The 455,351-nt window shown below is 72.0% G+C and carries 409 protein-coding genes, 4 tRNA genes, 6 pseudogenes and 1 riboswitch (2 of these 420 only partly in view); of the genes and pseudogenes, 243 read left to right on the top strand and 176 right to left on the bottom strand.

Going from position 1 to position 455,351, the window contains the following annotated elements:
- Positions 1-341: the 3' portion of a glycoside hydrolase family 26 protein gene (locus OG361_RS25445; RefSeq protein WP_405857091.1), read on the top strand. Its footprint begins 718 nt before the window's first position; 341 of the gene's 1,059 nt are visible here — the last part of the coding sequence; its start codon lies off the left edge, out of view; it ends in the stop codon at positions 339-341.
- Here OG361_RS25445 and OG361_RS25450 read toward each other — a convergent pair.
- Together OG361_RS25450 and OG361_RS25455 are read right to left on the bottom strand one after the other, a co-directional pair.
- Positions 295-921 (bottom strand): TetR/AcrR family transcriptional regulator, encoded by a 627-nt coding sequence (locus tag OG361_RS25450; RefSeq protein WP_405857093.1) that lies wholly within the window; start codon positions 919-921, stop codon positions 295-297. The two genes, OG361_RS25445 and OG361_RS25450, sit on opposite strands and share 47 nt — an antisense overlap.
- Before the next feature lie 17 nt (positions 922-938).
- Complete coding sequence (locus OG361_RS25455; RefSeq protein WP_405862427.1) at positions 939-1,631, bottom strand: hemolysin III family protein; 693 nt, start codon at positions 1,629-1,631, stop codon at positions 939-941.
- Positions 1,632-1,840: 209 nt separating this feature from the next.
- On the opposite strand from OG361_RS25455, the gene OG361_RS25460 reads away from it, so the two are divergent.
- Positions 1,841-3,664 carry a phosphoenolpyruvate carboxykinase (GTP) gene (locus OG361_RS25460; RefSeq protein ID WP_405857095.1) on the top strand — a complete coding sequence of 608 codons (1,824 nt, stop codon included), beginning with the start codon at positions 1,841-1,843 and terminating at the stop codon, positions 3,662-3,664.
- 150 nt (positions 3,665-3,814) lie between these two features.
- Here OG361_RS25460 and OG361_RS25465 read toward each other — a convergent pair whose 3' ends face one another.
- The 6 genes from OG361_RS25465 to OG361_RS25490 form a co-directional block, all read right to left on the bottom strand.
- Positions 3,815-4,405 carry a hypothetical protein gene (locus OG361_RS25465; RefSeq protein ID WP_405857097.1) on the bottom strand — a complete coding sequence of 197 codons (591 nt, stop codon included), beginning with the start codon at positions 4,403-4,405 and terminating at the stop codon, positions 3,815-3,817.
- Positions 4,392-6,029 (bottom strand): substrate-binding and vWA domain-containing protein, encoded by a 1,638-nt coding sequence (locus OG361_RS25470; protein WP_405857099.1) that lies wholly within the window; start codon positions 6,027-6,029, stop codon positions 4,392-4,394. The genes OG361_RS25465 and OG361_RS25470 overlap by 14 nt, the downstream gene beginning before the upstream one ends.
- Entirely contained in the window at positions 6,026-7,243 is a 1,218-nt protein-coding gene (locus OG361_RS25475) for a toxic anion resistance protein (protein ID WP_405857101.1), read from the bottom strand. Before OG361_RS25475 ends, OG361_RS25470 begins: the two co-directional genes overlap by 4 nt.
- The gene (locus OG361_RS25480; protein ID WP_405857103.1) at positions 7,240-8,370 is read right to left on the bottom strand and encodes a hypothetical protein; all 1,131 of its coding nucleotides are present in this window, start codon (positions 8,368-8,370) and stop codon (positions 7,240-7,242) included. Before OG361_RS25480 ends, OG361_RS25475 begins: the two co-directional genes overlap by 4 nt.
- A gap of 153 nt (positions 8,371-8,523) precedes the next feature.
- Positions 8,524-8,913 (bottom strand): hypothetical protein, encoded by a 390-nt coding sequence (locus OG361_RS25485; RefSeq protein WP_405857105.1) that lies wholly within the window; start codon positions 8,911-8,913, stop codon positions 8,524-8,526.
- Positions 8,914-9,014: 101 nt separating this feature from the next.
- Positions 9,015-10,226 (bottom strand): pyridoxal phosphate-dependent aminotransferase, encoded by a 1,212-nt coding sequence (locus OG361_RS25490; RefSeq protein WP_384562962.1) that lies wholly within the window; start codon positions 10,224-10,226, stop codon positions 9,015-9,017.
- 146 nt (positions 10,227-10,372) lie between these two features.
- Between OG361_RS25490 and OG361_RS25495 the strand changes: the two genes are divergently transcribed.
- The 3 genes from OG361_RS25495 (at position 10,373) to mptB (ending at position 14,807) form a co-directional block, all read left to right on the top strand.
- Complete coding sequence (locus tag OG361_RS25495; protein WP_405857107.1) at positions 10,373-10,867, top strand: hypothetical protein; 495 nt, start codon at positions 10,373-10,375, stop codon at positions 10,865-10,867.
- Positions 10,868-11,334: 467 nt separating this feature from the next.
- Positions 11,335-13,350 carry a bifunctional polysaccharide deacetylase/glycosyltransferase family 2 protein gene (locus tag OG361_RS25500; RefSeq protein WP_405862429.1) on the top strand — a complete coding sequence of 672 codons (2,016 nt, stop codon included), beginning with the start codon at positions 11,335-11,337 and terminating at the stop codon, positions 13,348-13,350.
- 11 nt (positions 13,351-13,361) lie between these two features.
- Positions 13,362-14,807 (top strand): polyprenol phosphomannose-dependent alpha 1,6 mannosyltransferase MptB, encoded by a 1,446-nt coding sequence (gene mptB, locus OG361_RS25505; protein WP_405857109.1) that lies wholly within the window; start codon positions 13,362-13,364, stop codon positions 14,805-14,807.
- A 184-nt stretch (positions 14,808-14,991) separates the two neighbouring features.
- Here the strand turns inward: mptB and OG361_RS25510 are convergent, their stop codons facing one another.
- Both OG361_RS25510 and OG361_RS25515 read right to left on the bottom strand, forming a co-directional pair.
- Positions 14,992-16,590, bottom strand: coding sequence for an amidohydrolase family protein (locus tag OG361_RS25510; protein ID WP_405857111.1), 1,599 nt, complete (start codon positions 16,588-16,590; stop codon positions 14,992-14,994).
- A gap of 21 nt (positions 16,591-16,611) precedes the next feature.
- Positions 16,612-17,877 carry an alanine racemase gene (locus OG361_RS25515; RefSeq protein WP_405857113.1) on the bottom strand — a complete coding sequence of 422 codons (1,266 nt, stop codon included), beginning with the start codon at positions 17,875-17,877 and terminating at the stop codon, positions 16,612-16,614.
- 177 nt (positions 17,878-18,054) lie between these two features.
- Here OG361_RS25515 and OG361_RS25520 point away from each other — a divergent pair, with 177 nt between their 5' ends.
- From OG361_RS25520 to OG361_RS25530, 3 genes are read left to right on the top strand one after another with little or no spacing between them, the layout of a single operon-like run.
- Positions 18,055-19,224 carry a sugar kinase gene (locus OG361_RS25520; protein ID WP_405862431.1) on the top strand — a complete coding sequence of 390 codons (1,170 nt, stop codon included), beginning with the start codon at positions 18,055-18,057 and terminating at the stop codon, positions 19,222-19,224.
- Positions 19,221-20,030: an IclR family transcriptional regulator gene (locus OG361_RS25525; RefSeq protein WP_405857115.1), complete on the top strand. Its 810-nt coding sequence runs from the start codon at positions 19,221-19,223 to the stop codon at positions 20,028-20,030. The genes OG361_RS25520 and OG361_RS25525 overlap by 4 nt, the downstream gene beginning before the upstream one ends.
- Complete coding sequence (locus tag OG361_RS25530) at positions 20,027-20,437, top strand: RidA family protein (protein WP_405857117.1); 411 nt, start codon at positions 20,027-20,029, stop codon at positions 20,435-20,437. The genes OG361_RS25525 and OG361_RS25530 overlap by 4 nt, the downstream gene beginning before the upstream one ends.
- 128 nt (positions 20,438-20,565) lie before the next feature.
- Here OG361_RS25530 and OG361_RS25535 read toward each other — a convergent pair whose 3' ends face one another.
- Positions 20,566-21,945: a M14 family metallopeptidase gene (locus OG361_RS25535; protein WP_405857119.1), complete on the bottom strand. Its 1,380-nt coding sequence runs from the start codon at positions 21,943-21,945 to the stop codon at positions 20,566-20,568.
- Between the two features lie 66 nt (positions 21,946-22,011).
- On the opposite strand from OG361_RS25535, the gene OG361_RS25540 reads away from it, so the two are divergent.
- Complete coding sequence (locus tag OG361_RS25540) at positions 22,012-23,379, top strand: protein kinase domain-containing protein (RefSeq protein ID WP_405862433.1); 1,368 nt, start codon at positions 22,012-22,014, stop codon at positions 23,377-23,379.
- A 130-nt stretch (positions 23,380-23,509) separates the two neighbouring features.
- Here the strand turns inward: OG361_RS25540 and OG361_RS25545 are convergent, their stop codons facing one another.
- Complete coding sequence (locus OG361_RS25545) at positions 23,510-25,231, bottom strand: chitinase (protein ID WP_405857121.1); 1,722 nt, start codon at positions 25,229-25,231, stop codon at positions 23,510-23,512.
- A 454-nt stretch (positions 25,232-25,685) separates the two neighbouring features.
- Between OG361_RS25545 and OG361_RS25550 the strand changes: the two genes are divergently transcribed.
- The 14 genes and pseudogenes from OG361_RS25550 (at position 25,686) to OG361_RS25615 (ending at position 36,800) form a co-directional block, all read left to right on the top strand.
- The gene (locus OG361_RS25550) at positions 25,686-26,720 is read left to right on the top strand and encodes a hypothetical protein (RefSeq protein ID WP_405857123.1); all 1,035 of its coding nucleotides are present in this window, start codon (positions 25,686-25,688) and stop codon (positions 26,718-26,720) included.
- A 61-nt stretch (positions 26,721-26,781) separates the two neighbouring features.
- A complete protein-coding gene (gene cpaB, locus OG361_RS25555) occupies positions 26,782-27,492 on the top strand; it encodes a Flp pilus assembly protein CpaB (RefSeq protein ID WP_405857125.1) in 711 nt (236 codons plus the stop codon).
- A 7-nt stretch (positions 27,493-27,499) separates the two neighbouring features.
- Positions 27,500-28,762, top strand: coding sequence for a CpaE family protein (locus tag OG361_RS25560; RefSeq protein ID WP_405857127.1), 1,263 nt, complete (start codon positions 27,500-27,502; stop codon positions 28,760-28,762).
- Positions 28,763-28,765: 3 nt separating this feature from the next.
- Positions 28,766-29,167: a TadE/TadG family type IV pilus assembly protein gene (locus OG361_RS25565; RefSeq protein ID WP_405857129.1), complete on the top strand. Its 402-nt coding sequence runs from the start codon at positions 28,766-28,768 to the stop codon at positions 29,165-29,167.
- Positions 29,164-29,541 carry a TadE/TadG family type IV pilus assembly protein gene (locus tag OG361_RS25570; protein ID WP_405857131.1) on the top strand — a complete coding sequence of 126 codons (378 nt, stop codon included), beginning with the start codon at positions 29,164-29,166 and terminating at the stop codon, positions 29,539-29,541. The genes OG361_RS25565 and OG361_RS25570 overlap by 4 nt, the downstream gene beginning before the upstream one ends.
- Positions 29,538-30,881: a CpaF family protein gene (locus OG361_RS25575; protein WP_405857133.1), complete on the top strand. Its 1,344-nt coding sequence runs from the start codon at positions 29,538-29,540 to the stop codon at positions 30,879-30,881. The genes OG361_RS25570 and OG361_RS25575 overlap by 4 nt, the downstream gene beginning before the upstream one ends.
- A 13-nt stretch (positions 30,882-30,894) precedes the next feature.
- On the top strand, positions 30,895-31,836 hold the full coding sequence (locus tag OG361_RS25580; protein WP_384562920.1) for a type II secretion system F family protein: 942 nt from the start codon (positions 30,895-30,897) through the stop codon (positions 31,834-31,836).
- Positions 31,837-31,847: 11 nt separating this feature from the next.
- Complete coding sequence (locus OG361_RS25585) at positions 31,848-32,735, top strand: DUF5936 domain-containing protein (protein WP_384562917.1); 888 nt, start codon at positions 31,848-31,850, stop codon at positions 32,733-32,735.
- A gap of 7 nt (positions 32,736-32,742) precedes the next feature.
- Positions 32,743-33,948, top strand: a complete 1,206-nt coding sequence (locus OG361_RS25590; protein ID WP_405857135.1) for a sensor histidine kinase — start codon at positions 32,743-32,745, stop codon at positions 33,946-33,948.
- Complete coding sequence (locus OG361_RS25595) at positions 33,945-34,631, top strand: response regulator (RefSeq protein ID WP_405857137.1); 687 nt, start codon at positions 33,945-33,947, stop codon at positions 34,629-34,631. The genes OG361_RS25590 and OG361_RS25595 overlap by 4 nt, the downstream gene beginning before the upstream one ends.
- Positions 34,632-34,727: 96 nt before the next feature.
- Positions 34,728-34,943 (top strand): Flp family type IVb pilin, encoded by a 216-nt coding sequence (locus tag OG361_RS25600; RefSeq protein WP_405857139.1) that lies wholly within the window; start codon positions 34,728-34,730, stop codon positions 34,941-34,943.
- Positions 34,944-34,978: 35 nt separating this feature from the next.
- Positions 34,979-35,098 (top strand): annotated as a pseudogene (locus tag OG361_RS25605) (pilus assembly protein TadG-related protein); the annotation flags it as partial.
- Positions 35,099-35,585: 487 nt separating this feature from the next.
- A complete protein-coding gene (locus OG361_RS25610; protein ID WP_405857141.1) occupies positions 35,586-36,167 on the top strand; it encodes a hypothetical protein in 582 nt (193 codons plus the stop codon).
- 9 nt (positions 36,168-36,176) lie between these two features.
- Entirely contained in the window at positions 36,177-36,800 is a 624-nt protein-coding gene (locus OG361_RS25615; RefSeq protein WP_405857143.1) for an OmpA family protein, read from the top strand.
- Here OG361_RS25615 and OG361_RS25620 read toward each other — a convergent pair.
- Positions 36,797-37,765 (bottom strand): hypothetical protein, encoded by a 969-nt coding sequence (locus tag OG361_RS25620; protein WP_405857145.1) that lies wholly within the window; start codon positions 37,763-37,765, stop codon positions 36,797-36,799. The genes OG361_RS25615 and OG361_RS25620 overlap by 4 nt on opposite strands.
- Positions 37,766-37,928: 163 nt before the next feature.
- Between OG361_RS25620 and OG361_RS25625 the strand changes: the two genes are divergently transcribed.
- Both OG361_RS25625 and OG361_RS25630 read left to right on the top strand, forming a co-directional pair.
- Positions 37,929-38,291, top strand: a complete 363-nt coding sequence (locus tag OG361_RS25625) for a hypothetical protein (RefSeq protein WP_384562899.1) — start codon at positions 37,929-37,931, stop codon at positions 38,289-38,291.
- A 31-nt stretch (positions 38,292-38,322) separates the two neighbouring features.
- On the top strand, positions 38,323-39,489 hold the full coding sequence (locus tag OG361_RS25630; protein ID WP_405857147.1) for a hypothetical protein: 1,167 nt from the start codon (positions 38,323-38,325) through the stop codon (positions 39,487-39,489).
- On the opposite strand, the gene OG361_RS25635 is transcribed toward OG361_RS25630, so the two are convergent.
- Positions 39,461-39,835, bottom strand: coding sequence for a DUF192 domain-containing protein (locus OG361_RS25635; protein ID WP_405857149.1), 375 nt, complete (start codon positions 39,833-39,835; stop codon positions 39,461-39,463). The two genes, OG361_RS25630 and OG361_RS25635, sit on opposite strands and share 29 nt — an antisense overlap.
- A gap of 84 nt (positions 39,836-39,919) precedes the next feature.
- Here OG361_RS25635 and OG361_RS25640 point away from each other — a divergent pair, with 84 nt between their 5' ends.
- Positions 39,920-40,657: a prepilin peptidase gene (locus OG361_RS25640; RefSeq protein ID WP_405857151.1), complete on the top strand. Its 738-nt coding sequence runs from the start codon at positions 39,920-39,922 to the stop codon at positions 40,655-40,657.
- Between the two features lie 346 nt (positions 40,658-41,003).
- Here the strand turns inward: OG361_RS25640 and mgrA are convergent, their stop codons facing one another.
- A complete protein-coding gene (mgrA, locus tag OG361_RS25645; protein WP_405857153.1) occupies positions 41,004-42,041 on the bottom strand; it encodes an L-glyceraldehyde 3-phosphate reductase in 1,038 nt (345 codons plus the stop codon).
- 128 nt (positions 42,042-42,169) lie between these two features.
- On the opposite strand from mgrA, the gene OG361_RS25650 reads away from it, so the two are divergent.
- The 5 genes from OG361_RS25650 (at position 42,170) to OG361_RS25670 (ending at position 48,049) form a co-directional block, all read left to right on the top strand.
- A complete protein-coding gene (locus tag OG361_RS25650) occupies positions 42,170-42,931 on the top strand; it encodes an isoprenyl transferase (protein ID WP_384562883.1) in 762 nt (253 codons plus the stop codon).
- Between the two features lie 372 nt (positions 42,932-43,303).
- Entirely contained in the window at positions 43,304-44,629 is a 1,326-nt protein-coding gene (locus OG361_RS25655) for a PhoH family protein (RefSeq protein ID WP_405857155.1), read from the top strand.
- A gap of 379 nt (positions 44,630-45,008) precedes the next feature.
- Entirely contained in the window at positions 45,009-45,731 is a 723-nt protein-coding gene (locus OG361_RS25660) for a transglycosylase SLT domain-containing protein (protein WP_405857157.1), read from the top strand.
- Between the two features lie 132 nt (positions 45,732-45,863).
- The gene (locus OG361_RS25665; RefSeq protein WP_405857159.1) at positions 45,864-47,381 is read left to right on the top strand and encodes an AI-2E family transporter; all 1,518 of its coding nucleotides are present in this window, start codon (positions 45,864-45,866) and stop codon (positions 47,379-47,381) included.
- Positions 47,378-48,049, top strand: a complete 672-nt coding sequence (locus OG361_RS25670; protein WP_405857161.1) for a hypothetical protein — start codon at positions 47,378-47,380, stop codon at positions 48,047-48,049. The genes OG361_RS25665 and OG361_RS25670 overlap by 4 nt, the downstream gene beginning before the upstream one ends.
- A 68-nt stretch (positions 48,050-48,117) precedes the next feature.
- Here OG361_RS25670 and OG361_RS25675 read toward each other — a convergent pair whose 3' ends face one another.
- Both OG361_RS25675 and OG361_RS25680 read right to left on the bottom strand, forming a co-directional pair.
- Positions 48,118-48,651 carry an alkyl hydroperoxide reductase gene (locus OG361_RS25675; RefSeq protein WP_405857163.1) on the bottom strand — a complete coding sequence of 178 codons (534 nt, stop codon included), beginning with the start codon at positions 48,649-48,651 and terminating at the stop codon, positions 48,118-48,120.
- A 6-nt stretch (positions 48,652-48,657) separates the two neighbouring features.
- Positions 48,658-49,212 carry a peroxiredoxin gene (locus OG361_RS25680; protein WP_024758658.1) on the bottom strand — a complete coding sequence of 185 codons (555 nt, stop codon included), beginning with the start codon at positions 49,210-49,212 and terminating at the stop codon, positions 48,658-48,660.
- Between the two features lie 134 nt (positions 49,213-49,346).
- Between OG361_RS25680 and OG361_RS25685 the strand changes: the two genes are divergently transcribed.
- Complete coding sequence (locus tag OG361_RS25685; RefSeq protein WP_405857166.1) at positions 49,347-50,321, top strand: hydrogen peroxide-inducible genes activator; 975 nt, start codon at positions 49,347-49,349, stop codon at positions 50,319-50,321.
- 81 nt (positions 50,322-50,402) lie between these two features.
- On the opposite strand, the gene OG361_RS25690 is transcribed toward OG361_RS25685, so the two are convergent.
- From OG361_RS25690 to OG361_RS25700, 3 genes are read right to left on the bottom strand one after another with little or no spacing between them, the layout of a single operon-like run.
- Entirely contained in the window at positions 50,403-52,775 is a 2,373-nt protein-coding gene (locus OG361_RS25690; RefSeq protein ID WP_405857168.1) for an FtsX-like permease family protein, read from the bottom strand.
- Positions 52,772-53,455, bottom strand: coding sequence for an ABC transporter ATP-binding protein (locus OG361_RS25695; RefSeq protein ID WP_405857170.1), 684 nt, complete (start codon positions 53,453-53,455; stop codon positions 52,772-52,774). The genes OG361_RS25690 and OG361_RS25695 overlap by 4 nt, the downstream gene beginning before the upstream one ends.
- On the bottom strand, positions 53,452-53,976 hold the full coding sequence (locus OG361_RS25700) for a PadR family transcriptional regulator (RefSeq protein WP_405857172.1): 525 nt from the start codon (positions 53,974-53,976) through the stop codon (positions 53,452-53,454). The genes OG361_RS25695 and OG361_RS25700 overlap by 4 nt, the downstream gene beginning before the upstream one ends.
- 279 nt (positions 53,977-54,255) lie before the next feature.
- Here OG361_RS25700 and OG361_RS25705 point away from each other — a divergent pair, with 279 nt between their 5' ends.
- The gene (locus OG361_RS25705; protein ID WP_405857174.1) at positions 54,256-56,496 is read left to right on the top strand and encodes a transglycosylase domain-containing protein; all 2,241 of its coding nucleotides are present in this window, start codon (positions 54,256-54,258) and stop codon (positions 56,494-56,496) included.
- Between the two features lie 78 nt (positions 56,497-56,574).
- On the opposite strand, the gene OG361_RS25710 is transcribed toward OG361_RS25705, so the two are convergent.
- The 3 genes from OG361_RS25710 to OG361_RS25720 all read right to left on the bottom strand — a co-directional run bounded on the left by OG361_RS25710 (position 56,575) and on the right by OG361_RS25720 (position 61,083).
- Complete coding sequence (locus tag OG361_RS25710; RefSeq protein WP_405857176.1) at positions 56,575-58,596, bottom strand: SpoIIE family protein phosphatase; 2,022 nt, start codon at positions 58,594-58,596, stop codon at positions 56,575-56,577.
- Positions 58,597-58,907: 311 nt separating this feature from the next.
- Complete coding sequence (locus OG361_RS25715) at positions 58,908-59,573, bottom strand: DUF402 domain-containing protein (protein ID WP_384562850.1); 666 nt, start codon at positions 59,571-59,573, stop codon at positions 58,908-58,910.
- A 109-nt stretch (positions 59,574-59,682) separates the two neighbouring features.
- On the bottom strand, positions 59,683-61,083 hold the full coding sequence (locus OG361_RS25720) for a class II fumarate hydratase (protein ID WP_405857178.1): 1,401 nt from the start codon (positions 61,081-61,083) through the stop codon (positions 59,683-59,685).
- 140 nt (positions 61,084-61,223) lie between these two features.
- On the opposite strand from OG361_RS25720, the gene OG361_RS25725 reads away from it, so the two are divergent.
- On the top strand, positions 61,224-62,765 hold the full coding sequence (locus OG361_RS25725) for a ricin-type beta-trefoil lectin domain protein (protein ID WP_405857180.1): 1,542 nt from the start codon (positions 61,224-61,226) through the stop codon (positions 62,763-62,765).
- Between the two features lie 85 nt (positions 62,766-62,850).
- Here OG361_RS25725 and OG361_RS25730 read toward each other — a convergent pair whose 3' ends face one another.
- Positions 62,851-63,516, bottom strand: coding sequence for a lipoprotein (locus OG361_RS25730; protein WP_405857182.1), 666 nt, complete (start codon positions 63,514-63,516; stop codon positions 62,851-62,853).
- Positions 63,517-63,662: 146 nt separating this feature from the next.
- Here OG361_RS25730 and OG361_RS25735 point away from each other — a divergent pair, with 146 nt between their 5' ends.
- Positions 63,663-64,163, top strand: a complete 501-nt coding sequence (locus OG361_RS25735) for a hypothetical protein (RefSeq protein WP_405857184.1) — start codon at positions 63,663-63,665, stop codon at positions 64,161-64,163.
- Positions 64,164-64,198: 35 nt separating this feature from the next.
- Here OG361_RS25735 and OG361_RS25740 read toward each other — a convergent pair whose 3' ends face one another.
- Positions 64,199-64,849, bottom strand: coding sequence for an HAD family acid phosphatase (locus tag OG361_RS25740; RefSeq protein ID WP_405862435.1), 651 nt, complete (start codon positions 64,847-64,849; stop codon positions 64,199-64,201).
- 253 nt (positions 64,850-65,102) lie between these two features.
- Positions 65,103-66,773: a fumarate hydratase gene (locus tag OG361_RS25745; RefSeq protein ID WP_405857186.1), complete on the bottom strand. Its 1,671-nt coding sequence runs from the start codon at positions 66,771-66,773 to the stop codon at positions 65,103-65,105.
- Between the two features lie 204 nt (positions 66,774-66,977).
- Between OG361_RS25745 and OG361_RS25750 the strand changes: the two genes are divergently transcribed.
- Both OG361_RS25750 and OG361_RS25755 read left to right on the top strand, forming a co-directional pair.
- Positions 66,978-67,829, top strand: coding sequence for a DUF1707 domain-containing protein (locus OG361_RS25750; protein WP_405857188.1), 852 nt, complete (start codon positions 66,978-66,980; stop codon positions 67,827-67,829).
- A 195-nt stretch (positions 67,830-68,024) separates the two neighbouring features.
- Positions 68,025-68,396, top strand: coding sequence for a WhiB family transcriptional regulator (locus OG361_RS25755; RefSeq protein ID WP_405857190.1), 372 nt, complete (start codon positions 68,025-68,027; stop codon positions 68,394-68,396).
- Between the two features lie 152 nt (positions 68,397-68,548).
- On the opposite strand, the gene glpX is transcribed toward OG361_RS25755, so the two are convergent.
- On the bottom strand, positions 68,549-69,583 hold the full coding sequence (gene glpX / locus OG361_RS25760; protein WP_384562826.1) for a class II fructose-bisphosphatase: 1,035 nt from the start codon (positions 69,581-69,583) through the stop codon (positions 68,549-68,551).
- 133 nt (positions 69,584-69,716) lie between these two features.
- Here glpX and OG361_RS25765 point away from each other — a divergent pair, with 133 nt between their 5' ends.
- Positions 69,717-70,250 carry a DUF4245 domain-containing protein gene (locus OG361_RS25765; RefSeq protein WP_405857193.1) on the top strand — a complete coding sequence of 178 codons (534 nt, stop codon included), beginning with the start codon at positions 69,717-69,719 and terminating at the stop codon, positions 70,248-70,250.
- Between the two features lie 137 nt (positions 70,251-70,387).
- On the opposite strand, the gene OG361_RS25770 is transcribed toward OG361_RS25765, so the two are convergent.
- From OG361_RS25770 to OG361_RS25785, 4 genes are all read right to left on the bottom strand, one after another.
- Positions 70,388-70,978, bottom strand: a complete 591-nt coding sequence (locus OG361_RS25770) for a malonic semialdehyde reductase (protein ID WP_384562820.1) — start codon at positions 70,976-70,978, stop codon at positions 70,388-70,390.
- Positions 70,979-71,129: 151 nt separating this feature from the next.
- Entirely contained in the window at positions 71,130-71,375 is a 246-nt protein-coding gene (locus OG361_RS25775) for an exodeoxyribonuclease VII small subunit (protein ID WP_405857195.1), read from the bottom strand.
- 137 nt (positions 71,376-71,512) lie between these two features.
- Complete coding sequence (xseA, locus tag OG361_RS25780; RefSeq protein WP_405857197.1) at positions 71,513-72,730, bottom strand: exodeoxyribonuclease VII large subunit; 1,218 nt, start codon at positions 72,728-72,730, stop codon at positions 71,513-71,515.
- A 31-nt stretch (positions 72,731-72,761) separates the two neighbouring features.
- Entirely contained in the window at positions 72,762-74,123 is a 1,362-nt protein-coding gene (locus OG361_RS25785) for an APC family permease (RefSeq protein ID WP_405857199.1), read from the bottom strand.
- 54 nt (positions 74,124-74,177) lie between these two features.
- On the opposite strand from OG361_RS25785, the gene OG361_RS25790 reads away from it, so the two are divergent.
- Together OG361_RS25790 and ppgK are read left to right on the top strand one after the other, a co-directional pair.
- Positions 74,178-75,239, top strand: a complete 1,062-nt coding sequence (locus tag OG361_RS25790; protein WP_405857201.1) for a 4-hydroxy-3-methylbut-2-enyl diphosphate reductase — start codon at positions 74,178-74,180, stop codon at positions 75,237-75,239.
- Between the two features lie 76 nt (positions 75,240-75,315).
- On the top strand, positions 75,316-76,059 hold the full coding sequence (ppgK, locus tag OG361_RS25795; protein ID WP_384562806.1) for a polyphosphate--glucose phosphotransferase: 744 nt from the start codon (positions 75,316-75,318) through the stop codon (positions 76,057-76,059).
- 170 nt (positions 76,060-76,229) lie between these two features.
- On the opposite strand, the gene OG361_RS25800 is transcribed toward ppgK, so the two are convergent.
- Positions 76,230-76,760, bottom strand: coding sequence for a DUF6542 domain-containing protein (locus tag OG361_RS25800; protein WP_405862437.1), 531 nt, complete (start codon positions 76,758-76,760; stop codon positions 76,230-76,232).
- A gap of 383 nt (positions 76,761-77,143) precedes the next feature.
- Here OG361_RS25800 and ychF point away from each other — a divergent pair, with 383 nt between their 5' ends.
- Positions 77,144-78,232, top strand: a complete 1,089-nt coding sequence (gene ychF, locus OG361_RS25805) for a redox-regulated ATPase YchF (protein WP_405857203.1) — start codon at positions 77,144-77,146, stop codon at positions 78,230-78,232.
- Between the two features lie 84 nt (positions 78,233-78,316).
- Here ychF and OG361_RS25810 read toward each other — a convergent pair whose 3' ends face one another.
- Both OG361_RS25810 and OG361_RS25815 read right to left on the bottom strand, forming a co-directional pair.
- Positions 78,317-78,580: a type II toxin-antitoxin system RelE/ParE family toxin gene (locus tag OG361_RS25810; protein WP_030207783.1), complete on the bottom strand. Its 264-nt coding sequence runs from the start codon at positions 78,578-78,580 to the stop codon at positions 78,317-78,319.
- A complete protein-coding gene (locus OG361_RS25815) occupies positions 78,573-78,842 on the bottom strand; it encodes a type II toxin-antitoxin system Phd/YefM family antitoxin (RefSeq protein ID WP_060180502.1) in 270 nt (89 codons plus the stop codon). Before OG361_RS25815 ends, OG361_RS25810 begins: the two co-directional genes overlap by 8 nt.
- A gap of 242 nt (positions 78,843-79,084) precedes the next feature.
- Between OG361_RS25815 and OG361_RS25820 the strand changes: the two genes are divergently transcribed.
- From OG361_RS25820 to OG361_RS25830, 3 genes and pseudogenes are all read left to right on the top strand, one after another.
- A complete protein-coding gene (locus OG361_RS25820; protein WP_405857206.1) occupies positions 79,085-79,513 on the top strand; it encodes an Rrf2 family transcriptional regulator in 429 nt (142 codons plus the stop codon).
- Positions 79,514-79,541: 28 nt separating this feature from the next.
- Positions 79,542-80,330 (top strand): NIPSNAP family protein, encoded by a 789-nt coding sequence (locus tag OG361_RS25825; RefSeq protein ID WP_405857208.1) that lies wholly within the window; start codon positions 79,542-79,544, stop codon positions 80,328-80,330.
- A gap of 104 nt (positions 80,331-80,434) precedes the next feature.
- A pseudogene (locus OG361_RS25830) lies at positions 80,435-81,186 on the top strand (SDR family oxidoreductase).
- 295 nt (positions 81,187-81,481) lie between these two features.
- On the opposite strand, the gene OG361_RS25835 reads toward OG361_RS25830, so the two are convergent.
- Entirely contained in the window at positions 81,482-82,063 is a 582-nt protein-coding gene (locus OG361_RS25835) for a Uma2 family endonuclease (protein ID WP_405857210.1), read from the bottom strand.
- Positions 82,064-82,212: 149 nt separating this feature from the next.
- Here OG361_RS25835 and OG361_RS25840 point away from each other — a divergent pair, with 149 nt between their 5' ends.
- The gene (locus OG361_RS25840) at positions 82,213-84,873 is read left to right on the top strand and encodes a BTAD domain-containing putative transcriptional regulator (RefSeq protein ID WP_405857212.1); all 2,661 of its coding nucleotides are present in this window, start codon (positions 82,213-82,215) and stop codon (positions 84,871-84,873) included.
- Between the two features lie 98 nt (positions 84,874-84,971).
- Complete coding sequence (locus OG361_RS25845) at positions 84,972-85,748, top strand: DUF4232 domain-containing protein (RefSeq protein ID WP_405857214.1); 777 nt, start codon at positions 84,972-84,974, stop codon at positions 85,746-85,748.
- A 40-nt stretch (positions 85,749-85,788) separates the two neighbouring features.
- On the opposite strand, the gene OG361_RS25850 is transcribed toward OG361_RS25845, so the two are convergent.
- Both OG361_RS25850 and OG361_RS25855 read right to left on the bottom strand, forming a co-directional pair.
- Positions 85,789-86,487, bottom strand: a complete 699-nt coding sequence (locus tag OG361_RS25850) for a DUF6000 family protein (RefSeq protein ID WP_405857216.1) — start codon at positions 86,485-86,487, stop codon at positions 85,789-85,791.
- Positions 86,488-86,591: 104 nt separating this feature from the next.
- The gene (locus OG361_RS25855) at positions 86,592-87,716 is read right to left on the bottom strand and encodes a pyridoxal-phosphate dependent enzyme (RefSeq protein WP_405857218.1); all 1,125 of its coding nucleotides are present in this window, start codon (positions 87,714-87,716) and stop codon (positions 86,592-86,594) included.
- Between the two features lie 178 nt (positions 87,717-87,894).
- On the opposite strand from OG361_RS25855, the gene OG361_RS25860 reads away from it, so the two are divergent.
- Together OG361_RS25860 and OG361_RS25865 are read left to right on the top strand one after the other, a co-directional pair.
- Entirely contained in the window at positions 87,895-89,472 is a 1,578-nt protein-coding gene (locus OG361_RS25860) for a S8 family serine peptidase (RefSeq protein ID WP_405857220.1), read from the top strand.
- 214 nt (positions 89,473-89,686) lie between these two features.
- Positions 89,687-90,880, top strand: coding sequence for a septum formation family protein (locus tag OG361_RS25865; protein WP_405857222.1), 1,194 nt, complete (start codon positions 89,687-89,689; stop codon positions 90,878-90,880).
- Positions 90,881-91,089: 209 nt separating this feature from the next.
- On the opposite strand, the gene OG361_RS25870 is transcribed toward OG361_RS25865, so the two are convergent.
- The gene (locus OG361_RS25870) at positions 91,090-92,439 is read right to left on the bottom strand and encodes a glycoside hydrolase family 18 protein (RefSeq protein WP_405857224.1); all 1,350 of its coding nucleotides are present in this window, start codon (positions 92,437-92,439) and stop codon (positions 91,090-91,092) included.
- 277 nt (positions 92,440-92,716) lie between these two features.
- On the opposite strand from OG361_RS25870, the gene OG361_RS25875 reads away from it, so the two are divergent.
- The 6 genes from OG361_RS25875 (at position 92,717) to OG361_RS25900 (ending at position 99,564) form a co-directional block, all read left to right on the top strand.
- Positions 92,717-93,469, top strand: coding sequence for a GntR family transcriptional regulator (locus tag OG361_RS25875; protein ID WP_384558247.1), 753 nt, complete (start codon positions 92,717-92,719; stop codon positions 93,467-93,469).
- A gap of 195 nt (positions 93,470-93,664) precedes the next feature.
- On the top strand, positions 93,665-95,437 hold the full coding sequence (locus OG361_RS25880; RefSeq protein ID WP_405857226.1) for a purine-cytosine permease family protein: 1,773 nt from the start codon (positions 93,665-93,667) through the stop codon (positions 95,435-95,437).
- A gap of 155 nt (positions 95,438-95,592) precedes the next feature.
- A complete protein-coding gene (locus OG361_RS25885; protein ID WP_384558252.1) occupies positions 95,593-95,772 on the top strand; it encodes an SPOR domain-containing protein in 180 nt (59 codons plus the stop codon).
- Positions 95,773-95,812: 40 nt separating this feature from the next.
- The gene (locus OG361_RS25890) at positions 95,813-96,286 is read left to right on the top strand and encodes a (deoxy)nucleoside triphosphate pyrophosphohydrolase (protein ID WP_405857229.1); all 474 of its coding nucleotides are present in this window, start codon (positions 95,813-95,815) and stop codon (positions 96,284-96,286) included.
- A gap of 143 nt (positions 96,287-96,429) precedes the next feature.
- Positions 96,430-96,852, top strand: coding sequence for an ATP-binding protein (locus tag OG361_RS25895; protein ID WP_405857231.1), 423 nt, complete (start codon positions 96,430-96,432; stop codon positions 96,850-96,852).
- A 177-nt stretch (positions 96,853-97,029) separates the two neighbouring features.
- Positions 97,030-99,564 (top strand): SpoIIE family protein phosphatase, encoded by a 2,535-nt coding sequence (locus tag OG361_RS25900; protein WP_405862439.1) that lies wholly within the window; start codon positions 97,030-97,032, stop codon positions 99,562-99,564.
- Between the two features lie 236 nt (positions 99,565-99,800).
- On the opposite strand, the gene OG361_RS25905 is transcribed toward OG361_RS25900, so the two are convergent.
- Together OG361_RS25905 and OG361_RS25910 are read right to left on the bottom strand one after the other, a co-directional pair.
- Entirely contained in the window at positions 99,801-100,508 is a 708-nt protein-coding gene (locus OG361_RS25905; protein WP_405857233.1) for a PspA/IM30 family protein, read from the bottom strand.
- A gap of 50 nt (positions 100,509-100,558) precedes the next feature.
- Complete coding sequence (locus OG361_RS25910) at positions 100,559-102,676, bottom strand: TPM domain-containing protein (protein WP_405857235.1); 2,118 nt, start codon at positions 102,674-102,676, stop codon at positions 100,559-100,561.
- Positions 102,677-102,836: 160 nt separating this feature from the next.
- On the opposite strand from OG361_RS25910, the gene OG361_RS25915 reads away from it, so the two are divergent.
- Positions 102,837-103,835 (top strand): hypothetical protein, encoded by a 999-nt coding sequence (locus OG361_RS25915; RefSeq protein ID WP_405857237.1) that lies wholly within the window; start codon positions 102,837-102,839, stop codon positions 103,833-103,835.
- A gap of 125 nt (positions 103,836-103,960) precedes the next feature.
- Entirely contained in the window at positions 103,961-104,818 is an 858-nt protein-coding gene (locus tag OG361_RS25920) for a transglutaminase domain-containing protein (RefSeq protein ID WP_405857239.1), read from the top strand.
- Here OG361_RS25920 and OG361_RS25925 read toward each other — a convergent pair.
- The 4 genes from OG361_RS25925 to OG361_RS25940 all read right to left on the bottom strand — a co-directional run bounded on the left by OG361_RS25925 (position 104,799) and on the right by OG361_RS25940 (position 108,657).
- Complete coding sequence (locus OG361_RS25925; RefSeq protein WP_405857241.1) at positions 104,799-105,569, bottom strand: succinate dehydrogenase/fumarate reductase iron-sulfur subunit; 771 nt, start codon at positions 105,567-105,569, stop codon at positions 104,799-104,801. The genes OG361_RS25920 and OG361_RS25925 overlap by 20 nt on opposite strands.
- Positions 105,566-107,470, bottom strand: a complete 1,905-nt coding sequence (locus OG361_RS25930; RefSeq protein WP_405857243.1) for a fumarate reductase/succinate dehydrogenase flavoprotein subunit — start codon at positions 107,468-107,470, stop codon at positions 105,566-105,568. Before OG361_RS25930 ends, OG361_RS25925 begins: the two co-directional genes overlap by 4 nt.
- Positions 107,471-107,532: 62 nt before the next feature.
- Entirely contained in the window at positions 107,533-108,363 is an 831-nt protein-coding gene (locus OG361_RS25935; RefSeq protein ID WP_405857245.1) for a hypothetical protein, read from the bottom strand.
- 51 nt (positions 108,364-108,414) lie between these two features.
- Complete coding sequence (locus tag OG361_RS25940) at positions 108,415-108,657, bottom strand: hypothetical protein (protein ID WP_405857247.1); 243 nt, start codon at positions 108,655-108,657, stop codon at positions 108,415-108,417.
- Positions 108,658-108,939: 282 nt separating this feature from the next.
- Between OG361_RS25940 and OG361_RS25945 the strand changes: the two genes are divergently transcribed.
- From OG361_RS25945 to OG361_RS26005, 13 genes are all read left to right on the top strand, one after another.
- Positions 108,940-111,348, top strand: coding sequence for an ABC transporter family substrate-binding protein (locus OG361_RS25945; protein WP_405857249.1), 2,409 nt, complete (start codon positions 108,940-108,942; stop codon positions 111,346-111,348).
- Positions 111,349-111,887: 539 nt separating this feature from the next.
- Complete coding sequence (typA, locus tag OG361_RS25950) at positions 111,888-113,789, top strand: translational GTPase TypA (protein ID WP_405857251.1); 1,902 nt, start codon at positions 111,888-111,890, stop codon at positions 113,787-113,789.
- A 480-nt stretch (positions 113,790-114,269) separates the two neighbouring features.
- Entirely contained in the window at positions 114,270-115,910 is a 1,641-nt protein-coding gene (locus OG361_RS25955; protein WP_405857253.1) for an ABC transporter substrate-binding protein, read from the top strand.
- Between the two features lie 171 nt (positions 115,911-116,081).
- Positions 116,082-117,014, top strand: coding sequence for an ABC transporter permease (locus OG361_RS25960; RefSeq protein WP_405862441.1), 933 nt, complete (start codon positions 116,082-116,084; stop codon positions 117,012-117,014).
- Positions 117,007-117,960 (top strand): ABC transporter permease, encoded by a 954-nt coding sequence (locus OG361_RS25965; RefSeq protein WP_405857255.1) that lies wholly within the window; start codon positions 117,007-117,009, stop codon positions 117,958-117,960. The genes OG361_RS25960 and OG361_RS25965 overlap by 8 nt, the downstream gene beginning before the upstream one ends.
- A gap of 14 nt (positions 117,961-117,974) precedes the next feature.
- Positions 117,975-119,033 carry an ABC transporter ATP-binding protein gene (locus OG361_RS25970; RefSeq protein ID WP_384558295.1) on the top strand — a complete coding sequence of 353 codons (1,059 nt, stop codon included), beginning with the start codon at positions 117,975-117,977 and terminating at the stop codon, positions 119,031-119,033.
- Positions 119,026-120,123 (top strand): ABC transporter ATP-binding protein, encoded by a 1,098-nt coding sequence (locus OG361_RS25975; RefSeq protein WP_384558298.1) that lies wholly within the window; start codon positions 119,026-119,028, stop codon positions 120,121-120,123. Before OG361_RS25970 ends, OG361_RS25975 begins: the two co-directional genes overlap by 8 nt.
- A 234-nt stretch (positions 120,124-120,357) precedes the next feature.
- Positions 120,358-121,986: an ABC transporter substrate-binding protein gene (locus tag OG361_RS25980; protein WP_405857257.1), complete on the top strand. Its 1,629-nt coding sequence runs from the start codon at positions 120,358-120,360 to the stop codon at positions 121,984-121,986.
- A 102-nt stretch (positions 121,987-122,088) separates the two neighbouring features.
- Complete coding sequence (locus tag OG361_RS25985) at positions 122,089-123,012, top strand: ABC transporter permease (RefSeq protein WP_405857259.1); 924 nt, start codon at positions 122,089-122,091, stop codon at positions 123,010-123,012.
- The gene (locus OG361_RS25990) at positions 123,005-123,991 is read left to right on the top strand and encodes an ABC transporter permease (protein WP_405857261.1); all 987 of its coding nucleotides are present in this window, start codon (positions 123,005-123,007) and stop codon (positions 123,989-123,991) included. The genes OG361_RS25985 and OG361_RS25990 overlap by 8 nt, the downstream gene beginning before the upstream one ends.
- A 6-nt stretch (positions 123,992-123,997) precedes the next feature.
- On the top strand, positions 123,998-124,981 hold the full coding sequence (locus OG361_RS25995) for an ABC transporter ATP-binding protein (protein WP_405857263.1): 984 nt from the start codon (positions 123,998-124,000) through the stop codon (positions 124,979-124,981).
- A complete protein-coding gene (locus OG361_RS26000) occupies positions 124,974-126,155 on the top strand; it encodes an ABC transporter ATP-binding protein (RefSeq protein ID WP_405857265.1) in 1,182 nt (393 codons plus the stop codon). Before OG361_RS25995 ends, OG361_RS26000 begins: the two co-directional genes overlap by 8 nt.
- A 219-nt stretch (positions 126,156-126,374) precedes the next feature.
- Complete coding sequence (locus tag OG361_RS26005) at positions 126,375-127,328, top strand: hypothetical protein (RefSeq protein WP_405857266.1); 954 nt, start codon at positions 126,375-126,377, stop codon at positions 127,326-127,328.
- 1 nt (position 127,329) lies between these two features.
- On the opposite strand, the gene OG361_RS26010 is transcribed toward OG361_RS26005, so the two are convergent.
- A complete protein-coding gene (locus OG361_RS26010) occupies positions 127,330-129,489 on the bottom strand; it encodes a prolyl oligopeptidase family serine peptidase (RefSeq protein WP_405857268.1) in 2,160 nt (719 codons plus the stop codon).
- Positions 129,490-129,658: 169 nt separating this feature from the next.
- Here OG361_RS26010 and OG361_RS26015 point away from each other — a divergent pair, with 169 nt between their 5' ends.
- From OG361_RS26015 to OG361_RS26035, 5 genes are all read left to right on the top strand, one after another.
- Positions 129,659-129,853, top strand: a complete 195-nt coding sequence (locus OG361_RS26015; protein ID WP_384558319.1) for a hypothetical protein — start codon at positions 129,659-129,661, stop codon at positions 129,851-129,853.
- A 17-nt stretch (positions 129,854-129,870) separates the two neighbouring features.
- Entirely contained in the window at positions 129,871-130,761 is an 891-nt protein-coding gene (gene mshB / locus OG361_RS26020) for an N-acetyl-1-D-myo-inositol-2-amino-2-deoxy-alpha-D-glucopyranoside deacetylase (protein WP_405857270.1), read from the top strand.
- The gene (locus OG361_RS26025) at positions 130,758-131,225 is read left to right on the top strand and encodes a DUF6113 family protein (protein WP_405857272.1); all 468 of its coding nucleotides are present in this window, start codon (positions 130,758-130,760) and stop codon (positions 131,223-131,225) included. The genes mshB and OG361_RS26025 overlap by 4 nt, the downstream gene beginning before the upstream one ends.
- Before the next feature lie 175 nt (positions 131,226-131,400).
- On the top strand, positions 131,401-133,644 hold the full coding sequence (locus OG361_RS26030) for a hypothetical protein (RefSeq protein ID WP_405857274.1): 2,244 nt from the start codon (positions 131,401-131,403) through the stop codon (positions 133,642-133,644).
- A 210-nt stretch (positions 133,645-133,854) separates the two neighbouring features.
- Positions 133,855-133,929 (top strand) — tRNA-Ala (locus OG361_RS26035).
- A gap of 143 nt (positions 133,930-134,072) precedes the next feature.
- Here OG361_RS26035 and OG361_RS26040 read toward each other — a convergent pair.
- A complete protein-coding gene (locus OG361_RS26040; protein WP_405857275.1) occupies positions 134,073-134,891 on the bottom strand; it encodes a tetratricopeptide repeat protein in 819 nt (272 codons plus the stop codon).
- 214 nt (positions 134,892-135,105) lie between these two features.
- Positions 135,106-136,107: a GNAT family N-acetyltransferase gene (locus OG361_RS26045; RefSeq protein WP_405857277.1), complete on the bottom strand. Its 1,002-nt coding sequence runs from the start codon at positions 136,105-136,107 to the stop codon at positions 135,106-135,108.
- Positions 136,108-136,219: 112 nt separating this feature from the next.
- Here OG361_RS26045 and fdxA point away from each other — a divergent pair, with 112 nt between their 5' ends.
- Positions 136,220-136,540, top strand: a complete 321-nt coding sequence (fdxA, locus tag OG361_RS26050; protein WP_015035968.1) for a ferredoxin — start codon at positions 136,220-136,222, stop codon at positions 136,538-136,540.
- Positions 136,541-136,625: 85 nt separating this feature from the next.
- Positions 136,626-137,720 (top strand): bifunctional succinyldiaminopimelate transaminase/glutamate-prephenate aminotransferase, encoded by a 1,095-nt coding sequence (locus OG361_RS26055; RefSeq protein WP_405857280.1) that lies wholly within the window; start codon positions 136,626-136,628, stop codon positions 137,718-137,720.
- A gap of 101 nt (positions 137,721-137,821) precedes the next feature.
- Here OG361_RS26055 and OG361_RS26060 read toward each other — a convergent pair whose 3' ends face one another.
- Both OG361_RS26060 and OG361_RS26065 read right to left on the bottom strand, forming a co-directional pair.
- Positions 137,822-138,271 (bottom strand): ATP-binding protein, encoded by a 450-nt coding sequence (locus tag OG361_RS26060; RefSeq protein ID WP_405857282.1) that lies wholly within the window; start codon positions 138,269-138,271, stop codon positions 137,822-137,824.
- 303 nt (positions 138,272-138,574) lie between these two features.
- Positions 138,575-139,624 (bottom strand): hypothetical protein, encoded by a 1,050-nt coding sequence (locus tag OG361_RS26065; RefSeq protein WP_405857284.1) that lies wholly within the window; start codon positions 139,622-139,624, stop codon positions 138,575-138,577.
- A 29-nt stretch (positions 139,625-139,653) separates the two neighbouring features.
- Here OG361_RS26065 and dapE point away from each other — a divergent pair, with 29 nt between their 5' ends.
- Both dapE and OG361_RS26075 read left to right on the top strand, forming a co-directional pair.
- On the top strand, positions 139,654-140,748 hold the full coding sequence (dapE, locus tag OG361_RS26070; RefSeq protein ID WP_384577061.1) for a succinyl-diaminopimelate desuccinylase: 1,095 nt from the start codon (positions 139,654-139,656) through the stop codon (positions 140,746-140,748).
- An 84-nt stretch (positions 140,749-140,832) separates the two neighbouring features.
- A complete protein-coding gene (locus OG361_RS26075; RefSeq protein ID WP_405857286.1) occupies positions 140,833-141,582 on the top strand; it encodes a TIGR00730 family Rossman fold protein in 750 nt (249 codons plus the stop codon).
- 130 nt (positions 141,583-141,712) lie between these two features.
- On the opposite strand, the gene folP is transcribed toward OG361_RS26075, so the two are convergent.
- Complete coding sequence (gene folP, locus OG361_RS26080) at positions 141,713-142,573, bottom strand: dihydropteroate synthase (RefSeq protein ID WP_056643787.1); 861 nt, start codon at positions 142,571-142,573, stop codon at positions 141,713-141,715.
- Positions 142,574-142,676: 103 nt separating this feature from the next.
- Here folP and OG361_RS26085 point away from each other — a divergent pair, with 103 nt between their 5' ends.
- Both OG361_RS26085 and OG361_RS26090 read left to right on the top strand, forming a co-directional pair.
- Complete coding sequence (locus OG361_RS26085) at positions 142,677-143,000, top strand: hypothetical protein (RefSeq protein WP_405857289.1); 324 nt, start codon at positions 142,677-142,679, stop codon at positions 142,998-143,000.
- Positions 142,997-143,584 carry a DNA-3-methyladenine glycosylase I gene (locus OG361_RS26090; RefSeq protein ID WP_384577073.1) on the top strand — a complete coding sequence of 196 codons (588 nt, stop codon included), beginning with the start codon at positions 142,997-142,999 and terminating at the stop codon, positions 143,582-143,584. The genes OG361_RS26085 and OG361_RS26090 overlap by 4 nt, the downstream gene beginning before the upstream one ends.
- A gap of 25 nt (positions 143,585-143,609) precedes the next feature.
- On the opposite strand, the gene OG361_RS26095 is transcribed toward OG361_RS26090, so the two are convergent.
- The 3 genes from OG361_RS26095 to OG361_RS26105 form a co-directional block, all read right to left on the bottom strand.
- Positions 143,610-144,839 carry an FG-GAP-like repeat-containing protein gene (locus OG361_RS26095; protein WP_405857291.1) on the bottom strand — a complete coding sequence of 410 codons (1,230 nt, stop codon included), beginning with the start codon at positions 144,837-144,839 and terminating at the stop codon, positions 143,610-143,612.
- Between the two features lie 26 nt (positions 144,840-144,865).
- A complete protein-coding gene (locus OG361_RS26100) occupies positions 144,866-146,107 on the bottom strand; it encodes an FG-GAP-like repeat-containing protein (RefSeq protein ID WP_405857293.1) in 1,242 nt (413 codons plus the stop codon).
- A gap of 85 nt (positions 146,108-146,192) precedes the next feature.
- On the bottom strand, positions 146,193-146,996 hold the full coding sequence (locus OG361_RS26105; protein WP_405857295.1) for an enoyl-CoA hydratase/isomerase family protein: 804 nt from the start codon (positions 146,994-146,996) through the stop codon (positions 146,193-146,195).
- A 312-nt stretch (positions 146,997-147,308) separates the two neighbouring features.
- Here OG361_RS26105 and OG361_RS26110 point away from each other — a divergent pair, with 312 nt between their 5' ends.
- Positions 147,309-147,476, top strand: coding sequence for a DUF3117 domain-containing protein (locus tag OG361_RS26110; protein ID WP_017239934.1), 168 nt, complete (start codon positions 147,309-147,311; stop codon positions 147,474-147,476).
- 154 nt (positions 147,477-147,630) lie between these two features.
- Here OG361_RS26110 and OG361_RS26115 read toward each other — a convergent pair whose 3' ends face one another.
- A complete protein-coding gene (locus tag OG361_RS26115) occupies positions 147,631-148,296 on the bottom strand; it encodes an O-methyltransferase (protein WP_384577085.1) in 666 nt (221 codons plus the stop codon).
- Between the two features lie 142 nt (positions 148,297-148,438).
- Here OG361_RS26115 and sigE point away from each other — a divergent pair, with 142 nt between their 5' ends.
- From sigE to OG361_RS26140, 5 genes are all read left to right on the top strand, one after another.
- Entirely contained in the window at positions 148,439-149,197 is a 759-nt protein-coding gene (sigE, locus tag OG361_RS26120; RefSeq protein WP_405857298.1) for an RNA polymerase sigma factor SigE, read from the top strand.
- Positions 149,194-150,117 carry an anti-sigma factor family protein gene (locus OG361_RS26125; protein ID WP_405857300.1) on the top strand — a complete coding sequence of 308 codons (924 nt, stop codon included), beginning with the start codon at positions 149,194-149,196 and terminating at the stop codon, positions 150,115-150,117. The genes sigE and OG361_RS26125 overlap by 4 nt, the downstream gene beginning before the upstream one ends.
- Before the next feature lie 76 nt (positions 150,118-150,193).
- A complete protein-coding gene (locus OG361_RS26130; RefSeq protein ID WP_405857301.1) occupies positions 150,194-151,996 on the top strand; it encodes a trypsin-like peptidase domain-containing protein in 1,803 nt (600 codons plus the stop codon).
- 92 nt (positions 151,997-152,088) lie between these two features.
- Entirely contained in the window at positions 152,089-152,553 is a 465-nt protein-coding gene (locus OG361_RS26135; RefSeq protein WP_405857303.1) for a sec-independent translocase, read from the top strand.
- A gap of 74 nt (positions 152,554-152,627) precedes the next feature.
- Positions 152,628-153,254, top strand: a complete 627-nt coding sequence (locus OG361_RS26140) for a hypothetical protein (RefSeq protein ID WP_384577101.1) — start codon at positions 152,628-152,630, stop codon at positions 153,252-153,254.
- A gap of 86 nt (positions 153,255-153,340) precedes the next feature.
- Here the strand turns inward: OG361_RS26140 and OG361_RS26145 are convergent, their stop codons facing one another.
- Genes OG361_RS26145 through OG361_RS26155 form a run of 3 tightly spaced genes read right to left on the bottom strand, consistent with a single transcriptional unit; the run spans position 153,341 to position 156,355 of the window.
- Positions 153,341-154,474, bottom strand: a complete 1,134-nt coding sequence (locus OG361_RS26145; RefSeq protein ID WP_405857305.1) for an Mrp/NBP35 family ATP-binding protein — start codon at positions 154,472-154,474, stop codon at positions 153,341-153,343.
- Positions 154,475-154,518: 44 nt separating this feature from the next.
- On the bottom strand, positions 154,519-155,082 hold the full coding sequence (locus OG361_RS26150) for a DUF1003 domain-containing protein (protein ID WP_405857307.1): 564 nt from the start codon (positions 155,080-155,082) through the stop codon (positions 154,519-154,521).
- Positions 155,072-156,355, bottom strand: a complete 1,284-nt coding sequence (locus tag OG361_RS26155; protein ID WP_405857309.1) for a magnesium transporter MgtE N-terminal domain-containing protein — start codon at positions 156,353-156,355, stop codon at positions 155,072-155,074. The genes OG361_RS26150 and OG361_RS26155 overlap by 11 nt, the downstream gene beginning before the upstream one ends.
- Before the next feature lie 295 nt (positions 156,356-156,650).
- Between OG361_RS26155 and OG361_RS26160 the strand changes: the two genes are divergently transcribed.
- Positions 156,651-157,409, top strand: a complete 759-nt coding sequence (locus OG361_RS26160) for a hypothetical protein (RefSeq protein WP_405857311.1) — start codon at positions 156,651-156,653, stop codon at positions 157,407-157,409.
- Between the two features lie 64 nt (positions 157,410-157,473).
- Here the strand turns inward: OG361_RS26160 and OG361_RS26165 are convergent, their stop codons facing one another.
- Together OG361_RS26165 and OG361_RS26170 are read right to left on the bottom strand one after the other, a co-directional pair.
- Positions 157,474-157,983 carry a hypothetical protein gene (locus OG361_RS26165; protein ID WP_405857313.1) on the bottom strand — a complete coding sequence of 170 codons (510 nt, stop codon included), beginning with the start codon at positions 157,981-157,983 and terminating at the stop codon, positions 157,474-157,476.
- 36 nt (positions 157,984-158,019) lie between these two features.
- Positions 158,020-159,147 carry a magnesium and cobalt transport protein CorA gene (locus tag OG361_RS26170; RefSeq protein ID WP_384577115.1) on the bottom strand — a complete coding sequence of 376 codons (1,128 nt, stop codon included), beginning with the start codon at positions 159,145-159,147 and terminating at the stop codon, positions 158,020-158,022.
- Positions 159,148-159,578: 431 nt separating this feature from the next.
- On the opposite strand from OG361_RS26170, the gene OG361_RS26175 reads away from it, so the two are divergent.
- The 4 genes from OG361_RS26175 to OG361_RS26190 all read left to right on the top strand — a co-directional run bounded on the left by OG361_RS26175 (position 159,579) and on the right by OG361_RS26190 (position 163,172).
- Entirely contained in the window at positions 159,579-160,163 is a 585-nt protein-coding gene (locus OG361_RS26175; RefSeq protein WP_405857315.1) for a suppressor of fused domain protein, read from the top strand.
- A gap of 268 nt (positions 160,164-160,431) precedes the next feature.
- Positions 160,432-161,076, top strand: a complete 645-nt coding sequence (locus OG361_RS26180; RefSeq protein ID WP_405857317.1) for a DUF6758 family protein — start codon at positions 160,432-160,434, stop codon at positions 161,074-161,076.
- Between the two features lie 99 nt (positions 161,077-161,175).
- Positions 161,176-162,036: a PHP domain-containing protein gene (locus OG361_RS26185; RefSeq protein ID WP_405857319.1), complete on the top strand. Its 861-nt coding sequence runs from the start codon at positions 161,176-161,178 to the stop codon at positions 162,034-162,036.
- 530 nt (positions 162,037-162,566) lie between these two features.
- Positions 162,567-163,172 (top strand): MarC family protein, encoded by a 606-nt coding sequence (locus OG361_RS26190; RefSeq protein ID WP_405857321.1) that lies wholly within the window; start codon positions 162,567-162,569, stop codon positions 163,170-163,172.
- 148 nt (positions 163,173-163,320) lie between these two features.
- Here OG361_RS26190 and OG361_RS26195 read toward each other — a convergent pair whose 3' ends face one another.
- The gene (locus OG361_RS26195; protein ID WP_104860408.1) at positions 163,321-163,473 is read right to left on the bottom strand and encodes a hypothetical protein; all 153 of its coding nucleotides are present in this window, start codon (positions 163,471-163,473) and stop codon (positions 163,321-163,323) included.
- A gap of 274 nt (positions 163,474-163,747) precedes the next feature.
- Here OG361_RS26195 and OG361_RS26200 point away from each other — a divergent pair, with 274 nt between their 5' ends.
- The gene (locus OG361_RS26200) at positions 163,748-164,644 is read left to right on the top strand and encodes an NYN domain-containing protein (protein ID WP_384577136.1); all 897 of its coding nucleotides are present in this window, start codon (positions 163,748-163,750) and stop codon (positions 164,642-164,644) included.
- Between the two features lie 57 nt (positions 164,645-164,701).
- Here OG361_RS26200 and OG361_RS26205 read toward each other — a convergent pair whose 3' ends face one another.
- A complete protein-coding gene (locus tag OG361_RS26205) occupies positions 164,702-165,628 on the bottom strand; it encodes an alpha/beta fold hydrolase (protein WP_405857323.1) in 927 nt (308 codons plus the stop codon).
- Positions 165,629-165,925: 297 nt separating this feature from the next.
- A complete protein-coding gene (locus OG361_RS26210; RefSeq protein WP_405857325.1) occupies positions 165,926-168,601 on the bottom strand; it encodes a DEAD/DEAH box helicase in 2,676 nt (891 codons plus the stop codon).
- Positions 168,602-169,084: 483 nt separating this feature from the next.
- Between OG361_RS26210 and OG361_RS26215 the strand changes: the two genes are divergently transcribed.
- Positions 169,085-169,807 (top strand): ferritin-like fold-containing protein, encoded by a 723-nt coding sequence (locus OG361_RS26215; protein ID WP_317598878.1) that lies wholly within the window; start codon positions 169,085-169,087, stop codon positions 169,805-169,807.
- 30 nt (positions 169,808-169,837) lie between these two features.
- On the opposite strand, the gene OG361_RS26220 is transcribed toward OG361_RS26215, so the two are convergent.
- The 4 genes from OG361_RS26220 to OG361_RS26235 form a co-directional block, all read right to left on the bottom strand.
- Positions 169,838-170,107 (bottom strand): hypothetical protein, encoded by a 270-nt coding sequence (locus OG361_RS26220; RefSeq protein ID WP_405857327.1) that lies wholly within the window; start codon positions 170,105-170,107, stop codon positions 169,838-169,840.
- A 166-nt stretch (positions 170,108-170,273) separates the two neighbouring features.
- Positions 170,274-170,501, bottom strand: a complete 228-nt coding sequence (locus tag OG361_RS26225) for a DUF3107 domain-containing protein (protein WP_030207540.1) — start codon at positions 170,499-170,501, stop codon at positions 170,274-170,276.
- A gap of 218 nt (positions 170,502-170,719) precedes the next feature.
- Positions 170,720-171,379: a TetR/AcrR family transcriptional regulator gene (locus OG361_RS26230; protein ID WP_384573935.1), complete on the bottom strand. Its 660-nt coding sequence runs from the start codon at positions 171,377-171,379 to the stop codon at positions 170,720-170,722.
- Between the two features lie 201 nt (positions 171,380-171,580).
- Positions 171,581-171,796, bottom strand: a complete 216-nt coding sequence (locus OG361_RS26235; RefSeq protein WP_405857330.1) for a hypothetical protein — start codon at positions 171,794-171,796, stop codon at positions 171,581-171,583.
- 142 nt (positions 171,797-171,938) lie between these two features.
- On the opposite strand from OG361_RS26235, the gene OG361_RS26240 reads away from it, so the two are divergent.
- The 12 genes from OG361_RS26240 to moeZ all read left to right on the top strand — a co-directional run bounded on the left by OG361_RS26240 (position 171,939) and on the right by moeZ (position 186,791).
- On the top strand, positions 171,939-172,904 hold the full coding sequence (locus OG361_RS26240; protein WP_405857332.1) for an alpha/beta fold hydrolase: 966 nt from the start codon (positions 171,939-171,941) through the stop codon (positions 172,902-172,904).
- A gap of 8 nt (positions 172,905-172,912) precedes the next feature.
- Positions 172,913-174,451: a DUF3152 domain-containing protein gene (locus OG361_RS26245; RefSeq protein WP_405857334.1), complete on the top strand. Its 1,539-nt coding sequence runs from the start codon at positions 172,913-172,915 to the stop codon at positions 174,449-174,451.
- A gap of 101 nt (positions 174,452-174,552) precedes the next feature.
- The gene (locus OG361_RS26250; RefSeq protein WP_384573922.1) at positions 174,553-174,648 is read left to right on the top strand and encodes an Ms4533A family Cys-rich leader peptide; all 96 of its coding nucleotides are present in this window, start codon (positions 174,553-174,555) and stop codon (positions 174,646-174,648) included.
- 231 nt (positions 174,649-174,879) lie between these two features.
- Complete coding sequence (locus tag OG361_RS26255) at positions 174,880-176,610, top strand: ABC transporter substrate-binding protein (protein WP_405857336.1); 1,731 nt, start codon at positions 174,880-174,882, stop codon at positions 176,608-176,610.
- Positions 176,607-177,599: an ABC transporter permease gene (locus OG361_RS26260; protein WP_405857338.1), complete on the top strand. Its 993-nt coding sequence runs from the start codon at positions 176,607-176,609 to the stop codon at positions 177,597-177,599. The genes OG361_RS26255 and OG361_RS26260 overlap by 4 nt, the downstream gene beginning before the upstream one ends.
- Positions 177,596-178,585, top strand: coding sequence for an ABC transporter permease (locus tag OG361_RS26265; RefSeq protein WP_405857340.1), 990 nt, complete (start codon positions 177,596-177,598; stop codon positions 178,583-178,585). The genes OG361_RS26260 and OG361_RS26265 overlap by 4 nt, the downstream gene beginning before the upstream one ends.
- Positions 178,582-180,243: a dipeptide ABC transporter ATP-binding protein gene (locus OG361_RS26270; RefSeq protein WP_405857342.1), complete on the top strand. Its 1,662-nt coding sequence runs from the start codon at positions 178,582-178,584 to the stop codon at positions 180,241-180,243. Before OG361_RS26265 ends, OG361_RS26270 begins: the two co-directional genes overlap by 4 nt.
- A gap of 190 nt (positions 180,244-180,433) precedes the next feature.
- Complete coding sequence (locus OG361_RS26275; protein ID WP_405857344.1) at positions 180,434-182,095, top strand: glycosyltransferase; 1,662 nt, start codon at positions 180,434-180,436, stop codon at positions 182,093-182,095.
- A 13-nt stretch (positions 182,096-182,108) separates the two neighbouring features.
- Entirely contained in the window at positions 182,109-183,653 is a 1,545-nt protein-coding gene (locus OG361_RS26280) for a hypothetical protein (RefSeq protein ID WP_405857346.1), read from the top strand.
- Between the two features lie 190 nt (positions 183,654-183,843).
- Positions 183,844-184,815 (top strand): NAD-dependent epimerase/dehydratase family protein, encoded by a 972-nt coding sequence (locus OG361_RS26285; protein WP_405857348.1) that lies wholly within the window; start codon positions 183,844-183,846, stop codon positions 184,813-184,815.
- The gene (locus OG361_RS26290; protein WP_405857350.1) at positions 184,803-185,549 is read left to right on the top strand and encodes a spherulation-specific family 4 protein; all 747 of its coding nucleotides are present in this window, start codon (positions 184,803-184,805) and stop codon (positions 185,547-185,549) included. Before OG361_RS26285 ends, OG361_RS26290 begins: the two co-directional genes overlap by 13 nt.
- 63 nt (positions 185,550-185,612) lie before the next feature.
- On the top strand, positions 185,613-186,791 hold the full coding sequence (gene moeZ / locus OG361_RS26295; protein WP_405857352.1) for an adenylyltransferase/sulfurtransferase MoeZ: 1,179 nt from the start codon (positions 185,613-185,615) through the stop codon (positions 186,789-186,791).
- A 65-nt stretch (positions 186,792-186,856) separates the two neighbouring features.
- Here moeZ and OG361_RS26300 read toward each other — a convergent pair whose 3' ends face one another.
- From OG361_RS26300 to OG361_RS26310, 3 genes are all read right to left on the bottom strand, one after another.
- Positions 186,857-188,443 (bottom strand): alpha/beta hydrolase, encoded by a 1,587-nt coding sequence (locus OG361_RS26300; protein ID WP_405857354.1) that lies wholly within the window; start codon positions 188,441-188,443, stop codon positions 186,857-186,859.
- 105 nt (positions 188,444-188,548) lie between these two features.
- Entirely contained in the window at positions 188,549-190,123 is a 1,575-nt protein-coding gene (locus tag OG361_RS26305) for an alpha/beta hydrolase (protein WP_405857356.1), read from the bottom strand.
- Positions 190,124-190,206: 83 nt separating this feature from the next.
- Complete coding sequence (locus OG361_RS26310) at positions 190,207-192,852, bottom strand: flippase-like domain-containing protein (protein WP_405857358.1); 2,646 nt, start codon at positions 192,850-192,852, stop codon at positions 190,207-190,209.
- Positions 192,853-192,996: 144 nt separating this feature from the next.
- Between OG361_RS26310 and OG361_RS26315 the strand changes: the two genes are divergently transcribed.
- The 7 genes from OG361_RS26315 (at position 192,997) to nudC (ending at position 205,216) form a co-directional block, all read left to right on the top strand.
- Positions 192,997-193,362, top strand: coding sequence for an MGMT family protein (locus OG361_RS26315; protein ID WP_384573890.1), 366 nt, complete (start codon positions 192,997-192,999; stop codon positions 193,360-193,362).
- Between the two features lie 200 nt (positions 193,363-193,562).
- Positions 193,563-197,240: an ATP-dependent helicase gene (locus OG361_RS26320; RefSeq protein WP_405857360.1), complete on the top strand. Its 3,678-nt coding sequence runs from the start codon at positions 193,563-193,565 to the stop codon at positions 197,238-197,240.
- A 128-nt stretch (positions 197,241-197,368) separates the two neighbouring features.
- Positions 197,369-198,124: a hypothetical protein gene (locus tag OG361_RS26325; protein WP_405857362.1), complete on the top strand. Its 756-nt coding sequence runs from the start codon at positions 197,369-197,371 to the stop codon at positions 198,122-198,124.
- Positions 198,125-198,253: 129 nt separating this feature from the next.
- Positions 198,254-199,156, top strand: coding sequence for a hypothetical protein (locus OG361_RS26330; protein WP_405857364.1), 903 nt, complete (start codon positions 198,254-198,256; stop codon positions 199,154-199,156).
- A gap of 144 nt (positions 199,157-199,300) precedes the next feature.
- Positions 199,301-202,783 carry a UvrD-helicase domain-containing protein gene (locus OG361_RS26335; RefSeq protein WP_405857366.1) on the top strand — a complete coding sequence of 1,161 codons (3,483 nt, stop codon included), beginning with the start codon at positions 199,301-199,303 and terminating at the stop codon, positions 202,781-202,783.
- Between the two features lie 10 nt (positions 202,784-202,793).
- Entirely contained in the window at positions 202,794-204,224 is a 1,431-nt protein-coding gene (locus OG361_RS26340) for a dipeptidase (RefSeq protein WP_405857368.1), read from the top strand.
- 35 nt (positions 204,225-204,259) lie between these two features.
- Entirely contained in the window at positions 204,260-205,216 is a 957-nt protein-coding gene (gene nudC / locus OG361_RS26345) for an NAD(+) diphosphatase (protein ID WP_405857370.1), read from the top strand.
- Between the two features lie 56 nt (positions 205,217-205,272).
- On the opposite strand, the gene OG361_RS26350 is transcribed toward nudC, so the two are convergent.
- Positions 205,273-205,530 (bottom strand): mycoredoxin, encoded by a 258-nt coding sequence (locus OG361_RS26350; protein WP_384573874.1) that lies wholly within the window; start codon positions 205,528-205,530, stop codon positions 205,273-205,275.
- Between OG361_RS26350 and OG361_RS26355 the strand changes: the two genes are divergently transcribed.
- The 6 genes from OG361_RS26355 to OG361_RS26380 all read left to right on the top strand — a co-directional run bounded on the left by OG361_RS26355 (position 205,529) and on the right by OG361_RS26380 (position 209,530).
- Positions 205,529-205,681, top strand: a complete 153-nt coding sequence (locus OG361_RS26355; RefSeq protein ID WP_405857373.1) for a hypothetical protein — start codon at positions 205,529-205,531, stop codon at positions 205,679-205,681. The two genes, OG361_RS26350 and OG361_RS26355, sit on opposite strands and share 2 nt — an antisense overlap.
- A complete protein-coding gene (locus OG361_RS26360; protein ID WP_405857374.1) occupies positions 205,678-207,864 on the top strand; it encodes an ATP-dependent DNA helicase UvrD2 in 2,187 nt (728 codons plus the stop codon). The genes OG361_RS26355 and OG361_RS26360 overlap by 4 nt, the downstream gene beginning before the upstream one ends.
- A 170-nt stretch (positions 207,865-208,034) precedes the next feature.
- Positions 208,035-208,367: a hypothetical protein gene (locus tag OG361_RS26365; RefSeq protein ID WP_384573865.1), complete on the top strand. Its 333-nt coding sequence runs from the start codon at positions 208,035-208,037 to the stop codon at positions 208,365-208,367.
- A 171-nt stretch (positions 208,368-208,538) separates the two neighbouring features.
- Positions 208,539-208,907 (top strand): WhiB family transcriptional regulator, encoded by a 369-nt coding sequence (locus tag OG361_RS26370; protein ID WP_405857376.1) that lies wholly within the window; start codon positions 208,539-208,541, stop codon positions 208,905-208,907.
- Positions 208,904-209,227, top strand: coding sequence for a hypothetical protein (locus OG361_RS26375; protein ID WP_384573861.1), 324 nt, complete (start codon positions 208,904-208,906; stop codon positions 209,225-209,227). Before OG361_RS26370 ends, OG361_RS26375 begins: the two co-directional genes overlap by 4 nt.
- Before the next feature lie 120 nt (positions 209,228-209,347).
- A complete protein-coding gene (locus OG361_RS26380) occupies positions 209,348-209,530 on the top strand; it encodes a hypothetical protein (protein WP_384573858.1) in 183 nt (60 codons plus the stop codon).
- 21 nt (positions 209,531-209,551) lie between these two features.
- On the opposite strand, the gene OG361_RS26385 is transcribed toward OG361_RS26380, so the two are convergent.
- Positions 209,552-210,901, bottom strand: coding sequence for an ABC1 kinase family protein (locus OG361_RS26385; RefSeq protein ID WP_384573855.1), 1,350 nt, complete (start codon positions 210,899-210,901; stop codon positions 209,552-209,554).
- A 41-nt stretch (positions 210,902-210,942) separates the two neighbouring features.
- Positions 210,943-212,112, bottom strand: a complete 1,170-nt coding sequence (locus tag OG361_RS26390) for a TOMM precursor leader peptide-binding protein (RefSeq protein ID WP_405857379.1) — start codon at positions 212,110-212,112, stop codon at positions 210,943-210,945.
- Between the two features lie 272 nt (positions 212,113-212,384).
- Here OG361_RS26390 and OG361_RS26395 point away from each other — a divergent pair, with 272 nt between their 5' ends.
- The 4 genes from OG361_RS26395 (at position 212,385) to OG361_RS26410 (ending at position 216,212) form a co-directional block, all read left to right on the top strand.
- A complete protein-coding gene (locus OG361_RS26395) occupies positions 212,385-212,960 on the top strand; it encodes a M48 family metallopeptidase (protein ID WP_384573849.1) in 576 nt (191 codons plus the stop codon).
- A gap of 132 nt (positions 212,961-213,092) precedes the next feature.
- A complete protein-coding gene (locus OG361_RS26400) occupies positions 213,093-214,742 on the top strand; it encodes a TerD family protein (protein ID WP_405857381.1) in 1,650 nt (549 codons plus the stop codon).
- A gap of 14 nt (positions 214,743-214,756) precedes the next feature.
- Positions 214,757-215,437, top strand: a complete 681-nt coding sequence (locus OG361_RS26405; RefSeq protein ID WP_405857383.1) for an AIM24 family protein — start codon at positions 214,757-214,759, stop codon at positions 215,435-215,437.
- Positions 215,438-215,456: 19 nt separating this feature from the next.
- Positions 215,457-216,212 (top strand): AIM24 family protein, encoded by a 756-nt coding sequence (locus tag OG361_RS26410; protein WP_405857385.1) that lies wholly within the window; start codon positions 215,457-215,459, stop codon positions 216,210-216,212.
- A gap of 57 nt (positions 216,213-216,269) precedes the next feature.
- Here OG361_RS26410 and OG361_RS26415 read toward each other — a convergent pair whose 3' ends face one another.
- Both OG361_RS26415 and OG361_RS26420 read right to left on the bottom strand, forming a co-directional pair.
- On the bottom strand, positions 216,270-216,791 hold the full coding sequence (locus tag OG361_RS26415; RefSeq protein WP_405857387.1) for an NUDIX hydrolase: 522 nt from the start codon (positions 216,789-216,791) through the stop codon (positions 216,270-216,272).
- Complete coding sequence (locus OG361_RS26420) at positions 216,788-218,224, bottom strand: zinc-dependent metalloprotease (protein WP_384573836.1); 1,437 nt, start codon at positions 218,222-218,224, stop codon at positions 216,788-216,790. Before OG361_RS26420 ends, OG361_RS26415 begins: the two co-directional genes overlap by 4 nt.
- Before the next feature lie 213 nt (positions 218,225-218,437).
- On the opposite strand from OG361_RS26420, the gene OG361_RS26425 reads away from it, so the two are divergent.
- The 4 genes from OG361_RS26425 to OG361_RS26440 all read left to right on the top strand — a co-directional run bounded on the left by OG361_RS26425 (position 218,438) and on the right by OG361_RS26440 (position 221,740).
- The gene (locus tag OG361_RS26425) at positions 218,438-219,547 is read left to right on the top strand and encodes an SDR family oxidoreductase (RefSeq protein ID WP_405857389.1); all 1,110 of its coding nucleotides are present in this window, start codon (positions 218,438-218,440) and stop codon (positions 219,545-219,547) included.
- Between the two features lie 149 nt (positions 219,548-219,696).
- Positions 219,697-220,158, top strand: coding sequence for a molybdenum cofactor biosynthesis protein MoaE (locus OG361_RS26430; RefSeq protein ID WP_384573830.1), 462 nt, complete (start codon positions 219,697-219,699; stop codon positions 220,156-220,158).
- Positions 220,159-220,447: 289 nt separating this feature from the next.
- Positions 220,448-220,579 (top strand): hypothetical protein, encoded by a 132-nt coding sequence (locus OG361_RS26435; RefSeq protein ID WP_405862736.1) that lies wholly within the window; start codon positions 220,448-220,450, stop codon positions 220,577-220,579.
- 72 nt (positions 220,580-220,651) lie between these two features.
- Positions 220,652-221,740: a PDZ domain-containing protein gene (locus OG361_RS26440; RefSeq protein ID WP_405857392.1), complete on the top strand. Its 1,089-nt coding sequence runs from the start codon at positions 220,652-220,654 to the stop codon at positions 221,738-221,740.
- 113 nt (positions 221,741-221,853) lie between these two features.
- Here the strand turns inward: OG361_RS26440 and OG361_RS26445 are convergent, their stop codons facing one another.
- A complete protein-coding gene (locus OG361_RS26445; protein WP_405857394.1) occupies positions 221,854-222,405 on the bottom strand; it encodes a PPA1309 family protein in 552 nt (183 codons plus the stop codon).
- 135 nt (positions 222,406-222,540) lie between these two features.
- On the opposite strand from OG361_RS26445, the gene OG361_RS26450 reads away from it, so the two are divergent.
- The 4 genes from OG361_RS26450 to OG361_RS26465 all read left to right on the top strand — a co-directional run bounded on the left by OG361_RS26450 (position 222,541) and on the right by OG361_RS26465 (position 227,879).
- Positions 222,541-225,432, top strand: coding sequence for a UPF0182 family protein (locus OG361_RS26450; RefSeq protein WP_405862444.1), 2,892 nt, complete (start codon positions 222,541-222,543; stop codon positions 225,430-225,432).
- A gap of 45 nt (positions 225,433-225,477) precedes the next feature.
- Positions 225,478-225,551 (top strand) — tRNA-Met (locus tag OG361_RS26455).
- A gap of 202 nt (positions 225,552-225,753) precedes the next feature.
- Complete coding sequence (locus tag OG361_RS26460; RefSeq protein ID WP_405857396.1) at positions 225,754-227,736, top strand: tetratricopeptide repeat protein; 1,983 nt, start codon at positions 225,754-225,756, stop codon at positions 227,734-227,736.
- A gap of 69 nt (positions 227,737-227,805) precedes the next feature.
- Positions 227,806-227,879: transfer RNA gene (locus OG361_RS26465), tRNA-Met, on the top strand.
- 143 nt (positions 227,880-228,022) lie between these two features.
- On the opposite strand, the gene OG361_RS26470 is transcribed toward OG361_RS26465, so the two are convergent.
- Positions 228,023-228,442 (bottom strand): Fur family transcriptional regulator, encoded by a 420-nt coding sequence (locus OG361_RS26470; protein WP_150266252.1) that lies wholly within the window; start codon positions 228,440-228,442, stop codon positions 228,023-228,025.
- A gap of 149 nt (positions 228,443-228,591) precedes the next feature.
- Here OG361_RS26470 and OG361_RS26475 point away from each other — a divergent pair, with 149 nt between their 5' ends.
- Entirely contained in the window at positions 228,592-230,061 is a 1,470-nt protein-coding gene (locus tag OG361_RS26475) for a catalase (RefSeq protein WP_405857398.1), read from the top strand.
- A 101-nt stretch (positions 230,062-230,162) separates the two neighbouring features.
- Here OG361_RS26475 and OG361_RS26480 read toward each other — a convergent pair whose 3' ends face one another.
- A complete protein-coding gene (locus OG361_RS26480) occupies positions 230,163-230,552 on the bottom strand; it encodes a cyclic nucleotide-binding/CBS domain-containing protein (protein ID WP_405857400.1) in 390 nt (129 codons plus the stop codon).
- Between the two features lie 227 nt (positions 230,553-230,779).
- Positions 230,780-231,589 (bottom strand): histidinol-phosphatase, encoded by an 810-nt coding sequence (gene hisN / locus OG361_RS26485; RefSeq protein ID WP_384577966.1) that lies wholly within the window; start codon positions 231,587-231,589, stop codon positions 230,780-230,782.
- Between the two features lie 121 nt (positions 231,590-231,710).
- On the opposite strand from hisN, the gene OG361_RS26490 reads away from it, so the two are divergent.
- Positions 231,711-232,355, top strand: a complete 645-nt coding sequence (locus OG361_RS26490) for a TetR/AcrR family transcriptional regulator (RefSeq protein ID WP_405857402.1) — start codon at positions 231,711-231,713, stop codon at positions 232,353-232,355.
- Here the strand turns inward: OG361_RS26490 and OG361_RS26495 are convergent.
- The 4 genes from OG361_RS26495 to OG361_RS26510 all read right to left on the bottom strand — a co-directional run bounded on the left by OG361_RS26495 (position 232,247) and on the right by OG361_RS26510 (position 235,715).
- A complete protein-coding gene (locus OG361_RS26495; protein WP_384577970.1) occupies positions 232,247-232,570 on the bottom strand; it encodes a DMT family transporter in 324 nt (107 codons plus the stop codon). The two genes, OG361_RS26490 and OG361_RS26495, sit on opposite strands and share 109 nt — an antisense overlap.
- A gap of 92 nt (positions 232,571-232,662) precedes the next feature.
- Positions 232,663-233,676 (bottom strand): ribosome small subunit-dependent GTPase A, encoded by a 1,014-nt coding sequence (gene rsgA / locus OG361_RS26500; RefSeq protein WP_405857405.1) that lies wholly within the window; start codon positions 233,674-233,676, stop codon positions 232,663-232,665.
- 3 nt (positions 233,677-233,679) lie between these two features.
- Entirely contained in the window at positions 233,680-235,011 is a 1,332-nt protein-coding gene (gene aroA / locus OG361_RS26505; protein WP_405857407.1) for a 3-phosphoshikimate 1-carboxyvinyltransferase, read from the bottom strand.
- Between the two features lie 20 nt (positions 235,012-235,031).
- Entirely contained in the window at positions 235,032-235,715 is a 684-nt protein-coding gene (locus tag OG361_RS26510) for a M50 family metallopeptidase (protein ID WP_405857409.1), read from the bottom strand.
- Between the two features lie 49 nt (positions 235,716-235,764).
- Here OG361_RS26510 and OG361_RS26515 point away from each other — a divergent pair, with 49 nt between their 5' ends.
- The 8 genes from OG361_RS26515 to def all read left to right on the top strand — a co-directional run bounded on the left by OG361_RS26515 (position 235,765) and on the right by def (position 243,378).
- On the top strand, positions 235,765-236,580 hold the full coding sequence (locus OG361_RS26515; protein WP_405857411.1) for an SOS response-associated peptidase: 816 nt from the start codon (positions 235,765-235,767) through the stop codon (positions 236,578-236,580).
- Positions 236,581-236,791: 211 nt separating this feature from the next.
- The gene (locus OG361_RS26520) at positions 236,792-237,424 is read left to right on the top strand and encodes an alpha/beta family hydrolase (protein WP_405857413.1); all 633 of its coding nucleotides are present in this window, start codon (positions 236,792-236,794) and stop codon (positions 237,422-237,424) included.
- A 252-nt stretch (positions 237,425-237,676) separates the two neighbouring features.
- Complete coding sequence (locus OG361_RS26525; RefSeq protein WP_352186978.1) at positions 237,677-238,333, top strand: sigma-70 family RNA polymerase sigma factor; 657 nt, start codon at positions 237,677-237,679, stop codon at positions 238,331-238,333.
- Positions 238,330-238,647, top strand: coding sequence for a mycothiol system anti-sigma-R factor (rsrA, locus tag OG361_RS26530; protein ID WP_384577982.1), 318 nt, complete (start codon positions 238,330-238,332; stop codon positions 238,645-238,647). The genes OG361_RS26525 and rsrA overlap by 4 nt, the downstream gene beginning before the upstream one ends.
- A 190-nt stretch (positions 238,648-238,837) precedes the next feature.
- On the top strand, positions 238,838-240,370 hold the full coding sequence (locus tag OG361_RS26535; RefSeq protein WP_405862446.1) for an HD-GYP domain-containing protein: 1,533 nt from the start codon (positions 238,838-238,840) through the stop codon (positions 240,368-240,370).
- A complete protein-coding gene (locus OG361_RS26540) occupies positions 240,367-241,626 on the top strand; it encodes an HD domain-containing protein (RefSeq protein WP_405857415.1) in 1,260 nt (419 codons plus the stop codon). Before OG361_RS26535 ends, OG361_RS26540 begins: the two co-directional genes overlap by 4 nt.
- A gap of 80 nt (positions 241,627-241,706) precedes the next feature.
- Positions 241,707-242,687, top strand: a complete 981-nt coding sequence (locus tag OG361_RS26545; RefSeq protein WP_384577361.1) for a tetratricopeptide repeat protein — start codon at positions 241,707-241,709, stop codon at positions 242,685-242,687.
- Between the two features lie 61 nt (positions 242,688-242,748).
- Positions 242,749-243,378 carry a peptide deformylase gene (def, locus tag OG361_RS26550; RefSeq protein ID WP_405857416.1) on the top strand — a complete coding sequence of 210 codons (630 nt, stop codon included), beginning with the start codon at positions 242,749-242,751 and terminating at the stop codon, positions 243,376-243,378.
- 76 nt (positions 243,379-243,454) lie between these two features.
- On the opposite strand, the gene OG361_RS26555 is transcribed toward def, so the two are convergent.
- The 6 genes from OG361_RS26555 to OG361_RS26580 all read right to left on the bottom strand — a co-directional run bounded on the left by OG361_RS26555 (position 243,455) and on the right by OG361_RS26580 (position 250,721).
- Entirely contained in the window at positions 243,455-244,471 is a 1,017-nt protein-coding gene (locus OG361_RS26555) for a ribonucleotide-diphosphate reductase subunit beta (RefSeq protein WP_125745598.1), read from the bottom strand.
- Positions 244,471-246,834 carry a ribonucleoside-diphosphate reductase subunit alpha gene (locus OG361_RS26560; protein WP_405857418.1) on the bottom strand — a complete coding sequence of 788 codons (2,364 nt, stop codon included), beginning with the start codon at positions 246,832-246,834 and terminating at the stop codon, positions 244,471-244,473. Before OG361_RS26560 ends, OG361_RS26555 begins: the two co-directional genes overlap by 1 nt.
- A gap of 130 nt (positions 246,835-246,964) precedes the next feature.
- Positions 246,965-247,138, bottom strand: a riboswitch (cobalamin riboswitch).
- Between the two features lie 18 nt (positions 247,139-247,156).
- Positions 247,157-247,657: a GNAT family N-acetyltransferase gene (locus OG361_RS26565; protein WP_405857420.1), complete on the bottom strand. Its 501-nt coding sequence runs from the start codon at positions 247,655-247,657 to the stop codon at positions 247,157-247,159.
- Between the two features lie 84 nt (positions 247,658-247,741).
- On the bottom strand, positions 247,742-249,370 hold the full coding sequence (gene mctP, locus OG361_RS26570; protein WP_405857422.1) for a monocarboxylate uptake permease MctP: 1,629 nt from the start codon (positions 249,368-249,370) through the stop codon (positions 247,742-247,744).
- Entirely contained in the window at positions 249,367-249,621 is a 255-nt protein-coding gene (locus OG361_RS26575; protein WP_405857424.1) for a DUF3311 domain-containing protein, read from the bottom strand. Before OG361_RS26575 ends, mctP begins: the two co-directional genes overlap by 4 nt.
- 116 nt (positions 249,622-249,737) lie before the next feature.
- Positions 249,738-250,721, bottom strand: coding sequence for a LuxR C-terminal-related transcriptional regulator (locus OG361_RS26580; RefSeq protein ID WP_405857426.1), 984 nt, complete (start codon positions 250,719-250,721; stop codon positions 249,738-249,740).
- A gap of 221 nt (positions 250,722-250,942) precedes the next feature.
- Here OG361_RS26580 and OG361_RS26585 point away from each other — a divergent pair, with 221 nt between their 5' ends.
- Positions 250,943-251,875, top strand: coding sequence for an aldo/keto reductase (locus tag OG361_RS26585; RefSeq protein ID WP_405857428.1), 933 nt, complete (start codon positions 250,943-250,945; stop codon positions 251,873-251,875).
- 148 nt (positions 251,876-252,023) lie between these two features.
- Here the strand turns inward: OG361_RS26585 and OG361_RS26590 are convergent, their stop codons facing one another.
- Entirely contained in the window at positions 252,024-253,208 is a 1,185-nt protein-coding gene (locus tag OG361_RS26590) for an endonuclease/exonuclease/phosphatase family protein (RefSeq protein WP_405857430.1), read from the bottom strand.
- A 135-nt stretch (positions 253,209-253,343) separates the two neighbouring features.
- On the opposite strand from OG361_RS26590, the gene OG361_RS26595 reads away from it, so the two are divergent.
- The 7 genes from OG361_RS26595 to OG361_RS26625 are packed head-to-tail and all read left to right on the top strand — an operon-like array spanning position 253,344 to position 261,066.
- On the top strand, positions 253,344-254,387 hold the full coding sequence (locus OG361_RS26595; RefSeq protein WP_405857432.1) for a glycosyltransferase family 2 protein: 1,044 nt from the start codon (positions 253,344-253,346) through the stop codon (positions 254,385-254,387).
- Positions 254,384-255,457 (top strand): lysylphosphatidylglycerol synthase domain-containing protein, encoded by a 1,074-nt coding sequence (locus OG361_RS26600; RefSeq protein WP_405857434.1) that lies wholly within the window; start codon positions 254,384-254,386, stop codon positions 255,455-255,457. The genes OG361_RS26595 and OG361_RS26600 overlap by 4 nt, the downstream gene beginning before the upstream one ends.
- On the top strand, positions 255,444-256,844 hold the full coding sequence (locus OG361_RS26605; RefSeq protein ID WP_405857436.1) for an aspartate aminotransferase family protein: 1,401 nt from the start codon (positions 255,444-255,446) through the stop codon (positions 256,842-256,844). Before OG361_RS26600 ends, OG361_RS26605 begins: the two co-directional genes overlap by 14 nt.
- Positions 256,838-257,860 carry an NAD-dependent epimerase/dehydratase family protein gene (locus tag OG361_RS26610; protein ID WP_405857438.1) on the top strand — a complete coding sequence of 341 codons (1,023 nt, stop codon included), beginning with the start codon at positions 256,838-256,840 and terminating at the stop codon, positions 257,858-257,860. The genes OG361_RS26605 and OG361_RS26610 overlap by 7 nt, the downstream gene beginning before the upstream one ends.
- A gap of 11 nt (positions 257,861-257,871) precedes the next feature.
- On the top strand, positions 257,872-258,774 hold the full coding sequence (locus tag OG361_RS26615; RefSeq protein WP_405857440.1) for a UbiA prenyltransferase family protein: 903 nt from the start codon (positions 257,872-257,874) through the stop codon (positions 258,772-258,774).
- 55 nt (positions 258,775-258,829) lie between these two features.
- A complete protein-coding gene (locus OG361_RS26620; protein WP_405857442.1) occupies positions 258,830-259,837 on the top strand; it encodes a glycosyltransferase family 2 protein in 1,008 nt (335 codons plus the stop codon).
- Positions 259,834-261,066, top strand: a complete 1,233-nt coding sequence (locus OG361_RS26625) for an endonuclease/exonuclease/phosphatase family protein (RefSeq protein ID WP_405857444.1) — start codon at positions 259,834-259,836, stop codon at positions 261,064-261,066. The genes OG361_RS26620 and OG361_RS26625 overlap by 4 nt, the downstream gene beginning before the upstream one ends.
- A gap of 14 nt (positions 261,067-261,080) precedes the next feature.
- Here the strand turns inward: OG361_RS26625 and OG361_RS26630 are convergent, their stop codons facing one another.
- The 4 genes from OG361_RS26630 to OG361_RS26645 form a co-directional block, all read right to left on the bottom strand.
- Positions 261,081-261,830, bottom strand: a complete 750-nt coding sequence (locus OG361_RS26630; protein WP_405857446.1) for a BTAD domain-containing putative transcriptional regulator — start codon at positions 261,828-261,830, stop codon at positions 261,081-261,083.
- Between the two features lie 88 nt (positions 261,831-261,918).
- Positions 261,919-262,179 carry a hypothetical protein gene (locus tag OG361_RS26635; protein WP_405857447.1) on the bottom strand — a complete coding sequence of 87 codons (261 nt, stop codon included), beginning with the start codon at positions 262,177-262,179 and terminating at the stop codon, positions 261,919-261,921.
- A 73-nt stretch (positions 262,180-262,252) separates the two neighbouring features.
- A complete protein-coding gene (locus OG361_RS26640) occupies positions 262,253-262,498 on the bottom strand; it encodes a hypothetical protein (protein ID WP_405857449.1) in 246 nt (81 codons plus the stop codon).
- Between the two features lie 346 nt (positions 262,499-262,844).
- The gene (locus OG361_RS26645; RefSeq protein WP_384577401.1) at positions 262,845-263,609 is read right to left on the bottom strand and encodes a GntR family transcriptional regulator; all 765 of its coding nucleotides are present in this window, start codon (positions 263,607-263,609) and stop codon (positions 262,845-262,847) included.
- Between the two features lie 285 nt (positions 263,610-263,894).
- Between OG361_RS26645 and OG361_RS26650 the strand changes: the two genes are divergently transcribed.
- From OG361_RS26650 to OG361_RS26665, 4 genes are all read left to right on the top strand, one after another.
- A complete protein-coding gene (locus tag OG361_RS26650; RefSeq protein WP_405857451.1) occupies positions 263,895-265,190 on the top strand; it encodes an extracellular solute-binding protein in 1,296 nt (431 codons plus the stop codon).
- A 130-nt stretch (positions 265,191-265,320) separates the two neighbouring features.
- The gene (locus tag OG361_RS26655) at positions 265,321-266,343 is read left to right on the top strand and encodes a carbohydrate ABC transporter permease (RefSeq protein WP_405857453.1); all 1,023 of its coding nucleotides are present in this window, start codon (positions 265,321-265,323) and stop codon (positions 266,341-266,343) included.
- The gene (locus tag OG361_RS26660; RefSeq protein ID WP_405857455.1) at positions 266,340-267,206 is read left to right on the top strand and encodes a carbohydrate ABC transporter permease; all 867 of its coding nucleotides are present in this window, start codon (positions 266,340-266,342) and stop codon (positions 267,204-267,206) included. Before OG361_RS26655 ends, OG361_RS26660 begins: the two co-directional genes overlap by 4 nt.
- Positions 267,207-267,215: 9 nt before the next feature.
- Positions 267,216-268,739, top strand: a complete 1,524-nt coding sequence (locus OG361_RS26665; RefSeq protein ID WP_405857457.1) for a glycoside hydrolase family 3 protein — start codon at positions 267,216-267,218, stop codon at positions 268,737-268,739.
- Positions 268,740-268,833: 94 nt separating this feature from the next.
- Here the strand turns inward: OG361_RS26665 and nagB are convergent, their stop codons facing one another.
- Together nagB and OG361_RS26675 are read right to left on the bottom strand one after the other, a co-directional pair.
- Positions 268,834-269,619, bottom strand: coding sequence for a glucosamine-6-phosphate deaminase (gene nagB / locus OG361_RS26670; protein WP_384575219.1), 786 nt, complete (start codon positions 269,617-269,619; stop codon positions 268,834-268,836).
- Between the two features lie 218 nt (positions 269,620-269,837).
- A complete protein-coding gene (locus tag OG361_RS26675; protein WP_405857460.1) occupies positions 269,838-270,590 on the bottom strand; it encodes an SDR family oxidoreductase in 753 nt (250 codons plus the stop codon).
- Between the two features lie 84 nt (positions 270,591-270,674).
- Here OG361_RS26675 and OG361_RS26680 point away from each other — a divergent pair, with 84 nt between their 5' ends.
- On the top strand, positions 270,675-271,292 hold the full coding sequence (locus OG361_RS26680; RefSeq protein WP_405857461.1) for a TetR/AcrR family transcriptional regulator: 618 nt from the start codon (positions 270,675-270,677) through the stop codon (positions 271,290-271,292).
- Positions 271,293-271,716: 424 nt separating this feature from the next.
- Entirely contained in the window at positions 271,717-273,183 is a 1,467-nt protein-coding gene (locus OG361_RS26685) for a sensor histidine kinase (RefSeq protein ID WP_405857463.1), read from the top strand.
- Between the two features lie 178 nt (positions 273,184-273,361).
- On the opposite strand, the gene OG361_RS26690 is transcribed toward OG361_RS26685, so the two are convergent.
- Positions 273,362-273,619 (bottom strand): WhiB family transcriptional regulator, encoded by a 258-nt coding sequence (locus tag OG361_RS26690; RefSeq protein ID WP_003953983.1) that lies wholly within the window; start codon positions 273,617-273,619, stop codon positions 273,362-273,364.
- A 332-nt stretch (positions 273,620-273,951) separates the two neighbouring features.
- A complete protein-coding gene (locus OG361_RS26695; RefSeq protein WP_405857465.1) occupies positions 273,952-274,920 on the bottom strand; it encodes a diacylglycerol/lipid kinase family protein in 969 nt (322 codons plus the stop codon).
- A 123-nt stretch (positions 274,921-275,043) separates the two neighbouring features.
- On the opposite strand from OG361_RS26695, the gene OG361_RS26700 reads away from it, so the two are divergent.
- Complete coding sequence (locus tag OG361_RS26700) at positions 275,044-275,466, top strand: hypothetical protein (protein WP_405857467.1); 423 nt, start codon at positions 275,044-275,046, stop codon at positions 275,464-275,466.
- Positions 275,467-275,477: 11 nt separating this feature from the next.
- Here OG361_RS26700 and OG361_RS26705 read toward each other — a convergent pair whose 3' ends face one another.
- The 3 genes from OG361_RS26705 to OG361_RS26715 all read right to left on the bottom strand — a co-directional run bounded on the left by OG361_RS26705 (position 275,478) and on the right by OG361_RS26715 (position 277,528).
- On the bottom strand, positions 275,478-276,557 hold the full coding sequence (locus OG361_RS26705) for an RNA polymerase sigma factor SigF (protein ID WP_405857468.1): 1,080 nt from the start codon (positions 276,555-276,557) through the stop codon (positions 275,478-275,480).
- The gene (locus OG361_RS26710) at positions 276,554-276,967 is read right to left on the bottom strand and encodes an anti-sigma regulatory factor (protein ID WP_024761155.1); all 414 of its coding nucleotides are present in this window, start codon (positions 276,965-276,967) and stop codon (positions 276,554-276,556) included. Before OG361_RS26710 ends, OG361_RS26705 begins: the two co-directional genes overlap by 4 nt.
- 300 nt (positions 276,968-277,267) lie before the next feature.
- On the bottom strand, positions 277,268-277,528 hold the full coding sequence (locus tag OG361_RS26715) for a UBP-type zinc finger domain-containing protein (protein ID WP_405857471.1): 261 nt from the start codon (positions 277,526-277,528) through the stop codon (positions 277,268-277,270).
- 39 nt (positions 277,529-277,567) lie between these two features.
- On the opposite strand from OG361_RS26715, the gene OG361_RS26720 reads away from it, so the two are divergent.
- Positions 277,568-279,166 (top strand): Na+/H+ antiporter, encoded by a 1,599-nt coding sequence (locus tag OG361_RS26720; RefSeq protein ID WP_405857472.1) that lies wholly within the window; start codon positions 277,568-277,570, stop codon positions 279,164-279,166.
- Positions 279,167-279,242: 76 nt separating this feature from the next.
- Here OG361_RS26720 and OG361_RS26725 read toward each other — a convergent pair whose 3' ends face one another.
- Together OG361_RS26725 and OG361_RS26730 are read right to left on the bottom strand one after the other, a co-directional pair.
- Positions 279,243-280,142, bottom strand: coding sequence for a 1-aminocyclopropane-1-carboxylate deaminase/D-cysteine desulfhydrase (locus OG361_RS26725; RefSeq protein WP_405857474.1), 900 nt, complete (start codon positions 280,140-280,142; stop codon positions 279,243-279,245).
- A 121-nt stretch (positions 280,143-280,263) separates the two neighbouring features.
- The gene (locus OG361_RS26730) at positions 280,264-280,854 is read right to left on the bottom strand and encodes an N-acetylmuramoyl-L-alanine amidase (protein WP_405857476.1); all 591 of its coding nucleotides are present in this window, start codon (positions 280,852-280,854) and stop codon (positions 280,264-280,266) included.
- 254 nt (positions 280,855-281,108) lie between these two features.
- Between OG361_RS26730 and OG361_RS26735 the strand changes: the two genes are divergently transcribed.
- Both OG361_RS26735 and OG361_RS26740 read left to right on the top strand, forming a co-directional pair.
- Complete coding sequence (locus OG361_RS26735) at positions 281,109-282,521, top strand: family 2B encapsulin nanocompartment shell protein (protein ID WP_405857478.1); 1,413 nt, start codon at positions 281,109-281,111, stop codon at positions 282,519-282,521.
- Between the two features lie 133 nt (positions 282,522-282,654).
- Positions 282,655-283,698 (top strand): family 2 encapsulin nanocompartment cargo protein polyprenyl transferase, encoded by a 1,044-nt coding sequence (locus OG361_RS26740; RefSeq protein WP_405857479.1) that lies wholly within the window; start codon positions 282,655-282,657, stop codon positions 283,696-283,698.
- A gap of 15 nt (positions 283,699-283,713) precedes the next feature.
- On the opposite strand, the gene OG361_RS26745 is transcribed toward OG361_RS26740, so the two are convergent.
- On the bottom strand, positions 283,714-284,289 hold the full coding sequence (locus OG361_RS26745) for a TetR/AcrR family transcriptional regulator (RefSeq protein WP_405857481.1): 576 nt from the start codon (positions 284,287-284,289) through the stop codon (positions 283,714-283,716).
- A gap of 179 nt (positions 284,290-284,468) precedes the next feature.
- Here OG361_RS26745 and OG361_RS26750 point away from each other — a divergent pair, with 179 nt between their 5' ends.
- From OG361_RS26750 to OG361_RS26760, 3 genes are read left to right on the top strand one after another with little or no spacing between them, the layout of a single operon-like run.
- Entirely contained in the window at positions 284,469-285,050 is a 582-nt protein-coding gene (locus OG361_RS26750) for a dihydrofolate reductase family protein (protein WP_384575235.1), read from the top strand.
- A gap of 42 nt (positions 285,051-285,092) precedes the next feature.
- On the top strand, positions 285,093-285,332 hold the full coding sequence (locus OG361_RS26755; RefSeq protein ID WP_405857483.1) for a hypothetical protein: 240 nt from the start codon (positions 285,093-285,095) through the stop codon (positions 285,330-285,332).
- A 42-nt stretch (positions 285,333-285,374) separates the two neighbouring features.
- Entirely contained in the window at positions 285,375-285,794 is a 420-nt protein-coding gene (locus OG361_RS26760; protein ID WP_405857484.1) for a DUF6304 family protein, read from the top strand.
- Positions 285,795-285,924: 130 nt separating this feature from the next.
- On the opposite strand, the gene snpA is transcribed toward OG361_RS26760, so the two are convergent.
- The gene (gene snpA / locus OG361_RS26765) at positions 285,925-286,563 is read right to left on the bottom strand and encodes a snapalysin (protein ID WP_384575182.1); all 639 of its coding nucleotides are present in this window, start codon (positions 286,561-286,563) and stop codon (positions 285,925-285,927) included.
- Positions 286,564-286,749: 186 nt separating this feature from the next.
- Between snpA and OG361_RS26770 the strand changes: the two genes are divergently transcribed.
- On the top strand, positions 286,750-287,718 hold the full coding sequence (locus OG361_RS26770) for a LysR family transcriptional regulator (protein ID WP_384575179.1): 969 nt from the start codon (positions 286,750-286,752) through the stop codon (positions 287,716-287,718).
- Positions 287,715-288,296, top strand: coding sequence for a GNAT family N-acetyltransferase (locus OG361_RS26775; RefSeq protein WP_405857487.1), 582 nt, complete (start codon positions 287,715-287,717; stop codon positions 288,294-288,296). Before OG361_RS26770 ends, OG361_RS26775 begins: the two co-directional genes overlap by 4 nt.
- Before the next feature lie 62 nt (positions 288,297-288,358).
- Here OG361_RS26775 and sodN read toward each other — a convergent pair whose 3' ends face one another.
- Positions 288,359-288,754: a superoxide dismutase, Ni gene (gene sodN, locus OG361_RS26780; protein WP_015036129.1), complete on the bottom strand. Its 396-nt coding sequence runs from the start codon at positions 288,752-288,754 to the stop codon at positions 288,359-288,361.
- Between the two features lie 173 nt (positions 288,755-288,927).
- Here sodN and sodX point away from each other — a divergent pair, with 173 nt between their 5' ends.
- Positions 288,928-289,362: a nickel-type superoxide dismutase maturation protease gene (sodX, locus tag OG361_RS26785; RefSeq protein WP_405857489.1), complete on the top strand. Its 435-nt coding sequence runs from the start codon at positions 288,928-288,930 to the stop codon at positions 289,360-289,362.
- Here sodX and OG361_RS26790 read toward each other — a convergent pair.
- Positions 289,266-289,895, bottom strand: coding sequence for a CGNR zinc finger domain-containing protein (locus OG361_RS26790; protein WP_405857491.1), 630 nt, complete (start codon positions 289,893-289,895; stop codon positions 289,266-289,268). The genes sodX and OG361_RS26790 overlap by 97 nt on opposite strands.
- A gap of 94 nt (positions 289,896-289,989) precedes the next feature.
- On the opposite strand from OG361_RS26790, the gene OG361_RS26795 reads away from it, so the two are divergent.
- Entirely contained in the window at positions 289,990-290,739 is a 750-nt protein-coding gene (locus OG361_RS26795; protein ID WP_405857493.1) for a class I SAM-dependent methyltransferase, read from the top strand.
- Positions 290,740-290,803: 64 nt separating this feature from the next.
- Here the strand turns inward: OG361_RS26795 and OG361_RS26800 are convergent, their stop codons facing one another.
- From OG361_RS26800 to OG361_RS26810, 3 genes are read right to left on the bottom strand one after another with little or no spacing between them, the layout of a single operon-like run.
- A complete protein-coding gene (locus tag OG361_RS26800; RefSeq protein WP_323182600.1) occupies positions 290,804-291,571 on the bottom strand; it encodes an amino acid ABC transporter ATP-binding protein in 768 nt (255 codons plus the stop codon).
- Positions 291,568-292,518, bottom strand: coding sequence for an amino acid ABC transporter permease (locus OG361_RS26805; protein WP_405857496.1), 951 nt, complete (start codon positions 292,516-292,518; stop codon positions 291,568-291,570). Before OG361_RS26805 ends, OG361_RS26800 begins: the two co-directional genes overlap by 4 nt.
- A gap of 29 nt (positions 292,519-292,547) precedes the next feature.
- Entirely contained in the window at positions 292,548-293,510 is a 963-nt protein-coding gene (locus OG361_RS26810; protein ID WP_405857497.1) for an ABC transporter substrate-binding protein, read from the bottom strand.
- 538 nt (positions 293,511-294,048) lie between these two features.
- Between OG361_RS26810 and OG361_RS26815 the strand changes: the two genes are divergently transcribed.
- The 3 genes from OG361_RS26815 to OG361_RS26825 all read left to right on the top strand — a co-directional run bounded on the left by OG361_RS26815 (position 294,049) and on the right by OG361_RS26825 (position 297,846).
- Positions 294,049-295,260: an NADP-dependent malic enzyme gene (locus tag OG361_RS26815; RefSeq protein ID WP_405857499.1), complete on the top strand. Its 1,212-nt coding sequence runs from the start codon at positions 294,049-294,051 to the stop codon at positions 295,258-295,260.
- Between the two features lie 129 nt (positions 295,261-295,389).
- Positions 295,390-296,355 (top strand): zinc-binding dehydrogenase, encoded by a 966-nt coding sequence (locus OG361_RS26820; protein WP_384575151.1) that lies wholly within the window; start codon positions 295,390-295,392, stop codon positions 296,353-296,355.
- Positions 296,356-296,442: 87 nt separating this feature from the next.
- Complete coding sequence (locus tag OG361_RS26825; RefSeq protein ID WP_405857501.1) at positions 296,443-297,846, top strand: cellulase family glycosylhydrolase; 1,404 nt, start codon at positions 296,443-296,445, stop codon at positions 297,844-297,846.
- A gap of 35 nt (positions 297,847-297,881) precedes the next feature.
- On the opposite strand, the gene OG361_RS26830 is transcribed toward OG361_RS26825, so the two are convergent.
- Together OG361_RS26830 and OG361_RS26835 are read right to left on the bottom strand one after the other, a co-directional pair.
- The gene (locus OG361_RS26830; protein ID WP_405857503.1) at positions 297,882-298,862 is read right to left on the bottom strand and encodes a helix-turn-helix transcriptional regulator; all 981 of its coding nucleotides are present in this window, start codon (positions 298,860-298,862) and stop codon (positions 297,882-297,884) included.
- Position 298,863: 1 nt separating this feature from the next.
- A complete protein-coding gene (locus OG361_RS26835; protein WP_405857505.1) occupies positions 298,864-299,739 on the bottom strand; it encodes a DUF4097 family beta strand repeat-containing protein in 876 nt (291 codons plus the stop codon).
- Positions 299,740-299,887: 148 nt separating this feature from the next.
- On the opposite strand from OG361_RS26835, the gene OG361_RS26840 reads away from it, so the two are divergent.
- Positions 299,888-300,718 (top strand): hypothetical protein, encoded by an 831-nt coding sequence (locus OG361_RS26840; RefSeq protein ID WP_405857507.1) that lies wholly within the window; start codon positions 299,888-299,890, stop codon positions 300,716-300,718.
- Positions 300,719-300,811: 93 nt separating this feature from the next.
- Here OG361_RS26840 and OG361_RS26845 read toward each other — a convergent pair whose 3' ends face one another.
- Complete coding sequence (locus tag OG361_RS26845) at positions 300,812-300,997, bottom strand: DUF6104 family protein (RefSeq protein WP_018102711.1); 186 nt, start codon at positions 300,995-300,997, stop codon at positions 300,812-300,814.
- 96 nt (positions 300,998-301,093) lie between these two features.
- Between OG361_RS26845 and OG361_RS26850 the strand changes: the two genes are divergently transcribed.
- From OG361_RS26850 to fxsT, 7 genes are all read left to right on the top strand, one after another.
- Positions 301,094-301,594: a CU044_2847 family protein gene (locus OG361_RS26850; protein ID WP_405857509.1), complete on the top strand. Its 501-nt coding sequence runs from the start codon at positions 301,094-301,096 to the stop codon at positions 301,592-301,594.
- A complete protein-coding gene (locus tag OG361_RS26855) occupies positions 301,591-303,615 on the top strand; it encodes a trypsin-like peptidase domain-containing protein (RefSeq protein WP_405857511.1) in 2,025 nt (674 codons plus the stop codon). Before OG361_RS26850 ends, OG361_RS26855 begins: the two co-directional genes overlap by 4 nt.
- A 265-nt stretch (positions 303,616-303,880) precedes the next feature.
- Positions 303,881-304,897 carry an AAA family ATPase gene (locus tag OG361_RS26860; RefSeq protein ID WP_405857513.1) on the top strand — a complete coding sequence of 339 codons (1,017 nt, stop codon included), beginning with the start codon at positions 303,881-303,883 and terminating at the stop codon, positions 304,895-304,897.
- Between the two features lie 7 nt (positions 304,898-304,904).
- Positions 304,905-308,120, top strand: coding sequence for an SAV_2336 N-terminal domain-related protein (locus OG361_RS26865; protein ID WP_405857515.1), 3,216 nt, complete (start codon positions 304,905-304,907; stop codon positions 308,118-308,120).
- Between the two features lie 192 nt (positions 308,121-308,312).
- A complete protein-coding gene (locus OG361_RS26870) occupies positions 308,313-308,510 on the top strand; it encodes a hypothetical protein (RefSeq protein ID WP_405857517.1) in 198 nt (65 codons plus the stop codon).
- A gap of 99 nt (positions 308,511-308,609) precedes the next feature.
- On the top strand, positions 308,610-309,920 hold the full coding sequence (locus tag OG361_RS26875; protein ID WP_405857519.1) for an HEXXH motif domain-containing protein: 1,311 nt from the start codon (positions 308,610-308,612) through the stop codon (positions 309,918-309,920).
- A gap of 58 nt (positions 309,921-309,978) precedes the next feature.
- Positions 309,979-313,002, top strand: coding sequence for an FxSxx-COOH system tetratricopeptide repeat protein (gene fxsT / locus OG361_RS26880; protein ID WP_405857521.1), 3,024 nt, complete (start codon positions 309,979-309,981; stop codon positions 313,000-313,002).
- A gap of 78 nt (positions 313,003-313,080) precedes the next feature.
- On the opposite strand, the gene OG361_RS26885 is transcribed toward fxsT, so the two are convergent.
- The 5 genes from OG361_RS26885 to OG361_RS26905 all read right to left on the bottom strand — a co-directional run bounded on the left by OG361_RS26885 (position 313,081) and on the right by OG361_RS26905 (position 320,664).
- Positions 313,081-316,896: a multifunctional oxoglutarate decarboxylase/oxoglutarate dehydrogenase thiamine pyrophosphate-binding subunit/dihydrolipoyllysine-residue succinyltransferase subunit gene (locus tag OG361_RS26885; RefSeq protein WP_405857523.1), complete on the bottom strand. Its 3,816-nt coding sequence runs from the start codon at positions 316,894-316,896 to the stop codon at positions 313,081-313,083.
- Between the two features lie 290 nt (positions 316,897-317,186).
- The gene (locus tag OG361_RS26890; RefSeq protein ID WP_405862448.1) at positions 317,187-318,329 is read right to left on the bottom strand and encodes an ATP-binding protein; all 1,143 of its coding nucleotides are present in this window, start codon (positions 318,327-318,329) and stop codon (positions 317,187-317,189) included.
- A gap of 11 nt (positions 318,330-318,340) precedes the next feature.
- Complete coding sequence (locus OG361_RS26895; protein WP_384575114.1) at positions 318,341-319,078, bottom strand: response regulator transcription factor; 738 nt, start codon at positions 319,076-319,078, stop codon at positions 318,341-318,343.
- Between the two features lie 82 nt (positions 319,079-319,160).
- Positions 319,161-319,832 carry a spermidine synthase gene (locus tag OG361_RS26900; protein ID WP_405857525.1) on the bottom strand — a complete coding sequence of 224 codons (672 nt, stop codon included), beginning with the start codon at positions 319,830-319,832 and terminating at the stop codon, positions 319,161-319,163.
- 229 nt (positions 319,833-320,061) lie between these two features.
- Complete coding sequence (locus OG361_RS26905; protein ID WP_405857527.1) at positions 320,062-320,664, bottom strand: DUF2867 domain-containing protein; 603 nt, start codon at positions 320,662-320,664, stop codon at positions 320,062-320,064.
- A gap of 122 nt (positions 320,665-320,786) precedes the next feature.
- Here OG361_RS26905 and OG361_RS26910 point away from each other — a divergent pair, with 122 nt between their 5' ends.
- A complete protein-coding gene (locus tag OG361_RS26910; protein WP_405857529.1) occupies positions 320,787-321,347 on the top strand; it encodes a TetR/AcrR family transcriptional regulator in 561 nt (186 codons plus the stop codon).
- Between the two features lie 25 nt (positions 321,348-321,372).
- On the opposite strand, the gene OG361_RS26915 is transcribed toward OG361_RS26910, so the two are convergent.
- The 7 genes from OG361_RS26915 to OG361_RS26945 all read right to left on the bottom strand — a co-directional run bounded on the left by OG361_RS26915 (position 321,373) and on the right by OG361_RS26945 (position 327,190).
- Entirely contained in the window at positions 321,373-321,972 is a 600-nt protein-coding gene (locus OG361_RS26915) for a hypothetical protein (RefSeq protein WP_405857531.1), read from the bottom strand.
- Complete coding sequence (locus OG361_RS26920) at positions 321,969-323,294, bottom strand: hypothetical protein (RefSeq protein ID WP_405857533.1); 1,326 nt, start codon at positions 323,292-323,294, stop codon at positions 321,969-321,971. Before OG361_RS26920 ends, OG361_RS26915 begins: the two co-directional genes overlap by 4 nt.
- A gap of 154 nt (positions 323,295-323,448) precedes the next feature.
- On the bottom strand, positions 323,449-324,264 hold the full coding sequence (locus OG361_RS26925) for an ABC transporter ATP-binding protein (protein WP_405857535.1): 816 nt from the start codon (positions 324,262-324,264) through the stop codon (positions 323,449-323,451).
- Complete coding sequence (locus tag OG361_RS26930) at positions 324,261-325,148, bottom strand: zf-HC2 domain-containing protein (protein ID WP_405857537.1); 888 nt, start codon at positions 325,146-325,148, stop codon at positions 324,261-324,263. The genes OG361_RS26925 and OG361_RS26930 overlap by 4 nt, the downstream gene beginning before the upstream one ends.
- Positions 325,145-325,759, bottom strand: a complete 615-nt coding sequence (locus tag OG361_RS26935; protein ID WP_405857539.1) for an RNA polymerase sigma factor — start codon at positions 325,757-325,759, stop codon at positions 325,145-325,147. Before OG361_RS26935 ends, OG361_RS26930 begins: the two co-directional genes overlap by 4 nt.
- 127 nt (positions 325,760-325,886) lie before the next feature.
- On the bottom strand, positions 325,887-326,495 hold the full coding sequence (locus tag OG361_RS26940) for a hypothetical protein (RefSeq protein ID WP_405857541.1): 609 nt from the start codon (positions 326,493-326,495) through the stop codon (positions 325,887-325,889).
- A gap of 56 nt (positions 326,496-326,551) precedes the next feature.
- On the bottom strand, positions 326,552-327,190 hold the full coding sequence (locus OG361_RS26945) for a GNAT family N-acetyltransferase (protein WP_405857543.1): 639 nt from the start codon (positions 327,188-327,190) through the stop codon (positions 326,552-326,554).
- 131 nt (positions 327,191-327,321) lie between these two features.
- Between OG361_RS26945 and lon the strand changes: the two genes are divergently transcribed.
- Both lon and OG361_RS26955 read left to right on the top strand, forming a co-directional pair.
- Positions 327,322-329,739: an endopeptidase La gene (lon, locus tag OG361_RS26950; protein WP_405857545.1), complete on the top strand. Its 2,418-nt coding sequence runs from the start codon at positions 327,322-327,324 to the stop codon at positions 329,737-329,739.
- Between the two features lie 155 nt (positions 329,740-329,894).
- Complete coding sequence (locus OG361_RS26955) at positions 329,895-330,530, top strand: DUF4240 domain-containing protein (RefSeq protein WP_405857547.1); 636 nt, start codon at positions 329,895-329,897, stop codon at positions 330,528-330,530.
- A 75-nt stretch (positions 330,531-330,605) separates the two neighbouring features.
- On the opposite strand, the gene OG361_RS26960 is transcribed toward OG361_RS26955, so the two are convergent.
- Complete coding sequence (locus OG361_RS26960) at positions 330,606-331,490, bottom strand: lytic polysaccharide monooxygenase (RefSeq protein WP_405857549.1); 885 nt, start codon at positions 331,488-331,490, stop codon at positions 330,606-330,608.
- A 208-nt stretch (positions 331,491-331,698) separates the two neighbouring features.
- Positions 331,699-332,529, bottom strand: a complete 831-nt coding sequence (locus OG361_RS26965) for a lysozyme (RefSeq protein WP_405857550.1) — start codon at positions 332,527-332,529, stop codon at positions 331,699-331,701.
- A 349-nt stretch (positions 332,530-332,878) separates the two neighbouring features.
- Between OG361_RS26965 and OG361_RS26970 the strand changes: the two genes are divergently transcribed.
- Complete coding sequence (locus OG361_RS26970; RefSeq protein ID WP_405857552.1) at positions 332,879-333,310, top strand: MarR family winged helix-turn-helix transcriptional regulator; 432 nt, start codon at positions 332,879-332,881, stop codon at positions 333,308-333,310.
- A 106-nt stretch (positions 333,311-333,416) separates the two neighbouring features.
- Here OG361_RS26970 and OG361_RS26975 read toward each other — a convergent pair whose 3' ends face one another.
- Complete coding sequence (locus tag OG361_RS26975) at positions 333,417-334,202, bottom strand: protein phosphatase 2C domain-containing protein (protein ID WP_405857554.1); 786 nt, start codon at positions 334,200-334,202, stop codon at positions 333,417-333,419.
- A 359-nt stretch (positions 334,203-334,561) separates the two neighbouring features.
- On the opposite strand from OG361_RS26975, the gene OG361_RS26980 reads away from it, so the two are divergent.
- The 6 genes from OG361_RS26980 to OG361_RS27005 are packed head-to-tail and all read left to right on the top strand — an operon-like array spanning position 334,562 to position 340,985.
- The gene (locus OG361_RS26980) at positions 334,562-337,540 is read left to right on the top strand and encodes a nitrate- and nitrite sensing domain-containing protein (RefSeq protein WP_405857556.1); all 2,979 of its coding nucleotides are present in this window, start codon (positions 334,562-334,564) and stop codon (positions 337,538-337,540) included.
- On the top strand, positions 337,537-338,028 hold the full coding sequence (locus OG361_RS26985; protein ID WP_365220474.1) for a roadblock/LC7 domain-containing protein: 492 nt from the start codon (positions 337,537-337,539) through the stop codon (positions 338,026-338,028). Before OG361_RS26980 ends, OG361_RS26985 begins: the two co-directional genes overlap by 4 nt.
- Positions 338,025-338,456 (top strand): DUF742 domain-containing protein, encoded by a 432-nt coding sequence (locus OG361_RS26990; RefSeq protein WP_405857558.1) that lies wholly within the window; start codon positions 338,025-338,027, stop codon positions 338,454-338,456. Before OG361_RS26985 ends, OG361_RS26990 begins: the two co-directional genes overlap by 4 nt.
- Before the next feature lie 49 nt (positions 338,457-338,505).
- A complete protein-coding gene (locus OG361_RS26995; RefSeq protein ID WP_405862450.1) occupies positions 338,506-339,138 on the top strand; it encodes a GTP-binding protein in 633 nt (210 codons plus the stop codon).
- 27 nt (positions 339,139-339,165) lie between these two features.
- A complete protein-coding gene (locus OG361_RS27000) occupies positions 339,166-340,401 on the top strand; it encodes a styrene monooxygenase/indole monooxygenase family protein (RefSeq protein WP_405857560.1) in 1,236 nt (411 codons plus the stop codon).
- Between the two features lie 59 nt (positions 340,402-340,460).
- Entirely contained in the window at positions 340,461-340,985 is a 525-nt protein-coding gene (locus tag OG361_RS27005) for a DUF6584 family protein (protein ID WP_405857562.1), read from the top strand.
- A 284-nt stretch (positions 340,986-341,269) separates the two neighbouring features.
- On the opposite strand, the pseudogene OG361_RS27010 reads toward OG361_RS27005, so the two are convergent.
- From OG361_RS27010 to OG361_RS27030, 5 genes and pseudogenes are all read right to left on the bottom strand, one after another.
- Positions 341,270-342,181: pseudogene (locus OG361_RS27010) on the bottom strand (MFS transporter); the annotation flags it as partial.
- Between the two features lie 94 nt (positions 342,182-342,275).
- Complete coding sequence (locus OG361_RS27015) at positions 342,276-343,685, bottom strand: NlpC/P60 family protein (protein ID WP_405857564.1); 1,410 nt, start codon at positions 343,683-343,685, stop codon at positions 342,276-342,278.
- Positions 343,686-343,759: 74 nt separating this feature from the next.
- Positions 343,760-344,077: a hypothetical protein gene (locus OG361_RS27020; RefSeq protein WP_405857566.1), complete on the bottom strand. Its 318-nt coding sequence runs from the start codon at positions 344,075-344,077 to the stop codon at positions 343,760-343,762.
- Between the two features lie 27 nt (positions 344,078-344,104).
- Positions 344,105-344,827 carry a TetR/AcrR family transcriptional regulator gene (locus OG361_RS27025; RefSeq protein ID WP_405857568.1) on the bottom strand — a complete coding sequence of 241 codons (723 nt, stop codon included), beginning with the start codon at positions 344,825-344,827 and terminating at the stop codon, positions 344,105-344,107.
- 103 nt (positions 344,828-344,930) lie between these two features.
- Entirely contained in the window at positions 344,931-345,866 is a 936-nt protein-coding gene (locus OG361_RS27030) for a diiron oxygenase (protein ID WP_405857570.1), read from the bottom strand.
- A 259-nt stretch (positions 345,867-346,125) separates the two neighbouring features.
- Here OG361_RS27030 and OG361_RS27035 point away from each other — a divergent pair, with 259 nt between their 5' ends.
- The gene (locus OG361_RS27035) at positions 346,126-347,229 is read left to right on the top strand and encodes a ferritin-like domain-containing protein (RefSeq protein WP_405857572.1); all 1,104 of its coding nucleotides are present in this window, start codon (positions 346,126-346,128) and stop codon (positions 347,227-347,229) included.
- A gap of 84 nt (positions 347,230-347,313) precedes the next feature.
- Here OG361_RS27035 and OG361_RS27040 read toward each other — a convergent pair whose 3' ends face one another.
- From OG361_RS27040 to OG361_RS27080, 9 genes are all read right to left on the bottom strand, one after another.
- On the bottom strand, positions 347,314-348,789 hold the full coding sequence (locus tag OG361_RS27040) for a penicillin-binding transpeptidase domain-containing protein (RefSeq protein ID WP_405857574.1): 1,476 nt from the start codon (positions 348,787-348,789) through the stop codon (positions 347,314-347,316).
- Complete coding sequence (locus tag OG361_RS27045; RefSeq protein ID WP_405857576.1) at positions 348,786-350,165, bottom strand: FtsW/RodA/SpoVE family cell cycle protein; 1,380 nt, start codon at positions 350,163-350,165, stop codon at positions 348,786-348,788. Before OG361_RS27045 ends, OG361_RS27040 begins: the two co-directional genes overlap by 4 nt.
- A 66-nt stretch (positions 350,166-350,231) precedes the next feature.
- Positions 350,232-351,581 (bottom strand): histidine kinase dimerization/phospho-acceptor domain-containing protein, encoded by a 1,350-nt coding sequence (locus OG361_RS27050; protein WP_405857578.1) that lies wholly within the window; start codon positions 351,579-351,581, stop codon positions 350,232-350,234.
- 29 nt (positions 351,582-351,610) lie between these two features.
- Positions 351,611-352,390: a hypothetical protein gene (locus OG361_RS27055; protein WP_405857580.1), complete on the bottom strand. Its 780-nt coding sequence runs from the start codon at positions 352,388-352,390 to the stop codon at positions 351,611-351,613.
- A gap of 306 nt (positions 352,391-352,696) precedes the next feature.
- Positions 352,697-354,976 carry a HEAT repeat domain-containing protein gene (locus tag OG361_RS27060; protein ID WP_405857582.1) on the bottom strand — a complete coding sequence of 760 codons (2,280 nt, stop codon included), beginning with the start codon at positions 354,974-354,976 and terminating at the stop codon, positions 352,697-352,699.
- A 385-nt stretch (positions 354,977-355,361) separates the two neighbouring features.
- Positions 355,362-356,363, bottom strand: a complete 1,002-nt coding sequence (locus tag OG361_RS27065; RefSeq protein WP_405857583.1) for a DNA ligase — start codon at positions 356,361-356,363, stop codon at positions 355,362-355,364.
- Positions 356,360-357,256, bottom strand: coding sequence for a non-homologous end-joining DNA ligase (gene ligD / locus OG361_RS27070; RefSeq protein ID WP_405857585.1), 897 nt, complete (start codon positions 357,254-357,256; stop codon positions 356,360-356,362). The genes OG361_RS27065 and ligD overlap by 4 nt, the downstream gene beginning before the upstream one ends.
- A 231-nt stretch (positions 357,257-357,487) precedes the next feature.
- Positions 357,488-358,522, bottom strand: a complete 1,035-nt coding sequence (locus OG361_RS27075) for a Ku protein (RefSeq protein ID WP_405857587.1) — start codon at positions 358,520-358,522, stop codon at positions 357,488-357,490.
- 145 nt (positions 358,523-358,667) lie between these two features.
- On the bottom strand, positions 358,668-359,648 hold the full coding sequence (locus tag OG361_RS27080) for a GNAT family N-acetyltransferase (RefSeq protein WP_405857589.1): 981 nt from the start codon (positions 359,646-359,648) through the stop codon (positions 358,668-358,670).
- 482 nt (positions 359,649-360,130) lie between these two features.
- Here OG361_RS27080 and OG361_RS27085 point away from each other — a divergent pair, with 482 nt between their 5' ends.
- The 4 genes and pseudogenes from OG361_RS27085 (at position 360,131) to OG361_RS27100 (ending at position 363,804) form a co-directional block, all read left to right on the top strand.
- The gene (locus OG361_RS27085) at positions 360,131-361,630 is read left to right on the top strand and encodes a M4 family metallopeptidase (protein ID WP_405862452.1); all 1,500 of its coding nucleotides are present in this window, start codon (positions 360,131-360,133) and stop codon (positions 361,628-361,630) included.
- Between the two features lie 397 nt (positions 361,631-362,027).
- Positions 362,028-362,864, top strand: a complete 837-nt coding sequence (locus OG361_RS27090) for a pentapeptide repeat-containing protein (RefSeq protein ID WP_405857591.1) — start codon at positions 362,028-362,030, stop codon at positions 362,862-362,864.
- A gap of 108 nt (positions 362,865-362,972) precedes the next feature.
- Positions 362,973-363,179, top strand: a pseudogene (locus OG361_RS27095) (site-specific integrase); the annotation flags it as partial.
- A gap of 202 nt (positions 363,180-363,381) precedes the next feature.
- Positions 363,382-363,804: a hypothetical protein gene (locus OG361_RS27100; RefSeq protein WP_405857593.1), complete on the top strand. Its 423-nt coding sequence runs from the start codon at positions 363,382-363,384 to the stop codon at positions 363,802-363,804.
- Positions 363,805-364,024: 220 nt separating this feature from the next.
- Here the strand turns inward: OG361_RS27100 and OG361_RS27105 are convergent.
- Positions 364,025-364,096: transfer RNA gene (locus OG361_RS27105), tRNA-Arg, on the bottom strand.
- Positions 364,097-364,256: 160 nt separating this feature from the next.
- Here OG361_RS27105 and OG361_RS27110 point away from each other — a divergent pair.
- The 25 genes from OG361_RS27110 to OG361_RS27230 all read left to right on the top strand — a co-directional run bounded on the left by OG361_RS27110 (position 364,257) and on the right by OG361_RS27230 (position 390,227).
- A complete protein-coding gene (locus OG361_RS27110) occupies positions 364,257-364,739 on the top strand; it encodes a response regulator (RefSeq protein WP_384571242.1) in 483 nt (160 codons plus the stop codon).
- Between the two features lie 131 nt (positions 364,740-364,870).
- On the top strand, positions 364,871-365,893 hold the full coding sequence (nrtL, locus tag OG361_RS27115; protein WP_405857595.1) for an ArgS-related anticodon-binding protein NrtL: 1,023 nt from the start codon (positions 364,871-364,873) through the stop codon (positions 365,891-365,893).
- Positions 365,894-365,911: 18 nt separating this feature from the next.
- A complete protein-coding gene (gene lysA, locus OG361_RS27120) occupies positions 365,912-367,303 on the top strand; it encodes a diaminopimelate decarboxylase (RefSeq protein WP_384571237.1) in 1,392 nt (463 codons plus the stop codon).
- A gap of 136 nt (positions 367,304-367,439) precedes the next feature.
- Positions 367,440-368,738, top strand: coding sequence for a homoserine dehydrogenase (locus OG361_RS27125; protein WP_405862454.1), 1,299 nt, complete (start codon positions 367,440-367,442; stop codon positions 368,736-368,738).
- A gap of 7 nt (positions 368,739-368,745) precedes the next feature.
- Complete coding sequence (gene thrC, locus OG361_RS27130) at positions 368,746-369,816, top strand: threonine synthase (RefSeq protein ID WP_405857598.1); 1,071 nt, start codon at positions 368,746-368,748, stop codon at positions 369,814-369,816.
- Positions 369,817-370,099: 283 nt separating this feature from the next.
- Positions 370,100-371,017 carry a homoserine kinase gene (gene thrB, locus OG361_RS27135; protein ID WP_150502986.1) on the top strand — a complete coding sequence of 306 codons (918 nt, stop codon included), beginning with the start codon at positions 370,100-370,102 and terminating at the stop codon, positions 371,015-371,017.
- Between the two features lie 423 nt (positions 371,018-371,440).
- Positions 371,441-373,537 carry a transcription termination factor Rho gene (gene rho, locus OG361_RS27140; protein WP_405857600.1) on the top strand — a complete coding sequence of 699 codons (2,097 nt, stop codon included), beginning with the start codon at positions 371,441-371,443 and terminating at the stop codon, positions 373,535-373,537.
- Positions 373,538-373,736: 199 nt separating this feature from the next.
- Positions 373,737-374,864 (top strand): LCP family protein, encoded by a 1,128-nt coding sequence (locus OG361_RS27145; protein WP_405862456.1) that lies wholly within the window; start codon positions 373,737-373,739, stop codon positions 374,862-374,864.
- A gap of 236 nt (positions 374,865-375,100) precedes the next feature.
- The gene (rpmE, locus tag OG361_RS27150; RefSeq protein ID WP_030210647.1) at positions 375,101-375,322 is read left to right on the top strand and encodes a 50S ribosomal protein L31; all 222 of its coding nucleotides are present in this window, start codon (positions 375,101-375,103) and stop codon (positions 375,320-375,322) included.
- Positions 375,323-375,419: 97 nt separating this feature from the next.
- Positions 375,420-376,496, top strand: coding sequence for a peptide chain release factor 1 (gene prfA / locus OG361_RS27155; protein WP_405857602.1), 1,077 nt, complete (start codon positions 375,420-375,422; stop codon positions 376,494-376,496).
- Between the two features lie 37 nt (positions 376,497-376,533).
- Complete coding sequence (prmC, locus tag OG361_RS27160) at positions 376,534-377,379, top strand: peptide chain release factor N(5)-glutamine methyltransferase (protein ID WP_405857604.1); 846 nt, start codon at positions 376,534-376,536, stop codon at positions 377,377-377,379.
- A 40-nt stretch (positions 377,380-377,419) separates the two neighbouring features.
- Positions 377,420-378,067 (top strand): L-threonylcarbamoyladenylate synthase, encoded by a 648-nt coding sequence (locus OG361_RS27165; RefSeq protein ID WP_405857606.1) that lies wholly within the window; start codon positions 377,420-377,422, stop codon positions 378,065-378,067.
- Positions 378,064-378,711: a protein-tyrosine-phosphatase gene (locus tag OG361_RS27170; RefSeq protein ID WP_376400044.1), complete on the top strand. Its 648-nt coding sequence runs from the start codon at positions 378,064-378,066 to the stop codon at positions 378,709-378,711. The genes OG361_RS27165 and OG361_RS27170 overlap by 4 nt, the downstream gene beginning before the upstream one ends.
- A 159-nt stretch (positions 378,712-378,870) precedes the next feature.
- Positions 378,871-380,118 carry a serine hydroxymethyltransferase gene (gene glyA, locus OG361_RS27175; protein ID WP_405857608.1) on the top strand — a complete coding sequence of 416 codons (1,248 nt, stop codon included), beginning with the start codon at positions 378,871-378,873 and terminating at the stop codon, positions 380,116-380,118.
- A 107-nt stretch (positions 380,119-380,225) separates the two neighbouring features.
- Entirely contained in the window at positions 380,226-381,554 is a 1,329-nt protein-coding gene (locus OG361_RS27180) for an MraY family glycosyltransferase (protein WP_405857610.1), read from the top strand.
- 262 nt (positions 381,555-381,816) lie between these two features.
- Positions 381,817-382,230 carry a hypothetical protein gene (locus tag OG361_RS27185; RefSeq protein ID WP_399223002.1) on the top strand — a complete coding sequence of 138 codons (414 nt, stop codon included), beginning with the start codon at positions 381,817-381,819 and terminating at the stop codon, positions 382,228-382,230.
- Between the two features lie 225 nt (positions 382,231-382,455).
- Positions 382,456-383,265: a F0F1 ATP synthase subunit A gene (gene atpB / locus OG361_RS27190; protein ID WP_055641315.1), complete on the top strand. Its 810-nt coding sequence runs from the start codon at positions 382,456-382,458 to the stop codon at positions 383,263-383,265.
- 93 nt (positions 383,266-383,358) lie between these two features.
- Entirely contained in the window at positions 383,359-383,625 is a 267-nt protein-coding gene (atpE, locus tag OG361_RS27195; protein WP_055599282.1) for an ATP synthase F0 subunit C, read from the top strand.
- A 40-nt stretch (positions 383,626-383,665) separates the two neighbouring features.
- On the top strand, positions 383,666-384,211 hold the full coding sequence (locus OG361_RS27200) for a F0F1 ATP synthase subunit B (RefSeq protein ID WP_405857613.1): 546 nt from the start codon (positions 383,666-383,668) through the stop codon (positions 384,209-384,211).
- Positions 384,208-385,023: a F0F1 ATP synthase subunit delta gene (locus OG361_RS27205; protein ID WP_405857615.1), complete on the top strand. Its 816-nt coding sequence runs from the start codon at positions 384,208-384,210 to the stop codon at positions 385,021-385,023. Before OG361_RS27200 ends, OG361_RS27205 begins: the two co-directional genes overlap by 4 nt.
- A gap of 146 nt (positions 385,024-385,169) precedes the next feature.
- A complete protein-coding gene (gene atpA / locus OG361_RS27210; protein ID WP_384571204.1) occupies positions 385,170-386,768 on the top strand; it encodes a F0F1 ATP synthase subunit alpha in 1,599 nt (532 codons plus the stop codon).
- Between the two features lie 20 nt (positions 386,769-386,788).
- Positions 386,789-387,706, top strand: coding sequence for a F0F1 ATP synthase subunit gamma (locus OG361_RS27215; protein WP_405857617.1), 918 nt, complete (start codon positions 386,789-386,791; stop codon positions 387,704-387,706).
- Positions 387,706-389,148: a F0F1 ATP synthase subunit beta gene (atpD, locus tag OG361_RS27220; RefSeq protein WP_405857619.1), complete on the top strand. Its 1,443-nt coding sequence runs from the start codon at positions 387,706-387,708 to the stop codon at positions 389,146-389,148. Before OG361_RS27215 ends, atpD begins: the two co-directional genes overlap by 1 nt.
- Positions 389,149-389,259: 111 nt before the next feature.
- Entirely contained in the window at positions 389,260-389,634 is a 375-nt protein-coding gene (locus OG361_RS27225; protein ID WP_024761909.1) for a F0F1 ATP synthase subunit epsilon, read from the top strand.
- A 146-nt stretch (positions 389,635-389,780) separates the two neighbouring features.
- On the top strand, positions 389,781-390,227 hold the full coding sequence (locus OG361_RS27230; RefSeq protein WP_317599173.1) for a DUF2550 domain-containing protein: 447 nt from the start codon (positions 389,781-389,783) through the stop codon (positions 390,225-390,227).
- A gap of 119 nt (positions 390,228-390,346) precedes the next feature.
- Here OG361_RS27230 and OG361_RS27235 read toward each other — a convergent pair whose 3' ends face one another.
- The 3 genes from OG361_RS27235 to OG361_RS27245 all read right to left on the bottom strand — a co-directional run bounded on the left by OG361_RS27235 (position 390,347) and on the right by OG361_RS27245 (position 394,225).
- Positions 390,347-392,194 (bottom strand): glycosyl hydrolase family 18 protein, encoded by a 1,848-nt coding sequence (locus tag OG361_RS27235; protein WP_405857622.1) that lies wholly within the window; start codon positions 392,192-392,194, stop codon positions 390,347-390,349.
- Between the two features lie 122 nt (positions 392,195-392,316).
- On the bottom strand, positions 392,317-392,970 hold the full coding sequence (locus OG361_RS27240) for a response regulator (protein ID WP_405857624.1): 654 nt from the start codon (positions 392,968-392,970) through the stop codon (positions 392,317-392,319).
- A 58-nt stretch (positions 392,971-393,028) separates the two neighbouring features.
- Entirely contained in the window at positions 393,029-394,225 is a 1,197-nt protein-coding gene (locus OG361_RS27245) for a sensor histidine kinase (protein WP_405857626.1), read from the bottom strand.
- 151 nt (positions 394,226-394,376) lie between these two features.
- On the opposite strand from OG361_RS27245, the gene OG361_RS27250 reads away from it, so the two are divergent.
- Positions 394,377-395,000, top strand: coding sequence for a hypothetical protein (locus OG361_RS27250; protein ID WP_405857628.1), 624 nt, complete (start codon positions 394,377-394,379; stop codon positions 394,998-395,000).
- Here the strand turns inward: OG361_RS27250 and OG361_RS27255 are convergent.
- The 3 genes from OG361_RS27255 to OG361_RS27265 form a co-directional block, all read right to left on the bottom strand.
- Positions 394,917-395,489: a cob(I)yrinic acid a,c-diamide adenosyltransferase gene (locus OG361_RS27255; protein ID WP_405857630.1), complete on the bottom strand. Its 573-nt coding sequence runs from the start codon at positions 395,487-395,489 to the stop codon at positions 394,917-394,919. The genes OG361_RS27250 and OG361_RS27255 overlap by 84 nt on opposite strands.
- Before the next feature lie 13 nt (positions 395,490-395,502).
- Positions 395,503-396,252, bottom strand: a complete 750-nt coding sequence (locus tag OG361_RS27260) for an ABC transporter permease (protein WP_405857632.1) — start codon at positions 396,250-396,252, stop codon at positions 395,503-395,505.
- Between the two features lie 66 nt (positions 396,253-396,318).
- Positions 396,319-397,092, bottom strand: coding sequence for an ABC transporter ATP-binding protein (locus tag OG361_RS27265; RefSeq protein ID WP_405857634.1), 774 nt, complete (start codon positions 397,090-397,092; stop codon positions 396,319-396,321).
- Positions 397,093-397,180: 88 nt separating this feature from the next.
- On the opposite strand from OG361_RS27265, the gene OG361_RS27270 reads away from it, so the two are divergent.
- Positions 397,181-397,819 (top strand): TetR/AcrR family transcriptional regulator, encoded by a 639-nt coding sequence (locus OG361_RS27270; protein WP_405857636.1) that lies wholly within the window; start codon positions 397,181-397,183, stop codon positions 397,817-397,819.
- An 82-nt stretch (positions 397,820-397,901) separates the two neighbouring features.
- On the opposite strand, the gene OG361_RS27275 is transcribed toward OG361_RS27270, so the two are convergent.
- From OG361_RS27275 to OG361_RS27285, 3 genes are read right to left on the bottom strand one after another with little or no spacing between them, the layout of a single operon-like run.
- Positions 397,902-399,053 (bottom strand): cysteine desulfurase family protein, encoded by a 1,152-nt coding sequence (locus OG361_RS27275; RefSeq protein ID WP_405857638.1) that lies wholly within the window; start codon positions 399,051-399,053, stop codon positions 397,902-397,904.
- A gap of 46 nt (positions 399,054-399,099) precedes the next feature.
- Entirely contained in the window at positions 399,100-399,864 is a 765-nt protein-coding gene (locus OG361_RS27280; RefSeq protein WP_405857640.1) for a hypothetical protein, read from the bottom strand.
- Entirely contained in the window at positions 399,864-400,769 is a 906-nt protein-coding gene (locus OG361_RS27285) for an EamA family transporter (protein WP_405857642.1), read from the bottom strand. The genes OG361_RS27280 and OG361_RS27285 overlap by 1 nt, the downstream gene beginning before the upstream one ends.
- A 222-nt stretch (positions 400,770-400,991) precedes the next feature.
- On the opposite strand from OG361_RS27285, the gene OG361_RS27290 reads away from it, so the two are divergent.
- The 3 genes from OG361_RS27290 (at position 400,992) to OG361_RS27300 (ending at position 405,309) form a co-directional block, all read left to right on the top strand.
- Positions 400,992-401,840 carry a 3-hydroxyacyl-CoA dehydrogenase family protein gene (locus OG361_RS27290; RefSeq protein ID WP_405857644.1) on the top strand — a complete coding sequence of 283 codons (849 nt, stop codon included), beginning with the start codon at positions 400,992-400,994 and terminating at the stop codon, positions 401,838-401,840.
- A gap of 127 nt (positions 401,841-401,967) precedes the next feature.
- Entirely contained in the window at positions 401,968-402,291 is a 324-nt protein-coding gene (locus tag OG361_RS27295) for an STAS domain-containing protein (RefSeq protein WP_384568170.1), read from the top strand.
- 312 nt (positions 402,292-402,603) lie between these two features.
- Positions 402,604-405,309 carry an ATP-binding protein gene (locus OG361_RS27300; RefSeq protein WP_405857646.1) on the top strand — a complete coding sequence of 902 codons (2,706 nt, stop codon included), beginning with the start codon at positions 402,604-402,606 and terminating at the stop codon, positions 405,307-405,309.
- 90 nt (positions 405,310-405,399) lie between these two features.
- On the opposite strand, the gene nucS is transcribed toward OG361_RS27300, so the two are convergent.
- The gene (nucS, locus tag OG361_RS27305) at positions 405,400-406,071 is read right to left on the bottom strand and encodes an endonuclease NucS (RefSeq protein ID WP_405857648.1); all 672 of its coding nucleotides are present in this window, start codon (positions 406,069-406,071) and stop codon (positions 405,400-405,402) included.
- A 227-nt stretch (positions 406,072-406,298) separates the two neighbouring features.
- On the opposite strand from nucS, the gene OG361_RS27310 reads away from it, so the two are divergent.
- Positions 406,299-406,691, top strand: coding sequence for an SCO5389 family protein (locus tag OG361_RS27310; RefSeq protein WP_015036224.1), 393 nt, complete (start codon positions 406,299-406,301; stop codon positions 406,689-406,691).
- A 185-nt stretch (positions 406,692-406,876) separates the two neighbouring features.
- Here the strand turns inward: OG361_RS27310 and OG361_RS27315 are convergent, their stop codons facing one another.
- Positions 406,877-407,911, bottom strand: a complete 1,035-nt coding sequence (locus OG361_RS27315) for an LLM class flavin-dependent oxidoreductase (protein WP_405857650.1) — start codon at positions 407,909-407,911, stop codon at positions 406,877-406,879.
- Between the two features lie 198 nt (positions 407,912-408,109).
- On the opposite strand from OG361_RS27315, the gene OG361_RS27320 reads away from it, so the two are divergent.
- Positions 408,110-408,439 carry an ATP/GTP-binding protein gene (locus OG361_RS27320; RefSeq protein WP_405857652.1) on the top strand — a complete coding sequence of 110 codons (330 nt, stop codon included), beginning with the start codon at positions 408,110-408,112 and terminating at the stop codon, positions 408,437-408,439.
- Positions 408,440-408,457: 18 nt separating this feature from the next.
- On the opposite strand, the gene OG361_RS27325 is transcribed toward OG361_RS27320, so the two are convergent.
- The 7 genes from OG361_RS27325 to mce form a co-directional block, all read right to left on the bottom strand.
- Positions 408,458-409,291, bottom strand: coding sequence for an ABC transporter permease (locus tag OG361_RS27325; protein WP_405857654.1), 834 nt, complete (start codon positions 409,289-409,291; stop codon positions 408,458-408,460).
- Positions 409,288-410,454, bottom strand: coding sequence for an ABC transporter ATP-binding protein (locus OG361_RS27330; protein WP_405857656.1), 1,167 nt, complete (start codon positions 410,452-410,454; stop codon positions 409,288-409,290). Before OG361_RS27330 ends, OG361_RS27325 begins: the two co-directional genes overlap by 4 nt.
- Positions 410,455-410,610: 156 nt before the next feature.
- On the bottom strand, positions 410,611-411,390 hold the full coding sequence (locus OG361_RS27335) for an ABC transporter permease (protein WP_405857658.1): 780 nt from the start codon (positions 411,388-411,390) through the stop codon (positions 410,611-410,613).
- Positions 411,391-411,393: 3 nt separating this feature from the next.
- Positions 411,394-412,362 carry an ABC transporter ATP-binding protein gene (locus tag OG361_RS27340; RefSeq protein WP_405857660.1) on the bottom strand — a complete coding sequence of 323 codons (969 nt, stop codon included), beginning with the start codon at positions 412,360-412,362 and terminating at the stop codon, positions 411,394-411,396.
- Between the two features lie 99 nt (positions 412,363-412,461).
- Positions 412,462-413,397: a cellulose-binding protein gene (locus OG361_RS27345; RefSeq protein WP_405857662.1), complete on the bottom strand. Its 936-nt coding sequence runs from the start codon at positions 413,395-413,397 to the stop codon at positions 412,462-412,464.
- A gap of 114 nt (positions 413,398-413,511) precedes the next feature.
- The gene (gene scy, locus OG361_RS27350; protein WP_405857664.1) at positions 413,512-417,969 is read right to left on the bottom strand and encodes a polarized growth protein Scy; all 4,458 of its coding nucleotides are present in this window, start codon (positions 417,967-417,969) and stop codon (positions 413,512-413,514) included.
- Positions 417,970-418,155: 186 nt separating this feature from the next.
- Positions 418,156-418,608 (bottom strand): methylmalonyl-CoA epimerase, encoded by a 453-nt coding sequence (gene mce / locus OG361_RS27355; RefSeq protein ID WP_384568200.1) that lies wholly within the window; start codon positions 418,606-418,608, stop codon positions 418,156-418,158.
- A 137-nt stretch (positions 418,609-418,745) separates the two neighbouring features.
- Here mce and OG361_RS27360 point away from each other — a divergent pair, with 137 nt between their 5' ends.
- On the top strand, positions 418,746-419,948 hold the full coding sequence (locus OG361_RS27360) for an acetyl-CoA C-acetyltransferase (RefSeq protein WP_405857666.1): 1,203 nt from the start codon (positions 418,746-418,748) through the stop codon (positions 419,946-419,948).
- A 66-nt stretch (positions 419,949-420,014) separates the two neighbouring features.
- On the top strand, positions 420,015-420,971 hold the full coding sequence (gene meaB / locus OG361_RS27365; protein ID WP_384568206.1) for a methylmalonyl Co-A mutase-associated GTPase MeaB: 957 nt from the start codon (positions 420,015-420,017) through the stop codon (positions 420,969-420,971).
- A gap of 76 nt (positions 420,972-421,047) precedes the next feature.
- Here the strand turns inward: meaB and OG361_RS27370 are convergent, their stop codons facing one another.
- Positions 421,048-421,524, bottom strand: a complete 477-nt coding sequence (locus tag OG361_RS27370) for a MarR family winged helix-turn-helix transcriptional regulator (protein ID WP_405857668.1) — start codon at positions 421,522-421,524, stop codon at positions 421,048-421,050.
- A 315-nt stretch (positions 421,525-421,839) separates the two neighbouring features.
- Here OG361_RS27370 and OG361_RS27375 point away from each other — a divergent pair.
- Positions 421,840-422,221 (top strand): annotated as a pseudogene (locus tag OG361_RS27375) (RNA-guided endonuclease TnpB family protein); the annotation flags it as partial.
- Between the two features lie 111 nt (positions 422,222-422,332).
- On the opposite strand, the gene OG361_RS27380 reads toward OG361_RS27375, so the two are convergent.
- The 3 genes from OG361_RS27380 to OG361_RS27390 are packed head-to-tail and all read right to left on the bottom strand — an operon-like array spanning position 422,333 to position 424,403.
- Positions 422,333-423,118: an AIM24 family protein gene (locus tag OG361_RS27380; protein WP_384568212.1), complete on the bottom strand. Its 786-nt coding sequence runs from the start codon at positions 423,116-423,118 to the stop codon at positions 422,333-422,335.
- A complete protein-coding gene (locus OG361_RS27385; protein WP_405857670.1) occupies positions 423,115-423,765 on the bottom strand; it encodes an AIM24 family protein in 651 nt (216 codons plus the stop codon). Before OG361_RS27385 ends, OG361_RS27380 begins: the two co-directional genes overlap by 4 nt.
- Entirely contained in the window at positions 423,765-424,403 is a 639-nt protein-coding gene (locus OG361_RS27390) for an AIM24 family protein (protein WP_405857672.1), read from the bottom strand. Before OG361_RS27390 ends, OG361_RS27385 begins: the two co-directional genes overlap by 1 nt.
- Before the next feature lie 107 nt (positions 424,404-424,510).
- Between OG361_RS27390 and OG361_RS27395 the strand changes: the two genes are divergently transcribed.
- From OG361_RS27395 to OG361_RS27425, 7 genes and pseudogenes are all read left to right on the top strand, one after another.
- Positions 424,511-424,852 carry a DUF3817 domain-containing protein gene (locus tag OG361_RS27395; protein WP_384568220.1) on the top strand — a complete coding sequence of 114 codons (342 nt, stop codon included), beginning with the start codon at positions 424,511-424,513 and terminating at the stop codon, positions 424,850-424,852.
- A pseudogene (locus OG361_RS27400) lies at positions 424,849-425,156 on the top strand (MTH1187 family thiamine-binding protein). Before OG361_RS27395 ends, OG361_RS27400 begins: the two are co-directional and overlap by 4 nt.
- A gap of 150 nt (positions 425,157-425,306) precedes the next feature.
- Positions 425,307-426,029, top strand: coding sequence for a hypothetical protein (locus tag OG361_RS27405; RefSeq protein WP_405857674.1), 723 nt, complete (start codon positions 425,307-425,309; stop codon positions 426,027-426,029).
- Positions 426,030-426,040: 11 nt separating this feature from the next.
- Positions 426,041-426,724, top strand: coding sequence for a DUF4166 domain-containing protein (locus tag OG361_RS27410; RefSeq protein WP_405862458.1), 684 nt, complete (start codon positions 426,041-426,043; stop codon positions 426,722-426,724).
- 26 nt (positions 426,725-426,750) lie between these two features.
- Positions 426,751-427,434 (top strand): TetR/AcrR family transcriptional regulator, encoded by a 684-nt coding sequence (locus tag OG361_RS27415; protein ID WP_405862460.1) that lies wholly within the window; start codon positions 426,751-426,753, stop codon positions 427,432-427,434.
- A gap of 90 nt (positions 427,435-427,524) precedes the next feature.
- The gene (locus OG361_RS27420; RefSeq protein WP_405857676.1) at positions 427,525-429,339 is read left to right on the top strand and encodes a glycosyltransferase family 2 protein; all 1,815 of its coding nucleotides are present in this window, start codon (positions 427,525-427,527) and stop codon (positions 429,337-429,339) included.
- A 3-nt stretch (positions 429,340-429,342) separates the two neighbouring features.
- Entirely contained in the window at positions 429,343-431,304 is a 1,962-nt protein-coding gene (locus tag OG361_RS27425; RefSeq protein WP_405857678.1) for a galactose oxidase-like domain-containing protein, read from the top strand.
- 69 nt (positions 431,305-431,373) lie between these two features.
- Here the strand turns inward: OG361_RS27425 and OG361_RS27430 are convergent, their stop codons facing one another.
- Positions 431,374-432,363 carry a glycoside hydrolase family 6 protein gene (locus OG361_RS27430; RefSeq protein ID WP_405857680.1) on the bottom strand — a complete coding sequence of 330 codons (990 nt, stop codon included), beginning with the start codon at positions 432,361-432,363 and terminating at the stop codon, positions 431,374-431,376.
- Between the two features lie 49 nt (positions 432,364-432,412).
- Entirely contained in the window at positions 432,413-433,405 is a 993-nt protein-coding gene (locus OG361_RS27435; RefSeq protein ID WP_384568238.1) for a DUF5937 family protein, read from the bottom strand.
- Positions 433,406-433,525: 120 nt separating this feature from the next.
- On the opposite strand from OG361_RS27435, the gene OG361_RS27440 reads away from it, so the two are divergent.
- From OG361_RS27440 to OG361_RS27455, 4 genes are all read left to right on the top strand, one after another.
- Positions 433,526-434,998, top strand: a complete 1,473-nt coding sequence (locus OG361_RS27440) for an MFS transporter (RefSeq protein WP_405857682.1) — start codon at positions 433,526-433,528, stop codon at positions 434,996-434,998.
- A gap of 42 nt (positions 434,999-435,040) precedes the next feature.
- Entirely contained in the window at positions 435,041-435,550 is a 510-nt protein-coding gene (locus tag OG361_RS27445) for a MarR family winged helix-turn-helix transcriptional regulator (protein WP_405857684.1), read from the top strand.
- Between the two features lie 43 nt (positions 435,551-435,593).
- Positions 435,594-435,926: a DUF3817 domain-containing protein gene (locus OG361_RS27450; RefSeq protein WP_405857685.1), complete on the top strand. Its 333-nt coding sequence runs from the start codon at positions 435,594-435,596 to the stop codon at positions 435,924-435,926.
- Between the two features lie 73 nt (positions 435,927-435,999).
- Entirely contained in the window at positions 436,000-437,700 is a 1,701-nt protein-coding gene (locus tag OG361_RS27455) for a methylmalonyl-CoA mutase (RefSeq protein WP_405857687.1), read from the top strand.
- Positions 437,701-437,771: 71 nt separating this feature from the next.
- Here the strand turns inward: OG361_RS27455 and OG361_RS27460 are convergent, their stop codons facing one another.
- On the bottom strand, positions 437,772-438,191 hold the full coding sequence (locus OG361_RS27460) for a PPOX class F420-dependent oxidoreductase (RefSeq protein WP_405857689.1): 420 nt from the start codon (positions 438,189-438,191) through the stop codon (positions 437,772-437,774).
- A gap of 48 nt (positions 438,192-438,239) precedes the next feature.
- Positions 438,240-438,869: a TetR/AcrR family transcriptional regulator gene (locus tag OG361_RS27465; protein ID WP_384568253.1), complete on the bottom strand. Its 630-nt coding sequence runs from the start codon at positions 438,867-438,869 to the stop codon at positions 438,240-438,242.
- Positions 438,870-439,188: 319 nt separating this feature from the next.
- On the opposite strand from OG361_RS27465, the gene OG361_RS27470 reads away from it, so the two are divergent.
- The 4 genes from OG361_RS27470 to OG361_RS27485 all read left to right on the top strand — a co-directional run bounded on the left by OG361_RS27470 (position 439,189) and on the right by OG361_RS27485 (position 443,442).
- On the top strand, positions 439,189-440,154 hold the full coding sequence (locus tag OG361_RS27470) for a tetratricopeptide repeat protein (protein ID WP_405857691.1): 966 nt from the start codon (positions 439,189-439,191) through the stop codon (positions 440,152-440,154).
- Between the two features lie 592 nt (positions 440,155-440,746).
- The gene (locus OG361_RS27475) at positions 440,747-441,418 is read left to right on the top strand and encodes a DUF6230 family protein (RefSeq protein WP_405857693.1); all 672 of its coding nucleotides are present in this window, start codon (positions 440,747-440,749) and stop codon (positions 441,416-441,418) included.
- 103 nt (positions 441,419-441,521) lie between these two features.
- Positions 441,522-442,088: a DUF6114 domain-containing protein gene (locus OG361_RS27480; RefSeq protein WP_405857695.1), complete on the top strand. Its 567-nt coding sequence runs from the start codon at positions 441,522-441,524 to the stop codon at positions 442,086-442,088.
- The gene (locus tag OG361_RS27485) at positions 442,078-443,442 is read left to right on the top strand and encodes a hypothetical protein (protein WP_405857696.1); all 1,365 of its coding nucleotides are present in this window, start codon (positions 442,078-442,080) and stop codon (positions 443,440-443,442) included. The genes OG361_RS27480 and OG361_RS27485 overlap by 11 nt, the downstream gene beginning before the upstream one ends.
- 97 nt (positions 443,443-443,539) lie before the next feature.
- Here OG361_RS27485 and pyk read toward each other — a convergent pair whose 3' ends face one another.
- The 3 genes from pyk to pta all read right to left on the bottom strand — a co-directional run bounded on the left by pyk (position 443,540) and on the right by pta (position 448,375).
- Positions 443,540-444,970, bottom strand: coding sequence for a pyruvate kinase (gene pyk, locus OG361_RS27490; protein ID WP_384568267.1), 1,431 nt, complete (start codon positions 444,968-444,970; stop codon positions 443,540-443,542).
- An 82-nt stretch (positions 444,971-445,052) separates the two neighbouring features.
- Positions 445,053-446,285, bottom strand: a complete 1,233-nt coding sequence (locus OG361_RS27495) for an acetate kinase (protein ID WP_384568270.1) — start codon at positions 446,283-446,285, stop codon at positions 445,053-445,055.
- The gene (pta, locus tag OG361_RS27500) at positions 446,282-448,375 is read right to left on the bottom strand and encodes a phosphate acetyltransferase (protein ID WP_405857698.1); all 2,094 of its coding nucleotides are present in this window, start codon (positions 448,373-448,375) and stop codon (positions 446,282-446,284) included. The genes OG361_RS27495 and pta overlap by 4 nt, the downstream gene beginning before the upstream one ends.
- Before the next feature lie 359 nt (positions 448,376-448,734).
- Between pta and OG361_RS27505 the strand changes: the two genes are divergently transcribed.
- Positions 448,735-449,760, top strand: coding sequence for an ATP-dependent 6-phosphofructokinase (locus OG361_RS27505; protein ID WP_405857700.1), 1,026 nt, complete (start codon positions 448,735-448,737; stop codon positions 449,758-449,760).
- A 196-nt stretch (positions 449,761-449,956) separates the two neighbouring features.
- Positions 449,957-451,054 carry a hypothetical protein gene (locus OG361_RS27510; protein ID WP_405857702.1) on the top strand — a complete coding sequence of 366 codons (1,098 nt, stop codon included), beginning with the start codon at positions 449,957-449,959 and terminating at the stop codon, positions 451,052-451,054.
- A 27-nt stretch (positions 451,055-451,081) separates the two neighbouring features.
- On the opposite strand, the gene OG361_RS27515 is transcribed toward OG361_RS27510, so the two are convergent.
- The 5 genes from OG361_RS27515 to OG361_RS27535 all read right to left on the bottom strand — a co-directional run.
- Positions 451,082-452,758 carry a serine/threonine-protein kinase gene (locus tag OG361_RS27515; protein WP_405857704.1) on the bottom strand — a complete coding sequence of 559 codons (1,677 nt, stop codon included), beginning with the start codon at positions 452,756-452,758 and terminating at the stop codon, positions 451,082-451,084.
- Between the two features lie 116 nt (positions 452,759-452,874).
- Positions 452,875-453,618 (bottom strand): tyrosine-protein phosphatase, encoded by a 744-nt coding sequence (locus tag OG361_RS27520; protein WP_405857706.1) that lies wholly within the window; start codon positions 453,616-453,618, stop codon positions 452,875-452,877.
- A gap of 89 nt (positions 453,619-453,707) precedes the next feature.
- Positions 453,708-454,316: a helix-turn-helix domain-containing protein gene (locus OG361_RS27525; RefSeq protein ID WP_405862462.1), complete on the bottom strand. Its 609-nt coding sequence runs from the start codon at positions 454,314-454,316 to the stop codon at positions 453,708-453,710.
- Between the two features lie 145 nt (positions 454,317-454,461).
- Positions 454,462-455,157: a response regulator gene (locus OG361_RS27530; RefSeq protein ID WP_405857708.1), complete on the bottom strand. Its 696-nt coding sequence runs from the start codon at positions 455,155-455,157 to the stop codon at positions 454,462-454,464.
- Positions 455,154-455,351, bottom strand: the 3' end of a protein-coding gene (locus OG361_RS27535; RefSeq protein ID WP_405857710.1) for an ATP-binding protein. The gene runs 1,647 nt beyond the window's last position; only the last 198 of its 1,845 coding nucleotides appear in the window; the start codon falls outside the window, past its right edge — the gene reads right to left on this strand; the stop codon is at positions 455,154-455,156. Before OG361_RS27535 ends, OG361_RS27530 begins: the two co-directional genes overlap by 4 nt.

Here is a 455,351-nt window from a genome sequence, read left to right on the forward strand (position 1 = left end):
ACGACGTCGTCGACATCATCGGGATGGACGCCTACGACCAGCCGGCGGGGCTCTCCTTCGACGAGCAGGTGACCGAGGAGTACGGGCTCGCGGACCACGTGCGGTTCGCGGCGGCGCACGGGAAGCCGGTCTCGTACCCGGAGTGGGGGCTCTTCAGAAACGGGGACAACCCGGTCTACGTACGGGGGATGCTCGACTGGTTCGCGACGTACCGGCCGGTCTACCAGACGGTCACGGACTACTGCCCGCACGGTGTGTGGGAGTGCGCGGACAACCCGGAGTCGGCGCGGATCGTCAGGGGCGCGCTCGGGGGCGCGTCCGGGGAGCCAGACCGTTCCTGAGGGTGTCGAGGGTCCGGTCGAGGAGCGGGATCAGGTCGTCGGTCCAGCCGCGCTCGGCCCAGTAGACGGTCGCCTCGCGGAGCGCGCCGAGGGCCGCCGCCGTGAAGATCCGTACCTCCAGGTCGTCGGCGTCCCGGCCGGACCGGTCGGCGAGGGCGCGGGCCAGCCGGCGGCCGGTCTCCGCGGTGGTCTCGGTGAGCCGGGCGCGTACGGAGGGGACCTCCACCATGAGGCGGGCCCGCAGCCGGGTCTCCTCGGGCTCCCGGTCGAGCGCGGTGCGGACCGCTTCGAGGACGACGGCGCGCAGGGACTCGAGGGGTTCCTCGCCGGCGGGGCGGGCGCGCAGCCGGGCCTCCATGAGGGCGTCGTTCTCGTCGGTGAGGACGATGTCCTCCCGCACCGGGAAGTAGCGCACGACGGTGGAGGGCGAGACCTCGGCCGCCGCCGCGATCCGGTCCGTGGTGGCGGCGTCCCAGCCCTCCTCGGCGGCGAGGCGGTAGGTGGCCTTCCGGATCGCCGCGCGGGTCTTGGTCTTCTTGCGTTCGCGCAGGGTGGGGCGGTCGGGCGTGTCGGCGGCCATGAGGTCATTCTGCCTGGTCAGGAGTGCTGGTAGGCCACGAGCGAGATGCCGACGTAGTGGACGATGAAGGCCGCGAGGGTCAGCGAGTGGAAGACCTCGTGGAAGCCGAACCAGTGGGGCGAGGGGTTCGGGCGCTTGAGGCCGTAGATGACCCCGCCCGCGCTGTAGAGCAGACCGCCGACGATGACGAGGACGAGGACGGCGATACCGCCGGCGCGCATGAAGTCGGGCAGGAAGAAGACGGCGGCCCAGCCCATCGCGATGTAGCAGGGCGTGTAGAGCCAGCGGGGCGCGCCGACCCAGAAGACGCGGAAGGCGATGCCCGCCGTGGCCGCCGCCCAGACCGCCCACATGAGCGGCTTGGCGGTGGGGTCGGGGAGCAGGAGCAGGGTGAGCGGGGTGTAGGTGCCCGCGATGATCAGGAAGATGTTGGCGTGGTCGAGGCGCCGCAGCACGGCCTCGCCGCGCGGTCCCCACTCGCCGCGGTGGTAGAGCGCGCTGATGCCGAAGAGCAGGCAGGCGGTGAGGACGTAGATCCCGCAGGCGATCCGGGCACGGGGCGAGCCGGCGAGGGCGACGAGCGCGATGCCCGCGACGATCACGGCGGGGAACATGCCGGCGTGCAGCCATCCTCTGAGCCGAGGCTTCGCCGGGAGCGATGGGGAGGTCTCGATCGACGGCGGATTCTCGACCGGGGTCGCTTCCGGCATGGCTGCAGTCATGGAACCGCATGGTACCTACGCCCCCGTAGGTACCGGATGCGAGTGGCGATGCTCACGTGTGCGGCCCCCTGGACATATGGGCGGATCCATCGGATGATCAAATGAGTGCGGTCGGCACCGGATGAGCAGCTACGAAGCATCCGGGTCGCGGCCCCCACGGGGCATACACCAAAAAAACCCCTCAACAAGGAGCAATCGTGGCGCGCGACAACGCGGCTCCCACCACCGTCCCGACTCAGCACCAGGAGCTCGTCTCCTGGGTGAACGACATCGCCGAGATCACCCAGCCGGACAACATCGTCTGGTGCGACGGGTCCGAGGGCGAGTACGAGCGCCTGTGCGAGGAGCTCGTCGCCAAGGGGACCTTCACGAAGCTCGACCCGGCCAAGCGCCCGAACTCGTACTACGCGGCCTCCGACCCCTCCGACGTCGCGCGCGTCGAGGACCGCACCTACATCTGCTCCGAGAAGGAGGAGGACGCGGGCCCGACCAACCACTGGAAGGCCCCGGCCGAGATGAAGGAGCTCTTCGCGGGCTCCGAAGGCATCTTCCGCGGTTCGATGCGCGGCCGCACCATGTACGTCGTGCCCTTCTGCATGGGCCCGGTCGGCTCCCCGCTCTCCGCCATCGGCGTCGAGATCACGGACTCCGCGTACGTCGCCGTCTCCATGCGCACCATGACCCGCATGGGACAGGCCGTCCTGGACGAGCTCGGCACCGACGGCTTCTTCGTCAAGGCCGTCCACACCCTCGGCGCCCCCCTGGAGGAGGGCCAGGAGGACGTGCCGTGGCCCTGCAACACCACCAAGTACATCTCGCACTTCCCCGAGAGCCGCGAGATCTGGTCGTACGGCTCGGGCTACGGCGGCAACGCCCTGCTCGGCAAGAAGTGCTACGCGCTCCGCATCGCCTCCGTCATGGCGCGCGACGAGGGCTGGCTCGCCGAGCACATGCTGATCCTCAAGCTGACCCCGCCGCAGGGTGAGTCGAAGTACGTCGCCGCTGCCTTCCCCTCTGCCTGTGGCAAGACCAACCTCGCCATGCTGGAGCCCACGATCTCCGGCTGGACGGTCGAGACCATCGGCGACGACATCGCCTGGATGCGCTTCGGCGAGGACGGCCGCCTCTACGCGATCAACCCCGAGGCCGGCTTCTTCGGCGTCGCGCCCGGCACCGGCGAGCACACCAACGCCAACGCCATGAAGACCATGTGGGGCAACTCCGTCTTCACCAACGTCGCCCTCACGGACGACGGCGACGTGTGGTGGGAGGGGATGACCGAGACGGCCCCCGCGCACCTCACGGACTGGAAGGGCAACGACTGGACGCCCGCGTCCGAGACGCCGGCCGCCCACCCGAACGCCCGCTTCACCGTCCCGGCCGGGCAGTGCCCGATCATCGCGCCGGAGTGGGAGGACCCGAAGGGCGTGCCGATCTCGGCGATCCTCTTCGGCGGCCGCCGCGCCTCCGCCGTCCCGCTGGTGACCGAGTCCTTCGACTGGAACCACGGCGTCTTCCTCGGCGCGAACGTCGCCTCCGAGAAGACCGCCGCCGCCGAGGGCAAGGTCGGCGAGCTGCGCCGCGACCCCTTCGCCATGCTGCCGTTCTGCGGCTACAACATGGGCGACTACATGGCGCACTGGGTCAAGGTCGGCGCCGACGCGGACGCCGCCAAGCTCCCGAAGATCTACTACGTGAACTGGTTCCGCAAGAACGACGCCGGCAAGTTCGTCTGGCCCGGCTTCGGCGAGAACAGCCGCGTCCTGAAGTGGATCGTCGAGCGCCTGGAGGGCAAGGCCGAGGGCGTCGAGACCCCGATCGGCATCCTGCCGACCCCGGAGTCCATCGACACCGAGGGCCTGGACCTGCCGGCCGAGGACCTGGAGTTCCTCCTCAAGGTCGACCGTGACGTGTGGCGCGAAGAGGCCGCCCTCGTCCCCGACCACCTGAACACCTTCGGCGACCACACGCCGAAGGAGCTGTGGGACGAGTACAACGCGCTGGTCGAGCGCCTGGGCTGATCCCGCACCCGAGACTCGTGGTGAGTTGCCCCGACATTCCGCCCTGACCAGTGGGGTCACGACGGCTCACCACGACGCTACCGGCCCCTGGAGCCCCCTCAGGCTCCGGGGGCCGGCGCATGTCCCGGCGCGTGCGCGGAACACGGCCGGTCAGTTGCCGCGCCCTTCGACGTAGCGCGTGTGGATCTCCTGGCGGATCGCCTCCGCCTCCCGGAGCGCCGCGGCGATCGCCGCCGCCTCCTCGTGGAGCGCGGCCAGCTGGCGCTCCAGGTGACTCTCCGGCGGTTCCGCGCCCGGGGTGAAGCGGGACCACCACCGGGTCCGTACGAAGGTGTCGACGGCCTCCGGGACGTCCTGGCGGACCGCGCGGGCCAGGACGTGCAGGTGCTCCGGGTCGCTCACCCAGCCCGGTTCGAGCAGCGCCTCGACGAGGGTGTCGAGCTCGGTGAGCCGCTCGCGCGTGGCGGGCGGCAGCTCCACCTCGGCCAGGTACGCGCGCAGCTTCGTGAAGTCGGCGCGCAGCGCGTCGAGTTGCTCGCCCGCGTCCGGGAAGTCCGGGGTGTCGGGCCGCTCGGGCGGGGCGATCAGCGCCCCCGCCCCGTACAGCCCCACGACCACCAGCGGCCACAGCGAGCCCGCGGCCCCGGTCAGGGTGAGCGCGAGACCGGCGAGGCCGGCCGCGCTGCCCGTCAGGTTCTTGCGGGACTCGGCGTACCGCAGGAGGCGGTTACTGGTAGCCACGGATCTCCTCGAAGGCGCCGTCCAGCGAACCCCGGGTGGCGTCGAAGAGCTTGCCGCCGGTCAGGCTCGCGATGTGGTCGAGCTCGCCGCGGTCGGAGTCCCCGAAGAGGATCGGGAAGACCGGCGTGCGCTGCTGCTCGGCGGAGAGGGAGCGGTAGAAGGTGTCGAAGGCGGAGGCCGGGTCGCCGTCGGTGTTCTCCCCGTCCGTCATGAGCACGATCGAGGTGAACGTGTCGCCGGGGGCCGTGCCGAGGAAGCGGTACGCCTCCTGGACGCTGGAGTAGATCGCGGTGCCGCCGGAGGCCGAGAGGTTCCGGGCGTCGGTCCGGATCGCGTCGAGCGCCGCCTTCGGGGCGGCCGGGTCGACCGTGTGCGTACGGACCTCGCCCTGCTTCACCGCGGAGCCGAAGGGCATCAGGGTGACCTCCTCGCGGTCCCGGAAGTCGCCGGTGAGCTCGGCGAGCGCCGTCTTGAGCCGTTCGAGGCGCTCGCCCGCCATGGAGCCGGAGGTGTCGAGCACGTAGACCGTGCGGGAGGGCCGCCGCAGGGTGTTGTCGTACGCGTCGAGGAGGCCGTCGGCGACGGCCCGGCTGCCGGGGAACGGCAGCTCGCGCCGCTGGTCCCGGGCGAGCGCGGTCGCCGGGCGGACGCCGGGGACGACCGGGCGGCGCAGGGTCGTCTCCGTGATCCGGCGCTGGGCGTCGGGGGTGCGCAGATAGGTGGTGAGCCGGCCGGCCGCCTCCTTCGCCTCGGCGCGGGCGGAGGTGAGCAGGGTCAGCGGGTAGTCGGCGGTCACGACCCCGTCGGACGGCCGGATCACGGTCAGCTTCACGGGCGCCGACAGCAGCACCGACTCGTAGTTGACGAGCGCGTCGACGTCGGTGCGGCGGCCGTAGGCGGTGGCGAGCCAGCCGGAGGAGCCGGAGGTCAGCTTCTGGCCCGTGAAGAACTCCTTCAGCCGGGGCGTGGCCCGGGTGACGTCCTGCTCGGTGAGCGCCGACTGGGCTCCGGAGAGCCCCGAGGCCACCGAGACCAGCGCGGAGAAACCGGAGTTGGAACGCATCGGGTCCGTCATGCCGTACGTCAGCTTCTTCTCGGCGACCGCCTTGTGCAGCTGCGACCAGGTGACCTTCGCCGGGTCCCAGCCGAGGCGGGTGACGGCGGCGGGCCGCACGCCGAGGGCGACCGGCGAGGTCATGATCGGGGTCTCGCCGGTGATCCGCCCGGCCGTGTCGGGGCGGAGCCGGAGGTAGTCGTTGGAGGAGAGCCAGATCGCGTCGTACGCCTTCTCCGCCTCGCCGGAGGCGATCTGCTCGACGGCGTCGAGGGTGCCGGCGTAGGTGGGGCGGACGGTGATCCCGGTCGCCTTGCGGGCCTCTTCCAGTACGGGGGCCATGTCGGCCAGCTCGGAGGAGGCGAGGACCCGGAGGGTGCCGGGCGCGTACTTCTTGCCGTACGGGTCGATCGTCGGGCCGCCCTGGCCGCCGACGGTGCTGTTGTCGATGGTGGAGCAGGCGCTGCCGGTGGCCGTGACGAGCAGGGTGAGGGCCAGGCCGGCGAGCGTCCGGGCCAGGAGGCGGGCGCGGGGGCGGAGGTGAGCGCTGGTGCGGGCGCGGGTCGTCATGCGGGGCCGCCACCCTCCAGGGCGCTGCTGCGGCGGCTGCGCTCCAGGTAGGAGCTCGCCTGCTGGAGCTCGACCGTCAGCGACTGGACCGTGGCCGCCATCGACTCCGTCGCCAGCACCTTGTACGTGTCGATGGCGTCGAGGGTCGAGTAGATCTGCTGGAACGCCGTACGGAGCGTCTCCGCGCCCACCGCCGGGTTCTCCGCGATCTCCCGGATGGCCTCGCCCTGCTGCGACAGCATCGCGGCGTTGCCGAGGATCAGGTCCTCGGTCGTCGACCGCAGGACGTTCACCTGCTCCGTGACCGTCCGCTGGTGCTCCAGGGCGGTGGCGAGCATCACGGCGATCCGCAGCGCCGACAGGGTGGTCGTCGCCGCCCGGTCCACGCCCTTGATCAGCTCGTCGTTGTTCCGGCGGACCACGTCCATCGCCATGTAACCCTGTGCGCAGACGGCGAGTTGGGTCAGCAGGTCCTGGTGCTTCTGCCGGACCGGGAAGAGGACGTCGGCGCGCAGCGCGTCCGCCTGGGCCCGGTCCGCTGTGAGGGCGACGCGCTCCTCCACGGCCGCGTCGAGCGCCTCGGTGAGCACCGCGTACTCCTGGAGCTTGCCCATGGTCTCCCACAGGCGCGCCCGCTCGGTCTGCAACGCGGCGTTGTCACGCGCCAGTTCGTCCTGTCCACCGCGGAGCGAGCCGACGATCCGGTTCAGGGTGGCCTGCGAGGAGGCGTACTTGGCGACGTGGTCGCGCAGCCTGTTGCCGCCGGGGAGCTTGGCGAGCAGCCCCTTGAGGCCCTTGCCGGGCGTGTCCCGGGGGTCCAGGTCCTCGACCGTGCGGCGGAGTTCGACGAGCGAGGCGCCGACCCGGGTCTGGGCGTCGCCGCCCGGCGCGCCCCTGCCGAGCGAGCGGACCGTGCGGTCGAGCATGCGGTTCGACTGCTGGGCGGCGGAGCGCATCTCGCCCGCGCCGAGCGCCGTGATCTCGCCGATGCGGCCCGAGAACTCGGGGGAGCGCGGGTCGAGTCCGGCGAGTGAGCCGACGTACTCGACGGCCCGCCGGGACATCTCCGCACGGGTGGCCTCGTCCAGCGGCACGACGCCGTTCACCTGCTCGGCGCGGACGGGCGGCACCGGCTCGGGCGGGGTCAGGACGAGCGGGCTGTCGTTCTCGGGCGGTGTCAGGGCCATCGTTCTGGGATCCTCGGGCCTGGTCATGCGGTGTCCCCCTGGTCGCGGGCCCGCAGCGCCATCTCGTGCAGCACCTTGCCGGTGGGCACGGGCGCCTGGCGGACGCCGGTCAGTGTCTGGTTGAGGTAGGCGGCGTGGGCGTGGGTGGCGGTCGTGAACTCGCTCGCCGCGCCCTGCGGCCGGAAGCCGTGGCGGACCGCGAGCTTGCGCAACTCGGGGTCGGTGGAGAGGAGTTCGCCGAGCGCCCGGCCGTTCTCGGTGAGCGGTACGAGGGTGTGGTCGCTGTTGACGGTGGTGTCCGGGTAGAGGACGACGAGGTCGCCCATGGGGCGGCCCGCGAGGAGCTGGGCGGCGACCTGCGACTCGTACACGAGGACCAGCGGGTTGCCGACGCCGCTGATGAAGTCGCGGAACGGGGCGTCGGAGCCCGTCTGTTGGGCGCCCTGTACCTGGATCAGCTTGCGCATCAGCGGCGCGGTGCGGGTCACGGCGGCCACGTCGCCCGCGACCCGGCCGCCGTCGGCGACGTAGCTCGCGGCGGCGAGGTAGAGGGCGCCGGAGTTGGAGGCGATCGGATCGGTGGAGGTGATGAAGAGGGTGCCGCTCAACTCCGCGTGGCCGGCGGAGCCCTTCAGCTGCTGCCAGGTCCGGTCCGCGCGGGCGGCGGCCAGGTAGGCGTCCATCTTCAGGGTGCCGGTCGTCCCGCGCGGGCCGAGGGTCGCGAGGCCGTTGCCCGCGAGGACCCGGGCCGCCGCGCTGTGCGCGACGACGACGAGCGGCGAGTAGAAGGGCCGCAGGGGGGCGGTGGTCGCCCTGTCCTTCGTCTTCGCCTTCGCGCGGAGCCCGTCGGCGGGCCCCCTGGAGGAAGGGAAGGCGAAGTCGTAGCCGTCGAGGGGCAGTTCGTCCATGTCCCAGGACCCGGAGGTCTCGGTGCCCACGGTGAACCCCTTGGCGGCCAGCGCCTTCACCACCTGCGGGTCGGCGAAGAACTCGGCCTTCTCCGACCCGATGACTCCTCGCACGGTCTTCGTTGCCGTGCCTGTGTCCTTGTCGCCGCCCGCCACGAGGACGGCGGCCACGCCGCCGAGGAGCAGGACGGCCAGGACGATTCCCAGGATGCGTCTCACGCGGGCAGCGTGCTCGCGGAAACCCACATTCCAGGGGGAGTTGGGTGTACGGGGGGTGAAGTGCCGATCCCGGTACCGAACCGGAGGGGGACGTACCGTGAAGCCCGGTGCATGGGGCGGCCCCGTAGGGGCTTGGGTGGCGCCCGGTCCGCGCGGTTCGTGACGCGCGGACCGGGGCCGTCAGGGGGCGCCGACCAGGGTCTCCCCGGTCAGTGCCGCGGTGTGCGCGTCCATGCGCTCGGCGGCGAGGATCGCGGCGGCCGTGTCGGCCCGGGAGGCGGCGACGAGCAGGGCGCGGCCCGCGAGGGCGTGGGCCTTCTGGTGCAGGTCCCGGGCGGGCGAGCCGCTCAGGCCGGCGTGGCGTGCGGGCGGTGCGCCGCGCAGCCGCGCCACCTGGCGGGCGATGAGCTCGCCCGCCTCCGTGTCGCCCAGCTCGTCGGTGACGGCGAGCAGGGCGGCGAGGTGTCCGGCGAGCTGGATGTCCAGCTCCTCCTCGCGGGAGCGGTGCGGGTACGTCTGGTCGTCGTCGGCCATCCGGTGGACCGACTTGGTGCGGATCGGTTCGTACATGGGATGGCCTCCTGATTGCTCTGGAGCCATCCTAGCTTAGATTCGGTCTAAAGTTGAGCCACGTCCGGATGCTGCTCGGGTGCAGTCCGGGACGGGTGTCCTCAGGGCTGGCTGTAGCCGTCCAGGAACCGGCCGATCCGGGTCACCGCGTCCGCCAGGTCGGCGGCCGCCGGCAGTGTGACGATCCGGAAGTGGTCCGGCTCGTGCCAGTTGAAGCCCGTGCCGTGTACGACCATGATCTTCTCGGCCCGCAGCAGGTCCAGGACCATCTGCCGGTCGTCCTTGATCTTGTAGACGTTCGGGTCGAGGCGCGGGAAGAGGTACAGCGCGCCCTTCGGCTTCACGCACGTCACGCCCGGGATCTGGGTCAGCAGCTCGTACGCCGTGTCGCGCTGCTCCAGGAGCCGCCCGCCCGGCAGGACCAGGTCCTCGATCGACTGCCGGCCCTGGAGGGCGGCGGCCACCGCGTGCTGCGCGGGCATGTTCGCGCACAGGCGCATGTTGGCGAGGATCGTGAGGCCCTCGATGTACGAGGTCGCGTGGTGCTTCGGGCCGCAGACCGCGAGCCAGCCGGAGCGGAAACCCGCCACCCGGTAGTTCTTGCTCATCCCGTTGAAGGTGAGGCAGAGCAGGTCGGGGGCGATCGCGGCGGTCGGCGTGTGCGTCGTGCCGTCGTAGAGGATCTTGTCGTAGATCTCGTCCGAGCAGACGACCAGGTTGTGGCGGCGGGCGATCTCCGTCAGGGAGCGGAGCATCTCGTCGTCGTAGACCGCGCCCGTCGGGTTGTTCGGGTTGATGATCACGATCGCCTTGGTGCGGTCGGTGATCTTCCGCTCGATGTCGGCGAGGTCCGGCATCCACTCCGCCTGCTCGTCGCAGCGGTAGTGCACGGCCGTACCGCCCGCCAGCGAGACCGAGGCGGTCCACAGCGGATAGTCCGGGGCCGGGACGAGGACCTCGTCGCCGTCGTCGAGCAGCGCCTGCATCGACATCTGGATCAGCTCCGAGACGCCGTTGCCGAGGTAGATGTCCTCGACGGAGAGCGGAATGCCCTTCGTCTCGTAGTGGCTCATCACCGCTCGGCGGGCCGAGAGCAGGCCCTTCGCGTCGCCGTATCCGTGCGCATCGGAGAGGTTGCGCAGCACGTCCTCGAGGATGGCGGGCGGACACTCGAAGCCGAAGGCCGCCGGGTTGCCCGTGTTGAGCTTGAGGATGCGATGACCCGCAGCCTCAAGCCGCATCGCCTCTTCGAGCACCGGACCCCGGATTTCGTAACAGACGTTGGCGAGCTTCGTGGACTGGATCACCTGCATGTCGAGAGCTTACGGCGCGGTGGGGCGGGACGCCTCGTGTTTTGGGACACGTCGGACACCGGCATGTCCCCGCAAGTCCGTCCTGAATGTGTCCGGAATGTGTGTGGACTCGCGTTGCGGTGTCGTGCTCCCTACAATTCGCGCCCATGAGTCACCAGGACAACAGCGTCTTCGTCGACGCCTCGGGGCGACGCGGCCGCATGGTGCGGTGGGGCGCGGCCGGGGTGGGCCTCGCCTGCCTCGGATTCCTCGGCATCGTCGTCGCCGGATCCTTCGGCGCCGGACCTGCGGGAGGGCCGCTGCCCTGGGCGGACGACGAGCGGCAGGACGCTCCCGCACTCATCCAGCCGGACCCCGCGGTGTCGGACGGCTCCGACGGCTCCGACGGCGCACCGGCGAGCTCGTCCACCCCGCGCGCCACGGCCGGCGCCTCCGACGCTCCGGCCACGCCGACGCCCACGGCCACGGCCACCACCGCGACCCCGTCGCCCAGGACCAGCACCGCCGCGGCCACGAAGGCCCCGTCGGCCTCGGCCACCCCCGGCGGGGGCGGCGGCACGGGTGGGGGCGGCGGCGAAACGACCGACTCGGGCCCGGGCAAGGCCGACGAGGCGCCGGGCGCCACGAAGCGCCCGAGGTGACGGGCGGCGGGCACGGGGGGACCGGGCACGGCGGGGCTGAGTACGACGGGGCTGAGTACGACGGGACCGGGTATGACGGTTCCGGGCATGGCGGGACCGGGCACGACGGTTCCGGGTACGACGGGACCGGGTACGGCGGGAACGGTTACGGGACCGGATACGACGGTCCCGGGTACGGCGGCTCCGGGCACCCCGGGAGCCACGACGGCGGGCAGGGGTACGCGTACGGCCACGGCCAGGGCTATGGCGACGATCGCGGCTACGGAGACGCGTCCGCGTCTGCGGAAGAGCCGACCGTGGTGTCCGCGACCCCGGAGCCGTACACCCCGTACGGCGTGGACGGCGGGTACGAGACCGGCGACGTCCCCGTGCCGCCCGTCGTGCCCTCCCCGCCCGTCGTGCCCTCCGCGCCCGGCGCCCCCCGCACGCGGCACGCGCTGCGCCGGGACCCCCGGGCCCACTGGGCCATGCTCTGCCTCCTGCTCCTCGTCGCCGCCACCGCGCTCGTCTTCGCCGGTTACGGCCGCCACGAGATAGCCGCAACCGCAGGGCCGCGGCCCCACTGCCCCACCGCCCCCGAGACCCGCGGCGAGGGCCCGGTCGCCCAGGTGGACCGCGACGGCGTCGTGCGCAGCGCCACCCCGCCCGACGGCACCGTGGCCCTCACCTACGACGGCGGGCCGAGCCCGGAGTGGACCCCGCGCCTCCTCGACGTCCTCGCCGCACGCCACGCGAAGGCGACGTTCTTCCTGACCGGCTCCGAGGCCGCCGCCCACCCCGACCTCGTCCGCCGCATCGTCTCCGACGGCCATGAGCTCGGCTCGCACACGTACACCGACGTCGACCTCGCCCAGGTCTCGGCCACGCGCGCCGACCTGGAGCTCTCCTTCACCCAGAACGCGCTCGCCGCGAGCACCGGCCTCGGCACCCGCCTGCTGCGGCTGCCGCACACCACCGGCCTCGCGACGCTCTGCGCCGACCAGTGGGAGGCCGGCCGCCGGGCCGCCGGGTCCGGATACGTCCTGGTGGCCGCCGACGGCAAGTCCGTCCTCCAGCTCACCGGCTCCCCCCAGGCCGTCGACGAGACCGAGAAGCTCCTCGCGCGCCCCGGCAGCACCCGATACACCACCGTCGGCCAGGCCCTCGGGCTCTCCGGCACCACGTACCACGTGTCCGTTCTCGCCGAATGGAAGGGCGCCGCCTTCGTCCAGGCCCAGAACGCGTCCCGGGGCTTCGCCGACGCCATGACCTGGCTGCTCGTCGTGGCCGGTGTCATCACCGCCGTCCGGCTCGCCCTGCTCCTCGGCGTCGCCCGCGTCCACGTCCGTCGCACCCGGTCCCGCCGCCGCGGCGCGCCCCGGCTGCCGCCCGTCACCGCGCCGGTCTCGATCCTCGTCCCCGCCTACAACGAGGAGGCCGGGATCGAGGCGACCGTCCGTTCCCTGCTCGCCTCCACCTACGAGGCGATCCAGGTCGTCGTCGTCGACGACGGCTCCTCCGACCGCACCTTCGAGATCGCCGAGTCCATCGACGACCCGCGGGTGATGGTGGTGCGCCAGCCCAACGCGGGCAAGGCGGCCGCCCTCAACACCGGCCTCGCCTGGGCCCATCACGACATCGTCGTGATGATCGACGGTGACACCGTCTTCGAGCCGGACGCGGTCCGCCGTCTCGTCCAGCCCCTCGCCGACCGCCGCGTCGGCGCGGTCAGCGGCAACACCAAGGTCGGCAACCGGCAGGGCGTCCTCGGCCGGTGGCAGCACCTGGAGTACGTGATCGGCTTCAACCTCGACCGGCGCATGTACGACGTCCTGGAGTGCATGCCCACCGTCCCCGGCGCCATCGGCGCCTTCCGCAGGGACGCGCTGGCCGGCGTCGGCGGGGTCAGCGAGGACACCCTCGCCGAGGACACCGACCTCACGATGGCGCTGTGCCGGGCCGGCTGGCGCGTCGTGTACGAGGAGTCCGCCATCGCGTGGACGGAGGCCCCGTCCACGGTCCGGCAACTCTGGAAGCAGCGCTACCGCTGGTGCTACGGCACCCTCCAGGCGATGTGGAAGCACCGCAGGGCGGTCGTCGAGGGCGGCCAGTCGGGCAAGCTCGGCCGCCGCGGCCTCCTCTACCTGCTGCTCTTCCAGACGGTGCTGCCCCTGCTCGCCCCGCTGGTCGACGTCTTCGCCGTCTACGGGCTGTTCTTCCAGGACCCCGGGCAGGCGCTCGCGGTGTGGCTCGGCTTCACAGCGGTACAGGTCGGCACGGCCGTGTACGCGCTCCGTCTGGACCGCGAGCGGTTCGAGCCGATCTGGACCCTCCCGCTGCAGATCGTCGTCTACCGCCAGCTGATGTACCTGGTCGTCGTCCAGTCGGTGGTCACCGCGCTCCTCGGGAGCCGGCTGCGCTGGCACCGGATGCAGCGCACGGGTACGGCCACCGAGACCCTGGAGCGGACCGGGGCGGGGTCCGGGGTGCGGCCCGCAGGATAGGTTGGCCCGTCATGTGGTTTTCGAGTGCCTCCGGATGCCGGTGGCTGGGTGCTGCCGGATCGCTCGCCGTCGCCGTGGGCGGGTGGGCCGCCGGGACGCTGCCCGTACGCGGCGGCTGGGGGCTGTGGGAGCCGCGCGGCTCCGCGCTCACCGTGGCCGGCGCCGTCCTCGCGTACCTCGGCCTGACCCTGCTCGTCGCCGCCTGGTGGCGGTACGGGGTCCTGCTCGCCCGGGGCGTACGGGACGGGGTGCTCGCGACCCTGGCCCTCTGGACCGTGCCGCTGGTGCTCGCCCCGCCGCTGTACAGCGCGGACGTCTACAGCTACATCGCGCAGGGCGCCATGGTCCTCGAAGGGCACGACGTCTACGGGGGCGGGCCCTCCGTCCTCGGCCCCGGCGACCTCGGCGCGGACGCCGCGGCGAGCGTCGGCGGCCACTGGACCGACACCCCCGCGCCGTACGGGCCGGTCTTCCTGCTCCTCGCCGAGGTGGTCGTGAAGGCGACCGGCGGGGCGATCGTGCCGGCCGTGTTCGGGATGCGGCTGATCGCCCTGGGCGCGCTCGCGCTGATCGTCTGGGCCGTACGGGGGCTCGGCGGGGGAGCGGGCGGCCGGGACGGCGCCCTGTGGCTGGCCGTGCTCAACCCGCTGCTGCTGATCCATGTCGTCGGCGGCATGCACAACGACGGCCTGATGATCGGGCTCATGCTGAGCGGCGTCCTGCTCGCGGTGCGCGGGCGGTGGGTGCTCGGCTGCGTGCTCGTCGGCCTCGCGATGATGGTCAAATCGCCGGCGGCGGTGGCCCTGCTCTTCATCGGGGTGATGGTCGCGCGCCGGGACGGGGGCGGCGTACGGGGTGTCGTGAAGGGGCTCGCGCTGCCGGGGCTCGTCTCGGGCGCGGTCGCCGTGGGGGCGACGGTGGCCGCCGGGACCGGTTTCGGGTGGCTGCGGACGCAGAGCGTCGCCGGGGCCATCCACACGGCGCTCTCGGTGACGAGCGACGTCGGGCTCGGGATCGGGCTGCTGGTCGCGGACGATCCCGATCCGGTGAAGGGCGTCGTCCAGAAACTGGGGCTGGTCGTCGCTGTCGGGCTGATTCTGGCGCTTGCGTGGCGGTCGTGGAAGGGGAGCCTGGATCCGGTGCTCGGGCTCGGGCTCTCGCTGGTGGCGCTCGTCGCGCTCTCGCCGATGGTGCAGCCGTGGTACCTGCTGTGGGGGACGGCCGTCGTCGCGGCGGTCGCCTGGCGGAGCCGGGCGGGGCAGGTGCTGGCGGTGCTGTCGGCGGCGCTGGTGTACGAGACCGCGCCGTCGGGGCGGACGCCTTGGTACGGGTTCGTGGTGGCGGGGGTCGTCCTGGCGGTGGGGCTCGTGTGGATGCGGCGGGAGCGGTGGCCGGCGGCGGCCCTGGACGGGGCCGGCACCGAAGAGGGCGCCGCCCCCGTGGGCAGCGGGCGGTAGGGGCGGAGGCGCCCGCGAGGGCGCCGTCCGTTGTGCCCACCCGTCCCGCCCTGCGGGACGATTGCCCACAACGGGTGCGGGGCGGGCGCGGGGCGATTGCCCACGACGGGTGGGGGCTCGGGCGGGGAGTGACTGTCTGCAACGGGCGGGGGTGAAGGTCGCGGGCAGGGGAGCGTCCCGCCGGTCAGGCCGTCGGGGTCCTTCGGACGGCGCGGCCCGCCAGGATGTCCGTGCGTTGACCGTCCTCCATGACGAATCTGCCGTCGATCAGGACGTGCGGGATGCCCACCGGGAGCGTGCGCGGGGTGGCGTACGTCGCTCCCGCCGCGACCGTCGTCGGGTCGAAGAGGACCAGGTCCGCCACGTACCCCTCGCGGACCAGGCCGCGGTCCGGGAGGCGGAGGCGGGCCGCCGGGCGGGAGGTCAGGTGGGCCACGCACTCCTCCAGCGAGAGGACGCCCAGCTCGCGCACGTACCGCCCCAGGTAATGGGGGAACGTGCCGTACGCCCGCGGGTGCGGCTTGAGGCCCTGGAGGATGCCGTCCGAGCCGCCGGTGTGCACCCGGTGCCGCATGATCGCCCGGACGTTCTCCTCGTGGCCCACGTGCTGGAGGATCGTCGTGCCGAGCCGGTCGTCGAGCAGGAGCCGGCGGGCCGTGGCCCAGCTGTCGAGGCGGCGGCCCACGAACTCCGCGAGGCCCGGGTCGGTCACCCCCGCGATCTCGATCGTGTCCCACTCGACCGGCACGCCGTGGCAGCCGTCCGAGCCGACGACTTCGAGGTGATGGCGGACGCGCTCGGCCGTCCCGTCGTCCCCGAGCCGTGCGAGCACCGCCTCCGGGCCGCCCTCGCCCGCCCAGCTCGGCAGCACGGCGACCAGGGTCGTGCTGCCGGGGGTGTACGGGTACGTGTCGAGGGAGATGTCGGAGCCCTGCTCCAGGGCCTCGTCCAGGAGGGCCAGGAGCTCGGGCGCCCTGCCCCGGTTCACGCCGAAGTTCATGGTCGCGTGCGCCAGATGGAGGGCGCAGCCGGCCTCGCGGGTGAGGGCGACCATCTCCTCGTACGCCCGGAGCGCGCCGGCGCCGTACGAGCGGTGGTGCGGGCAGTAGTAGCCCCCGTACGCCGCCACCACCCGGCACAGTTCGGTGAGCTCGGCGTCCGGCGCGTACATGCCGGGGGTGTAGGTCAGGCCGGAGGACATGCCGACCGCGCCCTGCTCCAGGCCTTCGGCGACGAGCCGCCGCATCCGGTTCAGCTCGGATGCGGTGGCGGGGCGGTCCTCCCAGCCGAGCGCGTACATCCGTACCGTCCCCTGGGGGACGAGGTAGGCGGCGTTGACGGCGATGCCCCGGCCGCCGTGCGCGCGGTCGAGGCGGTCCAGGTACCCGCCGACCGTCCGCCAGTCGAAGTCGATGTCGTCGCCGTGCCCGTTCCAGCCGGTGATCGCCCTGCGCACCTCCGCGAGCGTGCGGTCGTCGACCGGCGCGTACGACAGGCCGTCCTGGCCCAGGACTTCGAGCGTCACGCCCTGCGCGGCCTTCGCGCTGTGGTCCGGGTCGCGGAGCAGCGCGAGGTCGCTGTGGGCGTGCATGTCGACGAAGCCGGGGGAGAGCGCGAGGCCCTCGGCGTCCACGACGCGGCGGGCGGTGGGGCGCTGGCAGCCGGCGGCGGCGCCCTCCTTGACGATCGCGGCGATCCGGCCGCCGTCGATCGCCACGTCGGCCCGGTAGGAGGGGCCGCCGCTGCCGTCGACGACCTCCGCGTCGCGGAAGACGAGATCCATCGTCGAGAACCCTCCCGGCCGCTAGAAGTACGTGCGGATGTAGTCGACGACCGTGCCGTCCGCCTCGACCAGCGGGATCAGCTGCCACTTGTCGAAGGACGTGCACGGGTGGGACAGGCCCATGCCCACCCAGTCGCCGACCTCCAGGTCGGCGCCCGCCTCCGTCCGTACCCAGGCGTGCTGGTCGGAGAGGCCGGTGACGGCCATGCCCTCGGCGGGGCGGATCTCGCCGGTGCGGCCGTCGCGGACGACCTGCGCCTCGGGGAGGTGCAGGTCGTGGGCGGCGTCGCGCTTGCCGGCGTTGGTGAAGGCCTGATCGGGGGTGGGGCGGGAGACGACCTGCGACCAGAGGCGGAAGGCGGGCTCCAGGGCGCCCTCTTCGGGGACCCGGTTGAAGGGGGTCTTCTCGCGGTACTGCCCGTCGTCGTGCGAGACGTACGCGCCGGAGCGCAGCAGCCTCAGGACGGGGAGGGAGAGCTCGGGGATCTCCGCGAAGACCTCCGCGACCGCGTCGAACCACTCGCTCCCGCCCGCGCTCACCACGATCTCGCCGATGGCGGGGTCGAAGCGGCCGGCCTTGTCGAAGTCGGCCGCGAGCCCGACCAGCCGGTGCAGCCACTCCCTGACGCGGTCGATGTCGGCCTGGGGCATGGTGCCCTCGTACCCTGCGACGCCGACGAGCCGCAGGGTGGGGGCGGCGGCGACCGCGTCGGCGACGGCCGCGCACTCCGCCTCCGTCCGTACTCCCGTACGCCCGGTCGCACCGGCGGCCAGCTCGACGACGACGTCCACGGGGCGGGCCGCTCCGGCGGCGCGCAGGGCCTCGTCCATCAGCTCGACGCCGCGCACCGAGTCGACGTAGCAGAGGAAGTGGAAGTCGGGATCGGCGTCGAGCTCGGCGGCCAGCCAGCGCAGGGCGACGGCGTCGACGAGCTCGTTGGCGAGGAAGATCCGCGCGATGCCGTGGGCGCGGTAGACGCGGGCCTGGTGGGGCACGGCGGCGGTGATGCCCCAGGCGCCGTGCTCCAGCTGGCGGTCGAAGAGCTGGGGGGCCATGGAGGTCTTGCCGTGCGGGGCGAAGGCGAGGCCGTGACGCTCGGCGTAGACCTCCAGGAGGCGGAGGTTGTGCTCGACGGACTCGGCGGAGAGCGCGAGGACGGGGGTGGTGAAGCCGCCGGTGAAGAGGTTGCGCCGCTGGGCGGCGAGCTCGCCGACGGTCAGGCCCTCGGCGTCCGGGGGCAGCCCCTTGAAGCGGTGGTCGACTCGCTCGTTCGCCAGGTCGGGCACGGGGCCTCCTCGTCCTTCGTTGCACTGTGTGCAACAGTCATTGCGTATCCTGCTTATTGCTGTCTAACATCCGGGCCAAGGCCGGGTCAATGGACCCGTACGAGCGCGGGGAGCACCAGAGTGACCGGAACCCCGTCCGCGGGCACCGCCCCGGACTTCGTCTGCCTCGGCGAGTCCATGGTCACCTTCCTTCCCTCCCGGCCCGGCCGCCTCGCCGACGTCCCCTCCTTCGCCCGCGCGATCGGCGGCGCCGAGTCCAATGTCGCCTGCGCCCTCGCCGCCGCCGGGCACCGCGTGAAATGGGTCGGCCGCGTCGGCCGGGACGGCTTCGGACACCACCTGGTGGAGACGATCGGCGCGTACGGCGTGGACGTCACGGCCGTCGGCCGCGACCCGCACCGGCCGACCGGCGTGTACTTCCGCACGGCCACCGACCGGGCCACCGAGACGCACGAGGTCGTCTACTACCGGGCCGGCTCGGCCGCCTCCGCGATGTCGCCCGAGACCGTGCCGTACGGCTCCGTCGCCGATGCGCGGATCCTCCACCTCACCGGCATCACGGCCGCCCTCTCCGCGGACTGCCTCGCCCTGACGCGGGAGCTCACCGCCCCCCGTCCCGGCCGCCCCCTCGTCTCCTTCGACGTCAACCACCGGCCCGGCCTGTGGCGCGACGGCACCGCCCCCGACGTGCTGCTCGCACTCGCCCGCCGCGCCGACCTCGTCTTCGTCGGCGCGGACGAGGCGGAGGCGCTGTGGGGCCTCCGCGACCCGGCCTCGATCCGCGCCGTCCTGCCGGAACCGGCCGTCCTGGTGGTGAAGCGGAGCGGGGAGGGGGCGGTCGTGTTCGAGCGCTGCGCGGCTTCTTCCCCCACCCCGCCCCTACCCGAACCAGGGGCTCCACCCCCGGACCCCCGCGCCTCGAACTCCCCCTACGCCTGGCGGCCTGGGGGGACCCCCAGCGCGGCTGAATTCCCGCCCGCGGGGCGGAAACCTCCCGGCGCGCCCGGACCCGCACCCGGACCCGCGCCCGCACCCGCACCCGCGCCCGCATCCGACACCGTCACCTCCGTCCCCGCGCCCCGCGTCGACGTTGTCGCCCCCATCGGCGCCGGGGACGCCTTCGCCGCCGGATTCCTCTCCGCCACCCTCCGCGGGCTCGACATGACCGCCCGGCTCCGGCACGGCCACCTCATGGCCGCCGCCGCCCTCACCGTCCCCGGCGACGTCGCCGTCCCGCCCCGCCGCGCCCACGCCGACCGGCTCGCCGCCCTCGACGCCGGAGCCTGGGAGACACTTCACCTCGGCCCCGGCTGGACGGGGGACGACCAGGAGGTACGTACGCCATGAGCCAGACCGTCGACCGGGCGCTCAGCATCCTGCCGCTGCTCGCACAGGGCCCCGCAGACCTCGGCCAGGTCGCCGACCGGCTCGGCGTCCACAAGTCGACCGCCCTGCGCCTGCTGCGCACCCTCCACGAGCACGGCCTCGTCCACCGGCAGCAGGACCAGCGCTACCGCCTCGGTGCCCGCCTCTTCGCCCTCGCCCAGGAGGCCGTAGAGAACCTCGACGTCCGCGAGATCGCCCACCCCTACCTCGCCGCCCTCAACGAGCAGATCGGGCACACCGTCCACCTCGCCGTGTACGAGGAGGGCGAGGTCCTCTACATCGACAAGGTCGAGAGCCGCTACCCGGTCCGCATGTACTCCCGCATCGGCAAGCCGGTCGCGATCACCGTCGCCGCCGTCGCCAAGCTGCTCCTCGCCGACCTGCCCGAGGGGGAGCGCCGGGCGGTCGCCGCCAAGCTCGACTACCCCCCGTACACGCCCCGTTCGACCCCGAACGCCGCCGCCTTCCTCAAGGAACTCGCGGCCGTAAGCGAACAGGGCTGGGCCACCGACCTGGGCGGCCACGAGGAGTCCATCAACTGCGTCGGCGCCCCGATCCGAGGCGCCGACGGCCGGGTCGTCGCCGCCATGTCGGTCTCCGCGCCCAACGTGGTCGTCACGGCCGAGGAGCTCCTCGGCCTCCTTCCGCTGGTGCGCCGTACGGCGGACGCCATCAGCCGCGAGTACTCGGGCACCGCACCCGCGAGCACCTCTTCCGCCACCGCCACCAGCACCTCCGCCAACACCCCGACCAAGGACAACGGATGACCGAGAAGATCGCTCTCACCCCCGCCACCCACACCGCCCCGCCCGCGAAGTTCTCCCACGGCGTGAAGAAGGGCAACATCCTCCAGGTCGCCGGTCAGGTCGGCTTCCTCCCCGCCGTCGAGGGGCAGGCCCCGACGGTCGCGGGCCCGGCCCTGCGCGAGCAGACCCTCCAGACCTTCGCCAACGTCAAGGCGATCCTGGAGGAGGGCGGCGCGAGCTGGGACGACGTCATGATGATGCGCGTCTACCTCACCGACGTGGACCACTTCGCCGAGATGAACGCGATCTACAACGAGTACTTCGAGGAGCAGGGCCTCAAGGCCCCGGCCGCCGCCCGGACGACCGTGTACGTCGGCCTCCCGGCCGGCCTCCTCGTCGAGATCGACGCGCTCGCCGTCCTCGGCTGAGCTCCGGAGGCGGAGGCGGAGGCGGAGGCGGACGCGGGCGCGGACTCGGACGCGGGCGCGGGCGCGGACGTGGAGGGGCGCCCCGGCGTGCCGCCGCCGGGGCGCCCTTCCGCGTAGGCCTCAGAGGGTCAGGCCGTGCAGTACTGCGCCTGCTTGCCGATCGAGCGGTACATGCAGTCCGAGTTCTCCAGGAGCTGGAGGACGGCGTCCCGGTTGCGGCTCGTCTCGCGCTCGATGACCTCGTCGGGCGGGTAGAAGCCGCCGCCGCCGGACGACGACGGGTACATCTCGAACGTGTACCCGAAGATCCTGTGCACGCCCCACAGGTAGTCGTCGATCGACCCGTCCGTGATGTACAGGTCGCTGGACTGCTCGGGGGTGTAGCCGTTGCTCGCGGCCATCTTCCCGCCGACGGTCGCGAAGGCGTCGCGGTCGTCCTGGGTCATGCCGGGGGCGGTGTTGGCGGTGGTCCAGCCGAAGGGCCAGAGGACCAGCTCGCTGTAGGTGTGGAAGTCGATGGCCGCGGTGATCTGCTGCTTGCCGCCCACCACCCGCGAGCGGACGAAGTCGGCGACGACCTTCACCTCGGGGGCGGACTCGGGGGCCGTGCCCCGGTACGTCTCGGAGCTCTTGGAGCCCGATGAGCCGCCGCAGCAGCCCCACTTGTAGTTCCAGTTCCGGTTCATGTCCGTACCGATGTACGAGGAGCCGGAGTTGGGCTGCCGGTTCTTGCGCCAGCTGCGGTACGAGCCGGAGGCGATGTCGTACTCGCCGCCGTCCGGGTTGAGGTCGGGGACGATCCAGATCTCGCGCCCGTTCACGGCGTTGGTGACCCGGGAGTCGCTGCCGTACCCCGCGCCGAGTTCGCGCAGCAGGTAGAGCGCCATCTCGACCGTGAGGTGCTCACGGGCGTGCTGGTGGTGGGTGAAGAGGACCTCGGGCTCGCTCTCGTCGGTGGCGACGTTGTCGCTGATCTTGATCGCGACGATGTCCCGGCCCTGGTAGGTCTTGCCGATGACCTGCTTGCGCATGATGGACGGGTACTGGGCGAGCCGCTGGTCGATCTCCGCGTTCATCTCCGCGTAGTTGTGGTACCTCGCGTCGGCGGAGGGGAAGTCGAGCGGGCCGACGGCCTGGCCGCCGGGCTCGTCGTGGGAATGGCCGTCGGCCGTGTTCCGGTTCGGCGGTCCGGGGAGCGCGACCGGCCGGTAGCCGAGCGCCTTGAGCTTCCCGAGCTGCTCGGTGTTGGCGCTGACGACGACCGAGCGGGCGTCGACCTCGTCGATCGATACCCCGGTGACGGTGAGTGCGGTCCGGGCGGCCGGGGTGGACGGTCCGGCGATCTCGTACTGCCGGATCACCTCCTCGGCGCCGGAGGCGATACGGGCGGCGGTCGACGCCGGGTCGGCCCCGGCGGGTGAGGAGAGGGCGGAGAGGGGCGCCGCGAGGGCGAGCGCCACGAGGGCCGCGAGGGTGGCGGACCTTCTGCCGCGGGTGGGACGTCGCATGGTGTCTCCTGGGTGGGGAGTGTGGGGGAGTGCGACAAACTCGTGCGGGTGTCCGGCCACATGGTGATGGCATGTCATGGACCGGTCAAGGTGAGGAGTTCGGCCATACTGTCCCGCGTGGGGACCCTCATCGGCAGATACGTCATCGAACACAAGCTAGGCGAAGGCGGCATGGGAACCGTCTACCTGGCACGATCGCGCGGCGGGCGCGCCGTCGCCGTCAAAGTGGCGCGGCCGGAACTCGCCTCCGACCCGTCCTTCCGCGCGCGCTTCCGCGCCGAGGTCGCGGCGGCCCGTCGGGTCGGCGGCTTCCACACCGCGCAGGTCGTCGACGCCGACCCCGAGGCCGAGGCGCCCTGGCTCGCCACCGCCTACATCCCCGGACCGACCCTCGCCGGACTCCTCGCCGCCCAGGGCCCGATGGGCGAGGAGCGGCTCCGGACGCTCGGGGCGGCGCTCGCCGAGGCCCTGGAGGCCATCCACGCCTGCGGGCTCGTCCACCGGGACCTCAAGCCCGGCAACATCGTCATGGCCCCCGACGGACCCAGGGTCCTCGACTTCGGGATCGCCCGCGCCCTGGAGTCGACCCGGCTCACCGCCACCGGCTCCGCCTTCGGCACCCCCGGCTACCTCGCCCCCGAGCAGGCGCTCGGCGAGGAGGTGACGGGCGCCGCGGACGTCTTCGCCCTGGGCGCCGTGCTCGTCGCCGCGGCCGGCGGACGCCCCTTCGGGGAGGGGACACCGATGGGGCTCATGTACCGGTCGGTGCACGAGGCCCCGGACCTCGGCACCGTGCCCGAGGGGCTGCGCGGTCTCGTCGCGCGCTGCCTCGCCAAGAATCCGGCCGAACGGCCTACGCCGGACGAGATCCTGGACGCGCTGGGTGCGGGTGAGTCGGGTGAGTCGGGTGCGTCCGCGTCCGTGGCCGTGTCCGTGGCCACGGACGCCCCGGGGCCGGTCGACTCCGTCCGGGACGCGGTCGAGGAGGCGAACGGGCACGCCGTCCGGGACGCTGTCCCCGCACCCGTACAGGACGCCGTCCCCGCACCCGTACAGGACGCTGTCCCCGGACCCGTACAGGACGCCGTCCCCCTCCCCGTACAGCCGACCCCCACCCTCTTCGTACCGCCGCCGCCCCCGCTGCCGCCGCGGCCCGCGCCGGAGTTCGTGGCCGCCGACCGGGTGGGCGGGATCGCCGTCGACGCCGAAGGGGTGAGCATCCACCTCTACGGCGAGGAGGCCGACTTCACCTGGGCGGAGATCGGGGCCCTGGAGTACGGGCGGGTCCGGCGCGGCCGGGGGCTGCGGATCACCGTCACCCTCTACGACGGCAGCACCTACGTCTGCGAGCTCGACGGCCGCCGCGCCGCCCGGGTCGACGAGTGGACGGCCCTCCTCGACCTGGTCCTCGACCGGTATCTGCCCCGCACCTGACCGCGGGGGCGGAGGTACGCGACACGGCGCAGCGCCGCCGGGGGAGCGGCGGCGCTGCGGTGGATCCGAACGGCGGGGGAGGGAGGATCCCCCGGGGAGGGAGCCCCCCGGAGAGAGACCCCCCGTACCGCTAGGGGAGGTTGTGGACGTGCGGACCGACCGCGTTCGACCAGGCGTTGCCGGCCGTCGCGTCCCAGTTGGTCGACCAGGTCATGGCGCCGCGCAGCGTCGGCCAGGCCTGGGCCGGCTTGTAGGTGCCGCAGCCGGTGAGCTTGGTGAGGCAGTCGAGCGCGTTCTTCACGATCTGCGGGTCGACGTAGCCGCTGCCCGCGCCCCGGGTGGAGGCGGGGACGCCCAGGCCGACCTGGGACGGGTCGAGGCCGCCCTGGATCTGGATGCAGGCGAGCGCGGTGAGGAAGTCCACCGAGCCCTGGCTGTAGACCTTGCCGTCGCAGCCCAGCATCGAACCGCTGTTGTAGTACTGCATGTTGACGACCGTGAGGATGTCCTTCACGGCGAGCGCCGTCTTGAAGTACTCGGTGCCCGTGCTCTGCATGTCGATGGTCTGCGGGGCCATCGTCAGGACCATCGACGAACCGGCCTTGGCGGAGAGCTGGCGCAGCGCCTTGGTGAGGTACGTGGAGTTGATCCCGTGCTCCAGGTCGATGTCGACCCCGCTGAAGCCGTACTCCTGCATCAGGGCGTACGCGCTGTCGGCGAAGGCGGTCGCGCTCGCGTCACTGTTGATCGTGACGTTGCCCTTCTCGCCGCCGACCGAGATGATCACGGACTTGCCGGCCGTCTTCTTGGCCGCGATGTCGGCCTTGAAGTCGGCGACGGAGGTGTAGCCGACGGCCGGGTCGAGGTTGAAGACGATCTGGCCGGGCGTGGTGGTCGAGTCGGCGAAGGAGACGGCGATGATGTCGTACTGCGACTGGACGTCCCGCAGCTTCTGGACGGTCGCGCCGTTGTTGAAGTTCTGCCAGTAGCCGGTCAGGGCGTGCTTGGGCACGGCCGGGCCGGGGCCCGGGTCGGTGGGCTTCGCGGTGCGCGCCGACACGGCGGTGGACTTCGCGGACTCGCCGGCGGTGTTCGTCGCGGAGACCTGGAACTGGTACGCGGTGTCGGCGGTGAGGCCGGTGACCGTGGTGGAGGTGCCGGTCACCGTCTGCGGGTTGGCGCCGTCCCGGTACACCTTGTAGCCGGTGGCGCCGGAGACCGCGCCCCAGCTCAGGGCGACCGAGCTCGTGGTGACCGTGCCGGTGGCGAGGCCGGCCGGGGTGGCCGGGACGACCGGGTCGGGGTCCTGGCCGCCGCCCCCGTCGGGGCCGAAGACGCTCACGTCGTCGACGAGGTAGGGGGAGGTGCCGTACCAGCCGTGGGTGTAGATCTGGACCGAGGTGGTGCTCGCCCCGGTGGTGAAGCTGGTGGTCAGCTGCTTCCAGGCCGCGCTGTCGGGCGTCCAGGTGGAGACGGTGCCCGTGCCGGTCCCGGTGCCGCTCGCGCCGAGGTAGGCGTACCCGCCCTGGACCCAGGCGCTCAGCGTGTACGTGGAGTTGGGCTTGACGGTCACGGTCTGCACGCACTTGGCGTTGTCGAGACCGGCCGGCGTGGCCTTGAGGGCGCCGGCGCCGGTGCGTACCGGCGAGGAGACGGTGACGCCGCTCCCTGCGGAACAGGACCAGTTGGCGAGGCCGTTCTCGAACCCGGCGTTCTTGGCGACGTTGACGTCGGCCGCCTGGGCGGTGCCGGCTCCGCCGACGAGGACGAGCCCGGAGCCGACGGCGAGCGCGAGGGCTCCGCCGAGCCATCTGCGACCGTGCGGGCGGGTGGTGGTGCGGTCCACGTGCATCCTCCGGTGGGGAGTTGGGGATGTGGAGGTGCCGTACGTCGTCGTACGGAGGGGCTCGTACGGGGGGTACGAGGCTGGTGCTGGGGGTGCGGACGGTGGCCACCGCTGACGCAACAAGCTGGTCCAGACCAATCGCGTTGTCAAGACCTCTGGCAGCAAGCGGTGTTCGGCCGGGGTGAAAAGGGCCGAGGGGCCCAACCCCCGGCCCAACCCCCGGACCCACGCCGGACCCGCATCGGACCCAGGTCGGACCCATGTCGGATCCGCCCCGGGCCCGCCCCGGACCCGCCCCGGGCCCGAAGAAAGTGGGGAGAGCTTGGCGGATTGTGTGTTCACCACCCCGGGTGGCGTGGATAAAGTGCAGAGGCGGCGGCACCCTGCGGTGACGCCCCGAACGCGGTAGGTGATCTGCGGCCCCCGGGACTCCCGAGGCCGGAGGGGACGGGGGTCTGACGTGCCGACAGCGATCGCGGTCACCAGCGCCGACCTGGTGCTGCCGCCGACCGACCCGCAGACGCCGAACGCCGCCGTCCTCCCGCCCCCCGGTACCCGCTCCCTCGACGCCTCGATCGCCGACATGCAGCAGCTCCTCGCGCGGTACGGGAGCGTGGTCGTCGTCTGCCCGACTTCCGCCCCCGCCGCCGTCGAGCAGCGCCTGCACGCCGTCCGCGGCCTCCTCGAAAGCGACCGGATCGCGCTCGTCAGGACCGACCTGCCACCCCTCGGAGCAGCCGTACTCGTCCGGCAGCTACGCCAGTTGGCCGCCTGCGACTTCAGCCCTGGGGTCCTCGCCTCCGCCGCCCGGCTGCTCGCCCACTACATCTACGCCGGGGCCGTACTCGGCTCCGTCTCCCGCCTCGACCGCGTACCCGTCAGCCTCTCGTCCCACCTCAAGGGCTGGCTGCCGGGGGCACACTTCGCCGTCCTCGCCGGGCCCACACCGCAGATCGTCCGGGTCGGCGGATCGGCCGAGCAGCCCCTCGCGGGACCGGAGTTCGCCACGCAACTCCTCCTCGCCCGCGGCCAGCTCCAGACCGACTGGCCCGCCACCGCCCTCGTCCCCGCCTGGCAGATCCAGGGCGCCGTCCAGGAGACCGCGCTGCCCGAGACCTCGCCCGGCTGGTGGGGCACGGGCAAGCTCGTCGAGTTCGTCGCGTACCTGCCCGACCTGCCCGTTCTCTACCAACTCGTCGCCTCCGTACGGCGCGAGACCTGCCACTGGTGCGGCTTCGAGCTCATCGGCGACCGCTGCGGCTTCTGCGCGGCCCCGCTGACGGCCCTCCCGGCCCTGGTGCCGGAGCCCCGCCACGAGGCTCCGGCGCTCGACGCGGGGCCGGTTCACGGCACGCGTCCGGCGCACGGGTTGGCCCCCGCCCGCAGTGCTGCACCCGCCCTGGACCCGGCCCCGGCACGCGGGGCCGCGCGGGCCCTCGGCGCCGCTCCGGTGCGGGCCACGGGCGCCGCGACCGACCCCCGCACCATCCCATGAGCGGTCCCGCGTACCACCCCCGTCCGCCCAGACCCACGTCTCCGATCGAGGTAGTACGGCCATGAACTCCCGCCAGCGCCGCGGCGTGATCCTGTTGCTGCTCTCCGTCCTGTGCGCCCTCGGCGCCTTCGCCGGCGTCCTCACGGTCATCAGCGACGTGAACGCGAAGGTCGGCCCGGAGGTCACCGCGTACCGGCTCAAGGACGACGTGGTTCCCTACGAGCCTCTGAGGGCCTCCCAGTTCGAGAAGATCTCCATGCCCGAGCGCTGGCTCTCCGCCACCGCCGTCACCGATCTCCGCCAGATCGAGGGCAGGATCGCCGTCACCCGGCTGAAGGCCGGCTCCCTCCTCCAGAGCGACATGATCGTCGAGCGGCCCGAACTCAAGGCCGGCGAGCAGGAGATCGCGATCATGATCGACGCGGCCACCGGCGTGGCCGGAAAGATCACCCCCGGTGCCACCGTCAACATCTACGCCACCTTCGCCGGCGAGAAGAAGGGCGACCCCTCCCAGTCGCGGATGATCGTCGCCGGCGCCCGCGTCCTCTCCGTCGGCAAGCTCACCCCCATCAGCGACAGCAACGGCCGCGCCGGCCGCTCCGCCACCGAGGCCGTCCCCATCAGCTTCGCGCTCTCCACCCTCGACACCCAGCGCGTCGCGTACGCCGAGTCCTTCGCCGAGCACGTACGCCTCGCCCTCGTCGCCCCCACCACCGGCGGCGCCCCGGCCGACCAGCGCGACCGCACCTACACGCTCGACAAGGACAAGTGAGGCCGGTATGACCACCAGGATCCTGCCGGCCGTCGGGGACCCCGACGCGGCCCGGTCCGTCGTCACCCTGCTCAGCCAGCTGCCCGACGCCGAACCCGCCGCCCCCGTCACCGACTCCACCCAGCTCGTCGACACCCTCGCCCGGCTCGCCGCCGAGTCCCTCGACGAACTCCCCGAAGTCGTCCTCGTCCACGAGCGCATCGGACCCGTCCCCGCGCTCGACGTCGTCCGCGAGGTCGCCCTCCGCTTCCCGGCCGTCGGCGTCGTCCTCATCACCGCCGACGCCAGCCCCGTCCTCTTCTCCGCCGCCATGGACTCCGGCGCCCGCGGCCTCGTCACCCTCCCCCTCGGCTACGAGGAGCTCGCCAGCCGCGTCCAGGCCGCGGCCCAGTGGTCCGCCGGGGTCCGCCGCCACCTCGGCGCCGGGGCCGAACTCGCCACCGGGCCAGGCGGCACCGTCGTCACCGTCAGCGGCGCCAAGGGCGGCGTCGGCACCACCGTCACCGCCGTCCACCTCGCCCTCGCCGCCCGCGCCTCCGGACGGACCGTCGCCCTCCTCGACCTGGACCTCCAGGGCGGCGACATCGCCTCCTACCTGGACGTCCAGTTCCGGAGGTCGGCCGCCGACCTCGCGGCGATCACCGACATCTCGCCCCGCGTCCTCCAGGACGCCGTCTACGTCCACGAGACCGGCCTCGCGCTCCTCCTCGCCCCGGCGGAGGGAGAACGCGGCGAAGAGGTCACCGACCGCTCCGCCCGCCAGATCGTCAGCGCCCTGCGCGCCCGCCACGAGGTGGTCGTCGTCGACTGCGGCTCCCAGCTCACCGGCGCCAACGCCGCCGCGATCGAGATGGCCGACACCGCGCTCCTCGTCACCACCCCCGACGTGGTCGCGGTGCGGGCCGCCAAGCGGACCGTACGGATGTGGGAACGCCTCCAGGTACGGAAGGCCGAGGAGACCATCACCCTGGTCAACCGCCACCACCGGTCCACCGAGATCCAGCCGCCCCTCGTCCAGAAGATCACCGGCACCCGTACGGCGGGCATCTCCGTCCCCGCCAACTTCAAGGAGCTCCAGGCCGTCGTCGACGCCGGGCGGCTCCACGACCTCGACGCCCGCTCGACGGTCAAGCAGGCCCTGTGGTCCCTCGCGGGCGAACTGGGCCTGGTCCGGACGGCGGCCCCGGCGGCGGGACAGCCCGGCAAGCAGCTCGCCCGGGCCGGCGACCGCGGCTCGCTCGGCCTGCGCCGCCGCACCGGAGGCCGCTGAGCCATGCGGGCGCACCGGGACGACGGCAGAGGGCGGGGCGACAGCGGGCAGGTTGACAGTGGGCAGGTCGCCATCGAGTTCCTCGGCATGGTGCCGCTGATCCTGCTCACCCTCGTCCTGCTCTGGCAGGTCGTCCTGGTCGGCTACACGTACACCCTGGCGGCGAACGCGGCGGACGAGGGGGCGCGGGTGTGCGCGGTCGGCGGCGACTACAACGAGGCCGCGCTGCGGCACCTGGACGGGGCGTGGAAGAGCGGCGCCCGGGTGGGCGGCTGCTCCCCGAGCGGCGGCATGGCGACCCTGGTGGTGGAGCTCCGCGTCCCGGTCATCGCCCCGGGCGTGGGCGGCCTCTTCACCGTGGACGCCACGGCGGGCGCGATATCGGAGGAGGGCCTCAAACCATGAGAGACCAGCTCCGTACGAGAACCCGCGACCGGGGCCAGGCCGCCATCGAGTACCTCGGCTTCCTCCCCATCCTGCTCATCGTCGGCCTCACGGGCCTCCAGCTCGGCGTCGCCGCGTACGCCGCCCAGCAGGCGGGCACGGCGGCCCGTGCCGCCGCCCGGGCGGCGAGCACCGACGAGGAGGACGCGCCCGATCCTGACGCGGCCGCCCGGGCGGCGGCCGGCTGGGTCTCCTCCGTCAGGGTCGACCCCGGCGACGGCGAGGTCGTCGCCACCGTCAGCGTGCGCATTCCCCAGGTCGTCCCCTTCTGGGACTTCGACGACGTGACGAAGACCGCCACCATGCCGATGCCCGAAGAGGAGGACCTGCCATGAGCCTGCGCGCCCGGATCAACGCTCCGGAGGAGAAAGGCGCCGGAGCCGGCCGGGAGGACGGTCATCTCGTCGCCGCCTTCCGCGCCAAGCTCCTGGAGGAGATCGACCTCACCGAGATGTCCGCGCTCGCGGCCGCCGAACGGCGCGCCCGCCTGGAGCGCGTCCTCGGCCACATCATCAGCCGCGAGGGCCCCGTGCTCTCCACCGCCGAGCGCGCCCAGTTGATCCGCCGCGTCGTCGACGAGGCCCTCGGCCTCGGCGTCCTCGAACCGCTCCTCGAAGACGCCTCCATCACCGAGATCATGGTCAACGGACCCGACCAGATCTTCATCGAGCGCGCAGGCCGCGTCGAGCTGCTGCCGCTCCGCTTCGCCTCCCACGACCAGCTGATGCAGACCATCGAGCGGATCGTCTCGACCGTCAACCGCCGCGTCGACGAGTCGAATCCGATGGTCGACGCCCGGCTCCCCTCCGGCGAGCGCGTCAACGTCATCATCCCGCCGCTCTCCCTCACCGGGGCGACGCTCACCATCCGCCGCTTCCCCCGGGCGTACACGCTCCACGAGATGATCGGCCTCGGCTCCCTCGACGAGCAGATGCTGCTCCTGCTCTCAGGGCTCGTACAGGCCAAGTTCAACCTGATCGTCTCCGGCGCAACCGGCACCGGGAAGACCACGCTCCTCAACGCCCTCTCCGGTCTCGTCCCGGAGGGCGAGCGGATCATCACCATCGAGGACTCGGCCGAGCTCCAGCTCCAGCAGGCCCACGTCATCCGCCTCGAAGCCCGCCCGCCGAACATCGAGGGCCGGGGACAGATCTCCATCCGCGACCTCGTCCGCAACTCCCTGCGCATGCGCCCCGACCGCATCATCGTGGGAGAGGTCCGCGGCGGCGAGACCCTCGACATGCTCCAGGCGATGTCCACCGGCCACGACGGTTCGCTCGCCACCGTCCACGCCAACTCCGCCGAGGACGCCCTGATGCGGCTCCAGACGCTCGCCTCGATGTCCGAGGTGAAGGTGCCCTTCGAGGCGCTCCGCGACCAGATCAACAGCGCCGTCGACGTCCTCGTCCAGCTGACCCGCCACCCGGACGGCACCCGCCGGATCACCGAGATCGCCGTCCTCGCCTCCCACGGGCGCGAGCGCTTCCTGCTGGCCACGATCTGCCGCTTCCAGGCCGAGCCGCTCGCCGCCGACGGGCGGGTGCACGGCAGGTTCACGTACCACCCGCTGCCCCGGCGGGTCGCCGAGCGGCTGTACATGGCGGGTCAGCCCATCCCGCAGGCGTTCGGCGTGGCCGCGACCGACGCCGGGCTCGCCACCCGAGAAGCGAACTAGGAGCCGAGCTTCCATGACCGATCCCGTGTGGCTGACGCTCGGCGTGGCGCTGCTCTGCTGCGTCCTGGGCGTGGCAGGCGTCCAGCTGTACGCGAGCGGGGCCCGCCGGCACGCGGCGCTCGTCGCCCGGCTCGACGAGACGAACGAGCCCGAGGCGACCGGCCGCCGCAGGCGCCACTTCCGCGGCATCGACCGGCGCGTCCGCCGGACGGCCCTCGGCCGGAAGCTGGAGCTGCGCATCGCGGCCACCGGACTCGACGTCACCCCCGGCGAGTTCACCGTCGGCCTGGCGGCGACCGTCGCCGCCCTCTGGGCGGTCGGGCAGGCCGCGCTCTCGCCGTTCTTCGGCCCGATCTGCGGACTCCTCGGCGTGTGGGTGGCGTTGGGGTTCCTCGGCTGGCAGCGGCAGAAGCGCATCGAGAAGTTCATCAACCAACTCCCCGAACTCTCCCGCATCCTGGCCAACGCGACCCAGGCCGGACTCGCCCTGCGGATGGCGCTCAGCCTCGCCGCCGACGAGCTGGAGTCCCCGGCCGGTGACGAACTGGAGAAGGTGGCCCAGCAGCTCGCCGTCGGCACGTCCCTCGACGACGCCCTCGGCGAGCTCGCCGAACGGCTCCCCTCCCGCGAACTCGTCGTCCTCGTCACCACCCTCGTCCTCGCCAACCGGGCGGGCGGCACCGTCGTCTCCTCCCTCCGCAACCTCACCGAGACCCTGGAGGAGCGCAAGGAGACCCGGCGCGAGGTCCGCACCCAGCTCTCCCAGGTGAGCATGACCGCGTACGCCGTCCCCGTCATCGGCGTCGGCTCCCTCCTGCTCATCGACAACATGCAGCCCGGCGCCCTCGACCGCATGACCAGCTCGGCCGTCGGACAGTTCGCGGTGGTCGCCGCCTGCGCGCTGTACGTGGTCGGCTTCGCCGCCATCCGCCGCTTCTCCAAGATCGACGTATAGGGACGGGTGCCGTGGACCTCCTTCTCGCCCTGCTCGCCGGCCTCGCCGTCGCCGGCATCGCCTACGGCCTGCGCCTCTACCGCGCCGACGCCCGCCTCCCCGACGACCTCCGGCTCGCCCTGGAGGTCGGCGCCACCCGTACCGGCGCCGTCGACTCCGCCGTCGACCGCCTGGGCATGCGCTGGTCACCCGCCGTCCTACGGCTCATGGGCCCCAAACGGGTCAGCGCCGTACGCCGCCGCATCGACCTCGCGGGCAACCCGGGCGGACTCACCATCGACCGGTACGGGGCGAGGCGCGCCGTCTACGGCTTCCTCGGTGTCCTCGGCGGCCTGCTCATGCTCTCCAGGGGATCGGTCGTCGTCGCCCTGCTCCTCTTCGCCTTCGGCGCGTTCTGGACGGAGGTCGGCATCTGGTCCGCCGTCCGCATCCGCAAGGACCAGATCGAACGCACCCTCCCCGACTTCCTCGACGTCCTCGCCGTCGTCGTCAGCGCCGGACTCGGCTTCCGGCAGGCCCTCGAACGCGTCGCGGAGCAGTACGCGGGCCCCTGGTCCGACGAACTCCGCATCACCCTGCGCCAGATGGACATGGGCGTCAGCCGCCGCCAGGCCTTCGACGAACTGCGCCGCCGCAACGACTCCGAACAGGTCGCCCAGTTCGTCACGGCGCTCCAGCAGGGCGAGGAGCTCGGCGCCCCGATCGTCGACACCCTCATCCAGATCGCCAACGACATGCGGCGCACCGACGCCCAGAACGCCCGCCGCAAGGCGGCCAAGGCGGTCCCGAAGGCCACCATGGTCATCACGACCCTGATGGTCCCGGCGACGATGATCCTCCTCGGCGCGGGGCTCTTCCTGGGCACGGGCACCGACTTCGGCTCGGTCACGGGCGAGTGAGCCGCCGATGAAGCCGCCGGCGCCTTCCGGTTCCGCGATCCAGACGAACGCCCTCCAGGCGATGTGCCGCCAGGTCTTCGGCTTCCGCCTCGCGATGATCGCGCTCGCCGCCCCGGCGGCGCTGCTCGGGGCCGCCCCCGGCCTCCCCGTACGGCTCGTCGGCGCGGCCGTGGTCGTCACCTTCATGGGCTCGTACGTCCTCTTCAGGGACTGGGAACGCTTCGGCCCGCTCCTCCTGCGGCACCCCGCGCTCCTCGCCGCCGACACGCTCCTCGGCTCGCTGCTCCTCGTCACGGCGGGACCGCAGAGCACCCTCGCGTACGTCAGCGTCTGCACGCCGCTCCTCGCCGGCCTCGCCTACAGCTGGCGGGGCGCGGCCTTCTTCGCCTGCCTCCAGGGCCTCGTCCTGCTCGCCGTACGCGGGGACGTCCTCCTCCTCGCCGGGCTGTGCGTGATCACCGGCGCGCTCGGCGTGACCCTGCGGAACCTGCTGCTGCGGTTCGGGGCGGCCACCCAGGCGCTGTCGGAGGCACGGGCCGGACTGGCCGCCGCCCAGGCGGTCGAGGTGGAACGGGCCCGCCTGGCGCGCGAGATGCACGACTCCGTCGCCACCACCCTGCACGGCCTCGCGCTCGCCGCCGACGCCCTCGCCGCCTGCGACGACCCCGCCGAGACCAGGGAACGCGCCGAACTCGTCGCCCGCGCGGCCCGCCGGGCGGCGGCCGAGTCCCGCGAACTCCTCTCCGACCTGCGCAGCCAGTCGTACGGAGGAGTACGGGCCGGGGTCGACCTCACCTCGGAGCTGACCAACCGGGTACGCGACCTCACCTCCCGCTGGCAGGACTCCGGCATCGAGGCCGCCTACCGCTCCGTCGGCGACGGCACACCGCCGGTCGTGCCCTACCCGATGGCCCGGCAGCTCCTCTCCATCGCGGCCGAGGCCATGGAGAACGCCGTCCGCCACGCCCACCCCACCCGCATCGACGTCACCGCCGGCGTCCACGCGGGCCTGCTCCGCATCAGCGTCCGCGACGACGGCCGCGGCCTGCCGCCCGGCACCACCCTGGACGGCCTGCGCGGATCCGGCCACTTCGGCCTGGTGGGCATGGTCGAACGGGCGGCGGGCGTCGGCGCGAGGCTCCGCATCGGCCGGGGCGACGGCGCACGGGGCACGGAGGTCCGCCTGGAAGTCCCGCTGGGGGCGCGGCGATGACGGCCCCGCCCACGCTGACCGTCCTGGTCGCGGACGACAATCCAGTGGTACGAGCCGGGCTGCGGTCCCTGCTCGGGGGCAGCCCCGACCTCAAGGTGGTCGCGGAGGCCTCGGACGGCCGAGCGGCCCTCCGCGAAACGCTCCGCACCCGCCCCCACGTGATCCTCCTCGACGTCCGCATGCCCCCGCACGACGGCCTCACGGCCCTCCCGCACCTCGCGCGCCTGGCTCCTGTCCTCATGCTCACCCACAGCCGCGAACCGGAGACGGTGGAGGAGGCGCTGCGGCTGGGTGCGGGCGGGTATCTGGTCCACGGCGAGTTCACGGCGGAGGAACTGCTGAGGGCGGTACGTGACGTGGGGGAGGGCAGGCCACGGTTCACGGCGACGGCGTCGGAGGTGCTGCTGCGGTCCCTGCGGTCGGCGACTGTCTCAATTCCATTGCACGGCGAGGAACTTGTGTCACGGGCGCAACCCGATGTGACACAGTGCGGACTGAGTGTGAGAGAGGTGGAGGTGATGGAACTGATCGCCACGGGACTGAACAACCGGCAGATTGCCGCGACTTGCTTCATCACGGAGAAGACGGTCAAGAACCACGTCAACCGCATCTTCGCCAAACTCCACACCACGACTCGCGCCGAGGCCATAGCCTCCTGGCTGGGCACCAGGCCCACCCGATGACCAGGGCCCACGGATGGGCCCAAGGGCCCTGTCCGCCGACCCAACCGTCGGCGTACCGTGCCCGAGCGCAGGCGTCTGAACGCGGAGGGGACCACGATGAACGACGCGATGCTGAAGGCACTGACCAAGGCCAAGGTACGGGCATGGAGCCGCCTGGAAAGGCCGGCGAGGGACCGCGGGCAGACGGCGGTGGAGTACCTCGGGATCATTGTGGTGGTGGTGGCGATCGTGGTGGCGATCACCGGCACGGACATCGGTCAGTCGATCAAGACCGCCATTACGGACAAGATTGCCGAGCTGACAGGCGGGTAGCGGCGGGGGCTCAACGGGACTCCGGCCAGGCGTTTCCCGTCTACATTGCTGTTGTAGCAGGCCTCTTGTTCCTCGCCTTCGCCTACTTTGCTGTGGGGCAGGCCGCATTCACTCGGAATGGCGCCCAGACTGCGGCCGACGCAGCGGCGCTAGCGGCTGCGCAGGATGCTCGGGAGCAGCTGCGGGAGGGCTGGCTAGAGGTGGTCCTCGACCCTGGGCAGTGGGACGGGTTCGTTGACGGAGTGGAATACGTCGATTCCATCGCCGCGTGTCAGCAGGCAGCGGAATTCGCGGCCCGGAATGAGGCAGAGATCCCGGGGGGCGGCTGTGAGCGTCTCGCCTCAACAGGATTCCGTGTGACGGTACGTACGACGGGATCGGAGTCGCGGCCCGCAACGGCTTCTGCTGAAGCGGTGATCGAACCTCGCTGCGGTTTCACGAAGCCGGAACCCACGTTGGAGCCTACGCCCACGCCCACGTCACCTGGCGAGGAGGAAGAGGAGGGCCCGATCGTGGGGCTCACGTGCGACGGAGAGCCCTGGGAGGTCGATCCGGAGAACCCGGCCCTCCCCGATGCCGTCGACCTCTTCACGGTCCGACTGTCCGAATGACCTGCGACGACGAGCAAAGGAAGAGCGGTACATGAACGTGCGGTACGCAATGAATCGCCGGACATCGATGGCTGTCGTCGCTGTCGTGTCGACAGCTCTCCTTGTGGGCAGCTGCGGGGCTGAGGAGAAGCCAAGTAGTGGCAAGCCAGCCGCGACTACGGCTACTCCGCAGAAGACGCAGGGTGGGCAGGGCCAGCGCACCGCTGATGAACCGGTAGAGGCGGTGGCTGTCCTCAAGGGGCGTAAAGGTCTGGAACTCGCCATCAACTCGGTTGAACGAGACGCGGGTGGATTCCTCACTGTCAAGGGCCAGCTGCGCAATGGCGGGGACTCCGGCAGCGCTGTTCCCGCGCAGGTTAGTGGTGACGAGACAGAGGTGGTGAAGCATGGCACTTCGTTGGGCGGAGCCACCCTCGTTGATTCAGTGGGTAAGAAGAGGTACTACGTGCTGCGAGACACGGACGGGAGGCCCCTGACCACATCGGGTCTGAGCATCGTCTCGGCCGGCGACTCGATCGAGGTCTTCATGCAATTCCCCGCACCCCCCGCCTCCACCACAGAGGTCTCCTTCCAGCTCCCCACCTTCGAACCCGCCACCCTCAAACTCTCCTGAGGCGACGCCATGACGACGACGAACCGCCGCCTGGCCGCCCTGGCCCTCGTTTCCGTGGCCCTCTGGCCGCTGGCGACGCCCACCGCGCACGCCGACGACCCGCCCGGCTCCGCCGGCGTTGCCGCTGCACCGCCCGCCATCAACGCCAACGCGCCCGGGCTCATGCTTCCCGACGGGGCCACCCTCGCGCCCGCCAAGGTGCTCGACATCAAGCAGATCGTCGAGGAGGAGGGCGGCCAGCAGCGGCGCCAGGACACCAACGTGGACGTGACCTTCGCGCTCCAGGCGGAGGTGCTGTTCCCGAAGAACAGCGCCAAGCTGAGCCCCGCCGCCACCTCCCGCATCGCCGCGATCGCCACCGAGGTCGACAAGCTCGGCTCCGGACGCGTCCGGGTCTTCGGGTTCACCGACAACCTCGGGACGTACGAGCACGGGCTCAAGCTCTCGAAGCAGCGTGCCGTCGCCGTGCAGCAGGTGCTCGCGCGGAATCTCGACCCCGGCACGGCCTTCGACATCCGCGGGTACAGCGAGGACTACCCGATCGCCGACAACGGCACCGAGGAAGGCCGCAAGAAGAACCGGCGCGTCGAGATCTCCTTCCCTCGGACGACGGTCATCCCGCCCTCCCCCTAGAGGGTCAGCGCCGCCCGGATCGTCGCCGTCATGCGGTCCGGGGCCGCGAAGACCTCCCTCGCCGTGAAGCGCAGGACGCGGCGGATCTCCGGGCAGGTCTGGAGCGCGTTGAAGCGGGCGACGTCCCGGTCGTGGGCCCGGCGGGTGCCGTGGAAGGCGTAGCCCTCCACCTCCACCGCCAGGCCCGCCTCGCGGAAGAGGAAGTCGGGGCGCAGGACCCGTCCCTCCGCCGCGCGCAGCGCCGGCTGGGACTCGGGGAACAGGCCCGCGTCCCGTATCCGGAGGCGGGCCACCGATTCCGCCGGGGAGCCCGAGGCCGCCTCGGTCAGCGGTAGCCAGGCGCGGGCGCGGGGCCCGCCCGGCCGGGGCGCGGCGAGTTCGGCGGCCAGCTCCTCGTACCGGACGAGGGGGTCGCGCCGCACGCCCCCAACGGCCCTCCGCGTGAGCGCCGAGTCCGCCGCCACGACCGCCTCCTCCCGGTTGCCGCAGCTCCGTATGAGGTCCCCGACCGTTCGCGCCGGGGTCGTGGTCCGCAGCCCGCGCCGTACCGACCAGTCTCTGTCCTTCAGGAACGACGTGGCGTGGATCCGGTCCGTGTTCCGGTCCGTGTTCCGGGCGCCGTTCCGGTCGCCGCGCGTCGACCGCGTCGACCGGGACGACGCCGGCGCCGTGAATTCGAGGAGCCCCGGCCGCGCCCGCCCGCCGTCCTCGCCCAGCAGCTCGATGCGGTGCAGCCGCGCCGCCGTCCGGTGGCTGCACACCAGCTCCGGCCGGAGGAGCTGGAGCGCCGTCGCCCTCACCCGCCAGTCCACTTCCTTCCCCGGTGCCGCCCACGCGCCCCGGCAGATCCCCTGCCGGCCCTCCCGGCGCAGACAGCCCGTCAGCCGGCCCCGGGACCAGCCCGCCGCGAGCGCCCAGACCGTGAGGAGCACCCCGCCCCTCGCGAGGATCGCCAACTCGTACATACGCCCAACGATCCACGGAAGAGCGACACTTCGCACCCCCTGTGGAAAACCCGGAGAAAGTCGTCGTCAGGAAAACGCAAAAGCGACGGGACGCGCGGCCCGCGGAGGAGCATTCTGGATCGGAGTACCCGACACCCCTGGGCCGTTCCGAAGTGGGCTGCTGATGACATCGACGCCGAGTGTTCAGCTGGTCAGTGATCTCGTCACCCGGATTCCCGAGTTCCGGAGCGTGTACGAGACCCATGTGTTCACCCAGGGCGGTGTCCTGCCGCACGTCTTCTTCTGGGACGTCGTCCAGGGCACCGTCCGTTCCTTCCTCGGGGAGGACCCGGCCGCCGCCGACTGGCGCCGCACGCTCGACTTCCTGGAGGAGCAGTGCTGTCGCGGGGTCATCGGCATCGACGAGGTGATCATCACCTCGTTCCTCGGCGACCTGCCCTCCCCGCAGGAGCCGGGTCACGCCATCGTCCATCAGCTCGGCCCTGTCCTGTCCGCGAAGTTCGTCCGCATGAGGCCCCTCGGCTGAGAGGGGGGAGGGCGCCGGGATAATCGGGCGCATGTCCCTGCCCGGCCGCCCCTCCAGCCTCACCCGCCCCACCCCCACCCCCACCCGCCTCGCCGACCTCACCCGCCCCACCTTCACCCGCCCCACCCTCACCGCCCTCGGCGGCTACGCCGCCACCCGCCTGATCGGCCTCGCCGTCCTCGCGATCGCCGCCGCCGCGACCGGCAAGGACGGGCTGCACCGGCTCAAGGGCCGCTGGGACTCCGTCTGGTACGTCCGCGTCGCCGAGCACGGTTACGGGTACGAGGTCACCCTGCCGAACGGCGACGTCCACTCCGACCTGGCCTTCTTCCCGCTCCTCCCCGCCCTGGAGCGGGGCCTGTCCGCCGTCCTCCCCGTCGACGCGGCGACCGCCGGGCTGCTCGTCTCCTGGACCGCCGCGCTCGCCGCCGCCTGGGGCATCTACCGGTGCGGCGCGCATGTCGCCGGGGAGCGCGCGGGGGTGCTGCTCGCGGTCCTCTGGGGCGTGTACCCGACCGCGTTCGTGCAGTCGATGGCGTACACGGAGACGCTGTTCACCGCCCTCGCCGCCTGGTCGCTGTACGCCGTCCTGCGCGGCCGGTGGATCCTGGCCGGAGCCCTCTGCGCCGCCGCGGGGCTCACCCGGCCGACGGCCGCCGCGCTGATCGCCGCCCTCGGGATCACGGCCCTCGTCACCCTCGTACGGGAGCGGCGACTGCCCCTGCGGACGGTGGCCGGGGTGCTGCTCGCCCCCCTGGGCTGGCTCGCGTACGTCGCCTACGTCGGGGTCCGCGAGAAGAGCCCCACCGCCTACTTCGACGTCCAGGCCGCCTGGGGCAACTCCATCGACGGCGGCGTCGCCCTCGCCCGGTTCATCGTGGGTCTGCCCTGGCCCGCCGCCCTCGGGCTGTGCGCCGCGCTCGCACTCCTCGGCTGGCTCGTCGCCCTCTGCGTACGGCAGGGGCAGCCGCTGCCCCTGCTCGTCCACACGATCGGCGTCGTCCTCGTCTCCCTGGTCGGCGCCGCCTACTTCGGCTCCCGGCCCCGCCTGATGATGCCCGCGTTCGGACTGCTCCTGCCGCCCGCCGTGGCCCTGGCACGCCTGCGCGCGCGTGCCGCCGTGCCGGTCCTCGCCGGACTCGCCCTCGCCTCCGCCGCGTACGGGGCGTTCACCCTGCTCGGCTCGGGCCCTCCGTGACCTGGACGGAGACCCGCACGCCCGGCCGCAGACCCCACCCGGCCATCGCGCCCGCCTCCGCCTCCAGGACGTGCCGGCCGCGCGGCCTGACCATGCCGAGGCGGCCCGGCCGCATCGTGACCACGGACAGGACCCCGAGCGAGCGGTCCAGGTAGGCCACGTCGATCGCGAACCGCATGCCGAAGGTGTGCACGCTGTTCGTCGGCGTGATGAGCAGCGCGCCCGTGATCCCGTCCCGGCCGAGCAGCCCCCGCCGCCGCGCCCGGTACGACGCCGCCACCTCCAGAGGCACGGCGGCCCCGTCCGGCAGCGCCAACGTCCCTGTCCCGTCCGCCCATTTCCCCATGCGCCAGACCGTAGCGGTACGGGACCGTGGGGGTGTCCGGCGGATCATGGCCGGGTCCGCCGGACACCCCCTAAGGTCGGGTCCGTGTACGCCACGCTGATCACCGTCGCCGCCCTGTGGGGGGCCGCCGCCGGGCTGTTCGTCCCGCGCGCCGCGTACCGGCTCTCCGTACCGTCCGAGGAGCCGTGGCGGGACCGCTGCCCCGCCGGGCATCCGCTGGCCGGTCCCGCGCGCGGCTGGGTCGGCGGCCCCGGGCGGCGGGCCTGTGCGACCACCCCCGCCCCGCTCGCCGCCCCGCTCCTCACCGCCCTGGTCTGCGCCGTGCTCGCCGCGGCCACCGGCGGGCCCCGGCCCGAGCTGGCGGTCTGGCTGCTCGGCGCGCCCCTCGCCGTCCTCCTCGCCTGCGTCGACGCCCGCGTCCACCGGCTGCCGGACGGGCTGACCCTGCCGCTGGCCGTCGCCGTCCCGCTGCTCCTCGGCGGCGCCGAGCTCCTGCCGTACGACGCCGGCTCCTGGCTCCACGCGCTGCTCGGCGCGCTCGCCCTCGGCGGGGGCTACCTGGTGCTCTTCCTGGTCAACCCGGCCGGTCTCGGCTTCGGCGACGTCAAGCTCGCGCTCCCGCTGGGCGCCGCCCTCGGCTGGTACGGCTGGGGTGTCCTGTTCACCGGGGCCTTCGCGGGCTTCCTCCTCGGCGCGGTGTACGGCCTCGGTCTCGTCCTGCTGCGCCGCGCGGGCCGCTCCTCGGCGATCCCCTTCGGCCCCTTCATGCTGGTGGGAGCCCTGCTCGGGCTCCTTCTCGGGGCGTTCACCGCCCTCCCCTGAGGTGCCGGGAGAGTGGATCGGCGGTCTGCGCACGTCAACGCCGCGCCCTTGCCGGCCGGTCCCTCTTGGGAGGGACGGAACCCCGCCGCCACGCCGGGGCGCAAACCCGCCACGGGGCCTCACAGCCCTTGTCCCGCTTGGGATCCGGCGAATCCCGCGCGGTTCGTTCGGCGCACGTGGCGCGCAACACGACTAACGAAGGGTTATGGTGGAAACCCCCCCTCGGGCCGGTCCGTATCCCCCCCACGGACCGGCCCGTTTTTTCTTTCCCCGGCCTGCCGCCCCGGCCACTGCCGGCCCCGGCCCGAGCCACTGCCGGACCCGGGAAGGGGCTCAGCCCCGGGTGTCAGCCCCGGCCGGCCCAGATGTTCGCGCCCTTGGTGTCGACGGCGAACGAGTCGATCTCCTTGAGCTCCTCGCCCGTCAGCGGAGCGCCCGCGAGCGCGGCCACGTTCTCCTCCAGCTGGGCGACGCTGGACGCGCCGATCAGCGCCGAGGTCATCCGCTCGTCCCGCAGCACCCACGACAGCGCCAGCTGAGCCAGCGACTGTCCGCGGCGCTCCGCGATGTCCGCGAGGCCGCGCAGCCGCCGCAGCACCTCACTGGAGAGCAGCTCCGGGTCGAGGGACTTGCCCTGGGTGGCCCGCGAGCCCTCCGGGATGCCCTTCAGGTACTTGTTGGTGAGCAGCCCCTGCGCCAGCGGCACGAAGGAGATGCAGCCCATGCCGGCCGCCTCCAGCGTGTCGAGGAGGTTGTCGTCCTCCGTCCAGCGGTTGATCATCGAGTACGAGGGCTGGTGGATCAGGGCCGGGACGCCCATCTCCCTGAGGATCCGCGCGGCCTCGGCGGTCTGCTCGCTGTTGTACGAGGAGACGCCGACGTACAGCGCCTTGCCCTGCTGCACGGCGGAGGCGAGGGCCCCCATCGTCTCCTCCAGCGGGGTGTGCGGGTCGAAGCGGTGCGAGTAGAAGATGTCGACGTAGTCGAGGCCCATTCGCTTCAGGGAGGCGTCGAGCGAGGACATCAGGTACTTGCGGGAGCCCCACTCGCCGTACGGGCCGGGGTGCATCTCGTAGCCGGCCTTGGTCGAGACGATCAGCTCGTCGCGGTAGGGCGCGAAGTCCTGGGCGAAGAGCTTGCCGAAGTTCAGCTCGGCGGACCCGGGCGGCGGCCCGTAGTTGTTCGCCAGGTCGAAGTGGGTCACGCCGAGGTCGAAGGCGCGGCGCAGGATCCCGCGCTGCGAGTCGAGCGCGCGGTCGTCGCCGAAGTTGTGCCAGAGGCCGAGGGAGATCGCCGGGAGCTTGAGGCCGCTGCGGCCCGAGCGGCGGTACTCCATGGCGGCATAGCGGTCCGCGGAGGCGCGGTACAGGGGGGAATCAGTCACGTATCTCTGCTTATCACGGACTTGTGACAGTCCCGGGCTGGGAGCCTGTCGCCCGTGCGCAGTAGTGTGGCGGCTTGCGGACCGCCGCTGCCTGGCGGACCCGCCGCTGCATGGAGAGGTAAAGAACGGTGAACCTGCGCGACCTGGTGTACGGGCTCTACGCACGCCGGGTGGAAGGCCGCCTCGACCACGCCCAGGTGCCCAAGCACATCGGGGTCATCCTCGACGGGAACCGGCGCTGGGCCAAGGCGTCCGGCGGGACCCCGGAGCAGGGGCACAAGGCCGGCGCGGACAAGATCCAGGAGCTGCTCGGCTGGTGTGCCGAGACCGACGTCGAGGTCGTCACGCTCTGGATGCTCTCGACGGACAACCTGAACCGCCCCGAGGAGCAGCTCGTCCCGCTGCTCGGCATCATCGAGAACGCCGTGCGCGCGCTCGCCGCCGACGGCCGCTGGCGGGTCAACCACGTCGGCACGATGGACCTGCTGCCCGCCCGTACGCAGTCCGTGCTGAAGGAAGCCGAGCAGTCCACCCGCGCCAACACGGGGATACTCGTCAACGTGGCGGTGGGCTACGGCGGCCGGCAGGAGATCGCGGACGCGGTCCGCTCGCTGCTCCTGGAGCACGCGGAGCGGGGTACGAGCTTCGAGGAGCTCGCCGAGATCGTCGACGTCGAGCACATCTCGGAGCACCTGTACACGCGCGGCCAGCCCGACCCGGACCTGGTGATCCGTACGAGCGGTGAGCAGCGTCTGTCCGGATTCATGCTGTGGCAGAGCGCCCATTCCGAGTACTACTTCTGTGAGGTCCACTGGCCGGCCTTCCGCAAGGTCGACTTCCTGCGGGCCCTGCGCGACTACGCGGCCCGGCACCGGCGCTACGGCACCTGAGCCACGGCACCCGAACCCCCGAACGGCGCCAGGACACCCCCTGAAGGCGCCGGACACCCCCTTGCAGGAGGGGCCGGACACCCCTCGCGGAAGGCGCGCGGAACCGATCACCTCGTGTTCACGAACACGTCGTCATATGCCATGGCATGGCAGCCCCGGTTCGAGGGCATATCCCTGGTGAAGTGAGCGGCACGGAGACCGCCACCCGGGAGGCCCCTTGCACCAGGACGACCGTGCGGGACACGTACGGGAGAAGCGGAGGGCCGTGGTTCGGCCCGTGCATCGCGGCCTGAGCCCGGTCCCATTCCGTAGCGACACCGGTTCCGTCGCGCCCCGACCTCACAGGGGTCTTCAGAGGGGGTCTGTCCTTCCGTGGTGACAAGCACGAAGCGCCGCCTTAACGACCGGCGCACCTATGTTCTCGACACCAGCGTCCTGCTGGCCGACCCCAACGCCGTGTCCCGCTTCGACGAGCACGAAGTCGTGCTGCCGATCGTCGTGGTGACCGAGTTGGAGGCCAAGCGGCACCATCCCGAGCTCGGCTACTTCGCCAGGCAGGCCCTGCGGCTGCTCGACGACTTCCGGGTCAGGTACGGACGCCTCGACGCCCCTCTCCCCGTCGGGGAGCTGGGCGGCACGCTGCGTGTCGAACTCAACCATTCCGACCCCGGCGTCCTGCCCGCCGGCTACAGGTTGGGGGACAACGACTCACGGATCCTCGCGGTCGCGCGCAACCTCCAGGCGGAGGGGTACGACGTCACGGTCGTCTCCAAGGACCTGCCGCTGCGCATCAAGGCCTCCTCGGTCGGTCTCCTCGCCGAGGAGTACCGGGCCGAGCTGGCGATCACGGACGCCAACGGCTGGACCGGGATGTCCGAGCTGGCGCTCTCCGGGGAGCAGGTGGACCTGCTCTTCGAGCAGAACACGCTGTACGTCCCGGAGGCCGCCGAGCTCCCGGTCCACACGGGCCTGGTGCTCCAGTCCGAGCGCGGCAAGGCGCTCGGCCGGGTCACCTCCGAGGGGAACGTACGGCTGGTCCGCGGCGACCGGGAGGCCTTCGGGCTCCACGGCCGCAGCGCCGAGCAGCGGATCGCGCTCGATCTGCTCCTCGACCCGGACGTCGGCATCATCTCCATGGGCGGCCGGGCCGGCACCGGCAAGTCCGCGCTGGCGCTCTGCGCCGGCCTGGAGGCGGTCCTGGAGCGCCGTCAGCACCAGAAGGTGATGGTCTTCCGTCCGCTGTACGCGGTCGGCGGCCAGGAGCTCGGCTACCTGCCGGGCAGCGAGGCGGAGAAGATGAGCCCCTGGGCTCAGGCGGTCTTCGACACGCTGTCCTCGGTCGCCAGCCGTGAGGTCATCGAGGAGGTGCTCGGGCGCGGGATGCTGGAGGTCCTGCCGCTCACCCACATCCGGGGCCGCTCGCTCCACGACGCCTTCGTCATCGTCGACGAGGCCCAGTCCCTGGAGCGGAACGTCCTGTTGACCGTTCTGTCCCGTATCGGGGCGAATTCGCGGGTCGTGCTGACCCATGACGTCGCCCAGCGGGACAACCTCCGGGTCGGCCGGTACGACGGAGTCGTCGCCGTCGTCGAGAAGCTGAAGGGGCATCCGCTCTTCGCCCACGTCACCCTCACCCGCTCCGAGCGCTCCCAGATCGCCGCGCTCGTGACGGAGATGCTGGAGGATGGTCAGATCTGACCGTATTGGTACGGGTCTGCACCCGTACGGCAGTTGGCGCCGCCCGGCAAAGCGCAGGAGCTTAGCCGGGCGGCGCTCTGCTGTCCCGCATATTCGCCAAAACACCTGTGACTGCAGAGGTGTGAGCTTTCACACGCAACCCAGAATTGCCTTGCGGTGTCGCCGTCCGGCAAAGTCTTGCTTCCGTCAGGCCCCGCATACGGCACCCGTGCACCCTCAGCGGCGCACAACCCACGCACAACTCAACAGTCGTCCGCCGTATGCCGCCCACAGCACCACGGGCCCGTGTCTTCAGTGACCCAGTACGTCGGAGACCAGCGCCAGGGGCACGATTTCGCCCGCGTGGTCACCTGTGCGAGCGATGCTGGAAGGAAACCGTGTGAGCCGGATCTCGGTCCGGGGATTCGCGGTGGCTTCGGCCACTGCGGTCACCACCGTCGGTGCTGTCGTCGGCGTTGCCTCGGGCAATGTCGCTCAGCCCTCGGACGACAACTTCGAGGCCACCGCCGCCGACACCACGCTGCTCGCGGACATTCCCGCGGGGGAGCAGGCCCAGGTACAGGTCTCCTCGCTCTCGGAGCAGGCCGACGTCCAGGCCGCCGCCGCCGACGCCTCCGTCCGCAAGTCCGCGGAGGAGACGGCTCGTCTCCGTGCCGCCAAGGACGCCGAGGCCAAGAAGGAGGCCGCCGACAAGGCCGCCGCCGAGGCCAAGGCCGAGGAGGAGCGCAAGGAGCGGGAGAAGGAGGAGGCCGAGCGCGCCAGCCGTTCCTCCGTGCGCGACGCCTCCAGCTTCTCCGCGCAGGGGTCGTACACCGTCGCCGAGGTCAAGGCGATGGCCCGGCAGATGATCCCGGCCTCGCAGTTCCAGTGCTTCAGCAACATCGTGGACCACGAGTCCACCTGGAACTACCGCGCGGTCAACCCGTCTTCGGGCGCCTACGGCCTCGTGCAGGCCCTGCCGGGCAGCAAGATGTCCTCGGCCGGCGCCGACTGGCAGACCAACCCCGCCACCCAGATCAAGTGGGGCCTCAGCTACATGGACGGCCGCTACGGCAGCCCCTGTGGCGCCTGGTCGTTCTGGCAGGCCAACCGCTGGTACTAGTACCTGCGTGCTCAACCTCCGGGAGCCCCTCACCGTCCTACGGTGAGGGGCTCTTGCGTGTAGGTTGCGAAGGCCCATGAGCTTCCGGGGGAGTGGATGGGCCGAAGAACGAGCGGGGGGAAGAGGAAAGCGATGTCGAGACTGCCGGGATGGCTGGGGCGGCTGGGCGACAGCCTGAGCCGCATGGGCGAACGCCTGGACGAGCGCAGGGCCGAGGCGGAACGCGAGGATCCGATCGGCCCGCCGTACGCGGGCGAGGACGACCACGAGCCCGGCCGCACGAGCGGCGGCGCTCCCGCCGACGACACCGCCGCCCCCGCACCGAAGTCCTCGCGGCCGGAGGCCGGCACCGCCCCGGCCCCGCCCACCACCGCCCCGGTCGCCTCGGCCTCCTCAGCCTCCGCAGCCTCGTCGGTCGCCACGGACGAGGAGGCCGCGGACGCTCCCGGTCGCTCCGTCCCGGCACCGCCCTCGTACGCCCCCGCCGTCGCCGCCCGCCCCGACCCCGTCGCCGCGATCCCCTGGGGCATGCGCGTCGCGGCGGAGGCGAGTTGGCGCCTCCTGGTCTTCGCGGGCACGGTCTGGGTGCTGATGAAGGTGATCAGCTCCGTCCAGCTGGTCGTCCTCGCCTTCGTCGCCGCGCTCCTCGTCACCGCCCTGCTCCAGCCCACCGTGGCCATGCTGCGCAGGAAGGGCCTGCCCCGCGGCCTCGCCACCGCCGTCACCGCCGTCTCCGGCTTCGTCGTGATGGGTCTGGTCGGCTGGTTCGTGGTCTGGCAGGTCATGGACAACATCGACAATCTGTCCGACCAGGTCAGGGACGGCATCGAGGAGCTCAAGCGCGGGCTCCTCAACAGCCCCTTCCATGTGACCGAGCAGCAGATCAACGGGATCGCGAAGAACCTCAGCGACTCCATCGGCGCCAACGCCGAGCAGATCACCCAGGTCGGACTGCAGGGCGTCACGGTCGTCGTCGAGGCGATCACCGGCATCCTGCTCGCCATGTTCTCGACGCTCTTCCTGCTCTACGACGGGAAGAAGGTCTGGGAGTGGACGCTCAAGCTGGTCCCCGCCCAGGCCCGGCCGGGCGTCGCCGGAGCCGGCCCGCGCGCTTGGCGCACCCTCACCGCGTATGTGCGCGGCACGGTGCTCGTCGCCCTGATCGACGCGGTCTTCATCGGCCTCGGCCTCTACTTCCTCGACGTGCCGATGGCCGTGCCGCTCGCCGTCTTCATCTTCCTGTTCGCGTTCATCCCGCTGGTCGGCGCGGTGATCTCCGGCGCCCTCGCGGTCGTCGTCGCCCTCGTCACCAACGGCCTGTTCACCGCGCTCATGGTGCTCGTCGTCGTCCTCGCCGTGCAGCAGATCGAGGGCCATGTGCTCCAGCCCTTCATCCTGGGCCGGGCGGTACGGGTCCACCCGCTGGCCGTCGTCCTCGCGGTCGCGGCCGGCGGTCTGACCGCGGGCATCGGCGGTGCCGTCGTCGCCGTCCCGCTGGTGGCCGTCTCCAACACGGTGGTCGGCTACCTGCGCGCGTACAGCACCGAACAGGCCCTGCGCAGTACACCGGAACCGCGCGGCGCGACCGCGTTCGAAGTGGCCCCGACCCCGGCACCGGGCTTGTCGGTGGCCAAGGGGGAGAGCAAGTGATTTCGGAGCCGGAGCTGGTCGGCGGGGATGCCTTCGAGGCCCCCGAAGTCCTCACCGAGACCCCGCCGCCCCGCCCGCCCCGCGCCCGCCGCCCCTGGCTGTGGGCGCTCGGCGGCGCGGTGCTGGCCTCGGCGGTGTGGGGCGGGGGCCTCTACGCGTACGGACAGAAGAAGGAGCCGGGGCCCGACCTCGGCGGGTACAAGCCGGTGGAGAAGCTCTGCGAGCTGGCCGAGCTGAAGGCGCTCGGAGCGATCCTCGGCAAGCGGGGCACGGACGGTGTCGGTCCTGTCATGGACGAACCGGCGGTCAGCGAGTCCATGTGCTCGGCCACCTTCGGCGCTGAGGACATCGGGCAGGATCTGAGCATCACGTACACCCTGCACAAGGTGATCGACCCCGAGCCCGAGTTCGCGGCGATGGCCCAGCGGTACGGCAAGCTCCAGAAGATCGACGGAGTGGGCGAGCAGGCCTACTTCGACGACCAGGGCGAGCAGGGCGGGGTCCTCCGGGTCCTCGACGGCCAGGCCGAGATCGAGATCGAGCTCTACCGGCAGGGCGACTACGAGGTGGACGGGAAGCTGATCACAGCCCCGCCGATCGACCTCACCGGGGTCGACGTCCCGATGACCCAGGACATGCTCGCCCTCATGGCGGCGCTGAAGAAGTAGCCGGACCGGCATGACGAAAGGGCCCCGGGGCGCGATGCCCGGGGCCCTTCTCGTTCTCCGGCCACGCCCTACTCGGCGAGTACCGCTTCCGCGTCCAGCGTGACGCCGACGGCCTGGATCACCGCGGCGATCTTCACGGCCTCCTGGATCGTCTCGCGGTCGACACCGGCCTGGCGCAGGACCTGCTCGTGCGAGTCCAGGCACTGACCGCAGCCGTTGATCGCGGAGACGGCCAGCGACCACAGCTCGAAGTCGACCTTCTCGACGCCCGGCTTGCCGATGACGTTCATCCGCAGACCCGCGCGGAGCGTCCCGTACTCGGGGTCCGACAGCAGGTGCCGGGTCCGGTAGAAGACGTTGTTCATCGCCATGATCGCGGCGGCGGACTTGGCCGCCTGGTACGCCTCGGGCTTCAGGTTGGCCTGGGCCTCGGGCTCCAGCTCCCTGAGGACGATCGGCGAGCGCGAGGCGATCGCGCAGGCGAGGACCGTGCCCCAGAGCTGCTGCTGCGGGAGTTCGCTGTTGCCGATGACCGAACCGAGGTTCAGCTTCAGGTCCTTGGCGAAGTCCGGTATGGCGGCCTTCAGTTCGTCGAGAGCCATCTCAGATCACTCGCCCGAGAGCAGCGCGGCCGCGTCGAGGGTGCCCTCGCCCTTGTTCCAGTTGCACGGGCACAGCTCGTCGGTCTGCAGGGCGTCGAGCACCCGCAGGACCTCCTTGGGGTTACGGCCGACGGAGCCGGCGGTCACCATGGTGAACTGGATCTCGTTGTTCGGGTCCACGATGAAGACGGCGCGCTGGGCGAAGCCGTCCTCGCCCCGGACGCCGCAGTCGCTCATGAGCTCGTGCTTCGAGTCGGCGAGCATCGGGAAGGGCAGGTCACGCAGGTCGGCGTGGTCCTTGCGCCAGGCGTGGTGCACGAACTCGGAGTCGCCGGAGACGCCGAGGATCTGGGCGTCGCGGTCCGCGAACTCGTCGTTCAGCTTGCCGAACGCGGCGATCTCGGTGGGGCAGACGAAGGTGAAGTCCTTCGGCCAGAAGAACACCACGCGCCACTTGCCCTCGTAGGCCTTGTGGTCGATCTGCTCGAACTCCTTGCCGCTCTCCAGCGACACGCAGGCGGTCAGGTCGTAGGTGGGGAACTTGTCACCGACAGTGAGCACGCGCTCTCCTTGCGAAACGGGAAGGGTCCCTTTTGGGGCCTTCCGTGGGGGTTGGACGTGGTCACAGCATGGCACGGAGTGCATTGATCAGTGAAATAGCTAGAGTGGGTCGTGTTGATCGAAGGTGGTTATCAGTGGGATCCCCGTACAGCCCCCCGTACACTCCGCACCGCGGCAAGCAGCCCAGCCTTTCGCAGCTCAGAGCCTTCGCGGCGGTCGCCGAGCATCTGCACTTCCGCGACGCGGCGGCGGCCATCGGCATGAGCCAGCCCGCGCTCTCGGGCGCGGTTTCGGCTCTCGAAGAGGCACTCGGTGTCCAGCTCCTCGAGCGTACGACGCGGAAGGTGCTGCTCTCGCCCGCGGGGGAGCGGCTCGCGGTGCGCGCGCGGGCCGTCCTCGACGCGGTCGCCGAGCTGATGGAGGAGGCGGAGGCGGCCCAGGCGCCGTTCACCGGGGTGCTGCGGCTCGGCGTGATCCCGACCGTCGCCCCGTATCTGCTGCCCACCGTGCTGCGCCTGGTCCACCGGCGCTACCCGGAGCTCGACCTCCAGGTCCACGAGGAGCAGACCTCCTCCCTCCTGGAGGGGCTCGCCGCCGGGCGGCTCGACCTGCTCCTGCTCGCCGTGCCGCTCGGGGTGCCCGGCGTCACCGAACTGCCCCTCTTCGACGAGGACTTCGTGCTCGTCACCCCGCAGGGGCATCCGCTGGCCGGACGGGACGACATCCCGCGCGAGGCCCTCAAGGAGCTCAGGCTGCTGCTCCTGGACGAGGGTCACTGCCTGCGCGACCAGGCCCTCGACATCTGCCGCGAGGCCGGCCGCACCGGCGGCGCCGAGGTCACCACCACCGCCGCCGGGCTCTCCACCCTGGTCCAGCTGGTGGCCGGCGGACTCGGCGTGACCCTGCTGCCGCGCACCGCCGTGACGGTCGAGACAGCCCGTAACACCGCCCTGTGGACGGGGCTCTTCGCCGAACCGGCGCCCGCGCGGCGGATCGCCCTCGCGATGCGGACCGGGGCGGCCCGGCACGCCGAGTTCGCGGAGCTGGCGGAGGCGCTGCGGGGCGCGATGAAGGGGCTTCCGGTACGGGTGGTGGGCGCCGGTTCCTGACGCGGGTACGCGTGACGGGCGCCGTTCCCGGAACCCCCCGGTACCAGGAACCGCGCCCGTCTCGTACATGAGCCCGACGGGTTACTCCGTGCGCAGCCCGTCCGCGCGCATCAGCCGCCACAGGACCGGCATGCTCAGCAGCGTCACGGCCGCGATCAGCGCGACCCCGATCCCGACGACCGGCAGGAAGGCCCACCAGTCCTGGACCCGCTGACCGCCCATCCTCAGCAGGACGACCCCGAGGCCGAGCCCGCCCGCCACGGCGAGGACGAGACCGAGGGCGATCGGCACCGTGGTCTGCCACAGCACCGACCAGCTCAGCGTGGAGCGCCGGGTGCCGAAGGCGATCAGTGAGGAGAGCAGTCGCTTGCGGTCCCTGAGCTGCTCCAGGGTCGTCACCAGGAGCGAGGCCGCCACCAGCAGCATCGTCAGGGTCGAGCCGACCAGGATGCCGGTGCGGACGCTGGAGAACGCGGCGTCCCGCTGGGTGTCCTTCAGGTCGCGGACCCAGGACGTCGGATCGATGGCCGCCGCCGTGTTCCGTACGTGGTCGGCGGCGTCGGGCACGGCCGGGTCGAGCCGGACCATGGCCTGCGCGTCGGGCGTGTCGAGCCGGGCGGCGTCGATCGCCGACGGGGTGGCGAGGACGCCGTACTGGTACATGCCCGTCGGGTCGGGGCGGGAGTCCACGACCCGGGCGGTGGTGGGAATGCGCCACTGCGGCAGCGGGGTGCCCTTGGGGAGCTGCGGCGCGCTCGGGTGGGGATGCGGGTCGCGCAGGGCGACCGTGGCGCCGGGTCGTGCCGCCCTGGTGACGAAGGAGTCGTCGGGGTTGCCCTGTGCGCCGTGCGCGAGGAAGACGAACACGTCGCCGTCCGTGCAGGAGGGCAGCGTGGCGAACTCCTTGAGGGAGGCGCAGTCGCCGACCCTGATCGAGGCCGTTGGGGAGAACTCCTCGCCTCCCTTCAGGGGCCCGGGCCGCCACACCTGCGATTCGACGATGCCGATCACGCCGGTGACGCCCTCGGTCCGCTCGAAGCGGGTGATCATCCCGCGGGCTTCGTCGGCGCTCCTGGCATGGGCGCCGATCGCGATCTGGGCGCGGGAGGTGTCCTCGCCCGTGAGCTCCGTGAAGTCGTTCTCCATGGCCTGGAAGAGCATCTGGAGCGCGATCGCCCCGGTGGCCGCGACGACGATGCCGCTGACCGCGCGGGCCGCCGTTCCACTGCTCATCTGAAGCCTGCGGACGGCGAGTTGCCAGGCCACCGGACCGGCGTGCAGCCGCTTCACCCCGGCCTCGACGAGCCACGGCAGGAGGGTGGTGAGCCCGATCAGGGCGAGGGTGGTGCCGGTCGCGACGCCCAGGGTGTCGAGGCTGGTGTCGGTCGCCCGGACTTCGCCCATGAGCGGGACGAGCAGGGCGGCGCCGGCCACGAGGAACAGCAGCCGCCACCACAGCCGGCGGCGGCGCGGCACGGCGGTCCGGACGACTCCGAGCGGTTCGATCGCCACCCCGCGCAGGGCGAAGAGGGTGACCACGACCGAGGCGACGGGGACGGCGGCGAGGGCGAGGGCGGCGAGCGCGGGCATCGGCACGACGTCGGACGGATAGGCGTTGACGTCCCAGATGGTGAAGGCTCCGGCGAACTGCCGTGCCACGGCGAAGAGTCCGAGGCCCACCAGGAGGCCGAGCAGTGCGCCCGCGAGGGACTCGCCGGCCGCGATCCGCCGGGTCATGGCGGTGTCGGCGCCGACGAGCCGGAGCGCGGCGAGCCGTCGGTCGCGCTGTTCGCCGCCGAAGCGGACGGCGGTCGCGATGAAGACGAGCACGGGCAGGAGCAGGACGACGCAGGCGACGACGACGAGGAGGATGAGGAACGCGTTCATCGGTTCCTCGGGCACGGACCAGCCGTAGCGCGTCCCGCGCCCGTCGAGGTTGTCGGTGGTGAGGAAGCCGACGTGGGCGACGTACCGCAGCTCGGCCGGGCCGATGAGTCCGGCCTGCCCGATCGTCCCGGCCACCTTGTAGGGGAGCCGTTCCTTGAGCAGGGCGCCCTCGGGGGAGTCGAGCAGCTCGCGGAGCGCGGGGGAGACCAGCATCTCGCCGAGCGCGGGGAACGCGTCCGCGCCCGGGGGGACCGGGGGCGCGTCGCCTTCGGGGCGCAGCAGCGTGCCGCTGATGACGTCGTCGCGGTAGACGGTGGTCCGGCCGAGGTGGAGGAAGGAGTCGGGCCGGGGGCCGGTGGCCTCTTCGCTGCCGTCGACGGCGCGGACGGACTCCCGTACCTCCCGCTGGAAGAGCATGTTGGGCAGGGAGGCGGCGAGCAGCAGCAGCGCCACCCCGAAGCCGACGCCGGTCGCGGTCAGGAGTGTGCGGAGCCGTCCGGCGCGGCCGCCGGCGACCGCGAACCGGGCGCCGAGTGCCAGGTCGCGGGCCCAGGTGGCGAGGCTCATACGGCCCACTCCGTGTCCCGTACGGAGCCGTCGCGCACGACGATCTCCCGGTCGGAGTAGGCGGCGACGCGGGCCTCGTGGGTGACGAGGACGACGGCGGCGCCGGTGTCCCGGGAGGCGTCGGTGAGCAGGCGCATGACCCGCTCTCCGTTGAGGGAGTCGAGTGCGCCGGTCGGCTCGTCGGCGAAGATCACCCGCGGGACGGTGACGAGGGCGCGGGCGACGGCGACGCGCTGCCCCTGGCCGCCGGATATCTCGCCGGGGCGCTGGTCCGCGACGGTGTCGACCTCCAGACGGGCGAGCCACTCGGCGGCCCTGGCCTCGGCGGACTTCCGGCGCTCGCCGGCCAGCCGGAGCGGCAGGGCCACGTTCTCGACGCAGGTCAGCTCGGGGACGAGCTGGCCGAACTGGAAGACGAAGCCGAAGTCGGTGCGGCGCAGGGAGCTGCGCGCGCTGTCGGAGAGCGCGGTGAGTTCGCGTCCGTCGTAGGTGATCGTGCCCGCGTCGGGGCGCACGATTCCGGCCAGGCAGTGGAGCAGTGTGGACTTGCCGGAGCCGGACGGGCCCATGACGGCGACGACCTCGCCGGCCCGGAGGGAGAAGTCGGCGCCGGCGAGCGCCGGGGTGGGGCCGTAGGCCTTGTCGAGGCCGGTGGCCCGGAGGAGCGGGGCGGGGTTCATCGGCGGACCTCCTCGGCGAGCCGGTCGAGACGGGCGGCGGTCAGTTCGAGCCAGCGCAGGTCCGCTTCCAGGTGGAAGAGGGCGTGGTCGCAGATGAGCTGGTCGGCGAGGTCGCCGTCCTTCTTGCGCCGGGTGAGCTCCCGCATCAGCCGCAGGTGTTCGGAGCGCTGGACGTCGAGGAGCTCGGCGGCCCCGCGGCCGGTGAGCAGGGCCAGGACGACCTTGGTGTAGAGCGTGGACTGGAGGTACGGCTCCGGCTTCTCGGGGGTGGCGAGCCAGGCGGCGACATCGGTGATGCCGGCCTCGGTGATCGCGTACCGCTTCCGCTCGGGCCCGCCGCCCGCCTCGACGCCGTCGACGACGACGAGGCCGTTCTTCAGGAGCCGGGACATGGTCGAGTAGACCTGCCCGTAGTGCAGGGGCCGGTCGTGGCCGAATCGCTCGTCGAAGGCGCGCTTGAGGTCGTAGCCGTGGCGCGGTCCGGACTCCAGGAGCCCCAGAAGGGTGTGACCGATGGACATGCGCGTCACTGTACACGGGGTGTATACGCACGATGCATAGTGGCCGGAAGTCGCGCATGGAGCCCCTCGCCGCCCGATTCCGGGCACCCGCACCGCGCAACCATCGGGTCCGTTCGAGCGTCGGTTCCTCTGGGCATGGGTGCTGATTCTCACGTCCGGAAAAGGCGTGATCGGATCCCCTTTGTCTGCATCGTCGGTGTTAGCTTGCTGAGCTGATCCGGCGTGGACGGAGACGACACCGAGGCGCCGAGACACACGACGAGTGGAGCGACAGGACCCATGGGCCGACCGGACAAGAGCAAGGCGAAGAAACGCGGCATACGCCGCTTCTTCTCCTGGAAGAAGCTCCTGGGCACCTTCTTCGTGTTCTGCCTGCTCGCCATGGGTGCCCTGTACGTCGTCTACCTCATGGTCCCGGTGCCGACGGCCAACGCCGAGGCGACCATGCAGAGCAACATCTACAAGTACGCCAACGGCAAGATCCTCGCCCGCACCGGCGAGATCAACCGCGAGATCGTCGGCCTGGAGAAGATCCCCCAGCCGGTCCAGAAGGCCTTCGTCGCCGCCGAGAACAAGAGCTTCTACAAGGACAACGGCGTCGACATCAAGGGCACCACGCGCGCCGCCTGGTCGACCCTCACCGGCCAGGGCAAGCAGGGTGGTTCGACCATCACCCAGCAGTACGTCAAGAACTTCTACCTGAGCCAGGACCAGACGGCGACCCGCAAGCTCAAGGAAATGGTCATCGCCATCAAGGTCGACCAGGAGACGAGCAAGGGCGACATCCTCGCCGGGTACATGAACACGAGCTACTACGGCCGCAGCGCCTACGGCATACAGGCCGCCGCCCGCTCGTACTACGGCGTCGACGCCACCCAGCTCACCACCGCCCAGGGCGCCTACCTCGCCTCGCTGCTCCAGGCGCCCAACCAGTACGACTGGACCTCCGCGAGCACCACCGGCCGCAAGCTCGTCGAGGAGCGCTGGAACTACGTCCTCGACAACATGGTCGACGAGGACTGGCTCTCCCCGACCGAGCGCGCCGGCATGAAGTTCCCCGTGCCGCAGAAGCCCAAGCCCGCCCCCGGCATGGAGGGCCAGACCGGATACATCGTCGAGGCCGCCAACCAGGAGCTGATGCGCCAGGGCGTCAGCGAGGAGGACATCAAGGCCGGCGGCTGGACGATCACCCTCAACATCGACGAGAAGAAGCAGAAGGACCTCGTCAAGGCCGTCGACCGGCAGCTGGAGGCCAAGCTCGACCGCAAGGGCGACAAGAAGGACGCCACGGTCCAGGCCGGCGCCACCTCCGTCGACCCGAAGACCGGCGCGGTCGTCGCGATGTACGGCGGCGTCGGCGCCACCGAGCACTGGATGTCCAACGCGACCCGCCGCGACTACCAGCCCGCCTCCACCTTCAAGCCGATCGTCCTCGCCGCCGCCCTCGAGAACGGCTCGGAGACCCAGGACGGGCGGGAGATCGGCCTCGGCACGATCTACGACGGCACCAGCCAGCGTGAGGTCGTCGGCACCGACATCGACTTCGCGCCGGAGAACGAGGACGACCGCAGCTACGGCCCCGTCACCGTCCAGAAGGCCACCAACAGCTCCATCAACTCGGTCTTCGCCCAGATGATCGTCGACGCCGGTCCGGGCAAGACCAAGAAGACCGCCCTCGACCTCGGCATGAAGGACGGCCCGGACTTCGGCGAGACCCCCGCCATGTCCCTCGGCACCATGGGCGCCTCGACCATGGACATGGCCGGCGTGTACGCCACGCTCGACAACCACGGCAAGAAGGTCACCCCGACCCTGGTGAAGGCCGCCTCGCACAAGGACCGCAAGGTCGACGCCGTGGACGCGATCGGCAGCCAGGTCATCAGCCGCGAGGCCGCCGACACCGTCACCAAGGCCATGCAGGGCGTCGTGCAGAGCGGTTCCGGCTTCCGCGCCGCCGGTGACTACGACGCCGCCGGCAAGACCGGCACCTCCGAGAACAACCGTTCCGCCTGGTTCGTGGGCTACACCCCCGAACTCGTCACCGCCGTCGGCCTCTTCGGCGAGGACGCCAAGGGCAACCAGGTCACCCTGACCGACACCATCAACCCGGGCCGCGCCAACGGTGGCCGCACCCCCGCCCAGATCTGGGGCGACTACACCACCGGCGCCCTCGACGGCGGCTCCGACGCCCGCTTCGACCTGGAGACCGACAGCTCGACCCCGTACGAGCCGGACCCGGACCCCACTCGGACCACCGAGACCCCGGAGGAGCCGACCGAGGAGCCGACCACGCGGTCCCCGGACCCGACGCAGCCGCCGACCCCGACCGGCACCACGCCGCCGGAGCCGACACAGGACCCCGTCACCACGCCGCCCGAGCCGACCGGGGACCCGACGCCCCCGACGACTCCGCCGGACACCGGCGATCCGACGACCGAACCGCCGGTGACCGACGAACCCGGCCCGGGCCCCGAGCCGACCGCCAACGGCGACGCCGTCACCGGCCGCCCGGTGCGGTGACCGGGAAGCAGTGACGGCGATGGCCGGACCCCGCACGGGGGTCCGGCCATCGCCGCGTACAGCGGGTCCGTCGAGTCCTCAGCTACGCGTCGCCAGCTCGAACCAGACCACCTTGCCGCCCGAGAGCCGGGTCGCCCCCCACCGTCTGGCCAGCCGGTTCACCAGGAACAGACCGCGCCCGCCCTCGTCCGTGTCCCGCGCCCGCCGCTGCCGGGGCAGCTGTGGAGAGTCGTCGCCGACCTCGCAGCGCAGCACGTCCGTCCGCAGCAGCCGCAGCGTCACCGGCCGCTCCGCGTACCGCACGGCGTTCGTCACGACCTCGCTGATCAGCAGCTCGACCGAGTCCGTCAGCTCCTCCAGGTCCCAGCGGGCCAGCGCCCGCCGGGCGAGCCGCCTGGCCCGCCCCGGGGCCGCGTCCTCCGGCTCCAGGAACCAGTACGCCACGTCGCTCGGCGCGATGCCCTCGAAACGGGCCGCGAGCAGCGCGATGTCGTCGTCCCGGTCGCCCGGACCCAGCATGTCGAGGACGTCGTCGCAGAGCGCCTCCAGCGGCGGCGAGTGGTCCGGACCGGTGAGCTGCGCGGTCGCCGCGAGACGCTCCCGCAGCTGCTCGATCCCGGTCCACACGTCCCGCAGCCGGGACTCGACCAGCCCGTCCGTGTACAGCAGCAGCGTGGCACCGGCCGGGGCGTCCAGCTCGACCGCCTCGAAGTCGACCCCGCCGACCCCGATCGGGGCGCCGGGCGGCACCCGCAGCACCTCGGCACGGCCGCCGAGGTGGAGCAGTATCGGCGGCGGATGACCCGCGTTGGCCACGGTGATCCGGTGCGAGACCGGGTCGTACACCGCGTACATGCAGGTGGCCATCCGGTTCTCGCCGAGCCGCTGCGCCTGCTCGTCCAGGTGGTGCAGGACCTCCTGAGGAGGCAGGTCGAGACCGGCCAGGGTCTGCGCGGTGGTGCGCAGCTGGCCCATGATCGCCGCGGACGTCATGGAGTGGCCCATGACGTCGCCGACGACCAGGGCGACCCTGCTGCCGGGCAGCGGGATCGCGTCGTACCAGTCGCCGCCGACCCGGGCCGTCTCGGCCGCCGGAAGGTAGCGGGAGGCGAGCCGGACGCCGGTCGGCTGCGGGAGGGAGTCCGGCAGCATCGTCCGCTGGAGCTCGTCCGCGATGTACGCCTCGCGGCCGTACAGGACGGCCTTGTCGATGCCGAGCGCGGTGTGGGTGGCCAGCTGCGCCGCGACGAGCAGGTCGTTCGGCTCGAAACCGGCCCGCTCGGAGCGGCGCAGGAAGACGGCCGCGCCGATGACCCGGCGCCGGCCGCGCAGCGGGGCGAGTATCGCCCGGAGTCCGCCGGGCAGCGGATGCTCGGGGCCGAGGAGTTCGCCCAGCGCTGTCTTGGCGGCGGCGGAGTCGCCGAAGACCGGCCGCACCCCGCGCAGCACCTCGGCGAGCGCCCCGCCGGACCGCACCTCGCACAGCTCGGCCGCCGGCGTCGGATCGGGATCGGGTACGAGGACGAGCTCCTCGCCCTCCAGCTCGCTTAACCGGAGCCGGTCGGTGCGGCGCAGGCGCAGCACGAACGGCGCCACCGGGCGCTCGTCGCCCACCGGCAGCGGATCGCGCAGATAGACGAGGATCTCGTCGGAGAAGGTGGGCACGGTGGCCCGGCAGAGGCCGAGCACGATCTCGTCGAGGTCGAGCCCGCGCGCGATCCGGCGGGTCGCCGCCCCGACGAACCGCAGCCGCTCGCCCTCGCGCCGCGCGGCGCCGTCGGCGCCGCGCGCTCCGCCGGGGTGCTGCGGGGCCACGGCGACGGCCACGGCGCCGGGAGCGCCGCCCTGGCCACCTGGGCCGCCGTTGCCACCCGGGCTACCTGTGCCGCCCGGGGCGCCGGCCCCAGGGGCCGCGGCCGGGGCGCCGGTCGTCGGGGGCGTGTCCGTGCCGGGCGCCGCCTGGGCCGCCGGGCCGCCCGCCTGGGCGGGCACGTCGGAGGGCAGGCCGGCGGCCGCCGCCTCCTGGCGAGGGCGCGCGCGTTCCTGCGGCCGGGCAGCCAGGGGCTGCCGGCCTTCGTGGGAGGTGGGATGCTCCGTCACGCGTGGGGTTCCGTCCGTCCGGGCCGGTGGTGCGATGCACTCGCTCTTCTCGCCGATGCCGCGCCTTCGGCAGGGATAAACCCCTCGTATGCAGCGGATGTGGACGTTCCGCGAGAGGCGGCAACGGCAGGGGTCGGAACACCCGGGCGCACGTCCGGCACTGCTCTCCCCCTCGTGGATGACTTGTGGTCAGGTCCTGTGCTGTGCTGAGTCGTTGACGTGGTGGTCGATCGGTCTGACGTGTCGTTCGGCCCGCTTCTGCCGTGCGGAGGACGATCCTACGTTTGGACCCCGGGGGCGCATCAAGGGTCTCACGGTGCCGTGTACGCCGGAGTTCGGTCCCAGTCCACCGGAAGCTTCGGCACCGGCCAGGCCGGATCGGGCCGCCAGTCCTCCCAGCCGTCCGCGAACGGCGTGCCCCAGGACCCGATCAGATCCACCGCCCGCCGGCCGGCGGCCCGCACCCGCGCGGCCTGCTCCGGGTCCATCAGACCGGACCGCTGGGCCTGGGCGAACTCGTCCTCGTCCCGCCACAGCCAGCTGCGGTCGGGATAGACGGAGATGTCGAGGAAGTGGTCCTCGGAGTCGACGCCGCCGGACCAACGGGCCCGCGGCTCCTCCAGGTTCACGTACCAGCTGCGGAAGCGCCAGCCGCGCTCCCAGAACAGCCACACCGACCAGGGGTCCCCGGGCCGGGCCAGCTTGAGGACCCCGCTGCCGAACCAGTGCGAGCGTTCCGTGGTGCGCGGGGCGGTGTACCGGGTGGCGAGCGGCTCCTCGTGCACGGGTGTGCCGTCGGTGAGCACCGGCCGTACGCATTCGGTGCCGGGCGCCATCCAGACCGCGAGCATCTCGGGCGTGTCCTGGACGACGGTCACCGGCCGGCAGATGTGCACGGCTCCGGTGCCGTTGCCGCGGTAGCGCCAGAGGATCTGCTCCCCCGGCGCCCAGTGCTGAGGGCCGCCCGATCCTGTCATGCGCAGATCTTAGGTGTGCGCTCCCATCGCCGCTGCGGTACAGGTCACGGATGAGTCAGCATTCGCCCGAGGACGGGGCGGCCGTCGGCTGCGGACGAGGCGGCCTCGTCTACGGGTGGGTCATCCGCAGGACGTCGAGGGCCTCGTCCAGCTGCTCGACCGTGAGGTCGCCCCGCTCGACGTACCCGGACGCGAGCACCACCTCGCGGATCGTCCTCCGCTCGGCGAGGGACTTCTTCGCCACCTTGGCGGCCTCCTCGTAGCCGATGTACTTGTTCAGCGGGGTGACGACGGACGGCGAGGACTCGGCGTACTCGCGGGCGCGCTCGACGTTGGCGGTGATCCCGTCGACCGTGCGGTCCGCGAGGAGCCGGGAGGCGTTGGCGAGCAGCCGTACCGACTCCAGGAGGTTCTTGGCCATCACCGGCAGCATCACGTTGAGCTCGAAGTTCCCGGCGGCGCCCGCCACCGCCACCGTGGTGTCGTTTCCGGTCACCTGCGCGGCGACCATCAGGACCGCCTCCGGCACCACCGGGTTCACCTTGCCCGGCATGATCGACGAGCCGGGCTGGAGGTCGGGGAGGTTGATCTCCGCCAGGCCCGTGCGCGGCCCGCTGGCCATCCAGCGCAGATCGTTGGAGATCTTGGTGAGGGAGACGGCGACGGTCCTGAGCTGCCCGGACGTCTCCACCAGGGCGTCGCGGGCGCCCTGCGCCTCGAAGTGGTCGCGGGCCTCGGTCAGCGGCAGGCCGGTGGTCCGCGCGACCTCCGCGATGACGGCCGCCGAGAAGCCGGCCGGGGTGTTGATGCCGGTGCCCACCGCCGTACCGCCCAGGGGGAGTTCGGCGAGCCGGGGGAGCACGGCACGCAGCCGCTCGACGCCGTACCGGACCTGGGCCGCGTAGCCGCCGAACTCCTGGCCCAGGGTGACCGGGGTGGCGTCCATCAGATGCGTACGGCCGGACTTCACGACCGTCGCGAATTCGGCCGATTTTCGCTCCAGGGCGGCGGCCAGATGGTCGAGGGCGGGGATCAGGTCGTGGAGGACGGCGCCGGTGGCCGCGATGTGGATGGAGGACGGGAAGACGTCGTTGGAGGACTGCGAGGCGTTCACGTGGTCGTTGGGGTGGACGTCCCGGCCCTCGGGGAGCCGCTCGGTGGCGAGGGTGGCGAGCACCTCGTTGGTGTTCATGTTGGACGAGGTGCCGGAGCCGGTCTGGAAGACGTCCACGGGGAAGTGGTCGTCCCAGCGCCCCTCGGCGACCTCCTCCGCCGCCGAGACGATCGCCCCGGCCCGGTCCTCGTCGATCACCCCGAGCTCGGCGTTGACCTTGGCGGCGGCGGCCTTGATCCGGGCCAGGGCCTCGATGTGGGCGCGCTCCAGGCGCTGGCCCGAGACCGGGAAGTTCTCCACCGCCCGCTGGGTCTGCGCACGCCACTTGGCGTGCGCGGGGACCCGCACCTCACCCATGGAGTCGTGCTCGATCCGGTAACCCTCGGCTTCGTTCATTTCCTCGACCTTCCGCACGGTGCTCGTCCGGGGCGACCCCGAACCCCCCGAAAAAGATGAGCACTTGTCTTGTTCGATGTATTCCCAACCCGCGTACCGACCAGTAAAAACCGTGGGTAACCCCACTTCCAGGAGGCGCAATGAGGCGCACCAGGTACAGACTCCGCTGGCCCATCGCGGCCGTCGCCGCGGCCGCCGCCGCGCTCGGCACGATGACCGCGGCGGCCCCCGCCGGCGCGGCCGGCACCGGCACCGCCACCGGCCCGGCGGCGGTGACCGCTTCCGTACCGCTCCCGCCCGAGCTGGAGGCGATCCGCGCCGCCGAGGCGACCAGGATCTACGGCGACCCGGCCGAACGCCCCCTCGCCCAGCGCAGGACCGGCCTGATCTCCCTCGGCGACAGCGAGATCTCCGGCGAGGGCGTCGGGAGTTACGAACCCCCCACCAACGGCCCGACCAACTGGTGCCACCGTTCGCCCGACGCGGCGATCCACCGCACCGGCATCCCCGCGGACCTCACCTTCAACGTCGCCTGCTCCGGCGCGTACACCGGAAACATCCGGATCGGCGGCTCGAAGCAGTACGCCGACGAGCTCGTCCAGAGCGACAACCTCGCCGTCAAGGCCCGCAACACCCGGATCAAGATGATCCTGCTCGTCGCCGGAGCCAACGACGACCTGCAGTTCGGGCCCGTCATGACCGACTGCGTCCAGCGCTACCTGCTCCTCCAGGGCGCCTGCGAGCCCAAGTACGCCCCCGGCTGGCAGGCCCGCGTCGACGGACTCGTCCCCAAGGTCGAGCAGACCGTGCGCGACCTCAAGACCGTCATGCGCGACGCCGGATACGCCGACGGCGACTACAAGCTCGTCGTGATGGGCTACCCCAGCCCCATCGGCCCCGACTTCCACGACAACCCCGACTTCCCCGGGAAGCTGATCTGCGGCGGACTCGGCTACGACTCCGACACCATCTGGGGCCGCAACACCGCCGTCCCCGCCTTCGAACGCGGCATGCGGAAGGCCGCCGCCGAGACCGGAGCCGTCTACCTCGACAACTCGCGGCTCTTCCACGGCCACGAGGTCTGCATGGAGGACACCTGGGCCCGAGGCCTCTACATCGACCTCTCCAAGCCCGGCACCCCGGACGAGAACTCGGTCCGCCAGTCCTTCCACCCCAACGCGCGAGGACACGCCGCCTTCGCCTCCTGCCTCACGCAGATCTACGACTCGGGTCTCCGCGAGGCCAGTTGCGCCGACGTCGACTCCAAGGGCACACCGACCCTCTTCCCGCTCGCCTGGGACGACGCGTACAAGCCGCTGAAGAACCAGGCGACCGGCAACTGTCTGGACGTCGAGGCGGCCTCCTCGGCCAACGAGACCGGCGTACTCGGCTGGGACTGCCACGGCGGCCGCAACCAGGGCTGGTGGTACGACTCCGCCCGCCGGACCGTCCACACCCAGCTCACCCAGGACCGCTGCCTGGACGTGCCCGCCGCCGCCTACCAGGCCGGCCGGGCGCTCATCATCTGGAACTGCCACGGCGGCGCCAACCAGAAGTTCGTCCGCGACGGCGCCACGATCCGCCCCGCCGGCGCGACCGGACTCTGCCTCGCCCAGGGCGCGGCGAGGGAGCCGGTCCGGCTCCAGAACTGCGACGGCTCCGCGAACCAGAAGTTCGCGTAGCCGCACCCCACCAGGAACGCCGTGGCCCCCGTCCGGTGCGGGACGGGGGCCACGGCCCTGCTCGGGCGGCGCGCGGTGATCGGGATCAGCCGAGCTTCAGCGTCGTCCTGGCCAGTTCGTACGCCGGGAGCATCGCCCGGTGCTCCTCGGTGTCGAGTCCGCCGAGGTGGAGGATGACCGCCCCCTCCGGGGTGGCCACGGCGAGCGCCCGCTCCTCCTTGGTCTCGTCCATGACCTCGTTGTGCACGGTGTAGGTCACCTCGGTGGCGGGCAGCGCGCCCGCCTTCGTCTCCCGGTAGGAGACGGCCGAGGTCCCCTTCTCCGCCTTCACGAAGCCTTCGAGGGCGGCCCGGGCGGGGCCCTTCCCGGCCGTCCACACCCGCAGATAGCCGACGTGCCCGGCCGGCTTGGCGTCCACCTCGCAGCGGACCGTGGCCGGCCCCTGACGCGTGAGCACCGCGAACTCGGGGTTCTCGGGGTCCTCGATCGCGACCGGCTTCCACTCCTTCGCCAGGGTGAAGGAGACGGGCAGCCGGCAGGCCGTCCCGGGACCGCCGAGGGCCGCGCCCGCGGCGGCCGGAGCGGCCTCGGCCCCCGGCGCCGCGGCCTCCGTGCCCGCGGCCTCCGGTGCCCCGCTGGGCCGGGCGTGCGGGGTGACCTCGGGCAGCGGCTCGACCTCGCCACAGCCGGTCAGCACCCCTCCCACCAGGAGAGCGGCGGCCGGGACCATGATCCGTATCGGGTGTTTCATGCGCGTCAGCGTAGCGCCGGGCCGGGCGCCCACCGGACGGGCGGATCCGCGGTGGGGCGAGCGGGCGGACGGGCGGATCCGGGGCGGGCATCGGACAATGTGAAGCGAGCCGAGGGGGAGAGCCACCACCCGCAAGGAGGCAGGACATGTCCCGAAGCTTCAGGAGGATCGGTGCGCTCGGCGCCTGTACGGTCGCGGTCGTCACCTTCGGCGCCGCCGCCCCGGCGTCCGCCGCCACGACGGCGGCCGTGGACCTCGAATTCACCCTGTACGCCAAGGAGATACCCGGCGAACAGAGCGACGAGAGCGCTCCGGCACCCGTGGTCGGGGAGTCCTTCGCCTTCGCCGACGACCTTTTCAGGACCAAGGGCGGCGACAAGGTCGGCCGGGACGGCGTCAGTTGCACCGTGGTGCGCGCCGGGAACCCGAGCGACCTCCAGTGCGTGGGCACCTTCGCGCTGACCGGCGGCCCCGGTGGGCAGCTCGCCGGCCAGACGCTCCTCTCGGTCGACCCGTCCGACGACCAGCCCGCCGCGTTCGACATCGCGGTCACCGGCGGGACCGGCGACTTCAAGGACGTGCGGGGCTACATCCGGTCGACCCCGGACGGGGACTACTCGCGGATGGAGTTCCACCTCACCCGCTAGGCGGGCTCCGGTGGACGGGCCGTGGACGGGCTCCGTCAGGAGAGCTTGCCGCCGTAGTCGGGCAGCTTGAAGGCGCGTTCGGCGTGGCCGCCGACGATGTCGGTGGTGTTGTTGCCGATGTTCGCGATGATCGTGTAGCCCTTGGCCTCGATCTCCGCGCGCTTCTCCGTCTTGTACGCGCTGACCTCGGCGAACAGGTCGGGCAGCGAGCGCACGTAGAGGCCGTCGACCGGGTACCCGGCCTGCTTCAGGTTCCAGTCCGTCAGGGAGTGGATGATCCCCGGGCGCGCGGTGACGAAGAAGACCGCCACACCCTGCCCGTGGGCGTCGCGGACCAGGTCGCGGACGTCCGCGATGGCCGGGGTCGGCAGCTCCCAGAAGGGGTGGAAGTCCGTCTCCAGGGAGGAGTTGTCGATGTCGAGGACGATCGCCTGCTTCTCGCGGCCGGCGTCCTTCGCGCGCTCCTCGATGTACGGGCGGGCCTCGGCGACGACGGCGGCGACGTCCTTGCGCCAGGTCGCGTAGTCCACGTCCGCGAAGGCGGCGGCCGACGTCACGTGGGTGTCCGGGTCGGCCGCGTACGCGGCGGGCGCGGGGCCGACGACCAGGAGGCCGGTCAGGGCCAGCGCGGCCGTGGTGCCGGCGGCGACGCGCCTGCGGACCGGTGTGGTGGACGGGGCGTGCATGGAGGGCGTGGGGGATGCGGAACTCATGGGGGGCTCCCGAGTGGTCTACCGGCTCATTGGTTGACATGCTCGCGGCCAATACTGACCGGTAGGTAACGGGAGGTCTACCGGTCGGTAGCGAGAATCTGAGCGGAGATCGCCGACGCCCCCCGGTCCGAAGGGAAGGACCGGGGGGCGTCGGGCGTCAGACGTCGGGAGTCAGACGCCGGGCGCCGGGCGTCAAGCGTCGGGCGTCGGCGGCGAACCGTGAAGGTCAGACGAGACCGGGACCGCGCACCGGGATGTGCGTGAAGGTCGGCTCGGGCGCCGGGTTCTGGAAGAAGTCGTTGCCCTTGTCGTCCACGACGACGAAGGCCGGGAAGTCCTCGACCTCGATCTTCCAGACCGCCTCCATGCCGAGCTCCTCGTACTCGACGACCTCGACCTTCTTGATGCAGTCCTGCGCGAGACGCGCGGCCGGGCCGCCGATCGAGCCGAGGTAGAAGCCGCCGTGGCTGCCGCACGCGTTCGTCACCTGCTGCGAGCGGTTGCCCTTGGCCAGCATGACCTTCGAGCCGCCCGCGGCCTGGAACTGCTCCACGTACGAGTCCATGCGGCCGGCCGTCGTCGGGCCGAAGGAACCGGAGGCGTACCCCTCGGGGGTCTTCGCGGGGCCCGCGTAGTAGACCGGGTGGTCCTTCAGGTACTGCGGCATCTCCTCGCCGGCGTCCAGGCGCTCCTTGATCTTGGCGTGCGCGATGTCGCGCGCCACGACCAGCGGGCCGTTGAGGGAGAGCCGGGTCTTGACCGGGTACTTGGTCAGTTCGGCGAGGATGTCGTCCATCGGCTGGTTCAGGTCGATGGTGACGACGTCGCTCTCCTCGGAGAGGTGCTCGTCGGTCGTCTCCGGGAGGAAGCGCGCCGGGTCGGTCTCCAGCTGCTCCAGGAAGACGCCCTCGGCGGTGATCTTCGCGACGGCCTGGCGGTCGGCCGAGCAGGAGACGGCGATCGCGACGGGCAGCGAGGCGCCGTGGCGGGGGAGGCGGACGACGCGGACGTCGTGGCAGAAGTACTTGCCGCCGAACTGCGCGCCGATGCCGATCTTCTGCGTCAGCTCGAAGACCTTCTCCTCCAGCTCCTTGTCGCGGAAGCCGTGGCCGGTCTCGGCCGAGCCCTCGGAGGGCAGCTCGTCCAGGTAGTGCGCGGAGGCGTACTTCGCGGTCTTGAGCGCGAACTCGGCGCTCGTGCCGCCGACGACGATCGCCAGGTGGTACGGCGGGCAGGCGGCCGTGCCGAGCGAACGGATCTTCTCCTCCAGGAACTTCATCATGCTCGCCTCGTTGAGGACGGCCTTCGTCTCCTGGTAGAGGAAGGACTTGTTGGCGGAGCCGCCGCCCTTGGCCATGAAGAGGAACTTGTACGCGCCGCCGTCGGTCGCGTACAGCTCGATCTGCGCGGGCAGGTTCGAGCCGGTGTTCTTCTCCTCCCACATGGTGACGGGGGCCATCTGCGAGTACCGCAGGTTGAGCTTGGTGTACGCGTCGTAGATGCCCTTGGACAGGGCCTCCTCGTCGCGGCCCGGCGTGAGCACGTTCTGGCCGCGCTTGCCCATGACGATCGCGGTGCCGGTGTCCTGGCACATCGGCAGGACGCCGGCGGCGGCGATGTTCGCGTTCTTGAGGAGGTCGAGCGCGACGAACTTGTCGTTGGAGGAGGCCTCCGGGTCGTCGATGATCCGCCGCAACTGGGCCAGGTGTGCCGGGCGCAGGAAGTGCTGGATGTCGTGGATCGCCTCGGCGGCCAGCGTGCGCAGCGCCTCCGGCTCGACCTTGAGGAACGTACGGCCGTCGGCCTCGAAGGTGGAGACACCTTCGGAGGTCACCAGGCGGTAGGGCGTGGTGTCCTCTCCCAGGGGGAGCAGATCGGAGTACGCAAACTCTGGCATGGGGGCCATTCCTCACTCGGCAAGACGGCGCACCGCCTCAGTTGGCAGTGCGCCCTCAAGCGTAGAACGCGGCCGCGGTCCCGGTCCTGTGAGGTAAGGCTCACTTGGGACCGGGACCGCGCCGATGTGGCCGGTTTCCCTTTCCCGGCCGCGCACCCGCCCGCCCCCTGGTCGCGATCTATCGCGTTTCGCTAGGCTGACTCCGTGGACCTCGAAAAGAAGCCCGAACCCGAGAAGCAGCCGCCGCGGTCGGCCGCCCCCGCCGAGCCCGCCAGGGCGGAGCCCGTCCGGGCCGAGACCGCCCCCGCCGAGACCGCCCCGGCCGAGCCTGCCCGGGTCGAGCCCGCCCCGGCCGAGCCTGTCCGGGCCGAGCCTGTCCGGGGCGAGCCTGTCCGGGCTGCCGAGCCCGCCCGGGTCGAGACCGCTTTCGCCGACCCGCAGGGCTCGTTGCGGGCCTCCGACGCCGACCGGGACCGGATCGCGGACATCCTCCGGGACGCCCTGGCCGAGGGGCGCATCGATCCGGAGGAGCACTCGGACCGGATCGACGCGGTCTACCGCGCCAAGACCGTCGGCGAGCTGGAGCCGATCGTCAGCGACCTGCCGGGCGCCCGGAACCACCGCGAGCCCGAGCCGGCGTACGCCTACGGGTCCGACGACCCCCACGGCGAGGCGGACAGCCTCGTCGCGATCTTCTCCAGCACCACCCGCAAGGGCCGCTGGCGGGTGGGCCGCCGGACGAACGCCTTCGCGCTCTTCGGCAACATCGAGATCGATCTGACCGAGGCGATCTTCGCGCAGCGCCTGACCACCATCAACGCCACCTCGATCTTCGGGAACGTCGAGGTGCGGGTCCCGGAGAACATCAGCCTGCGCGGCAACGGCAGCGGGGTCTTCGGCAACTTCGAGGTCGTGACCCTGGAAGGCGTCGATCCACAGGCGCCGGTCGTCGTCGTCAACGGCTACTCGGTCTTCGGCAACGTCGAGGCGAGGCCCAAGCGCGGCAAGTGGATTACCGACCTCCAGGGCAAGCTGCGCAAACACCTCGGTCACTGACCCCGGCCCGGCCTCGGTCGCAGGCCCCGGACGCCGGACGGACCGGCGCGGTGGTCTCCACGGCCGCGCGGTGACCGGATGTCGTCTTCGGGTATCCGCAGTGCGGAACGGGGCGGCACGCAGTGCATAGGCGCGCGCACAGCGGGTAGGGCTGCTCCATCGCCGCTCTCGCGAAGCCGTCGTCAGGAGTAGACCGTGCTGCAACTGCCGCATCAGCCCCTCCAGATCGCCGCCGTCCCCCCACAGCGCACCCCCGCACGGGAGGACGAGGGCGGCCCCTGGCACGCGGAGGCGGTGTGCCGCCGGGACGAGGCCGGGCTGTTCTTCGCCCCCTCCAAGGAGCCGACCGCCGCGCGGCTCGCCCGGGAGGAGGCGGCCAAGCGGGTCTGCGCGCGCTGTCCCGTGATGGTCGAGTGCCGCGAGCACGCGCTGCTCCAGCCCGAGCCGTACGGGGTGTGGGGCGGGCTCACCGCGGCGGAGCGCCGCGTGGTCCTGGCCCGGCGCCGGCGGCGCGAGGTGGAGCTGAAGAAGGCGTCCGCGACCGATCGGATCGCCCAGGCGGGCTGACGGGGGAGCGGACGGCCGCCGCGGCCCGTACGGGAAGGGGCGCCCCCACCGCACATGGGGGCGCCCCTCTTCGTACCGTTCAGCCGGCCGTTCGACCGTCAGGCCGTTCTACGTTCAGGTCGTTCGACCGTCAGGCCGTTCCACCGCTCGCCTCACTTGGCGCGATCGAAGTCGATCTTGCTGTAGGCGCGCAGCTTCGAGAGCCGGTGCGTCGAGTCGATCTGGCGGATCGTGCCGGACTTCGAGCGCATGACCAGCGACTGCGTGGTCGCCGTCTCGGCGCGGTAGCGCACCCCGCGCAGCAGCTCGCCGTCGGTGATGCCGGTCGCGACGAAGAAGACGTTGTCGCCGCTGACCAGGTCGTTCGTGGAGAGCACCCGGTCCAGGTCGTGGCCGGCGTCGAGCGCCTTCTGCCGCTCGGCCTCGTCCTTCGGCCACAGCTTGCCCTGGATCACGCCGCCGAGGCACTTGATGGCACAGGCGGAGATGATGCCCTCGGGCGTGCCGCCGATGCCCATCAGCATGTCGACGCCCGTGCCGTCGCGGACGGCCATGATCGAACCGGCGACGTCACCGTCCGAGATGAACTTGATCCGGGCCCCGGTCTCGCGGATCTCCTTGACGATGCCCTCGTGGCGGGGGCGGTCCAGGATCATGACCGTGATGTCCTCGGGCGAGGAGTTCTTCGCCTTGGCGACCCGGCGGATGTTGACCGAGACGGGGGCGTTGATGTCGACGAAGTCTGCGGCCTCGGGGCCGGTGACCAGCTTGTCCATGTAGAAGACCGCGGACGGGTCGAACATGGTGCCGCGGTCGGCGGCGGCCAGGACGGCGATCGCGTTCGGCATGCCCTTGGCGTTGAGCGTGGTGCCGTCGATCGGGTCGACGGCGATGTCGACCTCGGCGCCGGTGCCGTCGCCGACCCGCTCGCCGTTGAAGAGCATCGGGGCTTCGTCCTTCTCGCCCTCGCCGATGACGACGACGCCGTTCATCGAGACGGTGGAGATCAGGGTCCGCATGGCGTTGACCGCCGCGCCGTCCGCGCCGATCTTGTCGCCGCGGCCGACCCAGCGGCCGGCGGCCATGGCGGCGGCCTCGGTGACGCGGACCAGCTCAAGGGCGAGGTTCCGGTCGGGGGCCTCGGGGGAGACGACGAGCTCGGGCGGCAGGTGATGGCTCTCGGTCATCGAAGCGCACCTTTCTGTACGGCGACGGCCGGGAACGGCGACGGCCGGAAGAACGAGGGTGCTCCGACTCTATCGGTACGTCGACAAAATGAGCAGAGGGGCCCACGTTTGAGCGCGGCACCGTGATGCGACGATGTGGGGCGTGGCAGGTATGCGAGGTAGGCAGACGGTGCGGGGGATGTTCCAGTCCCTCGGGGTGATCATGGTCGCGGCGGGAGTGATGTATCTCTTCATCCCGCACGACGAGAACGCGGCTCCGGTCAAGGCGAAGGACTACCGGGTCGAGCTCCTGACGGCCCAGCGGGCGGCGCCGTATCCGGTGCTGGCGCCCGAGGGCCTCGGCGAGGACTGGAAGGCGACGGTCGTCTCGTACAAGCGCGAGAAGGGCGACGCCTGGCAGCTCGGCTTCCTCTCCCCGGACACGCAGTACGTGGCGATCCACCAGTCGACGACGGCGCCGGGCAAGTACGTGCCCGAGGTGACCCAGGAGGCGAAGGACACCGGGAAGACGCAGACGGTGGCCGGCCAGGTCTGGCACCGCTGGGAGGGCCCGAAGTACGACGCGCTCGTCCGGACGGAGGGCGGCGCGACGACGGTCGTGACCGGCACGGCCTCCTTCGAGCGGCTGGCCGAGATGGCGGGCTCGCTCAGGTCGCAGAAGGCCTGAGACGTACGACGCCTGAGGCGTATGAGGCCTGAGGCGTACGACGCCTGAGACGTACGACACCCGAGATGTGCGACACGTGCGTACGGGAAGGGCCCCGCACTCCGTGAGTGCGGGGCCCTTCCCGGGTGTCTTCGGGCTCAGACGGTCGTGACGACCTCGTCGTAGGCCAGCCGCGGGGAGCGCGGGAACCAGGCGTCCTCGCCCGGCTTGCCGATGTTGACGACCATCAGCGGGGTGTGGTCGGCGTCCAGGAACTCCTTCTGGAGGCCGGCGAAGTCCAGACCGGTCATCGGGCCGGCGGCGAGGCCGGCGGCGCGGACGCCGACGATGAAGTACGCGGCCTGGAGGGCGGCGTTCAGCACGGCGGACTGCTCGCGGACCGGGCGCTCCGCGAAGAACATGTCCTTGGCCTGCGGGAAGTGCGGGAGCAGCGCCGGGAGCTCCTCGTGGAACTCGTTGTCCGCGGAGAGGATCGCGACCAGCGGGGCGGCGGCGGTCTTCGGCTGGTTGCCCTCGGCCATGTGCTTGACCAGGCGCTCGCGGGCCTCGGGGGAGCGGACCAGGGTGATGCGCAGCGGGGTCTGGTTGAAGGCGGTCGGGCCGTACTTCACCAGGTCGTAGATCGCCTGGACCTGCTCGTCGGTCACCGGCTCGTCGGTGAACGTGTTGGCGGTGCGGGCCTCGCGGAAGAGGAGGTCCTGGGCGGCGGGGTCAAGGGCGAGAGACATGCTGCGTACCTTCCGGACTGCAAAAGGGGATCGCTCGTACGGAGTTCAAGCGATGTCCTCGACAGTACGCGCATGATTGGTGAAACTTCAACTAATCCATCCGGATAGTGATCCGCTTCACTGCCGAGTCTACGCCAGGACCCGGCGGGGGCTACTCCTCCCCGCGCGAGGCCTCCGCCTCGCCCGCGCGCTCCGCCGCCAGAGAGGCGTCCAGCCGGGCCCGCGCGCCCTCCAGCCGCCGCCGGCAGACCTTCGCCAGCTCCTCGCCGCGCTCCCAGAGCGCGAGGGACTCCTCCAGGGACGTCCCGCCCGCCTCGAGCCGCCGGACGACCTCGATCAGCTCGTCCCGCGCCTGCTCGTACCCGAGCGCCGCCTCTTCCTCCGTACCGGCTGCCATCCGCTCCACCCTCCGTGTCGCTTTCTCTCTCGGTTTCTCTCTCGAACTCGATGATCCCCGGGGTCCGGGGCGCCCGGGGCTCGGGCCTCCCGCGAACGGGGTCCGGGGCCCGGGGCTCGGGCCCCGCGACCGGGGGCTCAGGCCGGATCGGCCACGCGCCGCACCGTGAACTCGCCCTCGGCGACCCTGGCCCGCAGCTCCTCGCCCTCCGCGACCTCCCCGGCGGCGCGGACCACCGCCCCGTCCGCCCGCTGGAGCACCGCGTACCCCCGCTCCATCGTCGCGGCCGGCGACAGCGCCCTGACCCGCGCACGCGTGTGCGACAGCTCCGAGTCCGCCCGGTCCAGGAGGTGCCCCAGGACCCGCCGGCTCCGCGCGAGCAGCGCGTCGATCTCGTCCTCGCGGACCTCGACCATCCGCTGCGGATGCTCCATGACGGGCCGCGCGAGCGCGTGCGCGAGACCGCGCTCCTCCCGCTCCAGGAGCCCGCGCACGGTCCGCAGCGCCCGGTCCCGCAGCCCGCGGACCCGGTCGAGCTCCTCCCCGACGTCCGGCACGACCTTCTTGGCCGCGTCCGTCGGCGTCGAGGCCCGCAGGTCCGCCACCAGGTCCAGGAGGGGAGAGTCCGGCTCGTGCCCGATCGCGGAGACCACCGGCGTACGGCAGTCGGCGACGGCCCGCACGAGCTGCTCGTCCGAGAACGGCAGCAGGTCCTCGACGCTGCCGCCGCCCCGGGCGACGATGATCACGTCCACTTCCTCGTGCGCGTCGAGCTCCTTCACCGCCTGGACGACCTGCGGGACCGCCTTCACGCCCTGCACCGGGACGTTCCGCACCTCGAAGCGGACGGCAGGCCAGCGACGCCGCGCGTTCTCCAGGACGTCCCGCTCCGCCGCCGAGGCGCGTCCGCAGACGAGACCGATCAGGTGCGGCAGGAACGGCAGCGGCTTCTTCCGGTCGAGCGCGAAGAGCCCCTCGGCCGCCAGGCTCCGCTTCAGCTGCTCCAGCCGGGCGAGCAGCTCGCCGATCCCGACCGGCTTGATCTCCACGGCCCGCAGCGACAGCTGCCCGCGCGGCGCGTACCACTCGGGCTTGGCGTGGACGACGACCCGGGCGCCCTCGGACACCAGGTCGGCGACCGAGTCGAAGACCTGGCGGTAGCAGGTGACGCCGATCGAGATGTCGTGCGAGGGGTCCCGCAGCGTCAGGAAGGCGACCCCGGCGCCGGGGCGCCGGGACAGCTGAGTGATCTGCCCCTCGACCCAGATCGCCCCGAGCCGGTCGATCCAGCCCCCGATCAGGCGGGAGACCTCACCGACGGGAAGCGGTGCTTCGGCGGACGTAGTCAGAGCCATGGACCGAGCGTAACCGCGCGGTACGACAACGTCAGGGCCGCGCGGGGGTCCGGGTCGTGCCCTGGAGGGCCAGGACGACGAGCCCGATCCCCAGCCACACCACGCCCACCACCTGTGCCGCGGCCGAGGCCTCCACGATCACCGCGATCAGGATCGCCGCCCCCACCACCGGCATGACGACGTGCTTCAGCCGGTGCGGCGGGCCCTCCGCCCGCCGCACCGCGAACCAGCCCACCACGCTCGCGTGCAGCAGGACGAACGCCGTCAGCGCGCCGACGTCGACCACCGACACCAGGTGGTCGAGCCCGTCGTCCCGCCGCGCCGCCCACAGCGCCGCGACCGTCGTCACCGTCGCCGAGACGAGCAGCGCCACCCGCGGCACGCCCGAGTCCGTCCGGGCGAGCAGGTGCGGCAGCCGCCGGTCGCGGCCCATCGCGAAGAGCAGCCGGCCGCCGGCCGCCTGCCCCGCGAGGGCGGCGAAGGCCGCGCCGATCGCCTTCGAGACCGCGACCAGGTCGTGCAGCCAGCCCCCGACGGACACGTCCACGGCGTCGTAGAAGGCGGAGCCCTGCTTCGCGGGATCCGCCGCGAGCTCGGCCGACGAGACCGGTTCGAGGAGGGCCACGAGCCAGGTCTGCGCCACGAACAGCACGCCCGCGAGCGCCAGACAGAACAGCAGCGCCCGCGCGACCTTCGCCGAACCGCCCGTGACCTCCTCCGCGAAGGAGGCGATCGCGTCGAAGCCCAGGTAGGAGAGGACGGCCACCGAGACTGCGCCGAGGACCGCGGCCGCCGAGAAGGCGCCGTCCCCGGTGAGCGGCGACCACCAGTCGCGCCGAGCCCCGTCCCGTACGAGCACCACCACCGCCGACACGACGAAGACCAGCAGGACGGCGATCTCCATCGCCAGCACGGCGAAGCCGACCCGGGCCGCGGCCCGTACGCCCCACAGGTTGAGCAGCGTCGTGACCACCACGGCGATCCCGGTCCACACCCACCGGTCCACCTCCGGGACCAGCGCCTCCATCGCGATGCCCGCGAAGAGATAGGCGACGGCCGGGATCAGCAGGTAGTCGAGCAGCGCCATCCACCCGGCGACAAAGCCGGGCCCCTCGCCGAGCCCCTTGCGGGCGTACGTGAAGACGGAGCCGGCCTGCGGCGCGACCCGCACCATCTGGGCGTAGCTGAACGCCGTGAACGCCATGGCGACGGTGGCCACGACGTACACCAGTGCGACGGCCCCGTGGGACTTGGCGTCGAGCGTGCCGAAGACGCCGACGGGTGCCATGGGCGCGATGAAGAGGAGCCCGTAGACGACCAGGTCACGGAAGCCGAGACTCCGACGGAGATCCGTATGTCCCGCGCGGGCAGCCACCTGCGATTCCTCGGCCATCCGGCCAGTCTCGGCCACCGTACCGATCAAAGCGCCGACCGACGCGGCCTTACGATGGGACGCATGACTGCAACGCCCGCGTCGACGCCCGAGTCCGCCCCCGCGACGAACCGCCCGAAGCGTGTCCTGCTCGCCGCTCCCCGCGGCTACTGCGCGGGCGTGGACCGTGCCGTGATCGCCGTGGAGAAGGCCCTGGAGCAGTACGGGGCGCCGATCTACGTACGCCACGAGATCGTCCACAACAAGTACGTGGTCCAGACCCTGGAGCGGAAGGGCGCGATCTTCGTCGACCAGGCGACCGAGGTGCCGCCGGGCAACATCGTGATGTTCTCCGCGCACGGCGTCGCCCCGACCGTCCACGAGGAGGCCCGCGAGGGCCGTCTCGCGACGATCGACGCGACCTGCCCGCTGGTCACCAAGGTCCACAAGGAAGCCGTCCGCTTCGCCAACGAGGACTTCGACATCCTCCTCATCGGCCACGAGGGCCACGAGGAGGTCATCGGCACCTCCGGGGAGGCCCCCGACCACATCCAGCTGGTCGACGGCCCCGGGGACGTCGCCAAGATCGAGGTCCGCGACCCCTCCCGGGTCGTCTGGCTCTCCCAGACCACGCTCTCGGTCGACGAGACGATGGAGACGGTCGACGCGCTGAAGGAGAAGTTCCCGCAGCTGATCTCCCCGCCGTCCGACGACATCTGCTACGCCACGCAGAACCGCCAGATCGCCATCAAGGAGCTCGCCGGCCAGGCCGAGCTGGTGATCGTCGTCGGCTCGAAGAACTCCTCGAACTCGATCCGCATGGTCGAGGTCGCCAAGCAGGCCGGCGTCCCCGCCGCGTACCTGGTCGACTTCGCGAGCGAGATCGACGAGGCCTGGCTGGAGGGCGTGACCAGCGTCGGCCTCTCCTCCGGCGCCTCCGTCCCGGACATCCTGGTGCAGGAGGTCCTGGAGTGGCTGGGCGAGCGCGGCTACGCGGACGTCGAGATCGTCAAGACGGCCGACGAGTCCCTGACCTTCTCGCTGCCCAAGGAGCTCCGCAACAAGGACCTGCGGGCCGTGGCGGAGAAGCTCGGCGCGGGCGAGCCGGCCGAGCCGGCCGCCGCCGTCAAGCAGTAACTCCTCAACTCCTCGGAGTAACTCCAAGTAGTTCCTTCAAGGAGTAACCCCGCGCCACAGCCCTTACCGTGGGTCCATGAACGTCTTCGGAGTGGACATCGGCGGCTCGGGCATCAAGGGCGCCCCCGTGGATCTGGAGCGCGGAACGCTCGCCGAGGAGCGCCACAAGGTACTGACCCCGCAGCCCGCCACACCCGACGGTGTGGCGGGCTGCGTCGCGGAGGTCGTGGAGCACTTCGGCTGGACGGGACCGGTGGGGGTGACCTTCCCGGGCGTCGTGACCGGTTCCACGATCCGTACCGCCGCCAACGTCGACAAGGCCTGGATCGGCGTCGACGCGGGCACCCTGCTGGGCGAGCGCCTCGGGGGCCGCCCGGTGACCGTCCTCAACGACGCCGACGCGGCCGGGGTCGCGGAGATGACCTTCGGCGCGGGCCGGGGCCGCAAGGGCACGGTGATCCTGCTGACGCTCGGCACGGGCATCGGCTCGGCCCTCTTCGTCGACGGCCGGCTCGTCCCCAACACGGAGCTGGGCCACCTGGAGCTGAAGGGCCACGACGCGGAGACGCGCGCCTCCACGAAGGCCAAGGAGGACGAGGACCTCAGCTGGGAGCACTGGGCGAAGCGCCGGCTGACGAAGTACCTCGCGCACGTGGAGATGCTGTTCTCGCCGGAGCTGTTCATCATCGGCGGCGGCGTGAGCCGCAAGGCGGACAGGTTCCTCCCGCTCGTCGAGGGCATCCGCGCGGAGATCGTCCCGGCGGAGCTCCAGAACAACGCGGGCATCGTGGGCGCGGCGATGGCGGCGGGCGAGGCCTGAGGGGCGGGCGCCCCACCGACCGGTGGCGGAAGCCGTCCGACCGGGTGCGGGTCCTGCGTACGCGACCGGGCGTGGGTCCTGCCCGACCGGCCGTGGGTCCTGTCAGACCCGCCGGGGGTCCTGCGTACGCGACCGAGCGTGGGTCCTACGCGACCGACCGGGCGTGGGTCCTACGCGACCGGGCGGCGGCCGGGAGCGGCGGTCCGTCCGCCCGCGGCCGGCTCGCCGGGGCCGGAGGCCATCCGGGCGGCGGCAGCGGCGCGCTCCTGACGGCGTCCCATGTCCCGTACCTTCCGCACGCACGTGATGAGCCCGGCGACGAGGGTGCCGCCGTAGAGCCACCCGGCGTGCACGGCGAGGGCGGTCACGACCGCCATGGCCTGGCCGCCGAGCCCACCCGTACCGCCCGCGATGGGGACGACGCCGACGGCGAAGGCGATGGGCACGCCGATCGGGGCGGTGACGAGGTCGGCGGTCCTGACCCAGAGCGCGGTCAGGGCGCTGACCGGCAGGAACAGCAGCCCGAAGGCCGCGGGGGAGCCGTCGAGGATCAGACGGTCGAGGAAGCCGATCACCAGCATGGCGGCGGCGGCGAACAGTCCGGCGCCGAGCCCGGTGAGCCGGGGCGAGGGGAGCCGCCGCAGGGCGAGGACGACGGGCGGCACCGGCCGTGCTCCCGGCGGACGCCCGGAGCCGCGCACGGGGACGGCCGCCGCCGCTCCCGCGGCCCCGGCCCGCTCCACGCGGGCGCCGCCGGCACCCCGCCCGGCCCGACCCGTCACGCGGTACACGGCCGCGCCCTCCACGGCCGCGCCCTCCACGGCCGCGCCGTCCACGAGCGCGGCGGGCGGTGTGACGGGCGGCGTGACGGGGGTTTGCGGCCGTCGGCGGCCTTGCGGCTGACTTGTCCTGTGCTGCTCCACACCACCAACGTAGGTCGGGAGGGGGCGGGAAGCGGGTCCGGGACACGCCCTTTGGGTGACCTTGCCCCCGAGATCGACCGAAGGTCGGCGTCACTGGCCGGTTCACCCCGCCCGTAAACTGGGGGATCGGCCCCCCATCCACACTTCAGGAAGTCGCCACCGTGTCGCTCACGATCGGAATCGTCGGTCTGCCGAATGTCGGCAAGTCGACCCTGTTCAACGCCCTGACCAAGAACGACGTGCTGGCGGCCAACTACCCGTTCGCCACGATCGAGCCCAACGTCGGAGTCGTCGGTGTCCCCGACGCGCGTCTCGCCGTCCTCGCGGGCATCTTCGGCTCGCAGAAGATCCTCCCGGCGACGGTGGACTTCGTCGACATCGCCGGCATCGTGCGCGGTGCCTCGGAGGGTGAGGGCCTCGGCAACAAGTTCCTCGCGAACATCCGCGAGTCGGACGCGATCTGCCAGGTCATCCGCGCCTTCAAGGACGAGAACGTCGTCCACGTCGACGGCAAGGTCTCGCCCAAGGACGACATCGAGACGATCAACACCGAGCTGATCCTCGCCGACCTCCAGTCGATCGAGAAGGCGGAGCCGCGCCTGACGAAGGAGTCCCGCCTCCAGAAGGAGAAGGTCGCGGTCCTCGCGGCTGTCGTCGAGGCCAAGAAGATCCTCGAAGCGGGCGACACCCTCTTCTCGAAGGGCATCACCAAGGGCACGGAGCAGGGCGCCCTTCTCCACGAGCTGCACCTCCTCACCACGAAGCCCTTCCTCTACGTCTTCAACGTGGACGAGGACGAGCTGACGGACGAGGCCTTCAAGGACGAGCAGCGCGCGCTGGTCGCCCCGGCCGAGGCCATCTTCCTGAACGCGAAGCTGGAGCAGGAGCTCATCGAGCTGGAGGACGACGAGGCCCTCGAACTCCTCCAGTCGGTCGGCCAGGAGGAGCCGGGCATGGCCACCCTGGGCCGCGTCGGCTTCGACACCCTGGGCCTCCAGACCTACCTGACGGCAGGCCCGAAGGAAACCCGCGCCTGGACGATCAAGAAGGGCGCGACCGCCCCCGAGGCGGCGGGCGTCATCCACACCGACTTCCAGCGCGGCTTCATCAAGGCGGAGGTCATCTCCTTCGCCGACCTGGTCGAATGCGGCTCGGTGGCGGAGGCCCGCTCGAAGGGCAAGGCCCGCATGGAGGGCAAGGAGTACGTCATGCAGGACGGCGACGTGGTGGAGTTCCGCTTCAACGTCTGATGGGACGTGAATCAACGGCCTGACCTGCGAGAAGGCAGGTCAGGCCGTTGTGCTGTCCGCAGCAGTCCGCAGAACCTGGAGCGGCTACGTGTCGTAGACCGTGGAACGGTGTCCGACGTGTACGACCCACACCACTAGTTCCCCGTTGTCGATGGTGTAGACGACGCGATAGTCCCCGACTCGTAGGCGGCGGCGCTCAGGCTGGGATACGAGTGCGGTGGTGTTGAAGCCGAAAGGGTCGCTCTCCAGCTCTGTCAGTTTGGCCAGGATGCGAAGCGCCATGTCACGCGGGATCTTGCGCAGCTCGGCCTGGGCCTCGGGACGGAACACCGTGCGGTAGTCACTCACTGCGTGCCAGCGTCTCCCTCATCACGTCCTCGATCGGGACGCCGGCGGCCGGGCTCGCCATGCGCTCGTCGATGATGCGGTTGATCTCGCGCTCCTCCCACTCCTGGTACTTGCGCAGCACCTCGATCGAGACCACGGCGGCGACCTGCTTGCCGCGACGGGTGATGACAGTGGGTACGTCGTCGCGGTCGGCCCGTTCGACGACTTCGGCCAAGTGGGCGCGTACGTCGCGGATGGACTCTATGGGCAGCGGCTGAGTCATGACCCAAGGGTACCAAGTGTGCAATGTGTACACAACGCCTATGGGTCCCGGTCGGTGCCGGGGGTCAGTGGTGGCAGGACTACGAGGCGGCGCAGGCGGTGGGTGTGTGGTGTGGCGGCTCGGCCGCGGTCCGGGTGCGCGGCGGCGACCGCCCCGCCGGTCGGGCGTAGCAGTGCGGTGGCCGTGGAGTGGCTTGACGCCGGGGGGAGATGTAACAGAAACTGTTGCAACAAGGAGGGGTGATGGCGGCGAACAGTCGGTTGACCATCGCGACGCATGCGCTGGCCTGGCTGGCGTTGGCGCATCGCCGCGGGCAGGACGTGCTCACTTCGGAGCAGGTCGCGGCCAGTGTGAACAGCAATGCCGTGGTCATCAGGCGCAGCCTCGGCGATCTGCGTCGCGCCGGCCTGGTGGAGGTCCGCCACGGCGCGGGTGCGGGCTGGAGTCTGGCCCGTGCGCCGGAGGAGATCACCTTGCTCGAGGTGCATGACGCCGTCGATGCGCAGTCGCCGTTCGCTCTGCACCACACCGAGCCCAATCTGGAGTGTCCGGTCGGCCGCGGCATCCGGCCTGCCCTGAGCGGGGTCTACGGCCGGGTCGAGCAGGCCATGCGGCGGGAGCTGGCGGGCGCGACGATCGCCGACGTCCTTCGCGACACGCTGACGAACTAGCCGACACGCTGACGGCAGGACGACCGCCATGCCGTTTGCTGTAACAAAAATTGTTCCAATCGAGCGAGGGGCAAGACTGATGCATGCCGTACGGTGCCCCGTCCTCGAACTGCGGCAGTACACACTGCACCCAGGGCGGCGAGATGTGCTGATCGATCTGTTCGACCGGGAGTTGGTCGAGCCCCAAGAGGCCGTGGGCATGACCATCCTGGGGCAGTTCCGCGACCTGGACGACCCCGACCGGTTCGTCTGGCTCCGCGGCTTCGACGACATGCCGCAGCGCACCAAGGCCCTGGAGGGCTTCTACGGCGGGCCGGTCTGGCGCGAACACCGCGACGCGGCGAATGCGACGATGATTGACTCCGATGACGTGCTGCTCCTGCGGCCCGCCTCGGCGCACGGCGGGTTCCCCGTGCAGACCGGCGCCCGGCCTGCCCCCGGCGCCCCGGCGCTGTCGCCGGCGTCTGTCGTCCTTGCCACGATCTGGTACGGCAGCGAGCCGTTCGACGCGGCATTCGTCGAGTTCTTCCGGCAGCATGTGCTTCCCGTACTGGCCGAGACCGGCGGCGAGCCACTGGCGTACCTGCAGTCGGAACACGCCCCGAACACCTTCCCGGCACTGCCGGTACGGCTCCATGAGGAGGTCTTCGTGTGGTTCGCACGCTTCGCCGACGAAGGCCACCTCGACCGGCACCTGAAGCACGTGCAGCAGTCGGAACGCTGGCGGGAGGCGGTGCAGCCGACCCTTTCGGAACGTTCGGCCAGGAGCCCGCAACAGCTGCGGCTGACACCCACCGAGCGCTCGACACTGCGGTGAGCGCCAAGGGGGCCAGGCACTCGCCGTCAAGCATTCCAGGTCAGTCACCAGAGATTGCCGACAGGTTCGTCATTCAACGATGGCCGAAGAAAGGACGTGGCGTCGTGGGCGCACTGAGGGGCAAGGTCGCGTTGGTCACGGGCGGGAGTCGGGGCATCGGGCGGGCGATCGCCGAACGCCTGGCTCGGGACGGCGCGCGGGTGGGCGTGCACTACTCCGCCAACGCCGACGCGGCCGAGCAGGCCGTCGCGGCGATCCAGGACGCGGGCGGGTCGGCCTTCGCCATCCGGGCCGAACTCGGCGTCCCGGGCGACGCCGAGACGTCGTGGTCGGCGTTCGACGCGCATGCCGACGGGCTGGACATTCTGGTCAACAACGCGGGCATCGCGGACATGGGTGGCGTGCCGGCACGTCGCCGGAGATCTTCGAACGGGCTTTCGCCGTCAACGCCAAGGCGCCGTTCTTCATCGCGCAACAGGGGCTGGGGCGACTGCGCGACGGCGGCCGCATCGTCAACATCTCCACCAGCCACACCCCCGGCAAGCCCGAGCCCCAGCTGATCGCGTACGCGATGTCCAAGGCCGCAATCGACGTGTTCACCACGACCCTTGCCAAGTAACTCGGCCCCCGCGGGATCACCGTCAACGTCGTCAACCCCGGCGCGATCGACACCGACCTCAACGCCTGGTGGCTGCGCTCGGACGACGCGGCGCGCGAAGCCGCCGCCGCCCGCTCGCCGTTGGCCCGGGTCGGGGTGCCCGACGACGTGGCAGGCGTGGTCGTGTTCCTTGCCTCCGAAGACGCGGGCTGGGTCACCGGCCAGAGGCTCGACGCCACCGGTGGGGCCCTGCTCTAGCCTCCTGCGCCGTTGATCCCGCCGTGCCGCCCCGTGGTGGACGAGGGCAAGGTCCGGCCCACGCAATGTTGGGCCGGAGTCGGGCCTGTGCTCAGTCCGCAGCCAGTCCGCGGGACACCCGTAAACGGCCGTCGGGAGCCAACGCAGCCAACCAGGAAATCCCAGGTCAGAGCCCTGGAAGGGGCTCCGCCGCAGGTCAGAGCCAGCCCGCAGGCATTCCGCTTCAACGTCTGATCGCACGGGGAAGGGGCCGGACTCCGACGAGTCCGGCCCCTTCCCCGTACCCAGCCGGCCTTCAGGCCGTGCGGGGCGGGGTGAGCTTGTCCAGGTCCAGGCTGATCTCGAACGGCACTGGGCGCTGGAGGGTGCCGCGGAAGATGCCGGCGGGCGCGTAGGCGCCGGTGGGTCCGTCGAGCTCGTACACGTGGACGACGGGCGCCCCGGCCTCGTCCTCGACGCACCAGTAGTGCGGGATGCCGGCCTCCGCGTACTTGCGGAGTTTGACCGTACGGGCCCGGTGGGCGGATTCCGGGGAGACGACCTCGACGACGAGCTGGACGTCCTCAGGGGCATACCAGGTGCGGTCGGCGTCGAAGGACAGGCCCGTCAGCAAGAGGTCCGGCTCGGGGCGGTTGCGGGCATCGAGGCGGATCGTCATCTCGCGCTCGACCTCGAAGCCGGCCGGCGCCTGCGCCATGAGCGTGGTGGTCAGGGCGGTGACGACGCGGCTGTGCCAGGCCCGCTGGGGCGACATCAGGAAGACGAGTGCTCCGTCGACCAGCTCGGTGTGGCGCGGTGCTTCCGGAAGGCGGTCGAGGTCCTCCGCGAACCAGCCTTCCGCGCGCGGCGGGCGCATCCAGCCGGGCAGTGCGGTCATGAATCAACCCTAGCGTTCGCGGGCGCACGTGCGGATTCGGACGACGAGGGCGGGATCGGGAACTCCGCGTCGCGGGCGGCCCTCTCACCCCACGTATCCTCGACTGCTGGGTTCGGGGGACGGGGGACAAGGGATCGCGGAGGTATCAGGTGGAGTTCCGGCTGCTCGGCTCCGTTGCGCTGGTGACGGAGGACGGCGACGTAGCCCTGGGGCCCGCCAAGCGGTCCAGCCTGCTCGCCATGCTTCTGCTGCGGCCCAACGCCGCGGTGAACGTGGGGCAGTTGATCGACGCCCTGTGGGAGGACGAGCCGCCCACACACGCCAAGACCGTTCTCCAGGGGCACGTCTCGCGGCTGCGGGCGCTCCTCGCCGAGCAGGGGGCGGGAGCGTACGGGGTCGAGCTCGCCACCCAGGGTTCCGCGTACGTGCTGCGCATACCGGAGTCGCTGGTCGACGCGCACCGGTTTGAGGAGCTCGTCGCGCTCGCCGGGGTGCAGCGGCAGCCCGGTGACGCCGTACGGATGCTGCGCGAGGCCCTGTCGTACTGGCAGGGGCCCGCGCTCACCGGGACCGTGCACAGCCGGCCGCTGGAGGCGGCGGCCGGGGGCCTGGAGGAGCTGCGGCTGTCGTCGGTGGAGGCCCTGGCCGCCGCGTACGGGGCGCTCGGGGAGCACGGGCGGGCCGCCGCCGTGCTGCGTACCGAGGCCGTCGCGCACCCCCTGCGCGAGTCCCTGGCCGCCGCGCTGATGCTGGCGCTCGGCCGCGCCGGGCGCCAGTCCGACGCCATCGACTGGTACCACCGGACCCGGCGGCTGCTCGCCGAGGAGCTCGGGGTGGACCCCGGCGAGACGCTCGCCGAGGCGTACGCGACGCTGCTCCGTGCCGCCGAGCCCGTCGTCCGCGTACCCCGTCCCGCCCTCCCCGTCGAGGCGTCCGTCGAGGTCGCGGCGCCGGAGCAGCTGCCCCGCGCGCCGCGCGGCTTCACCGGCCGCGGCGCCGAACTGGCCGCCCTTGACCGGGCCGTCGGCGGTATGGTGGCGCCGCTCTGCCTCGTCACCGGGCCCGCCGGTGTCGGCAAGTCGGCCTTCGCCGTGCACTGGGCGTACGAGCGCCGCGCGAGCTTCCCCGACGGGCGACTTTTCGCCGATCTGCGCGGCTTCAGCGACACCCCCGCGCCCGAGACCGCCGCCGTCCTGCGCGAGTTCCTGCTCGCGCTCGGCGTTCCGGCGCTGCGGATCCCGGAGGCCGCCGACGCGCGGGGCGCGCTGTTCCGCTCCCTCACGGCGGGCCGCCGGCTGCTCGTCGTCCTCGACAACGCCCGCTCCTCCGAGCAGGTCAGGCCGCTGCTGCCGGGCGGCGACCTCTGCGCGACGGTCGTCACCAGCCGCGACCGGCTCAGCGGCCTCATCGCCTCCGACGCCGCCCGGCCGGTGCCGCTCGGGCACCTGCCGCCGGCCGACTCGGCCGCCCTGCTCGCCACCGTGCTCGGCGAGGCGCGGGTCGCCGCCGAGCCCGCCGCCGCCGAGCGGCTCGCAGGGCTCTGCGACGGGCTGCCGCTCGCGCTGCGCGTCACGGCGGCCCGGCTCGCCGAGCGGCCGCAGTGGACGCTCGGCGCGATGGTCGGGGAACTCGCCGACGAGCAGGTCCGGTTGATGCTTCTCGACGTGGAGGACGTCGGCGTCTCGGCGGCGCTGCGCCTCACCGTGCAGCAGCTGCCCGAGTCCGCCGCCCGGATGTTCCGTGCGCTCGGCCTGCACACCGGCTCCGATCTGGACCGGTTCGCGGCGGGCGCGCTCGCCGGCACGTCCCCCGCGCACGCCTCGGCCGACCTGGACCGCCTCGCCGCCGCCCACCTCCTCGCCGAGGCCGTCCCGGGCCGCTGGACCCCGCACGACCTGGTGCGTCTCTACGCCCGCCATGTCGCCCCGGAGGCCGACCCCGAGGGCCTGCCCCGCCTCCTGGACCACTACCTCTACACGGGGCTCGCGGCCGACGCCGCCGCCGAACCGGGCTCCCAGCCCTGCTACTCGCTGCCCGCCGACGCCCGACGGCCCGCCGCGACGCGGGAGTTCGAGGACCGTGCGGCGGCGCTCGACTGGTACGCGGCCGAACGCCCCGCCCTGGAGGGCGCGGTGGCCGCCGCCGCGGCCCTCGGCCTCCACGACCGGGCCTGGCGGCTCGCCCTCGTGCAGTGGCCGCTGATGCTCATGCGGATCGGGGACGGCTGGACGCCGCTCCTCGAGGCGGGGCTCGCCTCGGCCGAGCAGGAGGGCGACCTCGACGCGCAGTCGCGGACGCGGGCGCTGCTCGGCTGGGTGCTGCACGAGGAGGGGCGGGACGCCGAGGCGCTCGTCCACCTGGAGAAGGCGCCGATCCTCGCCGCCCGGGCCGGGGACACGGTCAGCGAGGCGATCGCGTACGTCAACTACGCCGCCGTCCTGGACGCGACCGGGGAGCACGAGCGGGCCGGACTGCTCATGGTCCACGCGGTCTCCCTCGCCGACCGCACGGGTCATCCGTCCACCCAGGTGCTGACCCTCCACCACCTGGCGACGCACTGCCTGAAGGCGGAGGAGTACGACGCGGCGCTCGCGCACACCGTTCGCGCCGGGGAACTGGTCGTCCCCGACGCGGTGGTCGTCCAGGCGCAGCTGCAGATCGTCCGGGGCGAGGCGCTGGCCGGCATCGGTCGCCTCGACGAGGCCGCTGACCAGCTGAGACGGGCGATCGTGGCGGCCGATGCGGCGGGCTTCACAGAGGGTTCCGCCCGGGCGGCGGAGCGGCTTTCGCGGCTGTCAGCGGATCGTTAGCGGTACGCAAGCGGGACGGAAGCGCCGGGCCGGAAGCTGGATACAGCACGCGGTAGTACGTACCGCGTCGACCGAACGCTTCACGGGGGAGAACCACCATGCGTACCCACCACAAGACCGGTGTCCTGGCCGCCGCCGCCATCGCCGCCCTCTCGCTGGGCCTCACCGCCTGCGGCGGCGACACCGGCAACGGCGCGAAGGACGCGGGGAGCGCCGATTCCCAGCAGCCCTCCGGCACCACGGACACCGGCACGGCGGACACCGCCTCGGGTGGGAACGGCTCGGGCGACGCCGCCGGTACGGCGGACCAGGCCGCGGTCAAGGGCTCCACCGCGGGCGGCTCGACCGCCGGGTCCGCGTCCGGATCCACGTCCGGGTCCACGTCCGGCTCCACCGGCTCGACCAGTGGCGCCAGTGACACCGGTGGCAAGGCCCCCGCCAAGGCCCGGGCCTGCGCCTACGGCGACGTCACGATCACGGCGGCGAAGGCGGACGAGGTCCCGACCGAGCACATCGTGCTCACCGCCACCAACACCTCCGGCCGCTCGTGCACCCTCCTCCAGTACCCGCTCATCGCCTTCGGCGACATCCAGACCGCCAAGGACGTGCCGGCCGTCGCGAAGAGCAGGCCGGACGCCCCGGTCGTCCTGAAGACCGGCGAGCGGGCGTACGCCAGTGTGCGTGTCGCGCTCGGCGGCGTCGACGAGGACAACAAGGTCGTGAAGAGCTTCAACGTGAACCTCTTCGCGGCCGAGGGCCCGGCCGAGGGCAGCATCGTCGTCAACGCCCCCGCCGGCGGCCTCGCGGTCGACGGGGCCGCGGCCAAGACGGGCTACTGGACGTACGAACTGCGCAACGGAGCCGACGAGTTCTGATCCCTACCGACGCACACGGCACGGAACGACCGGTGCGGCTTCACCGCCGGGCCCAGGCCTCCGCGAAGTCGCACCGGAGGTCGGCCCACCGGCGCTGTGCCTCCGGGGTGGACCCGGGGTCGTCGCGGAGGCCCGCCTCCGCCGCCACCCAGCCGTCCCAGAGGCCGCCCGGTGCGACGAAGCGGTCGGCGTACGAGGTGCCGAGCCCGGCGTCGAGGCGGAGCAGGGCCCCGAGGGCCTCGGGCTGGTCGTAGCGGAGTTCGGTACGGGGCAGGTACCGGTCCAGGTAGGCGGCGAGGAGCTCGGCGTCGGCGCGGGTGCCGAGGCGGGCGAGGGCGAAGCAGTAGCCCGCGCCCGCGTAGCAGACCTCGCTCGCCAGGAGCAGTTCGCCGAGCGGCTCGCGGAACGAGTCCCGCCGGTCCATCCCGATCAGCCACGCGGCGGTGAGGCGTGACCGCCACTCGTAGGCGAGGAGCGCGTGCAGTTCCGCGTCGGTGACCGCCACGGCGTCCTTCGCGAGACGGCGGGCGAAGCGGCGCCTCGGCGGGCGGCCGGGCAGCAGGAACCCGCCGCTCATCAGCTCCATGTAGCGCGGCCGACCCTTGTCCACCGGGGTCACGTACCGCTCCACGACGTGGCGGTGGCCGCTGTCGCCGGGATCCCGCAGGACGACCCGGCCGGCGGCTCCCGCCACATGCGCCTCGATCCCGGTCACCGTGCGTTCGCCGCTTCCGCTCATGGGCTCAGTCTCCCCGGGAACAGCGCCCACGGCCACCGTGTTTGTTCACGTATCACCGTCCGACGCACGGCCGGACCGCCGCCCGGTGACGAGGTGTCTCCCTCCTACCGCGCCAGGCCCGTCTTCGCGCCCGCCCCGCACAGCGGCACCACCGTGAGGCCGGGGCGGGGCTCGGCCGCCTTGACCGCCGCCCAGCAGGCCACCCCGGTGGCCTCGACGAAGAGGCCGCGGCCCGCCAGGTCCCGCTGGGCGGTGCGGATCTGGTCCTCGGTCACGGTCAGGAACGTGCCGCCCGACGCGCGTACGGCCCGGAGGATCTGGTGGGCGCGGGGCGGTGCCGGGATCGCGATGCCCTCGGCGAGGGTGGGGCGGGCGGGGGCGGGCGCGGTGATCTCGTCCGCGCCCGCGTGGAAGGCGGCGGCCAGCGGGGAGACGGCCTCCGCCTGGACCGCGACGAGGGCCGGCCGGGTGTCCACGAGCCCGTGGCGGTGCAGTTCTCCGAGGGCGAGCGCGGCGCCGAGGAGCAGCGTGCCGTTGCCGACGGGGACGACGATCGTGTCGGGGAGCCGCCCGCCGAGCTCCTCCCAGAGCTCGTACACGTAGGTCTTGGTGCCGTGCAGGAAGTACGGGTTGTAGACGTGCGAGGCGTAGAAGGTGCCGGGTTCGTCGGCCGCCTCCCGGGCGGCCCGGGCGGTGGCCTCGCGGTCGCCGGGCACCTCGGCGACCCGGGCCCCGTGCGCCCGGATCTGCTCAAGCTTCTTGGGGGACGTGCCCTCGGGGACGTACACGAGGGTGTCGAGGCCGGCCCGCGCCCCGTACGCGGCGACGGCCGTGCCCGCGTTGCCGCTGCTGTCGGCCACGACCCGGTCGAGGCCCCCGGCACGCGCCAGGCGCAGGGCGTGCGCGGCGAGCATCACCGCGCCCCGGTCCTTGAAGGACAGCGTCGGCATGAGGAAGTCGAGTTTGGCCGAAACCGACTCCGTGAGGGGGACGAGGGGCGTGCGGCCCTCCCCGAGGGTCACCTCGGGCCCGTACGGCATCGGCGGCAGCGCCTCCTCGTAACGCCACAATGAATTCACACGTGACGCGAGTGACGGGAGGGAGACCGGCGCACTCGCGAACTCCAGGTCCCAGGGGCCGCGGCACTTCGGACAACACCAGGTGAGCGCGTCCGTGGGCGACTGGACCTGGCAGCGGGAGCACACGTAGGCGGTCATGTCGGTCAGCATGACAGCCGTGTGGCGCGGGTGTTACGGCTCCGTCGTGACCCTTGTGAGATTCCTATGGATCCGTCAATCTTTCGCTCGGCAGCCGGACATGCGGAACGGCGTGGACATCTCGCGTCGTCTTGTCATGTCCCTGCCATACCCCCACAGTGACGCACCACCAATGAGGAGGACTCCCCACATGTCAGTGATGCGTGAGTCACGTCGCCGAATAGCCACGGCCGCGGCCATCGCGGTCGCCGCCCTCGCCCTCGGCTCCGCCGCCACCCTCCCGGCCGCCGCCGCACCGGCCGCCCCCGAGGGTGTCATCGAGAACGCCGGAGCCGAAGGCACCATCGCGGGCAGCTACATCGTCACCCTCGACGAGTCCGCGCAGGCCGAGACCGCCAAGGGCCGGGCGGTCGCCGCCAAGTTCGGCGCGAAGATCGAGCGGACGTACACCTCGGCGATCAACGGCTACGCCGTCGAGCTCTCCGAGGCGCAGGCGCGGAAGCTCGCGGCCGACCCGGCCGTGAAGTCCGTCGTGCAGAACCGCGTCTTCACGATCGACGCCACGCAGCCCTCCCCGCCGTCCTGGGGCCTCGACCGGATCGACCAGCAGGCCCTTCCGCTGAACCAGAGCTACAGCTACCCGGACTCCGCGGGCCAGGGCGTCACCACGTACATCATCGACACCGGTGTGCGGATCTCCCACAGCGACTTCGGCGGCCGCGCCTTCAACGGCTACGACGCCATCGACAACGACAACACCGCCCAGGACGGCCACGGCCACGGCACCCACGTCGCCGGCACCGTCGCGGGCACGTCGTACGGCGTCGCCAAGAAGGCGAAGATCGTCGGCGTCCGCGTCCTCGACAACTCCGGCTCCGGCACCACCGCGCAGGTCGTGGCGGGCATCGACTGGGTGACGCAGAACGCCGTCAAGCCGGCCGTCGCCAACATGAGCCTCGGCGGTGGCATCGACTCGGCCCTCGACACGGCCGTGCGCAACTCGGTCGCCTCGGGCGTCACGTACGCCGTGGCCGCGGGCAACTCCAACGCCAACGCGTCCAACTACTCGCCGGCGCGCGTCGCGGAGGCGATCACGGTCGGCTCCACGACCAGCACCGACGCCCGCTCCAGCTTCTCCAACTACGGCTCGGTCCTGGACATCTTCGCCCCGGGCTCCTCCATCACCTCGTCCTGGAACACGAACGACACCGCCACCAACACCATCTCCGGCACGTCGATGGCGACCCCGCACGTCGCGGGCGCCGCCGCCGTCTACCTCGCCGGCAACCCGACGGCGACCCCGGCCCAGGTCTCCACGGCCCTGACGACCGCCGCCACCCCGAACGTCGTCACCAGCCCCGGCACCGGCTCCCCGAACCGGCTGCTCTTCGTCGGCGGCGGTGGCACCACCCCGCCGCCCACCGGCCCGAAGTTCGAGAACACCGCGGACTACGCCATCGCCGACAACGCGACCGTCGAGTCCCCGGTCACCGTCAGCGGCGTGACGGGCAACGCCCCCTCCGCCCTCCAGGTGCCGGTGAACATCGTCCACACCTACATCGGTGACCTCCAGGTCCAGTTGATCGCCCCCGACGGCTCGGCGTACACGCTGAAGGCCTTCGGCACCGGCGGCAGCGCGGACAACATCAACACCACGTACACCGTGAACGCCTCCTCGGAGGTCGCCAACGGCACGTGGAAGCTGCGGGTCACGGACAACGCGAACGCCGACATCGGCAAGATCGACACCTGGGCCCTGCAGTTCTGAGCCGCCCCGGTAGCTGAACGGTGAGGGGCGGTCGCCTTCGGGCGGCCGCCCCTTCGGCGTGCCCGGGTCCGGCGGCCCTTGGGCGTGCCCGGGCCGTGGGGCGGATCCCCGGTCGCGGTGCGGACCCCCGGTCGCGGTGCGGGGCGGGTGACCGCGTACGATGCGCGACCGTTCGTTTGTTCGCACAAGACGCCCCAACAGGAGCACGTCACCCGTGGAGCCGACCCCGCCGCCCCAGCCGTCCCCCACACCTCAGGGGGCCCCGCAGCAGGGCTGGCCCGCCCCCGGCCCGTACACCTCGCCGGGGATGCCGTACGCGGCCGGTCCCTACGGGCCGCCCGGCCATCCCGGTGCGCCCGGCGTGCCCGGTCCCGGTCCCTACGGGCAGCCGCGGCGCACCACCAACGGCCTCGCCATCGGCTCCCTCGTCTCCGGCATCGTCTGCTGCCTCCCGCCCCTCGGCCTGATCCTCGGGCTGATCGCCCTCCCGCAGATCCGGAAGAGGGACCAGACGGGCAAGGGGCTCGCGATCGCGGGCATCGTCCTGTCCGCCGTCAGCTGCCTGCTGCTCGTCGTCGGCCTCGTGACCGGCTCCTTCGGCTCGTTCCTGAACAGCTTCAAGGAGGGCATGGACGAGGCGGCGCGCACCAAGTCCCCGTTCTCGCTGCGCACCGGACAGTGTTTTGGTGACGACGGCAAGCTGGAGGAGTACGCGACGGACGTCGAGATCGTCGACTGCGCGAAGCCGCACGACGGCGAGGTCACCGGCACCTTCAAGGTCACCGGCCACGACAAGTGGCCCGGCGAGTCCACGATCGACGAGCTGGCGGAGAAGCGCTGCGAGACGATCAACTCCGCGTACGCGCTGGACACCTGGGCCGTCCCCGCGGACGTCTGGCTGTTCTACTACATGCCGAGCCGCGAGAGCTGGCGCCTCGGCGACCGGACCGTGACCTGCGCGTTCGCCAGCGAGAAGCGGTCCTTCTCGGGTTCGGTGCGGTCCGACCCGGCCACCCTCACCGCCGACCAGGAGCACTTCCTGAAGACGGTCAACCCGATCGAGACGGTCAGCTACCTGGAGCCGGAGGAGGACCCGGACGAGGACTTCGCGGCCAACAAGGCGTGGGCCGGGGAGATGCTGGCGGCGATCGACGCGGCGCGCGGCGGCCTGAAGCAGCACTACTGGCCCGGCGCCTCCACGGCCCCCGTGGCGGCGCTCGGCAAGGAGCTCGACGCGGCCTCGAAGCTGTGGGGGAAGCTGGCCGGGGCGGCCGACGCGGACGCCTACTGGGAGGCCTACGACGCGGCTTGGGACGCCGTGCCCGAGGACCTGGGCGCGAAGGCGCGGACCGGGCTCGGCCTGACGGGCACGCCGCCGGTGCAGGAGAGCACGAGCGGCTCGGTCTGAGCCCGGCGGGAGGCACGCGTACGCGCCTGCGCGCGTATGCGTGCGTCCGCGCCGACGCGTGAGAACGGGGCCGGGTCTCCCTCGGGAGGCCCGGCCCCGTCGTGCGCGGACCGGAGGCGGTGGCCCGGCGAGCGGCGGCCCGTGACCGGCCGCCGCTCCCCGGGGCGCACCGCGGGCGGGCGGGGTCGGTCCGCGGTTCGGGGGGCGCCTCAGCGCCGGGTGAGACCCCGGTCGATCGCGGTGATCAGCTCACCGTCGGGGGTGTCGCCGTCGAGGGACCAGACCATGGCGCCGCCGAGACCCTGCCGGCGGACGTACTCCGCCTTGGTGCGCAGCACGGTGGGGTCGTCGTAGGTCCAGAGGGTGGTGCCGTCGAAGAGCCAGGCGTGGCCGTTCCTGTGCCCGCGGTAGAGCTTGTACGTGCCGGAGTCCGCGAGCTTCTTGAGGTGCTTGTAGTCCTCGGATCCGGCCGCCCAGGTGGCGGGGGCGGGGGCGGCCGCGGGCCGGCCGAGGCCGTCGCCGCCGCCGGTGACGCCGGTCCAGCCCTGGCCGTAGAAGGGCATGCCGACCACGAGCTTGTGGGCGGGGGCGCCGCGCCGCAGCCAGGACTTCACGGTCCCTTCGACGCTCCAGTCGTTCTTGGCGAAGAGCGCGGACTGCTGGGCGGTCGTCGTCTCGCCGGAGACGTGGAAGTCGTAGCCCTGAAGGTTCACGAAGTCGAAGTCCCGCATGATCTTGGCGACTTCGAAGCCGGCGTCGATCTTGGCGGGCGCGGTGGGCACGTACGCGCTGAGGTCGTACCGCTTGCGTTGGGGCAGCGAACGCCCGTAGGCGTCGAGCTGTGTGCGGAACTCCCGTACGAGCTTGGTGAAGTTGGGCTTGTCCTCGGGGCGGATCACGTTCCCGGGGGCGCCGTCCGAGCCGGGCCACTCCCAGTCCAGGTCGATGCCGTCGAAGAGTCCGGCCGCGGCTCCCGCGCCACCGCGGGCGCCGTCGACCGGCAGGTTGCCCTTGATGTACACGTCGATGCAGGAGGCGACCAGGGCCTTGCGGCCGGCGTCGGTGCGCACCGCGTCGGAGAAGTGGGCCGAGCCGCTCCAACCGCCCAGCGAGATCATGACCTTGAGGCCGGGGTTCGCCGCCTTGAGCTCGCGCAGCTGGTTGAAGTTGCCGGCGAGGGGCTGCTCGGCGGTGTCGGCGACGCCGTCCACCGAGTTGGCCGCGTCGACGGGGCGCGCGTAGTCGGCCCACGGGTCGGAGCCGGGGACGTTGCCCATCAGGCACTTGCCGTTCGAACCGACGATGCCGAAGGCGTAGTTGATGTGGCTGAGCTTCGCGGCCGTACCGCTCGTCTCCAGGTCCTTGACCTGGAAGTTCCTTCCGTAGATGCCCCATTGGGTGAAGTACCCGATGCGCTTCAGGGAGTGGGTCGGCGCGTGCGAGGAGTTCTGCGGCGGGGGTTGGTGCGCGTCGGCGGTGGGGGCCAGAGTGGCGAGGAGGCCGAGGGTGGCCGCGGCGGCGGCGCCGAAGGTCAGCTTGGTCAGGGCTCTGGGGCGCATGGGCTCGTTCCTGTGCGAGGCGGGATGGCGCGTTGCGGGATGGAGCGTGCGAGGTGGAGCGCGCGATGGAGCGTGCGAGATGGAGCGTGCTGGCAGGAACGTATTGGTCTGGACCAATAGAGGTCAAGGGGTGCGGCGCGCCTACTCGTGGTGACCGTGGGTAGCAATACCTGTCACCAGCCTGTCATCACTTCGAGTGAAACTTTGGCCCATGCTTGCGAATCGCGACCCACGGTTGTCAGTCTGTAGCTGTCAGTCAACCTGAGGGGAGTGTCCAGTGACATTCGGTGAGCAGCCCGCCTATTTGCGCGTGGCGAGCGATCTGCGGGAGAAGATCGCCAACGGCTCGCTTCCGCCGCACACCCGTCTCCCGTCGCAGGCGCGCATCCGCGAGGAGTACGGGGTGTCGGACACCGTCGCGCTGGAGGCCCGCAAGGTGCTCATGGCCGAGGGGCTCGTGGAGGGCCGGTCCGGCTCGGGGACGTACGTGCGGGAGCGCCCGGTGCCGCGCCGGATCGCCCGCTCCGGCTACCGGCCGGTGTCCGGCGCCACGCCGTTCCGGCAGGAGCAGGCGGCCGAAGGGGCCCGGGGGACCTGGGAGTCGAGCAGCGAGCAGGAGCCGGCCGCCGCCGAGGTGGCCGCCCGGCTCGGCATCGAACCGGGGGAGCGGGTGATGCGCACGCGGTACGTGTACCGGGACGGGGGTGAGCCCATGATGGTCTCCACCTCCTGGGAGCCGCTCGCGGTCACCGGCCGGACGCCCGTGATGCTGCCGGAGGAGGGCCCGTTGGGCGGCTGCGGTGTCGTCGAGCGGATGGCGGCCATCGACGTCGTCGTGGACAACGTGGTGGAGGAGGTCGGCGCCCGCCCCGGCCTCGCCGAGGAGCTCCTGACCCTCGGCGGGGTGCCGGGCCATGTGGTGATGGTCGTCGAGCGGACGTACTACGCGTCGGGGCGGGCCGTCGAGACGGCGGACGTCGTGGTCCCGGCCGACCGCTACCGCATCTCCTACCACCTGCCGGTCCGATAGACACGGCGTGCAGGGCCCTCGGGGGGCGCCCTGCCGACCGCTGAGCGGGCCTGGCTGTCCGGGCCGCGTGACCACGAGTTAACGGCGCGTCAGGCCGTGTAACCGACCGGCAATCGCGGACCGCGACGAGTCGTCATGCCCGGCTCCTACCTTCCTGCTCCGTACCCGCGATCCGGTCGGACGACAGGAACCCTCATGACGGACACCGTCACCACACCCACCCCGGAGCCGGGTGGGGGCACCTCCCAGGCCCTTGAGGCCCTGGGGGAGGTCGCGCCGCCGCCCGGGCCCCGCCGCAGCTACGCCAAGCTGGCCGCCGACGAGAGCCGCGAGGACTACTCGCTGCGCTACGCGCCGCACTCCTTCCGGCGCTGGTCGCCCGCCACCGTGGCCGGCACGGCCCTCGGCGGCATCGCCTACCTCGCCGACTTCGCGATCGGCGCCTCGATCGTCTTCACCTACGGCTTCGGCAGCGGTCTCGCCTCGATCCTCACCGCCGCCGCGATCATCTTCCTCACCGGCATCCCCATCGCCCGCGCCTGCGCGAAGTACGGCCTGGACATGGACCTGATCACCCGGGGGGCCGGCTTCGGCTACTTCGGCTCGACGCTGACCTCCCTCATCTACGCCTCCTTCACCTTCATCTTCTTCGCGCTCGAAGGCTCGATCATGGCCCAGGCCATGCACCAGGCCGTCGGCCTGCCGGTCGAGATCGGCTATCTGGTCACGACGCTGATCGTCATACCGATCGTCTTCCGCGGGATGGGCGCGCTGGCCAAGGTGCAGGCCTGGACCCAGCCGATCTGGATCATCGGCATGGTGCTGCCCTTCGCCGTCCTCGCCTTCGAGGCCCCCGACGCCTGGGGCGCCTTCGGCTCCTTCGGCGGTACGGAGGGGGCCGGCGCGGGCTTCTCGTGGATCGGCTTCGGCCTCGGTACGGGCGTCGCGCTCTCCCTGATCGCGCAGATCGGCGAGCAGGCCGACTACCTCCGCTTCATGCCCGCGAAGACGGAGACCAACAAGCGCCGGTGGGACCTCGCCGTGCTCGCCGCCGGACCCGGCTGGGTCGTCATCGGCGCGGCCAAGCAGCTCGGCGGCGCCTTCCTCGCCTTCGTCGCCCTGGAGGCCGTCGGCAAGACCCACGCCCTGGAGCCGATCGCCCCGCAGATCGAGGCGCTCAAGCCCTGGCTGGGCTCGTTCGCCCTGCCCGCCGCCGCGCTCTTCGTGATCGTCTCCCAGATCAAGATCAACGTCACCAACGCCTACAGCGGCTCGCTGTCCTGGTCGAACTTCTTCTCCCGCGTCACCCACCGCCACCCCGGCCGTGTCTGGTACATCTTCCTCAACCTCGCCATCGCGCTGACGCTGATGGAGATGAACATGTTCGCGGCCCTCAACAAGCTGCTCGGGTTCTACTCCAACGTCGGCATCGCCTGGATCGTGGCCGTCGCCGCCGACCTCGTCATCAACAAGCGGGTCGGCTGGAGCCCCCCGTACATCGAGTTCAAGCGCGCCTACCTCTACGCCGTGAACCCGGCCGGCTTCGGTGCCATGGTCATCGCCTCGGTCGTCTCGATCCTCGCCTTCTTCGGTCTCTTCGGCAGGTACGCGGAGGCGTTCTCCACGTTCATCGCGGCCGGTCTGTCCCTCGTCCTCTGCCCGCTGATCGCCTGGGCGACCAAGGGCCGCTACTACCTGGCCCGCCCGAACCCGGTGGCCGCGGCGGTCGCGGCGGCGACCGTCGACGAGCGGGCGACCCACACCTGCGCGGAGTGCGAGACCGCGTACGAGCTGCCCGACATCGCCGACTGCCCCGTCCGGTCCGGGCCCGTCTGCTCCCTCTGCTGCTCGCTCGACGCCGAGTGCGGCGACGTCTGCCGCAAGGACCCCGAGGGTGCCGGCAGCCCCGTCCTGATGCCGGTGCCGACCGTCCCCCGGGCCGCCTCCGAGGCCGCCCCCGGGGCGTGACCTTCGGCCTCCCTCCGTCGGTTACCGGCCGATCCGTATCTCTTTGTGAAAACACATATCCGCTGTGTAAAGGTCAGGCGTAAGCTCCGGCATATGCGGATTGCGGTTTCCCGGAGATCGTTGGAGATGCCCGGACCGGCGGAGGGAGAAGCCTGATGAGCGACAGTGGCGTTGTTCTTCCCTGGCTTGTCATACGGCAGGACGACAACGGCAACCGCTACCGCGTGGGGCGGTACGCGACCAAGGACGAGGCCCAGAAGATCGCGGACAGCCTCGACGACCGCGGCCACAAGCAGCTCTACTGGGTGGAGAGCATCGGCGGCCCGGCCCTCTGAGCCGGACGATCGCCGTCCGGCCCGGGCTACGCTCGCGCCCATGACGGAACGCACCACCGACCCCAGCGCACCCCACGAGCGCCACCACGGCACCGACCCCGGTGTCGTGGTCGTCGTCGCGGGAGCCGTGTACGACCGGGGGCGCCTGCTCGCCGCGCGCCGCAGCGCCCCCGCCGAACTCGCCGGCCGCTGGGAACTCCCCGGCGGCAAGCTCGAAGCGGGCGAGAGCCCCGAAGAGGCCCTGGTCAGGGAGTTGCGCGAGGAGCTCGGCGTCGAGACCGAACCGGGCGAGCGCATCCCCGGCGAATGGCCGCTGAAGCCCGGATACGTCCTGCGGGTCTGGACCGCCCGGCTGCTCTCCGGCGAACCGCGCCCGCTGGAGGACCACGACGAGCTGCGCTGGCTCGCCCGGCACGAGCTGGACTCGGTCGACTGGCTCGACCAGGACCGCCCCGCCGTCGCCGAGGCCGCCCTGAGGCTGCCGAGGGCCCCCGCCGACGGAGCGCGCGACTGAGTCTCTACGCCGTTCGTGCCACCGTGCGCCCGCTGCTGCGCCCGGCACGATATCCCGCCCCGAATATCGGGTATGTGCAGATTGTCCCCTTGGAATGGGACGTGGGCCTTCCTGCGGACACACGGCTGGGGAAGTGATCGGGTGTGATCGACACCGACGGCGACTGTGCCGAGTGGCACTTCCCGGCAGAGGCCAATGCCGTGCGCACCGCCCGCCATGCGGTGCGCGAAACCCTGAGGGCCTGGGAGCTCGACGCGGCCCTCGGTGATGTGACCGTCCTGCTGGTCAGCGAGCTGGTGACCAATTCGCTGCGGTACGCCTCCGGACCCATCGGTGTACGTCTCGTCCGCCCCCGCCTCGACGGGGCCGACCCCGTCCCCCACCCGGCGCTGCTGGTGGAGGTTTCGGATCCGCTTCCGGATCCTCCGATGGAGAGGCCCGCCGGACCGGAGGACGAGGGGGGCCGCGGACTCAGTCTCGTGGCCTGTTCCGCACGGCGCTGGGGGACCCGTAAGGGAAGGACGGGCAAAACCGTATGGTTCGAGCTGGCTCTCCCTGGTGAGTAAACAGGGTGGGACAACGATCACCGGTACTCGGTCCGAAACGAACGAGACCACCCTGTGATCGTGAACGTCGTGCCGTCGGGGCCTGCGGTATTGAATACTGCGGGAATGGCCGGTCCGGTGCGGTGAGCTGGAGGGGACGGTCGCGTGAGCGAGATATCCGAGACGGCGAGCGGCGTCATGTGGCAGAGCAGCCCGCCCGGCTCGATCTATGACTACATCCGGGTCGCGTCCTTCTCGATCGGGCCCGACGGGCTCGTCGAGCAGTGGAGCAGGCGAGCCGTGGACCTCTTCGGCGTCACCGCCGAGGAGGCCAGGGGCAAGGACCCGGTCGAGGCCTTCATGCCCGCCGACCTGCGCGAGCGCGGTCACCGGCGGGTCAAGGAGATCCTCGACGGCAAGGAGTGGACGGGCCTCGTCCCCTTCCGTGTGCCGGGTGAGGAACGGCCCCACGGCATCGCCGAGATGTACGTCATGCCGAGCGAGACCCAGTCCGGGGAGCGGGCCGCGCTGTGCATCGTCGTCGACGTCCGCGCCCTCCGCCGTATCGAGACCGACCTCGCCGCCTCCCAGGCGATTTTCGGTCAATCTCCCTTCGGGTTCCTCCTCTTCGGTACGGACCTCACCGTGAAGCGGGCCAACCAGCGCTTCGCCACCGTCTTCGGCGGCTCGGCCGACGACCACCGCGGCCGGACCGTCCACGACTACCTCGCCCGGTCCGAGGCCGACCGGATGACCGCCGCCCTCCGACGGGTCCTGGAGACCGGCGAGTCCGTCACCGATTTCCAGATCGTCGGCGCCGCACCCGGCGCCAGGGACCGCCGCCACTGGTCCATCAACCTCTACCGGGTGCACAGCGGCTCCGGCCGCCCGATCGGCGTCGCGGGCCTCGGCATCGACGTCACCCGCCGCCACAACGCGGCCCGCGAAGCGGCGAGCGCCCGCCGCAACCTCGCCCTCCTCAACGAGGCCGGCGCCCGCATAGGAAACTCCCTCGACCTGGAGGCCACCGCCCGCGAGCTCCTCGACGTCGCCGTCCCGGGCTTCTGCGACCTCGCCTCCGTCGACCTCTACCAGGGGCTGCTGACCGGGGACGAAGCGCCGCCGGGCCGGTGGGGGAGCTCCCACGACGTCGGCTACGGGGCGGGCAGCGCCGAGCTCCGCAGGGTCGCCTTCGCCAGCGCCGTCTCGGACACCCCCCTCAGAACCGACGAGGGGCACGGGCCGGGCGGCGGCTGTTGCGGACCCGTACCGATCGAGGTCGGGGCCGTCCACCGCTACCCCTTCAACTCGCCGTGCGCCGGGGCCCTGCGGACCGGCAGGATCCGGACGGTGCCGGGAGCCGAGGGCGAGCTCGTCCAGTCCACGCTGGTCGTCCCCATGGTCGCCCACGACACCGTCGTCGGACTCGTCCAGTTCTCCCGGACCAAGGGCAGCGAGTCCTTCGGGGAGCGCGACCGGGCCCTCGCCGTCGAACTCGCCGCCCGCGCCGCCGTCTGCATCGACAACGCCCGCCTCTACCGCCGCGAGCACGAGCGGGCCCTCATCCTCCAGCGCAGCCTGCTCCCGCCCGGCGACCCCGAGGCCGCGGGCCTCGACATCGCCTGCCGCTACCTCCCCGGCACCGCCGCCACCGAGGTCGGCGGCGACTGGTTCGACGTCATCGAACTGCCCGGCCACCGCACCGCCCTCGTCATCGGGGACGTCATGGGCCGGGGCCTGCGGGCCGCCGTCGCCATGGGCGAACTGCGCACCGCCGTCCGCACCCTCGCCCAGCTCGACCTGGAGCCGGCCGAAGTCCTCTCGCACCTCGACGAGATCGCCCGCGGCCTCGGCGCCCCCATCGGCACGCAGCAGTCCCGCACGCACAAGTCCCGCGGCCCCGAACTCTCCGAGGTCTACCTCGCCACCTGCGTCTACGCGGTGTACGACCCGGTCACCCGCCGCTGCACCTTCGCCAACGCCGGCCACCTCCCGCCCGTGCTCGTCGAACCGGGCGAGGAGGCCCTGCTGCTCGACGTGCCCCCCGGGATGCCGCTCGGGGTCGGCGGCGAACCCTTCGAGGAGGTCGAGGTCGAACTGCCGGAGGGCGCCCTCCTCGCCCTCTACACCGACGGGCTCGTCGAGTCCCGCGACCATCCCCTCGACGAGGGGCTCAGCGCCTTCCGACGCGCCCTCACCGACCCGGCCCGCCCGCTCGAAGACGTCTGCGACCGGGTCCTGACCAGCCTGGACACCGGGCACGGCGAGGACGACATCGCCCTTCTGATGGCCAGGATCCAGGGCCTGCCCATCGAAGCCGTGGGCGACTGGCGGCTGCCCAGGGAGCCCCGCTCGGTCGGCCGCGCCCGCGAACTGGCCCGCGCCCAGCTGAAGGGCTGGGACCTCGAACCGCTCATCGACACCGTCGAACTCCTCGTCAGCGAGCTCGTCACCAACGCGCTCCGCTACGGCGAGGGAGAGATCCGGCTGCGCCTGCTGCGCGACCGCACCCTCGTCTGCGAGGTCTGGGACGCCGGCCTGGTCCAGCCCCGGCGCCGCCGGGCCAGGGACACCGACGAGGGCGGACGCGGCCTCCAGCTGGTCGGGCTGCTCAGCTCCTCCTGGGGATCCCGCCGCACACCACGCGGCAAGACCGTCTGGTTCGAACTGGCCCTGCCCGACGGCGAGGGAACGGCCGAACCCACGGTCGAACAGCTCCTCAGCATGTTCTGACCGACGCCACCCACGGCGGGCGGCGCACCACACCGCCCGCCCGAGCCAGGACGGGACCCTGAGCCAGGACGGGACCCCGAGCCAGGACCGGACCCCGGGCCAGGGCAGGACCCCGAGCCAGGACGGGACCCTGAGCCAGGACGGGACCCCGAGCCAGGACCGGACCCCGGGCCAGGACCAGACCCCGGGCCAGGACCAGACCCCGGGCCAGGACCGGATCCCGAGCCAGGACCGGATCAGGCCTTGAGGGCGGCCAGCCGGGCCTCGATCTCCGCGCTGTCGCAGAGCGCGTCCAACTGCTCGAACTGGGCGTCCAACGAGGAGGCGGCGAGCTCCTGCTTGCCCATCGCCTTCGCCTCCTCCCGGCGCACCTTGTCCTCGAAGCGGCTCAGCTCGCTGGTCGGGTCGAGGACGTCGATGCCCTTCACCGCGTCCATCATCGTGTTCTGCGCCTGCGCCGACTTGGCGCGGGCGACCAGCTCGTCGCGCTTCGCCCGGAGCTCGCCGAGCTTGGCCTTCATCTGGTCGAGGCCGGTCCTGAGCTTGTCCACCACCTCGGTCTGCGCGGCGATCGTCGGCTCCGCCGTCCGCGCCTCCTTCTCCGACTGGAGCTGGCGGCTCAGCGCCACCTTCGCGAGGTTGTCGAACCGGTCCGCCTCCGCCGCCTGTCCGCCGGCCCGCAGCTCGTCCGCCTTCCGGCTGGCGGCCAGCGCCTTGCCGCCCCACTCCTTCGCCGCTGCCACGTCCTCCTGGTGGTCCTGCTCCATCAACCGGAGGTTGCCGATCGTCGCGGCCACCGCCTCCTCCGCCTCCGAGATGTTGCTCGAGTAGTCGCGGATCAGCTGGTCCAGCATCTTCTGCGGATCCTCCGCCTGGTCCAGCAGTGCGTTGATGTTGGCCTTCGCCAGCTGGGTGACCCGGCCGAGAACGGTCTGCTTGCTCATGGCTCTTCTCCTTGAGAGGGACAGAAAGGGGAAGACGGAACGCTCCGTCCTCAGAACCGGCCGCCGCCGCCCCGCCGGCCGCGCGTGCCGCTGCCGCCGAAGCTGCCTGGCCCGCCGCCGAAGCCTCCGCCCCCGAACCCCCCGCCGCCCCCACCGGAACCTCCACCGAACCCCCCATGTCCGCCTCCCCTTCCCCCGCCGAACAGTCCGCCGAGGATGATGCCGCCGAGCACGGCCCCGCCGAGCCCGCCGCCACCACTTCCTCCCACCCCTGTTACACCGCCCAGGCCGTTCGGGTTCCCATACGTCCGGACGTCCTGCTCGGCGAGGTCCTGGGCGCGCCGGGCGAGCGCGTCCGCCTGCTGGGCCTCCGCGAGGGCGGCCTGCGGGTCCTCGGCGGCGGCGAGCGAACCCGCCTTCTCCCAGCGGCGCTGGGCCTCGGCCAGCCGCGTACGGGCCTCACTGCCCACCGCGCCCCGGTGGGTGGTGACGTAGTCCGCGGCCGCGCCGATCGCCGAACGGGCCGTCAGCATCGCCTGATCGAGGAGCGCGCGGGCGCGCCGAGTGCCCGACTCGCGCTCCCGTGCGCCCTCCAGGGCCTCGTCGAGCGCCGAGTCGGCCTCCTCCACCCGCCGCAGTGCGTCGAGCGGGTCGTACCGTCCTGCCTCCACCCCGCGCCGCACCTCGGCGACGACGGACTCGGCACGGGCGATCCGGCCCTGGAGGTCGGCCGTGGAGACTCCTTCGGCCGTCCCCTTCAACAGGCCCCGGGCGTCCGCGAGGTCCGCGTCCGTCTCGGAGAGCGCGCCCGGCAGCTTGCCCACCGCCTCGGCCAGCTCCAGCGCCCGCCGGTCCACGGCCTCGACGAGCCGGGCCGTCTGGTCGACGGCGCCCTCGGCCGCCCGGATGTGCACGGCGGCCGCGCCGTTCTCCCCGGCGTCGATCTGCTGGCGGGCCTCGTTGATGTGGGTCGTCGCGAACACCAGCCGGTCCTTCGCCTGCTCGATGTCGCCCGCGATGGGGGAGGCGGCCGATTCCGCGTACCGCTCGCGCATCGCGGTCAGCGCCGCCTCGGCCAGCCCCATGCGTCCGGTCTGCTCGCGGAAGGCGGTCTCGACCGAGGCCAGCGCCTCGGGAGCGGTCCGCTCCAGGGCCCGGAGCCGGTCGAAGTCCTCGCTCTCGGCGTCGAGGCGGGCGTTCGCGTCGGCGCAGCGGCGGAGGATCTCGTCAAGCATGGTCCGGCGGGCCGAGTCGTCCTCGGGAAAGGAGTCGTCGAGCTTCTGCCGTACCCGGAACGAGGCCGTCAGCTGCTCCTTGGCGAAGGCCACCGCTTCGGTGAAGGGCCGCACGGCCTCCTCGCCGAACTGGGCGGACGCGAAGCCGAGCTCCTCCTGGCTGGTGCGGACGGCGTCGTCGGTGGCCACCAGCGTCTGCCCGGCCTGCCCGTCGAGCTCGTCCAGGGACGGCGGTACGGGCTCCTTCGGCGCGCCCCAGCCCTGCCCGCCCTGCGGGGTGGTGCGGGTCTCGGTCCGCCTGCGCCGTTTGGTGTACGCGTAGGCCGCCACGGCGCCCGCGCCGCCGACCAGCACCAACGGCAGGACCAGGTCGGACGCCGAGGTGCCGTCGTCGGCGGACGTGCCGGGGTCGGCGGGGCCGGGGGTGATCGACGGCGCCGGGACGGGCAGGCCGGCGAGGACGGCGGAGTAGCCGTTCGCCGCGCCGATGGCGGCACCCGCCCAGTCGTTCTGCCGCAGCGCCGGTTCGATCGCGGTCTGGGCCACCTCGTCGAGCTGCTCCTGGGTGAAGCGGGAGGCCGGGTCGGCGGAGTAGCCGTACCGGCGGTCGTGGGTGGCGACGGCGAGCAGGAGGTCGTCGAGTCCGAGGCCGTTGCGCTCCGCGGTGGCGTCGGCCCAGCTCTGCGCGGATCGCCCGGAGAAGTCCCGTACGTAGACGACGAAGAGCTGTATCCGCCGGTCGTCGTAGAGCTCGTCGAGGGCCTGGGCGACCGAGGTACGGCGGTCGCCGAGGGCTCCGACCCGGTCGGTGATCTGACCCTCCCGGGACAGGACGACGGGGTCGTCGGCGTGGGCACCGTGAACGGCGGGCACGATGAGCCACCACGCCGCCACCAGTACCGCGAGAAGGGTTCGGGTGGCTATTCGCGTCACAGATTGGAGGCTATGTCCGGGTATGCGGCTTCGCGACCGGACCGAGGCCGTCCGGAAACCGTTCGAGGCCGCTCGGCGTCCCTGTCGGTGGCCGCCTCTACGGTGGCACCAGTGGCAGGACGGCTTTTGGGGGGCTCGGGTGAACGGACGGTTGAGAGGCATGTGGCGGCGGGGGCGCTGGTTCGTCCTCGGGCTGGTGCTGGCGCTCGTCGTCCCCCTGTTCGCCGGAGCGGTCGCCCTGCGCCTCAACTACACGGGCGACGTCAGGGAGGACGCGCGGACCCGGGGCAAGGACGCCGTCTGGCTCGGACACGCCTGGGTCGACGGCCGGAAGAAGGACGCCGACCTCGCGGCGTTCGCGGCCCGGATCAAGGGCACCGGGATACGCGACCTGTACGTCCACGCCGGGCCGCTGCGGCACGACGGCACCCTGCCGGCGGCCAAGTACCCCCGCGCGAAGTGGCTGATCGACGCCGTCCACCGGACGATGCCGGGGATCCGGGTGCAGGCCTGGCTGGGCGACGTCCTCGCCACCGAGGGGCCCGACGGGCTGCGTCTGGACAAGGCCGAATCCCGGGCGGCCGTGGTCACCTCGGCCCGGCAGATCCTGGACGCCGGCTTCGACGGGGTCCACTTCGACCTGGAGCCGCTGCTCTCCGACGACACGAACTACCTGTCGCTCCTCGACGACCTCGGGGAGCTGACCCGGTCCCGGAAGGTGCCGCTCTCGGTCGCCGCCCACCAGATCGACCCGGTGCCGGCCGCGCACACGGTGAACGGCGCGCTCAGCGGCAGCGAGAAGTGGTGGTCGCAGGAGTTCTTCGGGCAGGTGGCCCGGCGCGTCGACCAGATCGCCGTCATGTCGTACGACACCTGGATGCCGCTGGAGGGCATGTACGGCGGCTACGTCGCCCAGCAGACGAGCCTCGCCCTCGAAGTGACGCCCGAGACCACCGACCTGCTGATGGGGCTCCCCTTCTTCCACGAGGACGACCTCGGCCACCACGAGAACGCGGAGACCGTGGCCGCCGCGGTCCGCGGCACGAGGCTCGGCCTCGGGCGCACGGACCACGACCGCGAGCGGTTCGGAGTGGCGCTGTACGTCGACTTCGCCGCGGAGGAGGGGGACTGGGCGGCCTACCGCGAGGGCTGGCACTGAGTCCGGACCGGCGGCGTCCGGATCGGCCCGGCGCCGGCCGTGCCCCCGCATGCGAGGGCCTTCCCGCCGAGGTGGAGGATGAGGCGTGGCGGCCCGACGCGCCGCCACGCCGAGGGGAGTACGCCATGACCAGTCGCCTGCTGATGCCCGTCAGGACCGCTGTCAGGACCGCCGGCGGGGGCGCCGGCCCCGTGCCGTCGTGGGAGGCCGCCGGGTCCACCCGCCCCACGCCGATCCTGGACCTGGAGCACCCGCGGGTCGCCGCGTTCGCGGCGGGGGTCCTGCGGGAGGCGGACGAGCGGGGCGCGGCGACGGAGCGCGCCCGTCTCCAGGTGGCCCACGGGATCATCGCCTCGACGGTCCGGCCGGTCTACTCCGTCGAGGACCGGCGCCGCGTGTCGCGGACGCTGCGGCTCGGCCGCGGCTCGTGCAGCCAGCGCATGGCGGTCCTGGAGGCGGTGGCCCGGACGCTCGACGTGCCCACCCGGGTGCGGGGCCTGCTGGTCGACGGCGCCTTCTGGTACCCGCGCTTCCCGAGGCTGCGCCCGTTCGTGCCCGAGGAGGTCCTGCTGGCCTGGCCGGAGTTCCTGCTCGACGGCGCCTGGGTGCCGGTGGCGGAACTCTTCGGCGTCAGCGGCGAGCGTACGGACGGAAGCGCGGACGGCTTCACCAACTCCGGTCCGGAGACGCTCTTCGAGGCCGTGGCCCGGACCTCGGTGGACTGGGACGCGCCGGCCGCGTGCGCGGGCTCCGCCGCCCCCTGCGACCTCTCCGCCCACCTCCGTACGGACCTCGGCCGCTTCGACTCGCGCGACGAGCTGTTCACCCGCCACGGCCAGACGCTGTGCCGCCCCGCGCGCACCCTCGCCGAGCCGGTCCTCGGCCGGTGGAGCGCGGGAGCGGCACCCCTGACGTCCGAACCGCCGACGTCCGAACCGCCGACGTCCGAACCCCCGACGTCCGCTACGCCTTCCGCCGCCTGATGGTGTTCCCGAGCCACACCAGCGGGTCGTACTTCCGGTCCACGACCCGCTCCTTCAGCGGGATCAGCGCGTTGTCGGTGATCCGGATGGACTCCGGGCACACCTCCGTACAGCACTTGGTGATGTTGCAGTAGCCGAGCCCGTGCTGCTCCTGCGCGCTCCTCCGCCGGTCGGTCCCGGTCTCCTCCGCCGCGTCCAGCGGGTGCATGTCGAGCTCCGCGATCCGCATGAGGAAGCGGGGCCCGGCGAAGGCCTCCTTGTTCTCCTCGTGGTCGCGCACCACATGGCAGGTGTCCTGGCACAGGAAGCACTCGATGCACTTCCTGAACTCCTGCGAGCGGTCCACGTCCTCCTGCCGCATCCGGTACTCGCCGGGGCCGAGCCCGGGCGGCGGGACGAAGGCCGGGATCTCCCGGGCCTTCGCGTAGTTGAAGGAGACGTCCGTGACCAGGTCGCGGACGATCGGGAAGGCGCGCATCGGGGTCACGGTGATGACCTCGTCCCGCGCGAAGACCGACATCCGGGTCATGCAGAGCAGTCGCGGCCGTCCGTTGATCTCGGCCGAGCAGGAACCGCACTTGCCCGCCTTGCAGTTCCAGCGCACCGCGAGGTCAGGCGTCTGGGTGGCCTGGAGGCGGTGGACGACGTCGAGGACGACCTCCCCGTCGTGCACCTCGACCGTGTAGTCGGTCAGCTCGCCGCCGTCGGTGTCGCCCCGCCACACCCGGAACCGCGCGTCGTACGTACTCATCGGCCCAGCTCCCCTTCCAGCTCGCCGTCGGCGAGGTACTTCGCCAGCTCCTCCTGCGCGAAGAGGGCGAGGAGGTCCGGACGGATGGGCTCGGTGCGGACCCGTTCGAGCCCGATGCCGTCGCCCTCGACACGGCACAGCAGGTTCACCGGCCGCCACTCCCGCACCATCGCCGGGTGGTCCTCCCGGGTGTGCCCGCCCCGGGACTCGGTCCTTTCCAGGGCGGACCGGGCCACGCACTCGCCGACCAGCAGCATGTTCCGCAGGTCGAGGGCGAGGTGCCAGCCCGGATTGAACTGCCGGTGCCCCTCGACCGTGACCCGGCGGGCCCGCTCCCGCAGGGCGGCGATCCGCTCCAGGGCCTCGGCCATCTCGCCCTCCCGCCGGATGATCCCGACGAGGTCGTTCATCGTCTGCTGGAGCTCCTGGTGGAGCGTGTACGGGTTCTCCGGAGGCCCCGCCGCCCCTGAGGACCCGGGCGCGAACGGCGCCAGCGCCTCCGCCGCCGCGGCCTCGACGTCGGCTGCCAGGACCCCGGAGCCCGCCCCGGACACCGCGTACTGCGCCGCGTACAGCCCGGCCCGCCGGCCGAAGACGAGCAGGTCGGAGAGCGAGTTGCCGCCGAGCCGGTTCGAGCCGTGCATGCCGCCCGCCACCTCGCCGGCCGCGAAGAGCCCGGGCACGCCGACCGTCGCCGCCGTCTCGGAGTCGACGGCGACGCCGCCCATCACGTAGTGGCAGGTCGGCCCGACCTCCATCGCCTCCGCCGTGATGTCGACGTCGGCCAGCTCCTTGAACTGGTGGTACATCGAGGGGAGCCGCCGCCGGATCGTCTCCGCCGGCATCCGGGTCGACACGTCGAGGAACACCCCGCCGTGCGGGGAGCCGCGCCCCGCCTTCACCTCGGCGTTGATGGCCCGCGCCACCTCGTCGCGGGGCAGCAGCTCGGGTGGGCGCCGGTTGTGCTCGGGGTCCTCGTACCAGCGGTCGCCCTCCTCCTCCGTCTGCGCGTACTTCTCCTTGAAGACGTCGGGGACGTAGTCGAACATGAACCGCTTGCCCTCGGAGTTCCGCAGCACCCCGCCGTCGCCGCGTACGGACTCGGTGACGAGGATCCCCTTCACCGAGGGAGGCCAGACCATCCCGGTCGGGTGGAACTGCACGAACTCCATGTTCACCAGCGGCGCCCCCGCGAGCAGGGCCAGCGCCTGCCCGTCGCCCGTGTACTCCCACGAGTTCGAGGTCACCTTGAAGGACTTGCCGATGCCGCCGGTCGCGAGGACGACCGAGGGCGCCTCAAGGACGTGGAAACGGCCGCTCTCGCGCTCGTAGCAGAAGACCCCGGCGACCTGGCCGTTCGCGCCCCGGAGGATCCGGGTGACGGTGAACTCCTGGAAGACCTTCAGCCGCGCCTCGTGGTCGCCCGTCTCGCGGTGGTCCTCCTGCTGGAGGCCGACGATCCTCTGCTGGAGCGTGCGGATGAGTTCGAGGCCGGTCCGGTCGCCGACGTGCGCGAGCCGGGGGTACTCGTGGCCGCCGAAGTTGCGCTGGGAGATCCGGCCGTCGGGGGTCCGGTCGAAGAGAGCGCCCCAGGTCTCCAGCTCCCAGACCCGCTCGGGAGCCTCCTGGGCGTGCAGCTCGGCCATCCGCCACTGGTTGAGGAACTTCCCGCCGCGCATGGTGTCGCGGAAGTGCGTCTTCCAGTCGTCGTGCTCGTTGGCGTTGGCCATGGAGGCGGCGATTCCGCCCTCGGCCATGACGGTGTGGGCCTTGCCGAAGAGGGACTTGCAGATCACGGCGGTACGGGCGCCCTGCCGGCGCGCCTCGATCGCGGCCCGCAGCCCGGCCCCGCCGGCACCGACCACGACCACGTCCCACTGCTGTCGCTCCACCACTGCCATGTCAGGAAAACCTCACGTCGGGAAACCTCACGTCGGAGAAGCTCACGTCGGAGACGCTCACGTCAGAAGAACCTCGGGTCGTCGAAGGTGCCGGTCGCGAGCAGGTACACGTACAGGTCGCAGACGGCGACGCTGATCAGCGAGGCCCAGGCGAGCTGCATGTGGCGCCGGTTCAGCCGCCCCGTCCAGGTCCACAGCCGGTAGCGGACGGGGTGCTTCGAGAAGTGCCGCAGCCGGCCGCCGACGATGTGCCGGCAGGAGTGGCAGGAGACGGTGTACGCCCAGATGAGGACGATGTTCACGAGGAAGACGAGCGTCCCGAGCCCCGCGTGCCCCCAGGCGTACGAGGCGTCGCGGAAGGTCAGCACGGTGTCGTACGTGAGGATTCCGGCGACCGGCAGCGCCGCGTAGAAGAAGTACCGGTGGATGTTCTGCAGGATGAGCGGGAAGCGGGTCTCGCCCGTGTACGTGCGGTGGGGTTCGGCGACCGCGCAGGCCGGGGGCGAGGCCCAGAAGCCCCGGTAGTACGCCTTGCGGTAGTAGTAACAGGTCAGCCGGAAGCCGAGCGGGAAGATCAGGATCAGCAGGGCGGGGGAGAGGCCCCACCAGCTGCCGAAGAGCTCCCAGTTCGGTCCGCCCTCCATGGGGACGCAGTTCGACGCCAGACAGGGCGAGTAGAACGGCGAGACGTAGGGCGCGGCGTAGTAGTCGGCGGCGGCGAACGCCCGCCAGGTCGAGTACGCCACGAAGGCGAGCAGACCGACCGCGGTGGCGGCCGGCGAGAGCCACCAGCGGTCGGTGCGCAGATGGTGGGCGGCGATGGCGGCGCGCCCCGGGGAGCGCACCCCCGTCGCGGATCTTTGGCCCGTCGGGGGTTCTGTACCTGTGGCCAACAGGGCCTCCTGCGGTCGGCTCCTACGGTCGGCTGCCGCCCTGGCCACCGGTCATGGCGCGTGGCGGTCGCGTGCTCCCAGTCCCTCGTCGTCCGAGTCCGTCCACAACCCGCTGTCGTACGGGGTGTCGGGGATGGTCACCAGGCCTTCGGCGCCCAGGCTCTCGGCGCGGCCCGCGGTCGGCGTCGGGGGCGTGCCCCGCTCCGCGGCGATACCGCGCTCCAGCTGTCCGACCGTGCGGACCAGGTCTTCGAGGCAGCGCTTGACGGCTGCCAGATCGTCCTGAACGGACATGGTTGCCCTCACTTCCGCGAGTGACTTCCGTGAGCGACTTCCGGTGAGCGACTCCGGAGAGTGTCGCGCGTCACATACCGCTTGGGAAGTCGTACGTACGGGATTCCGCCGGGATTCCACTCGTCCGGAGCGCTCCGCCCCCGGCGGTTGGGCCGCACGAGTGGGGTTTGCCGGACGTGCCGCCGTGTCGCCGTGGCCGGATCCGCTCCGTCCTTTTCAGTGTATGAGCAATAGGTCTGATCATCTCCAAATGGCATAAATCTGGACGAAGGGGTACAAGTCATGTCCCAGTTCGGCGCCCCTCGCGGGAGGACATGCTCCATGAGCCCCCGCTCCCGCACGCTCCGCTCCGTCGCCACCCTCACCAGCGCGGTCCTCGCCGTCACCGTGCTCGCCGGCTGCAGCTCCGACGACGGAGGCGAGGCCCAGGCCGCCGCGCAGGACAACGCGCCCGCCTCGCGCGAGCAGGTGGCCGACGGCGGCACCCTGCGCTGGGCCGTCGACGCGCTGCCCACCACCCTCAACAGCTTCCAGGCCGACGCCGACGGCGCCACCTCCCGCATCGCCGGGGCGGTGCTCCCCTCCCTCTACACGATCGACGAGCGGGGCAGACCGCGGCTGAACCCGGACTACCTGGAGTCCGCGCGGGTCGTCGAGACGGAGCCCAAGCAGGTCGTCCTCTACAAGCTCCACCAGCAGGCGGTGTGGAGCGACGGGCGCGAGATCGGGGCCCCCGACTTCGTCGCCCAGTGGCGGGCGCTGAGCGGCCGCGACACCGCCTACTGGACCGCCCGGAACTCCGGCTACGAGCGGATCGAGAAGATCGAGCGGGGCAAGAACGACCTGGAGGTGCGGGTCACCTTCGCCAAGCCCTACGCCGACTGGCAGTCCCTCTTCACCCCGCTCTACCCGAAGCAGGTGATGGGGTCCCCGAACGCCTTCAACGACGGGGCGCGCACCACCCTGAAGGCCACTGCAGGACCGTTCCTGCTGAAGTCGATCGACCGGAAGAGCGGTGATGTCACCCTCGCCCGCAACCCCCGCTGGTGGGGGCAGGCCGCCAAGCTCGACAGCCTCGTCCTCAAGGCCGTCCCGCGGGCCGACCGCGCCACAGCCCTCGCCGCGGGCAAGCTCGACCTGGCCGAGATCGACCGCTCCACGGCCGAGCGGATCGAGCGCGCGCTCCGGGACGCCCGCGCCGGCCGGAACGGCGCGCAGGCGGCCCTCGCCCACGGCCCCGGCTCGGCGATCACCCCCTCCAAGGCGTTGAAGTCCTGGTCCCTCGCCCACGGCTCCGACGGGGAGAAGTCGAAGGAGGTCCAGGCCGCCCGGAAGAAGAACCACGACGCCATCGTCCGGTACGCGACCCAGCAGAACACCCTCGCCGGCTTCGTGGTCCGCAAGTCCCTGGAGCCCGCCTACACCCAGCTCTCGCTGAACGGCGAGTCCGGCGCGCTCGCCGACGAGCGGGTACGGCGGGCGGTGGCCCGCGCCATCAACCGCCAGGAACTGGCCGAATCCGTACTCAAGCCGCTCGGCCTCCCGGCGACGCCCCCCGGCAGCCACCTGGCCCTCGCCGGTCAGGCCGCCTACGCGGACAGCAGCGACGCGCTGGGCGACCAGGACACCAAGGAGGCGCGGGCGCTCCTCGCCGACGCGGGCTGGGTCCCGGGCGGGGCGCTCCGGAAGCCGGCCGGCACGAAGGACGGCACCGAGGCCGGCAGCGAGGCGGAGAAGGAGAAGAAGAAGACCGGCGAGAAGGCCGAGGGCTCCGGCGACGCCAAGAAGAAGGCGGGCGACACCGCCTCCGACAAGAAGGCGGCCGACACCGCCTCCGACGAGGGCCTCTACATCGTCGGCGACGACAAGCCGGGTGACCGCAGGAACGTTCCCGCTCCCGTCATCGGCGCCGGCGGCCCCGAGAACGGCACCAACATCCTCGCCCCGGCAGCAGCCGCCGCCGGCCAGCGGGCCGCGCTCCTCGCCCGGGCCGAGGCACTCGACACCGGCACGGGCGCCGGGCCCCGGGCCGCCAAGCCGGTCGCCAAGCCGGACCGGGGCGTGGCCGGGGCCTATGCCCCGCTCGGCACCGCGGCCCCGGTGACCGCGCCCGACGCCGCGCTGGCCCTCGGCAAGGACGGCAAGCCGCTCAGCCTCCGCTTCGTCCTGCCCTCCGGACCCGGCTCCGAGTCGCTCCGGGCGGTGGGCGACCGGATCGTCCGGATGCTCGACGCCGTGGGGATCAGTACGCAGGTCACCAAGGTCTCCGACGACAGCTTCTTCAAGGACCACGTCGCCGCGGGCGACTACGACCTGGCCCTCTACTCCTGGCCTGCCTCCGCCTTCCCGGCGACCGACGCCCGGCCGATCTTCGCCAAGCCCGAGCCCGCCTCGGACGGCTCGCTCCTGGTCGAGCAGAACTACTCGCGGGTCGGCACCGACCGCATCGACCAGCTCTTCGACCAGGCGGCGGGGACGCTCGACGAGGAGGAGGCCCGCGAGCTCGTCCGCCAGGCCGACGCCCGGATCTGGGCCGCGGCCGGTTCCATCCCCCTCTACCAGCGTCCTCAGCTCGTCGCCGCCAAGGCCGACATCGTGAACGCGGGGGCCTGGGGCCTCGGCGCCCCCCGCTACCAGGACATCGGCTTCAAGAAGCCCGAATCCTCCAAGGGAGCAGAGCGAAACCGCTGAAAGCTCCAAAGCCGCCGAAACCGCAGGTCACAACCTCAGAAGCAGCTCAAGTTCCTTGCCCGCCGGTGATCCCGGCGGGCAGGATCGCGTCGGCCGCTTGACCCGGCCGTCCACTGTCACATCGCAGTCGCACCGCCGGCACCACATCGCAGTCGCACCGCCGGCACCACACCGATGCACCACGGCCGACCCACGGCTGCCCCACGGCCGACCCAGGCTGATCCACGGCTGACCCGCGGCCGACCCACCACGGCTGATCCACGGCCGACCCAAGGCTGACCCACGGCCGACCCACGGCCGACCCGGGCCGACCCACGACCGATCCACGTCGACGCACCGCCGATCCACGGCCGACCCACAGGCCGCCCAGCACCCCCCGATGCACGCCCGAACCCCTCAGTAAAACCTCTCGGATCCCGGGCGGGGAAGCCCCTTGCGCGGCAGCCCCGTACCATAGGACATAGCCGTGGCGCGTCCGCCCGGCGGGCGTACGAGGAACTGACGCCGCATCCCACGATCCGAGAGAAGCGCAAGCACCCATGCCCACGCGCCACGACATCCGTAACGTCGCCATCGTCGCCCACGTCGACCATGGCAAGACGACCATCGTCGACGCCATGCTCAAGCAGGCCGGTGCCTTCGCCGCCCACCAGCAGCTCGACGACCGCATGATGGACTCGAACGACCTGGAACGTGAGAAGGGCATCACGATCCTCGCCAAGAACACGGCGGTGAAGTATCACCCCAAGGACGGCGGGGCCCCGATCACGATCAACATCATCGACACCCCGGGCCACGCCGACTTCGGTGGCGAGGTCGAGCGCGGTCTGTCGATGGTGGACGCGGTCGTCCTCCTCGTGGACGCCTCCGAGGGCCCGCTCCCGCAGACCCGCTTCGTGCTGCGCAAGGCCCTCCAGCAGCGCCTGCCCGTCATCCTCTGCATCAACAAGACGGACCGTCCGGACTCCCGGATCGACGAGGTCGTCAACGAGACCTACGACCTCTTCCTGGACCTCGACGCCGACGAGGACCAGATCGAGTTCCCGATCGTCTACGCCTGCGGCCGTGACGGCATCGCCTCGCTGACCAAGCCGGAGAACGGCACCGTTCCCGCGGACAGCGACAGCCTGGAGCCGTTCTTCTCCACCATCCTGGAGCACGTCCCGGCCCCGTCGTACGACGAGGAGGCCCCGCTCCAGGCCCACGTCACCAACCTGGACGCCGACAACTTCCTCGGCCGCATCGCGCTGCTCCGCGTCGAGCAGGGCGAGCTGCGCAAGGGCCAGACGGTCGCGTGGATCAAGCGGGACGGCACGATCTCCAACGTCCGCATCACCGAGCTGATGATGACCGAGGCGCTCACCCGCAAGCCCGCCGAGGTCGCCGGCCCCGGTGACATCTGCGCCGTCGCCGGTATCCCCGACATCATGATCGGCGAGACCCTGGCCGACCCGGAGAACCCGATCGCGCTTCCGCTGATCACGGTCGACCAGCCGGCCATCTCCATGACCATCGGTACCAACACCTCGCCGCTCGTCGGCCGCGGTGGCACGGGCAAGGGCGCGGACGCCAAGTCCGCGGTCAAGCAGCGCAAGGTCACCGCCCGCCAGGTCAAGGACCGTCTGGACCGCGAGCTGATCGGTAACGTCTCGCTCCGCGTCCTCGACACCGAGCGTCCCGACGCCTGGGAGGTCCAGGGCCGTGGTGAGCTCGCGCTCGCCATCCTGGTCGAGCAGATGCGCCGCGAGGGCTTCGAGCTCACCATCGGCAAGCCGCAGGTCGTCACCAAGGAGGTCGACGGCAAGACCCACGAGCCCGTCGAGCGCCTCACGGTCGACGTGCCCGAGGAGCACATGGGCGCCGTCACCCAGCTCATGGGTGTCCGCAAGGGCCGTATGGACAACATGTCGAACCACGGCTCCGGCTGGGTCCGCATGGAGTTCGTCGTTCCGTCCCGTGGCCTCATCGGCTTCCGTACGGAGTTCCTCACCAACACCCGCGGTACGGGCATCGCCCACTCGATCCACGAGGGCCACGAGCCGTGGTTCGGCACGCTGACGACCCGCAACAACGGTTCGCTGGTCGCCGACCGCGCCGGCGCCGTCACCGCCTTCGCGATGACGAACCTCCAGGAGCGCGGTGTCCTGTTCACCGACCCCGGCACCGAGGTGTACGAGGGCATGATCGTCGGCGAGAACTCCCGCTCCGACGACATGGACGTGAACATCACCAAGGAGAAGAAGCTCACCAACATGCGCTCCGCCTCCGCCGACTCCTTCGAGGCGATCGTCCCGCCGCGCAAGCTGTCGCTCGAGCAGTCGCTGGAGTTCTGCCGCGACGACGAGTGCGTCGAGGTCACCCCGGAGGCCGTGCGTATCCGCAAGGTCATCCTGGACCAGAACGCGCGCGGCCGTGCGTCTTCCCGCGCCAAGAACGGCTGAGCAAGGCCGCATACGTCCGAGGGCGGCGGGGTAGATCATCGACCTGTGATCTTCGCCGCTCTCGACTGACATAGCGTCAGCACCGGAGCCCGGACCCCCACAGACTTGTGTGGGGATCCGGGCTTTTCGTCAAGTTCCGTCAACTTCATTTCGAAGGTCGAGTGTCCGCATATCGGCCATCGCTCTCCGGTACGTGTGTTAACGGTCCGTTTCGGGGGTGTCTGTCTGTGCTCAGTTTGTCCGTATTTCGGTATCCGGGGCCTTGGTGATGTTGTCAAAACGAGACCACTTAAGTGTGGTTTACAGCCCGGGCGTACTTAATAGTTGGCGTCATTGAGCTCGGGTCAATGGGTCACGCACTGTGGGGAGTGCCGACTCACGAGCACACTCGGGGTACTTGAGTGCAACGCCGTCAGGGGTGTCGGCGAATCTCGAAGTGCCCCTCTTGTAGTGACAAAGTGGACTCATGAGGAGGAACCCATGCGCGGTGCCAAGAGCGCCAAGTGGGTAACGGGCGCGATCATCGTCGCCCTGGCTGCGACCGCCTGTGGCGGGGGTAAGGGCGACGATGCCGGCAACGGCAAGGGCGCTGTTGACCCGAACGGAATTTTCTCTGTCGAGCTGGGCGAGCCTGAGAAGCCCCTGCTCACCGGTGACACGATGGAGTCCAACGGCTCCGCCGTCATGGCCGGCCTGTTCTCGACCCTGGTCGACTACAAGGCTGACGGCTCGCTGGAGATGATCAACGCCGAGTCGGTCACCACGACGGACTCGAAGACGTGGACGGTCAAGCTCAAGCCGGGCTGGACCTTCCACGACGGCACCCCGGTGACCTCGAAGTCCTACGTGGACGCGTGGAACTGGAACGCCAGCCTGAAGAACGCCCAGGGCCTCGCGTCCTGGTTCGCGGACATCAAGGGCTACGACAAGGTGCACCCGGACGCCGAGGGTGCCAAGCAGACCGCCGACAAGCTCGAGGGTCTGTCGGTCGTCGACGAGACCACCTTCAAGATCGAGCTCTCGAAGGCCGTCCCGTACTTCGGTCACAAGCTGGCCTACATCGTCTTCGCGCCGATGGCCGAGTCCTTCTACAAGGACCCGACCGCGGGCGGCCAGAAGCCGGTCGGCAACGGTCCCTACAAGTTCAAGAGCTGGGACCACAAGAAGAAGATCGAGATCACTCGATTCGACGGCTACAAGGGCCCGAACAAGGCGAAGAACGGCGGTGTGGTCTTCAAGAACTACACCACCCTCGAGGCCGCGTACGAGGACCTGAAGTCCGGCAACGTCGACGTCCTGCGTCAGATCGCGCCGAAGGACCTCCCGGTCTACCGCCAGGACCTCGGCGACCGCGCCGTGGACCAGGCGTACTCCGCGGTCCAGACGCTGGCCGTCGCCTTCTACTCCGACCAGTGGAAGAAGCCGAAGCAGGTCGACCCGCGCGTCATCCAGGGTCTGTCGATGGCGATCGACCGTGCCACCATCACCAAGACGGTGCTGCAGGGTACGCGTGAGCCCGCGACCGGCTGGGTCGCCAAGGGTGTCCTGGGCTTCCAGGAGGACGGTGGCGCCGGCGTCACCAAGTTCGACCCGGCGAAGGCCAAGGAGCTCATCAAGGCCGGCGGCGGCGTCCCCGGCAACAAGATCTCCATCCAGTTCAACGCCGACGGTGGCCACAAGGAGTGGGTGGACGCTGTCTGCAACTCCATCACCCAGGCCACGACCGTCCAGTGCGTCGGCGACGGCAAGCCGGACTTCCAGGCCGACCTGACCGCTCGTAAGACCAAGCAGGTCAAGTCGCTCTACCGCTCCGGCTGGGTGCTCGACTACCCGGTGAACGCCAACTTCATCTCCGACCTGTTCCGTACGGGTGCGGCCGGCAACCAGGGCGACTTCTCCAACAAGGAGCTGGACGCCAAGATCGCCAAGGCCGACTCCGCGGCGACGCTCGACGAGTCCGTGAAGCAGTTCCAGGCCATCGAGAAGGACCTGGTCAACTACATGCCGTCGATCCCGCTCTGGTACTACAAGGTCAACGCGGGCTACTCCGAGAAGGTTTCGGGCGTGGCTTACGGCCAGGACGGCGACCCGATCCTGACCGGCGTCGAGGTCAAGAAGTAATCACCCAAGCGTAGTCCGCACGCCGTCTCGGGACTGACGGATCGTCAGTCCCGTCTCGGTGCCTTACGCAGCGGCTGGGGGGCCCTTCCACGACATCACCATGCCCGAAACCGGGTATGGCGTCGGGGGAGGGCCCGTCGGTTGCCGCTGTCACATCTCAACGGAGGCATGATGGGGCGTTATGTCGCACGACGACTGCTCCAGATGATCCCGGTATTCATCGGGACGACCCTGCTGATCTTCCTCATGGTGCGCAGCCTGCCCGGTGACCCCGTGCTGGCGATGTTCGGCGACAAGGGCGCCGACCCGGCGACCCTCGCCGCGAAGCGCCATGAGCTGGGCCTCGACCGGCCCCAGTGGGTGCAGTACGTCACATATATGTGGGACATGATCTGGCACCAGGACTTCGGTACCCAGATCCGTAACGGACGCCCAGTCACGGAAGTGCTCGGCGACGCGTTCCCCATCACGCTCCAGCTGGCGGCCCTCGCGTTCGCCATCGAGCTGATCTTCGGCATCGGCCTGGGCATCATCGGCGGTCTGCGCGCCGGCCGTATGGCCGACAACGCGATCCTGATCTTCACCCTGCTGATCATCTCGATCCCGGTCTTCGTTCTCGGCTACATCATCAAGATGGTGTTCGCCTTCAACCTGGGGTGGATCGCACCGAACGTCAGTACCGAGCCGGTCCTGAGCGAGATGATCGCTCCGGCCATTGTGCTCGGCGGTCTCTCCCTCGCCTATGTGGCGCGACTCACCCGTACGTCCATGGCGGAGAACCTGCGCGCCGACTACATGCGTACGGCCGTCGCCAAGGGCCTGCCGCGGCGCCGTGTCATCGGCGTCCACCTGATGCGCAACTCGATGATCCCCGTGGTCACCTTCCTCGGCACCGACATCGGCGCCCTCATGGGCGGCGCGGTCGTCACCGAGGCGATCTTCAACATCAAGGGAATCGGCGGCGTCATCGCCGAGTCGATCTCCCGGCGCGAAGGTTCGACCCTGGTGGGCCTCGTCACCATCCTGGTGATCGTCTACCTCGTCACCAGCCTGCTCATCGACCTGCTGTACGCGGTCCTGGACCCGAGGATCCGGTATGCCTGACGTGACCAAGACCGCCACCGCAGTCGAGGACGCCGTCGCCACCCCCTCGGTGGACGCGTCCGCTCCGGCGGCCAAGGCGGAGAAGGCCCGCAGCCTCTGGGGCGATGCCTGGGCCGACCTGCGCCGCAACCCCTACTTCATCGTCTCCTCGGTGCTGATCGCGCTGCTGCTGCTGATCTCGGCGTGGCCGACCCTCTTCACCAGCGCGTCCCCGACCGTCGGTGACCTGGTCCACCACTTCCTGAGCAAGCCCGAGCTGGGCAACATCGGCTCGCCCGAGTGGCTGGGCTACGACCAGCAGGGCCGATCCGTCTACGCCCGACTGATCCACGGCACCCGCGCGTCGATCATCGTCGGCGTCTGCGTCACCGCGATCGTCACCCTCGTCGGCGGCGTCATGGGCATGATCTCCGGCTACTTCGGTGGCTGGGTCGACGCGGTCCTGTCCCGCCTGACCGACGTCTTCTTCGGCATCCCGTTCCTGCTCGGCGCCATGGTCGTCCTGCAGGCCTTCGTCGAGCGGACCGTCTGGGTCGTCGTCTTCGCCCTCGCGTTCCTCGGCTGGACCCAGATCACCCGCGTCATGCGCGGTGCCGTGATCACGGTCAAGCAGGCCGACTACGTCCACGCGGCCAAGGCCCTCGGCGCCGGCACGACCCGGATCCTCTTCCGGCACATCCTGCCCAACGCCATGGCCCCCGTGATCGTCGTCGCGACCATCGCGCTCGGCGGTTACATCTCGGCCGAGGCCACCCTGTCGTTCCTCGGCCTGGGCCTCGCCGCCCCGACCGTCTCGTGGGGTGTCGACATCTCCGCGGGTGTCGCCCAGATCCGAGTGGCCCCGCACGTCCTGCTCTGGCCCTCGATCATGCTGAGCCTCACTGTTCTGGCGTTCATCATGCTCGGCGAAGCCGTCCGCAACGCCCTCGACCCCAAGCTGCGCTGAGGAGGGCGTAAAAGATGAGCATCATCGACAACACCGCGACTGTCCCCGCGCCGCGCGGGGGAGCCGACCACAACGGTCCGCTGCTCGAAGTCCGCGACCTGCACGTCGAGTTCCACACCCGTGACGGTGTGGCCAAGGCGGTCAACGGAGTCAACTACTCGGTGAACGCCGGCGAGACCCTCGCCGTCCTCGGCGAGTCCGGCTCCGGCAAGTCCGTGACCGCGCAGGCCATCATGGGCATCCTCGACATGCCGCCGGGCAAGATCCCGCAGGGCGAGATCCTGTTCCGCGGCGAGGACATGCTGAAGATGTCCGAGGAGGAGCGGCGGAAGATCCGCGGCCGGAAGATCGCGATGATCTTCCAGGACGCGCTGTCCTCCCTCAACCCGGTCCTCTCCGTCGGCTACCAGCTCGGCGAGATGTTCCGGGTGCACCAGGGCCTGTCCAAGAAGGACGCCCAGGTCAAGGCCATCGAGCTGATGGACAAGGTCAAGATCCCCGCCGCCAGGGCGCGGGTCTCGGACTACCCCCACCAGTTCTCCGGCGGTATGCGCCAGCGCATCATGATCGCCATGGCGCTCGCCCTGGAGCCGGACCTGATCATCGCCGACGAGCCCACCACGGCTCTCGACGTGACCGTCCAGGCCCAGGTCATGGACCTCCTCGCGGAGCTCCAGCAGGAATACAACATGGGTCTGATCCTGATCACCCACGACCTCGGCGTCGTCGCCGACGTCGCGGACAAGATCGCCGTGATGTACGCGGGCCGGATCGTCGAGCAGGCCCCGGTGCACGAGCTGTACGGGCGCCCCGCGCACCCGTACACCCGGGGTCTCCTGGACTCGATCCCGCGCCTGGACCAGAAGGGCCAGGAGCTCTACGCGATCAAGGGCCTCCCGCCGAACCTGCTCCGCGTGCCCACCGGCTGCGCCTTCAACCCGCGCTGCCCCAAGGCCGACGACATCTGCCGTACGGAGATCCCGGCCCTGGCGCCGGTCACCGAGCAGGACGGCTCGGATCTCCCGGGCCGTAAGAGCGCCTGCCACTTCTGGAAGGAGACGATCCATGGCTGACCTCAGCAAGAACGACGAGGCCGTGGCCGCCGCCCTCGACGCCCCTGTGGGCCGTGGCGAGCCGATCCTCCAGGTGCGCAACCTGCAGAAGCACTTCCCGCTGACGCAGGGCATCCTGTTCAAGAAGCAGGTCGGCGCGGTCAAGGCCGTGGACGGGGTCTCCTTCGACCTCTACCAGGGCGAGACCCTCGGCATCGTGGGCGAGTCCGGCTGTGGCAAGTCCACGGTCGCCAAGCTCCTGATGAACCTGGAGCGGGCCACCGCCGGCGAGGTCTTCTACAAGGGCCAGGACATCACCAGGCTGTCCGGGCGCGCGCTGAAGGCCGTCCGCCGCAACATCCAGATGGTGTTCCAGGACCCGTACACGTCGCTCAACCCGCGTATGACGGTCGGCGACATCATCGGTGAGCCGTACGACATCCACCCCGAGGTGGCCCCGAAGGGCGACCGGCGCCGCAAGGTGCAGGAGCTCCTCGACGTCGTCGGTCTGAACCCCGAGTACATCAACCGGTACCCGCACCAGTTCTCCGGCGGTCAGCGCCAGCGCATCGGCATCGCCCGAGGCCTCGCGCTCAACCCGGAGATCATCATCTGCGACGAGCCGGTCTCGGCCCTGGACGTCTCCGTCCAGGCGCAGGTCATCAACCTGATGGAGAAGCTCCAGGACGAGTTCAACCTCTCCTACCTCTTCATCGCGCACGACCTGTCGATCGTCCGGCACATCTCGGACCGCGTCGGCGTCATGTACCTCGGCAAGATGGCCGAGATCGGTACGGACGAGGAGATCTACGAGCACCCGACGCACCCGTACACGCAGGCGCTGCTCTCCGCGGTGCCCGTGCCGGACCCGCAGGCCCGCGCCCACCGCGAGCGGATCATCCTCACCGGTGACGTCCCCTCGCCGGCGAACCCGCCGTCGGGCTGCAGCTTCCGCACCCGTTGCTGGAAGGCGCAGGAGAAGTGCTCCCAGGAGACTCCGCTCCTCGCGATCCCGCAGCGCTTCCAGGGTGTGGACACCCCGGCCGCGCACTTCTCGGCGTGCCACTTCGCCGAGGAGAAGCAGGTCGTCCCGGTGACACTGACGCACTGACGTACTGACGCGCCGAAGTATGAGGCGCACGGCACGACGAGGGGCGCCCCGGTCCGTACTGGACCGGGGCGCCCTTCGGCGTACGGTGCCGTCGGCGCTCGACACCCCTGGAGGGCCTCCCATGCGTCCCGGCTGCCCCAGGGCGACCGTCCGGGTGCTCTAAAAGTGCATACCCGTCAATATCGAGTGATATTGGGGCCTAAGTCAGAGTTAGGCACATATGGGAGGCACTCCATGCGCGGAGCCACGCACGCCAAGTGGGCCGCACTGGCCATCGCCGTAGCCCTCACGGCGACGGCCTGTGGCGGCGGCGACGACAGCGGCGGCGGCGGAGGGGCCGACGGCATCGTGACCTCCTCGTGGGGCGACCCGCAGAACCCACTGGAGCCGGCCAACACCAACGAGGTCCAGGGCGGCAAGGTCCTGTCCATGATCTTCCGCGGCCTCAAGCAGTACGACCCGAAGACCGGCGAGGCCAAGGACATGCTCGCCGAGAGCATCGTGACCACCGACTCGACCAACTTCACCATCACGGTCAAGGACGGCTGGACCTTCTCCAACGGGGAGAAGGTGACGGCCAAGTCCTTCGTCGACGCGTGGAACTACGGCGCCCACCTGAAGAACAATCAGAAGAACGCCTACTTCTTCGGCCAGATCGAGGGCTACGACCAGGTCCACCCCGAGGAGGGCGAGCCCACCGCCGAGACCATGTCCGGCCTCAAGGTGACCGGTGGCCAGACCTTCACGGTCAAGCTCACCCAGAAGTTCTCCACCTGGCCCATCACCCTCGGCTACGCGGCCTTCTCTCCGCTCCCCCAGGCCTTTTACGACGACCACGCCGCCTGGCTCTCGAAGCCCGTCGGCAACGGCCCCTACACCGTCGACTCCTACACCAAGGGCTCCGAGATGGCCCTCAAGCGGTGGGACGCCTACCCCGGCACCGACAAGGCCCAGAACGGCGGCGTGACCCTCAAGGTCTACACCGACAACAACACCGCCTACACCGACCTGACGGCCGGAAACCTCGACCTCGTCGACGACGTCCCCGCGGCCCAGCTCAAGAACGTCCAAGCCGACCTCGGCGACCGGTACATCAACGTCCCCGCCGGCATCATCCAGACCCTGTCGTTCCCGTTCTACGACCCCGCCTGGAACAAGCCGGGTCAGGAGAAGCTCCGCACCGGTCTCTCCATGGCGATCGACCGCAACCAGATCACCGAGACGATCTTCCAGAAGACCCGGACCCCGGCCGTCGACTGGACCTCCCCGGTCCTCGGCGAGGACGGCGGCTTCAAGAACATCTGCGGCGACGCCTGCACGTACAACCCCACCGAGGCGAAGAAGCTGGTCGCCGAGGGCGGCGGCATCCCCGGCGGCACCATGAAGATCTCGTACAACGCCGACACCGGCTCCCACAAGGAGTGGGTGGACGCCGTCTGCAACTCCATCAACCGGGCCCTCGGCAACGACCAGGCCTGCGTCGGCAACCCCGTCGGCACCTTCGCCGACTACCGCAACCAGGTCACCACGCAGAAGCTCAACGGCCCCTTCCGCGCCGGCTGGCAGATGGACTACCCGCTGATCCAGAACTTCCTCCAGCCGCTGTACTACACCAACGCCTCGTCCAACGACGGCAAGTACACCGACCCCGAGTTCGACAAGCTGGTCAACCAGGCCAACGCCGAGACCGACACCGCGAAGGCCGTCGGACTCTTCCAGCAGGCCGAGGAAGTCCTCCGCGACGACATGGGCGCCATCCCGCTCTGGTACCAGAACGGCAGCGCCGGCTACTCGGAGAGCGTCAGCAACGTGTCGCTGAACCCCTTCAGCGTCCCGGTCTACGACCAGATCAAGGTCAACTGACGTCGTAGCAGGTCGGCGGCGTACGGCCCGGCCCGCGGATCCCCGCGCCGGGCCGTACGCCTTCCTCACACCCCTACCCGGAGCCAACCCCCGGAGCCCCCCATGGGTCGTTATGTGATCCGGCGACTGCTGCAGATGATCCCGGTCTTCTTCGGCGCCACGCTGCTGATCTTCCTGATGGTGAACGTGATGGGCGACCCCATCGCCGGCCTGTGCGGCGACCGCCAGTGCGACCCGGCGACCGCGGCGCAGCTCGAGAAGGAATTCGGACTCGACAAGCCGGTCTGGCAGCAATACCTGACCTACATGGGCAACGTCTTCACCGGCGACTTCGGCACGGCCTTCAACGGCCAGGAGGTCACCGAGCTGATGGCCAGCGCCTTCCCGGTCACCATCCGCCTCACCCTCGTCGCCATCTTCTTCGAGATCGTCATCGGCATCAGCCTGGGCGTCCTCACCGGCCTCAAGCGCGGCCACCCCGTCGACACCTCCGTGCTGCTGCTGACCCTGGTCGTCATCTCCATCCCGACCTTCGTCACCGGCCTCCTCCTCCAGCTCCTCCTCGGAGTCAAGTGGGGCTGGATCAAGCCGGCGGTCTCCAGTGACGCCCCGCTGAACGAGCTGATCGTCCCCGGCCTCGTCCTCGCCTCCGTCTCCCTGGCGTACGTCACCCGCCTCACCAGGACCTCGATCGCCGAGAACAAGCGGGCCGACTACGTCCGCACCGCCGTCGCCAAGGGCCTGCCCCGCCACCGGGTCATCAGCCGCCACCTGCTGCGCAACAGCCTCATCCCGGTGGTGACCTTCATCGGCACCGACATCGGCGCGCTCATGGGCGGAGCCATCGTCACCGAGCGGATCTTCAACATCCACGGTGTCGGCTACCAGCTCTACCAGGGCATCCTCCGCCAGAACACCCAGACCGTGGTCGGCTTCGTGACCATCCTCGTCCTGGTCTTCCTGGTGGCGAACCTGCTCGTCGACCTCCTGTACGCCGTCCTTGACCCGAGGATCCGCTATGCCTGAGCAGCCTGAGCCGTTCGACGACGGCCGCGCGATCAACCACACCGGCGCCGGAGGCGGAACCGACCTCGCGATGGACGAGGGCGAGACGCTGGAGAAGACGCCAGGCGGTCCAGAGGGCACCGGCCCCGACAAGAAGCCGCGCTCCCTCTGGTCCGACGCCTGGCACGACCTGCGCCGCAACCCGATCTTCATCATCTCCGGGCTGATCATCATCTTCCTGGTGATCATCTCCATCTGGCCCCAGCTCATCGCCAGCGGCAACCCGCTCGACTGCGACCTCTCCAGGGCCCAGGAGGGCTCCCAGCCCGGCCACCCCTTCGGCTTCAACGGCCAGGGCTGCGACGTCTACACGCGTACGGTCTACGGGGCCAGGGCCTCCCTCGAGGTCGGCCTCTTCGCCACCATCGGCGTGACCCTCCTCGGCTCCGTCCTCGGCGGCCTCGCCGGCTTCTACGGCGGCGCCTGGGACGGCTTCCTCTCCCGCATCACCGACGTCTTCTTCGCCATCCCCGTCGTCCTCGGCGGCCTCGTCCTGCTCTCCGTCGTCAGCAACAACACCGTCTGGCCCGTCATCGGCTTCATGGTGCTCCTCGGCTGGCCGCAGATCTCCCGCATCGCCCGCGGCTCCGTCATCACCGCCAAGCAGAACGACTACGTCCATGCCGCCCGAGCGCTCGGCGCCTCCAACAACCGGATGCTGCTCCGTCACATCGCGCCCAACGCCCTCGCGCCCGTCATCGTCGTCGCGACCATCGCCCTCGGCACGTACATCTCGCTCGAGGCCACGCTCTCCTTCCTCGGCGTCGGCCTCAAGCCCCCGACCGTCTCCTGGGGCATCGACATCTCCGCGGCGGCCCCCTACGTGCGCAACGCACCGCAGATGCTGCTCTGGCCCTCCGGCGCGCTCGCCATCACGGTGCTCGCCTTCATCATGCTCGGCGACGCCGTCCGCGACGCCCTCGACCCCAAGCTGAGGTAGGGACCCATGCTGCTCGAAGTGCGCGACCTGCACGTGGAGTTCCACACCAGGGAAGGGGTGGCCAAGGCGGTCAACGGCGTCGACTACTCCGTCGACGCGGGGGAGACCCTCGCCGTCCTCGGCGAGTCGGGCTCCGGCAAGTCCGTCACCGCCCAGGCCGTCATGGGCATCCTCGACATCCCCCCGGGGAAGATCACCCAGGGCGAGATCCTCTTCCAGGGCCAGGACCTCCTGAAGCTCCCGGAGGCCGACCGGCGCAAGATCCGCGGCGCCAAGATGGCGATGGTCTTCCAGGACGCGCTGTCCTCCCTCAACCCCGTCCTCAGCGTCGGCGACCAGCTCGGCGAGATGTTCCAGGTCCACAAGGGGCTGTCGCGGAAGGACTCCAAGGCCAAGGCCATCGAGCTGATGGACCGGGTCCGCATCCCCGCCGCCAAGGAACGCGTCGGCCAGTACCCGCACCAGTTCTCCGGCGGCATGCGCCAGCGCATCATGATCGCGATGGCGCTCGCCCTCGAACCCGAACTGATCATCGCCGACGAACCGACCACCGCCCTCGACGTCACCGTCCAGGCCCAGGTGATGGACCTCCTCGCCGAGCTCCAGCGCGAACTCAACATGGGCCTCATCCTCATCACCCACGACCTCGGCGTCGTCGCCGACGTCGCCGACAAGATCGCGGTGATGTACGCCGGCCGGATCGTCGAACACGCCCCCGTCCACGAGATCTACAAGGCCCCCGCCCACCCCTACACCAAGGGCCTCCTCGAATCGATCCCGCGCCTGGACCAGAAGGGCCAGGAGCTGTACGCGATCAAGGGCCTGCCGCCCAACCTCCTGAACATCCCGCCCGGCTGCGCCTTCAACCCCCGCTGCCCCATGGCCCAGGACGTCTGCCGGACCGACGTACCCCCGCTGTACGACGTGACCGACTCCCCGGTGCCCCGCGCCAGCGCCTGCCACTTCTGGAAGGAGTGCCTCCATGGCTGAGGCGATTCTCGAAGTCCGGGACCTCCACAAGCACTACCCGCTGACCCAGGGCATCCTCTTCAAGAAGCAGGTCGGCGCCGTCAGGGCCGTCGACGGCGTCGACTTCGACCTCGCCGCCGGCGAGACCCTCGGCATCGTCGGCGAATCCGGCTGCGGCAAGTCGACCGTCGCGAAGATGCTGGTCAACCTGGAGCGGCCGACCACCGGATCGATCCGCTACAAGGGCGAGGACATCACCAAACTCTCCCCCCGCGCCCTCAAGGCCGTCCGCCGCAACATCCAGATGGTGTTCCAGGACCCCTACACCTCGCTCAACCCGCGCATGACGGTCGGCGACATCATCGGCGAGCCGTACGAGATCCACCCCGAGGTCGCCCCCAAGGGCTCCCGCCGCCAGAAGGTCCAGGACCTCCTGGACGTCGTCGGCCTCAACCCCGAGTACATCAACCGCTACCCGCACCAGTTCTCCGGCGGCCAGCGCCAGCGCATCGGCATCGCCCGCGGCCTCGCCCTCCAGCCCGAGATCATCGTCGCGGACGAACCCGTCTCCGCCCTCGACGTCTCCGTCCAGGCCCAGGTCGTCAACCTCCTCGAACAGCTCCAGTCCGAGTTCTCCCTCTCGTACGTGTTCATCGCCCACGACCTCTCGATCGTGCGGCACATCTCCAACCGGGTCGGCGTCATGTACCTCGGCCGGATCGTCGAGATCGGCACCGACGCCCAGATCTACGACCACCCCACCCACCCCTACACCCAGGCGCTGCTCTCCGCCGTCCCGGTCCCCGACCCCGACGCGCGCGCCCACCGCGAGCGGATCATCCTCACCGGCGACGTCCCCTCCCCGGCCAACATCCCCTCCGGCTGCCGCTTCCGCACCCGCTGCTGGAAGGCACAGCAACGCTGCACCCTGGAGGTCCCCCTCCTGGCCGTCCCCGCGGTCTTCCGCCTCACGGACAGCCCGGCGAAGCACGACTCGGCCTGCCACTTCGCGGAGGAGAAGCAGGTGGTGCCCCCGGAGAGCGGCGAGAGCGGCGAGAGCGGCGAGAGCGGAGAGAGCGGAGAGAGCGGGGGGAGCGGGGGGAGTACCGGGAACGGCGGGATCGGCGGGGGTGATGGGAGCGCCGGGAACGCCGGGAACGGCGGGAACGGCGGGACCGAGCCCAAGTCGCTTTAACGCACAGGCAACTCGACGGACTCGGCTCCGATATACGGACACGGCAGTCTCATCAACGTACGGCCGTGCGGGTGCCGTAAGCCGGCCGGGGCGCGCCATGTCGCCCCGGCCGGCTTCCTCTCTTTCTGAGGCTCGGTTCCCCTCCGGGGGCGCGGCAGGTGCTGGTGGGTTGGGCGGAACCGCTTGTTTCGGTCGGTCGCGACCGTGAGTATCGGGTCCGTGACTGTGACACGACCGGCACGTCTCACGGGCGCCGCGCTCTGCGCCGCCCTCGCCCTCATGGCCGCCGTGTGGATCCTCAAGGACCTCGCCGTGGTCGGCTCACCCACCGACCTCGCCTGGTCCTGGACCGGGGACCACCTCTTCCTGGCGAGGGGGCGGACCGCCACGTCGTTCCTCGACCCCCTGCTCCTCGTCGTCTCCGTCGTCACCGCCGTCGCGGCCCTGCGCTCGCGCCACGCGGCCTCCGCGCTCGTCGCCACCGGCGCCGTCACCCTCGCCCTGCGCCTCCCCGGCCTGTGGGCGCCCGGAAGCGGGGTGCTCATCACCTCGCTCCTCGAACTCGTTCTCGCCGCCGGCCTCGTCGCCACCGCCGCCGCGGGCCGCCGCCCGGCCGACCGCCCGTCCGAACAGCTCCCCAGCCGCCCCCGCACCGGCCCCGCCGTCGCCGCCGGAGTGCTGCTCGCGGCCGGCGCGCTCGCCGTGGTCCTGTGGGAGGCGTACTGGGCCGTCGAACTGCCCCCGGAGACCACCGTCGACCGGTTCGTCGGCGGCCGGTCCGTCTTCACCCTGCCCCTCGCGCCCCCGCCCGGCTGGCTGTCGGTGATCCTCGTCGCGCTGTACGGCACCGCCGCCGGCTCCGCCTTCGCCCGTGCCCGCCACGGCCGGTCCTTCGGCCTGCTCGCCGGGGCGTTCCTGGCGGCCGACGGGCTCATCGAGTCCGCGCGGGTCGTCCGGTTCTCGCTGATCCCGCACATCGCGGAGATCTCCACCGCCGAGCAGATGCACGTCCTCACCGCCGTCTTCGGGCTGTTCGGCGGGATCGCGGTGCTCGCCCTCCTCGCCGGGCGCGGCGTCCCGGTCGCCGCGCCCGTCCCCTATGCCCCCTACGGCCCGTACGGGTCGTACGGGCCGCCCCCGTCCCCGCCGTCCCCGCCGCCGCCCGGCTGGTGACCTACTCCGTCATGGCGAGCGACCTCCTCAGGAACTCCACCTGGAGCAGGAGGAGGTTCTCCGCCACCTGCTCCTGCGGCGTCATGTGCGTGACCCCGGACAGCGGCAGCACCTCGTGCGGCCGGCCCGCCGCCAGCAGGGCCGAGGAGAGCCGCAGCGCGTGCCCGAACACCACGTTGTCGTCGGCGAGACCGTGCACGACCATCATCGGCCGCACCGGCACCTCCGGAGCGGACAGACCGTCGTCGGTGAGCAGCGACTGCGCCGCGTACACCTCCGGTTCGTCCCCCGGGGCGCCCAGGTACCGCTCCGTGTAGTGGGTGTCGTACAGCCGCCAGTCCGCCACCGGCGCCCCCGCGACGGCCGCGTGGAAGACGTCCGGCCGCTGGAGCACCGCCCGGGCGGCGAGGTAGCCGCCGTACGACCAGCCGCGGATCGCCACCCGGTCCAGGTCCAGCGGGAACCGCCCGGCCAGTGCCCGGAGGGCCGCCACCTGGTCGTCGAGCGTCGGCGACAGATCGCGCAGGATCGACTTCTCCCAGGCGGGGGAGCGGCCCGGCATGCCCCGCCCGTCCGCCACGACCACCGCGAAGCCGTGGTCGGCGAACCACTGGGACGTCAGGTACGGGTTGTGCGCGGCGACCACCCGCTGCCCGTGCGGGCCGCCGTACGGATCCATCAGGACCGGCAGCGGCCCGTCCCCCTCCTCGTACCCCGTGGGCAGCAGCACCGCGCAGGGGATCCGCCGGTCGCCCGCCTCCGTGAGCCGCACCCGCGCGGAGATCACCGGCAGCTGCGCGTACGAGGCCACCACCGCGACCTGCTCGCCGTCCCGCAGCACCCGCGCCACGCTCCCCGGCGTGTCCGGCCGCGCCGAGACCAGGACCGTCACCGGCCCCGAGCGCACCGCCCCGTGCACCCCGATCCCCTCGGAGAGCCGCTCCGCCCCCCGGTCGGTCACCCGGTACACATGGATCTCGCCGGTCTCCGGCTCCGCGGCCGTCTCACCCGCCGAAGCCGATACGAGGACGTCGTCCTCCCCGAACCCGAGCACCGCCCTGACGTGCAGCGCCCCGTCCGTGAGCAGCCGCTCCCCGACGGCGAGGGCCCGGGCCCCGCTCTCGTCCGTGATGCGGACGAGCCGCCCGTCCGGAGCCCACGCCGGCACCCCCGGCAGCAGCTCCAGCCACGCCGGGTCCTCCTCCGCCAGCACGGTCGAGGTCTTCCCCGACTCCGGGTCCACCGACAGGTTCAGCTGGGCCCGCTGGTCCCGCGTCTGCACGAGCAGCAGCGGCGCCCCCGCGGCCGACCAGTGCACCCGCGCCAGGTACGGGTACCGCTCCCGGTCCCACACCACCTCCGTGCGGGTCCCGTCGAGGCACACGAGGAAGAGCCGCACCTCGGCGTTGGCCGTCCCCGCCGCCGGGTACGCGACCGACTGCGGCTCCCGCTCCGGGTGGGCCGGATCGGCGATCCACCAGCGGTGGACCTTCCGGTCGTCGGCACGCGAGACGAGCAGCCGGTCCGAGGCGGGCGACCACCAGTAGCCGCGGTCCCGACCCATGTCCTCCGAGGCGATGAATTCGGCCAATCCGTAGGAGACGTGCCCGTCCTCCGGGGCGGCGAGCTCCCGATCACCGGAACCGTCCGCTCCGACCACCCGCAGCGCGCCCTCCGTCACGTACGCGACGAACCGCCCGTCCGGCGAGGGCCGGGGGTCGAGCACCGGCCCCGGCACCGCGAGCTCCCGCGCCGTCCCGGCCCGCAGCTCCGCCGCGAACAGCCGCCCCGACAGGGCGAAGGCCGCCAACTCCACGGCCGCGTCCACCGCGTACGCCACGATCCCGCCGGAGCCCTCCCGGCTCCGCTCCCGGCGCGCCCGCTCCCGCGGCGACAGCTCCTCCTCCGCGCCCGCGAGCAGCACGTCCGGATCGGCGGCCACCCGCTCCACCGGACCGCCGCCCGGCGGCAGGTCGAGGACCCACAGCCGGTGCGAACGGTCGGTCCCGGAGGCCGATCTGACGAAAGCGACGCGCTCGCCGTCGGGAGAGACCGAGAAACCGCGCGGTACTCCCAGGGTGAACCGCTGGGTCCGGGCGTGCTGGCGGGGGAAGGAGAGCGCGGCCCGGGGTGTGGCCGACTGCTGTCGAGACGAGGTCATGCGGCCGAAACTAGCGCCGTGCGCCCCCCTCGTGCCTCCGTCCGCCGATCGATGCGATCGCACGGATAGTTATGATCCGTAGCGCTAGGTGGGTATGTACCCGACTGGCACATGCTCGCTGCCCGAACCGATCGAATATCCGACCGAAGAAGTGTGGAGGTGAACCGCCGTGGCACTCTCGATTTCGGCGGTGGTGCTGCTGGCGATCGTCGTCTTCCTGCTGATCCGGAAATCCGGGCTGAAGGCTGGACATGCGGCGATCTGCGCGCTCCTGGGCTTCTACCTGGCGAGCTCGTCCATCGCTCCGTCCATCAGCACCCTCACCACGAACGTGGCGGGCATGATCGGCGGCCTCAAGTTCTGACCTCGTAGGGTGGGGGCATGACGGATCTCCCCGCCCGTCGTCTGCTCCTCGTGCACGCGCACCCGGACGACGAGTCGATCAACAACGGCGCCACCATGGCCAGGTACGCGGCCGAGGGCGCCCTTGTCACCCTGGTCACCTGCACGCTCGGCGAGGAGGGCGAGGTCATCCCGCCCGAACTCGCCCACCTGGCACCCGACCGGGAGGACCGGCTCGGTCCCCACCGCGTCGGCGAACTCGCCGCCGCGATGACCGAGCTGGGCGTCACCGACCACCGCTTCCTCGGTGGCCCCGGACGCTTCCGCGACTCCGGAATGATGGGCGCCGAGCAGAACAAGCGCGACAACGCGTTCTGGAACACGGACGTCGACACCGCCGCGCCCCACCTCGTCGAAGTGATCCGCGAGACCCGCCCGCAGGTCCTCGTCACCTACGACCCCGACGGCGGCTACGGCCACCCCGACCACATCCAGGCCCACCGGGTCGCCATGCGCGCCGCCGAACTCGCCGCCGACCCGGACTACCGCCCCGACCTCGGACCCGCCCACACGATCGCCAAGATCTACTGGAACCGCGTCCCGCGCCCGGTCGCCGAGGCCGGCTTCGCCCGGCTCCGCGCCGAGGGCTCCGCCTTCCCCGCCGTCGCCGAGATCGCCGACGTCCCCGGCGTCGTCGACGAGGACCGGATCACCGCCGAGATCGACGGCGGCACGGAGCACACGGCCCGCAAGAGCGCCGCCATGGCCGCGCACGTCACCCAAGTCGCGGTCGACGGCCCCTTCTTCGCCCTCTCCAACGACCTGGGCCAGCCGATCTTCACCACCGAGTACTACGAGTTGGTCCAGGGCACTCCCGGCGCCCCCGCCGGCGTCCGCGAGACCGACCTCTTCGCGGGGGTGACCGCATGACCGCCTCCCGGTCCTCGGCCTCGTCCTCAGGGCGCTCCCGGTCCTCGGCCTCGGGTTCCTCGGGGTCCTCCGCCTCCTCGGGTTCCTCGGGTTCCTCCGCGAACGCCCTCCCGGTCTCCCGGAACGGCCGCTACGCCTGGTACGCCGGCCTGGTCGTCCTCGGCGCCCTCGTCGGCACCGCCGGAGCCCTCGTCCAAGCCGCCTGGTTCCCCGGCGGCTTGCTCCTCGCGCTCCTCGCCTCCGCCGGCCTGTTCTACGGAGGGATGCGCGCCACCGGCACCCAGGTCGGCGTCGCGGCCGCCGGCGGCGGCTGGCTCCTCGCCGTCATCCTGCTCAGTTTCGGACGCCCCGAGGGCGACGGCGTGTTCGCCGGGGGCATCGGCGAGCTGCTGTTCCTCTTCGGCGGCATGGCGATCGCTGTGATGTGCACCACGCTGTCCCGGCTTCCCCGACCGACCCCGTGAACAGGACGACTTGAGACCGGGGACGCCCCGACTTCGCCCGGATTGCCCGTCGTCGTTCACCCATGGGTCGGGTATGTGACGGCGGTGCCCAGTATGGTGGTGCGCGCCGCCGAACCGCCCGGGTTACACGAGCCTCAGCAAGAGCGGGCGGTGGAGCCAACCGGGAGATCCTGCTTTGAGTCGTGAAACTGGTCGAGAGACTGACAGTTCGTCCTCCGGCGCCCAGGGGCGCGGTGGAGCCGCGTACCCCTCGGGTACCCCGCCGTACGGATCCCGCCAGTATCCGTCGCTCCACCCCACGCAGGACGCGCCGGAGGAGACCGCCGCCGCGCCCGCGCCGCCGGAGGAGCCCAAGACCGAGACGACGCTGACGACCCGGATCCGGATCAACATCCCGGGTTCGCGTCCGATCCCGCCGGTCGTGGTCCGCACGCCGGTCGCCGAGGCGCCCGCGGCGGAGACGGCGCCGGAGCCCGCTCCGGTACCCGCGCCCGCCGCCGAACCGGCACCCGCGCCGGTGGCGGCACCGGAGCCGCCGGGCGCCGAGGAGGCCCCGAAGGCGCAGGGGAAGGAGACGAGCGACTGGTTCGCCCCGCGCAAGGCGGGACCGACTCCCCCTCCGACCCCCGCGTCGGCCCCCACCCCGGCCCTGCCGTCCGCCCCGGCGACGCCCGGCCCGCTCACCGCCGGACCGGACACCCCCGGCACCGGCTTCGCCGGCTCGGCGACCTCCGGTGTCCCGACGGTCGGCACGACCCCGTCGAGCCGCCCGGTGACGTCGTCCCCGAGCGCCGGCGTCGGCAACCCGCTGTACGACAGCGGCACCCCGGCAGGGGGCACGCCGAGGTACGAGGGAACCCCGGGCTACGACGCCACACCGGGCTACGACCCGACGCCCGGCTACGACGGAACGCCGGCGGGCGGGACGCCGATGTACGACGGGACGCCCTCGGGGGGCACGCCCATGTACGACGGCACGCCCGCGTACGACGGGACCCCGGCGGCGGGCACGCCCCGGTACGACGGGACCCCGGCGGCCGGCACGCCCACGTACCGAGGCCCGGCCGCGGGACCGCACGCGGGCCCGTCCGGCCCCACCACCGGCCCGGTCACCGGCACCGCCTCGCTCGGCGGACCGGCGCCGGTCGCGCCGTTCCCCGGCGGCACCGGCACGCCCCCGCGCATGTCCGACGACACCGCGATCCTGACCCCGCAGCAGCCCGCCCCGACCCCCGCCCAGGGGCAGGGGCCGCGACCGGGAGCGGCGCAGGGACGCGCGTCCGGCCAGGGCCTGGCCGCCGACGGCGGTGCCCACATCTCCGGCGACACCCTCACCAGCGGCATCCCGGTCGTCCCGCCGACGGCGGCCCGCCCGAACCTCACGCCGCGCATCGAGGAGACCCCGGCCCCGGCTCCCGCCGCCGCCCCGCGCCCCGCACCGACCCCCGCGCCGAGCCGCGCCCAGGCGAAGAAGGGCCGCTCCAAGCTGGCCCTCGCCGCCGCCGGCCTCATCGGCATCGCGGCCGTCGCCTACGGCGCCGGACTGCTCCTCAACCACTCCGACGTCCCCAAGGGCACCACGGTCCTCGGCGTGGACATCGGCGGCGGTACGAAGGAGGAGGGCGTCAACAAGCTGGAGACGGCCCTCGGCAAGCGCGCCCACACGCCGCTCCAGCTCAGCGTCGGCGGCAAGAAGGTCCAGCTGCCCCCGGAGAAGGCGGGCCTGGCCCTCGACAGCCAGGAGACCGTCCGCGCGGCCGCCGGCAGCGACTACAACCCCGTCTCGGTCATCGGCTCCCTCTTCGGCGGCGAGCGGATCGCCAAGCCGGTCTTCCCGGTCGACGACGAGAAGCTCGCCGTCGCCCTCCGGGACCTGGCGGGCGCCTCCGCCTCCGCGACCGAGGCCACGATCCGCTTCGCGCCGAACAAGGTCACGCCCATCGAGGGCAAGCCCGGCGCCGGAATGGACATCCAGCGCTCGATGATCTCCGTCCGGGACGCCTTCCGCGCCCAGGTCGAGACGGGCCAGAACAAGGTCGTCGAGCTCCCGGTCACCCCGATCCGTCCGTCGGTCACCAAGGCCGAGCTGGACCGGGCGATGAAGGAGTTCGCCACGCCCGCCATGTCCGGCGTGATCCGGATCTACGCGGGACCGAAGTACATCGACTTCGGTCCGGCGCGGTCGCTGCCGCAGATCCTCTCCATGAAGGCGGTCGACGGCCGCCTCGTCGAGGTCTACGACAAGAAGGCGATCGAGCGGCTCCTCGACGGCGCCTTCGACGGCATCATGATCACCAAGGGTGACGGCGCCAAGCACCAGGTCTCCGCCGACGACGTGGCCTTCGTGATGCGCGACGCCCTGATGGGCAAGACCAAGGCCGAACGCACCAAGGTCATCGACCTGACCGGCACGGGCTGAGGGCCGCCCGCCCCCGGCCGCTGAACGCGGCGCCCCGCACCCCCGCCCGACGACCCGTCGAGCGGGGGTGTCGCGCATCCGGCGCGGCCGTCGGCGCACAGCCGTGGCACGCGCACGGCGGGTACCGGAGGGTCTCCGCCGACGATCGTGACCCGTACCCGAAAAGCGCTCGCCGCCGGGGGCCGTCGCCGTCTAACATGATCCGTAAGGGCGGGGTCGTAGCACAGAGGTAATGCGCCGCGATGGCATCTCGGAGGACGCCGGTTCGAATCCGGTCGCCCCGCCCCCTTACTTCTCTCCGCCGTCCAGGCGCGCGGCATCGCCACGAACGCCGCCTGCTGCCGTTCGGCGCGACCCCGAGCAGGACCCGGCCCGTTCCGCCCTGCCCGAGCACCGCGACCGTACGGAACGGCCCCCCACAGGTGTGGTCAGTTCAGGCGCGCCCTCGCCGCCAGGGCCCGGCGGCGGATGGTCGTCGCCGACTCCGGGTCCACCGCGTCCATCACCCGCGCGTACGCCTCCATCTCCGCCGCCCCCGCCAGGAAGTCGCCGCGCTGGACGAGCAGCTCCGCGCGCTCGTAACGCAGCCGCGCGGGGTGGGAGGGGAGCAGCAGGGCGAGCTCCACGGCCCACAGGCCCACGTCGGAGCGCTCGGGTCGGGGGGCCGCCCAGGCGCGGATGTTGTTGAGGACGCGGAGCACGATCGCGCCGGGCTCGGCCGGGCGGAGCATGGAGCGGTCGAGGGCCTCGCCCGTCGCGCTCGCCACGAGGAGCTCCGCGTCCGCGTCCGTCATGGGCCGCCCGCCCGCGAAGGGGTCGGCGAGGTTGAGGTCGGCCGGGTCGCCGAAGCCCACGACGAAGTGGCCGGGGAGGCCGAGCCCGTACACGGGGGCACCGGCCCGGCGGGCCACCTCCATCCAGACGACGGAGAGCAGGATCGGCAGGCCCCGGCGGCGGCGCAGCACCTCGTGCAGGAGCGAGGACTCCAGGCGCTGATAGTCGGCGGGCACGCCCTCGAAGCCCTCCCGGTGGCCGAGGAGCGCGGCGAGCTCGGTGGCCCAGGCGCCGGTGGTGCGGGTCGCGTACGGGATGAGCCCGGCGAGCCGGTCGAGTTCGATCTCGGCCTCGTCGATGACCTGCCGGGTGACCGTGGGGTCGGCGACGGCTCCGACGAGCAGACAGAGCCGGGCGAGATCGGGCCGCTCGGACCGTGCCTCCTCCGCGAACTCCCGCCGCCAGTCGGGCACGTCCTCCGCCGGTCCGACCCCTGCCCCCGCCGGTCCGACCCCCGCCGGTCCGGCCCCTGCCGGTCCGATCCCCGCCGGTCCGGCCCCCGCCGGTCTGTTCCCCGCCGGTTCCTCGTCCGCCGGTCCCTCGTCTCCCGGTCCGGTCCCCGCCGGTCCGTCGCCCGTCCGTTCCTCCGGTCCGTCCGACCCGGCTCCGTGCTCCGTCACGCCTCCGTCACGCCTCCGACCATCGGTAGTGGTGGTAGTGGTGGTGGGCCGCGAAGCCCATCCCGTCGTACAACGCCCGGGCGCCGTCGTTCTCCGCCTCCACCTGGAGCCAGGCCGCCGACGCGCCCTCGTCGAGCGCCTGCCGGGCGAGCGCCGTCATGACGGACGTCGCCAGACCCCGCCGCCGGTGGGTGGGGTCGACCTCGACGGCCATAAAGCCCGCCCAGCGGCCGTCGACGACGCAGCGCCCGATCGCCGCCGGTACCTCTCCCGTGCCCGCCACGGACGCGAACCACACACTCGGGCCGGAGGCGAAGACCGCTCTTACCGCCGGGCTCGCCTCCCCGAAGCGCTGGTAGCGGCTGAGCCACTGCTCGTCGAGCGTGCGGGAGAGCCGTACGGCGGAGACGTCGGCGTCCTGGTCGCCGATCGGGGCCAGCGCCCCGATCCGTACCTCGGCGGAGACCTCGCGCCGCCAGCCGTGCCGGTCGAGCGCCGCGCACAGCAGCTCCTGGGTGCCCTCGGCGCCGGTCGAGGTCTGGACGTACGCGGGCAGCTTCCGGGCCGCGTACCACTCCCGTACGCGGGTCAGCGCCTCCGCCACCGGGACCCCGGGATCGCCGAGCGGCAGCGCGGAGTTGGCGCGGCGGGTGAAGCCGTCGGCGGCCCGCAGGGTCCACTCGCCGAGCGGCTCGCTCTCGACCGGCTGCCAGGCGCGCGCGGTGGCCCGCGCCAGCTCCGCGAAAGTGGCCGAGGGCCCCCGTCGGCGGGCGGGCGCGGGCGGCACGATCTTCCCCGCCGCCAGGGCCGTTTCCGCGATCCGGACGCTTTCACCGCTCTTTCGTGTGATCAGCAGCACACCGGAGTCCCACGATGTGAGAACTCCGACCGCGTCGGTGAACTTCTCGCCTGCTGCGGCCGAGTCCGTCACGTACCGAACGGAGACACGTTTTCCCACGTCAGCGCCGGTGATTCGGACCTCAAGGCGCCCTCCGCCGGTGAATTCCACAGCTTCTCCGCCCCTCCTGTTCGGATCGCCCTCAAGAACGGAGATACTAGGTGCGGGCATCGACGACGCCGCGCTCCCGCGCAGACCAGCCCTATCGAGGAGGAACGACAGCGTGACCTACGTCATCGCGCAGCCTTGTGTCGACGTCAAGGACAAGGCGTGCATCGAGGAGTGCCCCGTCGACTGCATCTACGAGGGCAAGCGGTCCTTGTACATCCACCCGGACGAATGCGTCGACTGCGGGGCCTGTGAGCCGGTCTGCCCGGTGGAGGCGATCTTCTACGAAGACGACACCCCGGAGGAGTGGAAGGACTACTACAAGGCGAACGTCGAGTTCTTCGACGAGCTCGGTTCGCCCGGTGGTGCCTCCAAGCTCGGCGAGATCGAGCGTGACCACCCCTTCATCGCCGCCCTGCCGCCGCAGAACGGCTGATCGACCGCATCCGGTCCCGTACGGCGTCGGTCGCCGTACGGGGCCGAGGCGTTTTCCCGTACGTACAGGAAGTGAGAGCCAACCCGTGAGCGCAGTCTCTTCGCGCCTGCCCGTCTTCCCCTGGGACAAGCTGGAGCCGTACAAGAAGACGGCCCTGGCCCACCCGGACGGGATCGTGGACCTGTCGGTCGGCACGCCCGTCGACCCGGTTCCCGCGCTGATCCAGGAGGCCCTGGTCGCGGCGGCGGACTCGCCGGGCTACCCCACGGTGTGGGGGACGAAAGAGCTGCGGGACGCGCTCACCGGCTGGTGCGAACGCCGTCTCGGCGCGGTGGACCTCGCCCACGAGAACGTGCTGCCGGTGGTCGGCTCCAAAGAGCTGGTCGCCTGGCTGCCGACACAGCTGGGGCTCGGCGCCGGCGACCGGGTCGCCTACCCGCGCCTCGCCTACCCGACGTACGAGGTCGGCGCGCGGCTCTGCGGCGCGGAGGCGGTCGTCTACGACGACCCCACGGAGCTGGACCCCGCCGGTCTGAAGCTGCTCTGGCTCAACTCCCCGTCCAACCCGACCGGCAAGGTCCTGAGCAAGGACGAGCTGACCCGGATCGTGGCCTGGGCGCGCGAGCACGGCGTCCTCGTCTTCTCCGACGAGTGCTACCTGGAGCTGGGCTGGGAGGCCGACCCGGTCTCCGTCCTGCACCCGGACGTCTGCGGCGGTTCGTACGAGGGGATCGTCGCCGTCCACTCGCTCTCCAAGCGCTCCAACCTGGCCGGCTACCGCGCCGCGTTCATCGCGGGCGACGCGGCCGTGCTCGGCGAGCTGCTCCAGATCCGCAAGCACGGCGGCATGATGACCGCGGCCCCGGTGCAGGCGGCGACGGTCGCGGCGCTCGGCGACGACGCGCACGTGGCCGAGCAGCGGGAGCGGTACGCGGCCCGCCGGGCGGCGCTGCGGGCGGCCCTGGAGGCGCACGGCTTCCGGATCGAGCACAGCGAGGCGAGCCTGTACCTGTGGGCGACCCGGGACGAGCCGTGCTGGGAGACCGTGGCGTACCTGGCGGAGAAGGGTGTCCTGGTGGCGCCCGGCGACTTCTACGGCGAGGCCGGGGAGCGGTTCGTGCGGGTGGCGTTCACGGCGACGGACGAGCGCGTCGACGCCGCGGTCAAGCGGCTCGGCTAGGGGCTGTCCGGCGGATCATGGCCGGACACAGACGTGAGGGCCCGGGGAGCAGGTGATGCTCCCCGGGCCCTCACGTGTTTCCGTGCCGGTTTCGTGCCGGGTCAGCCGATGGGCAGGCCGCCCAGGGACTGGCCGGCCGGCAGGTCGCCCAGGGCGCCGGTGGCCGGGCCCGTGGCGCTGCCGCCGGCGGCACCGGCGGTCTTGCCGACGACCTCGCCCGCGCTGCCGGCGGCCTCGCCGGTCACCTTCTGGGCGGCCGGGGTGGCGGTCTTGCCCGCCGCGCCGACGGTCTTGCCGGCGGCCGGGACGGCCGTGCCGACGGCCTCGCTGCCGGTCGAGCCGACGACGCCGGTGGCGGTCTGGGAGGCGCCGTCGACGGCGGTGCCCGCGCCGGCGGCGTCCAGGGCGGTGATGCCGCCGAGCGCGCCGGTGGTGGGCGCGATGCTGTGGTCAAGGGCGCTCGCGGAGCCGGCCGCACCGACCACGGGGGCTGCTCCGGCCGCGATGAGGAGGGCGGCGCGGGCGATCCGACGGGTCAGGGGGAGGGACATGGTGCTCCTTCGACGTGGTGCGACGAGTGGTGTTCGGACGCAGTGACAACCGGCCCCGGGGCGGGGGAGGTTGCGGCAGTCGAAGGTAAAGAGTTGGTAATGCGTCGTATTGTCGGGTGGGGAGGAAAACGGACGAACGTGTCATCGCGTGGACGCCTGGCGAACCGTCACTTCCCTTACGGGGCAAGGGAATTGACCTGTCGGGAGAGAGCGGGGAAAACCCCGCCGGAAGTACCGGAGAATTTCCCGGGATTCCGTCCGGGCACATGCCACGGCCGAGTGAGTAACCGTACGGGTGATCGGCTACTGGGCGAGCCGGATTCGGACGGTTCCCGCGGCGGAAGCACCGGCCGGAGCGCCCTCGGAGCCCGCTTCGGAGCCGGTGTCGGACCCGGCCTCGGAGCCCTCCGGGCCCGCCTCGGAGCCGGCTCCGGCAGTGGCTCCGGCAGTGGCACCGGAAGAGGCGGGGGAGGTCTTCTCCCAGCCCCCGGAGGCCTCGCTCGCGCGCCACACCCTGTCCCCGTACGCGACCTCCGTGACGCGCAGCTCGTCCGCCCGCGCCACCGCCCACTGCGCCAGCTCCCAGCCGCGCCGCTCGTCCGCCCCGGCCCCCGCCGCCGCCACCGCGCGCACCGGCACCACGAGCACCGGCGGCCCGGCCGCCGACCGGCCCGCGCTCGACCCGCCCGTGACCGCCTGAGGCGCCGCCGTTTCTCCGAAGGCCCGCACCAGCTCCGTACGCACCCGCTCCGGATCGCCCGGCTCGCCCTCCACGTCGCTCGCCGTACAGGTCAGCGCCGCCGGCGCCCGGCCCGTCAGCGCCGCGGAGAGGAGCGTGGCGTCCGGCTCGTGCTTCGCGTACGCCTGCGGGAAACCGCTGCGCTGCACCTTCTGCGCCGCCACCGTCAGCGGCATCCGCGAGTACCCCGGGACCTTCTCCAGGCCCTCGTAGAACTTCCCCGCCGAGTAGACCGGGTCCATGATCTGCGCCGGCGTCCCCCAGCCCTGCGAGGGCCGCTGCTGGAACAGGCCGAGCGAGTCCCGGTCGCCGTGCTCGATGTTCCGCAGCGCCGACTCCTGGAGCGCCGTCGCGAGCGCGATCGTCACCGCCCGCTCCGGCAGCCCCCGGGTGGTGCCCACGGCCGAGATCGTCGCCGCGTTCGAAGCCTGCTCCGGGGTGAACTCGTACCGGTTCTCGCCACTGCCCACACTGCACCGCGGTGTGCCCATGCTGCCCGTCACCTGGTGGAAGGCCACGTACGAGGCAAGGCCGAGGAGCGCGGCGAGGGCGGCCGCGGAGCGGGCGAGGCGGCCGCGACGGGCGGGGCGGGTGGGCTCGGACACGGGGCCCACCGTACTGGAGGCCGGGTTAGGGTCGGCACATGGCTGACATCACTCCGTACGAGACCCGGCTGGACCTCTCCCAGGACGGTGCCCTGCTCACCGCCGCCCTCGTCGACTTCCCGTCCGTGAGCGGTACGGAGCAGCCGCTCGCGGACGCCATCGAGCAGGCCCTGCGCGCCCTGCCGCACCTCACCGTCGACCGGTACGGCAACAACGTCGTCGCCCGTACGCGCCTCGGCCGCGCCGAGCGGGTCGTCCTCGCCGGCCACATCGACACCGTGCCGATCGCCGACAACGTGCCCTCGCGCCTCGACGAGGACGGCATCCTCTGGGGCTGCGGCACGAGCGACATGAAGTCCGGCGTCGCCGTGCAGCTCCGGATCGCCGCCACCGTGCCCGAGCCCAACCGCGACCTCACCTTCGTCTTCTACGACAACGAGGAGGTCGCCGCCGACCTCAACGGCCTCGGGAAGATCGCCGCCGCGCACCCCGACTGGCTGGAGGGCGACTTCGCCGTCCTCCTGGAGCCCTCCGACGCACAGGTCGAGGGCGGCTGCCAGGGCACCCTGCGCGTCATCCTGCACACCGCGGGCGAGCGCGCCCACTCCGCGCGCTCCTGGATGGGCTCCAACGCCATCCACACCGCCGCGCCGATCCTCGCCCGCCTCGCCGCGTACGAGCCGCGCAAGCCGGTCATCGACGGCCTGGAGTACCACGAGGGCCTCAACGCGGTCGCGATCCAGGGCGGCGTCGCCACCAACGTCATCCCCGACGCCTGCACGGTCACGGTCAACTACCGGTACGCCCCCGACCGCTCCCCGGCCGAGGCGCTCGCGTACGTGCGCGAGTTCTTCGCCGACTGCGACATCGCCGACTTCGTCGTCGACGACGAGAGCCCCGGCGCGCTGCCCGGCCTCTCCCACCCGGCCGCCGAGGCCTTCATGAAGGCCGTCGGCGGCAGCGCCCAGCCCAAGTTCGGCTGGACCGACGTGTCCCGCTTCAGCGCCCTCGGCGTGCCCGCGGTCAACTACGGCCCCGGCGACCCGATCTACGCGCACAAGCGCGACGAGCACGTCCCCGTCGACAGGATCCACCACTGCGAGGCACGTCTCCGCGACTGGCTGACTGCCTGACTTCCGTAATTTCGCGTTTCGTCACCTCTGTGGTCCTACGCTGACCGGACCAGAAGATCAGTGGATCGGTGGAGGGAGCAGGCCATGGGCATTCCCGAGGGAATGGCGAAGCCCGAGGAGCAGCGTCTCGGTCCGGTGCTGAGGCGCAGGGACCAGGTCCAGTCGGGCACCACGGACCAGCGGCTGCTCGACACCGAGGGCGACTCGGAGTGGGTGCACACGGACCCCTGGCGGGTCATGCGCATCCAGTCCGAGTTCGTCGAGGGCTTCGGAGCCCTCGCCGAACTGCCGAGCGCGATCAGCGTCTTCGGCTCGGCCCGCACGAAGCCGGACTCGCCCGAGTACGACGCGGGCGTACGGATCGGCCGGGCGCTCGTCGAGGCCGGTTTCGCGGTCATCACGGGCGGCGGCCCGGGCGCCATGGAGGCGGCCAACAAGGGGGCCCGGGAGGCCAAGGGCGTCTCCGTGGGACTCGGGATCGAGCTCCCCTTCGAGCAGGGACTCAACCCGCACGTCGATATCGGCGTGAACTTCCGGTACTTTTTTGTCCGGAAAACGATGTTTGTCAAGTATGCGCAAGGGTTCGTCGTCCTGCCCGGCGGCCTCGGCACCCTCGACGAGCTCTTCGAGGCGCTGACCCTGGTCCAGACCCGCAAGGTCACGCGCTTCCCGATCGTCCTCTTCGGTACGGAGTACTGGAAGGGCCTCGTCGACTGGCTGCGCGACTCGGTCGTCGCGGGCGGCAAGGCCTCGGAGCGGGACCTGCTGCTCTTCCACGTCACGGACGACGTGGAGGAGGCGGTGGCGCTGGTGACCAAGGAGACGGGCAAGTAGCAAGAACCAGCCCGTCCGGAGTCTGAGGACCGGGGTCCGGGGCGGCAGGTGCCGCCGGTCGGTTGTGGGCATGCGTTCCGCCGGAGCGGAACGGGTGGGCACAACCGACCACCGGCCGGCACCCGCCCCGCTACGCCAGTCCGCGCCGGGCCACGGCCGGCGGTCGATGCCCGGCAATGGACGCCACCATGTCCAGGACCTGCCGGGTCTCCGCCACCTCGTGCACCCGGTACACCTGGGCCCCCAGCCAAGCCGAAACCGCAGTCGTCGCCAAAGTACCGAGCACCCGCTCCTTGACCGGCCGGTCGAGCGTCTCGCCGACGAAGTCCTTGTTGGAAAGAGACACCAGCACCGGCCACCCCGTCTCCGCCATCTCGCCGAGCCGCCGCGTCGCCTCCAGGCTGTGCCGGGTGTTCTTCCCGAAGTCGTGCCCCGGGTCGATCATGATCCCGTCGCGCCGCACCCCCAGCGCCACCGCCCGCTCCGCGAGCCCCACGGTGACCCGCAGGATGTCGGCCATCACGTCCTCGTACGCGACCCGGTGCGGCCGCGTCCGCGGCTCCGCGCCGCCCGCGTGCGTGCAGACGAGCCCCGCGCCGTACTTCGCGGCCACCTCGGCGAGCCCGGGGTCGACCCCGCCCCACGCGTCGTTCAGGACGTCCGCCCCGGCCTCGCAGACCGCCGCGCCGACATCCGCCCGCCAGGTGTCCACGCTGATCACCACGTCGGGGTGGCGCCGGCGGACCTCGGCGACGAAACCGACCGTGCGCCGGGCCTCCTCCTCGGCCGTCACCTCCTCGCCGGGGCCCGCCTTCACCCCGCCGATGTCGATGATCGCCGCGCCCTCGGCCACGGCCTGCTCCACCCGGGCGAGCGCGGGCTCGTCCCGGAAAGTGGCGCCCTGGTCGTAGAAGGAATCCGGGGTCCGGTTCACGATCGCCATGATCACCGGCTCGTGCGGCCCGAATTCACGCCGTCCCAAGCGCAGCATCCCTTTTGTCCTCCCTCGCGTCCGTTCGCCTGCGACCCTAACCGTCAGTGGCGCATGGCACGATCGGCACGGGACGATTTCCACTCCGGGGAGAGGCGCGCAGGTGTTCTGGTTTCTGCTCATCACGATGGTCGTGGTCGTGGCCGCGGTGACTCTGGCCGTGGTCGGCGGCGGCGACAGCGAGGTGCTGCCCGAGGTGGCGCCGGAGCAGCTCGTCGACCCGCTCCCGGTCGCACGGCCGGTCGACCGCGCCGACGTCGAGGCGCTCCGGCTGCCCGTCGCGGTCCGCGGCTACCGGATGGCGGACGTGGACGACGTCCTGGTCCGCCTCGGCGCCGAACTCGCCGAGCGGGACTCCCGGATCGCCGAGCTCGAGGAGGCGCTCGCGGGAGCGTCCACCGGTGACGGAGAGGACGACCGCTCATGACGGAGGGCGGGGCGGTCCCGGGCCCGGACGGGCGACTGCGCTGCCCCTGGGGCCTGTCGACCGAGGACTACGTCGCGTACCACGACGAGGAGTGGGGCCGCCCGGTCCACGGCGACGACGAGCTCTTCGAGCGGCTCTGCCTGGAGGCCTTCCAGTCGGGCCTCTCCTGGATCACGATCCTGCGCCGCCGCGAGGGCTTCCGGCAGGCCTTCGAGGGCTTCCGCATCGCCTCCGTCGCCGGCTTCGGCGAGACCGACCGGGAGCGGCTCCTCGCCGACGAGGGCATCATCCGCAACCGCGCCAAGGTCGACGCGACCCTGGCCAACGCGAAGCTGCTCGCGACCTGGTCCCCGGGCGAGCTCGACGCCCTGATCTGGTCCTACGCCCCCGACCCGGCGGCCCGCCCGGCCCCGCGGACGGTCTCCGAGGTCCCGGCGGTCACGGACGAGTCGACGGCCCTCTCCAAGGCCCTCAAGAAGCGCGGCCTCCGCTTCATCGGCCCCACCACCGCCTACGCCCTGATGCAGGCGTGCGGGCTGGTCGACGACCACGTGGAGGGGTGTGTGGCCCGGGGCGTGAGGTGACCCCGGGCCGCTGGTCCCGGACCGGTCAGAAGACGTGGACGGGGGTGGCGGTGTCGTACACCGCTCGGTACTCCGGTGTGGCGAGGCCGCCCACGGCGTTGTTCGCGTAGACGTACAGCGACGAGTACTCGATCGTCCGCATGATGTCGCCGAGGCCGTCGCCGGTCACGTCGCCGGTGGCGATGAGGGGAGTGTCCGACGGCCAGGCGTACGGGAGCCTGACGCGGGCGCCGAAGGCGCCCCGGCCGTTGCCCGGGTAGAGCCAGAGGGTGCGGGAGCCGTCGCGGGCGACCAGGTCGGACCTGCCGTCCCGGTTCATGTCGCCGGGCGCCGCGAGCGCGTTCATGGCGTTCCAGCCGCCGCCGACCTTCGTGCGGGCCCCGAACCAGCCGCGGCCGTTGCCCGGGTACGTCCAGAGGACACCGGTGGTGTCCCGGGCGACCAGGTCGCGGCGGCCGTCGCCGGTGACGTCCCCGACCGCCTCGATCTCCTTCATCGTGTTCCAGCCGCCGCCGATCTTGACGCGGGGCTTGAACCAGCCCCTGCCGTTGCCCGGGTAGAGCCACAGCACGCCGGCCCGGTCGCGGGCGTAGACGTCCTCGTTGCCGTCGCCGTCGTGGTCGCCGTGGCGAACGAGCTTGGTCATGCCGTTCCAGCCGCCGCCGATCAGGACCCCCTTGGTGTTCCAGTTGGCGTCGCGTACGCCGTCGAGGAACCAGAGCCGACCGTCTTCGGCGCGTTCGAGCAGGTCGGCGATGCCGTCGTTGTTGAGGTCACCGAACCTGGACTCGGCCGGGAGGCTGCCCGGGCGGGGGGTGTCGCCGGCGACCCATTGCATCCAGGCCTGACCGGTCTCGACCTCCCACAGGGTGTCGGCCAGCCGGATCGAACCGATCGAGTTGTCGAGCTCGGACCAGGAGTCCCAGCTGAGGTCGGAACCGACGGGTTGACGGGGGCCGATGGTCAGGCTGTTGTTCCCCGAGTAGTTGGCGTCCTGGTAGGCGACGGCCCACTTGGAGCTGCGGTTGATGTAGGACGAGATCGTGTTGTTCCAGCCGCCCAGAGTCGGCTGGCTGGACGAGATGATCTTCATCTCGCCGCCGTAGTTCGGGTACTGGAAGACGCAGAAGTTGCCCGCCGGGCAGCGGAACTCGTCGGCCGACGCGGCGGGCGCGGCTGTCAGCAACGTGGCCAGGGAGGCCGCGGTGGTCACGGCGGCGGCCAGGGCACGCCGGACTCCGGAAGTGCGCTTCATGGCGCGGGATCCGTTCATGAGGAGAGTCAGAAGGCGAAGGTGCTGGGGCGGAGGTGGGCGAGCTCCAAGGGGGCGCGGAGACGTCCGTCGCCGGTGCCGGGGTAGACCCGCAGGTAGGGGTGGTCCTCCCAGTCGTAGGTGCTCGGGGCGTGCGCGACGATGTCGGGGCGGCCGTCGCCGGTGACGTCACCGAGACCGGCGAGCTCCTTGTGGCCGTTCCAACCGCCGGTGCCGATGAGCGTGCGGGCGCCGAACCAGCCGCGGCCGTTGCCCGGGTAGAGCCAGAGCTTGCCCGCCGTGTCGCGGGAGACCAGGTCGGCCTTCTTGTCGGAGTTCATGTCTCCGGCGCCGACGAGCTCGTTCATGGCCTTCCAGCCGCCGCCGACCTTCTTGCGCGGGCTGAACCAGCCCCTGCCGTTGCCCGGGTAGGTCCACAGGACGCCCTCGGCGTCGGTGGCGAGGAGGTCGCCCCTGCCGTCGCCGGTCAGATCCCCGGCCGCCGCCAGGTCCCGGACGGAGTTCCAGCCGCCGCCGACCAGGCGACGGGGCTTGAAGGCGCCGTTGCCGTCGCCGGGGTAGAGCCAGAGGGAGCCGGACGTGTCGCGGGCGTAGACGTCCTCGTTGCCGTCGCCGTCCTGGTCGCCGTGCCGGGTGAGCTTCGTCATGGCGTTCCAGCCACCGCCCACGAGCCGGTTGGTGCCGGGAGAGCCGTGGTGGTGAGCGGACCACAGCTGGCCGAACGCGTTGCGGCCGAGGACGTCGGCGTAGCCGTCGCGGTTGATGTCGCCGAAGGCGCCGGCGGCGGGGAGCGGCGCGGGCCGGATCCCCAGGGTGTCGTCGTAGAAGCCCGGGTGGCGGCTCTCCCAGCCGCAGAATTCGTCCGCCTCGGGGCCGATGTCGATGGAGCTCACCGTCCGGTCGAGGCCGGGGTACTGGCTCTCGTCGAAGGACGCCGAGTTGTACAGGAAGAGGGAGCCCTCGGGGTCGAGGCCGGGCTTCGGATAGAAGCACACGGCGTGCACGCCGGACTGGTTGTTGACGAAGGATCTGATGCGGTTGTCCCATGCCCCCAGGGACAGCATCGGCTTCCTGATGACCAGCATCTCGCCCTGGTACAGGGGCTGGCTGAAGGCGCAGACCGCCCCTTCGGGACAGCGTTCCGCGCCGTCGGCGGCCGCGGGCGAGGACAGGACGGTGGCGGACAGGCCCAGGGCCAGGCCCGCGGTGAGCGCGCCGCGAAGAAGGCGCGCGGAAGGAAGTGAACGCACGGAACCCCCCAGGTATGTGCGTACGAATGGTGAGCGGATCCTATAGATCCGCCCACCGCTCGTACGAACGGGTTCCCGTCGTCCGTCACTTCCCCAGGTAGCGGGGCTTCTCCTTGGCGATGAAGGCGCGGACCGCGATCGTGTGGTCCTCCGACGCGCCCGCGAGGGACTGGAGCTCGTCCTCCTTCTCCAGGGCCTCGGCGAGCGAGTGGTCGGCGCCGTACGCCAGGGACTCCTTCAGCGCCGCGTACGCCACCGTCGGGCCCTCCGCGAGGGTGCGTGCCACCTTCGTCGCCTCGGCCGCCAGGTCGGCGGCCGGGACCAGGCGGTTCACGATGCCGAGCTCGTACGCCTCCTGCGCGGTGATCGAGCGCGGGAAGAGCAGCAGGTCCGACGCCCGGCTCGCGCCGATCAGCCGGGGCAGCGTCCAGGACATGCCCGAGTCGGAGGTGAGCGCCACGCCCGCGAAGGACGTGTTGAACGCGGCCGTGTCGGCGACCACCCGGTAGTCCGCCGCGAGCGCGAAGCCGAAGCCGGCGCCCGCCGCGACGCCGTTCACGGCCGCCACGACCGGCTTCCGCATGCCGGTGAGGGCCCTGACGATCGGGTTGTAGTGGTCGCGGACCGTGTTCATGGTCTCGCGCGTGCCGGACTCGTGGTCCGCCATGAGGAGGCCCACGTGCTCCTTGAGGTCCTGGCCGACACAGAACGCCCGGTCGCCTGCCGCCGTGAGCAGCACGGCCCGTACGGCGGTGTCCGCCGCGGCCGTTTCCGCGGCGTCCCGGAGGGCGACCTTCGCCGCCACGTTCATCGCGTTCATGGCCTCGGGCCGGTTGAGCGTGATGGTGGCGAGCCCGTCGCTCACCTCGTACAGCACCGTGTCGGCCATGGGGTTCCCTTCGCCTCTTTGCGTGGTTGACCCGCCCAGCATGGCGGAGATCACCCGCACCGCCCATGTGAGCTGCGTCAAAGAAATCAGGGCGTCGATCCGATCAAGGGCGGCGCAGTATCGCAGCCCGATCGCCGAAATGTGGGGTTTTGAGAGAGCGCGTTGCGCAAGCGATGCCGATCGATGTTGGTCATCGGGTGCTGCGATGCGGGATAATGACCTGGAAGCAATGTGTTCGAAGCCGGTGAAGCGTGCTCCGCATCGAAGAGCTGCCCGGCTGACGATGAGCTGGTTTCAGGAAGGGGAACAAGCATGGCGGCCATGAAGCCGCGGACGGGTGACGGCCCGCTCGAGGTGACCAAGGAGGGGCGGGGCATCGTCATGCGCGTTCCGCTCGAAGGCGGCGGTCGGCTTGTCGTCGAGCTGACCCCGGGCGAGGCCGAGGCGCTGGGCGACGCCCTGAAGAAGGTCGTCGGCTGACCCGATCCTCCACGATTCCTCGCCACTGCCCCGGGACGGTTCCACCGTGCCGGGGCAGTGGTGTGTGCAGGGCGGTGCGATGGGTGGCCCCGTAGCGGTCCGGGCGGCCACGGTCAGCAGCCCCGGGCGGCCCCGGTCGGCCCGGTCGGGCCGGTCAGCCCCGGCGTACGGCGCAGAGCAGGCCGTCGCCCACAGGCAGGAGCGAGGGCAGCAGCTCCTGGCTCTCCCGCACCGCCCGCAGCAGCTCGCGGACCCGCAGGACCTCGGCCGGCTGGGCCGCCGAGTCGACCGTGCGGCCGTCCGCGAAGACGCCCTCGAAGCAGACGAGACCCCCAGGTCGCAGCAGGCGCAACGATTCAGCGAGGTAGTCCAGGTACTCCAGCCGGTCGCCGTCGCAGAAGACGAGGTCGTACCCGCCGTCCGCGAGACGCGGCAGGACGTCGAGGGCGCGGCCGGGGATGAACCGGGCCCGGTTGCCGGCGAAACCCGCCGCCCGGAACGCCGTCTTCGCGAACTGCTGGCGCTCCGGCTGGAGGTCCACCGTCGTCAGGACCCCGTCCGGCCGCATGCCGAGCAGCAGGTAGATGCCCGACACGCCCGTACCGGTGCCGATCTCCGCCACCGCTTTGGCGTCCGCCGTCGCGGCGAGCAGGCGCAGCGCGCCGCCGGTGCCCGGCGACACCGAGGGCAGCCCTGCCTCCCGGGCCCGCTCCCGGGCCCAGCGCAGAGCATCGTCCTCGGCGACAAAGGCGTCGGCGAACGACCAGCTCGTCTGCCGGTTGGCGGTAATGGCCCTCTCCTGTCCCCGTAGTTGACGCAACGGTGACTGTATCCGCTGTCAGCGGGAACCCGCAGATGGGACCGTGCGTTCACTAGGGGTGGGACGCGACGGCGGGCAGCCCGCCGAGCCGGTTCCAAATTCGCGTAAAGATTCTTATCCGGAGCTAACGGGCGAGGTGGCTATGGTAGGGGCTCCACTGGACACCACCAGAGCCGACAGGGGAGGTGCGGCTGCGCCTGTGGATCGGGGAGGAGTGCTTCGGCGTCTTCTCAGGTCGGCGGGTGAGCCGAAATCCGTGACCGACACCGCTGACCGAATCCGCACCACCGACTCCGCTCCCACCACCGCGACCTTCGCATCGGATGCGGAATCGCAGGCGTGGACTCCGCCCACCTGGGAGGAGATCGTCAGCACGCACAGTGGCCGGGTCTACCGCCTCGCCTACCGCCTCACCGGCAACCAGCACGACGCGGAGGACCTCACCCAGGAGGTCTTCGTCCGCGTCTTCCGCTCGCTGTCGACGTACACGCCGGGCACCTTCGAGGGCTGGCTCCACCGCATCACCACCAATCTCTTCCTCGACATGGTCCGTCGCAAGCAGCGCATCCGTTTCGACGCGCTCGCCGACGACGCGGCCGAGCGGCTGCCCAGCCGTGAGCCGTCGCCGCAGCAGGTGTTCAACGACACCCACTTCGACGCCGACGTGCAGCAGGCCCTCGACACCCTCGCGCCCGAGTTCCGCGCCGCGGTCGTCCTCTGCGACATCGAAGGACTGTCGTACGAGGAGATCGCCGCGACCCTCGGCGTGAAGCTCGGCACCGTCCGCAGCCGGATCCACCGCGGGCGCTCCCACCTGCGCAAGGCACTCAAGCACCGCTCGCCCGAGGCCCGGGCGGAGCGTGCGCTCACCTCCGTCGGATGGGAGGCAGGGACAGCGTGAGCGGCACCCGCCCCTCGTCGCCGACCCCCGCGGAACACCACCTCGGGGACCGGCTCGCGGCGCTCGTCGACGGCGAGCTCGGCCACGACGCCCGCGAGCGCGTGCTCGCGCACCTCGCGACCTGCGCGCGCTGCAAGGCCGAGGCCGACGCACAGCGCGCCCTCAAGAGCGTCTTCGCCTCCGCGGCACCTCCGCCGCCCTCGGAGGGCTTCCTCGCCCGGCTCCAGGGGCTTCCCGGGGGACCAGGTGAGCCTTCGGGCGGCCCCGGCGGGCCCGGAGCACCGCGAGGCCCCCTCGAAGAGCTCCTCGGCTCGGCAGGACTGAGGTCCGACGGCTTCGCCACCGCGGCGGTCGTCACCCCCCTCTCCCCGCAGCCCGGCCGCGGCTTCCGTATCCACGAGGTCGGCGACCGCGCCTCCGGCACGTCCGGGCGGGGCCGGCGCTTCGCCTTCGCGGCGGCCAGCGCCGTCTCGTTCGCGGCCATCGCCCTCGGCGGCACGCTGCCGATGGAGACCTCGGTGAGCGCGAGCGGACGCGGCGGACAGGGCACGGGCAGCGCGGTCACCCCGCTGCGCGCCACGGCCACGGGCGGCGCCCAGGGCGGCACGGGTGCCACGCGCGGCACGCGGTCCGGCGACCGCACGGGCGCCCAGTCCGTCGCCGAAGAGCCGCTCACCCCGCTCGCGGCCCGCCCCGCCACCCTGGCCGGCACCGTTCCCTCGGGCGCGGTTCCGCCGGACGCGGTGCGCTCCGCCGCGGCTCCGCTCGCGGAGGTACGGCTCCGGAACACCACCATGCAGTCGTTCTTCGCCCTCTCGCCGTTCATACGGCCGACGGGTCCGGCTCTCGATCTGGCCTTCGCCCCCGGTCCCAGCCCGGCGGCGAGCCCGACGATCGCACCGCTCGGCTCCCATCGCTGACCCGCGACCTGGTTGAATCCAGGGACAGGGGCGCCCGAGCCGGGGCGCGGACGGGTCAGCGGGTTGCGGGGAGAGCATGAACGACGGGAAGCCGAACTGGTGGAGCCGGCCTTCGAGCACACCGGAGGCGGCGCGGATACCCTCGCCGCCTCCGACCGACGGCGGTGACGGCGACTTCACGCTGCCCGCGCCCCAGCCTCCCGCCGAGGCCACGGCCGCGGTCGAGGACACGGCCGCCGTCCAGGACGCGGTCGTCGTCGAGGACGTGACCGTGGTCGCGTCCGTGGAGCCTCCGGCCGACGTCACGCCCGCTGATGCCGTGCCGGATGCCGCTCCCACCGTCCTGCTGACCAAGGGCGAGCCGGCCGCCGAGCCCGCCGCTCCGGTGGCCGAGGTCCCCGCGGCCGACGCGCCGCAGGTCCGGGCAGTGCCGGAGCCCGCGCAGCCCGCCCCCCAGGCCACCCAGACCCAGCCTCAGCCCCTGCACGCGCCCGACGAGTACCGGACGCCGCCCTACGGCGAGCCCGGCCCGTGGGCGCCCGCGCCGCCCGTGCAGCACCCGGCGGCCCCCGTGCCCCCCGTACCGCCGCAGGCGCACCCGCAGGGCCCCGTGCCGCCCCAGGCCCCCGTACCGCCCCAGCAGGCCGCCGTGCCGCCCGTACCGCCGCAGCAGCAGCACGGCGGGACCGCCCCGTGGATGCAGTACGACCCCTGGGGTGGGGCCGTCGGGGGCGTCGGTACCGCTCCGGCGCCCGCGAAGAAGTCCCGGAAGGGGCTCGCGCTCACCGGTGCCCTGGTCTTCGCCCTGGTCACCGGCGTCATCGGCGGCGGCATCGGCGCGTACGTCGAGCGGAACGGCGGGCTCACCACGGTCGAGCTGCCCCAGGCCGACTCCGGGGACACCGACCGCGCCCCCGAGAGCGTGGCCGGGATCGCCGCCAGCGCCCTGCCCGGCGTCGTCACCCTGCACGTCAGCGGCGGCGGCTCCTCCGGCACCGGCACCGGCTTCGTCCTGGACACCAAGGGCCACATCCTCACCAACAACCACGTGGTCGACGCGGCCGAGTCCTCCGGGGACATCTCCGTGACGTTCTCCAGCGGCGAGACCGCCCGCGCCAAGATCGTCGGCAAGGACACCGGCTACGACCTCGCCGTCGTCCAGGTCACCGGCGTCTCCGGCCTCAAGCCGCTGCCCCTGGGCAACTCGGACAACGTCCGCGTCGGCGACCCCGTCGTCGCCATCGGCGCCCCCTTCGACCTCTCCAACACCGTGACCTCCGGGATCATCAGCGCCAAGGAACGCCCGATCACCGCCGGCGGCGAGAAGGGCGACGGCACCGACATCAGCTACGTCGACGCCCTCCAGACCGACGCCCCCATCAACCCCGGCAACTCCGGCGGCCCGCTGCTCGACTCCAAGGCCCGGGTCATCGGCATCAACAGCGCGATCCGCGCCGCCGGCGGCTCCGGCGACGGCGACGGGGGCGGCGCCGGCCAGCCCGGCTCCATCGGCCTCGGCTTCGCCATACCGATCAACCAGGGCAAGCGCGTCGCCGAGGAGCTCATCAACACCGGCAAGGCCACCCACCCCGTCATCGGTGTGAGCCTCGACATGCAGTTCAAGGGCGACGGCGCCCGCGTCGGCGAGAAGGGCAAGGACGGCTCCGCCTCCGTCACCGCCGGTGGCCCGGCGGCCAAGGCGGGGCTCAGGCCCGGCGACGTCATCACCAAGGTCGACGGCCAGCGGGTGCACAACGGCGAGGAGCTGATCGTGAAGATCCGCGCCCACCGTCCCGGCGACAAGCTGCAGCTCACCCTGACCCGGGGCGGCAAAGAGCTGACGAAGACGTTGACGCTCGGTTCCTCGCAGGGCACCTGAGTGCCATGTGGCGGACACCGCAAGGTACCCGTCCGACGGTTTCGGCGGGTACCTTGGACCGGGCCCTGGACCCGGCGTGAAGGAGCTACTAGGTGTTCAGCGACATAGGCGCACTCGAGCTGGTGGCACTCGTGGTCCTCGCCGTGCTCGTCTTCGGGCCGGACAAGCTCCCGAAGGTGATCCAGGACGTCTCGCGCTTCATCCGGAAGGTCCGTGACTTCTCGGACAGCGCGAAGGAGGACATCCGCAGCGAGCTGGGGCCGGAGTTCAAGGACTTCGAGTTCGAGGACCTCAATCCGAAGACGTTCCTCCGCAAGCAGCTGGAGGGGAACGAGGACCTCAAGGAGCTCAAGGAGCTGCGCGGCACGTTCGATCTCAAGAAGGAGATGAACGACGTCGCCGACGCGGTCCACGGCCGTGATCCCCAGCCCTCCGCGGTCACCGGCTCCGCCAACGGGAGTGCCGCCGGAGGCACCCCGGACCTCCTCAAGAAGCAGGACAAGCAGGCTAATACGGACACGGTCGAGCGTCCGCCGTACGACTCCGACGCGACCTGACGACGGGCTGTCACCGAACCGACGCGTCCCGGTGGCTATCCTCCCTCTGTTGACGGAACGAGGAGGCGGCCGAGATGGAGACCACGAGTCGGGTGGAGGGCGTACCGACGGCCCGGCGTACCCCCGAGGGCTATCTGCGGGCACCCTTCGCCTGGTACGGCCTCGACGAGGCGTTCACCGGGCCACGCTGGCTGATGCAGGTCGGCACGGCGGCGGACGGCAGCGTGCAGCACGGTTCGACGGGGCACGGTGACGAGCCGTCCATAAAGTCGGACGCGCGCGGCGCGGAGAAGGAGCGTTTCGCCGTCGTGGTGACGGTCGCGTCGAGCCCGGTGCGGCGAAGCGGCGACGGCACGGGCGTCCTCGACGCCACCACGGTCTCCTCGGCGGCCTGGCTGGCCGGATCGGGGCTGCTCGTCCACACCTGGCCCGCCTCGCTCGACCACGGGATGCGGGACAACTGGCTGGACCAGCAGACCGAGACGGCGTTCGAGCTGGCCGACGACCTCGACGGGCCCGCCTGGTCGACGCTGTCGCTGCCCGTGGACGGGGTGCCGGTGCCGTTCCACTACCGCGAGTCGGAGTTCGGCTGGGTGCTGGCGGGGTCGGCCGCGGGGGTGCACATCGGGGCGTACGGGCGGGGGATGAGCGCGTACGGTCTGGGGTTCTCGCAGATCAAGGACCTGGAGGCGTACGCCTAGGAACGACAGGGCCCGGGCACGACAGAGCCCGGGCACGACAAAGAGGGGCGCCCCATCGGGGGCGCCCCTCTTTGTCGTGCCGTGCCTCAGAACTTGTTGCGCGGGGTGATGCCCAGGCTCATGCCCGAGAGGCCGCGTGCCCGGCCGCCCAGCTTGCCGGCGATCGCGCGGAGTGCCGCGCCCGCCGGGGAGTCCGGGTCGGACAGGACGACGGGCCTGCCCTCGTCGCCGCCCTCGCGGAGCCGCACGTCGATCGGGATCGAGCCGAGGACGGGGACCGTGGCGCCCGTGGTCTGCGTCAGGCCGTCCGCGACCCGCTGGCCGCCGCCCGTGCCGAACACGTCGACCATCTCGTCGCAGTGCGGACACGGCAGGCCCGCCATGTTCTCGACGACACCGACGATCTTCTGGTGCGTCTGCACCGCGATCGAGCCGGCCCGCTCGGCGACCTCGGCCGCCGCCTGCTGCGGGGTGGTGACGACGAGGATCTCCGCGTTCGGGACGAGCTGCGCGACCGAGATCGCGATGTCGCCGGTGCCCGGGGGCAGGTCGAGCAGGAGGACGTCGAGGTCGCCCCAGTACACGTCCGCGAGGAACTGCTGGAGCGCGCGGTGCAGCATCGGGCCGCGCCACACCACCGGGGCGTTGCCCGGAGTGAACATGCCGATGGAGATGACCTTCACGCCGTTCGCCGACGGAGGCATGATCATGTTCTCGACCTGGGTCGGACGGCCGTCCGCGCCCAGCATCCGCGGCACGCTGTGGCCGTAGATGTCGGCGTCGACGACGCCGACCTTCAGACCGTCCGCGGCCATCGCCGCGGCCAGGTTCACGGTGACGGAGGACTTGCCGACGCCGCCCTTTCCGGAGGCGACCGCGTACACCCGGGTCAGCGAGCCCGGCTTCGCGAACGGCACCTCGCGCTCCGCGCCGGTCCCGCGCAGCGCCGCCGCCAGCTCCTTGCGCTGCTCGTCGCTCATCACGTCGAGCGTGACGTCGACACCGGTGACACCCTCGACCCGGGATACGGCCTCGGTCACGCGCTGCGTGATGGTGTCGCGCATCGGGCAGCCGGAGACGGTCAGGTAGACCGTGACGGCGACCCTGCCGTCCGGTTCGATCTCCACGGACTTGACCATGCCGAGTTCAGTGATGGGCTTGTTGATCTCGGGGTCGTTCACCGTCGCCAGTGCTTCGAGCACCGCGTCTTCCATAGCCATACCGACGATGGTACGGCGCCGACCACCGGCCCATGAAAGGGCTGTCAACGGTCGGGTACGTCACTTCCGTGACCTTCGCCGGACGGGAATAGATCCCGGCGCTCCTCCAGCTCCCTGATCAGGTCCTGGAGCTCCGAGCGGATCCAGTCGCGCGTCGCGACCTCGCCCAGGCCCATGCGGAGCGCCGCGATCTCCCGGGTCAGGTACTCGGTGTCCGCGATCGACCGCTCGTTCTGCTTCCGGTCCTGTTCGAGGTTGACCCGGTCGCGGTCGTCCTGGCGGTTCTGCGCGAGCAGGATCAGCGGGGCCGCGTACGAGGCCTGGAGGGACAGGGCGAGCGTCAGGAAGATGAACGGGTACTCGTCGAACCTCAGCGACGACGGGGCGAAGATGTTCCACACGACCCAGACGATGATCGTCAGGGTCATCCAGACGAGGAAGCGCCCCGTCCCCAGGAAGCGGGCGATCCGCTCCGACACCCGCCCGAACGCCTCGGGGTCGTACTCCGGCAGCAGCCTGGCCCGGCGCTCGCGCGGCAGGTCGAGCCGGATGCGGGCCATCGGCCGCTCCCGGTCCCGCTCCCTCTCCTGCGTACGCTCAGCGGCCATTCGCGGTCCCCTCCTCGTGGAACTCGGTCTCCCGCCAGTCCTCCGGCAGCAGATGGTCGAGCACGTCGTCGACGGTGACCGCGCCGAGCAGCGAGCCGCCCTCGTCCACGACGGGCGCGGCGACCATGTTGTACGCGGCGAGATAGCTGGTCACCGCGGGCAGCGGGGTGTCCGGGCCGAGCGGCGGCAGGTCGCTGTCGACGAGCGAGCTGACCAGCGTGAACGGCGGGTCCCGCAGCAGCCGCTGGAAGTGCACCGTGCCCAGGTACTTCCCCGTCGGCGTCTCGTCCGGCGGCCGGCACACGTAGACCTGCGCGGCGAGCGCCGGCGACAGGTCCTGCTGGCGCACCCGGGCGAGCGCGTCCGCGACCGTGGCGTCCGGCCGCAGCACGATCGGCTCGGTCGTCATCAGACCGCCCGCCGTCCGCTCCTCGTACGCCAGCAGCCGGCGCACGTCGGCGGCGTCGTCCGGCCGCATCAGCGCGAGCAGCCGCTCCTTGTCCTCCTCGGGCAGCTCGGACAGCAGGTCGGCCGCGTCGTCCGGGTCCATCGCCTCCAGGACGTCGGCCGCGCGCTCCTCCTTCAGCTTGCCGAGGATCTCGACCTGGTCGTCCTCCGGCAGCTCTTCGAGGACGTCGGCGAGCCGGTCGTCGTCGAGGGCCGCGGCCACCTCGGCGCGCCGCTTGGGGGAGAGGTGGTGCAGCGCGTTGGCGAGGTCGGCGGGGCGCAGCTTCTCGAAGGTGGCGAGCAGGCTCTCGGCGCCCTGCCCGTGCTCCTCCAGGGAGAAGCCGGTGACCGCCGACCACTCGACGGTCAGCGTCTCGCCCTTGCGGCTCAGCACGCCGCCCTTCCCCTTGCGGACGAAGACCTTGTCGATCTCCCAGTCGCGGCGGGCGGGCAGCTGCTGGATGGCGACGTCGAGGACGGTGACCTCCTCGCCCTCCTGCCCGCCGGGGTCCACGAGCCGGACGCGCCGGTCGAGGAGCTCGCCGAGGACGAGCCGCTCGGTGGGGCGCCGCTCGAAGCGGCGCATGTTCACCACGCCCGTGGTGATGACCTGGCCGGACTCGACGCCGGTGATGCGGGTCATCGGGACGAAGACCCGACGCCGGCTCAGCACCTCCACGACCATGCCGAGCAGCCGGGGCGGCCTGCGGCCGACCCGGAGCATCGCCACGAGGTCGCTGACCCGGCCGACCTGGTCGCCGACGGGGTCGAAGACGGGGACTCCCGCCAGGTGGGAGACGAAGATCCGAGGGGCGCCAGCCGCCATGCCACGCGCCTCCCTCGGTGCCGCACGATGCGAGTCGTCGCAGAGCTTTGCCGGTGATTGCAGAGCTTTGCCGGGTTCAGGCTAGCCCGTACCGTTCCACCCCGCTCCGGCAGCGGCTCCGTCCGGCTGCCTGCGAGCGCGGCCATCCGGCCCGGGTACGCTGCGGTCTGCCGCTCCCCCTACTCGGCCCCCGGCACCGGACCCGGCGCTTCCGCCCGGCCCGGACAGGCTGTCGCGCGGCACCCCCACGGGCCACGGCCCGTCCTCCCCCCCCACGACACGAGAGGCAGCGCAGATGGCCCTTCGTCCCCCGTCATCGCGTATCCGCAGGGCCGTCGCGCCCCTGGCGCTCTGCGCCGGGCTGGCGGTCGGGCTCACCGCCTGCGCCGCCGATCCGGACGAGGGGACCAACGGGGTGGGCAGACTTTCCGCGCCGGAGATCGAGCGGAAGGCGCAGTCGACGGCGGACGCGGCGAAGGCGGTGCGGCTCTCCGGCACGCTGGTCAGCAAGGGCGGCACCTTCAAGCTGAACATGCGGCTCAAGCAGGACGGCGCCACCGGCTCGGTGACGACGAAGAACAGCACCTTCGAGCTGCTGCGGATCGGCGACGCGCTCTACCTGAAGGCGGACGCGGACTTCTGGGCCCACGACGACAAGGCCACCGACGAGCCCACCGAGGCGGACACCGAGGCCGCCGACAAGCTCGACGACATGTACGTGAAGGTGCCGCAGGGCGACCCCTCGTACAAGCAGTTCCGCGGCTTCACCGACATGGACGTGCTCCTCGACGGGCTGATCGGCCTGCACGGGGAGACGGTGAAGGGCGACCGCGACCAGATCGGCGGGACCCGCACGATCAAGGTCAAGGGCGGCCCGGACGGCGAGGGCGGCACGCTCGACGTGGCCCTGGACGGCTCCCCGTACCCGCTGCAGTTCGCGCGGGGCGGGGGAGCGGGCGTGGTGGTGCTCACGGAGTGGAACAAGGACTTCCCGCTCGTGCCGCCGACGAAGGAAGAGACCCTGGACTACGGCAAGCAGCTGCCGCGCACGTAGTCCCCGGGGTTCTCTGCGCCCCCGGTTCCTCGGGGTCCTCGCGGGTCCTCCGTGGCTTCGGGTCCTACTTCTTCCGGCGCTTCTTGAGCAGCAGCTTGGGGAGCGCGGCCGGCACCGGCCGGCGGGTCGTGGCCTCCGAGGGCAGCGGTACGGCGGCCAGGGAGCCGTCCGGCAGCTCCGTCGTCGAGGAGCGCGGTTCGAGGCGCAGGACCCGGCACTCGCGCGCCCAGCGCCCCGGCATCGCCTCGCCGTCGGAGGCGTTCAGCCGCTTGCCCTTCAGTTCGGCGACGGCCGCGTCCCACTCCTCCGTACCGGGGGAGAGTTCGCGTACGGCGGCCGTCCAGGCGACGAGCCGCCCGCCCTTGTCCTTGCTGCGGACCGTGACCTCGGCCGTCCCGCCGTCCGTCAGGCCCGGCAGCGGCTGCTCGCCGGGGCCGTCGCCGACGACGTGCGCGGCGCCGTCGTGCCAGACGTGCCAGAGCGCGCGGGCGGGCCCGCTGCCGCGCACCCAGACGAGGCCGGACTTCTTGGTGGCCTCCTCGACGAGGGCGGACCCGAGCAGCTCTTCTGTCATGGTCCGAAGCCTAGCGGGAGCCCCGCCACGACCCCGCTACAGCCAGCCGTTGCGCTTGAGCGTGCGGTGGATGGTGAAGCAGACCGCGATGATGCCGGTGAGCACCATCGGGTAGCCGTACTTCCAGTGCAGCTCGGGCATGTGGTCGAAGTTCATGCCGTAGACGCCGCAGACCGCCGTGGGGACGGCGACGATCGCCGCCCACGAGGTGATCTTGCGCATGTCCTCGTTCTGCGCGACGGTCGCCTGCGCCAGGTTGGCCTGGAGGATCGAGTTGAGGAGCTCGTCGAAGCCGACGACCTGCTCCTGGACGCGGGCGAGGTGGTCGGCGACGTCCCGGAAGTACTTCTGGATGTCGGGGTCGACCAGCCGCATCGGGCGCTCGCTGAGCAGCGCCATCGGGCGCAGCAGCGGGGTGACGGCCCGCTTGAACTCCAGTACCTCACGCTTGAGCTGGTAGATCCGGCCGGTGTCCGTACCGCGGGTGGAGCCCTTCGCGGCCGGCGAGAAGACGTCGATCTCCAGCTGGTCGATGTCCAGCTCGACGGCGTCGGCGACCGCGATGTAGCCGTCGACGACGTGGTCGGCGATGGCGTGCAGCACGGCCGAGGGGCCCTTGGCGAGGAGTTCCGGCTCGCCCTGGAGGCGGTGGCGGAGGTTGCGCAGGGAGCCCTGGCCGCCGTGCCGGACGGTGATGACGAAGTCGGGGCCGGTGAAGCACATGACCTCGCCGGTCTCGACGACCTCGCTGGTCGCGGTGAGTTCGGCGTGCTCGACGTAGTGGATCGTCTTGAAGACGGTGAAGAGGGTGTCGTCGTACCGCTCCAGCTTGGGTCGCTGGTGGGCGTGGACGGCGTCCTCGACGGCGAGCGGGTGGAGCCCGAACTCGGCGGCGATACCGGCGAATTCGGCCTCGGTCGGCTCGTGGAGCCCGATCCAGGCGAAGCCGCCGCTCTCCCGCACCTGGCTCATCGCGCCGCGGGGCGTGAGGCAGGTGCGGTCGTCGATCCGGCGCCCGTCGCGGTAGACGGCGCAGTCGACGACGGCGCTGGACGCGGAGTGGTCGCGGGTGGGGTCGTACGAGGTGTACGTGGTGGGGGTCTTGCGCAGGGTGTGCCGCAGGCTCGGCCGGACGGCGGCGCGCAGGTCACGGATCATCGACATGGGCATGCTCCTTCACGGAGAGGCCATCGGTGCGATGCGTGGCACAGCCCGGAATGGGGACGTTGAGCTATGTCGTCCACAAAGCGGGCGGCACCGGGGAATCGCGGTGACGGCGTTCGCTACAGACAGGCAAAGGCGAAATGCTCTTCCGTCGTGCGAGATGCCTGCCGGAGAAGGCGGGTCCCGTGCGGGACCAGGGTTCACCGGAGGGTGATGCGCACCGGGCTCGGGTGCGGGGCGGAAGAGCGGCTGGTACTGCCCGACCGACTTCGGTCCATCGCAGCCCCACCTCCTCCGGCCGGTCCCTCGTGAGGGATGACGTGTGACGAGTAATCAGGAGTTCGGGACTCCCGACCAGCGGCCAAGACTATCAGCCGACAGAGGGTCAATCCCTGACTTTGCCCGTTCCATACGCGCTTTATGCTCGACCCATGGGAGAAGTTCTTGCTCTGGTCGAGGCCCGGCTGCGGACGGCGCTCGGTGAACCGGACGCGCGGGCCGCGGTGACGTTTCTCGGCACCGACCGGATCGAGGTGCTCCGCTTCGTCGACGGTGACCTCGTGCGGTACGCCACGCTCGGGATGTCCGCACAGCCGATGGCCGACCCCACCGCCGCACTCGCGGACCCGGTGAAGGGCCCGCGCGCGGAACTCGTCCTCACCGTACGGGCCGGCCTCGCCGACACCGACAAGGTGCTGCGCCCGCTCGCCGTGCTCGCCTCCACCCCTCAGGTCGAGGGCGTGATCGTGGCCCCTGGCGCCTCGCTCGACGTCGGCGAGCCCCTCTGGCCGGGCGCCTCCTTCACCTCGGTCCTGGTCGCCGGGTCCGGCGGCCTGGTCGAGGACCTGGAGCTGGACGAGCCCATGGACCCGGTCCGGTTCCTGCCGCTGCTGCCGATGACCTCGAACGAGGCGGCGTGGAAGCGCGTCCACGGGGCCCAGGCCCTGGAGGAGCGCTGGCTGGCGCGCGGGACCGACCTGCGCGATCCCCTGCGCAGGTCCGTGAACCTGGACTGAAGCTGGGCTGAGGCCGGACTGGGCTTGGGCTGAGGCCGGACTGAACCTGGGCTGAGGCCGGATCGAACCTGGGCTGACGCCGGACTGAGCCTGGACTGGAGCCGGACTTGGCCTGGACCGGGGTCGGACTGGGTCCGGGCTGGGCCTGGACCGAGGCGGGCGCCCGGGAGGCCTGCCTGACCACCGCGGGTGAACGGCTCGGGCCGGACGGGTGATCGTCCGCAGCCGTCCTTGACGCGGGGCGCGAGGGGTAGGACCGTTGAGCCCTATGAGGGGCGAACCCAGTTGTCCGAAGTGCGGTGGCAGGGTCAGAGCGCCCGGTCTCTTCGCCGACTCCTGGCAGTGTGACGTGCACGGCTCGGTGCACCCGCTCCAGCCCGTGATCCCACCCAGCGTCGAGGCCCTCGGTGTCGTGGTGCACCGGTCCCACGTCCCGGTGTGGATGCCGTGGCCGCTGCCCGTCGGCTGGCTCTTCACCGGAGTGGCGTACGCCGGTGACGACCGCAGCGGCGGTCGCGCGACGGCCGTCGCCTGCTCGGGGCCCGGCCCGCTCGGCGGTATCGGTGAGCTGCTCCTGATCGCCGAGGAGCTCGGCGTCGGCCTCGGCGCCCGGTACGCGGGCATCGACGGACTCGATCCGGGCTCCGGCATGGCCATCGACAAACCGCCCCAGGCGAAGGTGCTCGCCGCCGGGCGTCCCACCCCGCTCTGGCACGTCACCGGCACTCCCCAGGACCGCGCGGTCTTCGCGGGGGAGGCGTGCGGCCTCTGGCTGTGGGCGATCGTCTGGCCCGAGCAGTCCGGCCTGCTGATGTACGACGAGCTGGTCCTGACGGACCTGCGGGACGCGGGCGCCGAGGTCGAGCTCGTTCCGTGCGGCGCGCTCACCCCGAGGCTGCTGGGTCAGGGCTGACGCGGCGGCGCCGGTGGTGACATTCCGTACGGGCGTGTTCGATTCGCCCGTTATGCTGGAGCGTCCCTCGTCCGTGCCGAGCCCCTGGAGTACCGCGTCGTGCGCATCGATCTGCACACCCACTCCACGGCTTCCGACGGTACGGACTCCCCGGCCGAGCTCGTCAGGAACGCGGCCGCGGCCGGACTCGACGTCGTCGCGCTGACGGACCACGACACCACCCGGGGCCACGCCGAGGCGATCCGGGCACTGCCCGAGGGGCTGACCCTCGTCACCGGGGCCGAGCTGTCCTGCCGGGTCGACGGCGTCGGCCTGCACATGCTCGCCTACCTCTTCGACCCGGAGGAGCCGGCGCTCCTCGCCGAGCGCGAGCTCGTCCGCGACGACCGGGTGCCGCGCGCGCGGGCCATGGTCGGCAAGCTCCAGGAGCTCGGCGTCCCCGTCACCTGGGAGCAGGTCGCGCGGATCGCCGGCGACGGCTCCCTCGGCCGCCCGCACGTCGCCGAGGCGCTCGTCGAGCTCGGCGTCGTACCGGACGTGTCCGGGGCGTTCACGCCCGAGTGGCTCGCCGACGGCGGCCGGGCGTACGTCGAGAAGCACGAGCTGGATCCCGTCGAGGCGATCCGCCTGGTCAAGGCCGCCGGCGGGGTCACCGTCTTCGCGCACCCGCTCGCCGTCAAGCGCGGCGAGGTCGTGTCCGAGGCCGCCATCGCCCGGCTCGCCGACGCCGGACTCGACGGCATCGAGGTCGACCACATGGACCACGACGAGGCGACGCGCGCGCGGCTGCGCGGGCTCGCGAAGGAGCTGGGGCTGCTGGCCACGGGCTCCAGCGACTACCACGGCAGCCGCAAGACCTGTCGCCTCGGCGAGTACACGACCGATCCCGAGATCTACGGCGAGATCACCCGCCGTGCCGCAGGGGCCTTCCCGGTCCCCGGCGCCGGGGGAGCCGTCTAGCCCCTCCCCTCAGGGGGCGAGGGCTCACGGGCCACGGGCCCATGAGCCCACGGCGTAGGGCGTACGGCCTTCGGTGGCCGCGGTAGGACGGCGGTCGTCCGCCTTCGGTGGCACGCTGCCGGTGGTCACCCGCCGGCGGTCACCTGTCCGTCAGTCCGTCGTCCGGCGTGGGTCGCCCCGTCCCGGTCGTGTCGGCCGTGGCGGCACCCCGCCCGGTGGTCGGCGTCCTCACGGTCGTCGCGCACGGTCTCCGGTACGGCCCCTCAGGTCGCGCGGCGAGCCCGGCTCGGCGTGCGAGGCCGCTGCCCGTACGGCTCCGTCGGGTCCGGTTCGCCGGTCGACGCCGGTGCCGGTCGCCGCGTGCGCCCGTATGTCCGCCCCGCCCCCACCCGTACCCCGTTCACGTCACCCCGCGCGGCTCCGTGCCCGTGTGGTGGACGTACTCATGCTGCTCTGCTGCCGGAATCCCAGATTCCGGCGGTGGGAGGCACACCCCACCGTTCGACCTCTCCCGCAAGGCACCCACCACCGTGTTCGACGTCGCCGTCTTCGGCTCGCTGTTCCTGACCCTCTTCGTGATCATGGATCCCCCCGGGATCACCCCGATCTTCCTCGCCCTCACCTCCGGTCGTCCGGCCAAGGTCCAGCGCCGGATGGCCTGGCAGGCCGTCGCCGTGGCCTTCGGGGTCATCACCATCTTCGGCATCCTGGGGCAGCAGATCCTCACGTATCTGCACGTCTCCGTCCCCGCGCTGATGATCGCGGGCGGTCTGCTCCTGCTGCTCATCGCGCTCGACCTGCTCACCGGCAAGACCGACGAGCCCAAGCAGACCAAGGACGTGAACGTCGCCCTGGTCCCGCTCGGCATGCCGCTGCTCGCCGGGCCCGGCGCGATCGTCTCGGTCATCCTCGCCGTGCAGCACGCCGACAGCGCCGCCTCGCAGGTCTCCGTCTGGACCGCGATCGTCGCCATGCACGTCGTGCTCTGGCTGACCATGCGCTACTCGCTGCTCATCATCCGGGTCATCAAGGACGGCGGCGTGGTGCTCGTGACCCGCCTCGCCGGCATGATGCTCTCCGCCATCGCGGTGCAGCAGATCATCAACGGCGTCACACAGGTGATCCAGGGCGCCTGACGCCCCTGGCGCCCGCCCCCCGGGGTCCTGCCCGCCGGCTCCTGACCTCCCTCGGGAGGTTCCGGCTCCGGACACCACTGCGCCCCCGTACGGATTCCGCTCTGCGAAGTCCATGCGGGGGCGCGGTGCGTGGGGTGGACCCGGCCTGTTACGAGGCCGAGGTCTCGGCGGGGCGGATCCAGATGCGCTGGCCGATCGAGGCGGCCTGCTGCACGATCCGATTGACGGAGGCGGCGTCCACGACCGTGCGGTCGACGGGGGTTCCGTCGACGTCGTCGAGGCGCAGGATTTCGAAGCGCATGGGCTTCTCCCTTCGTCTGAGTTGATCCTCCTGGTGGAGAACTGCGTTACGTATGGGTCCAACGACATGCATCCTGCAAACATTCCTTACGCTAAGGAAATTTTTCGGATGACTAACTACTGGCGGGTAGGAGAGTGTGGCGGCCCGGCCTCCAGCGGCGGAGAATGAGCCCCGTATGAACAACGCAGAGACCACCGACGCACCCATCGACGCGACCGCCGGAGCGACCGTCGACGACACTCCCGACGAGGCCGCCGGCGCCGAGCCGCATCCGATGGACGACCGCCTCCGCGCGCTCGACGCCCGCGTGGAGCGCACCAACGAGCTCCTCCAGCGGATGCTGGCCGAGGTAGCCAAAACCCCTTCCACCCACGCCATCTTCGTCGACGCAGGTTACGTCCATGCTGCGGCCGGGTTGCTGGTGGCGGGCACCGAGGACCGGCGCTCCTTCGACCTCGACGCCGAGGGGCTGATCGAGGCCTTCATCGACAAGGCCCGCACGATCTTCGCGGACAGCAGGCTGCTCCGCGTGTACTGGTACGACGGCGCCCGGCGCCGGATCCACACCCCCGAGCAGCAGGCCATCGCCGAACTCCCCGACGTCAAGGTGCGCCTCGGCAACCTGAACGCCAACAACCAGCAGAAGGGCGTCGACTCCCTCATCCGCACCGACCTGGAGTCCCTCGCCCGCCACCGCGCCATCAGCGACGCCGCCCTCGTCGGCGGCGACGAGGACCTCGTCTCGGCCGTCGAGGCCGCCCAGGGGTACGGCGCCCGCGTCCACCTCTGGGGCATCGAGGCGGCCGAGGGCCGCAACCAGGCCGAGGCGCTCCTCTGGGAGGTCGACAGTCAGCGCACCTTCGAGCTCGACTTCTGCCGGCCGTACGTCACGCGCCGCCCCGTCACCACGTACGAGAACGAGGGCGAGCCCCCGCCCTCCCGTGAGGAGGTCCGCTTCGTCGGCGCCCAGATCGCCGCGACCTGGCTCGCGGAGCGCGGCCGGGACCGGCTCGCCGAGCTCCTGCCCGGCGCGCCGTACCTCCCCGGGCCGGTCGACCAGGACCTGCTCGTCGAGGCGGAACGCCTGCTCAGCCGCTCCCTGCGCGGGCACGCCGCACTCCGCCGCGCCCTGCGGGACGGTTTCTGGCAGCACCTCAAGGCGCAGTTCTAGTACCGGCGGGCGGGCTGGATGGCGCGCGGCGGGCTGGATGGCGGACGGGCCGGACGGCTAGGACGCGGTACCGGTTCCCGCCCCCGCGCCTGCCCCCGCACCGGCTTCCGGGCCGGCTTCGCGGGCGGCGGCCCGCTCCCAGAAGCCGGTCAGGCGGTCCGTCAGTTCGCGCGGGTGCGAGACGTTGGGGGAGTGGCCGGCACCCGCGACCACCGTGTGGTGCGCGCCGGTGCGGGCCGCCGCCGCGGCGAGCTCCGCCGGCGGCCAGACCATCTCGTCCGCCCCGTACGCGATGTGCAGCGGCATCCGCAACCCCAGCAGCTCCGCCGTACCGTCCGGATCGCTCAGCAACAGCCGTCCCGCGCCCGCTAGTTGGGAGATCCGGGTCCGCATCCAGCGCCGCCGCAGGAAGCCCACGAGCTCCGGCGCGTCCACCGCGCCCGGCTCCTCGCCCCGGCTGTCCAGCCAGCACATCGCCTCCCAGACCCGCTCCTTGGGAAGCAGCGCCAGCGAGCCCCGCAGCACCCTGACCCGGATCCGCTGGGGCCTCGCGACCCGGCCGGGACCCGAGGAGAGCAGGGTGAGGGAGCGGAAGGCGCCCGGCGCGAGCGTCGCCGCCGCGCGGGCCACCAGGCCGCCGAAGGAGTGGCCGAGCAGATGGACGGGCCCGTCGCCGAGGGCGGCGGCCTGCGCGACCGCGTCGAGGGCGAGCGCCTTGCGGCGGTACGCGGCCCGGCCCCGGGGGCCGGGGCTCTCGTGCTGGCCCCGCCCGTCCACGGCCACCGCCCGGTATCCGGCCTCGCTCAGCGGCGCGAGCAGCGCCAGGAAGTCCTCCTTGCTGCCGGTGTACCCGGGCAGCAGCAGCACCGTCCCGCGCCGCTCGCCGACGGGCGTCGCGTCGAGGACGGCGAAGTCGCCCCGCGCGGTCACGAGGCGGCGGGCGCGGGTGCGGGGCGGCAGTGCGAGGGAACGGGGCTTGCTCATATCTGGACTGTAACGGCGGGGAGCGGAGGAGGCTCGGGGGCCCGTCCCGCCCGGGAGGCCGCCGTGACCGGCAGGCGAGGAGCGAACGCGGGACGGATGCCGAGGGGTCTGCGGACCGCATGCCGCGGGGTCTGCGGATCGCATGCCGAGGGGCGGCGCGTGGGGTCTGCGGACCGGTGGCCGAGGGGGCGGGCGCGCGGGGCGATCGGCGGGGCGGGCTGGCCCCCGGAGGCCACAACGCCGTGCGGCCCGGTCCCTGGGGAGGGACCGGGCCGCACGGGCGTTACGCGGTGGGGCTCAGCTCTCGGCCTTGGCCGCAGCCTTCTTCGTGGTGCGGCGGCGCGGAGCCTTGGGGGCCTCCTCGGTCGCCGGAGCCTCGACGGCTTCGGCGGCCGCGGCCTTCTTCGTCGTACGACGGCGCGTCGGCGTCTTCGGCTCCGAGGCGTCGGGCGCCTCGGCGGCGACGGCCTTCTTCGCCACGCGGCGACGGGGAGCCTTGGGGGCCTCCTCGGCAGCCGGGGCCTCGACGGTCTCGGCGACGACCTCGGCGGCCGCGGCCTTCTTGGTCGTACGACGAGCACGCGGAGCCTTGGGAGCCTCCTCGACGACCGCCTCGGCGGCGGGGGCCTCGGCCACCGCGGCCTCGGTCGTCACCGGGGAGCCGGCGGCCTTGCGGGCGGTGCGGCGGGCGCGCGGAGCCTTGGGGGCCTCCTCGACGACCGGCTCGGCGATCGGCTCGGCGGCGGGCGCCTCGACCACGGGGGCCTCGGCGGTCACCGGGGAGCCAGCAGGCCTACGGGCGGTGCGGCGGGCGCGCGGAGCCTTGGGGGCCTCCTCGACGACCGGCTCGGCGATCGGCTCGGCGGCGGGCGCTTCGGCCACGGGGGCCTCGGCGGTCACCGGGGAGCCGGCAGCCTTGCGGACCGTGCGGCGACGGCGCGGGGCGGGAACCTCGGCCGTGACCTCGGCGGTCTCGACGACCGTGGCGGCGGGCGCCTCGACGACCGGCTCCGCGACGGCCTTCTTGGCCGTACGGCGGCGCGGGGCCCTCTTCGGCTCCGCCGGGGCGTCCACGGGCGCCTCGACGACCGGGGTGACCGGGGCGGCGGGCGCCTCGACGACCGGGGTGACCGGGGCGGCGGGCGCCTCGACGACCGGAGCGTTCCGCAGGGCGGCCGCGGCGGTCTCCACCGTCTGGAAGGAGACGGTGTCCTCGACCGGCCGGATCACGCGGGGGCGGCGGCGCGGTGCCGGGGCAGCCTCCCGGGCCACGCGGGCCGGGGCGGCGGGCACGGCGGTCACGGCCTCCGGGCGGGCGGCGCGGGCACGACGACGAGGAGCCTTCGGCTCCTCCACCGGCGCCGCGGCGACGGGCGCCGGAGCGGCCTCGGCCACCGGAGCGACCCGAGTCGCCTCGGCCACCGGAGCGACCCGAGTCGCCTGGGCCACCGGAGCGGCCTGGACGGTCTGGACGGTCTGCGCGACCGGAGCGGCGCCGGGGCCGCCCGTACGGGTACGGCGACGGCGGCGCGGAGTACGCGGGCCGGACTCGGCCGGGGCGTCCTCGGTCACCGAAGCGACCGAAGCGACCGAAGCGACCGGGGCGACCGAAGCGGCCGGAGCCGCCGACGTGGTGGCCGGAGCCGTCGACACCGGGGCGTCACCGAACTCGCTGCCGCCACGGGTGCGCCGACGCTGACGCGGGGTCCGCGTACGGGCCGGACGCTCCTCGGTCTTCTCGGCCGGCTTCTCGGTCTTCGGGCCGCGCCCACGGCGTCCGCCGGGCTCGCCCAGGTCCTCCAGCTCCTCCGCGCCCAGACCCGCACGGGTCCGCTCGGTGCGGGGCAGGATGCCCTTGGTGCCCGCCGGGATGTCCAGCTCCTCGTAGAGGTGCGGGGACGAGGAGTACGTCTCGACCGGGTCGTGGAAGTCCAGCTCCAGCGCCTTGTTGATGAGCTGCCAGCGCGGGATGTCGTCCCAGTCGACCAGCGTCACCGCCGTACCCTTCGCGCCGGCGCGGCCGGTGCGGCCCACGCGGTGGAGGAAGGTTTTCTCGTCCTCCGGCGACTGGTAGTTGATGACGTGGGTGACACCTTCGACGTCGATGCCTCGGGCGGCGACGTCGGTGCAGACGAGGACGTCCACCTTGCCGTTGCGGAAGGCACGCAGCGCCTGCTCGCGGGCGCCCTGGCCGAGGTCGCCGTGGACCGCGCCGGACGCGAAGCCGCGCCGCTCCAGCTGCTCGGCGATGTCGGCCGCCGTGCGCTTCGTACGGCAGAAGATCATCGCGAGCCCGCGGCCGTTGGCCTGCAGGATGCGGGAGACCATCTCCGGCTTGTCCATGTTGTGCGCGCGGTAGACGTGCTGCTTGATGTTGGCGACGGTCGCGCCCTCACCGTCGGGCGAGGTGGCCCGGATGTGCGTGGGCTGCGACATGTAGCGGCGGGCCAGGCCGATGACCGCGCCCGGCATGGTGGCCGAGAACAGCATGGTCTGACGCTTGGCCGGAAGCATGTTCATGATCTTCTCGACGTCGGGCAGGAAGCCCAGGTCGAGCATCTCGTCGGCCTCGTCCAGGACGAGGACCTTGACGTGCGAGAGGTCGAGCTTGCGCTGGCCGGCCAGGTCGAGCAGACGGCCGGGGGTGCCGACGACGACGTCGACGCCCTTCTTCAGCGCCTCGACCTGGGGCTCGTACGCGCGGCCGCCGTAGATGGCCAGTACGCGGACGTTGCGCACCTTGCCGGCGGTCAGGAGGTCGTTGGTGACCTGCTGGCACAGCTCACGGGTCGGGACGACCACGAGCGCCTGCGGGCCGTCGGTCAGCTGCTCGGGCTTCGCCCGGCCGGCCTCGACGTCCGCGGGGACGGTCACGCGCTCCAGGATCGGAAGGCCGAAACCGAGGGTCTTGCCCGTGCCGGTCTTGGCCTGGCCGATGACATCGGTGCCGGTGAGGGCGACCGGAAGGGTCATCTCCTGGATGGGGAAGGGGGTGACGATGCCGACGGCCTCAAGGGCCTCGGCCGTCTCGGGAAGGATTCCGAGCTCTCGGAAAGTCGTAGTCAGGGTGCTGCCTCTTCTGTGGACGCGGCGCGAGGCGAACGAAGGGGGTCGTACCGTGCCGGGATACTTCCGGCCGGATCGGGAAGATCACTGCCGGGTGGCACGGGACCACTGCCGTCGCTCGAGCGTCGTACCGCTGAGGTGACCCTTCCGCGGGTCCGCCGGAAGGGCTGTCGGGCCGGAGCCGATCGGGCCACCGACCGGGCATCCTCATTCATGAGTCGGCCCACCGGATACGTCCGAACGTGCGAAAGCATGTCCGCATACTCAGCAGGCGCTTTATCACTGTACCCCGGAATCGCGCATGTGTGTCGGGAGAAAACGTGATGAGGGCACGGTCACACTGACTGACCAGGCCCTTCCCGGTGCCGAGAGCGGGCTATTGTGCGCTGCATGGAGACGCCTGACAACGCCACACCCACCGGGATCGCCGCCGAGGACTGGGCCACGGCATCCGCCGAGCCCCAGTACCGCGCCGCCGTGATCGACCTCCTCGGCGCGCTGGCCTACGGAGAGCTGGCGGCCTTCGAGCGGCTCGCCGAGGACGCCAAGCTGGCGCCGACGCTCGCGGACAAGGCGGAGCTGGCGAAGATGGCCTCGGCCGAGTTCCACCACTTCGAGCAGCTGCGCGACCGGCTCGCCGCCGTGGACGCCGAGCCGACCGCCGCGATGGAGCCCTTCGCCAAGGCGCTCGACGACTTCCACCGCCAGACCGCGCCGTCGGACTGGCTGGAGGGCCTGGTCAAGGCGTACGTCGGCGACTCGATCGCGAGCGACTTCTACCGGGAGGTCGCGGCCCGGCTCGACTCCGACACCCGCGGGCTCGTCCTGTCGGTGCTCGACGACACCGGCCACGGCAACTTCGCCGTGGAGAAGGTCCGCGCGGCCATCGACGCCGACCCCCGCGTCGGCGGACGGCTCGCGCTCTGGGCGCGCCGTCTGATGGGCGAGGCGCTCTCGCAGGCCCAGCGCGTGGTCGCCGAGCGCGACGCGCTGTCGACGATGCTGGTGGGCGGTGTCGCGGACGGCTTCGACCTCGCCGAGGTCGGCCGGATGTTCTCCCGGATCACCGAGGCCCACACCAAGCGCATGGCCGCGCTCGGTCTGGCCGCGTAGAGCCTGTCGTACGTGGTCGGGCGGCGCTGTTCACGCCGCCGCTGATCGTCGCAGCCGGCGCGAGGCCGGGCGGATCAGCAGCGAGAGCAGCACCGCCGCCACCGCCACGGCGCCGATCAGCGTGGCGAGGAAGTGGCCGGGGCCCAGCGCCCCGTGGGTGACGAGTGCGCCGAAGACTCCGCCCACCGCGCCGGTGGCGAGGACGGTCCCCCGGGAGGGGAGGCGGTCGGCCAGCCGGTGCGCGGCTGCCCACGCCAGGGCGAAACCGAGCAGGGCGGAACCGAGGGCTTCCAGGAACACGGCGGATCACCTCGCGAGTGGTGCGGGGCGGGTGGTGCGGTCGTAGCCCTCCTACCCCAGGCGTCCGGAACGCAATCCTCCCGTACCCCCTGACGTGCCCGTTCGGGCATACGAAAGGCCCGGCGGACCGAGACGGTCCGCCGGGCCTTTCTCATGGATCCGGGACTCAGAGGGCGCCGAAGCCCACCCGACGCACGGCGGGCTCGCCGAGCTCCACGTACGCGATCTTCTCGGCGGGGATGAGGATCTTGCGACCCTTCTCGTCCGACAGGCTGAGCAGCTGCGCCTTGCCGGCCAGTGCGTCGGCCACCGCGCGCTCCACCTCCTCGGCGGACTGCCCGCTCTCCAGAACGATCTCCCGGGGTGCGTGCTGCACGCCGATCTTGACCTCCACGGCTATGTCCCTCCGAACGGTCAGCGTTGCGCGATCTACCCGCGCCGTACGCTGCACACATTAGCCCGGTGAGGGGACGCGTACGGCTCAGCCGCAGCACGCCAGGAGCGAACAGCCCGCGGGAATGTTCCGTGGAGGCCCTGTCCGGTGGAGGTCCTCACCGGTTCTCGGCGCCCATCAGCGGCCCCCGGCGCTCCTCACCGGCCCTCGGCGACCTTTCAGTGGCCCTCGGCGCTCAGCTGGCCGTCGACCGGGTGCAGCGGGAAGCCGGCGATGCCGCGCCAGGCGAGCGAGGTCAGCAGCCCCACGGCCTTGTCGCGGGGGATCGGGGACTCGCTGGACAGCCAGTAGCGGGCCACGACCTGGGAGACGCCGCCGAGCCCCACGGCCAGCAGCATCGACTCGTCCTTGGAGAGGCCGGTGTCCTCGGCGATGACGTCGGAGATCGCCTCGGCGCACTGCAGGCTGACCCGGTCCACGCGCTCGCGCACGGCCGGCTCGTTGGTCAGGTCGGACTCGAAGACCAGCCGGAAGGCGCCGCCCTCGTCCTCGACGTACGCGAAGTACGCGTCCATCGTCGCCGCGACCCGGAGCTTGTTGTCCGTGGTGGAGGCCAGGGCCGTGCGCACCGACTGCAGGAGGGACTCGCAGTGCTGGTCGAGCAGGGCCAGGTAGAGCTCCAGCTTCCCGGGGAAGTGCTGGTAGAGCACCGGCTTGCTGACGCCCGCCCGCTCGGCGATGTCGTCCATCGCGGCCGAGTGGTACCCCTGGGCGACGAAGACCTCCTGGGCCGCGCCGAGCAGCTGGTTCCGTCGGGCACGTCGCGGCAGGCGCGTGCCCCGGGGGCGTGCTGCCTCTGTCTGCTCGATGGCGCTCACGCGGCCTCCCAAGAATCGTTCCATGCGCGCTGTCGCGCCGCGCCGCCATCGTACTTTTGGGTAACCCGGCTGTGCGCGGTGCGAACGCAGAATTTCACGGACCGGACGCCCTGGTCGACAGTCGATTCAAGGTTAAACCGAACAAATCAGCGGTAGTCGGCTTTCCCCTTAGTACGCGGCTTCCCGGATTTCCGGCGCTACTCAGCGGTAGTCGTCCTCGTCGAGGGTGACCACCCGCGCCTGGTCGGACGCGTCGGCCTCGTTCGCCGACTCCTGTTCGACATGGGTGCGGTGCTCGTCCTCGCGCTGCTGCAGTTCGGTGTGCTGCTCGGCCGCGTCGGCCTCGGGAATCTCCTGGTCGAGCACGACGTCCTCTTCCTCGGCGAATGTGTCCGGCTCGCTCGGATCGACAGTCATGCTGTTCCTTCCGGCGCGCGGGGTCCGCGGTCCTCTCCGATGGCCCTCCCTATGAGCGTAGGAGCACACGCGCCCCGCCGCACACGCACTTGTGACGGCACCCACACACGCCGCCGCGTGATCGTCTCGTAATATTGCGGCCATGTCCTCGACCGAGCTGCCGGAAACCCGGACCGCCGCCGCACCGCAGGCATCGCGGAGCCGCGCCGTACGGGTCGCCGACGGCGAGGAGCTCCGCTCCGTCGCCCTCCCCGGACTCACCCTCACCGTGCGCGCCCGGCCCGGCACCCGTCCCGGTCTGCCGCCCGCGCTGTACGTCCACGGCCTCGGCGGTTCCTCGCTGAACTGGTCCGCGCTCATGCCGCTGCTCGCGGACCTCGTCGACGGCGAGGCCGTCGACCTGCCCGGCTTCGGCGACTCGCCGCCGCCCGACGACGGCAACTACTCGGTCACCGGGCACGCCCGGGCCGTCATCCGGCTCCTCGACGCCGGCGGGCGCGGGCCGGTCCACCTCTTCGGCAACTCGCTGGGCGGCGCCGTCGCCACCCGCGTCGCCGCCGTCCGGCCCGACCTGGTCCGGACGCTCACCCTCGTCGCACCGGCCCTGCCCGAGCTGCGCGCCCAGCGCACCGCCTGGCCGACCGTGATGCTCGCGGTGCCCGGCGTCGCCTCGCTCTTCGCGAAGCTCTCCCGGGACTGGACGCCCGAGCAGCGGGTCCGCGGGGTGCTGTCGCTCTGTTACGGAGACCCCGGCCGGGTCACCGACGAGGGCCTCCGGCACGCCGTGGAGGAGATGGAGCGCCGCCTGGAGCTCCCGTACTTCTGGGACGCGATGGCCCGCTCCTCGCGCGGCATCGTCGACGCGTACACCCTCGGCGGGCAGCACGGACTGTGGCGGCAGGCCGAGCGGGTACTCGCGCCGACGCTGCTCGTCTACGGTGGTCGCGACCAACTCGTCTCGTACCGGATGGGCCGGAAGGCCGCCGCCGCCTTCCGCGGCTCGCGCCTGCTGACCCTGCCGGACGCGGGGCACGTGGCGATGATGGAGTACCCCGAGACGGTCGCCCAGGCCGCACGGGAACTGATCGCCGATGACGGCGGGAGCTGATCCGGGGCGTGGGACGACATAGTCGCAAGGGCCCCGCGCCCTCGGCGAACGACACCGGGCGGAGCGCGGCGGCCGGACGGCCGGCGGGGCCGGCGGAGGCGCCGGGCGGGGCGGCACGGGGAGCGGCCGGGCAGGCCCCCGGCGCGACCGGGCAGGCCTCGGGCACGGGGCGCCGCCGCAGGGCGCCGGGCGGCGGCCCGGACACGGCGGGCACGCCCCCGTACGGGACACCCGGGTACGGGACCCCCGCGTACGGGGCGCCCCAGGGCGGACCGCAGGCGTACGGGACCCCCGCGCAGGGGACCCCGGCGTACGAAGGCCCCGGATACGGCGGTCCCGGATACGGCGGGCGTGGACGCCAGGCTCCCGCGTACGGCGCTCCCGGGTACGGCGGTCAGGCCTACGGCGGCGGGGACACCCCGGCGCACGGAACCCCCGGCACCCCGGCACACGGCATCCCCGCCTACCGGACCACGTCCGTACGCGGCGGGCATCCGCAGCACGACGAGGACGCCGCCCCGCGGCCCGAGGGGTACGGCCCCCGGCACGGCGCGCACCGGTCCACCGGACCCGAGCGGACCGCACCCCCGCAGGGCTCTCCCGAACACACCGCGTCCGAACAGGCCGCGCCCGGGGCGCCGTTCATCCCCGGCCCCCGGCGCGAGAGCCTCCCCGACACGGAGTCCCCGGCCGAAGGGGAGGCCGGCAGGACCTTCCGGGGCCGCACCCTGACCGGCATCGCGGCCGCCGCCGTCATCACCGTCCTCGCCGTCGTCGTCGCCGGACAGGTCGCCGACCGGGAGGCGGCCCCGCCCGTCGCCCGGGCCGCCGACGGGCCGGCCGAGCGGGCCTCGGGGGACGGCTCCGCCTCCCGCTCCGACGACCGGATCGCCCCGACCCGCCCGGCGTCCGCCGCTCCCTCCGCGTCCGCCGCGGCGCCTGCGCCGACGTACGAGCAGCTGATGACCCGGCAGTTCCCGATCGACCCGAAGCTGGACGGCTCGGGCGAGTTCGCGGCCGTACCGGGCGTCCAGAAGGCGCCCGGCAAGGGGCGTCTGGTCCGCTACCGGATCGACGTCGAGAAGGGCATCGGACTCGATCCCGGTCTCTTCGCCGCGGCCGTGCACAAGACCCTGAACGACAAACGCAGTTGGGCCGGTCAGGGGGCGATGACCTTCGAGCGGATCTCCACCGGGGAGCCCGAGTTCGTCATCACGCTCGCGAGCCCCGTCACCACGGGGGAGTGGTGCCGGAAGTCCGGACTCGACACGACCGTCGACAACGTGTCCTGCGACTCCGCCCAGACCCCACGCGTGATGATCAACGCGTTCCGCTGGGCGCGGGGCTCGGAGACCTTCGGGCCGAAGGCCATGCACGCCTATCGCCAGATGCTCATCAACCACGAGGTCGGACACCGGCTCGGCCACGGACACGTGAACTGCGGCACGCCCGGCGCGCTCGCTCCCGTGATGCAGCAGCAGACGAAGTCCCTGCGGATCGACGGAATCGCCTGTCGTGCCAACCCCTGGGTGTATCCGGGAAGTTGATGTTCCGTCCGGCCCGGCGGTGGTCACATTCCGAGACGCGTGTCTCAGGAATCATTGAACGCGCGTTGACATCGCGCGTGTGTTCGTAGATATTTCTCGGCATGTCGCACCGTCACGTCGCCTTCGATCGCGCCGCCATTGAGCTGGCGCTCATCGGCGTGACCGGGCACGCCGTCTCCGACGTTCTCTGTAGCTGACGCCTCCCCCGGGCCCTCCCGCCCGGGTGGTACCCCTGCCCGAGCGCACGTCGGCCCTTTTCTCCTTCGCGTACCGCCGACGCCTTCCGCGCCCGGGCTCTCTCCCCGCAGGCGCGGCTTTTCCGTACGTGTCGTTCCGGTGTTCCGGCATTTCCCCGGAAGCCGCCGCTCGCCGCTGCCTGCGTGGAATTCCCCTTTCCCCGCCCGCAGTTCTCCGAGAGGTCTTCTCCGATGCGTCAATCGTCCGTCATTTCGCGCCGCGTGGCAGCGGCCGCCGTCAGTCTCGTCCTGGCCTCGGGCGTCGCCGCCTGCGCGGGACCCGAGGACACCGGCGCCAAGGGAGCCACCTCCGGCAAGGCCGCGGGCACCCCGCAGAAGGGCGGCACGCTCACCGTCCTCAACACCGAGGCCCAGACCGACTTCGACCCGGCCCGCCTCTACACCTCCGGCGGCGGCAACGTCCCCTCCCTCGTCTTCCGTACGCTCACCACCCGCAACCGCGAGGCGGGCGCCGCCGGCAGCAAGGTCGTCCCCGACCTCGCCACCGACCTCGGCCGCCCCAACAAGGACGCCACGGAGTGGACGTACACCCTCAAGGAGGGGCTGAAGTTCGAGGACGGCACGCCCATCACCAGCGCCGACGTCAAGTACGGCATCGAGCGCTCCTTCGCCGCCGAACTCTCCGGCGGCGCCCCCTACCTGCGCGACTGGCTCATCGGCGGCGACACGTACCAGGGCCCCTTCAAGGACAAGAAGGGCCTCGCGTCCGTCGTCACGCCCGACGACCGGACCATCGTCTTCAAGCTGAAGAAGCCCGAGGGCGAGTTCCCCTTCGTCGCCACGCAGACCCAGTTCGCCCCCGTCCCCAAGGCCAAGGACACCGGCGCCACGTACGAGGAGCACCCCGTCTCCTCCGGCCCGTACAAGGTCGTCAAGAACGAGAACGACGGCGAGCGCCTCGTCCTGGAGCGCAACGAGCACTGGGACCCGAAGACCGACGAGGAGCGCAAGGCCTACCCGGACAAGATCGACGTCAGGTCCGGACTCGACGAGGCCGTCATCAACCAGCGCCTCGCCGCCTCCTCCGGAGCCGACGCCGCCGCCGTCACCACCGACACCAACCTCGGCCCGGCCGAGCTCGCCCAGATCGGCTCCGACAAGGAGCTCGCCGCCCGCGTCGGCACCGGCCGCTTCGGCTTCACCAACTACATCGCCTTCAACCCGAAGGTGAAGCCCTTCGACAACCCGAAGGTCCGGCAGGCGATCTCGTACGCGGTCAACCGCACCAGCGTCGTCAACGCCGCCGGCGGCTCCGCGCTCGCCGAGCCCGCCACCACCTTCCTGCCCGAGCAGAAGTCCTTCGGCTTCACGCCGTACGACCACTTCCCGGCCGGGAAGACGGGCAACCCGGAGAAGGCCAGGCAGCTCCTGAAGGAGGCCGGTCACCCCAACGGGCTCACCGTCACCCTGCTGCACTCCACCGCCCAGAACCGCACCACCAGCCCCGAGATCGCCACCGCCGTCCAGGAGGCCCTCGGCAAGGCCGGCATCACGGTGAAGCTGGACGGCCAGGAGCCCAACTCCTTCAACGAGAAGCGCTGGAGCGTCAAGGACGCGCCCGGCTTCTTCCTCTCCCGCTGGGGTGCCGACTGGCCGGCCGGCGGCCCCTTCCTCGCGCCGATCTTCGACGGGCGCCAGATCGTGGCCAACGGCTCCAACTACAACCACGCGCAGCTGAACGACCCGGCGGTCAACAAGGAGATCGACGAGATCAACAAGCTGACCGACCTCCAGGCCGCCGCCGCCCGCTGGGGCGCCCTCGACAAGAAGATCGGCGAGCAGGCGCTCGACGTGCCGCTCTTCCACCCGGTCTACAAGCGGCTCGTCGGCAAGAACATCAAGAACGTCGTCATCAGCGACTGGACCGGCGTCCTCGACATCTCGCAGGTCGCGGTCAAGTGACCGCTCTGACCGACACACCGTTCGCCGACACGTCGGCGCCCGTGGCGGGCACCCCCGCCACGGGCGCCGCCCGGCAGGTCTGGCGGCGGCTCCGTACCCGCCCCGCCGCCCTCGTCTCCGCCGGTGTCCTTCTCCTGCTCGTCGTCCTCGCCCTCGCCGCGCCACTGCTCGCCGCCCTGGAGGGCCAGGACCCGTACGCGTACCACGACGACCTCGTCGACTCGGCCCGCGGCGGCGTCCCGTACGGCTCCTTCGGCGGAGCGAGCGCCGACCACTGGCTCGGCGTCGAACCGGGCACCGGCCGCGACCTCTTCGTCCGCCTCCTCTACGGCGCCCGGATCTCGCTCCTCGTCGCCGTCGGCGCCACCGCGGTCCAGGTCCTCATCGGCGTCCTCGTCGGACTCGCCACCGGGCTCGGCAGCCGCTGGGTCGACGGACTCCTCGGCCGGATCACCGACGTGCTCGTCGCCCTGCCGATGCTCGTCCTCGCCATCGCGCTGACCGCCGTCGTCCCACGGGACTTCCCCCGGCCGCTGCTGCTGATCCTCGTCATCGGCCTGCTCGGCTGGGCGGGCACCTCCCGGATCGTGCGCGCCCAGACGCTCACCCTCAAGAGCCTCGACTTCGTCGCCGCCTCCCGCCTCGCGGGCTCCGGACGGTGGCGGACCGCCCGCCGCGAACTGCTGCCCTCGCTCGCCGCGCCCGTCATCACCTACGCGGCGATCCTCGTCCCCGGCAACATCGTCGCCGAGGCCTCCCTCTCCTTCCTCGGCGTCGGCGTCACCCCGCCCACCCCGTCCTGGGGGCAGATGCTGTCGACCGCGCAGACCTGGTTCCGGGCCGACCCGGCCTACGTCCTGCTCCCCGCCGGACTCCTCTTCGTCACCGTGCTCGCCTTCACCGTCCTCGGCGACGCCGTCCGCGCGGCCCTCGACCCCCGCGAGGCGAGCCGGCTGCGCGTGGGCACCCGTAAGGAGACCTCCCGATGACCCGCTACGTCCTCCAGCGGCTCGCGGGTGCCGCGCTCGTCCTCCTGGCGCTCTCGGTCCTCGTGTACGCACTCTTCTACCTGGCGCCGGGCGACCCCGCCCGGCTCGCCTGCGGGGAGCGCTGCAACCCGCAGCAGATCGCCCAGGTGCGCGAGCGGCTCGGCCTCGACGAAGGCGTGTTCACGCAGTACCTGCACTTCCTCCAGGGGATGTTCGCCGGCCGCGACTACACCACCGGCACCTCCGTCGTGCACTGCGACGCGCCCTGCCTCGGACTGTCGTACCAGGGTGACCAGCAGGTCACCCGGCTCATCCTGGAGCGGCTCCCCGCCACCGCCTCGCTCGCCCTCGGCGCGCTCGTCGTCTGGCTCGTCGTCGGCGTCGGCACCGGACTTCTCTCGGCGCTGCGCCGGGGCGGCCCCACCGAACGCGTCCTGACCGTGCTCACCCTCGCCGCGACCGGCACGCCCGTCTTCATCCTCGGACTGCTGCTCCTCATGGTGGTCTGCGCCTACCTCCAGTGGCTCCCCTTCCCGAGCTATGTGCCGCTGGGCGAGGACCCCGAGCAGTGGGCCTGGAACATGCTGCTCCCCTGGCTGACGCTCGGCTTCTTCGAATCCGCCAAGTACGCCCGCCTCACCAGGAGTTCCACCCTGGAGACGCTTGCCGAGGACCACATCCGCACCTTCCGCGCCTACGGCGTGGGGGAGCGGTCCGTCGTCACCCGCCACGCGCTGCGCGGCGCCGTCCCGCCGGTCATCGCGGTCAGCGCCGTCGACCTCGGCTACGTGTTCGGCGGGGCGGTGCTCACCGAGTCCCTCTTCGGCATCCCCGGACTCGGCAAGACCCTCCTCGACGGGGTGCGCTCGATCGACCTGCCGGTGGTGGTGGGCGTCGTCATGGTGATGGGCGTGGCCGTCGTCCTCGCGGGCGTCGTCGCCGACCTGCTGTACGCCGCCGCCGACCGAAGGGTGGTCCTGAGATGACCCCGCGCGACCCCTCACCCGACACCCCGCTCGTCGAAGTGCGGCACCTCACCGTCGAGTTCGACCGCGACGGCACCTCCGTACGGGCCGTCGACGGGCTCTCCCTCACCCTCGGCGAAGGCCGCGCCCTCGCCCTCGTCGGCGAGTCCGGCAGCGGGAAGTCCACCGTCGCCGCCGCCCTCCTCGGCCTCCACCGGGGCACCGGCGCGCGGGTCGGCGGCTCCGTACGGGTCGGCGGCATCGACGTCGCCACCGCCGGCCCCGCCGAGCTGCGCAGACTCCGCGGCGGGGTCGCCGCCACCGTCTTCCAGGACCCGCTGTCCGCCCTCGACCCCTACTACGCCGTCGGCGACCAGATCGCCGAGGTGTACCGGATCCACGCCGGCGGCACCCGCCGGGCCGCCCGCGCCCGCGCCGTGGAGGTCCTCGACCGGGTCGGCATCCCCGACGCGGCCCGCCGCTCCCGCTCGCGCCCGCACGAGTTCAGCGGCGGCATGCGGCAGCGCGCCCTCCTCGCGATGGCCCTCGCCTGCGAACCCCGGATCATCGTCGCCGACGAACCGACCACCGCCCTCGACGTCACCGTGCAGGCCCAGATCCTCGACCTGCTGCACGAGTTGCGGCGCGAGACGGGCACGGCGCTGCTCCTCGTCACCCATGACGTGGGCGTGGCCGCCGAGAGCGTCGACGAGGTGCTCGTCATGCGCGGCGGACGCGAGATCGAACGCGGGCCCGTGGAGCGGGTGTTGGGCGCGCCGGCGGAGCCGTACACGCGCAGGCTGCTCGCCGCCGTGCCCCGGCTCGACGGACCCGCGCGGACCGCCGAGCCGGCGCCCCGCGGTGAACCGCTCCTCGAAGCACTGGACCTGCGAAGGGAGTTCGGCCGCCGGAGCCGCGCGGTGACCGCCGTCGAGGGAGCCTCCCTCACCCTCCACGCCGGCGAGACCCTGGGCATCGTCGGGGAGTCCGGCAGCGGCAAGACCACCCTCGGCCGCATGCTGGTGCGGCTCCTCGACCCGACGAGCGGCCGACTCCGCTACCGGGGCGCGGAGATCGGCGCCCTGTCGGAGCGGGAGCTGCGCCCGTACCGGCGCGAGCTCCAGATGGTCTTCCAGGACCCCGTCGCCTCCCTCAACCCGCGCCGCTCCGTGGGCGAGTCGATCGCCGACCCGCTCCGCGCGGCCGGGGAGCGCGACGAGACCCGGATCCGCACCCGGGCGCGGGAGCTGCTCGACCGGGTGGGGCTCGAACCCGACCGGTACGGCGCCTACCCGCACGAGTTCAGCGGCGGCCAGCGCCAGCGCGTCGGCATCGCCCGCGCGCTCGCCGCCGAGCCCCGGGTCGTCGTCTGCGACGAACCCGTCTCCGCGCTCGACGTCACCACCCAGGCACAGGTGACCGCGCTGCTCGCCGAGCTCCAGGCCGAACTCGGCCTCGGGCTCGTCTTCATCGCCCACGACCTCGCGGTCGTCCGGCAGGTCAGCGACCGCGTCGCCGTCATGCGCGGGGGCCGGATCGTCGAGCAGGGCACCGTGGCGCAGGTGTACGGGGCACCCCGGGATCCGTACACCCGCCGGCTCCTCGCCGCCGTCCCCTCCCTCGACCCGGTCCTCGCGGCCGAGCGCCGGGGACGGCGCAAGGAGCTGGCCGTCGCCTGACTCTGAGTGACCGCACCACCGCGTACCGCGACAGAACGCGACCGGGGTGGGAAAGTTACGTGCATTCACCCCTTCCGGTGGTGCGACGGACAACCGTCCGTCGCACCACCGGTATCTCCGCTTACGTTCTTCCCGCTGCGAGTCGCCGGACCAACGGTGGCCGCCGTCAAGGGAGATCGGGGGTGTGCTCATGCGGATCGGACTGCTCACGGAGGGTGGCTACCCGTACGCCACCGGTGAGTCCGGACCCTGGTGCGAACGACTCGTACGCGGACTCGGGCAGCACCAGTTCGACCTCTACGCCCCCGGTCCCGCCGGCACCCCGCTGCCGCTGCCGCCGAACGCCCGGCTCGTCCGCACCGGGAACCCGGGCACCGCCGCCCCGGACGCCGAAGCCGGGAACCGCGGCCCCCGGAACCGCGTCGAGCGGGCCGCCCTCGGCGAGGACCGCGCCTCCCGCCGGGCCTACGGACGCCGCGAGCGGCGCCGCTTCACCGAGGGCTTCCGCGCCCTCGCCACCGGCCTCTGCGCCGAACACGACGAGACCTCCTTCGCCACCGGGCTCTACGCCCTCGCCGACCTCGCCCGCGAGCGCGGCGGACTGCCCGGCGCGCTCCGCTCCGACGACGCCGTCCGCGCCCTCGAAACCGCCTGCCGCGCCCCCGGCGCACGCCGGGCCGCGGCCGCCGCCGGCCTCCCCGACCACCTCGCCTTCGCCGACCACCTGGAGCGCGCCCTGCGCCCGCTCTCCCTCGACTGGTACGAGGAGGAGGCGCTCGGCGCCGTCGACCTCTGCCACGCCACCGCCGGAGGCACGACCGCTCTCCCCGGCCTCCTGGCCAAACGCTTCTTCGGAACCCCGCTCCTCGTCACCGAGTACGGCGTCCAGCTCCGCGCCCACTACCTCTCGGCGAGCGTCGCCGACCGGCCGGCACCCCTCCGCGCCCTCCTCGCCGCCCTCCACGGCCGGCTCGCCGCCGAGACCTACCGGCAGGCCGCGCTCCTCACCCCGGGCAACGCCCACGCCCGCCGCTGGCAGGAGAAGTGCGGCGCCGACCGGGACCGGATCCGCACCGTCCACCCCGGCATGGCGGCCGACCGCTTCGCCGTGGTCGGCGAGGACGAGGAGAGCGGCGACCCGACCACCCTCGTCTGGGTCGGCCGCGTCGAACCCGCCCGGGACCTCGTCGCCCTGCTGCACGCCTTCGCCGAGATCAGGGCCCGGCAGCCCGACGTCCGGCTGCGGATCGTCGCCGTGCCCGCCCGCGAGCCCGCCGCCGACGCGTACCTCCTGCACTGCAAGGGCTTCGCGGCCCAGCTCTTCCCCGACGAGGCCACCGGGGCGCACGCCGTCGGCGAGAACCCCGTCACCTTCGAGGAGCTCGGCGGACCCGAGGCGCCCACCCTGGAGGACACCTACGCCTCCGCCGCGGTCGTCGTCCTCTCCAGCGTCGTCGAGGGCTTCCCGACCAGCCTCGTCGAGGCGATGTTCTGCGCCCGCGCCACGGTCTCGACCGACGTCGGCGCGGTCGTCGAGGTCATCGGCGGCACCGGCCTCGTCGTCCCCCCGCGCAACCCCCGGGCGCTCGCCGACGCGTGCCTCGCGCTGCTGCGGGACCCCGAGCGCCGCTACCGGCTGGGCGCCGCCGCCCGCGCCCGCGCGCTCGAACTCTTCACCGTCGAACAGAACCTCAGCGCCTTCCGGGGCATCTACCTGGAACTCCTCTCCCACGCGCCGGTCCGCCACCGCTCCGGGGACGGCGTGCCCTTCGCCCACCCGGCCGAGGCCCACGTGCCGGGCAGCTGGACGCACCAGGCCGTGACCGCGGGCACAGGAGGCCCCGATGCCTGAAGGAGGCACCCCCATGCGCGGCACCGCCGCCCCCACGAGCCCCGGAGCCTGGGACGCCCGCTCCGAAGCCCTCCTCGGCACCCCGGCCCTGACCACGCTCGACGCCGGGGTCCACGACCTCCGCACCGCGGAGGACCCCGTCGACGCCATGGACGCCGCACCGTCCGGGATAGCCCCGGCCGCGTACGAAGGCGAGCCCGCGTACGAAGGCGAGCCCGTGTGCGAAGCCGAGGAACGTCCCGCGTACGAAGGCACGGACGCGAGCACCGACCTGCCCGCGTACGGAGCCGAGGAACGTCCCGCGTACGAAGGCACGGACGCGAGCACTGACCTGCCCGCGTGCGGAGGCGCCGACCGCCCCGACGCCCCGGAGCGCGGTCTCGCGTGGACGGCCGGCCCGCAGGGGCCGCCCCGCGCGGCCGAGCCGGAGGCCGAGGCCCCCGCGCCCGGCGGCCCGGCCGCCGTACCGGCCGAGGGGCCGGGTGCGCCGGCGCCCGCCCCCTCGGCCTCCGCCCCGCGGGCCCGGCGGGGGACCGCCGACCCCGTCAAGGTGCTCATGCACCGGCACCGCGAGCTGTGCGAGCGCGCCGTCGACCCGCTGGAGATCGCCGCCGGGCTCGAAGCGCAGGGGTTCACCGACCGGACCGCGGCCCGCTTCCGGCACCGGGACGTGTTCGCGCTCGCCGAGGAGCTGTACGCGCGCGTCCCCCGCCGACGCGAGACCCCGCCGGCCCCCGCACCGGGCGAGCGGGCCCGCGCGCCCTGGGTGCTCGCCGCCCTCGCGCCCGGCGCCGCCGCCGGGCTCGCCGGGCTCGGGCTCACCCTCACCCACGGCTCCGTCCGCCTCGCCGTCGCCGCGGCCGGCGCGCTCGGGCTCGCCGGGGCGCTGCTCCTCGCCGTCCGGCGCGGACCGCTCCGCGCCCCCGGCGGCCGGACCGTGCCCGCCGCCCGCCTCTGGACCCTCTGGCTGCTGGCGTACGCGGTCGGCGGCGACGGCCTCCTCGCCCAGGTGCTCACGGGCGGCCCCGACGGGCCCTGGGACCTCGCCCCCGGCCCCCTCCTCGCCCTCGCCCTCGCCGTCGCCCCGGCCGCCTGGGGCGCCCACCTCTTCGCGAGCCGGGCCCGCCGCCGGATCGCCGACAGCCGCGGACTCGCCGACTTCGCCGCCGGCGCCAGGCTCCTGCTCCTCGGCACCGTGACCCTCCAGCTCCTCGCCCTCGCCGCCCTCCTGGCCCTCACCGGCTTCAGCGCCGGGGCCCTCGCCCTCGGCGCGCTCCTGCTGCTCGCCCGGCTCCTCACCGTCCACGGCTTCCCCGAGACGGCCTCCGCCGCGCTCGCCGCCGCCTGCGCCGCCGAGGCGCTCGCCCTCGCGAGCGTCCTCGCCGCCCGTGTCCCCGCCCCCGGCTTCGACGCGCTCGCCGCCCCCGTGCGCGCCCTCGTCGACGCCGCGGGACCCGGGGCCGTACCCACCCTCGTCTGCGGTGCCGCCGCGCTCGGCCTGCTGGCCCACGCGACCGGCGCCCTCGCCCGGGCCTCCGCCCACACAGCCACCCCGTGAGAACCCCAGCGAAGGCCGGGCGACCACCGCAACCACCACCCGCCGACCCTCTCGCCGAGACACCTTCTCGCACCCGCGGAGCCGACGCCGCGGGCGTGCCCCGTCACCTCCCTCATCACCTCCCAAGGAGACCGAAGACCATGACCCCTCAACCCCCAGCACCGGCCGGTCGGCACGAAGGGGCCGCACGATGAGGGTGCTACTGCTCGGAGCCAACGGCTTCATCGGCCGCTTCGTCGCCGACCGGCTCCTCGCCGACCCGGCCGTCCACCTCACCGCCCTCGGCCGGGGCGACGACGCCGACGTGCGTTTCGACCTCGCCACCGGCAGCCCGGGCGCGCTGACCCGCTTCCTGGACGCCGTCCACCCCGGGGTCGTCGTCAACTGCGCGGGCGCCACCCGCGGCGGCGCCCGCGAGCTGACCCGGCACAACACCATCGCCGTCGCCACCGTCTGCGAGGCCCTGCGCCGCAGCGGCTGCGGCGCCCGGCTCGTCCAGGTCGGCTGCGCCTCGGAGTACGGGCCGAGCCAGCCCGGCTCCTCCACCGCCGAGGACGCCGTCCCCCGCCCCGGCGGCCCGTACGGGGTGTCGAAGCTGGCCGCGACCGAACTCGTCCTCGGCTCCGGCCTCGACGCCGTCGTTCTGCGGGTCTTCTCGCCCGTCGGCCCCGGCACCCCCGCCGGCTCCCCGCTCGGCCGCCTCGCCGAGGCGATGCGCCGCGCGATGCAGGCCGGGGACGGCGAGCTCAAGCTCAGCGGCCTCGGCGTGCAGCGGGACTTCGTCGACGTACGGGACGTGGCCAGGGCCGTCCACGCGGCCTCGCTCTCCGCCGCCCAGGGCGTCGTCAACATCGGCACCGGCCGCGCGGTCCGGCTCCGCGACGCCGCCGCCGTGCTCGCCCGGGTCGCCGGCTACACCGGCAACCTGCACGAGCTGGACGCCCCGCACGGCATGACACAGCGACCGATGATCGGCGCCCCCCGCACCGAGGGGACCATCGCCGACCAGCTGGCCGCCGCCCCCTACCCGTACCCCGACGGCTGCGGCCCCTGGCAGCAGGCCGACGTCCGCACCGCCCGCGACCGGCTCGGCTGGCGGCCCCGGATCAACCTGGAGGAGTCCCTCGCCGACATCTGGATGGAGGCGGCGTGTCGCATCTGACGACCACCGCGGCCACCGACGCCGTCCAGGCCCTCGGGGTGGGCGTCCCCGGCTACGCCCACCCGCTGCTCGCCCCCGTCGAGTGGGCCGAGCTGACCCGCCCGGGGACCCCGCTGCACTGGGCGGTGCTCAATGTGGCGGAGGGCCCCGGGAGCCGCCCCGACCCGCACTGCCTGGAGGCGGCCGGCAAGCTCCGCAGCGCCGGGGTGCGGGTCCTCGGCCACCTGGACCTCGCGCACGGCTCCCGGCGCTTCGGGGAGCTGGTCTCGGACGCCCACCGCTTCCTCGACTGGTACAAGGTGGACGGCTTCTACCTGGACCGCTGCCCCTCGGACCGGGCGGACCTGCCCGGTGTGCGGCGGCTCGCGGCCACCCTGGAGGCCGTCCTCGGCGGCGAGGCGCACCTCGTCCTCGGGCACGGCACCCACCCCTATCCGGGGTACGCGGAGACCGCCGACCAGCTGGTGACCTTCTCCGGCGCCTGGGCGGACTACCGCTGGTCACAGGTGGCGGAGTGGACCGCCGAGTACGCGGAGGCGAAGTTCGTCCACCTCGTGCACGGCGTCCCGCGCACGCACCTCGACGAGGCGCTGCGGGTGGCCCGCTGGCAGGGGGCCGGGACGATCTTCTTCACCGACCGCGCGGGTGGCCCGGGACAAAGCGCGCCATTCCACTCGCTGCCCGGCTACTGGGACGAAATCGTCTCGCGGATCGGACCGGGTGTCTCGGAATGAGAAGGAGCGTGGCAGTGTTACGGGGAGAACAACCGTACTGACATACCGACAACCGGAGTCCCCGTGTCGCTGCCACCCCTGGTCGAGCCGGCTGCCGAGCTCACCGTAGACGAGGTCCGCAGGTACTCCCGCCACCTGATCATCCCGGACGTCGGGATGGACGGGCAGAAGCGGCTGAAGAACGCCAAGGTGCTGTGTGTCGGCGCCGGTGGCCTCGGCTCGCCGGCGCTGATGTACCTGGCCGCCGCCGGCGTGGGCACGCTCGGCATCGTGGAGTTCGACGAGGTCGACGAGTCGAACCTCCAGCGCCAGATCATCCACAGCCAGGCCGACATCGGCCGCTCCAAGGCCGCGTCGGCCCGCGACAGCGTGCTCGGCATCAACCCGTACGTGAACGTGATCCTTCACGAGGAGCGGCTCGAGGCCGACAACGTGCTGGAGATCTTCGGCCAGTACGACCTGATCGTCGACGGCACGGACAACTTCGCCACGCGCTACCTCGTCAACGACGCGGCCGTGCTGCTGAACAAGCCGTACGTCTGGGGTTCCATCTACCGCTTCGACGGCCAGGCGTCGGTCTTCTGGTCCGAGCACGGTCCCTGCTACCGCTGCCTCTACCCGGAGCCCCCGCCGCCGGGCATGGTCCCGTCCTGCGCCGAGGGCGGCGTCCTGGGCGTGCTCTGCGCCTCCATCGGCTCCATCCAGGTCACCGAGGCGATCAAGCTCCTGGCCGGCGTGGGCGACCCGCTGGTCGGCCGCCTGATGATCTACGACGCCCTGGAGATGCAGTACCGCCAGGTCAAGGTCCGCAAGGACCCGAACTGCGCGGTCTGCGGCGAGAACCCGACCGTCACCGAGCTCATCGACTACGAGGCCTTCTGCGGCGTCGTGTCCGAGGAGGCCCAGGAGGCGGCGCTCGGCTCGACGATCACTCCGAAGCAGCTCAAGGAGTGGATCGACGAGGGCGAGAACATCGACATCATCGATGTCCGCGAGCCGAACGAGTACGAGATCGTCTCGATCCCCGGCGCGCGCCTGATCCCGAAGAACGAGTTCCTGATGGGCACCGCCCTCCAGGACCTCCCGCAGGACAAGCGGATCGTCCTGCACTGCAAGACGGGTGTCCGCAGCGCGGAGGTCCTCGCGGTGCTCAAGTCCGCGGGCTTCGCGGACGCGGTGCACGTCGGCGGCGGCGTGATCGGCTGGGTCCACCAGATCGAGCCCGAGAAGCCGGTCTACTAGGCGGCCGAACGGAGGGCCCGGATCTCGAGACGAGATCCGGGCCCCTTCTCATGCCCCGTCACGGGTCACGCCCCGCTACGAACCGCCCCGCTGGAGCAGGTCTTGCCGTACGCGGGGACCTTGCCGTCCAAGAGGTACGCGTCGACCGTCGCCGTCACGCACGACGACGTGCCGTACGCGCCGTGTCCTTCGCCCTCGTTGGTGACGAGGACGCCGACGCCCTTCCCGAGCTCCTCCGCCATCTTCTCCGCGCCCTCGTACGGGGTCGCGGGGTCCCCGGTCGTGCCGACGACCAGGATCGGGGCCGCGCCCGGGGCGCTCGCCTCCGGGGTCGCCCGCTCGCCCTTCACCGGCCAGTTCGCGCACCAGCCGGCCGTGTCCCAGGCCAGGAACGCCCCGAAGACGGGGGAGAGCCGGCGGAACTCGGGGATCAGCGCCTTCGCCTGCGCGGCGGTCGGGCGCTCGCTGGAGTCGGCGCAGGAGATCGCCCGCTGGGAGTGGGACTGGGTCGAGTAGTGGCCCTTGTCGTCGCGGTCGTTGTACCAGTCGGCGAGCTGGAGCATGGTGCGACCGCTGCCCCCCTCGGCCTCCTCCAGGGCCTGGGTGAGCATGGACCAGTTGGCCTGGCCGTACAGCGTGACGGCGATGCCCGTGAGCGCGAGGCCCTCGGTCAGCCGGCGCTCGCCGACGGTCAGCGGCTCGCGGTCCAGCTTCCGCAGCAGGCGGGCGATCCGCTCCGTGCCGGCCTTCGGGTCCTGGCCGGTGCTCTTCAGGTAGTTGTCCAGGGCCCGCTGGAAGCCGATCGTCTGGTGGCGGGCGTGTCCGGTGGTGTCGGCGGTCGGGTCGACGACCGCGTCGAGGACGAACCGGCCCACGTTCTTCGGGAAGAGGTGGGCGTAGACGCCGCCGAGCTGCGTGCCGTACGAGATCCCGAAGTAGTGGAGCTTCTCGTCCCCGAGGACCTGCCGGATCAGGTCCAGGTCGCGGGCGGTGGCGGTGGTCGTGGTGTACGGGAGGACCGTGCCGGCGCGGCGGGCGCAGCCGGCTCCGAAGTCGGCGCCGTCCGCGAGGTACGCGGCCTCCTCCGCGGCCGTGTCCGGGGTGAGGTCCACCGAGGCCTCGGCGGCGGCCTGTTCGGCGTCGTCCCGGCAGACGACGCCCGAGCTGCGGACCACGCCCCGGGGGTCGAAGCCGACGAGGTCGTACCGCTCGCCGAGCTTCGCGTACTCCTCGGCCGCCTGCGGCAGGATGTCGACGCCGGAGGCGCCCGGGCCGCCGAAGTCGAAGAGCAGCGAGCCGATCCGGCCGCCCTTGTCGCGGGCCTCCTTGCGGATCAGCGCGACGGGGATCGTCGCGCCGTCGGGCTTCGCGTGGTCGAGCGGGACCTTCACCGTCGCGCAGCGCCACTCCGTGCCGGGGCGCGGGCCGCTCTCCGGGGCGGCGCAGCGCTTCCAGTCGGGGCGCTGGCCGGTGAGGGAGGCGGGGAGCGCGGGGGCGGTGGCGGCAGCCGAGGGCTTGGCGTCGGCGGTCGACGGCGGGGTGGTGGTGGACGGGGCCGCCGTCGTGGTTCCGGTCCCGCTCCCGCCGCTCGTGCAGCCCGCGACCAGCAGTCCGGTCACCGCCAGCACCGTCATGCGTACACGTATGGACATGTGTTCCCCCAGGGTCCCGGCAAGGCCGCCCATCCTAGGGGTTGTGCACAGGGGTGTTCGCGGGGGTGTTCGCGGAGGTCCCCACCCGAGCCCGCACCGGGGCGTTCACTTGCAGACGGTTCCGGAGGCCGGCGGCTTCCCGGCCAGGAGGTACGCGTCCACGGCCTTCTTCACGCACGCGTTGCCGCTGTTGTAGGCGCCGTGGCCCTCGCCCTCGTACGTGAGCTCGACGCCGACGCCCTCGCCGAGCGCGTTCACCATCGCCCGCGTGCCCTCGTACGGGGTGGCCGGGTCGCCGGTCGTGCCGACGACCAGGATCGGCGCCGAGCCGGGCGCGGAGACGTCCGGGTTCTCCCAGGTGCCGGGCACCGGCCACTGCGAGCAGCTCGCGAGCGCCCAGCCCATGAAGTCGCCGAAGACGGGGGAGGCCTCGCGGAACTTGCCGAGCCGCTCCTTCGCCTGGCCCAGCGTGTACCGCTCCTTGAAGTCCACGCAGTTGATGGCGGCGTTGGCGGCCTGGATGTTGCTGTAGGTGCCGTTCTCGCCGCGCCCGTTCATCGAGTCCGAGAGGGAGAGGAGCAGCGCGCCGTCGCCGCCGTCGGCCGCGTCGAGCCCCTGCTCCAGATAGGGCCAGTAGTCCTTGGAGTACAGGGTCTGCGCGATGCCGTTGGTGGCCTGCGTCTGGGTGAGCTCGCGGTCGCCGATGCCCGGGATCGGCTCCTCGTCGAGCGAGGCCAGCAGGTCGGTGATGAAGGACTCGACCTCGGCGACGCTCGAACCGGGCAGGGTGCACTCGTCGCCGCGGTCCACACAGTCCTGGGCGAAGTTGTCCAGGGCGAGCTGGAAGCCCTTCGCCTGGCCGAGGGCGCCCTCCTCGACGCCCGCGTCCGGGTCGACGACGGCGTCCAGGACGGCCCGGCCCACGTTCTCCGGGAAGAGGTGGGCGTAGACGCCGCCGAGTTCGGTGCCGTACGAGATGCCGAAGTAGTGGAGCTTCTCGTCGCCGAGGACCTGGCGCATCAGGTCCATGTCGCGGGCGGCGTTCTCGGTGCCGACGTGCGGGAGGGCCGCGCCCGCGTCCCGCTCGCACCCGGCCGCGTACTTCTTCTGCGCGTCGGACAGGGTCCGCTCCTCGGCCGCGTCGTCGGGAGTGAAGTCCAGCGCGTAGTAGGCGTCGAGCTCCTTGTCGGTGGCGCACTCGACGGGTTCGCTGCGGCCCACTCCGCGGGGGTCGAAGGAGACGAGGTCGTAGCGGGAGCGCAGCGACTCGTACTCGTTGGCGAAGCCCGGCAGGCCGGTGACCCCGGAGCCGCCGGGCCCGCCGAAGTTGAAGACGAGCGAGCCGATCCGGTCGGCGCCCGCCCGGGCGCGGGCCCGGATGAGGGCCAGTTCGATGGTCTCGCCCTCCGGGTTCGACCAGTCCAGCGGCGTCTGGAGGAAGGAGCACTCCCAGGCGGCGCCGCCTGGGAGCGGCGAGGGCGCGGCCCCGCCGCCCTCGGCGGCGGACGGCGCCGGGCACGGGCTCCAGACCAGCTTCTGCGCCGCCAGCGCCGAGAGCCCGGCCGATCCGCTCGGCTTCGTCGGCTCGCCGGCGTTCTCTCCCCCGTCCGAGCAGCCGGCGGCGAGCAGCACGGTCGTGGCGGTGATCAGGGCGGCGCGCTGGGCGGCGGAGATCGGCATAGGGCCATGGTGGGCCGCCGTCCGGGCCTCCGCGCGGGGCGGAGGTCCATGCGGGTGGCGGCCCCGCGCCGTGGAGCAGCCGGCTACAGCGCCTCGCGTTTCGTCAGCCAGTTGAAGCAGATCCAGCCCGGGAGCACCGGGAGCCACAGGGTGAGCAGGCGGTACAGCAGGACCGCCGGGGTGGCGACCTCCAGGGGCAGGTGGCCGACGACGACCAGGCCGGCGGTGAGCGCGCCCTCGACCGCGCCGACGCCGCCCGGGGTGGGCGCCGCCGAACCGAGCGCGTTGCCCGCGAGGAAGACGACGGCGACGGTCGCGTAGCTGATCGTCTGGTTCCCGTGGCTGAAGGCCCGGATCGAGGCGTCCAGACAGAGGACGAACACAAGGGTGAGGAGCAGCATCCCGCCGATGCCGGTGAGCAGCTTCATCGGCCGCTGGAGGACGTCCAGCATGCGCGGCACCACACCGGCGAAGAGCGAGCGCAGCCGGGTCGACACGAACTTCCGCATGAAGGGGATCGCCGTCACCACCAGCACCAGCACCGCGACCGTCAGCAGACCGGCGATGACCGTCCTCGACGGGGTGAAGGACTGCGACTTCTCCGTCCCCGTCAGATAGCCGAAGGCGAGCAGGAGCAGGATGTGCGCCCCGAGCCCGAAGAGCTGGGACGCGCCGACGCTCGCCACCGCGAGCCCGGGCCGTACGCCCGCGCGCTGGAGGAAGCGGGTGTTCAGGGCGACACCGCCGACCGCCGGAGGGGCGACGATCTTCACGAACGAGCCGGCGACCTGCGCCGCCACCGTCCGCCAGAAGCCGACCCGCTCCGGTACGAAGCCCAGCAGGCTCATCGCGGCCGCCAGGTAGCTCACGGCGGAGAACAGGAACGCGGCGGCCACCCACCGCCAGTCCGCCTGGCCGACCGTCGACAGCGGCGTCCGGGCGATCTGCGACAGCAGGAAGTACGCGGCGACCGCGCCCGCGATCAGGCTGACCAGCGTCCGCGGCTTGATCCGCTCCAGACGGACCGGCTCCACCGGCGCCTGCGGACGGATCAGCAGCACCTGCCGGCGGATCTGCGCGAGCAGGTCCTCCTCGCGGGCCTCGTCGAGTGCCGTGTCGAGGGCCCGCTTCTCGGCCTTCTTGTCCGCCTTCTTCTCGGCCTTCGTGTCGGCCGGGACGTTCGCCCGGTCCGCCGCGGCCCCGGCCTTCGCGAGCTCCCGCTCGTGCTTGGCCGCCTCGGAGGCCGCGAGCACGGCCTCGCGCTCCCGCTTCGACCGCTCCCGCGCCAGCCTCCGCAGCGTCGCGCGCGTGGAGCGGCTCAGCGCGATCGGCTGGAGCAGCGGCAGACAGGCGGCGACGCTGTCCGGTCCGAGCACCTCCACGGCCGCCGCGACCGTCCGCTCCGCCCCGACCCGCAGGCCGAGGGTGGTGAGCAGCTGGGCGATGTCCATCCGCAGGATCAGGTCCCCGGCGGCGATCTCACCGCCCCGCAGGTCGGTCAGGAACACCCTGCCGGAACGATCCACCAGAATCGCGTCGCCCGCGAGCCTGCGGTGCGCGATCCGGCGCGACTGGAGCGCCCGCACCTGCCGCCACGCGCTGCGCACCAGGTCGTCGGTGATCTCCTTGTCGTCCAGCGAGTCCAGGCTCCGGCCGCCGATGTGCTCGTACACGAGCATCACGGCGTCCGGGCCGAGCTCCGAGGTGGCGATCAGCTTCGGCGCGTTCGCCCCGGCGGCGATCGCCGCGTAGGCGAGGAGCGCCTCCTGCTCCAGGGCCTGGCGCAGGGAGACGATCGACCTGCGGGTGGTGATCGTCCGCAGGGTGATCCGCCGCCACACGCGGTAGAAGAAGCCGTGCGCCTGCTGCTCGCGGTCGACGACGGTGACGTCGAGCGGCGGCCCGTCCTCCAGGGTCACGATGTAGCGGCGGCCCCGGTCCCCGCTGTCCGCCGCGTCGGGCACGCCCTCGGCGCGCAGCGCCGTCACCGGCTTGAAGCCGACCCGGCGCAGGCCGGCGAGGAGGGTCTGCCCGGTGGGCCGGACGTTCGGGGAGCCGACCGCGTACAGAGTGCCGTACGCCACGGTCCAGCCGATCAGCACGGTCAGGATGATCGACAGCGCGGTGGTGTAGCCGGCCACGAGCATCGTGAACGCGTCGAGCAGCAGCACCGCCCAGAGCGACACCCGCCAGCGGGGTCTTCGGGCCATGCCGACCGCGGTCATGTACGCGATGACGGGGGCGAGGTAGTTGTGCACCGGGTCGGTGAGTCCGCCGCCGGACTGCGGCTGGGTCAGCGCGTCCTGGATGGTGCCGGGCGCCGCCTGGGCCACCCAGAGATCGGTGGCGAGGGTGACGCCGTGCGCGAGGACGGCGGCGAGGACGCCGTCGGCGATGCGCAGCCCGTCCCGCTTGATCAGACGTTCGATGGCGAAGGCGACGGGGACCAGCAGGACGGCGATGGAGGAGACGAGGCCGGCGATCTTGACGAAGACGTCAGGGGCGCCGCCGGCGCCCTTGTTGATGTCCTCCTCCAGACCGGAGGTCGTGGCGTGCGCGAAGGCTGCGACGGCGATGACGAGACCGATGGCGAGGAGACCGGCGAGCAGCCGCATCAGGTCGGAGGGCCGGTGGACACGGGCGGCGAGCAGGGGCTCGTCCCCGGAGACCCGCTCGGGCACGTCGGCCTCGCCCCCCTCGGGAGGCTGCGTGTCCTGCCCCATCACCATGTCCGTCTCTGCATGCGCGTCGTGTCGTTCTCGTTCTTGTACTTGTCGCTCTTGATCTCGTATCACCAGTCACCGCCCGCACGATGGTGGCACGAAGAGCCGCCCCGCGGAGGCATCAGGGCCATGTCGGTGGGGTGAGGCAGGATGGTGCGGATGAGCATGGAGGAACCCGTGGGGGAGACCGGAGAACTGCCCGAGTACGCGGAGCGGGTGCTCGACGTCGCCGACGGGATCCCGCCCGGCCGGGTGATGACCTATGGCGACGTGGCCGAATGGCTGGGCGAGGGAGGGCCGCGTCAGGTCGGCCGTGTCATGGCCCTGTACGGCGGGACGGCGCCGTGGTGGCGCGTGGTCCGCGCCGACGGCACGCTGCTCCCCGGACACGAGCTGCGGGCCCTCGGCCACTACCGCGAGGAGGGCACCCCGCTGCGCGAGGCGGGTCCGGCGGCCGAGGGACACGTGCCGAGGATCGACATGCGGCGGGCGCGCTGGGACGGAACTCACACCTGAGGACGGAGTCCCCGGGGGCACGGGCCGGGCGGGCCCGGTGGAGCGGACGCGGTACGGAGCACGGCGCCGGATCCGGCGCGGAGTACGGCTCGGCGGCGGTCCGTTTCGCGTAACGTCGACGTTCGCGTCTTCCGCGGCGACGGCCGCCGCACAGGGGCGCCTCACCCGCACCACCACACCCCCCAGGACCGGCGAACCACGTGAGCTCCTCCTCCACCACCCGGCACGCTCCGCACCAGGGACAGCCGTACCCGGGTCCGGGCCGGCAGCGGACCCCGGGCGCGTACCGGCTGGTGCGTACCGCGCCGGCCCCGCTGGATCCCCCTCAGCTGGACGCAGCCCAGCGGGAAGTGGTTGACCACACGGGCGGACCACTCCTCGTCCTCGCCGGACCCGGCACCGGAAAGACGACGACGCTGGTCGAGGCGGTCGCGGCCCGGATGGAGCGGGGCGCCGACCCCGAACGCCTCCTCGTCCTCACCTTCAGCCGCAAGGCCGCCGTCGAACTCCGCGACCGGATGGCCGCCCGGCTCGGCGGCCGCCGCCCGCCGCAGGCCACCACCTTCCACTCGTACTGCTACGCCCTGATCCGCGCCCACCAGGACGCCGAGCTCTTCGCCGAACCGCTGCGGCTGCTCTCGGGACCCGAGCAGGACCTCGCCGTGCGCGAGCTGCTCGCCGGCCAGATCGACCTGGAGAAGGCCGGCCTCGGACGGGTCGGCTGGCCCGACGAACTGCGCGCCTGCCTCACCACCCGGGGCTTCGCCGACGAGGTACGGGCGGTCCTCGCGCGCTCGCGCGAGCTGGGCCTCGGGCCGGACGCCCTGGCCCGCTTCGCCGAGCGGGTCGGCCGCCCCGACTGGAAGGCGGCGGCCGGCTTCCTCGCCGAGTACCTCGACGTCCTCGACCTGCAGGGCGTCCTCGACTACACGGAGCTCGTCCACCGGGCCGTCCTGCTCGCCGGGAGCGTCACCCTGCCCGCGTACGACGCGGTGTACGTCGACGAGTACCAGGACACCGACCCCGCGCAGGTCCGGCTCCTGCACGCCCTCGCCGGCGGCGGACGGCGCACGGTCGTCGCGTTCGGCGACCCGGACCAGTCGATCTACGCCTTCCGGGGCGCCGACGTGAACGGCATCCTCGACTTCCCGGCCACGTTCGGCGGCGGTGGCGTGCAGGTCCTGCGCACCTCGCGGCGCGCGGGCGCGGAGCTGCTCGGGGCGACCCGGCTGCTCACCCAGCGGATGCCGCTGACCCGGCTCCCCGCCGACAAGGTCCGGGCCCACCGCGAGCTCGCGGCGGCCCGGGGCGGGGGCGGGGCGGAGGCGTACACGTACCCCACGGCCTCGGCCGAGGCCGAGAACATCGCCGACCTGCTGCGCCGGGCGCACCTGGAGGACGGCGTCTCCTGGCAGGACATGGCGGTCCTCACCCGCGCCGCGGTCTCCCTGCCGTCCCTGCGACGGGCCCTCACCTCGGCGGGCGTCCCGGTAGAGACGGACGCCGCGGACACCCCACTCCGCCACGAACCGGCGGTCGCCCCGCTGCTCCTCGCCCTCCGAGCGGTGTCGCGACCGGCAGTCGCACCCCCGGCAGCCCCGCTCCCGGCCGAGCCCGAGGCCGTGCCGGACTCGGTTGTGGGCGAGCCCGAGGCCGTGCCGGACCTGGTCGTGGCCGAGCCCGAGGCCGGGTCGGACCTGGTCGTGGCCGAGCCCGAGGCCGGGTCGGACCTGGTTGTGGGCGAGCCCGCCCTTGGGTCCGACCTGGTTGTGGGCATGCGTTCCGCCGGGGCTGGGGGTACCTCCCAGGCGGAGCTCTGGGGGAGGGTGGGCACAACCCACCACGGCGCCGCACCGTCGGCGCACCCTTCCGACCACGCGGCCGCCGAGCCCGCGGACGAGGCCTCGGACTCCGCGCCGCCCGCGCCGCCGGAAGCCGCCGACACCGACACCGACACCGGCACCGACACCGGCACCAGCACTGGCACCGACACCGGCACCGCCGGATGGCTCACCGTCGAGACCGCGCTCGAACTGCTCGCCTCACCGCTCGCCGGCGTGGACCCGGCCGATCTGCGGCGCCTCGGGCGGGCCCTGCGCGACGAGGAGCGGGCCGGTGGCAACCGGGTGCCGCCCCCCTCCGACGTCCTGCTGGCCCGCGCGCTCGCGGAGCCCGAGCGGCTCGTAGCCCACGACCCCTCGTACGCCCGCGGCGCCCGCCGCCTCGGCGAGCTCCTCCGCGAGACCCGCGCGCTCCTCGACGCCGGCGGCACCGCCGAGGAGGCCCTCTGGGTGCTGTGGAACGGCACCCCCTGGCCCGCGCGCCTGGAGCGCGCCGCCCTGCGCGGCGGACCCGCCGGGCGCAACGCCGACCGCGACCTCGACGCCGTCTGCGCCCTCTTCGAGACCGCCGCCCGCGCCGAGGAGCGCGTCGGCGGCCGCGGTGTCCTCAACTTCCTCGAAGAGCTCGACGCCCAGGACATCGCCGCCGACACCCTCACCCGCCGCCACACCCGTCCCGACGCCGTCCGCCTCATGACCGCCCACCGTTCCAAGGGCCTCGAATGGAGCTTCGTCGTCGTCGCCGGTGTCCAGGAGGGCCTCTGGCCCGACCTGCGCCGCCGCGGCTCCCTCCTCGAAGCCGACCGCATCGGCCGCGACGGCCTCGCCGAGCCCCTCACCCCCGGCGCGCTCCTCGCCGAGGAGCGCCGCCTCTTCTACGTGGCCGCCACCCGCGCCCGCGACCGCCTCGTCGTCACCGCCGTGAAGGCGCCCGCGGAGGACGGCGACCAGCCCTCCCGTTTCCTCACCGAGCTCGGCGTCGAGCCGAAGGACGTCCCCGGCCGCCCCCGCCGCCCCCTCGCCGTCTCCGCGCTGGTCGCCGAGCTCCGTGCGACGACCGTCGACCCGGCCGCCTCGCCCGCGCTCCGCGACGCCGCGGTCCAGCGTCTCGCCTCCCTCGCCGCGCTCGCCGACGAGGAGGGCCAGCCGCTGGTCCCCGCCGCGCACCCGGACCGCTGGTGGGGCCTGTTCGAGCCGACGCACAGCACGGTGCCGCTGCGCGACCGCGACCGGCCGGTCGCCCTCTCGCCGAGCGCCCTGGAGAACCTCGCCACCACCTGTTCCCTCCAGTGGTTCCTGGGCCGCGAGGTCAAGGCCGCGGCCCCCGCCACCGCCGCCCAGGGCTTCGGCAACGTGGTGCACGTCCTCGCCGACGAGGTCGCCTCCGGCCACACCCCGGCCGACCTCGACGTCCTCATGGCCCGCCTGGACTCCGTCTGGGACGCCCTCGCCTTCGACGCCCCCTGGAAGTCGGCCCAGGAGAAGGCCCACGCGCGCGTGGCGCTGGAACGCTTCCTGCGGTGGCACGTCATGGACCGCGGCGGCCGTACCCCCGCCGCCTCCGAGCACGGCTTCGACGTGACCCTGGAGGCGGGGGAGTACGAGGTCCGCATCCGCGGCTCCATGGACCGTGTCGAGACCGACGAGCACGGCCGCGCCTACGTCGTCGACTTCAAGACCGGCAAGTCGGCCCCCACCAAGGACGAGGTCGCCCACCACCCGCAGCTCGCGGTCTACCAGCTCGCGGTCCGGGAGGGCGCGCTCGACGAGGTCCTCGACGGGCAGCGGCCGGAGCCGGGCGGCGCCGAACTCGTACAGCTGCGGCAGGCCGCCCCGAAGAAGGAGGGCGGCGACGCCCTGCCGAAGGTCCAGGCCCAGGAGGCCCTGGCCGGGGAGTGGGTCGGCGACCTGCTCGCCACCGCCGCCGGCCGGGTCCTCGACGAGCGCTTCACCCCCGCCACCGGTCAGCACTGCACGACCTGCGCCTTCCGGGCCTCGTGCAGCGCCCAGCCGGAGGGCCGCCAGATCGTCGAATGACGCCCTGTGTGGAGCGTCACGTTCCGACCCGTACATCCTTCGTTCGCCCTCGCAGGTCACTCTTCGCGGCGTCCCCCATAAGGGCGCTGTGAAGAGAAGCCGTGGAAGAACGCTGTGAGGGAGTACGCATGAGGGCCAACCGGAATCTCTGGGCGGCGGCGACGGTCTGTGTGGCCGTGATCGCCGGAGTCACGGGCTGTTCCCAGGGTGACGACAAGGCCGCCGACCCCTTCGCGGGACTCACGGCCGACGCCATCGCCGACAAGGCGGTCGCGACCACGAAGGCGGCCACCGCCTTCCACATGAACGGCAAGGGCAAGACCGACGGCGAGGAGATGACGATCGACCTCTCCGTCGACAGCAAGGGCTCCTGCAAGGGCTCGATGCAGGCCGCCAAGGGCGGCAAGGCCGAGATGCTCGGCACCGGCGGCGTCAGCTACATGAAGGGCGACGACGCCTTCTGGTCCTCCACCACCGGCGGGGAGGGGGAGTCGGCGGAGGAGGCCGGCGCCATGTCCGCGCTGCTCAAGGGCCGCTGGATGAAGATGCCGGCCGGCGGCGAAGGCCCCGACGCCTTCTGCGACCTCAAGACCATCGTCAAGGACATGGACGAGGAGACGCCGCGCAAGGGCATGACCCGTGGCGCCGACGCCGACGTCGACGGCACACCCGCCGTCACCCTCACGAAGAAGGGCACGAAGGGCGAGACCACGACCTTCTACGTGGCCAAGGACTCCGCCAAGCCGTACGTCCTCCGTGTCGTGGAGGCCGGCGGCAAGGAGCCCGGCACGGTCACCTTCAGCGAGTACGACAAGCCGGTCACGGTCACCGCGCCCCCGGCCGACCAGGTCGTCGACATGGCGGAGCTCGCCGGCGCGTCCTGACCCTCCCTCCGCCGCCTCGTCTCGCCCCGCCCGCCCCCGCGTCCCCGGCCCCTCGCCGTCCGGTCGCGGGCACGCGCGCGTGGGGCGAACCTGGTGGACAGGGGCGGGGAATCCGCGAGGAGGGCTCGCATGGCGTCCCACCGAAAGCTCCGCGCCGCGGCCGTGGTCTGCGCCGCCGTGGTCGTCACAGGACCCGCGCCCGTCGCGGCCTGGGCGGCGATGGGTGCGCCGGCCACCCCACCCGGCGCGGCGGCCCTCGCCCCAGCCGCGGCCACGACCCTCGCCCCGGCCCTCGCCCCGGCCCTCGCTCCGGCCCTCGCTCCGGCCCTCGCCCCGTCCGCGGCCCTCGCCCCGTCCCCGGACCCCTTCGCGGACCTCACCGCGGACGAGATCGCCGAGCGGGCGGTCACCGCCACGCAGTCCGCGACCTCGCTCCGGATGGTGGGCCGGGTCGACGCGGACGGGCAGCCCCTCGACATCGACTTCGCCGTCAACGACCGTGACGAATGCACCGGAGTGATGAAGATCGACGGCGGCACCGCCGAACTGCGCCGGATCGACGACGTCACGTACATGAAGGGCGACGAGGCCTTCTGGCGGGTCTCCATGACCTCTCAGGGCGTGCCCGAGGCCCAGATCGACCCCACGATCGAGCTCGTCAAGGGCCGCTGGCTGAAGATCGCCCCCGGGCAGGCCGGCAGCAGCGACCTCAGCGGCGTCTGCGACCTGAAGGGGCTCCTCGCCGACCTCGACAAGGACGAGGAGGAGCGCAGCGGACTCGTCCGGGGGCCCGACGGAGAAGTGGCCGACACCCCCGTCGCGACGCTGGTGAAGAAGAAGACCGGTGGGGAGACGACCACCGTCTCCGTCTCCGCGAAGGGCAAGCCCTACATCCTCAAGATGGTCAAGACGGGTGGCGACGAACCCGGCTCCATGGTGCTCTCCGACTACGACAAGCCGGTCGACGTCGTCGTCCCGCCCGCCGACGAGACGGTGGACCTGTCCAAACTGGACCCGGGCATGCGCGCGTGAGCCCGTGCCAGTGAGCCGGCGCCCCTTGAGCCTGCGCGCGTGAGCCCGCGCCCGTGAGCCGGACGCCGGCTGTGACATCGACGACAGGCCTGCCCGGAGCCGGGCCGGGCCGCGCTGTCGGTGGGTCCCGTTAGCCTCTTTGGGGTGACCGCACCTCTCACCGACCCCGAGCAGCTCAAGGAGCTCCTCGGCATCCCGTTCACCCCGGAGCAGACGGCCTGCATCACCGCGCCGCTCGCCCCGCAGGTCGTCGTGGCCGGAGCCGGCTCCGGCAAGACGACGGTGATGGCCGCCCGGGTGGTCTGGCTGGTCGGTACGGGACAGGTCGCCCCCGAGCAGGTCCTCGGCCTCACCTTCACCAACAAGGCCGCGGGCGAGCTCGCCGAGCGCGTCCGCACCGCCCTCGTCCGCGCCGGGGTCACCGACCCCGACGTCATCGACCCGGACGAGCCCCCCGGCGAGCCCCGCATCTCCACGTACCACGCCTTCGCCGGACAGCTCCTCACCGACCACGGCCTCCGCATCGGCCTGGAGCCCACCTCCCGGCTCCTCGCCGACGCCACCCGCTACCAGCTCGCCGCCCGTGTGCTGCGCGAGGCCCCCGGCCCGTACCCGGCCCTCACCAAGTCCTTCCCGACCCTGGTCACCGACCTCCTCGCCCTCGACGGCGAGCTCGCCGAGCACCTCGTACGGCCCCAGGACCTCACGGCGTACGACTCCGGGCTCCTCACCGCCCTCGCCGGGGCCAAGCTCAGCAACGCCGAGCTGCGCAAGATCCCCGAGGCCACCGCCGCCCGCCGCGAGCTGCTCGACCTCGTCGTCCGCTACCGCGACTCCAAACGCTCCCGCGACCTCCTCGACTTCGGCGACCAGATCGCCCTCTCCGCCGAGCTCGCCACCACCCGGCCCGAGGTCGGCGGCCTGCTGCGCGAGGAGTTCCGGGTCGTCCTGCTCGACGAGTACCAGGACACCTCCGTCGCCCAGCGACTGCTGCTCTCCGGCCTCTTCGGCCAGGGCACCGGACACGCCGTGACCGCCGTCGGCGACCCCTGCCAGGCCATCTACGGCTGGCGCGGGGCCTCCGTCGCCAACCTGGACGACTTCCCCGAGCACTTCCCGCACGGGGACGGCAGCCCCGCGAGCCGCTACTCGCTCTCCGAGAACCGGCGCAGCGGCGGCCGGCTCCTCGACCTCGCCAACCGCCTCGCCGCCCCCCTGCGCGCCATGCACGCGGGCGTGGAAGCGCTCCGCCCCGCGCCGGGCGCCGAGCAGGACGGCAGCGTCCGCATCGCGCTGCTGCCCACCCACGCCGAGGAGATCGACTGGCTGGCCGACTCCCTCGCCCACCTCGTCCGCACCGGCCGCGAGCCCGGCGAGATGGCGGTCCTGTGCCGGACCGCCACCGACTTCCCCGCGATCCACGCGGCCCTCGTCGCCCGCGACGTGCCCGTCGAGGTCGTCGGCCTCTCCGGCCTCCTCCACCTGCCCGAGATCGCCGACCTCGTCGCCGTCTGCGAGGTCCTCCAGGACCCGGGGGCCAACGCCTCCCTGGTTCGCCTCCTCACCGGCCCCCGCTGGCGGATCGGCCCCCGCGACCTGGCCCTCCTCGGGCGCCGCGCCCGGCTCCTCGTCCACCGGGGCGGCGACGAGCCCGACCCCGAGCAGCGGCTCGCCGCCGCCGTCGAGGGCGTCGACCCGGCGGAGGTGATCTCGCTCGCCGACGCGCTCGACACCTTCCTGGACTCCGGCGGCGCCGCCGACGACGGCCTGCCCTTCTCCGCCGAGGCCCGGGTCCGCTTCGCGCGCCTCGCCACCGAGCTGCGCGCCCTGCGGAGCTCGCTCGCGGACCCCCTCATGGACGTGCTGCACCGGATCCTCACCGCGACCGGCCTGGAGGTCGAGCTCTCCGCCTCCCCGCACGCGCTGGCCGCCCGCCGCCGCGAGACCCTCTCGAACTTCCTGGACGTCGCCGCCGGCTTCGCCTCCCTCGACGGCGAGGCGAGCCTGCTCGCCTTCCTCGGCTTCCTGCGCACGGCCGTCCAGTTCGAGAAGGGCCTCGACAACGCCCTCCCGGGCGGCGAGAACACGGTGAAGGTGCTCACCGCCCACAAGTCCAAGGGCCTGGAGTGGGACGTCGTCGCCGTCCCGGGCCTGGTCGCCGGCGCCTTCCCGAGCGCCCGCGCCCGCGAGGCGTGGACCTCCCAGCCCCAGGTGCTCCCGCACGCCCTGCGCGGCGACGCGGCCACGCTGCCCGCGATCGACACCTGGGACGCCAAGTCCCTCACGTCCTTCAAGAACGAGATGCGGGACCACCAGCACACCGAGGAGCTCCGCCTCGGCTACGTCACCTTCACCCGCCCCCGCTCCCTCCTGCTCGGCTCCGCCCACTGGTGGGGCCCGTCCCAGAAGAAGCCCCGGGGCCCCTCGGACTTCCTCCAGGCCCTGTACGAGCACTGCGCGGCGGGCCACGGCGACATCGAGGCGTGGGCGGAAGAGCCGGAGCCGGACGCGGAGAACCCGTCCCTGACGGAGAACACGAAGGACGAGGCCTGGCCACTCCCGCTGGACGCGGAGGCACTGATCCGCCGCAGGCAGGCGGCAGAGCAGGTCGCCGCCGCGCTGTGGGCAATCGTTCCGCAGGGCTCGGGGCGCCTCCCGGGCGCAGCTCCGGGGGAGGGTCGGCACAACCCACCCAGCGCAGCGCCCGACCTCTCGGACCCCGCCCCCGAGGACCTCTGGCCGGACGAGGACGAACCCGTCTGGGACGAGGAGACCCTCCCCGAGGACACCCACACGGACGCCGTACCCGCCCCGAGGGAGCCTGAGGCTCCGCCCTCGGAGCCGTACAGCGAACCCACCCCCGAGGACGCCCGCACGGACGTGGTCCCGGCACCGAGGGACCCGGAACCCACCCTCACTCCGGAGGAGCTCCGCACCATCGCCTCCTGGGACCGCGACCTCACCGCCCTCACCACCGAGCTCCGCCGCGCCCGCGCGACGACCCGGGACGTCCTGCTGCCCGCCTACCTCTCCGCCTCCCAGGTGCTGCGCCTCGCCGCCGACCCCGACGGCTTCGCCCAGGACCTGGCCCGCCCCATGCCCAGGCCGCCGCAGCCCGCCGCCCGCCGGGGCACCCGCTTCCACGCGTGGGTGGAGTCCCGTTTCGAGGAGCTGCCGCTGCCCTTCCTCGGCCCCGAGGAGCTGCCGGGCGGCGAGGAGTTCGCGGGGGAGCCGGAGATCCTCGACGAGCGGGACCTCGACGTCCTCAAGGAGGCCTTCGCCCGCACCCCGTACGCCCACCGCGCCCCGTACCGCGTCGAGGTCCCCGTCCACCTCACGCTCGCGGGCCGGGTCGTCCGGGGCCGGATCGACGCCGTCTACCGGGATCCGGACACCGGCGCGTACGAGATCGTCGACTGGAAGACCAGCCACCACCGCACCGCCGACCCCCTCCAGCTCGCGATCTACCGGCTGGCCTGGGCCGAGCAGCACGGCCTCGCGCCCGAGGACGTGGCGGCCGCCTTCGTCTACGTCCGTACGGGTGAGGTGGCCCGTCCCGCCCGCCTGCCCGGCCGTACGGAGCTGGAGGCCATCCTGCTGGGCGGGGCACCCTCGGGCGCCGGATAGGCTCGGAGGCATGAGCGAGACCCCGGACAGCGTCGTCCACGCCGTGCGTACGTACATCGAGCAGCACCGCACCACCTTCCTCGGCGACCTCGCCGAGTGGCTGCGCATCCCCTCCGTCTCGGCGCAGCCGGACCACTCCGGGGACGTACGCCGCAGCGCCGAGTGGCTCGCTGCCAAGCTGAAGGAGACCGGCTTCACCACGGTCGAGGTGTGGGAGACGGACGGCGCCCCGGCGGTCTTCGCCGAGTGGCCCTCCGGGGAGCCTGACGCCCCGACGGTCCTCGTCTACGGCCACCACGACGTGCAGCCCGCGGCCCGCGAGGACGGCTGGCACACGGAGCCCTTCGAGCCGACGGTGATCGACGGCCGGATGTACGCGCGCGGTGCCGCCGACGACAAGGGGCAGGTGTTCTTCCACACACTCGGGGTCCGCGCCCACCTCGCCGCCACCGGCCGCACCGCCCCCGCCGTCAACCTCAAGCTGATCGTGGAGGGCGAGGAGGAGTCCGGTTCGCCGCACTTCCGCGCCCTGGTCGAGGCACACGCCGAGCGGCTCGCCGCCGACGCCGTGATCGTCTCCGACACCGGCATGTGGTCCGAGACCACCCCCACGGTGTGCACCGGCATGCGCGGGGTCGCCGACTGCGAGATCGAGCTGTACGGCCCCGACCAGGACATCCACTCCGGTTCCTTCGGCGGCGCCGTGCCGAACCCGGCCACGGTCGCGGGCCGGATCGTCGCCGCGCTGCACGACGAGACCGAGCGCGTCGCGATCCCCGGCTTCTACGAGGGCGTCACGGAGCTCTCCGACGCCGAGCGCGCCCTCGTCGCCGAGCTCCCCTTCGACGAGGCGGCCTGGCTGCGCACGGCCAAGTCCCACGGCACGCTCGGCGAGGCCGGTTTCTCCACCCTGGAGCGGGTCTGGGCCCGCCCCACGGCCGAGGTCAACGGCATCGGCGGCGGCTACCAGGGCCCCGGCGGCAAGACGATCGTCCCCGCCTCCGCCCAGCTCAAGCTGTCGTTCCGGCTCGTCGCGGGCCAGGACCCGGCCAAGATCGAGCTCGCCGTACGGGACTGGCTCGCCGGACTCGTCCCGGCCGGCATCCGGTACGAGATCGTCTTCGGCGCCCCGACCCGTCCCTGCCTCACCCCCCTCGACCACCCCGCCCTCAAGGCGGTGGCCGGAGCCATGAGCAGGGCCTTCGACGGAGCCAAGGTCCGCTACACCCGCGAGGGCGGCTCGGGACCGGCCGCCGACCTCCAGGACGTCCTGGAGGCGCCCGTGCTGTTCCTCGGCATCTCCGTCCCGTCCGACGGCTGGCACGCCCCCAACGAGAAGATCGAGCTCGATCTCCTCATGAAGGGCGTCGAGACCACGGCTCATCTGTGGGGCGACCTGCCCGCCGCCCTGGGGCCCGCCCGAGCCGCCGCCGCGCGCTGAAACCACACACCGATCCGGGGGAGTTGGAAGCACCTGTGAGCAACTTGAAGCACGCGTCAACGGACCGGCCCGATCGTCCGATCTCGCTGACCGCACCGAGCGGCATCGACCGGGCCGCGCACCACCGCCTCGACGAGGCGTGGCTGGCGGCGGCCTGGAGCCACCCCACCACCCGCGTCTTCGTGGTCTCCGGGGGGCAGGTGCTGATCGACGACCGGCCCGACGGCACCACCGAGCTCGTCATGACCCCGGCCTTCGAGGCCCCGGTCACCGAGACCCACCGCTACTTCCTGGGCACGGACGCCGACGGTGTGTCGTACTTCGCGCTCCAGAAGGACTCGCTGCCCGGCCGCATGGACCAGTCCGCGCGCCCGGCCGGGCTGCGCGAGGCCGGACTGCTGCTCTCGGACCGGGACGCCGGCCTCATGGTGCACGCGGTCGCCCTGGAGAACTGGCAGCGCCTCCACCGCTTCTGCTCGCGCTGCGGCGAGCGCACGGTCATCGCCGCGGCCGGACACATCCGCCGCTGCCAGGCCTGCGGCGCGGAGCACTACCCGCGCACCGACCCCGCGGTGATCATGCTGGTCACGGACGAGGAGGACCGGGCCCTGCTCGGCCGCCAGGTGCACTGGCCGGAGGGCCGCTTCTCGACCCTCGCGGGCTTCGTCGAGCCCGGCGAGTCCATCGAGCAGTCGGTCGCCCGCGAGGTCTTCGAGGAGGCCGGTGTCACGGTCGGCGAGGTCGCGTACGTCGCCAGCCAGCCCTGGCCCTTCCCGTCCAGCCTCATGCTGGGCTTCTTCGCCCGCGCCACCTCCTCGGAGATAAACGTGGACGGCGAGGAGATCCACGAGGCTCGCTGGTTCTCCCGCGAGGACCTCGCCGCCGGCTTCGAGTCCGGCGAGGTGCTGCCCCCGTACGGCATCTCGATCGCGTCCCGCCTGATCGAGCTCTGGTACGGCAAGCCGCTCCCGAAGCCCGGCGACGTCGTCTGACGGAACAGGAAACCCCCGGCCGGTCACCTGCCGGTCGGGGGTCGTGTGTCCTGGGGTCAGACGCCGAGGGCCTGCTTCACCTGGGCAAGGCTCGGGTTCGTCATGACGCTCTCGGCCCCACCGTTGGCGGGAATCACGAGAACGGTCGGCACGGTCTGGTTGCCCCCGTTGGCCTTCTCGACGAACGCGGCCGACTCCGGGTCCTGCTCGATGTTGATCTCCGAGTACGCGATGCCCTCGCGGTCCATCTGGCTCTTCAGCCGACGGCAGTAGCCGCACCACGTGGTGCTGTACATCGTCACAGTGCCCTGCATGACCTGGCGCTCCTCTTGTTCGCTGACCGGTGCCGAGAAGGAGAACGTACGCCCGGGCCGTCCCATTCCCGGAATTCGTATGACCGGCGCCTCCAGCCTGTGGACGAGCCGCGTCACCGAGCTCGCCGGACCTGGCAGCATGGACAGGTGACAGCAGCAACGCACTCCACTCTCTTCCCGCAGGTCCCGGAGACGGCCGACGCGGTGCTCGACGGGCTCGACCCCGAGCAGCGCGAGGTCGCCCTCGCCCTGAACGGCCCGGTGTGCGTGCTGGCGGGAGCCGGCACGGGCAAGACGCGCGCCATCACCCACCGGATCGCGTACGGGGTGCGGGCGGGCATACTCCAGCCCGCCAGTGTGCTGGCCGTCACCTTCACCAACCGCGCCGCAGGCGAGATGCGCGGCCGGCTCCGGCAGCTCGGCGCGGGCGGTGTCCAGGCCCGTACGTTCCACTCCGCGGCCCTCCGCCAGCTCCAGTTCTTCTGGCCGAAAGCAGTCGGTGGCGACATGCCCCGGCTCCTTGAGCGGAAGATCCAGCTCGTCGCCGAGGCCGCCGCCCGCTGCCGGATCCGGCTCGACCGGAACGAGTTGCGCGACGTCACGGGCGAGATCGAGTGGGCCAAGGTCACCCAGACCGTCCCCGCCGACTATCCGGCCGCGGTCGCCAAGTCCGTCAGGGACGCCCCGCGCGACCCGGCCGAGATCGGCCAGATCTATGCCATGTACGAGCAGCTCAAGCGCGACCGCTCGGTGATCGACTTCGAGGACGTGCTGCTGCTCACCGTCGGCATCCTCCAGGACCGGCACGACATCGCGGATCAGATCCGCCGCCAGTACCAGCACTTCGTGGTGGACGAGTACCAGGACGTCTCCCCGCTCCAGCAGCGCCTGCTCGACCTGTGGCTCGGCGACCGCGACAACCTCTGCGTCGTCGGCGACGCCAGCCAGACCATCTACTCCTTCACCGGCGCCACCCCCGACCACCTGCTGAACTTCCGCAACCGCCATCCGAGCGCCACCGTGGTCAAGCTCGTCCGCGACTACCGCTCCACCCCCCAGGTCGTCCACCTCGCCAACGGACTGCTCAGCCAGGCCCGCGGCCGGGCCGCCGAGCACCGCCTGGAGCTCATCTCCCAGCGCGACCCGGGCCCCGATCCGGTCTACACGGAGTACGCGGACGAACCGGCCGAGGCCGAGGGCACCGCCCGCCGCATCCGGGACCTGGTCGCCGCCGGCGTCCCGGCCGGCGAGATCGCCGTCCTCTACCGGATCAACGCCCAGTCCGAGGTCTACGAGCAGGCCCTCGCCGACGCCGGCGTGCCCTACCAGCTCCGCGGCGCCGAGCGCTTCTTCGAGCGCCAGGAGGTGCGGGAGGCGGGCATCGCCCTGCGCGGCGCGGCCCGCGCCGGGGGCAACGACTCCCTCCTCGACGACGCCGAGGACCTGCCCTCGCAGGTCAGGGCCGTCCTCTCCACCAAGGGCTGGACCAGCCAGCCGCCCGCCGGCTCGGGCGCCGTCCGCGACCGCTGGGAGTCGCTCGCCGCCCTCGTCAGGCTCGCCGAGGACTTCGCCCGCGCCAAGGCCGGTGCCACCCTCTCCGACCTGGTCGCCGAACTCGACGAGCGGGCCGCCGCCCAGCACGCCCCGACCGTCCAGGGCGTCACCCTGGCCTCGCTCCACGCGGCCAAGGGCCTCGAATGGGACGCCGTGTTCCTGGTCGGCCTCACCGAGGGCATGATGCCGATCACGTACGCCAAGACCGACGAGCAGGTCGAGGAGGAGCGCCGCCTGCTGTACGTGGGCGTCACCCGCGCCCGGCTCCACCTCTCGCTCTCCTGGGCGCTCTCCCGCGCCCCCGGCGGCCGCGCCTCCCGGCGCCCCACCCGCTTCCTCAAGGGCCTGCGCCCCGGCTCCGGCTCGCTCGGCTCCGTCGGATCCGGCGCCGCCGGAGCGGCCGGCATCGAGCGGGGGCTCGGCGGCGGCCGGCGCAAGCCGCGCGGCCCCGTCCTGTGCCGGGTCTGCGGAGCGACGCTCACCGAGGCGGGCGCGATGAAGCTCATGCGCTGCGAGGACTGCCCCTCGGACATGGACGAGGGCCTCTACGAGCGCCTCCGCGACTGGCGCTCCGAGCAGGCGAGCAAGCTGGCCCAGCCCGCCTACTGCGTCTTCACCGACAAGACGCTGATGGCCATCGCCGAGCGCGTCCCGACCACGGACGGCGAGCTCTCCTCGATCTCCGGCGTCGGCGTCCGCAAGCTCGACCGCTTCGGAGCCGATGTGCTGGCCATCTGCGCAGGTGAGGAGGGCGGGGCGGGTGCCGACGAACTCTCTTGAAAACTCGTCGCGAAAATAGTTTGCGCCTGCCCCGTCAAGCGCCATAGGTTCTTAACCACGACAACAGCGGCTTCTTCGAAGCCCTGTCTTCGTGCTGTACTTGTCCAAATAAACATGAGGGTCCGGCTCGCACCCGAGCCCTCCGAGACGCCGAGAGGAGGCGATTACCCGTGATCAGCAACATCGAGACCAGCACCGCCGGCTTCGTCAGCACCGCCAAAATGACCGATCGCTCGATCGCCTTCGCCTGCTCGCTCGGCCTCTCCGGCTCTGCGTTCCTTGGCAGCGGTCTGCCCGTCACCGGTCTGTCCGGCCTCGGCATGACCGCCATTGAGCGCAATGAGCGACCGACCAAGGCACTGGAAGCTGTAGCAGCCGGCAAGGCCTCGGCCTATGCCTTTGCCGCGACCGGTGCCGGAATCCAGCAGCAGCGGCAGACGACGACGCACCACCACAAGATGTGGGCCTTCCGTGGGCTCGAACCCTGGAGTGATCCAGTCTGATCCATGATCAGACCGGCGCCTTCAGGGCCGCGGAACCCCACCCGGGATCCGCGGCCCTTCTGTTTGTCCCCGAACGGGGATGACGGAGCGAAGGGGCCTCGGGCAGAAACACCCGGTACCAGCCGAAACCCCGGCCAACAGGCCGGAACGACCAGACGAGGAAAGACCACCGTGCAACTCGAAGCGCACGCCCCGTCCGTACCGCCTTCCGAATCGATCTCCCTGCCCGGCCTCACGGAGGACCCCGCTTTGACCCCCCTCACCGCGCTCACCGCGCTCGACGACGCCATCGAGAACCTCGGCGTCCCGGTTCCCTGTCGCGCCTACGACCCGGAGGTCTTCTTCGCGGAGTCCCCGGCCGACGTCGAGTACGCGAAGTCCCTCTGCCGGACCTGCCCCCTCATGGCCGCCTGCCTGGCGGGTGCCAAGGAGCGGCGCGAGCCCTGGGGCGTCTGGGGTGGCGAGCTCTTCGTCCAGGGCGTGGTCGTCGCCCGCAAGCGGCCCCGTGGCCGTCCGCGCAAGAACCCGGTCGCGGCATGAGTGCCACCGGAACCATCGACCGCCCCCTCACGCACGATCCCCAGAAGCAGGACCCGATGACCACTTCCGCCAGCGAGCCCATCGGCTCCGCGACCCCAGTCTTCTCCCCCGCCGGCGCGCACACCGCGCGTCAGAACAGGACCCGCGAAATGCAACTCATCCCAGAAGCCCTGGCCCGTGCTCATATGCACGAGCGACAGCGTGAGGCCGAAGCGGAACGCCAGGCCGTGCGCCTGGTCGCCGCCCGGCGTATGCAGCGCCGCGCCGAGCGCGTCTCGCTGCGCGCCCGCCGCGCGCTCGCCATGGCCGTCATGAACTGAGCATCACCAGACACACCTGGCGCCCCTTCGGGGGCGCCCCCGCGGGGCCGGTCCGAACGGACCGGCCCCCGCGGTGCGTTGCCCGAGCCGCGGCGCCTCCGCCGGGCTATCGTCACGAGGATGAACGACGCCCGTACTCCCGAGGCACCCCTCGCCTGCGCGCGCTGCGGCAAGACCACCGACACCCTTCCGGTGACCTGGACGTGTTCGGTGGAGAACGGCCGGCGCGAGTACTTCTGCGAGGACTGCGCCCGCGCCAACATCCGCGCGATCGAGGGACGCCTCGACTCCGCCTGGTGGTGAGCCCCGGGGCGGCGGTGGCGGTCAGTCGGCGTCCGGCGCGACGAAGCCGGGCAGCCACTCCTCCAGCTCGTCCCGCAGCCGCACCGTCGCGTTGAGCTGGCACAGCACCCCGATGGTGCTCAACGTCACACGGTGTATCAAGAGGTACGAGGGCGGCAGGTTGAGCTGCTTGCCCAACTGGTGGGCGGGGGAGCGGGGGTCCGCGATCCGGGCGGCCTGGGCGCGCAGCCAGCCGCGGGTGAAGACGAAGGTCTCCGCCTCGGCCGGTTCGATGATCGGCAGCAGGTACTCCAGGACCGCGTCCGGGTCGAGGGCGACGGACTCCTTGACGAAGCCCTCCGCGCGGAGCAGCTCGTAGACGGTCTCGGCCTCACCGGTGAGCGTCATCCGCAGACAGACGCCGATCGTCTCCGGCAGCCCGCCCGGAAGCCGGTCCACGGTGCCGAAGTCGAGGACGCCGAGGCGCCAGCTCTCCGGATCCTCGTCCCCCTCGGCGCCGGGCAGCAGCCGAAAGTTCCCCGGGTGCGGATCGGCGTGCAGCAGGCCGGTGCGCGCGGGGCCCGAAAAGAGGAAGCGCGCCAGGAGCTGGCCTGCCCGGTCCCGCTGGGCCTCCGTGCCCTCCGAGATCACCTCCGACAGTGGGATCCCGTCCATCCACTCGGTCACGAGGACCTGCTCCGACTGGTGCACCACCGCCGGCACCACCACGTGGGGGTCGTCCGCGAAGACCTCCGCGTGCTCCCGCTGGGCCGTCGCCTCCAGGGCGTAGTCCAGCTCCTCGGAGACCCGGTCCCGCATCTCCGCGATCAGCGGTTTGATGTCCATCCCCGGAACGAGCGGCCCGAGGAGCCGGGCGAAGCGGCTCAGCTGGGTCAGGTCCGAGAGCAGGGCCTCCCCGGCGCCCGGGTACTGCACCTTCACCGCGACCTCGCGCCCGTCGTGCCAGACGGCGCGGTGCACCTGCCCGATCGAGGCGGCGGCCGCCGGCTTGTCCTCGAACTCCAGGAACAGCTCCCGCCATTCCTCGCCGAGCCGCTCCGCGAGGACCGCGTGCACCGTGCTCGTCGGCAGCGGCGGCGCCGCCTCCTGAAGCTTCGTCAGCGCCGCCCGGTACGGTCCGGCGACCTCCTCAGGAAGGGCCGACTCGAAGACGGACAGCGCCTGCCCGAGCTTCATGGCCCCTCCCTTCAGCTCGCCCAGCACCTTGAACAGCTGCTCGGCCGTGCGCTGCTGGAGCTCGCGGGCGACGAGCTCGGCGGACCTGCCGCCGATCCGTTTGCCCAGACCCCACGTGGCCCGCCCGGCGAAGCCGAGCGGCAACGCGGCCAACTTGGCGGTCCGGGTGACCGCCTTCCGGGGAAGATCAGACATGTGCCCCTCCAAATCCCAGACTGCCGTGCCGCGCAGGGCCGTTACCCCGCCATTGTGTCCTGCGCGCTTCCGGCCGCCGAGGCGCGCTCCCCTTCTCCGCCGCGCGCCGCCCCGCACGGGCAGGCCGGGTGCGGTCGCAGACGCTCCGCGCGCCACTCCAACAGGGGCAGTGACACCTCCCAGCGGGCGCCCGTGCTCGCCGGGAGGTCGCCGTCCAGAAAGGCGAGCGCGTGCGCGGCGGTGAGCCCCGCCACGGCGGTGGCCAGCGCCGGATCGCAGGCGGGCAGCGGATGCGGGGCGCCCGACCGCCACTGGGCGAGGAGCCTGGGGCGGACGGGCTCCCGGTCCGTCAGCTCCTCCTGAAGGCAGCGGGCACAGGCCGTCCCGCCCGGCAGGACGAGCGGCCCGACCGTCCCCGTCGCCTCCAGCACCCCCGCGTACAGATGGGGAGTTCCGGTGGAGATCCACGGCTCGGCCGGGAGCGGATCGGGGACGTACGCCCCGAGACCGTCCCGTGGTGTCACCACGACGAGTGACAGCCCCGGCTCGCCGTGCCCTTCACCCGGTCCGCCCGCTCCCACCGCTCCAGCCGCCGGGCCGGCGCGGGTGGCGCCCCGTGCCCAGCGGCCCACGAGGCGCCGGGCGGCCGTCGCCCGGCGCTCGCCGACCGCCTCGGCCGGCAGGCCGCCGGGGGCGGTCTCCCACGGCTCGACCCGGCCGGAGTCCAGCACCTCGACCGTGCCCACGCCCGCCGCGGACAGCAGGGCCGCCACCGTCGCCCCCACCCGACCCGCTCCCCGGACCTGGACGCGCAGGGCCCGCCGGGCGCCGAGTGTCCGTATCGCCCGGTCCGGCTCGCGGTGGACGACGGAGAGCGAGGCCAGGTCCGCGCGCAGGGGATCGAGCGCCCCGTCCACCGCGCCCGCGGCCGGACCCGCCCTCCCCGGCCGCCCGGTCGAGGCGTCCGCGAGGAGCCCGGCCGCCGCCAGCCGGCCGAGGAACGCCTCCAGGTGCCCGTCCGGCAGACCGAGCGCCCGCGCCTCGGCCCGCAGCAGCTCCGTCCCCCGGGTGCCGTCGAGCAGCCCGAGCAGCGCCCCGGTGGCCGTGTCGACGGGGCTCATCACCACCGCGTGCGCGGGGGTGATCCCGAACTGGACGCACTGGAGACTCCGCCAGGCGCGTCGCAGCGCCGGTTTCACCATCGGATGCATTTCCCCACCCCGTTCCCGCCCGCATTCATGATCGACAACGGCTCTCTTCCGTCGTCCTGAGTCGTCCTGAGTCGTACCTGAGTGGCTCTCAGCCCCTCTCAGTCCCTCTCGGTCGCTCTGAGAGGAGAATGCCCCGCCGCCGTGACGGTCGCCGAAAGTTGTCCACAGGCCGTGGGATTAGTCATTCGAATGGTCCGCGGTGGGGTCGGATCGTTCCCGAAACCACTCCGGAGGCGGGACTTCCCCCGCTCGCAGCGGGTAACGTCGGGGCCGTGCCCGCCGACCCACAGCGCAGCGTGACAAGCAAGCCGCCCCACGGCCAGGGGACGAGTGCTGTCGAGGTCCGCAGAAGCCCCCGGCGGAGCAGAACCGTCTCCGCGTACCGCGAGGGCGACCGGACCGTCGTGCTCATCCCCGCCCGGATGTCGGAGGCGGAGGAGCGGCGCTGGGTCACCGTCATGCTGGAGAAACTCGCCGCCCAGGAGAGCCGCAGCGTCCTCGGCGACCGCGAGCTCACCGAGCGGGCGCTGAGCCTGTCCCAGCAGTACTTCGGCGGCCGGGCCCGCCCCGGCTCCGTCCGCTGGGTCACCAACCAGAACAGCCGCTGGGGCTCCTGCACCCCCTCGGAGGGCAGCATCCGCCTCTCCCACCGGCTCCAGGGCATGCCCGAGTACGTCGTCGACTACGTCCTCCTGCACGAGCTGGCCCATCTGCTCGTCCCCGGCCACGGCCCCAGGTTCTGGCGGCTCCTGGAGGCCTACCCCCGCACCGAGCGCGCCCGCGGCTACCTGGAGGGCGTGGTCGCCGCCGCCCGCCTTCCGCACCTCCCGGCCGCTCGCGAGGAGTGACGCCGCCGATACGCGGCGGTGTGCGTGTTTCCCGATTCCGTACCGAAAACGACCTGCCCTGTCTCAATGTCGTGCACAGCCGTTAGCCTGGCGCGAGCATTCGCCATTCGGGATGGGGGACGGTCGTTACGCATGGCCAGGGAATTCCAACGCGGCCACAAGGCCAAGATCAGTGATCTGACCGCGGGTACCGATCTGTACGTGGGTGTGCAGATCGCGGCGCCCGGACTCAGTTTCGACATCAGCTGCTTCGGACTCGACGCGGACGAGCGGCTCTCCGACGACCGCTACTTCGTCTTCTTCAACCAGCCGAAGTCGCCCGAGGAGTCCATCCAGCTGCTCGGGGCCCAGTCCGGTGACGCCGAGTCCTTCCGCATCACCCTCGACCGCATCCCCGCGCACATCCACAAGCTCTCGTTCACCGCGACCATCGACGGCGCCGGCCAGATGTCCCAGGTCGGCCCCGGCCACCTGCGGATCGTGGCGGGCGGCGAAGAGGTCGCCCGGTACGCCTTCACGGGCGCGGAGTTCTCCACCGAGCGCGCGGTGATGCTCGGCGACTTCTACCTCAAGGACGTCTGGCGGTTCGCCGCCGTCGGCCAGGGCTTCGACGGAGGCCTGGAGGCGCTCCTGCGGAACTTCGGCGGCGAGGTCGCCGAAGAGGAGCCCGCCGCTCCGCAGGCGCAGGCCCCTGCCGCGGCCCCGGGCTTCGCCCCGCCGCCGCAGGCGACGGCGCCCCCGGCGTTCGGCGCGCCCGCCGCACCCCAGCCGCCGGCCCCCGCGCCCGCGTTCGGTGCCCCGCCGGCCCCGCCCGCGCCCGTGGCGCCCGCGCAGCCGGTCCACACGGCGCCCACGATGGTGGCGCCGCTGGCCCCCTCCCCGGTCCCGCCGCCCGCGCCGGCCCCCGCCCCGTACGGGCAGCCGCCGCAGCAGCCGCAGTACGGCCAGCCGCCAGGCCAGTACCCCGGTCAGATCCCGGGGCAGGCCCCCGGTCAGTACCCCGGCCAGGGACAGCCGCCGCAGCAGGCCCCGTACGGGCAGGCCGCACCCGCCCCGTACGGGCAGCAGCCGCAGTTCGGCCAGCAGCCCGCGGGCGTCCCGCAGGGCGTCCCGGCGACCGGCGCGGGGCTCGCCGCCGCGCTCGCGCCGTTCAAGGAGACCGCCACCGGCGCCCGCTGGACCCCGCAGAACCAGCAGCTCATGCGGGTCGACCTCGCCATGGGCGGCACACCCGTCCTCGCCCGCCAGGGCTCCATGGTCATGTACCAGGGCAAGGTCGACTTCTCCCACAAGGGCGCGGGCTTCGCCGGCCGGATCGTCGGCAACGCCACCGGCCAGGAGATGCAGCTGATGCGCTGCAACGGCCGCGGTCAGGTCTTCCTCGCCGAGGAGGGCGCCCACCTGCACCCGATCGAGCTCCAGGGCGACGGTATCTGCGTCTCCGCGGAGAACGTCCTCGCGTTCGACGAGTCCCTCCAGTACGAGGTCCGCCGCATCGAGGGCCACGGCATCCCCGGCGGCGCCCTGTTCACCATGCAGTTCCAGGGCACCGGCACCGTCGTCGTGAAGACCCACGGCGTCCCCGTCGTGCTGCCCGTCACGCCGACCACCTTCGCCGACTGCAACGCCGTCGTCGCCTGGTCGTCCGCGTCCCAGGTCATCCTCTCCAGCCAGGTGCGGCTCCGCCGCAACGCCTACCCGGGCCACAGCGGAGAGACCGTGAACCTCCAGTTCCGGGGCGCCCCCGGCAACTTCATCGTCGTCCAGCCCTACGAGGTCTGAGGGAGCCCGAAGTCATGAACCAGCAACTCGCGGGCTACGCCCCGACCCCCGTCGCGGCCCGGATGGAGAACCACGGCCGCACCATGCTGAAGGTCGCCATGGCCTCCGGCCAGGAGCTGTACGCGCGAACCGGCTCGATGGTCGCCTACGAGGGCTTCATCACCTACGAGCCCAACCCGCCCGCCGTCCGCCAGGTCGCCAGGGAGTGGGCCACCGGCGAGAGCACGCCGATCATGAAGTGCTCCGGCGACGGACTGCTCTACCTCGCCGACTACGGCGCCGACGTCGTCGTGATCAACCTCCAGAACGACTCCCTGTCCGTCAACGGCAGCAACCTGCTCGCCTTCGACGCGCACCTCCAGTGGGGCGTCGAGCGGGTCAAGGGACTCGCCAAGTTCGCCGGCCAGGGCCTGTTCAACGTGGAGATCGCCGGCACCGGCTGGGTCGCGCTCACCTCGCGCGGCACGCCGATCGTCGTCGACTGCGGCCGCGGCGAGGACGAGACCTACGTCGACCCCGACGCGCTCGTCGCCTGGTCGCCGGCGCTCAAGGTCAAGGGCAAGCGCAGCTTCAAGGCCTCCTCCCTCATCGGGCGGGGCAGCGGCGAGGCCTACCAGATGGCCTTCTCCGGCCAGGGCATCGTCGTCGTACAGCCGAGCGAGGACAGCACCGACCGCCTTCGGGTCCGGGGCTGAGGGGGAGCGAGAACACACCATGCAGAGCCCGCTTTTCAACCACGCCGAACAGCAGAGCCAGGAGCGGTACGTCATCCAGAACCCGCAGCTCCTGCGGGTCAGCCTGACCGGGCAGGACGACATCCTCGCCCGCAAGGGCGCCATGGTCGCGTACCAGGGGCTCGTCGACTTCGACGGCGAGTACCAGACCCCGAACCAGCGCCGGGCCCGCGCCCGCACGGGCGAGGGACTCGACCTCATGCGCTGCTCCGGCCAGGGCACGGTCTACTTCGCCAACCTCGCCCAGTACGTGCACGTCGTGGAGGTCGACCAGGACGGTCTGACCGTCGACAGCTCCTACGTCCTGGCGCTCGACTCGACCCTCCACACGGAGGTCATCGCCGTCGACAGCCAGTACGGCATCTCCGGCTCCGGCAAGTACCAGCTCAACATCTCCGGCCGCGGCAAGGTCGCCCTGATGACCTCGGGGCAGCCGCTGATGATGCAGGTCACGCCCGAGAAGTACGTCAGCGTCGACGCCGACGCGATCGTCGCCTGGTCCACCGGGCTGCGCGTCCAGATGCAGGCCCAGACGCACAACTCCAGCGTCCGCCGCCGCCGCGGCGACACGGGCGAGGGCTGGGAGCTCAGCTTCCTCGGGCAGGGCTTCGCGCTCGTCCAGCCCAGCGAGGTCATGCCCCCGCAGAACGCGGCCATCGGTCAGGGCATCGCCGCCCAGTTCGGTGCCGGACAGCAGGGCGCCCACGCCCAGAACCAGAACAACGCCTGGAACTGAGCACGGCACACAGTTGAGGGGCGGCCGCCGTGGCGACCGCCCCTCAGCCATGTCCCGCTACAGGCGTGCGAGCGTGCTCTCAAGGAGTCGCACCACCGACGTGTCCGCCACACCGGCCACCTCGTCGTACGCGAACCAGCGCAGGTCCAGCGACTCGTCGCTGATCTCCTCCGCCGCCCCCGCCGGGGCGAGCGCCGCGTACTGCACGTCCAGGTGCCAGTGACAGGGCGCCGGGATCGGGTGCCGGTCGAGCCGCACCGGACCGCCCGGCAGCAGCGTCAGGCCCGCGATCCCCGACTCCTCCGTCGCCTCCCGCAGCGCCACGGCCTCCATCGTCGGATCGTCGGGCTCGCAGTGACCGCCCATCTGCAGCCACATGCCCAGCTTCTTGTGCAGGGTCAGCAGCACCCGCTCGCGTGACGGGTCGATCACCAGTGCGCTGCCGGTGAGGTGACCCGCCCCGCAGGGCTTGTACATGCCGTCCGGATGGGCGCCCAGATGGTCCAGATAGACCTGCCGGAGCTCCTCCTGCCCCTCGTACTCCTTCAGTACGAGGAGCGCGTCGTCGTGCAGGGTCACTTCGCGTCGTCGTCCTTGCCCTCGTCGTCGGAGCGGCCCTTCGCCGCGTCGCCGAGCATCTTGTCGAGCTCCGAGAAGTCGAGGTGCTCGCGGTGGACGAAGCCGTCCGGGTCGTCCAGGTCGGTCGCCGTCGGCAGCATGTCCGGGTGCTCCCACAGTCCGTCCCGGCCGTCGACCCCGCGCGCGTCCGTGAGCGAGGCCCACAGGCGCGCCGCGTCACGCAGCCGCCGCGGACGCAGCTCCAGACCGATCAGCGTCGCGAAGGTCTGCTCGGCCGGACCGCCCGAGGCACGACGCCGGCGCAGCGTCTCGCGCAGCGCGTCCGCCGAGGTCAGCCGGGACTTGGCGGCCTCGTGGACCACCGCGTCCACCCAGCCCTCGACCAGCGCGAGCGCCGTCTCCAGCCGGGCCAGGGACGCCTTCTGCTGCGGGGTGTCCTCCGGCTGGAACATGCCCTGCTGGAGAGCCTCCTGCAGCTGCTCCGGTTGCGTCGGGTCGAGCTGGCCGACCGCCTCCTCCAGCTTCGAGGTGTCGACCTTGATCCCGCGCGCATACCCCTCGACCGCGCCGAACAGATGCGCCCGCAGCCACGGCACGTGCGCGAAGAGACGCTGGTGGGCGGCCTCGCGCAGGGCCAGGTAGAGACGCACCTCGTCCGAGGGCACGCCCAGGTCCTTGCCGAAGGCCTCGATGTTCAGCGGGAGCAGCGCCGCGCGCCCGGCCGGGCCCAGCGGCAGACCGACGTCGGTCGAGCCGACGACCTCACCGGCGAGCGCGCCCACGGCCTGCCCGATCTGCTGGCCGAACATGGCGCCGCCCATGGAGCGCATCATGCCGATCAGCGGGCCGGCCATGGCCTGCATCTCCTCCGGCAGGACATCGCCCATCGCCGCGCCGACCCGCTCGGCGACCGGGTCCACGAGCTGCTGCCACGCCGGCAGCGTCGCCTCGACCCACTCCGCGCGGCTCCACGCCACGGCCGTGCTCGCCCCCGAGGGCAGCGAGGTCACGCCGTCCAGCCACAGGTCGGCCAGGCGCACGGCCTCCTCGACGGCGGACTTCTCGGCCGGGCCCACACTGGCGTCCTTGGTGCCGTCCTCGGTGCCCTGGGCCACCACCTGGCGGGCGATCTGCTTGGCCATGTCCCAGTTCACGGGACCGCCCTCGTAGCTCAGCATCTGCCCGAGCTGCTGGAAGGCCGCACCCAGATCGTTGGGGTTCAGCGAGCCGAACATCGCCGCGAACGGATTGTCCGCACCGCCCGGGCCGCCCATGCCGGGCAGGCCGCCGAACCCGAACGGGTTCGCCCCGAACGGGTTGCCGCCCTGGCCGCCGGAGCCCTGGCCACCTCCGGCGGGGTCCTTCTTCTTGCCCTCGTCGCCGTTCTCCGGCTCCTCCGGCGGAAGGCCGAATCCGAATGGGGTGTCACTCACAGGTTTCCTCGGCTCGTAGGGCCGCCGGCCTCCTGCCGACGGCGACTGCCCGACCAGGGCCTGTCCAGACAGGCCCGCACACCACCAGCGTAGACATCCGGGCCGGAAATGGGCTCGGTGCTCCGCCGGGCCGTGCCCTGCGGCAGGATGGACGCCACCTGGTCCGTACGCGTTGTGCGTGTACGTACTGAAGACAACCGCTGGAGACGCCCGGTGAGTTCCCCAGATCCTCAGGTTCGCGCAGCGCGAAACCACTCAACCCGGTCCGCCGCGCGCGGACCCGTCGTCGCGGTCACCGGTGCCGCTTCCGGCGTCGGTGACCTGCTGACCAGGCGCCTTGCCGCCTCCGACGAGGTCAAGCAGGTCGTCGCGATCGACGAGCGCCGGGGCGAGGTCGCCGAGGCGCAGTGGCACATTCTCGATGTGCGCGATCCGGCCATCGCCGAGAAGCTGCGCGGCGCGGACGTCGTCGTGCACCTCGCCGTCGATCTCGACCTGGAGACCGACCCCGCCGCCCGAACGGCCTACAACGTGCGCGGCACGCAGACGGTCCTGACCGCCGCCGCGGCCGCCGGCGTGCACCGGGTGGTGCTCTGCACCTCCGCGATGGTCTACGGCGCCCTGCCCGACAACGACATCCCGCTCTCCGAGGACGCCGAGCTCAGGGCGACGGCCGAGGCCACCGGCGTCGGCGACATGCTGGAGATCGAGCGCCTCGGCCGCCGGGCCCCCCGCGCGCACCCCGGACTCAACGTCACCGTCGTCCGACCGGCCGTCCTCGTCGGCGGTACGGACACGGCGCTGACCCGCTACTTCGAGTCGCCCCGGCTGCTCGTCGTCGCCGGCTCCCGGCCCACCTGGCAGTTCTGCCACGTCGAGGACCTGGTGAGCGCGCTGGAGTACGCGGCCCTGGAGAAGGTCGACGGCGAGTTCGCGGTCGGCTGCGAGGGCTGGCTGGAGCAGGAGGAGGTCGAGGAGCTCTCCGGGATCCGGCGCATGGAGCTCCCCTCCGCCGTCGCCCTCGGCGCGGCGGCCCGCCTCCACCGGATCGGGCTCACCCCCTCCCCGGCGGGCGACCTCGCCTACACCATGCACCCCTGGGTGGTGAGCGTCGGACGGCTCCACGACGCCGGCTGGCGGCCCAAGTGGACGAACGAGGAGGTCCTCACGGCGCTCCTGGAGGAGGCCGAGGGCCGCCACACGGTCGCCGGCCGGCGCCTGGGCCGCAAGGACGCGACGGCGGCGGGCGCGGCCGGCGCGACCGTGGCCCTGCTCGGCACGGCGGCGCTCGTACGGCAGATGCGGAAGCGGCGCGGGATCTGACCCGCGCCGGGCGGGGTCCGGGTGCCGCCCCGGTGCGGCCGAGAACACACCCCGGGCCGGGCGGCCTGTAGAACCCTCCTACAGAGGGTTCCGACCACCGGTCGAAACCGCTATTCCGGGATGTCGGCGGCGTACGGCACCATGGGCGCATGGCACGCACCCACGACCACCCCGGCGAGCAGGCCGCCGCCGACCCGATCAAGCTCCTCGCGATCCGGGAGACCCCGCTCTCCGTGGACGAGGTCCTCCGGGCCGTCGGCGACGACGCTTCCGGCGGCACGACCCTCTTCGTGGGCACCGTGCGCAACCACGACGGAGGCGCGGACGTCGACGCGCTGGGCTACTCCTGCCACCCCACCGCGGACGCGGAGCTGCGCCGCGTCGCCGAGAAGGTCGCCGCCAACTATCCGGTCCGCGCGCTGGCCGCCGTGCACCGTGTGGGCGACCTCCGGGTCGGCGACATCGCGGTCGTCGTCGCGGTCTCCTGCCCCCACCGCGGAGAGGCCTTCGAGGCCTGCCGCAAGCTGATCGACGACCTCAAGCACGAGGTCCCGATCTGGAAGCACCAGACCTTCTCGGACGGCACGGAGGAGTGGGTCGGCGCCTGCTGAGCGCCCTCGCCCCCGGTCCCTGGCCGAAGGCCGGGGGAGGGTCGGCGCCTGCTGAGCCCTCGTTCCGGTTCGCAAGGCGACGCGCCGACAGCGCGTAGCCGAACGCCCGATTTGCGTAACCGGCCCCCAGGCACGAGCGTTGTTGGCACAGATGAAAGTCTGCTGATCAACTCACTGGGGATGGGAGGTCGGGATGGCAGCGCTGGCCTGGTTGCTGATTCCGCTTTTCGCAGTCGTCGGCGCGGCGATATGGGGAAGCTGGGCTTCGAGGAACAAGACGATAGGTGACGTGGCCGAGCTCGCCGGCTACGCACGCTTCCGGGACGCGATGGAGCGGTCCCACACGACCGAGGACCATGTACGGCCGGAGCGCGAGACGGCCACGACGGTCACCCCCGTCACCACGTCGACGTCCAGCTGACGCGGCCCGTCGGCCGCCCCGTACGGACCGCCCCAGGGGTGCACCCACAGACGAGTCCCGTACTGTCGTTCCATGCCACGCCGCACCGCGACGATGCTCGCCTCCACCCTGGTGTTGATCTCCCTGCTCATCGCAGGCGTCCTGATCCCGGTGCCCTACGCGGAGATGAGCCCCGGCCCGACGGTCAACACCCTCGGAGAGGCCAGGGGAGAGCCCGTCCTCCAGATCTCCGGACGCAAGACCTACCCGACCGACGGTCACCTCAACATGACGACGGTCCGCGTCACCAGCGCGGACTACCGGATGAACGCGGTCGAGGCCGTCTACGGCTGGCTCGCCCACGACAACGTGGTGGTGCCGCACGACACGCTCTACCCGGACGGCAAGACCGAGGAGCAGTCGAGCCAGGAGAACGCCGAGGAGTTCAGCCAGTCCCAGGAGAGCGCCAAGGTGGCCGCACTCGGGGAGCTGGGCATCCCGGTGACCAGCCGCGTCGTCGTCGCCACCGTCGTCAAGGACTCCCCGGCGGAGGGCGAGCTGCACGCCGGTGACGTCATCAAGGCCGTCGACGGTGTGGCCGTCACCGAGCCGGGTGACGTCGCCAAGCAGGTCACGAAGCGCAAGCCCGGCCAGGACGTCGAGTTCACGATCGTCCCCGCCAAGGAGGCGGCCGAGGCCGAGAAGGCGCGCAAGGAGCCGACCGTCACCCGGAAGGTGGTCATCAAGACCGCCACCTCGGAGGAGGGCGACCGGGCGATCGTCGGCATCCAGGCCGGGACCGACCACGTCTTCCCGTTCACGATCGACATCAACCTGGCCGATGTCGGCGGCCCCAGCGCGGGCCTGATGTTCGCCCTCGGCATCGTCGACAAGCTCACCCCGGAGAGCGTCACCGGCGGGAAGTTCGTCGCCGGCACCGGCACCATCGACGACAAGGGGAAGGTCGGCCCGATCGGCGGCATCGACATGAAGCTGGTCGGCGCGCGCAAGGCGGGTGCGGAGTACTTCCTCACCCCGGCCGACAACTGCGAGTCCGCCGCCTCCGACACACCCGACGGCCTGACCCTGATCAAGGTCGACACCATCGACGACGCCACGAAGTCGCTGGAGAAGCTCCGCAAGGGCGACACGGCGAACCTGCCGAGCTGCTCGAAGGGCTGACCGGTCCGGACACGGACGAGGGGCGCCCGGTCGAAAGACCGGGCGCCCCTTCTCCTTACCGTCGCCGTGTACCGGCGCGGCTCGGCCGTCCGGCGCGTCGGGGCCGGACAGGCCTAGGACTCGAAGGTCGCCGACAGCGCCTCGGCGAGTCCCGGCACCAGGTCGGGGCCGGTCAGCACCTCGGTCGCCGAGTCCTTCTCGCGCAGCCGGATCGCCGCCTCGCGCGCGCCGCTGCGCAGCACCGCCACGGTCATCCGGACCTCCTGGCGGTCGGGATGCGCGGCCACCCACTTGGCGAGCTGCTTCTCGCCCAGCCCCTGCGGCACCTGGGCCTCCGCCGACGGGGGCAGCATCAGCCGCTCCACCGTCAGAGCGCAGCCGGCGACGCCGTCGGGCCAGGCGATCGTGCCGAGGAAGTCGTCGAGCTTCTTCCCGCGGGGCAGCTTGTCCTGCTCGATCGGGGTGTAGGCGGTGGCGTCGTCGCCCAGGCCGAGCTGGGAGGCGAGGGCGGGTTCCTTGGCACGGAGCCGTGCGGTGTCGACGAGGGCGAACAGGCGGGCCGGCTGGTCCCAGCCGAGACCCGACGCGTACTCGTCGATCTCGAGTACCGCGCGGGTGAGGGGGCTCGCGGCCATCGCCGGGCCTGAGGGGGAAACGTTGGACATGACGAACATCCTGCCTCCTCTTCCCCCCAAGACGGGAACTAGGTAAAGCCTCAGTAAGTTGCACCAGTGGGCTCTACGATCGCGGGGCCTGCTTTCAGACGCATCAACATCGAGGGGCGCACGTTGGCTTTCCAGATGCCGGACCGCGGCGGAGGCCCGTCCGGGCCAAGGATGAGAGTCGGCCGGCCGTCACGGCGGGCCCGCACCCTGCTCATGACACTCGGGGTGCTGGCCGTGCTGGCCATGGCGTTCGTGATGTTCGCCGGGTTCTGGACGGACTGGCTCTGGTACCGCTCGGTCAAGTACTCGTCCGTGTTCACGACCACCCTGTGGACCAAGATCGGGCTCTTCGCGGTCTTCGGCCTGCTGATGGGGCTCGCCGTCGGCTTCAACATCTGGCTGGCGTACCGGCTGCGTCCGCCGCTCAGCGCGATGTCGCTGGAGCAGCAGAGCCTCGACCGGTACCGGATGGGTGTCGCCCCCTTCAAGAAGTGGGTGCTGCTCGCGGTCACCGTCCTGGTGGCGCTGATCGCCGGAGCCTCCGCCTCCGGCCAGTGGCGCACCTGGCTGATGTGGATCAACGGGGTGAAGTTCGGCCAGAAGGACCCGCAGTTCGGGCTCGACGTGTCGTTCTACGCGTTCGACCTGCCCTGGTACCGCTTCCTCCTCGCCTTCGGTTTCGCGGCCGCCGTCCTGTCCCTGATCGCCGCCGCGCTCACGCACTACCTGTACGGCGGGCTGCGGATCACCAGCCCCGGCGCCCGCGCGACCGCCGCCGCCACCGGTCACCTCTCGGTGCTGCTCGGCGTCTTCGTCTCGCTGAAGGCCGTGGCGTACTGGCTCGACCGGTACGGCCTGGCGGTGAAGTCCAGCGACTTCAAGGCCACCGGCAACTGGACGGGCCTGCGGTACGTCGATGCCAACGCGTACCTGCCGGCGAAGACCATCCTGTTCTGCATCGCCGCGATCTGCGCCGTGCTGTTCTTCGCGACGCTCTGGCGCCGCACCTGGCAGCTGCCGGTGATCGGCTTCGGTCTGATGGTCCTGTCCGCGATCCTGATCGGCGGCCTGTACCCGGCCATCGTGCAGAAGTTCCAGGTCCAGCCGAACGAGCAGGCCAAGGAAGCGCCGTACATCCAGAAGAACATCGACGCGACCCGCAAGGCGTACGCGATCGACGGGACGAAGCCGGAGAACTACTCGGGCAAGTCGACGGTGAAGGCCAAGGACCAGCTGCGCACGGACGCCGACTCGGCGGCCAGCTACCGCGTCCTCGACCCGAACATCGTCTCGCCGACGTTCCAGCAGCTGGAGCAGAAGCGGAAGTACTACCAGTTCCCGACGACCCTGGACGTCGACCGCTACCAGGGCAAGGACACGGTCGTCGGTCTGCGGGAGCTCAACATCAAGGGCATCCCGAAGCGGAACTGGATCAACGACCACTTCACCTACACCCACGGCTACGGCGCGATCATGGCCATGGGTACGCAGACGGACGCCAACGGCTCCCCGGTCTTCACCGAGGCCGGACTGCCGACGACGGGTGACCTCGGCACGTACCAGCAGCGGATCTACTACGGCGAGAAGACCGACCAGTACTCGATCGTGGGCGGCCCGCAGAAGGAGCTGGACTACGAGGAGAACGGCGAGAAGACCACCAGCTACAAGGAGAAGAGCGGCGTCAGCCTCTCCGGCGCCTTCAACCGCGCCGCCTACGCGGTGGCCTTCAGCGAGCCGCAGATCCTCTACTCCGGGGCCATCGGCGAGGGCTCGCGGATCCTCTACAACCGCACGCCCAAGGAGCGCGTCGAGGCCGTCGCGCCCTGGCTGACCATCGACGGCGACGCCTACCCGGCGGTCGTCGACGGGCGGATCCAGTGGATCGTCGACGCCTACACGACGACCAACGGCTACCCGTACGCCTCGCGCACCACGCTCGGCGACACCACGGCGGATTCCCTGACCGTGGGCAACCAGCAGCGCGCGGTCGTCGCCCAGCAGAACCAGGTCAACTACATCCGCAACTCGGTGAAGGCCACCGTCGACGCCTACGACGGCACGGTGAACCTCTACCAGTGGGACACGCAGGACCCGGTTCTCAAGACCTGGATGAAGGCCTTCCCGGACACGGTCAAGCCGAAGTCCGACATCAAGGGCGACCTGCTGGAGCACCTGCGGTACCCGCAGGACATGTTCAAGGTCCAGCGCGAGCTGCTGACCCGCTACCACGTCACCGACCCCGCGCAGTTCTACAGCGGCTCGGACGCCTGGCAGGTGCCGGACGACCCGACCAACAAGGACGGCAACGCGGTCCCGCCGTACTACCTGAGCATGAAGATGCCCGGGGACACGGCGCAGCGCTTCTCGCTGACGACGACGTTCACGCCGAGCGGCCGGCCCAACCTGGGCGGCTTCATGGCGGTCGACGCCGACGCCACCAGCAAGGAGTACGGCCGGCTGAGACTGCTGCGGGTCACCGAGGACGTGCCGGGCCCGGCCCAGGTGCAGAGCAAGCTCAACGGTCTGCCGTCCGTGGCCCAGTTCGTCCGGGACATGAAGGGCGCCGACTCCGACATCCAGTACGGCAACCTGCTGACCGTGCCGCTCGACGGCGGGTTCCTGTACGTGGAGCCGGTGTACGCCCAGGGACGCAACGCGCTCTATCCGCTCCTGAAGAAGGTCGCGGTGTCCTACGTGGACGCGGACCAGCCGGACGGTGACACGACCAAGGACACCACGGTGTTCGAGGACAACCTCACCAAGGCTCTGAACGCGGTCTTCGGGGTGGAGGCACCGTCGACGCCCACGACCCCGCCGCCGGGCACCACACCTCCGCCGCCGACGTCGAACGACGCCGCGCTGAAGCAGGCGATCGCCGACGCGCAGAAGGCGTACGACGCGGGTGAGGCGGCGCTCCAGAAGGGCGACTGGACGGCGTACGGCAAGGCGCAGGAGGACCTCCAGGCGGCCCTCCAGCGTGCCGCGGACGCCGGAGCGAAGCTGAAGTCGAGTGGGGCAGGCGGCTGACCTGAGGTTTTCCGTCCCCGCGTCGTGATACTGTGGTTTCACCGACGCGGGGTGGAGCAGCTCGGTAGCTCGCTGGGCTCATAACCCAGAGGTCGCAGGTTCAAATCCTGTCCCCGCTACTCAGAACGAGGGCCCGGATCCATAAGGATCCGGGCCCTCGTCGTGTGTCGAGATGACGGGGGGCACCGAAGAGCGGTACGGAGGGGGCGAGTTGGTGTGAGGCGTGTTTGACTTGTCTCTCTGTGGGCATGTCGACAAAACGCTGAGTGACCTCACTGGCTGCGGTATACCAGGTGTGCTCGGGTTGCGGGTGGTGCGACGATGGTATTTATGGGGGACAGGGCAACTCTGTTGGAGACAGGGCGGTTTGTGCAGCGGCACGCCAGAAACGCCGCAGACGAGATCATCGAGGCAGTGGGGGCCGTCGATGCGGCCGTCGACACCACCGCCGAGACCGATGCCGACACCGAGACCGAGACGGAAACCGAGAGCGAGGCGCGCCACCGGCGCGCGGCCGAGCGCGGAGACCTCGCCTCGATGAGCGCGCTCGGCGCGCTGCTGCTGCGCCGCGGTGACCTCGACGGTGCGGAGCCCTACCTGCGGGGTGCCACGGCCCAGGGGGACCGGGCCGCCGCCAACAACCTCGGTGTCCTGCTGCACCAGCGGGGGTACGCCGACGAGGCCGCCGGCTGGTGGCGGGTCGCCGCCGTCGCCGGCTCCGCGCCCGCCGCCCACGCCCTCGGCCGCCACCACCGCGAGCGCGGCGACGAGCCGGCCGCCGAGTACTGGCTGCGCCAGGCCGCCGAGCAGGGCCACGCCCTCGGCGCCTACGCCCTCGCCGACCTCCTCGAGCACCGCAGCGACGTCGGCGCCGAGCGCTGGCTCCGCGCCGCCGCCGAGCAGGGCCACCGCGAGGCCGCCTACCGCCTCGCCGTGGCGCTGGAGCGCCGCGCGACCGAGCCGGGCCGCGGAGGGCCGCACGAGGCCGGCCGCGGACCGCACGAGACCGGCTCCCGGCTCCGGGCGCCCGGCGGCGCGGGCGCTGTCCCGCCGGCCGGCCCCGGCGGCGTCACGGACCCCGACCCGCCCACGGCCGAGCCCACCGAGGCCGAGCAGTGGTTCCGACAGGCCGCCGCCCGGGGACACCGGCGCGCCGCCCTGCACCTCGGCGCGATCCTGGAGAAGCGCGGCGACCTCAAGGAGGCCGGCCGCTGGTACCTCAGCTCCGCCAAGGAGGGCGAGGCCAAGGCCGCCTGCGCGCTCGGCTTCCTGCTCCGCGACGCGGGCGACCAGGAGAGCGCCGCCGTGTGGTGGCTGCGCGCCGCCCAGGACGGCGACGGCAACGCCGCCAACGCCCTCGGCGCGCTCCACGCCGCCAGGGGCGAGCAGCAGACCGCCGAGCGCTGGTACCGGGCCGCCATGGACGCGGGCGACGTCAACGGGGCGTACAACCTCGGGCTGCTCTGCGCCGCCCAGGACCGGATCCCGCAGGCCGAGCAGTGGTACCGCCGCGCCGCCTACGCGGGCCACCGCGAGGCCGCCAACGCGCTCGCCGTGCTGCTCCTCCAGGCCGGCGACGCCAACGGCGCCGAGCCGTGGTTCTCCAAGGCCGCCGAGGCCGGCAGCGTGGACGCCGCCTTCAACCTGGGCATCCTCCACGCGGGCCGCGACGACGACCGTACGGCCCTCGTCTGGTACGAGCGGGCCGCCGCCGCCGGGCACACCGAGGCCGCCCTCCAGGTCGGCATCGCGGCCCTGCGCGACGGCGACGAGCGGACCGCCGAGCGGCACCTGCGGTGCGCGGCCGGCGGCGGCAGCGCCGAGGCCGCCTTCCGGCTGGCCACGGTCCTCGACGCGCGCCGGCCCGAGCCCGGCCCCGCCGTGCTCGGTGCGCCCCGGGACGAGAAGACCGAGTGCGAGGAGTGGTACGAGCGGGCCGCCCAGCAGGGGCACCGGCGTGCCCAGGTGCGGGTCGGGATGCTCGCCGCCGGGCGCGGCGACCTGGCGGAGGCCGACCGCTGGTACCGCGAGGCGGCGGAGGCGGGCAGCCGCAACGGCGCCTTCAACCTCGGGCTGCTCCTCGCCCGCGAGGGCAGCGAGCGCGAGGCCGCGCTCTGGTGGACCCGGGCCGCCCGGGCCGGCCACGGCCGCGCCGCGCTCCGGCTCGCGCTGCTCGCGGCGCGCCGGGGCGAGCTCACCGAGGGGCGTCACTGGTGCGCCCGCGCGGTGGAGCTGGGCCCGGCGGAGGTCGCCGAGCGCGCGGCCCGGCTGAGCGAGGCGCTGCACCAGGAGCTCACCGCGTAGCCCTGTCAGGGCCCCGGCGGAACGGATTTGCGCTGGTCGGGGGGCGTCCCGTAGAGTCGTGTTTACCGACGCGGGGTGGAGCAGCTCGGTAGCTCGCTGGGCTCATAACCCAGAGGTCGCAGGTTCAAATCCTGTCCCCGCTACTCAGTAGCAACGAAGGCCCGGATCCGATTTTGATCGGATCCGGGCCTTCGTCGTGCTGCGGAGTGTCGCGGAGTGCCGCGCTGGAGTACGAGAAGGGCCCCCGCCGGAAGCGGGGGCCCTTCTCGATGAAGTCGTGGCGGCGTCAGGCCGTCGTGGCGCAGCTCGGGCAGATGCCCCGGTACGTGACCTCGACGTTGGAGATCGTGAAGCCGAAGCGCTCCGTGTCCGGCAGGTCCGCCATCGGGTCGCCCGCCGGGTGGACGTCGCGGATCGCGCCGCAGCGGCCGCAGACCAGGTGCTGGTGCGGTCGGTGGGCGTTGGGGTCGTACCGCTTGGCGCGGCCGTCCGTCGCGACCTCGATGACCTCGCCGAGGGTGACCATCTCGCCCAGCGTGTTGTACACGGTCGCGCGCGAGATCTCGGGCAGTCGCGTGACAGCGCGGGCGTGGACCTCGTCGGCGGTCAGGTGCACATGATCCCCGTCGAGGACCTCGGCCACGACGCGCCGCTGCGCGGTCATCCGCCAGCCGCGGCCGCGCAGTCGTTCCAACAGGTCACTCATGAGGGCCAGCCTAACAGTCGGGGAGCTCGGTCCCGAACGGGTGTGACTTTGGAAGTTCACTTGACTTAGACAATGTCTATCGTAGGATCGATCCCGGCATTGGCCAAGACCCTGAAGAGGGTTCGGGTCGAGGACAGGACACGCAGGACATGACGCAGGAGGCGCACGTGACGCAGGGACCGCTCACCACGGAGGCCGGCGCGCCGGTCGCCGACAACCAGAACAGCGAGACGGCGGGCGTCGGCGGTCCGGTCCTCGTACAGGACCAGCTCCTCCTGGAGAAGCTCGCCCACTTCAACCGTGAGCGCATCCCGGAGCGCGTGGTCCACGCGCGCGGTGCGGGTGCCTACGGCACCTTCACGCTCACCCGTGACGTCTCGCAGTGGACGCGCGCCGCGTTCCTCTCCGAGGTCGGCAAGGAGACCGAGACGTTCCTGCGCTTCTCCACCGTCGCGGGCAACCTCGGCGCGGCCGACGCGGTCCGCGACCCGCGCGGCTGGGCGCTGAAGTTCTACACCGAAGAGGGCAACTACGACCTCGTCGGCAACAACACCCCGGTGTTCTTCATCAAGGACGCCATCAAGTTCCCCGACTTCATCCACACCCAGAAGCGCGACCCGTACTCGGGCTCGCAGGAGGCGGACAACGTCTGGGACTTCTGGGGTCTCTCCCCGGAGTCGACCCACCAGGTCACCTGGCTCTTCGGCGACCGCGGCATCCCCGCCTCGTACCGTCACATGAACGGCTACGGCTCGCACACGTTCCAGTGGAACAACGAGGCCGGCGAGGTCTTCTGGGTCAAGTACCACTTCAAGACCGACCAGGGCATCAAGAACCTCACCCAGGACGAGGCCAACCGCCTCGCCGGCGAGGACCCGGACTCGCACCAGCGCGACCTGCGCGAGGCCATCGAGCGCGGCGACTTCCCGACCTGGACCGTGCAGGTCCAGATCATGCCCGCGGCCGACGCGGCCGAGTACCGCTTCAACCCGTTCGACCTCACCAAGGTGTGGCCGCACGAGGACTACCCGCCGATCGAGATCGGCAAGCTGGAGCTCAACCGCAACCCGGAGAACATCTTCGCCGAGGTCGAGCAGTCGATCTTCAGCCCGGCGCACTTCGTGCCCGGCATCGGCCCCTCCCCGGACAAGATGCTCCAGGGCCGTCTCTTCGCGTACGGCGACGCCCACCGCTACCGCGTCGGCATCAACGCCGACCACCTGCCGGTGAACCGCCCGCACGCCACCGAGGCGCGCACCAACTCCCGTGACGGCCACCTCTACGACGGCCGCCACAAGGGCGCGAAGAACTACGAGCCGAACAGCTTCGGCGGCCCGTTCCAGACGGACCGTCCGCTGTGGCAGCCGCTCCCCGTCACCGGTGCCACCGGTGACCACGCCGCCCCCTCGCACTCCGAGGACAGCGACTTCGTCCAGGCGGGCGACCTCTACCGCCTGATGTCCGAGGACGAGAAGGGCCGTCTCGTCGAGAACCTGGCGGGCTTCATCGCCAAGGTCTCGCGGGACGACATCGCCGAGCGGGCGATCGACAACTTCCGCCAGGCGGACGGTGACTTCGGCAAGCGGCTCGACGCCGCGGTCCAGGCCCTGCGTGGCTGAGGGCGCTTGTCGTAGGTAGGGCGCGGGCCGGACTTCCGTACAGAAGTCCGGCCCGCTCCCGTGTCCGGCCGCTCCCGAGCCCGGTCGGCTCCCGAGCTCGCTCAGTTCGCGACGCTGTGCACCGGGATCCAGCAGCGGATGATGTCCCGTACGGAGACGATGCCGACGGGGCCCCGGTCGTCGAGGACGACGAGGTGACGGAAGCCGCCGTGTGTCATCGCCTCGGCCGCCTCCGCCAGGGTCCAGGTGGGCGCGGCGAAGACGACGTCGTGGGTGGTGTGGGAGCTCGCGGTCTCGAGGTCGGGGTCCTGGTCCCTGGCGAGGGAGTTGAGGATGTCGCGCTCGGTGAGTATGCCGAGCCCGCCGGCGTCGGTGTCGAGGACGACGGCCGCGCCGACGCGGCGCGCCGACATCAGCCGGGCCGCCTGTCGGAGGGTGTGGGCGGGGCCGATGGTGAGGACCACTGTGCTCATGGCGTCACGAACGAGCATGGGCGGAGCCACCTCCTTGGTGAACCGTTCGCGCCTCAACGAGAACCGATTCACAAGTTCACAAGTGGGGGGACTCTCAGAGTGACACCGGGGGAGAAGCCCGACAAGGGGGCGCGCGAGGCGCCCCCGGGGAGCGACGGCGGCGCTCGGCCCCGTACACCCGGCGGGTGTGATCGGTCCCGCACGCGCGGCACGTGCGATGGGACGCGCACGCGCGTCCCGCGGGCTCAGTCCTCCGCGCTCTCCTGGTTCAGGTAGCTCAGCAGCTCGCCGTGGAGCAGGCCGTTGGACGCCGCCGCGTTGCCGCTGTGCGGGCCGTGCCGGCCGTCCAGACCCGTGTAGGTGCCGCCCGCCTCCTGGACCACGATCGCCACCGCGGCCATGTCCCACAGGGACAGCTCCGGCTCGGCGCAGATGTCCACGGAGCCCTCGGCGACCATCATGTAGGGCCAGAAGTCGCCGTACGCGCGGGTCCGCCAGCACGCGCGCGTGAGGTCGAGGAAGCCGTCGAGCCGCCCCTGCTCCTCCCAGCCGCTCAGCGAGGAGTACGCGAAGGAGGCGTCCTCGAGGGAGGCCACCTTCGACACCCCGAGCCGGGTCGCCGAGGCCAGGCTGCGGCCCGTGTACGCGCCCAGGCCCTTCGCCGCCCACCAGCGGCGGCCGAGCGCCGGGGCCGACACCACACCCACCACCGGCTGGAAGCCGGTCTCGCCGGCCTCCATCAGCGCGATCAGGGTCGCCCAGACGGGCACCCCGCGCACGTAGTTCTTGGTGCCGTCGATCGGGTCGATCACCCAGCGGCGCGGGCCCGAGCCCTCCACGCCGTACTCCTCGCCCAGGATCGCGTCGCGCGGCCTGGCCCGCTGGAGCTGGCCGCGGATCAGCTCCTCCGCGGCCTTGTCGGCCTCGCTCACCGGAGTCATGTCCGGCTTCGTCTCGACCTTGAGGTCGAGCGCCTGGAATCGGTCCATGGTGGCCGCGTCGGCGGCATCCGCGAGGACGTGGGCGAGACGCAGATCATCGTGGTAGTCGGCCATGGTCGGCACTCTATCTCCGCGTGATCCCCGCGCGGAGAACCGTCCACCGGCGCCCTTGACAGTGCGGGGACGCCTGTCGACGCTGGGCACGGAAACGTTTCGGTCGGTCCGGGAGGCGAGGATGCCGACTGCCCGCGAGGCCCTGCTCTCCGCCGCGCTCGCCGCGCTCACCGACCGGTCCTGGTCCACCGTGCGGATGGTCGACCTGGCGACCGCCGCCCGGGTCTCCCGGCAGACCCTCTACAACGAGTTCGGCAGCAAGGAGGGGCTCGCCCGCGCCCTCGTACGCCAGGAGGCCGACGCCTATCTGCACGGTGTCCAAGCGCTGCTCGCCGCCCCCGGACCGCCCGAGCGGAACCTCGTCGCCGTCGCCGAGTGGACCGTCGCCCGGGCCGCCGCCCGCCCGATACTGCGGGCCCTGCTGACCGGGGCCTGGAACGAGCGGCTGCCCGTGCCCCGGCCCGTCAGACCCGGCGCCCGTCCCGCCCCCGTACCCGCCCAGCGCCGCGCCGACGCGGGACCGCCCGCGCCGGGCGAGCTCGTGGCGGCGACCGCGGCCTGCGCGGGCGAGCGGTGGGCGGCCGGGTGCGAGCTCGCCGTCCGGCTCGCCCTCAGCCACGTCGTCGCGCCCCCGGTGCCCTCCGGCCGGCCGGAGGGTCAGTGCGAGGAGCCGGAGAGCTGGAGGCCGATGACGCCCGCGATGACCAGCGTGATCGAGACGATCTTGAGGGTGGAGACGACGTCGCCGAGGAAGACCATTCCGTAGATCGCCGTACCGGCCGCGCCGATCCCCGTCCACACCGCGTACGCCGGACCCACGTCCAGCTTGCGCAGCGCGAGGGTGAGCAGCCCGAAACTGCCGAGGGCGAAGGCCGCGAACGCGATCGTGGGCCAGAGCCGGGTGAACCCGTGCGAGAGCTTCAGGCAGACCGCGAAGCCGGTCTCCAGGACACCGGCCACCACCACCAGCAGCCACGCCATGTCAGTGCCTCCCACGCCGTCGGTGACTGCTTTCGTCGCACTTGGTGCGATTATGCACTTACCGGCAGCGGTCGACCGTAAACGCCTACGGGTCAGTCGCCCTCGCGTCGCTCGCGGGTCGCGAGCAGTCTGCGCAGCGAGTACAGCCGCGCCGGGTCCGCGTGACCCTCCGCCACGAAGGCGTCGAGGGCGCAGTCCTGCTCGTCGTGGCTGCACGCGCGGGGGCAGTTCTCCGTACCCGGTACGAGGTCGGGGAAGGCGAGGATCACCCGGGACGGGTCGACGTGGTGCAGGCCGAAGGAGCGCACGCCGGGCGTGTCGATGACCCAGCCGCCCTGCTTGTCGTCGAGCGGCAGGGCGAGCGCCGAGGTCGTGGTGTGCCGGCCGCGGCCCGTGACCGCGTTGACCACACCCGTGGAACGCCGCCGGTCCGCCGGGACCAGGGCGTTGACCAGCGTCGTCTTGCCGACACCCGAGTGGCCGACGAACGCGGTGGTCCGGCCCTTCAGGTGCTCGTGGACCCGCTCGGCGGCGACGCCGTCGACGAACTCGTCGCGGGTGGTGACCACATGGGGGACGCCGAGCGCCCCGTACATCTCCAGGAGCGCGTCCGGCGACGCCAGGTCCGACTTGGTCAGGACGAGGAGCGGCGAGAGCCCGCCGTCGTACGCGGCGACCAAGCAGCGGTCGATCAGCCGGGGGCGCGGTTCGGGGTCGGCGAGCGCGGTGACGATCGCCAGCTGGTCGGCGTTGGCGACGACCACCCGCTCGTACGGATCGTCGTCGTCGGCCGTGCGCCGGAGCACCGAGCTGCGCTCGCTGATCCGCACGATCCGGGCCAGCGTGTCCTTCTCGCCCGAGAGGTCGCCGACGATCTGGACCCGGTCGCCGACCACGGCGGCCTTGCGGCCCAGCTCGCGCGCCTTCATCGCCGTCACGACCCGGTCGTCGACCAGACAGGTCAGCCGGCCCCGGTCGACGGTGAGGACCATGCCCTCGACGGCGTCCTCGTGCTTCGGGCGGATGGTCGTACGGGGACGGGTGCCCTTGCGGTTGGGCCGCTGGCGGATGTCGTCCTCGTCGGTGTTCTTGCCGTAGCGCCGCATGGATCAGACCCCGAGCATTTCGGTCCACATCATCGGGAAGTCCGGCAAGGTCTTCGCCGTCGTGGCCACGTCCTCGATCTCCACGCCCTCGACCGCGAGGCCGATGATCGCGCCCGCCGTCGCCATGCGGTGGTCGTGGTACGTGTGGAAGACGCCGCCGTGCAGCGGGCGGGGGCGGATGTGCAGCCCGTCCTCGGTCTCGGTCACGTCACCGCCGAGCTCGTTGATCTCCTTGGTGAGGGCCGCCAGGCGGTCCGTCTCGTGCAGCCGCAGATGGGCGACGCCGCGCAGGGTGGAGGGGGAGTCGGCGAGCGCCGCGACCGCCGCGATGCCGGGGGTCAGCTCACCGACCTCGCCGAGGTCCACGTCGATGCCGTGGATCCGGCCCGTACCCGTGAAGGTCAGCCCGGCCTCGGTCAGCTCGCAGGAGCCACCCATCTCGGTGAAGATCTCCCGCAGCGCGTCACCCGGCTGGGTGGTCCGCTCGGGCCAGTCCGGGACGGTCACCCGGCCGCCGGTCACCAGCGCCGCGGCCAGGAACGGCTGCGCGTTCGACAGGTCCGGCTCGACGACCAGGTCCCGGCCGCGCAGCGCGGAGGGCGCCACCCGCCACACGTTCGGCGCGCCGCCGTGCTCCGGCTCGTCGACCTGGGCGCCGACCGAGCGCAGCATGTCGACCGTCATCCGGATGTGCGGCAGCGAGGGCAGCTTCGCGCCCACGTGCCGCACCTCGACGCCCTGGTTGAAGCGGGGCGCGGAGAGCAGCAGGGCGCTGACGAACTGGGAGGACGAGGAGGCGTCGATCTCGACCGTGCCGCCGTCCAGGCTCCCGGTGCCGTTAACGGTCATGGGGAGGGCGCCCCGGCCGTCGTCCTCGATGCGGGCGCCGAGCGCGCGCAGCGCGTCGATCACGCCGTGCAGCGGACGCTCGTGGGAGCGGGGGTCCCCGTCGAAGCGCACCGGGCCGTCGGTGAGCGCCGCGACCGGCGGCAGGAAGCGCATGACCGTGCCGGCGTTGCCGACGTCGACGGTGGCCGGGCCGCGCAGCGGGGCGGGGATGATCCGCCAGGCCTCGCCGGTGCCGTCGGGGCCCACCCCCTCCTCGATCTTCACTCCGATGGTGCGCAGCGCCTCGGCCATCAGGAGGGTGTCGCGGGAGCGCAGCGGGCGGCGCAGCCAGCCGGGCTCGGAGGCCAGCGCGGCGAGGACCAGGCCCCGGTTGGTGACCGACTTCGATCCGGGCACGGTGACGGTCGCGTCGACGGCGCCGCGGGCGTACGGGGCGGGCCAGAGGTCGGAGGACGGGTCGGGGTGCACGGAAGCTGCTGCGGTCATGGACTCACTGTACGGGTGAGTCAGAAGCGCAGGAGCCAGCGCCCGCCGCCGATCAGGGCGGAGATCGAGACCGTGTGGAAGAAGAGGAGCCACACCCCCGGGTGCACATGGGTGAGGCGCGAGAGCTGGTCCGCGTCCGAGTCGGGGGCGCCGCCGTGACGGCGTTTCGCCTGGAGCTCGAAGGCCGGGCGGACGCCGCCGAGGAGGAGGAACCAGACCACCGCGTAGGCGAAGACCGACTGGACCTCGGGAGCGGTCAGCCAGGAGACGAGGAGGAAGGCCGCGCCCGTCAGGAGGACGGTGAGGATCCCGTACGCGTTGCGGACCATCACGAGCATCGCGAGCAGCAGGCCGGTCGCGACCCAGAGCAGCAGGGTGACCCGGCCCGAGCCGAGGAGGGCGGCGCCGCCGAGGCCGAGCAGCGGGGCGGCGGTGTACCCGGCGGCCAGCGTGAGGACCACGCCGAGACCGGTCGGGCGGCCCCGGGTCACGGTCAGTCCGCTGGTGTCCGAGTGCAGCCGGATCGCTTCGAGGCGGCGGCCGGTCGCGAGGGCGACGATTCCGTGGCCGCCCTCGTGGGCGATGGTGATCGCGTTGCGGGCCAGGAGCCAGACGCGGCGGGGCACGGTGACGGCGAGGGCGGCGACCGCGGCGGCGATCACCAGCCACTCGGCCGGGGCGGCCTGCGGGCTGAAGAGGTCCATCGTTCGGGCCGCTCCTCGGGAGGTCGGGGATCGTGGCAGTGTGGCACGTATGTGCGGACGGTATGCAGCGAGTCGGCGGCCCGAGGATCTCGTCGACGTCTTCGAAGTAGAGAAGTGGGAGCCGGAGGAGACCCTGGCCCCGGACTGGAACGTGGCCCCCACCAAAGAGGTCTGGGCGGTCCTGGAGCGTCCTCTGAAAGACGCCGGATCACGGCGTCCGGTTCGCCAGCTGCGCGCCCTGAAGTGGGGACTGGTCCCGTCCTGGGCGAAGACGCCGGAGGGCGCCGCCCGGATGATCAACGCGCGCGCGGAGACCGTGCACGAGAAGCCCTCCTTCAAACGCGCGTTCGCGGCCCGCCGCTGCATCCTTCCCGCCGACGGCTATTACGAGTGGGTGACCGGCTCCGGGGAGCGGGACCTGGAGGTCGAGGGGAAGAAGAAGCGGCCGCGGAAGCAGCCGTACTTCGTGACCCCCGCGGACGGCTCGGTCTTCGCGATGGCCGGTCTCTACGAGTTCTGGCGCGACCGCACCCTCCCCGACGAGCACCCCTCCGCGTGGTGGGTGACCTGCTCGGTCGTCACCACCGAGGCCGAGACGGGCCCGCTGGGGGTGGCCCCGGCCGAGGGCCCGCGCTCGCTCGCCGACATCCACCCCCGGATGCCGCTGATGCTGACGGAGGAGCGCTGGGACGCCTGGCTCGACCCGGCGCGCACCGACCCGGAGGAGCTGCGCGGGCTGCTCGTCGCACCGCCGGAGGGGCTGATGCGGGCCTACCCGGTGTCGACGGCGGTCAGCAACGTCCGTAACAACGGCCCCGAGCTCCTGACGGAGCTGGAGGGCCCGGAGGAGGGCACGCTGTTCTGAGCGGCCCGGCAGCGCGAGGGCCGGAAGCACGAGGCCCGGCAGCGCGAGCGCCGGAAGCACGAGTGTCGGCAGCGCGAGCGCCGGAGCACGAGCGCCGGAGCGCGAGCGCCGGAGCGCGAGCGCCGGGAGTGCCCGTCGGGTCGGGAGCGCGGGGGAGAGTACGGGAGCGCCGTGCGCCCGGCCGGGGAGCCTCGGACGGCAGGATGGGGACGTGACACAGTACGAGACCGTTTCCACGGACGCCGGTGAGGCCCGCGTCACCTGGTACGCCGGCGCGAAGCCGTGGGCCGTGCTCGCCCTCGGCCACGGCGCCGGCGGCGGGGTCGAGGCCCGCGACCTCCAGGCCCTGGCCCACGCGCTGCCGGCCCACGGCGTGACCACGGCCCTCGTCGAGCAGCCCTGGCGGGTCGCCGGCAAGAAGGTCGCGCCCGCGCCGAAGACCCTCGACACCGGCTGGCGCGGACTCTGGCCGGCCCTCGCCGAGCCCGGCCTGCCCGTGATCGCGGGCGGCCGCAGCGCCGGCGCCCGGGTCGCCTGCCGGACCGGGCACGAGCTCGGCGCCCGCGCCGTCCTCGCCCTGAGCTTCCCGCTCCACCCGCCGGGGAAGCCGGAGCGGTCCCGCGCCGAGGAGCTCCTCGGCACCGGCCTGCCCACGCTCGTCGTGCAGGGCGGCAACGACCCCTTCGGCCGCCCCGGGGAGTTCCCGGCGGGGGCACACGGTCTCGTCGAGGTCCCCTACGGCGACCATGCCTTCGCGGTGCCCAAACGCGCCCCCCTCACCCAGGACGAGGCCCTCGACGTGCTCGTGGACGGCGTCGTCGAGTGGCTCGTCACACTGCGCTGACACCGGCCCCCGTACCGGGAATGTTGAGCGGGGGACCTCTGTTGTGGAGAGCGTCGGTGTGAGAGCAAGGAAGAGGGAGTCCGTCGCATGGGTTCGACCATCTGCCCGGAGCGTGCGCAGGCCGCTGACCTCGACTGGACAGTGCTGCCCGCGCCCAAGGTCGCCCCGATTCGGGCGGCGGGCGGAGCGGTTCCTCGTCTATCCTCCGAAACGAGCGGGTCCGCCTTCGGGCTCGCCGCCGCGCTGGAGGAGGTGGGTCCGGTCACTGGGACCGACACAGGGACCGACGACGGCCCCGAGGAGACGACCGCGGAGCGCAACGCGCGCTTCGAGCGGGACGCCCTCGGCTACCTCGACCAGATGTACTCGGCCGCGCTGCGCATGACGCGCAACCCCGCGGACGCGGAGGACCTGGTGCAGGAGACCTACGCGAAGGCGTACGGCTCCTTCCACCAGTTCCGGGAGGGCACGAACCTCAAGGCGTGGCTGTACCGCATTCTCACGAACACCTTCATCAACTCGTACCGCAAGAAGCAGCGTGAGCCCCAGCGCAGTGCCGCCGAGGAGATCGAGGACTGGCAGCTCGCGCGCGCCGAGTCGCACATGTCGACGGGTCTGCGCTCGGCGGAGTCGCAGGCGCTCGACCACCTGCCCGACTCCGACGTGAAGGAAGCGCTGCAGGCGATCCCCGAGGAGTTCCGCATCGCCGTCTATCTGGCGGATGTCGAGGGGTTTGCGTACAAGGAGATCGCGGACATCATGGGGACACCCATCGGTACGGTGATGTCCCGACTGCACCGGGGCCGCCGCCAGCTGCGCGGCATGCTCGAGGACTACGCCCGCGACCGCGGGCTGGTACCCGCGGGCGCCGGAGAGTCGTCGAACGATCTGAAAGGCTCGGGCTCATGAGCTGCGGAGAGCCGCACGAGACGGATTGCTCAGAGGTCCTGGATCACCTCTACGAGTTCCTCGACAAAGAGATGCCCGACAGCGACTGCACCAAGTTCGAGGTGCACTTCGAGGAGTGCTCCCCCTGCCTGGAGAAGTACGGCCTGGAGCAGGCGGTGAAGAAGCTCGTCAAGCGCTGCTGCGGCAGTGACGACGTCCCCACCGACCTCCGCTCCAAGGTCATGGGCCGCATCGACCTGATCCGCTCCGGGCAGCTGGTGCCCGAGCAGGACATCACGGCGAGCGCCCCGGCGACGCCGGCTCCGCAGGAGTAACCGAACGACGGCCCGGCGCGTACGGGCCCGTCCGGGCCCTTCCCGGCCCGGCCCGTCCGGAACGAAGGCCGTCGCGAAGAGATTGCGGCGGCCTCGCGCATATATCAGCTTGTATCACCCGTTGGTGCGAATCGGCCGCAGCACCACCTCTCGGGCCGCCCCACTCGCTAGCGTGACCCGTGTGATGGGCGTGAAGGTCATTCCGCGAGCGGCACGCGTGTACATCGGCTGCGCCCTGCTCGCCGCCGGAGCGTCGGTCCTGCCCGCGCTGCGCCCCGGCGCGGCCACCCCCTGGGGCACGGTCGCGCTCCTCGCCGCCCTGTACGCACTCTGCGAACTGCCCGCCCGCTGCCGGTTACTCGGCCGCGCGCTCGGCGGCTCCGTCCCCGTGGGCACCGGCTCCTTCTTCCCCGTCCTCCTCGCCTCCGCGCTGCTCCTGCCGCCCGCGGCCGCCGCGCTCACCGCGCTCCCCGGCAGCCTCCTCGCCCGCGTCGAGGAGCCGCCCGCCGGGCCGCGCCGCGCCTGGCGGGCCGCCGCCACCACCCTCGCCGTCTGGGCCGCCTCCCTCTCCGCCGGCGCCCTGCACGGCTCCGCGGCCCTCGGACACGGCCGGGACGCCCCCGACTTCCCGTACGCGCTGCTCCCCGCCGGCGCCGCCGCGCTCACCTTCTGTCTGGTCCTGACCGCCCTCGACGGCGGCATCCGGGCCACCGCCGACGGGCTGCCGGCCGGGGCCGCCTGGCGCGGACTCCTCGGGCGGGCCCTCGCCCCGCACGCGGTCCACGGGCTCGCCGGACTGATGATGGCCGTGCTGTGGCGGAGCACGTACGGGCCGGCCGCGGCCCTCTTCGTGCTGCTGCCGATGTACATCTCCTGCTGGGTCTTCGCCCAGTACCACCGCGAACGGGCCGCCCACCAGGCCACCATCCGCGCCCTCGTCCAGGCCGTCGACATCAAGGACCGGTACACCCGCGGCCACAGCGAACGGGTCGGCCACGCCTCCGTCCTGATCGCCCGTGAGCTCGGCATGGCGGAGGACCGGCTCGACGTCGTGCGCTTCGCCGGCATCCTCCACGACGTGGGGAAGCTCGGCGTGCCCACCCGGGTGCTGCGCAAGGACGGGCCGCTGACGCCCGAGGAGCGCCGGGTCATCGAACTGCATCCGGAGTACGGGCACGAGATGGTCCGGGGCATCGGCTTCCTCGGCGAGGCCAGGGCCGCGATCCTCCACCACCACGAGCGCATGGACGGCAGCGGCTACCCGTACGGGCTGCACGGCGAGCAGATCCCCGAGTTCGCCCGGGTGGTCGCCGTCGCCGACGCCTTCGACGCCATGACCTCCACCCGCTGCTACAGCCGGGCCCGCCCGGTGCCGACCGCCCTCGCCGAACTGGAGCGGTGCGCGGGCAGCCACTTCGACCCCCGGATGGTCGGTGCCCTGGTGCGGGCCCTGGCCCGGCACGGCTGGCAGACCGGTGTCACGGCGGACGAGGCACCGCAGCCGCTGCCGCCGCCGAGGACACCGGGGCCGGACGAGGCGCGGCCGAGCCCGCGGCAGGACGCGCTGCCGGGCGCGCAGTCGGACGCGCAGGACGCGCAGGACACACGCCAGGACGCACAGCCGAGCCCGCAGCCGAGTGCGGAACCGGGTCCCGCCGGAAAGAACGTGCCCCCGGCGGGACCCGGTTCCGCCCTGACCGGCCGGCCGAAGGAGCGCGCGTGACACGACCCGGCTCCCTCACCGGCGGAACCGTGCACGGGGCCGCCCTGCTGCTTGGCCTCGCCGGCTTCGGCGCCACCCTCTGGTACGGCGTCGACGAACCGGGCAACGCCCTCGCCTTCGGCACGCTCATCGCCCTCGGCGAGCTCGCACGCTGGGGCGCCGCCCCCGACGAGAGGGAGCCCGCGCCGCTCGCCGCCGCCGGAGCCCTCGCGTACGCCCTGCTCGGCACGGACGCCGGGACCGCCACCACCCACGGCGTCCTCCAGATCGTCGCCGTCGTCGTCGCCGGCGGCCTCGCCGGGATCGTCCCCCACATCGCCCGGGGCCGCGGCCCCGGCGCCGACCACCTCGCCCGCCGCGTCCTCACCGTCGGCTTCGCCGCCCTCTGCTTCCAGCCCCTCTACAACTCCGGCGCCGTCGTCGACCACCTCGGCGAGGGCCCGTCGTACGCCTTCTTCCTGATGCTCCTGCTCGTCCTGACCGCCCTGTGCGACGCCGTGCTCGCCGCCCTCGTGCTCCGCGCCCGCACGGGATTCCCGTACGCCCCCCTGCTCCGCGACGAACTGCGCGCCCTCCTCGGCATCGGCTCGGCCGTCTGTGCCACCGGCGCCGTCATGGCGCTCGGCGTGGCCGCCGCCGGGCTGTGGGCGCTGCCCGTGCTCGCCGTACCGCTCCTGCTCACCCAGGTCTCCTTCCGGCGGTACGCGGCCGTGCGGACCGTCAACCGGCAGACCATCGCCTCCCTGGCCCGCGCCACCGAGATCGCCGGCTGCACCCCGCCCGGCCACGCCCGCCGGGTCGCCGCCCTCAGCGCCGCCGTGGGGCGCGAGCTGGGCCTCTCCGGAGCCGAGCTGACCGTCCTGGAGTACGCGGCGCTCATGCACGACATCGGACAGCTCTCCCTCGTCGACCCGGTCGAGGCCGGTGCCACCGCCCTCCTCCCCGCCGAGGAGCAGCGCCGGATCGCCCTGCTCGGCGGCGAGGTCGTCCGCAGGACCGGTGTCCCCGCGGCCGTCGCCGTGGTCGTCGAGCGGCAGGCCGACCCGTACCGCGAGCAACCGCTGCCCGCCCGGATCGTCCGGGTCGTGAACGCCTACGACGACCTGGCGGGCGACGGGGCGGGCGCGGCCCTCGGCGCCCTGGAGCGGCTCCGCCTGGGCACAGCGCGTGACTATCACCCGGACGTCGTCGAATGCCTGGCCAGGGTCCTGGCGCGGGGCGGAGCCGCTGGGGTGACCTCGGCCGTCGCTGGGTAACCCATGGGTAATGAGCGCGCGTCCGACCGGGCATGGTTGGATGCGAACAAGAGGGTGAAAGCGACCGGCAGGCGGGAATCGTGAGGATCTTCGGGAAGGTACGGCATCGGCCCTCCGCCTCGTGGCGGCAGGCCACCGACCGCGCGTTCACGCTGATCGGCGACGGCCGGTACGAGGACGCGGGCGCGCTGCTGACACGTGCGGCGGATCTGGAGCCCTGGCTCTCGGAGTCCTGGTTCAACCTGGCCCTGCTGCACAAGTTCCGGCACGACTGGGAGCAGGCAAGGGCCGCCGGGCTGCGCGCCGTCGCCCTGCTCGACAAGGAGACCGGCGCCCCCGACTGGTGGAACGTCGGCATCGCGGCCACCGCGCTCCAGGACTGGCCGCTGGCCCGCCGCGCCTGGCAGGCGTACGGGCTGAAGGTGCCCGGGGCCGCCGCGGGCACCGGTGAGCCCGCCGGCATGGAGCTGGGCAGCGCCGCCGTCCGGCTCTCGCCCGAGGGCGAGGCCGAGGTCGTGTGGGGCCGCAGGCTCGACCCGGCCCGCATCGAGGTCCTCTCCATCCCGCTGCCGTCCTCGGGGCGCCGCTGGGGCGAGGTCGTCCTCCACGACGGTGTGCCGAACGGCGAGCGCACCACCACGGCGGGCCCGTCGTACCCGGTCTTCGACGAGATCGAGCTGTGGGCTCCGTCACCCGTGCCGACCTGGGTGGTCCTCCTGGAGGCCGCCACCGAGGACGACCGGGACGCCCTGGAGCAGCTCGCCGCCGACGCGGGCTTCGCCGCCGAGGACTGGTCGTCCTCCGTGCGGCTGCTCTGCCGCGCCTGCTCGGAGTCGACCATGCCGAGTGCCGAGGGCGAGGGCGAGCACTCCGACCCGCACGACCACAGCGAGCCGGGACACCCCGGGCCGCTCGGCCACCGCTCGCCCGGCGAGCTGTGGGTGCCGGAGCGGGAGTGCGGCCTGGCCGCCCCGGCCGGCCTGGTGCGCGGGCTCCTCGACGGCTGGGTGGCGGACAGCCCCGACAGCCGTGAGTGGCGGGATCTGGAAGAGGTCTGCTGACCACTGGCCGTAGGCTGTACGGGATCGTTTACTGGGGTTCCGAGGAAGGCACGCGCCGGACATGACGCAGCAGGAAACTGACGAGCAGATCAACGAAGAGTTCGTCGTGGACACGGAGGACTGCGAGGCGCGCGAGCTCGCCCACCGCGAGCGCGGCACGGCCCGCCCGATCACCGTCGTCGGCAACCCGGTGCTCCACCGGGAGTGCCGGGACGTCACCGAGTTCGACGACAAGCTCGCGGCGCTGATCGACGACATGTTCGCCAGCCAGAAGGCCGCCGAGGGCGTGGGCCTCGCCGCGAACCAGATCGGTGTGGACCTCAAGGTCTTCGTCTACGACTGCCCGGACGACGAGGGCGTCCGGCACACCGGCGTCGTGGTCAACCCGGTCCTCGACGAACTGCCGGCCGACCGCCGCGTCCTGGACGAGTCCAACGAGGGCTGCCTCTCCGTGCCGACCGCCTACGCCGAGCTGGCCCGCCCCGACTACGCGGTCGTCCGCGGCCAGGACGCCGAGGGGAACCCGATCGCGGTCCAGGGCACCGGCTACTTCGCCCGCTGCCTCCAGCACGAGACGGACCACCTGTACGGCCGCCTGTACATCGACCGCCTCTCCAAGCGCGACCGCAAGGACGCCCTGCGCCAGATGGAAGAGGGCACCCCGCGCTACGAGGTCGTCCCGAACGACTGACCCCGGCGCCGTACGCGTAGACGAGGAAGGGCCCCGCACTCCAGGAGTGCGGGGCCCTTCCTCGTGTCCGTACGGACTAGAAGTCCTCGTCGAGGTCGACCGAGCCCTCGACCGCGACTTGGTACGCGGACGGGCGGCGCTCGAAGAAGTTGGTCAGCTCCTGGACGCCCTGGAGCTCCATGAACGCGAACGGGTTCTCCGAGCCGTACACCGGGGCGAAGCCGAGGCGCTGGAGGCGCTGGTCGGCGACGCACTGGAGGTACTCGCGCATCGACTCCGTGTTCATGCCCGGCAGGCCGTCGCCGCACAGGTCGCGGCCGAACTGCAGCTCCGCCTCCACGGCCTCCTTCAGCATGTCGGTGACCTGCTGCTGGAGCGCGTCGTCGAAGAGCTCCGGCTCCTCCTTGCGGACGGTGTCCACGACCTCGAAGGCGAAGTTCATGTGCATCGTCTCGTCGCGGAAGACCCAGTTGGTGCCGGTGGCCAGGCCGTGCAGCAGACCGCGGGACCGGAACCAGTACACGTAGGCGAAGGCGCCGTAGAAGAACAGGCCCTCGATGCACGCCGCGAAGCAGATCAGGTTCAGCAGGAAGCGGCGGCGGTCGGCCTGGGTCTCCAGGCGGTCGATCTTCTCCACCGAGTCCATCCAGCGGAAGCAGAACTGCGCCTTCTCGCGGATGGAGGGGATCTCCTCGACCGCGTCGAACGCGGCGGCGCGGTCGTCCGGGTCGGGCAGGTAGGTGTCGAGCAGCGTCAGGTAGAACTGGACGTGCACGGCCTCCTCGAACAGCTGGCGCGACAGGTACAGGCGCGCCTCCGGGGAGTTGATGTGCTTGTAGAGCGTCAGGACCAGGTTGTTCGAGACGATCGAGTCGCCGGTCGCGAAGAAGGCGACCAGACGGCCGATCATGTGCTGCTCACCGGGGGTGAGCTTGGCGAGGTCGGCGACGTCCGAGTGGAGGTCGACCTCCTCCACCGTCCACGTGTTCTTGATCGCGTCCCGGTAGCGCTCGTAGAAGTCCGGGTAGCGCATCGGACGGAGGGTCAGCTCGAAGCCCGGGTCGAGGAGGTTCTTGTTCTCGGTGGTGCTCATTACTGGCAGGCCTCGCAGGACTCGGGGTTTTCCAGGGAGCAGGCGAGGGCGTCCGCGTCGGGGGTCGCCTGCTGTACGGGGATGGTGGCGGCGGCCGTCGACGCCTGGGCGGCACGGGCGATCCGGGTCGCCGGGCGGGAGCGCAGGTAGTACGTCGTCTTCAGCCCCTGCTTCCAGGCGTACGCGTACATCGACGACAGCTTGCCGATCGTCGGCGTCTCCAGGAACAGGTTCAGGGACTGCGACTGGTCGAGGAAGGGCGTGCGGGCGGCGGCCATGTCGATCAGACCGCGCTGCGGGATCTCCCAGGCCGTGCGGTACAGCTCGCGCACCTCGGCCGGGATCCAGGTGAAGCCCGCCACCGAACCGCTCGCGTCGCGCAGCGCGTCCCGGGTCTGGGCGTCCCACACGCCGAGCCGCTTCAGCTCGGCGACGAGGTACGAGTTGACCTGGAGGAACTCGCCCGACAGCGTCTCGCGCTTGAAGAGGTTGGAGACCTGCGGCTCGATGCACTCGTAGACGCCCGCGATCGAGGCGATGGTCGCCGTCGGCGCGATCGCCAGGAGCAGGCTGTTGCGCATGCCGACCGCGGCGATCCGCTCGCGCAGGGCCGCCCAGCGCTCCGGCCAGTTGAGCTCCACGTCGTAGTGGTCCGGGTGCAGGACACCGCGGGCCGCGCGGGTCTTCTCCCAGGCGGGGAGCGGGCCGCTGCGCTCGGCGAGGTCGGCGGAGGCCTCGTACGCGGCGAGCATGATCCGCTCGGCGATACGGGTGGACAGCGCGCGCGCCTCGGGGGAGTCGAAGGGCAGCTTCAGCTGGAAGAAGACGTCCTGGAGGCCCATCGCGCCCAGACCCACCGGCCGCCAGCGGGCGTTGGAACGCCCGGCCTGCTCGGTCGGGTAGAAGTTGATGTCGACGACCCGGTCGAGGAAGGTGACGGCCGTGCGGACGGTCGCGTCGAGCCGCTCCCAGTCGATGTCCGAGCCCACCACGAACGCGCCGAGGTTGACCGAGCCCAGGTTGCAGACCGCGGTCTCGCCGTCGTCCGTGACCTCCAGGATCTCCGTGCAGAGGTTGGAGGAGTGGACGGTGTGGCCGGGCTCCGCGGTCTGGTTGGCCGTGCGGTTGGAGGCGTCCTTGAAGGTCATCCAGCCGTTGCCGGTCTGGGCCAGGGTCCGCATCATCCGGCCGTACAGGTCGCGGGCCGGCATCGTCTTGCGGGCCAGCCCCTTCGCCTCGGCGGCGTGGTAGGCGGCGTCGAACTCCTCGCCCCACAGGTCGACGAGCTCGGGAACGTCCGCCGGGGAGAAGAGCGACCACTCGGCGTCCGCGTTGACCCGGCGCATGAACTCGTCCGGGATCCAGTGGGCCAGGTTGAGGTTGTGCGTACGGCGCTGGTCCTCGCCCGTGTTGTCGCGGAGCTCCAGGAACTCCTCGATGTCCGCGTGCCAGGTCTCCAGGTAGACGGCGGCGGCGCCCTTGCGGCGGCCGCCCTGGTTCACGGCGGCGACGGAGGCGTCGAGGGTCTTGAGGAACGGGACGATGCCGTTGGAGTGGCCGTTGGTGCCGCGGATCAGGGAACCGCGGGCGCGGATGCGGGAGTAGGAGAGGCCGATGCCGCCGGCGTGCTTCGAGAGGCGCGCGACCTGGTGGTAGCGGTCGTAGATGGAGTCCAGCTCGTCCTGCGGGGAGTCCAGGAGGTAGCAGGAGGACATCTGCGGGTGGCGGGTGCCGGAGTTGAAGAGCGTGGGGGAGGAGGGGAGGTAGTCCAGACGGCTCATCAGGCCGTACAGCGCGCTGACCTCGTCGAGCGCGCGGACGCTCGTGTCCTCGGCGAGGCCGCAGGCGACGCGGAGCATGAAGTGCTGCGGGGTCTCGATCACCTTGCGGGTGATCGGGTGGCGCAGCAGGTAGCGGGAGAAGAGGGTGCGCAGACCGAAGTAGCCGAAGCGGTCGTCGGCGGCGCCGTCGATGGTGGCGTCGAGCCGGTCCGCGTGCAGCGCGACGAAGTCGGCGGTGCGGTCGGCGATCAGGCCCTCGCGGTGACTGACGGCCACGGAGGCCGAGAAGGAGACGGCGCCCTGGCCGGCCGCCTCGTCGGCGATGGTGATGGTCAGGAGCCGGGCGGCGAGCCGGGAGTAGGCCGGGTCGTCGGAGATCAGGCCGGCGGCCGCCTCGGTGGCCAGCTCGCGCAGTTCCGCCTCGTCCGACGTGGCGCTGCGGCCGCGCAGGGCGGCGGCGGCGACCTTGCCGGGGTCGGTGTCGGGGAGATCGGCGGTGAGATCGGTCAGGGTCCGCAGCAGTACGGTGCCGGGTCCGTCGCTCTCGATCGCCGTTACCGGATCGGCGGGCGCGATGGTCACGTGGGGCTCTCCCTCGCTCGGCTCGGGGCCGCGGCGGGGGAAGGCGGGCAGGCGGGCACCCGTGCTCGGGGTACGCCGCGTCCACCGGCCCACTCCGCGAGGCCCGGACGTCAGTGACACCCGGAACGGACGGACCGGGTGTGCTGTCGGCAGGTCCTCGGACTGACCTCGTACGCGCGTATGGGTACGAAGCACACCGTTGCGGGACAGTTCCGGATTCGCGCCGGATTTCCCTGCGTCGACAGCGAGGTTGAGCATACATGTGGGGGGCGCCGCTTGCGGCACCCCCCACATGTTGTGTCGCCCTGGTGTCCTCTGCGTGTCAGAACTCCAGGGCGTAGGTCCGCAGCCGGTGCCCGGGAATCGGCTCCCAGTCCCGCTCGGGAGTGCGGACGAAACCCATCCGCTCGTAGATCCGGTGCGCCGGGACCATCTTCGGGTCCGTGGAGAGCACGAGCCTCGCGCACTCCGGCACGGCCCGGGCGCGGTCCGCGCAGTGGCGTACGAGCGCCTCTCCGACGCCCCTGCCACGGGCCTCCGGCGCCACCACGAGCATCCGGAACTCGGCCTCGCCGGCGACGGCGATGTCCGCCCACGGGGTGGATCCGGGGGCGTAGGTGACCCCGCCGATGATCCGCTCCTCCGCGTCGACGGCGACGAGCACCTCGGCCTCGCGCGCCCGCCGCGCCGTGTCCCGCAGCACGTCCAGGTAGAAGTCGTCCGCCCCGTGCAGCAGCAGCCCGTCGTTCAGGTAGGTCCGCCCGGTGAGGTCACCGAGCTCCTCGTACTCCTCGGGCCGTACCGCCCTGATGGTGAAGTCCATGAGGGCAGTCTGCCCCGCGGGCACGGGAAAGGGGCCCGGGGTTTCCTTGGCGGAGATCCCGGGCCCCTGCGTCGTACCGCCAGGTCAGTGCGCTCCGGCGCCGACCTTCGGGTCCGCCTCGCGGCCCGCCTTACGGGACGGCGCGTCGGCCGTGTAGTCCTCGGGGGAGGTCTCGTCGACGCCCTCGGGGGCCTTGAGGGCCTTGAGGACGAAGGTCAGGACGACCGTGACGACGAGGTTGAGGACGAAGGCGGTGAGACCGATGTAGCCGATCTCGCCGATGCCCGGGATCTCGGCGGAGGAGCCGCCGAAGTGCTTCTGCGTCGGGCTGGCGACCCCGTACGCGGCGACCGTGCCGTAGACCATGCCGACGGCCCAGCCGGCGAGCAGCGCCCAGCGGTGGAACCAGCGGGTGAAGAGGCCGCCGACGAGCGCCGGGAAGGTCTGGAGGATCCAGATGCCGCCGAGCAGCTGGAAGTTGATCGCGACCGTCTTGTCCATGGTGAGGACGAAGGCCAGCGCGCCGACCTTCACCAGGAGCGAGACGATCTTGGAGACCTTGGTCTCCTGGGCCGGGGTCGCGTCCGGTTTGATGAAGTCCTTGTAGATGTTGCGGGTGAAGAGGTTGGCCGCGGCGATCGACATGATCGCGGCCGGGACGAGCGCGCCGATGCCGATCGCGGCGAAGGCGACGCCCGCGAACCAGTCCGGGAACATGGTCTCGAAGAGCTGCGGGATGGCGAGCTGGCCGTTCTTGACCTTGATCCCGGCGGCGATCGCCATGAAGCCGAGCAGCGCGAGCAGGCCCAGCATCAGCGAGTACAGCGGCAGGATCGTGGTGTTGCGGCGGATCACCTCACGGCTGCGCGAGGAGAGCGTCGCCGTGATGGAGTGCGGGTACATGAAGAGCGCGAGCGCCGAGCCGAGCGCCAGCGTCGCGTACGTCCACTGGCCGGCCTCGCCGGGGACGAGCGTGCCGCGCGGCTTGCCGGTCGCCGGGTTGGTCTGCGCGTAGGCCTCGCCGGCCTTCGCGAAGATCTCGTCGAAGCCGCCGAGCTTGATCGGGATGTAGATGATCGCCACCGCGATGACGATGTAGATCAGGGTGTCCTTGACGAAGGCGATGAGCGCGGGTGCGCGCAGGCCCGAGGAGTACGTGTACGCCGCGAGGACACCGAAGGCGATCAGCAGCGGCAGGTCCTTGATGAACCAGTGGGTGGTCTCGCCGCCGCCGACGCCCATCACGTCCAGGACGGCCTGGATGCCGACGAGCTGGAGCGCGATGTACGGCATGGTGGCGAGGATGCCGGTGACCGCCACCGCGAGGGACAGGCCCTTGGAACCGAACCGGCCGCGCACGAAGTCGGAGGTGGTGACGTATCCGTGCTTGTGCGAGACCGACCAGAGGCGCGGCAGGAAGGTGAAGATCAGCGGGTAGACCAGGATGGTGTACGGGACGGCGAAGAAGCCGGCCGCGCCCGCCGCGTAGATGGCCGCGGGGACCGCGACGAACGTGTAGGCGGTGTAGAGGTCGCCGCCGAGCAGGAACCAGGTCACCCAGGTGCCGAACGACCGGCCGCCGAGGCCCCATTCGTCGAGGCTGTTCTCGTTCTCGGCCTTGCGCCAGCGCGCGGCCAGGAAGCCCATGACCGTGACGGCCAGGAAGAAGAAGACGAAGACGCCGAGCGCCACGCCGTTCACGCCGTCCTTCATCGCGCGTCACCTCCCTTGCGGGCACGCTGGTCCAGCTGCCACAGCTTGTACGCGACCATGGTGAGCACGGTCGAGACCAGCACCCAGAGCATCTGGTACCAGTAGAAGAACGGGATGCCGGCGAAGAGCGGTTCGGCCTTCGCGTACGAACTCACCCAGAGCATCGCCACGAACGGCGCGAACAGGCAGATCGCGATCACCACCCGCAGGGGGGTGATGGTCGGTTGTTTCCCTTGTGTCGCTTCTGACACGGCGATTCCGTCCCCTCGCTGGTCACCTAGGTAATGGTGGGGAAATCTAGGGGACGCTTCCGCTTCACGGAACCCCTGTCCGTATAACGGATCTGACTGCCGTGCGGTTCAACGGTTCAGAGCCAGCCCTCCTTCGCGGCCCGCACCCCCGCCTCGAAACGGCTGCGCGCGCCGAGCCGGTTCATCAGCTCCGAGCTCATCCGGCGCACGGTCCGCAGCGAGACGCCGAGCCGCCGGGCCGCGATGTCGTCCGTGCAGCCGATGCCGAGGAGCATCAGCAACTCCCGCTCCTGGGGCGAGAGATCGTGCTCGTCGCGGCGCGGGGCCTCCCCGAAGGGGGTGCCCCCCTCCCACAGCCGGTCGAAGAGCACCAGCAGGGCGTGGACCAGACCGGGGCTGCGGACTTCGAGGGCGCCCGCGCGGCCGTCCTCCGGATCGACCGGGACGAGCGCGGCCTCGCGGTCGACGACGACCATGAGCATCGGGACCACGGGCACGGTCCGCGCCTCGCCGCCGAGTTCGCAGTACCAGCGCACGTACTCGACGGTCGGCGGGTCGTTGCGGAAGCTCTCCTGGTAGATCGACCGGATCCGCACGCCGCGTTCCAGGGCCAGTTGGTCGAGCGGCTGGCTGGCGTCCATCGTGTCGGGGAGCTGGGCCCCGCCCGGCAGCAGCGAGAGGCACTCGGTACGGGCGTTCGAGGCCAGGTCCTCCAGGCGCTCGCGGACGTTCTCCAGGCCCACGACCCGGTGCACCACGTCGTGCCGCGCCGCGCCGTCGGTGCGGTCGGCGTACGTGGCGAGGATGTCGGCCACCGCCCGCTCGGCGCGCTCGACCTGGCGCCGCCGCCGGGTCAACTCGGCCTCGGCCCGGGAGAGGAGGAAGGAGAAGCCGACCTCGGGGTCGAACGGAAGGACCTCCTCGGAATCGTCCTCCATGGCGACGAGCCGCGCCTCCGTGAGCCGGCCCAGCGCCTCGCGGACCTGCTCCTCGGGCCAGTCGAGCCGGTGGGCCATCTCGGCCACACCGTAGTCGGGCCGTTCGAGCATGAGCCGGTACAGGGTCTCCGCGGATCTCTCTATTCCCAGCGCCTCCAGCAAGGCGACATCCCCCCGAATGGTCCTGTCGTGCCGTTTACTTTCCGTGCCTGACCGTGCGGCCTCTGTGATGGTAGGCCGCTGCCGACCGTAGGACTAGACCAATGGAACGGCCGCGGGGATCCTCGGAGTTCGGCCATCGCCTGTCCGGCCAAACGCCTGTGCGGCGGGAGTTCATGATCCAGGATGGTCTAGTCCAACCGTCTTCGAGAAGGACTGTATCCATGGCGATCCCGCAGCGCACCCTCGTACTCGGAGCCCTGCCCTTCGGTACGACCGTCGACGAGGCCACCTCGTTCGCCGTGCTCGACCGCTTCACCGAACTGGGCGGCACCGTGATCGACACCGCCAACAACTACACGTACTGGGCCGAAGGTGGCACCGGGGACGAGAGCGAGGCGACCATCGGACGCTGGCTCGCCGCGCGCGGCAACCGCGACGGCCTCGTCCTCTCCACCAAGTGCGGCGGACGGCCCGCCTCCGTCGGAGCCTCGGAGCTCGAGGGACTCTCCGAAAAGAGTGTCAGGTCCGCCCTGGAGGACAGCCTGCGCAGGCTCGGTGTCGACCGGGTCGACGTCTTCTGGGCCCACCTGGAGGACCGCACGGTCCCGCTCTCCGAAACCGTCGCGACCCTCGCCGACCTCGTCGACGAGGGGAAGACCGGCGAACTCGGCGTCAGCAACCACGCCGTCTGGCGGGTCGAACGCGCCCGCGCCCTCGCCGGCGACCGCCCGCGCTACACCCACCTCCAGTACCGCCACTCCTACCTCCAGCCCCGCTTCGACAAGGCCCTCCCCTCCTCGGGACACGTCCACGTCACCAGGGAGCTCCTCGACTACGTGCGCACCGAGGGCGACCTCACGGTCTGGGCCTACAGCGCGCTGCTCTCCGGCGGCTACACCCGCCCCGAGGTGGGGATCCCCGCGGCGTACGACCACCCCGGCACCGCTCCGCGCCTCGCGGCACTGCGCGAGGTCGCCGGCGAACTCGGCGCGAGCGTCAACCAGGTGGTGCTCGCCTGGCTCCTCGACGGCGAACCGTCCGTCCTGCCCGTGGTCGGGGCGAGCCGGGTCGAGCAGGTGGAGGAGGCCATGGGCGCGCTCGCCCTCACCCTCGACCCCGACCAGCGGCGACGCCTGGACGAGGCGGGTTCCTGACGGTCCCGCGGGACGAGGCGGGTTCCTGACGGTCCCGCGGGACGAGGCGGGTTCCTGACGGTCCCGCGGGACGGGGAGGGGGTCGGGGCGCGGGGCCTGGGTGGGGCCGGGGTGCGGGGCTTCCCCGCGGGCCGGGCCCCTCCCCGTCTCACCCTGTCGGGGAGACCAGCAGCTCCTGCCCCCGGTGGTCGGAGAGGCCCGAGGCGGAGACCAGCGCGTAGCGGTGCACGCGCAGCCGCTCGTCCGTGAACGTCCAGTCCAGCCGCCACAGCGGGAACCCGTCGCCGCCCCAGGTGCCCGGCAGGAAGGAGGACGAGGCCGGCAGCGCGTCGCGGAACGCCCCCCGCAGCTCCTCCAGGTCACCCATGGCCGGGGTCGTGTTGAAGTCCCCCGAGATCAGCAGCGGACGGGGGTTCGCGCGGGCGTCCCGGAGCAGCGCCGCGTAGTGCTCCTTGCGCACGGCGTCGGTGTCGCGGACCACCCGGTAGAAGTCCGGGCTCAGCCAGCTGCGTTCGATGTCCAGCTGCACCGGGATGTGCACGTTGTAGAACGACACCACCGTGCCGTTCACGTCCACGTCGGTGCGCAGCACCTTGTTCCACTCGAACCGCTCCCGCCACGGCGAGGAGTCCTCCGGCGCCCGGCCCGGACCGACCGGGGGAGCGGCGACGACCGGGTACCGCGAGAGGGTGACCAGCTCCCCCCGCGCCACGAGGTGGTAGCCGGGGAACTCCGCGCGCAGCCGGGCGAGCCGGTCGATCTCCTTGTGCTTCCCGTCCTCCCGGGCCAGGTGCTCCTGGAGCAGGTAGACATCGGCGTCCTTGGACCGCAGATAGCGGTGGAACGCCTCCGGGTCGTCGGTCGAGTCCCAGTAGAGCGTGTTCCACGAGAACACCTTGAGCGCGCCCGCGGGGGCCGGGCCAGGGCCTCCGCCGGGAGCCAGCGCGCCCCAGTGGAGCCCCGCCCTCCCGGCCCCCGCCACCAGCAGCACCGCGAGGGCCGGGAGCAGCCACCGCCGGGTACGCCCGCGGGTCGCGGCGCACGACAGGGCGAACAGCAGGACGGGCACCGCCACGAAGGCCGGCGGGGGTACGAGGTCCGGCAGCAGCCACAGCCACCACCGCCCGCTCAGGAGCTGCCCCGGGACGACGAAGAGCGCCCACGCGGTGGCGGCGCCGATCAGCAGCGCGGGGGCCCGAAGCCTTCGGCGGGGGCGGCGGCCGGGGGCGGTGCGCGCGGCGCCGGTGCGGACGGCGTCACGGACGGCGTCGCCGGGGGCGCTCCCCGTCGCGGGGGCGTTCTCGGTGGTCTCGGCAGGTGCGCCGGGGCTCATGGGGGGATTCACGACCGGGAACGCTAGCAGTGCTCAACTCCCTCTGGTTTCCGCCGTGTTGACCGTCTCGAACTGCGAGAAGACGCGATACGCGATCGATATCCGGTCAATACGAGGACCCGGTGTGCTCTTCCCATGACGCAAACCGTGTCGGTCGTCATACCGGCCTACAACTCCTCACGCACCCTCGATGCCTGTCTGAGATCCGTCTTCGCGCAGACCCACCCCGTCCACGAGGTCATCGTCGTCGACGACGGCAGCACCGACCGGACCGCCGAGATCGCCCGGGCCCACCCGTGCGTCCTGATCGGCGGCCGGGGCAACCACGGTGTCTCCGCCGCCCGGAACGCGGGAATCGCCGCCGCCACCGGCGACGTCCTCTTCTTCCTCGACTCGGACGAGGCGCTCACCCCGGACTCGGTGGCCAACGCGCTGGAGATCCTGCGCCACGACCCCTCCTGCGGCTGCGTGCACGGCGTCATCGCGCCCGAGCCGCTCTTCGACGACGGGCCCGTCGAGTGGTACAAGGTGCTGCACGCCTACTGGTGGCGCGCTCGCGGCGCCGGAGTGGTGGAGACCGCGTTCTTCGCCCAGGCGGCCGTGCCGCGCGAGGTCTTCGACCGGCTCGGCGGCTTCGACGAGCGGCTGCGCGACTCGGAGGACCTGGAGTTCAGCGACCGGCTCGCCCCGCACTACCGCATCGTCCTCACCGAGAGGGTGATGGCCCGCCACGACGAGGAGCACCGGCTCGGTCCCCTCCTCTCGGAGACCTACCGCAGGGCCCTGCTGCTCGTGCCCGCCCTGCTCTCGGCCCGTCGCGGCGGACGGAGCAACCTGACGGCCAACAGCCCCGCGTCCGTACTCGCGGCGGCCCTCTGCCTCGGCTCCGTACCTCTGCCGCTGCTCGCGCTCCTCCTCTCCGCACCGTCTCCGGCCGTGCCGGTCCTCGCGGCCCTGCCCGTGGCCGGGCTGCTCGCCTTCTGCCTGGCCAACCTCGGTCTGCTGGGCTTCGCGGCACGACGGCGGGGCGCCGCCTTCGTCCCCTTCTTCACCGGCGTCCACCTCGCCAACCACGCCGCGCTGCTGGCCGGCGCCGCGCGGGGCGCCCTCCGCGCGCTCACCGCCGCGCGGCCCGGCACCGGTGACCGGCGGACACCCGAACGGGCGGCCGCGCGATGACGGTGTGGCTGCGCAGACTCCTCACCCCGGTCGTCGTGGCGGCCGCCCTGATCGGGGTCTTCTTCCTCGTCCGGGGCGAAGGGCCCAAGGTGGTCGAGGCGTTCGCCCACGCCGACGCCGTTCCCCTGATCGTCGCCTCGGTCGTCGCCAACGTCGCGGGCCTGGTCCTCGCCGTGCACGCCTGGCGGGCGCTCATCCCCGGCGACCACCCCATCCGCGGCCTCCGCGCCGCGAAGATCTACTTCCTCGGTCAGCTCAGCAAGTACGTGCCCGGCAGGGTCTGGGGAGTCATCACCCACGTGGCGCACGGCCGGGAAGCAGGCGTCCCCGGCGCCCAGATGACCTCCGCCTATGTGCTGAGCCTGGCCCTGACGCTGCTCACCGGTGCCGCCGTCGGGCTGGTCGCGGCCCCCGCCGCGCTCCCCGGCCACTGGATGTGGCTGTGCCCGCCGGCGCTCTACTTCCTCGCCGGCATCGTCCGGCCCGCGCTGATCACCCGGCCGGTGACGGCCGCGGCCCGGCTGGTGAAGCGGCCGGTCGTGCCGCCGCCGGACGGCGCGGTCCGCAAGGCCGTACTGCTCGCCATCGCCTCCTGGACCGCCTCGGGACTCCACCTGTGGTTCCTGCTCCTGGCCGTCGGAGCGCCGCCGTGGGCGGGGCTCGGCGCGGCGGTCGGCGGCTTCGCGCTGGCGACCGTGATCAGCAGCCTGGCGCTGATCGTGCCCGACGGCTGGGGCGTGCGCGAGCTGACCCTCACCGCCGCCCTCTCCACCGTCCTGCCCGGCGGCCTGGCCGCCGCCGCCGCGATCGCCAGCCGGCTGGTGTGCGTGGTCGCCGAACTCACCAGCTCGGCGGTCGTTCTCGCCTGGTCACGGGCCAGGACCGCCAAGTCCGCCAAGTCAGCCGGGTCCGCCCAGTCCGCCGGGCCCGCCGGGTCCGCCCGGACCGCCCGGACCACCCCGTTCGCCTCAGCCACCCCGGCCCCCGACCCCCTGTCCTTCCCCGCCACCCTCGTCGCCCCGCTCACCCGCACCGCCCCGATGGGAGAAGAAGCCCGTGTACACCCTTGACGACGCCGAGAAGTTCCAGGTCGACGAGGTTCACGACCTCTACCGCCGCTACGTGAACAAGAGCCAGGTGTCCCTGATGACCTCGTTCGGCTTCGGCCGCGAGCTCGTCCGGAGCGCCGAGGGCGCCTACCTCACCCTCGACGACGGCAGGCGGATCCTCGACCTGACCGGAGGCGTGGGCGTCCTCAACCACGGCCACAACCACCCCCGCATCCTCGCCGCCCGGGAGCGCTTCGCCCGCGACCGGCGCATGGAGGTGCACAAGACCTACTTCTCGCCCTACCTCGCCGCCCTCGGCCACAACCTGGCCGAAGTCCTGCCCGGCGACCTGAACATGGCGTTCCTGCCGAACTCCGGCGCCGAGGCCGTCGAGGGCGCGGTCAAGCTCGCGTACAAGTACCACAACGGCAAGCGGAACACGGTGCTGCGCGCGGACTGCGCCTTCCACGGCAAGCTGCTCGGCTCGGGCGGTCTCACCGGCCAGGCCCAGTTCGGCTTCCCCACGATCCCCGGCGTGGACACCTTCCGCTACGGGGACCTCGACTCCGTCCGCAAGGTCGTCGCCGCCCACCGCGGCGACGTCTACGCCCTCCTCATCGAGCCCTTCAGCGCCTCCACCATCCAGTGGTGCTCGGAGGAGTTCCTGCGAGGTCTGCGGGAGATCTGCGACCGCGAGAAGATCGTGCTGATCTTCGACGAGATCTACACCGGCTGGGGCAAGACCGGCAGCCTCTTCCACTTCATGCGCTACCCGGGCCTGATCCCCGACGTGCTCACCACGTCGAAGTCCTTCGGTGGCGGGAAGTCGTCCATCTCCGCCTTCGTCGCCCGCGAGCCGATCTTCCGCAAGGCGTACGACAACCTCGGTGACTCGCTGATCAACTCCACCTCCACCACCTACTACGGCTTCGGCGAGGAGTGCGCCACCGCCCTCGAAGCCGTCAACATCGCGGTGGAGGACGACTATCCGGCGCGGGCCCGCGCCCTCGGAGCCGTACTCGAACCCGGCCTCGAACGGCTCGCCAAGCAGTACCCCGACGAGATCGGCCGCGTGGCCGGCGCCGGAGCCCTGTGGGGCGTCTTCATCGAGGGCGGCCCCCGGATCCTGGACCTGGTCGCGAAGCTCGCGCCCGGCGGCATGGCCCGGGACCCGCGGTTCAAGACCAAGCTCGTCACCTGCGCCGTGATCAACGCGCTCTACCAGGACCACGGCATCTTCACGTACTACACGCTCAACGGCGACAACCCCCTCATCGTCGGCCCCTCCCTGGTCACCGAACCCGAGGAGGCCGAGCGCGTGATCGACGCCCTCGACGACGTCCTCGGCCGCGGACTGACCGGTCTCGTGGCCCGTTTCATCAAGCAGAAGGTGAGCTCCCAGTGGTGATCACGATCACCGGCGCGGCCGGCATGCTCGGCTCCCGCCTTGCCGAACGGCTCCTCGCGGAGGGCCACGACGTGCGGGGAGTCGACCTCAGGCCCGGCCCGGGCGTCCTGCTGACCGGCGACATCCGCGACCGGGAGCTCATGGACCAGGCCCTCGACGGCGCCGACGTCCTCGTCCACGCGGCGGCCGCCCTGCCCAGCTACCCCGACGAACAGATCCGCTCCATCATCATCGGCGGGACCAGGAACGTCTTCGCGGCGGCCAAGGCCGCCGGCACCCCCCGCGTCGTGCACATCTCCTCGACGGCGGTCTACGGCCTGCCCACGATCGTGCCCACCCCCGAGGAGTACCCCCGCGAGCCGGTCGACTGCTACAGCCGCGCCAAGGCGTCGGCCGAGGAGATAGCCGAGCGGTACCGGGCCGAGGGCATGTGCGTCCCCATCCTCCGGCCCAAGACCTTCGTCGGACCGGGCCGCATGGGCCTGTTCTCGATGCTCTTCGAATGGGCCGAGGAAGGACGGAACTTCCCCGTCCTCGGCAAGGGCGACGTACGGATCCAGATGTTCGCCGTCGACGACCTCGTCGACGCCGTCGTCACCGTCATCACGGCACCCGACGACGTCGCGAACGACACCTACAACCTCGCGGCGGCCGAGTTCGGCACCATCCGGGAGGACTTCCAGGCGGTCCTCGACGCAGCGGGCCACGGCAAGCGGGTCGTCGGACTGCCCGCGCGCCCCGCCCTGAGCCTGCTCAACGTCCTCCAGCGGGCCAAACTCTCGCCGGTCTACGGCCGACTGCTGCACAAGCTGATGGACGACTCCTACGTCAGCATCGACAAGGCCAAGGCCAGGCTCGGATTCACCCCGCGGCTGTCGAACGCCGACGCCGTGCTGCGCACCTACGAGTGGTGGCGCACCGCCCGCCACACCGTCCCGGAGGCGGGAGCCACCGGCCGCACCAGCCGAGACCCGTGGAGCCAGGGCCTGTTGTCCACCGCGAAGATCTTCTTCTGAGAGGCCGTGCCATGACCACCCAGCTCACCGGACACCCCGGTGCCCCGGCACGGGTACGGCCGGGAAGACTGCCCGCGCCGCTCGCCCTGACGAGACCCGGCCAGTGGCCCAAGAACCTGCTCGTGGTGCCCCTGGCCCTGCTCGGCGGCACCCTGGACACCACGACCGTGGCCCGGGTCCTCGTCGCCCTGGGCGCCTTCATCCTCGCCTCGTCCCTCGTCTACGTCCTGAACGACATCGCCGACGTGGAGCGGGACAAGCGGCACCCCGTCAAGCGCCACCGGCCGCTGGCCTCGGGGCGGATGAGCACGGCCTCCGCCGTGACCACGGCGCTCGTGCTCGGAGCCCTGCTCGTCCCCGCCCTGTTCACCCTCGGATCCGGGGCCGCCCTGATCGTCCTGCTGTACCTCGCCGTGAACGGCGCCTACAGCTGGAAGCTCAAGCACCTCCCCCTCCTCGACGTCTTCGTCGTCGCCACCGGCTTCGTGCTCCGCCTCCTCGGCGGCTACGAGGCCGCCCACCGGCCGGTGGAGATGTGGCTGGTTCTGACCGTGCTGGCGTCCTGCCTGGTCCTGATCCTGGGGAAGCGGCGGCACGAGCTGAGCGTCTCGGGCACCGGGCACCGGCCGGCGCTCGTCGGCTACTCGGCCCACTTCCTCGACCTGGTCCTGGTGCTGTGCTCGGCCCTGACCCTCTTCGGGTACCTGCTCTACCTGCGCACCGAATCGGGCTTCGGGCAGTACGCCCTGCTCACCGTCGTGTGCGCGCTCTTCGCCCTCTTCCGCTACCTCCAGATCGTGATCGTGGACGGCGGCGGGGGAGAGCCCGTCAAGACGCTGATGCGCGACCGGGTCATGCTCGCCAACTCCGCCGTCTGGGGTGCGCTGCTCATCCCGCACATCGCCGCCGCCTGACCCCTCCCTATCGCCCTCATCGCCCTGATCACCCTTATCACCGACGAGGAATCCCATGTCCGAACGCCTCGTGTCGGTCGTCGTCCCGATGTACAACGACCGTCGCACCATCGACCTCTGCCTGCGCTCCATACGCGAGCAGACCCATCCCCACATCGAAGTGATCGTCGTCGACGACGCCAGCACCGACGGCTGCGCGGAGATCGCCGCCACCCACCCGGTCCAGCTCGTCCGCGTCCCGCGGAACGGCGGACCCGGCTCCTCCCGCAACGAGGGCGTCCGCCGCTCCAAGGGCGAGATCGTCTTCTTCCTGGACGCCGACCTGACCATGCACCCGGAGGCGGTGGCCGAGGCCGTCGCGCTCTTCGACGAGAACCCCTCGTACGGCGCGGTGTTCGGCATCCCCGACAAGGAACCGCTATTCGAGGAGCCCCTCGTCGGGCAGTACCGCATCCTCCAGTACTACTACTGGCGCAAGAGCGCCGAAGGCCTGGTCAGCGGCGGCTTCTACGCCCTGGGCGCCGTCCGCAGGTCCGCCTTCATGGAGGCCGGCTGGTTCAACACGGCGCTGCGGCAGACCGAGGAGATCGACCACGCGGAGCGGCTGGCCGCCCGGTGGCCCATGCTGCTCACCTCCCGGATCAGGGGCAGGCTCTCCGACGAGAGCCGGATGCGACCCCTGCTGCGCAAGGCCTTCGTCCGCAGCCGGCTCCGGGTGCCGTTCTACCTCGACCGGGGCCGTGCCATGCAGGGCATGGAGACCGGGGGGCGTGCCGTCGCCTCCGCGCTCGGCGGTCTCGCCGTCGCGGCCCTGCCCTTCGGGATCCTCCAGCCGGCCGCGCTCCTCGTCTCGCTGGGCGCCCTCACCGGCTCCGTCCTCGCGGACCTCGGGCAGTACCGCTTCACGCTCCGCGAGCGGGGCCTTCTCTTCACGGCCTTCTTCACCGGCGCCCATCTGCTGGTGAACGCGGCGGTCGTGGCGGGGCTCGCGACCGGTCTCGTCCAGTACGGGGCGAGCCGGCGCTTCCGCAGGATGTACCAGCCGCAGGAGAGCCTGGCATGACCTCGCGGAGCCCCCTGGCCGCGGACACCGATGCCCGGGCCGCCGAGCGGACGGCGGAGGTTGAGGTGGAGGCGGAGGTTGAGGCGGCGCCCGGCCGTCCGCGCCGGATCGCACGCCTCCTCAGGCTCTGGTACGGCCGACTGGTCCTCGGACTCGCGGCGCTGTGGCTGCTGTACGCCGTGGCACGCGTGCTGCTGAGCGACCGCTGGCACTGGTCCCTCGCGCTCGACGCCGTACCGCCCCTCTTCCTGGTCGGGGCCCCGCTCGCCCTCCTGGCCGCCGGTGCCGCGGCGTGCGGACGCCGCCGCCCCCTGGCGACCGCCGTCTCCGCCGTGGCGCTGGCACTGGCCCTCACCACCGGCTCCGGTCTGAACTGGCCCGCCCTCTGGCGCGATCCGGGCCCGGTGCCGCCCGGCGTGCTGCGCGTCGTCTCGCTCAACACCCAGTACTGGGGGAAGGCGGCCGGCACCGACCGGCTCTACGCCTACCTGCGCGAACACCCCGCCGACGTGTACCTCCTCCAGGAGCACGTCGCCTGGACCCCCGGCCTGGGGGAGGCCGGCTACGTCCGGCTCGACGACGACGAGGAGCTGCGCAGGGAGTTCCCCGGCCACCACATCGCCCGGCGGGGCGAACTGCTGACCGTCTCGCGCTTCCCGATCCTGGCGCAGGCCTCGGTGGGCCGCCGGCCCCTTCCCGCCCCGGGGCCGGAGCCCGAGTTCGGGCAGGAGTTCCTGCGGGAGAAGGTGCTCCGGACCGATCTGGCCGTCGGCGACAAGGTGCTCAGCACGTACAACGTGCACATCACCGTGCCCATGGCGCTCGACAACCTCAACCCGTTCTCGGAGTTCGACCACGACGCCTACTTCCGCCGCAAGTCCGCCTGGCGGCAGGAGGAGCTGCGCGGTCTGGAGCGGGACGTGGCGGACAACCCCCACCCCTCCGTGATCGCCGGGGACTTCAACACCACGGCCGCGTCACGGTCGCTGGACGGGCTGCGCGCCCGCGCCACGGACCTCACCCCGCTCAGCACCGAGTTCCTGCCGCTGAGCTGGAAGTACGCGTCACCGGGGGAGTTCGCCTGGGACAGCGTGTTCAACCGGCCCCTGCCGTTCTTCCGGCTGGACTGGGCCTTCACGGCCGGTGGGGCCCGGGCGCACCGGTACGCCTTCGTACCGGCCGACGGGCTGTCCGAGCACCGGATGCAGGACCTGCGGATCTCCTTCTGAACGCGGTCGGGCGCTCAGGCGCTCAGGCACTCTCCGAGGAGGATCGACCTCTCCAGTCCGCTGAGCTTCGGGCCGGGCTCGATCCCCAGCTCCTCGACGAGCGTCAGACGGATGCGCCGATAGGCGGCCAGCGCCTCGGCCGTCCGGCCGGAACGGTGCAGGGCGAGCATCAGCTGGGCGTGCAGCTGCTCCCGGAACGGGTGCGTCGTGGTCAGGGCCATCAGCTCGCCGATGACGTCCTCGTGCCGGCCGAGGGTCAGTTCGAGGCCGAGCCGCTCCTCGGTCGCCCGGATCCGCAGTTCCTCCAGGCGCCGGATCCCCGGATCCAGGGCCCGGCTCGTCTGTCCGGCGAGCGCCGGCCCGTTCCACAGGGCGAGTGCGTTGCGCAGCTCCAGTACGGCCTCGGCCCTGCGGCCGCCTTCCGCCAGCAGGCGGGCCCGCTGCACCCGGGTCTCGAAGACGGCGGCGTCCACGTCGTGGGGTCCGAGGCGCAGGCGGTAGCCGTACGAGTGGGTCTCGATCAGTCCGGTGGCACCGGCCCCGGCGAAGGCGCGGCGCAGCGTGGAGACGCAGATGCGGATCTGGGTGCGGGCGCTGGCCGGGGGGTGGGGGCCCCAGACGGCCTCGACGAGGCTCTCGACGGAGACGGCCCAGTCGACCTCCAGCGCGAGGGCGGCCAGGACGGTCTGCGCACGTCTGCCCCCGAGGGGCACCGGGCGGTCGTCGACGGTGGCACGGAGGGGGCCCAGGATATGGACGAACACGGCTGAATTCCCCGTTCACTTCTCTATGCGTCCGGTCGGCACGTCCTGCGCGGACCGGCGGAGGGGTTGCGGGAGGGTGCGGGAGGGTTCACAGGAGTCTGCAGTCGGCGATGGCGTAGCCGCTGAACTCGGGAGACCGCCCCAGCATGCGCAGGCAGATGCCCAGCGCGCGCCCGATGGCGTCGAGTTCGTCGGGACAGCCGACGCACAGCGCGATCCGGACGGAGTCCTCGGCGACCAGCGCGCGGGCGGTCTCGACGGGGTCCGTGGGCTCGACGGCCCGGTACAGCGCCGCCAGCACGCCGTCGGGGGTGAGGCGCTCGGTGTCCGCCGCGGCGGACGCGGACATCGAGATGCCGATGAGGTAGATGGTCGGTCCTGCGGGGGAGAGGGATGGTCTCGTGGGGCGCGGAGTGTGCCGGTCAGCCCCACGAGAAGCCGTCGGAGGAGTCGCCGGCCGGCGTCGGCGCGGGCGCCGGGTCGGTGATCGGGGCGGCGGCCGGGTCCGCGGCGAGGACCCGCGCCGACGGGGCCGCGTCCGGGCCGGTCGCGGCAACGGCGGACGGCCCCGTGGCGGCACCGGCGGACGGGCCGGCGGTGGCGAGGAGGACGCCGCAGGCGGCGAGCGGGGCGGCGGCGAGGACGAGGCGGCGGACGGAGGAGCGCATGGCGGATACACCTCTGGCGAGTCGGGATTCCGTGGATTGTGTCGATTGCCCCTTCCTGGGGCCCTTTCGACACGTCCAAGAATGCTCGTACGCGGTGGGGCTGTCAGTGCTTTGCCCCTGGCAGCAACCGCCCGGACGGTTGGCGCCACCCCGCGGCGGCTCGTCCGGAGCGGGCCCCACCAGGGCGTTCGCGGGTGGTGTCACGTTGCTGCCGCGTACAAGGTGCCTGGGGGCGTCATATCGAACACGGCCCGGCCCGAGGCCCCGGAAAAGAGGCCCCGGAAAAACGGAACGAGGGGGGTCACCGATTGCTCGGTGACCCCCCTCGTCCGGTGTGCGGATCCGCTCAGCCGTTGGGCCGCTTGAGGCGCGCGACGAACTTGTACCGGTCGCCGCGGTAGACGGACCGTACCCACTCCACCGGCTCGCCCTTGGCGTCCAGGGAGTGACGGGAGAGCATGAGCATCGGCAGGCCCACGTCCGTACCGAGCAGCCCGGCCTCGCGCGGGGTGGCGAGGGAGGTCTCGATGGTCTCCTCGGCCTCGGCGAGGTGCACGTCGTAGACCTCGGCCAGCGCCGTGTACAGCGAGGTGTACTTCACCAGCGAGCGGCGCAGCGCGGGGAAGCGCTTGGCCGAAAGATGGGTGGTCTCGATCGCCATCGGCTCGCCGCTCGCGAGGCGCAGCCGCTCGATGCGCAGCACCCGGCCGCCGGCCGAGATGTCGAGCAGTCCGGCGAGCGTGTCGTCGGCGGTGACGTACCCGATGTCGAGGAGCTGCGAGGTGGGCTCGAGGCCCTGCGCACGCATGTCCTCCGTGTACGAGGTGAGCTGCAGGGCCTGGGAGACCTTGGGCTTCGCCACGAAGGTGCCCTTGCCCTGGATGCGCTCCAGGCGGCCCTCGACGACCAGCTCCTGCAGGGCCTGGCGCACGGTGGTGCGCGAGGTGTCGAACTCGGCGGCGAGTGTCCGCTCGGGCGGGACCGGTGTGCCGGGCGGCAGGGTCTCCGTCATGTCGAGCAAATGCCGCTTCAGTCGGTAGTACTTGGGCACGCGCGCGGTGCGAGTGGCGACGCCGCCCTCCGGCTCCGTGCTGCCCGTGTCCGTGGCCATGGCCTGCCTTCCCGACTCCTGTGCTGCTGCCGTCACCGGCTCCTCCGTCTGTAGCGGCTCACATGGTGGCACGGACCGGTCACGGGTCGTCGCCCTCCCTCAGGTGTCGGTCCGATAACGGACGCGACTGCCCTTCTTATACACCCTTGACACCCCTAAAGGTCTAGGCCAAGCTCCGGGTACTGGTCTAAACCATTAAAGACCAGGTCCCAGCCCCACGAGCACTACCCGACGTATGTCTTCGCGCGGTGGGCAGGGGTTGCAGGCATCCCTGAGGAGGGTGGCGTGAAGCGCAAGCTCATCGCGGCGATCGGCGTCGCGGGCATGATGGTCTCTATCGCTGCGTGCGGTTCCGACAGTGACAAGGGTAAGGACGGCGCCAAGGCGTCGGCCGGGGGCGACAAGACCCTGACCGTCTGGGTCATGGACGGTTCCGCGCCCGACGCCTGGATGGCCGAGGTGAACAAGGCCTTCGAGGCCAAGCACCCGGGCGTCAAGGTCAAGGTCGAGAAGCAGATCTGGAACGGCATCCAGGAGAAGGTCACCACCGCCCTCTCCGAGGACACCCCGCCGGACGTTCTGGAGCTCGGCAACACGCAGACCGCGGGCTACGCCGTCACGGGCGGCCTGGCCGACCTGTCCGGCGACAAGGCCACGCTGGGCTACGACGCCTGGAACAAGGGCATGGTCGCGTCCAACGAGCTGGACGGCAAGCTCTACTCGGCCCCGTGGTACGCCGCCAGCCGTGTCGTCGTCTACGACAAGGCCGCCTACAAGAAGGCCGGCGTCACCCCGCCGAAGACCCGCGCCGAGTGGATCGACGGTCTGAAGAAGCTCAAGGCCTCCGACCCGAAGTCGCAGGCGATCTACCTGCCGGGCCAGTCCTGGTACGTCCTCGCCGGTCTCATCTGGGACGAGGGCAGCGACCTGGCGGTCAAGGACGGCGACAAGTGGAAGGGCAACCTGTCCTCCCCCGAGGCCGCCAGCGCCGTGAACTTCTACAAGGAGCTCGCGTCCTACTCGACCGCTCCGAAGGACAAGGACGAGGCGACCCCGCAGCAGTCCACCGACGTCGTCCCCAAGGGCGGCGTGGCGTCCTGGATCGGTCTCGGCTGGGAGGCCGGCGGCGCGATCGACGCCATGAAGAAGGCCGGCAAGACCGCCGACTTCGGCTACTTCCCGATCCCGGGCAAGACCGCCGACAAGCCGGGCTCCGTCTTCCTCGGTGGCTCGAACCTCGCCATCGCCGAGCGCTCCAAGAACAAGGACCTCGCGAAGGAGTGGCTGGCGCTCGCCGCCGGCAAGGAGTACATGACGAAGTACGCCGCCGCCACCGAGGGCGCGCTGCTTCCCAACACCGACGCCGCGCAGTTCAAGCCGGCCGCGGGCTCCTTCGCCGAGGCCATGGCCGCGTCGTCCGTCTCCGGCAAGGTCACCCCGGTCACCCCGGGCTGGGCGAACGTCGAGACCGCCCCGAACCCGATCAAGGACTACATGACCAAGGTCCTGAAGGGTGAGGACGCCAAGGCGGCCGGCGAGGCGGCCGACAAGGTCATCAACGAGCGCATCAACCAGCAGTAATCCGTAGCCCGGCGGTGCGGCCGGTACCGCACCGGCCGCACCGCCGGCGCTTCATGAGTGATCAGCGGCCCGCTCCCCCGGGCCGCGCCCCGGTGGGCGCGGGAGCCCCAGAACCGCGAGGAATAAGACCATGACCGTGGACTCCCAGGGGACGGCGACCGCCGGTCCCCAGGACGCGCCCGGGAGGGCGGCAGGGAAGTCTCAGACTCCGCCATCCCCTTCCGGCCCGAAGGAAGTCCTTCAGCCTTCGCGTGGCAGACGTTCCCTGCCCGGCGGGCTGCTGCCGTACCTGCTCGTCGCGCCTGCCCTGCTGTCCATGGCGGTGCTGCTGCTCTACCCGCTGATCCGCAACGTGATCCTCTCCTTCCAGCAGATCAACCGGAAGGAGTTCATCACCCGCGAGTCCGTCTGGGTCGGCTTCGACAACTACACGGACCTGCTCAGCGATCCCGACTTCTGGACCGTCGTCGTCCGAAGCGTCGTCTTCACCGCCGTCAACGTCGCCCTCATCATGGCGATCGGCACCGGCATAGGCCTGCTGCTGAACCGCCTCGGCAAGAAGATGCGACTGGTCCTCTCGCTCGCCCTGATGTTCGCCTGGGCCATGCCGATCGTCGCCTCCGTCACGGTCTTCCGCTGGCTCTTCGACGAGCAGTTCGGCGTCGTGAACTGGCTGATGCGCACGCTGGGCTTCGCCGGCTACGAGCAGCACAACTGGTTCGAGACCGGTTTCTCCGCCCTGGTCATCATCATGATCCTGCTCGTCTGGGGCTCCATCCCGTTCGTCGCCCTCAACATGTACGCCGCCCTGACCACCGTCGGGTCCGAGCTGTACGAGGCCGCCAAGATGGACGGTGCCAGCGGCTGGCGGACCTTCTGGGCCGTGGTCTTCCCGAACCTGAAGTCCTTCTTCCTGATCACCACGTTCCTGGAGATCATCTGGATCTTCAAGGCGTTCGCGCAGGTCTACGCGATGAACCTGGGCGGCCCCGACCGCGGTTCCGAGACCCTCCCGGTCTTCGCCTACATCGAGGGTGTCGGCCAGTTCCACTACGGTGTCGCCGCCGCCATCTCCATCCTGACGATCGTGATGCTCATCGCGGTCATGTCCTTCTACTTCCGCCTGATCCTGAAGCAGGAGGAGGAGCTGTGAGCACCACCACCCAGACTCCGCAGAAGCTGCGCACCAGGAAGCCGCTCACGGTCGGTACGGTCGCCAAGAACGTCAGCGCCCTCGTGCTCGCGGTGGTGTTCGTCTTCCCCGTCTACTGGATGTTCTCGTCCTCGCTGAAGCCGCAGCACGAGATCATGACGAAAGACCCCGTCTTCGTCTTCACGCCGACGCTGGAGAACTACACGACGGCGACCGGTGTCGACCTCTTCTGGACGTACGTCACCAACAGCCTCATGGTCACCGTCGGCGCCGTGCTCCTGGCCCTCGTCGTCGCCCTGGCCGCGAGCTTCGCGATCGCCCGCATGAAGTTCAAGGGGCGCAAGGGCATCGTCCTCACCGTGATGCTGGCGCAGATGGCCCCCTGGGAGGTCATGGTCATCGCGATGTACATGATCTCCCGTGAGAACGACATGCTGAACAGCATTCCGACGCTCACGCTCATCTACTTCGTGATGGTCCTCCCCTTCACCATCTGGACCCTGCGCGGCTTCATCGCCGCCGTCCCGGTCGAGCTGGAGGAGGCCGCGCAGATCGACGGGTGCACCCGAGGCCAGGCGTTCCGCAAGGTGATCTTCCCGCTGCTCGCCCCCGGCCTGATGTCGACCTCGCTCTTCGGCTTCATCACGGCCTGGAACGAGTTCGCCATGATCCTCATGCTGAACAAGGAAAAGGAGTCGCAGACGCTGACGCTCTGGCTGACCCAGTTCCAGACCGCGTTCGGCAACGACTGGGGCGCCACCATGGCCGCCTCCACGCTCTTCGCCCTCCCCGTGCTCATCGTGTTCCTCTTCCTCCAGCGCAAGGCCGTCGGCGGCATGACCGCCGGCGCGGTGAAGGGATAACGGCGTCTCATGACCACTCTCGTACACGGCACGTCCACCCTGACCAGGGACGCGCTCACGGTTCTCCAGCCCGGCTTCGTCGGCACCACCGCCCCCGACTGGCTGCGTCGCCACATCGGCGAGGGCCTGTCGTCGGTCGGCCTCTTCGGCCGGAACATCGTCAGCCCGGAGCAGCTCGCCGCGCTCACCGCGCAGCTGCGGGCCGAGCGGGACGACGTCCTCGTCGCCATCGACGAGGAGGGCGGGGACGTCACCCGCCTGGAGGTCAAGGAGGGCTCGTCCTTCCCCGGGAGCTACGCCCTGGGCAGCGTGGACGACGTCGAGCTCACCCGGGCCGTGGCCCGTGAGCTCGGCCGCCGCCTCGCACAGTGCGGGGTCGACCTCAACTGGGCGCCCTCGGCGGACGTCAACTCCAACGCCGAGAACCCGGTCATCGGCGTCCGGTCCTTCGGGCCGGACCCGGACCTGGTCGCCCGGCACACCGTGGCGTACGTCGACGGCCTCCAGGGCGTCGGGGTCGCGGCCTGCACGAAGCACTTCCCCGGACACGGCGACACCAACGTCGACTCGCACGACGCGCTGCCCCGGATCGATGTGGACCTCGCCACACTGCACGCCCGTGAGCTGGTACCTTTCCGCGCCGCCATCGCCGCGGGTACCAAAGCCGTCATGAGCGCGCATATCCTGCTGTCCGCGCTCGACCCGCACCGTCCGGCCACCCTGAGCCCGCAGATCCTCACCGGTCTGCTGCGCCAGGAGCTGGGCTTCGAGGGGCTGATCGTCACCGACGGCATGGAGATGCAGGCCGTCGCGGCGACGTACGGCATCGAGCGCGGATCCGTCCTCGCCATCGCCGCGGGCGCCGACGCCATCTGTGTCGGCGGCGGGCTGTGCGACGAGGACACCGTACTGCGGCTGCGCGACGCGCTGGTCGATGCGGTACGGACCGGTGAACTGCCCGAGGAGCGGCTGGCCGACGCCGCGGCGCGCGTGCGCGCCCTGGCGGCCTGGACCCAGTCGCACCGGGCCAGGGGGGCTGAATCGGCGTCGGGCGCGGCAGTGCAGGAGGGGACCGCGCCCGGCGCCGACATCGGACTCGTCGCGGCCCGCAGGGCCCTCGAGGTGACCCGGGGAGAGCGGCTGTACACCCCGGTGGACGCCGCTCCGTACGTGGCCTCCTTCACCCCGGTCGCGAACTTCGCGGTCGGTGACGAGACGCCCTGGGGCATCGCGGCGGAGCTGGAGCGGCTGCTGCCCGGCACGGAGACCGGATCGTACGACGAGGCCTCGGTGGACGCGGTCCTCGCCGCCGCGGGGGAGCGCCGGATCGTCGCGGTCGTCCGTGACGCCCACCGCCACCCGTGGATGACCGAGGCCCTGGACGGCCTTCTCGCGGCCCGCCCCGACACCATCGTGGTCGAGATGGGCCTCAACGAGGCGGAGCCCCGCGGGGCCCTGCACATCGCCACCCACGGCGCGGCCCGCGTCTGCGGCCGCGCCGCCGCGGAGGCCGTGGTCGGCACCGGCTCCTGACCGACGCCTCCGACGCCCGCACGACGAAGGGGCCCGGCACCTGAACCAGGTGCCGGGCCCCTTCGCCGTATCCCTCGGATGCCCTCGGATGCCGTTAGATGCCCTGCCAGGCGGGCTTGGCGGCGAAGGTCTGGCGGAAGTAGTCCGCGAGCTTCAGCTTGGAGGCGGCGGCCTCGTCCACGACGACCGTGGCGTGCGGGTGCAGCTGGAGCGCGGAGGCCGGCACGAGCGCCGCGACGGGGCCCTCGACGGTCTGCGCGACGGCCTCGGCCTTGCCCTCGCCGGTGGCGAGCAGCACCAGGTGACGGGCCTCCAGGATGGTGCCGATGCCCTGGGTGATGACGTGGTGCGGGACCTGCTCGATGTCGTTGTCGAAGAAGCGCGCGTTGTCCACCCGGGTCTGCTCGGTGAGCGTCTTGATCCGGGTGCGGGAGGCGAGCGAGGAGCACGGCTCGTTGAAACCGATGTGCCCGTCGGTGCCGATGCCGAGGATCTGCAGGTCCACCCCGCCGGCCTCGGCCAGCGCCTTGTCGTACGCCTCGCAGGCCGCCTGGACGTCCTCGGCGGAGCCGTCGGGGCCCATGAAGGCCTCCTGGGAGAGCCCGAGCGGCTCGACGACCTGGCGGAGCACGGTGGAGCGGTACGACTCCGGGTGCCCGGAGGGCAGGCCGACGTACTCGTCCAGCTGTGCGATCCGGGCGCGGGAGGCGTCCACGGAGCCGGCCGCGACCTGGGCGATCAGGGCGTCGTAGATGGGGATCGGAGTCGAACCCGTGGCCACGCCGAGCAGCGCGTCGGGCTTGCGGCGCAGGAGGCCGGCGATGCCGTCCGCGATGAGCTCGCCGCCCGCCTTGGCGTCCTTGACGATGACAACTTCCACGCTGTGCCTGCCGATCTGGTGAGGGGCTGGTGAGGAGCCATGTGGTATAGACCAATCTAAGCGCAAATCTAGCAGAGGGGAGGCCTTCTCCTCATGCCGTTCCGCCTTGCGGACGGCACCGAAACCATCGTCTGCCGCACCCGTCACCCCAGCCACTCGGACCCCACCGGCCAGGCCCCGTGTCCCACCGCCGGGCCCCGTGCCCCCTGCGCGTCGGCTCAGGCCAGCGAGCCGCCCGTGGCGTCGATCCAGTGGCCCGTCACCCAGCGCGCGTCCTCGGAGGCCAGGAAGGCCACCACGTCCGCTATCTCCGCCGGTGTCCCGACCCCGTTGAGCGCCGACATCGCCGCCGCCCCGGCCCAGGCCCGCTCGTCGCCCCGCAGCCAGCTCGCGTTGATGTCGGTGTCCACGATCCCCGGCGCCACCGCGTTGACCGTGATCCGCCGCGGCCCGAGGACCTTCGACAGATAGGTGGTGAACACGTCGAGCGCGCCCTTCGACATCGCGTAGGCGATCGTCTCCGGCATGAGCGCCGCCTTGCTCAGGCCCGTCGAGACGTTGATGATCCGCCCGCCGTCCCGCAGCCGCTCCGCGCCCAGCTGCGCCAGGAAGAACGGCGCCTTGGTGTTGACCGCGAAGACCCGGTCGTACTCCTCCTCCGCGATCGTCCCGAACGGCCGGCTCGCCCCGATCCCGGCGTTGTTCACGAGGATGTCCAGGCCGTCAGCGTGCTCGTCGAAGGCCGCCCAGAGCTCCGCCGCGTCCCCCGGGGTGCCCAGCTCCCGCCCGATCGCGAAGGCCTCTCCGCCCGCCGCCTCGATCGCCGTGACCGTCTCCTTCGCCGCCGTCTCGTTGCTCCCGTAGTGCACCGCGACCCGCGCGCCGTCACGGCCGAGCCGCTCGGCGATCCCCCGCCCGATGCCCCGGCTTCCGCCCGTGACCAGTGCCGTCTTCCCCGCGAGCACGCCCATGGCGACGCCCCCCTCATTTCTTTAGTGGTCGTTACGGAAAAACCGTACCCCACCTTCCGTAGTGCGCGCTATAGAATTCACTCCATGGTGACGAGACAGCGCGGCCGCCCCCGCTCCTTCGACCGGCTCACGGCCCTGGAGCAGGCCACGATGGCCTTCTGGGAGCACGGCTACGAGACGACCTCCGTCTCCGACCTCACCCGCGTCATGGGCATCAGCGCGCCCAGCCTCTACGCGGCCTTCGGGGACAAGAGGACGCTCTTCGAGGAGGTCGTCGAGGCGTACGCGGGCTCGTACGGGGCGTACGGCGGCCGGGCCTTCGCCGAGGAGCCGACGGCCCGCGGCGCCATCGGGCGCGTCCTGCGCGAGGCGGCGGAGCTCTTCACGGAGTCCGGCCACCCGCACGGCTGCCTGATGATCTCCGCCGCGGTCAACTGCTCGACCCCGGAGGTCGAGGAGGCCCTGCGGGCGCGACGGGAGGCCAATCTGACCTCCTTCGAGGCCCGGATCCGCCGGGGCGTCGAGACGGGGGAGCTGCCGCCGGGCACCGATGCCCGCGCCCTCGCCCGCTTCAGCGGTGCCGTCCTCCAGGGCATGTCCCAGCAGGCCCGCGACGGGGGGTCGCGGGAGGATCTGGCGGCGGTGGCCGAGTGGGCGATGGAGGCCTGGCCGGCGGAGCAGGCCTCGGGAGCGGCCCGGTAGGCGCCCCGAGGGGGCCTCAAGGGGGCCTCAGCCCCGAGGGGGCGCCTCGGGGGCGGCCCCAGCCCCGGCGGGCGGCCTGCGAATCGGCCTCGGAACCGGCCCCGGAAACACCCGCGGGCCGCGGCGCCTGACGGGACCCTCAGCCCGCCCGGCACCGCAGCCCGGAGTTGCTCGGCCGGGGGTGTGCGGTCCCACGGCCGTGTGGGAGGTCTCGACGCAGTCAGGGCAGAGAGCGTCGGGTACCTCGTTCCATCCTCCTGTGCGGGGAGGATGGAAGCTCTATTGCGTCATTGTGGACTAGACCATTCTTGTCTGTCCATCCACACGAACGCGGTCCTTCCCGGTCCATCCTCCAACACGGAGGCCAGGAGATCCAGGTTCACGGACCCTGCAATTCCGCAGGTACCCTCGCAACGTGCCCTCCATGAACGACCTCGTGCGCCAGCACACAGCCCTGAGCGACTCCGACCTCGAGTGGCTCCACCTGCTGGTGTCGGAGTGGCAGCTGCTCTCCGACCTCTCCTTCGCCGACCTCGTCCTGTGGGTTCCTACCCTCGACGGCACGCGATACGTCTCCGTCGCGCAGATGCGGCCGAACACCGGCCCCACCTCCTACCAGGACGACATGGTCGGCCACCTGGTGCCGCGCGGCCGCCGCCCCCTGCTCGACGCCGCCCTCGACGAGGGCCGGATCGTCCGCGAGGGCGACCCGGAGTGGCGCGAGGAGGTCCCGGTGCGGGTGGAGTCCATCCCCGTGCGCCGCGAGGGCCGGGTCCTCGGCGTGATCGCCCGCAACACCAACCTGCTCACCGTCCGCACCCCCTCCCGGCTGGAGCTCACCTACCTCCAGTCCGCCTCCGACCTCGCCCAGATGATCGCCGCCGGATCGTTTCCCTTCCCCGGCGAGCAGGTCGACATGGACTCCTCGCCCCGCGCCGGCGACGGCCTGGTCCGCCTGGACGCGGACGGCGTCGTCCAGTACGCCTCGCCCAACGCCCTCTCCGCGTACCACCGGCTCGGTCTCGCCGCCGACCTCGTAGGCCAGCACCTCGGCCAGATCACCGCCGAATTCGCCCCCTCCCGCGGCCCGGTGGACGAGGCCCTGGTCAAGCTGGCCTCCGGCTACGCGCCGCGCGAGTTCGAGGTCGAGGGCAGCGGCGGGGTGATCCAGCTCCGGGCGATCCCGCTCAAGCCGAAGGGCACCCGGATCGGTTCGCTCGTCCTGCTCCGTGACGTCACCGAACTGCGCCGTCGCGAGCGCGAGTTGATCACCAAGGACGCCACCATCCGGGAGATCCACCACCGGGTGAAGAACAACCTCCAGACGGTGGCCGCCCTGCTGCGCCTCCAGGCCCGCCGGATGGACTCCGACCAGGGCCGCGAGGCGCTCAACGAGGCGGTACGGCGCGTCGGTTCGATCGCCATCGTCCATGAGACGCTGTCCCAGAACCTGGACGAACGGGTCGAGTTCGACGAGATCGCCGACCGGGTGATCGCGATGGTCGCCGAGATCTCGCCCGGCAAGGTCACCTGCCGGCGCAACGGCCGCTTCGGCATCCTCGACGCCGAGGTCGCGACCCCGCTCTCCATGGTCCTGACGGAGATTCTCCAGAACGCCCTGGAGCACGCCTTCACCCAGGGCGAGCAGGGCACCGTCGAGGTCACCGCCGTCCGCGGCGAGCCCCGCGCCGACGCCCGGCTCCTGATCACGGTCCAGGACGACGGCCGCGGTCTGCCCGAGGGATTCGACCCGCAGCGGGCCGGCAACCTCGGTCTTCAGATCGTACGGACGCTGGTGGAGGGGGAGTTGGGCGGCAGCTTCGACATGGTGCCCGGCGCCGGGCGCGGCACGAAGGTGATCCTCGACATCCCCGTACACCCGCAGAAGTGAGGTTCGGCCCCCGCCCGGCGGCGGGGGAGCGGGCCCCGTGACGTACAGCAGCGAGCCCCGGACCGAGGAGATCGGTCCGGGGCTCGAATGCTGTGGGTTACTGCTGCGCGCTGCGACTCGAGGGCGGTGATTGCATACGCGATGTATGCGCCGCTGGCCTCAGGCTTTCGGTGGGGCGTCAGGCGCTGGCGTTACGCGCCCGGTTGCGAGCGGCACGACGCTTCATTGCGCGGCGCTCGTCCTCGCTGAGGCCACCCCAGACGCCGGAGTCCTGGCCGGACTCGAGCGCCCACTGCAGGCACTGCTCCATGACGGGGCAGCGGCGGCAGACGGCCTTGGCTTCCTCGATCTGCAGCAGCGCAGGACCGGTGTTGCCGATGGGGAAGAACAGCTCGGGGTCTTCCTCACGACAAACGGCGTTGTGACGCCAGTCCATGGCTGCTACCTCTCTTGGTGTGACATGTCTTGATGTGACATGCAAGTTGCTTGTGAATGTGAACGCTTTCACGAATCCCCCCGCAAGGGAAGGGCCGACTGCCAGATGAACTGGTGTGGTCCAGGTGTTGAGGAGGGGTTCTGGCTCTCAGTGGAGGCCGGTCTTGCGGGCCGTCCCGATCGCCAAGAAGAGACTCGCAAACCTCGGCAACGGATACAACCCCTTCCGGAAAGTTTTTTTTGATTCCTCGGTGTCTGCTAGGTCACAGCCGTACTTCTAAGGGATGGATGCCAGCCTAAACGTTCGAGTGAAAGGACTTTGGGCCCTTCCACTCACACAATCACACGCAGTGCACGGCGTACGCCTGTGAACGTCACGCTCGTACGCAGTCCGAGGTGGTCTCCGTCCATCTGGAGGGGGAGCGGGACCTTGGAATGCAAGGTGAAGTCGGTCAGGTCGTGCAGGGATATGGCGTGCTTGCCCCGCGGACCCCGTTCCGGCGTGGAAGTGAGCAGCTGAGTGGCGTACCGGGCCACCGCCGGGGTCGAGAGACGGCTCAGTCCGAGCACGTCGAGAGCGGTCTCGAAGGACGCCTCCGGGGACGCGTACACCGGACGATTGCCCAGGTAGGTCCAGGGGGAGGTGTTGCAGATTATGGAGAGGACCAGGTCCTCGACCGGCTCCGCGCCGGGGCGCTCCAGGGTGATCGTGCCGTGCCGCCGGTTCGGTTCCTCCAGGAACTGGCGGAACACCTGGCGCAGATAAAGGGCGTGTGTGGATCTCTTCCCGCGCTCCCTCTGCTGTTCGACTCGGCCGATGACGCTCGCGTCGAATCCGAGGCCGGCGCAGAAGGTGAACCAGCGCGAGGGCACCGCCTCGTCCTCGGTGCCCGGCGTCCCGGCCGCGAGCCCCAGGCTCACTGTGCGTGCCCGCCGCTCACGCAACGCGTCGAGCAGGGCGCCGGTCGCCTCCACGGCGTCGTTCGGCAGTCCGAGCGCGCGGGCGAAGACGTTGGTCGAGCCGCCGGGGACGACCGCGAGGCCCGGCAGCCGGTCCGGATCGGGCCCGCCGTGCAGCAGACCGTTGACGACCTCGTTGACCGTGCCGTCGCCGCCGAGGGCCACGACGAGGTCGATGTTGCCCGAGTCGGCGGCCCGCCGTCCCAGGTCGCGCGCGTGCCCGCGGTACTCGGTGGTGACCGCCTCCAGCTTCATCTCGCTCGCCAGCGCGTGGATGAGCACGTCACGGGTGCGGGCACTGGTGGTGGTGGCTGCCGGATTGACCACGAGAAGTGCGCGCATGAGCGCCAGGGTACCTACCCGGCGGTACCGATCCCAGCCCATGCCCACCCGCCGGACACCCGCCGGACCACAGGGCGGGACTTCCGGGCCGGGTCTTCGGGGCGGCCGGTTACCCTGCCCTCTATGAGCAGCAGTACGGAGCAGACCCCCCGCCCCACCCGCCTCGCCGCCGCCGCGGCCGTGGCCGGAATCGAGGCCCTCGGGCTCGTCGCCGGTGGCGTGTACATGCTGGTGAACTCGCTCACGGGCGAGGCCGGCGACCTCACCGGAGCCCTGACCGGCGCCGTGACGCTTGTCGCACTCGGCCTGATCCCGCTCGCCGCCGCCCGAGGCCTCTGGCTGCGCCGTGCCTGGAGCCGCGGGCCGGCCGTCATCACGCAGATCCTGGCGCTGCCGGTCGCCTGGCAGATGCTCCAGGCGGACAGCGCGATGATCCCGGCCGGCATCGTCCTCGGCGTCCTCGCCGTCACCGGGCTCGTCCTCCTGGTGAACCCGGCCACGACCGAGGCGCTCGGCATCCGGCGCCCCGGTCAGGACCCTTTGTAGAGCCTTCGGCCCTACTCCTCCACCAAAAGTTTCTCCCGAAGCGACGCCAGGGTCCGAGCCAGCAGCCGAGATACGTGCATCTGCGAGATGCCGACCTCCTGCGCGATCTGCGACTGCGTCATGTTCCCGAAGAAGCGCAGCAGCAGGATCCGCTTCTCCCGGGGCGGCAGGTCCTCCAGGAGTGGCTTGAGTGACTCGCGGTACTCGACACCCTCCAGGGCCTCGTCCTCCGCGCCCAGCGTGTCCGCCACGGCCGGCGACTCGTCGTCCGTGTCGGGGACGTCCAGGGAGAGCGTCGAGTAGGCGTTCGCCGACTCCAGGCCCTCCAGGACCTCCTCCTCCGAGATCCCGAGCCGCTCGGCCAGCTCGTGCACCGTCGGGGAGCGGCCGTGCTGCTGGGAGAGCTCCGCCGTCGCCGTGGTCAGCGAGAGCCGCAGCTCCTGGAGGCGGCGGGGCACGCGGACCGCCCACCCCTTGTCGCGGAAGTGGCGCTTGATCTCGCCGACGACCGTCGGGGTCGCGTATGTCGAGAACTCGACCCCGCGCTCCGGGTCGAACCGGTCCACCGACTTGATCAGGCCGATCGTCGCCACCTGCGTCAGGTCGTCCAGCGGCTCGCCGCGGTTGCGGAAGCGCCGGGCCAGGTGCTCCACCAGCGGCAGGTGCATCCGGACCAGCCGGTTGCGCAGCTCCGCCTTCTCGAGGGAGCCCTCCGGCAGCTCGCGCAGCTCGACGAAGAGGGCGCGGGCGCCGCTCCGGTCGTTCGGAGCCGGGACGACGGGGGCCTCCGGGGCCTCGCCGGCCTCTTCGGCCGCGTCGGCCTTCTCCGTCTCCGCCGCAGCCCCGGCCACCTCGGCCGCCTCCTGCTCCGGGCCGGCCTCTTCGGCGCTCCGCGTGCCGGAAGCCTCGGAGGAGCCCACGGAGGAGCCCTCGGAAGCCCTGGAGGTCTCGGGGTCCGCCGAGACGCCGGGTGTCTCGGGAACCACGTGGTGCTGCTCGTGCTCGCTCATCTGGTCCGCCTGCTCCGTAGCGACCTCATGCGGCCGCGCCTGCTGCTCAGGGATGCCGGCCGTCGCGTCCCCGCTCCTCACGCCGGGCCTGGCCCCGCGCCGCGCTGTTTGTACAGGCTGATCGAGACCGTACGGTCATCGGCCACCGACGACTCCACCTTCCCGGCCAGTGCCGACAGCACCGTCCAGGCGAAGGTGTCCCGCTCCGGCGCCCGGCCGTCGGTCGTCGGGGCGGAGACCGTCACGTCCAGCGAGTCGTCGACCAGCCGGAAGACACAGCTGAGGACGGATCCCGGCACGGCCTGCTGGAGCAGGATGGCGCAGGCCTCGTCGACCGCGATCCGCAAGTCCTCGATCTCGTCGAGGGTGAAGTCCAAGCGCGCCGCGAGGCCGGCCGTGGCCGTACGCAGCACGGACAGATAGGCACCCGCAGCGGGCAGCCGGACTTCCACGAAGTCCTGGGTCCCGGGCTCGCCTGTGATCTGGGACACCCTCACCTCCAAGGTGGCACAAGCTCATTCGGGGTCCGGGGGGAGAGGCCCCGAACCGGGCGGTACGCAGGGGGCTGCGCAGTCCGCCGTGACGCTATCGCGATCCGTCCCGCCGTGTCGCCGCAAGCCCCGCGGTCCCCCGTTCACAGCTCGTCACCCATGGTAGGCCCACGGGTGCGGACGGTGGACAGGGGTTTTGCGGGGCCGGAACCGAGCGACCGGCGGAGGGATGACGTACCCAACCGCGAGGCGGTCGAACCGTCGGAAGGACGGCCGGACGAACCGCCTGTCGGACGGCGGTCAGACGATCGCACCGTCCACGAAGCACCAGCGCCAGGCCTCGCCCGGTTCGAAGGTCCGCATCACCGGGTGCCCGGTGGAGGAGAAGTGCCCCGTCGCGTGCCGCCCCGACGAGGAGTCGCAGCAGCCGACGTGCCCGCAGCTCAGGCAGAGCCGCAGCTGCACCGGGTGCGTCCCGTCCGCCAGGCACTCGGGGCAGGTGTCGGCCAGCGGCGCCGGTTCGGGGCGCGGCATTTCGGCAACGTGGAGGCACTCGCTCATGATGGCCAGGTTACGTTGCGGCAGGAGACGGGGACGGGCATGGACGCACTGCAGCTGGTGGCACTGGTGGCGGCGAGCGCCGCGATCGCGGGGATCGCCCGCAGGACCCCGGTGCCGGCCCCGCTGCTCCTGGTCGCGGCCGGCCTCGCCGCCTCGTACGTCCCCGGAGTGCCCGACTACACGCTCGACCCGCACATCGTGCTGCCGCTGATCCTGCCCCCGCTCCTCTACACGGCGGCGGTCGAGTCCTCCTACCTCGACCTGCGGGCCAACATCCGGCCCGTCGCCCTGCTCTCCGTCGGCTACGTCCTCTTCGCCACGGTGGCGGTGGGCTGGCTCGCGTACGTCCTCGTCCCCGACCTGCCGCTCACCGCCGCGCTCGTGCTCGGCGCGGTGATCGCCCCGCCGGACGCGGTCGCCGCCACCGCCATCGCCCGCAAGCTCGGTCTGCCCAACCGGATCACCACGATCCTCCAGGGCGAGTCCCTGGTGAACGACGCCACCGCCATCACCGCCTTCAAGGTCGCCCTCGCGGCGGCGGTCGGCGAGGGCATCAGCTGGGCCGGCGGCATCGGGGAGTTCGCGCTCGCGTCCATCGGCGGGATCGGCGTCGGCCTGGTCCTCATGGTCCCCATCCACTGGCTCCGCCGCGGCCTCGGCGACTCCCTCCTCCAGAACACCCTCTCCCTCCTCATCCCCTTCGTCGCCTACGCGGCCGCCGAGGAGGTCGGCGCCTCCGGAGTCCTCGCCGTCGTCGTGGTCGGCCTCTTCCTCGGCCACCGCGCCTGGCAGGTCGACTTCGCGACCCGGCTCCAGGAGGAGGCCGTCTGGAAGATGGTCGCCTTCGTCCTGGAATCCGCCGTCTTCGCCCTCATCGGCCTCCAGCTGCCGTACGTCGTCCAGGGCCTCGGCCAGTACGGCATCGGAGAAGCGGTCCGGTACGCGGTCGGCGTCTTCGTGGCCGTCGTCGTCGTCCGCTTCGTCTGGGTCTACCCGGCGACCTTCCTGCCCCGATGGCTCTCCGCGCGCGTGCGCGAGCGAGAGCCGGGGGTGGACTGGAAGGCTCCGCTCGTCGTCGGCTGGGCCGGCATGCGCGGAGTGGTCTCCCTCGCGATCGCCTTCTCCATCCCCGTCGTCACGGACGGGGTGGAGTTCCCGGCCCGCAACCTCGTCCTCTTCCTCACCTTCACCACCGTCATCGGCACGCTGGTGGTGCAGGGCCTCACCCTGCCCCCGCTCATCCGGTTCCTGAAGCTTCCCGGACGCGACCGGTACGCCGAGACGCTCGCCGAGGCGCAGGCCCAGAGCGAGGCCTCCCGGGCCGCCGAGGAACGCCTCGACGAGCTCCTCGCCGACGAGCGCAACGCCCTGCCGCAGCCCCTCGCCGACCGGCTGCGAACGGTCCTGGAACGGCGCCGGAACTCCGTGTGGGAGCGGCTCGGGGCGGTCAACGAGGCCACCGGGGAGACGGCGGACGACACCTACCGGCGGCTCTCCCGCGAGATGATCGACGCCGAACGCGAGGTCTTCGTGCGGCTGCGCGACGCGCGCCGGATCGACGACGAGATGATGCGTACGCTGCTCCGCCGGCTCGACCTGGAGGAGGCCGCCGCGTACCGCGAGGAGATTGCGGACTGAGGCGGTGGTCCGGGGCGGCGGATCGGGGCGGCGGGCTGAGGCCGCGGACCGGGGGCGGCGGACCGGGGGCGGAGGACTAGAGCGGGTCCGGCGCGCCCGTCACCACCGCCGCGATCCGGGTACCCGCCGGGAACGCGCCCTCCTCCGCGAGGGTCACGAGCCCGTGCAGCATTTTGGCGACATACAGCCGCTCGATGGCGAGTCCGTGCCGCGCCTCGAAGTCCTGTGCGAACGCCTCCAGAACCGGGCTCGTACGGGCGTAACCGCCGCCGTGGAAGCGCTCGTCGAGGGCCCAGACGCCGCGCGGGCCGCCGAACGCCGCCTCCTGGAGGGAACGGACCTCCGCGCCCAGGAAGCCGCCCTTGAGGACCGGGACGCCCACTGCGCGCTGCCCGGGGGAGAGGCCGGCCGCGAGGCCCGCGAGGGTGCCGCCCGTGCCGCAGGCGACGGCGACCACGTCCGCCGCCCCGGCGAGCTCGCGGCCCAGCTCCACGCACCCGTGCACGGCGAGCGTGTTGCTGCCGCCCTCCGGGACGACGTACGTGTCGGCGGGGGCCCCTGCCAGCAGCGCGGCCAGCGTGCCGGGGTCGTTCTTCGCGCGGTACGTGGCGCGGTCCACGAACTCCAGCCGCATCCCGTCCGCCGCGCAGCGCGCGAGGGACGGGTTGAGCGGGCGGCCGGCGAGCTCGTCGCCGCGGACGATCCCCGTCGTGGGGAAGCCGAGGAGCCGGCCGGCGGCGGCCGTCGCGCGGAGGTGGTTCGAGTACGCGCCGCCGAAGGTGAGCACGGGCCGGCCGTCCGCCGCGCGCAGGTTGAGCGCGAGCTTGCGCCACTTGTTGCCCGGCAGGTCGGGATGGATGAGGTCCTCGCGCTTGAGCAGCAGCGTGAGACCGCGCCGGGTGAAGCGCTCGTCCTCCACCGGCTCCAGGGGTGAGGGGAGCCGGGGCCGCAGGCGGGAGAGGTCGAACGCGTTCACCCGGCCATTGTCCCGACCGCGCGGGCCGACCGCGCGGGCCGGTCGCTCGGCCGTCGCGCGGGGCGGTGCGCGGCGGCCGTGCGGGCGCCGGTCGCTCGGCGGTCGCGCGGGCCGGTTCGGTTCAGCGCAGCACGTCGGCGACGCGCTCCCGCATCGAGGCCATCGTGAAGCCGCGCGGGTCCACCTTCCCCGGCTGCCACTCCCGGTGCCCGATGACCGAGCGCTGCGTCCAGCCGTGCACCCGGCACACGGCCGCCGCCGCCTTCGCGATGGCGTCCAGCTGGACCTTCGGCCACGGGTCCTTGCCGTCCCCGAGGTTCTCGCACTCGAAGCCGTAGAAGTGCCGGTTGCCGTCCGTCGTGGCCTCGTCGTCCGGCGGCAGGCGCTTCTCGGCGATGACCGCCCTGAGCACCTCGTCGTCGCCGAGCCCCGCGTGGTTGGCGCGGCCGTAGCCGACGAGGTGGACGGTCCCGTCCTTGGCGATCACGCCGTGGCAGAGCGGCCCCGGGAGGGCCTCGTAGCCGTCCCGGCAGATCCGGACGGTGCTCGCGGTGCCCCGGGTCACGGTGTGGTGGATCATCACGCCGTGCACCGGGCCCCAGGGGCCCTTGTGGTTGCGGTTGTGGGTGGACCAGTCGCCGACCTGGACGACCGCGAGGCCCTCGTCGCGCAGCGCGTCGAGGAACCTGCTCGCGGACATGGGTGAGGCCATGACCGACTCCCTTCCGGGGGAACGGGTGAGCTTCCGGAGTACCGGAGTCCGCCACTCGACTGCCATCCGTTCGGGCCGTGTGCGAGCCGATCCGGACACTGTGGCGTGGGGCCGGTGGTGCTCCTCTGTTCGGGGGGAAATCGCGTGACATGCCCCGAAGATCGTCGAACAGTCCCACCCGAATGTGTAATGGCGCGGACACACTCCGTGCTGAAAGGCTTCCCTCGAAACTCAGGCATACGAGAGGGAGTTCCATGTCCGTTGGTTCGGTTGGCGACGAGGTCCGCGTGGATCAGGCACCGCAGCAGAGTCTCGGTACCGCCGCAGCGCGGAACCTCGCCACGACCACCAAGTCCGCCCCGCAGATGCAGGAGATCACCTCCCGGTGGCTGCTGCGCATGATGCCGTGGGTGCAGGTGCAGGGCGGTACGTACCGCGTGAACCGCAGGCTCAGCTACTCCGTGGGTGACGGCCGTGTCACCTTCGTCCAGACGGGTCAGCGTGTCGCGGTCATCCCCGCCGAGCTCGGCGAGCTCCCCGCCCTGCGCGGATACGAGGACGAGGACGCCCTGACCGAGCTCGCCTCCCGCTGCACGCAGCGGGAGTACGCGGCGGGCGAGATCATCGCGCCCGTGGGCGCGGCCACCGACCGCGTGTACCTCCTCGCGCACGGCCGCATCGAGCAGATCGGCGAGGGGCCGTACGGAGACGAGGCCGTCCTCGGTGTCCTCGCCGACGGCGCCTACCTCGGCGAGTCCGCGCTGGTCCGAGACGACGCCGTCTGGGAGTGGACCGCCCGCGCCGCCACCGCCTGCACGGTCCTGGAGCTCACCCGGGACGACGTACGGAACCTCGCGGACCGGGCCGGCTCGCTCGCCGCCCACCTCGCGGGTGTGGCCGCACTGCCCGATCAGCGCACCAACAACTACGGCGAGGCCGCGATCGACCTCTCCGCCGGCCATGTCGGCGAGGCGATCGTCCCGCACACCTACGTCGACTACGACGCCTCGCCCCGCGAGTACGAGCTCAGCGTCGCCCAGACCGTGCTGAAGGTGCACAGCCGCGTCGCCGACCTCTACAACCAGCCGATGAACCAGACCGAGCAGCAGTTGAGGCTCACGGTCGAGGCGCTCCGCGAGCGCCAGGAGCACGAGCTCATCAACAACAAGGAGTTCGGTCTCCTCTCCAACTGCGACTACGGGCAGCGGATCCAGCCCCACGACGGCGCCCCCAGCCCCGACGACATGGACGAGCTGCTCTCCCGCCGCCGGGGCTCGAAGCTCTTCCTCGCCCACCCGCGCGCCATCGCCGCCTTCGGGCGCGAGCTCAACAAGCGGGGCCTCGTGCCCGAGACCATCGAGGTCAACGGCAACCGCATCCCGACCTGGCGCGGTGTGCCGATCTTCCCGTGCAACAAGATCCCGGTCTCGGACGCCCGGACGACCTCGATCATCTGCATGCGTACCGGCGAGGCCGACCAGGGCGTGATCGGCCTCCACCAGACCGGCCTCCCCGACGAGATCGAGCCCAGCCTCTCCGTCCGCTTCATGGGCATCGACGAGCAGGCGATCATCTCCTACCTGGTCACGGCCTACTACTCGGCGGCCATCCTCGTCCCGGACGCGCTCGGCGTCCTGGAGAACGTCGAGGTCAGCCGCTGGCGTTGAGCCGCCGAACGCCCCGGGGGCGGGGTTCGAACCCTCCCGCCCCCGGGCGTTCCCCGGCGCCGGCGCCGCGCAGCATCGCAGCGCGGTATCTCCGCGCATCGCCGCGAAGGACATGAAGGAAGTGACCGTGACCATGACCAGCGCGGATACCGTCACCGACGGTCAGGGGGCCGTGATGCTCCTGGACCAGACGCGGACCGCTGTCAATCCCCAACTCCGCTCGACCGTCGAGTCCCTGCCGGGCTCCATACGGCGTGTGGCGATGTACCACTTCGGCTGGGAGCACGCCGACGGCACCCCGGCCGCGGGACAGGCGGGCAAGGCGATCCGCCCGGCCCTGGTCCTCGCGGCGGCCCGCGCCCTCGGAGCCGAGTCGGCCCAGGCCGTGAAGGCCGCCGCGGCGGTCGAGCTCGCCCACAACTTCACCCTGCTCCACGACGACATCGTCGACGAGGACCCGACCCGGCGGCACCGGCCCACCGCCTGGACCGTCTTCGGGATCCCGGACGCGCTGATCGCCGGCGACGCGATGAGCGCCCTCGCCCTGCGGCTGCTCGCCGAGGACCCGCACCCCGCGTCGGCGGCCGCCTCCGCGCGCCTCGCCGCCTGCGTCATCGAGCTCTGCGCCGGGCAGCAGGCGGACTGCGCCTTCGAGCAGCGCGCCCCGCGTGACGTCACGCTCGACGAGTGCCTGGCCATGGCCACCGCCAAGACCGGGGCCCTGCTCGGCGCCTCCTGCGCCATCGGCGCGCTCTACGCGGGCGCGGGCGAGGAGGAGGTCGCGGCGATGGACTCCTTCGGCCGGGAGGCCGGACTCGCCTTCCAGCTGATCGACGACCTCATCGGGATCTGGGGCGACCCGGACCGGACGGGCAAGCCGGCCGGCGCGGACCTCGTCGCCCACAAGAAGTCGCTGCCGGTGGTGGCGGCGCTCGCCTCGGGGACCCCGGCGGGGGACGAGCTCGCCGAGCTGTACTCCCGTCCGACCCTCGACGCGGAGGCGGTACGGGCGGCGGCGGACGCGGTCGAGCGGGCCGGCGGCCGGGACTGGGCGCAGGCCCAGGCGGCCGAGAGCATGGGCCGCGCCGTCGAGTACCTGGCGCAGGCGGTTCCGGATCTGGCGGCGGCGGGGGACCTGCTCGCCCTCGCGGAGTTCGTCACCCGGCGTACGCGCTGACGCCCGGGGCCGTGGTCACGCCTCGGGGACGATCCGGTTGACCACGGTCTCGACCAGGTCGTCCAGGTCCCGTTCGGCGTGGAGGCCGGGGACGGTGAAGTGGTCGAGCAGCAGCCCGGTGAGGGCGAGGTAGAGCACCCGGACCGTGTCCGCGTCGCCGGGCATCCCCGAGTCGACGTGCAGCCGGATGTTCATGGCGAGGTCGGCGCGGAGCACCTCGGTGAATCGGTTCCGCAGCTCCGGGCGGCGCGCGGCCTCCAGGCGCAGCTCGAAGAGGCCCAGGTAGCAGGTGCGCTCGGTGGTCATGCGCCGGGCGACCCAGCGCATCAGCTCGACGACGAGGGCGCGGCTGGGCTCCGGCAGCAGCGCGGCGTCGATGGCGCCGGGCTCGGGGGTCAGCCGGACGAAGATCCGCTCGGCGACCTCGGAGAGCAGCTGGTCCCGGTCGTTGAAGTAGTTGGACGACGTGCCCGTGGGGACCCCCGCCCCGGCGTCGACGGCCCGGAAGGTCAGCCCGCGGGCACCTTCGTCGGCCAGGACCTCGATCGCGGCGTCGAGCAGCGTCGTACGGCGTTCCGGGTTTCTGGCCACGTCGGGCCCCTTCCGTGCTGAGCGTCCTTCTTCGAGCTCTCCAAGCTCTCCAAGCTCTTCGAACTCTTCCGACTCTTCGAACTCTTCGAAAATAGGGCTTGCGTAACCACTACAGGTGAAGCACTATATCCGTCGTGGTTGCGACTGCAGCCCACTTCCCGAAGACGAAGAGGACCGGTTTGCGCAAGCTCACCTACTACATCGCCTGCACCATCGACGGCTTCATCGGTGACCCCGAGGGCGATGCCGCGTCCATGTACAAGTTCGTGGACGCGCCGCTCCTGCAGTTCATGGGTGCCCGCTACCCGGAGACGATCCCGACGCAGGGTCGGGAGACGGTCGGGATCGACGGCGACAACAAGCGTTTCGACACCGTCATCCAGGGGATGCGGTCGTACCAGCTCGCGCTGGACATCGGCGTCACCAGCCCGTACAACCACCTGCGCGAGTTCGTCGCCACCCGCTCGCTGGCCGAGTCGCCCGACCCCAACGTCGAGCTGATCGCCGACGACCTCGTCGGCCGGGTCCGTGAGCTCAAGGCCGAGGACAGCCCCCTGGGCATCTGGCTCTGCGGCGGCTCCACCATCGCGGGCGAGCTCATCGAGGAGATCGACGAGCTGGTCATCAAGACGTACCCGCAGGTCTACGGCTCCGGCATGCCGATGTTCGGCGCCGGCTTCGAGCCCCGCGACTTCACGCTGGGCGAGGTGCACACCTTCGACAACGGCGTGCTCGTCCGTACGTACACGCGGAAGCGGTAGCGGCGGGAAGCGGGTCCGTGCGGGGCGACCTACCCTGGAAGCATGGGTGAAGAGGAGCCTCGCACGACGCGGGACCCCCGGGTCGAGTTCACTTGCCCGGCCTGCGGCCGACCGCGCGCCACCGTGGCCACCCGGCACAAGGTCCTCGGGGCCTGGGTGCCGGAGTGGCACGTACAGCCCTGCGGCAATCCGGAGTGCCGACTGCACGAGGGTGCGGAAGCCGCCAGCACGCAGGTGACCGGCAAGAACGGTGAGATCGGGAGAAGTCCGACCACTGGGTGACCGGACGAGCGCCGGAGCCGGTCATACCGCTACAGTCCGCGCATGTCATCGGAGTCGACGGAAGTCTGGACCGGCTGGTACCGGGACCGCAGCGGCGCGGAAGCGATCGTCATCACGGCCGACGGGCGGCGGGTCGCCACCCGGATCAGGGGGGTCGAGTACACGGGCGCGACCTTCGCCGCGCTCAGCGCTGCCGAGGAGGGCGGGCAGGCCCTCGGAGGCTGCGTGCTGGAGTGGGACCTGCCGCTCCCCGTCGTCATGGACGGCGTCTCCCAGCCGGCCACCCTGAGCTGCCTGCTGACGCTCGGTGAGCGCTCGGACCTCAGCCTGACGCTCCACTACGGTGGCGCCGCCTTCGAGTCGTGCGTCGCCGGGGGTGACTTCGACGGGGCGCTCGAACGGGTCCGGCGCCAGCTTCCGCCCGGTGCGGACTTCGGCCGCCGTCTTCTCCAGGCGGCCTGACACCCCCGCGTCCCGGACCCGGTCCCGGACCCCGAACCCGAACGCCGGACGGCGGCGCCCCTCGCGGGGCGCCGCCGTCTTCTTCGTGCGGGGAGATCCCCCGGGGCCGGACGGTCAGGTGGCCGGACGGTCAGGAGGTCTTGAAGGCGGAGGCGAGCCCGTACCGCCACAACTGGTCGACGCGGGAGCGCTCCTGGGCGTTCGGCTGGGCGTTCTGGCAGGACGTGCCGGGGCCGCCGCCCGACATCAGCTCGCTGCACGGGCCGCTGTAGTGGTCCGGCAGGCCGAGGACGTGGCCGGTCTCGTGGGCGGTCACCCGGGTGGAGTTGTACTGCTGGTTCTGCCGGTAGTCGAGGAAGATGTAGCCGCTGCCGTGACCGTCGGTGCTCGCGTACGAGCCGCGCGAGTCGTTGCCCTCGTAGTACCGGAAGTCCGGGTTGCTGCCCTCGACGAGCCGGACGTTCACCACCGAGCTGTTCCATATCTGGGTGGAGCGGGCGATCTGGGTGCGGAAGGTCGGCGCGTTGGACGCGCTGTAGACGACGGTGACGGCGACCGCGCCCGGGTTGGCGGCCCGCTTCTTCGCCACCGACTTCACGACGGCGTCGAAGAAGGCCTGGTTCGCCCTGGCCTCCTCGGCCGACCCGGCGTACGCCACGGTGGCGGCGCCGGCGTCCACGGCCGCGGCCGGGGCCGTGCCGAGGGAGGCGGCGAGACCGAGGCCGAGGGCGGCGGTCAGCACGGAGTTGAGGACCTTGGGGTGACGCATGGGGGGCTCCTCCTGTAGGGGGTCGGAGCGAGTCTCGGGGAAGCCGGGGCGGGTGGGGATGATGTCAACCACCGATAGCCCGCTCGCATCACCCTCGCCGCGGGCATGTAACTGCCTTGCAAACCAAGGTATTTGACGCCATCCGGCTGTCTGGTGCGACGCAGGCCGCCGCCCTACCCTCGGGGCATGGAGCTGGAGGTGAGACATCTGCGCGCGCTCTGCGCCATCGCGGACGCGGGCAGCCTGCACAAGGCGGCGCGGCAACTGGGCATGAGCCAGCCCTCGTTGACCACCCAGCTGCGCCGGATCGAGAACTCCCTGGGCGCCGAGCTCTTCTCCCGCGGCCGCACCGGCTGCCTGCCCACCCCGCTCGGCCGCTCCGTGCTCAGCCGCGCCCGCCCCCTGGTCGCGGACATGGCCGCACTGGTCACCGAGACCCGGGCCGCGGTCGCCCGCGCCGACGGCCCCGGACTCCGCGTCGGCTCCACCGCCAGCCGGGCGCTCCCCGGCTGGCTGCGCCGGCTCCGCCAGCGGCTGCCCGGCACCGACGTCGGCCTCCGGGTGGACGTCTCCGCCAACGCGCTGCTGCGCACCGTCGCCGACGGCCAGCTCGACGTGGCCTTCGTCCACGAGGTCGAGGGCTGCCCGTTACGGGTCCCCGAGGGCCTGCAGCGGCGGGTCCTGGTCGCCCGCGAACCGCAGTTCGTCTCCATGGCCCGCGACCACCCCGCCGCCGCCCGGCCGGTGGTCGACCTCGCCGACCTCGCCCGCGACCACTGGATGGTCGACCCGACCGTGGACGGCGAATGGGACGGCCTCCGACGGGTCCTGAGCGCCGCCGGCATCGACCCGCCGCTGCTCCACGGCGACTACCACACGGCCGCCTCCCTCATCGTCCTCGGCGAGGCCGTCGCCCCCTGCCAGCCGACCTCGGTCCCGCGCGAGGACATGGCGATCCGGCCCCTGCGCGGCGATCCGCTGGCGGTCCGGCTCCTGCTGTACGCGCGCCCCGGGGCGGCCCTGGACACGCTGTACGCGGAACTGGCCGCCGCCTACCGCGAGGCCGCCCTGCGGGCCGTCCCGTACCGCGAGTGGCTGTGCCGCCAGGGCGCGGAGGCCGGGCTGTCGGTGGGACCGTGCATGATGACCGTATGAGCGATCCTGACGGTGGCGGCGGGACGGCCGTCGTGCGGCACGCCCGCCCCGAGGACCTGGGGCGGGTCGTCGAACTCGTCGCCGAGCACGCCGCCTACGAGAAGGCCGCGCCCCCGGCGCCGGACCTGGCGACCCGCCTCTCCCGCCTCCTCTTCGGCGCCGGGTCCCGCCTCCGCTGCCTCGTCGCCGAGCTCCCGGACGGCAGCCTCGCGGGCTATGCCACCTGCGCGCCCGAACTCTCCACCTGGGACGGCGCCGAGTACCTCAACATGGACTGCCTCTACCTCACCTCCACGGCCCGCGGCCACGGCCTCGGCCCCCGCCTGGTCGAGGCCGTCCGGGAGGAGGCGCGCGCCCTGGGGCTGGCGGAGACCCAGTGGCAGACCCCGGCGTGGAACGAGGGCGCGATCCGCTTCTACGACCGCCTCGGCGCCACCTCCAAGGAGAAGCGCCGCTTCAGCCTCCCGGTGGAACCGATCCAGGGATCCCAAGCCTCAAGCCTCAAATCCTCGCCGACGCCGGCGAGGTCGGCTACGACGCCCTCGCCCTTTCCGGTGACGGAACACCTGCGGGGCTGACGCGGAGACACGAAGGGGCCCGACTGCCAGGCAGCCGGGCCCCTTCGCGCAGGAGGGGAAGGTCAGGCCTTCTTGGTCTCCCAGAAAATGCGGTCGATCTCGGCGATGAGCTCCAGCGCCTTCTCGCCCGTCTTCGGGTCGGTCGACGCCTTGGCGGCCGAGAGGGCCTTCAGGGTGTCGTTGACCAGCTGGTTGAGCTCGGGGTACTTCTCGAAGTGCGGGGCCTTGAAGTAGTCGCTCCAGAGCACGGAGACGTGGTGCTTCGCGAGCTCCGCGCGCTGCTCCTTGATGACCGTGGCGCGGGCACGGAAGTGCGCGTCCTCGTTCGCCAGGTACTTCTCCTGGACAGCCTTGACCGACTCGGCCTCGATGCGGGCCTGGGCCGGGTCGTACACGCCGCACGGGAGGTCGCAGTGGGCGCTGACCTTCACCTTGGGGGCAAACAGGCGGGAGAGCATTGAGCCGTCCTTCCTCGTGATCGTCTTCTCAGGTGGGACATTACTCGGTGAGAAGGGCGTTTTCGCGGGCGCCCCCTGGGGCTTAGGTCAAAAGTCCAGGGTCACCATGGGACTCGTGTACGAGTGGACGAGGCGAGTCGGCGGGAGGATCGGCTAGTGGGCCGGGAGTGCGGATGAGGGAATCGGGGCCGGAGCGGGTGGAAGGGGCCGGGGCGCCGTTCGGGATCGCCGAGGTGACGGGGGTGTCGATGGTGCCCACGCTGCTTCACGGCGATCAGTTGCTCGTGCACTACGGCGGACGGTTGCGGCCGGGTGTCGTGGCCGTGCTGCGGCATCCGCTCCAGCAGGATCTGCTCATCGTGAAGCGGCTGATCGAGCGACGCGACGGCGGCTGGTGGGTGCTGGGTGACAACCCGGATGCCGAGGGGGACAGCCGGGTCTTCGGGGCCGTACCGCCCGAGCTGGTTCTCGGGCGGGTGCGGGCGCGGTACCGGCCGGTGACGCCGGGGCGTCAGCGTTCGGCCGGGGTGGTGCTCTCCTGGCTGGTCTCGGCGGTCAGGCCCGTGTGGTCGGACCGGTCGGCCTCCAGGCGCTTGCGGGCCCGGTAGGCGGCCACGTTGGCGCGGGTCGCGCAGCGGTCCGAGCAGTACCGGCGGGAGCGGTTGGTGGAGGTGTCGAGGTAGGCGTTGCGGCAGGGCGGCGCCTGGCACAGGCCGAGCCGGTCCGCGCCGAACTCCGTGAGGTGGAAGGCGAGGCCCATCGCCGCGATGGCCGCGTAGCCCGCGGTCGCGTTCGAAGGGTGGTCGGCGAGGTGCATGTGCCAGCGGGGGCGGCCCTCCTCGTCGAGGGTGTCGTGCCCGGAGATCTGCGGGCTGACCGGGAACTCCAGGAGCAGCGAGTTCAGCAGGTCCACGGCCCCCGTGTGGTCGCCCTCGTCGGCCGCGGTGAAGACCGCCCGCAGGCGGGCGCGGACCGAGCGGAAGCGGGTCACGTCGGAGTCGGTCGCCCGCCGGGCCATCTGGGTGGCCGGTCCGAAGAGGTCGCGGATCACCTCGACGGAGGTCAGGGCGTCCTTGTTGCGAGCCGGCTCCTCGGTGTTGACCAGACGCACGGCGTAATCCGAGTAATAGGCCAGTTCCACTTGTAGTCCTTACTCCGGCGGGCTAGGGTCTCGGTCGGAAGGGGTAACGCCTGTTTCCCCTTCGAGGGTATTACGAAGAGGGGAGGGTACGGCGATGACCGGAACCGACTGGGCGGCCTGGCAGCAGAGCTGGGACCGTCAGCAGGAGTGGTACATGCCGGACCGCGAGGAGCGGTTCCGCGTGATGCTCGACATGGTCGAGGCGATCGTGGGGCCGAAGCCCCGCGTGCTCGACCTCGCGTGCGGTACGGGAAGTATCACGGATCGGCTCCTCCAGAGGTTCCCGGAGGCGACCAGCACCGGCGTCGACCTCGACCCCGCCCTCCTCGCCATCGCCGAGGGGTACTTCGCCGGCGACGAGCGCGTCACCTTCGTCAGCGCCGACCTCAAGGACCCCGCGTGGGCCGCGCGGCTGCCCCACGACTCGTACGACGCCGTCCTCACCGCCACCGCGCTCCACTGGCTCCACAGCGAGCCCCTGACCGCCCTCTACGGGCAGGTCGCCGGCCTCGTCCGGGACGGCGGCGTCTTCATGAACGCCGACCACATGATCGACGAGGCCACGCCCCGCATCAACGCCGCCGAGCGCGCCCACCGCCACGCCGTCATGGACCGCGCCAAGGCCTCCGGCGCCCTGGACTGGGCCGAGTGGTGGGCCGAGGCCGCCGAGGACCCGGTCCTCGCCGAGCCCACCGCCCGGCGCTTCGAGATCTACGGGGAGCACGCCGACGGCGACATGCCCTCCGCGCGCTGGCACGCCGACACCCTCCGCGCCGCCGGCTTCGGCGAGGCCCGGCCCGTCTGGGCCTCGCCCTCCGACACCCTGCTCCTCGCCGTGAAGTAGCCCCGAACGCGGGAAGGGGCGGTACGGGTCACCCCGTACCGCCCCTTCCCCGTATCCGTACGCGTTACAGCACCTTGGACAGGAACGCCTTCGTCCGGTCGTGCTGCGGGTTGCCCAGGACGTCCCGCGGGTTGCCCGACTCGACCACCACGCCGCCGTCCATGAAGACCAGCGAGTCGCCGACCTCACGGGCGAAGCCCATCTCGTGCGTGACGACGATCATCGTCATGCCCGACTCGGCGAGGTCCCGCATGACGTCGAGGACGTCACCCACGAGCTCCGGGTCGAGCGCCGAGGTCGGCTCGTCGAAGAGCATCAGCTTCGGCTCCATCGCCAGCGCTCGGGCGATGGCGACGCGCTGCTGCTGGCCGCCGGAGAGCTGGGTGGGGTAGTTCCCGGCCTTGTCGGCCAGGCCGACCCGGTCCAGCAGCCGCTCGGCCCGCTCGCGGGCCACGGCCTTGGACTCGCCCTTCACCTGGATCGGCGCCTCCATGACATTGCCCAGGGCCGTCATGTGCGGGAAGAGGTTGAAGCGCTGGAAGACCATGCCGATGTCCCGGCGCTGGGTCGCGACCTCGCTGTCCTTCAGCTCGTAGAGCTTGCCGTTCTTCTCCCGGTAGCCGACCAGCTGGCCGTCGACCGAGAGCCGGCCGCCGTCGACCCGCTCCAGGTGGTTGATGCACCGGAGGAAGGTCGACTTGCCGGAGCCGGACGGGCCGACGAGGCAGAAGACCTCGCCGTTCTGAACCTCCAGGTCGATGCCCCGGAGGATGTGGGCCGCGCCGTAGGACTTGTGGACGCCTTCGGCCTTGACCATGGGCTGGCCGGTCATCGTGACCCCTCCGGAGAGCGCTTGAACGTGAGCAGGTTCGCCTTGACCCGCTGCAGCGGGGTGGGCGGCAGGTTGCGGGTCGAACCGCGGGCGAAGCGGCGCTCCAGGTAGTACTGGCCGACGCTGAACACGCTGGTCAGGGCCAGGTACCAGATCGAGGCGACGAAGAGCATCTCCATCACGGCACCGGCCGTGCTGCCGATGTTCGACGAGGCCCGCAGCAGCTCGCTGTACTGCACGGCCGAGACCAGCGACGAGGTCTTCAGCATGTTGATGAACTCGTTGCCCGTCGGCGGCACGATCACCCGCATCGCCTGCGGGAGCACGATGCGGCCCATCGTCTTCGTCTGGGACATGCCCAGCGCGTGCGCCGCCTCGGTCTGACCCTCGTCGACCGACTGGATGCCCGCGCGGACGATCTCCGCCATGTAGGCGCCCTCGTTGAGGCCGAGGCCGAGCAGCGCCACCATGAACGGCGTCATGACGTCCACGGTCTCGTTCTTGTAGATCGGCCCGAGGTCGATGTACTGGAAGATCAGCGACAGGTTGAACCACACCAGCAGCTGGACGTAGACCGGGGTACCGCGGAAGAACCAGATGTACAGCCAGGCGACCGCGCCCGTCACCGGGTTATTGGACAGTCGCATCACGGCGAAGACGACGCCGAGGACGAGGCCGAGGGCCATCGAGGCGACGCTGATGATGATCGTGTTCCACATGCCGCTGATGACCGACGGGTCGAACACCTTGTCCCACACCGTGTCCCAGATGATGTTGCCCTGGGAGAAGGCGTAGACGAGCCAGCCGAGCAGTGCGACGACCACGACGGCGCTGACCCAGCGCCCGTAGTGCCGCACGGGGATGGCCTTGATCGCCTCGTACGGGGAGCCCGAGGCGCCGGACCCGGCCGGAGCGGCGGCCGGGTCCTTGCTGATCTTGTCAGTCACGACGACTGCCCTTCAGTGGAGCGGGGAGGTCACTTACCGGCGTTGACGGTGGCCGACTTCACGGCGCTGTCCTCGACGTTCCACTTCTTCAGCGCATCGGCGTAGGTGCCGTCCTTGATGATCGCGTCGAGGGCCTCCTTGACGGCGTCGCGCAGCTGGGTGTTCTCCTTCGAGACACCGATGCCGAAGAGGCCGACGTCGCTCTGGCTGCCGACGACCTCGAAGTCGTTGCCGCCGCCCGAGGTCTTCGCGATGTACGCGGCCACCGGGTAGTCGTTGAGGTCGGCCACGGCGCCGCCGGCCTTGACGCGGGTCTGGGCCTCGGCGTCGGTGTCGAAGGCCTGGATCGTCAGCTTGTTGGCGCCGCACTTCGTGGCCTGGGCCTTGAAGGTGTCCTCGTAGATCGTGCCGCGCTGGACGGCCACGGTCTTGCCGCAGAGGTCGTCGAGGGTGTTGATGCCCTGCGGGTTGCCCTTCTTGACCAGGAGGGAGACGCCGGAGCTGAAGTAGTCGACGAAGTCGATGCCCTTGCCGATCTTCTTCCCGTTGTCGTCCAGGCCCTCCTGGCGCTTCTTGTTGTCCGTCATCGAGGACATGATCAGGTCCTGGCGACCGGTGTAGATCGAGGTGATCAGACCGTCGAAGGTGCCCGAGGTGAACTTGAACTCGACGCCGAGCTGCTTGCTCAGGGCCGCGGCGATGTCGGGGTCGACGCCGACGATCTTGCCGCCCTCGGTGAACTCCATCGGAGCGTACGAGGCGTCGGTGCCGACCTGGATGACACCGGCCTTCTGGATGTCGGCCGGGAGCTTCGAGAAGAGCGGGGCGGCGTTGGTGGCCGCGGAGCCGCCGCTCGTCGGGGTCGCGGAGCCGCCCTCGGTCTGGTCGCCACAGGCGGTCAGCAGCACGGAGCCGACGACCGCGATGGCGGCGACCGCGGCAAGACGGGAAGTGCGGGTCTTGGCGGTCGTACAGCGCGTGGAGCGGGTCATGATCGGGTTCCTCCGGCGTGTGAGGGATTTGCCAGCTGGGTCACGGACGCGTCTTCGAGTGTCGTGACCTCGTGTGATTACGGCATCTTGCCATTCGGACTGCCTCAAACCGACGGCCACGGATGTCAAAATCGGGTAACGGGTGACCGCCGAATCCCGACAGGCCGGTACATCAAGGCCGGATCTTCTCCGGGATCCCTTCCCCACCACCGGAGAATCTCCGGTTTATCTCACCATTCGGGCGAGCCGAAGACCGCCATTCGGGTGCAGTACCCATCTATCGGGACATCGGGTGACGTGTCGCTCTCCGTCCCCGTCTCGATGCACTCGGTATGAGTCGCATCACCGAGTGGTTATGGACTCGTCTGCGGTGCCGTCCGTCCGGTAAGAAGGATCCTTACACCCCTCATCCGGGGCTCAGGGCGCGTTGTGCGGCGCGCCCGCGCGGCTGCCAGACAAGGCGGCCGCGGTGCCTCCCCACCCCTCCTCAACCAGGAGTGGCCACCCTCAAATGAAACAGACCTAAGGGGTCAACCCAATGGCAGCGGAGATCGTCAATCCTCGCAATGACAGCGGTACGGAAGGAGCTCCCGAGGAGCTCTTCGATCCTGTCTTCGCCCTCCACAGGGGCGGCAAGATGGCCGTGCAGGCCACCGTCCCCCTCCGGGACAAGGACGACCTGTCCCTCGCGTACACGCCCGGCGTCGCAAAGGTGTGCACCGCGATCGCCGAGCAGCCCGAGCTGGTCAACGACTACACCTGGAAGTCCCAGGTCGTGGCCGTCGTGACCGACGGTACGGCGGTGCTCGGCCTCGGCGACATCGGCCCGGAGGCCTCCCTCCCGGTCATGGAGGGGAAGGCCATCCTCTTCAAGCAGTTCGGCGGCGTGGACGCGGTCCCGATCGCCCTCGCCACCACCGACGCCGACGAGATCGTCGAGACGGTCGTCCGGCTCGCCCCGTCCTTCGGCGGAGTGAACCTGGAGGACATCTCGGCGCCGCGGTGCTTCGAGATCGAGCGCAAGCTCCAGGAGCGCCTCGACATCCCGGTCTTCCACGACGACCAGCACGGCACCGCGATCGTCACCCTCGCCGCTCTCCGTAACGCGGCGAAGCTGACCGACCGGACCCTCGGCGACCTGCGCGCGGTCATCTCCGGCGCCGGTGCGGCCGGAGTCGCCATCGCCAAGTTCCTGCTGGAGGCCGGCCTCGGCGACGTCGCCGTCGCCGACCGCAAGGGCATCGTCAGCCGAGACCGCGAGGACCTCACCCCGGTCAAGCGCGAGCTCGCCGAGATCACCAACAAGGCGGGCCTGGTCGGCTCCCTGGAGACCGCCCTCGCCGGCGCGGACGTCTTCATCGGCGTCTCCGGCGGCACGGTCCCCGAGGAGGCCGTCGCGTCCATGGCCCCGAACGCCTTCGTGTTCGCCATGGCCAACCCGAACCCCGAGGTCCACCCCGACGTCGCGCACAAGTACGCGGCCGTCGTGGCGACCGGGCGCTCGGACTACCCGAACCAGATCAACAACGTCCTCGCGTTCCCCGGCATCTTCGCCGGCGCGCTCCAGGTCCGGGCCTCCCGGATCACCGAGGGCATGAAGATCGCCGCGGCGAACGCGCTCGCGGACGTGGTCGGCGACAAGCTCGCCGCCGATTACGTGATCCCGTCGCCGTTCGACGAGCGGGTCGCCCCCGCCGTGACGGCCGCGGTGGCCGCCGCCGCCCGTGCGGAGGGCGTCGCGCGCCGCTGAGCTCGTTCCTGAGCCCCGACAGGGCCCCGTTCCGCACGCCGGGACGGGGCCCTGTCGCGTGCGGCGGAGGCATGTGTCACACGGGTGCGTGGTTCCGTCACGCGGCTGTCGGACCCTAGGGTCGGGGCCATGTTCGCTGCCTACGCCGCCCGAATCGACCGTGACCAGCCGCTGAACGGACTCGAATTGGGCGAACGCCCCGAGCCCGAGGTCCGGCCCGGCTGGACCACCGTCACCGTCAAGGCCGCCTCGCTCAACCACCACGACCTGTGGTCGCTGCGCGGGGTCGGGCTGCCCGAGGAGAAGCTGCCGATGATCCTCGGCTGCGACGCCGCCGGGATCGACGAGGACGGCAACGAGGTCGTCCTGCACTCCGTGATCGGCCAGACCGGCCACGGGGTCGGGCCGAACGAGCCCCGCTCCATCCTCACCGAGCGGTACCAGGGCACCTTCGCCGAGCGTGTGACCGTACCCAGCTGGAACGTGCTGCCCAAGCCGAAGGAGCTCTCCTTCGAGGAGGCCGCCTGTCTGCCCACCGCCTGGCTCACCGCGTACCGCATGCTCTTCACCAACGCCGGTGTACGGCCCGGGGACTCGGTGCTCGTCCAGGGCGCGGGCGGCGGCGTCGCCACCGCGGCTATCGCCCTGGGCAAGGCGGCCGGCCTGCGGGTCTTCGCCACCAGCCGCGACGAGGCCAAGCGCAAGCGCGCCGTCGAACTCGGCGCCGTCGAGGCGTACGAGCCGGGGGCGCGGCTGCCGCAGCGCGTGGACGCGGTCATCGAGACCGTCGGTGCCGCCACCTGGTCCCACTCGGTCAAGTCGCTGCGGCCGGGCGGCACCCTGGTCATCTCGGGGGCCACGAGCGGGGACCGCCCCGCGCACGCGGAGCTGACGCGGATCTTCTTCCTGGAGCTGAAGGTCGTCGGCTCGACGATGGGCTCCAAGGACGAGCTGGAGGACCTGCTGTCCTTCTGCGCCGCGACGGGGCTCCGGCCGGTCGTCGACGAGGTCCTGCCGCTGGACCGGGCGCGGGAGGGCTTCGAGAAGATGGCCTCCGGCGAGCTCTTCGGAAAGATCGTCCTGACGACCTCTTGATGGAGCGTCAGATGAGCTGATGGGATCTCCGGCACTGCGAACACACCGTCGTGCCGGAGGTTTCCCGTGCTCCCTGTGTTGCGATCGTTGCGATTGACCCTGACGGCCGGCGCCGTCCTCGCCGCGCTGCTCGCGCCGGCGACCGCCCACGCGGAGCCCGGTGGTGACGGCAGGTCGGCCGGCGTCCGCGAGGCCTCACCCGGCGGCATACCCGCACTGACCGACGAGCGCGGCCGCACCCTCACCCTGCGCGGCTGGAACGTCGAGGACAAGGCGAACCGCGGCGACGCCGCCCTCTCCGCGATCACCGAGAACCACTTCCGCGACATGCGCGCCAAAGGGTTCAACTTCGCCCGCCTCCTCGTCTTCTGGGACGACCTGGAGCCCCGCCCCGGCCAGTACAGCCAGACCTATCTGCGCAAGATCGAACGCGTCCTGGACTGGGCCGGGAAACACGACGTCAAGGTCCTCGTCGATGCCCACCAGGACGTCTTCGGCCCCGCCTTCGGCCACCGAGGGGTGCCCGCGTGGGCGACCAGGACCGACGGCCTGCCCTTCACCCCGCACCCGGACGACTGGTTCTCCGAGTACTTCGAGCCCGCCGTCCAGCGCGCCTTCACCCACCTGTACGAGGACGAGGACCTCAGGCTCGCCCAGGCCCGCATGTGGCGGGTGCTCGCCGACCGCTTCGAGGACCACCCGGCCGTCCTCGGCTACGACCTGATCAACGAGCCGATGGGCGAGGTGCGGGAGGGCGAGGACCTGGCGACGGCGGCCCGCCGCATCGAACGGGACCAGCTGACCGCCATGTACAACCGCCTCGCGGACGCGGTCCGGTCGGTCGACCCCGACAGCTGGATCTTCGTCGAGCCGACCCCCATCGTGGGCGAGGGCGTGCCCACCGGCCTCGGGCGGATCGACGACCCGAAGGTCGTCTACGCCCCGCACTTCTACAACACCGGCATGGAGGCGGGCGCCGACTACGACCCCGCCGCCGGCTGGATCGAGAACTACGAGCGGGCCGTCACCGTGTACCCCGCGGAGTACAAGGTGCCCGTGGTGGTGGGGGAGTGGGGCCCCCTCAACAACTCCCTGCCGAACATGAACCGCTTCTACCGCGAGGCGATGTCCTCCCTCGGCCGCTACAGCTCGGGCTGGGCGGGATACGTGTGGTGCTACGGCGGCGGCTACTGCGCGGTGGACGGCGCCGGCACCTTCCGCACGAACAAGGAGCTGACCGCCGAGCCCTACGCGGAGGCGGTCGCGGGCACGGTCCGCTCCGCGGCCTACGACCCGGCGACGGGGGTCTACCGCCTCGCGTACGACTCCGCGGGGCGGCGCGGCCCCCGGGTCACCGAGCTCTCCCTCCCGCCCGGCGACTGGCGGGTGACGGCCCGGGGCGGGGCGCTCGTGCTCCGCGAGGACCGGGGCAGGGCCTGGATCCTCGCGGCCCCGGGCGCCCGGGTGACGGTCACCGCCACCCGGGGCTGACCCCGAGCCGGCGCACCGTGCCCGGCGCCCCGCGCTCAGCTCTTGCGCTGGGGCCGCAGCAGTCCCGTGATCCGGATCGCCGCCGTCGAGAGGTGGCGGCGGGTCTCGGTCAGCTGCTCCTGGCTCACCCCGTGGTCGCGGGCCGCGTCCCGGATCTCGTCCCGGAAGCGGTCGAGCAGCCGGTCGAGATCGCGGCCCGGATCGCCCGAACCCTCCGTCTCCCGCGCCCACTCCGGAGTCTCGGCCTCGTCGACGGAGCCGACGGCATCCGCTGCGTCTGCGGCATCGGTGGCTTCGGTGGCTTCGGTGGCTTCGGTGGCTCCTGAGGCCGGAGCCGTGGCGAACGGCGTGTCCTTGGCCGCCGCCTTCGGGTGGGTCGTGCCCGCCACCAGCCCGCCGAGCTGGGCGGTGATGTCCGAGATGCCCTCCCAGACCCCCTTCGGCCAGTCGCCCCGCGCGAACCGGTCCTGGACCTCCTCCTGGACCTGCTGGGCGATCCGCTGGAACTCCTTCGCCTGGTGGCGGGCCGACTGGGCCTCCGCTTTGGCCTGGCGGGCCTGTTCCTTCCACTCCTGCTTGGCCCGGCGCAGCTCCTCCTTGGCGTCGGCGAACGACGAGGCCTCCGCCTGCCGGGTCCGGCCCGCCGCCGCGCGCATCTCGCTGCGCACCCGGCCGGCCGCGCCGCGCACGTCGTCGCGGATCTCCGCCGCCAGCTCGGAGACCGAGTCGCGGATCTCCTGCTCCAGGTCGGTCAGTTCGGCCCCGCGCCCGGCCAGCTCGGCGCGGCCCGCGTCGGTGATCGAGTAGACCTTCCGGCCGCCCTCGCTGGCGTGCGTGACGAGCCCCTCGGCCTCCAGCTTGGCCAGTCTCGGGTAGACCGTGCCGGCCGAGGGGGCGTAGAGCCCCTGGAAGCGCTCCTCCAGGAGCCGGATCACCTCGTAGCCGTGGCGGGGGGCCTCGTCGAGCAGCTTGAGGAGGTAGAGGCGGAGGCGGCCATGGGCGAAGACGGGCGGCATCTCAGAGCACCTTTCCGGTCGCGGAGGGAGCGGGGGAGGGGGTGGACCCGGTGTCCTCGTCCGCCTCGGGGCGGCGGAGCAGGGCGATGGAACCGGAGACGGTGGTGGCCTTGAGTGTGCCCCGGCCCGAACCGAGGGTGCCGGTGATGGACTTGGTGCCCCACTGGCCGCCCACGCGCAGATCCTCGAAGGCGTTCGACACGGAACCGCTCGTGGTGCTCGCCTCGACCTTGGCGTCGGCCGGGTGCGGCAGCCGGATGGCGACCTCGCCGGAGACGCTGGTGAGCCGTATGTCGGCCGGCGGCCCGTCGAGCTCGGCCGGGTCGAGGTCTATCACCATGTCACCGCTGACCGTTTCGGCCTTCACGGAGCCGCCCGCGCCCTCGATCACCGTGACGGAGCCGGTCACCGAGGTGATCCGCAGGGCGCCCGTGACCGACTGGGCCTCCAGGCTCCCGGAGACGCTCTCGGCGCGGACCGGGCCGGAGAGGCCGAGGAGGGTGGTGTCACCCGTGACGCCGCGCACCTCCGTACGCCCTCTGATGCCGGAGACGACCGCCTCGGCGGCGACCGCGCCCACCTCGACGTCGACGCCCGCGGGGACGGCGACGGAGACGACGGCGCGGCGCCGGTGTCCCTTGCGGTCGAGCCACTTGAGGAGGCTCTTCCAGTGCAGGTCCTCATAGGTCACGGTCAGGGTGGAGCCCTCCTGCGACACGATCAGCGGCGGGCCCTCGATCTCGGAGATCTCGACGCGGGCGGAACTCTCGTCCGTCCCCACCACGTTCACCGTGCCGTTGACGATGAGGACTCGCAGGCGCGTCACGGGATCGGCCGGCGCCAGTTTCGTCGGCTCGGTGACGGACCACTCTGTCATGGTGCTGACCTCCCGCTTCGGCAACGCAACATATCGTGACTCTCGATAGACACGATATATCGCGGCCAGAGGAAGTCAACCCTGACTCTCCCCCGATACGTAGGGGGCAATCACCGCCGTACATGGACAAATTGGCTAGCGTGGGGCCATGAACGCGACACCCGGATCGAGCCCCTCAGGGGCGCTGCTGCTCTGCCGTGCCGACCCCGCCGCGGTCAGGCCGCCGGCCCAGCTGCTGAGGGAACAGCTGCTCCTCGCCCCCGCGGGCGACGACTGGAGCGTGCTCGTACCGGAGGGGAAGCCCTGGCTCCACGGCGGCGAATCCGTCGAGCAGGTCGTCACCGGCTGGGGCACAGCCCTCGCCGTCTCCGCCGCGACCTGGCCCGTCCTCGCGCTGTGGTGGGACCGAGACCGGGCCGGGATCACGCTCGCCGCGGGCTTCCGCCGCACCGTCGGCTACACCTGGCTCGCGGACGGCACCCCCGTCGGCGAGGACGAGGCCATGCGTACCTTCGCCGCCCGCCTCGGCCTCGACCCCGTCCTGGACGTGCAGGCCCTCGAACCGCTCACCGCACCCGACCCGGACGCCGACGCCGACAGCCGGCTCGTGGGGATCGTCGTGGTCCTCGCCCGCACCGGCCTCGCCCTGCCGACCGGGCTCGTACCCGGCGACAGCGCCGACCGGCTCCGCTCCGTCGCCCTGGCCCAGGGCGCCGAACAGCTCGAATGGCACGGCTGGCGCGACACCGTGCGCGCCGAACTGGAGGTGGTGGAGGAGGGGCCCCTCGGCCCGTACCTGCGCGGCCCCAAGGCGCGCGTACTGGGCGGGGCGCAACTCGCCGCGGGCGTGCCGCTGCTGATCTGGGGCATCGGCCGGCGCAGCGGCGGCTGGGCGACGGCGGGGGCACTGCTCGTCGCGCACGGCGCGCTCGGACTCGTCTACGACCGGCTGCGGGACCGCTGGCCCCGGGACCGTTGACCCCGGGGCCGGCCGCGCAACCGGCCGCGCAACTGACCCCGGAACCGACTCCGCAACTGACCCCGCGGCTGACCGCGAGGCCGGGAACGCTGCCTACTCGTCCTCGTCCTCGTCGTCGTCCAGACGGGCAAGCCAGGTCGCGAGGCGCTCGACCGGCACCTCGAAGTCGGGGTTGAGATCGACGAAGGTCCGCAGCTGCTCGGCGAGCCACTCGAAGGTGACCTCCTCCTCGCCGCGCCGCTTCTCCAGTTCCTCGATGCCACGGTCGGTGAAGTACATGCGATCAGGATAGGCCGTACCTCTCACGTCCCCTGTCGCCCGTCAGTCCCACCGATTAGCCTTCTCCATCATCGTTTCGGGGAGCGGGGGCCTGCCGTGGCACACGGGATCGCTCGAATTCGGCTGGACGACGGAACGCCCGTGTGGGCGCGGATCAGCGAGGCGGAGGAGCTCGGCAGGGGCGGCGGGTTCCAGGACACCGGCGTCAGGGACCGGGTGGTCTCGATGGCCGGAGGACTCACGGACGTGGTGCGCGGGGTGGTCGGCTCGCTGCGCGCGGGGCTCGAACCGCAGGGACCGGTGGAGGTCGCCGTCAGCTTCGGCATCGAACTGTCGGCGCAGTCGGGCAAGGTGATCGGGGTCCTCGCGGACGGCGCGGGCAAGGCATCCGTGAACGTCTCCCTCACATGGACCGAACCGGGCCCGGAACCGGCTCCGGAACCGGCTCCGGAACCGGCTCCGGAACCGGCTCCGGAACCGGCTCCGGAACCGGCTCCGGAATCGGGCCCGGGTCCGGAACCGGACCCCGCGGCCACCGCCGCACCCGGCCCCGAGAGAGGCCCGGACGGGCGCCCGGCGGCCGATGGCGCGGCATGAGCGCCTTCGACGCTCTCGTGCGCCCCGCACTGGTACGCATCGCCGCTCCCGGCGGCGGGTATGACCCGCTCGGCGACCGGTACTGGGGCACCGGCTTCTTCATCGCCCCCGGCTGGGTGCTGACCTGCGCCCATGTCGTGGCCGAGGGGGGAAGCGCGGTGTGGAGGAGCGAGCCGGCCGTCGGCATCACCTGGGAGGACGGCAAGACCACCCGTGAGACCACGGGCACGGTCGTGCTCGCCCTCCCGCGCCCCGACCGGCCCGAGGACCCGCCGGACCGCTGGGCCTTCCCCGACATCGCGCTCCTCCGCGTGCCCGGCACGCAGAAGGCGTCCTGCGTGCGCCTCAGCGAGCGCCCGGCGGTCTGGCCGGCCGCCGTCAGCCTGCACGGCTGGTCCAGGGAGACCGGCGAGCTCGGCATCCGGCACGTCCACGGCACGCTCAACGGCAGCGACGGGCAGGCGCTCGTCACCCGGGGCGTGATGCCCGTCGAGGGCTGCTCGGGCGGCCCCGTCGTCGACCACGCCCAGGGCGCCGTCGTCGGGCTCAACAAGGGCCGGGGGGCCGACGGAGGCGCCGTCGTGCCCGTCACCGCCCTGCGCGCACTGCACGACCTCCCCGGCGGCGAGGCGATGGGCGAGGCGCTGCGCGCCCACGACCGCTACCACCTCGCCCGCTACCGCTCACTCGACGACCGGCCCGACTGGACCCGCGCGCAGCTGCTGTTACCCGGCACCCAGGGGGCCGGCCCCGGCCTGCGCACCCAGCTGCACGGCCACTTCGCCGAACTGCCCGCGCCCACCGCCCCCGGCGAGATCATGAACCTGATCGACCAGGTGAAGGCCTGGATCAGGGACGACAGCCTGCCGGACGCGCTGGAGGACGACCCGCGCACATGGAGCGAGGGTGCCGGGCTCCTGCGCGGCCTGCGCGCCCCCCGCCGCGACGAGGCGCGCGACCTCGACCTGGACGCCGTGCTCCTGTACGCGGCCCACGTCGTCCGGCACCTCGCCGGGCGATACGGCGAGCGGGCCGACACGGCGGGCCTCACCCGCTGGATCGTCGACGAGTCGGGCGACGCCGACCGCCACCTCCGGCGCGAGATCGACCGGCTCGTCACCCCCGGCAGGCCCGCCCCGCTCTCCGTACGCGAACCACGCGCGCGTGCCGACGTCCTCCTGGAGATCGACACCCCCCGCTACGACCGGCGCTATCCGTGGCGGGTCAAGCTGCTCCTCGACGGGCACACGGTCAGCCCGCTGCACTGCGACGACCGAGGCGTCGAGCGCGCCAGGCTCCGGGAGACCCTGCGTGAACCCCTCGCGGACGCCCTGCGGCGCGGAGACAGCGGCGCGCACCTGGCAGCCGTCGAGGCGGTGCTGCCGCGCGAGCTCTTCGACGAACCGCTCGACACCTGGCGCCTCGAACCCTCCCAGGAGCCCGAGGACGCCTGGTCGGCCACCCTCGGCCAGCGCAGGATCGTGGTCATCCGGGATGCCCGCCGCCACGACAGGGAACCGTCCCCCGAGTGGCGCGACCGCTGGGAGGCGGCGGAGCGCGGGCCGCTGCGCGCGGCCCCGCTGCGCGCCGAGGTGCCCGGCGCGGGCCGGGACGCCCACACCGCGCGCGTGCACCGGGAGACCTGGGCGGAGACCTACGACCGGCTCCGCGAGGCCGAGGGCGGCATCGTCCCCGTCTACTGCGGCCCGGTGGGCAGCGGCGACGGACTCATGGCGATGAACGCGGCGCTCACCGCGGGCCACCCGCTCGCCCTCTGGCGGACCGGCGCCCACGACCACACCGACTGCGAGGAGTTCCACGAGCGGGCCCACCGGCTGCTCCTCAAGGCCGAGTCGGCCCAGGGGCTGCGCAACCCCGTCCGCTCCCTGCGCACCCGCGCTCCCGACCGGTCCGCCCTGGCCTGGGCCGAGACCATCGCGGTGCTGTACGACCCGCCCGACCGCCCACCGCACGGCGGGCGCCTGGAGGTCCCGCCGCTGCTCGGCGAGGGGGACGAGTGACCCGGGGCGCCGACCCGCGAACGGGTCCGCGTACAGACCCGCGAACGGACTCGCGAACGGGGCCGCGAACGGGGCCGCGAACGGACCCGCGAACGGACCCGCGAACGGACCCGCGAACGGACCCGCGAACGGACCCGCGAACGGACCCGCGAACGGACCCGCGAACACGCCCGCGAAGGGGCCGGATTGAGGGTCGGCAGGCTCCCGCGCCGGGCGGTACGTTCTACGGGCCCGGCATCGACACCACAGCCAGGAGGAGTCCATCGTGAACGATTGGCGGATCTACCGTGGTGCCGGTCTTCCGCACGACGAGATACAGCGACTGCCCGCCCCGCCCCCCTGGCGCGACTTCTCGGCCGGCGGTGCCGACGACACCCTGGCCGGCTCCGACCGACGGCTGGGCGTCCGGCGGCGACTCGTCCAGAACCACCACCCCCGGCCCGCCGAGACCGACGCGGTCAACGCCGCTCTGTACCTGCGGCGTCCGCTCCTGGTCACCGGCAACCCCGGCACCGGCAAGTCCACCCTCGCCCACGCCGTCGCCCACGAGCTGCGCCTTGGCCGCGTACTGCGCTGGCCGATCGTCAGCCGTACGACCCTGCAGGACGGCCTCTACCGGTACGACGCCATCGGCCGCCTCCAGGACGTCCAGCTGGAGCGCGCCCAGGCCGGGTCGCCCGGTTCCGCCGCCGCGGCCCCGGCCGGCATCGGCTCGTACATCCGGCTCGGCCCGCTGGGCACCGCCCTGCTCCCCTCCGAGCAGCCCCGCGTCCTGCTCATCGACGAGCTGGACAAGAGCGATCTCGACCTCCCCAACGACCTCCTGAACGCCCTGGAGGAGGGCGAGTTCGCCATCCCCGAGCTGGAGCGGCTCGCCGACCGCGAGCCCGTCGTGGAGGTGCTCAGCGACGACGGCCGCAAGGTGCCCCTGTACGGCGGCCGGGTCCGCTGCACCACCTTCCCCTTCATCGTGCTCACCTCCAACGGCGAACGGGACTTCCCGGCGGCCCTGTTGCGCCGCTGCATCCGCCTGGAGCTCGAAGCGCCCGGCGAGGAGCAGCTCGGCGCCATGATCGAGGCCCACCTGGGGGCCGAGGCCGCGGCGGGGGAGGAGGAGCAGGGCATCGTCCGGCGCTTCCTCAACCGCGAGCCCGGCGAGGTGATCGCCACCGACCAGCTCCTCAACGCGCTCTATCTGACCCAGCACGCCTCCCGCGCCGAACGGGTGACGAGGGAGCGCATCGAGGACATGCTCATGCAGCCGCTCGACCAGCCGAGGTGAAGGACGGATGCACCGGAGGCATCTGGAGGAGCTCACCCGCAGACTGAGGGCGGGTGGCCAGGACCCGACCGCGGAGGACATCGCCGACGCCGTCTGGCTGTCGCGATGGCTGCCCGCCGCCTCCCGGGAGTCACCGGAGTCACCGGATTCGGACCAGGGATCGGGCCAGGAGCCGAGCCGGCGGTCGTCGCCGGGCGAGTCCTCCGGGGACCCTCGACTCCCCACCGAGGAGCGAGATCCGGCCAATCGTGACGCTCACGGGGAGCGATCCGGGGACGGGTCGACGGCGCCCGATTCCGTCTCCCTCGTCACGAGCACCGGAGCCACCGGAGGCAACGGAGGCCCCGGAGGTCACGGTGGCCAGGGAGGTCACCGAGGCCCCGGTGGTCATGGAGACCACAGAGGTACGGGAGGGGCCGGAGGAGACGCCGACCCCGGGGACACGGACAGCGCCGGGCGTACGGAGCGGGGCGCGACCCTGCCCGTCCGCGCCCCCGGCGCCAACGCCCTGCCCGGCCTCCTCGGCCTCCAGAAGGCCCTCCGCCCCCTGCGAGGCTACGCCCTCGTCCCGCACCGCCCCGGCGAGGGCAGCCTCGACGAGGAGGCCACCGCCGAGCGCAGCGCCGCCGCCGGCATCCTCACCCCCGTCCTGCGGCCCACCGCCGGCCGCCGCCCCGACATCCAGCTCCTCATGGACACCGGCCCCGCCATGGTCGTCTGGAGCCGCATGGTCGAGGAACTCCGCCAGGCCTGCCAGCAGTCCGGCGCCTTCCGCGACGTCCAGGTGCACCGGCTCCACGACACCGGCGACGGCCCCCCGCTCGTCACCACCACCTCCGGCGCCGACGGCCGGCCCCGGCTCCGCCCCGTCGACCAGCTCCACGACCCCACGGGCCGTCGGCTCACCCTCGTCGTCAGCGACTGCGTCGGCCCCCTCTGGCAGCGCGGCGCCGCCCAGGGCTTCCTGCGCCAGTGGCCCCGCCGCTCCCCGCTCGCCGTGGTCCAGCCGCTGCCGCCGCGCCTGTGGCCCCGTACCGCGCTCCCCGCCGAACCCGGGACCTTCACTCGCCCCGCGACCCCCGGCGGCCACACCCGCTTCCGCTCCGACGACGACCCCTGGGGGCCGCCCGCCCCCGGCCGCCGGGCCGTCCCCGTGCTCACCCCCACCCCCGAGGCCTTCGCCTCCTGGGCCCGGCTCCACACCGGCCACGGAGGCAACGCCGTACGAGGCTGGGCCGCCTGGCTCGACCCCGAGACGACACGGCCGCGCACCCCGAGGACCCCGCGCGCCCCGCGCGGCGACGAGGAGCTGCTCCGCGCCTTCCGGGCCAGCGCCTCACCCGGCGCGATCCACCTCGCCGTCCACCTCGCGGCGGCCCCGCTGACCCTCCCCGTCATGCAGCTGGTCCAGCGCGCGATGCTCCCGGACACCGGCCCCATGGAGCTGGCGGAGGTCCTGCTCAGCGGGCTCCTGCGGCGACTGCCCGGCCCCACCCCGTACCCCTGCTTCAGCTATCCGCCGGGCGTCCAGCAGCACTTCCTCGGTTCGCTCGACCCGAGCGCCGCCGCCCTCGTCCTCAAGCACTGCTCCGCATACGTGGAGCGGAACTTCGGCCAGGGCATGCGCAACTTCCCCGCGCTCGCCGCCGCCCGCCTCGCCGGCACCGAAGCCGAGGAGGGGTACGGGCCCGAGGTCGGCGCCACCGCCCTGCCCGAGGCGACGGACGAGCCCCTCGGGCCGGAGGGCGCCGAGACCGAGCTCTTCGCCCGCATCCCCGCGCGCGTGCTCCGCTTCTACCACCCCGACCTCATCACCCCCGACCCGCTCACCGAGGCCCGCAGCCTCCTCGCCCAGGGCCGCACCCAGTCCGACCCGGCCCTCCTCGCCGGTGCCCGCGAGCGTGCCGAGGCGGCGCTCCCCGCCGCCCCCGTCGAGGCCCGGACCGTCCTCGGACTCGTCCTGTACGCGGAGGCGGGCACCGCGCTCGCCCGACGCTCCCACCGGCGCCGCGAACTCCTCGACCGGGCCGCCGACATGCTCGTCGGCGCCGCCGGCCTGGCCCGGCCCGGCGGCGAGGCATGGGCCGAGGCCCGGCTCGAACTCGCCGTCGTCCACCACGCCCTGTGGCGCGACACCGACGAACCCCACCACCTCGACGAGGCCCTCGCCGCCCTCGCCGAGGACGCCGACCAGTGGCCCGAGACCGCCCGGCACACGCTCCATCTGCGCCGCGGGCGACTCCTGCTGGCCAGGGGCGACGGCGAGGCGGCGGCCGGAGAGCTGACCGCTGCCCTCGCCCTCCGGGAGAGCGCCGCCGTCCTCCTCGACCTCGCCGACGCCCTGCGCCTCACCGAGGCCGACCCGGCCCGCGTCGGACCCGTGCTCGACCGCGCGGAGCCCCTCATCGGCGACGGCCGCGCCCTGCGGCTCCGCTTCACGACCGCCCGGGCCAGGCTGTACGACACCGCCGGTGACGGGGCCGCCGCCGACGCGGCGTACGAGGAGGCCACCCTGCTCGCCCCCGCGGAGAGCGAGCAGCGCGGCCGGATCCTGCTGACCTGGGGCGAGTCACTGCTGCACCGGGCCGGCGCCGACACCGGCACCGCCCCCGTGGACCGGGCGGAGGGGGTCCTGCGCGAGGCCCTCACCCGGCTGCCAGCCGGCGCGCCCGAGCGGTCCGGGGCGCGGACCCTGATCGGCAGCGTGCTGGCGCTCCGCTTCCACCGCGCCGGGTTCCTGCCCGACCTCTTCGAGAGCCGCCATCTGCTCGAACAGGCCGTCCGCGGCACCGACGCCCCCGGGGCGCGCTCCGAGGCGTGGCTGCAACTGGGGCGGGTGAGGCTGGAGTTGTCCGAGTCCGCTCGGGACGGCGTGATCGGCGACGCCCTCACCGCGTACCGCAACGCCTGGGAGGACGCGCGCGCCGCCCACGGCGACGCCCCGGGCACGGTCACGGGCGCCCGTGCGTTGCACGCGCAGGGAGCGGTCCTGTGTCTGATGGGCCGACCGGTCAGGGCCCGCGCGGCGCTGCGGGCCGCCGACGAGCAGTGGCGGCGGTTGACGGGCCGGCTCGTGGAGGTGGACTGGGCCGATGTGGAGCGGACCAGGGCACTGCTGAGGGAGACGGAGGGGGCGACGGGAAGGGAGTACGGGAGGGCTTCGGCCGAGGAGCGGCGCAGGATCACGCCGCCCTGGTGGGCCTGGAGCGGCGCCACCGGATGAGCACCGGATGAGCACCGGGCGAACACCGGACGGGCACCGGACGAGCACCGGACGGGCTTCTTCGATCGGCTGGATAACGGGGGCGCGAATGGGCGCAGTTGAATCGAATGGGTTTCCGGTCTCCTGGCGTCGGGAAGAACCGCTGCGCCGCTACGACCGTGGGGGACAGGCGTCGGTGAGGAGGAGCCGAGAGTGTTCGAGCGTACGGAGTGGGCGACCGGTGTCGGCCGGAGTACCGGCCGGTCTCCGCGACTGCCCGATCTCGCCGCCGTCGATCTGCGGACCTTGCGCGTCATGGACGACGCCGTCCTCGGCGCGGCGGTCGAGAGAGTGCTGCTCCACCCCTCGGATCTGGTCGTCTCCTGGCCCGAGGACGCCCTCGTCGACTGACGCCCGGGCGCCCCGGACGTTTCAAGACGCCCGGGCGCCCCGGGCGCCCCAAGATGTCCGGGCGCCCCGAGTGCGACGCTCTCCGTCCCCGGTCGGCTGGTGCGTGACGGCAGCCCGCGCCCGGAGGCGGGAGTGATCGCCGCGCCGCCGCGCCCCGCGGCCTTCGCCGCGCTCGCGGCCACCCGTCCCGCCCGGGCCGGCGCGTCCTTCCTGCGCTCCGGGGCGCACGCCCGCCGCCTGCTGCTGCTCAAGGCCCTGCTGGTACGGGTGCGGCGCCATCGGGAAGAGGTCGCGCCCGAGACCCTGCGCGGCTTCGAGACGGCCTGGCGCCTTCTGGAGCGGACCGAGCGCGCGGCCCCCGCCGTGGTCCGTGCCGTCCTCGACTACCCGACCACCGGGGCCTGGCTCGCCGCCGCCCTGACCGAACCCGCGGGCCCCGGCCTCGACCGGCACCTGGCCCGCCTGGAACTGATCGCCGTCACCGCCGCCCTGCGCGCGGGCCGGCCGCTCGACCTCGTGGTCCAGGCCCCCGGCGGCGTGCTCTCGCTCCCGGGCGTCGGGAGCGTCCTGGTGGCCCCGGGCCCGGTCCGGCTCACCTCCCGCGCCCAGGTCGTACGGATCCACCCCGACGGCGAGCGAGGGGCCCCGGCCGCGCTCCTCCGTCTCACCGACGGCCGCGCGGGCGCCGTGACCGGCAGCGGCCCCGGCTGGCGCGACCTGCGCGGTCTGCCGGGCGGAGCCGCCACCCTGGAGGACCTGGACCCCTACCGGGTGCCGCCCGGCGGTGTGGGCACCCCGGCCCGGCTGGCGGCCGAGCGGCCGGACATCGACCACGCGGCCTGGTCGGGACACTGGCGCGCCGCCCGGGAGCTGCTGCGGCGTACCGACCGGGAACGGGCGGCGGAGGTCGGGCGGACGGTCGGCGCGCTCGTGCCGCTCGTCCCGCAGGGGCCGCGCTCCGTCGGCGCCACGCTCAGCGTCGCCCCCGGGGCCGTCCTGATGACGCCGTCGGCCGGCGCCTCCGACATGGCGGAGACCCTCGTCCACGAGCTGCACCACAGCAAGCTGTCCACCCTCCACGAACTCGTCCCGCTCTACCGGCCCGGCCGCGCGGTGCTGTACCGGGTCGGCTGGCGCACCGACGAGCGGCCGGTCGCCGGGGTCTTCCAAGGGGCCTACGCCCACCTGGCGTTGGCCGATCTGTGGCGGAGGGCGATGGACGCCCCGGGGGTGCCGGGACCGTGGAGCGCGCGGGCCGTCCAACAGTTCGACCATGTCCACGATCAGGTGGGCGAAGCGCTGGCGATGCTGCTTGAATCCGATGAACTGACCAATGAGGGGCGGGAGTTCGCCCGGCAAATGAGGCAGCTCCATGCGAGCCTCGGCGCGAGCCCCAGGGCCCGTGGGTAACACTGTGCCCACGGCACATGACACTGCGTTGCGCGTGAGCGGGACGGGAGACGTACAGATGGCGGAACAGCGGTCGGGCGGAGGGGCGGAGAGCCACGGCGGCAGGTCCGCCCCCGAACACGTCCTGGTGGTCTTCCCCGGATACCACCGGCCCTGGGCGGCCTGGATCAACCAGCGCCTGGAGGCCCACGGCGTACGAGCCACCCTCCAGCGGTGGGACCCGCCCCGCGAGGTCCCCCTTGAGGACTCGCTCGGGGACCTGCTCCTCGCCCGCGGCCAGGTCCTCCTCGTCCTCAACGACTGGTTCTTCGAGCTGGGCCCCCGGCCGGCCGGCGAGTGGAACGACGTCCTGCGCGGCTTCGTCGCCGCGCAAGCCGACCGCTTCGCCGCCGTCAACCTCACCAACCGCACGCTGCTCCCCTCCACGGCGGTCCTCGAACCCGTCAGCCTCTGGGGCGTCGGCGAGGAGGAGGCCGAGGCACGGCTCCTCAGCAGGCTCGCCGTCGAACCCCGCAGGGCGTCCGGCCGCCGTCTCCCGGCGAGCGCCCTCGCCCGCTACCCCGACACCCCGCCCGAGATCTGGGGCGACGTCCCCCGCCGCAACCCCCGGTTCACCGGCCGCGACGACCTGCTCACCGAGCTCCAGGAACGGCTCATGGACGCCGAGCGCGGCAACGCCGCCTGCACCCTGCTCGGCATGTCCGGCATCGGCAAGACCCAGATCGCCGCCGAGTACGCCCACCGCTTCAGCCCCGACTACGACGTCATCTGGTGGGTCAACTCCGACGACCGGAACATCCAGCGCGACCGCTTCGGCGAGCTCGCCGTCGAACTCTCCCTGCCCACCGGAAGCGAACCCGGCGAACGCATCCGCGCCGTCCGGGAAGCCCTCCGCCGCGGCGACCCGCACGCCCGCTGGCTCGTCGTCTTCGACGGCTGGGACGACACCGACGGCATCGACGTCATGCTGCCGCAGGGCCCCGGCCACGTCCTCATCACCTCCCGCAACCGCGGCTGGCGGGACCACACCGACGTCCTGGAGATCCCCGGCTTCGACCGCTCCGAGTCCACCGGCTACCTGATGCGCCGCGCCCCGCAGCTCGACGCGGCCGAGGCCGACGAGGTCGCCGCCGAGTTCGGAGACGTACCCCTGCCGCTCGTCCAGGCCGCCGCCTGGCTCGGCGAGTCCGGCATGGAGGCCCCCGAGTACCTGCGCATGGTCCGCGACGGACGGCTCTCCACCGTCGACGAGCCCTCGCCCGGCGACGGCATGCCCAACGCCTCCCTGACCTCCTGGTCGATACTGATCAACCGACTCCGCCGCGCCCAGCCGCAGGCCATCGACATCCTCAGCCTGTGCGCCTCCTTCGCCCCGGGCCGCATCCCGCTCGGCATCGTCCGCGCCTACCCCCAGGCCCAGCTGCCCGAGGACCTCCGCTGGATGGCGACGGACCTGCCCGCCTGGACCCGCGCCCTCGACACCCTCGTCAACTACTCGGTGCTCACCCGCGAGACCCGCGGCCCCATGACCACCGACGACGTCGGCCCGCACCAGGAGTCGATCCACATGCACCGGCTGGTGCACGACATCGTCTCCCGGCTCACCGACGGCGAGCACCGCGACGCCCACCGCAAGGCCGTCCGCACCCTGCTCGCCGAGGCCGACCCCGGCAACCCCACGGACAGCAGGCACTGGCCCCGCTACTCCGAACTCCTGCCCCACCTGGAGCCCTCCGGAGCCCTCCGCAGCACCGACCCGCGCATCCAGGTCGCCGTCCTCAACTGCCTGCGGTTCTGCGACCGCAGCGGCGAGTACAAGGCGGGCATCCGGCTGGCCCAGCGCATCCGCCACCAGTGGACCTCCTTCATGGAGCCGCTCGCCCCGCACATGCAGGAGCTCACCACCCTGGAGGGCGACATCCTGCGCCGCTACGGCCGGTTCCGGGAGGCGTACGACCTCGACCTCGCCCAGCGCGACCGACTGGCCGCCGCCGCGACCGGGAACGACCTCGGCCAGCTCCAGACCAAGATCTCCATCGCCCGCGACCTGCGCTTCCTCGGCCAGTACCAGGAATCGGAGCAGCTCCAGCGGGAGGCCCTCGCCGAGGCCCGCGACCTGCTCGGCGAGACCCAGTTCCTCACCCTCGTCGCCCGCCACAACCTCGGCGTCGTGCTGCGGATGCTCGGCCGCTACCAGGAGGCGTACGAGCAGGACACCGACACCCTCGCCCGCTGCGAGACCGTCCTGCGCCCCCGGCACGCCTCCACGCTCAACTCCAACAACGCCGTCGCCCAGGACCTGCGCCTGCTCGGCCGCTACCGCGAGGCCCTCGGCCGCCAGGAGGCCAACGTCCGGCTGCACGTGAAGATCCTCGGGCCCCAGCACCTCCACACCCTGTACGCGCGCAGCCAGCTGGCGCTCTGCCGCCGCCGGGAGGGCGGCTTCCAGCAGGACATCGGCTCCATGATGGCGAGCGTCCTGGAGCACCTGGAGCAGGCCTACGGCCGCGACCACTACGTGACGCTGTCGGCCGTCACCAACTACGCCAACTTCCTGCGCGAGCACGGCGACCTCGACCTGGCCAGGGAGCTCATCACCGAGGCGGAGGCCGGCTACCGCGCCCTCCTCGGCCCCGCCCACCCGGTCTCCACCGGCGTCCTCGCCAACACCGCGCTGGTGATGCAGGCCTCCGGCGAGCGGGCCGCGGCCCTGACCATGCTGGAGTCGGCGCTCGCCGGACTCACCGCCACGCTCGGCTCCGACCACCCCTGGGTGTTCGGCTGCGCGCTCAACGCCAGCGCCGCCCGCAACTTCAACGGACGGGTCGTGGAGGCCGCCGAGCTCAGCCGGGACACCCTGCGCCGGGCCCGGCACGTCCTCGGGAACGAGCACCCGCTGACCCTCTCCTGCCAGGTGGCGCTCGCCACCGACCTGCGCGGTCTGCGCGAGACCGACGAGGCCGGGAAGCTGGAGGAGGACGCCCTGCTCACCCTCACCAGGACGCTCGGCGCCCAGCACCCCCACACGCTCTCGGCCCGCCAGCGCAACCGCCCGTACTGGGACTTCGAGGCCAACCTCTGACGTCCCGGGAGAACGCCGGAGGCCCGGCACCCCGAGTGGGGTGCCGGGCCTCCGTACGTGGTGGTCCGAGGACGACGATCAGGCGTCGAAGACCTCGTTGACCAGCTGCTGCTGCTCCGCCTGGTGGCGCTTGGCCGAGCCGACCGCCGGGGAGGAGGAGTGCGGACGCGAGATCCGGCGCAGGCGCTCGCCCGCCGGGATGTCCGCGCCGACCGCCAGGTCCAGGTGGTCGATCAGGTTGAGCGCGATGAACGGCCAGGCACCCTGGTTCGCCGGCTCCTCCTGGGCCCAGATGTACTTCGCGGCGTTCGGGTACTTGGCGATCTCGGCCTGCAGCTCGGCACCCGGCAGCGGGTACAGACGCTCCAGACGGATGATCGCGGTCTCCGTGTCGCCCCGCTTCTGACGCTCGGCCTCCAGGTCGTAGTAGACCTTGCCGGCGCAGAAGACGACCTTGCGGACGTCCGCGGCGTTGACGGTCGTGTCGCCGATCACCGGGCGGAAGCCGCCGGTGGTGAACTCCTCCACCTTCGACGCCGCGGCCTTCAGACGCAGCATCGACTTCGGGGTGAAGACGATGAGCGGCTTGTGGTGCGGGTTGTGGACCTGCCAGCGCAGCAGGTGGAAGTAGTTCGACGGCAGTGTCGGCATGGCGACCGTCATGTTGTCCTGGGCGCACATCTGGAGGAAGCGCTCCGGGCGCGCGGACGAGTGGTCCGGGCCCTGGCCCTCGTAGCCGTGCGGCAGGAGCAGCGTGACGCCGGAGGTCTGGCCCCACTTCTGCTCGGCCGAGGAGATGAACTCGTCGACGACGGTCTGCGCGCCGTTGACGAAGTCACCGAACTGGGCCTCCCAGACGACCAGGGAGTCCGGACGGGTCAGCGAGTAGCCGTACTCGAAGCCCATCGCCGCGTACTCGCTGAGCAGCGAGTCGTAGACGTTGTAGTGGGCCTGGTCCTCGGCCAGGTAGAGCAGCGGGGTGAAGTCCTCGCCGGTCTCCTGGTCCACCAGCACCGCGTGGCGCTGGCCGAAGGTGCCGCGACGGGAGTCCTGGCCAGAGAGCCGGACCGGGGTGCCCTCCATCAGCAGGGAGCCGATGGCGAGGGTCTCGCCGAAGCCCCAGTCGATGGTGCCGTCGTCGATGGAGGCGGCGCGGCGCTGCATCTGCGGCATCAGACGCGGGTGGACCGTGATCCGCTCCGGGATGCTGACCTGCGACTCGGCGATCCGCTTCACGACCTCGGCGGAGACCGCCGTGGTGACGGCGACCGGGAACTCGGCGCGGGCGTCCGGGACGTGCGCCGGGGTCGGGGCCGCGGTGGCCTCGCGGACCTCCGCGAACACCTTCTCCAGCTGGCCCTGGAAGTCCTGGAGCGCCTGCTCCGCCTCTTCGAGGGTGATGTCGCCCCGACCGATGAGCGACTCGGTGTACAGCTTGCGCACCGAACGCTTCTTGTCGATCAGGTTGTACATCTGCGGGTTGGTGAACTGCGGGTTGTCGCCCTCGTTGTGACCGCGGCGGCGGTAGCAGATGAGGTCGATCACGACGTCCTTGTTGAACGTCTGGCGGAACTCGAAGGCGAGCCGCGCGACGCGGACCACGGCCTCCGGGTCGTCGCCGTTCACGTGGAAGATCGGCGCCTCGATCATGCGGGCCACGTCGGTCGCGTACATCGAGGAACGCGAGGACTCCGGGGCGGCGGTGAAGCCGACCTGGTTGTTGATGACGATGTGGACCGTGCCGCCGGTGCGGTAGCCGCGCAGCTGCGACATGTTCAGCGTCTCGGCGACGACACCCTGGCCGGCGAAGGCCGCGTCACCGTGGAGGGCGACCGGCAGGACGGTGAAGTCCGTGCCGCCCTTGTTGATGACGTCCTGCTTGGCGCGGACGATGCCTTCCAGGACCGGGTCGACCGCCTCCAGGTGCGAGGGGTTGGCGGCCAGGGAGACCTTGATCTCCTCGCCGTCGAGACCGGTGAAGGTGCCCTCGGCGCCCAGGTGGTACTTGACGTCGCCGGAGCCGTGCATCGACTTCGGGTCGAGGTTGCCCTCGAACTCGCGGAAGATCTGCGCGTACGACTTGCCCACGATGTTCGCGAGGACGTTCAGACGGCCGCGGTGGGCCATGCCGATGACGACCTCGTCGAGGCGCGACTCGGCGGCCGAGTCGATGACCGCGTCGAGCAGCGGGATGACGGACTCGCCGCCCTCCAGGGAGAAGCGCTTCTGGCCGACGTACTTCGTCTGCAGGAAGGTCTCGAAGGCCTCCGCCGCGTTCAGCCGGCGCAGGATCCGGAGCTGCTCCTCGCGCTCCACACGGGCGTGCGGGCGCTCGACGCGGTCCTGGATCCACTTGCGCTGCTTCGGGTCCTGGATGTGCATGAACTCGACACCGGTGGTGCGGCAGTACGAGTCGCGCAGGACGCCGAGGATGTCGCGGAGCTTCATCATCGACTTGCCGGCGAAGCCGCCGACCGCGAACTCCCGCTCCAGGTCCCACAGGGTGAGGCCGTGCTCGGTGATGTCCAGGTCGGGGTGCTTGCGCTGCTTGTACTCCAGCGGGTCGGTGTCGGCCATGACGTGGCCGCGGACCCGGTAGGAGTGGATGAGCTCGAAGACGCGCGCGGCCTTGGTGACGTCGTCGTCGTGCGACGCGTCGATGTCCTTGAGCCAGCGGACCGGCTCGTAGGGGATGCGCAGCGCCTTGAAGATGTCGTCGTAGAAGCCCTGCTCGCCGAGGAGGTAGTTCGCGACGACGCGCAGGAACTCGCCGGAGGCGGCACCCTGGATGACCCGGTGGTCGTAGGTCGAGGTCAGGGTCATGACCTTCGAGATGCCCAGCTTGTTCAGGGTGTCCTGGGAGGTGCCCTGGAACTCGGCCGGGTAGTCCATCGAGCCGACGCCCATGATGACCGACTGTCCGGGCATCAGACGCGGCACGGAGTGGACGGTGCCGAGGCCGCCGGGGTTGGTCAGCGAGACCGTGACGCCGGTGAAGTCCTCCATCGTCAGCTTGCCCACGCGGGCCCGCTTGACGATGTCCTCGTACGCCTGCCAGAACTCGAAGAAGTTGAGCGTCTCGGCCTTCTTGATGCCCGCGACGACGAGCTGGCGGTCGCCGTTGGGCTTCACCAGGTCGATCGCGAGACCGAAGTTCACGTGCTCCGGCTTGACCAGGGTCGGCTTGCCGTCCTTCTCCGCGAAGGAGTAGTTCATCGACGGCATGGCCTTGATCGCCTGCACCATCGCGTAGCCGATGAGGTGCGTGAAGGAGATCTTCCCGCCCCGGGCGCGCTTCAGGTGGTTGTTGATCACGATGCGGTTGTCGAAGAGCAGCTTCACCGGGACGGCGCGGACGGACGTGGCCGTCGGCACCTCCAGCGAGGCGTTCATGTTCTTCGCGACCGCGGCGGCGGGGCCGCGCAGCGTGATCAGCTCGGGACCGGCGGGAGCCACTGTGGCCTCCTGGGCCTTGACCGGGGCGGGAGCGGCGGCGGCGGGCTTCGCGGCGACCGGGGCGGCAGGGGCCGCGGCCGGCTTCGCCGGAGCCGGAGCCGGAGCCGCGGCGGGAGCCGGGGCCGGAGCGGGCACGGAGGCCTGAGCGGCCGCCGGAGCGGCAGGCGCGGCCTGTGCGGGGCCCGTCTGCGGCGCGGCGGGGGCGCCCTGAGTGGACTGCGTGGTGGGGGCCGGGGCGGCCGGGGTCTCCGACGCTCCCGGCTTGTAGTCGGCGAAGAAGTCCCACCAGGCACGATCGACCGAATTCGGGTCCTGGAGGTACTGCTGGTAGATCTCGTCGACGAGCCACTCATTGGCACCGAAGGCGGTCGCAGGGTTCTGACCCTGCCCGTCTTGGTCGGTCGGGGAGCTCGGGGTACTGGGGGACTGAGACGACACGGCGGCAACCGCCCTCTTCCGCTTCACAAGGTGATGGACAGCGGAAATAAAGGCTACGCCTGTCCGGCCGGGAGGTGCAGGCCGGGCACTCCAACGTCGCGCAAGTCACACTTGACGAGGTGTTTCGGAGACGTGAATGGCGGGAAACAAGCGTGGTTCCGTACGTGTGAGGGTACGGAAAAGCGGGGGCGCGGCCCTCTTCGGCCGCATCCCTGATCGCACCCCGTTCACGTGCACGCAGGTCCTGCTCACGTACACGCAGAACGTGCTCTTCCGGTTCGAACCCTACGTCAATCTCTCAGCGGAAGGCTGCCCGGAAGAGTGACCCGGATGCGGCAGCCCCGTGACGATTCGGCCACGCCGATCCCGCCACCGTGCAGATCCACCGCCCAGCGGGCGATCGCGAGCCCCAGTCCCGTGCCGCCGTCGCTGCCCGGACCCTGCCGGTGCGCCACCGTGCCCCGGTTGAACCGCTCGAAGACCTTGTGCCGCTCCGACTCCGGGATGCCGGGACCCTCGTCCTCGACCTCCAGCTCCAGCGAGTCCGGATACGGGCCGCGCCGGGCCCGCACCGTGACCCGGCCGTGCGGCGGCGAGTGCTTCACCGCGTTGTCGATCAGATTGGCCATCACCTGGTGGAGCCGCTCCGCGTCCGCGTGCGCGACCAGCTCGGGCGGCGACACGTCCAGGTGCAGATGGACGTCCGTACGGTTGTGCAGCCCCGAGGTGGAGAACAGGCCGCGCTGGGACGCGGCGAGATTCGCCTCCCGCAGCACCCCCGACAGATACGGCCAGACCTCGAAACGGCTTGCCTTCAGCGTGACGACACCGTTGTCAAGACGTGACAGGTCCAACAGCGTCTCCACCAGCCGGCCGAGCCGCTCCGTCTGCTTCAGCGCCGAGCGCATCGTCTCCGGATCGGCCTCGGACACCCCGTCCACGACGTTCTCCAGGACGGCCCGGAGCGCGGCGATCGGCGTGCGCAGCTCGTGCGAGACATTGGCGACCAGCTCCTTGCGGTGCCGGTCGACGGCCTCCAGGTCGTCCGCCATGCGGTTGATCGTCGAGGCGAGGGCGCCCAGCTCGTCCCGCCGGTCCGCGCCCCGCACCCGGCGGCTGAAGTCGCCCCGCGAGATCGACCCGGCCACCGTCGTCATCTCGTCCAGCGGCGCCGTCAGGGACTGCGCCACGAACTGGGTGATCAGCAGGGTCGCGATCATCGCGAAGATCGTGATGTACCGGAACTCGGTGGAGGTACGGATCGCCACCAGCGCGAGACACGAGGTCAGCAGGACCGCGCCGACGACCAGGGCCCCCAGCTTGGTCTTGACCGAGATCACGATCCGGCGCCGGGCGGGCCGCCGCGCGGCGCCGCCGGCCCGGGCGGGTCCGGCGCCCTCCGTGCCCGTGCCCCCGGTGCCCCCGGTGCGCATCCGCCGCCGGCTCACGGCGCCGGGGTCTCCAGCGCGTACCCCACGCCGTGGACCGTACGGATGCGCTCTGCCCCGATCTTCCGGCGCAGCGCCTTGATGTGGCTGTCCACGGTCCGGGTGCCCGAGGCGTCCGCCCAGTCCCACACCTCGGCGAGGAGCTGCTCCCGCGAGAGGACCGCCCGCGGGGTGCTCGCCAGGCAGACCAGCAGGTCGAACTCGGTCGGGGTCAGGTGCACGTCCTCGGAGCGCACCCGGACCCGGCGCTGCGCGTGGTCGATCTCCAGCTCGCCCAGGCGCAGGATCCCGCTGCGCGGGGTGACCGCGGCCAGCGCGGCCCGCTCGACCCGGCGGAGCAGGACGTGCACCCGGGCCGCCAGCTCGCGCATCGAGAACGGCTTGGTCATGTAGTCGTCGGCGCCGACGCCGAGCCCGACCAGCATGTCGGTCTCGTCGTCCCGGGCGGTGAGCATCAGGACCGGGACGGGGCGCTGGGCCTGGACCCGGCGGCACACCTCCAGGCCGTCGAAGCCCGGGAGCATCACGTCGAGGACCATCAGGTCCGGCTGCCAGGCCTCGGCGGCGTCGACGGCCGCCGGGCCGTCCGTCGCGGTCTGCACGACGAAGCCCTCGGCGCGCAGCCGGGCGGAGATCGCTTCCACGATCGTCGCGTCGTCCTCGACCACGAGCACCCGCCGCTGGGCCCCGGGAGTGGCCGCCGCACCGTGGTGAGTGGTGTGTGTCTGCTCCATTGCCCCGCCTCGCGTCGCCGATGTCGGTGCAGCAGCCTAGAGGTACGGGTGGCGTCCCGGCTATCCAGGAGCTGTCCAGGAGCTATCCGGGACGGACGGCGAGGTGGACCACGTCGGGGACGCCCCGGGCAACGGGGATCTCTTCCGTCCGTACCCCGCTGAATCCGGCATTCCGCAACGAGTCCTCGAAATCGGCCGACGGTCGCGCCGACCAGACGGCGAGCACGCCACCGGGGTTGAGCCGGGCCGCGCAGGCCGCCAACCCCTCGGCGGAGTACAGGGTTTCGTTGTCCTCGGTGACCGTCCAGTCCGGCCCGTTGTCGATGTCCAGGCAGAGGGCGTCGTACGTGTCGGGGGAGGTGCGGAGGTGGGACACCAGGTCCGTGTGCAGGATCACGGTCCTCGGATCGGCCAGCGCGCTCCCGGAGATCGCGGCGAGGGGGCCCTCGCGGTGCCAGTCGATGATGGCGCCCTCCCGCTCGGCGACGACGATCCGGCCCCAGCTGGGGTCGGCCGCCGCGTGCGCGAGGGAGAAGCCGACGCCGAGGCCGCCGACGAGGACGGAGGCGCCGGAGCGGGCCTCCTCGGGCAGGGCGGCCAGGGCCGCGTCGACGAGCAGCCGCTCGGAGCGCCCGTCGGAGGTGTCCATCAGGAAGGTGCCGTTCGCGATGATCTCGAAGTGCTCCGCACGGCGGCGCAGGACGACCTCTCCGTACGGTCCTTCGCGGCGGTCGAGGGTCACGGGGCTGGTCAACGTCGGTCACTCCGCTCTCGTCTCGGCAGTGGGTCCCGGCCATCCTCGTGGGGCGGGGACGGCCGGGACAAACACTTAACGGAGTCGCGGGGTCACACGGTGCGGCGACGGGTGGAGTCGCCGGTCACGGGTCACGGGGCACGGGTCCACGCGGATACGGGGTTACGGGCGCGGGGCCTCGTGCTCCACGAACCGCTCGATCCGGTTCAGCTCGCGGCGGGCGTCGGCGTCAGGCTGCCGCCGCCCTGCCCGCCTCCCACTCGTGGCCGATCGAGCGCAGCAGCTTCGGGTACACGCCCAGGTACCGGAAGGGCTTGATCCCCGCCATGTAGACGCCCCCGAGCAGACCGTTGGGCTTCACCAGGACGGCCATCCGGGCGCGGTGGCGGTCGGGGTCGCCCGGCGCGGGGTCCGGGACCCAGCTGATGTGCATCACCGCGTGCACGGTCCGGTTGGCGCTCTCCGCCACCCACTCCTCGTGCGTCTGGTAGACGGAGGTGAACGGCACCGCCTGCAGGTCGGGCCCGCGCGTCCCCTCGCGCAGGTCCTCCGGCAGCCGCTCCCGGAGGGAGCCCACCCGCGAGTCGAGGCCGGCGTCCGCCTTGTCCCAGCCGAGCAGCGCCCCCAGCTTCCAGCGGATCGCGAAGAGCGTACGGACCACGGGGGTGGAGAGGGCGGTTCCGTCGCCGTTCGTGAACTGCCGCACCAGGCGGTCGAGTTCGTCCGGGCCGCCCGTGACGGGCAGCTCCCACACGTCCTCGACCTGGAAGTCCCCGGCGAACTCGTGGATCCGCCACGGGCGGGAGGTGTGCGCGGTGCGGGGAAGTCTCATGGTCGTACCCCTGTTCCTACGTCGGTCCACGTCTATACGGTGGCGTATAGATCAAGCGTAGACCCGTCTGTACGGCACCGTATAGTCGGGTGGAGAAGTGGCGCGGTGAGGAGGGACACACCATGGGTACGATCCGCACACCCCGCGGCCGGTGGATCGAGGAGGGACTCCGCGCGCTCGCCGAAGGCGGCCCGGAGGCCGTCCGGATCGAGCCCCTCGCCCAGGCCCTCGGCGTCAGCAAGGGCGGCTTCTACGGGTACTTCGCCAACCGCGACGCCCTGCTCGCCGAGATGCTCGACACCTGGGAGCGCGAGGTCGCCGAAGCGGTGATCGAGCGGATCGAGAGCGGCGGGGGAGAGGCCCGCGCCAAGCTCGGCCGGCTCTTCGACTTCGTCCAGGACGTCGCCGACGGGCCGGTGACCGGCCTCGCCGTCGACCTCGCCGTCCGGGACTGGGCCCGGCGCGACGAGACCGTCGCCGAACGGCTCCGCCGCACCGACAACCGGCGCATGGAGTACCTGCGTTCGCTCTTCGGGAGCTTCTGCGCCGACGAGGACGACGTCGAGGTCCGCTGCCTGATCGTCTTCTCGCTGCGCGTCGCCGACCGCTTCATCGCGGTCGACCACGGCGGGCGCACGCCGGCGGAGATGTCGGAGCTGACGAGGGACTGGCTGCTCAGGTAGGCGTGGCCGTGATGCGCGCTGGTGCTCAGGCCTCGCCGGTCGTACGGCGGGAGCCCCGCCACGCGTACAGCGCCGTACCCGCCGCGAAGGCGACGGCGGCGACCGCCCACGCCTCGCCCTCCGGGCCGGGGCGCGTCACCCAGCCCCACCAGGCCGCGCCGCCGTCCGTGCCGGAGGGGGCCGCCAGATAGACCACGCCGACGTAGAAGGTCGGCGGCAGCCAGCTCAACCGGGCGCCGACGAGCGTGGCGGCGGCCGCCGCCACACCGACCAGGCCCAGGGTGTTGCGTACGACGGCGGGCGCGCCGAACTCCTCCGCGTGCCCCGGCACCGCGAGCGCGAGCAGGGCCACGGCCAGCGCGGTCGGCGCGAGGACGTGCGCGAGACGGCGGGGCCACCAGGCGCGTACCGCCGTACGGTCCAGCTCGTCGCTCGGCGTGTGCAGACTCGTCCCGATCACCCCCGCCGCGAGCAGCGGGCCGAGGACCACGACCGGCAGCCGGGCCGTGTGGTCGAAGTCCGGCAGCGATACCAGCCACCAGGCCGCCCAGGCGGCGGCCGCCGCCGTGCCGAGCAGGGCGGCCAGCGCGCCGGGCAGGCCGCGGGAGCGCAGGTAGTGCCTCACGGGATCGGCACCTCGTCCGGGTGGCAGGTGTTCGCGGCCAGGAAGCGGGTGAGGTAAGCGCGCTGCTCGGCCGGGGACTTGGCTTCCAGCCGGTCGATGTAGGGCTGGGCGCCGGTGGTGTCGGGGCCGTAGCCGACCGGGGTCGGCGCCAGCCACTCGGTCACGGCGAGGTTGATGTAGCTCGCCCGCTCGGCGTTCGGACCTGCGCCGTCGCCGGGCTCGCAGGAGTCCGAGAACAGCCAGTTCACGGCCGAGTTGAGGTACAGATCGGGGTGGGCGAGCCGGCCGCGTACCGCGTCCTGCCCGACGGCGGGCAGCGCGACGTCTCCGGGGAGAGCGGGTCCGCCCAGGCCGCTCACCCAGCGGACCGGGGCGCCGGGCACTCCCTTGAGGTGCGCGCTCAGCGGGGCGAGAGCCGCCGAGACGTCGGGCAACAGCGACTCGTCCACCGCCGTCAGGCACACCTGCGGCGTGCCGTCGTCGCAGACCTGACGGGACAGGGCCGGGTCCGGGCGCCACGGGCCCACGTCCTGCGGCAGCCGCTGGATCAGGCCGGCGGCGCCGACCGCGACGGCCAGCGGGACCAGGGCGAGCACCCGGAGGCGCGCCGGGCGCAGGCCGTACGCGAGGAGCGCGGCGAGCGCGAGCCCCGCCGTCCACGCCATCGACACCGGGCCGAACCACCACACCGGCCGGTCCCAGATGCCCTGATGCTCCCCCGCCGGGGAGAGCCAGCGGGCGGGGCCCTCCGTGTAGGCGCCGAGCCCGAGGACGACGTACCCGACGATCCCGAGCAGCGGGGCCGCCAGCCGCCACCGGATGACCCGCCCGGCGAGATGGCCGAGCGCGCCGAGGGCGGCGACGGCTACCGCGTCGGCGGCGACGAGTTCGAGGAAGGGGCGGCCCGCGGAGACGTACGGCCAGGTGGCGAGGAGGCAGACGGCGTCGGCGAGCAGCAGCCCGGCGGCCGGCCAGAACGCGGACGGGCCGACCGCGACCAGGAGGCGGCGCAGCGGGGAGCGGGGGACGGACTCCCACAGCTCCGTCGTCCCGCGCCGCCGGTCCCGGCCGCCCTGCCAGCAGCCCGCCGCGAGCGCGAGGGGGCCGCAGAGCAGTCCGGCGGCGACGTGGAGCAGGTTGGTCGCATCGGCCCAACGGCCCTGCCAGTCGGGCGCCTTGCCGTACATCGTCACGAGGACGGTGAGGGCGACGGCGGCACCGGTCCACGGGCCGAGGCCGCGGCGCAGCTCGGTACGGAGCGGAGAGGGCGCGCGTACGGGCACGGGCCCCTCCGTGCGGGGAGGGGTGAGGGTCGCGGTCATCGGAGCGGCTCCTTCGGGAGGGCCGGGACGGGCGCCGCGTCCGTGGCGGCGGCTCCTCCGCGGGGGCCGGGACGGGGCGCAGTGGTCGTGGCGGCGGCTCCACCTCGCGGGCCGGGCGCGGGTGCCGTGTGCGGGCCGGGCATGGGGGCCGTCTTCATCGGAGCGGCTCCTTCACGCGCCGCCCGGCGGCGTCGCCGGCGAGGCGGGCGCGGTGGGCTCGCAGGGCGGCCGTGTACCCGCGCTCGATGGCGTTCGTCGTCGAGTCGTCCGGATCCGCCGACTCGCCCCCGAGCGAGGCGAGTTCGGCGGTCGTGCCGCGGAAGGCGAGCAGTCCCGACTCGATCAGGGCGACATCGGTGCAGGCCGCGGCCACGTCCTCCACCAGGTGGGTGGAGACCACCACCGTCGCCTCCGTGCCGAGCTCCCGCAGCAGCGCGCGGAAGTCGACCCGCTGCTCCGGGTCGAGACCTGCCGTCGGCTCGTCGAGCAGCAGCAGCTCCGGTTCGTTCACGACGGCCTGGGCGATGCCCGCCCGCCGGACCATGCCGCCCGACAGCGTCTTCATCCGCGCGTCGATCCGGTCGGCGAGCCCGACCCGTTCGACGGCCCGCTCCACGGCCGCCGGGGCCCGGTCGGCCGGCACCTCCTTGAGCCAGGCCACGTACGCGACGAACTCCCGGACCGTGAAGGCGGGGTAGTAGCCGAACTCCTGCGGGAGGTAGCCGAGGCGGCGCCGGATCGCGGTGCGTTCGCGGTGGCTCGCGACGTCCCCGCCGAGCAGCTCCACCCGCCCGGAGGCGGGCGCGGCGACGGTCGCGAGGACCCGGATGAGCGAGGTCTTCCCGGCGCCGTTCGGGCCGAGCAGGCCGTGGACGCCGGGGGAGAGGGACAGGTCGAGCGCGTCGAGGGCGACGGTACGGCGGTGCCGGACGGTCAGTCCGGTCACCGCGACCGTGGCAGGCTGGTTCACCGGGTCTCCAGGTGGTCGAAGGAACGGCGCCGCAGCACGAGGAGGGCCGCGCAGGCGAGTGCCGCGGCGGCCCAACTCCCTTGTGCCACGGGGCCGGAGAAGTAGTCGGCGAGTGCCTCGGAGCCGGCCGTCCGGCCGGCCCCCGTGTCCGGCTGCCCGAGGAGCGGGCCGGTCACGGCGAGCAGCCACCCGCCGGCGAGCGTCGCGGCCGCCGCCCGGCAGCCGACGAAGGAGCCGAGCGCGAGGGTCGCCAGGGTCAGCGCGAGTCCCGGCAGCAGCCAGGCGGCCACCCCCGGGAACCCGGCCACCGGCGGCAGCAGCGCCCCGCCCGCGGTCAGCAGCGGGACGCAGACGGCGAGCACGGCGGCGGTACGGGTGAGCAGGAGCCGCAGCCCGCCGGAGGGGGTGGCGGCGGTGATCTCGTACAGCGGGTCGGCGTGGCGTCCGTACGACACGGCGACCCCGCCGAGCGGGAGCACCGGGGAGACGGCGAGCAGCCAGCTCCGGGCGCCCTGCACCCCGGCCCCGTAGGCCAGGGCGAAGGCCCCGCCCAGGACGAGGGCCACGGCGACGACCCAGGACCCGCGCAGGGCGGGACCGGCGGCCCACCAGAGCCTCGCCCACCGCCCGAGCGGGCTGCCGGCCGCCACGGCCGGCGCCGGCCGGTGCCCCACGGACGTCAGGAGCTCCGCCCGTACGGCGGCCAGGGCCGGGCCCGCCGCTCCGGCGCGGACGGCGGCCGAGACGCGGCCCGCGCAGGGCGAGCAGGACTCGACGTGCTTCTCCAGGGACCAGGCGTCCGTCTCGGGGGCCGCGCCCTCCGCGTACCGGAGCGCGAGCGCGTCGGTGACGTGCCAGTCGGCGACGTGCCGGGGGGACGTCATGCGGTGCCTCCCAGGGGGTACGGGCCGCCGGCGCCGAGCGCGGCGCGCAGTTCGCGGCGGGCGCGCAGGGCGCGGGTCTTGACGGTGCCTTCGGGTATGCCGAGGAGCCGGGCGGTCTCGCGGGTCGTCAGCCCGTCGACGACGGTCGCCCGCAGCACCTCCGCCAGCTCGGGCGAGATCCGGTCGAGGGCCGCGCCCACCTCCCCGTACTCCAGGCCCGCGAGCACCCGTTCCTCGGCGGAGGGCGCGGGGGCGGCGGGCTCCGGTGGCACGGCGGCGGCCCGTTCGGTGCGTTCGGCACGGGCCCGGGCGCGCTGGGCGTCCACGAGCCGCCGGGCGGCGATCACCCAGAGCCAGCCCCCGGCCTCGCCCCGGCCGCGGTGGCCGCCGGCCGAGCGCCAGACCGTGACGAAGGTGTCCTGGAGGACCTCCCGCACCGTCTCCTCGTCCGGGCAGCGGCGGGCCAGCCGGGCGTGCAGCCAGCCCGCGTGCCGGTCGTAGAGGACGGCGAGCGCCTCGGTGTCCCCACGGGCGACCGCGCGCAGCAGCGCCGCGTCGTCGTCCTCGTCTCCCCCTGCGGGGCCTCCCCCTGAGGGGCGCAACAGTCTCACGCCCTCTCTATCGCGCCCGGACCCCGGTTCGGTTCACGGCGGGTCCGACGGCCCGGCGCATGCACCTGCCGGCGCCCCGGCTCACGGGCCCGTCGGCGCCCGGCTCACGGGCTCGTCGGCGCCCGGCTCACGGGCTCGTCGGCGGGCCGCCCTCCGGGAGGGCGGCGAAGACGCGCTGGAGGGCGGGCGGGCGCTCGCCGTCGCCCGCGACGACGAGGTGGTGGCGGTAGGTGATGAAGTACTGGAAGCCGTCGGCGATCGGGCTGCCGGTGGGCCGCGCCGGGACGCGCGCGTAGGCCGGGTCCTCCAGGGCGGCCCGCAGTTCGGCGACCTCGGCCGGGGTCTGCTGCCCGGTCCGGGGCGGCTTGGAGCCGGAGCGGCTGGTCCAGCTGCCGTCGTAGTGGACGACGAGCTGGTTGCGGACCCCGGCGAGGCCGCCGCTGACGACCACCTCGACGAGGACCTCGCCGGGCTGCGGCTCCTCGCGGGGAGCGGTGGGGGCCGGGGTCGGGGCGGCGGTCGGGGACGCCGTACCGCTCGGCGTATCAGGCGCGCTCGGCGTACTCGCCGTACCGGGCGCACTCGCCGTGCTCGGCTCCGGTGGCGCCGGGGGCACGCTCACGCCCGACGCCGGTCCGCCCGGCGCGGGCTCCACCCCGGGGCCGCAGGCGCCCGCGCCGCCGGTCAGGACCGCGACCAGAAGCAGGGTCCCGCACCACTTCCGCCGTACGCGCATGCCTCGCACCATGGATCGAGCATGCCCCGTACGGGGTGCCTCGCGCAGCCGGACGGTCAGCTTCCCGACCGGACGATCCCGGTGAGGGGCCCGCGGTAGCGCCAGTCGAGGGAGTCGTAGAGCGCGAGGCCATCCGTGGTCGCGGACAGCACTCCGGTCTCGGCGCCGGCCTGCGCGGCGGCCGCCTCCAGGGTGCGCATGACGTTCGCGCCGAGGCCGCGCCGGCGGTGCGCGGCGTCGGTCTCGATCTGGTCGGCGACGGCGGTGGAGCCGGTCGGGGCGATCTGGCCGCGCGCGGCGAGGGTGCCGTCCGGGGCGAGGACGCGGACCCGGATGACCCCGTCGCGGACCTCGGTGGTCCGCGCGTACCCCTCGGGCGGCGCGGGGCGGGCGCCCGGGTCCAGCGGCTTGACCATCATGAAGCCCGGGTCGTCGGGGACCGTCCACCCCTCGGTGATCCACGGCGCCACCTCCTCCGGGGCGGCCATCACCTTGAGCCAGCTGTACGGCTCGGTGAGCCGCGCGCAGAGCGCGCCGACGGAGGCCGCGTCGGGGGCGGGCAGCACGTGCCGCACGACGTGCCGGGGGAGGCCGACGTCGATCCGGTGGCCCCAGGGCTCGGCGACGGCGGGCGGGGTCCCCCGGGAGACGGTCCAGCCGGCCACCCAGGCGGAAGTAATAGCTGCAATATCCATGCAGTCATTACATCTGCTGCTCACGGCCCCGCGTCGGGGTGATCGCTGAGAGCGAACGGCGGCAGGGGAACATTCCTGGGCTCACGTGCATTGAGTCCGTACAGCTCAACTTGACTGCCGAAGGGGAGATCATGGCTTCTGCGTCCATGGCGTCCGCGCCGCTCACTCTGCCTGTGCTGCCGCTCGACGACGAGGTCGTGCTGCCCGGGATGGTCGTGCCGCTGGACCTGTCCGACAACGACGTACGGGCCGCCGTCGAGGCCGCCCAGGCCGCCGCGCGCCCGGGCGGCGGCAAACCGCGGGTGCTGCTCGTGCCCCGCGTCGACGGGACCTACGCGGGGACCGGCGTCCTCGGCACCGTCGAGCAGGTCGGGCGGCTGTCCGACGGCGACCCCGGCGCGCTGGTCCGCGGCCGCGGCCGGGTGCGCATCGGCGCCGGTACGACCGGACCCGGCGGCGCCCTGTGGGTCGAGGGCAGCGCCGTCGAGGAGACCCTGCCCGAGCCGCTGCCCGGCTCCGTGACCGAGCTGGTCAGGGAGTACAAGGCGCTGGCCACCAGCTGGCTCAAGAAGCGCGGCGCCTGGCAGGTCGTCGACCGCGTCCAGCAGATCGACGGCGTCGGCGCCCTCGCCGACAACGCCGGCTACTCGCCCTTCCTCACCGTCGAGCAGAAGGTCGAGCTCCTGGAGACGGCCGACCCGGTCGCCCGCCTCAGGCTCGCCACCGCCCAGCTCCGCGAGCACCTCGCCGAGCAGGACGTCGCCGAGACCATCGCCAAGGACGTCCAGGAGGGCGTCGACAAGCAGCAGCGCGAGTTCCTCCTCCGCCGCCAGCTCGAAGCGGTCCGCAAGGAGCTCCGCGAGCTGGGCGACGGAACCGACTCGCCGGCCGACGAGTCCGACGACTACCGCGCCCGCGTGGAGGCCGCCGACCTGCCCGAGAAGGTCCGCGAGGCGGCCCTCAAGGAGGTCGACAAGCTGGAGCGGTCCAGTGATCAGTCCCCGGAGGGCTCCTGGATCCGCACGTGGCTGGACACCGTCCTCGAACTGCCCTGGAACGAAAGGACCGAGGACCAGTACGACATCCCGGGCGCCCAGGCGATCCTCGACGCCGAGCACGCGGGCCTGGAGGACGTGAAGGAGCGCATCACCGAGTACCTCGCGGTGCGCAAGCGCCGCTCCGAGCGCGGTCTCGGCGTCGTCGGCGGCCGCCGCGGCGGAGCCGTCCTCGCCCTCGTCGGCCCGCCCGGCGTCGGCAAGACCTCGCTCGGCGAGTCCGTCGCCCACGCGATGGGGCGGAAGTTCGTCCGCGTCGCCCTCGGCGGCGTCCGCGACGAGGCCGAGATCCGCGGCCACCGGCGGACCTACGTCGGCGCCCTGCCCGGCCGGATCGTCCGGGCGATCAAGGAGGCCGGGTCCATGAACCCGGTGGTCCTGCTCGACGAGATCGACAAGGTCGGCTCCGACTTCCGGGGCGACCCGGCGGCGGCGCTCCTCGAAGTGCTCGACCCCGCGCAGAACCACACCTTCCGCGACCACTACCTGGAGGTCGAACTCGACCTCTCCGACGTCGTCTTCCTGGCCACGGCCAATGTGCTCGAAGCCATCCCGGAGGCGCTGCTCGACCGCATGGAGCTGGTCAGGCTCGACGGGTACACGGAGGACGAGAAGGTCGTCATCGCCCGCGACCACCTGCTCCCGCGCCAGCTGGAGCGGGCCGGCCTGGAGCCGGGCGAGGTCGTCCTGGAGGACGCCTCCCTGCGGAAGCTCGCCGGGGAGTACACCCGGGAGGCGGGCGTCCGCACCCTGGAGCGGGCCATCGCGCGGCTGCTCCGCAAGGTCACGGCCCAGCACGAACTGGGTGGCCGCGAGCTGCCGTTCACGGTCACCCCGGAGGACCTGCGGGCCCTGATCGGGCGGCCGCACCACGTGCCGGAGTCGGCGCAGGACCCGGCGGAGCGCCGTACGGCGGTGCCGGGCGTCGCCACCGGGCTCGCGGTGACCGGCGCCGGCGGTGACGTCCTCTTCGTGGAGGCGTCCCTCGCCGACCCGGAGACCGGCGCGGCCGGCCTGACCCTCACCGGCCAGCTGGGCGACGTGATGAAGGAGTCGGCGCAGATCGCGCTCTCCTTCCTCCGCTCGCACGGCGCGGAGCTGGAGCTGCCCGTCACCGGCCTCAAGGAACGGGGGGTGCACATCCACTTCCCGGCGGGCTCGGTCCCGAAGGACGGGCCGAGCGCGGGCGTCACGATGACGACCGCCCTCGCGTCCCTGCTGAGCGGCCGGCTTGTCCGTACGGACGTGGCCATGACCGGCGAGGTCTCCCTCACCGGCCGGGTCCTCCCGATCGGCGGCGTGAAGCAGAAGCTGCTCGCCGCGCACCGGGCGGGCATCACGACGGTCGTGATCCCCAAGCGGAACGAGGCCGATCTGGACGACGTCCCGGCCGAGATCCTGGAGAAGCTGGAGGTCCACCCGGTGACGGACGTCCGGCAGGTCCTGGAGATCGCGCTGGCCCCGGCGGCGGTGCGGGTGGGCGTCGCCGCGTGACCCGGCGCGCCCGGCGCACCTGGTGCACGGGAGGGCCCGGCGCCCGGCGCACCGGCTGACCCGGTGTGAAATCCCCGCGCGGGAGCGGGGTGTCCTTCGTGGACACCCCGCTCCCGCGTGCGCGTATGTCAGTGAGGACTGGCATGCTCGTACGCATGAACGAAGACGCCTTCTGGGCTCTCATCGACGAGTTGAGCCGCCGCCCGGGTGACCGGGACGAGCGGCTGGAGTGGCTGCGGGCGGAGCTGGTACGGCGGCCGGCGGCCGAGAGCGTGGCGTTCCAGGTGCGTCTTGAACTGGTCTGCGAGGCCGCCGGGACGCGCGCGGTCTGGACGGCGGCGAACCGCGTGGAGGGCGGCGCCTGCACGGACGACGGCTTCCACTACTTCAGGCTCTGGCTGGTGGGGCAGGGGCGGAAGGTGTACGAGTCGGTCGTCGCCGACCCGGACGCGCTGGCCGACGTGCCCGGGCTGCGGGTGCTCGTGGGGCGCCACCGCAACGAGTGGCACGACGACGAGTGGCCCGAGTGGGAGGAGCTCGACTACGTCGCCCAGGACGTGTACGACGAGCTGACCGGCCAGGAGGACGACGACGGCGACGAGTTCCTCGACGCGGTCGAGGAGGCCGAGGAGGAGCTCGCGGAGGAGCTCGGCGAAGAGTTCGGCGAAGGCTTCGCGGGGGAGCTCGGCGAGGACTTCACGGGGGAGAGGGAAGAGGGCGGGGAGCCTCGGGGCGCTCGGCCGGAGGGGGTGGCCCTGCCCCGGCTCAGCGCCCTCTTCCCGCTCGGGTAGTCCGACTCCGGGACGGACCCCGGACGGACCCCGGACGGCCCCCGAGGGTCGTCCGAGGGTCGTCCGGGGAGGGCGTCAGGAGGCGGACGGGTTCCGGCGGCGGCCCAGGAGCAGGGTGCCCGCCGCGAAGGTGGCGAGGGCGCCCGCGCCCGCGAGGGCCAGGGGGAGCGGCGAGGAGGGGCTCGCGGCGGTCTCGGCGGAGAGCGCCGGGGCCTGCTCGTCGCCGCCGTGGCCCGCGTGGCTCACGGTGGAGAGGTCGGTGCCCGCCGCGATCTTCGCCTCGGTCGGGGCCTGGGCCGTCACCTGGGTCTGCGCCGCCGCCGTGCCGCCGAAGGTGACGTCCGAGCAGCTGTAGAAGGCCTCGGGGCTGTCGTTGCGCTGCCACACCTTGTAGACGATGTGGCGGCCGGTGCGGGCCGGCAGGGTGCCCGTGAAGTTGTAGTAGCCGTCCGTCGCGGTGCGGGTGGTGTTGTAGACGGCGACCGGGGTCGCGTCCAGGTCCGACCACTTCAGGGGCTGCGTCGGGTCGAAGCCCGCCTTGGTGATGTAGACCGTCATCGTGCCCGAGTGGGCCGCCGTCGCCCGCACCTTGAAGTCGAAGGAGCCCGCGGCGACCGCCGTCGCCGGCCAGTCGGTGCGCGCCCAGTCCAGCGCCCGGTACTTGGCGCGGTTCGCCGAGCAGAGCTTGCCGTCCGGGATGAGCGCCTGGTGCTGCCCGTCGGCGTTGGCGATGTTGACCTCGTTCCAGTCGTAGAGCGGCTGGGTGCCGGAGTCGGCGACGAGGTCCTTGCACACCTGCGACTTGGGCGTCTCGGGGCCCTCGGCGTAACAGGCGGCCACCCGGCTCACGGGGTTGAAGACGGCGCCGTGGGCGCCGGCCGTGGCGGGGGTGAGGCCGACGAGGGCGGCGGCGGACAGGGCGGAGGCGGCGACAGCCGAGGTGCGGCGGTACGAGGGCATGCGGGGGCTCTCTCTCGTGCGTGGGGGAGAACGGGACGAGCAACGCGCGCTGGGTGCGAGGAAGTTGAATTCCGGGCGACCGCCGTAGAGCGTCGCATTGGTCCATACCAATGAGCAAGAGGGTGGGCGGAAAAAGCCGGAGCGGCCCCCCCGGGGTGCCGCACACCCGGGGAGCCGCCGCGGAGCGAGGGGGGCGAGAACGGCCAGGTCAGCCGTTCGCCAGCGCCTGGACGCGCGAGAGGTCGCCGTTGAAGTGATTGTGGTCGCCGACCGTCGGGCCGGAGGAGGTGTACTGCCACATCGTGTAGTACAGCCAGCCGGCCGGGAGTTCGCCGACCTCGGAGGCGTACCGCGCGATCCACAGCGGGTTGGTGGAGGCGAAGCCCCCGTAGTTGCCGGTGCACTGCTTCCACCAGCTCGTCGCCGTGTAGATGACGGGGTCCCGCCCGGTCCGGTACTTGTACCGGTTCACGAAGTCCCGGATCCAGGTGACCATCCCGGACTGGGTCTTGCCGTAGCAGGTCGCGCCGTACGGGTTCCACTCGATGTCGAGGACGCCCGGCAGGGTCTTGCCGTCGTTCGACCAGCCGCCGCCGTTGTTGACGAAGTAGTCGGCCTGGGCGGTGCCGGTCGTCGTGTCGGGGGTGGCGAAGTGGTACGTGCCCCGGATCATGCCGACGTTGTAGGAGCCGGTGTACTGCTGCGTGAAGTAGGTGTTCTTGTAGTAGGTGCCCTCCGTCGCCTTGACGTAGGCCCATTTCACCCCGCTGTTCCACAGCGTGGACCAGGCGACGTTCCCCTGATGGCTGGAGACGTCCACCCCCTCCGTCTGGACGGCCTGGACGGAGATGCCGCCGGGAGCGCCGCTGCGGCCGTCGTGTTCGAGGACGCCCATGCCCATGTGGGCGGAGCCGCGGGCGGGCACCTGCCGCGCACCCGGGTCCGGGGCGGCGCCGGCGGGGCCGGCGAGGGGGAGGAGGAGGGCCAGGGCCGCGAGGGCGGCACCGGCGAGGGTCGTTCCGGATCTGTGCACACGCATGCGTGCCTCCGAAAGGCTCGGTGGGGGAGCAGTTGGGGAGCTGTCGTGCGGGGCGGTGTCGTGCGGGGATGTCGACATATCCTGGTGTGGACATGTCACTCCGTCGGGAGAGACGCTACGCACGTAGACCCGCCCGACGGAAGGGGGTCCGGATACCGCCGTTGGTCTAAGCCTGCGAAATACTGAAGGAGCTGCGGTGATGACCGTGCCGGGAAGAAACTTTCAGCGGCCGGAAAATCGCCGGAGAGAAACCGGCAGCCGCCGGGAATCCGCCGGAGAACGCCTGGGAGGTGCTGACGTGCACGGAAGCGGTACGGGAAGTGAAGGCCGGGCCGTCCCGCCCGCGGGCGTGGATCCCGAATTCCTCGCACTCGAACGCGAACTGGCGGTCTTCCTGCGCCGCGCCCGCGCCCAGTCCGGCGAGATGGCCCGCGCGGTCCACCCCGAACTGGAGCCCGCCGCCTACGGGCTCTTCGTACGGCTCGACGACGCCGGCCCCCAGCGGGCCACCGAGCTCGCCGGGTACTTCGGCGTCGGCAAGGCCACCATGAGCCGGCAGCTGCGCGCGCTCGAGGTGCTCGGGCTCGTCGTCCGCGACCCCGACCCCGCCGACGGGCGCGCCTCCCTGGTGCGGCTCACGGAGGAGGGCAGGGACCGCTTCCGGCACGTGCGGGACGCGCGGCGCGAGCGGTACGTCCGCAAACTCGTCGACTGGGACCGCGCGGAGGTGGCCGAGCTGGCACGGCTGCTCCACCACTTCAACGTCCGCTCCGAGGGCTGAGCCTCTTCAACGTCCGCTCCGAGGGCTGAGCCCGAGTCCGAGTCCGAGTCCGAGGACTGAGGCTCAGGACCGCATCCCAGGGCCGCATCCCAGGGCCGGAACAGCCTCAGGTCAGCTCCGCGTACACGGCCGTCGCGTCGTCGTGGAGCTTCCAGCGGCGCACCCCGCCCGCCCCCGCGTCCGCGGTCTCCAGCGCCCGCACCCGCCGGAGCAGGCCCGACGGCCCCTCCTCGCGCAGGACGCCGAAGCACTCCGTCCAGTCACCCTCGCCGAACAGCTCCACCCACCGGCTCGCCCCGTCCGTGAGCGCCGCCAGGGCCCGTACCCCGGCGCGCGGGGTCGTCCCCGTCAGCGCCCGCTCCGCGACCGCCGGGTCGGCCGCCGCCGTGAAGAAGCCGCCCTCCCGGTTCCGCAGCCGGTCCGTCGCCTCACGGGAGCGCAGGGTCTCGTCCGGAATCAGGTCGAGCCGGTCGTCGAGCACCGCCCGCACCGTCCCGTCCGGCGCCTCCAGGAGGAGCGCGGAGTCGGAGAGGACGAGATGCTCGACCGAGGCCTCGTCCCAGCGGGCCAGGACCACGGTTGCCTGTGGCGTTCGCACGTGAGAAAGGTCACAGGTGTTCCGGTGGGCGTCCGCGGTGCGCCGGATTGCCCGCGCCAGGATCTCGCGCAGGGGCATGTCTGGGCGAGAAGCGGACAGTTCGGTCAAAGCTCCACCCAGTCGCGCGGTGAACCACGGCACGTCGTGCACACAACCGTCATCACCGGCGGGTGGTGTGACGCCGTCGAGGACGACGATCGTCCCCCCACCCCCCGAACCGGGCAGAGCTGCGGCCACCCAGTCTTCATTGGGGCGTTCGGGGCTGCCGGGGAGAGTGCTGACATCGCTGCGCATGCGTTCCAGTGTGCCCGTCCCGCCGCGCACCTTCACGACACCTTCAAAGGGCCGGAAATGGCCTGTACCAACCAGGAGAAGGCGGTGGGAGGGGCGGAATCGGGACCTCCGCCGAGCTGCGGGCGGGCATCCTGCCAAAGCCTGCGCGGAAGATCCAACCGACGGTCATCAGAGGCCCTCGGCGGCCACCCCGGGGAGTTGTTCGCCAACTCATGAGTGCTGTTCACTCGTTCGGGTGGCGGAGCGGCTGATGCGCGTCCCCTTCCCAGAAGCGCTGGAATGGTCGGAAGCCGTACCAGGGGTGGGGGCGCTCCACGTGACCGGCCGTCACCTCTGCTTTGTGGGCGGACGAGTCAAGAATGCGAGCACCGGTGCAGATGAAGCGGCCTCGGAGCAAGAACGGCGCGCGGAGCCAGACCCCCGGTGTACCGCCGACCCCGGTCGGCACCGCCGCGGTGCCCACCGGCGGCCACCCCTCCGAGCCTGCCGCGGCGCTTCCCGCGCAGCCTCCCGCCGGCCGCGCCAAGCGCGTCCGCAACCGCCTGGTCGCCGGCGTCGCCCTCGTGGGCGTGACCGTCCTCGTCGCCGGAGCCCCCGCGATCCTCGCCGCCTCCGCCGACCTCACCGACTCCCAGCGCCTGGTCACCCTCGCCGAGCTCGACCGGCAGGCCGTCACCCTCGCGCACTCCCTCGCCGACGAGCGCGACGAGGTCGTCGCGTACATCGCCGCGGGCCGCGACGGCCAGACCGGTGACGCCAAGGACAAGCGCCGGATCACCGACACCCGGTCCACCCGCGTCGACCGCCAGATCGACGAGATCCGGCCCGCCGCCGCCACCGAGCTCCGCCGCGACCTCGCCGGGGTCCCCTCCATCCGCCGCGCCGCCCTCACCGGCAAGGGCACGGCCCTGGAGGCCCACAAGGCGTACTCGGACGTCATCGCCAAGCTCCAGGCCCTCGCCGACGAACTCGCCGAGCAGACCCCGGCCCGCGCCGCCGACACCGCGCTCACCGAGGCCACCCGCGCCCCGGCCGCCCTCGGCCGCGCCGTCGAGCAGGCCTCCGCCGCCCGCGGCCTTCTCCTCGCCGCGCTCGCCGTGCCGCAGCCCGAGCCGACCGGGGACGTCCACTACGACCCCGACACCGGCACCTACGTCCCCGACGTACCCGAGGGCACCGCCGAGGCCGACCGCACCCGTGACGCCCTCACCGCCGCCGCCCAGCAGGCCCGCGTCCGCGAACTCGCCGCCCTCGGCGACTTCGACCAGGCCGCCGGCGCCGCCGCCCGCGACTCCCTCGCCGCCACCGTCGCCGGCCCCGACGTCAAGAGCGCCGAGCGTTCGCTCGCCACGCTCACCGACCAGCCCCGGCTGACCGACACCGAGCGCGAGACCGACCCGGCCGGCCTGGAGGCCGCGCTGTCCGCCCGTATCGAGCAGATGCGCGGTGTCGAGTCCGCCCTCGCCGCCGACCGGGTCGAACGCCTCGGCGCGCTCCGCGACGACGACGTCACCGCCCTCGAAGTGCGCATCGCCTTCCTCGGCGGCTGTCTCCTCGTCGCGATCGGCATCTCCACGTACGTCGCCCGCACCCTCACCCGGCCGCTCGCCGTGCTCCGCCTCGGCGCCGCCCGGCTCGCCGGGGCGCCTGAGCCGCACACCGAGGAGCCGGTCCGCTTCACCGGCCGCAACGACGAGTTCGCCCAGGTCGTGCGCTCCCTCAACACCCTGCACGGCAAGCTCTCCGGCCTCTCCGCCCGCAGCGAGCGACTCACCGGCGAGCACGCCGACCTGGCCGCCGCCAAGGAGTCGCTCGGCGCGGAGCTCGCCACCCAGCGCGCCGACCTCCAGGGCCGGGTCGCGCTGCTCACGGCCGATCTGGAACGCCTCAGGGGCACCGTCCACCACGACTTCGTCAACCTCTCGCTGCGCAGCCTCGGGCTCGTCGAGCGGCAGCTCGGCGTCATCGAGAAGCTGGAGGAGCGCGAGCAGGACCCGGACCGCCTCGCGACGCTCTTCAAGCTCGACCACATGGCGACCGTCATGCGCCGCCACAGCGAGAACCTCCTCGTCCTCGCGGGCCACGAGCACGTCCACGGCCACGCCGGGCCCGTCCCGCTCGTCGACGTGCTGCGCGCCGCCGTCAGCGAGATCGAGCGGTACGAGCGGGTCACCATCCAGTCCCTGCCGCCGCACGCCCAGATCGCCGGCTTCGCCGCGGACGACCTGAGCCACCTGATCGCCGAACTCCTGGAGAACGCCACCTCGTTCTCGCCGCCCGACGCCGAGGTCCAGCTCTCCGGCTGGCTCCTGGAGACCGGCGAGGTGATGCTCTCCGTCCAGGACGCGGGCATCGGCATGACCGACTCCCGGCTCACCGAGCTCAACGCGCGCCTCGCCGAGGCCGACGCGGGCGGCTTCGAGGGCGAGGGGCTCGGCATGCGGGTGACCGCCCTGCTCGCCGCCCGCCACGGCGTCCGCGTCCAGCTGCGCGAGCAGAAGCCGGGCGGTATCGCGGCTGTCGTCGTCCTGCCGCTGCCCCTGCTGCCCACGGCCCCTCCGGCGGCCGTGTCGCAGCCGGTACGGGTGGCGGGCACGGCGCCCACGCTCCACCTGCCCGGTTCGGCGGCGGAGGCCAACTCCAACACCCTGCCGTCCCGCACCCGCGACCCGCTGGTGGAGGCCGCGGAGCGCGCGTTCCTCGCGGCCGAGGCGGCGGGCGAGATCCGGGCCACGGAGCCCGAGCTGCAGTACGAGCCCGAGCCCGAGCTGCAGTACGAGCCGGAGCCCGCGCAGCAGCAGCGGCACGAGCCGCAGCAGCGCCACGAGCCCGAGCCGGAGCCGCAGCCCGCGCAGCAGCGGTCCGAGCCCGAGCCCGCCCGCTTCGGGGAGTCCGTCGCCGAGACCACGCTCCAGGTCCGGCTGCCCGACCCGCCGCCCGAGCCGGACTCCCACGAGCGCGCCGCCGACGGGGACGCCGTCCGCGCCGACCACGCCGAGTCCCCGGCCGCACCCGCCCCGCCCGCCCCCACCGCCCCGGAACCGGTCTCCGACCAGCCGGTTCCCGGGCCGCGCCCCGCGCAGTCGGAGCGGATCACCGACAAGGGCCTCCCCAAGCGCACCCCGCAGGTGGTCCGCCAGCCCGGTGCCGCCACCACCCCCCGCAAGGGCGGCGTGGACGCAGAGGCCCTGCGCCGTCGGCTCGGCGGCTTCCACCAGGGTGCCAAGGCCGGGCGCCGGGACGTGGAGGCGGAGATGGACACGGAGCGGATAGAAGACGCAAAGCCTGCACGTACAGAGGAGTTGACGGGGGACACAGTCGAGGAGGCACGCAGTTGACTGCGACCGGAACGTTCGGACTGAGCACGGAGGCCCGCAACCTGCAATGGCTGCTGGGCAATCTCGTGGAGGAGGTGCCGGGAGTCCGCTCGGTCGCCGTCGTCTCCTCCGACGGGCTGATGCTGCTCTCGTCCGACCCGGCCACCCAGCAGGCCACGACGGCCGCCGCCGACGCCGGCCGTCCCGACGGGCCGCGCGGCTCCAGCGCCGACCTGGCCACCATCGTCTCCGGCATCGGCAGCCTCACCATCGGCGCGGCCCGGCTGATGGACGGCGGCGGGGTCAAGCAGACCATGGTGGCGATGGAGGAGGGTAGCGTCTTCGTGATGTCGATCAGCGACGGCTCGCTGCTCGGCGTGCACGCCACTCCCGACTGCGACATGAGCGTCGTGGCGTACCACATGGCGCTCTTCGTGGGCCGCGCCGGGCACGTACTCACCCCCGAAGTCCGCAGCGAGCTGCGCAAATCGATGGAGAGCACCCAGTGACGTCCGTGTCCTTCGAGTATTCGGGGTTCCACGCCCACAAGCTGCCGGTACGGGGAGACGGGCGGCGCCCCGCGCGCGTACGCCCGTACTCGCTGACCGGCGGCCGCACCCGCTTCGGCCACGTCCTGCTCGTCGAGACCTTCGTGGCCGCGCTCGAAGCGGCGCCCGCCCGCAAGGTCCTGACGGACGGCGGGCCCGGCGCCCGCGGCCTGATGCCGGAGATGCGGGCCATCGTCGAGATCTGCCGCCGGATGCGCACGGTCGCGGAGATCTCGGCGCTACTGAAGATGCCGTTGGGGGTCGTCCGGGTGCTGCTCAGCGACCTGGCCGACCAGGGAAAGATCCGTGTGTACGGGACCGGTCACGGTACCGGCCAGCCCGACCGCGCGCTCCTCGAAAGGGTGCTGAGTGGACTCCGTCGTCTCTGACGCCACCGCCGTCTCCGAATCACCGGTGGATGCTCCGGCGGTCGCCGGTATTCCCGCACAGCCCCAGGCCGATCCGTACGAACCGGAACCGGACACCGACGACGGCGTCCAGGACTGGCAGCTCGACCACACACGGGCCCCGATCGCGACGAAGATCGTGGTCGCGGGCGGCTTCGGCGTCGGCAAGACCACCTTCGTCCGCGCGGTCTCGGAGATCACCCCGCTCCAGACCGAGGCGCTGATGACCCGGGCGAGCGAGGAGACCGACGACCTCACGTCCACCCCGGACAAGCTCACCACCACCGTGGCGATGGACTTCGGCCGGATCACCCTCGACAACGACCTCGTGCTGTACGTCTTCGGCACGCCGGGCCAGCAGCGCTTCTGGTTCATGTGGGACGACCTGGTGCGCGGGGCGATCGGGGCGATCGTGCTCGCCGACACGCGCCGGCTGACCGACTGCTTCCCGGCCCTGGACTACTTCGAGAGCTGCGGCCTCCCGTACATCGTGGCCGTCAACCACTTCGAGGGCACCGAGCGCTTCGATCCGGACGACGTCAGGGAGGCGCTGACCGTCTCCCCGGACGTGCCGGTGGTGATCATGGACGCGCGCAAGCGCTACAGCGTCGTCGAGACCCTGCTCTCCGTGGTCGCGCACGCGCTCGAAGCCACCCCCGAATAGATCCAACAGTCGCCAGGAGCCCCGCCCATGCGGAAGATACTCATAGTCGGCGCCGGCCAGTCCGGCCTGCAGCTCGCCCTCGGACTCCAGACGCAGGGGTACGAGGTCACCCTCATGTCGAACCGCACGGCGGACGAGATCCGCGCCGGGCGGGTCATGTCGACCCAGTGCATGTTCGACACGGCCCTCCAGCACGAGCGGGACCTCGGCCTCAACTTCTGGGAGTCCCAGGCCCCTCGTATCGAGGGCCTCGGCGTCTCCGTCGCCGGCCCCGACTCCACCCGCGTGATCGACTGGGTCGGCAGGCTCGGCGGCTACGCCCAGTCCGTCGACCAGCGCGTGAAGATGGCTGGCTGGATGGAGACCTTCGCCCAGCGCGGCGGCCAGCTCGTCATACACGGCGCGGCCGTGGGCGACCTGGACTACTTCTCCCGCAACTACGACCTGGTGCTCGTCGCGGCGGGCAAGGGCGAGCTGGTCTCCATGTTCGGCCGGGACGCGTCCCGTTCGCCGTACGCGGAGCCGCAGCGTGCGCTGGCCGTCGCGTACGTCCACGGCCTCGGCCCGCGCCCCGAGCACCCGGACTTCGACGCGGTCCGCTGCAACCTGGTCCCGGGCGTCGGGGAGCTCTTCGTCATGCCGACGCTGACGACCGGCGGCCGCGCCGACATCCTCTTCTGGGAGGGCGTCCCCGGCGGCCCGCTCGACGCCTTCCAGGGCGTCAAGGACCCCTCCGAGCACCTGGCGCTGACCCTGGAGCTGATGGAGAAGTTCACGCCCTGGGAGTACGCGCGGGCCACCAAGGTCGAGCTGACCGACGCCGGCGGCACCCTCGCCGGCCGGTACGCGCCGACCGTCCGCACCCCGATCGGCCGGCTCCCCGGCGGCGGTCTCGTCCTCGGTGTCGCCGACGTCGTCGTCGCCAACGACCCGATCACCGGCCAGGGCTCCAACTCGGCGTCCAAGTGCGCCGCCGCGTACCTCGCGGCCATCGTCGAGCACGGCGACAAGCCCTTCGACGAGACCTGGATGCAGGCCGCCTTCGACCGCTACTGGGACACCGCGCAGCACGTCACCAAGTGGACGAACGCGATGCTGGGCGTCCCGCCGGAGCACGTCCTGAACCTGATCGGCGCGGCGGGTCAGCTCCAGCCGGTCGCCAACCGCTTCGCGAACGGCTTCAACGACCCGGCCGACTTCGAGAACTTCTTCTTCGACCCGGAGAAGACGAACGCGTACCTGGCCTCGGTCTCCGGCAGCTGACAGGCGCCTGACGGCGAAATCCGGTCGTGGGATCGCGCCAGGGTGTTCGATCATGGGGTATGCCTCCCTCCAACACCCTGGCCCGCGTGGACGCGGACCTGGCCGCCGGCCGTGTGCCGATGGCGCGCCAGCGCCTGTGCGGCCTCGTCTCGTCCTTCCCGCACGACCTGACCCTCCGCCGCCGCCTCGCCGAGGTGTACCGGCTCTACGGGGACGCGGCGGAGGCCGGGCGCTGGATGTACCTCGAAGAGGACCGGGACGCCGACGAGACCGCCGCCTTCGAGGAGCGGTACGGGTCTCCCGGCCGGCGTATGAAGGCCCTCGCCTGGCGCGGCCCCGAGACACTGGCCGGCACCGCCGTGGCCGAGGAGCGGCTGGTGGCGGTGCGGACCGCCTGCGCCGAGGAGCTGGGGCACCCGGTCGACTGGGACGATCCCGCCTCCTACGAGGAGCCGGCCGAGGTGTACGTGGCTCCTGACGAGCCGTGGACGGTCGGCGGCGTGCTCGCGGGCGTGGGCTGCGGCGTGGGTGTCATCGCCTTCGTGTCGGTCTGGGTGCTCGGCGTCATGTCCCTCTTCGACTGACCGGAGCCGGAACGTGCGGCCTCCGCCCGGCGGACCGCGAGCGGGGTCAGGAGGCCGGTGAGCGCGAAGAGGGCGCCGACGACGAACCAGCCGGGCCGCCCCCAGGTGACGCAGAGGGCGATGAGGAGGCCGGGGCCGAGGGCCTCGGAGAGGCCCGCGCCCAGGCCGAAGACGCCCAGGTACTGGCCGGTGGCGCGGGGCGGGGCGAGGGCGAAGGAGAGCTCGAAGCCGCCCGCGGAGTGCCACAGTTCGCCGACCGTGTGGATCACCACGGCGGTCAGCAGCAGGGCGACGGCCGCCCACGCCGGGACCCCCGCGGAGAGCGAGACCAGTCCGCAGGAGGCGAGGAAGGCGGCTCCCGCGCGACGGTAGGCGCGGCCGCCGGCCCGGGGCGTGTCGATGCCGCGGCTCGCCCGGACCTGGAGCCCGACGACGATGACGGTGTTGGCGAGCATCGCGCCCGACACCAGCCAGTGCGGGGCGGTGGTGGACCCGACCAGCCAGAGCGGGATCGCGACGGTGAGCACCTTGAACTGGATGGCCATGACGCCGTCGAGCGCGGTGAGCACGAGGTACGGCCGGTCCCGCAGGGCGATCCAGCGGGGCCCGTCGACGGCGGGCGCCGGGGCGACGGGCGGCAGGAGCACCAGGACGGCCGCGGCGGCGGCGAACGCGAGCGCGTTGCCGACGACCAGGATCCGGTACGCGTCGAGAGTGCCGACCTGGACGGCCCAGCCCGCGAGCAGCGCGCCGAGGGAGATGCCGACGTTGGTGACGGCTCGCAGGTAGGAGCGGAACTCCTGCGGCCGGTCCCCTCCGTAGTGCCGGATCAGCGGTGCGCGGGCGGCGAGCCCGGCCGCCTTCGCCCCGGTGGCCGTCGAGACGGCGAGGACGAACGGCCAGAAACCGTCCGCGAGGACGAAACCGGCCGTGGCCAGCGCCTGGACCACCAGGGTCGCCGCGTACACGGCGCGGGCTCCGAGTCGGTCCGCGAGATGGCCGACGCCGATGCCCACGGCCAGCGAGAGGAGTCCGGCGATGCCGAGCCCGAGCCCGACCGTGGCGGCGGGAAGGCGCACGGCCTGGGTGAAGTACAGGACTCCGGCGGTCAGGAAGAGGCCGCTGCCGACGGTGTAGACGAAGTTCGAGGCGGCCAGGGTGCGTTGGGGTCCGGTGTCCGGCAGCAGCTTGGGCATGGCGGGGCTCCGAGTCCAGACGGAGGAATGTAAGGACCCGTAAAGCTTGGCGCTTATTACTTGCGAGGGCAAGGGGCTTACGGGGAAGGGGAGTTCACAGCCGGTCGTACCCCTCGTCCCCGCCGTCCTTCGCCCCCGCCGGAAGCGCCGGCGGCGAGTACGCCTCCAGGGCCTCCCCGCCCGGATCGGGGCGGACCGCCCCGAGCAGCGGGTTCGCGGCGACGGGGGAGACCTTCACCTTCCCGCCGGGCCGCGGCGCCTGCACCACCAGGCCCTCGCCGAGGTAGAGCGCGACATGCGTGGCGCCCGGGAAGTAGACCACCAGGTCGCCCGGGCGCAGCTCGGACAGCGGCACCCGGGGCAGCGTCGCCCACTGCTCCTGGCTCGTCCGCGGAATCTCCCGTCCGGCGGCCGACCACGCCTGCTGGGTCAGCCCCGAGCAGTCGTACGACTCCGGGCCCTCCGCCCCCCACACGTACGGCTTGCCGATCTGCTCCACCGCGAAGCGCAGGGCCGCCGCGCCCGCCCGCGACGGAGTGCGGAGGCCGTTGAGGGCGCCGGAGTCGAGGAGTTCGCGCTGGGCGCCCGCGGTCTCGGCGCGCTCCAGCTCGGTGAGACGGGCGAGCTGCTCCGTGGAGAGGGACGCGAGCAGCTTCTCCACCTCCCGCAGTTTCGCCGTCACCTCGTCGCGCCGGGTCCGCTGTGTGGCGGCCAGGGTCTGCTGCCGGTCGAGCGCCTTGCGGGACGCGCTCGCGAGCGCGTCCGCCTTCTGCTCGGCCCCTTCGAGCCGCGAGATCGTACCGGCGCGGTCGCGGGCCGCGCGGGACAGCAGACGCCCCTGGTCGAGGGCCGACTGGGGGTCCGGCGCGAAGAGCACCTGGAGGTAGGAGGAGAACTCCGTCCTGCCCTGGTACTGGTCCCTGGCGAGCCGCCCGGCCTCGGCCCGGCCCCGGGCGAGGGCGGTACGGGCGGCGGTGAGCCGGGCGGTGACCTTCTTGGTGTCGGCGGCCTGGAGCTTGAGCGCCTCCCCGGTGGCGTTGAACCGCTCGGTGGCCTCCTCGGCCCGCTGGTAGAGCGTCCGCAGCCGGGAGAGGAGGGTGGCGACGGAGTCGCCGCCGGACGGCGGCAGCGCGGCGGCGTCGTCGTCTGTCGCGTCTGTGTCGGCGGGATCGGCGGGATCGGCGGGATCGGCGGGATCGGCGGCGTCGAGGGGCTCGCGAGGGTCCGCGGGGCCGGCGGGGTCTGCCGGATCGGTGGGATCGACGGGATCGACGGGATCGACAGGGTCGGAGGTCGCGCTCGGGTCTCCCGGATCCGCGGAGGCGTCCGGGTCCACCGGGCCGACCGGTTCCGCCGATGGATCCGCCCAGGCGATCGGGGCCTCCACCGGTGGGTCCGCGGGCGGGTCCGACGGTCCGGCGCCCGCCGCCGGCGCCACCCCCGAGAGCGCCGTCGCCGCGGCCAGTGCCCCCGTGCAGACCGTACGCAGCAGCCTTCGCGACACGTCACCACCTCCACGGGGATGATGACGTGTCACTTCATCCGATTAACGTATGGATCGGGGCGCGTCCGGCGCGCTCACCCGTTCGGCTCAGTGCCCTTCGGCTCGGCGTCCTCCGCCCCTGCCCCGCCGCCCGGCTTGGACCACGGCCACCTCAGCTCCCGCCGCTCGCGGCCCTCGGGGACGTACTGGTAGACCCAGCCGCGCTGGAGCCCGAGCCGTTTCGTGTGGCCCGCGGGCTCGCGCCGGTACGCGTACAGGGTCGGCGGGCGTCCGTCGTGGGCCGGGACCGGCACCTCGTACCACTTCGGCGGGTGGCCGGTCGGGCCGGTCAGGATCGGCAGGACCCGGCCGTCGAGGGGGCCGCCGCGGAAGGGCGTGTTCTCGCTTCTCACCCCTCCAGTCTCTCCCGCCTCGCCGGCTCACAGCAGATGGGCCGCCTCGCCCACCACCGGGATCACCTTGCGGGCCAGTGTCGCCACCGGCCCGTCGGGCGTCTCCTGGGCGAGGAGCCGCTTCACGACCGCCGCCGTCTCCTCGTCGCTCGCCGTGGTCGCCGCGAGGAGGGCGACCAGATGGTCCACCAGCCACTCCCTCAGCTCCCGCGCCGGGGGCTGCTTCTCCGCGTCGAGCCAGATGAGCGAGGCCGCCTCGACGGCCGCGATCCACGTCCGGACCATCATGCCGAGCCGGGGGCCGGGCCGCTCCACCCCGAGGTGGACGAGGATCTGCTCGGCGGCGGCCCGCCGCACCTCGTCCACGATGGCGGTGGTCCGGGAGGTCTCGGCGACGCTGCCGCCCCGCAGCAGGGCGCTGAATCCGGCGTCGTGCTCGTCGACGAAGGTCAGGTAGCGGTCGAGGACCCGGCCGAGCCGCTCCGTGGGCGCCCCGACCGGCGGCTCGGTGAAGCAGCGGTTCAGGGCGTCGGCCGAGGAGCGCAGGGCGGCCTCGTACAGCTGCTGTTTGCCGCCGGGGAAGTAGCGGTAGACGAGGGGCCGCGAGACGCCGGCCGCCTCGGCGACGTCGTCGAGCGAGACGTCCTCGGGCGTCCGGTGGGCGAAGAGCCCCAGGGCTGCTTCGAGGAGCTGCCCGCGCCGCTCCTCGACACTGAGCCTGCGGTACGCGGGCGTGGCGGCACTCGTCATGCTCCGCAGCGTAACCGCGGAACGCGCCGGTCAGGCGCGCGGTCCCGAACCGGCTCCGGCCGGGCGGGCCGCCTCACCCCGGTCTCCGCTCTCCGGCCTCCGGTCAGGCGAGGAGTCCCGAGGACCGCCAGAGCCGGCGGCCCGCCCCGCGCAGTACGCCGATGTCGTCGAGGAAGTCCGTCAGCCGCCTGGCGCCGGACTGCATGATCTCGCGCCGGTGCCCGCTCGCCCGCACCTGGGCGACGGCCTCGCGCCGGTCAAGGCCCACGGCCTCGTACACCTGCGGGTTGACGAAGCAGGTGGAGAAGACCCGGGCCGCCTCGCCGCAGCTCAGCCGGGTGAACTCCTGCTCCCAGCGCGGGGCGGTGACCATCTGGCGGCGCAACTCCTCGCGGGCGTAGCGGACGTGGCGGGCCTCCTCGACCACATGGATCCGGGTCACGCCGCGGACGAGGGTCTGCACCCGCTCGTCCGGGAAGGTGAGCCGCTGCATCCAGTCGAGGATCTCCTCCCCGAGCAGGGTGGAGGCGAAGGAGCCGGGGGTGGTGGAGACGGTCTTCAGGAGGCGCGCGAGGTTGTGGTACATCCGCGGGACCGGGTACGCGGGGGTGCCGCCCCGCTGGATGAGCCGGGCGAACATCATCGAGTGCCGGCACTCGTCGGCGATCTCGGTGAGCGCGTAGCGGACGTGATGGCTGGTCAGGGACTTGTCGTAGATGTGCCGGACGAGCAGCTGCATCAGGATGATCTCGAACCAGATCCCGAGCGAGGCGAGCGAGGCCGCTTCGTGGCGCGAGAGCGCGATCCGCTGGTCCTCGGACATCCGGCGCCACAGCGGGGTGTCGTAGAGGGAGAGGAGCTCGGGCGGCCAGAACCACTTGCCGTCCTCGAAGGGGGTGTCCCAGTCGAGCTCGGTGTCCGGGTCGTAGGAGTGCTTGCGGGAGGACTCCAGGAGCCGCTCGGCGACCTGCTCACGGTCGCGCAACGGCCCCAGGGCGTCCCGGAGGAGGCTGAAGTCGGGCTCGGCGAAGGGGGTCATGGTGGGACACCTCGCTGGGCTCGCCGTCGAGTTACCGGGGGTCACTTCTTATGAGACTGCCCGTCAGCAATAGCGTCAATCCCTTGCGTGCGACTTGTTGACGATCCGTCTACCAGCGTGTGAGCCTGACGGGAGGACTCGTACGGAGGACTCGCAGCAAGGACCCGTACGAAGGACCGGCGCCACGGACTCGCACCACCGACTCGCACCACCGACTCGCACCACGGGAACGGCCATCCGACCCCCGAAGGAGGCGTCAGTGTCGACGCGCGACCTCTACACCACGGCCCCGCCCACCTCCACCTGGCAGGTGCCCGCCACCGGCGCAGCCCGCTTCTCCTGGGAGTACGAGGAGGGCCGCGAACGCCTCCTCGCCCTCTACCAGAAGGGCAAGGACAAGCAGTGGGACGGCGCCACCCGGATCGACTGGTCCCTGGAGGTCGACCCGTACGACCCGCTCGGCACCCCCGACGAGGTCCTGACCCTCCACGGCACCCGCCACTGGGCGAGGATGACCGAGAAGGACAAGGGCGACCTGCGCCGGCACTACGCCTCCTGGCAGTTCAGCCAGTTCCTCCACGGCGAGCAGGGCGCCATGATCTGCGCCGCCCGGATCGTCGAGTCCGTCCCCGACCTGGACGCCAAGTTCTACTCGGCCACCCAGACCATGGACGAGGCCCGGCACGCCGAGATCTACGGCCGCTTCCTCCACGAGAAGATCGGGATGCTCTACCCGATCAACGACAACCTCAAGGGCCTGCTCGACGACACCCTGCGCGACTCCCGCTGGGACATGCCCTACCTCGGCATGCAGGTCCTCATCGAAGGTCTCGCCCTCGCCGCCTTCGGCATGATCCGCGACACCACCGACAAGCCGCTCCCCAAGCAGATCCTCGCGTACGTGATGCAGGACGAGGCCCGGCACGTCGCCTTCGGCCGGATGGCCCTGCGCGACTACTACCGGCAGCTGTCGGACGCGGAGCTCCGCGAGCGCGAGGAGTTCGTCATCGAGGGCTGCTACCTGATGCGCGACCGGCTGCGCGGCGTCGAGGTCCTGGAGAACTTCGGCATCCCGCGGAAGGAGGCGGAGGAGCTGAGCGAGCAGAGCGAGTTCCTGCACCTCTTCCGCAAGCTCCTCTTCAGCCGGATCGTCCCCTGCGTCAAGGACATCGGCCTCTGGGGCGAACGCCTCCAGAAGGCCTATCTGGACATGGGCGTCTTCGACCTCGGCGACTCCAACCTGGACCTGCTGATGACCCAGGACGAGGAGATCGCGGAGCGGCTCGACGCGGAGCGCTTCGCGGCGGAGGAGCGGGCGCGGGTGGCCGAGGTGGAGCGGGCGATCGCGGAGGGCGGGGAGTGACGGCGTGCGGGGAGTGACGGCGTGCGGGGAGTGACGGTACGTGGGGAGTGACGGTACGCGGGGAGGCGTGACGCGGGAGGTTCCCTACCTCCGCGCCTCCGCCTCCAGCCGCAGCGCCTCCCGCATCACCGCCTTCGCGATCGGGGCCGCGCTGCCGCCCCCGCTGATGTCCGTACGGGAGGCCTCCGCGTCCTCGACGACGACCGCCACCGCGACCGCCGGCTGGGCCGTGTCCTCCGCCTGCGCCCAGGCGATGAACCAGGCGTACGGGGTGCCCGTGTTGCCGAAGCCGTGCTGCGCGGTGCCCGTCTTGCCGCCCACCAGGGCCCCCGGGATCGCCGCGTTGCCGCCCGTGCCCTCCTCCACCGCCTTCACCATCAGGCGCTGGAGCTGGATCGCCGTCGAGGGGTTCATCGCCTGCCGGTAGCTGCGGCGGCCCGTGCGGTCGACCGTCGTCCCGCCGGAGGTCGTGGTGCGGTCGACGAGGTACGGGTGGGCGATCTCCCCGTTGTTGGCCACGGCCGCCGCGACCATCGCCATCTGGAGCGGGGTCGCCGTCGTGTCGAACTGTCCGATCGACGAGAGCGCCAGCTGGTCCGGGCTCATCTCCCGGTCGAAGTCGGACCTGGCGACCCAGGACGGCACCCGGAGCCCCGTGTCGTTGAAGCCGAACCGCTCCACCGCGTCGACCATCCCCGTCAGGCCGACCTCCACGCCGAGCCCGGCCATCACCGTGTTGCACGACCACTGGATCGCGTACGCGAGCGACGCGTCGGCGCAGCCCCGCGCCTCGTTCGGCAGCACCTGCCGGGTGCCCGGCAGGACGAACGGGTCCGGGGTGTCCGTCGGCGCGTCCACGTCCCGCACCACCCCCGCGTCCAGGGCGGCCGCGGCCGTCACGATCTTGAAGGCGGAGCCCGGTGGGTAGGTCTGGCGCAGCGCGCGGTTCAGCATCGGCTGGTTCGGCGAGGAGTTCAGCCGCTTCCACTCCCGCTTGGTCTCCGCGCCCGTCCCCGAGAGGACCCCGGGGTCGTACGAGGGGGAGCTGACGAGCGCCAGGACGCGACCGCTGGACGGCTCGACCGCGACGACCGCGCCCCGCTTCCCGTCGAGCCCCCGGTAGGCCGCCTCCTGCATGGAGGCGCGGACCGTCGTCACCACGTCGCCGCCGGGCTGCCGGCCCCGGGTGAGGTCGTTCCAGAGCGGCAGCGGCGCGAGCATCGGGTCCGTCCCGGCGAGGATCGCGTCCTCGGCGTGCTCGACGAGCGTGGTGCCGTACGTCTGGGAGGCGTAGCCGGTCACCGGCGCGTACAAGGGGCCCTGCCGGTAGGTCCGTTCCCAGCGCAGCTGCTGTCCGCTGTCCCGGGAGCCGGTCACCGGCTTCCCGTCGACGACGATCTCGCCGCGCGGCTCCGCGTACCGGGCGATGACGATCCGCCGGTTGGCCGGGTGGTCGTCGAGGGACTCCGCCTCGACGACCATCACGCGGGCCGCGTTGACGAGCAGCGCGACGAGGAGGACGAGGCAGAGCGCGGCGGCCCGCCGGATGTACCGGATCACTGGGCGTCCTCCCTGACCGGGGCGAGGGTCCCGGTGTCGGCGGAGTCGGGCTGCGGCGCGCGGGCCGAGTCGCTGACCCGGATGAGGAGCGCGACGATCACCCAGTTGGTGACGACCGACGAACCGCCCTGGGCCAGGAACGGCATCGCCATGCCGGTCAGCGGGATCAGCCCCATCACCCCGCCCGCGATCACGAAGACCTGGAGCGCCACGATCGAGGCGAGCCCGATCGCGAGCAGCCGTCCGAAGGGGTCGCGCAGCGAGAGGCCGGCGCGGTAGCCGCGGGCGACGAGCAGCGCGTACAGGAGGAAGAGCGCGGTCAGACCGACGAGCCCCAGCTCCTCGCCGGCCGTGGCCAGGATGAAGTCCGACTTCACGGCGAAGCCGATGAGGACGGAATGGCCGAGACCGAGCCCCGTACCGAGCATCCCCCCGGCGGCGAAGGAGAAGAGCGACTGGGCGAGCTGCCCCGGTCCGTCGCCGGCCCGGATCGAGGCGAAGGGGTCGAGCCAGTCCTCCACCCTGGTGTGGACGTGCGGTTCGAGCGAGCCGACGAGGAAGGCCCCGGCGGAGGCCAGGACGAGTCCGACCGCGATCCAGCCGGTCCGCCCGGTCGCCACGTACAGCATGATCACGAACAGGCCGAAGAAGAGCAGCGAGGTGCCGAGGTCCCGCTCCAGGACGAGGACGCCGACGCTGAGCAGCCAGATCGCCACGATCGGCCCGAGCACCCGGCCCGTGGGGAACTGGAACTTCCAGATCCGGCGGCCGGTGTACGCGAGGGCGTTGCGGTTGGCGGAGAGGTACGCCGCGAAGAAGACGGCGAGCAGGATCTTGGCGAACTCGCCGGGCTGGAAGGAGAGCCCGCCGATCCTGATCCAGATCTTGGCGCCGTTCACCGGGGGGAAGAAGATCGGCAGGATCATCAGGGCGAGCGCGGCGGCCACGGAGACGTACGCGTACCCCTGGAGCGTGCGGTGGTCGCGCAGCAGCAGGACGACCACGATGAAGAGCGCCACCCCGAGCGTCGACCAGACCAGCTGCGTCGCCGCCGCCTGGTCGTTCGGCGTCTCCAGGTCGAGGCGGTAGATCAGCGCCAGCCCGAGGCCGTTGAGCAGGACCGCGATCGGCAGCAGCAGCGGATCGGCGTACGGGGCGCGGAAACGGACCGCGAGATGGGCGACGAGCGCGAGCAGGCCGAGCCCGGCCCCGTAGCGGGCGGCGTCCGGCGGCACGGCGCCGCTGCGGGCGAGGCCGACCGCGGCGTAGCCGTAGACGGAGATGAGGACGGCGCAGACGAGGAGGGAGAGTTCCACGCCGCGGCGCTTCGGGATGCGTACCCCGGGCGGGGGAGCGTCCGTTCGCGTTGCGGTCATGGCCGCAACGTAGCAAGCGGTATGCCCTATGTCCCTTTTGTGTGACGGTGTGCCGTGGGGTGCTGTTCAGTCCTCGGGTACGGGGTCGGCGAGCCGCACGTACTCCGGCAGTCGGAGCAGGGCGACGGCACCGCCGTTCTTGTGGGTGGACGTGGAGGTGGGGGTGTCGGGATCGCGTCCGGGTCCGGGTCCGGGGTCGGCGTTCGTGAACACGAGCTCGGCGCCGATCACCTCCGCCTGCCCCGCGGCGATCGTCAGCCCGAGCCCGTGTCCCTTGCCCCCGCTCTCGGTGCGGAAGCGCTGCGGACCCGACTCCAGCAGGTACGCGGGGTAGCCGGGGCCGTGGTCCCGTACGGCCACCGTCGGCCCGTCCACCGTCACCACCACCGGAGGGGCCCCGTGCTTGTGCGCGTTGGCGACCAGATTGCCGAGCACCCGCTCCAGGCGCCGCCGGTCCGTCTCCACCGTGGCCTCCCGGACGACCCGCACCTCCGTGCTCGTGCCCGAGGCGCGCACCACCCGCTCGGCGAGCGGGCCGAGCTCGTGCACCGCCAGGTCCACGGTCTCGTTGCGGGCGTCGAGCCGGGAGATCTCCAGGAGGTCCTCGGTGAGGCCGCGCATCGCCCGCACCCTGTCCCGTACGAGCTCCGATGGCCGCCCGTCCGGCAGCAGTTCGGCGGCGGCCGAGAGTCCGGTCAGCGGGGTCCGCAGCTCGTGCGCCACATCGGCGGTGAACCGCTGCTCGCTCTGCAGCTTGCGCTGGAGCGAGGAGGCCATCGTGTCGAGCGCCCCGGAGACCGTCGCCACCTCGTCCTGCGGGCGCGAAGGGTCCTCGGTACGGGGGTCGTCGACGCGCGCGTCCAGGTCGCCGGCGCTGATCCGGCGGGCCACCTGGGCCGTCAGGTGCAGCCGGCGCGTGACCCGGGTGACGGCGAAGGCGCCGACGAGGAGGGTCGCGCCGATGGCGAGGACGGAGGAGCCGAGGATCGACCGGTCGAGCGCGTCGATCGTCTCGGCGCCCTGCGTGTAGTCGATGCGGACGGCGAGGGCGCGGCCGTCCGCCGGGCCCGCCGCCCACATCGTCGGCCGGCCCTCGTGGTCCGCGACCATCGTGCCGCGCTCGCCCCGGGCGGCGAGCGCCCGCAGCGGGGCCGGGAGCCCCTCGGGGTCGACCCCGGAGAAGCGGGGGAGCGGCTCGCCCGCCTCGTAGAGCCGGCTGACCTCGGTGAGCCGCGTGAGCGCCTTCTCCCGCGAGTCGTGCACGGTCTGGCCGGCGACCGAGACGTGGACGAGGATGCCGAGCAGTGCGGCGAGGGCGCAGCACATGACCGCGATGAAGACCGCGGCCTTCCAGGTGAGGGTCGCCGTCCAGGCGGGCAGCCGGGGCATCCGGGGTGACCGGGGTGACCGGGACATCCGGGGTGGCTGGGGCGGCCGGGGCGGCCTCACGGGGTCGGCTCCGCGGGCGGCTGGACGGGCAGGGGGACGGGCGCCGGCAGGGCGGGCGTGGGCGTCGGGCTCACGAGACGGGGCGCGGGCACGGCAGGGGTGCCGGTGCCGGGGGGCTTCACCCGGACGATCTCGTCCCGGGTGGGCAGCATGCTGTGCTGCTCCTCGTCCCAGGACCAGGCGGTGCGGTACTCGTACCCGGGGATGCCGGCCGAACTGACCCTCATGATCAGGTCCCGGCCGGCCAGCTCCACCATGATGACCTGGTCGACGGTGGACATGATGCGGGTGAGGCCGCCGTTCTCGGCGAGGTAGACCCGCACCCCGACCTGCTGGTCGGGCATCCGGATCCCGACGATCAGCTCGTCACGGCCGTTGCCGGTGAGGTCGCGGTAGTACGGCCGCATGATCGGACAGGCGCCGGGCTTCGCGGCGCACGCCTCGATCGCCCGGGCGGTCTCCTCGTACATTCCGTCCCCGCCGGAGTACGTGCCGGGATGCGCGAGCACCTCGGCCCGGACGACCGACACGGGGTCGACGCCGTGCACGTCGTTGTCCTGGACCTGCACGCCGGGGACGCGCTGGATGTCCGTCTCGCCGTAGTCGATCGGCGGATCGGTCGCGGGCGGCAGGTCGGGCCAGAGCCGGACGGGCCCGACGGCGGTGGGGGTGGGCCCGGCGCTCTCGAGCCCGCCCTCCCCGCCGCCGCAGCCGGTGAGCAGGAGCCCGCACAGCACGCCGAAGGCGGCGATGAGCTGCGGGCTGCGCGGTCTCACAGGGCTCCTCGGGACGGACGACGGCAGGGTGGGGTGTCCCGTAGACCCTATTCAACGGGACGTCCTATTTGTCCACCCGCTGGGTGCGGCCGGTGCCGTGGGGCGTGCGAGGGAGCGATGCGGCTCGGGGACGCTGCTCAGGGATGCCGTTCCTGGATCGGGCCGGGCCGTTCCAGGATCGGGCAGGACGCGACCGAGCGAGGCCCGACGGAGCGAGGCCCGACCAGGCCCGACCTGATCCGATCCGGCCCGGCTGATCCGACCCGACCATGCCCGACCCGACAGGGGCCCAGCCCCCGGGCCTGCCTAGAACGCGCCCCGCTCCATCCTCGCCAGGGCCGCCCTGCACAGGGTCAGGAGCTTCTCGTCCTGGTGGATGTCGTGGCTGCCGGAGCCGCCCTCACGGGCGTTGTGGCGGCGTCTGCGGGTGAGCTCGGTGAGGATCGTGAGCTGCGCCTCCGCCGCCGCGGGCCCCATCTCCGCCAGACACTCCGCGATGTCCACGCGCGCGTGCCGGTTCTCCTCCCAGGCCGCGAGCAGCACCGGAAGGGCCTGCTCGGCCCGGCCGGAGATCCGCCACAGGGCCGTCGCGCTGCGGACCCGTACCCACAGGTCCCGCGAGGCCAGGCCGGGCCACAGGGCCGGGGCCGACACCGCCGCCGCCGGGCCGATCGCGCCCAGGGCCAGGGCGGCGCAGCACCAGTCCGCACCCGAGGAACCCGGCCGCAGCCAGCGCTCCAGGGCCGGCAGGACATCGCCCCTGTCCCCCTCGGCCGCCCAGACCGCCCGTGCCGCCGCAGTGGCGACCGCCGCGGAGTCGGCGCTCAGGAACCCGCGCATCTCCGGTACGGCCTCCCGTGCCGCGGGCCCGAAGGACGCGAGGGTACGCAGGGCCGCCTCCCGCACCCAGTCGCGCCGGTGCGCCGGGGCGCCGCGCAGGACCCGCAGCACCTCGGGCAGCGCCTGGCCGCCCCGTACGGCCCCGAGGGCGTACAGAAGCGGCGCGGCCCGGTCGTACAGCCGCTCGTCGAGGTCGACCTCGGCGAGCCGGCGCCGCAGCAGCGGGGCGAGGGTCGCCGCGGCGGGGCCGAGGCCGTCCACGGCGTACAGCAGCTCGCGCCGGACCTCGGTCTCCTCCAGGGCGCGGGCGAGCAGGGGGACCGCGCGGGTGTCCCCGGCGCGGGCCAGCGCGAGGAGCGCCCCGTCCCGCCCGGACCGCCCACCGAGCGCGGCGAGCCCGCCGAGGGCGTCGGCGCCGTCGCGCGTACCCCTGCCGGCCCGAGCGGCACCGGGGCCGCCGGCAGGGGCCCCCGCCCCCGTCAGCCGGGTCACGAGCGCGTCGGCGGCGGGCCCGCCCAGTTCGAAGAGGCGCTCCAGGAACGAGGTGGCGGCCTCGCGGAGCCGCGGCTCCGGGTCGTGGAGCTGCGCGCCCACGAGCCGGACGACCTCCTCGTACCGCCCGCGCCACACCCGTATCAGCCCGCCGCACAGCCAGATCGCGTCCGAGCGCTGCCACCGGTCGGGGCTGCGCAGCTGCGCGAGGATCAGGGCGATCCGGTCGTCGACGCGGTCGTCGAGAGCGGCGTGCAGGGTCCGCAGCAGCTCCTCGGTCCAGGGGGCGGGCCGCCCGGCCGCGTGCTCCTCCAGGAGCTCCCGGACCTGGCCGACGAGCGTCGGCGTGCCGGGCCACCCGCTGTCGGCGCCGGTGCCGCCGTCGAAACCCGCGAGGTCGTCAGGACCGCTGTCGCCGCCGTGCGGGGCGGTGCCGTACGGGGCGGAGCCGTGGGAGGAGGCGCCAGGCGAGGACGCTCCGTTCGAGGACGCCCCGTTCGGGGACGTTCCGTTCGAGGCGGTCCTGATCTCCTCCAGGAGCTCCGTCACCCACCGCACGATGTCGTCCGGAATCTCGCCCGGCGCGCAGCGCGCCAGCTGGGCGAGGGCCGCGAGCCGGAGCCCCGGGTCCTGGGCGGCGCGGGCGAGCCAGTCGAGCCACTCGACGGTCTCGGCGCGCAGGGCGGCGTGCCGCAGGGCGATCCGCCCGACCGAGGCGACCAGGGAGAGCCGCACCTCGGTGTCCCGCTCGACGGTGAGGCGCTCCCGCAGCAGGGTCAGTACGCGGGCGGGCTCGGGGTGCAGCGAGGCCAGCGCGCAGGGCGCGGCGAGCCGGACCTCGGGGTCCGGGTCGGAGACGAGCCCGAGGAAGACGCCGGCCCCGGCGGCGACGGCGGCCGCGGCCATCGCGTAGTTCGCGGCGGGGATGAACTCCTCGTCGTCAGGGTCGAGTTCATCCAGCTCCTCGTCGTCGTCCAGCTCGATCCCGCCGATGCTGGTGAGCAACTCGATGATGCAGCCCCGGTCCTGGACGGCGGGGTCGGCGACGAGTTCGAGGAGGAAGGGGATGCAGGCGAGCGTCGAGTCGTAGACGTCGCCCTGGTGGTGCACCGCCCCGTACATGCCGTCGAGGGCGGTCTCCCGTTCGGCGGGATCGGCGGAGGCGAGTCCGCGGAGCAGTGCCGGCACGTCGTCCGCGGGGCCGTAGGCGTGCCCCAACGAGGCCCAGTCGACCTCCTCGATCCCCGTCAGCATTGCCAGGCCGCCTTCCCCGTGAGCGCTGTACCAGTGAGCAAGTGTGCACCACAGGAAGGGCAACAACGCCTAGCCGACGACACCGGCCGCGCAGGGGGCCCTCTTTGCGCTCTCTTTCCGCCATGTACGGGGCGGAGCAGGGTGGTTGCTCTCGGTATGCGTCGCGCGGGCGGCCGATGCCCCTTGCCGCGGCCCTCGTCGCCCCTCATGCCTCCGGACTCTCGTGCCGCCTCGGCCGCGACCCTCCGCCCAGCCCCCTTTGCTCGGCCTCCGCTCGGCCCTCCACTCAGCCCCGCGACGCGGCCCCCAACCCGCCCCCCTACGCGGCCCTCTGCCGGACACCCTCCTCTCACCCGACCTCTCGGCCGACCTCTCCGTCGACCTCTCAACCCTCCGACCGAACCCGGACGAAAGCCACGTTGTCGTGCCGCCCGGCTACCTGGCGCAGCTCGACGGGGAGTGGAGGCTCCACGGGCCGCACCGGCCCGTGTTCCGGGTCCTCCGTGAGCGTGCCGACGCGGTCCCCCACCAGGTCGCCGACCTGGCGGGACTGCACCGGGGTCAGCCGGGGAGAGGTGATCGCGGTACGGCCGTCGGGTCGCCGTACGAGCAGGGCGCGGGGCCGCTCGGGCGGGCCGACGACGCCCAGCAGCACGCCGTCGTCGGTGTCGGCGTGCCGGATCTTCCGCCAGGCCCACGTACCGCCGGCCCGGTAGGTCGAGCTCAGCGACTTCGCGACGATCCCCTCGACGCCCACGGCCCGCAGGTCGCGGAACCACCCCCGGGCGGTCTCCTCGTCGAGGGTGGCCAGGACGCGCTGGAGGGGTGCTTCGGCCTCCCGCAGGGCCGCCCCGAGCAGCTCCCACCGGTCGCGGAGCTGCAGTCCTCGCACGTCACGCCCGGGTACGGCGAGCAGGTCGAAGGCGATGTACGAGACCGGGACCCCGGTCCGTACGCGGTCGGTGTGCGAGCGGAGCAGGTCGGTGAAGCTCAGCCGCCCCTCCCGGTAGGCGCACAGCTCGCCGTCGAGCACGATGCCGGGTGGCAGCTGCCGGCGCAGGTGGGCGGCGATGTCGGGGAACTCCGGCGTGAGGTCGCGGCGGGAGCGGGACTGGAGGACGACCTTCCCGTCGTCGAGGACGAAGGCGAGGGCGCGGAACCCGTCCAGCTTGAGGGAGTACTGGAGCTCCCGGGGCGGCTCCGCCTGGGCGGGGATCTCGTCGGCGGAGCGGGGCCGCATGGCGTCGACGGGCGGCGGCAGCGCCACGGCCCCGAGCCCACCGGAGGCGCCCAGGCTCCCGCCACTTCCACCGACGCTGCCGCCCCCATCGGCCCCCGCGCCCCCGCTGCTCCCGCCCGCGCCTCCGCTGCTCCCGCCGGCGCTCATGGCACGCTCCCCGCCCGCTCGGGCGCGAAAAGTGGCGCCAGGAGCTCTCCGTACCGCTCCAGACGTGGCGCGATGTCGTCCATGAGGAGAACGAGATCCTCCGGATCCGCGGTGGGGGCGGCGCAGCGCTCCACCTCGTCCCAGGTGACGGGCGCCGACACGGTGGGCCTGGCCCGCGCCCGCAGGGTGTAGGGGGTGGCGGTGGTCTTGGCGGCGGCGTTCTGGCTGTGGTCGACGAAGACCTTGCCGGGGCGCAGGGCCTTCGCCATCCGGTGCACGACGAGCCGGGGCAGCTCCGCCTCCGCCTCGACGGCGAGCTGTCGCGCGTACGCCGAGACCTGCTCGGAGGGCGTGGGCACGACCGGGACCAGCAGGTGCAGCCCCTTGGACCCGGTGGTCTTGGCGAAGGCCTCCAGGCCGTCCGCGGCGAGCCGCTCGCGCAGGTGGAGCGCGACCCGGCAGCAGTCGACGACGGTCGCGGGCGGCCCGGGGTCGAGGTCGAACACGAGCCGGTCGGCGACGGCGGGGGAGGAGGCCCGCCACTGGGGCGTGTGGAACTCGACGACCAGGTTCGCGGCCCACATGAGCGAGGCCAGGTCCTGGATCACGACCTGTCGGGCCCGGGGGTCCTCGGAGCGGGGCACGGGGGTGGAATCCACCCAGGAGGGCGTGCCGGGCGGAGGGTTCTTGGTGAAGAAGAGCTGCCCGTCGGGGCCGTCCGGATAGCGCAGGAAGGAGACGGGCCGATCGCGCAGATGGGGCAGGATCGCGGCTGCGACGGTGGCGTAGTAGTGCAGCACCTCGCCCTTGGTCGTACCGGTGACCGGGTGGAGCACCTTGTCCAGGTTGCTGAGCGCCAGGCGCCGCCCCTCCACCTCTGTGATGGGCGTCATACGACGAGAATCCCATGTTTCCCGATATCCCTGGGCAAAAGGGAAGACGTGCGCGCTGGTGAACGCCACCGAGAGCCGGTCCGTCTCGTCCCGCCAGATCCATACCGAGGACGGCGGCTCTCTGCGGGTCACGGCTGTCGCGTGCCGATCCAGGGCATATCAGGGCAGCCCAGAGCCGAATCGGGTGAGTGTGTCGGTGTGCGACAGGGGGGCGCGGGGGTGGAGCCGGGTTCAGGCGGAGGCCCGCTTGGTCGTCTTCTTGGCCGCGGTCTTCTTCGTGGTGGCCTTGGCCGTGCTCTTCGTAGCGGCGGTGGTCTTCTTCTTCCCGCCGGCTTCCTTCGGTGATGCGGCGGCCTTCTTCGCCGTGGAGCCTGTCGCCTTCCTGGCCGGCGCCGCCTTCTTCGCCGGAGCCTTCTTCGCTGTCTTGCGGACGGGCAGGGTCCGGACCTCGGCCTCCGTCTCCTCGGCGGCACCGCGCTCCCCGCGCGACTTCTTGGCCGCGCGGACGCTGTTCTCCAGGGCGGCCATGAGGTCGATGACCTTGCCGCCCGTGGGGGCGGCTTCCTCTTCGTGCGGTAGCTCGACACCCTGGAGCTTGGCTTCGATCACTTGCTGGAGGGTTTCCTGGTACTCGTCGTGGAGCGCGGACAGGTCGAAGTCCTGGGACAGCATGTCCATGAGGGACCTGGCCATCTGCATTTCCTGGGGCCGGATCGTGAGGTCCGCCGTCTCCGGCGCGACGCCGGCGGCCGGCCGGACCTCGTCGGGCCAGAGGCACGTCTGCAGCACCAGCGTGTCCTCGTGCACTCGGAGCACGGCGAGTGACTCTCTCGACCGGATGGCGATCTTCGTGACGGCGATCTGTCCGGCCTCGGTCAGAGCCTGCTTGAGCAGGGCATAGGGCTTGGCGGCCGCGCGGTCGGAGGTGCCGACGTAGTAGGCCTTGGAGAACATCAGCGGGTCGATGGTCTCGGCGTCGACGAATGCCAGCACGTCGATGAGCTTCTTGCTGGGGAGGGGGAGGTCGGCGAGGTCCTCGTCGGACAGCATGATCATGCTGCCGTCCGGGGCCTCGTAGCCCTTGGTGATCTCCTGGTAGGGGATCTCGACGTCCTCGGCCTCGCACACGCGCCGCTGCCGAACCCTGGAGCCGTCCTTTTCGTGCACCTGGCGGAGCGGGATGTCGTGCTCCTCCGTGGCCGTGAAGAGCTGGACCGGGATCGTGACCAGCCCAAACGATATGGCCCCTTTCCAGGTCGCTCTCATGCCGGCGCTCCTTCCCTGGGACCCTCAGGCTAAGCCGAGGCCAGACGCCGCGACACTCGGCGACACCGCGAGGCCGTCCGGCCGGTCGGACGAGGCGACGGCGCAGTCCACCAGGAGGTGAAGCCTGGTGGCCGGACGGGTGGTCTCAGCGCCAGTCGTCGATCACATAGGCGTCGGGGTGGCTGTAACCGGGCTCGTTGGGCCGGTGCATCGTGACGCCCTGCAACCAGGTGCGGAAACCATGGTCGATCATGCGCCGATAGGCATCCGGGCGGCCCAGGTTCATCCCGGCGTCCAGCTGACTCAGCCCGCGCTCGGCCGCGAGTTGCTCACATGCGTCGAGCAGTCGCTCGAAGCGGTCGGCGGCCTCCGGGCCAGGGCGTACGGTGCCGAATTTGACGAAGCACACGTCCTCGCCGGCCTCCGATCCGGCTCCGCAGTGGCAGACGGCCAGGCCATCGAGCTCGGAGCCGCCGCCCTGGAGCAGGATGGTGTCACCGAGTCCCTGTGCGTGCACGGCGACGATCTCGCGTTCCAGGTCCAGGCCCTCGTACACGGCCCCGGTCAGTGCGCGACAGGCGCTGAGGCAGGCGGGCTGCTCGGCGGCAGGCAGTTCGCCGTACATCACCCGGCCGGGGACCGCGGAGCTGCCCGCGACTTGCTTCTTCATGATGGCCGTGAGGAATCGGGGCCAGAAACCGTACTTGCGGTAGAGCTCAAGGTGCTTGGGGCTGTGCGAGAAGGTGAACAGGCCCAGGTGGCGGTTCCCCCAGGTGTCGAAGCAGTCCATGACCGGATCCATGAGGCGCCTGCCGACGCCCTGGTCCCACAGGTCCGGACGCACGGTCAACGGTCCGAAGTACCCGACGCTGCCCCAGTTGGCGGCGAAGTTCGATCCGGCCAGTTCACCCTCGATCGTCGCGGCGAAGGCCGCTTGCGGATCGGCCGCCCAGCGTGTGCGGACGTAATCGGCGGTCCCGAAGAACGTCTTCGGCTCGGGGAACCCGAGGAACGTCCCGAAGGCGACCCGGAAGATCTCATCGGCCTGATCCAGGTCCGCCTCGGCCAACGAGCGGACTGACACCAGGCCCGCGACGGTCCTCCGCTCCGCTGCCGGTGAGGTCATCGCTCTCTCCTTCTCGGACCCCCGTTTCATCACACCACGAGCAGCACCGCATGGCGATGCGAAAGATCCACCGACAGCGGAGGCCGGTGACCAGGCCCGATTGCCTTGCCTCCCCGCCCGTGAGCGCAGGACGCCGACACCGATCACCCGGCCCGGTCCCACGACCCACCCCCCACTCACGATCCACCACCCACTCCCCCCCCACCCCTAACCCACCCCTCACCCACCCCTAGCCCACCCCTCACCCACCCCAACTCACCGCAGAACGGACGGACAAGACCGTCCTTCGGACAACAGCAGGTCAAATTCTTGTTGCAGACCTGTCAAACGATCACCTTCGCTGGCACGCTCACAGCCGCACCCCCCCCACGACCCCCACGTGTTTCAGCGAAGGAGCCCGCGTGATCCGCCAGCAGTCCTCGCAGCGCCGAACCGCCGCCGCCACCACCGCCCGTGCCGCCGCCCTGATCGCATCGGCCGCCATGGTCGTCGTCGGAGTCCAGACCGGACCCGCCAGCGCCGATGCCCAGCGCGAGGCCGGCGCGACCGCGCTCGTCCTCACCGGCCCCCAGCGCGCCGCCGCCGTGCAGGAGGCCCAGGCGGGCGCCGCCACCACCGCCAAGGCCATCGGCCTCTCCGACCGGGAGAAGCTGGTCGTCCGCGACGTCGTCAAGGACGCCGACGGCACGGTCCACACGCGCTACGAGCGCACCTACGAAGGTCTGCCGGTTCTCGGCGGCGACCTGGTCGTGCACCAGAAGAAGAACGGCTCCCGGGCGACGACCAAGGCGACCGGCGCCCGGATATCGGTCCCGAGCACCGAGGCCGAGGCACCGGCTGCCACGGCGAAGAGCACGGCCCGCAAGGTGATCTGGGCGGCCACGGGCAAGCCGGCGCTCGCCTGGGAGACGGTCGTGACCGGCGTCCAGCACGACGGCACGCCGAGCGAGCGCCACGTGATCACCGACGCGACCACCGGCAAGGAGCTCCACTCCTACGAGGCGATCGAGACGGGCGTCGGCAACACCCAGTACAGCGGCCAGGTCACGCTCGGCACGGCGCCCTCGTTCACGCTCACGGACGCGACCCGCGGCGGTCACAAGACGTACGACCTGAACGGCGGCACCAACGGTACGGGCTCCCTCTTCACCAACAGCACCGACACCTGGGGCAACGGCCTGGCGACGAACCGGGAGACCGCCGCCGCGGACGCCCACTACGGCGCGGCCGTCACCTGGGACTTCTACAAGAACGAACTCGGCCGCAACGGCATCCGCGGCGACGGCGTCGCCGCCTACTCGCGGGTCCACTACGGCAACGCGTACGTCAACGCGTTCTGGTCGGACTCCTGCTTCTGCATGACGTACGGCGACGGCACGAACAACCTCAAGCCGCTCACCTCCCTCGACGTCGCGGGCCACGAGATGTCCCACGGCCTGACCGCCTCCACCGCGGGCCTGCGCTACAGCAAGGAGTCGGGCGGCCTGAACGAGGCCACCTCCGACATCCTGGGCACCTCGGTCGAGTTCTACGCGGCCAACTCCACCGACGCGGGCGACTACCTCATCGGCGAGAAGATCGACATCCGCGGCAACGGCACGCCGCTCCGCTACATGGACAAGCCCAGCAAGGACGGCAACTCCGCCGACTTCTGGTCCAGCTCGGTCGGCCGCCTCGACGTCCACTACTCCTCGGGCCCGGCGAACCACTTCTTCTACCTGCTGTCCGAGGGCAGCGGTACGAAGACGATCAACGGAGTCACCTACGACTCCGCGACCTACGACGGCTCCACCCTCACGGGCATCGGCCGCACGAAGGCCTACAAGATCTGGTACAAGGCGCTCTCGACCTACATGACCTCCTCCACCAACTACGCCGGCGCCCGCACGGCCACCCTCCAGGCGACGGCCGACCTCTACGGCGCGACGAGCCCGGAGTACACGGCGGTGTCGAAGGCCTGGACCGCGATCAACGTGAAGTAACTCCCGCTCCCAGCACACAGAAGACCCCGCCCCCGGCGCACCCGCCGAGGGCGGGGTCTTCCTGCACGCCAACCGCGTACCCGGGCAGCAGCCCGAATCGGCGTGCCCGCGCACTGCTTGTGGAGTCCCGCTCGCCAACCTCCGGTCAGTCCGACGGGTTCAAGCGCGGGGCATTCGGGCGAACTGAAACGTGGCCCTGTCACCCCTGAGGTGTCATGGGGGAGTGACTGGGAACTTCGACCTTCGGCACCTGCGCCGAATCGCACGGCGAGGTGCGGAGGGCCGGCGTACGCGGCCGGCGAGTGACCAAGCCGGCCCGAACCGGAGTACAGGAGAACGCGTTCAGTGGCTCGGACTCGCCGTAGCAGCGCTGCCGGGTCTCGCCGCGGTGGTTGCGGTGCTGTTCACGTGGGTGACAGTGGGGCAGGCCAAGGATGAGATCCGGCTCGCAGAGCACGGCCAGATCACCAGCCGATTCAACGTCGCGGTTCAAAATCTGGGGTCCAAGACCTTGGACGTCCGCCTCGGGGGCATCTACGCGCTACAGCGCATCATGCAGGACTCACCCCGCGACCATCCGACCATCGTCGCGGTCCTTTCGGCGTACGTGCGCGAGCATGCTCCCGATCCGAAAGGGGCGTCCACGGGGGCCGATCACAGACCTTCCACGGACATTCAGGCGGCTGTCACCGTACTGGCCAGGCGAAACCCGGAGCCGGATGCAGATGCCGTGGTCGACCTGCAGTTCTCCGATCTCCGGGCTGTGCGATTGGACCACCCGCATCTCGGAAGCGCCAACCTCGCCTACTCGGACTTGAGATTCGCTGTCCTGTCCTACTCGGACCTTTCGAATGCGGACATCGGCCACGCTTCCCTCAGTGGCGCAGATCTGGCCGACTCGCAGCTCAGCGAAGTGGATCTGCGCGGATCGACGCTCACAGGCAGTCGTCTGATGCGCTCCGATCTCCGCAGGGCGGACCTCACCGGTGCGGAGCTCGCCGATGCCCGCCTCGCAGGCGCGAACCTCACCCGAGCCAACCTCACTGGCGCGAACCTCACCGGCGCTGATCTCTCGGGAGCCAACCTCACGGGGGCGAACCTCACCGATGCCAACCTGACGCTCGCGAATCTCGTCGGCGCAAACCTCGCTGGAGCCAACCGAACGAGGACGAAGTTCACCACGGAGTCGGACCTGTCCGTCCCTGCTGAAACAGCCCCTGCCGCGCCCGACTAGCCACGCTCCGAGGCCCCTGGAATCGGCCGGGGATTCCAACCCTGTGGGGTCTGCGGATCCCGTTTCGCGCCCCGGCCCGCTGTTGAGGCAGTTGCCCTGAATTGCGCCGCCGCCTCGCCACTCGCCCAGCGTCGGTACGACCTCCGGCACTCCGCGCTCTCCACGTGGCTCAACGCGGGTGTGGACGCCACAGAGGTCGCCGAGCGCGCCGGCAACAGCGTGGAGGTGCTGTTGAGTCGGTACGCGAAGTGCCTCGACGGGCGCCAGGAAGTGGCGAATCGACGGATCGAGGACCTGCTCCGCGAGTACGAGTGAGAGGCGAGTGAAGCACCCCGCGAGGCCCTGGGACCTGTCCCGGGGGCTTCGTGGTTTGTGGTCTCTCACCTGGCGCGATGTCCAGTGGCGAATCACGTATCGAAGCCGCTGCGCGAGTACGCGTGATCGAGCGAGGTGCACTGTCGGTGCCGTCCCCTACGCTGCCCCTTCACGAGGACAGCTCAAGGGGGAGGGGACAAGGATGGGCGGTAACGCGTGGACTCAGACGGGCCAGTATCAGCGTGATCTGACAGCTGCGTTCCGGCAGGCCCGAGTGGAGACGCTCGCGCGGGACGACCACGGCTTCGAAGGGCGATCCATCGAGGAGTTGTGGCGGGACCCGGCATGGCACGAGTACATCTTCACTGGTGGCACGGGAACCGTGCTGGACTTCCCTCACATGATCGATGCCACGGACACGGACGACGGTCCGTTCATGCGTCCGCTGACCGATGACGAGGTGCGCGCCTGGTCCCCCGACGGTCAACCCACGTACGAGGAATGGGACGAGGCTCTCGACTCAGGGCAGTTGGACTTTCCCGATCGCGCCCAGGGCAACTGCACCGTGCTCTATCGCGACGGCGAGCCCGCTCAGATCGGCTACTGGGGCGTGACTGCCGACTAGTGGGACGGCATCGTTTCCCACGCGAGGCACCTGGGACCCGCCCCGGTGCCTTCTGCGTTCCCGCCCTCTCACCTGCGGCTTCGCTCCACGGCCCAGGCCGCGAATAGGCCGCAGCCCCCGACACACAGCCACTCAGCCCGGCACACGCCTGCACATACAACAAGACCCCGCACTCAGCGTTTCCGCTGATCACGGGGTCTGTGTGGCACTTCTTGCGAAGTGCCCCCGGCAGGATTCGAACCTGCGCACACGGCTCCGGAGGCCGTTGCTCTATCCCCTGAGCTACGGGGGCGTCCGCCGCGTTCGGCGGCGACGGGTTGAACACTACCAGCTCGTGAGGCGTGCCTGTGAACAGGTATTTCCGTGGTGTCACCAGGGGCTGGGTCCCCCGCACGGGTCGGAAGTGGGCAAAACCCGGACGCAGCCGCTCGGGGCGTCCTACTCTCGTTCGTGTGTCAGGCGTGTCCGGTCGGGTGCTCGTTGTCGACGACAACAAGGTGATCCGGCAGTTGATCAGGGTCAATCTCGAACTCGAGGGGTTCGAGGTCGTGACCGCGGCCGATGGTGCCGAGTGTCTGGATGTCGTTCATCAGGTCTGTCCTGATGTCGTCACCCTCGATGTCGTCATGCCCCGCTTGGACGGGATCAAGACGGCCGAGCGGCTGCGTGCCGATCCGAGGACCAGACATCTGCCGGTGGCGATCATCAGTGCCTGCGGTGAGCACGAGGTGGCCGGCGGGGTCGGTTCCGGTGTCGACGCCTTTCTCGCCAAGCCCTTCGAGCCCTCCGAGCTCGTGCGCGTCGTGCGTCAGTTGATGCACCGCGAGCGGCGGGAGCGGCGGGAGGCCACCGGGCAGGACGGGGGAGAGGAGCCGCCCGCAGCAGAGGGGCGGCAGGACACCCGACGCGCAGGGAGTCGGCCCGGTCCCCTCTGAGGGTGAGCGAGCGGGTGAGGGTGGGGGAGAGGCGTGCGGGTGGTACGCGCGCCGGGCCGGGTCCGCCCCCGGGTGCCCGCATGGCGAAACCGGTTCGCGTTCGGCCCCCCCTCCTCCCCTAGGCTTGACCCGTGACCCCCGCGGATCTCTCCCTCACCGTGCTGCGCGCCGTGCGCCGTGCGGTCGACGACGGTGCGCTGCGGGTCGAGGTGCCCCCGCGGGTCAAGGTCGAGCGGGCCCGGCCCGGTGGTGCCGGGGAGTACGCCAGCAACGTCGCCCTCACCCTCGCCCGGTCGGCCGGGCGCAGCGCGCTCGACGTCGCCGGGATCATCGAGCAACGGCTCCGTGACGCACCCGGGATCCGCCGTGTCGAGATCACCGGGCCCGGCTTCCTCAACTTCACCCTCCAGCGCGACGCCGGCGGCGAGCTCGTCCGTACGGTCCTCGCCGCCGGATCCGCGTACGGGCACGGCACCGCCCTCGCCGGTACCACCGTCCGCTTCGCCGAGGCGGCGGAGCCGCGCGCCGTCGTCGTCGCCGAGACCGTCGTACGGCTGCTGCGGTCGCAGGGCGCCGACGCCGGGTTCGGTGGCGGCGGCGAGCGGATGTACGTGCGGCCCGGGGCGTACGACGTCGAGGGCCTCGGCGCCGACGCGGCCCGCTGGGCCCTCCTGCGGGCCGCGCCGCACGACCGGCCCCTCGACGGGCCGCCCCTCCTCGTCCAGCACGAGCGCAACCCCCTCTTCCGGGTGCGGTACGCGTACTCCCGAGTCCGGCGGCTGCTCGTCAACGGCGAGCAGCTCGGCGTCACCCCCGCCCCCCACGCGGCACCCGGGGCCCCCGCCCACGAGGCCGCTGCCCACAACGCCCCCGCCCACGACGCCCCCATCGAAGCGACCGCGCTTCTCGGCGTTCTCGGCGACCACCCCGTCGTCCTCCTCGCCGCCGCCCGCCACCGCGCCCCCGACCGGGTCGCCCGGCACCTGGAAGCCACCGCCGACGCGCTGCTCGCCTTCCAGCACACCGTTCTGCCGCTCGGCGACGAGAAACCCTCGGCCGCCCATCGTTCCCGGCTGGCGCTCGCCGAAGCCGCCGGGACGGTGCTCGCCGGTGGCCTCTCCGTGCTCGGCATCAGCGCACCCGACCGGATCTGAAAGAGCAGAAGAGCAGACATGAGCCGTTCCGCCCACCCCGCAGGGCCCCGCCACGCCGACGTCCTCACCGAGGGGCACTACTCCGCGCCGCCCGCCGACCTCAACGTCCTCGACCCGAAGGTGTGGGCCCGGACCGTCACGAGGGACGAGCGGGGGGTCGCCACCGTCGGCGGCCTGAACGTCAACGACCTCGCCGAGGAGTTCGGCACCCCCGCCTACTTCCTCGACGAGACCGACTTCCGCGCCCGCTGCCGCGCCTGGGCGGAGGCCTTCGGCAAGGACGCCGACGTGTTCTACGCCGGGAAGGCGTTCCTCTCCCGGGCCATCGTGCGGTGGCTCAAGGAGGAGGGGCTGAACCTCGACGTGTGCTCCGGCGGGGAGCTCACCACCGCGCTCTCGGCCGGCATGCCCGCCGAGCGCATCGCCTTCCACGGCAACAACAAGAGCGAGGACGAGATCCGTACGGCCGTCGAGGCCGGGGTCGGGCGGATCGTCCTCGACTCCTTCCAGGAGATCGCCCGCGTCGCCCACATCGCCCAGTCGCTCGGCAGGCGCCAGCGCGTGCAGATCCGGGTGACGGTCGGCGTCGAGGCCCACACGCACGAGTTCATCGCGACCGCGCACGAGGACCAGAAGTTCGGTATCGCGCTGGCCGGCGGGCAGGCCGCCGAGGCCGTCCGGCGGGCCCTCAAGCTCGACGGTCTCGAGCTCATCGGGATCCACTCGCACATCGGCTCCCAGATCTTCGACATGGCCGGCTTCGAGGTCTCCGCGCGGCGTGTCGTGCAGCTGCTCGCCGAGGTGCGTGACGAGCACGGGGTCGAGCTGCCCGAGATCGACCTCGGCGGCGGTCTCGGCATCGCGTACACCTCCGAGGACGACCCGCGCGAGCCGCACGAGATCGCCAAGGCGCTGAGCGAGATCGTGACGCGGGAGTGCGAGGCCGCCGGTCTCGCCACCCCCCGCATCTCCGTCGAGCCCGGCCGCGCCATCGTCGGGCCGACCGCCTTCACGCTCTACCGGGTCGGGACCGTCAAGCCCCTCGAAGGGCTGCGCACGTACGTGAGCGTCGACGGCGGCATGTCGGACAACATCCGCACCGCCCTGTACGACGCCGAGTACAGCGTCAGCCTGGTCTCGCGGACCAGCGACGCCGAGCCGATGCTCTCCCGGGTCGTCGGCAAGCACTGCGAGAGCGGTGACATCGTCGTACGGGACGCCTTCCTGCCGGCCGACCTGGCGCCCGGCGACCTCATCGCCGTGCCCGCCACCGGCGCGTACTGCCGCTCCATGGCCAGCAACTACAACCACGCACTCCGGCCGCCCGTCGTGGCCGTCCGGGACGGCGAGGCGCGGGTCATCGTCCGCCGCGAGACGGAGGAAGATCTCCTGCGCCTCGACGTCGGGTGATGAAATAGTCGAGTCATAGTCGAGTGATGAAATAGATGTCTCAGGATCCGGACAGGGGGCGGAAACCCCCGTCCGGTGAGTGAGACTGGACCCACCGTAGAAATACGAAGCAGAAGTACGAGAAAGAGGTCGGATGATGCGTACGCGTCCGCTGAAGGTGGCGCTGCTGGGCTGTGGAGTGGTCGGCTCAGAGGTGGCGCGCATCATGACGACGCACGCCGACGACCTCGCCGCGCGCATCGGCGCCCCGGTCGAGCTCGCCGGCGTGGCGGTCCGCCGCCCGGACAAGGTCCGCGGAGGCGTCCCGGCCGAGCTGATCACCACCGACGCCACCGCCCTCGTCAAACGGGGTGACATCGACGTGGTCGTCGAGGTCATCGGCGGGATCGAGCCGGCCCGCACCCTCATCACCACCGCCTTCGAGCACGGCGCCTCCGTCGTCTCCGCGAACAAGGCGCTCCTCGCCCAGGACGGTGCGACGCTCTACGCCGCCGCCCAGCAGCACGGGCAGGACCTGTACTACGAAGCCGCGGTCGCCGGCGCCATCCCGCTGATCCGCCCGCTCCGCGAGTCCCTCGCCGGCGACAAGATCAACCGCGTGATGGGCATCGTCAACGGCACGACGAACTTCATCCTCGACAAGATGGACAACTCCGGCGCCGGGTACTCCGAGGCGCTGGACGAGGCCACCGCCCTCGGTTACGCGGAGGCCGACCCGACCGCCGACGTCGAGGGCTTCGACGCCGCCGCGAAGGCCGCCATCCTCGCCGGGATCGCGTTCCACACGCGCGTGCGCCTCGACGACGTCTACCGCGAGGGCATGACCGAGGTCACCGCCGCCGACTTCGCCTCGGCGAAGCAGATGGGCTGCACCATCAAGCTGCTCGCGATCTGCGAGCGCGCCGCCGACGGCGGGTCCGTCACCGCGCGCGTGCACCCGGCGATGATCCCGCTGAGCCACCCGCTCGCCTCCGTCCGCGAGGCGTACAACGCGGTCTTCGTCGAGGCCGACGCCGCCGGGCAGCTCATGTTCTACGGCCCCGGCGCCGGCGGTGCTCCGACCGCCTCCGCCGTCCTCGGCGACCTCGTCGCCGTGTGCCGCAACAAGCTCAACGAGGCCAACGGCCCCGGCGAGTCCGCGTACACCCAGCTGCCCGTGAGCCCCATGGGCGACGTGGTGACGCGGTACCACATCAGCCTCGACGTGGCCGACAAGCCGGGCGTCCTCGCCCAGGTCGCGACGGTCTTCGCCGAGCACGGCGTATCCATCGACACGGTGCGCCAGCACGGTCGACAGGACGGAGACGGCGAGGCCTCTCTCGTCGTCGTCACCCACCGCGCGCCCGACGCCGCCCTCTCCGGGACCGTCGAAGCGCTGCGCAAGCTCGACACCGTACGCGGTGTCGCCAGCATCATGCGTGTTGAAGGGGAGTAAAGGACCCATGACCAGCAAGGGCACCCACCAGTGGCGCGGCATCATCGAGGAGTACCGGGACCGCCTTCCGGTCACGGACGCGACGCCGGTCGTCACGCTCCGTGAGGGCGGTACGCCGCTCGTCCCCGCTCAGGTCCTCTCTGAGCGCACGGGCTGCGAGGTGCACCTCAAGGTCGAGGGCGCCAACCCCACCGGCTCCTTCAAGGACCGGGGCATGACCATGGCCATCACCAAGGCCAAGGAGGAGGGCGCGCAGGCCGTCATCTGCGCCTCCACCGGCAACACCTCCGCCTCGGCCGCGGCCTACGCGGTACGGGCCGGCATGGTGTCGGCCGTCCTCGTGCCCCAGGGCAAGATCGCGCTCGGCAAGATGGGCCAGGCCCTCGTGCACGGCGCGAAGATCCTCCAGGTCGACGGCAACTTCGACGACTGCCTGACGCTGGCCCGCAGCCTCTCCGAGAACTACCCGGTGGCGCTGGTCAATTCGGTCAACCCGGTCCGCATCGAGGGCCAGAAGACCGCCGCGTTCGAGATCGTGGACATGCTGGGCGACGCCCCCGACATCCACGTGCTGCCCGTGGGCAACGCCGGGAACATCACGGCGTACTGGAAGGGCTACACCGAGTACGCGGCCGACGCCATGTCCACGCACCGGCCGCGCATGTGGGGCTTCCAGGCCTCCGGTTCCGCGCCGCTCGTGCGCGGCGAGATCGTCAAGGACCCGTCGACGATCGCCACCGCGATCCGCATCGGCAACCCGGCCTCGTGGGACTACGCGATCGCCGCGCGCGACGAGTCGGGTGGCTTCATCGACGAGGTGACGGACCGTGAGATCCTGCGCGCCTACCGCCTGTTGGCCGCCCAGGAGGGCGTCTTCGTCGAGCCGGCCTCGGCCGCCTCGGTCGCCGGTCTGCTGAAGGCCGCCGAGCAGGGCAAGGTCGACCCGGGTCAGACGATCGTCTGCACCGTCACGGGCAACGGCCTCAAGGACCCCGACTGGGCCGTGGCCGGCGCGCCGCAGCCGGTCACCGTTCCGGTCGACGCCGCGGTCGCCGCCGAGCGCCTCGGTCTGGCCTGATCCCACCCCCCTGCGCGGGGTGAAGCACTGATCGAAACCCGATCAGGAACGTACATAGGCGCACAGGTTGGCCCGCGACACGCATCGTGCGCCTCCTGTGCGCCCTATGTCGCCACAGAACCTTCCTTCGATAGGCTGTACCGAACCCGCCCCGACGCATATGCGCGGTGTTGTTGCCGTTGTCGCCTCCGAGGCCGAAACGGACCCCGGGTCCCCGTGTACCTCTCTTGAACACCAGCTGTCTGAAATACCTGTTGCCGCAATCAAGGAGAGTCATCGAGCGATGGCCGGTCCAGCGTTCCGCGCCGCCGCCGTACGGGTGCGCGTCCCCGCCACCAGCGCCAATCTCGGCCCGGGCTTCGATGCCTTCGGCCTGTCGCTGGGCCTCTACGACGACGTCGTCGTCCGGGTAGCCGACTCGGGGCTGCACGTCGACATCGCCGGCGAGGGTGCGGAGACCCTCCCCCGCGACGAGAGCCACCTGCTCGTACGATCCCTGCGCACGGCCTTCGACCTGCTCGGCGGGCAGCCGCGCGGCCTCGAGGTCGTCTGCGCCAACCGCATCCCGCACGGTCGCGGCCTCGGCTCCTCCTCCGCCGCCATCTGCGCCGGCATCGTCGCCGCCCGCGCCGTGACCATAGGCGGGGACGCCAAGCTCGACGAGGCGGCCCTGCTCGAACTCGCCACCGAGATCGAGGGCCACCCCGACAACGTCGCCGCCTGTCTGCTCGGCGGCTTCACGCTCGCCTGGACCGAGTCCGGTGCCGCGCGGGCGATCAGGATGGATCCCTCGGATTCCATCGTTCCGGTGGTTTTCGTTCCCGGAAAGCCCGTACTGACCGAGACCGCCCGCGGCCTGCTGCCGCGCACCGTCCCGCACGTGGACGCCGCGGCCAACGCCGGGCGCGCCGCCCTCCTCGTCGAGGCCCTGACCCGCCGCCCCGAGCTGCTGCTCGCGGCCACCGAGGACCGGCTGCACCAGGAGTACCGGGCCCCCGCGATGCCCGAGAGCATCGCTCTTGTGAACCGGCTGCGGGCGGACGGCGTCCCCGCGGTCATCTCCGGCGCGGGCCCCACGGTCCTCGCGCTGGCCGAACACGGGACGGCCGACAAGGTCGCCCGGCTGGCGGGCGAGGGCTGGGCCGCGAACAGGCTCGACCTCGACGCGTCCGGAGCGAGCGTGCTGCCACTGGCGCCCTAGGGCGTGGCGGCGGGGGCGCCGGGCAGCGCCCCCGCAGCGCTCCGGACACGAGATTGCCGGTGAGTGAGAGGGGGAATGTTTGTTGGAGCCGGTAGTGTTAACCTCAAGTCTGCACCCGACCTCTTTGTGGAGCGGTGCGCAGTGTCCCCATCAGGGACCACCATTCTTCCGGGAGCCTCCTCAACTGCCTGAGCAGCCTGCCTGAGCAGTTTTGAGCACGCTCCGGAACCGGCGCGACACCCCTCGCTCTTTCCAGTGAGGGCCGAGCAGGGGGCCTCGGGCCGGACCCACAGCACGTTTCTCTCTCCGCCGTACCCGGCGGGACCACCGCCCCGGACACGGTCCACAAGCCAGGACCCTGCCGGACAGCACAACCGGTCGCCGAGCCAGATGGCCGACGTCCGCTCCAGGGAAGGACCCTTCGTGAGCGACACCACCGATCTGATGGGCGTGACTGCCGACAACAGTGTCGACACCACCGCGCCCGCCGCAGGTGCTGCCACCGGCGGCACCGCACGGCGCCGCCGCTCCGGCACCGGCCTCGACGGCATGGTCCTGGCCGAGCTGCAGCAGGTCGCGTCCGGCCTCGGCATCAGGGGCACCGCGCGGATGCGCAAGAGCCAGCTGATCGAGGTCATCAAGGAGGCGCAGGCCGGCAGCGGATCCGCCGCCCCCGCCAAGGCCGCCGAAGCCACCGAGACCAAGCCGAAGCGCCGCGCCACCGCCAAGACCCGTACGGGCGAGACCGCGGCCGAGGCCGCCGCGCCCAAGGCGGAGAAGGCCGAGAAGGCCGTCGCCCAGCAGCAGATCGACATCCCGGGCCAGCCTGCCAGTGACGACCAGCCGGCCGGTGAGCGCCGTCGTCGTCGTGCCACCGCCCCCGCCGGTTCGCCGGAGGGCGAGGCCAAGGCCGAGGCCGCCCAGGTCGTCAAGACCGAGGCCCGCACCGAGGCCGCCCGTACCGAGGTCAAGGCCGACACGCAGACCGACGCCAAGGCCGAGGGTGCCGTCGACGGCGCCGAGGGCCGTGGCCGCCGTGACCGCGGTGAGCGCGGGGAGCGCGGCGAGCGCCGTGACCGCCGTGACCGTCAGCGCGACCGCGGCAAGGGCGACGAGCAGCAGGGCGGTGGCCAGGGCGGCCAGCGTCAGCGCCAGGGCGGTCAGGGTCAGGGCCAGGGCCAGGGCCAGGGTCAGGGCCAGGGTCAGGGCCAGCAGCAGGGCCAGGGCCAGAGCCAGCAGGGCGGCCAGCAGGCCGGTCCGCAGGACGACTACGACGACGAGGCGGGCGGCCGTCGCGGCCGTCGCGGTCGCTACCGCGACCGCCGTGGCCGTCGTGGCCGTGACGACTTCCAGGCCGGCGAGCCGCAGGTCTCCGACGACGACGTCCTGATCCCCGTCGCGGGCATCCTGGACATCCTCGACAACTACGCGTTCATCCGGACCTCCGGCTACCTGCCCGGCCCGAACGACGTGTACGTCTCCCTCGCCCAGGTCCGCAAGAACGGCCTGCGCAAGGGTGACCACGTCACCGGCGCCGTGCGTCAGCCGAAGGAGGGCGAGCGCCGCGAGAAGTTCAACGCGCTGGTCCGCCTGGACTCCGCGAACGGCATGGCCGCCGACTCCGGCCGCGGCCGCCCGGAGTTCAACAAGCTGACCCCGCTCTACCCGCAGGACCGGCTCCGTCTGGAGACCGACCCGGGCGTGCTGACCACGCGGATCATCGACCTCGTGTCGCCGATCGGCAAGGGCCAGCGCGGTCTGATCGTGGCCCCGCCGAAGACCGGCAAGACCATGATCATGCAGGCGATCGCCAACGCGATCACGCACAACAACCCCGAGTGCCACCTGATGGTCGTCCTGGTCGACGAGCGTCCGGAAGAGGTCACCGACATGCAGCGGTCGGTCAAGGGCGAGGTCATCTCCTCGACCTTCGACCGTCCGGCCGAGGACCACACCACGGTCGCCGAGCTGGCCATCGAGCGCGCCAAGCGTCTCGTGGAGCTGGGTCACGACGTCGTCGTCCTGCTCGACTCGATCACCCGCCTGGGCCGCGCGTACAACCTCGCGGCGCCGGCCTCCGGCCGCATCCTGTCCGGTGGTGTCGACTCGACCGCGCTCTACCCGCCGAAGCGCTTCTTCGGTGCGGCGCGCAACATCGAGGACGGCGGCTCGCTGACCATCCTGGCGACCGCGCTCGTCGACACCGGTTCGCGCATGGACGAGGTGATCTTCGAGGAGTTCAAGGGCACCGGCAACATGGAGCTCAAGCTCGACCGGAAGCTCGCCGACAAGCGCATCTTCCCCGCGGTGGACGTCGACGCGTCCGGTACCCGTAAGGAAGAGATCCTGCTCGGCAGCGACGAGCTCGCCGTCACCTGGAAGCTGCGCCGTGTGCTGCACGCGCTCGACCAGCAGCAGGCGATCGAGCTGCTCCTCGACAAGATGAAGCAGACGAAGTCGAACGGCGAGTTCCTGCTCCAGATCCAGAAGACGACTCCTGGCGGCAAGAACGACGACTGACGTGTGACGTGACCTGCGTCATACGTCAAGGGTGCGGCCCCGGCCTCGTAACCCGGTCGTGACCTGCGTAAACCACTGCGCCCACCGTGCCCGCACGGTGGGCGCAGTGCGTTGCTCGCCGAAACCTCACAGATCCATATGCAACCCTTTCGGGCGCTTCGCCGTCACATATGGTGAACCGAGGGCCCGAGGGATGATGATGACCGAGCAGAACAGCAGCGGCCGAATACGCCCCCGACGCCCTTGGGGCGTGGGGGGACCCCCAGGCGCGGGCAGCGGCCGCCGCCGCAAGCCGCCCGCCAGGCGCCGCCGCCTCGCGATCCTCCTGTCGGGGGTCGCCGCGGTCCTCGTCCTGGGCGGGGCCGGTCTGGGGTACGTGTACGTGAAGCTCGACGGCAACATCAAGGGCGTCGACATCAACGCGCAGCTCGGCGCCGAGCGTCCCGACGACGTCGACAACGGCTCCGTGGACATCCTCGTCCTCGGCTCCGACTCCCGCTCCGGCGACAACGCCGAGTACGGCAAGGACGAGGGCGGCGCCCGCTCCGACACCGCGATGGTCGTCCACGTCTACGAGGGCCACAAGAAGGCCAGTGTCGTCTCCGTCCCCCGCGACACCCTCGTCGACCGTCCGCGGTGCGCCGACGAGAAGGGCACCTCCGTCCCCGGCGAGACGCGGGCCATGTTCAACACCGCGTACGAGGTCGGCGGCCCCGCCTGCGCCGTCAAGACCGTCGAGGCGATGTCCGGCATCCGCATGGACCACTACATCGAGGTCGACTTCACCGGCTTCAAGAAGCTCATCGACGAACTCGGCGGCGTGGAGATCACCACCACCCAGCCCATCAAGGACACCAAGAGCCACCTCGACCTCGCCCCGGGCACCCACACCCTCGACGGCGAGCAGTCCCTCGGCCTCGTCCGCACCCGCAAGAGCGTCGGCGACGGCAGCGACCTGGGCCGCATCCAGCTCCAACAGGCCTTCATGAAGGCCTTCATCGACCAGGTCAAGGACGTCGGCGTCTTCACCAACCCGGCGAAGCTCCTCGACCTCGCCGACGCCGCCACCAAGGCCATCACCCCCGACTCGGAGCTCGACTCGGTCCAGGAGCTGATGGGCTTCGCCAAGGGCCTCTCCGGCATCGGCCCCCGGAACGTGCACATGATCACGCTGCCGGTCGAGTACGACCCCGCCGACCCGAACCGCGTGGTGCCGCTGGAGGCCCAGTCCCGGCAGGTCTGGACGGCGCTCAAGAAGGACGTGCCGATCCCCGCGTCGGCGACGAAGGACGCGGCCACGGGCAAGGCGGACGGTGTCGTGAAATAACCCCCCCCGGACCGCCCCCGGGCCCTCTCCAGACCGCCCCCAGACCCTCCCCGGACCGCCTCCAGGCCCTCCGCGGATCATCCAGGACCGCCCGGCGGGCAGCTCAGGAATACTTTCGGCCCGACCCCGGTTTGGGGAGATGCGGCCGGTCCTGGCAGACTGGTACGTCGGCCCCGGTTCACGTCTGCCGCAATCCGCGGCGGCGACCCGGCGCCCTCCCGAAACTAGGAGACACCTTGAAGCGCGAAATTCACCCCGAGTACGTCGAGACCCAGGTCAGCTGCACCTGTGGCGCGTCGTTCACCACTCGTAGCACCCTGACCGAGGGCACCATCCGTGCCGAGGTCTGCTCCGAGTGCCACCCGTTCTACACGGGCAAGCAGAAGATCCTCGACACCGGCGGCCGCGTGGCCCGCTTCGAGGCCCGCTTCGGCAAGGCCGGCTCCGCCGCGAAGTAGCGAGCCCCTGCGCCGGTCCACGGTCGCCCCGCGCGGGTGGCCGGGACCGGCGCTTTGCCGTCCCCGTAGCAACTGACGAAAACCCCAGGAGCCCCCGATGTTCGAGGCGGTCGAGGAACTGGTCGGCGAACACGCCGATCTCGAGACGAAGCTCGCGGACCCTTCGGTCCACGCGGATCAGGCCAACGCGCGCAAGCTGAACAAGCGCTACGCCGAGCTGACCCCGATCGTCGCCACCTACCGCTCCTGGAAGCAGACCGGTGACGACATCGAGACCGCCCGCGAGTTCGCGCACGACGACCCCGACTTCGCCGCCGAGGTCAAGCTGCTGGAGAGGCAGCGGGAGGAGCTGACCGACAAGCTCCGCCTGCTGCTCGTCCCGCGCGACCCCAGCGACGACAAGGACGTCATCCTGGAGATCAAGGCGGGCGCCGGCGGCGACGAGTCCGCCCTCTTCGCCGGCGATCTGCTCCGCATGTACCTGCGGTACGCCGAGCGCGTCGGCTGGAAGACCGAGATCATCGACGCCACCGAGTCCGAGCTCGGCGGCTACAAGGACGTCCAGGTCGCCGTGAAGACCAAGGGCGGCAACGGTGCCACCGAGCCCGGCCAGGGCGTCTGGGCGCGACTCAAGTACGAGGGCGGGGTGCACCGCGTGCAGCGCGTGCCCGCCACCGAGTCGCAGGGCCGTATCCACACCTCCGCGGCCGGTGTGCTCGTCACGCCCGAGGCCGAGGAGGTCGAGGTCGAGGTCGTCGCCAACGACCTGCGCATCGACGTCTACCGCTCGTCGGGTCCCGGCGGCCAGTCGGTCAACACCACCGACTCCGCCGTCCGCATCACCCACCTGCCGACCGGCATCGTCGCCTCCTGCCAGAACGAGAAGAGCCAGCTCCAGAACAAGGAGCAGGCCATGCGTATCCTGCGTTCGCGGCTCCTCGCCGCCGCACAGGAGGAGGCCGAGTCCAAGGCCGCCGACGCCCGTCGCAGCCAGGTCCGTACGGTCGACCGGTCCGAGAAGATCCGGACGTACAACTTCCCGGAGAACCGGATCTCGGACCACCGCGTCGGCTTCAAGGCCTACAACCTGGACCAGGTGCTCGACGGCGATCTGGACACCATGATCCAGGCGTGTGTCGACGCCGACTCGGCCGCCAAGCTGGCCGCGGCGTAAGTTCCGTAAGCCCCACCCCGCACCACGGAGGACCAGCGTGAACCTGCTGCTTGCCGAGGTGGCCCAGGCCACCCAGCGGCTGGCCGACGCCGGCGTTCCCTCACCGCGTTTCGACGCGGAGGAACTCGCCGCGTTCGTGCACGGCGTCAAGCGGGGGGAGCTGCACAACGTCAAGGACGCGGACTTCGACGCCCGCTACTGGGAGACGATCGCCCGCCGCGAGGCCCGCGAACCGCTCCAGCACATCACCGGGCGGGCGTTCTTCCGCTACCTGGAGCTCCAGGTCGGCCCCGGCGTCTTCGTGCCCCGCCCCGAGACCGAGTCGGTCGTCGGCTGGGCCATAGACGCCGTACGCGCCATGGACGTCGTCGAACCGCTCATCGTCGACCTCTGCACCGGCTCCGGGGCCATCGCGCTCGCCATGGCCCAGGAGGTGCCGCGCTCCCGCGTGCACGCCGTCGAGCTCTCCGACAACGCGCTCGTGTGGACCCGGAAGAACGCCGAGGGCTCCCGCGTCACCGTCCACCAGGGCGACGCGCTGAGCGCCCTCCCTGAGCTCGACGGCCAGGTCGACCTGGTCATCTCCAACCCGCCGTACATCCCGCTCACCGAGTGGGAGTACGTGGCGCCCGAGGCCCGTGACCACGACCCGGAGATGGCCCTCTTCTCCGGCGAGGACGGCCTCGACACCATCCGCGGCATCGAGCGCACCGCCCACCGCCTGCTCCGCCCCGGCGGCCTCGTCGTCATCGAGCACGCGGACACCCAGGGCGGGCAGGTGCCGTGGATCTTCAACGAAGAGGCCGGCTGGGCCGACGCCGCCGACCACCCGGACCTGAACAACAGGCCGCGCTTCGCGACCGCCCGCAAGGCAATGCCATGACCGCCATGACGAACGACGTGTACGAGGAGGCCGGGAACTGATGGCACGGCGATACGACTGCAACGAGGCGACCGACCGTGTGACCGGTCTGCGCGAGGCCGCGTCCGCCGTCCGTCGGGGCGAGCTGGTCGTGCTGCCCACCGACACCGTGTACGGGATCGGGGCGGACGCCTTCAGCAGCGAGGCCGTCGCGGACCTGCTGGCCGCCAAGGGCCGGGGCCGCAACATGCCCACGCCCGTGCTCATCGGCTCCCCGAACACCCTCCACGGCCTGGTCACGGACTTCTCCGAGCACGCCTGGGAGCTCGTCGACGCCTTCTGGCCCGGCGCGCTGACCCTCGTCGCCAAGCACCAGCCCTCCCTCCAGTGGGACCTGGGCGACACCCGGGGGACCGTCGCGATCCGGATGCCGCTGCACCCCGTCGCGATCGAGCTGCTCACCGAGGTCGGCCCGATGGCCGTCTCCTCCGCCAACCTGACGGGCCACCCGTCGCCCGAGGACTGCGACGCGGCCCAGCAGATGCTGGGGGACTCCGTCTCCGTGTACCTCGACGGCGGCCCCACGCCCGGCATCGTCCCCTCGTCCATCGTCGACGTCACGGGCCGGGTGCCGGTGCTGCTGCGCGAGGGCGCGCTGTCCCCGGAGGAGCTCCGGAAGGTCGTACCCGACCTCGAGGTGGCCAGTTGACCGCCCCTGAGGGGCGTGGCATAGCGGGGTTCGACGACAGCAGCACCTTCCGCATCCTCCACGTCAGCACCGGCAACGTCTGCCGCTCGCCGATCACCGAGCGGCTGACCCGTCATGCCCTGTGCGACCGCCTCGGCGACCCTCTCGGCGGCGGCCTGATCGTGGAGAGCGCGGGCACCTGGGGCCACGAGGGCGCCCCCATGGAGGCCAACGCCGAACTGGTCCTCGCCGACTTCGGCGCGGACTACAGCGGCTTCGTGGGCCGTGAGCTCCTCGACGAGCACGTCATCCGCGCGGACCTCGTCCTGACCGCGACCCGCGACCACCGGGCGCAGGTCATCTCGATGGGCCACTCGGCGGGACTGCGCACCTTCACCCTGAAGGAGTTCACCCGACTGGTCCGCGCGATCGACCCCGCCACGCTCCCGGACCCGCGCGACGAGGGCATGGTCGAACGCGCCCGTGCCCTGGTCCGCGCCGCCGCGGCTCTACGCGGGTGGCTCCTCGCCCCCTCGGTGGACGCGGACGAGGTCAACGACCCGTACGGGGCCCCGATCACCTTCTTCCGCTCGATCGGCGACGAGATCAACCAGGCGCTGGAACCGGTGGTGACGGCCCTGACCGGCGTCTCGGCCCGCGACTGACGCTGCTCGGCCGCGCCCCCGCCCCGGCCACGTCCGGCGGTCGGACACCCCTAGGGGCCGAGCCGGTGTCAGGGGCGCGTCGGGATGCGCGCGCGAGGGGCGCGTCGGGGGAAGCGCGCCTACATTGGTGCTGACATCCCTCCACGCCCGGAGTCAGCCATGCCGGTCACCGCTCCCCCCGATGAGGAACTCGACGTCCTGCGCCGGCAGGACCCGGAGATCGCCGACGTGCTGCTGGGCGAGGCGCGCCGGCAGAGCGACAGCCTGCAGCTGATCGCGGCCGAGAACTTCACCTCGTCCGCGGTCCTCGCCGCCCTCGGCTCCCCGCTCGCCAACAAGTACGCCGAGGGCTATCCCGGCGCCCGCCACCACGGCGGCTGCGAGTACGCCGACGCCGCCGAGCGGATCGCCGTGGAACGGGCCACCGCGCTCTTCGGAGCCGACCACGCGAACGTGCAGGCGCACTCGGGCTCCTCGGCCGTCCTGGCGGCCTACGCGGCCCTGCTGAGGCCCGGGGACACCGTCCTGGCCATGGGCCTGGAGCACGGCGGGCACCTCACCCACGGTTCGCCCGCCAACTTCTCCGGCCGCTGGTTCGACTTCGTCCCGTACGGCGTCGACGCCGAGACCGGACTCGTCGACTACGAGCAGGTCGCCGCACTCGCCAGGCACCACCGCCCCAAGGCGATCGTCTGCGGCTCGATCTCCTACCCCCGCCACCTCGACTACCGGATCTTCCGCGAGATCGCCGACGAGGTCGGCGCCTATCTCATCGCGGACGCGGCCCACCCCATCGGCCTGGTCGCCGGGGGAGCGGCCCCCAACCCCGTCCCGTACGCCGACGTGGTCTGCGCGACCACGCACAAGGTCCTGCGCGGCCCGCGCGGCGGGATGATCCTGTGCGGCGGCGAGCTCGCGGGGCGGATCGACCGGGCGGTGTTCCCGTTCACCCAGGGCGGCGCCCAGATGCACACGATCGCGGCCAAGGCGGTGGCCTTCGGCGAGGCGTCCACCCCGGCGTTCGCCACGTACGCCCATCAGGTGGTGGAACACGCGAGGGTGCTCGCCGCCGCACTCGCCGCGGAGGGCTTCGCGGTGACCACCGGCGGGACCGACACCCACCTCATCACCGCCGACCCCGCGCCCCTCGGCGTCGACGGCCGCACGGCCCGCGCCCGGCTCTCCGCCGCCGGCATGGTGCTCGACACCTGTGCCCTGCCCTACGGGGAGGGACGCGGCATCCGGCTCGGTACGGCCGCCGTCACCACCCAGGGGATGGGTGCCCCGGAGATGGCCAGGATCGCCGCGCTGTTCACCTCGGCGCTGCGTGACGACCCCGCGGAAACGGCGCGGGTACGGGCGGAAGTACGCGCCCTGACCGGCCGATTTCCCCCGTATGGACGCTGAGGAAAGTCTCACCGCAACCGTTTGGGTGGCACCGGTGTCTCCAAGCACATGGACGGCACGGCTAGGGTGTGGGGCTGAGATGGCCAGCGATTCCTGTGGGGCAGCCCGTGCGTGATTACCTGCTGACGCTCTGTGTCACGGCCGCGGTGACCTATCTGCTCACCGGTCCGGTGCGGAAGTTCGCCATCGCGACCGGGGCGATGCCGGAGATCCGTGCCCGCGACGTACACCGAGAACCGACACCGCGGCTCGGTGGCATCGCCATGTTCTTCGGACTGTGCGCGGGGCTGCTGGTCGCCGACCACCTGCAGAACCTGAGCAGTGTCTTCGAGCTGTCCAACGAGCCTCGCGCGCTGCTCTCCGGCGCCGCGCTGATCTGGCTGATCGGCGTCCTCGACGACAAGTTCGAGCTGGACGCGCTCATCAAGCTGGGCGCGCAGATGATCTCGGCGGGCGTGATGGTCGCGCAGGGTCTGACGATCCTGTGGCTGCCGATCCCCGGCGTCGGCGTGGTCTCCCTGACCCCCTGGCAGGGCACGCTCCTCACGGTCGCCCTGGTCGTCGTCACCATCAACGCCGTCAACTTCGTCGACGGTCTCGACGGCCTCGCCGCCGGCATGGTCTGCATCGCCGCCGCGGCCTTCTTCCTGTACGCCTACCGGCTCTGGTACGGCTACACGATCGAGGCGGCCGCCCCCGCGACGCTCTTCACCGCCATCCTCATGGGCATGTGCCTGGGCTTCCTGCCGCACAACATGCATCCGGCGCGGATCTTCATGGGCGACTCGGGCTCGATGCTGATCGGCCTGATCCTGGCCGCCTCGGCGATCTCGATCACCGGCCAGGTCGACCCGGACGCGCTGAAGATCTTCGAGGGCTCGACCCGTGAGGCCACGCACGCCGCCCTGCCCGTCTTCATCCCGCTGGTGCTGCCGCTGACGATCATCGCGATCCCGATGGCGGACCTGATCCTCGCGATCGTGCGCCGGACGTGGAAGGGCCAGTCGCCGTTCGCGGCCGACCGCGGGCACCTGCACCACCGGCTCCTGGAGATCGGGCACTCGCACAGCCGCGCGGTGCTGATCATGTACTTCTGGTCGGCGCTGATCGCCTTCGGGACGCTGGCGTACTCGGTCCACTCGGCCTCGATGTGGATCGTGCTCGGGATCACCGTGCTGAGCGCGATCGGTCTGGTGCTGCTCCTGCTGCCGCGGTTCTCGCCGCGGGCTCCGCGCTGGGCCGAGGCCGTCGTGCCGCCGCGCTACCGGCGCCGCAAGCCGGCCCTCGTGCCGGAGGTCGCCGCGAGCGTCGAGGCAGAAGAGGGCGCGGACGTGGCGGACGAGCGGGTTCCGGTGCCCGCGGGGCTCCACGGGGCCACCGCCATCGGCAACCGCGGGCGCTTCTCCGATCGACGGAAGGCCGGAACGCCGAGTTGACGAAAGCCGCTTCGGCGGCCATTAGCAGACAACTCGCCCTCGTGCCGTGCACACACGCGCGGACTAACCCTCATGTGTGACAGTTGGCACACCTTACGGGTAAAGAACTACTCAAATAGTTTGTGATACCGTTCACGAGACCCGGCGACAGTGCCGAAAGACCGTAGTGCGACGGTCCGTTGGCCCCGAGACCCACCTCGGACCGGGCTTACGCTCGTCCATGACGACACCATCGCCCCCTCCAGCAAGCGGAGACACCGCCATGCCGTCCAACGACGCACGCATCCTTCTGCACACCATCGTTCCCACCGCTGTCGTCGGCGTTGTCGCCACGGTCATCAGCGGCGTGCTCGCGGGTGGCAAGGGGGCGATCGGCGCCGTCGTCGGCACTCTGGTCGTGATCCTCTTCATGGGTATCGGGCAGTTGGTTCTGCAGCGGACGGCGAAGTCGCTTCCGCACCTCTTCCAGGCCATGGGGCTCATGCTCTACACGGCCCAGTTGCTGGTGCTCTTCATCTTCCTTGCCTTGCTCAAGAACACCACGCTGTTCGACTTCAAGGCCTTCGCCTTCACGCTGCTCGCGACAACCGTGGTGTGGGTCGCCGCGCAGGCCCGTGCCTACATGAAGGCCAAGATCACGTACATCGACCCCGGAAACACGGGGTCGAAGTCGTGAAGGGTAGGGCCGGGATAAAGCCACGTTCGGCTTCCTGCTATCGTCCGGTGCCAACTGCGGCACTGCGGGCGCGGGCATCCGAGCTGACGCCTGTCCCAGCGCGAGGCTCGATGCCGAACCGCCGCCCCCTTATCCGTAAGACCAGTCCAGTGCCGACCCGCGGCTGCGTGCCGCGCCGACACAACGAGGTTGCCGTACCTATGCGCCACGCTGAAGGAGCCCGCGGTGAGTGCTGACCAGACGCTTGCCTTCGACCCGGATTGCCACATCTTCAGTGGATGCGGCTTCCCGGCTCCGGGCCTGCACACGTTCATGTACGAGCCCATCGCCACGGTGGCCGGCATCGAGATCACGAAGCCGATGCTGCTCGCCGTGCTCGGGTCGATCGTGGTCGTCGGGTTCTTCTGGGCCGCCTTCAACAAGCCCAAGCTGATCCCCGGCAAGATGCAGATGGTCGGCGAGGCCGGTTACGACTTCGTGCGCCGCGGCATCGTCTACGAGATCATCGGCAAGAAGGACGGCGAGAAGTACGTCCCCTTCATGGTGTCGTTGTTCTTCTTCGTCTGGATCATGAACCTCTGGTCGATCATTCCGCTCGCCCAGTTCCCGGTCACCTCGCTGATCGCCTTCCCGGCCGGTCTCGCGCTGATCGTGTACGTCATGTGGATCTCGCTCACCTTCAAGAAGCACGGCTTCGTGGGCGGCTGGAAGAACATCGTCGGTTACGACAAGTCCCTCGGTGCCATTCTCCCGATGGTCGTCGTCCTCGAGTTCTTCTCGAACCTTCTGATCCGGCCCTTCACGCACGCGGTGCGACTGTTCGCGAACATGTTCGCCGGTCACCTGCTGATCGTGATGTTCTCGCTGGCCACCTGGTACCTCATGAACGGCCTCGGCTTCGTCTACGCCGGCGCCTCGTTCGTGATGGTCCTCGTGATGACCGCCTTCGAGCTCTTCATCCAGGCCGTCCAGGCGTACGTCTTCGTCCTCCTGGCCTGCAGCTACATCCAGGGCGCGCTCTCCGAGCACCACTGAGCGATCCGTCCCGGATCGTAGCTTCACCCCCAATCCAACAGTCGTCCGGTGGCCAACCCCCACCGGGTCATTGAAAGAGAAGGAAGTAACGGCATGTCCGCTGCTCTCGAACTGGTCAACCTCGCCGCCCCCGGTGACTCCGCCAAGACCACCCTCGTCGGCAACGTCGCGTCCATCGGCTACGGCCTCGCCGCGATCGGCCCCGGCGTCGGCGTCGGCATCATCTTCGGTAACGGTACGCAGGCTCTCGCCCGCCAGCCCGAGGCTGCCGGCCTGATCCGCACCAACCAGATCATGGGCTTCGCCTTCTGTGAGGCGCTCGCCCTCATCGGCATCGTCATGGGCTTCGTCTACCAGTAAGCCGGACCGACAGCCCGATTCTTTTACGGAAGGCACTGATGTGAACGCGCTTCTTCTTGCGCAGGCGGAGGAGCCCCAGCCTCCTCTGATCCCGCATCTTGACGAGCTCGTCATCGGCCTGATCGCCTTCGTCATCGTCTTCGGCTTCCTCGCCAAGAAGCTTCTCCCGAACATCAACAAGGTTCTGGAGCAGCGTCGCGAGGCCATCGAGGGTGGCATCGAGAAGGCCGAGTCGGCCCAGATCGAGGCTCAGAGTGTGCTGGAGCAGTACAAGGCCCAGCTCGCCGAGGCCCGCCACGAGGCCGCGCGTCTTCGCCAGGAGGCGACGGAGCAGGGCACCGCGATCATCCAGGAGATGAAGGCGGAAGGCCAGCGCCAGCGCGAGGAGATCATCGCGGCCGGCCACACGCAGATCGAGGCCGACCGCAAGGCCGCGTCCACCTCGCTGCGTCAGGACGTGGGCAAGCTCGCCACCGACCTGGCCGGCAAGCTGGTCGGCGAGTCCCTCGAGGACGTCGCCCGCCAGAGCCGCACGATCGACCGCTTCCTCGACGAGCTCGAGGAGAAGGCAGAGGCCGTCCGATGAACGGAGCGAGCCGCGAGGCACTGGCCGCCGCCCGTGAGTCCCTCGACGCGCTGACCGACAACACCTCGGTCGACGCGACGAAGCTCTCGGACGAGCTTGCCGCCGTCACCGCGCTGCTCGACCGCGAGGTGTCGCTGCGCCGGGTCCTGACCGACCCCGCGCAGTCGGGTGAGGCCAAGGCCGAGCTCGCGCAGCGACTCCTGAGCGGTCAGGTGGGCGGCGAGACCGTCGACCTGGTCTCCGGCATGGTGCGCAACCGCTGGTCGCGTTCGCGCGACGTGGTCGACGCGGCCGAGGAGCTGGCGAGCATCGCCGACCTCACCGCGGCGCAGAAGGCGGGAGCGCTCGATGGCGTCGAGGACGAGCTGTTCCGGTTCGGCAGGATCGTGTCCTCCAGCAACGAGCTCCGCTCGGCGCTGACGGACAAGGCCGCCACGGCCACCGCGAAGAGCGAGCTGCTCCGCAGCCTGCTCGGCGGCAAGGCCCACGCGACCACCGAGCGTCTGGTCGTCCGTCTGGTGACCCAGCCCCGGGGACGTAGCCTGGAAGCGGGACTCGAGTCCCTGTCCAAGCTCGCCGCGGCGCGCCGGAACCGGATGGTCGCGGTCGTGACCTCGGCGGTGCCGCTGTCCGACCAGCAGAAGCAGCGCCTCGGTGCCGTTCTGGCCAAGCTGTACGGCCGGGCGATGCACCTGAACCTGGACGTGGACCCGACGGTCCTCGGCGGGATCACCGTGCAGGTCGGCGACGAGGTCATCAACGGGACCATCGCGGAGCGCCTCGGCGAGGCGACCCGACGACTGGCCGGCTGACGGCAGCAGCCACCACAAAGCAACAGGCAACACCAGCATCACCAGCGGCCCGGTTGGGCCGTGCAGAGATTGCAGAAGATTCCTGGGGGTCGGCCCCCAGACCCCTTAAGAAACTTCGGGCCCAACAAGGAGAGCAGGGAACCCAGATGGCGGAGCTCACGATCCGGCCGGAGGAGATCCGGGACGCACTGGAGAACTTTGTCCAGTCGTACCAGCCGGACGCGGCCTCGCGCGAGGAGGTCGGCACGGTCAGCCTGGCCGGTGACGGTATCGCGAAGGTCGAGGGTCTTCCCTCGGCCATGGCGAACGAGCTGCTGAAGTTCGAGGACGGCACCCTCGGCCTCGCGCTGAACCTCGAAGAGCGCGAGATCGGTGCGATCGTCCTCGGCGAGTTCAGCGGTATCGAGGAGGGGCAGTCGGTGCAGCGCACCGGCGAGGTCCTCTCCGTCGGTGTCGGTGAGGGCTACCTCGGCCGCGTTGTCGACCCGCTCGGCAACCCGATCGACGGTCTCGGCGAGATCGCGACCGAGGGCCGCCGCGCCCTCGAGCTGCAGGCCCCGGGCGTTATGGCCCGTAAGTCGGTGCACGAGCCGATGGAGACCGGCTACAAGGCCGTCGACGCCATGACCCCGGTCGGCCGCGGCCAGCGTCAGCTGATCATCGGCGACCGTCAGACCGGCAAGACCGCGCTGTGCGTCGACACGATCATCAACCAGCGCGACAACTGGCGCTCGGGCGACGTGAACAAGCAGGTTCGCTGCATCTACGTCGCCATCGGCCAGAAGGGCTCGACCATCGCGTCCGTTCGCGGCGCCCTGGAAGAGGCCGGCGCGCTCGAGTACACGACGATCGTCGCCGCCCCGGCGTCCGACCCGGCCGGCTTCAAGTACCTGGCGCCGTACACCGGTTCCGCCATCGGCCAGCACTGGATGTACCAGGGCAAGCACGTCCTGATCGTCTTCGACGACCTGTCGAAGCAGGCCGACGCCTACCGCGCCGTGTCGCTGCTGCTGCGCCGCCCGCCGGGCCGTGAGGCCTACCCGGGTGACGTCTTCTACCTGCACTCGCGTCTCCTCGAGCGCTGCGCGAAGCTCTCGGACGAGCTGGGTGCCGGTTCGATGACCGGTCTTCCGATCGTCGAGACCAAGGCGAACGACGTGTCGGCGTTCATCCCGACCAACGTCATCTCCATCACCGACGGCCAGTGCTTCCTGGAGTCCGACCTGTTCAACGCCGGCCAGCGTCCGGCCCTGAACGTCGGTATCTCGGTCTCGCGTGTCGGTGGCTCCGCCCAGCACAAGGCGATGAAGCAGATCTCCGGTCGCCTCCGCGTGGACCTCGCCCAGTTCCGTGAGCTGGAGGCGTTCGCCGCCTTCGGTTCCGACCTGGACGCGGCCTCCAAGGCGCAGCTGGAGCGTGGACAGCGCATGGTCGAGCTGCTCAAGCAGGCTCAGTACCAGCCGATGCCCACCGAGAACCAGGTCGTCTCCGTCTGGGCCGGTACCACCGGCAAGATGGACGACGTCCCGGTCGTCGACATCCGCCGCTTCGAGGCCGAGCTCCTGGCGTACCTGCGCCAGAGCCACTCGGGCCTCATGACCTCCATTCGTGAGGGCGGCAAGATGTCCGACGACACCCTGCAGTCCGTCGGTGACGCCATCGCGGAGTTCAAGAAGCAGTTCGAGACCTCTGACGGCAAGCTGCTGGGCGAGGACGCTCCTGCCGCCGTCAACGTCTCGAAGTGACGACGGAAGGGACCTGACTCATGGGAGCGCAGCTCCGGGTCTACAAGCGTCGCATCAAATCCGTCACCGCGACGAAGAAGATCACCAAGGCGATGGAGATGATCGCCGCCTCGCGTGTCGTCAAGGCGCAGCGCAAGGTGCAGGCATCGACTCCGTACGCGACCGAGCTGACGCGAGCGGTCACGGCGGTGGCCACGGGTGCGAATGACAAGCACCCGCTGACCACCGAGGCGGAGAACCCGGTTCGCGCCGCGGTTCTGCTCCTGTCGAGCGACCGCGGTCTGGCCGGCGCCTTCAACTCCAACGCCATCAAGGCGGCGGAGAAGCTGACGGCGAAGCTGGAGGGCGAGGGCCGCGAGGTCACCGTCTACGTCGTGGGCCGTCGTGGCATCGCGCACTACAACTTCCGCGAGCGGAAGCTGGCCGGCACGTGGACCGGGTTCACGGACCAGCCGTCGTACGGCGACGCCAAGACGATCGCGGCTCCGCTGATCGAGGCGATCGAGAAGGACACGGCGGAGGGCGGCGTGGACGAGCTCCACATCGTCTACACCGAGTTCGTCTCGATGATGACGCAGACCGCGGTCGAGGCCCGGCTGCTGCCCCTCAGCCTCGACGAGGTGACGAAGGAGGCCGGCGGCTCGGACACGCTCCGTCCGCTGTACGACTTCGAGCCGTCGGCGGAGGACGTCCTCGACGCCCTGCTGCCTCGGTACGTCGAGAGCCGTATCTACAACGCGCTGCTCCAGTCGGCTGCCTCCAAGCACGCCGCCACGCGCCGCGCGATGAAGTCGGCGACCGACAACGCGGGAGACTTGATCAACAATCTCTCCCGACTTGCCAACGCGGCCCGCCAGGCCGAAATCACCCAGGAAATCAGCGAGATCGTCGGTGGCACCGCAGCCCTGGCCGACGCGACCGCGGGGAGTGACAAGTAATGACGACCACTGTTGAGACGGCCGCCGCCACGGGCCGCGTCGCCCGGGTCATCGGCCCGGTCGTCGACGTGGAGTTCCCCGTCGACGCGATGCCGGCGATCTACAACGCGCTGCACGTCGAGGTCATGGACCCGACCGAGGAGGGCGCGACCAAGACGCTGACCCTCGAGGTCGCCCAGCACCTCGGTGACGGCGTCGTCCGCGCCATCTCCATGCAGCCCACCGACGGCCTGGTCCGCCAGGCCCCGGTGACCGACACCGGCACGGGCATCACCGTTCCCGTCGGTGACGTCACCAAGGGCCGCGTGTTCAACACGCTGGGTGAGGTGCTGAACGCCGATGCCTCCACCGTGGCCGACGCGCCGCGCTGGACGATCCACCGCAAGGCCCCGGCCTTCGACCAGCTCGAGTCCAAGACCGAGATGTTCGAGACCGGCCTGAAGGTCGTCGACCTTCTCACCCCGTACGTCAAGGGTGGAAAGATCGGTCTGTTCGGTGGTGCCGGTGTCGGCAAGACCGTTCTGATCCAGGAAATGATCGTCCGTGTGGCCAAGCTGCACGACGGTGTTTCGGTCTTCGCGGGCGTCGGCGAGCGCACCCGTGAGGGCAACGACCTCATGGTCGAGATGGAGGAGGCCGGCGTTCTCGACAAGACCGCGCTGGTCTTCGGCCAGATGGACGAGCCCCCGGGCACCCGTCTGCGCGTGGCCCTCGCCGGTCTGACCATGGCGGAGTACTTCCGCGATGTGCAGAAGCAGGACGTGCTGTTCTTCATCGACAACATCTTCCGCTTCACCCAGGCCGGTTCCGAGGTGTCGACCCTGCTCGGCCGTATGCCCTCCGCGGTGGGTTACCAGCCGAACCTGGCCGACGAGATGGGTCTCCTCCAGGAGCGCATCACCTCGACCCGTGGTCACTCGATCACCTCGATGCAGGCGATCTACGTCCCCGCGGACGACCTGACCGACCCGGCTCCGGCCACCACCTTCGCCCACCTCGACGCGACGACGGTTCTCTCCCGTCCGATCTCCGAGAAGGGCATCTACCCGGCCGTGGACCCGCTGGACTCCACGTCCCGGATCCTGGACCCGCGCTACATCGCGCAGGAGCACTACGACGCCGCCACGCGCGTCAAGGGAATCCTGCAGAAGTACAAGGACCTCCAGGACATCATCGCGATTCTCGGTATCGACGAGCTGAGCGAGGAGGACAAGCTCGTTGTCCACCGCGCCCGCCGTGTCGAGCGCTTCCTGTCCCAGAACACCCACGCGGCGAAGCAGTTCACCGGTGTGGATGGTTCGGACGTTCCGCTCGACGAGTCGATCGCCGCGTTCAACGCGATCTGCGACGGTGAGTACGACCACTTCCCCGAGCAGGCCTTCTTCATGTGTGGTGGTCTCGAGGACCTCAAGAAGAACGCCAAGGAGCTTGGCGTCTCCTGAGCCCCGTGCTCGCCGAGAGGGGCGGGATCCGTCCCGCCCCTCTCACCACGCCCACTAGAATTGACCCCAACACCCGGCACGACCGCCGGGTGGTGACCCGAGGAGCCACCCTTGGCTGCTGAGCTGCACGTCGAGCTGGTCGCCGCGGACCGGAGTGTCTGGTCCGGCGAGGCCACCCTGGTCATCGCGCGTACCACCTCCGGCGACATCGGCGTCATGCCCGGCCACCAGCCGCTGCTCGGTGTGCTGGAGTCGGGCCCGGTGACCATCCGTACGAGCGAGGGCGCGACTGTCGTCGCCGCCGTTCACGGCGGATTCATCTCCTTCGCCGACGACAAGCTGTCTCTGCTCGCGGAGATCTGCGAGCTGGCGGACGAGATCGACGCCCAGCGCGCCGAGCGCGCGCTGGAGCGTGCGAAGTCGGACTCCGACGCCGCCGCCGAGCGGCGCGCCGATGTCCGGCTGCGCGCGGTAGCGGTCCGCTGACGGTCCGCGCCGAGTAGTAGTGCCCTCAGCCGCGGCACGGTCCGGAATTTTCCGGACCGTGCCGCGGCTGAGGCGATGCAGATGCACGTGTATTTCGGTTCGGTCGGCTGTGCCGGCTACGGGACGCAGCGAGGAGGTCGGTGAAGATGTTCCTCGCTCTGCTCGTGTGCGGCCTGGTCGTCGCACTGGTGGTGATCGGGCTCTTCGTCTTCGGCTTGCGCCGGAGGCTGATCCAGCGCGCCGGCGGCACCTTCGACTGTTCCCTGCGCTGGGACATTCCCGACGAGCCGGATCCGACCGGCAAGGGCTGGGTGTACGGCGTCGCCCGCTACAGCGGTGACGAGATCGCCTGGTTCCGTGTCTTCTCGTACGCGCCCCGCCCGCGCCGTGTCCTGGAGCGTTCGGCCATCGTGGCCCTGGAGCGCCGGATGCCGGAGGGCGAGGAGGAGCTCGCGCTGCTCTCCGACGCGGTGATCCAGGCCTGTACGTACGACGGGATCCGTCTGGAGCTCGCGATGAGCGAGGACGCGCGGACCGGTTTCATGGCCTGGCTGGAGGCGGCGCCTCCTGGGCAACGGGTAAATGTGGCCTGAATTCCTTGCCCGTTGATGGGGGTCCCCCCGGACGAAGTCTGGGGGAGGGTGAACGTCACGTCATACACGAAGAAGCGGGGGACGGCGTGCTGCGCCGTCCCCCGCTTCTGTCGTACGTGCTAGTTCAGGCCGGTGTTGATGGCGCCGACGAGCTCGCCGTTGCCGGTGTCACCGCTGAACTCCCAGAAGAACGCGCCGCCCAGGCCCTGGTTCTTCGCCCAGCTCATCTTGGACGTGACCGTGGCCGGGGTGTCGTAGCTCCACCAGTTGGTGCCGCAGTGGGCGTAGGCCGTGCCCGCGACGGTGCCGGTGGCGGGGCAGGAGCTCTTGAGGACCTTGTAGTCCTCGATGCCCTGCTCGTACGTGCCGGCCGCCGGGCCGGTCGCCGTGCCGCCGGGGACGGACTGGGTGACGCCGGTCCAGCCGCGGCCGTAGAAGCCGATGCCGAGGAGGAGCTTCGAGGCGGGGATGCCCTTCGCCTTGAACTTGGCGATCGCCTCGGCGGAGTTGAAGCCCGCCTGGGGGATGCCGGCGTAGGAGGTGAGCGGGGAGTGCGGGGCCGTCGGGCCCTTCGCCGCCCAGGCGCCGAAGAAGTCGTACGTCATGACGTTGAACCAGTTCATGTACTGCGCCGCGCCCGCGTAGTCGGCGGCGTCGATCTTGCCGCCGGCGGAGGCGTCGGCCGTGACGGCCGCGGTGACCAGGTTGTTGGCACCGAACTTGGCGCGCATGGCCTGCATCATGTTCTTGAAGGAGGCCGCACCGCTGGTGTCGCAGGAGAGGCCACAGGCGTTCGGGTACTCCCAGTCCAGGTCGATGCCGTCGAAGACGTCGGCCCAGCGCGGGTCCTCGACCAGGTCGTAGCAGGACTGGGCGAAGGCGGTCGGGTTCTGCACGGCCTGGCCGAAGCCGCCGGACCAGGTCCAGCCGCCGAAGGACCACAGCACCTTGATGTTCGGGTACGCCTTCTTCAGCTTGCGGAGCTGGTTGAAGTTGCCGCGCAGCGGCTGGTCCCAGGTGTCGGCGACGCCGTCGACGGACTGGTCGGCGGTGTAGGCCTTGTCGTAGTCGGCGTAGGCGTCACCGATGGTGCACTTGCCGCCCGTGACGTTGCCGAAGGCGTAGTTGATGTGGGTGATCTTGGACGCGGAGCCCGAGGTCACGATGTTCTTCACGTGGTAGTTGCGCCCGTAGACGCCCCAGTTGGTGAAGTAGCCCATCTTCACGGCGTTGGGGAGGGGAGTGCCTCCGCCGCCGCCGGTGGTGTGGACGGGGACCGGGCCGGCGGCGGGGCCGGTCTGGTCGATGGTGTCGCGGGCGACGACCGTGTAGCTGTAGTCGGTGCCGGCGGTCAGGCCCTGGTCGGTGTACGTGAGACCGGTGAGGGTGGTGACCTTGGTGCCGTCGCGCAGGACGTCGTAGTTCTTGACGCCCTTGTCGTCGGTCGCGGCGGTCCAGGTCAGCTTCACCGAGGTGTCGGTGATGTCGGAGGCGACCGGGGTGCCGGGGGCCGAGGGCGGGTTGTCGCCCGGCTGGGAGGTGCCGTCGCAGGCGGCGCCGTTGATCTTACAACCGGTGGGCGCCCCCGAGCCGGAGCCGTTGTAGCCGAAGGAGATGGAGGCGCCGGGGGCGAGGGTTCCGTTCCAGCCGACGTTCTTGGCGGTCCAGTGGGTACCGGAGCTGGTGACGGTGGCGTCCCAGGCGGAGGTGACGGCGGTGCCGGTGGGGTAGTCCCACTCGACGGTCCAGGAACTGATGGTGGTGGTACCGGTGTTCTTGATGGTCCAGTTGGCGCCGAAGCCGGTGCCCCAGTCCTGGGTCTTGGTGTAAGTGGCCGTGGCCGAGGTGGCCGCTTCGGCGGGGCTTGCGAGGCCGACCATGGCGGCCAGCGGCAGGATCAGGGCGGTGAGACCGGCGGCGGCCCGGTGTCTGAACCCTGTTCTGCGCGTCGGTGCTTGAGTGCTCAACGGTGCTCCTCAAGTTGCGGACGGACAAGATGGGGGTGGTCCGTGAAGATGCGCGCGCCCCGCGAGCGTAGGAAGGTCTGGACCAATCGTCAAGAGGTCCAGACCAACGTTGCCGACTCCGCCTAGACGCCCAACTCCTGCGCCAGGACCGCCGCTTGGACCCGACTGCGCAGCTCCAGCTTCCCCAGCACCTTGCTGACGTGCGTCTTCACCGTCGCCTCCGCCATGTCGAGGCGTACCGCGATCTCCGCGTTCGACAGCCCCCCGCCCAGCGCCGACAGCACCTCCCGCTCCCGGGGCGTCAGGGCGTCGAGGACCGCGGGATCCGTCCCCGGCGTCGTCCGCGCCGGCCGGCCCGTCGCGGCGAACTCCGCGATCAGCCGCCGGGTCACCGCAGGGGCGATCAGCCCCTCGCCGCGCGCCACCGTCCGTACCGCCTCGATCAGCTCCCGCGCGTCCGCGTTCTTCAGGAGGAAGCCCGCGGCCCCCGCCCGCAGCGCCCCGAACACGTACGCGTCCAGATCGAAGGTGGTCAGGACGAGGACGTCCGCCAGCCCCTCCGAGACGACGATCCCGGTCGCCGTCACCCCGTCCATCCGGGGCATCTGCACGTCCATCAGGACCAGGTCGGGGCGCAACTCGCGCGCGAGCTCCACCGCCTGCTCCCCGTCCGCCGCCTCCCCGACCACCTCGATGTCCGGGGCGCTGCCCAGGATCAGGACGAGCCCGGACCGCACCGCGCTCTGGTCCTCGGCGACCACCACCCGCACCGTCATGCCCGCTCCCCGTCCGCCCGCACCGTCATGCCCGCTCCCGCCGTGTCCGCCCGCACCGTCATGCCCGCTCCCCGTCGCTCGCGTCCACGGGCAGCTCCGCCCGTACCCGCCACCGCTTCCGTCCTTCGTCGTCCGTCACCGGAGCCGCCTCGAAGACCCCGCCGAGCAGGGCCACCCGCTCCCGCATCCCCACCAGGCCCGCTCCCGAACCGGGCGCGGTCGGCCCGGGCCGCTCCCCGTACGGGCTCGTCACCCGCACCCACAGCGCCCCCGGATCCTGGCCCAGGGTCACCCGCACCTCGCCGGGAGCCGCGTGCTTGAGCGCGTTCGTCAGGGACTCCTGCACGATCCGGTACGCGGCCAGCTCCACCGGCGCCGGCAGTCCCCTCGCGTGCTCCCGGGTGTCGTCCAGGACGACCGCGAGTCCGCTCGGCTCCGCGTTCGCCGCGGACTGGGCCACGAGCGCGTCCAGGCCGGCGAGCGTGGGCGCGGCGGCCGGCTCCGTGTCCCCGCTGCTGTCCCGCAGCAGCCCGATGAGCCGGCGCATCTCCGCGAGGCCCGCCACGCTGTTCTCCCGGATCACGGTCAGCGCCTGCCGGGTGGTGGCCGGCTCGTCGAGCGAGAGCGCGGCCGTGGAGTGGATGGCGATCGCCGACAGGTGGTTCGCCACCATGTCGTGCAGCTCGCGCGCCATCCGGGAGCGCTCGGCCACCACCGCCTGGGTCCGGTCCATCTCGGCGAGCAGCGCGGTCTGCTCGGCGCGCAGCCGGGCGGCGTCGGCCGCCTCCCGGTGGTTGCGGACGATCGCGCCCGTGATCGCCGGGAGGAAGGAGATCATGCCGGTGATCACGCCCACGAGAAGCCCGATCGCGTTCTGCCACCAGACCAGGAAGACCACCGTGACCGTGACGGTGATCAGGCCCATGGTGTACGGGATGCGCCGGGCCTGGGCGGGCGTGCCGTACACCACCGCCGCGTAGACCACGTCCGTGAACATCAGGACCGTGGCGAGGTTCCCGTTGGTGAACTGGTCGCCGACGATCGCCAGGGTGCCGACGATCAGGGCGGTCCGGGGAGTCGCGCGGCGCAGGGCCTCCATCGCGGCCATCACGGTCAGCGGGATCAGCGTCGCCCAGCGCGGCCCGATGACGTGGTCGCCGGTCACGAAGAGTCCGAACGACCACAGGATCAGGCCGCCGACCAGCCCGGTGGCGGCGATGTACAGGTCGATGCGGTGCGGGCGGGGGAGCGTCACGTACCCATCCAACACGCCCCCGTGCGGGGGGACCTCCTCGTCCGGGCCGATCCGTCCCTCCGTCGAAGGATGTAGCCGGACTTCGTCACCGGCGACGAGGAATCACGCCCGGACCCACGGGACGCTGAGGGGGAACCGAAAGGGGAACGTCGTGATCGTCGCGCTGATCGTGATCTGCGAGGTGGGCTTCTGGGTCCTGCTGGCCGCCGGCCTCGCCACTCGCTACCTCCTGAAGATGCCCAGGGCGGGCATGGCACTGCTGCTGTGCGAACCGCTCCTGGAGGTCCTGCTCCTGGTCGTCAGTGTGATCGACCTCAAGAACGGGGCCGAACCGAGCTGGCGGCACGGTCTCGCCGCCGTGTACATCGGCTACACCGTCGGCCACGGCCACCGCACCGTGAAGTGGCTCGACGGCCACGCCGCCCACCGCCTCGGCGGCGGCCCGCCGCCGCAGAAGCCGCCGCAGTACGGCATGGCGCGCGCCCGCCACGAGGGCCGGGTCTGGCTCGGCTCGGTGGTCGCCGCGTCCGTCGCCTCCGTCCTGCTGCTCCTGGCGATCTGGTACGTCGGAGACGACGGGAACACCGACGGGCTGCGGAGCTGGATCTTCGGCGCCTGGCGGGCGGCGGGCATCCACGGCCTGATCGCGCTCACCTACGCGATCTGGCCGAAGAAGGCCCCGCAAGCTGACTCAGCGGTCGCCGCCCGGGACCCAGAGCACGTCCCCGACCTCCTTGTTCGCGGTCCGGGCAAGGATGAAGAGCAGGTCCGATAGCCGGTTGAGGTACGTGGCGGTCAGGGCGTTCATCGTCTCGCCGTGCACCTCCAGGGCCGCCCATGTGGAGCGCTCCGCCCGCCGGACCACCGTGCACGCCTGGTGCAGCAGCGCCGCCCCGGGCGTGCCGCCCGGCAGGATGAAGGAGCGCAGCTTCTCCAGCTCCTCCAGGAAGCGGTCGCAGTCGGCCTCCAGCTTGTCGACGTACGACTGCTCGACGCGCAGCGGCGGGTACTTCGGGTCCTCCACCACCGGCGTACAGAGGTCCGCGCCCACGTCGAACAGGTCGTTCTGGACCCGGACGAGGACCTTCACGACCTCCTCGTCCAGCTGCCCAAGGGCGACGGCCGTGCCGATGACGGCGTTCGCCTCGTTGGCGTCGGCGTAGGCCGAGATCCGCAGATCCGTCTTGGCGGTCCGGCTCATGTCGCCGAGGGCGGTGGTGCCCTGGTCGCCGGTACGGGTGTAGATGCGCGTCAGATTGACCATGGGGTCAGCCTAGTTACGCGCCGGCCCTCCGGAACGTCCGTGTGCCGACCGTCACGGCGAGCGCCGTCAGGCCGAGGGCGACGAGCACCCCGTACAGCATGGCCGGTGTCGTGTAGTGGCCGATGTACGCCTCCCGGACCGCGTCCACCAGATAGCGGAACGGCATGAGGTGCGAGAGCACGTCCAGCCAGCCGGGGGCGAGGGCCATCGGCAGCATCAGGCCCGAGAGCAGCATCGCCGGCATCGCGAGCGTGTTGACCGCGGGGCCGAACTCCTGGGGGCTCGGCAGCTTCAGGGCCAGCGTGTACGAGAGCGAGGCGAGCGCCGCGGAGAGCAGCGCCACGAAGCCGAAGCCGATCAGGATGCCGGGGAGCGGCGCCCCGAGGCCCATCGGAAGGGCCACCAGGACGAGCAGCACCGCCTGGAAGACGAAGAGCGCGGCGTCCCGCAGGACCCGGCCGAGCAGCAGCGCCAGCCGGCTCACGGGGGTGACCCGCATCCGGTCGAACACGCCCCAGCTCTTCTCCATGATGATCGAGAAGCCGGCGAACGAGGCGCCGAAGAGGCCGAGCTGGAGCAGCAGGCCCGGGACGAGGATCTGCCAGGAGTCGCCCTCGCGGCCCAGTGGGAGGCCGGTCAGCAGCGGCCCGAAGAAGAACAGGTAGAGCAGCGGCATCAGGGCGCCGAAGAAGATCTGGAACGGGGAGCGCAGGGTCTGGCGGGCGTAGCGCCCGAAGAGCAGCGCGGTGTCGTGGAGAAGCATCGGGTCCTCGTGTGGTGGCGCTGGGGGGTGGCGTCGATCGGGCCCGGCCTGATCGACAGGACACCTCTAGACGGCTACGGGGGTGGTGTCGGCGGGGGCCGGGTCGCGTCCGGTGATGGCGAGGAAGGCGTCCTGGAGGGTGGTCACTCCGTGCTCGGCCTTGAGGGCGGCGGGGGTGCCCTCGGCGACGACCGTGCCCCTGTCGACGATCACGAGCCGGTCGGCGAGGGCGTCGGCCTCGTCCAGGTAGTGCGTGGTGAGGACGACGGTGGTGCCGTGTTCGTCGCGCAGTCGTCGCACCAGGGCCCACAGGTCGGCGCGGCTGCCGGGGTCGAGGCCGGTGGTCGGCTCGTCGAGGAAGAGGATCTCCGGCCGGTGGGTGAGCCCCATCGCGAGGTCGAGGCGGCGGCGCTGGCCGCCGGAGAGCGCCGGGGTCCTCCGGTCGAGAAGTTCGGTGAGGCCGAGCTCCGCCGCGAGCTCCTCGGCGCGGGCCGCCGCCCGCGCCCGGCCCAGGCCGTAGAGCCTGCCCTGGAGGACGAGCTCGGAGCGGACGGTCTCCTGGGGGTCGAGGCCGCCGGACTGGGCGACGTACCCGATGCGGCGGCGTACGGCCGCGGGGTCGCCGACGAGGTCGTGGCCGGCGACGGTGGCGGCGCCGCCGGTGGGCGGGAGCAGCGTCGTGAGCATCCGGAGGGTGGTCGTCTTGCCGGCGCCGTTGGGGCCGAGGAGTCCGAGGATCTCGCCGGGCCGGACGGTCAGGTCGATTCCGCGGACGGCCTCCACGGGGCCGTTCCTGGCGGGGAAGGTCCGGGCGAGCCCGGCCGTGCTGATGATGGGCATGGCGACCACAAAAACAGAGTCACTGAAATTTTGCAATCCTACCAAGTTTTCAGAGGCTCCGAAATTTCAGGGAGCCTAGGATGGCGGCATGGCCGAGGGACTCAGGGAACGCAAGAAGCGCGAGACGAAGCAGCGGATCTCCGACATCGCGACCGGGCTCTTCCTGGAGCACGGCTTCGTGACCGTGACCGTCGCGGACGTCGCCGAGGCGGCGGACGTCTCCGTCAACACCGTGTACAACTACTTCCCGGCCAAGGAGGACCTCTTCCTCGACCGGATGGACGGCGTCACCCAGCGCCTCGCCCGGATGATCCGCGGCCGCGACCGGGGCGAGTCCGCCGCCGGGGCGGTCCTCCGCGAACTGCGCCAGTCCATCGGCGCCGTCTCGCCCGCGTACGGACTCATGGACGGCTTCGACGCCTTCATGAACGTCATCGAGCACGCCCCCACCCTCAAGGCCCGGCTCTTCCACCTCCAGCAGCAGGTCCACGACGCCGTCGTCGCCACCCTGCGCGAGGAGACCGGGGCGGCCGCCGACGACCCGCTGCCGCTGCTCGTCGGCGGTCAGCTCGCCTGGATCGAGAACACCGTCGTCGCGTACATCACCCGGGAGATGACCGCCGGACGCAGGGCGACGACCGTCTCCCGCGAGGCCCTCGTGCTCCTCGACGAGATCGAGGAGCTGCTGAGCGAGAAGGTCCTGACGTACGCCGTGCGCGAGGGGTGAGGGCCCGGGGGGCCGCCTGAGGGCCGAGGGGCAGCCCCCCCGGGCCTCAGGCCGCCCCCGGGCCTCAGGCCGCCCCCGGGCCTCAGGCCGCCCGGACCGTCGGGCGGTGCGACACCCCGGCCGCGAGCGCGCGGGCCGCGCGTACCGCGTCCTCCTCCGTGGTGAAGCGGCCGAAGCCCACCCGGATGCTGCCCCGGATCCGCTCCGGCGTCAGACCGGCCGCCGCGAGGACGTGCGAGGGCTCCTGCGCCGAGCTGTTGCAGGCCGAACCCGTCGACACCGCGATGTCCGTGACCTCCAGGAGCAGCCGCTGGGCGTCCGTGCCCTCGAAGGACAGGTTCACCGCGTGCGGCAGGAACCCCGGGCCCGTGCCGCTGTTCAGCTCGTACGGGACCAGCTCCGCGAGCGTGGAGAGGAACCGCTCCCGCAGCCCGGCCAGTCGGGCCGCCTCCTCCTCCCGGCCCGCCGCGAGTACGCCGACGGCCGCGCCCAGACCGATGACCGCGGCCGTGTTGACCGTGCCCGCGCGCAGTCCGCGCTCCTGGCCGCCGCCGTGCAGGAGGGGCGCCAGCGGTGCGCGGTCGGACAGGCCGTTGGAGACGTACAGCACGCCCACGCCCTTCGGGCCGTAGATCTTGTGCCCGGAGAAGGTGAGCAGATCGACCCCGAGGGCCCGGACGTCGACGGGCAGCGAACCCACGCCCTGGGTCGCGTCGCAGTGCAGCGGCACTCCCGCGGCCCGGGTGACCGCACCGATCTCCGCCACCGGCTGGATGGTGGAGATCTCGTTGTTCGCCAGCATCACCGAGACCAGAGCGGTGTCCGGCCGGAGCGCCGCCGCCACCTGGCGCGCGGAGACCCTGCCCTCGCCGTCGACCGGCAGCACGGTCACCTCGTGCCCCGAGGCCCGCAGGGAACGGCAGCTGTCGAGGACGGACTTGTGCTCCACCGCCGTGGTCACCACATGGCGCCGCTCACCGGGTGTCACGACACCCTTGATCGCGAGGTTGTTGCCCTCCGTCGCACCCGAGGTGAAGTAGATCTCGCTGCGCGCCGCCCCGATGAGCCGGGCGACGGCTCCGCGCGCCCGCTCGACCTCGCGGAAGGCGCGGATGCCGGCCGCGTGCGGGCTGGACGGATTGGCGTAGCAGTGGGTGGCGGCGAAGGTCATCGCGTCGACCACCGCCGGGTCCGTCGGGGTGGTCGCCTGGTGGTCGAGATAGATCGTTGCCATGCCTGTGCTCCCTGTCCTCTTCCTGGCTCCGGGTGGTGGCGGTCGGTCAGAAGTCGTGTGCGGTGTAGGGCAGGGCGATCGGATCCGCGCAGGCCGCGTCGGCGAAGACCAGCACGATCTCCTCGTCGGGGCCCGCCTGCGTACGGAGGTAGATCTCGGCGCCCTTGGTCACCTTGTCCCGGTCGGCGAGTGAGCTGATGTCGACGACATGGCGGTGGGCGCAGTCGGGGAAGGCGGCCCGCAGCCGGTCGAAGTAGCGCGCGAAGTACTCGGCGACGATCAGCGGACAGCGCGGTACGACGTGGTCGCCCTTGACGACCCCGGCGAGCACCTTCTCGTACTGGCGTGAGCGGAAGAGGATCTCGTCCCCGTCCCGGGAGAACAGCGGGTGCTCCGCCGGTTCGCGCAGCCGCCGCTTCATGGCGCGCGCGGAGCGATTGCGCAGGGTCCGTTCGCGGGTGACGGTGAAGGAGGCCCCGGCCCCGGCCGCCGCGGCGGTGAGCGGGGTGAGGTCGGTCGGCGCGGGGCCTGCGGCCGGCAGCGTGCAGACCTCGTCGGAACAGGACACGCCGAGGTCGTTGACGATGACGTCGTACACCACCTTGTTGCCCCGGTGCAGGTGGCGGGCGGCGGCGCCGGTCTCCAGGGCCAGGGCGAAGGAGGTGAGTGAGAACTCCCCGATGCCGGCGGTCGATTCGAAGTAGCCGCCGGCGACGAGGACCGCCGAACGGGCCGAGGTGCTGACGGTCTCCAGGAGGGGTGCGACCCGTGGCGGGACGGTGGGCTTCTTGGAGGTGGCGAGGACGTTCATCAGTGCACTCCGTTCTTCCGGTGAGGGGAGCGATCGGCCGGTGCGGGGAGCTCGGGGGCGGGCGGCCGGCGGGCCGTGCCGACGGCCGCGGCGACCACGCAGAGGACGGCGGCCCATTGGGCGGGGGAGAGGCGTTCGCCGAGGAGGGCGAGGCCCACCAGGGCCGCGATGACCGGCTCCACCGTGGACAGCACGGCGAAGACCCGGGGCGGCAGCCGCCGCAGCGCGGCGAACTCCAGCGAGAAGGGGATGACGGTCGTCAGCACCGCCACCGCCAGCGCCGCCCCGAGCACCCCCGGCTCCAGCAGGACGGCGGGGGAGGGCAGGCCGAGCGCGGGAGCGGTGGGCAGCGCGAGGACGGCGGCCACGGCCAGACCGAGCGCCAGCCCGGAGCCGCCGGGGACCGCGCGGCCCACCCGGGCGCCGAGCAGGATGTAGCCGGTCAGCGCCGCTCCGGTGAGCAGGCTCGCCGCGAGGCCGACCGGATCGTCCATGCCGCGCGTTCCGCCGAGGACGAGCAGGCCGACGGCCGCGACCGCCACCCAGAGCCGGTCGAGCGCGCGGCGCGAGGTGAGCGCGGCGAGCAGCAGGGGGCCGCTGAACTCCAGCGTGACCACGACGCCGAGGGGCAGCCGGGAGGTCGCCTCGTAGAAGGCGAACTGCATCACGGTGAAGACGGCCCCGTAGGGGAGGAGCAGGCGCCAGTGGGTGCGCAGGAGCCGTGGCGAGGGCCGGGACAGCAGGCAGAGGAGGGCGGCGGCGATGATCAGGCGCAGCAGGGTCGCGCCGGCCGGGCCGGTCTCCTCGAAGAGCCGCTTCGCGAACGCGGAGCCGAACTGCAGGCTGACCATTCCGGTCAGGAGCAGAAGGGGGGCGGGTGCGGCCCCCAGGGCGTACGGACGCATGACGGCTCCTCCTCTCCCGGTCTCGGCCGTCGGACGGATGCCCGAGACTCTATACCCCCCAGGGGTATGACGCGACGGGAAGGGGGTGCGGAAGGGGTGTCGTGAGTGTGACGTCCGTCAAAGAGGGCGTGACGCGCATTACTTAGCGGTCACATGGCGCCCCGCGACCGCTAATCTCCGCCGGAGAGTCAGAAGTGAACAGGCGTGGAGGGGTGGAACATCGTGGCCAGGAAGCTCGCCGTCATCGGGGCCGGACTCATGGGATCCGGCATCGCGCAGGTCTCGGCACAGGCGGGCTGGGACGTCGTCCTGCGTGACGTCACCGACGCCGCCCTGACCCGCGGCACCGACGGCATCAAGGCGTCGTACGACCGGTTCGTCGCGAAGGGCCGGATGGACGCGGCCGACGCCGAGGCCGCCCTCGGCCGGATCACCGCCACCACCGAGCTCGAGGCCGTCGCTGACGCCGACATCGTCGTCGAGGCCGTCTTCGAGAACCTCGACGTCAAGCACGAGATCTTCCGCTCGCTCGACAAGGTCGCCAAGGACGGCGCCGTCCTCGCCTCCAACACCTCCGCGATCCCGATCACCAAGATCGCCGCGGTCACCGAGCGCCCCGAGGCCGTCGTCGGCGCCCACTTCTTCTCGCCGGTCCCGATGATGCAGCTCTGCGAGCTCGTCCGCGGCTACAAGACGAGCGACGCCACCCTCGCCACCACCCGGGAGTTCGCCGAGTCCGTCGGCAAGACCTGCATCGTCGTCAACCGTGACGTGGCCGGCTTCGTCACCACCCGCCTCATCGCCGCCCTCGTCGTCGAGGCCGCCAAGCTCCAGGAGTCGGGCGTCGCCACCGCCGAGGACATCGACATCGCCTGCAAGCTCGGCTTCGGTCACGCCATGGGCCCGCTCGCCACCGCCGACCTCACCGGCATCGACATCCTGGTGAACGCGGCCAACAACATCTACACCGAGTCCCAGGACGAGAAGTTCGCGCCCCCGGAGCTGATGCGCCGGATGGTGGACGCGGGTGACATCGGCCGCAAGAGCGGGCAGGGCTACTACAAGTACTGAGGCTGACCCACCACCCTGCCCTCACTCCGTGGGGTGAATTTCGGTACCGGTTCGCTGACAAGGCGCAACGCTTCTGCCAGTGCGGCAGTCAGTTGTTGCGAAGACGGAGCACTCTCGGGGAGCGCATATGCACATCAGGGGCGACCACGTCGAGCTGGTCGTCGGGGGCCGCCTCGACGTTCGCAGCGCGGCGGACGCCCGTACGGTCCTGCACTCGGCCGTCGACGACGGAGTCGGCGATCTGGTGCTCGACCTGACCGGCCTCGACTCCTGGGACGCGACCGGGCTCGGCGTGATCATGGGCGCCCACCGGAGAGCGGGCCGCTGCGGCCGGCGACTCGTCCTGCGCGGGGTGCCGCCCCAGATGCAGCGGCTGCTCGTGGCCACCAAACTGCACCGCATCCTCGCCATCGAGGGCGGCCTCGCGGCGGAGTCCCTGCCCCGGGTGTGAGGCGGCGGGCGGACCTCGAGTGTGAGGCGGCGGGCGGACCCCGGGTGTGAGGCGGCCGGCGGACCCCGGGTGTGAGGCGGCAGATGGCCTCCGGGTGTGAGACGGCGGGCGGAAGTGACAGGCGGGACACGGCTCTGTGAAGCCACTGTGTGAACCAGGCGTCACGCTCAATCCTCACAAGACCGTGACGTCTTGGTCTCCGGGGCACCCCGCCTGTTCCCGAGCGCCTGACCACGGTCTAGGGTTCGGTCGCCTGCACATTGACGGACCCACCCGGCGGGCACCTGACACCGCTTCTTGGGGGCTTGCACCATGGACCCGATCAACCCTGGGTCAGAGGAGTACGGTCACGGCACCGAGGGCGAGGACGCCCGCCCCGCACTCGGCTCCGCGCTGCCCGAGCGCTCCCCCGCGTCCCCGGCCCGCGCCCGCGTCGTCCGGCTCGTCTCCGGCGAGCTGCTCCTCACCGTCAACCCCGTCGACGGCAGCGAGATCGAACCCTGCCCGCCGGGCCAGGAGCCCGCGGCCCCCCGCCGCCGCACCCCCGAGGAGCGCGCCGAGGCCGCCCGCGCCGCCGCCCCGTCCGTACCGGCCGGTCCCCCCGCCCCCACGCTGCCCCTGCTCGAACGCCAGGAGCAGCGCGAGCAGCTCGCCGTGACCCTCGCCCGCGGCCGCTCCGCGCGCCTGACCGGCCCCGCGGGATCCGGCCGCACCGCCCTCCTCGACGCGGTCGCCGCCGACTGCGCGGAGCTCGCCCCCGACGGCGTCGTCCGCCTCTCCGGCCACCACCGCACCCCCACCGAACTCCTCCACGAGCTCTTCTCCGCCGTCCGGTACGCCCCGAACCACCGGCCCGACCGGACCACTCTCCTCGACCGGCTCCGTGACATCGGCGCCGTCGTCGTCGTCGACGACCTGGAGTTCGGCGGCGCCGCCCTCGACGAGCTCCTCACCGCGGCCCCCGAGTGCGCCTTCCTCCTCGCCGCGGGCCCCGACGCGCCCGCGCCCTCGGCCGACGCCCACGTGGAGGAGGTCGCCCTCACCGGCCTCGGCCGCGGCGCCGCCCTCAAGCTCCTGGAGAGCGCCGTCGGCCGCACCCTCACCGACGAGGAGGCCAACTGGGCCGGCGACCTCTGGTTCGAGTCCGAGGGCCTGCCGCTGCGCTTCGTCCAGGCCGGGGCGCTGCTGCGCCAGCGCGACCGACTGCGCGTCACCCCGGCCGAGTTCGACGCCTTCGGCGCCCTCGAAGAGGCCTTCGGGCCGACCGACCCCGCGGCGGCCGCCGCCGTCGCCGCCGCGGCCTTCGACGGGGTCGACGACCCCGACGTCGAACTGCGCGAGATACCCCTGCCCAGCCTCGGTGAGGGCGCCGCACCCGCCGCCCTCCTCGCCTCCCGCCTGAGCCGCTCCGCCCAGACCGCCCTCCGCTTCGCCGTCGCCCTCGGCGGAGAGCTCCCGCACCAGGCCCACCTGCCGGCGCTCGTCGGCGACACCCACGCCGACGCCGCCCTCGGCGAGCTCATGGCCTGCGGCCTGCTCTCCCCGGTCGGCGCCCGCTACCGGCTCGCCGCCGGAGTCCTCACCCAGCTCCTCGCCCACGGGTACGAGCGCGAGGCCGGCGACCGCGTCCACAGCGCCGCCCAGCACTACGCCTGGTGGGCCGGCCACCCCTCCGTCACCCCCGAGCGCGCCGCCGCCGAGTCCGACGCCCTGCTCGCCGCCCTCGCAGCACTCGTCCCCACGACCGGCACCGGAGCCGACACCGATGGAGAGCGCCGGGCCACCGCCGTCCTCCTCGCCCGCGCCGCCGCGCCCGCCTTCGCCGCCGGACTGCACTGGGGCGCCTGGGAGCGGGCCCTGCGCACCGGGCAGGAGGCCGCCCGGCTGACCGGGGACGTCGCCGAGGAGGCGTACTTCCACCACGAGCTCGGCGTCCTCGCGATCTGCGCCGGGAACCTGGAGCGGGCCCGCGCCGAGCTGGAGGCCTCCATCGGCATGCGCGGGGTGCTCGCCGACAAGCGCGGCACCGTCGCCGGCCGCCGGGCGCTCGCGCTCGTCGCCGACCTCTCCGGGGAACACACCACCCCCGTCGGGCTCCGCGTCGAGGAGCCCGTCTCCCCGCCGCGCGGGACCCCCGCCCTCCGGCGCACCCCCGACCGCCCGGCACTCCCGGGCCCCGGCCCGGAGGCGCTCACCGCGCCGCTGCCCGGCGGTCCCGTGGCGGGCCCGGCGAAGACCGCCGCCTCGGCGATCCCCGCGTTCCCCGACTTCGCCGACGAGGGCCCGACGCTCATCACCCGCCCCGACACCGTCCGGGGCGGCGGCCGCCCGGGCATCAAGGGGGGCATCCTCAGCGGCGCCCGCCGCAACCTCGTCGCGGTCGGCGCGGGCGCGCTCCTGGTGGCCGTCCTCGGCACGGTCGTCACCCTCGGCGCGACCTCCGGCAACGGCGAGGACCCGGCCACCAACCGCGTCACCTCCGACGGCACGGCGACCGACGGCGGCACCGACGACGGCCTCGACGGCGACGAGCCGCCGACCGAGGGCGAGGCGGGGGAGACCGGCGGAACGGGTGACCCGAGCGACCCGGCCGACCCGGGCGACACGGGCGAGCCGACGCACTCCGGTTCTCCGAATCCCTCCGGCACCGACAGCGCCTCGCCGTCGACCTCGTCGACGAGCCCCGGCGCCACGGGCACCCCCAGCACCTCGGGCTCCCCCTCGCCCACGGACAGCCCGACGGGCACCACCGCCCCCACCCCGACCAAGGCCCCGACGAGCACGTCGACCACCCCCGGCGGGCCGCGTCCGACGACCACGCGCCCGACTCCGACGACCACGCCCCCGGTGCCTCCGACGACGACCCCGGCGCCGACCACGACCCCGCCGACGACCCCGCCGCCGACGACCACTGCTTCGGCGACCGAGGAGAACTCTCCGAGCATCTCCGCCTCGGCGACCCTCGGCGGCCCGTCCACCTCCGACGGCCCCAGCGCCTCGGAGACGACCACCGCCTGATCCCGCGTACGGAGACGGGGACGGCCCCGGGCGCGCTCACCGCACCCGGGGCCGTCCCCGCCGTACCGGCCCGCGCCGGTCCGTACCGTCCTAGAAGAGCCGCAGCTTGTCGTCCTCGATACCGCGCAGCGCGTTGTAGTCGAGGACCACGCAGCCGATCCCGCGGTCCGTCGCGAGCACCTTCGCCTGCGGCTTGATCTCCTGCGCCGCGAAGACGCCCTTCACCGGCGCGAGGTGCGGGTCGCGGTTGAGCAGCTCCAGGTAGCGGGTCAGCTGCTCGACGCCGTCGATCTCGCCGCGCCGCTTGATCTCCACCGCGACCGTCCCGCCGTCCGCGTCGCGGCACAGGATGTCCACCGGGCCGATCGCCGTCGGGTACTCGCGGCGGATCAGGGTGTACCCCTCGCCGAGGGTCTCGATGCGGTCGGCGAGCAGCTCCTGGAGGTGGGCCTCCACGCCGTCCTTGATGAGGCCGGGGTCCACACCGAGCTCGTGCGAGGAGTCGTGGAGGATTTCCTCCATCGTGATGATCAGTTTCTCGCCCGCTTTGTTGATCACGGTCCAGATGCCCGCCTCACCGTCGACACCCTCCTTCAGGGTGCACGGCGGGGACATCCAGTTGAGCGGTTTGTACGCCCGGTCGTCCGCGTGGATCGAGACGCTCCCGTCGGCCTTGATCAGGATCAGACGGGGCGCGGAGGGCAGGTGGGCCGTGAGCCGACCCGCGTAGTCCACGGAGCAACGGGCAATGACGAGACGCATGGTCGCCAACGCTACAAGACGGGCGCTCTTCCGCGCGATTCGGGCATCATCCCGAGCCGAACACCCGTCGGTTATCAGCCGGTTGTGTTCCCAATCTTCTGGTGCGGCCAGGTCTGCGCGCTTACCGTGGAAGCAGGAGGTCGTCGTCCGTGCACGCTGCGTGGCGTACGGACGGCCTTCGCCCCTGCCCGCAAGACCCCGTCCGCGGGGTCGCGAGAGGAGAACCCATGTCGCTCGACGTCTCACCGGCACTGTTGGAACAGGCCGAGCGAGGCGAGGTCGACGAAGCCGACTTCGTCGACTGCGTCCGGACCTCCCTGCCCTACGCATGGGAGATGATCAGTTCTCTGGTGGCTCAGCTGAAGGTCGACGGCGGAGAGTTCGCCGACAACCAGACGCCGCCGCCGAATGAGCAGGCACGTGGTCAGCTGCTGCGCGCGCTCGCGAGCGATGCCATTCGTGGCGCCCTGCAGCGGCACTTCGGGGTGCGTCTCGCCTTCCAGAACTGCCACCGCGTGGCGGTGTTCCCGCTGGACCCGTCGGTGGACGAGCGGCTCGCCCGCTTCACGTCCGTACGGGGGCAGCTTCTCAACCAGTCGCCGGAACTGCGCGACTGCTGAGATTGAGCCATCGTTCTGCCGCTCCGCATCGCGGGAGCGCGTCCGATGCGTGCCGACACGCGTCGGGCGCGAGGAGATGCCGGAGCGGCAGCCCGCCTCTTTTGCCGGGGCCTTCTCCGCTAGGGCTTCCGCCCCGGGTTTCCTCCCTCAGGGCTTCGCCCCTCGGGGCGTCGTTTCGGCGCTGCTCAGCTCAGCAGCGGCAGGACCTCGGAGCCGAGCCGCCGGACGTTCTCCTCGGTCGCCGCGAGGTCGCCCGAGCCCTCCGCGAGCAGGGCGAAGCGCGTGATGCCCGTGCGCTCCGCCGTCGCCGCGAGCCGGTCGGCCGCGAGCCGGGGAGTGCCCACCGGGTGCAGCCGGCACAGCAGCTCCGTGTACGCCACGGGGTCCCGCATCACCCGGTGCCGGCCGTCGACCGTCACGTGCGCGTCGAGGCCCTGCTTCAGCCAGCCCGGCATCGCCTTCACCAGCGCCTCGGCCGCGTCCGCCCCCCGGTCGGCGAGCTGGGCCACCCCCGCCGAGACGTGCCCGGCCCCGATCCGCGCGATCTCGTCCGGGTCCCGCCCGGCCTCCCGCGCGCAGCGCGCCCAGGCCGCGACCATCTCGGCCTTGTCCTCGTCGCCGCAGTGCATCCCCAGCAGCATCGGAAGCCCGCGCTCAGCGGCCAGCCGCACGCTCTTCGGCGAGGTACAGGCGACCACCACCTCGGGGCCCGGGTCGCCGCCGATCAGCTCGTCGGGGCGGGGCACGACCGCGACCTCACGGAAAGCGAATCGTTCCCCCTGGGCCCCGACACGGGGCTCGCCGAGCCACCGCAGCAGCAGGTCGAGCGATTCGGGGAAGCCTCCCTCGTACGCCGCGAGACCCGCGCCGAACACCTCCAGGTCGACCCAGGGACCGCCCCGGCCCACCCCGAGGGTGAATCTGCCGCCCGAGGTGAGGTGCAGCAGGGCCGCCTGCTCGCCCAGGGCGACCGGGTGGACGGTCGGCAGCACACTCACCGCCGTGCCCACCCTCAGCCGCCGGGTGCGCCCGAGGAGCAGCGCGGCGAGCGTCACGGCCGAGGGGCAGACCCCGTACGGCACGAAGTGGTGCTCGGCGAGCCAGACGGAGTCGAGCCCCGCCTCCTCGGCGACCTCGGCGGTCCGCACCGCCCGGTGCAGTGCCTCGCCCTGTCCCTGTCCCGGGAACTGGGCGGCCAGAACGAACGTACCCACGCGCATCGCCTTCTGCCTCCTTGCGGCCGACGCGTATCACCCCTCGCATCGGCAACAACGTCTGACACGTGCCAAAGGCAACGGCCGTTCATGAAGTTCTTGCGATTTTCGGCTAAGCCGCCGCGGACAGGGCCAGGGGCACCACGACGCGGCCCTTAGGCTGGACAGAACGGTCCGTATTCCCAGACCCCGTGAGGTGTGCCCGTGTCCCCGCGCCACAACCGTGCCCGAGGCGGCGAGAAGCCCGAACAGCAGCCGGGCGACCACGGCGACCGGTACGGCGGTGCGCAGCGCAGCGAGACCTGGCAGGGCGAGGAGTGGTACGTCCGCCTCGTCGCCGGAGCGAGCTCGCCCGGCAAGCGCTACCGCTGCCCCGGCTGCGACCAGGAGATCCCGGGCGGAGCCCCGCATGTCGTCGCCTGGCCCGAGTACGGAGGAGTCGACGACCGGCGCCACTGGCACAAGGCGTGCTGGAGCGCGAAGGACCGCCGCACCAGCAGGGTGCAGCGGTCCCGTAACGCGCCGAAGTACTAGGGCCTGTGTCGAAAGCCCCTACACGTCCCGGCTGTTCAGCAGGGCGTAGGCGCCGCCCAGGGCCACGGCCGCGACCCCCGTCATGATCAGCAGCGGCTCCCAGCCCACCGGGCCCCCCTCGCCGAACGGCGCGGCGTCGCTGTACAGCGCGATCATCTGCGAGGGGATCGAGTAGGTGAAGAGCCACTCCTGCACCGACCGGAGCGCCTCCGAGAACATGAACAGGGCCGCCACCAGCGGGAGCAGCAGCAGGCCGATCATCACCGTGATCGCGCCGGCCGAGTGCCGGATGAGCGTGCCCAGCGCCAGCGACATCAGGCCGAGCATGGCCAGGTAGGCGCCCGCCCCGACCGTCGCCCGCAGCCACTCGACGGTCGTCGGCTCCGCCGCGTCGACCATCGCCACCTGGACGACCGCCACCAGCGTCGCGAAGACGGTGGTGACCGTGAAGACCAGCAGGAAGAAGACGAGCGCCTTCGCCGTCAGCACCCGGGACCGGCTGGGGCAGGCCGTCAGGGTCGTCCGGATCATGCCCGTGCCGTACTCGGAGGCGATCGTCAGGACGCCGAGCGTGATCACGCAGATCGAGGCGGGCAGCATCCCGAAGAAGCCGAAGCCGAGCGCGGACTCCTCGCCCATCGGCGCCTCGGAGGTCGCGGCGATCGCGGCCACACCCAGGCCGACGGCGAGCATCAGCAGGATCATGACGCCGAGCGTCCACATCGTCGACCGCACCGAGCGGATCTTCGTCCACTCGGAGGCGAGGGCGTCACCGAGGTGCGCCCTGCGGACCGGGATGGGGGAGACGTAGGAGTGCGGCGCCGGAGCGTGGTGGTGGGCGGGGGCGGTCATCGGGCGTCCTTGGGGGTGTCGCTCGGCTGCGGGGTGCTCGACGGGGAGGGGGCCGGGGCGGCCGGCGGCGGCGGGGCGTACGAGCCCGGCGCGGGCGCCTGCGGGCCCGCCGCGTACGGGTTCTGCCCGGGCGGCGGCGGGGCGTACCAGCCCTGCTGCGGGACCTCGGGGGCCACCGGCTGCGGCGGCATCCCGTACCCCGGCTGCCCGGGCTGCTGCGGCGCCTGGAGGTGGGCGAGCCGGTCGTCGGTGGAGCGGTAGTCCACCGCGCCCTGCGTCAGCCGCATGTACGCCTCCTCCAGCGAGGCCTGGTGCGGGGAGAGCTCCCAGATCCGTACGTCCGCGCCGTGCGCCAGGTCGCTGATCCGCGGCAGGGGCAGGCCCGTCACGCGCAGCGCGCCGTCCGGCTCGGAGAGCACCTGGCCGCCGGCCTCGGTGAGCACCGCCGTCAGCTTCTCCCGCTGCGCCGGCTCGGTCTGCGGGGTCCGCACCCGGGCGAAGTCCGCGGAGTTCGCCGAGATGAAGTCCGTGACGCTCATGTCCGCGAGCAGCTGCCCCCGGCCGATCACGATCAGATGGTCCGCCGTCAGCGCCATCTCGCTCATGAGGTGGCTGGAGACGAAGACGGTCCGGCCCTCGGCGGCCAGCTTCTTCATCAGGTTCCGGACCCAGAGGATGCCCTCCGGGTCGAGGCCGTTGACCGGCTCGTCGAAGAGCAGGACCTGAGGGTCGCCGAGGAGCGCCGCCGCGATGCCGAGCCGCTGGCCCATACCGAGCGAGAAGCCCTTCGAGCGCCGCTTGGCCACGTCCTGGAGGCCGACGACGCCGAGGACCTCGTCGACCCGCTGCGCCGGGATGCCGGCCAGCTGCGCGAGCGACAGCAGATGGCTGCGCGCGCTCCGCCCGCCGTGCACCGCCTTGGCGTCGAGGAGCGCGCCGACCTGCCGGGGCGCGTTCGGCAGCTGCCGGAAGGGGTGGCCGCCGATCGTCACATGACCCGCGCTGGGCTGGTCGAGCCCGAGGATCATGCGCATCGTCGTCGACTTCCCGGACCCGTTGGGGCCCAGGAAGCCGGTGACCACACCGGGCCTCACCTGGAAGGAAAGGTTGTACACGGCCGTCTTGGCGCCGTAGCGCTTCGTCAGGCCGACTGCCTCGATCATTCTCCAGCCCCATCGACAGGTAGGTCGCATCCATGTCGGGGCGTGGTGGCCGAAGGCCGGAGCCCCCCGTATGAATGAGGAGCTTATCCAGCCGTTGACGGTTCCGGCGAAGCGGAAGAGAACGTCCGGGGGATTCCCTGGTCCTCCCCTACGGGGTCAGGCATCCCGCTTCTTGAGCACCAGGTAGCCGCCGAGGAGCGCCGCCACCACCCAGATCAGCATGATCCCGAGCCCGCCCCACGGCCCGTACGGGGCCTTCTCCGAACCCATCGCGTCCGGCACCACCTGCATGATCTTGGAACCGGCCTGGTCGGGGAAGTAGCGGGCGACCTCCTTGGCCTTCGGGACCGCGGAGAGGATCTGCGAGATCAGGAAGAAGAACGGCACGAGGATGCCGAGCGACAGCATCGAGGAGCGCAGCATCGCCGCCACACCCATGGAGAAGATCGCGATCAGGCCCATGTAGAGCCCGCCGCCGACCACCGCGCGCAGCACGTTGTCCGCGCCGAGGGTGGTGCGGTGCTCGCCGAGCAGGGCCTGGCCGAGGAAGAAGGAGAGGAAGCTGGTCGCCAGGCCCACGAGCAGGGCAAGGGCGCCCGCCACCGCGATCTTCGAGAAGATGAAGGTCGCGCGCTGCGGTACGGCGGCCAGCGAGGTGCGGATCATGCCGGAGGAGTACTCGGTCCCCACCACCAGGACACCGAAGACCACCATGGCCAACTGACCGAGGATCATCCCGGAGAAGCTGAGGAAGGTCGGGTCGAAGGTCGCCTGCTCCACCTCGGAGAGGTTTTCGAACTCCGACTTCATGAGCGCGCACAGCGCCCCGCTCATCGCCACCGTGACGAGGAGGGCGCTCGCCAGCGTCCAGACGGTCGACGACACCGTCCGGATCTTGGTCCACTCGGACTGGAGGACCGCGGATGCCGCTGCCATCGTTCAGGCTCCCTCGGAGGTCGAGCCCCACTGGGGGCGGGGCGCCGACGCGGCGCCGTGTACGTCGGTGCCGTGCGCGTGGTACTCCACCGCACCGGCCGTCATCTGCATGAAGGCCTCTTCGAGCGAGGCGCGCTGGGAGCTCAGCTCGTGCAGGACCAGCTGGTTCTCGGCCGCCAGCTCGCCCAGCTTCTCGGTGGTCGCCCCGTCCACCTCGAGAGTGCCGTTGCCCGACTCGACCGCGACAAATCCGTTGGCGTGCAGCACGTCCCGCAGGCGTTCCTGTTGCGGCGAACGCAGCCGCACATAACTCCGCGAATTCTGCTGGATGAAATCCGCCATCGAGGTGTCGGCCAGCAGCTTTCCCTGCCCGATCACGATCAGATGATCGGCCGTCAGCGCCATTTCACTCATCAGATGGCTGGAGACGAAGATCGTCCGGCCCTCGGCGGCGAGGGCCTTCATCAGATTGCGGATCCAGTGAATTCCCTCGGGGTCCAGACCATTGACGGGTTCGTCGAACATCAGGATCTCGGGATCGCCGAGCAGCGCGGAGGCGATACCGAGCCGCTGGCCCATGCCGAGGGAGAAGCCCTTCGACTTCTGCTTCGCGACCTGCGTCAGGCCCACCAGGTCGAGCACCTCGCCCACCCGGGCCTGCGGGATCCGGTTGGACTGCGCGAGGCAGAGCAGGTTGTTGTACGCGGACCGGCCGCCGTGCATCGCCTTGGCGTCGAGCAGCGCGCCGATGTACTTCAGCGGCTCGGCCAGGTCCCGGTAGTGCTTGCCGTCGATCCGGACCGTCCCGCTGGTCGGATTGTCCAGATCGAGCATCATCCGCATCGTCGTCGACTTGCCCGCCCCGTTCGGCCCGAGGAAGCCGGTGACGACGCCCGGCCGGACCTGGAAGGAGAGATGGTCGACCGCTGTCTTCGTCCCGTAGCGCTTGGTCAGGCCCTCAAGCTCGATCATGCGTACCAAGCTAAGGGCGCGCAAAACCCCCCGCCACCGGAATGACAGGGGGTTTCTCGTGGTGCCGCGAACTCGCGGACTCGTTGCCGAGCCGACGTGTCAGCGGGACTGCTGGGCCGGGACACCGGCCGAGCGCTCGTCGTCGATCGGGGAGCCGGCCGCCGCGACGGCGGCACCCGTCAGGGTCGCCAGCATCTCGCGGACGTTGGTCAGCTGGGCGTTGATCGAGTCCCGGCGGTTCGTCAGCGCCGCGAGCTCGCGCTCCGATTCGCTGCGGATCCGGTCGGCCTTCGCGTTCGCGTCGGCCACGATGTCCTCGGCCTGGCGCTGCGCGGTCTCCACCGTCTGACGGGCCCGGCGCTCCGCGTCCGTACGCAGCTTCTCGGCCTCCAGGCGGAGCTGCTCGGCGCGGTGCTCGATCTCCGCGAGGCGCTTCTCGGCCTTCGCCTGGCGCGAGGCCAGGTCGCGCTCGGACTGCTCGCGGCGCTTCGCCAGGTTGGTCTCGAAGTCCGCGGCGGCCTGGGCGGCCTTGGCGCGGGTCTCCTCGAAGAGGGCGTCCGCCTCCTCACGCTTCGACTGCGCGTCCTTCTGCGCCTCGCCCCGCAGCGAGTTGGCCTCGCCCTGCGCCTTCTCGACGATCCGGACGCCCTCGTCCTCGGCCTTCGACTTCCGCTCGGCCGCGAAGGACTCCGCGTCGTTGCGCACCTGCTGGGCGGCCGACTCGGCCAGCTCGCGGTGCTGCTCGGCGGCGCGACGGGCCTCCTCACGCAGGTCCTTCGCCTCCTCCTCGGCGAGCCGGAGGATCTTCTCGACCCGGGCGCCGAGGCCCGCGTACGACGGCTCGGCGTCGGAGACCTGTGCCTGGGCGTTCTGCGTCTCGAGGTGGAGCTCCTCGATGCGCTTCTCCAGAGAGGTGATCCGGGAGAGGGCACTGTCACGGTCGGCGACGAGCTTGGTAATGCGGTCGTCCACCTGACCGCGGTCGTAACCACGCCGCACTAGCTCGAAGCCGAAGGGGGAGGAAGTGTCGCTCATGGGGTTCCTGTCGAATGAGACCGGTGAGGTGTTAGAGGGAATCCTAGGGGCCGAAGCGGCGTGTCATCGAGCGTATGCCCGTTTGATCTGGAGAATGTCCAGCCTTTTGAGTGGCTAGCCGTCCAGGGACTTGCCACTCGAACGGGTGACGCCCATCGAGGCACCGGCCTTGGCGCTCACCGCCCCGGCGGACTTCGTCCCCGCCGACGGCGTCTCGAAGGACTCCAACGCCTCCAGTACGTCCTGGACACGGGAGATCTCGGCATTGATGTCCTCGCGCCTGCGCACGACCACCTCGAGCTCCCGCTTGCCCTCCGCGACGGTCTTCTCGGCCTCGGCCTCGGCCTCGGCCCGGATCCGCTCGGCCTCCGCCTTGATGCCCTCGGCCTCCGCGACGAGCGAGGCCTTCTTCTGCTCGGCCTCCTTGAGCAGCGCCTCCGCCTTCCGCACCGCGGCGATCCGGACCTTGCTCGCCTCCGAACTCGCCTCGGAGACCAGCTCCTTCGCCTTCTCGTCCGCCTCGGTCCGCTGCTCCGTGGCGGCCTTCACCAGCTTGTCGACGCGCTCGCCGGCCGTCTTCATCTGCTCGGCCGTCTCGCGCCGCGCCCGCTCGTGCAGCTCCTCGATCTCGCCCTCGACGCGGCCCCGCAGCTCCTCGGACCTGTCCCTTATGGCCGTCGCGTCGCTGCGCGCCCCGACGAGCAGTTCGTCGGCGTCCGTACGGGCCTTCTCCACCAGCGAGTTGCCCTCGACGGTCGCCTCGGCGACGATCCGCTCGGCCTCCTTGCGGGCCGCGCCGACCATGGTGTCCGCCTGCGTCTCGGCCTCGGTGGCGGCGCGCAGCGCCTCCTCCTGGGCCTTCGCGATGAGCTGGTCCGCCTGCTCGGCCGCGTCCGAACGCTTCCGCGCCCCGGCCTCACGGGCCTCGTCGAGCGTCCGGTCAGCCTCCTCGCGCGCCTCAGAGCGCATCTGCTCGGCCGCCGCCTCGGCGTCCGCCCTCAGCCGCTCCGACTCCGCGCGGATCCGCTCGGCGTCCTGCTGCGCGGCGCCGACCGTCGCCTCCGCCTCGGCGCGCGCGTCCGCGGTGACCGCGTCGGACAGCTCGCCGGCCTCGCGGGTGAGCCGCTCGGCCTCGCTCGTCGCCTCGGCGATGAGCGCGTCGGCCTGTTCGGCGGCGTCGGAGCGGCGCTTGTCGGCGGCCCTGCGGGCCTCGTCGAGGACCTGCTCGCCGTCGGCCAGCGCGGCGTTCCGCAGGGCCTGGGCGTGCGCCTCGCCGTCGATCTTGACCTGCTCGGCCTCGGTACGGAGCCGCAGGGCGTCCTGCTCCGTCGTCTCCATGAGCTCGACCGCCTCGGCGGTGAGCCGCTCGGCCTCGCTCGTCGCCTCGGCGATGAGCGCGTCAGCCTGTTCGGCGGCGTCGGAGCGGCGCTTGTCGGCGGCCCTGCGGGCCTCGTCGAGGACCTGCTCGCCGTCGGCCAGCGCGGCGTTCCGCAGCGCCTCCGCGTGCGCCTCCCCGTCGGCCTTGACCTGCTCGGCCTCGGTACGGAGCCGGTGGGCGTCCCGCTCGGTGCTCTCCAGGAGCTCGGCGGCCTCCGTCGTGAGCCGCTCGGCCTCCGCGGTCGCCTCCGAGGTGACCCGCTCGGCCTCCGCGTTCGCCTCCGCCGTGAGCCGCTCGGCCTCGCTCGTCGCCTCGCCCACCAGGGTGTCGGCCTGCTCGGCCGCGTCGGAGCGGCGCTTGTCGGCGGCCCTGCGGGCCTCGTCGAGGACCTGCTCGGCCTCGGCGCCGATCCGCTCCGCCTCCGTACGCGCCTCGCCGACCACCGTCTCGGCACGCTCGGCGGCCTCCGAACGGATCCGGTTCGCGTCGTCCCGGGCGTCCGCCCGGGTACGGGCCGCGTCCTGTTCGGCCGAGGCGAGCGAGTCCGTCACCTCGGTCCGTACCCGCTGCGCGTAGTCGGCGGTGTCGGCACGCAGCTTCTCCGCCTCGGAGATCGCGTCCGTGACCGTCCGCTCGGCCAGCGCCTTCGCGGCCTCCGACTCCTCCTGGGCGCGCGCCCGGGTGCGGGAGGCGTCCTCGGACGCCCGCTCCCGCTCCTCGTACGCGTCGCCGCGGACCCGGTCCGCCTCCTCCTGCGCCTCGGAACGCGTCCGCTCGGCCGCGTGCTCGGCGGCGCTGCGCAGTCCGGCGATCTCCTCGTCGGCCTGCTCGCGCAGCCCGGCCACCGAGTCCCGCACCTCCTGGGCGGTCTGCTCGGCGGCGGTGACCATCTCGGTCGCCCGCGCGTCCGCCTCCTCGACCAGGCGCTGCGCCTCGGCCTGCGCCTCCTCGACCCGCTTGCGGGCGGCGGCGAGCAGCTCCTCGGACTGCTCGCGGGCGTGCTCGCGCTCCCGGCCGGCCTCGGAACGGGCCGACTCCAGCGTCTCCTCGGCCTCCCGGCGGCGCCGGACGGCCTCCTCCTGCGCGGCGGCCAGCGCCTCGGCGGCCTCGGCGGCCACCCGCTCGGCGGCGGCCGCGGCCTCCGCCCGCACCCGGTCGGCGGTCTCCTGCGCCTCCGACCTCAGGCGCTCGGCCTCCTCGGCGGCCTCCGTGCGGAGCCGTACCGACGCGGTCTCGGCCTCGGTGCGCGTGGTGTACGCGTCCGACGAGGCCTCGGCCCGCAGCCGCTCGGCCTCCTGCTCGGCCTGCTCCTGGAGCGTACGGATGCGCTCGGCGGCCTCGGTCCGCAGCCGCTCCGTCTCCTCGGCCGCCTCGCGCCGCATCAACTCGCTCTCGGCCCGGGCGTCGGTGAGCTCCTCGCCCGCGGCCGCCACCTTGGCCTCGGCCTCGGTGTGCAGCCGGGTCAGCTCCTCGGCGGCCTCGGCGCGGCGGGCCTCCGCGGCCCGCTCGGCGTCCGCGCGCAGCCCGGCCGCGGCCGCCTCGGCGGCCTCCTTGACCGAATCCGCCTGCTCCTCGGCCTCGGCGCGCAGCCGCTCGGCCTCGGCGCGGGTCCGCTCCAGGGTCTCCTCGGCCTGGGCGCGGAGCGTCTGGGCGCGCTCCACGGCCTCCGACTTGACCCGCTCGCCCTCGGCGCCGGCCTTGGTGCGCAGCTCGTCGGCGTCCGTACGGGCCTTGGTCAGCAGCTCCTCGGCGGTCCTGGCCGCCTCCTCGATCTGCTGGAGGGCCTCGCGCCGGGCCTCGCCGCGGATCCGCTCGCCCTCCGCGATGGCCTCGGCGCGCAGCTGCTCGGCCTCGCCGCGCAGCCGGCGGGCCTCCTCCTGGAGCTCGACCGTCTTGGCGCGGTACTCCTTGGTGTCGTCCTTCGCCGAGCCGAGCAGTTCGTCGGCCTGCTCCTCGGCCCGGGTCCGCAGCCGGTCCATCTCGGCCTCGGCCTCGCGGCGGATCCGCTCGGCCTCCTCGGAGGCCTTGCGGGTGGTCTCCCGGGCGTCGTCGGACGCCTTGGTGAGGATCTCCTCGGCGTTGCGCGCGGCCTTGGCGAGCGCGGCGGCGGAATCCTCCGCCACCGCCGTACGGGCCTTCTCGGAGGCCTCCGTGACCAGCTTCTCGGCCTCGGCGGTCGCCTCGCGGAGCTTCTCCTCGGCCTCCGCCTTGAGGGCCTCGGCGTCCTTGGTGGCCTCGCCGACGAGCCGGGCGATCTCCGTCTTGGCCGTACGCGTGCGCTGTTCGTTGACGGACTCGGCGGAGGCGAGCTGCTTGGCGGCGGCGTCCTTGGCCTCCGAGAGGGCCTTCTCGGCCTCGGCGCGGGCCTGGCGGAGCTTCTCCTCGGCCTCCTGCATGCGCTGCTCTGCGGCGCGGGAGAGCTCGGTGGCCTGGCGGCGGGCCTGGTCCGTCTCGGCGGTGGTCGTCGAGCGGAGCTGCTCGGCGTGGCTCGTGGCCTCCTGCGCCTGGCTGGAGGCGGCGCCCAGGAGCCGCTCGGCGTCCTTGCGGGCGCGCAGCAGGATCGCCTCGGCCTCGGCGCGGGCGGCCTCCGCCTCGCTGCCGACGCGGCGGCTGGTCTCCTCGGCGAGCCGGGTGGCCTCGGCGCGGGCGGTGGCGAGCGACTGCTCGGCCTCCGCGCGGGACTCCTCCATCAGGCGGCGGGCCTGCGACTCCGTACGGGCGCGCAGCTGCTCGGCCCAGGCGACGTTCTCGTTGACGTGCGCCTCGACGGTCTGCCGGCGCTCGTTGAGCTCCTGGTCGAGCTGCTGGCGGCGCTGGACCGCCTCGTTGTGCAGCTCCGCCTGGAGCCGGGCCTGGTGCTCGGCGTGCTCCTGGAGGATGCGCTGCGTCTGGGCGCGCGCCTCGCGCAGCTCCCGCTCGGCGTCCTGGCGGAGCTGCTCCGCCTGCGCCTGCGCGTTGCGCAGCAGCTGCTCGGCCTGGTATCCGATGTCCGCGCTGTCGTAAGCGGGCCGGGACGCGATGGTGCGGCGCGCCTCGTGGAGCTTGGCGCGCAAGACCTCGACCTGGTAACCGAGGTCCTCGGCGTGCTGGACGGCCTTCTCCCGCTCGGTCTTCAGCCGGTCCATCTCGGCTTCGAACCGGGCGAGATGGTCGTCTTCAGCTCGGTGGCTCTCCTGGCGTTCGTAGCCCCGCACTGCGCGGTCCCATCCGTCCCCTGGTCGCAACACTCCAACGAGCACCGGCCTCACGGACGAGGACGGACCCCCGGGGAATCGTGACAGATCGGACGACCCCGACATCCCGACTTCGGTGCCACGCGGGGCAGCCCCGACCGGCCCCGGCCCGGAGCCGCCCACTCTACCGGGCCAGGAATCCGGAGGTCAGTGCTCCGCTGAGGAGTGGTCAGCGGACGGCTTCGCCGAGGTGACCAGTTCCGTGAGCACGCCGTGGCAGTCCTTGGGGTGGAGGAAGGTGATCCGGGAGCCCATCGAGCCGATCCGCGGCTCGTCGTAGAGGACGCGGACACCCTTCCCGCGGATCGCCTCGGCATCACCGTCGACGTCCGCCGTACCGAAGGCGATGTGGTGCACGCCCTCGCCGTTCTTGGCGAGCCACTTGCCCACCGCCGAGTCCTCCCGGGTCGGCTCCAGGAGCTGGAGGTAGGAGGCCCCGCCGTCCGAGGTCTCGTTGATCTTGAGCATGGCCTCGCGGACACCCTGCTCGTCGTTGACCTCGGTGTGGAACACCTCGAATCCGTACGTCGCACGGTAGAACTCGACAGTCTTGTCGAGGTCGAAACAGGCGATCCCGATGTGGTCGATTCGCGTCAGCATGCCCCTAGTGCAGCGCCAGAAAGGCGGTTACGCAACGTGCGCGCGATCACACCGGCTGCCCGGTGACCGTGAGCCGCGCCCCTCAGTACATTGGCGGTAAACCCTCGTTCACTCCTCATCCCTAGGGGCCGTGCCTCATGTCTGGAACGACCGGTACCACCTCAGTGATCGTCGCGGGCGCCCGCACGCCCATGGGTCGCCTGCTCGGCTCGCTCAAGTCCTTCTCGGGCGCGGACCTCGGCGGCTTCGCGATCAAGGCCGCCCTCGACCGTGCGGGCATCGGCGGCGACCAGGTGCAGTACGTGATCATGGGCCAGGTGCTCCAGGCGGGTGCCGGGCAGATCCCCGCCCGCCAGGCCGCCGTCAAGGCCGGCATCCCGATGAACGTCCCCGCCCTCACCATCAACAAGGTGTGTCTGTCGGGTCTCGACGCCATCGCCCTCGCCGACCAGCTGATCCGCGCCGGCGAGTTCGACGTGGTCGTCGCCGGCGGCCAGGAGTCGATGACCAACGCCCCGCACCTGCTGCCGAAGTCCCGCGAGGGCTACAAGTACGGCGCGATCGAGATGCTCGACGCGATGGCGTACGACGGCCTCACCGACGCCTTCGAGAACATCGCCATGGGCGAGTCCACGGAGAAGCACAACAGCCGCCTGGGCCTCCAGCGCCCCGAGCAGGACGAGATCGCCGCCCTCTCGCACCAGCGCGCCGCCGCCGCCCAGAAGAACGGCATCTTCGAGGCCGAGATCACCCCGGTCGAGATCCCGCAGCGCAAGGGCGACCCGGTGATCTTCGCCAAGGACGAGGGCATCCGCGCCGAGACCACGGCCGAGTCCCTCGGCAAGCTCCGTCCGGCCTTCGCCAAGGACGGCACCATCACCGCCGGCACCTCCTCGCAGATCTCCGACGGCGCCGCCGCCGTCGTCGTGATGAGCAAGGCCAAGGCGGAGGAGCTGGGCCTGGAGTGGATCGCCGAGATCGGCGCCCACGGCAACGTGGCCGGCCCGGACAACTCGCTCCAGTCGCAGCCGTCCAACGCGATCCGGCACGCCCTGAAGAAGGAGGGCCTGACCGTCGACGACCTCGACCTCATCGAGATCAACGAGGCCTTCGCCGCGGTCGCCGTCCAGTCAATGAAGGACCTCGGCGTTACCCCCGAGAAGGTGAACGTCAACGGTGGCGCCATCGCGCTCGGCCACCCCATCGGCATGTCCGGCGCCCGCGTGGTCCTGCACCTCGCCCTGGAGCTCAAGCGGCGCGGCGGCGGCATCGGCGCGGCGGCCCTCTGCGGCGGTGGCGGCCAGGGCGACGCGCTGATCGTCCGCGTCTCCGGCAAGTAAGTCACCTCACCCGGGCCGGATCAAGGTCGGGCCGGGCCAGGACAGGACAGGCAAGGAGCTTCGTACATGGTGGACGTCCCCGCACTCGTCGCCCAGGCGCGCGAGGGCAGGCCGCGGGCCGTGGCCCGGCTGATCTCGCTCGTGGAGGGGGCGTCCCCGCAGCTGCGCGAGGTGATGGCGGCGCTCGCGCCGCTGACCGGCAACGCCTACGTGGTGGGCCTGACGGGCTCGCCCGGCGTCGGCAAGTCCACGTCGACCTCCGCGCTCGTCTCCGCGTACCGGCGGGCGGGCAAGCGGGTCGGCGTCCTGGCCGTCGACCCGTCCTCCCCGTTCAGCGGGGGCGCGCTGCTCGGCGACCGGGTCCGGATGTCCGAGCACGCCTCCGACCCGGGCGTCTACATCCGCTCCATGGCCACCCGCGGCCATCTGGGCGGTCTCGCCTGGTCCGCCCCGCAGGCCATCCGCGTCCTGGACGCGGCCGGCTGCGAGGTGATCCTGGTGGAGACGGTCGGCGTCGGTCAGTCCGAGGTGGAGATCGCCTCCCAGGCCGACACCTCGGTCGTCCTCCTCGCGCCCGGCATGGGCGACGGGATCCAGGCCGCCAAGGCGGGCATCCTGGAGATCGGCGACGTGTACGTGGTGAACAAGGCCGACCGGGACGGCGCGGACGCCACCGCCCGCGAGCTCAACCACATGCTGGGCCTCGGCGAGGCGCGGTCCGCGGGTGACTGGCGGCCGCCGATCGTCAAGACGGTCGCGGCGCGCGGCGAGGGCATCGACGAGGTCGTGGAGGCCCTGGAGAAGCACCGCGCCTGGATGGAGGAGCACGGGGTGCTGGCGGAGCGCCGCCGGTCCCGTGCCGCGCGCGAGGTGGAGACCATCGCGGTCACGGCCCTGCGCGAGCGGATCGGGGACCTGCACGGCGACCGGCGCCTGGACGCGCTCGCCGAGCGCATCGTCGCGGGCGAGCTCGACCCGTACGCGGCCTCCGACGAGCTGGTCGCGAGCCTGACGGGCAACTGAGCGGTACGTACGCGAGAGGGCCTCCCCGGCGATCCGGGGAGGCCCTCTCACGTGTGTATGTACCGCCCGACGGCCGCTACGGCTTGCCGCGGCGCCCGCGCAGCTGCTCCGCGATCGGCTTCAGCGACTCGTGGAGGTCACCGAGGGCCTCCGGGCTGAGCTGGTCGATGAAGTGCTTCCGCACGGCCTCGACGTGGTGCGGGGCGACCTTCCGCATGGTCTCCATGCCGTCGTCGGTCAGGACCGCGTAGAGTCCGCGCCGGTCGGACTCGCAGTTCTCGCGGCGGACGAGTCCCGCGTTCTCCATCCGGGTGATCTGGTGGGAGAGCCGGCTCTTCGACTGGAGGGTGGCCGTGGCCAGGTCGCTCATGCGCAGCCGCCGATCGGCCGACTCCGAGAGGTTCACCAGGATCTCGTAGTCGTTCATCGTCAGGCCGAAGGGCTGGAGGTCCCTCTCCAGCTGGTGCATCAGCATCCTGTTGACGTCCAGGAACGTGCGCCAGGCGCACTGCTCGCCGTCGGTGAGCCACGCGGTGGCCGTCTCGGTCTCCATATATGGATTCTACCTAAGAAGTTGAATTCTTGACTAAGCCTGGGAGTGTGACGCCGGGCACCGGGCGCCGCGCGTCGGGCACCGGGGGTCGGGCGCCCCGGTCCTCGACACGAGCGCAGACGTTCGAGGGCGTCACACTCCGCAGACTACCGCTCACCCGCTGGGGAGATTGTGCCCCTGCCCTGGGTGGGCCGGAATCCGCCTACCGGCAGGTAGGTATGGACGAGGCCGAATCGCGTATGCCGTGTCGTCACCTGTTCGGGTGGCTCCACGGAATCGCGGAAGCGGGCGATATCGCCGCTCCACCTTGGCGTCATGGGGGAGCTGAGCGGAGGCGTAGAGACCGGGCATGCCCGGTACACCTACCGTCTGCGGGTGTCATCGGCCGCGCTTGCCGCGCTGCTCGATGAGTGGAACCGGTGCCGATGGGTGTGGAACGAGTGCGTTGCCTCCTCGCGTGCCGCACACAAGGCGAAGGAGGCGTGCGGTCCCGCGCGCCTGGACCGGATGCTGACCGGCTGGCGCGGAGAAGCACGAATGGCTGCGCGCGGGTGGCTCGGTGCCGCAGCAGCAGATCATTCGGGACTTCGCCAAGGCACGCGCGAAGGCCTTGAGCGACATCAAGGCCCGGCGGCCGATGCCGCAGCGGGCGGGGATGCCCCGGTTCAAGAAGAGGGACTTCGCCGACCCGACAATGCTCGTCCGGGCAGGTCTGGCCCCGGCTGGTGCTGATCGCAGAAGACCCGAGGTCCCGCCGGGGCATCAGGCAGCGTGAGCCAGGAACTTCCTGCCCTGGGGCAGGGGGCAGTCAAAGGCCGAAGCGACGCTGGAGGTCTCCGAGCTGGCCGGGAAGGCGCGGTACGGAGCCGGGCACGCTCTGGCCGGAACCGTGCGCTCCGTGCCCGCCCGGCACGCCCGCCTGCGCCGGAGGCCCACCGATCGCCCGCTCCGGCATGAGCAGCTCCGTCGACTGGAGCAGCACCGTGCCCGCGCCCACGAACTCGAACTGGTGCTCCTCGCCCGAGGTGCCGCCGAGGCCCGTCAGCGCCCGCACGCCGCCCATCACGCCCGTCATGTAGCCGTGGTCGTAGTGGTGGCACGGGGAGGGGCAGTCCGCCCAGCCGACCAGCGCCTGCGGGTCCACCCGCATCGGCGGCTCCATGAAGACCACCGGACCGTTCGACGCGGCCACGAACTTGCCCGTGCCGATCAGCGTCACGAAGCCCGGCACGATCGACTGCTTCAGCGCGAGAGTGGGCTGGTAGGCGAGGAGGTTGCCCGAACGGATCGTCAGGTTGCCCTCGTCCAGGTCGAACGAGTTCACGTCGAAGGCCCGGTCCGCGAGCAGCATCTTGCCGCTGCCCTCCGCGACCACCCAGTCGCTCGCGTGCAGCGGCGAGTGGAAGGACGTCCGGACCAGCCGGTCGAGCCGCCCGTGCCCGATGCCGTTGAACTCGATCCGCCCGTAGTAGGCGATCATCTTGCCCTTCTGCAGGAACCACTGGGAGCCCTTGAGCTCCACGCAGAAGGTGTACGGGTTCACGTTGTCGTCCGACGGAAGCGTCGTCGGGTCGTGGATCACCGGGGTGCTCACAGCTTCTCCTCCGAGGCCTGGACGTACACCGCGCCGCTGCCGCTCAGCTCCAGCTGGAAGGCCTCGCCCGAGCCGCGCCCCACCATGTCGCGCCAGCCCAGCGCGGTGGAGAGCTTGTTCCGTACGTCGCCGTGGTGGGCCACGTACGCCTGCGGGTCCACGTGGACCGGGCGACCCGGGGCGATCGGCAGCTCGACGACCCCGCCGTGCGCCATGACGGCCACCGAGCCGTGGCCCCTCAGGGTGGTGGTGAAGAGGCCCTGGCCGCTCACCTGGCCCCGGACCATGCCCATGACCCCGCCCTGCGAGCCCATGAACATCGTGCCCTGCTCCAGGGTGCCGTCGAAGGCGAGGAGCCGGTCGGCCTCGACGTACAGGGTGTCGCCCGTCAGCGCGATCACCTGGATGTGGTGGCCGCCGTGCCCGAACATCACCGTGCCGTTGCCCTCGACGGTCATCAGCGGCGTCGCCTCGCCGGCCACCCGGCGGCCGATCATCGACATCAGGCCGCCCTGGCCGCCCGCCGTGTTCGGCGTGAAAGTGACGTCTCCGCGGTACGCGAGCATCGCGCCGCGCTGACTGAACATCCGCTGCCCGGGGATGACGGTCGCCTCGACCATCTTCGAGTTGATCTCGCGGAACGGCATCAGACGTCGCCCCCGATCGTGTTCCGCTCGCTCGGCTGGACGTACACGAGGCCGTCCCCCTCGAAGCGGATCTGGAAGGCCTCGCCGCCGCCCTCGCCCATGAGGGTGCGGAAGGTCACACCGGACTGGAAGTGCTGCTGGAGGTTGCCCTGGTGGGCGATGTACGCGCCGGGGTCGACCTGGAGCGGGTACTGCGGGGTCACCCGCAGCACGACCGCAGGGCCGTCGGACGTGATCGCCGCCTGGCCGGTGCCCTCGACGGTGGTCGTGAAGAGGCCGTTGCCGGTGGCGCCGCCACGCAGGCCAGTGAAGGTGGTGCCGGTGCGCAGCCCCGCGTCGGTGCAGAGCAGATTGCTCGCCTCGACCCAGAGCTTGTCGCCGTGCAGGGACACGAGGTTGATCTCGGAGGCCCGGTCGGCGAACCAGCAGGTTCCCTGGCCGCGTACCTCCATCACCTCCATCTGCTCACCGGTGAGCCGGCGGGTCACCATGCCGCGCAGACCCTCACCGCCACCGCTCATCTTCTTGAACGCCATCTGGCCGTCGTAGGCGACCATCGAGCCGTTCTTCGCCTTGACGGCGTCGCCGGTCACGGAGACGGCGAGCACCTTGCTGCCTTGGAGTCGGAACGTTGCCACCCGCTGAAGGTACTGGGGACCCGGATAAAGAGACAGCAAAGTCGGCGTGCACAATGGACGGGCCCTTGTGCATCCGTTCACAAGATCGAACGAAGGTGACCCCCTCCGTGGACATCAAGACCGCTTCCTCCCTCCACCGGCTCCGGCTCGTCTCCGCGCCGGAGGCCGTCTCGTTCCTGCTCCTGCTCGTCTGCTCGGTACTCAAGCGGACGACGGACTTCAACGCGGTGCCGGTCATGGGTGCGATCCACGGCGTGCTGTTCATCCTCTACGTCCTCTTCTGGCTGGACGCCTGGAACCGCACCAAGTGGAGCTTCGGGACCGCCGCGCTCTACTTCGTCCTCTCGGTGCTGCCCTTCGGCGGCTTCTACGCCGAGCGGAAGCTGAAGCGCGAGGCCGCCGACGCGGTCATCGCCTCGCGCGCCCGCGCCGAGGGCGTGCAGGCGTGATCGTCGCGTTCTCGGTGACCCCGCTGGGTGTGGGGGAGGAGGTCGGCGAGTACGTCGCCGACGCCGTCCGGGTCGTCCGGGAGTCCGGGCTGCCGAACCGTACCGACGCCCGCTTCTAGAAGATGCAGCCACCTCGATCGAGGGTGAGTGGGACGAGGTGATGGACGTCGTGAAGCGTGCCGTCGCCGCCGTGGAGGCCCGGGCGCCGCGCGTCTCCGTGGTCATGAAGGCCGACATCCGTCCGGGCGTGACGGACGGGCTCACCGGCAAGGTCGCCACCGTCGAGCGGTACCTGGAGGGCTGACCGCCCCCGACTCGCGAAACCCCGGTCCTGTCCCAGGGCCGGGGTTTCTTGTCGTCAGTCGGTTGAGCGAGTGCTCAAAATCGGCTACCTTCACTCGCGGGGCGGTTTTGAGCAGTCGCTCAAGATGCCGTATGAGCTGGGAGAACATCGATGGGTCTCTACATCGAGACGCGGGTGCGCGCGGACCTGGAGACGCTCTGGGAGCGCACTCAGGAGCCCGACCGCCACCAGCGGTGGGACCTGCGGTTCACGGAGATCGCCTACCTCCCGCGCGCCGAGGGCGAACCTCAGCACTTCCGGTACGCGACCCGCGTCCTGCCCTTCCTGGTCGTCGCCGGCACCGGTGTCTCCGCGGGGGAGCGCCACCGGGCCGGCGGTGACCGGGTCTCCGCCCTCCGTTTCGCCTCGCCCCACCCGCTGTCGCTCCTCGCCGAGGGCAGTGGCTACTGGCGCTACATCCCCACGCCCGAAGGCGTCCGTTTCCTCACCGGCTACGACTACCGGCCGCGCTGGGGCCGCCTCGGCCGCGCCAGCGACCGGCTGCTCTTCCGGCCCCTGATGGGCTGGGCCACGGCCTGGTCCTTCGACCGGCTGCGGCTCTGGTGCGAGCGGGGCATCACCCCGGAACGCTCCCGCGACCGCTGGCTCCTCGAAACCGCCGCCCGGATCCTGCTCGTGGCGCTGCCGTTCACCGCCGCCGCCCTGCCGCTCGGCGCGCTGTCGCTCGCCGCCGTCCCGCTCACCGTCCTCGGGCTCGCCGCCGCCCTCCTCGTACCGCCCTCGTCCCGCACTCCCGCGGCCCGCCGCTGTCTGCGCACCGCGCCCGCCCGCAGCCGGGAGCCGCGGCTCCTCGCCACCCTGGAGCAGCCGTGACGACCCCGAAGGTGACCTCGATCTTCCGCACCGCCATGGGGGACGCCGCCTTCGAGCGGCTGCACCCGGAGCTCCAGCGGCGCTTCTCGGTGGGGCTCGCGAGCGGGGAGATGTGCGTCGGGCGGGGCGTCATGGACCGGATCTGGCACGGCCGGGCCTTCGTGAAGCCGTTCCTCGCGGTCGGCGGGGTGCGGAACATCCTGCTGCCCCGCACCGGCCGGGACGTCCCCTTCACCGTCGAGAACGTGCCGTACGCCGACTCGTACGGGCGGGAGACCGTCACCTTCGTCCGGACCTTCGCGCTGCCCGGCGGGCCCCGGCGCTTCGACGCGACGATGGTCCACAGCCCCCAGCGCGGCTGTGTCCTCGACTACCTCGGCACCCATCAGCACCTCGCCAGCGATCTGCACCTGTCCGCCGAACCCGACGGCTCGCTCCTCATCACCTCCGGCGAACACCGCTTCCGCGAGGGCCCGTTGGACGTGCGCGTCCCGGAACTGGTCGGCGGCCGGGCCGAGGTCCGCGAGTCCTTCGACGAGCGCACCGGCCGCTTCCGCATCAGCGTCCGGGTGGTCAACCGGTACTTCGGGCCTCTCTTCGGGTACGAGGGGTCCTTCGCCGCCGAGTACGCCGACGTACGCTCCCACGGGGTGCGCGCGGGGCTGCGCCCGGTGCGCGAGGAGGTACGGGCGTGAGCGGGGACGCCGTGAGCGGGGACGTCGTGGGCAGGGACGCGAAGAGCCGTAAGGCCGCGGCGCAGGACGCCCGGAGTCGGGAGACCCGGGACAAGCTCCTCGAAGGCGCCCTGCGCACCCTCGTCGAACAGGGCATCGCCAAGGCCTCCGCGCGGGCCATCGCGACCACCGCCGGAGTCAACCAGGCCCTGGTCTTCTATCACTTCGGCTCCGTCGACGAGCTGCTCGCCGCCGCCTGCCGGCGCGGCGCGGAACTGCGGGTCGCCCGCCACCGCGAACGGCTCCGCTCCGTCGGCAGCCTCTCCGAGCTGCTGGCCTTCGGGCGGGAGATGCACGCCGAGGAGCGGGACGCCGGTCATGTCGCCGTCCTCGGCCAGCTGCTCGCCGGGGCCCAGACCCACCCCCGGCTCGCCCCGGCCACCGCGGCCGGACTCGACCTCTGGATCGCCGAGATCGAACAGGTCCTCGTCCGGGTCCTCGCCGGAACCCCGCTCGCCGAGTTCACCGACCCCGCGGGGCTCGCCCGCGCGGTCGCCGCCTCCTTCATCGGCCTCGAACTGTACGAGGGCGTCGACCCGGCCGGCGCGGAGGCCGCGCTCGCCGCCCTGGAGCAGCTCGGCGTCCTGATGGCCGCGGTCGAGGAGCTGAACCCGGTCGCCCGGAAGGCCGTCACGTACACGCTGCGTCGGCAGGGCGGTCGTACCCGGTAAAGACGCCCACTCGGACTACTCCAGTCGACACACCGAACATTTGCCCCTTTTGTTGGGGTATCGACCTGTTCGACGACAGCTGGAGGCACCGTGCGGCCGGGAGCCTACGACTACGACACCTACAGCCGACTCGCCGGTCCTCTCACGGAGCCGGACCCGGTGGCCTACACGGTGCAGTACAGCAGTCTGCTCTCGAAGGAGCCGCACCGAATACGAGCCGTCCTGCTCATGTGCCTCGCGCCGGTCCTCTCGGCGCTGCTGCTCGCCTACCTCGTCTGGCCGAGCCACTGGACCGTCCGCGAGGGAGCCGAACCCTGGCTCGTACGCCTCGACACCGTGATGCTCGTGTCGATCGGCCTCATCTGCTTCTTCATGCTGGTGAACGTCACGTCCATCGCCCACGCCACGATGGTCGCCCGCGACCCGATACCCGTCAGAGAGGAGCCGGGCACCCGCGTCGCCTTCCTCACCACGTACGTCCCGGGCAAGGAACCGCTCTCCATGGTCCGCGGCACCCTCGAAGGCGCCGTCCGGCTGCGCCACGACGGGCCCCTGGACATCTGGCTCCTCGACGAGGGCGACTCCGCCGAGGCGAAGGCGCTCTGCGCCGAGCTGGGCGTGCGCCACTTCAGCCGCGCCGGCATCCCCGAGTGGAACCGCAGGAAGGGCGTCCACAGGGCGAAGACCAAGCACGGCAACTACAACGCCTGGCTCGCCATGCACGGCGACGCCTACGACTTCTTCGCCTCCGTCGACACCGACCACGTCCCGCTCCCCAACTTCCTGGAGCGGATGCTCGGCTACTTCCGCGACCCCGACATCGCCTTCGTCGTCGGACCGCAGGTGTACGGCAACTACTCCAACATCGTCACCAAGGCCGCCGAGTCGCAGCAGTTCCTCTTCCACGCCCTCATCCAGCGGGCCGGTAACCGCTACCACGCGCCCATGTTCGTCGGCACCAACAACGTCGTCCGGATCTCCGCCCTCAAGCAGATCGGCGGCCTGTACGACTCCGTCACCGAGGACATGGCCACCGGCTTCGAACTGCACCGCAGGAAGAACCCGTGCACCGGCCGCTACTGGCGCTCCGTCTACACCCCCGACGTGCTCGCGGTCGGCGAGGGACCCAACTCCTGGACGGACTTCTTCACCCAGCAGCTGCGCTGGTCCCGGGGCACGTACGAGACGCTCGTCAAGCAGTTCTGGAAGGCGCCCTTCCGCACCCCGCCGGGCCGCTTCCTCAACTACACGCTGATGCTCGTCTACTACCCGATGACGGCCGTCAACTGGTTCGTCGGCATCCTCAGCTGCGTCCTCTACCTGTGGTTCGGCGCCTCCGGCACCCAGGTCTCCACCTCGATCTGGCTGATGATCTACAGCGACGCCGTCGCCCTCCAGATCGGGCTCTACCTCTGGAACCGGCGGCACAACGTCTCGCCCCACGAACCCGAGGGCTCCGGCGGCCTCGCCGGCATGGCGATGTCCGCGCTCTCCGCCCCCATCTACCTCAAGTCGCTCGGCTCGGCGGCCCTCCGCACCCGCGGCCGCTTCGTCGTCACCCCCAAGGGCGGCGAGGCGAGCCCCGACCGGGTCGCCACCTTCCGCATCCACCTCTACTGGGCGGCGGTCCTCATCGCCTCGCTCGTGGCCTCCGTCCACTTCGACAACACCCACGCGGCCATGCGCACCTGGGCCGCCCTCGCCCTGGTCATCGCCCTGGCCCCGGTCGCCCTCTGGGCCTGGACGACGGTACGGGCACGGCGCGTGCGGCGGGTCCGGGACCGCGCCAGGGTCCGCGCCCGCGCCCGCGGCCTCGCCGACGCCCGCGAAGGCGTCACGGTCCTCCCGACGACCGTCCCGCCCGCGGCGACCAGCCCCGCCCCCACGACGACCGGAGGGAACTGAGACATGGCCCACCGGCCGTCGAAGAAGTTCAAGAAGACCCTGGTCGGCACCGGTGCGGTCGTGGTCCTCGCCGCGCTCAACGCCCCCGCCGCCGTCTCCTTCGCCGAGGAGAAGTACCACGCCTACAAGATCGCCCAGCCCGGCTACAAGCGGGAGTTCGGCTCCTGGGCGGAGGTCGACGTCCCCGACGAGTACCGCATCAACGCCATCCACGCGGCCCTCCTGCACACCGGCAAGGTGCTGCTGATCGCCGGCTCGGGCAACGACCAGAAGAACTTCGACGCCGGGACCTTCGAGACCATCCTCTGGGACCCGGCGAACAACACGTTCAAGAAGATCCCCACCCCGGTGGACTTCTTCTGCTCCGGCCACACGCAGCTCCCCGACGGACGGCTGCTCGTCGCCGGCGGCACCGCCCGCTACGAGGTCCTCGGAGACGGGGTGGAGAAGGCCGGCGGCGGCATGCGGGTCAAGAACGAGAGCCCCGACAAGGCGGTCACCCTCAAGAAGGGCACCGTCTTCCGCTCCCCGTCCGGGGTCGAGTACGTCTCCAAGTTCGACGTGACCGTCCCCAAGGCCAAGCGCGAGTTCGAGATCTCGTACTCCAAGAGCGGCCAGATGAAGCCCTGGGAGACGAAGGTCACCGCCGCCGAGGCGCGGGTCTTCGTCGAGGCCAGGAAGGCGGGCCCGCAGGGCCTCACCACCGAGGCCGCGCAGTACGAGGTCGTCGGCCTCAAGGGCGAGGCCGCCGACAACGTCTACGGGCTCGCGCAGAAGCTCACCACCGAGAAGCAGGACTTCCAGGGCATCAGGGGCGCCTACGAGTTCGACCCCCGGGCCGAGAAGTACATTCCGGTGGCGCCCATGAAGGACGCCCGCTGGTACCCCACCCTCGTCACCCTCGACGACGGCAAGGTCCTCGCCGTCTCCGGGCTCAACGACGTCGGCGACGTCGTCCCCGGCGACAACGAGATCTACGACCCCGCGACCAAGAAGTGGTCCAAGGGACCCTTCCGCTACTTCCCCACCTACCCCTCGCTCTTCCTCACCAAGGGCGGCAAGCTCCTCTACACCGGCTCCAACGCCGGCTACGGCCCCGCCGAGAAGGGCCGCGAACCCGGCCTGTGGGACCTGGAGAAGAACTCCTTCACCAAGCTCGGCGGCCTCACCGACCCCGACCAGCTGGAGACCTCCGCCTCCCTGATGCTGCCGCCCGTCCAGGACCAGAAGGTCATGGTCCTCGGCGGCGGCGGGGTCGGCGAGTCCCCGAAGTCCACCGCCCGCACCTCCATCGTCGACCTCTCCCAGGACAGCCCCGTCTTCACCGACGGACCGGCGCTCCCGCAGGGCACCCGCTACCTCAGCAGCGTCCTGCTGCCCGACGACACCGTCTTCACCAGCGGCGGATCGGAGCAGTACCGGGGCCGCAGCGGCAGCGACATCCTCAAGGCGCAGTTCTACGACCCGGGCACCAACGCCTTCACCGAGGCCGCCGAGCCCACCGTCGGCCGCAACTACCACTCCGAGGCGCTGCTGCTCCCCGACGGCCGGGTCGCCACCTTCGGCTCCGACCCGCTCTTCGACGACAAGGACAACACCAAGCTCGGCACCTTCGAGCAGCGCATCGAGGTCTTCACCCCGCCCTACCTCCACAAGGCGGGCACGGACCGGCCCGTCCTGGGGGAGGGCTCGCGGGAGCTCGACCAGAACGGCCGCGCCACCTTCAAGACCAAGGACGCCGGACGGATCGTCAAGGCCCGGCTGATGCGGCCCAGCGCCGTCACCCACACGACCGACGTGGAACAGCGCTCGGTGGAGGTCGGCCTGACGCGGGGACAGGACAGGATGACCGTCACCGTCGACGTACCGCAGGACCGCACGCTCGTCCCGCCCGGCTGGTACATGCTCTTCGTGACGGACGCGGACGGCATCCCCTCCGAGGCGAAGTGGATCCAGGTGGGGTGAGCCGCCCCTTCCGGGGCCGGTGCCCCGGCCGATGCCTCAGGCCTTGGCGCCGCCGCTTCGGCCGCTGTCTCAGGCCCTGGCGCGCCGGGCCAGCCCCAGGGCGTACTCCGGCCACCAGGTCCCGGCGGACGGGCCGCCCCGGCACTGACCGTCCGAATCGCCGGGGCGCTTGATCCACAGATAGGCGTCGACCAGCTCGTCCCCGGTCCGGTCCGTCGGCGGTACGCCGAGGGACCGGCCCGGCGGATTGCACCAGGCCTCCTCCCGGTCACCCGGAAGGGGACCGGCGCCGTTGCGGCTGGTGTCCACCGTGAAGTGGGTGCCGCCCAGCAGCCCCGAGAGCGTCGAGCCGAAGCCCTTCACCGCTTCGTTCGTCTGGAAGTTGGAGACGTTGAGCGAGAAGCCGTCCGCGCGGGCGATCCCCGCCCGGCGCAGCGGCTCCACCAGCTTGCCCGGGTCGTCGATCCACGCCGGATTGCCCGCGTCCAGGTAGACCCGGGTGCGGGGCTGCCGCTTCAGCCGCTCGATCGCCTCGGCGAGCAGCCCGTAGCGCTCGTCGTGGTACTGCGCAGGGGTGCAGCCGTCCACGATGTGCGGCACCGCGTCCGGCTCGAGGACGACGATCGCGGACGTGTCCCCGATAGCGGAGGCGAAGGAGTCGACCCAGCTCCGGTAGGCCTGCGCGTCGTGCGAGCCGCCCGCCGAGTACATCCCGCAGTCGCGGTGCGGGATGTTGTACGCGACGAAGACCGCGGTCCGGCCCTCGGCCACCGCGCCCCGGACCGCGCGCGTGACATCCGGTACGGGGTCGTCCCCGGCCGGCCACTCCGCGACCGGCCGCTCCGCGATCCGCTTCAGGACCTCGGCGTCCTCGGCCCTGCCCTGCGCCTGGTACTCCCTGACCTGCTTCGCCGCGTCGCTCTCCGGGTCGACCCAGAAGGGGGAGCCGGCGGAGGGCGGGCCGACCGGTGTCTTCGGGGACTCGTCCGTGGAGCATCCGGTCAGGAGCAGCGCGGAGACGAGGGCCAGGGCGGCGGCGGTGGCGGTGCGGCGGGACATCCGGCCCCCAGGGTGGCGATGGAAAATCGGGGCCATCGTGACATGACGGTCAGTCGGTTCCGGGCTGCGACACCGCGATCCCCAACGGCGTCCGCTCGTACAGCACCTGGTGGCCGTACCGCCGGGAGGTCAGCAGCCCCGCGTCCCGCAGCACCGTCAGATGGGCGGAGACGGAGGAGGGTGCGAGGCCGAGGCGGTGCGCGAGCGCCGTCGTTCCCGCCGGCTCGTCGAGGGCGCACAGGACGTCCGCCCGGGCCCGGCCCAGCAGCCGGGCGAGCGCCTCGGGGGTACGGTCCCGGGGCTCGGCCCACAGCCCGCCGATCCCGCGCGCCGGGTAGGCCACGGTCGGCTGCCACGGCGGATCGAAGCCGCTCACCACATCGGGCCACGTGAACACCGACGGCATGAGGACGAGCCCCTGCCCGTCCAGCGGGCGGTCGTGCTCCCCGGGATAGGCGACCCGGAGCGTGGCGGTCTCGGCGGCCCAGTCGAAGGCCGGGTGCAGCTCGCGCAGGAGCCGTTCGAGGCCGCCCTCCGCGAGCCGGCGCGAGTGGTACGCGACGTCCGCCTCCAGGAGCGCCCGCAGCCGGGGCCACTCGGGCGCGATCAGCGCCTCCCAGGCCGCCTCCAGGAGGTCGGCGAGCCGGCCCACCGCACCGGCCGGATCGTCGAGCAGCCGGCGCCCCTCGTCCGTACCGGCCGCCCCCGGCGTCTCGGCGAGTGCCCGCTCGATGTCGACCAGGACGAGGGCCGGGTCGGTCTCCCGTACGGCGGTGATCTCCTCCTCGAAGGTGGCGGCCGGCCCGAGCGGCGGCGGGTAGAGGGAGTCCGGGCTGTGCCCGCGGAGCGGCATGAGGAGGTGCAGCGGCCCCAGGTCGAGCCCGCGCGCGGCGCCCGCGATCCGCCGTAGCCACGGCAGGTGGTAGCCCTGCTTTCCGGGTCGCGCGAGGACCCGCACGGCGGAGTGCGTCTCCCAGAGCGGCGAGATCGCGAACCGGATCCGCAGCGGGTCGGCCTCGCCGAAACGCAGGTGGTACGGCACGGGGCCCTCTCTCGGGACTCGGGGAGGCGCGGGCTCGGGCTTGGGGGCTCGATGCGGCGGAACATTCGTCTGGAGCCGAAAGTCTAGGGCGAGGCCCCCGTGCGACGGCACGCTGCCGCCATGCCGACGCACGACTCCCTGGACACACCCCTGCCGTCCTCACCGCCGCACGACCGGACCCCCGCCGGCCCCGCCACCCCGCCCGCGCTCCCGACGGGCGGCGGCCGGTCCGACGACCTGCCCGGGGACCGGTCCGGCGATCGGTCCGGCGATCGGTCCGGCGACTGCCCCGGCGACCGGTCCGGCGACCGGTCCGGCGACCGGTCCGGCGACCGGTCCGGCGACCGGCCCGGCGGCCGGTCCGACGACTGCCCCGGCTACCGGCCCGGCGACCGGCCCGACGACCGGCCCGGCTACCGGGCCGTGTTCCGGGTGCGGGAGTTCCGGTTCGTCTTCGTGGCGCACCTCCTCTCCCTCCTCGGGGTCGTCGTCAGCGAGCTCGCGCTCACCGTGCTCGTCTACGACCTCACCCGCTCCCCGCTCCTCTCCTCCCTCACCTTCGCCCTCGGCTTCCTCCCCTACCTCGTCGGTGGCACCCTCCTCGCGGGTCTCGCCGACCGCCTCCCGCCCCGCCGGATCCTCGTCGTCTGCGACCTGATCTGCGCCGCCTGCGTCGCCACGATGGTCGTCCCCGCCACCCCCGTCGCCGTCCTGCTCGCCCTGCGCTGCGCCATCGCCGTCGTCTCGCCCGTCTTCAACGGCACCCGCATGGCGACCCTCGCCGACATCCTCGGGGAGGGGGACCTCTTCGTCCTCGGCCGCTCCCTCCTGCGGATCGTCTCGCAGAGCGCCCTCCTCACCGGCTTCGCCGTCGGTGGCGTCCTCCTCACCGTCGTACCGCCCCGCGGCGCACTCGTCGTCACCACCGTCACCTTCCTCGCCTCGGCGCTGCTGCTCCGCCTCGGCACCGCCCGCCGCCCCGCCCGCGCCGGGAAGTCCGCGGGCGGCGGGCTCTCCGGCACCTGGGCGGTGCTGCGGAACCGGCGGGTGCGCGCCCTGATGCTGATGTTCTGGGTGCCGCCGCTCTTCGCCGTCGTACCCGAGGCGCTCGCCGCCCCCTACGCCGACGAGATCGGCGTCTCCACCGCCGCCCTCGGTCTCCTCATGTGCGCGCTGCCCGTCGGCACCATCGCGGGCGAGCTCCTCGCCGGCTCCTTCCTCGGCGCGGCGGCCCGCTCGCGGATCGTGCTCCCGCTCGCCGTGACCGGCGTCCTGCCCTACCTCCTCTACGCCCCCGAGCCCGGCGTCGCCCTCGCGGTCGTCGCCCTCTTCCTGGCGGGCGCCACCGGCGCGTACACCCTCGGCCTCGACGCCTGGTTCGTCGCCGCCGTCCCCGAGGAGCAGCGGGGGAGGGCCATGACCCTGATGACGGCGGGGATGATGACCGTCCAGGGGGTCGGCATGGCCGGGGCCGGGATCGCGGCCGAGTTCGCCCCCGTCCACACGGTCGTCGCGGGCACGGGCGTCGTCGGCACGCTCTGTCTGCTCGTCGCCGCCGCCGAACTGAGGGCGTCCGGGGCGACCGAGAAATGAGACGGGGCTGACCGTCAAGTTCCCCATGGGTAAGGTCGACGCGTGCCGAAGCCGCTCAGTCTCCCCTTCGACCCCATCGCCCGAGCCGACGAGCTCTGGCAGAAGCGCTGGGGCCCGGTCCCCTCGATGGCCGCGATCACCTCGATCATGCGCGCCCACCAGATCCTCCTCGCGGAGGTCGACGCCGTCGTGAAGCCGTACGGGCTGACCTTCGCGCGGTACGAGGCCCTGGTGCTGCTCACCTTCTCCAAGGCGGGTGAGCTGCCGATGTCCAAGATCGGCGAGCGGCTGATGGTGCACCCCACCTCGGTGACGAACACGGTGGACCGGCTCGTGAGGTCGGGCCTGGTCGACAAGCGACCGAACCCCAACGACGGCCGCGGCACCCTCGCGACCATCACGGAGAAGGGGCGCGAGGTGGTCGAGGCGGCGACCCGCGACCTGATGGACATGGAGTTCGGGCTCGGCGCGTACGACGCCGAGGAGTGCGGCGAGATCTTCGCGATGCTGCGCCCGCTTCGGGTGAGCGCGCACGATTTCGACGAGAGCTGACCCGCGCGAAGATCGCCCGGAACGTGCCGTTACGCTCGACGGCATGAAATCCAGCGTGCTGACCCGCTACCGCGTCATGGCGTACGTGACCGCCGTCATGCTGCTCGTGCTCTGCACGTGCATGATCTTCAAGTACGGGTTCGACATGGGCGAGGACGTGACCTTCGCGGTCTCCCAGGCCCACGGCGTCCTCTACATCATCTACCTGGTCTTCGCCTTCGACCTGGGCTCCAAGGCCAGGTGGCCGTTCGGCAAGCTCCTGTGGGTGCTCGTGTCCGGGACGATTCCCTTCGCCGCGTTCTTCGTCGAGCGCAAGGTCGTCCGCGAGACGTTGCCGCTGGTCACGGACGGTTCTCCGGCCGCCGTCAAGGTCTGACCGCACCGCCCGGCGCGCCGCGCCGGGCGGTTGGCCATCGACATTTACTAGGACGTCCTAGTAAATTCGAGTCATGGACGCTGACGCCATCGAGGAAGGCCGCCGTCGCTGGCAGGCCCGTTACGACAAGGCCCGCAAGCGGGACGCCGACTTCACCACGCTCTCCGGCGATGCCGTGGAGCCCGTCTACGGGCCCCGGCCCGGCGACACGTACGAGGGGTTCGAGCGGATCGGCTGGCCCGGTGAGTACCCCTTCACCCGGGGACTCCACGCGACCGGCTACCGGGGCAGGACCTGGACCATCCGCCAGTTCGCCGGCTTCGGCAACGCCGAGCAGACCAACGAGCGGTACAAGATGATCCTGGAGGCCGGTGGTGGCGGCCTCTCCGTCGCCTTCGACATGCCGACCCTCATGGGCCGCGACTCCGACGACCCCCGGGCCCTCGGCGAGGTCGGCCACTGCGGTGTCGCCATCGACTCCGCCGCCGACATGGAGGTCCTCTTCAAGGGCATCCCGCTCGGCGACGTCACCACCTCGATGACGATCTCCGGCCCCGCCGTCCCCGTCTTCTGCATGTACCTGGTCGCCGCCGAGCGCCAGGGCGTCGACCCGGCCGTGCTCAACGGCACGCTCCAGACCGACATCTTCAAGGAGTACATCGCGCAGAAGGAGTGGCTCTTCGAGCCCGAGCCCCATCTGCGCCTCATCGGCGACCTGATGGAGCACTGCGCGCAGGGCATCCCCGCGTACAAGCCGCTCTCCGTCTCCGGCTACCACATCCGCGAGGCCGGGGCGACGGCCGCGCAGGAGCTCGCCTACACCCTCGCCGACGGCTTCGGCTACGTGGAGCTGGGCCTCTCGCGCGGCCTCGACGTCGACGTCTTCGCCCCCGGCCTCTCCTTCTTCTTCGACGCGCACCTCGACTTCTTCGAGGAGATCGCCAAGTTCCGCGCCGCCCGCCGGATCTGGGCGCGCTGGATGAAGGAGGTGTACGGCGCCAAGACCGACAAGGCGCAGTGGCTCCGCTTCCACACCCAGACCGCCGGTGTCTCCCTCACCGCCCAGCAGCCGTACAACAACGTCGTCCGTACGGCGGTGGAGGCCCTCTCCGCGGTCCTCGGCGGCACCAACTCCCTCCACACCAACGCCCTCGACGAGACCCTCGCGCTGCCCAGCGCGCAGGCCGCCGAGATCGCGCTCCGCACGCAGCAGGTGCTGATGGAGGAGACGGGCGTGGCCAACGTGGCCGACCCGCTGGGCGGCTCCTGGTACGTCGAGCAGCTCACCGACCGCATCGAGGCCGACGCCGAGAAGATCTTCGACCAGATCAAGGAGCGCGGCCGCCGGGCCCACCCGGACGGGCAGCACCCGATCGGGCCGATCACCTCCGGCATCCTGCGCGGGATCGAGGACGGCTGGTTCACCGGCGAGATCGCCGAGTCCGCCTTCCAGTACCAGCAGTCCCTGGAGAAGGGCGACAAGCGGGTCGTCGGCGTCAACTGCGCCCACGGCTCCGTCACCGGCGACCTGGAGATCCTGCGGGTCAGCCACGAGGTCGAGTGGGAGCAGGTCCGGGTCCTCGGCGAGCGCAAGGAGCGCCGCGACGACGCCAAGGTCCGCGCCTCGCTCGACGCGATGCTCGCGGCGGCCAGGGACGGCTCGAACATGATCGTCCCGATGCTGGAGGCCGTCCGCGCCGAGGCCACGCTCGGCGAGATCTGCAACGTCCTGCGCGACGAGTGGGGCGTCTACACGGAGCCCCCGGGCTTCTGAGACGCCGATACGACGACGGGGGCGGTACGGGAATTCCCGTACCGCCCCCGTCGCTTGCCGTGCGACCTGACTTACTTCGCGGCCGTGCCCAGGATCTTCGCCGGGGTGATCCGGACCACCACCCGGACCTCCTCCGGCGGCAGTTCCAGGTACTCCTGGCCGGCGCCCTCGCCCTCGTAGCTCTCCGCTAGCGCCACGGCCAGCGCACGGCCGGTGTCCTCGGAGACCGTCGCCGTACCCCGTATCTCCGCGTAGAGCAGCGGGTCGTGGCGGTCGTGGACGGTGAGGCTGACCCGGGCGTCGGCCCGAATGTTCTTGATCTTGCGGCGGCCGTCCTGGCTGGAGATCAGCAGGTCGTCGCCGTCGCGGCCGACCCACACGACCGAGGTCTGCGGGGAGCCGTCGGGCTGGATCGTGGCCAGCACGGCCGGGTTGACGTCGTCGAGCAGGGCGCGGACGGAGTCCGTGAGGTGAGTCGTCACGGCCGCCACGGTAGGCGGTGGCCGGCGGGCCGCGCCCGCGACTTTCCGCCGCCCCTCTCAGCCGAGGGCCGCCACCGCGCCCAGCCCTCCGACCAGGAGGGCCGAGAGACGCGCCACCCACTCCTCGTCGACCGGCTCGGCGCTCACCAGGGCGCGGTGCACGACCGCGCCCGCGATCACGTCGAAGATCAGGTCGTCCGTGGCGTCCACCGCGACCGGGTCGCGGTCCGAGGGGAGTTCGCCGCGGAGCTGCGCCCGCCGGCGGCCCGCCAGGACGAGCCGCTTCTGGCGGTCGACGATCGAGGCGCGGATGCGCTCGCGGAGCGGTGCGTCGCGGGTCGACTCGGCCACCACCGCCATCAGGGCCGTCTTGGTCTCCGGGCGTTCGAGGAGCGCCGCGAACTGGAGGACGACGTGCTCGATGTCGGCCTGGAGGGAACCGAGGTCGGGCAGTTCGAGTTCATCGAAGAGGACGGCGACGGCGTCCACCACGAGCTCGTTCTTGTTGGCCCAGCGGCGGTAGAGGGTCGTCTTCGCAACCCCGGCGCGGCCGGCGACGTCCCCCATCGTGAGCTTGGACCAGCCGAGGTCGACCAGGGCGGCCCGGGTCGCCTCCAGGATGGCCGCGTCGGCCTCGGTGGAGCGGGGGCGTCCGGTTCGGCCGTTGCGGGGGGTACTGCTGCACATGGACGTCGACCATACCCGTCGGTAGGTACGGCGCCAGAGGCGCGGGATGTGAGGCAGTTCACCGAGCGGATCGCTGCCGCGCCCTCCCCGCCGCTCACCCAGGAGAGTTACGCTACGACCTGTAGCGAAAGGCCTGAGCGGCCCCAGCGACAACCAGCCGCCGGGTGGGGACCCGGCAGGCACCGGGTGGGGACCCGGTGCGGAACGAAGACGAAGAACCGTGTTGTCCACGCGTCTCGCACACCGGCGGGAGATGCGCGGACGGCACGGTTCAGCCATGACTTACCGGTTACGCGCGCGGAGGGGGGAGGATGTACGCATGCAGCCCCGAAACATGTCCATGAGCGGCGTCGTCGACCTCGCCGCGGTGAAGGCGGCCGGAGAGGCCAAGGCCAAGGCGGAGCAGGTCCGGGCCGAGGCCGCCCGGCAGGGTGGCTCCGCCGCGGTGCCCCCCTCCGCCCTGGTGATCGACGTCGATGAGGCCGGCTTCGAGCGCGATGTCATCCAGCGCTCCGCCGAGGTTCCGGTCGTCCTCGACTTCTGGGCCGAGTGGTGTGAGCCGTGCAAGCAGCTCGGCCCCCTTCTGGAGCGGCTGGCCGTCGAGTACAACGGCCGCTTCCTGCTCGCGAAGATCGACGTCGACGCCAACCAGATGCTGATGCAGCAGTTCGGCATCCAGGGAATTCCGGCCGTTTTCGCGGTGGTCGCCGGTCAGGCGCTGCCGCTCTTCCAGGGCGCGGTGCCCGAGGCCCAGATCCGGGAGACCCTCGACCAGCTGATCCAGGTCGGCGAGGAGCGCTTCGGTCTCACGGGCATCGCCGTGGACGGCGACGCCGACGGTTCGGTGCCCGCCGAGCGCCCGGCCGGCCCGTACGACGCCCTTCTCGAAGCGGCCATGTCCGCGCTCGACGCGGGTGACCTGGCCGGCGCCGTCCAGGCGTACAAGAACGTGCTCGCCGACGACCCGGCCCACCCGGAGGCGAAGCTGGGCCTGGCCCAGGCCGAGCTCCTCGCCCGGGTGCAGGACCTCGACCCCGCCGTCGTACGCAAGAACGCGGCGGACGATCCGGCCGATGTCACCGCGCAGATCGCCGCCGCCGACCTCGATCTGGTGGGCGGTCATGTGCAGGACGCCTTCGGGCGCCTGGTGGAGGCCGTGCGCCGCACGGCGGGCGAGGACCGGGACGCGGCGCGACTGCGGCTCTTGGAGCTGTTCGAGGTGATCGGCTCCGACGACCCGCGCGTGACGGCGGCCCGGCAGGCCCTCGCCCGGGTGCTTTTCTGAGGCGTTCCTGACCCGCCGGATCGTCCGACGATTTGGCGACACAGCGACATGCGGCGGCCGCGCTTTACCAAAACTTGGTAATCGCGGCCGCTGTTACTTGCAGTAAATCGAACCGAGGATTCTGTCCGCCTTCATACGGCTATCTGCTGATATTGATCATCACCCGACCGCACCCTGTGTGGCCGTTCGGTGCCGCCCCGCCATGCCCCGGTTATCCACCCGTTACTAGCGAGTAACGAACCCCCTTGTGCAGGCGCCGGGAATGGACCACGATCGGCGACGCTCGGTCCGAACCGCACCACCCCGGCAACCAACCGGGACGCGACGAGGGTCCCCACCGGGCGGGTCGGTGCCCCAGGCGCCGACCGTGGACAGGGGGGTTCCCGCTCTCACCGAACGGGGCCTGTCCAATCAGGCCACGCTCAAAGGCGTGGCTCATGGTTGTCGCTCGGGGGTGATCGCCGGTGATTCGGACGCGCAACGCGCCGCCTGATGCCTCGGCGCTCCCCTTCCCGAGGACGTAGCACTTCTCCCATCCCAGGACGGGCCCCCGGCCCTTCCGGAGATGTACGTCCGAGAAGGAGGAATTCTCATGAAGTCCCAGGTTCGTGGCGGGACCAGATGGAAGCGGTTCGCCGTCGTCATGGTGCCGAGCGTGGCCGCGACGGCCGCGATAGGTGTCGGCCTGGCCCAGGGCGCGCTCGCCGCGTCCTTCAGCATCTCCGGCCAGGATTTCAAGGTCTCGGCCGACAGTCTTGTCGGCAAGGACTTCGTCCAGTACGGCAGCGTCGACGGCGGCAAGGACCTTGAGGGCAAGGACTTCGCCACGCCGGTCGCGGTCTCGGGCTTCTCCGAGGCCTGGATCACGAACATGTGCCAGTCGGTGGTCACGCCGAAGGTGCCGTTCGTCGGCGACGTCACGCTCCGGCTCGAGGCCGGAACGGAATCGGGCAAGAAGGTCTACGCGAAGGGCATCTACCTCGATGTCGCCGAGCTGCAGGCCGACGCCGAGTTCGGCAACATCGACATCGGCGTCGCCGCCGGTGCGCTGAACACGGGGCCTGACGGCAAGCCGATCGAGGGCAAGCCGGGCATCCAGCCGAACACCAAGGCCAACCCGTACGGCTTCGCGCAGCGCGCCAAGGACGCGACGCTGCTCGACGTCAAGCAGAAGGCGTGGGCCACGACGGCCGCCACCTTCAAGCTCCCCAACCTGCACCTGTCGCTGCACAGGGGCACGTCGGCGGAGTGCTACAAGGACTGACCTGGTCCGGAGGGTGGGGGCCGTCACGCGCGGCCCCACCCGCTCCAAAGGTCGGTACCTTCTTCACTTTTCTCAGCAACACCGCTTCCAGGGAGCTGTTTCCATGAGCGCCGAGACCCCCGCCTCCCGCGAAGTCCCCCAGGAGAACCGGTTCAAGGTCTGGCGGCAGACCCGGCCCTTCTGGGCGGGACTGTTCACCATGATCGGCGGCGTGCCGATCGCCTACCTGCCCTACGGGGACATGCGGCTCGGCAACATGACCCTTGCCATGCAGACGACCGCAGGAGCCGGCGCGCTGATCATCGGCGTCCTGCTCATCACGCTCGGCCTCACGATGTGGTTCCAGCCCATCGTGCGGGTGTTCGCGGGCGTCGCGACGATCGTCCTGGCACTCGTCTCCATCCCGGTGTCGAACTTCGGTGGCCTCGTCATCGGGTTCCTCTTCTCCCTGATCGGCGGCGCCATGTCCGCCGCCTGGGCGCCCGCGCCCCCGGTCGAGGAGACCGCCGACGCAGAGCACGACGGTGAGCCGGAGGCCTCGGACGAGGCCGGCTTTGAGCCCGGGACCGAGGTCGTGGCGGCGGCCGGCGTCCCGGAGCAGCGCGAAGCGTACGAGCCGGCGACCGAAACGACGATCGACGCCAACGGCGGGAGGAACAGTGCGGGGTGACGAGACTCAGTCGGCGCTCGCGAAGGAGGGCCCGCGGCACGCGGCCCCGCGCAAGTCGCTGCTGAACAGGATCCAGGGCCCCGCGGGCAAGGCGATGGCGCTTGCCGCCATGCCGACCGCGGTGTTCGTGGGCATGGGCCTCTCGCCCAAGCTCGCACTCGCCGACGAGAAGGACATCCCCTTCGCGCCGGGTCCCTGTGTGACCCGCTCGGACGAGCCGACTCCCGAGGAGACGGCGAAGCCGACGGAGAGCGCGAAGCCGACGGCCACCCCGTCGACGACCGCCGGCCCCACCTCCACCGCGACGTCCACGCCGACGGCCACCGCGACCACGACCGCGGCCCCGACGGCGACCGCCACCGCGACCCCGACGCCGACCGCGACGGAGACCGGGCAGGCGACCACGCAGTCGACCACGCAGCGGACGGGTGCGGAGGCGACGACCGCGCCCGCGCCGACGGCGACGCCCACCGCCACCCCCTCGCCGACGAAGTCCGTGAACCCGCTCGACCCGCTGGGTCTGGGCGACGCCCTCAAGGACCTCTTCGACGGCCCGGACCCGAAGCCGACGGCCACCACGGCCGCACCGACGACGGCGGCACCGACCACGGCCGCCCCGCAGGCGTCGGCGACGACGGCCCCGGCGGGCAGGACGACGACCGACGACGAGCCGAAGCCGGCCGCGACCGCCACGGCGACCGCCACGGCCGAGCCGAAGGCGACCGAGGACCCGGCCGCCGACGCGACCAAGAAGGCGATCGAGAAGGCCGCCGACAAGGCCGGCGCGACGGTCGAGGAGCTCCCGGAGAGCTCCAAGGGCCTCGACCCCAAGAAGGACGAGTCCATACCCGACGGCGCCAAGCCGCGCTTCCCGTGCCCCGAGCCCGACCCCGAGGCGCTCGCGGCGGCCGAACTGGAGCCGGGCATCCCGCTGCTGCCGGACGACCCGTGGCGGCTGGAGAGCACGCTCCTCACCCTCAAGGGCCTCAAGTACCACGGCATCGTCGAGGTGAAGACCGGCAGCGGCAAGATCAAGAAGGTCCTGAAGTTCACCGCGACCGGGATCGACATCAAGGACCTGCACCAGCTGACGGTCCACTCCGAGGGGCTCACGGGCCACGTCCGCTCCGACAAGGGCTCGACGTCGACCATCACCGACGGCACGGTGACCATGTACACGGAGGAGCTGAAGGGCAACCTCTTCGGCCTCATCCCGATCACCTTCAGCCCGGAGACCCCGCCCCCGCTGGACGTCCCCTTCGCCTTCTTCACCGGCGTGAAGCTCAAGCAGGCGGGCCAGTTCGGCGGCACCCTCAGGGTCCCGGGCCTCCGCAACACGGTCGAACCCGGTTGATGGGACCGGTCATGATCTGATCCCCGGTCGAACGACGGTGGGCCGCACCCCTTCTCCAGGGGTGCGGCCCACCGTCGTATGCGAATCAGACGGGACGTCAGGCGTGCTCGGCGCCACCGAGGTGGTGGACGCGGACCATGTTCGTCGTGCCGGGGACGCCGGGGGGCGAGCCGGCCGTGATGACCATGGTGTCGCCCTCGCTGTAGCGCTGGAGCTTGAGGAGCTCGGCGTCCACGAGGTCGACCATCGCGTCCGTGTTGTCCACGAACGGGACGAGGAAGGACTCGACGCCCCAGCTCAGGGTGAGCTGGTTACGGGTGTTCTCGTCCGTCGTGAAGGCGAGGATCGGCTGCTGCACCCGGTAGCGGGAGAGGCGGCGGGCCGTGTCGCCGGACTGGGTGAAGGCGATCAGCGCCTGGCCGCCCAGGAAGTCGGCGATCTCGCAGGCGGCGCGGGCGACGGAGCCGCCCTGGGTGCGCGGCTTCTTGCCCGGGACCAGGGGCTGGAGGCCCTTGGAGAGCAGCTCCTCCTCGGCCGCGGCGACGATCTTCGACATCGTCTTCACGGTCTCGATCGGGTAGGCGCCGACCGAGGACTCGGCGGACAGCATGACCGCGTCCGCGCCGTCCAGGATCGCGTTGGCGACGTCGCTCGCCTCGGCGCGGGTCGGACGCGAGTTGGTGATCATCGACTCCATCATCTGGGTGGCGACGATGACGGGCTTGGCGTTGCGGCGACACATCTCGACGAGGCGCTTCTGCACCATCGGGACCCGCTCGAGCGGGTACTCGACGGCGAGGTCGCCACGGGCCACCATGACCGCGTCGAAGGCCGCGACGACGGCCTCCATGTTCTCGACGGCCTGCGGCTTCTCGACCTTGGCGATGACGGGGACGCGGCGGCCCTCCTCGTCCATCACCTTGTGGACGTCCTTGACGTCGTTGGCGTCGCGGACGAAGGAGAGGGCGACCATGTCGCAGCCCATACGGAGCGCGAAGCGGAGGTCGTCGACGTCCTTCTCGGAAAGGGCGGGGACGTTGACGGCCGCGCCGGGCAGGTTGATGCCCTTGTGGTCGGAGATGACACCGCCCTCGACGACGATCGTCTTGACGCGGGGGCCCTCGACCTCGACGACCCGCAGCTCGACGTTGCCGTCGTTGATCAGGACCTGGTCGCCCTTGGAGACGTCTCCGGGCAGGCCCTTGTAGGTGGTGCCGCAGATGGACTTGTCGCCGGGGACGTCCTCGGTGGTGATGGTGAACTCGTCACCGCGCACCAGCTCGACCGGGCCCTCGGCGAAGGTCTCCAGGCGGATCTTGGGGCCCTGGAGGTCGGCGAGGACGCCGACCGCGCGGCCGGTGTCCGCGGAGACCTGCCGGACGCGGTCGTACCGCTCCTGGTGCTCGGCCTGGGACCCGTGGCTGAAGTTGAATCGGGCCACGTTCATACCGGCCTCGATGAGAGCCTTCAGCTGCTCATACGAGTCGACGGCGGGGCCCAGCGTGCAGACGATTTTGGAACGGCGCATGAGGCGGATCCTATCGGTTTGTTTCACTGCGGAATATTCCGACTGGCGGAAAGTACAAATGGGCGCGGGCCCGCTCAAGCGTTCACTCGTTCGAGCTCGCCGAGCTCTGAACGAGCGCGAAACTCTGCCGTGCGATTTCGAGCTCCTCGTCCGTCGGCACCACCGCGACCGCCACCCGCGCGTAGTTCGGAGAGATCAGCCGCGCCTCGTCGGAACGGACGGAGTTGAGGTCCGCGTCCACGGCGAGCCCCAGCTCCTCCAGACCCGCGATCGCAGCCTCCCGCACCGGGGCCGCGTTCTCGCCGACCCCCGCCGTGAACACCACCGCGTCCACCCGGCCGAGCACCGCGTAGTAGGCGCCGATGTACTTCTTCAGCCGGTGGATGTAGATCTCGAAGGCGAGCGTCGCCGCCGGATCGCCCTCGTCCACCCGGCGCCGGATCTCCCGCATGTCGTTGTCGCCGCAGAGCCCGACCAGGCCGGACTTCTTGTTCAGGAGTACGTCGATCTCGTCCGCCGACATGCCCGCCACCCGCTTGAGGTGGAAGGTGACCGCCGGGTCGATGTCGCCCGAGCGGGTGCCCATCACCAGACCCTCCAGCGGCGTCAGACCCATCGAGGTGTCCACGCAGCGGCCGCCCGCCACCGCCGAGGCGGAGGCCCCGTTGCCCAGGTGCAGCACGATCACGTTCACCTCCTCCGGCGCCCGGCCGAGCAGCTTCGCGGTCTCGCGCGACACGTACGCGTGCGAGGTGCCGTGGAAGCCGTACCGCCGGATCCGGTGCGCGTCCGCCGTCGCCACGTCGATCGCGTACCGGGCGGCGGACTCCGGCATCGTCGTGTGGAAGGCCGTGTCGAAGACCGCCACCTGCGGCAGGTCCGGGCGGAGCGCCATCGCCGTACGGATGCCCGTGAGGTTCGCCGGGTTGTGCAGCGGCGCCACCGGCACGAGCCGCTCGATCTCCGCGAGCACCTCGTCGTCGATCACCGTCGGCTCGGTGAACCGCAGCCCGCCGTGCACCACCCGGTGGCCGATCGCGGCCAGCTCGGGGGAGTCCAGGCCGAGGCCGTCCGCCGCCAGTTCCTCGGCGACCGCCTTCAGCGCGGCCGCGTGGTCGGCGATCGGCCCGTTCTTCTCGCGCTTCTCCCCTCCGCCGCCCTGCAGCGGGGTGTGCACCAGCCGGGAGGTCTCCTCGCCGATCCGCTCCACCAGGCCGGCCGCGAGCCGGCTGCCGTCCGCCATGTCGAGGAGCTGGTACTTGACGGAGGACGAACCGGAGTTGAGGACGAGGACGCGGGTGGGGGTGCCGGTCATGCGGGGAGCTCCTGACCCTGGGAGGGGACCTGGGACTGGATCGCCGTGATGGCGACCGTGTTGACGATGTCGCTGACGAGCGCGCCGCGCGAGAGGTCGTTCACGGGCTTGCGCAGACCCTGGAGCACCGGGCCGACGGCCACGGCGCCGGCCGAACGCTGCACGGCCTTGTAGGTGTTGTTGCCCGTGTTGAGGTCGGGGAAGATCAGCACGGTCGCCTGCCCCGCCACCTCCGACTCCGGCAGCTTCGTCGCCGCGACGGAGGGCTCGACGGCCGCGTCGTACTGGATCGGGCCCTCGATCCGCAGCTCCGGATGCGCCTCGCGGACCAGCTTCGTCGCCTCCCGCACCTTGTCGACGTCGGCGCCGGAGCCCGAGGTGCCGGTGGAGTACGAGAGCATCGCGATCCGCGGCTCCACGCCGAAGCGGGCCGCGGTGGCCGCCGACTGGGCGGCGATGTCCGCGAGCTGCTCGGCGTTCGGGTCCGGGTTGACCGCGCAGTCGCCGTACACGAGCACCTTGTCGGCGAGGCACATGAAGAAGACCGAGGAGACGATCGACGCCTCCGGCTTCGTCTTGATGATCTCGAAGGCCGGGCGGATCGTCGCGGCCGTGGAGTGCACCGAGCCGGAGACCATGCCGTCGGCCAGGCCCTCCTGCACCATCAGGGTGCCGAAGTAGTTGACGTCCGTGACGACGTCGTACGCGAGCTCGACGGTGACGCCCTTGTGGGCGCGGAGCGCCGCGTACTTCTCGGCGAACGCGTCGCGCAGCTCCGAGGTCTGCGGGTCGATCAGCTGCGTGTCACCGAGGTCCACGCTCAGGTCCGCGGCCTTCTTGCGGATGGTCTCGACCTCGCCGAGCAGCGTCAGGTCGCACACGTCCCGGCGGATCAGCACGTCGGCGGCGCGCAGCACGCGCTCCTCGGTGCCCTCGGGGAGCACCACCCGGCGCCGGTCGGTGCGTGCCTGTTCGAGGAGCTCGTGCTCGAACATCATCGGGGTGACCCGGCCGCTGCGGGCGACCGAGACCCGCTTGAGGAGGTCGACGGTGTCCACGTGCCGCTCGAAGAGGCCGAGGGCGGTCTCCGCCTTGCGCGGGGTGGCGGCGTTCAGCTTGCCTTCCAGGGCGAAGAGTTCGGTCGCGGTGGGGAAGCTGTTGCCGGGTACGGAGATGACCGGGGTGCCGGGCGCGAGCCGGGCCGCCAGGGTCAGGATCTCCTCGCTGGGCCGCTCGTTGAGGGTGAGCAGCACGCCGGCGATGGGCGGGGTGCCGGCCGAGTGCGCGGCGAGCGCGCCGACGACCAGGTCGGCCCGGTCCCCGGGGGTGACGACGAGACAGCCGGGGGTCAGCGCGTTGAGGAAGTTCGGCAGCATCGCTCCGCCGAAGACGAAGTCCATGGCGTCGCGCGCGAGGCCCGCGTCGTCGCCGAGGACGACGGAGGCGCCGAGGGCGTGGGTGATCTGGGCGACGGTGGGCGCGGCGAGCGCCGGCTCGTCCGGCAGGACGTAACAGGGCACCGGCAGCCGGGCGGAGAGCCGCTCGGCGATGGCCTCCCGGTCCTCGCCCGCCACCCGGTTGACGATCATCGCGAGCACGTCGCAGCCGAGCCCGTCGTAGGCCCGGAAGGCGTTGCGGGCCTCGGCCCGTACGGACTCCGCGGGCTGGCCCTTGCCGCCGACCACCGGTATGACGGAGGCGCCGAACTCGTTGGCGAGGCGGGCGTTGAGCGCGAGCTCGTCGGGGAGCTGCGTGGCGGCGAAGTCGGTGCCGAGGACGAGGACGACCTCGTAGTCGCGGGCCACGGCGTGGAAGCGGTCGACCAGCTGGGAGACCAGCTCGTCGGTGCCCCGCTCGGCCTGGAGGTCGGAGGCCTCGTGATAGTCCATGCCGTAGACCGTCGAGGGGTCCTGCGAGAGCCGGTAGCGGGCCCGCAGCAGGTCGAAGAGCCGGTCGGGGCCGTCGTGCACCAGGGGCCGGAACACCCCCACCCGGTCCACCTGGCGGGTCAGGAGTTCCATGACTCCCAGCTCGACGACCTGACGGCCGTCTCCGCGGTCGATCCCGGTCACGTACACGCTGCGCGTCACGCCGTGGTCTCCTGTCCAGTCCTGCGGAACGGGGCGCTCCTGGGGAACGGGCCGGGAGATGCCTCTCGGCACCCTCACGGCCCGTGTGTCGGTCGCTCGTGCTCCATCGCCCGCGCGTCAATCGACGGTCCTCGGAATACCCCTATAGGGCGGCATTACCCCCTTGACAATACCCCCGCCACTGGTTACGTCGCCCGCCGGACGAAGGGCCCGGAACCCCGGGGCGAAAGGCCTTCGCAGGGGCTCCGCGAGGGCCCCGGGAGGGACGCGCGGCGCGGCTACGAGCACGCCCGTCGGGCCGGGCGTGTGAGAATTGACGTGGCTCATCTGGACCGCGACCGAGCAGGAGACACAGCACGATGCGCATCGGAGTTCTCACCGCAGGCGGCGACTGCCCCGGCCTGAACGCAGTGATCCGGTCGGTCGTGCACCGGGCGCTGACCGGCCACAACGACGAAGTCATCGGCTTCGAGGACGGGTTCAAGGGCCTCCTCGACGGCCACTACCGGCCCCTCGACCTCAACGCCGTCAGCGGCATCCTCGCCCGCGGCGGCACGATCCTCGGCTCCGCTCGACTGGAGCGCAACCGGCTGCGCGAGGCCGCCGAGTCGGCCCCCGACCTGGCCAGGCAGTACGGCATCGACGTCCTCATCCCGATCGGCGGCGAGGGCACCCTGACCGCCGCCCGGATGCTCTCCGACGCCGGCATGCCCGTCGTCGGCGTCCCGAAGACGATCGACAACGACATCTCCTCCACGGACCGCACCTTCGGTTTCGACACCGCCGTCGGCGTCGCCACCGAGGCCATGGACCGCCTCAAGACCACCGCCGAGTCCCACCAGCGGGTGATGGTCGTCGAGGTGATGGGCCGCCACGCCGGCTGGATCGCGCTGGAGTCCGGCATGGCCGGCGGCGCGCACGGCATCTGCCTCCCCGAGCGCCCCTTCCAGGTGGACGACCTCGTCAAGATGGTCGAGGAGCGCTTCGCACGCGGCAAGAAGTTCGCCGTCATCTGCGTCGCCGAGGGCGCCCATCCGGCCGAGGGCTCGATGGAGTACAAGAAGGGCAAGATCGACCAGTTCGGTCACGAGCGGTTCCAGGGCATCGGAAACCTCCTCGCCGTCGAGCTGGAGCAGCGCCTCGGCAAGGAGGCCCGCCCGGTCATCCTCGGCCACGTCCAGCGCGGCGGCACGCCGACCGCGTACGACCGGGTGCTCGCCACCCGCTTCGGCTGGCACGCGGTGGAGGCGGCGCACCGCGGCGACTTCGGCCGGATGACCGCGCTGCGGGGCACGGACATCGAGATGGTGCCGCTCGCGGAGGCCGTGACGCAGCTCAAGACCGTTCCCGAGAACCGCATGCGCGAGGCCGAGTCGGTCTTCTGACCGTCCTCGCTCCGGGACCCGCACGCACCGAGTGGCCCCGACCCTCCCCCCGTGGAAGGTCGGGGCCACTCGTCCGTGACTGGCATCACCACCGGAAATGCCGAGTTCCACTCTTGAGCCGGAGCACGAGATCAACAAGGCTTGGGGCCTGTCCCGGACATGTCCCAACCCTGTCCGGCGGAAGGGGGAGGCGCGGATGATGCCGGGGGAACGGGCTCCAGACCCGCGGGAGGCGCGGAGCCCCGCGGAGTTCCTCGCGCGGCTCCAGGCGCTCAAGGACTGGTCGGGTCTGACCTACCGAGAGCTCACGGCACGGGCGGAGGCGCGCGGTGAGGTCCTGCCCCGGTCCACCGTGGCGAACATGCTCTCCCGCACCACCGTCCCCCGCGAGGAGCTCCTGACCTGCTTCGTCCGCGCGTGCGGGGTGGGGCCGGAGGATCTGGGGGAGTGGCAGGCGGTACGGAGGGAGCTCGCGGCGCGAGGGGTGTACGAGCCCGTCGACGGCGATCCGACGGGCGCCGGACCCGTGGCCGCAGCCGTCTCCGCGGCCGATCCGCAGGCCGTCTCCCCGGCGGATCCGCAAGCCGTCTCCGCCCCGGCGGATCCGCAAGCCGTCTCCGCCGCGGCCGATCCGCCGGTCCTCTGGCCCCGCGACCCGGCCGAGCCCCGGCCCCCGGACGCCGTATCCGGGACCGCGGCCCGGCCCGGGACCCGGTCCCGGGTACGGCGGGCCCTCGTCGCGGCGGTCGCGCTGGCCGGTCTCGTACTCGCCGGAGTCAGCCTCGTCGCCGTCCTGAGGGACGGGCACGGCGCACACCCGCCCCGTACCCTCACCGCGCCGGCCGCCGGAGACGTCCGCATCCGGGTGATCGGCCAGGACCTGTGCCTCGGCGAGCGGCGCGGCGCCCGCAGCGGCCAGATCCACCAGGTGCCGTGCGCCGACGCGAAGGTGCCCCTCTACTCGCTGGCGGAGACGGCCGGCGGCCGGTGGAGGATCGTTTCGGACCATCCCGACTACGGCCCCGGCTGCTCCGGCATACCCTCCGGCGGCCGGATACCCGGCGCCGCGTACGAGGACTCCGAATGCGGCGATCCGAGCCGGGTGGAGGAGTTCGCCCTGGAGCCGTACGGCACCCCCGTCGAGGGCTACCGGATCGTTCCGGCGGACTCGGCGACGCCCGGCAGCTGCGTCACCGTCGTCGGGGACCGCTCGGCGGCCTGGGCGCGACTGGCCCAGGCCCCCTGCGCACCGGACGCGGCGGGCCAGCTCTTCAGCTTCGACCGCCGCCCCTGAGGGTGTCCCGCCGATCGGGACCCGTCGTCAGGCCGGCGAGGAGAGGGCGGTCCGGGCGATGTCCACGGCCTTCGTCTCACAGGTGTCGGCGGGGTGCTCCACTCCCTTGAGGTCGACGCGTACGACGAGATTGCCGTCGCGTACGCGCAGGGAGCAGTCGATTCCTTCGGCGGCCGCGGCCCAGTAGGCATCGTCGCCGAAGGGGAGATCCGCCGTGCGCGTGGCGCCCCGGCCCTCGTCGAACTCGTTCTGCTGGCGTTCCGTCGCGTTCCCGGCCCCGTCGCTGATCCTCAGGGTCCACCAGACCTCGGCGTCGACGGGGTCGGCGTTCCAGGTGCAGCGGGTCTCCGAGCCGGTGGGGAACGTGACGGAGACGTCCTCCTCGGCCGTCCTCGTGGCCTCTGCGAGCGGGGGAGCCATCGTCTGGCAGCCGGGCAGCGTCAGGTACTTGTCCGCCGCCGGGCCTCCGTTCCGCAGCAGGAAGTACCCGCCGACGGCCGCTCCCGCCAGCGCGAGCACCACCGAGGTGGTGAGGACGACGACCTTCGCGCGCCCCCGCCGCCGCACGGGCGGCGACGGATGAGGGGCGGGCGGTTCGGCCGTCGTGGTCGGGCCGACGGCGGTCCTGAGAGCGGTCGGCGCCATCTGCACGGGCATGGGTACGGGTGTGGCCATGGGCGCGGGCGCGGGTGAGGCCATGGGCATGGGCATGGGCGCGGGCGCCGCGGCCGGTGCCTGAGCGGCGTGCGCGGAAGCCGGTACCGTCGCCGTCGCCGTGCGTACGGGCGCCGCCGCGGCCGGGGGCTCCGCCTCGTCGACCAGGATCGCGCCGATACGAGCCTGCTGCGCGGCGACCATGCCGTGGACCGCGGACGGCCAGGGGCGGGCGGTCGGTGGGACCGGGCCGAGCAGGGTGAGCAGCCGCGCCGGGGTCGGGCGAGCGGCGGGGTCCTTGGCGAGACACTCCTCGACCACCCCGCGCAGCCCCGCCGGCACACCGCTCAGATCGGGAGCGTTGTGGACGACGTTGTAGAGGGTCTGGAGGGTCGAGGTGCCGGCGAACGGAACCCTGCCCGTCAGCGCGAGCGCCAGGACCGCCCCGAGCGAGAACACGTCGCTCGCCGGAGTGAGGTCCTTGCCCTCCGCCTGCTCGGGAGACATGAACGGCGGGGAGCCGATGACCCAGCCGGTCTGCGTCAGCTCGGTGACACCCGTGGGCTCCGCCGCCCGCGCGATGCCGAAGTCGATGACCCGGACCCCGTCCTCCGCGAGCAGCACGTTCTCGGGTTTGAGATCACGGTGGATCAGGCCCACCCGGTGGATCTCTACCAGCGCGGTCGTCAGACCGAGGGCGAGTCTGCGCGCGGCCGGCTCGGGCAGCGGACCGGCTTCCCTCACCGCCGTCCCCAGTGAGGGTCCGGTGACGAACACCGAGGCCAGCCAGGGGAGTTCGGCGTCCGCGTCGGCGTCCATCACGGCCGCCGTGTACGCGCCGGACACCGTGCGGGAGGCGGCGACCTCGCGCCGGAAACGGGTCCGGAAGTCGTCGTCGGAGGCGAACTTGGGGTGCACCTGCTTGACGGCGGCCAGCCGGCCGTCGCGTGCCGCGCCCAGGAACACCCGGCCCATGCCGCCGCGGCCGAGCTCGGCGAGCAGACGGTACGGACCGACCTCGGACGGCTCGGAGTCGTCGAGCGGTTCCATCACAGCCTCCCCACCGGGCCGTGTCGCTCTCTGTCCGGTCCCACTGCTCGCATGACTCCTCGACCTCCCCCTCGAACGCAGCAGGATCCTACTGGGCCGGGCGGCCGGGGCGGAGCTCAGCGGGGGTCCACCAGCCGGACCCTGAGCGCCGTCACCACCGCCGGGTCGAGCCCGACGTGGCCGGTGACGTACCCGTACACCGAGCCGTACCGCTCCCGCAGGTCCGCGAGGAACAGCCGGATGATGTCGGCCGGCGCCCGGCCGTACCCCGGCCAGCGGAGCTCGCGGCCCGGGTGGGTCGCCCGCCAGTCGGCGATCAGCCGCTCCGTGGCCAGCTCGGTGAGCGCGAAGTCCGCGAGGATCTCCTCGTCGGGGACCTCCAGGAGCGCGAGGACGACGGCCGCGAGGAGCCCCGTGCGGTCCTTGCCGGAGGCGCAGTGGAAGACGAGCGGGCCGTCGGCCGAGGCGATGACCTCCAGGGCCGTACGGAGCTCTTCCGCCCCGTCCTCTGCGACCTCGGCGAACCGGTCGGCGAGGTAGCGCCAGGGATCGAGGTCCGGGTCGATCTCCGCCTGGTCGTACGGCCGGTGCTCGATGGACAGGTTGTGCCAGGAGACCTCCTCGGTCTCCGGCAGGCGGCCCTTGGCGTCGATCTCCCACGGGTAGCGCAGGTCGATCACGGTGTCCACGCGCAGCGCGCGGAAGCGGGCGAGGTCGTCGGTACCGGCTCCGGCGAGCTTGGCCAGGGAGTCGGAGCGGTAGAGGGTCTCCCACCGCACGGTCCCGCCGTCGGCGGTCCGATAGCCGCCCAGGTCACGGAAGTTGTGGAGTCGCTCGAAGGGTATGTGTCGTTGTCTCACGGACGTCAATCTACGGCCCGGGGAACGCAGTTCCGAGGCTCCGAGGCTCCGAGGCTCCGGGGCTCGCTAAGGGGCGCCGAGGTCCGGAGCTACGGACCCACCGCCGCCCAGAAGTGCCCGGTGATCTCCTCCAGGTACGCGCGCCCCTCGTCGCCCGTCGCCGCCGAGGCGCCCCAGCTGCTGGTCGCCGCCATCCGCGCGTGGTAGTCCGTGTGCAGCCGCTGCAGCGCCGACTCCACGATCCGCTTGGGCAGCGGCACCATCTTCACGGCCGGCTTCACGTAGGCCTGCCAGCGGGTGGTGGCGGCGCCGCGCAGCAGCTCGGCGAGGCTCTCGTCGCCGCCGGTCGCCGTGATCAGCTCGCGCGGTCCCAGGCCGAGGAGCTCCGCGAGGGCGGCCGTCTGGCGCTCGGTGCCCCGCCAGCGGCCCTCGTCCTCCATCCGCTGGTACGCGTGGGCCGCCAGGCCCACCCGCCGGGCCAGCTCCTCCGGGGCGAGCCCGCGGGCCAGCCGGTGCTCGCGCAGGGTCGTGGCGGCGGCGATCAGCTCGGCGGGGGCGCACCACAGCACGCCCGCGAGGGCGGTGAGCTCCTGCTCGGTGGGGCGGATGTGGCCGCGCTCCCAGGCGACGACCGTGTCGGGAGTGACGAGGAGGCCGTACTGGGCGCGCAGGCCGTACGCGACGTGGCCGGGGTCCATGCCGAGGCCCTCACGCAGCCGGCGCGCGGCCAGGGCGTTGAAGGGGGGAGAGGGTTGGTGCACCCGGCCAAGGTAGGTGCGGAGGGTGACGGCTGGCTACGGTTCGTTCGCCCAACCTGCGACGTCGTAGGAACGTGGGAACCGATCAGTAACCGCGGGAGCGGCCGTCGAGCCAGCGGTACTGGAGCTCGGGGCGCCCGATCTGACCGTACTGCGGGGCGCGTACGGCCCGGCCCTCGGTCACGAGGTGCTCCAGATAGCGGCGGGCCGTGATGCGGGAGATCCCGACCGCGGTGCCGGCCTCGGCGGCGGTGAGACCGGCGGGGGTGTCCCGGAGGGTGCGGGTGACCGCCTCCAGGGTCGGGGCGCTCAGCCCCTTCGGCAGCGTGGCCGGGTGCGGGGCCCGGAGCGTGGCGAGCGCCCGGTCCACCTCGTCCTGCCCGGAGGCCTCCCCGGCGGACGCCCGGAACTCCGCGTACCGGGCGAGCCGGTCCCGGAGCGTCGCGAAGGCGAAGGGCTTCAGGACGTACTGGACGACGCCGAGGGAGACGCCCTCGCGGACGACCGCCAGGTCGCGGGCGGAGGTCACGGCGATCACGTCGGCGGAGTGCCCGGCGGCGCGCAGCGCGCGCAGCAGCTGGAGGCCGTGGCCGTCGGGCAGGTAGAGGTCGAGGAGGATCAGATCGACCGGCGTCCGGTCGAGGACCCGCACGGCGGCCGCCCGGGAGTGCGCGACCCCGACGACGGTGAAGCCCTCGACCCGCCCGGCGTAGAGCGCGTGGGCGTCGGCCGCGACGGGGTCGTCCTCGACGACGAGGACCCGCAGGGGAGTCGCGTTCACCGTGCCACCCCGGTCCCGGCCGAAGCCGCCCCGGACGCGCCCGTGGCCCGTGGCGCCGCCCCGGACGCGCCCGTGCCTCGTGGCGCCGCCCCGGCGCCGTCCGCACGCCGCGTGCTGGCCGCGGCCCCGGGCCCGGCTTCGGCCCCGGCCTCGGCTCTGGCCCCGGCCTCGGCCCCGGCTCTGGCGGCGGCCTC

Origin of the sequence: Streptomyces sp. NBC_00090 (assembly GCF_045160815.1) — a bacterium.
GTDB lineage: Bacteria > Actinomycetota > Actinomycetes > Streptomycetales > Streptomycetaceae > Streptomyces.

What these genes read in the sequence shown, in the direction of transcription:
- OG361_RS25450 (WP_405857093.1), bottom strand. Translation starts at nt 921, where the DNA reads ATGGCCGCCGACACGCCCGACCGCCCCACCCTGCGCGAACGCAAGAAG.
- OG361_RS25455 (WP_405862427.1), bottom strand. Translation starts at nt 1,631, where the DNA reads ATGCCGGAAGCGACCCCGGTCGAGAATCCGCCGTCGATCGAGACCTCC.
- OG361_RS25470 (WP_405857099.1), bottom strand. Translation starts at nt 6,029, where the DNA reads ATGACGACCCGCGCCCGCACCAGCGCTCACCTCCGCCCCCGCGCCCGC.
- OG361_RS25475 (WP_405857101.1), bottom strand. Translation starts at nt 7,243, where the DNA reads ATGACCAGGCCCGAGGATCCCAGAACGATGGCCCTGACACCGCCCGAG.
- OG361_RS25485 (WP_405857105.1), bottom strand. Translation starts at nt 8,913, where the DNA reads ATGTACGAACCGATCCGCACCAAGTCGGTCCACCGGATGGCCGACGAC.
- OG361_RS25490 (WP_384562962.1), bottom strand. Translation starts at nt 10,226, where the DNA reads ATGCAGGTGATCCAGTCCACGAAGCTCGCCAACGTCTGTTACGAAATC.
- OG361_RS25495 (WP_405857107.1), top strand. Translation starts at nt 10,373, where the DNA reads ATGAGTCACCAGGACAACAGCGTCTTCGTCGACGCCTCGGGGCGACGC.
- OG361_RS25500 (WP_405862429.1), top strand. Translation starts at nt 11,335, where the DNA reads ATGCTCTGCCTCCTGCTCCTCGTCGCCGCCACCGCGCTCGTCTTCGCC.
- mptB (WP_405857109.1), top strand. Translation starts at nt 13,362, where the DNA reads ATGTGGTTTTCGAGTGCCTCCGGATGCCGGTGGCTGGGTGCTGCCGGA.
- OG361_RS25510 (WP_405857111.1), bottom strand. Translation starts at nt 16,590, where the DNA reads ATGGATCTCGTCTTCCGCGACGCGGAGGTCGTCGACGGCAGCGGCGGC.
- OG361_RS25520 (WP_405862431.1), top strand. Translation starts at nt 18,055, where the DNA reads ATGGTCACCTTCCTTCCCTCCCGGCCCGGCCGCCTCGCCGACGTCCCC.
- OG361_RS25525 (WP_405857115.1), top strand. Translation starts at nt 19,221, where the DNA reads ATGAGCCAGACCGTCGACCGGGCGCTCAGCATCCTGCCGCTGCTCGCA.
- OG361_RS25530 (WP_405857117.1), top strand. Translation starts at nt 20,027, where the DNA reads ATGACCGAGAAGATCGCTCTCACCCCCGCCACCCACACCGCCCCGCCC.
- OG361_RS25535 (WP_405857119.1), bottom strand. Translation starts at nt 21,945, where the DNA reads ATGCGACGTCCCACCCGCGGCAGAAGGTCCGCCACCCTCGCGGCCCTC.
- OG361_RS25540 (WP_405862433.1), top strand. Translation starts at nt 22,012, where the DNA reads ATGGCATGTCATGGACCGGTCAAGGTGAGGAGTTCGGCCATACTGTCC.
- OG361_RS25545 (WP_405857121.1), bottom strand. Translation starts at nt 25,231, where the DNA reads ATGCACGTGGACCGCACCACCACCCGCCCGCACGGTCGCAGATGGCTC.
- cpaB (WP_405857125.1), top strand. Translation starts at nt 26,782, where the DNA reads ATGAACTCCCGCCAGCGCCGCGGCGTGATCCTGTTGCTGCTCTCCGTC.
- OG361_RS25560 (WP_405857127.1), top strand. Translation starts at nt 27,500, where the DNA reads ATGACCACCAGGATCCTGCCGGCCGTCGGGGACCCCGACGCGGCCCGG.
- OG361_RS25565 (WP_405857129.1), top strand. Translation starts at nt 28,766, where the DNA reads ATGCGGGCGCACCGGGACGACGGCAGAGGGCGGGGCGACAGCGGGCAG.
- OG361_RS25570 (WP_405857131.1), top strand. Translation starts at nt 29,164, where the DNA reads ATGAGAGACCAGCTCCGTACGAGAACCCGCGACCGGGGCCAGGCCGCC.
- OG361_RS25575 (WP_405857133.1), top strand. Translation starts at nt 29,538, where the DNA reads ATGAGCCTGCGCGCCCGGATCAACGCTCCGGAGGAGAAAGGCGCCGGA.
- OG361_RS25580 (WP_384562920.1), top strand. Translation starts at nt 30,895, where the DNA reads ATGACCGATCCCGTGTGGCTGACGCTCGGCGTGGCGCTGCTCTGCTGC.
- OG361_RS25590 (WP_405857135.1), top strand. Translation starts at nt 32,743, where the DNA reads ATGAAGCCGCCGGCGCCTTCCGGTTCCGCGATCCAGACGAACGCCCTC.
- OG361_RS25595 (WP_405857137.1), top strand. Translation starts at nt 33,945, where the DNA reads ATGACGGCCCCGCCCACGCTGACCGTCCTGGTCGCGGACGACAATCCA.
- OG361_RS25600 (WP_405857139.1), top strand. Translation starts at nt 34,728, where the DNA reads ATGAACGACGCGATGCTGAAGGCACTGACCAAGGCCAAGGTACGGGCA.
- OG361_RS25610 (WP_405857141.1), top strand. Translation starts at nt 35,586, where the DNA reads ATGAACGTGCGGTACGCAATGAATCGCCGGACATCGATGGCTGTCGTC.
- OG361_RS25615 (WP_405857143.1), top strand. Translation starts at nt 36,177, where the DNA reads ATGACGACGACGAACCGCCGCCTGGCCGCCCTGGCCCTCGTTTCCGTG.
- OG361_RS25620 (WP_405857145.1), bottom strand. Translation starts at nt 37,765, where the DNA reads ATGTACGAGTTGGCGATCCTCGCGAGGGGCGGGGTGCTCCTCACGGTC.
- OG361_RS25625 (WP_384562899.1), top strand. Translation starts at nt 37,929, where the DNA reads ATGACATCGACGCCGAGTGTTCAGCTGGTCAGTGATCTCGTCACCCGG.
- OG361_RS25630 (WP_405857147.1), top strand. Translation starts at nt 38,323, where the DNA reads ATGTCCCTGCCCGGCCGCCCCTCCAGCCTCACCCGCCCCACCCCCACC.
- OG361_RS25635 (WP_405857149.1), bottom strand. Translation starts at nt 39,835, where the DNA reads ATGGGGAAATGGGCGGACGGGACAGGGACGTTGGCGCTGCCGGACGGG.
- OG361_RS25665 (WP_405857159.1), top strand. Translation starts at nt 45,864, where the DNA reads ATGTCGAGACTGCCGGGATGGCTGGGGCGGCTGGGCGACAGCCTGAGC.
- OG361_RS25675 (WP_405857163.1), bottom strand. Translation starts at nt 48,651, where the DNA reads ATGGCTCTCGACGAACTGAAGGCCGCCATACCGGACTTCGCCAAGGAC.
- OG361_RS25690 (WP_405857168.1), bottom strand. Translation starts at nt 52,775, where the DNA reads ATGAGCCTCGCCACCTGGGCCCGCGACCTGGCACTCGGCGCCCGGTTC.
- OG361_RS25695 (WP_405857170.1), bottom strand. Translation starts at nt 53,455, where the DNA reads ATGAACCCCGCCCCGCTCCTCCGGGCCACCGGCCTCGACAAGGCCTAC.
- OG361_RS25700 (WP_405857172.1), bottom strand. Translation starts at nt 53,976, where the DNA reads ATGTCCATCGGTCACACCCTTCTGGGGCTCCTGGAGTCCGGACCGCGC.
- OG361_RS25705 (WP_405857174.1), top strand. Translation starts at nt 54,256, where the DNA reads ATGGGCCGACCGGACAAGAGCAAGGCGAAGAAACGCGGCATACGCCGC.
- OG361_RS25715 (WP_384562850.1), bottom strand. Translation starts at nt 59,573, where the DNA reads ATGACAGGATCGGGCGGCCCTCAGCACTGGGCGCCGGGGGAGCAGATC.
- OG361_RS25720 (WP_405857178.1), bottom strand. Translation starts at nt 61,083, where the DNA reads ATGAACGAAGCCGAGGGTTACCGGATCGAGCACGACTCCATGGGTGAG.
- OG361_RS25725 (WP_405857180.1), top strand. Translation starts at nt 61,224, where the DNA reads ATGAGGCGCACCAGGTACAGACTCCGCTGGCCCATCGCGGCCGTCGCC.
- OG361_RS25730 (WP_405857182.1), bottom strand. Translation starts at nt 63,516, where the DNA reads ATGAAACACCCGATACGGATCATGGTCCCGGCCGCCGCTCTCCTGGTG.
- OG361_RS25735 (WP_405857184.1), top strand. Translation starts at nt 63,663, where the DNA reads ATGTCCCGAAGCTTCAGGAGGATCGGTGCGCTCGGCGCCTGTACGGTC.
- OG361_RS25740 (WP_405862435.1), bottom strand. Translation starts at nt 64,849, where the DNA reads ATGCACGCCCCGTCCACCACACCGGTCCGCAGGCGCGTCGCCGCCGGC.
- OG361_RS25745 (WP_405857186.1), bottom strand. Translation starts at nt 66,773, where the DNA reads ATGCCAGAGTTTGCGTACTCCGATCTGCTCCCCCTGGGAGAGGACACC.
- glpX (WP_384562826.1), bottom strand. Translation starts at nt 69,583, where the DNA reads ATGACCGAGAGCCATCACCTGCCGCCCGAGCTCGTCGTCTCCCCCGAG.
- OG361_RS25765 (WP_405857193.1), top strand. Translation starts at nt 69,717, where the DNA reads ATGTGGGGCGTGGCAGGTATGCGAGGTAGGCAGACGGTGCGGGGGATG.
- OG361_RS25770 (WP_384562820.1), bottom strand. Translation starts at nt 70,978, where the DNA reads ATGTCTCTCGCCCTTGACCCCGCCGCCCAGGACCTCCTCTTCCGCGAG.
- OG361_RS25775 (WP_405857195.1), bottom strand. Translation starts at nt 71,375, where the DNA reads ATGGCAGCCGGTACGGAGGAAGAGGCGGCGCTCGGGTACGAGCAGGCG.
- xseA (WP_405857197.1), bottom strand. Translation starts at nt 72,730, where the DNA reads ATGGCTCTGACTACGTCCGCCGAAGCACCGCTTCCCGTCGGTGAGGTC.
- OG361_RS25785 (WP_405857199.1), bottom strand. Translation starts at nt 74,123, where the DNA reads ATGGCCGAGGAATCGCAGGTGGCTGCCCGCGCGGGACATACGGATCTC.
- OG361_RS25790 (WP_405857201.1), top strand. Translation starts at nt 74,178, where the DNA reads ATGGGACGCATGACTGCAACGCCCGCGTCGACGCCCGAGTCCGCCCCC.
- ppgK (WP_384562806.1), top strand. Translation starts at nt 75,316, where the DNA reads ATGAACGTCTTCGGAGTGGACATCGGCGGCTCGGGCATCAAGGGCGCC.
- OG361_RS25815 (WP_060180502.1), bottom strand. Translation starts at nt 78,842, where the DNA reads ATGACTCAGCCGCTGCCCATAGAGTCCATCCGCGACGTACGCGCCCAC.
- OG361_RS25820 (WP_405857206.1), top strand. Translation starts at nt 79,085, where the DNA reads ATGGCGGCGAACAGTCGGTTGACCATCGCGACGCATGCGCTGGCCTGG.
- OG361_RS25825 (WP_405857208.1), top strand. Translation starts at nt 79,542, where the DNA reads ATGCCGTTTGCTGTAACAAAAATTGTTCCAATCGAGCGAGGGGCAAGA.
- OG361_RS25835 (WP_405857210.1), bottom strand. Translation starts at nt 82,063, where the DNA reads ATGACCGCACTGCCCGGCTGGATGCGCCCGCCGCGCGCGGAAGGCTGG.
- OG361_RS25845 (WP_405857214.1), top strand. Translation starts at nt 84,972, where the DNA reads ATGCGTACCCACCACAAGACCGGTGTCCTGGCCGCCGCCGCCATCGCC.
- OG361_RS25850 (WP_405857216.1), bottom strand. Translation starts at nt 86,487, where the DNA reads ATGAGCGGAAGCGGCGAACGCACGGTGACCGGGATCGAGGCGCATGTG.
- OG361_RS25855 (WP_405857218.1), bottom strand. Translation starts at nt 87,716, where the DNA reads ATGCTGACCGACATGACCGCCTACGTGTGCTCCCGCTGCCAGGTCCAG.
- OG361_RS25860 (WP_405857220.1), top strand. Translation starts at nt 87,895, where the DNA reads ATGTCAGTGATGCGTGAGTCACGTCGCCGAATAGCCACGGCCGCGGCC.
- OG361_RS25870 (WP_405857224.1), bottom strand. Translation starts at nt 92,439, where the DNA reads ATGCGCCCCAGAGCCCTGACCAAGCTGACCTTCGGCGCCGCCGCCGCG.
- OG361_RS25880 (WP_405857226.1), top strand. Translation starts at nt 93,665, where the DNA reads ATGACGGACACCGTCACCACACCCACCCCGGAGCCGGGTGGGGGCACC.
- OG361_RS25885 (WP_384558252.1), top strand. Translation starts at nt 95,593, where the DNA reads ATGAGCGACAGTGGCGTTGTTCTTCCCTGGCTTGTCATACGGCAGGAC.
- OG361_RS25890 (WP_405857229.1), top strand. Translation starts at nt 95,813, where the DNA reads ATGACGGAACGCACCACCGACCCCAGCGCACCCCACGAGCGCCACCAC.
- OG361_RS25900 (WP_405862439.1), top strand. Translation starts at nt 97,030, where the DNA reads ATGTGGCAGAGCAGCCCGCCCGGCTCGATCTATGACTACATCCGGGTC.
- OG361_RS25905 (WP_405857233.1), bottom strand. Translation starts at nt 100,508, where the DNA reads ATGAGCAAGCAGACCGTTCTCGGCCGGGTCACCCAGCTGGCGAAGGCC.
- OG361_RS25915 (WP_405857237.1), top strand. Translation starts at nt 102,837, where the DNA reads ATGTGGCGGCGGGGGCGCTGGTTCGTCCTCGGGCTGGTGCTGGCGCTC.
- OG361_RS25920 (WP_405857239.1), top strand. Translation starts at nt 103,961, where the DNA reads ATGACCAGTCGCCTGCTGATGCCCGTCAGGACCGCTGTCAGGACCGCC.
- OG361_RS25925 (WP_405857241.1), bottom strand. Translation starts at nt 105,569, where the DNA reads ATGAGTACGTACGACGCGCGGTTCCGGGTGTGGCGGGGCGACACCGAC.
- OG361_RS25930 (WP_405857243.1), bottom strand. Translation starts at nt 107,470, where the DNA reads ATGGCAGTGGTGGAGCGACAGCAGTGGGACGTGGTCGTGGTCGGTGCC.
- OG361_RS25940 (WP_405857247.1), bottom strand. Translation starts at nt 108,657, where the DNA reads ATGTCCGTTCAGGACGATCTGGCAGCCGTCAAGCGCTGCCTCGAAGAC.
- OG361_RS25945 (WP_405857249.1), top strand. Translation starts at nt 108,940, where the DNA reads ATGTCCCAGTTCGGCGCCCCTCGCGGGAGGACATGCTCCATGAGCCCC.
- typA (WP_405857251.1), top strand. Translation starts at nt 111,888, where the DNA reads ATGCCCACGCGCCACGACATCCGTAACGTCGCCATCGTCGCCCACGTC.
- OG361_RS25955 (WP_405857253.1), top strand. Translation starts at nt 114,270, where the DNA reads ATGCGCGGTGCCAAGAGCGCCAAGTGGGTAACGGGCGCGATCATCGTC.
- OG361_RS25960 (WP_405862441.1), top strand. Translation starts at nt 116,082, where the DNA reads ATGGGGCGTTATGTCGCACGACGACTGCTCCAGATGATCCCGGTATTC.
- OG361_RS25965 (WP_405857255.1), top strand. Translation starts at nt 117,007, where the DNA reads ATGCCTGACGTGACCAAGACCGCCACCGCAGTCGAGGACGCCGTCGCC.
- OG361_RS25970 (WP_384558295.1), top strand. Translation starts at nt 117,975, where the DNA reads ATGAGCATCATCGACAACACCGCGACTGTCCCCGCGCCGCGCGGGGGA.
- OG361_RS25975 (WP_384558298.1), top strand. Translation starts at nt 119,026, where the DNA reads ATGGCTGACCTCAGCAAGAACGACGAGGCCGTGGCCGCCGCCCTCGAC.
- OG361_RS25980 (WP_405857257.1), top strand. Translation starts at nt 120,358, where the DNA reads ATGCGCGGAGCCACGCACGCCAAGTGGGCCGCACTGGCCATCGCCGTA.
- OG361_RS25985 (WP_405857259.1), top strand. Translation starts at nt 122,089, where the DNA reads ATGGGTCGTTATGTGATCCGGCGACTGCTGCAGATGATCCCGGTCTTC.
- OG361_RS25990 (WP_405857261.1), top strand. Translation starts at nt 123,005, where the DNA reads ATGCCTGAGCAGCCTGAGCCGTTCGACGACGGCCGCGCGATCAACCAC.
- OG361_RS25995 (WP_405857263.1), top strand. Translation starts at nt 123,998, where the DNA reads ATGCTGCTCGAAGTGCGCGACCTGCACGTGGAGTTCCACACCAGGGAA.
- OG361_RS26000 (WP_405857265.1), top strand. Translation starts at nt 124,974, where the DNA reads ATGGCTGAGGCGATTCTCGAAGTCCGGGACCTCCACAAGCACTACCCG.
- OG361_RS26010 (WP_405857268.1), bottom strand. Translation starts at nt 129,489, where the DNA reads ATGACCTCGTCTCGACAGCAGTCGGCCACACCCCGGGCCGCGCTCTCC.
- mshB (WP_405857270.1), top strand. Translation starts at nt 129,871, where the DNA reads ATGACGGATCTCCCCGCCCGTCGTCTGCTCCTCGTGCACGCGCACCCG.
- OG361_RS26025 (WP_405857272.1), top strand. Translation starts at nt 130,758, where the DNA reads ATGACCGCCTCCCGGTCCTCGGCCTCGTCCTCAGGGCGCTCCCGGTCC.
- OG361_RS26060 (WP_405857282.1), bottom strand. Translation starts at nt 138,271, where the DNA reads ATGTCCCTCCCCCTGACCCGTCGGATCGCCCGCGCCGCCCTCCTCATC.
- dapE (WP_384577061.1), top strand. Translation starts at nt 139,654, where the DNA reads ATGGCTGACATCACTCCGTACGAGACCCGGCTGGACCTCTCCCAGGAC.
- OG361_RS26075 (WP_405857286.1), top strand. Translation starts at nt 140,833, where the DNA reads ATGGGCATTCCCGAGGGAATGGCGAAGCCCGAGGAGCAGCGTCTCGGT.
- folP (WP_056643787.1), bottom strand. Translation starts at nt 142,573, where the DNA reads ATGCTGCGCTTGGGACGGCGTGAATTCGGGCCGCACGAGCCGGTGATC.
- OG361_RS26090 (WP_384577073.1), top strand. Translation starts at nt 142,997, where the DNA reads ATGACGGAGGGCGGGGCGGTCCCGGGCCCGGACGGGCGACTGCGCTGC.
- OG361_RS26095 (WP_405857291.1), bottom strand. Translation starts at nt 144,839, where the DNA reads ATGAAGCGCACTTCCGGAGTCCGGCGTGCCCTGGCCGCCGCCGTGACC.
- OG361_RS26105 (WP_405857295.1), bottom strand. Translation starts at nt 146,996, where the DNA reads ATGGCCGACACGGTGCTGTACGAGGTGAGCGACGGGCTCGCCACCATC.
- OG361_RS26110 (WP_017239934.1), top strand. Translation starts at nt 147,309, where the DNA reads ATGGCGGCCATGAAGCCGCGGACGGGTGACGGCCCGCTCGAGGTGACC.
- sigE (WP_405857298.1), top strand. Translation starts at nt 148,439, where the DNA reads ATGGTAGGGGCTCCACTGGACACCACCAGAGCCGACAGGGGAGGTGCG.
- OG361_RS26130 (WP_405857301.1), top strand. Translation starts at nt 150,194, where the DNA reads ATGAACGACGGGAAGCCGAACTGGTGGAGCCGGCCTTCGAGCACACCG.
- OG361_RS26140 (WP_384577101.1), top strand. Translation starts at nt 152,628, where the DNA reads ATGGAGACCACGAGTCGGGTGGAGGGCGTACCGACGGCCCGGCGTACC.
- OG361_RS26145 (WP_405857305.1), bottom strand. Translation starts at nt 154,474, where the DNA reads ATGGCTATGGAAGACGCGGTGCTCGAAGCACTGGCGACGGTGAACGAC.
- OG361_RS26150 (WP_405857307.1), bottom strand. Translation starts at nt 155,082, where the DNA reads ATGGCCGCTGAGCGTACGCAGGAGAGGGAGCGGGACCGGGAGCGGCCG.
- OG361_RS26155 (WP_405857309.1), bottom strand. Translation starts at nt 156,355, where the DNA reads ATGGCGGCTGGCGCCCCTCGGATCTTCGTCTCCCACCTGGCGGGAGTC.
- OG361_RS26160 (WP_405857311.1), top strand. Translation starts at nt 156,651, where the DNA reads ATGGCCCTTCGTCCCCCGTCATCGCGTATCCGCAGGGCCGTCGCGCCC.
- OG361_RS26165 (WP_405857313.1), bottom strand. Translation starts at nt 157,983, where the DNA reads ATGACAGAAGAGCTGCTCGGGTCCGCCCTCGTCGAGGAGGCCACCAAG.
- OG361_RS26170 (WP_384577115.1), bottom strand. Translation starts at nt 159,147, where the DNA reads ATGTCGATGATCCGTGACCTGCGCGCCGCCGTCCGGCCGAGCCTGCGG.
- OG361_RS26175 (WP_405857315.1), top strand. Translation starts at nt 159,579, where the DNA reads ATGGGAGAAGTTCTTGCTCTGGTCGAGGCCCGGCTGCGGACGGCGCTC.
- OG361_RS26180 (WP_405857317.1), top strand. Translation starts at nt 160,432, where the DNA reads ATGAGGGGCGAACCCAGTTGTCCGAAGTGCGGTGGCAGGGTCAGAGCG.
- OG361_RS26195 (WP_104860408.1), bottom strand. Translation starts at nt 163,473, where the DNA reads ATGCGCTTCGAAATCCTGCGCCTCGACGACGTCGACGGAACCCCCGTC.
- OG361_RS26200 (WP_384577136.1), top strand. Translation starts at nt 163,748, where the DNA reads ATGGACGACCGCCTCCGCGCGCTCGACGCCCGCGTGGAGCGCACCAAC.
- OG361_RS26205 (WP_405857323.1), bottom strand. Translation starts at nt 165,628, where the DNA reads ATGAGCAAGCCCCGTTCCCTCGCACTGCCGCCCCGCACCCGCGCCCGC.
- OG361_RS26210 (WP_405857325.1), bottom strand. Translation starts at nt 168,601, where the DNA reads ATGACCCTTCCGGTCGCCCTCACCGGCACCGATGTCATCGGCCAGGCC.
- OG361_RS26215 (WP_317598878.1), top strand. Translation starts at nt 169,085, where the DNA reads ATGGAGACGCCTGACAACGCCACACCCACCGGGATCGCCGCCGAGGAC.
- OG361_RS26235 (WP_405857330.1), bottom strand. Translation starts at nt 171,796, where the DNA reads ATGACTGTCGATCCGAGCGAGCCGGACACATTCGCCGAGGAAGAGGAC.
- OG361_RS26240 (WP_405857332.1), top strand. Translation starts at nt 171,939, where the DNA reads ATGTCCTCGACCGAGCTGCCGGAAACCCGGACCGCCGCCGCACCGCAG.
- OG361_RS26250 (WP_384573922.1), top strand. Translation starts at nt 174,553, where the DNA reads ATGTCGCACCGTCACGTCGCCTTCGATCGCGCCGCCATTGAGCTGGCG.
- OG361_RS26255 (WP_405857336.1), top strand. Translation starts at nt 174,880, where the DNA reads ATGCGTCAATCGTCCGTCATTTCGCGCCGCGTGGCAGCGGCCGCCGTC.
- OG361_RS26265 (WP_405857340.1), top strand. Translation starts at nt 177,596, where the DNA reads ATGACCCGCTACGTCCTCCAGCGGCTCGCGGGTGCCGCGCTCGTCCTC.
- OG361_RS26270 (WP_405857342.1), top strand. Translation starts at nt 178,582, where the DNA reads ATGACCCCGCGCGACCCCTCACCCGACACCCCGCTCGTCGAAGTGCGG.
- OG361_RS26275 (WP_405857344.1), top strand. Translation starts at nt 180,434, where the DNA reads ATGCGGATCGGACTGCTCACGGAGGGTGGCTACCCGTACGCCACCGGT.
- OG361_RS26280 (WP_405857346.1), top strand. Translation starts at nt 182,109, where the DNA reads ATGCGCGGCACCGCCGCCCCCACGAGCCCCGGAGCCTGGGACGCCCGC.
- OG361_RS26285 (WP_405857348.1), top strand. Translation starts at nt 183,844, where the DNA reads ATGAGGGTGCTACTGCTCGGAGCCAACGGCTTCATCGGCCGCTTCGTC.
- OG361_RS26300 (WP_405857354.1), bottom strand. Translation starts at nt 188,443, where the DNA reads ATGTCCATACGTGTACGCATGACGGTGCTGGCGGTGACCGGACTGCTG.
- OG361_RS26305 (WP_405857356.1), bottom strand. Translation starts at nt 190,123, where the DNA reads ATGCCGATCTCCGCCGCCCAGCGCGCCGCCCTGATCACCGCCACGACC.
- OG361_RS26310 (WP_405857358.1), bottom strand. Translation starts at nt 192,852, where the DNA reads ATGGTGATGGGGCAGGACACGCAGCCTCCCGAGGGGGGCGAGGCCGAC.
- OG361_RS26315 (WP_384573890.1), top strand. Translation starts at nt 192,997, where the DNA reads ATGGTGCGGATGAGCATGGAGGAACCCGTGGGGGAGACCGGAGAACTG.
- OG361_RS26325 (WP_405857362.1), top strand. Translation starts at nt 197,369, where the DNA reads ATGAGGGCCAACCGGAATCTCTGGGCGGCGGCGACGGTCTGTGTGGCC.
- OG361_RS26330 (WP_405857364.1), top strand. Translation starts at nt 198,254, where the DNA reads ATGGCGTCCCACCGAAAGCTCCGCGCCGCGGCCGTGGTCTGCGCCGCC.
- OG361_RS26340 (WP_405857368.1), top strand. Translation starts at nt 202,794, where the DNA reads ATGAGCGAGACCCCGGACAGCGTCGTCCACGCCGTGCGTACGTACATC.
- OG361_RS26355 (WP_405857373.1), top strand. Translation starts at nt 205,529, where the DNA reads ATGACCTGGCGCTCCTCTTGTTCGCTGACCGGTGCCGAGAAGGAGAAC.
- OG361_RS26350 (WP_384573874.1), bottom strand. Translation starts at nt 205,530, where the DNA reads ATGCAGGGCACTGTGACGATGTACAGCACCACGTGGTGCGGCTACTGC.
- OG361_RS26375 (WP_384573861.1), top strand. Translation starts at nt 208,904, where the DNA reads ATGAGTGCCACCGGAACCATCGACCGCCCCCTCACGCACGATCCCCAG.
- OG361_RS26380 (WP_384573858.1), top strand. Translation starts at nt 209,348, where the DNA reads ATGAACGACGCCCGTACTCCCGAGGCACCCCTCGCCTGCGCGCGCTGC.
- OG361_RS26385 (WP_384573855.1), bottom strand. Translation starts at nt 210,901, where the DNA reads ATGTCTGATCTTCCCCGGAAGGCGGTCACCCGGACCGCCAAGTTGGCC.
- OG361_RS26390 (WP_405857379.1), bottom strand. Translation starts at nt 212,112, where the DNA reads ATGCATCCGATGGTGAAACCGGCGCTGCGACGCGCCTGGCGGAGTCTC.
- OG361_RS26400 (WP_405857381.1), top strand. Translation starts at nt 213,093, where the DNA reads ATGGCCAGGGAATTCCAACGCGGCCACAAGGCCAAGATCAGTGATCTG.
- OG361_RS26405 (WP_405857383.1), top strand. Translation starts at nt 214,757, where the DNA reads ATGAACCAGCAACTCGCGGGCTACGCCCCGACCCCCGTCGCGGCCCGG.
- OG361_RS26410 (WP_405857385.1), top strand. Translation starts at nt 215,457, where the DNA reads ATGCAGAGCCCGCTTTTCAACCACGCCGAACAGCAGAGCCAGGAGCGG.
- OG361_RS26430 (WP_384573830.1), top strand. Translation starts at nt 219,697, where the DNA reads ATGGCACGCACCCACGACCACCCCGGCGAGCAGGCCGCCGCCGACCCG.
- OG361_RS26440 (WP_405857392.1), top strand. Translation starts at nt 220,652, where the DNA reads ATGCCACGCCGCACCGCGACGATGCTCGCCTCCACCCTGGTGTTGATC.
- OG361_RS26445 (WP_405857394.1), bottom strand. Translation starts at nt 222,405, where the DNA reads ATGTCCAACGTTTCCCCCTCAGGCCCGGCGATGGCCGCGAGCCCCCTC.
- OG361_RS26450 (WP_405862444.1), top strand. Translation starts at nt 222,541, where the DNA reads ATGCCGGACCGCGGCGGAGGCCCGTCCGGGCCAAGGATGAGAGTCGGC.
- OG361_RS26460 (WP_405857396.1), top strand. Translation starts at nt 225,754, where the DNA reads ATGGTATTTATGGGGGACAGGGCAACTCTGTTGGAGACAGGGCGGTTT.
- OG361_RS26470 (WP_150266252.1), bottom strand. Translation starts at nt 228,442, where the DNA reads ATGAGTGACCTGTTGGAACGACTGCGCGGCCGCGGCTGGCGGATGACC.
- OG361_RS26475 (WP_405857398.1), top strand. Translation starts at nt 228,592, where the DNA reads ATGACGCAGGAGGCGCACGTGACGCAGGGACCGCTCACCACGGAGGCC.
- OG361_RS26480 (WP_405857400.1), bottom strand. Translation starts at nt 230,552, where the DNA reads ATGCTCGTTCGTGACGCCATGAGCACAGTGGTCCTCACCATCGGCCCC.
- hisN (WP_384577966.1), bottom strand. Translation starts at nt 231,589, where the DNA reads ATGGCCGACTACCACGATGATCTGCGTCTCGCCCACGTCCTCGCGGAT.
- OG361_RS26490 (WP_405857402.1), top strand. Translation starts at nt 231,711, where the DNA reads ATGCCGACTGCCCGCGAGGCCCTGCTCTCCGCCGCGCTCGCCGCGCTC.
- OG361_RS26495 (WP_384577970.1), bottom strand. Translation starts at nt 232,570, where the DNA reads ATGGCGTGGCTGCTGGTGGTGGTGGCCGGTGTCCTGGAGACCGGCTTC.
- rsgA (WP_405857405.1), bottom strand. Translation starts at nt 233,676, where the DNA reads ATGCGGCGCTACGGCAAGAACACCGACGAGGACGACATCCGCCAGCGG.
- aroA (WP_405857407.1), bottom strand. Translation starts at nt 235,011, where the DNA reads ATGACCGCAGCAGCTTCCGTGCACCCCGACCCGTCCTCCGACCTCTGG.
- OG361_RS26510 (WP_405857409.1), bottom strand. Translation starts at nt 235,715, where the DNA reads ATGGACCTCTTCAGCCCGCAGGCCGCCCCGGCCGAGTGGCTGGTGATC.
- OG361_RS26515 (WP_405857411.1), top strand. Translation starts at nt 235,765, where the DNA reads ATGTGCGGACGGTATGCAGCGAGTCGGCGGCCCGAGGATCTCGTCGAC.
- rsrA (WP_384577982.1), top strand. Translation starts at nt 238,330, where the DNA reads ATGAGCTGCGGAGAGCCGCACGAGACGGATTGCTCAGAGGTCCTGGAT.
- def (WP_405857416.1), top strand. Translation starts at nt 242,749, where the DNA reads ATGACGCAGCAGGAAACTGACGAGCAGATCAACGAAGAGTTCGTCGTG.
- OG361_RS26555 (WP_125745598.1), bottom strand. Translation starts at nt 244,471, where the DNA reads ATGAGCACCACCGAGAACAAGAACCTCCTCGACCCGGGCTTCGAGCTG.
- OG361_RS26565 (WP_405857420.1), bottom strand. Translation starts at nt 247,657, where the DNA reads ATGGACTTCACCATCAGGGCGGTACGGCCCGAGGAGTACGAGGAGCTC.
- mctP (WP_405857422.1), bottom strand. Translation starts at nt 249,370, where the DNA reads ATGAAGGACGGCGTGAACGGCGTGGCGCTCGGCGTCTTCGTCTTCTTC.
- OG361_RS26585 (WP_405857428.1), top strand. Translation starts at nt 250,943, where the DNA reads ATGGCGATCCCGCAGCGCACCCTCGTACTCGGAGCCCTGCCCTTCGGT.
- OG361_RS26590 (WP_405857430.1), bottom strand. Translation starts at nt 253,208, where the DNA reads ATGAGCCCCGGCGCACCTGCCGAGACCACCGAGAACGCCCCCGCGACG.
- OG361_RS26595 (WP_405857432.1), top strand. Translation starts at nt 253,344, where the DNA reads ATGACGCAAACCGTGTCGGTCGTCATACCGGCCTACAACTCCTCACGC.
- OG361_RS26600 (WP_405857434.1), top strand. Translation starts at nt 254,384, where the DNA reads ATGACGGTGTGGCTGCGCAGACTCCTCACCCCGGTCGTCGTGGCGGCC.
- OG361_RS26615 (WP_405857440.1), top strand. Translation starts at nt 257,872, where the DNA reads ATGACCACCCAGCTCACCGGACACCCCGGTGCCCCGGCACGGGTACGG.
- OG361_RS26620 (WP_405857442.1), top strand. Translation starts at nt 258,830, where the DNA reads ATGTCCGAACGCCTCGTGTCGGTCGTCGTCCCGATGTACAACGACCGT.
- OG361_RS26625 (WP_405857444.1), top strand. Translation starts at nt 259,834, where the DNA reads ATGACCTCGCGGAGCCCCCTGGCCGCGGACACCGATGCCCGGGCCGCC.
- OG361_RS26635 (WP_405857447.1), bottom strand. Translation starts at nt 262,179, where the DNA reads ATGTCCGCGTCCGCCGCGGCGGACACCGAGCGCCTCACCCCCGACGGC.
- OG361_RS26640 (WP_405857449.1), bottom strand. Translation starts at nt 262,498, where the DNA reads ATGCGCTCCTCCGTCCGCCGCCTCGTCCTCGCCGCCGCCCCGCTCGCC.
- OG361_RS26645 (WP_384577401.1), bottom strand. Translation starts at nt 263,609, where the DNA reads ATGGCCACGGACACGGGCAGCACGGAGCCGGAGGGCGGCGTCGCCACT.
- OG361_RS26655 (WP_405857453.1), top strand. Translation starts at nt 265,321, where the DNA reads ATGACCGTGGACTCCCAGGGGACGGCGACCGCCGGTCCCCAGGACGCG.
- OG361_RS26665 (WP_405857457.1), top strand. Translation starts at nt 267,216, where the DNA reads ATGACCACTCTCGTACACGGCACGTCCACCCTGACCAGGGACGCGCTC.
- OG361_RS26675 (WP_405857460.1), bottom strand. Translation starts at nt 270,590, where the DNA reads ATGGGCGTGCTCGCGGGGAAGACGGCACTGGTCACGGGCGGAAGCCGG.
- OG361_RS26680 (WP_405857461.1), top strand. Translation starts at nt 270,675, where the DNA reads ATGGTGACGAGACAGCGCGGCCGCCCCCGCTCCTTCGACCGGCTCACG.
- OG361_RS26685 (WP_405857463.1), top strand. Translation starts at nt 271,717, where the DNA reads ATGAACGACCTCGTGCGCCAGCACACAGCCCTGAGCGACTCCGACCTC.
- OG361_RS26690 (WP_003953983.1), bottom strand. Translation starts at nt 273,619, where the DNA reads ATGGACTGGCGTCACAACGCCGTTTGTCGTGAGGAAGACCCCGAGCTG.
- OG361_RS26695 (WP_405857465.1), bottom strand. Translation starts at nt 274,920, where the DNA reads ATGCGCGCACTTCTCGTGGTCAATCCGGCAGCCACCACCACCAGTGCC.
- OG361_RS26700 (WP_405857467.1), top strand. Translation starts at nt 275,044, where the DNA reads ATGAGCAGCAGTACGGAGCAGACCCCCCGCCCCACCCGCCTCGCCGCC.
- OG361_RS26715 (WP_405857471.1), bottom strand. Translation starts at nt 277,528, where the DNA reads ATGAGCGAGTGCCTCCACGTTGCCGAAATGCCGCGCCCCGAACCGGCG.
- OG361_RS26720 (WP_405857472.1), top strand. Translation starts at nt 277,568, where the DNA reads ATGGACGCACTGCAGCTGGTGGCACTGGTGGCGGCGAGCGCCGCGATC.
- OG361_RS26730 (WP_405857476.1), bottom strand. Translation starts at nt 280,854, where the DNA reads ATGGCCTCACCCATGTCCGCGAGCAGGTTCCTCGACGCGCTGCGCGAC.
- OG361_RS26735 (WP_405857478.1), top strand. Translation starts at nt 281,109, where the DNA reads ATGTCCGTTGGTTCGGTTGGCGACGAGGTCCGCGTGGATCAGGCACCG.
- OG361_RS26740 (WP_405857479.1), top strand. Translation starts at nt 282,655, where the DNA reads ATGACCAGCGCGGATACCGTCACCGACGGTCAGGGGGCCGTGATGCTC.
- OG361_RS26755 (WP_405857483.1), top strand. Translation starts at nt 285,093, where the DNA reads ATGGGTGAAGAGGAGCCTCGCACGACGCGGGACCCCCGGGTCGAGTTC.
- OG361_RS26760 (WP_405857484.1), top strand. Translation starts at nt 285,375, where the DNA reads ATGTCATCGGAGTCGACGGAAGTCTGGACCGGCTGGTACCGGGACCGC.
- snpA (WP_384575182.1), bottom strand. Translation starts at nt 286,563, where the DNA reads ATGCGTCACCCCAAGGTCCTCAACTCCGTGCTGACCGCCGCCCTCGGC.
- OG361_RS26770 (WP_384575179.1), top strand. Translation starts at nt 286,750, where the DNA reads ATGGAGCTGGAGGTGAGACATCTGCGCGCGCTCTGCGCCATCGCGGAC.
- OG361_RS26775 (WP_405857487.1), top strand. Translation starts at nt 287,715, where the DNA reads ATGAGCGATCCTGACGGTGGCGGCGGGACGGCCGTCGTGCGGCACGCC.
- sodN (WP_015036129.1), bottom strand. Translation starts at nt 288,754, where the DNA reads ATGCTCTCCCGCCTGTTTGCCCCCAAGGTGAAGGTCAGCGCCCACTGC.
- sodX (WP_405857489.1), top strand. Translation starts at nt 288,928, where the DNA reads ATGAGGGAATCGGGGCCGGAGCGGGTGGAAGGGGCCGGGGCGCCGTTC.
- OG361_RS26795 (WP_405857493.1), top strand. Translation starts at nt 289,990, where the DNA reads ATGACCGGAACCGACTGGGCGGCCTGGCAGCAGAGCTGGGACCGTCAG.
- OG361_RS26800 (WP_323182600.1), bottom strand. Translation starts at nt 291,571, where the DNA reads ATGACCGGCCAGCCCATGGTCAAGGCCGAAGGCGTCCACAAGTCCTAC.
- OG361_RS26810 (WP_405857497.1), bottom strand. Translation starts at nt 293,510, where the DNA reads ATGACCCGCTCCACGCGCTGTACGACCGCCAAGACCCGCACTTCCCGT.
- OG361_RS26815 (WP_405857499.1), top strand. Translation starts at nt 294,049, where the DNA reads ATGGCAGCGGAGATCGTCAATCCTCGCAATGACAGCGGTACGGAAGGA.
- OG361_RS26820 (WP_384575151.1), top strand. Translation starts at nt 295,390, where the DNA reads ATGTTCGCTGCCTACGCCGCCCGAATCGACCGTGACCAGCCGCTGAAC.
- OG361_RS26830 (WP_405857503.1), bottom strand. Translation starts at nt 298,862, where the DNA reads ATGCCGCCCGTCTTCGCCCATGGCCGCCTCCGCCTCTACCTCCTCAAG.
- OG361_RS26835 (WP_405857505.1), bottom strand. Translation starts at nt 299,739, where the DNA reads ATGACAGAGTGGTCCGTCACCGAGCCGACGAAACTGGCGCCGGCCGAT.
- OG361_RS26840 (WP_405857507.1), top strand. Translation starts at nt 299,888, where the DNA reads ATGAACGCGACACCCGGATCGAGCCCCTCAGGGGCGCTGCTGCTCTGC.
- OG361_RS26845 (WP_018102711.1), bottom strand. Translation starts at nt 300,997, where the DNA reads ATGTACTTCACCGACCGTGGCATCGAGGAACTGGAGAAGCGGCGCGGC.
- OG361_RS26855 (WP_405857511.1), top strand. Translation starts at nt 301,591, where the DNA reads ATGAGCGCCTTCGACGCTCTCGTGCGCCCCGCACTGGTACGCATCGCC.
- OG361_RS26865 (WP_405857515.1), top strand. Translation starts at nt 304,905, where the DNA reads ATGCACCGGAGGCATCTGGAGGAGCTCACCCGCAGACTGAGGGCGGGT.
- fxsT (WP_405857521.1), top strand. Translation starts at nt 309,979, where the DNA reads ATGGCGGAACAGCGGTCGGGCGGAGGGGCGGAGAGCCACGGCGGCAGG.
- OG361_RS26890 (WP_405862448.1), bottom strand. Translation starts at nt 318,329, where the DNA reads ATGCGCACCGGGGGCACCGGGGGCACGGGCACGGAGGGCGCCGGACCC.
- OG361_RS26895 (WP_384575114.1), bottom strand. Translation starts at nt 319,078, where the DNA reads ATGGAGCAGACACACACCACTCACCACGGTGCGGCGGCCACTCCCGGG.
- OG361_RS26905 (WP_405857527.1), bottom strand. Translation starts at nt 320,664, where the DNA reads ATGAGACTTCCCCGCACCGCGCACACCTCCCGCCCGTGGCGGATCCAC.
- OG361_RS26910 (WP_405857529.1), top strand. Translation starts at nt 320,787, where the DNA reads ATGGGTACGATCCGCACACCCCGCGGCCGGTGGATCGAGGAGGGACTC.
- OG361_RS26920 (WP_405857533.1), bottom strand. Translation starts at nt 323,294, where the DNA reads ATGACCGCGACCCTCACCCCTCCCCGCACGGAGGGGCCCGTGCCCGTA.
- OG361_RS26930 (WP_405857537.1), bottom strand. Translation starts at nt 325,148, where the DNA reads ATGACGTCCCCCCGGCACGTCGCCGACTGGCACGTCACCGACGCGCTC.
- OG361_RS26940 (WP_405857541.1), bottom strand. Translation starts at nt 326,495, where the DNA reads ATGCGCGTACGGCGGAAGTGGTGCGGGACCCTGCTTCTGGTCGCGGTC.
- OG361_RS26945 (WP_405857543.1), bottom strand. Translation starts at nt 327,190, where the DNA reads ATGGATATTGCAGCTATTACTTCCGCCTGGGTGGCCGGCTGGACCGTC.
- lon (WP_405857545.1), top strand. Translation starts at nt 327,322, where the DNA reads ATGGCTTCTGCGTCCATGGCGTCCGCGCCGCTCACTCTGCCTGTGCTG.
- OG361_RS26955 (WP_405857547.1), top strand. Translation starts at nt 329,895, where the DNA reads ATGAACGAAGACGCCTTCTGGGCTCTCATCGACGAGTTGAGCCGCCGC.
- OG361_RS26960 (WP_405857549.1), bottom strand. Translation starts at nt 331,490, where the DNA reads ATGCCCTCGTACCGCCGCACCTCGGCTGTCGCCGCCTCCGCCCTGTCC.
- OG361_RS26965 (WP_405857550.1), bottom strand. Translation starts at nt 332,529, where the DNA reads ATGCGTGTGCACAGATCCGGAACGACCCTCGCCGGTGCCGCCCTCGCG.
- OG361_RS26975 (WP_405857554.1), bottom strand. Translation starts at nt 334,202, where the DNA reads ATGCGCAGCGATGTCAGCACTCTCCCCGGCAGCCCCGAACGCCCCAAT.
- OG361_RS26980 (WP_405857556.1), top strand. Translation starts at nt 334,562, where the DNA reads ATGCGAGCACCGGTGCAGATGAAGCGGCCTCGGAGCAAGAACGGCGCG.
- OG361_RS27000 (WP_405857560.1), top strand. Translation starts at nt 339,166, where the DNA reads ATGCGGAAGATACTCATAGTCGGCGCCGGCCAGTCCGGCCTGCAGCTC.
- OG361_RS27005 (WP_405857562.1), top strand. Translation starts at nt 340,461, where the DNA reads ATGCCTCCCTCCAACACCCTGGCCCGCGTGGACGCGGACCTGGCCGCC.
- OG361_RS27025 (WP_405857568.1), bottom strand. Translation starts at nt 344,827, where the DNA reads ATGACGAGTGCCGCCACGCCCGCGTACCGCAGGCTCAGTGTCGAGGAG.
- OG361_RS27030 (WP_405857570.1), bottom strand. Translation starts at nt 345,866, where the DNA reads ATGACCCCCTTCGCCGAGCCCGACTTCAGCCTCCTCCGGGACGCCCTG.
- OG361_RS27045 (WP_405857576.1), bottom strand. Translation starts at nt 350,165, where the DNA reads ATGACCGCAACGCGAACGGACGCTCCCCCGCCCGGGGTACGCATCCCG.
- OG361_RS27050 (WP_405857578.1), bottom strand. Translation starts at nt 351,581, where the DNA reads ATGTCCCGGTCACCCCGGTCACCCCGGATGCCCCGGCTGCCCGCCTGG.
- OG361_RS27060 (WP_405857582.1), bottom strand. Translation starts at nt 354,976, where the DNA reads ATGCTGACGGGGATCGAGGAGGTCGACTGGGCCTCGTTGGGGCACGCC.
- OG361_RS27065 (WP_405857583.1), bottom strand. Translation starts at nt 356,363, where the DNA reads ATGAGCGCCGGCGGGAGCAGCGGAGGCGCGGGCGGGAGCAGCGGGGGC.
- ligD (WP_405857585.1), bottom strand. Translation starts at nt 357,256, where the DNA reads ATGACGCCCATCACAGAGGTGGAGGGGCGGCGCCTGGCGCTCAGCAAC.
- OG361_RS27075 (WP_405857587.1), bottom strand. Translation starts at nt 358,522, where the DNA reads ATGAGAGCGACCTGGAAAGGGGCCATATCGTTTGGGCTGGTCACGATC.
- OG361_RS27080 (WP_405857589.1), bottom strand. Translation starts at nt 359,648, where the DNA reads ATGACCTCACCGGCAGCGGAGCGGAGGACCGTCGCGGGCCTGGTGTCA.
- OG361_RS27085 (WP_405862452.1), top strand. Translation starts at nt 360,131, where the DNA reads ATGGTCGTCGTCGGAGTCCAGACCGGACCCGCCAGCGCCGATGCCCAG.
- OG361_RS27100 (WP_405857593.1), top strand. Translation starts at nt 363,382, where the DNA reads ATGGGCGGTAACGCGTGGACTCAGACGGGCCAGTATCAGCGTGATCTG.
- lysA (WP_384571237.1), top strand. Translation starts at nt 365,912, where the DNA reads ATGAGCCGTTCCGCCCACCCCGCAGGGCCCCGCCACGCCGACGTCCTC.
- OG361_RS27125 (WP_405862454.1), top strand. Translation starts at nt 367,440, where the DNA reads ATGCGTACGCGTCCGCTGAAGGTGGCGCTGCTGGGCTGTGGAGTGGTC.
- thrC (WP_405857598.1), top strand. Translation starts at nt 368,746, where the DNA reads ATGACCAGCAAGGGCACCCACCAGTGGCGCGGCATCATCGAGGAGTAC.
- thrB (WP_150502986.1), top strand. Translation starts at nt 370,100, where the DNA reads ATGGCCGGTCCAGCGTTCCGCGCCGCCGCCGTACGGGTGCGCGTCCCC.
- OG361_RS27145 (WP_405862456.1), top strand. Translation starts at nt 373,737, where the DNA reads ATGACCGAGCAGAACAGCAGCGGCCGAATACGCCCCCGACGCCCTTGG.
- prfA (WP_405857602.1), top strand. Translation starts at nt 375,420, where the DNA reads ATGTTCGAGGCGGTCGAGGAACTGGTCGGCGAACACGCCGATCTCGAG.
- OG361_RS27165 (WP_405857606.1), top strand. Translation starts at nt 377,420, where the DNA reads ATGGCACGGCGATACGACTGCAACGAGGCGACCGACCGTGTGACCGGT.
- glyA (WP_405857608.1), top strand. Translation starts at nt 378,871, where the DNA reads ATGCCGGTCACCGCTCCCCCCGATGAGGAACTCGACGTCCTGCGCCGG.
- OG361_RS27185 (WP_399223002.1), top strand. Translation starts at nt 381,817, where the DNA reads ATGCCGTCCAACGACGCACGCATCCTTCTGCACACCATCGTTCCCACC.
- atpE (WP_055599282.1), top strand. Translation starts at nt 383,359, where the DNA reads ATGTCCGCTGCTCTCGAACTGGTCAACCTCGCCGCCCCCGGTGACTCC.
- OG361_RS27205 (WP_405857615.1), top strand. Translation starts at nt 384,208, where the DNA reads ATGAACGGAGCGAGCCGCGAGGCACTGGCCGCCGCCCGTGAGTCCCTC.
- atpA (WP_384571204.1), top strand. Translation starts at nt 385,170, where the DNA reads ATGGCGGAGCTCACGATCCGGCCGGAGGAGATCCGGGACGCACTGGAG.
- OG361_RS27215 (WP_405857617.1), top strand. Translation starts at nt 386,789, where the DNA reads ATGGGAGCGCAGCTCCGGGTCTACAAGCGTCGCATCAAATCCGTCACC.
- atpD (WP_405857619.1), top strand. Translation starts at nt 387,706, where the DNA reads ATGACGACCACTGTTGAGACGGCCGCCGCCACGGGCCGCGTCGCCCGG.
- OG361_RS27230 (WP_317599173.1), top strand. Translation starts at nt 389,781, where the DNA reads ATGTTCCTCGCTCTGCTCGTGTGCGGCCTGGTCGTCGCACTGGTGGTG.
- OG361_RS27240 (WP_405857624.1), bottom strand. Translation starts at nt 392,970, where the DNA reads ATGACGGTGCGGGTGGTGGTCGCCGAGGACCAGAGCGCGGTGCGGTCC.
- OG361_RS27255 (WP_405857630.1), bottom strand. Translation starts at nt 395,489, where the DNA reads ATGGTCAATCTGACGCGCATCTACACCCGTACCGGCGACCAGGGCACC.
- OG361_RS27260 (WP_405857632.1), bottom strand. Translation starts at nt 396,252, where the DNA reads ATGCTTCTCCACGACACCGCGCTGCTCTTCGGGCGCTACGCCCGCCAG.
- OG361_RS27265 (WP_405857634.1), bottom strand. Translation starts at nt 397,092, where the DNA reads ATGCCCATCATCAGCACGGCCGGGCTCGCCCGGACCTTCCCCGCCAGG.
- OG361_RS27270 (WP_405857636.1), top strand. Translation starts at nt 397,181, where the DNA reads ATGGCCGAGGGACTCAGGGAACGCAAGAAGCGCGAGACGAAGCAGCGG.
- OG361_RS27275 (WP_405857638.1), bottom strand. Translation starts at nt 399,053, where the DNA reads ATGGCAACGATCTATCTCGACCACCAGGCGACCACCCCGACGGACCCG.
- OG361_RS27280 (WP_405857640.1), bottom strand. Translation starts at nt 399,864, where the DNA reads ATGAACGTCCTCGCCACCTCCAAGAAGCCCACCGTCCCGCCACGGGTC.
- OG361_RS27285 (WP_405857642.1), bottom strand. Translation starts at nt 400,769, where the DNA reads ATGCGTCCGTACGCCCTGGGGGCCGCACCCGCCCCCCTTCTGCTCCTG.
- OG361_RS27295 (WP_384568170.1), top strand. Translation starts at nt 401,968, where the DNA reads ATGCACATCAGGGGCGACCACGTCGAGCTGGTCGTCGGGGGCCGCCTC.
- OG361_RS27300 (WP_405857646.1), top strand. Translation starts at nt 402,604, where the DNA reads ATGGACCCGATCAACCCTGGGTCAGAGGAGTACGGTCACGGCACCGAG.
- nucS (WP_405857648.1), bottom strand. Translation starts at nt 406,071, where the DNA reads ATGCGTCTCGTCATTGCCCGTTGCTCCGTGGACTACGCGGGTCGGCTC.
- OG361_RS27310 (WP_015036224.1), top strand. Translation starts at nt 406,299, where the DNA reads ATGTCGCTCGACGTCTCACCGGCACTGTTGGAACAGGCCGAGCGAGGC.
- OG361_RS27315 (WP_405857650.1), bottom strand. Translation starts at nt 407,911, where the DNA reads ATGCGCGTGGGTACGTTCGTTCTGGCCGCCCAGTTCCCGGGACAGGGA.
- OG361_RS27325 (WP_405857654.1), bottom strand. Translation starts at nt 409,291, where the DNA reads ATGACCGCCCCCGCCCACCACCACGCTCCGGCGCCGCACTCCTACGTC.
- OG361_RS27330 (WP_405857656.1), bottom strand. Translation starts at nt 410,454, where the DNA reads ATGATCGAGGCAGTCGGCCTGACGAAGCGCTACGGCGCCAAGACGGCC.
- OG361_RS27335 (WP_405857658.1), bottom strand. Translation starts at nt 411,390, where the DNA reads ATGGCAGCGGCATCCGCGGTCCTCCAGTCCGAGTGGACCAAGATCCGG.
- OG361_RS27340 (WP_405857660.1), bottom strand. Translation starts at nt 412,362, where the DNA reads ATGATCGAGCTTGAGGGCCTGACCAAGCGCTACGGGACGAAGACAGCG.
- OG361_RS27345 (WP_405857662.1), bottom strand. Translation starts at nt 413,397, where the DNA reads ATGAGCGACACTTCCTCCCCCTTCGGCTTCGAGCTAGTGCGGCGTGGT.
- mce (WP_384568200.1), bottom strand. Translation starts at nt 418,608, where the DNA reads ATGCTGACGCGAATCGACCACATCGGGATCGCCTGTTTCGACCTCGAC.
- OG361_RS27360 (WP_405857666.1), top strand. Translation starts at nt 418,746, where the DNA reads ATGTCTGGAACGACCGGTACCACCTCAGTGATCGTCGCGGGCGCCCGC.
- meaB (WP_384568206.1), top strand. Translation starts at nt 420,015, where the DNA reads ATGGTGGACGTCCCCGCACTCGTCGCCCAGGCGCGCGAGGGCAGGCCG.
- OG361_RS27370 (WP_405857668.1), bottom strand. Translation starts at nt 421,524, where the DNA reads ATGGAGACCGAGACGGCCACCGCGTGGCTCACCGACGGCGAGCAGTGC.
- OG361_RS27385 (WP_405857670.1), bottom strand. Translation starts at nt 423,765, where the DNA reads ATGCCGTTCCGCGAGATCAACTCGAAGATGGTCGAGGCGACCGTCATC.
- OG361_RS27405 (WP_405857674.1), top strand. Translation starts at nt 425,307, where the DNA reads ATGGGTCTCTACATCGAGACGCGGGTGCGCGCGGACCTGGAGACGCTC.
- OG361_RS27425 (WP_405857678.1), top strand. Translation starts at nt 429,343, where the DNA reads ATGGCCCACCGGCCGTCGAAGAAGTTCAAGAAGACCCTGGTCGGCACC.
- OG361_RS27430 (WP_405857680.1), bottom strand. Translation starts at nt 432,363, where the DNA reads ATGTCCCGCCGCACCGCCACCGCCGCCGCCCTGGCCCTCGTCTCCGCG.
- OG361_RS27440 (WP_405857682.1), top strand. Translation starts at nt 433,526, where the DNA reads ATGCCGACGCACGACTCCCTGGACACACCCCTGCCGTCCTCACCGCCG.
- OG361_RS27450 (WP_405857685.1), top strand. Translation starts at nt 435,594, where the DNA reads ATGAAATCCAGCGTGCTGACCCGCTACCGCGTCATGGCGTACGTGACC.
- OG361_RS27455 (WP_405857687.1), top strand. Translation starts at nt 436,000, where the DNA reads ATGGACGCTGACGCCATCGAGGAAGGCCGCCGTCGCTGGCAGGCCCGT.
- OG361_RS27465 (WP_384568253.1), bottom strand. Translation starts at nt 438,869, where the DNA reads ATGTGCAGCAGTACCCCCCGCAACGGCCGAACCGGACGCCCCCGCTCC.
- OG361_RS27470 (WP_405857691.1), top strand. Translation starts at nt 439,189, where the DNA reads ATGCAGCCCCGAAACATGTCCATGAGCGGCGTCGTCGACCTCGCCGCG.
- OG361_RS27475 (WP_405857693.1), top strand. Translation starts at nt 440,747, where the DNA reads ATGAAGTCCCAGGTTCGTGGCGGGACCAGATGGAAGCGGTTCGCCGTC.
- OG361_RS27480 (WP_405857695.1), top strand. Translation starts at nt 441,522, where the DNA reads ATGAGCGCCGAGACCCCCGCCTCCCGCGAAGTCCCCCAGGAGAACCGG.
- pyk (WP_384568267.1), bottom strand. Translation starts at nt 444,970, where the DNA reads ATGCGCCGTTCCAAAATCGTCTGCACGCTGGGCCCCGCCGTCGACTCG.
- OG361_RS27495 (WP_384568270.1), bottom strand. Translation starts at nt 446,285, where the DNA reads ATGACCGGCACCCCCACCCGCGTCCTCGTCCTCAACTCCGGTTCGTCC.
- OG361_RS27505 (WP_405857700.1), top strand. Translation starts at nt 448,735, where the DNA reads ATGCGCATCGGAGTTCTCACCGCAGGCGGCGACTGCCCCGGCCTGAAC.
- OG361_RS27510 (WP_405857702.1), top strand. Translation starts at nt 449,957, where the DNA reads ATGATGCCGGGGGAACGGGCTCCAGACCCGCGGGAGGCGCGGAGCCCC.
- OG361_RS27515 (WP_405857704.1), bottom strand. Translation starts at nt 452,758, where the DNA reads ATGGAACCGCTCGACGACTCCGAGCCGTCCGAGGTCGGTCCGTACCGT.
- OG361_RS27525 (WP_405862462.1), bottom strand. Translation starts at nt 454,316, where the DNA reads ATGGACCCCGGCCACGTCGCGTACGGCCTGCGCGCCCAGTACGGCCTC.